This window comes from Bradyrhizobium sp. HKCCYLR20261 (assembly GCF_051168435.1).
Lineage (GTDB): Bacteria > Pseudomonadota > Alphaproteobacteria > Rhizobiales > Xanthobacteraceae > Bradyrhizobium.
Window position 1 is genome coordinate 112299 of sequence record NZ_JBNPUZ010000004.1, and the last position, 457396, is coordinate 569694.

Consider the following 457396-nt stretch of genomic DNA (forward strand, 5'->3'; position numbering starts at 1 on the left):
ATCGCAAAACTTGATTCGGTGGCTATGGGTCCCGGCTCGGGCGCCGGGACGACGGCGAGTTTCTTGGCCGAGGCCGCGCCTCCGTCGTCGCGGCGCGCGATGCACCACTTCGACATCGCCAGCCTCAGACGCACCGGCGGTCATCTTCAGAATGTCAAACAGCATGGGGACGAGACAGGCGCCTTCGTTCCCGCGGCGTGAGGACGCCCGAGCGATGATCACCTTGGTCCCTCGGAAACGTCGAGGGCGCAGGGAATGCCGGGAGCTGGCCGCCCCCATGGCCCGCCTGCGTAAGAATAATGCAGGCGGCAGGTACCACAGGTTCAGCCGAGACATCCCGGCATTCCCCGCGCGATGGGTTTAACGCTTCTTTCGCGCTCTCCTCGGGGACCGGCTGATTGACCCCGTCATCGACACAGCGCGTCAGCGCCGCGTCGGCTTGACCTCGGCACCGGGAGGCCAGGACCACACGACTTCACGTCCGCACCGGAATTGTTCGTCCGCGCGACAGAGCCACGCTGCAACCCGACACGGCCACCGCACCCCCGCCTCGCATATCGTGACGACCGCGCGTACGCCCCTCTCGGTGAGGCGGGATGCGCGAAGGAATGACATGGATTTCTGAAAAACGAAAGCGGAAAATCTGGCGTCACCCATGCCGCGCGTACCATCGCTTTGCGATGCCGCGCGAAATCAGTGTTTCGGCGCAGGCGAGTTGCGTCAGTCGCTAATGGTCTGAACTGCGGTCCGATCGGTCGATCGCGCAGCTGATTCGCCCGACGGGCACGGCCGATGCCAGGTCACCGATGGCCCATGAAAAGGGTGAGACGCCTACCCCTCAGTCATCGTCACGTCTACCGGTGTCGCCCCTGCGAACGCAGGGCAATCGCATTTGACCAATCTGAGTTTGTCGCAACACTTTATCCACATCGTCATGCCCGGGCTCCGTCCCGGGCATCCACGTCGTTCTCAGCACGCCGGACGACGTGGATGGCCGGGACGGAGCCCGGCCATGACGACGGGGAGACAGACGGGCGCAACACTTCGATCGTCAAATGCGATTGCCCTGCCTGCGAACGCAGGAGCCCATACCGAGGACGCTATCGAGGGACGTTGCTGTTAGTTGCCTGCCTCATCATCGCCGGTGGGTATGGGTCCCGGCTCAAGGCCGGGACGACACCGAGGGTGACCCAATATACCAGCTACACCACTCCATGGGACACGATCAGGCGAGCCGGCTACTGCTTCAGGACAGCGTAACGTGCACGTGTACTGGTAGTTGTCATGCCGCCTCCAGTCGAAGCGTCGGACGATTGGCCGTCTGGCCCGTTCTTCAAGGTAGATCGCAATTGACGCCGCAACTTTACGTGTTTAGCCTCAGCTTGGGGTTGAATGCGGGTGGGGGGGGGAATGCGTCGGTTGGGTGCTGTTGTCAGCTTGCTTGTCATGGCGGGATGTACAGCGTTTCCATATACGGCCGAAGAGGGCCGCGTGAGCATTCGGAACATCGTTGACTCAATTGATTGCGAGCTCGCCGCTGTCGCAACAAGTCCGGAGGAAACAATTCGGAGCCGCAATTTGCAGGAGTGGGTGGCCGCAACCGAGCTTGATCTAACGCTGGTACGCTCAATCGGAGTGGATGGAAATGTAAAAGTATCGGCGCCTGCGGGTTTGGCGGTAGTGTCAGGGCTACCTAAGGCAGGCATTCTTGATACCGACACCAGAAAAAATTCAATTAAGTTTGCTAACTCGATCCCGAGAGCGATCGCGCGCTACAAGACTATCTGCCAGGGATTCGATCCTTCAGAAACGGGAATGGGGTTGGCTAACTGGATCGCAGCCAGCGTAACCGCGATCGAGAAGGACTCTTTGGTCTCTCTGAGCTTCACGAAGCAATTTGAAATAAACGCCAGTGCGAGTTCACGGTTTGGCTACGTTCTAGTGCCGGTGACGAATCCTGTTAGCGCCGATGCTGGCTTTGGGGGAGCTATTGACTACACCAACCGATTCACCATCGCACTGACACCGCCTCCAGCACCCGCCCCCCCCGCAAAGCCGCTTCTGGTCACCGTGACAAACTTCCCTGCTCGAGCTCCTTCGCCGGATGCGACTATCAAGAAGAATGAAGAAAACGATCAGGCGACAAAGCAACCTCCAGCCGGAGAAGCGGCTCCGCAAAGCAAACCGACAGTTCGACCACCAAAACAGCCCACTCTGACGCCAAGGCAGAGAGTGCTTGGGGACCCTGAGATTAACCGACAACTCTACCGCAACTCACCGGTAATCCTCGATCCCGGTTCGTTTGGCCGATAGAGAGGGGCTGATCGCTCTATTCGTTTCATTATCAACGGATAAGCCGCCACAAATCTCGACGCAGCCTGATCCTTGGTAGAGCGGATTGTGTTCGAGCAGAATACAAAAGCGGTTGCCTGCTGGATGAGCATCGGCCACTAATAATTTAAAGAATGTTCGCCAACAGCTGAACAACACGCGGTCCGCGTCCCTCCTTTCTGCGTATCGCTATTTCGGGCCTTCAAGTAGCAGATTTGGCCCGAACCATCGCGCCAAGTATAGGAATTGATAGAGCGGGTCTTCGGACTCGAAGCGGTCACTGCGAGGAGTTAAAAAGAAGATTCCTGGCCTTGTCCAGCTGCCCAAAGGGGCCTGATATGTTTCATAGGATTTGGGGACGGATCGCCAGGGTGCTCGGCCTCACTGCAACAAAAAGCAAAGTAGAGTGAAACAACTGGATGAAGCTCCGCCTAGTTCTTCCGATCCCTCCTGTCCAGAACAAACGGCTGCGTCAGGCGTACTTGCCCTCATAACCGTTGTGATTCACGACGGGTTGTGAAACGTTGTCCGCGCAATTTATGCGTAGGGCTCGATTTTTCATTCTGCCGCGTCCGGATGAGCTCGATCAAAGACACTACCTTGTAAGATAGTTTTTGAGGGAGAAGTCCATTGAAGACCGCAATCGCTTTCGTCACCTCGGGTTACATTGCCTGCTTCGGTGTCGCCACGGCCGTTGCCCAAGAGTTCAATCCGCTGGTTAGTGCCAAACTGGGCGGATTGCGGATACAACTTGATACGCTAGGCAAGAGTATTATCAAACTCAACGATCAAAGCCTTCAAGTCATCTATCAGGATCTCGACGACAAACTGAAATCGACCTGTAAGGTGATATATTGCGGCGACGACCGCAGAAACTACTTCGAAGGTGCGGCAATCGAGCAGAAGGCGGCAGACAGCACCTTACTGTTCGTTCGCCAGGGTAAGCTGATCAAGGATGCACAGACGGAAACCTGGTCGCTGCCAGCAAATTCCGCTGGCCTTTGTACCCCGGCGCAGATTGCCGAAGCCAATAAGGCGCGGTTGCCTCAAGATCAATACGAGGCAGAGCGCTTTTACGATGAGCCTGCGCCTGGCTTTTGTACAGGCTTTAAGGTCGGCAAAGACTTGGTAGCAACGGCAGGCCATTGCGTTAGGGACGCGCTGGATTGCCAAAGCATCCGCACTATCTCGGGTTTCCGGATCGATGCGTCCAGCACTGCACCTCACAAAAGCATCAGCGCCGAACGGATTTTTGCATGCAAGGAGATCATAGGTCGATCTTCTGAAGGCGGGTCCGATTGGGCTATTATCCGCGTTGATCGCGATCTGTCTGCCTTGCCCCAGGTCGAACTGCGCCAGACCGGGCAGCCGGCCGAAGGCGCCAAGATGACGGTCGTGGGCTATCCTTTGGGCTTGCCGGTGAAAATTGCCGGCAATGCTAACGTCCGCTCCGTGTCCGCGCGCGTTTTCAAGACCAACTCTGACACCTACGGTGGGAACTCCGGTTCGCCAGTTTTCGACACCGAGAAGCTTGTTTCGGGGCAACTCTTTGTGGAGGGAATCTTGGTGAAGGGGGAAACCGATTTCATCCAGCAAAGCCCCTGCCGAATATCCAAACGTTGCGAGAGTAAACAATGCAATGGAGAAGATGCTACGCTGGCAATAGAGTTTCGAAATCTCACCGGTCAATAAGTGAGTCCGTGAAGCATTTAGCAGGCGGCCTTCTCTTCTTAATGAATATGACATCGGCTGCCAGTCAGGCACCGGTGTCACATTACCCCCATCAAGTGACCAAGGAGGGGCTGATTGTTGAGGTGCCCGCCGGCGGCGGCTGTCCGAACTACTCGGCGACTCTCAAGGAAGCACCAAACAACGTGACCGTGCTTCTGCAGAACCGAGGGGACAGCTGCAAGGGCTGGTTTCCTGACGAAAAGCGTCTTATCACAATACCTTGGACTTCACTGGGCCTGAAGAGTCGCCCCAGCAAGAACCTGGTGATTCAAGTTGTCCCGCAGTGAGCAGTGAGCACTGCAATCAGGCAAATTCAATTTTTCCTTTCATCATGGCCCCGATGCGGACGACAAAAATAGTCGAGAACAGTCCCAGGGCTGCCGTTAAGAACCACCGGCTCTGATGTAGCTCCAGGTGCGATGCCCTTGGTGTCGAATTTTGGCACGAGATCACGGCTGGCCGTATGCCCCATGTGTCCGTTGTTGGTCCAAACCACGCTGTCCCCGGACTTAATGATCAGGGTTTTAGGTTGGTAATCAAGGCGTGTCCCCGGGCGTGGCGTAACTCGGTAGAGCAAAGCCGTACACCCGCTACGGCGCTATGGGGGAGCGCGCGGGCGGACCGCGTTGCTCTACCGAGTTACACCACGCCCGGGGGACACGACCCTTCAAAAACATGCAACGGATTGTGAGCAACAAAAATGGCCGGGATCGCTCCCGGCCATTTTCATTCTCGACTAATCGCCCCGCCTCACCGCGGCGGCGCCACGCCCGGAGGCGGCGGCGGCAGCGCGGCCTGGCCGCCGTTCAGCAGCGGCGTGATGCGGCGGACCGTGACGCGGCGGTTGATGCGGCTTGGGCCCTGGGTCTGCTCCTTCAGGTACTGCTCGCCGTAGCCCTGAGAGGTCAGGTTCTCGGCGGGCACGCCGAACTGCTGCGTCATCAGCGTGGCGACCGATTCGGCGCGGCGATCGGAGAGCGACAGATTGTCGGTCTCGTTGCCGACCGCGTCGGTGTGGCCCTCGATCAGGAACACCTCGCGCGGATTGCGCTGGATCGCCTGATTGAGGCCGTCGGCGATGACCTGCAGCTTCGCCGCCTGGTCCGGCCCGATCTCCCACGAACCCGTCTCGAAGGTGATCGTGTTGAGATCGATCGACGGCATCAGCTGACGCACCGAGGGCGAGTAGCGGACTTCGTCGAGCGAGTAGCGGCGCTGCACGCGCTCCACCGGCGGCGCGACCAGCGTGTCGTAGATGACATCCGGCGGCGCCTCCTCGGCGTCGACTATGTAGCGGTTGTAGGGGATGCGGATCTCCGGTGGCGGCAGATCGACATAGAAGCCGCCGACTGCCTGGGGATCGCGGTAGGTGTTGTCGATGATGATGATCTCGCGGCCGCCGATGTCGCGGCGGATGCGGCGCAAGAGCCGGCCATCGGGCGCGGTGATCGTCACGATCTGGCTGCCGTCGGGACGGATCACGACGGTGCGCGTCTCACCCCGCTCCTGCTGCACGCGGATGTCGCGAGCACCATAACGGAAGCGCTCGAGCTCATCGTGACGCACGAAGGCCTGGCCGCTCGGATCGCGCACGATGACGCGGCCCGGCTCGTAGATCAGCGTGCGTCCGCCCTCCTGGATCTCGCGGCGCTGGCCGCGGAAGTCCTCGAGCCGCTGCGGCCCGGCCATCGGCGCGCCCGGCGCGATGGGGGTGAGCTGCTGCGGCGTCGGCGGAGGCGGCGCAGGAATCGGCGCGGCGACCTGCGGCGGCGGCCGGTTGGACATCGCCGGAGGACCGGCAGGAGGCACGGCGCCCGGTCCGGCCTGCGCCCCACCGGGTCCGCCACCTGGGCCGGCCACGGGAGGCGGGGGCGGCGTCCCAGGAGCACCAGGACCACCCGGAGGCAGGCCCGGTCGGCCACCGCCCGGCGGCGGGTTGCCGGCAACCGGCGGAGTGCCGGGAGACGGTGGCGTCCCTGGCGAGGGCGCCTGGGCGGCCGGAGGCGTTGCCGGCGACGGCGATCCGCCAGGCGCAGGCGCGACCGTACCGGCCGGCGGCGTCGGTGCGCCACGCGGCGGCAGGCCACCCTGCGGGGCGCCCGGCGGAGGACCGCCAGCACCGGGGCGGCCGCCTGGCGGCCGTTCTCCGGCAGGTCGTTCCCCCGGAGGCCGCTCGCCGGGCTGACCGGGGCCCGAACGCGGCGGCTGCGGCGGCGCTGCCGGGGCCGCGGATGGTTGCGGCGACGGGGTCGCGGCCGGCGGCGGGAGCGGGGAATGAGGTGGCTGCGTCGCACCAGCCGGCGGCGGCGCTCCGGGCCGCTGCGAGCTCGGGGCTGCGCTCGGCGGCGCCGGTGGTGGAGATGGCGGCGCAGCCGTGGGCGGAACGGGCGGTGTCGGGCGCGACGGGGCTGCGGCGGGCGGCGGCGGCGCGGGCGGGGTTGCGGGACGCGGCGGCTCACGCACGACCGGGGGCGGCGCCGGCGAATGCGCCGGAGGCGCAGCGGCGGGAGGCGTCGGCGGCGTCGGACGCGACGGCGGAGGTGAAGGCGGTTCAGCCCGCGGCGGCGGCGGTGCGGGGCGCGGCGGCTCCGGACGCGGCGGTTCGGCCCGCGGGGGAGCCGGCGGCGGGGCAGGTGCGGGGCGCGGCGCTGCAGCCGGCGGGGGCGGCGGAGGCGGCGGTGCAGCAGGACGCGGAGGGGCCGCCTGCGGCGGTGGAGCTGGCGGCGCAGCCTGGTGAGGCGGCGCGGGCGGCGCCCCACCCGGCGCACCCGGGCGCTGCGGCTGTCCCTGCGGCGGCTTGGGCCGGCCGTCCGGACCGACCTCGCCGCCGGGGCCGCCCTGCCCCTGCGCAACGACCATGGGCGCGCTCTGCGCAAAGGATCCGGAGCTTGTCAGTTGCATCGCCGACAGCGCGGTCGTCGCCAGCAGCAGAACGCGAAGTTTGCTCATGTGTTTTGGTATCCCGAAACGTTCTTTTTGAAGCACGGAGTGATCAACGTTTATGCGTTAGGCTGGATTGTGGCGCAGTTCAAATCTGCGGGGGGATTTATTTCGACGGGAAACAGCCGCGCGGCCGCCGCCATTCATGTTACATTCAGTCTTGAATTTCAAAGGGTTGACGGAACACGACGCGCCAAAGGCCGGCTTTTGGCCGGGCCTCTTGTCTGCATCATGATGAAGGTTCAATCGCGGTCAATCCGTGACCGGACTGGGCGTCGTCGGACCGAGCGGTCCACGCCCCGGGATTTCGTCCGGTGTCTGTCCCGGCAGCTCGCGCGGCGGCGCCGGCGCATCGGGCTCGTGCATCGGCGGTGGAATGTCGGGCTGGGGATTGCCGACCGGATCTTCCGGCGGCGGCTCGACCGGGCGGCCCGGCGTCGCCGGCGGGATCTCGGGCGGTTCGATCGGCATCACATCGCCACCTTGCGGTTGTCGCCGAGATCGGGTCGCGTATTGGTCACGGCTGCGGCCGCCATCTTGATGTAGCTGACCACCGTGCCGGGCGAGTCCCAATATTCGGCGTCGTCGGGCGTGATCTTGAGCAGGCGGATGTTCGGATCCTCGGCGCTGTCCCACCACGCCTTGGCGGTCGTCGTGAACAGCTCGCGAATCTTGGCGCGATCGTTCGAGATCGCCGCGGTGCCGGTCAGCGAGACGTATTTCTGGGCGCCTGCATCGGCGAAGGACAGGTTGACCTGCGGCGCGCGCGCGATCTCTTCGTCCTTGTGGTGACGGGCGTCGGTCAGGAAGTAGATCATGTTCTCGTCGCGCTCGAGATAGGCGCTCATGGGCCGCGCGCGCAGTCTGTCGCCGTCGCGCGTGACCAGCATCGCGAAGGTGATCTTCTTCATCAGCTCCCAGACGCGATCCTGATCGCGCGTGTCGTCATTGCTCATGGTTCGCTCCCTGGATGTCAGGGGCGGTAACGCGGGGCGTGCCTGCGATGTTCCGGAAACCGCGCAGGAAAGCGAGCGGCGTGAGGTCTCAGCCGCGGACCAGCAGAGTGTTGCTGCGGGTGCGGCCGACCTCGCGGTAACCACGGCTGATCATGTCCGCAAGACAGTCCTGCCGCCATTCGTCGCGCGACAGATGCTCGATGACGACGGCGCGCGGCCACAGCGTGACGGGCGCATCGCGGAAGAAGCTGATCAGCACGCGATCCTCGAAGCCTTCGACGTCGATCTTCAGCACATCGACCCTGGTCGCGCCGGCCTGGTCGAGAATCGCCTGCAACCGCATCGACGGCACCTTGAACGCGTCCGCGCCGGCCGTGCCAACCACGATATGGCTGGCGCCGAGATTGTCGCCGTCGGTCTCGATCATCACCTCGCCGTCGCTGTCGCCGGCCGCCGCCGCAACGAGCCTGACCTGCGACAGTCCCGAGGCGTCGCGGTTGAAGCGGAGCCGCGCATGCGTCACCGGATGCGGCTCGATCGCGATCACGAGGCCATCGGGGCCGACGTGACGCGCCAGCGGCAGCGCGAAGGTGCCGACATTGGCGCCGACATCCACGGCCACGCCGCCGGCCGGCAGACGGCTGCGCAGGAAATCCAGCTCCTCGCGATTGTAGTCGGGATTGAACACGGCGCCGCGCTCGGTGGCGCTGACCTGGTGATAGAGGCGGAAATTCGCGCCCTGGTAGCCGACATCCACCGGACCTGCGCGGAGCAGATTCAGGGCGCGCGTCAGCATCGGCCGGAACGCGCCGCGCTTCAGCCCGGAGCCATGCGCCAGCCGGATCACCAGCGCCTGGGCGGCATTGGGAGCGAAGGTCCCGAAGGGCGGCGGAGAAGGGTCGTTGTCGGGCGTCAAGGTCTCATCCTGCACATGGGGCGGCGAGTGATAGCCGGTTTTGCCGGGCACTCCAATGCGGCTGAGATGGCGGCTTTGTGACCCCGCAGCGACGAGAGCTTGAATGCGTGGCTCGGCTCACACCGCCTTGCGCTGGCGCAGGAAGCGCCCGATCAACCGCCGCTTGCCCTTGCGCGGGATCAGGTCGATGTCGCTCACGAGCTTGGCGCCGCCCTTGCGGCGTTCGAGCACGATCTTGCGGCTGTGGAAGGCCTCGAGCTCGACCCGGTGCGCGACGCTGACGATGGTCGCCTTCGGCAGCTCGGTCGTCACCATTTCCATCATCCGGTCCTGGCTCTTCTCGTCGAGCGCCGACGTCGCCTCGTCGAGCACGACGATATCGGGACGGTGCAGCAGCAGCCGCGCAAAGGCGAGGCGCTGCTTCTCGCCGCCGGAAAGCGTCTGGTCCCACGGCGCCTCTTCCTCGATGCGCTCCTTCAGATGATCGAGCCCGGTCTTCTGCAGGGCCTCGCCGACCTGCTCCACGCTCCAGTCCTCGGCGGCACCGGGATAGGCCACGGCGCGACGCAGGCTGCCGGAGGGCACATAGGGCCGCTGCGGCAGCATGAAGAGCCTGCGGTCGGGATGGAAATTGATGCTGCCGCCGCCCCACGGCCAGAGGCCGGCGATGGCGCGGACCAGCGTGCTCTTGCCGGTGCCGGATTCGCCGGCAACGAGCAGCCGCTCGCCCGGATCGACCACGACCTCGGTTTCGCCGACGACGGCCGTGCCGTCATCAAGGGTGACGGAGAGGTCGTTGAGGCTCAGCATCGCATCACCGGTCGTCTCGCCGCGCTTGATGCGGCCGAGACCGTCGCCCTGCTCGGCCCGCTCCAGCGCGTCGAGCGACATCATCAGCGAGGCGATGCGGCGGGCACAGGCGTTCCAGTCGGCGAGGCGCGGATAGTTGTCGACCAGCCAGCCGAACGCGGTCTGCACGATCGTGAACGCGCTCGCCGCCTGCATGACTTGGCCGAGCGTCATGCTGCCGTCGAGGAATTTTGGCGCGCACAGCAACAGCGGCACCACGGGGGCAATGAGGCTCGAGCCCTGCGAGACCAGCGTGGTGCGCATGTGCTGGCCGGCGAGCCGGGCCCACTGCTGCAGCACGTTGCCGAACGTCCGATCGATCCCGGCGCGCTCCTCGCTCTCGCCGCCGAGCAATGCGATGCTCTCGCCATTCTCGCGGACGCGGGTCAGCGTGTAGCGGAAGTCCGCTTCGGCCTGGTTCTTGTCCTCGGAGACCTGCACGAAGCGGCGGCCGATCGTCATGATCGAACCCGAGGCGATGGCGGCGTAGACGATCGCTGCAATGACCAGGAAGCCCGGAATCGTGATCTCGGTGCCGCCGAGATGCAGCGTCAGCGCGCCGCCGATGGTCCAGAGCACGACGATGAAGGTGGCCGCCGACAGCAGCGCCGAGGTCACGCCGGCGACGAAATCGACCGGCGAATCCGCGGCAATGCGCAGATCCTCGGCGATGCGGTATTCGGGGTTCTTGTGGTCGCCGCTGACGAGATTGAGCTGGTAGTAGCGTCCGCTGGTGAGCCAGCGCGTGATGACGCTGTTGGTCAGCCAGGCGCGCCAGCAACGCTGAATGCCCATGCGGGCATAGACCTGCGCGACGCCGAGCACGACGCTGCCGATCGCCAGCGGGAAGAAGATCGCCGTGAGATGGAAGACGGTGGCGGAATCGCGCTTTTCGATCGCGTCGAAGATCGACCGATTCCAGACATTGATGCCGTACTGAACCGCAACGGTCGCAACGATCAGCAGCAGCAGGCCGATGGTGAACATCCATGCCAGCCGGTCGCCGCTCTTGCCCCAGAAGCCGCGGGCGCTGATCCAGAAGCGCGTCAGCAGGTAGCGCTTGCGGAGCTGCTCGGCTTCCTCGGGCGAAAGCTCCGGGTCGGGCTCCACCAGTTCAGGCGGCGGCGGCTCGACATGGGCACCGCTTTCGGCCGCTATCTCGACGATTGGAGGTTTTTCCGACTCTTCCCGAGCGGGCCGCGCGATGTCCTGAACCTGTCCCATGGCGCGATAACCGCAACCTGAGTTGAAGGTTCCCGCTTGAGTTCCCCGGCACCGCGGGCTCAGGAGAGGTCGGTGTTTGGTGCAACGGGCGGCGCGCGGTAGAGCGGGACGGGCACGACCTTGTGCAAGACGCGCGAGAGTTCCTCGATCGAATAGGGCTTGCGCAGCAGCTCGAAGCCATGCGTGCCCTGCTGCGCCAGCACGTGGCTGTAGCCGCTGGCGAGCACGACCGGCACGTTCAGCTCGAGGCGGCGGATCTCCTCGGCGAGCTCAAGGCCGGTCATTCCGGGCATCACGACATCGGTGAACACGACGTCGAACCGGCTGGCGCTGCTGATCAGCTCCTCCAGCGCATCCTGGGCATTGTCGACCAGGGTGGTGCGATAGCCGAGTTCGGCCAGCGCTTCGGTGGCGGACCTGCCGACATCGATGTTGTCCTCGACCACCAGCACCGACATGCCCTCGCCGCCGATCGGAACGGCACGGTGACCGTCGACGCCGCGCTGCGGATCCGCCGGAGCCACGCGCGGCAGATACAGCGTGAAGGTGGCGCCGTGCCCGACCTCGCTCACCACCCCGAGCTCGCCGCCGGACTGCTTGGCAAAGCCGAACACCTGCGACAGGCCGAGGCCGGTGCCCTGGCCGATGGTCTTGGTAGTGAAGAACGGCTCGAAGATCCGGCTGAACTGCTCCTGCGGAATCCCGACGCCGGTGTCCTTGACCGCAATGGCGACATAGCCGAGCGGCGGTCGCTCGTGCGGCGCGGCGGGGGTCGGCAGGTCGGCGGCGGGCGCCACCGCGATGCTGAGAAGCCCCTGCCCGGCCATGGCGTCGCGCGCGTTCACCGCCATGTTGATCAGGGCGGTCTCGAACTGCCCGGCATCGGCATTGACGTAGCAGGGCTCATCGGGAACGGAGGTCACGACCTCGATGCGCGATCCCACCAGCGTCTTGGTCATGTCCCGCAGCGTGACGACGCTGCGGCCGATGTCGAACACCTCCGGCTTGAGCGTCTGCCGCCGGGCAAAGGCGAGCAGCTGCGAGGTCAGCTTCGAGGCGCGCGCCACCGTGTCCGAGATCGCATCGATGTAGCGCTGCCGCCGTTCATCGGGAAGATTCGGCCGGCGCAGCAGATCGGCCGAGGCGCGGATGACGGTCAGCAGATTGTTGAAGTCGTGCGCAACGCCGCCGGTGAGCTGGCCCAGCGCCTCCATGCGCTGGCCGTGCTTGAGCGCGTCCTCGGCCTCGAGGCGTCGGGCCGCCTCGACGTAGAAGTGCTCGGTGCGGCTGCGCGCCAGCATCAGGAAGACGACGAGCAGCGCGGTCGCAGGAATACCGAAGATGAGGTGCCGGCTGATTGTGCCGAGCCAGCGGTCGCGGATGGTCGCCGTCGCCAGCCCCGCGGAGACGTAGACCGGGTAGTCCGCGAGCCGCTGGTAGCCGACGCGACGCTGGATCCCATCGAGCGGCGAGGTTTCCGTGACCAGCTGCTCGGTATCCGCGGCCCCCGCCGGAATGTCGTTCGCGACCGGCCCGGCTTCGTCCGGCGCGGCGGGATAGCGCGCCAGGACCCGGCCATCGTAGCGGCGCAGCGCGAAGTAGCTGCCGGGCGCGCGGCCGATCCGGGCATAGAAGTGCTCGAAGTAATCCGGCAGCACCGAGGCCTGGATGACGCCGGTGAAGCTGCCGTGGTCGCCGGGGCGGCGGCGGCTGACGCTGAAGAACGTCGCGCCCTGATAGGGCGGACGGGGTGCCAGCTGGGTGCCGATGAAGGTGCCGATGCTGGTTTTCACATGGGCGGAGAAGTAGTCGCGGTCCACGAACGAGGTGTCCGGTGCCGGGTAGACCAGGCTGTTGACGAGCGGCCGGCCATTGGCGTCGAACACCCAGGCCGACTTCATTTGCGGCAGCGCATCCGACAATTGGCGCAGCCGCGCATGCAGCGCCTGCTCGCGGGCCTTGATGTCCGCGTCCGACAGGTCGCGGACGATCTCGTCGATCTCGGACAGGCTGCGGTCGATGGTCTCGAACACCTTGAGCGCATGCTCGTGGACCACATCGAGCGAACGGCGGATCTCGCGGTCGGCCTCTTCGGTCGTCGCACCGTAGGAGACGTAGGCAGCGACCAAGAACAGTGCGACGGGCAGCGCGAGCGACGCGACCGTCATCCAGCGCAGCATCATCAGCGATTTGCGTTGTGCGGTTTGCACAGGTGCTCCGGCCCAAAGGGCTGAGAGCTTAACGCAATCGGCGTCGGCTACAAAGTAGCTGCGCCCGGAACTTCTGACGGTTCCGGGCGCGTCTTATCTAGTTCTCGGTCAGATCTGCCGTTCGACGAGCTTCAACTTCAGCTCGGCGATCGCCTCGGCCGGGTTGAGCCCCTTCGGGCAGGCCTTGGCGCAGTTCATGATGGTGTGGCAGCGATACAGCCGGAACGGATCCTCGAGATTGTCGAGCCGCTCGCCGGTCGCCTCGTCGCGGCTGTCCTTGACCCAGCGGGTCGCCTGCAGCAGCGCGGCCGGTCCGAGATAACGCTCGCTGTTCCACCAGTAGCTCGGGCACGAGGTCGAGCAGCAGGCGCACAGGATGCACTCATAGAGGCCGTCGAGCTTCTCGCGGTCCTCGTGAGTCTGCTTCCACTCCTTCTGCGGCGTCGGCGTGGTGGTCTTCAGCCACGGCTCGATCGAGGCATATTGCGCGTAGAAATTGGTGAGATCCGGCACCAGGTCCTTCACCACCGGCTGGTGCGGCAGCGGGTTGATCTTGACCGCGCCGTCCTTCACGTCGTGCATCGAGCGGGTGCAGGCCAGCGTGTTCTGGCCGTCGATGTTCATCGCGCAAGAGCCGCACACGCCCTCGCGGCAGGAGCGGCGGAAGGTCAGCGACGGATCGATGTGGTTCTTGATCCAGATCAGGCCGTCGAGAACCATCGGACCGCAATCGTTGACGTCGACATAATAAGTGTCGACGCTCGGATTCTTGCCGTCGTCCGGATTCCAGCGATAGACCTTGAACTCGCGGACTTCGGTGGCGCCCGCCGGCTTCGGCCAGGTCTTGCCGCCAGTGATCTGCGAATTCTTCGGAAGTGCGAACTCAGCCATTTCAGGAGGCCTTCTTGGTTACAACGGACAGGGCTTAGGACACGCGCGATCAGTACACGCGGGCCTTGGGCGGGATGTACTGCACGTCGTTGGTCATGGTGTAGTTGTGCACCGGGCGGAAATCGATCGTGGTCTTGCCGTCCTTGTTGTCGATCCACGCCAGCGTGTGCTTCATCCAGTTCTTGTCGTCGCGATCCGGGAAGTCCTCGCGGGCGTGCGCGCCGCGGCTCTCGGTGCGATTGACCGCAGAGTCCATCGTCACCACCGCCTGCGCGATGAGGTTGTCGAACTCCAGGGTCTCGATCAGGTCGGAATTCCACACCAGCGAGCGGTCGGACACGGCGATGTCGCCGATGCCGCCATACACCTTGTGGATCAGGTTATGGCCTTCCTGCAGCACCTCGCCGGTGCGGAACACGGCGCAGTTGGTCTGCATCACGTGCTGCATGCTCTCGCGCAGCTTCGCGGTCGGCGTGCCGCCGGAGGCGTAGCGATAGTGGTCGAGCCGGCCGAGCGCCTTGTCGGCGGAGTCCTTCGGCAGGTCGGGCTGCTTGCCGTTCGGCGTCAGCTTCTCGGCCAGCCGCAGCGCGGCGGCGCGGCCGAACACCACGAGGTCGATCAGCGAGTTGGATCCGAGCCGGTTGGCGCCGTGCACCGACACGCAGGCCGCCTCGCCCACCGCCATCAGGCCGGGGACGATCGCGTTGTCGTCGCCGTCCTTCTTGGTCAGCACCTCGGCGTGATAGTTGGTCGGGATGCCGCCCATGTTGTAGTGCACCGTCGGCACGATCGGGATCGGCTCGCGGGTCACGTCGACATTGGCGAAGATCTTGGCCGATTCGGAGATGCCGGGCAGACGCTCGGCCAGCACCTTCGGATCGAGATGGTCGAGATGCAGGAAGATGTGGTCCTTCTTCTTGCCGACGCCGCGGCCTTCGCGGATCTCGATGGTCATCGCGCGCGAGACGACGTCGCGCGAGGCGAGGTCCTTGGCGGACGGCGCATAGCGCTCCATGAAGCGCTCGCCCTCGGAATTGACGAGATAGCCGCCTTCGCCGCGCGCGCCTTCGGTCACCAGACAGCCCGAGCCGTAGATGCCGGTCGGATGGAACTGCACGAACTCCATGTCCTGGAGCGGCAGGCCGGCGCGCAGCGCCATGCCGCCGCCGTCGCCGGTGCAAGTGTGCGCGGAGGTGCAGGAGGCGTAGGCGCGCCCATAGCCGCCGGTCGCCAGAATCGTGGTCTGGGCGCGGAAGCGATGCAGGGTGCCGTCATCCATGCGCAGCGCGATCACGCCGCGGCAGGTGCCCTGGTCATCCATGATCAGGTCGATGGCGAAATACTCGATGAAGAACTCGGCCGCATGGCGCAGCGACTGGCCATACATCGTGTGCAGCATCGCATGGCCGGTACGGTCGGCGGCGGCGCAGGTGCGCTGCGCCTGGCCCTTGCCGTAGTCCATGGTCATGCCGCCGAACGGGCGCTGGTAGATCTTGCCGTCCTCGGTGCGCGAGAACGGCACGCCCCAATGCTCGAGCTCGTAGACCGCGTCGGGCGCGTTGCGCACCATGTATTCGATCGCGTCCTGGTCGCCGAGCCAGTCCGACCCCTTCACGGTGTCGTACATGTGCCAGCGCCAGTCGTCCTGGTGCATGTTGCCGAGCGAGGCGGAGATGCCGCCCTGCGCCGCCACGGTGTGCGAGCGGGTCGGGAACACCTTGGTGATGCAGGCGGTGCGCAGGCCCGCTTCGCTGCAGCCGACCACGGCGCGCAGGCCCGCGCCGCCGGCGCCGACCACGACGACGTCGTAGGTGTGATCCTCGATCGGATAGGCTTTTCCGTTCGTCGCGGGCGCGCCGTTCGCGCTGCCATTTGCTCCGCCGGCCATTCGCTAGACTCCAGTGGACAGTTTGATGAGGGCGTAGATCGAGGCGATCGCCACGGTCACGGCAAAGAAGTTGTTGCCCATGATCGCGATCAGCTTGAGCGACTCGGTGTGGACGTAATCCTCGATGATCACCTGCATGCCGATCTTCATGTGCCAGCAGCTGGCGACCACGAACAGCAGCATGATCAGCGCGATCGGCAGCGAGCCGAGGATCTGCGCCGCACCGGCCTGGTTGCGGCCGAGCAGCATGATCACGACGACGACGACCGGAACGATCAGCAAGGTCATCGCGACCGCGGTGATGCGCTGGCGCCAGAAGTCGCCGGTGCCGGAATGGGCTGCACCGAGATTGCGGACGCGGCCCAGCGGGGTCCGCATCGATTTTGCGCGTGCGTTGCTCATCGACCGCCTCCGACTGCGTAGGCCACGATCCACACCAGAACGGTCAAGGTGATGCCGCCGATCAGTGCGCCCCAGGTCAGCGTCTCGCGCTCATTGGGCTTGAAGCCGTAGCCGAGGTCCCAGACGAAGTGACGGATGCCGGAGAGCAGATGATGCAGCAGCGCCCAGGTGTATCCGAACACGATCAGGCGGCCGAGGAAGCTGCCCATGAAGCCCTGGACATAGGAGTAGGCGCTGGGGCCGGACGCGGCGGCGATCAACCACCAGGCCAGCAGCAGCGTCCCGAAGTACAGTGCAACCCCGGTGGCGCGATGGACGATCGAGAGGATCATCGTCAACGTCCAACGGTAGGTTTGCAGATGCGGCGAAAGCGGTCGTTCGATCCTGGCTGTCATTGGTTGCTTTGATGATTTCTTGTGGGCCGTGAACGGAAGGGGCTTGCGGCCGTGTGGGATCGGCAGGCGGGCTTTATTTACGGAGAAGGAACAGGTGTTGCAACGAACAAATGGCCCAAAACCGAACTGCGATTCAGTACTATGACCTCGGTGAAAAAAGGATCAATCTCCGTCGTGGTATACCAGGACCCAGCGCCCCCATTTGACGGCGAATGATGGTTCATTTCTATCTCCTCACCAAGCCCGGTCGAACGCGGCAGACCTCGAAAATAACGCAGGTCGTAGAGCATTGATTCACCGCTTAACTACGGACCGGGGCCGGCCGGTTTCGCCATACACCCGGCTGCACAAGCTCTCGATTCTGCAAACCTGACCGGAAGGATTCGCGGGACGAGCGTCGCCCTGACGCCGCCGGACCCCGAGGCAAACAGGCGCGGATGTCGCCCGTTCCCGATGCTCGACACCCGGATCTCGCCGCTGGTCGATTTTGCCGCATGTCAGGGTCGGACGCCGTGGCCTAGTCTGCGGCGAGACGCGATCCAAAAAAGCGCGCTGCAGGGAGGTCCGATGCCCGTTCCCACGGTCCGGCCGACAACCACCGAACGCCCGGCGGCGCTGCCGGTGCGCAATGCCTCCTCGCGCGAACCCGCCGAGGAGCCGTTGACCTGCGTCCTCGGATTCGCGGCCGCCGGCCTGTTCGCCGCCTGCGTCGCCATCGCCCTCCAGCACAACATCGCCTCGCTCGCCGTGCTGGAGTTCGTGGTGATCTGCGCCGCGCCGCCGCTGGCCGCACTCGCGGGCCTGGCGATCGGACGACGGCGCTAGGCCGTCGCTACTTCGTATAAATGTCCTTGTACTGGTCACGCAGCACGTTCTTCTGCACCTTGCCCATGGTGTTGCGCGGCAGCTCGTCGACCACGAACACGCGCTTGGGCATTTTGAACTTGGCAAGCCGGCCGTCGAGGCCCTTGAGCACGCCGGCCTCGTTCACATCGGCGCCGGGATGCTTCACGACCACGGCGGTGACGCCCTCGCCGAAATCGGCATGCGGCACGCCGATCACGGCGGACTCGACCACGCCCGGCATGGCGTCGATCTCGCTCTCGATCTCCTTCGGATAGACATTGAAGCCGCCGGAGATGACGAGGTCCTTGCCGCGGCCGACGATGTGGACGTAGCCCTGGGTGTCGATCTTGCCGAGGTCGCCGGTGATGAAGAAGCCGTCGTCGCGGAATTCCGACTTGGTCTTCTCCGGCATCCGCCAATAGCCCTTGAACACGTTCGGGCCCTTCACCTCGATCATGCCGATCTCGTCGCGGGCGAGCTCCTTGGCCGTCTCGGGATCGGTGACGCGCACGGAGACGCCGGGCAGCGGGAAGCCGACCGCACCGGGCACGCGCTCACCCTCATAGGGGTTCGACGTGTTCATGTTGGTCTCGGTCATGCCGTAGCGCTCGAGCACGGCGTGGCCGGTGCGCGCGAACCATTCGCGATGGGTGTCGGCGAGCAGCGGAGCCGAACCGGAGATGAAAAGACGCATGTGGCTGGTCGTCTCCTTCGACAGGCGCGGATTCTGCAACAGCCGCGTGTAGAAGGTCGGCACGCCCATCAGCACCGTGGCGCGCGCCATCAGGTTGATGATCAGGTCCGGATCGAGCTTGGGCAGGAAGATCATCGACGCCCGCGCGAACAGCGTCACATTGCTGGCCACGAACAGGCCGTGGGTGTGGTAGATCGGCAGCGCGTGGATCAGCACGTCGTCCTTGGTGAAGCGCCAGTAGTCGATCAAGGTCAGCGAGTTCGAGGCGAGATTGTCGTGAGACAGCATCGCGCCCTTGGAGCGGCCGGTGGTGCCCGACGTGTAGAGGATCGCGGCAAGATCGTCTGATGTGCGCGGCACCGTGGTGAACGCGGTGTCGGCCTCGTCGGCCGCCTCCGTCAGCGAGCCCTTGCCGGAGGCGTCGAGCGTCTCGACCTTGGCACCCACTTTCGCCGCGAGCGCGCCGATGCCCTCGGCCTTGGAGGGATCGCACACCACCACGGTCGGCTCGGCGTCGCCGATGAAATAGTCGAGCTCGTTGAGCGTGTAGGCGGTGTTGAGCGGCAGATACACGCCGCCGGCTCGCACCGTGGCCAGATAGAGCACGAGACCCGACACCGACTTCTCGGTCTGCGCCGCGACGCGATCGCCCGGCTTCACGCCACGCGCCACCAGCACGTTCGCCATCTGGCCGGCGCGCGCGATCAGGTCCCCATAGGTGATGCGCTGGCCGTCATGGGTCTCGATCGCGAGACGGCTGGGATCGTCGAGGCCGTCGAACAGGCGGGCGAACAGATTGGCGTTGGCGGCGTGGTTCATGCAACATTCCCCTGGAGCGGTGGCCGGCCGGCAGTGCCAGCCGGCGGAACATCGTGCTCGACGAAGACGAAAAGGGCCCGGACGGCTGAAAGCAGCGGCTGAAGCGCCGGGGCTGCCGTCTCTGATCGAGGCTGCCTTAGCAAAAACGCCCTTTCGAAGGCAACGGGAGACGCCAGGAAATGACCAAGGGGAAACGGATCGCGTGGATCACCGGGGGCGGCACAGGGATCGGCGAGGCCGGCGCGCTGGCGCTGGCCGCCGAGGGCTGGACCGTCGTGGTGTCGGGCCGGCGCAAGGCGGCGCTCGATGCCGTGGTGGCCAAGATCGCGGCTGATGGCGGCGCCGCCGAGGCCGTCGTGCTCGATGTCGCCAAGGCCGCCGACGTGCAGACGGCTGCCGACGCCATCCTGATGCGTCACGGCCGCATCGATCTCCTGGTCAATTCGGCCGGCGTGAACGTGCCGCGCCGGCGCTGGGACGACATGACGCTCGACGGCTGGAATCAACTGGTCGAGATCAACCTCAACGGCGTGCTGTACTGCATGAAGGCGGTGCTGCCCGCGATGCGGGCGCAGAAGGACGGCATCATCGTCAACGTCTCGTCCTGGGCGGGGCGCCACGTCTCGAAGATGCCGGGCCCGGCCTACACCTCGACCAAGCACGCGGTGCTGGCACTGACGCATTCCTTCAACATGGAGGAATGTGTGAACGGCCTGCGCGCCTGCTGCCTGATGCCGGGCGAGGTCGCGACACCGATCCTGGAGCAGCGCCCGGTGGTGCCAAGCGCGGAGGAGCAGGCCCGGATGCTGCAGCCGGAGGATCTCGGCCGGACGATTGCGTTCGTCGCGAGCATGCCGCCGCGGGTGTGCGTGAACGAGATCCTGATCAGCCCGACATGGAATCGGGGGTTCATCCAGACTCCGGCGAACAGGGAGTGAGGGATTTGGGTTCATTGGTGTCAGCGTTGCTCGCCTAGTTCCCATGTGGCTCGGTCACAGCGCAGCCCGGCGCTGCAACCTCTCCCCGCCCTTCGCGGGGAGAGGTCGGATTGCGCAGCAATCCGGGTGAGGGGCATGGCAACGACGGAGCCGCATCGCAGGTTCATCGGACTCGCAGACTGTGACTCAAGAGTAGCACTTCCCGTGCAGCGGCCCCTCACCCCAACCCTCTCCCCGTGAAGGACGGGGAGAGGGAGCGCACCGCCGTCGCGGCTCACATCCTACATTCCCAATAGCCAACTAATATTTCTCGAAATCCCATGCCTTCGCAGTCTCGCGGCGCATTCACGCCCGAGTCATGCTCGCCATCATCACCCTCATCCAACAGAGGGCGCAGGGAAGGCCGGGCGCTGGCCGCGCCCGTGGCCCGCCTGCAGAAAAGAAAGCAGGCGGCAGTCACCACAGGTCTGGCCGAGAACGCCCGGCCCTCCCCGCGCAACGGTTTTAACGGCTGCTTCGCGTTCTCCCTGGTGCGCCGGCTTGCTGGCCACCATCCCCCCGCGAAGCGAAGCCTCAACGTGAGTTGATATCAGCGTCGGGATATCAGGACCGCGCGACTTGACCGTGCGTGCCTCGCCGTTCGTCCGCGCAGGAGACCCACGCTGCGTCGACACACGCCCATCGCATCCCACTGCCAACGTCTCGTGACGGTCGCGACACGCCCCTCATGCGGCAGCAGGGACGCGCGGAAATGTGCAGGTGATTTGCCCGACGACACAAGGGGACACGCTGCGGCAAACTAACACGACGGGCAATTTGAGCATGGGAGGGATGCGGGCAATGCGCATGCGATGGACATGCGACGGATGTGATCTTGCCAAGAGACCATGTGAGCCGAGATGTCCGCCGCGCAGACGGTGCGCTCCCCTCCCCCTTGCGGGGAGGGGTCGGGGGTGGGGGTCCGCGGGCGATGAACTCAGTGATGTGAATGCGGTCCGAGCAGCAAGGCAGACCTCATCACTGCGATAGAGGAATGAGCTCCGACTCTCATAAGCAGCGGAGTTCGTGGACCCCCACCCCCGACCCCTCCCCGCAAGGGGGAGGGGGGCTCACCGTCGTTGTGGTCAGCAGCGGGGCTCGAGCATCTTCAGGAACTTAGCCGCCTAAACAGAGCGTCGTCCTGCACTCCACCTCAGAACGACGTTCCGCCGCCGAACCTGAACTCCTGCGTGACGTCGTATTTGCCCTTGGACAGCGGCACCGCGTAGTCGAAGCGGAGGGGGCCGAAGGGGGAGGCCCAGATCAGGCCGACGCCGACGGAGGAGCGGATGACCTTGCTGTCGTCATACTGCATCGCGCATTTGCAGGTCGACGTGTTGACCTCGCCGGTGGCGGCCCAGGAGGTCGGGCCCTGGTAGCCCCACAGCGAGCCGGCGTCGGCGTAGACCGAGCCCTTCAGGCCGACCTCCTTGGGCAGGAACCAGAACGGCATCTGTAGTTCGGCCGAGGCGCCCCAATATTTGGTACCGCCGAGCGCATCGCCGGTGGCGCCCAGGCTGCGATAGGTGATGTCGCGCGGGCCGATGCCGTTGGAGGCGAAGCCGCGGACCAGGGTCGGACCCATCTGATAGTGGTCGAGCATGCGCAGGTCCTTGTCGCCGACCTTGTTGAGGACGCCGCCCTGCAGATGGATCACGCTGACGATGTCGGCGACCAGCGGCGTGAAGTACTTCGCATCGATGGCCGACTTCAGATAGCTGACATTGCCGCCGACGCCGGCGAAATCCTGGCGCCAGTCGATCAGCAGGCCATCGGTCGGGTTCTTGGTGTTGTCGAGCGTGTTGTAGTTCAGCGTGTAGCCGAGCGCCGAGGTCAGCGCCGCGCCGTCGTTCAGCTCCTTGCGGACCGCCAGGCTCGATTCGCCGTCGCCATAGCAGCCATAGCCGTAGACGCCGGATGAGGTCGAATTGGTCGGATCGACGCCGCCGAGCACGCTCTGGATATAGGCCGGGGTGGGATTGAAGGCGAGCAGGCCGTTGGCGGAGTTGTTGTTGCAGTTGGCGAGATAGGACGGCAGCGTGATCTCCTGCCGGTACAGCGAATAGCGCAGCTGCAGCGACAAATCCTCGCGCAGCTGGAAGCCGAGCCGCGGGCTGAAGCCGACGGTGCGCGTGCCATAGCTGGTGTAGCTGTTGGCGAGCTGCTGGCGGTAGGAGACGTCGAGGCCGAGCGCGATCCGGTAGTCCAGCAGATACGGCTCGACGAAGGACAGCGACACGCCGCGGGTATATTGTCCGTAGGTGACCGCCGCCTTGGCATAGAGTCCGCGCCCGAGGAAATTGCGCTCGGAGATCGACACCTCCGCCAGCGCGCCATCGGTCGTCGAATAGCCGCCGGAGATCGAGAAGTCACCGGTCGACTTTTCCTCCAGCAGGACGTTCAGGATCACGCGGTCGCTCGACGAGCCCGGCTCGGTCGTGATCTTGACCTCCTTGAAGAAGTCGAGGTTCTTCAGCCGGCGCTCGGCGCGATCGACCAGCGCGCGGTTGTAGGCATCGCCCTCGGAGAGGTCGAACTCGCGCCGGATCACGTAGTCGCGCGTGCGCGTGTTGCCGCGGATGGCGATGCGCTCGATATAGGTGCGCGGGCCTTCGTCGACGGAGAACACGATCGCGACCGTGTGGGCCTCGATGTTGCGGTCGCCGCGCGGACGCACGACCGCGAAGCTGAAGCCGCGGCGCGAGGCCTCGATCTGCATCTCCTCGACGGACTTCTCGAGCTGCTCGACATTGTAGAGAGCGCCGACACTGACCCGCGAATAGCCGCGCAGCGCATTGGCATCGAGCGCGGCGACGGTCGACTGGAAGTCGACCGAGCCGACGCGGTATTGCTGGCCTTCCTCGATCTGAAACGTGACCAGGAACCCCTTCTGCTCCGGATCATATTCGCTGAGCGCGGCCACGACCTGGACGTCGGCATAGCCGTTCTTGAGGTAGAAGCGGCGGATCAGGTCGCGGTCGGCCTCGACGCGATCGGGGTCGTAGACGTCGTTGTTGCCGAGGAAGCTCAGCCAGTTGGTCGCGCGGGTCTTGATGATGTCGCGCAGACGCGCGGCGGAATAGGCATTGTTGCCGACGAACTCGACCGACTTCACGCCGGTCTTGACGCCCTCGACGACCGTGAAGATGAGGTCGACGCGGTTGTTGGGCTGCTCGATGATTTCAGGCGTGACGCGCACGTCGTAGCGGCCGGAGCGGCGGTAGATCTCGGCGATGCGCTGCGCATCCGACTGCACCATAGGCCGGGACAGCGTGCCGCGCGGCTTCGACTGCACCTCGGCCTGGAGCTGCTCGTCCTTGACCTTCTTGTTGCCCTCGAAGGCGACGCGGCCGATCACGGGGTTCTCGACCACGCGCACCACGAGCCGGCCGCCCTGGCGGTCGATCCTGACGTCGGCGAACAGGCCGGTCTGGATCAGCGCCTTCAGGCCGTCATCGACCTGGCCGGCGTCGAGCGCGCCGGACGGCCCCGGCTTGAAGTAGGAGCGGATGGTGTCGGCTTCGATACGCCGGTTGCCTTCGATGGTGATCGAGGTCGCGGCCGCCGCAGGGGCGGCCGCGGCGGTGCGGGGCAACGCGGTCACCGGCAGGGCCAGCAGCATCAGGGCAAGCACGCCCGGCAGTCTCAGACGCATCATCGACGCTCTTTCGAAAAGTCAGAGTCCTCGGCGCGACGCAGATGCCGGCACGCCCATGGGAATCGCTGATGCCCGCGAAAGATGGTCGTGATGCGCCATTCTCGTTTCGTGAAATGTCGGATGATGCCGGATGTGACGGAGTGTTTCCGGTCAGACAAACTTGCGCGGCGGGCGGAGCGACCGAGGCCGTGGCCTAGTATGAAGTCCAACTCCGGCACTGCGGCCAGAAGGCAACGGCCGCTGCGGACATCTTCGTTAAGCAATTCGTCCGCCCGCGCCGCATTCGGCGGCTACCGACATCAAATTCTACAAATCTTAGGATGTCGGCAACACCAGGGAAAAACCAGGGTGCTATCTGATGATCACCCGAACTAAGCCCCCAAGTAGTTCGGCCAAGGCCCGGTGCGCGTAGATTCCCATACTTATTCCGGCGCACCGGGCCGCCCTGGTTTTTTGCTAGAGCTTGATAGCATGCAACAAGCGCAGTGCCCGTGAATGCGCCCTCGCCCCCAAGCGAAGCAAAGCTTCGCCAGGGTGGGAGAGGGCATGTGGGACAGCGCTGCAAGCTCGGTTGGGTGAGGGGTTCTGTCCAAGAGCGCCGTTCGCCGAGAGAGACCCCTCACCCGATCGCATGTGTTGATCGGCCGGCGATGCCCTCTCACACAGGGGGCGAGGGCGCTGTATCGGACAGCCCGCTCGCGGCTGCTTGGCTCACCCCGCGCGCCGGAGGTTCCCTCTCCCCCCGCCCGAATCACCACAATGTCCGCCGCTGTTGCGAAATTGCCTCTGGATCGACTGGCGAAAAACGATCAAAACGTGCGGCAGCGCCGATGGTTAATCGCGTCTTAACCTCGCCCCACCTATGGTGACCGCCAAGGCACCGGTTCATGGGCGATCGGCGGCTTCCACTGGTTTGGCGCGCGTTTTACGTATGGCAATGACCGCTTCATCCCCCGCGCCCGCTGGCGCCAGCCATTCGGAGAGCGAACGCTCGCCGTTTGCGCGGCTGAACGAACTGCTCGCCCCCTACCAGCCGGGCAAGCCGATGATCACGCTCGCCGTCGGTGAGCCGCAGCATCCGGTGCCGGATTTCGTCGGGCCCGTGCTGGCGCAGCACATCGCCGATTTCGGCCGCTATCCCGCCGCCAAGGGCATCGAACCGTTCCGGAAAGCGGCGAGCGCCTGGCTGTCGCGCCGATTCGCGCTGCCGCGTGCGGTCGATCCCGAACATGAGATTCTCGTTCTGAACGGCAGCCGCGAGGGCCTGTTCTTCGCCGCGCATGCCGCGCTCCGCCATGTCGGCCCGCGCCGCGGCAAGCCGGCGATCCTGATGCCGAACCCGTTCTATCCGGTGTATGGCGTCGGCGCCCGCACCGCAGGCTGTGAGCAGGTCTATCTGCCGACGATTCGCGACAACGGTTTTCTTCCCGATCTCGATGCGATCGACGAGGCGACCTTGTCCCGCACCGTCGCGTTCTACCTTGCGACGCCGGCGAATCCGCAAGGCTCGGTCGCCTCGGCGGACTACATGCGCAAGCTGGTGCGGCTCGCCAACACCTACGGCTTCCTGATCTTCAGCGACGAATGCTATTCGGAGATCTACACGCGGCAGGCGCCGGGCAGCATGCTGGAGCATGCCGGTCCCGACTACAGCAACGTCGTCGCGTTCCAGTCGCTGTCGAAGCGCTCCAACGTGCCGGGCATGCGCATCGGCTTCGCCGCCGGCGACCGCAGGTTTCTCGCAGTCTTCCATGAGCTGCGCAACGTCGCCGCGCCCCAGGTGCCGGTGCCGTTGCAGCATGTCGCGGTCGCGGCCTATGCCGACGAGGCGCATGTCGAGGAGAATCGCCGGCTGTACCGCGCCAAGTTCGATCTCGCCGACCAGATCATCGGCAACCGCTACGGCTATACGCGGCCCGACGGCGGCTTCTGTGTCTGGCTCGACGTCGCGGACCGCGGCGGCGACGAGGAGGTGACGCTGCGGCTGTATCGCGACGCCGGCGTGCGCGTCGTGCCCGGCAGCTATCTGGCGCGGCCGCAACCCGATGGCTTCAATCCGGGGGTCGGCTATATCAGGCTGGCGCTGGTGGCCGATGCGGCCTCGACCGGCGAGGCGCTGCACCGGCTGGTCGAGACACTCGGATAATCGCGGGGCGGATGCGGATGCCGGCGATCGAACGAGTCATTCCCCTGGTCAATCATCTGCCGACCTCGCTGCGCGAGGCGCTGGTGCGGCGGCTGCGCGAGCTCGCGGGCCTCGGGCTGATCGCGCTGTGCGGTGTCGCGGCCGCGGCGCTGATGACCTGGTCGGTGCAGGACCCGAGCCTGTCGCATGCCACCTCGCGCGCGATCCGCAACATCCTCGGCTATCCCGGCGCGATCAGCGCCGACCTCCTGATGCAGATCCTCGGCCTCGGCTCGATCATGGCGATCCTGCCGCTGGCCGTCCGCGGCTGGCGGATGATGACGCACCGCCCGTTCGACCGCGAGGCGCTGCGCTTCGGCGCCTGGGTGCTCGCGGCCGTCATCGCCGCCGGCTTCGCCAGCTGCTGGCCGCGCTCGCATGCGTGGCCGCTGCCGACCGGCCTCGGCGGTGTCGTCGGCGATGCCCTGGTGCGCGCGCCGGCGGTGGTGTTCGGCCCGCCCGGCGTGATCTACCGCATCGTGCTCGGCACGCTGCTGCTGGTCGCGATGATCGGCTGCCTGCTGGTCGCCGGCGGCATGGGCGCGAAGGAAGCCGATCCGAGCCTGGTCGACGAGGAAGAGGACGACACGCCGCTCGCCGATCCCGAGGATGACGACGACCGCAAGGCCATCCGGCTCGGCTGGATCTTCCACGCGCTGATGAGCGCGAAGGCGCAGATCGGCTGGTTCCTCTCGACGGCCTATCGCGCGCTGGTCTCCTCCGGCCCGCAACCGCGCACGGCCGCGGCGGGACGGCAGGAGCCGAGCCTCGCCCGCGGCCAGAAGAAGCCGACCCTCGCGCCCGAGATGGAGGGCGACGAGGACGAGGAGGAGGAAGAGGCGGCCGGCGACGAGGAGGACGACGAGGAGGAGGAGCCGGCTCCGAAGGCGCGCAAGAAGCCGGCGCCGAAAACCCCGCCGAAGAAGTCCAGCGACAAATACGATTTGCCGTCGGTCTCGATGCTGGCGGCGCCCAAATCCTCCGACCGCCAGCCGCTGTCGAAGAGCGAGCTCGAGGCCAATTCGCGCGCGCTGGAAGGCGTGCTGCAGGATTTCGGCGTGCGCGGCGAGATCGTGAAGGCGCACCCCGGCCCCGTCGTCACCCTGTACGAGCTGGAGCCGGCGCCGGGCATCAAGTCGTCGCGCGTCATCGGCCTCGCCGACGACATCGCCCGCTCGATGAGTGCGCTGTCGGCGCGCGTCGCCGTCGTGCCCGGCCGCAACGCCATCGGCATCGAGCTGCCGAACGTGCATCGCGAGAAGGTTTACTTGCGCGAGCTGCTGGTGGCGAAGGAGGCGACCGAGAGCGTCGCCAAGCTGCCGCTCTGCCTCGGCAAGAACATCGGCGGCGAGTCCATCATCATCGATCTCGCCCGCACGCCGCACATGCTGATCGCCGGTACGACCGGCTCGGGCAAGTCGGTCGCGATCAACACCATGATCCTGAGCCTGGTCTATCGCCTGCGGCCCGACCAGTGCCGGCTGATCATGGTCGACCCGAAGATGCTCGAACTCTCCGTCTATGACGGCATTCCCCATCTGCTCACGCCCGTCGTGACCGACCCGAAGAAGGCCGTCGTCGCGCTGAAATGGGCGGTGCGCGAGATGGAGGAGCGCTACAAGAAGATGGCCAAGCTCGGCGTGCGCAACATCGATGGCTACAACGCCCGGCTTGCGGAAGCCCGCAACAAGGGCGAGGAGCTGACGCGCACCGTCCACACCGGCTTCGACAAGGAGACCGGAAAGGCGATCTACGAGGAGGAGAAGCTCGACCTCGATCCCCTGCCCTACATCGTCATCATCGTCGACGAAATGGCCGACCTGATGATGGTCGCCGGCAAGGACATCGAAGGCACGGTGCAGCGCCTCGCCCAGATGGCGCGCGCCGCCGGCCTGCACGTGATCCTGGCGACGCAGCGTCCGTCGGTCGACGTCATCACCGGCACCATCAAGGCCAACTTCCCGACCCGCATCTCCTTCCAGGTGACGTCGAAGATCGACAGCCGCACCATCCTCGGCGAGATGGGCGCCGAGCAGCTGCTCGGCCAGGGCGACATGCTCTACATGGCCGGCGGCGGCCGCATCAGCCGCGTCCACGGCCCGTTCTGTTCCGACGAGGAGGTCGAGAAGGTGGTGCGCCATCTCAAGGCCCAGGGCTCGCCGGAATATCTCGAGGCGGTCACCGCCGAGGAGCCGAGCGAGGAGGACGGCGCCGTGTTCGACGCCACCGGCATGGGTGGCGGCGGCGGCGGCGACGACCTGTTCGCGCAGGCCGTGGCCGTGGTGAAGCGCGACCGCAAGGCCTCGACCAGCTACATTCAACGCCGGCTGCAGATCGGCTATAACAAGGCCGCTTCACTGATGGAGCGGATGGAACAGGAAGGCATCGTCGGCCAGGCCAACCACGCCGGCAAGCGCGAGATCCTGGTGCCCGAGGAAGAAGGCGGGTTCTGAGCCCTGCCCGTCTCGGTCCCAGATCTGCCGTTTCCGTGTCGTAACTTCACGCAATTACGATCACGCTGACCGACCGAACCACGATAGAAACGCGGAAACATCAGGACGCCGTTTTGAAAAGCCCCTTGTTGAACAGCACGTTTTCATCTCCAGCGGCCCGGCGCGGCCGCCGCCTGTCGGCGCTTCTCGCCGGCGGCGTGGTCTGCGCCACTTGGGCGGGATTGATGGCGGGAGCAACGGTTCCTGCCGCCGCCCAGAGCACGGCCGCCCCCAAGGCGGGGCAGAAGAGCGGCCCGCTCAGCGCCGCCGATGCCCAGCGCGGCGGTCCCGCCACCACCCAGGCCACGCCGCCAAATCCGATCATTCCCGATCCCCGGCGCAACGTGCCGGCAAGCATCTTCACCTCGTTCGACGCCAACCAGAAGGCGCAGGCGGCCAAGGTCAGCGCCTATCTGTCCTCGTTGCAGACCTTGGTCGGAAACTTCGTTCAGGTCGGCCCGGACGGCAGCAAGACCAAGGGCGATTTCTACATCCAGAAGCCCGGCAAGGTGCGCTTCGAATATGAGCCGCCGACGCCGATCGACATCGTCGCCGACGGCTCGTCGCTGGTGGTGCGCGACCGCAAGCTGGCGACCCAGGACGTCTACCCGCTGTCGCAGACGCCGCTGCGCTATCTGCTGTCCGACCGGATCGACCTGCTCAAGGACACCAACGTCATCGCGGTGTCCTCGGACGATCTCTATGTGACGATCACGATCGAGGAGAAGCAGGCGCTGATCGGCACCAGCCGGCTGATGCTGATGCTCGGCGCCAAGGACGGCCAGCTCAAGCAGTGGACCGTGACCGATCCGCAAGGCTACGACACGACCATCGCCGTCTACAACCTCGACACAACGAAGAAGCTCGATCCGGCGATGTTCAAGATCGACTTCACCAACTACAGCACGCCGCCGGGCTGACGCCGGGCGGCGCACCGCTCAGCGCGACTCGAGGCCGCGGACCTTCCACTGCGCCTCGGACAGCGCGAGCTTCTCAAAGCGCTTGCGCGCCTCCTCGACGTCGTCGGCGGCAAGCGCGTCGCAGCCGGGACGCGCGCGCAGGATCATCGCGGTCGTCGCCCAGCCCAGCCGCGCCGCCTTGCAGGCCAGCAGCAGATCCATCAGGCGATCATCCTGCAGCAGCGATTCGATCGTCTCGATCGAGACCACGCACAGCAGCGCGAGCGCCGCGATCACGGCGGGAAAATCGCCGGTGACGCAGAAGCGATTGACGGCGGAGTCGCCGAGCTTGCCGCTGCGATTGAGCGCGGCGACCTCGGCCTTGACCTGCTCATAATCCCACATCGCCCGCATCGCGGCGCCCGACGACCGGGTCGGCGCGGCCTGCAGCGTGGCGCGGGTCGCCGGCGGCGCGGCCTTGATGAAGCGGGTGCGGGCGGCCTCGCTGGCGGCGGCGACGAAAGCGCGCGACAGCTTGGCCGGGAGATCGGTGCGCAGCGCCAGCTTCTCGGCCAGGTCCTCGTCGCGCTCGGCGATCTTGAACAGGCTGCGATAGCCGTCCTCGGAGAGTTTCGCGGTGAGGTTCTGCGCCAGCGCCATGCGCACGGCCGGGAAGCCGCGGGCGATCAGCTGCGTCGTGAGACTGTCGCCGATGCCCCTGCGGCTGGCGATGGCGGCCAGATGCGCCGGGCTGCCGGCCCGGATGAACTCCGCGAGATCGCGTTCGGTCAGCACGGCCGCCTTGGCCAGCATCGGACCTGCGACCCGCAATTCGGGATGCACCGCGAGCAGACGGACGGTGGCGTAGGGCGCACGCTCGACACCGGCGAGCGCCATGCTCAATTCGGCTACCAGCTCGGTCGCGACCTGCGGCATCAGCCGGGCGAACATCTGGTCATAGAGATCGAGCTGCTCGTCCGACGCTGGACGCGGGCCGGCGAGGAACAGGCTGGTGGTCCGGCGCAGCATGTCGGTGGCGAGTTCGGACACCGTCCTCGCCTCACCGGCGGGCGTTTTGACGGATGGAGCTGCCGCAGGCGCTGGGGGCATTGCAATTCTCTCATGGTCGGCGCCGGCCGGCTGTCAGGCGGCGCGCATCGCTCATCAATTTGCGGAAGAATGCGAAGGCCGGACTAAAGGGGCGTTAAGCCAACCACGGGGAACTACGGAAGCGTCAGGCCGTCGTTAACGGATTTCACCCGGCCCGGTCCAATGTTCTCGTCTTGTTCTTGCGAACGCCCTCCGCTTCCGCTAGCCTCTGCATCGGGAGGGGCACCATGGTCCAGCGCGTTTCCACCGTCGCCTTCGAGGGGATCGAGGCCCGCGCGGTCGACGTGCAGGTCCAGGTCGCGCCGGGACTGCCGGCGTTCGCGATCGTTGGCCTCCCGGACAAGGCCGTGTCGGAGGCGCGCGAACGAGTCCGCTCGGCGCTGATCGCCTCTGGCCTCGCGCTGCCGGCGCGGCGGATCACCGTCAACCTGGCGCCCGCCGATGTGCCGAAGGAAGGCAGCCATTACGACCTGCCGATCGCGCTCGGGCTGATGGCCGCCATCGGCGCGATTCCGCCGGATGCGCTGAGCGGCTTCACCGTGCTTGGCGAGCTTGGCCTCGACGGCTCGCTCGCGCCCGTCGCCGGCGTGCTGCCGGCAGCGATTGGCGCCAATGCGCGCGAGGAGGGGCTGATCTGTCCGGCCGCCTGCGGCGCCGAGGCGGCGTGGGCCAGTCCCGACCTGCAGATCATCGCGGCGACATCGCTGATCCAGATCGCCAATCACTTCAAAGGCACGCAGGTGCTGTCGCGCCCGCAACCGAAAATCCAGGAGGCGCCCGCGAGCCTGCTCGACCTGCGCGACATCAAGGGCCAGGAAAGCGGCAAGCGGGCGCTGGAGATCGCAGCCGCCGGCGGCCATCATTTATTGATGATCGGAAGTCCAGGTGCCGGCAAGTCGATGCTGGCGGCGCGGCTGCCTTCGATCCTGCCGCCGCTGTCGCCGGCCGAGCTGCTGGAGGTCTCGATGATCGCGTCGGTCGCCGGCGAGATCGAGGGCGGCGCGCTGACCAACCGGCGGCCGTTCCGCAGCCCGCATCATTCCGCCAGCATGGCGGCGCTGACCGGCGGCGGCCTGCGCGCGCGGCCCGGCGAGATCTCGCTGGCGCATCAGGGCGTGCTGTTCCTCGACGAGCTGCCGGAGTTCGATCCACGCGTGCTGGATTCACTGCGCCAGCCCTTGGAGAACGGCGAGGTCTCGATCTCGCGCGCCAATCACCGCGTCACCTACCCTGCCCGCTTCATGCTGGTCGCCGCGATGAACCCCTGTCGCTGCGGCAATGCTTTCGAGCCCGGCTATGCCTGCAAGCGCGGCCGCATCGACCGCTGTACCGCCGACTACCAGACCCGTATCTCCGGCCCGCTGATGGACCGCATCGACCTGCGCATCGAGGTGCCCGCCGTCACCGCCGCCGACCTGATCCTGCCGCCGTCCAAGGAAGGCTCCGCCGAGGTCGCGGCCCGCGTCGCCGCCGCGCGCGACCTGCAACGCGCCCGCTACGCCAAGGCCGGCCTGCCGCACATCCGGACCAACGCCGAAGCGCCGGCCGCCGTGCTCGACGACATCGCCAAGCTCGATGCGCCCGGACAGAAGCTGCTGCGCGAGGCCGCCGAGACGATGCGGCTGTCGGCGCGCGGCTATCACCGCGTGCTGCGCGTCGCGCGTACGCTGGCCGATCTCGACCATGCCGAGACGATCGGCCGGCTGCATCTGGCGGAGGCCCTTTCCTATCGCGCCCTGGCCGAGGACAATCGGCACGCGGCGTAACCGCGACGCCCTCCATCAACGCTCTGGTAACGACTTCTCTTTACGCTCCGACAACCATAAGGCCCGCGTTTCCGCCCCTAGGCCTGTTGCGTCGGTGCGTGTCATGTTGCGTTTCAAGGTCATCGTGTCGGCCGTGCCGCTGATCGCGGCCGCTGTCTTTGCCAAGATTGAGTTGGCGCCCTCCGCCCAGCCCTGCATTGCCATCGGCGCCGACAGCGTCCTGCTCGGCTCGGGCCCGTTCCACGCCGATCTCCATGTCGACTTCACCGACGATCCCGCACGCGCGACGGTGCGCGTGGCGCTGGCCGACAGTCCGGAGACGGCCGATTTCGTGGTCGTGGATGATGCGCCTGGCCGGGAGGATCAGGGCTGCGGCATGAGCGCCGCCACCCAGGTCGTCGCGATCGCCGCCGATCCGCATCCGGACGCGACGCTGATCTATCTCGCCCGTGACGATGCGGCGGATGGCCGCGCCGACTATCGCATCTATGTGCGCTCCAGCCGCACCAGCGCGCGCGAAGCGGCGGCGCTGATCGTCGCGGCACGCAGTCACTCGCCTTCCCCGGTCAATCCGGTGCTGTGACCCGGACTAACGTCCGGTTCACCATCTCTGCACGGGCGTTGCACGTGTGGAGCAGCCTTCAAAGTCTCGGCAAGACCGACGTCGCATGGTGCGGGTCGGCAACGACATTGGAATCGAGATCGTCGGGGACGAGCGATGGGACGGATGTTTCATATCAGGCTGCAGCTGCGCCGCTTCATGCGCCGTCACCGCACCATCTTCGCGATCCTGCGCTCGCTGATGATCTTCTCCGCCGGGTTCGGTGGCGCCTATGGCTTCATCAAAGCCAGCATCTCCGAGAATTCCGGCTACAACCCGCACGCCTTCGCGATCGGCGCCAGCTTCCTGTTCGCGCTCGCCTGCGTCGGCCTGGCCACGCTCAGCATGCGGCTGCGCTTCGTGAAGAAGAAGCTGCACAAGATCGCGCTTCACAACGAAGTTCTGGCCGACCGGAACTGGGAGCTGCAGGAGGCCGAGCAGCGGGCGCGGCATCTGTTCGAGCAGCAGGGCGATCTCATCGTCATGCGCGAGCAGGACGGCAGGATCGTGTTCGTCAACGACGCGTTCTGCCAGACGGCCGGTCTCGACCGCGAGAACCTGGTCGGCAGCCGCTTCGCCTTCGGGCTGATCGAGCAGGGCGACAGCGCGCTCGAGCCCAGCGGCACGCGCGTGCACGACCAGCGCATCGACAGCGCGATCGGGCCGCGCTGGATCGCATGGCGCGAGGCGCTGGTGCGCTCCGATGCCGGCCACCCTGCCCTGCTGCAATGTGTCGGCCGCGACGTCACCGACCGCACCGAGACCGAGCGCGCGCTGGCCGATGCGCGCGACCAGGCCAACGCCGCCAACCGCGCCAAGTCGCGCTTCCTGGCGATGGCCAGCCACGAGATCCGCACGCCGCTGAACGGCATCCTCGGCATGAGCGGGCTGCTGCTCGAGACACAGTTGACGCCGGAGCAGACGACCTACGCCAAGGCGGTGCGCACGTCAGGCGAAGCGCTGATGTCGCTGATCAACGAGCTGCTCGACTATTCCAAGATCGAGGCCGGCAAGCTGGCGCTGGAGGCGCAGCCGTTCTCGCTGGCCGCGCTGATCGAGGAGATCACCGAGCTTCTGGCGCCGCGGGCGCAGGCCAAGCAGCTTGAGATCGCGGCCTACATGGATGAACGGCTGCCGACTTTCGTGACGGGCGACGCCGCGCGGCTGCGCCAGGTGCTGCTCAATCTGGCCGGCAACGCCATCAAGTTCACCGCCAAAGGCGGCGTCGCCATCATCGCCGAGCCTGGCATCTGGCCGAACGAAATCAGCTTCCAGGTCCGCGACACCGGCATCGGCATCGCCGCCGATGCGCAGGAGCGCATCTTCCGCGAATTCGAGCAGGCCGACGACAGCGTCGCCCGCAGCTTCGGCGGCACCGGCCTGGGGCTGGCGATCTCCGACCGCATCGTCAAGCGGATGGGCGGCCGGATCAATCTGCAGAGCGAGCTCGGCGCCGGCTCGACCTTCGAGGTCTCCGTGCCGCTGCCGGCGGCGCTGGAGCGCGGCGAGCAGAACAGTTTTAGCGGGCCCGATCTCACCGGACAGTCGATCATGCTGATCGCACCGCCCGGGCTGCAGGCCGAGCTGATCGAGCGACGGCTGCAGAACTGGGGCGCGCAGACCTGTCTCGTCGCCGAGACCGAGGTGGCCGAAGCGCTGCTGCCGGAGCGCGCCTGGCATGCCGTGCTGGTGGACGACGCCATCGGCAGCGAGACGGCGCGCAGCCTCGGCATGGCCGCGCAGCGCCACACCACGCGTCTGATCGTCCTCGTCACGCCGGTGAGCCGCCACGAACTGGCGCCGACGGCGCCGTTTAATGGCTACCTGGTGAAGCCGCTGCGCGCCGCCTCGCTCGCCGCCCGCGTCGGCTTCGACGTCGATGGCGCGGCCGCGACGCTGATCGACGATCCCGTTCCGATGATCGCGCCGCCGATTGCCGCGCGCGCCGGCGCCGGCCTGTCGATTCTCGTGGCCGAGGACAACGACATCAATGCGCTCTTGATGCGCTCGCTGCTCACCAAGCTCGGGCATCATGCCGATATCGCCGTGCACGGCGAGGCCGCGCTCGATTCCTGGCTCGCGGCACGCTCGGCGGGCACGCCCTATGACCTGATCCTGATGGACGTGCAGATGCCCCGCCTCGACGGCATCGCCGCGGCGAAGCGCATCCGCGCGCTCGAAGCCGCCGAGCCCGGCCGCCGCACGCCGATCCTGGCGCTCACGGCGAACACGCTGGTCGAGGACCGCTACGCCTGCTTCGAGGCGGGCATGGATGGATTTTTGGTCAAGCCGATCGATCGTGACAAGCTGGACGAGGCGCTGGCGAATCTGGCGGCGGCGCGGCAGGTGGCTGCGTAGTGATGAGTTTGTAGGACGGGAGGTGTTTGCGCTCCCTCTCCCCGTTCTTCACGGGGAGAGGGTCGGGGTGAGGGGCAGCCACACGGGTGGTGCCAATTCCTTGCCTCTCAGAGCCGCCCTGCTCGTCCGTCAGACCTGCAACTCGGCTGCGTATGTGCCATGCCCCTCACCCGGATTGCTGCGCAATCCGACCTCTCCCCGCAAAGGGCGGGGAGAGGTTGCACCGCGCAAGCTCGTCAAAGCAGGGCAAATAGCTTGCATACGCGAGGCAAGCTATTTCGCCCGGGTCATTCCGGAGCATTCGCGCGCCAAATGGCGCAGCCATTTTAAAGCAGCGCGAATGAGCCCGGAATCCATAGCCACAGTCCGCTATTTCTTAAGGGACAATAGCCACGAGCATCTCGGCCCATATGACCGATCGTGGTTATGGATTCCGGGCTCGCGCTTCGCGCGCCCCGGAATGACCGAGACGATTTGACAGCGGAAACTTTTCGAAATCTCGCTCGGCTCAGCACCGAACTCACAACCGCCGCAGAGCCACCGATTCGATCTCGTGATCGGCGCCCTTCTTCAGGATCAGGGTCGCGCGCGGTCTCGTGGGCAGAATGTTGTCCTCGAGATTGGCGAGGTTGGTGCGTTCCCAGATCGCGATGGCGGTGGCGGTGGCCTCTTCGTCCGACAGCAGCGCGTAGCGGTTGAAGTAGGAGCGCGGGTCGTGGAACGCGGTGTCGCGCAGCGACAGGAAGCGCTTCACATACCATTTGCGCAGCACCGCCTCGTCGGCATCGATATAGACCGAGAAGTCGAAGAAGTCGGACACGACGGGCACGGCCTTGCCGTCGCGCGGCAAGGGCCCGGTCTGCAGCACGTTGACGCCTTCGACGATCAGGATGTCCGGCTGGTCGATCTCGGTCCACTGGTTGGGCACGATGTCGTAGCTGAGATGCGAGTAGACCGGCGCACGCACCGGATGCCGGCCGGCCTTGATGTCGGAGAGGAAGGCGAGCAGCCGGGCCTTGTCGTAGCTCTCCGGAAAGCCCTTCTTCTGCATCAGGCCCTGCCGTTCGAGCACGGCGTTCGGAAACAGAAAGCCGTCGGTGGTGATGAGATCGACCTTCGGCCGCGGCGACCAGCGCGTCAGCAGCGCCTGCAGCACGCGCGCGGTGGTCGACTTGCCGACTGACACCGAGCCGGCGACGCCGATGATGTAGGGCATCTTGCGGTCGCGGATGCCGAGGAACTGACGCTGCGCGTAGTACAGCCGCTGCGCCGCATCGACATACATCGACAGCAAGCGCGAGAGCGGCAGGTAGATGTCCTCGACCTCCTGAAGATCGAGGCGGTCGTGCATCGAGCGCAGTTTCGAGAACTCGCCGGGCTCAAGCGTCATCGGCGTGTCGTTGCGCAGCTCGGCCCATTGCTGGCGGGTGAAGACGCGGTACGGATTATATTGTTGTTCGGTGGTGCGCATATCCATGACGCTGCCCTTCGTTTCCCCCGGCCGTCGCGCCCTACTCCGTCTTGCGCGACGCCTTTTCTTCCAGCCCCGACTGACCGGTCCGCTTGCCGAGCGCCGCCTCGACCTCGTCGAGCCTGATGTCGCGCGACTTCAACACCACCAACAGATGAAACAGCAGATCGGCGCTTTCGGAGATCAGATGCTCACGGTCGGTGCCGACGGCGGCGATGACCGTCTCGACCGCCTCCTCGCCCATCTTCTTGGCACACTGCGCCGGGCCCTTGTCGAGCAGCTTGCGCGTATAGGACGCCTCACCGCCCGCCGCGGCGCGCGCGTCGATGATGGCAGCCAGGTCGTGAAGCGTGAAGCGGGACATCAGCCAGTTCTCAGAACGCCGGTCCGCCCAGAGTGGCCGGACAAGCGTTCATCTAACATTTTTGCGGCGCAATGTCGTCAGGGATCGAGCCGCATCGGCAGGCCCTGCCGCACCATATGCTCCTTGGCCTGACGGATGGTAAATTCCCCGAAATGGAAGATCGACGCCGCGAGCACGGCGGTCGCCCTGCCCTGACGGATGCCGTCGACCAGGTGATCGAGATTGCCGACGCCGCCGGAGGCGATCACCGGCACGGGCACGCTGTCAGCCACCGCCCGGGTCAGCGGCAGGTCAAACCCCTGGCGGGTGCCGTCGCGGTCCATCGAGGTCAGCAGGATCTCGCCGGCGCCGAGCGCGACGACCTCCTGCGCATATTCCAGCGCATCGATCCCGGTCGACTTGCGGCCGCCATGGGTGAAGATCTCCCAGCGCGAGCCGCCGCCGGGACGCGACACCGACTTGGCATCGATCGCGACCACGATGCACTGCTCGCCGAACTTTTCGGCCGCTTCCTTCACGAATTCGCGACGCGCCACCGCGGCCGAGTTGATCGAGACCTTGTCGGCGCCGGAGCGCAGCAGGGTCTTGATATCCTCGATGGTGCGGACGCCGCCGCCGACCGTGACCGGCATGAAGCAGGCCTCCGCCGTGCGGCGGACGACGTCGAGCATGATGCCGCGGTTCTCGTGAGTCGCGGTGATGTCGAGGAAGCAGAGCTCGTCGGCGCCGGCGGCGTCATAGGCAATCGCCGCTTCCACGGGATCGCCGGCGTCGCGCAGATTGACGAAGTTGACGCCCTTGACGACCCGTCCGTCCTTGACGTCGAGGCAGGGAATGACGCGGACCTTGAACATCGTGTTCTCCCCCTACCCGCTGATCGCGCGGATCAGCGCCAAGGCTTCGGCCGGATCGAGCCGCCCGTCATACAGCGCGCGGCCAGCGATGGCGCCTTCGAGTTTCTTCGCACGCGGCGTCAGCATCGCCTTGACGTCCTCGATCGAGGCGAGGCCGCCGGAGGCGATCACGGGAATCGAAATGGCGTCGCCGAGCGCGATGGTCGCGTCGAGATTCAAGCCCTTCAGCAAGCCGTCGCGGGCGATATCGGTGAAGATGATCGCGGCAACGCCGGCATCCTCGAACCGCTTGGCGATGTCGAGCGCGGTGACCTCGGAGGTCTCGGCCCAGCCTTCCACCGCGACCTTGCCGTCGCGCGCATCGAGGCCAACGGCCACGCGGCCAGGAAAGGCCTTGGCGGCGGTCTTCACCAGCTCGGGATCGCGCACTGCGGCGGTGCCGATGATGACGCGGGTGATACCCTTGTTGAGCCAGGCCTCGACCGTCTTGAGATCGCGGATGCCGCCGCCGAGCTGCACCGGCATCTTCACGACTTTCAGCATCGCTTCCACGGCGTGCGCATTCATCGGCTTGCCGGCGAAGGCGCCGTCGAGATCGACGATGTGGAGATATTCAAAGCCCTGGTCGGCGAAGCTCTTCGCTTGCGCGGCGGGATCGAGGTTGAACACGGTGGCGCGCGCCATGTCGCCCTGCTCCAGGCGCACGCATTGGCCGTTCTTCAGATCGATGGCGGGAAACAGGATCATATCTAATATCTCTCAAGAGCGCGCCCTGCCCGCCCCCGGGCGAACAGGACGACAGCGCTCACGGCTTCCATTTCAGGAAGTTGGAAATCAGGGCGAGACCGAACCGCTGGCTCTTCTCGGGATGGAATTGCGTGCCGATGGCCGTGTCCTTGCCGACGATGGCGGTGATCGGCCCGCCGTAATCGGCGCGCGCCAGCACCTCGTTCTCGTTGACCGCATTGAGGTGATAGGAGTGCACGAAATAGGCGTGCAGCCCCTTCGGCCCGAGCGGCAGCTTTTCCAGCACCGGATGTTCCCTGAGCACGTCGAGCGTGTTCCAGCCCATGTGCGGAATCTTCAGGCTCTCGTCGCGCGGCGTGATCTTCTCGACATCGCCGGAAACCCAATCGAAGCCATCGGTCGTGACGTGCTCCTTGCCACGCGTTGCCATCAGCTGCATGCCGACGCAGATGCCGAAGAACGGCCGCGCCTTGTGGCGGACCGCCTCGGTCATCGCCTCCAGCATGCCGTCGACGGCATCGAGGCCGCGGCGGCAATCGGCGAAGGCGCCGACGCCGGGCAGCACGATGCGATCGGCGCGATACACCGTATCGGGATCGCGGGTGACGACGACCTTCTGCGGATCCTCCATGCTGCGCGCGGCACGCTCGAACGCTTTGGCAGCGGAATGCAGATTGCCGGAGCCGTAATCGATGATTGCGACGCTCATCGTCCACCTCCGGGTTCAGGGAACAAGCCAATAATGCTGGCATGGGGCAGCGGCGGCGGCCGCTGGCCGTTGCCGTTGTCACGCGTCGGCGGCGCGGCGCCGCGATCGACGGTGTTGTTGTCGTAGCCGAGATCGCTGCGCCGCGCAGCCCAGCGCTCGAAGAAGCGGCGCTCGGCGGCATCGAGATCGTCGGCGACGACGACATCGAGCTGGCGCCATTTGTTGCGCGAATAGCTCCAGCGCTTGAGGGTCGATGCTTCCAAGCCGAGCAGGATCGCCATCAAGAGATCGACCGAGGCAATCGCGCCAGCGCCGACGCCGATCCGCGCCAGCACGACATCCACCACGATGACCAGCACGATCCAGCCGAGGGCCGCCAGCCAGAGCCGGTGCCAGGCCAGCCAGACGGCGCCGAGCACGGCAGCCCAGAGATGGAAGCCGTCGCGAATGAAGACGAAGCGATCCGTCGAGCGCAGATCGGCTCCAGCGGCGAGGGGCGCGTGAACCGTATAGACGGGCATGTCAAAAATTCCCTTGGAGGAGGGAGGTCAGCCGCCGAGCTGACCCTTGGTGGATGGCACTTCGCCCTTGTTGCGCGGATCGATCGCGAGCGCTGTCCGCAACGCCCGCGCCAGACCCTTGAAGCAGGATTCGGCGATATGATGGGCGTTCTCGCCGTACAGAGTCTCGACGTGCAGGGTGATGCCGGCGTTCATCGCAAACGCGTTGAACCATTCGCGCACCAGCTCGGTGTCGAACTCGCCGATCTTGTCGCGCGTGAAAGTCGTGCGGAACACCAGCATCGGCCGGCCTGAGACGTCGATCACCACGCGGGTCAAGGTCTCGTCCATCGGCATGTGGATCGAGGCGTAGCGGGTGATGCCGGCCATGTCGCCGAGCGCCTGCTTGACAGCCTGGCCTAGCGCGATGCCGACATCCTCGGTGGTGTGATGGAAATCGATATGCAGGTCGCCGAGCGCCTTGACGGTCATGTCGATGCGGGAATGGCGGGCGAGCAGGTCCAGCATGTGATCGAAGAAGCCGATACCGGTCGCGATCTCGACGACGCCGGTGCCGTCGAGGTTCACGGACACCTCGATCTCGGTCTCTTTGGTCTTGCGCTTGATGGTCGCGCTACGCATGGGGTCAGCTTTCCCTTGAAAACGCGGCCCTTTTATCAGGCGGATGACACCTTAGCTACTGCGGGATGACGCGCTCTTGGCCTGATCTCGGGCCATGGTGAGCGGATTTCAAGGCCCGCCAGGGCAGGGCAGGGACCCGGTAATTGTATCCCCCGGCCTGAGGCCCTAAATGAGGGCACCAACCAAGGACGTCCCATGCACGCATCTTCCCATGAGCCCACCGTCTGGCACGGCACCACGATCCTGACCGTCCGCAAGGGGGGCAGGGTGGTCGTGGGCGGCGACGGCCAGGTCTCGATCGGCCAGACCGTGATCAAGTCCAATGCCCGGAAAGTGCGCAAGCTCGGCAAGGGCGACGTCATCGGCGGCTTCGCCGGGGCCACGGCGGATGCGTTTACCCTGTTCGAGCGGCTGGAGAGCAAGCTGGAGCAGTATCCGGGGCAGCTGACCCGTGCCGCCGTCGAGCTCGCCAAGGACTGGCGCACCGACCGCTATCTGCGCCGGCTGGAAGCCATGATGATCGTGGCCGACAAGGAGGTCTCGCTGGTGCTGACCGGGACCGGCGACGTGCTGGAGCCGGAAGCGGGCGTGATGGCGATCGGCTCGGGGGGCAATTACGCTTTGGCGGCGGCGCGGGCGCTGATCGACACCGATAAGGATGCCGAGAGCATTGTACGCAAGTCGCTCGATATCGCCGCCGACATCTGCGTCTACACCAACCGCAACATCACCATCGAAGCGCTCTCGGCCGAGTAGGCGATGACCGCGGACGGAATCAGCGTTTCGTCCCGCCGGTCGCCCGGGCTCTGGCTCGGGCTGGTGCTTGCGTTGTTGGCTCTCCAGGCCGCGATCCTGTTCGCAATGGGCCGGCTGCCGATCTGCGCCTGCGGCACGGTCAAGCTGTGGCACGGCGTAGTGCAAAGCTCGGAGAACTCGCAGCATCTCACCGACTGGTACACTTTCTCGCACATCATCCACGGCTTCCTGTTCTATGCGCTCACCGTGCTGCTGGTGCCGCGACTGCCGTGGCAGGGGCGATTGATCATCGCGATGCTGATCGAGGGCGCCTGGGAGCTGGTCGAGAACTCCAGCATCATCATCGAGCGCTATCGCGCCGCGACGATCTCGCTCGATTATTTCGGCGACAGCATCGTGAACTCGGTCGGCGACACGCTGGCGATGATGACTGGCTTTTTGCTGGCGCGCGTGCTGCCGGTGTGGCTGACCGTGCTGATCGCGATTATGTTCGAGATCGGCGTCGGCCTGCACATCCGCGACAACCTGACGCTCAATATTCTGATGCTGATCTATCCGACCGAAGCGATCCGGCAGTGGCAGGCCGGACCGCCTTTGCTGTGAGGGCAGGGCGGCGATGAATGTTGGCTTCCGTCCGATGACCGAAGACGATTTGCCGGCCATCCGTGACTGGCTGCAGCAGCCGCATGTCCGCGAATGGTGGGGTGATCCGGACGAGCAATATGCGTTGCTCGATGGCGACCGTCATGAGCCGGCCATGGATCAGTACATCATGCTGATGGATGGCGAAGCGGCCGGCTATCTGCAGTGCTACGCCCTCACCGCGTGGAACGACGGCTTCGGTCCGCAGCCGGACGGCACCCGCGGCATCGACCTGTTCATCGCCGGCCCCGAGCGGATCGGGCGCGGTCATGGTCCGCTTGTCCTCCGAACCTTTTGTGGCCTGATGTTTCAGCGCGGCGTCCCGCGCGTGGTCACCGATCCCTCGCCGGCCCATGTCCGTGCCATTCGCGCCTATGAAAAGTCCGGATTCCGGCGCGAGCGCCTGATCGACACGCCCGATGGTCCCGCGCTGCTGATGTCCTGCGAACCCGCCGACTTGCCTCGCCGCCCATCCGAGCCTAGCTAGAGCCCCATGACCGACTTTTCCCCTCGCGAAATCGTCTCCGAACTCGACCGCTTCATCGTCGGCCAGGCCGACGCCAAGCGCGCGGTCTCCATCGCGCTCCGCAACCGCTGGCGGCGGCTGCAGCTCGATACGGGCCTGCGCGAGGAGGTGCTGCCGAAGAACATCCTGATGATCGGCCCGACCGGCGTCGGCAAGACGGAAATCGCGCGGCGGCTGGCCAAGCTCGCGGGCGCGCCGTTCCTCAAAGTGGAGGCGACCAAATTCACCGAGGTCGGCTATGTCGGCCGCGACGTCGAGCAGATCATCCGCGATCTCGTCGAGGTCGCGATTCACCAGGTGCGCGAGCGCAAGCGCAAGGACGTCGCCGCGCGCGCACAGTTGGCCGCCGAGGAGCGGGTGCTCGACGCTCTGGTCGGCGCCAATTCGAGCGCCGCGACCCGTGACTCGTTCCGCCGCAAGCTGCGCGCCGGCGAGCTCAACGACAAGGAAATCGAGATCGAGACGCAGTCGTCGGGCGGCGGCATGCCGATGTTCGAGATCCCGGGCATGCCTGGCGCGCAGATGGGTGCGATCTCCATCGGCGACATCTTTGGCAAGCTCGGCGGCCGCACCAAGACGCGGCGCGTGACGGTCGAGGCCTCGCACGACATCCTGATCGCGGAGGAATCCGACAAGCTGCTCGACAGCGACCAGCTCGTGCAGGAGGCGATCACCGTCGTCGAGAACAACGGCATCGTGTTCCTCGACGAGATCGACAAGATCTGCGTGCGCGAGAACCGCCATGGCGGCGACGTCTCGCGCGAGGGCGTGCAGCGCGATCTCTTGCCGCTGATCGAGGGCACGACGGTCTCGACCAAGCACGGCGCCGTCAAGACCGACCACATCCTGTTCATCGCGTCGGGCGCATTCCATATCGCCAAGCCGTCCGACCTGCTGCCGGAACTGCAGGGCCGCCTGCCGATCCGCGTCGAGCTGCAGGCGCTGACCCGCGACGACATGCGCCGTATCCTGACCGAGCCGGAGGCGTCGCTGATCAAGCAATATGTGGCACTGATGAAGACCGAGGGCGTCACGCTCGACATCACCGACGATGCGATCGATGCGCTCGCCGACGTCGCTGTCGCGGTCAACTCGACGGTCGAGAACATCGGCGCGCGCCGGCTGCAGACGGTGATGGAGCGCGTCCTCGACGACATCTCCTTCACCGCCTCGGACCGATCAGGCGAAACCATGCGCGTCGACGCCGCCTATGTGCAGCAGCACATCGGCGATCTCGCGAAGAATGCGGATCTCAGCCGGTTCATTCTGTAGGCGTCTGCCCGAGCGCTCACCGCAAATTCCGCTGTCGTCCCGGCGAAGGCCGGGACCCATAACCACCGAAGCTGATTGTCACGCACGATGGCGGCTCCAGCCTTGCCTCATCACGAACGGCGGTGGCTATGGGTCCCGGCTCAAGGCCGGGACGACACTGGTTGGTGTGGCGGCGGCCGTCGCAACATCACCATTCGATCGGCCGCCGCATGACCGGCGTGCTCAGCAGACACTGGCGCCTGATGCTCGCCGTCAACGCAGCCGTCATGCTCGGCGTGTTGGTGCACAAGCTGACGCTGCCGCCCTACATTCCCTACATCCATCTGCTGGTCGACTATCACTTCGGCTTCATCAAGCGCGCGCTGATCGGGGCGATCGTCGGGCTGTTCACCGCGAAGGTGCCGGTGTGGCTGGTGTTCGCGCTGGCCGGCACTGTCTGGCTGATCACCTTTGCTTTGTTCATTCAGCTGTTTCGACGGACGTTCGGTTTCGACCGCGCGCAGCTGCCGCTGCTCGTGTTCACCGCCGGCTCGCCATTCGTATTCAAGAATTTCCTGTTCACGCTCGGCCATTTCGACATCTATGGCTGCCTCGGCGCGATCATCCTGCTGCTGGTGCCGGCGAGCTCGCTGGCTTACGTGCTGCTCGCGGCGGTGATCTCGGCGGTGCTTGTGCTGATCCACCACATCCACCTCCTGATGTACGTGCCGACCATCACCGCCATCGTCGTGCTACGCTACTACCTCGCACGTGCCACCACGCCACGCGATGTCATCGTGGGCACGGCTATGCTGTTCGGCCTCGGCGTGCTGTTCCTCGCGGCGCAATTCCTCGGCACGATGCCGCTGCCCGAAGCGGACTTCGTCGCCTATTTGAAGACGCGCATGCTCGATCCGTCGCGCACCGAGCTGCTGCAATTCGCCTATGTCTGGTATCAGCCATTGTCGAAGGAAGTGCAGGACACCTGGGCGCGGCTGCCATCGAATCTGCTTGGCGTCCCCGTCTACGCGCTGCTGATCTTGCTGCACCTGCCGCTATGGCGGACCCTGCACGACCTCGTCCGTGCGCTCGAGCGACCGCGCGACCGGCACATCGTCATCGCCGCGCTTGGCGTGATCAGCCTCGCCTATTTCGTGATGTTCGCGATGGTGTTCGACTATTCGCGCTGGATCTCGAGCTGGGTCGTCTGTCAGGTGCTGATGCTGCACGCCGTGAAGACGCTTCCCGCAAGCAAACAGATCGCCACCATCGACGCCGATGACCGCAAGACCACCATCCTCGGCTGGATCGTCACGGTCATCCCGCGCATCGGCATCATCCGGCCATTCTGAGCCTCAGCCGCGCGGCCGTCTGATCCGCACGTACAGCGCGCCGGCGCCGCCATGGCCGACATGGGCCTCTTCGAAACCGACGATCAGCGAGCGGAATTCCGGCAGGCTCAGCCAATGCGGCACCTGGCGGCGGAGCACGCCGCGTTCGGGATCGGCGCCGATCGTGCCTTTACCTGTGATGACGAGCACGAAGGTCAGGCCGTCATGCTGGGCCCGGTGCAGGAAGTGATGCAGCGCCTGGTGCGCGCGGCTCTGGGTCATGCCGTGCAGGTCGAGCCGGGCATCGATCTCGCTGCGGCCGCGCGACAGTTTCGAGCGCTCCTTGCGGCCGAGCGACACCAGCGGCGGGATCGCTGGCCTGGCCGGCTTGGGGATGACGACGGGCGCGACCGGGCGCGGCGTCGTCAACGGCTTGTCCGGCTGCGGCTCGGCGGTCGCCATCGGCGGATGCGGCCGCACCGGACGCGGCGTCTTGCGCAGCGGCTTGACCTGTCGCGCCACCGTCTCCCAGAGCGTGCGCTCGTCCTCGGAAAGGCCGCGCCTGCGTCGGGTCCGCGGCGGCTCGGGATCTTCAGGCATGGAGACGACGGTTCATAGGTGATTGCGATGACGTCTGCCATAACGCAATCGGCGGATATTGCGATCACTTTCGAGGCGGGGCCGGGCGGCGGGCAAGGGCACGGGCTGCGGGACGGCGACGTTCTGCGCCACCGTCGTTCCCGGGCTCGCGCTCGGGGCAGGGGCAGGGACCTTCGTTTCACTGGCGGAAGCTGCAGTCGTGGTCGGCTTCGCGGCATCGGCACCCTTGTCGAGCCCCTTGGCGGGTTCACTGACCGCCGCCTCCTTCGGCAGGCCTCGCGGAAACAGCTTTGCGATCTTCTCCGAGGGACGCGGATCCGGCAGCGGCATCTTGCGGCCGCGCGCGACCGGATCGAGACTCCGCGGCACCAGCATCACGAACTGGATGCTGTGCTTGAGCCGGCCGGAGACTTTCCCCGCTTCCTGTCCAGCGCCGAAATAGAGATCGGCGCGCGCCGGGCCGACGATGGCCGAGCCCGTGTCCTGCGCGATCATCAGCCGGTGGAACGGATTCTTCTGCTTCTCCGACTCGATCGGCAGCTCGCCGGTGATGAAGAACGGCGTGCCATAGACGTGCAGCGATTTGTCGACGGCGATCGAGCGGCCCGGCGTCAGCGGAATGCCCTGCGCGCCGACGGCCTCGTCCTTCTCCGACAGTTGGACTTCGCGGAAGAAGATGTAGGAGCGGTTCATCCGGCGAAGTTCGTTGGCGCCTTCCGGATTCTGCTCCATCCAGTCGCGGATGCGCTGCATCGACATCTGCTCGCGCGGAATGATGCCACGCTCGATCAGGATGCGGCCGACCGGCGTGTAGGGATGACCATTGTAGGCATCGTAGTTGATGCGCACCGTCGAGCCATCGTCGAGGCTGATGCGCGCCGAGCCCTGGATCTGGGCGAACAGCAGATCGGTCTGATTGCGCAGCCAGGCAATCTCGAGCCCGCGGCCCTCGATCGCGCCGTCCTCGATCTCCGCGCGGTCGTAATAGGGCACCAGCTTGCGCCGGCCGATCTTGCGATACACCGGACCCTTGTTGGGCAGGCTGGTCGCATCCTGCTTGAAGCCGCGCACGAACAGGTTCGAGGGCCGGCGATAGACCGGAACGTTGTAGACCTCGTTCTGGGTGCGCGAGCCCTCGATCACGGGTTCGTAGTAGCCGGTGACGAAACCGTCGGCATCGCCCAGCTTGGAGATCTTCAGCGGCTCGAAGTTGCGCTCGAAAAAGGCGCGCGCCGCGGCGTTGTCCGTGAGGTCATTGGCCCGCGCATCGCGGCAGGGATCGCGCAAGGAATCGCCGAGCGCCTTGTCCTCCGGCGAGCCCTCGGGTTTCGCTGCAATCGGCTTGCAGCTGGCGCGGAACGTCTTGTAGGCCGCGAGCTGATCATCGTCGCTCCAGCCGGGCACGTCATTCCAGCTCAGCGGCTGGTACTGGCTGTTGGTGATTTCCAGCGGCCAGTCGAGCTGAGGGTAGGGCAGGTGGCGCATCGGCGGAGCGGCAGGGGCATGCTGCCGATGACGCGCCCGCACGGCCTCGGCCGCGTAAGGCGCGAGCACAACCGCGGCGACGCCAAGGGCGAGCGCCGCCGTCCAGTATCTGAGGCTTCGGGCCGAAAAACCCCGCTTCCAAATTTCGCGAACCATGCTTGCACCGTCAAAGTACCACTCAACGCGAAATTCGGAAAAAACGCGGTTTGAAGTATGGTCGATGTCAAAGCTGCTGCTTGCGCGCGACGTCCTCCTGACGCCGGTTCGTGCCGAGCGGCATCCCCACGCGGATGCCGCTCGTGTTCGATGAACTAATGACTGCCGGTGCCGACCAGCTTCCAGTTCGGGTCACGCGAACCGGTGTCGCGGGCGAAGGTCCAGATGTCGGTGATGTCGGCGACCTTGTCCGGATTGCCGTCGACGACGTTGCCCATCTTGTCGCGCGTCACCGAGATCATCTGCGACACGAACCGCACCGTGACCTGCGCCGTGCGGTCGCGCAGGTCGGCGCCGACCAGTTCGGCGGTGTCGATCGAGACGAAGCGCGTCTCGGTCTTCTGCTCGTTCTTCTCGCGGTCCTTGATGACGGACTCGAAGCTCTCATAGACCTCGGCCGACAGCAGGTCGCGCAACGCGCGGCGGTCGCCATTGGCGAAAGCCAGGACGATCATCTCATAGGCGCTGCGCGCGCCGGTGAGAAAATGGCGGGGATCGAACGAGGGGTCATTGGCCACGATCGCATCCAGGCCGCGGGCGAGCGGGGTACCCGGTTCGGTCAGCCCGCGCCAGCGATCACCAGGGGCCGGCATCTCGGCACCGGGCGCGGGAGCCGCGGGGTCGATCGGCTTGCCCGGGACCGGCATAATCGGGTTGTCGGGCGCGCCCTGCACCGCATTCCGGGCAGCGTGATCGAACGGCGTCCGCTCACTTCCGGTGCGCTGCCCGAGAACGGCGCGCAGGCGCACGAAGATGAAGACCGCCAACGCCAGGAAGATGATGGTATAAATGTCCACGTCGTGTTCGCTTTCTGACTTGTCGAGCCGAACGCGGAGCCCGGCCACCGAGCCCCCGTTCTACAGGATCCAGGTAAAGACCGGTGAATCCCTCGGTCTGCCCGGATGTAGTCATCGAATTGGGCCCGGCCAATGGCACATTGTGGCACGCCGATCCTAACCCTTTTCCGACCCTAGGGGAAATCCGATCCTGGCCGACAGGGAACGGGCAAGGCAGGTCCCCCGTTCCGTCCCTTGGCCAATGCGACAAATAGAGGCACGTCGGCCGGAATGGCCATTTAGGGGCTTAACGGCGTTGCCGCCTCGTCCTTGTGGAACAAGCCGGCCCTATGGTAGCCACGCGCCGCAACGACCCGCCCTTTGTGCCTGGAGAACACTGCAATGACCAACGGTAACGGCGCCACTTCCGAGGCGGCTCCCCCTCCCCAGCTGAACGTGCTGGCGCAATACATCAAGGATCTGTCGTTCGAGAATCCGAACGCCCCGCAGTCCCTGGCGCCGCAGGGCCAGCCGCCGCAGATTAACATCCAGATCAATGTCGGCGCCAACGCCATCGCCGAGACCGAATATGAAGTGACGCTGACGATCGAGGGCAAGGCCGAGAGCGGCAGCACGGTCATGTTCAGCTTCGAGCTGGTCTATGGCGGCGTGTTCCGGCTGGTCAACGTTCCGCAGGAGCACCTGTCGCCGATGCTGCTGATCGAATGCCCGCGGCTGCTGTTCCCGTTCGCCCGCGAGATCGTTGCCAGCTCGGTGCGTGACGGCGGCTTCCCGCCGCTGATGCTCGACCCCGTCGACTTCGTCAGCCTGTACCGCCAGAACATGGAGCGTCAGGCAGCTGCCCAGGGCGGGCAGATCCTGCAGAGCTGATCGCTTCCTAGAACGTCGTCAGACCAAGTCGGTGTAGGTGATCCGCGGCTTTACTGGCGCGGATCACGCTCCCGGTAGAAATTCCATCCAGATCGGCTTGTCGCCGAGGGTGGCGATGAAGGCGCGATGGGCCTCGCGCTCGGCCTCCGTGACCCGCGGCGCCAGAGGCTGCTCCCGCTGCCGGCGCGGCGTATCCCCGCCGACCCCGACTCTGATCTCCTGGCTGTCCTGGGTCAGGATCAGTTGCGACTGCCGCGCCCCGACGAGATCGACATAGACCTCCGCCAGCAGCTCGGCGTCGAGCAGCGCCCCGTGCTTGGTGCGCCGCGAGTTGTCGATCGCGTAGCGCGAGCAGAGATCGTCGAGCCGGTTCGACACGCCCGGATGTTTCCGGCGAGCGAGCAGCAGGGTGTCGACCAGGCGCTCGCGGGGAATCGGCGGCCGCTTCGTCCGATCGAGCTCGGCATTGATGAAGCCGATGTCGAAGGACGCATTGTGGATCACCAGCGGCGCATCGCCGATGAACGCCAGGAAGTCCTCGACGATCTCCTGAAACAGCGGCTTGTCCGCCAGGAACTCGCTCGACAGGCCGTGGACCGCGAAGGCCTCGGCCGGCATGTCGCGCTCGGGATTGATGTAGACGTGGAAGACCTGGCCGGTCGGCATGCGGTTGATGATTTCGACGCAGCCGATCTCGACCAGACGGTCGCCGCGCAGCGCGTCGAGGCCGGTGGTTTCGGTATCGAGAACGATCTCACGCATCTGACTTGATCCGTCGCCAACCCGTCACAGGCCGGGCTGGCGAATCAGCCGCGGCGTTGCGGCATCTTAACGACCTCGGCGAGGATGTCGCGAATGCGCTCCCGTACGGGATCGAGACCGTGGGAGGTATCCACGACGAAATCGGCACGCGCGCGTTTCTCGGCGTCGGGCATCTGCCGGGCCAACAGCGCATCCAGCGCCTCTTCAGTCATCGTGCCGCGCGCCAGGATGCGCTCACGCTGAATCTCCGGCGAGGTCGACACCACGACCACGGCATCGACCCGCTTGTCGCCGCCGGTCTCAAACAGCAAGGGCACGTCGACGACCGCGACCGGCACGCCGGAGCGTTCGGCCTCATCGAGAAACGCCTGGTGATAGGAGCGCAGCATCGGGTGCACGATGGACTCAAGCCGGCGGATGGCGGCGGGGTCTCCAACCACCTTCGCCGACAGTTTGGCGCGATCGACCTTGCCGCCAGCGGTCGCCCCGGGAAATGCGGCCTCGATCGCCGGCGCGGCTTCGCCTTCATAGACCTTATGAACGGTGGCGTCCGCGTCATACACCGGCACGCCAGCTTCGGCGAACAGCTTCGCCGTCGTCGACTTGCCCATGCCCATCGAGCCGGTCAGGCCCAGCACTCTCATCCGTATCTCCCGGCGCGTGGCTGCTGCGGTCATCAGATCCTGAGCAACCGAGCCTCGCGGAAATAGGCGAGCAGCGGCAGCAGAGGCAGACCAAGAATGGTGAAATGATCGCCGTCGATGCGATCGAACAGATGCACCCCGAGCCCTTCGAGCTGGTAGGCGCCGACGCTGGTCGTCACGGCCTCGCCGGCGGCATCGAGATAGGCCGCGACCTCGCTCTCGGTCAGCGCGCGCATCGTCATCCAGGCCACGGCGACATGCGAGAACAGCAGCTCCCCATTGCGGACCACGGCGATCGCCGAATGCAGCGCATGAGTGCGTCCGGCCAGCGCCAGCAATTGATACATCGCCTGCTGCCGGCCGGCCGGCTTGTTGAACATCCGCTCGCCCAGGGCCAGCGTCTGGTCCGCGCCGACCACATAGGCATTGGGGTTGCGTGCGGAGACCTCGGCGGCCTTGGCGTTGGCGAGATGCAACGCGATCTCGTACGGCGCCACCAGGCCGGCCTCGGCCTGAATCGCCCGCTCGTCGACTTTGGCCGGGATCGCCTCGCAGGCCAGACCGGCGTTGGCGAGCAGCACGCGCCGCGCACGGCTTTGCGATGCCAACACCAAAGGCTCTTCACTGCACCAGATCGACATCAGCTCGCTCACTAGTCCGGCAGGCGCTGCCGCTGCCGGTCGGTATAGAGTTTCAGGATCGCCGCCGCCGTCTCCTCGATCGAGCGGCGCGTCACGTCGAGCATCACCCAGTTGAACTTCGCACTGAGCTTGCGCGCATAGGCGACCTCGTCGGTCACCGACTGCTTATCGACATAGTTCTCGTTGCCGGATTCCGCACCCATGCTGAGCAAACGATTTTGCCGCACCTGGATCAGCCGCTCCGGCGTCGCGTGCAGGCTGACCACCAGCGGCTTCTTCAGCGTCTCGAGCTGGTGCGGAATCGGGATACCGGGCACGAGCGGCACGTTCGCGGTGCGCACGCCGCGATTGGCGAGATAGATCGAGGTCGGCGTTTTCGACGTCCGGCTGACGCCGACCAACACCACGTCGGCTTCTTCGAGGCCGTCGACCATCTGGCCATCATCATGGAGCATCGTGTAGTTCAGCGCGTCGATGCGCGCGAAATATTCGGCGTTGAGCACGTGCTGCGCGCCGACCCGGCCCGCGGTGGAGGCGCCGAGATAGGCCTCGAACAGCTGCATCACCGGGCCGATGATCGACAGGCTCGGGATGTTGATCTGCTGGCACTTGCCCTCGAGCCTGGAGACCAGGTCCTTCTCCAGCAAGGTGAAGAGAACGATGCCCGGCGCTTCCTCGATCTCGTCGAGCACGCGATCCAGCTGCTTCTGGCTGCGCACCAGCGGATAGACGTGCTCCACCGGCGTCACATTGGTGTACTGCGCGGCGACCGCTCGCGCGACCGTGATCAAGGTTTCGCCCGTCGAGTCGGAAACCAGATGGAGGTGAAAGTAATTGCCGGTGGTGGGCATCAAATCCTTAACGATCTGTGAATCCCTGTGAAGGACGGGCGCAAAATCCGGCCGCCCGCTGCCCCCTTTGGATAACCCCGATTGTTCTGCACATGGTCGCTGTCGGGGACAACGCGACGTCACAGGGCTGATGATATCGGGACGAGGTTCGTTTGTCTTGGGATAAGCTGTCGATGCAGCCCGACAAGCGATTGAATCAAACTGGACTCTCGAAAGTCCAATCGTCCTCAGCCGGCCTGTTGAAGGATGTGAACAAGCTGCGGGAAATCGGCTGGCAGAATTGCATGAGTCCAATCCACCGCTACCTAGACTCAAACCTTAAGATTCTAAAATTATTTGGTTTGGAAGCGATCGAGCGAGCGGATATGTCTCGCCTCCCAATAGTCACCAGCCGGTTAACGGATCGCGACATCGATGTACGAGTGGATCAAGGCGCTGCACGTCATCGCTGTCATCGCGTGGATGGCCGGCATGCTCTATCTGCCGCGCCTGTTCGTCTATCATTGCGAGGCCGAGATCGGCTCGAAGCAGTCCGAGACCTTCAAGGTGATGGAGCGCCGGCTGCTGAAGGCGATCATCAATCCGGCGATGATCGTGACCTGGCTGGCCGGGCTGTACATGGTCTGGGCGGGTCACTGGTATGCCAGTGGCTGGTTTCACGGCAAATTCCTCCTCGTTCTCATTTTGTCCGGCGTGCACGGGCTCTTTACCCGCTGGGTGAAGGACTTCGCTGCTGACCGGAATACGCACACCCAAAAATTCTATCGTTATATCAACGAAGTACCGACGGTGCTGATGATCGGCATCGTGATTCTCGTCATCGTCAAGCCGTTTTGACCCGATCCATGAGAATACCGCTCCGCCCGAGATGCCTTGCAGAGGCCGGCGCGATTTTCTATATTAAGGACATCCCACCCCACGCAGGCGGATGTGGTTGCGTTCCGGCTTGACCGGCCGCCGCATCAGGTCTGGCGCCTTATTGGCGCCAACCTTGCTTAGACCTGCGGACCTCATTTTCGTCCGCCTTCCCACAGCCACCTCGCATCCCTCCCAAGTCGCTTCCACAGGACCACCCCCAATGCGGGAAATCAAACTACAGGACCTCAAGTCAAAGACGCCGGCCGAGCTCGTCTCCTTCGCGGAGGAAAACGGGGTCGAGAACGCTAGCACGATGCGCAAGCAGGAGCTGATGTTCGCCATCCTCAAGCAACTCGCGATCCAGGAGACCGACATCATCGGTGAGGGTGTCGTCGAGGTTCTCTCCGACGGCTTCGGCTTCCTCCGGTCGCCGGATGCCAACTACCTGCCCGGCCCGGATGACATCTACGTTTCGCCGTCGCAGATCCGCCGCTTCGGCCTGCGCACCGGTGACACGATCGAGGGTCACATCCGCAGCCCGAAGGAAGGCGAACGCTATTTCGCGCTGCTCAAGGTCAACACGCTGAACTTCGAGGATCCCGAGAAGTCCAAGCACAAGGTCAATTTCGACAATTTGACGCCGCTGTTTCCGGACGAGCGCTTCCGGCTCGAACTCGAGGATCCGACCCGCAAGGATCTGTCGCCGCGCGTCATCGACATCGTCGCCCCGATTGGCAAGGGCCAGCGCGCGCTGATCGTCGCGCCGCCGCGGACCGGCAAGACGGTGCTGATGCAGAACATCGCGCACTCGATCACCGCCAATCATCCCGAGTGCTATCTGATCGTGCTGCTGATCGATGAGCGCCCCGAGGAAGTCACGGACATGCAGCGCTCGGTGAAGGGCGAGGTGGTGTCCTCGACCTTCGACGAGCCGGCGGCCCGTCACGTCCAGGTCGCGGAGATGGTGATCGAGAAGGCCAAGCGCCTGGTCGAGCACGGCCGCGACGTCGTCATTCTGCTGGACTCGATCACCCGCCTCGGCCGCGCCTACAACACCGTCGTGCCGTCCTCCGGCAAGGTGCTGACCGGCGGTGTCGATGCGAACGCGCTGCAGCGGCCGAAGCGCTTCTTCGGTGCCGCCCGCAACATCGAGGAAGGCGGCTCGCTGACCATCATCGCCACCGCTCTGGTCGACACCGGCAGCCGCATGGACGAAGTCATCTTCGAAGAGTTCAAGGGCACCGGCAACTCCGAGCTCATTCTCGACCGCAAGGTCGCCGACAAGCGGACTTTCCCGGCGATCGACATCGCCCGCTCCGGCACCCGCAAGGAAGAGCTCATCACCGAGGCGCAGAACCTCAAGAAGATGTACGTCCTCCGCCGCATCCTCAATCCGATGGGCACCATGGACGCGATCGACTTCCTGCTCGACAAGCTCCGCAGCACCAAGAGCAACTCGGAGTTCTTCGAGTCGATGAACACCTGATCGGGATACGATCAGTCAGTTTGGAAAGGGCGCTCTTCGGAGCGCCCTTTTTGTTTGGGAGCGTCGCACGGATCTGATGCCTTACGGGGTCACTTCGAGATCAACGCCGGGATCACCCTCCCCTGGAGAGGGAGGGTCGGTCATATGCACGAAGTGCATGTGAACCGGGGTGGGGTGTTCTCTCCACTTGCACCGGTGTCTGCGGAGACATCACCCGACCCCGCTCGCCCGTTTCGGGTGTGCTCGATCCTGAGACTGAGAGCGCCGCGCCTTCCGTCGCCGCCATCGACACGTTGCGATGAGAGCATGGTGCCCTTCGACGTCATCGCATCGTGCTCAGGTTGGTCACGCGGCTCTCGCCATCCGGCGTAAAGCATGCCGGTGTAAACCGATTGTCTTTCTGGATCGCCGAGCCCAATTGAGCGTCATGCATCCGCACGACCAGACCATCTTCGCGCTGTCCTCGGGACGGCTGCCAAGCGCGATTGCGATCGTCCGGATGTCTGGTTCGCACGCCGGCGCAGCTCTTCAGATGTTGGCGGGCAAGATGCCGACGCCGCGGGTGGCGACGCGGGTGCTGCTTCGCGATGCCAGCGGCGATCCGATCGATGACGCGGTCGTGCTGTGGTTTCAGGCCCCAGCCAGCGCGACCGGCGAGGATGTCGCCGAGCTGCATGTCCATGGCAGCCGCGCGGTGATCGCGACACTGTTTGCAGTGCTCTCGGCGATGCCGGAGCTGCGTCCGGCAGAGCCGGGCGAGTTCACCCGGCGCGCATTCGAAAACGGCAAGATCGATCTGACCGAGGCTGAGGGACTCGACGATCTCATCCATGCCGACACCGACCGCCAGAGGCGCCAAGCGCTGCGGCAGCTCCAGGGTCTGCTGGGCGACAAGGCGCGGAGCTGGCGCGAGCAGATCATCGAGGCCGGCGCGCTGATCGAAGCCGGGATCGACTTCTCGGATGAGGGCGATGTGCCGGCTGAGCTGATGGCGCCGGCGCTCGCGCGGATCAGACAGCTCCTGGGCGAGATCGAGGCCGTGCTCTCGGCGCAAGGCCGGGCCGAGCGGCTTCGCGAAGGTCTGACCGTGGTGATCGCGGGTCCGCCGAATGCCGGCAAGTCGACCTTGATGAACCAGCTCGCCCGCCGCGAGGTCGCTATCGTGTCGCCGCATGCCGGCACCACGCGCGATCTCATTGAGGTTCAGCTCGACCTCGACGGCTATCCGGTGACGTTGATCGATACGGCGGGCATCCGGGAGACCGAGGATCCGGTGGAGCAGGAGGGTGTCCGCCGTGCGCGGGATCGCGCATCGCAGGCCGATCTCGTGTTGTGGATGTCCGAAGATGATCGGCCGCAAGCGATGCCGCGGGGGGAGACGCCCGTCTGGCTGGTTCGCAACAAGATCGATCTGCTCGCATCGGACCAGATGTCGACCTCCGGCGGGGGTGTCAGCCGGGCGTTTGGCATCTCGGCGCAGAGCGGGGCGGGGATGCCGGCTCTGCTGGAAGCCTTGGTCGGCTTCGCTCGCGACTATTTCGGCGCGACCGAGAGCGGGCTGATCACACGGGAACGCCAGAAGCAGTCATTGCAGCAGACCGCGGAGGCACTGCGGCGGAGTCTGAACGCTGTGGGGAGGGGCGAAGAGCTCGTGGCCGAGGAGCTGCGCATCGCGGCGCTCTCATTGGGGCGGCTGCTGGGGCGGGTCGATGTCGAGGATTTGCTCGACGTCATCTTTCGCGAGTTCTGCATCGGAAAGTAGGGCGCCCCGATCGGAGACTCCGCCAACATACTTAATGAGAGGTGAGTTGGTTAACCGATCTTCAGATGTTTCACGTGAAACAGGACAGGGGAACTCGCCGAGGTGTTTCACGTGAAACAGTAAGTCAGCCGGAACGCTTGTTTCACGTGAAACGGCTCCGGCTGCTCCACCGCCGTGTTTCACGTGAAACGTCTTTCAGGTGACGTGGGCAAACGCTACATAAGGACGATGATCCAACACCTGACATCCTTCGACGTCATCGTCATCGGCGGTGGCCACGCCGGCTGTGAAGCCGCCGCCGCCTCGGCGCGGATGGGCGCACGCACTGCTCTGGTCACCCACCAGTTCGCAACCATCGGCGCGATGTCCTGCAATCCGGCGATCGGCGGATTGGGCAAGGGGCATCTCGTCCGTGAAGTCGATGCCCTGGACGGTCTCATGGGCCGCGTCGCCGACGCCGGTGGTATCCAGTTTCGTGTCCTAAACCGCCGGAAGGGTCCGGCTGTCCGCGGTCCTCGTGCTCAGGCCGACCGAAAGCTCTACGCCACGGCGATGCAGACGGCGATCCGCGACACTACAAACCTCGTCGTGATCGAGGGCGAAGCGGACGAACTCGTCACCGCGAATGGCCGCATCGCCGGCCTGAAGCTGGCAGACGGGCGGACCTTCACGTGCGGTGCGGTGGTGATTACCACAGGCACCTTCCTGCGCGGTCTGATCCATTTGGGCCAGAAGACCTGGCCGGCGGGCCGGGTCGACGAAGCGCCGGCGCTCGGGCTGTCGCGGTCTCTCGAAGACATCGGCTTCAAGCTCGGACGCCTCAAGACCGGTACGCCGCCGCGTCTCGACGGGACGACGATCGATTGGTCCGCAGTCGAGATGCAGCCGGGCGACGATCCGCCTGAGCCGTTCTCAGTCCTGACCGACCGGATCACCACGCCCCAGATCCAATGCGGCATCACCCGCACGACGACCGCGACCCACGACGTGATCCGCGCCAATGTCCATCGCTCGCCGATGTACTCCGGGCAGATCAAGTCGACCGGCCCGCGTTACTGCCCGTCAGTTGAGGACAAGATCGTCCGGTTCGGAGACCGCGACGGTCATCAGATCTTTCTGGAACCGGAAGGCCTCGACGACACGACCGTCTATCCCAACGGCATCTCGACCTCGCTGCCGGAGGAGGTTCAGCTCGCGCTGCTGCCGACCATTCCGGGCCTCGAACGAGTCCGGATGATCCGGCCGGGCTATGCGATCGAGTACGACCACGTTGATCCCCGCGAGCTCGAGCCGACGCTGCAGACTAAGCGGATGCGAGGGTTGTTTCTGGCAGGCCAGATCAACGGTACGACGGGATATGAAGAGGCAGCCGCGCAGGGGCTGGTGGCCGGGCTGAATGCCGCGCTGGCGGCGGGAGGCGGGGAGCCGATCGTGTTCGACCGGGCAGACGGTTATCTCGGCGTGATGATCGATGATCTCGTGACCCGCGGGATTACAGAACCGTACCGGATGTTCACCTCCCGCGCCGAGTATCGGCTGACCTTGCGTGCGGACAATGCCGACCGGCGGCTGACTGACAAGGGTATCGCCCTGGGCTGTGTCGGGACCGATCGCGCACGTTTCCATCGTGCCAAGATGGATGCGCTTGAAGCGGCGCGTGAGTTGGCCCGCTCGCTGTCGATCACGCCGAATGAAGCAGCCAAGCATGGGCTGACGCTGAACCGGGACGGCCAGCGCCGTTCGGCGTTCGAGCTGATGGCCTATCCGGAGATCAGCTTCGCCGAAGTGCGGGCGATCTGGCCGGAGCTGGGTACGATCGACGCGACCATCGCCACGCATCTCGAGATCGATGCCAAGTACGATGTCTACGTGCGCCGCCAGAGCGATGACGTCGACGCCTTCCGGCGCGATGAGGGTCTCGTGCTCGGCGACATCGACTACGCCGTCATCCCCGGTCTGTCGAACGAGGCGAGGGCGAAGCTGACCGCGACGAAGCCGTGGACGATCGGGCAGGCGGGCCGGATCGACGGCATGACGCCTGCGGCGCTCGGTATCCTCGCAGCCTACCTCCGCCGTGAGGCGCGACGTCACAAGGCGGGCTGAGGCGTTTCACGTGAAACGGACATCGATGACGGTCGCTCCAAACATCGTCGAGGCCGACAAGGCAGCGGCGCTCGCGCTCACTCCCGTTTCACGTGAAACAGAGCAGCGCCTGGACCGCTATGTCGCGCTGCTGTTGGAGTGGCAGGCCAAGACCAACCTGGTCGCGCCGTCGACGCTGGCGCATCTCTGGACGCGACACATTTCGGATTCACTGCAGCTCCTCGATCTCGCGCCCGACGCCAAGATCTGGGTCGATCTCGGCAGCGGAGGCGGCTTCCCCGGCGTCGTTCTCGCTTGCGCTCTGGCTGAGCGGCCGGGCGCGCAGGTGCATCTGGTCGAGCGCATCGCCAAGAAGGCGGCGTTCTTGCGCGAAGCAATTCGCGTCACCGGCGCACCTGGGATCGTGCATTTGTCAGAGATCGGGGATATCGTGGAGAAGTGGAGCGGGCGAGTCGATTGCGTGACCGCACGCGCGCTGGCTCCGCTACACCAACTCATCGGCTTTGCGGAGCCCCTGGTGAAAAAAGGCGCGAAAGCGCTGTTTCTCAAGGGTCAAGATGTAGATGCGGAATTGACCGAATCTACCAAGTATTGGAAAATTGAGCCGAAACTTCATTCCAGCCGGACGGGCGGGCAGGGCTGGATCGTCGCAATCGATTGCATCGAGCGACAAGGCTGAACTCCCGCACAACAACCATGGCGATCGCGCATGTCCGTAATTGATCAGATTTATCAAGAAGATAGAGCCCCTCACCCGGACGGGCATCCGCGCATCCTGGCGCTCGCCAACCAGAAGGGCGGGGTCGGCAAGACCACGACCGCGATCAACCTCGGCACCGCGCTGGCTGCGATCGGCGAGCGCGTGCTGATCGTCGATCTCGATCCGCAGGGCAACGCCTCGACCGGCCTCGGCATCGATCGCGGCAGCCGCAACTGCTCGACCTATGACGTCCTGATCGGCGAGGCCTCGCTGCGCGACGCCGTGGTCGCGACCGCCGTGCCGCGGCTGCACATTGCCTCCTCGACGATGGACTTGTCCGGCCTTGAGCTCGAGCTCGGCAACAGCGCCAACCGCGCCTTCCGTCTGCGCGACGCGATCGCCGGCCTCAACAACAACGTCTCGCCGGAGAACGACTACACCTATGTGCTGGTCGATTGCCCGCCGTCGCTGAACTTGCTCACGGTCAACGCGATGGCCGCGTCGGACGCAATCCTGGTGCCGCTGCAGTGCGAGTTCTTCGCGCTCGAAGGTCTGTCGCAGCTGCTGCAGACCGTGGAGCAGGTGCGTTCGACCTTGAACCCGAACCTGTCGATCCACGGCATCGTGCTGACCATGTTCGACTCGCGCAACAACCTGTCCAACCAGGTCGTCGCCGACGTGCGCCAGTTCATGGGGTCCAAGGTCTACAACACGATGATCCCGCGCAACGTGCGCATCTCGGAAGCGCCGTCCTACGGCAAGCCGGTGCTGGTCTATGACCTCAAGTGCGTCGGCAGCGAAGCCTATCTGAAGCTCGCGACCGAGGTCATCCAGCGCGAGCGCGATCTGCGCGCCAACTGATCAGTTGCCATGTCTCCGGCTGACCTCGCGTCAGCCGGTCTTCATTCAAGGATCACGGCGACTTCCGGCGGCGGAATTCGCGATCCCTTTATATTGCGCCGAAGCTGCGGATCGGCAGCAGGCCGCGAGCGGAGCTTGATGTGAATCCAAAGGAGAAGGCGATGGCGGACGAGTCGCGATCGCGGTTGGGCCGGGGTCTTGCAAGTCTGATCGGTGACGTCGGCCGCGAGGCGGGCGCGCCGCCGGAGCGTCCGCGCAATCAGCGCAAGGTGCCGATCGAGTTTCTCAAGCCGAACCCGCGCAACCCGCGCAAGACGTTCTCCGACGGTGAGCTCGCCGAACTCTCGGCTTCGATCAAGCAGCACGGCGTGATCCAGCCGATCGTGGTGCGGCCGATCAAGGGCCAGCAGGACCGCTACGAGATCATCGCCGGCGAGCGGCGCTGGCGAGCCTCGCAGGCGGCCGGCCTGCACGAGGTTCCGATCGTCCCGGTCGATGTCAGCGACAGCGATGCGCTGGAACTCGCGATCATCGAGAACGTGCAGCGCGAGGACTTGAACCCGATGGAGGAGGCGCAGGGCTATCACGCGCTCGCCAACGAGTTCAAACGCAACCAGGAAGAGATCGCCAAGATCGTCGGCAAGAGCCGCAGCCACGTCGCCAACATGATGCGGCTGACCAAGCTGCCGGCCGAGGTGCAGGGCTTCATCGCGACCGGCGAGATCTCCGCCGGCCATGCGCGCGCGCTGATCAACCTGCCCGATCCGCTGAGCGCGGCGAAGAAGATCATCGCGGAAGGGCTGAACGTCCGGCAGACCGAGGCGCTGGCCCATGAGGAGGGCGTGCCGGAACGCAAGCCGCAGAAGCCGCGCAGCAGCGGCGGTGGTGAAGCGCCGGAGAAGAAGGACGCCGACACGCTGGCCCTGGAGAAGCGCGTCGGCGACGCGCTCGGCCTCACCCTCTCGATCAGCCACCGCGATCCCGGCGGCACTGTGCAGATCACCTACCGCAGCCTCGAGCAGCTTGACGAGGTGATGCGCAGGTTGGAGCAGGGTTAGGTGTGAGGTCAGTGGCGCTGCGCGCGCTGCCGTAGCCGCGCCTAGCACCTGCGTCATCCCCTGTTAGTTTGTTGCTCCACTCTCACCTCTCGTCATGGCCGGGCTTGACCCGGCCATCCATTTTTGAGGCGACCTCGACGAAGAGGATGGATGCCCGGGTCAAGCCCGGGTATGACGAGCAAATAGCGGGGAAAAGCTACTCAACTAACGACACGTGTGCGAACGTCTGTCCTGGTCGCGACTGTTCAAGGTGAGCCTCGCTCTCTCCTTCGTCATTCCGGGGCGTGCGTAGCACGAGCCCGGAATCCATTTTTCGGCGGATGCTGCGGCCCGATGGATTCCGGGCTCGCCCTTCGGGCGCCCCGGAATGACCGCGGAGATAATAGTGCGATCTCTGGTGTCCACTCGGACTGCGATTGTCTGCGCCGCTTGAGCGCGTCAGCGTCCCGAACCTCATCACCCCTTGCGCCGCGCCGCCACCGCGATCGACAGCAGCGTCCGCTGCGCGATCGCCGCCGCCAATCCCGGCTGCTTGCGCATGTCCAACGCTGCCGTCGCGAGCTGGTCGATGATCGGCAGCAGACGGGCAGGGGAGAAGTTGCGCAGCGCGGTTTCCGCACTCGGCTTGCGCGAGAAGTGCAGCCGCGGGAAGCCGCCTTCCAGAATGCTGGAGATCGATGCGCCCGAGGCGACGGCCAGGGCTGATTTGTGCAGCCATGCAGCATGCCGCTGCGCCGCCGAGATGATCACCCCGGGATAGGTGCCGGCGATCATCGCCTTACCGAACTCGGTCTCGACCACATCGGGCTTGCCACCGAAGGCGCCGTCGACGATCGGGTCGAGCTTCATCTCCGAGGCGTCGGCGACCACGGCCATGACATGGTCGAGCGTCACCTCGCCTTCGCCATGCGCGAACAAGGTCAGCTTGCGCACTTCGTTGCGGGACGCCTGGCGGTCGCCGCCGAGCAGCGCCATCAGATAGGCGCGCGCGTCCTGCGAGATGCGCAAGCTCGCGATGCGCAGCTCGTCGTCGATCAGCTTGGCGAGATCGCGCTCGGTGTCCGGATAGCAGCCGATCGCCACCGCACTCGCGGCCTTTTCGCAAATCTTGCGCAAGGGCGAATCCGGCCGTATGTCGCCGGCCTCGATGACGATACGGCAGTCGCGCACGCTCATCTGCGTGAGCGTCTCGACCCCGCTGGCAAAGGTCCGAGAGCCGGCCCGCACCCGAATGGCGCGGCGGCCGCCGAACAGCGGCACGGTCATGGCCTCGTCGACCAGCCGCGACGGCTCGGCGGCGAGCTCGTCGCCGTCGAGCCGGACCACGGAAAACGGATCGTCGGGATTGTCGACGGCGGAGGCGATCAGCGCCTCGGCCCGCTCGCGGACCAAGCCGGCATCCGGGCCATACAGCAGGATCAGCGGACGGGCCGCGTCCGGTCTGGCGAGGAAGGCGTCGATGTCTCGTCCGCGCAGCGCGACCACGGCGGTGTCAGCCGTGCGTCAGGTGCCCGCGGTGAAGAAGGCCGCGAGCCGGGTCTTGATGTTCTCGGCAATCTGCTCGGCCGCCCGGTCCTCGGCGTCGTTGAACGCGCGCTGGCGGGCGAAGCGCTGGTAAGAGCCGGGGATGTCGTAGGACGTCCGGGCGAAGGTCGTTCCGGTCATCACCGACTTGTTGGTGGCGAGATCGACCAGATTGTACTGCGCGTCGATGCCGACATTTTCCGTGGTTGGCAGGCCGGTCGTCTGCGACACGATCAGCGACGACCGGCTGGTCTGGAACTTCAGCACCAGCTTGTGCGTCGGCGCCGTCCCCGTGGCAGTGCCATAGAGCTTGAAGGCAAGCGCGTTGCGGATGCCCACGCCGATGCGCGCCTCGGGCGAGGCGTTCGGCTTGTCGACCGGCGGCAGCTCGATGCCCATCAGCTTGTCGCGCAAGGCAGGGGTGCCGTCGGCATGCTCGGCATACATCGGCTGGAAGCAGCCAGCCGTCAGCCCAGCCAACGCGGCCACGGCGAGAAGGCGTGCAGCGATCCGAAACCTAGCCGACGACATTCACGATCCTCTTGGGAACAATGATCACCTTGCGGACGGGCTTGCCATCCAGCGCGAGTTTTACTGCATCAAGGGCCAAAACGGCAGACTCAATTTCCGGATTCTGCGCGTTGCTGGCGACTGTGACTTCTCCGCGCTTCTTGCCGTTGACCTGCACGACCAGGGTCATGCTGTCCTCAACCAGCAAATCTCGTTCGATTTGCGGCCAGGAGGCCTCCGAGATCAGCCCTTTCTGGCCCAGCACCTGCCAGCATTCCTCGGCCAGATGCGGCATCATCGGCGAGAACAGCTGCACCAGGATGCCCGCCGCCTCGCGAATCGCGAACGCCAGGTCCGGCGCCGGCTTGGCCGCCTTCGCCAGCACGTCGGCCAGCGCATTGGCGAATTCGCGGATATGCGCCAGGCAGACATTGAAGTGCAGCCGCTCGATGCCGCCGGTCACCTTGTCCAGCGCACCATGCGCGGCCTTGCGCAGCGCCAGCGCGTCGGGGCCAAAGGTCGCCGGACGGGAGGAGGGGGCCTCCGCCGCCGCCGCAACCGATTCGTTGACCAGCCGCCACAGGCGCTGGACGAAACGCGCCGCACCCTGAACGCGCTCGTCGCTCCAGATCACGTCGCGATCCGGCGGCGAGTCCGACAGCATGAACCAGCGGGCGACGTCGGCGCCGTAGCTCTCGATGATGTCGTCGGGGTCGACGGTGTTCTTCTTCGACTTCGACATCTTCTCGATCGGGCCGATCGTGATGTCTTCGCCGGTCGCAGTCAGCACCGCGCGGCGGCCATTGCCGCCGATCTCGATCTTGACGTCGGCCGGGTTGACGAAGGTACCGTCGGCCTTCTGGTAGGTCTCGTGCACCACCATGCCCTGGGTGAACATGCCGGCGAACGGCTCGTCCATCGCGACATGGCCGGTCGCCTTCATCGCGCGGGTGAAGAAGCGGCTGTACAGCAGATGCAGGATCGCGTGCTCGACGCCGCCGATATACTGGTCGACCGGCATCATCCGGTTGGCGACCTCAGGCGTCGTCGGCGCGCTCTCGTTCCACGGATCGGTGAAGCGCGCGAAGTACCAGGACGAATCCACGAAGGTGTCCATGGTGTCGGTTTCGCGCGTGGCCTTGCCGCCGCATGTCGGACAGGTGACGTGCTTCCAGGTCGGATGATGATCCAGCGCGTTGCCCGGCTTGTCGAAGGTGACGTCATCCGGCAGCACCACGGGCAGGTCCTTGGCCGGCACAGGCACGACATCGCATTTGGCACAGTGGATCACCGGGATCGGACAGCCCCAATAGCGCTGCCGCGAGATGCCCCAGTCGCGCAGGCGGAAATTGACCTGGCGCTCGCCGACGGCGGCGCCGCCGCGCTGCTCGGTCTCCAGCCGCTTCGCGACCTCGTCCTTGGCCTGCGCGATCGTCATGCCGTCGAGGAAGCGCGAATTGATCAGGCGGCCGTCACCGTCGAAAGCGGTGTCGGTAATGACGAAGCTCGCGGGGTCCTGTCCTTCCGGGCAGACCACCGGCGTGTTGCCGAGGCCGTATTTGTTGACGAAGTCGAGGTCGCGCTGGTCATGCGCCGGACAGCCGAAGATGGCGCCGGTGCCGTATTCCATCAGCACGAAGTTCGCGACATAGACCGGCAGGGTCCAGCTCGGGTCGAACGGATGCACGGCGCGGATGCCGGTATCGAAGCCCTGCTTCTCCGCGGTGTCGATCGCCTCCTGCGCGGTGCCGATGCGCTTGATCTCGGCGATGAACGCGGCGAGCTCGGGGTTCTTGGCGGCGGCCGCTTGCGCCAGCGGATGGTCCGCCGAGATCGCCATGAACTTGGCGCCGAACAGTGTGTCCGGCCGCGTCGTGAAGATCTTCAGCTCGGTCTCGCCGGCGGGCGTGGTCGCCGCATCCAGCGCGAAGCGGATCAGCAGACCCTCGGAGCGGCCGATCCAGTTCCGCTGCATCAGCCGCACCTTGTCCGGCCAGCGGTCCAGCCCGTCGAGCGCGTCCAGCAGCTCCTGCGAGTACTTGGTGATCTTGAACACCCACTGGTTCATCTCACGCTGTTCGACCACCGCACCGGAACGCCAGCCGCGGCCGTCGATCACCTGCTCGTTGGCGAGCACGGTCATGTCGACCGGATCCCAGTTCACCTTGCGCTTCTCGCGCTCGACCAGCCCCGCCTGCATGAAGTCGAGGAACATCTTCTGCTGGTGCTTGTAGTAGGACGGATCGCAGGTCGCGAACTCGCGGGCCCAGTCGAGCGACAGGCCGATCGAGCGCAGCTGCTTCTTCATCGCTGCGATGTTGTCATAGGTCCACGCCTTCGGCGCGACCTTGCGCTCGATCGCGGCGTTCTCCGCCGGCAGGCCGAACGCGTCCCAGCCCATCGGATGCAGCACGTTGAAGCCCTTGGCGCGCATGAAGCGCGCCAGCACGTCGCCCAGCGTATAATTACGGACATGGCCGATATGGATGCGTCCCGACGGGTAGGGAAACATCTCGAGTACGTAGTATTTCGGACGCGGATCTTCGTTCTTGGTGGCGAAAATCGCCTTCTCGTCCCACTGGCGCTGCCAGCGCGGCTCGGCTTCACGGGCGTTGTAGCGTTCGGTTGTCATGAAAATCGCTTGTAATTTTCGAGGATTCGCGTCGTTTTCGACGGCGGACTAGGCCACAAAAGCAGCACGCGGGTCAATGGGGCGGCAGATGATGATACCATTCCGTGCAGCTGCTAACTGGCGCTAATCGCAAGTTATTTTGCAGGCTCCGGCCGCACTGTCGGAGGTGGGATTGAGGCACGGTTAAGACTTGAATGGGAGACTGAGTGCATATTCAAGTCCTCAGCCCGCATCCTTGGATCACTCCGCATCGTGTCCGGCGCTACGTTCGACGAGCTCGACTTCGAGTATGCGACGACAGTCGCAGAGAAGGCCATGCGTTCCATGGCCCAGCAGCGCGTACCCCCCACGCCGAACAACTTCCATCTGTGGTTCAAGTACTCGCTGGGGTCGGCGTCGGACCTGAAGCGAGCTGTCGACATTCTCGTCAGCAACAAGCGCAAGTTCGACAAGACGACCAATCAGGCGCTGTTCGATACCTATATCGGTCAGCAGGGAACGGAAGCTGCCGTCGTCCACAAAGTCTCGCAGCAGTTGCATGGCGTCATGGACTCCGCCAAGCAGTATCTGACCGCCGCCATCGCCGACAACCGCACGCACATGGCGGCGATCGACGGCGTCGCCGAGCAGAACGAGCAGGGCGTCGATCCGAAGATCCTGATCGAGAGTCTGGTCAGCGAGCTGGCGCAGGCCACCGCGCGCGCGGCGAAGCTGGAAGCGAACTTCGCCGAAAAGTCGCGTGAGCTCGACACCATCAGGGACTCGCTCAACAAATCGGAGCAGCGCGCGCGCACCGACACCCTCACGGGTCTGCCGAACCGCCGCGCGCTCGAAGAGTTCTTCCGCCATGCGCAGATCGAGGCGATGGAGCGCGACGAGCCGCTCGCCATTCTCCTGATCGATGTCGATCACTTCAAGCGGTTCAACGACAGTTACGGTCACGGCGTCGGCGACCAGGTGCTGCGGCTCGTGGCCAAGGCGTTGCGCGAGCGCGTCCGCGACAATGATTTGCCGGCGCGCTACGGCGGCGAGGAACTGATCGCGGTGCTGCCGCAGACCGATCTCGAGGGTTGCACGGCCATCGCCGAACGCATCCGCCGCACGATCGCCGATTGCCAGTTCACACGGCGCTCGACCGGCGAAGTGCTGCCGCAGATCACGGTGTCGATCGGCGTCGGTCAATTCCAGTTCGGCGAGTCGATGGCTGATCTGATCGATCGCTGCGATCGTGCGCTGTATCTCGCCAAGAAGCTCGGCCGCAATCGCGTCGTCACCGAGCTCGAGCTCGACCGCAAACTGGCCGTCGGCTGATCAGCTCGAGCTGATCGGTTCAAGGCTGCGGCTCAGCCGGTGCGCGCCACGTCCCTGCTCGCATTTGCGACGTCGCCAAAGCCGTGTCCGACGACCGTGTTGCGTCCGCGATGCTTGGCGGCATACAGCGCGGCATCAGCCGCCTCGATCAGATCCGCAGGAGTCAGCGAATCATTGGGCAGTGTGCACGCCACGCCCACGCTGACCGTGACACAACGATGCGCCGACGTTGCGTGCGGCAGTTCGAGCTCCAGCACGGCGGCGCGCACCCGCTCGCCGATTTCGAGCGCCTGCCTCGCGTTCATTCCCGGCAGCAGCAGGCAGAATTCCTCGCCGCCATAGCGGCCGGCAAAGGCCATGGTCGAGCCCGCGATCTCCGCCAGCGTCTCGCCCAGCCGTGACAGGCAGGCGTCGCCTTCGGGATGACCGTAGGTATCGTTGTAGAGCTTGAAATGATCGACATCGATCATCAGCAACGACAGCTCTCTGCCGGTCTGCTGCGCCCGCGCCCATTCGATATCGATGCGGTTCTGGAAGCCGCGCCGGTTGGCGAGCCCTGACAGCATGTCGATCGACGCCATCACCGTCAGCCGGTCGTTGGCGGCGACCAGCTCACGCTCGCGCTGGCCCAGCTTCGCCGCCATCGCATTGAACGATCTTGCCAGCGGCACGAATTCCGAAGGGAGATTCTTGGTGGCGACGCGCGCCGACCAGTGACCCAGGCCGAAGCGCTTGGCCGTCGCGGCGAGCATGTTGACCGGCTTGACGATCAGCTTTTCGGCGGCGATCAGCGCGCCGAGCAGCACGATCAGGCACACCAGGCCGGCCTGCACATAGGCATTGTGGATCTCGCGGTCGATCGCCGCGGTGACGCGGGTCTCGTCGATGCTGACGATCAGGCGCGAGCCGGTGTCGGCGATGCGGGTGAAGGTGATGGCCCGCTTCGATCCATCCGCTGCCGTGAAGCTCAACGTCTCGGTCGGCTTGCTGGAGCTCAGGGCGGTCTCCGTCACCGCCGACAGCAGCGGCACGCTGTCGAGCGGCCGGCCGATCAGTTCCGCATACCCGGCCGGCGCTGCCAGCACGGTTCCCTCGCTGTCGATCAGCACGGCGGTGATGCCGGGGCGGTTGCCAAGATTGCTCATGATCTTGGACATCCATTCCAGGTTCACGCTCGCGAGCATGACGGCGTCGGGCTCGCCGGTGAACGCGGCGACCGGATAGGCGGCCATCACGATCGGCACATGCGTCGGCTTCGACAGCAAATAGTCGGAGAAGACGAAGTCGCGCGCTTCCTGGGCGCCGCGGAAATAGGGCCGGTCGCTGAAATCCAGCCCCACATACTGATTGTTGGTCGAGCACTGGATGCGGCCGTCGCGGCCGGCGATCATCAGCGTGCGGATCCAGGGCAAGGTCGCCGGCAGGCTGGCGCGCATCATGTCGCAGCTGCGGCTGATGCCGGCCGCGGACGCGCGGACATAGGCGGTCGACTTCAGCACGGTCTCGACCGACATGATGACTTCGCGCTGCATGTCGGCGCTTTGCCGGGCGAGCGCAAAGAACTCCTCGGACGCGAGCGCGATCTGGCGGGTCCGGGCGCCTTCCAGGGAGCGGGCGCGTTCCAGCATCAGCGGCGCGACCAGGATCAGGGCGAGCAGCGCCAGCCGGGCGCGAATCCCCATCAGCCGGTTCAGCTTCACTCTATTGCGATTGAAGCGGATGCTTGGCATTTCTTCCCCCTACCCCCGGCTGTGCAGGGTAAGGAGAAGGGCTCAAGAACCCTTTCTCGAACTCCGTAAAATTGCAGCTAAACCCGTAAATCTACCGGACCCGCGGACCCCCGATCGTGACCGACGCCCCCAATGCCTTGCCTTCGTCATCACAGACCGCGCTCGCCGCCGTCGAGCAGCAGATCCAGCGCGCCTGCAGCGACGCCCAGCGCGCGCGTGACTCGGTGACCCTGATCGCGGTGTCGAAGACGTTCGCGGCCGAGGCGATCGAGCCGGTGATCACGGCCGGGCAGCGGGTGTTCGGCGAGAACCGGGTTCAGGAGGCCAAGGGCAAGTGGCCGGCGCTGATGACTGCGCATCCCGGCCTGTCGCTGCACCTGATCGGGCCGTTGCAGTCCAACAAGGCAAAGGAGGCGGTGGCGCTGTTCGACGCCATTCACTCCGTCGATCGGCCGAGTCTCTGCACGGCGCTGGCCAAGGAAATCGCGGCTCAGGGCCGGCATCCCCAGCTCTTCGTCCAGATCAACACCGGCGAGGAGCCGCAGAAGGCCGGCATCGCGCCCGGCGACGCCGACGCCTTCCTCGCGGCCTGTCGCAAGGATTACGGGCTGGAGATTTCCGGCCTGATGTGCATTCCGCCGGTCGACCAGGCGCCGGGACCGCATTTCGCGCTGACCGCCAAGATTGCCGCCCGCAACGGACTGTCGAATCTTTCGATGGGCATGAGCGCCGATTTCGCCACCGCGATCCAGTTCGGCGCCACCCATGTGCGCGTCGGCTCGGCGATCTTCGGGCACCGCTGACGGTGCATCAATGTCAGGCTCCGTTATTCGAACCTGACGGACACCCGCCCGAGGTCGCCGAAATCCGCTTCCATCACGTCCCCCGACCCGATCGGCAGCGGCGGATGGCAGGTGCCGGTGGTGACCACCTGCCCTGCCCGCGCGGTGATGCCGAGCTGGCGCAGCTCGTTGACCAGCCAGGCCAGGGCGATCCGGGGATCGCCGAGCACGTTGCGGCCATGCCCGGTGAAGGTGTCGCTGCGCAACGTGATGCGCGGCCGCTCGTCGACCAGGTCGCGGCCGCGCCAGTCGGCGGATGTCGGTGCTCCCAGCACGAACAAATGGGCGCAGGCGTTGTCGGCGATCAGCTGCGCCTCCCCGGCGCTGACGAAATCGGCGAATCGCGAATCCGGGATCTCGATCGCGGGGTGCAGCGTGTCGACGGCCGCGAGCACCTCGGCGACATCATAAGGTGTCGGTCGTGGCGGCAGGTCCCGTCCCAGGCGAAACGCGAATTCCGGCTCCGCGACCCGCATCTCGTTGCCTGCCATGGACGCGGTGCCGCCGACCGGCAGCACGGTCTCGGCCAGGATGCGGCCGGCCATCGGACCGGCGACATTGATATGGCGCTGTCCCGCTTCGCTGGTCGCCGCGATCTTCCAGCCGAACAGCGGCTGGCGCGATTGGCGCTCGATCTCGGCCTGGATGGCGTAGCCCTCGGCACGGTCGTGGGGACGAAGATCCGGCGGCAATGCCGCCAGCTTGCGGCCTGATGTCCAGTGGTCGTTCAGAATGCCGGAAGCGCCGGCAAGCCTGTCCGCTGCGCGCATGATGTCCTCCCCGTCGCTGTCTCTTCTTTTATTGAATGACGATCCTGGTGCGCGGACCGATCCTTTGCAACAGCCGCAGCATCGCCGGCCGGGTCATCGCCACGCAGCCGGCCGTCGGCCCGAAATTCGGCCGTGCGAGGTGCAGGAACACCGCGCTGCCCCGCCCCGCAATCCGCGGACGGGTGTTGTGGTCGATCTCGATGATGAAATCGTACAAATGGTCCTGCCGCGCGAGGCGGTCTCCGGGCTGGTCTCCGCACAGCTTCACCGGCTGGTTATAGTGCCGGTCGGCGGGGTCCTCGCACCAGGCGTCCTCGGGTCCGATCAGCCGGACCGGCAGAAAGGTCCGCGGGCGGGCATGCCGGTCCGCCCGCCACCAGAGACGGCGGGGGTAGAATGTGCCGCGCGGGGTGCCGCCATCGCCCTCGCGCTTGTTGGCGAGGACGCCGCCGCGGCCGAGCGCTACCGGAATGACATGGCCCCAGATTGTCAGCCAGCCGCGCTGGCGGGAGCCCGCGCCAGTCCGAATCGACACATGGGCTGCTGGCATGCCACGCGGCGAATCTGCTAATGTCATGAAACAACGTGCCTTTTCATTGCCATGCATTGCCCGTGAATTGCCTTATTGTCGGCAAATGGTCCGCTCCGCGAGTCGAACAGGACATTCATCTCATTCCCTGCCCAATTCTGGAGTACAGTGCTGGGCGCTTGTGAATCGATAACAGCCCCCTACTTCAAGACGGAACAGGGCTGATGAGCCTGTTTGCCCACCGTTGAAGGCGCCACCCACCTGATCCCGCCGGCGCCACCTAGAGGATTGTACAATGGCCAATGCCCGCAAGATCCTGATCGTGGATGACGACACCGATCTGCGCGACACCCTGATGGAGCAGCTCTCGCTGCATGATGAATTCGAGGCTCAGGCTGTCGATACCGGCGCCAAGGGTGCCAGCGCCGCAAAGGCCAATTCTCCCGATCTGGTGCTGATGGATGTCGGCCTGCCCGACACCGACGGCCGCGAGGTGGTGCGCAGCTTGCGAAAAGGCGGCTTCAAGGCCCCGATCATCATGCTGACCGGCCATGACACCGATTCGGATACGATCCTCGGGCTCGAGTCCGGCGCCAATGACTACGTCGCCAAGCCGTTCCGCTTCGCCGTGCTGCTCGCCCGCATCCGCGCCCAGCTTCGCCAGCACGAGGCCAGCGAGGACGCGGTGTTCTCGGTCGGCCCCTACAGCTTCCGCCCGGGCTCGAAGATGCTGACCGGCGCCAACGCCCGGAAGGTCCGCCTGACGGAAAAGGAGACCGCGATCCTGCGCTTCCTCTACCGCGCCGGCCAGCAGCCGGTGTCGCGCGAGACCCTGCTGCAGGAGGTCTGGGGCTACAATTCCGGCGTCACCACCCACACGCTGGAAACGCATATTTACCGTCTGCGGCAGAAGATCGAGAAAGATGCCGCGAATCCCGAGATTCTCGTCACCGAGGCCGGTGGATACAAGTTGGTACCGTGATAGGTTCGGGGATGGCGGTTTCGCCATTTATGTTATTGGTTCCATTCCGCCTTCCCCGGGCCCTCGATGTCGATCGAAGACGATATTGCGCTATTGGAGCGCGTCCCAACCTTGCGCCTTTTGGGAAGCGACTCACTGCGCATGATCGCGATCGGCTCCGAGCAGCGTAACGTCCAAAGCGGCGAAACGCTGTTCCGCGAGGGCGACACCGCCGATTGCGGCTATGTCGTCCAGCGCGGCGCGCTGCGCATCAACGACGAAGCCGGTGCCGAGATCGTCGCCACGCCGACCATGCTGATCGGCGAACTGGCGCTGCTGGTCGAGATGCGGCGCCCGGCCACCGCGACCGCCTTGGAATATTCGACCGTGGTGCGCATCTCGCGCAGCCTGTTCCAACGCGTGCTCGAAAGCGATGCGATGGCGGCCCGGCGGCTCCGCGACGAGTTCGCCCACCGCGCCAGCCGGATCGCCAACGACATCATGATGGCCGGCGCGAAGCTGATGTCGTGAGCGCACGGCCGAGAGAGCGGCTGCACATCTGATCCCCCGTCATTCCGGGGCAAGGCCGCAGGCAATCGCCAAAGCGCCGTCGCTTTGCGACTGCGCCTTGTCGATTGCCCCGGAATGACGGCGAAGGCGCCACGAGTCAGCTCACACCGAAGCGGCTAACTACACGTCCATCGTCACCGTCACCGGCACATGGTCCGATGGCCGCTCCCAGCTCCGCGCATCGCGCAGGATCTTGAAGTCGCTGACGCGGTCCTTCAGCGCCCGCGATACCCAGATGTGGTCGAGCCGTCGGCCGCGGTCGCCGATGGTCCAGTCGGCGGCGCGGTAGCTCCACCACGTGTAGACCTTCTCCGACATCGGGATGCGCTCGCGCGCGACATCGACCCATTCGCCATGGGTCTGCGCGGCCAGCAGCTTCTCGGTCTCGATCGGTGTGTGCGACACCACCTTCAGGAGTTGCTTGTGCGACCACACGTCGTGCTCATGCGGCGCGACGTTGAGATCGCCGACCAGGATGTGGCGGTCGTCGCCGCGCGGATGCAGCGGCTCGCACGCCTTCATCTCGTCGAGGAATTGCAGCTTGTGCTCGAATTTCGGATTGAGCGCGGGATCGGGAATGTCGCCGCCAGCCGGCACGTAGAAATTATGCAGCACCAGCGGCTGCGCGAGCTGCGCCTTCTCGCCGAACGCCACGCTGATGTGACGCGAATCCACCTTGTCGCAGAAGGTCCGGACGTTCGTCGTCTCGAACGGCCATTTCGAGATCACGGCGACGCCGTGATAGCCCTTCTGCCCGTTCAGCGCGACGTGCTCATAGCCGAGCCGCTTGAAGCGCTTCAGCGGGAAAGCATCGTCGATGCACTTTGTCTCCTGCAGGCACAGCACATCGGGCCGGACCTGCTTGATGAGCTTGGCGACGAGATCGATGCGCAGGCGCACCGAATTGATGTTCCAGGTGGTCAGGACGAGACGCATGAGATCTGCGATAGCATGGATTGCACTGCCGTCAGCGCCCGAGCCTGGGCCGTGGCGCGGCCGATTGACTGCACCACGAGGGCTTTTCCCCAACTAACTGGATTGCGTGTTCAACGCCGCTTGGCCTCGATCACGTCCCACACGCGCGCCGCGATGTCGGGGCCGCCGAGCCGCGAGATCGCGCGGATGCCGGTCGGCGAGGTCACGTTGATCTCGGTGAGATTGCCGTCGATGACGTCGATGCCGACCAGCAGCAGGCCGCGGGCGCGCAGCTCCGGTCCAAGCGTGTCGCAGATCTCGCGCTCGCGCGGGCTGAGCTCGGTCGCCTGCGCGGCGCCGCCGCGCACCATGTTGGAGCGGAGGTCATCGGCGGCCGGCACGCGGTTGACGGCGCCGGCGAACTCGCCGTCGACCAGGATGATGCGCTTGTCGCCGTGCTTCACCTCGGGAAGGAAGCGCTGGATCACCCAAGGCTCCTTGAACGTCACCGAGAACATGTCGAACAGCGAGCCGAAATTCATGTCCTGCGGCATCACGCGGAAGACCGCCGCGCCGCCATGGCCATGCAGCGGCTTCATCACCACGGCGCCGTGCTGGTCGCGGAAGGCGTTGATCTCGTCGATATCCCGCGAGATCAAGGTCGGCGGCATCAGCTGCGGAAAATTCATCACGAACAGCTTTTCCGGCGCATTGCGCACGCTGGCGGGATCGTTGACCACCAGCGTCTTCGGATGGATGCGCTCGAGGAAATGCGTCGAGGTGATGTAGGCGAGATCGAACGGCGGATCCTGCCGCAGCAGCACGACGTCGAACGAGGTGAGCGCGGTCGGCTTCGGCTCGCCGAGCGTGAAGTGATCGCCGACCTCGTCGCGCACCGTCAGCGCCTGCACCGGCGCGTACAGCTCGTCGCCGCGCAGCGACAGCTTGTCCGGCGTGTAGTAGCACAGCCCGTGGCCGCGCCGCTGCGCTTCGAGCAGCATCGCGAACGTCGAGTCGCCGCGGATGTTGATGCGCGCGATCGGGTCCATCTGGACGGCGACATTCAGTTTCATGGGCAGGTCCCGGTCTCTGTCGTGTGAGTTCTGGTCGTATGGCTCATGTCAGGTGCTGGCGTCGAAGGCTGCGATCAGATGGCGCGGCAGGCTGCGCGGCGCAACCAGAATCGCGTCGAACCGCAGCTCCAATTCGGCATGGTCGGGATGCGCCGCCAGCCAGGCCTGCGCGGCAGCGATGATGCGCTGCTGCTGGCGCGGCGTCACCGCGTAGGCGGCATCGTCGAGCGAGGCGCGGGCCTTGACCTCGACGAAGGCAACCAGGCCGCGCTTGCGCGCGATGATGTCGATCTCGCCATGCGGCGTGCGGAAGCGTTTGGCGAGGATGCGATAGCCCTTGGCGATCAGCAGCGCCGCCGCGCGCGCCTCCGCCGACAGGCCGGTGCGGAAGGCGGCGACGCGCTCGGGGGCGGCCGTCTTGGCGGGCTTGTTGGCGGGCTTGCCGGCCGCAGGCTCAGTCTTCGCCATCGGCCGTGTCCTTGGCGAGCTCCAGCGCGCGTGCGTAGACTTCGCGCCGTGGGCGGCCCGAGAGTTCGACGGCATGCATCACTGCGTCCTTGACGCTTGACCGCTGCAGCAGGTCTCTCAGGACCGCATCCAGCGCATCCTGCGTCAACACCTCGGCATCGCGCGGCGGCGGGCCGATGACCAGAACGAACTCGCCGCGCGTCTCGAGCTCAGCGGCCCCGGCCGCGAGCTCGCCGACTGATCCGCGCAGAACTTCCTCGTGCAGCTTGGTCAGCTCGCGGCAGATCGCGGCGGGGCGTCCCTTCATCGCGTCGGCGAGATCAGCCAGCGTCTCCTGCACGCGACTGCCGGCCTCGAACACCACCAGCGTCGCCTCGATGCGCGCGAGCTCCGACAGCCGCGTCCGCCGCGCCTGCTGCTTGGCCGGCAGGAAGCCCTCGAAGAAGAAGCGGTCGGTCGGCAACGCGGCCACGGTCAGCGCGGCGAGCACGGCGGAGGGGCCGGGCAGTGCCGTGACCGAGTGGCCCGCGTCACAGGCCGCGCGCACCAGCTTGTAGCCGGGATCGGAGATCAGCGGGGTTCCGGCGTCGGACACCAGCGCGATCGCCGCGCCCTCGGCCAGCCGCTGCAGAATCTTCGGCCTGACGGCCTCGGCATTGTGCTCGTGATAGGCGGCGAGCTCCGCGGACAGGCCGTAGCGCTCGGCGAGACGCCGGGTGATTCGCGTGTCCTCGCAGAAGATCATGTCGGCGCCGGCGAGCGTGTCCAGCGCGCGCAGGGTGATATCGCCGAGATTGCCGATCGGGGTTGCCACGAGATGCAGCCCCGGACGTGCCCTGGACGCCGCAACGGCCTGCCCCGCCACCAGATAGGTCGGCGTGCTGGAAGATTTGCCGTCACCCGGCGGCGTGTTCGGGATTGCGTTGGCGCCCATCGCGGTAATTTAAAGGGCGCGTCGCGGGAATGCCATAAGGGAACGATCGGGCGGGCGGGTCGAAGTTCCCGGCCGCGTATGCCGTTCATCGCAGCTTCAAGTTCGAACCCGCACAAATCCGGTGTTGCGTGAGAGCAGGGGATAGCGCGTGCAAAACGCCGAATTGATCCGCCGTGTGGCGCTGACAGCCTTTTGTTTTGCTTAACTATTCGTCGACAATATGAGTGAATCAGCACGGCCTGGGGGGCGTGCGTTTGGGGAACTTCTGGCCGTAACAGGCCGAACGAAGAGATGCCATGGTGGGCCCGCGTGATCCCAACTCTCTCCGTCCGGGACCCCATGGGGTTGCCCGGCGAACGGCGCTGGGTCTGATCCTGGGCGCGCCGATCCTGTCGGCGTGCTCGAGCGTGCAGAACCCCTTTGAGCAGGCGACGGCGCCCGCCGGCCCGCCGCAACAGCCGGCGGTGGCCGGCAACGGCCAGGTCAAGGTCGGTCTGATCCTGCCGCTGTCGGCGTCCGGCAATGCCGGCGTCGCGGCGCAGTCGATGAAGAACGCCGCCGAGATGGCGCTCGCCGAGTTTCAGAACCCCAATATCCAGCTTCTGATCAAGGACGATGCCGGCAGCCAGCCGGGTGCGCAGCAGGGCGCCCAGCAGGCCTCCGACGAGGGCGCCGAAATCATCCTGGGTCCGCTGTTCGCCGGATCAGTCCCCGCGGTGGCCCAGGTGGCGCGAACCCGCAACATCTCGGTGATCGCCTTCTCGACCGATTCGAGCGTCGCCGGGCGGGGCGTCTATCTGCTCAGCTTCCTGCCGGAATCCGATGCGACGCGGATCGTCGACTACTCCGCCGGCGTGGGCAAGCGCTCCTTCGCGGCGCTGCTCCCCGACAATGCCTATGGCACCGTGGTCGAAGGCGCGTTCAAGACCGCCGTCAGCCGGCGCGGCGGACGCATCGTGGCGTTCGAGAAATACTCCGGCGACCGCGCCGGGCCGGCGCGCACCGTTGCGCAGGCGCTCGGCGGCGCCGATGCGTTGCTGCTCGCCGATGACGGCGAATCGGTTGCGGCCACCGCCGATGCGCTGACCGCGGCCGGCGCGAACCTGCGCAACATTCAGCTGCTCGGCACCGGGCTGTGGGACAATCCGCGCGTCTATGCCAGCGCCAGCCTGCAAGGCGGCCTCTATGCCGCGCCGGACCCGTCCGGATTCCGCGCCTTCGCCGGGCGCTACCGGACGCGCTTTGGCGGCGACCCCGTGCGCACGGCGACACTGGCCTATGATGCGGTGGCGCTGGTCGCCGCGCTGGCGCGCACCCAAGGCGCGCAGCGTTTCGCACCCGATGTCCTGACCAATGCCTCCGGCTTCGCCGGCATCGACGGGCTGTTTCGCTTCCGCAGCGACGGCACCAATGAGCGCGGACTCGCCGTGATGCGCGTCGCCTCGGGTGGTGGTCAGGCCATCGCCGGCGCACCCAAGAGCTTCAGCGCCACTTGAGAGAGTGCGCCGTCAGGCCGCGAGATCGGCGACGACGGCGTCGAGCACCGGGAAGCCGTCCTGGGTGACGCGCAGCCGTCCGTCCGGCTCGACCGCGATGGCGCCCTCCTCGCGCAGCAGCGCAATGCGGCGCGGATCGAGTGTGCGGCCTGAGATCGCGGCATAGCGCTGGGGATCGATACCTTCGCGCAGGCGCAGCCCCATCAGCAGGAATTCGTCGGCGCGCTCCTCGCTGTTGAGGAGGTCGTCGGTCATCACGCCGTGCCCGTTGGATTCGACCCGCATCAGCCAGGCCTCCGGCCGCTTGTCGGTCGCGGTCGCGTGCCTCAGACCGTCGATGTCGAGCCGCCCATGCGCGCCCGGGCCGATGCCGGCATATTCCTGGCCGCGCCAGTAGACCAAATTGTGCTGGCACTCCGCGCCAGGCCGCGCGTGATTAGAGATCTCGTAGGCCGGCAGCCCATGGCGCGCGCAGACCTCCTGCGTGACGTCATACAGCGTCCGCGCGAGCCCTTCGTCCGGCGTCTTCAGCTTCCCGGCGGCGTGCAGCCCGAAGAACGGCGTACCCTCTTCGATCGTGAGCTGGTAGAGCGACAGATGCTCGGCCGCCTCGCCGATCGCGCGGTTCAGCTCCTCGGTCCACATCGCCGGCGTCTGGTCAGGCCGCGCGTAGATGAGATCGAACGAATAGCGGTCGAACGCGCCGCGTGCGATGGCGACGGCCTTCATCGCCTCTTCGGCCGTGTGCAGGCGTCCCAGCATCTTCAGCGACGCATCGTCCATCGCCTGGACGCCGAGCGAGACGCGGTTGACGCCGGCCGCGCGGTAGCCCGCAAAGCGCGTCGCCTCGACGCTGGTCGGGTTGGCCTCCAGCGACACCTCGACGTCAGCGGCGACGCGCCAGTGCTTGCCGATCGCATCGAGAATGGCGCCGACCGTCTGCGGCTGCATCAGCGACGGCGTGCCGCCGCCGAGAAAGATCGAGGTGACGGTGCGTGGTCCGGTCCGCGCCGCCGTGGTCGCGATCTCCCGGGCGAAGGCGCGCGCGAAGCGGTCCTGGTCGATGGCGGCATGCCGGACGTGGCTGTTGAAGTCGCAATACGGACATTTCGACAGGCAGAACGGCCAGTGCACATAGACGCCGAACGCTTCGCTGTCAGCGCTGCTCAAGACAGATCTCCGCGAGTTTCACGAAGGCGCGGGCACGGTGCGACAGGCCGAGGCCCAGCGGCGGCAGGCCGTGCTTCTCGATGCTCGTCATCTCGCCGAAGGTCCGGTCATGTCCTTCGGGCAGGAACATCGGGTCATAGCCGAAACCGGCAGTGCCGCGCGGCGGCCAGACCAGGGTGCCGTCCACCCGCGCCTCGACCTCCTCGACGTGTCCGTCCGGCCAGGCGACGCACAGCGCCGAGACGAAATGCGCGGTGCGCTTGTCGGCGGTGACAGCGCCGCGCTCCTGCAGCAGGCGCTCGATCTGCGCCATCGCCATGGCGAAATCCTTGGTCGGTCCGGCCCAGCGCGCGGAATAGATGCCCGGCGCGCCGTCGAGCCCATGGACGACGATCCCGGAATCGTCGGCGAAGGCCGGCAGCTGGGCGGCCTCGGCCGCGGCCACCGCCTTGATGCGGGCGTTCGCCTGGAAGGTGTCGCCAGTCTCCTCGGGTTCGCCGAGCCCGAGTTCGCCCGCCGAGACGGCCTCCACGCCATAGGGCGCCAGCAACTCGCGCATCTCGACGAGCTTGCCGGAATTATGGGTCGCAATGACGATGCGGCCGGTGATCGGGCGGTGCGGGCTGCTCACGCGACCGCCATCTTCTGCAGGTCGACCAGGCGGGCGACGCCCTTGCGGGCCAGCGCCATCAGCGCCAGGAACTCGGCTTCCGTGAACGGGGTCTTCTCGGCCGTGCCCTGCACCTCGATGATGCGGCCGTCGCCGGTCATGACGAAATTGGCGTCGGTCTCGGCCTCGGAATCCTCGGCATAGTCGAGGTCGAGCACCGGCGTGCCGTTGTAGATGCCACAGGAGATCGCGGCGACGTTGGCGCGCAGCACCTCGGCCTTGAGCATGTTCCGCGTCTTCATCCATTTGATGCAGTCGGCCAGCGCCACCCAGGCGCCGGTGATCGAGGCGGTGCGGGTGCCGCCGTCGGCCTGCAGCACGTCGCAATCGACCGTGATCTGGCGTTCGCCGAGGGCCTCCAGGTCGATCGCGGTGCGCAGCGAGCGGCCGATCAGGCGCTGGATCTCCACGGTGCGGCCGGTCTGCTTGCCGGCCGAGGCCTCGCGGCGGGTCCGTTCGGAGGTGGCGCGCGGCAGCATGCCGTATTCGGCCGTGATCCAGCCCCGGCCCTGCCCCTTGAGCCACGGCGGCAGCCGGTCCTCCAGGGTGGCGGTGACCAGCACATGGGTGTCGCCGAATTTCACCAGGCAGGAGCCTTCGGCGTATTTGACGACGCCGCGTTCCAGGCTCACGGGCCGCAATTCATCCGGTGCACGGCGGCTCGGCCGCATGGGTTCTCTCCGTGAATGGAAGGCGCAAGGGGTGTTGATCGGCCTTGTAGGAGCCGGGGCGGGACGCGGCAAGGGCTTATCGGGCCGCGACCCATGACCCGCTTGCCACCGAGCCGCCGCATCGACACATTAGAGCGAGCTGGGAGGAGAGCTTCTGGTGGCCCACCACGATCCGATCAACCTGATGACACCGCCCGCCGGCCTGGCGCAGCTCAACGAGCGCTCGCGCGAGATCTTCAAGCAGATCGTCGAGAGCTATCTGGCGACCGGCGAGCCGGTCGGCTCGCGCAACATCTCGCGGCTTATCGCGGTTCCCCTGTCGCCGGCCTCCGTGCGCAACGTGATGGCCGATCTCGAACAGCTCGGCCTGATCTATGCCCCGCATACCTCGGCCGGGCGGCTGCCGACGGAAGCGGGGCTGCGCTTCTTCGTCGACGCCCTGATGCAGGTCGGCGACATGACCGAGGCCGAGCGGCAGTCGATCCAGAGCCAGCTCGCCGCCGTCGGCCGGGCGCAATCGGTCGAGGCGGCGCTGGACGAGGCGCTGACGCGGCTGTCGGGCCTCACGCGTGCTGCCGCCGTGGTGCTCACCGCAAAATCCAACACCCGGCTCAAGCACATCGAGTTCGTGCGCCTGGAGCCCGAGCGCGCGCTGGTGGTGCTGGTCGGCGAGGATGGGCAGGTCGAGAACCGCGTGCTGGCGCTGCCCCCCGGCGTGCCGTCGTCGGCGCTGACCGAGGCGTCGAACTTCCTCAATGCGCGGATCCGCGGGCGCACGCTGGCCGAGGCCCGTCTCGAACTCGAGACGGCACTGGCGGCCGATCGCGCCGAACTCGATCAGCTGACGCAGAAGGTGATCGCGGCCGGTGTCGCGAGCTGGTCCGGCGGCGACAGCGACGAACGCCAGCTCATCGTGCGCGGTCATGCCAATCTGCTCGAGGATCTGCATGCGCTCGATGATCTCGAGCGTGTGCGCCGGCTGTTCGACGATCTCGAGACCAAGCGCGGTGTCGTCGATCTGCTCGGGCGCGCGGAAAGCGCCGACGGCGTCCGCATCTTCATCGGTTCGGAGAACAAGCTGTTCTCGCTGTCGGGCTCGTCCACGATCGTCTCGCCCTATTCGGATGCAACGGGCCGTATCGTCGGCGTGCTCGGCGTGATCGGTCCGACCCGGCTGAACTACGCCCGCGTGATTCCGACCGTCGACTATGCGGCGCGACTCGTCAGTCGCTTGTTCGGTGGTTGAAACGTAACATGGTTAACCCGTCCGGCGCGGCGCAAGACCCCGCCGCTCGACCCCGCGCTTGATTTTCGCGGCTCAAAGCACGATATCCCGCCCGACATCCCCAAACCGCCGAACTTGCGAGAAGTCTGTCCATGACCGATCCCGACCTGCACAAGAATGATCCGGAAAACCCGGCGCAGGCCAGCGAACCCGTCGTCTCGAAACCCTACATCATGCCCGATGATCCCGAGACCGGCTCGGCCGAGGCCCTCGCCAAGGAAGCCGCCGACGCGCGGGACAAGATGCTGCGCACGCTGGCGGAGATGGAGAATTTGCGCAAGCGCACCGCGCGCGAGGTCGCCGACGCGCGCATGTACGGCATCACCGGCTTCGCGCGCGACGTGCTCGACATCGCCGACAATCTGCAGCGTGCGCTCGATGCCGTGCCGGCCGAGACCCGCGCCAATGCCGATGCGGGCCTGAAGTCGCTGATCGAGGGCGTCGAGCTCACCGAGCGCTCGCTGCTCAACACGCTGGAGAAGAACGGCGTCAAGAAGTTCGACCCGACGGGCCAGAAGTTCGACCCGAACTTCCAGCAGGCGATGTACGAGGTGCCGGATCCGTCCGTACCGTCGGGCACCGTGGTGCAGGTCGTGCAGGCCGGCTTCATGATCGGCGAGCGCGTGCTGCGCCCGGCCCTGGTCGGCGTGTCCAAGGGCGGCGCGAAGGCCGCGCCCGCGGCGAGCAACGATCAGTCGAATAGCGCAGCCTGAGTTTGAACGAGCGGTCCACGCGCGGACTGCTCCATGCAAAAACGCAAAAAAGCCACCGGCGGTACCGGTGGCTTTTTCGTTTACTGGAGCTCCGATGAGCTTGGACCCGCTCAGCCCCTCGGCTGGATGCCGTCGCGCACGGCGCGGAAGCGCGGGAAGGCGGCCGACCACTGGTCGCGCGGCGCGCTGCCGATGATCCGCAAGGTGCTCGGGCCGCTGAAGCGCAGCCACTGCACCACGGTCACCGGCGTATTGTCCTTGCCGCTGACCGCATCGATACGGGTCTCATAGGCCGGCAGGCCGTCGATGCGGATCGGCTCGGACATCGTGATTCGCGCCTCACGGACGCCGGGAATCGTGGTGGCCGCCTGCTGCGCGACGCGGGCGCGGTCGCCCGCTTCGGGCGCGACGCCGGCGACCAGCCCGATCACCACGAAGGGCGCGGCCTCGAAACCCTTCTCCTCGTCGCTGTCGCCGAGGATCAGCGCGCCCGGTCCGAGCGTGCGAACGGTCTTGAAGCCGGAGAGCTCGGTGACCTTGAACGGCATGATCCCAAGCTGCTCGTCGACCGGCACGTCCTTGCGGACCACGGCCGAGGCAAACATCTGGCGCACGGCGTCGTCGGTGTAGATCTTGCTCGCCGTTTCCGGCACCTGCACCGCGACATAGCCGGAGAAGCCGCTGCCGGGCAGGATCATCGAATAGCGCCGCACCGGCGTCGCGCCGTCGCGCCCGTTCTCGACCGTGTAGTAGGCGGTGCCCGCCGATGTCTCGATGCTCTCCGGCTTGATGTTGCCAGTGCCGCCGGGATTGGCGGTAAAGGCGTTCTTCACCTCGCCATAGGCGGCCGCCGGCAACTCGGTCAGCAGCACCTTCACGCTCTGGTCCTCGGTTTCGAAGCCGGAAAAATTCTTGGCCTTGCCGAGGCCGACCAGCGGCGCAAGCCCGATGCGCACACCGGGCGGGAAGATGGCATCCGCAGCCAGCGCCGGTCGCAGCAGCGAGATCGAGACCAGCGCCACGGCGAGAAGTCGGAAGAGCGTCATGAGGAAACTGCCTCGTTCAATGGACCAGTTCGACGGCCGCCATCCCCCGGTCACGACCATCCTCGAAAGAGACGCCTTTTAGCGGGTTTGCCGCGCCGGGGACAGGTCGGCAGGGTGCGACGTGAAGTTCCGGCCCAGCATCGTGATCGATCCGCGCTCGATTATGGCTTTGCTAAGGATGTTTGACGGTGCCGGAGGGCGGCGGCTTGGCCGCCGCGATTGGTGTCTGGCGCATCATTTCGCGGCACGTCCGGGCCATCCGCCAGCCTGCATGGAAGTCTTGCATGGAAGTCTTGGGCCCGTCGTCTGACCTCCGCCGGTGGCGACGATCCGGACGCGGGAGAATCCGCGGTTTTTTCCGCGCGCCCGAGCCTCCTCCGGTCCTTGCGGGTGCCTCCCCCCCTCCTATATGACGCTCATCGTCGCAATATCGCGAGCATTTGATCTGAGGGGGTTTTGGATGGGGGCGCCGTCAGGGCCCCACCCAACCTGCCGCAAAAAGAAGGATATGAGACCATGGGAAAGGTCATCGGGATCGATCTCGGCACCACGAATTCGTGCGTGGCCGTCATGGACGGCAAATCGTCGAAAGTCATCGAGAACGCCGAGGGCATGCGCACGACGCCGTCGATCGTCGCCTTCAGTGACGATGGCGAGCGGCTGGTCGGCCAGCCGGCCAAGCGCCAGGCCGTCACCAACCCCGAGCGCACCTTCTTCGCAGTGAAGCGCCTGATCGGCCGCCGCTACGACGACCCGATGGTCGAGAAGGACAAGAAGCTCGTCCCGTACAAGATCGTCAAGGCCGGCAACGGCGACGCCTGGGTCGAGGCCGACGGCAAGACCTATTCGCCCTCGCAGGTCTCCGCCTTCATCCTGCAGAAGATGAAGGAGACCGCGGAAGCCCATCTCGGCCAGAAGGTCGACCAGGCCGTCATCACCGTCCCCGCCTATTTCAACGACGCCCAGCGCCAGGCCACCAAGGACGCCGGCAAGATCGCCGGTCTCGAGGTGCTGCGCATCATCAACGAGCCGACCGCGGCCGCGCTCGCCTACGGCCTCGACAAGACCAAAGCCGGCACGATCGCGGTGTATGACCTCGGCGGCGGCACCTTCGACGTCTCGATCCTGGAGATCGGCGACGGCGTGTTCGAGGTGAAGTCGACCAACGGCGACACCTTCCTGGGTGGCGAAGACTTCGACATGCGTCTGGTCAGCTACCTCGCCGACGAATTCCAGAAGGAGCAGGGCATCAACCTGCGCAACGACAAGCTGGCTCTGCAGCGCCTCAAGGAGGCGGCCGAGAAGGCCAAGATCGAGCTGTCGTCGACCACCCAGACCGAGATCAACCTGCCCTTCATCACCGCGGACCAGTCCGGTCCGAAGCATCTGACGATGAAGCTGACCCGCGCCAAGTTCGAGGCGCTGGTGGCCGACCTCGTCGAGAAGACCATCGAGCCGTGCCGCAAGGCGCTGAAGGATGCCGGCCTCACCGCCGGCGAGATCGGCGAAGTGGTGCTGGTCGGCGGCATGACCCGCATGCCGAAGATCCAGGAGATGGTGAAGCAGTTCTTCGGCAAGGAGCCCCACAAGGGCGTCAACCCCGACGAGGTGGTGGCGATCGGTGCCGCCATTCAGGCCGGCGTGCTGCAGGGCGACGTCAAGGACGTGCTGCTGCTCGACGTGACCCCGCTGTCGCTCGGCATCGAGACCTTGGGCGGCGTGTTCACCCGCATCATCGACCGCAACACCACGATCCCGACCAAGAAGAGCCAGGTGTTCTCGACCGCCGAGGACAATCAGAACGCGGTCACCATCCGGGTCTTCCAGGGTGAGCGCGAGATGGCGGCCGACAACAAGATGCTCGGCCAGTTCGACCTGATGGGCATTCCGCCGGCGCCGCGCGGCATGCCGCAGATCGAGGTGACGTTCGACATCGACGCCAACGGCATCGTCAACGTCTCGGCCAAGGACAAGGCCACCGGCAAGGAGCAGCAGATCCGCATCCAGGCCTCGGGTGGCCTGTCGGAAGCCGACATCGACAAGATGGTCAAGGACGCCGAGGCCAATGCCGCGGCCGACAAGAAGCGCCGCGAGGCGGTCGACGCCAAGAACCATGCCGACGCGCTGGTGCATTCCACCGAGAAGGCGCTGGCCGAGCATGGCTCGAAGGTCGCCGACACCGAGCGCCGCGCCATCGAAGACGCCGTCAGCGATCTGAAGGAAGCGCTGAAGGGCGACGATGCCGAGGCGATCAAGGCCAAGACCAACACCCTGGCCCAGGCCTCGATGAAGCTCGGCGAGGCCATGTACAAGCAGCAGGCCGAGAGCGATGCGGCCCGCGACGCCGCCAAGGATGATGTGGTCGACGCGGAGTTCACCGAGGTCGACGATGACAAGAAGAAATCTGCTTAATCGACGGTAGAGGCTGATAGCCATGACCCCCATGCCAAAGAGCGCAGCCAGCGTCTCGTTGGATGGGGGTCATTTTCTTTGAACCGGCGCGCGGCGTGCGCGCGAGCCGTTGAGGTCTGACGATGTTCGGGCGGGTTTGATTGATGTCCACCAAGCGCTGCTACTACGAGACCCTGGAAGTCGAGCGCGACGCCGACGAGACCAAGCTGAAGTCGGCCTTCCGCAAGCTCGCGATGAAATGGCATCCGGACAAGAATCCGGGCGATGCCTCCAGCGAGGTCAAGTTCAAGGAGATCAACGAGGCCTATGAGGTGCTGCGCGACGCCGACAAGCGCGCCGCCTACGACCGCTACGGCCATGCCGCGTTCGAGCAGGGCGGCGGCGGTGGCCCGCACGGCTTCGGCGCCGGTTTCGCCTCGTCCTTCTCCGACATTTTCGAAGACCTGTTCGGCATGGCCGGACAGCGGCGCGGCGGGACGGGGCGCGAGCGCGGCGCCGACCTGCGCTACAATATGGAGATCACGCTCGAGGAGGCGTTCCTCGGCAAGACCGCGCAGATCGAGATCCCGGTTTCGGTCACCTGCGAGCCTTGCTCCGGCACCGGCGCCAAGGCCGGCACCAAGCCGAAGACCTGCGCGATGTGCGGCGGCGCCGGCCGGGTCCGCCAGGCGCAGGGCTTCTTCACCTTGGAGCGCACCTGCCCTGGCTGCCATGGCCGCGGCCAGATGATCGAGGATCCCTGTCCGTCCTGCTCCGGCACCGGCCGGGTGACGCGCGACCGCACGCTGTCGGTCAACATTCCCCAGGGCGTCGAGGACGGCACCCGCATTCGTCTCGCCGGCGAAGGCGAGGCCGGCCTGCGCGGCGGCCCGCCGGGCGACCTCTACATCTTCCTGTCGCTGACCGGCCACGAGTTCTTCCAACGCGACGGCGCCGACCTGCACTGCCGGGTGCCGATCTCGATGGTGACCGCGGCGCTCGGCGGCGAGTTCGAGGTGCCGACGATCGACAGCGGCAAGACCAAGGTGAAGATTCCCGCCGGCACCCAGTCCGGCCGCCGCTTCCGGATCGCCGCCAAGGGCATGCCGGTGCTGCGCTCGCGCCAGACCGGCGACATGTATGTCCAGGTCGTGGTCGAGACGCCGCAGAACCTCACCAAGAAGCAGCAGGAGCTGCTGGCCGAGTTCGAGAAGCTGTCGTCCGGCGCCACCCAGCCGGAGGCCGCGGGCTTCTTCACCAAGGTCAAGGATTTCTTCGGCAAGGCCGCGAGTTGAGCGTGGCGCACTCGGCCATTTTGGCCGGGCGGCCAGCGTTGTGCGGATGCCGCGATTTTGCTGCTCCGCACATGCAAAAAATTATCACATTCAACTGTAAGTCCACGGACCCGGCAGCCTTAATCGTGAGTTACGGTTCGGCTTGACCGCCCCGCCTGCGACCTATACGTCTTTGTGACTCTTTTCTGACATCGCCGTGAAAACGGTCCCGTCCGGTACTGAGATGCCCTTGCAAACGTCCGTGCGTGCGTCGAAAAAACCTCTTCGTCTCGACGATGAGGTGCGATTCCTCCGCTCATGGATCGAGAAACCGCTGCATATGGGCGCCGTCATGCCGTCGGGACGGCTGCTCGCGCGCACGATGGCACAGTATGTCGATCCTCATGGCACCGGCCCGGTGATCGAGCTCGGGCCCGGCACCGGCGCCATCACCAATGCGCTGGTCGAGCATGGCGTCGATCAGAAGCGGCTCGTCCTGGTCGAATACAATCCGAGCTTCTGCGCGCTGCTGCGCGACCGCTACCCGCAGGCCAAGGTCGTCCAGGGCGATGCCTACCGCCTGCGCGACACGCTGTGGAACGTGCTGGGCGGGCCGGCCTCGGCCGTCGTCTCGGGCCTGCCGCTCGTGACCAAGCCGATGCTCACCCGCATGAAGCTGGTGCGCGATGCCTTCGCGGCGATGGCGCCCAACGCGCCGTTCGTGCAGTTCACCTATTCCGTTGTTCCGCCGATTCCGAAGTCGCTGCCCGGCGTCACCACCGAGGCGTCCGAGCGGATCTGGATGAACCTTCCGCCGGCCCGCGTCTGGGTGTATCGCAAGCCCTGACCGGCAGCCGCGGTTTGCGCGGCGGGTCGCACACCCGTCCGCCCGATGTCCGCGCTGAAGATCCTCATCATCCCCGGCTCGACCCGGGCCGGCTCGCACAATGCGCGGCTTGCCGCGGCCGCCGCCTATCAGTTCGTGCAGGCCGACGCCGACATTACCCGCATCTCGCTCGCCGATTTTCCGCTGCCGATCTACGACGCCGACCTCGAAGCCCAATCCGGCGTGCCGCGCGCGGCCGTCAATCTGGCGCGCATGATCGGCGGGCATGACGCGGTGCTGCTGGTGACGCCGGAATACAACGCCGCCGTGCCGCCGCTGCTGAGCAACGCCATCGCCTGGCTGTCGCGCGTCGACCAGCCGCCGGAGGGCCGCGGCGCCGTGTTCCGCAACAGGCCGTTCGCGATCGCCGCGGCGGCCGAAAACCGCTTCGGCGGCGAGCGCGCGCTCGCGGCGCTGCGCCTGATGCTGACGGCCTGCAACGCCATGGTCATCCCGAGCCAGCTCGCGCTTGCCTTCGCCGACAAGGCGTTCAACGACATGGACCGGTTGAAGCATCCGGCCGATCAGGCCGCGCTCGACGCGCTGGTGCGGCAGCTGATCGAAACCGCCCAACAGACCACGTGAGGTGACATGCCGACCGAGATTGCTGCCCGCGACCGCCTGATCGTCGCCCTCGACCTGCCCGGCGTGGCCGAGGCCGAGGCGATGATCGCGACCCTCGGCGACAGCGTGACGTTCTACAAGATCGGCATGGAGCTGACCTATGCCGGCGGCCTCGGCCTCGCCGAGCGCCTCGCGGCAGACGGCAAGCACGTCTTCATGGACCTCAAGCTGCACGACATCCCCAACACCGTCGAACGCGCCACCCGCCAGATCGCCAGGCTCGGCGCCCGCTTCCTCACCGTGCACGGCTTCTCGCAGAGCATGAAGGCCGCGCTCGCCGGCGCCGCCGGCTCCTCTCTCGAGCTGCTCGCAGTCACTGTCATGACCTCCTACGACGATGCCGACCTCGCCGCCGCCGGCTACGCGATGACCGTCAAGGAGCTCGTCGCCCACCGCGCCGTGCAGGCCAGGGACATCGGCATCCACGGCCTGATCCTGTCGCCCGAGGAGACGCAGCTGGTCCGCCCGCTGGTCGGCCCCGGCATGCAGCTCGTCACTCCCGGGATCCGTCCGGCGGGCTCGGACGTTGGCGACCAGAAGCGTATCATGACGCCTGCGCTCGCCATCGCCGGCGGTGCCGACCGTCTCGTCGTCGGCCGCCCGATCACCGGCGCCGCCGATCCCGCCGCCGCTGCGGAGGCCATCGTCGCCGACATCGCCGCGGCCGTCGCGCTGGTCGGCAAGACCAACCGCGCTTAAGCAACAGCTGATCACACCAAGGAGACCCCAGGGATGCCCAAGGCCTATTGGATCGCCCGCATCGACGTGCACAACATGGACGGCTACAAGGAATACGTCGCGCAGAACGGCGCGGTGTTCCATCAGTACGGCGCCAAGTTCCTGGTCCGCGGCGGCCAGTACGAGACCCGCGAAGGCACCTCGCGCTCGCGCAACGTCGTGATCGAGTTCAAGGACTACGCCACCGCGCTCGCATGCTACAATTCCCCGGAGTACCAGCGCCTGGTCGCGATGCGGTCGCCGCATTCGGAAGGCGACCTGGTCATCATCGAGGGCTATGACGGCCCGCAGCCGTGACGCGCAGGCCGGCCCCGCTGCAGCCTCGGTTGCCGGCACCAGCGCCCCCGGCTATAGCCCCTGACGGGGCGGAGGAGCAGAGATGTCGAAGATGCGCTTGATCGTTGCAGGAGCCGGCGGCCGCATGGGCCGGGCGCTGATGCGCGCCATCGCCGACAGCGACGGCGCTGTGCTTGCCGGCGCGCTCGAAGCCCCGGGCTCCGAGCTGATCGGCAAGGATTCCGGCCTGCTCGCAGGTCTCCCCGCCAACAACATCAAGCTGTCGGGCGACCTCTGGACGATGTCGGCCGAGGCCGACGGCATCCTCGATTTCACCGTGCCGGCCGCCACCATCGCCAATGTCGCCATCGCCGCCGAGCGTGGCATCGTCCATGTCGTCGGCACCACCGGCCTGTCGGCGTCGGACGACGCCGTGATCAAGAGCGTCACCAAGCGCGCCATCGTGGTGCAGTCCGGCAATATGAGCCTCGGCGTCAATCTGCTGGCGGCCCTGGTCAGGCAGGTCGCGAAGTCGCTCGACGCGAATTTCGACATCGAGATCCTCGAGATGCACCACAAGCACAAGGTTGACGCGCCCTCCGGCACCGCCTTGATGCTCGGACGCGCCGCCGCCGACGGTCGCGGCATCTCGCTGGAGGATCACTCCGCCCGCGGCCGCGACGGCATCACCGGCGCGCGCCGCAGCGGCGACATCGGCTTCGCCTCGCTGCGCGGCGGCACCGCGGCCGGCGATCACAGCGTCATCTTCGCGGGTCCTTCCGAGCGCCTCGTGCTGTCGCACCAGGCCGAGGACCGCATGATCTTCGCCCATGGCGCGCTGAAGGCGGCGCTGTGGGCGCATGGCAAGCCGCCGGGCTACTACACGATGGACGACGTGCTCGGCCTCAAGGACCTGTTCTAATCAAACCAAGTGGATCTCATAGCAATGAGCGAACGTCTCCTGGTGCTGGTGCGCCACGGCCAGAGCGAGTGGAACCTGAAGAACCTGTTCACCGGCTGGAAGGATCCTGACCTCACCGAGCAGGGCGTCAGCGAGGCCAAGGACGCCGGCCGCAAGCTCAAGGCGCATGGCCTCTCCTTCGACGTCGCCTTCACCTCCGAGCTGACGCGCGCCCAGCACACCCTGAAGCTGATCCTCGACGAGCTCTGCCAGCCCGGCCTGCCGACGTCGAAAAACCTCGCGCTCAACGAGCGCGACTATGGCGACCTCTCCGGCCTCAACAAGGACGACGCCCGCGCCAAATGGGGCGAGGAGCAGGTCCACGTCTGGCGCCGCTCCTACGACGTCCCCCCGCCCGGCGGCGAAAGCCTCAAGGACACCCTCGCCCGCGCGCTGCCCTACTACGTCCAGGAGATCCTCCCCGGCGTCCTCAACGGTCAGCGCACCCTGGTCGCCGCCCACGGCAACTCGCTGCGCGCGCTGATCATGGTGCTGGAAAAGCTGACCCCCGAAGGCATCCTGAAGCGCGAGCTCGCCACCGGCGTGCCGATCATCTACCGCCTGAAGGCGGATTCGACTGTCGAGTCGAAGCTGGACCTGGCGGGCTAGCCGTCGCCCGCCGCGACCAGCCCAGCAGTGGACGGCGCCCTTTGTGAGACATGGCGCCCTTCGTGAGTTGAAGCCCCACTCTCGGCCCCGCCGCCGCTGCGCCCCCTCGCCCCGTTCTTACGGGGAGAGGGTTGGGGTGAGGGGCCGCCCCACGGGAAGTGCCTCTTAGAAGCACAAACGACACAAGTAATGAGTTGCTCGTCATGCCGGGCCGGTCCCGTCTGCGCGACCAAGGCAGAGGCCTCGCCCTTCGAGACGCCCACCTCCGGTGGGCTCCTCAGGGTGAGGGGCGAAAGTCGTTCCGGAGCTCTCCTCTTCATGGAGCATGCTGCTCCTTATTGGCAGCGCCATACTCTGTTGCCGACCCTCATGGTGAGGAGGCGCGCGCCCTTCTGCTCATGAGAGCGATGGACGAACATCCGCGCGCCGTCTCGAACCATGAGGCCCGCGACAGCGCCGCCCCGAATCGGCCCGCACGGATCTCCAGCGCTGCCGATCATCTCCTCGATTCACATCTCAAACAGCCCCGCCCACGGCTCCACGACCTCGCGGCGCATCCGCCCGAGTCGTGCTCGAACCATGTCCCTCCGACAAATCGAGAGGGCGCAGGGAATGCCGGATGCTGGCCGCACCCATGGCCCGCCTGCAGACAAAAAAGCAGGCGGCAGTCACCACAGGTTCAGCCGAGAACAACCGGCATTCCCTGCGCGATGGTCTTCACGCTTATACGCAGTCTCCCTGGTGCGCCGGGCTTGTTGGCCACCATGCGCGACAATGCTTGCGCATTGCGCGGGACACCAGCATCGGGGTGTCAGGACGCTGCGACTTCACGTCCACGGTCCCACCGTTCGTCGGCGCGCCCGAAGACGCGCTGCGGCAGACCGCGGCCATCGCCTCCCCACCTCGCGTGTCGTGACGATCGCGCGCAACGCCCCTCTCGTTGAGGCGGGGATGTGCGGATAAAACCATGGATTCCGAAAAGACGCAATAAGAATTTTGCTTATCCGAATATCGCTCGCGGCGAGCGAGGAACCGGATCGACAAGGAGTGGACGGCGTCAGCCTTGCCGTGACCGATCCGCCGCCAATGGACTATGCAGCCTGGAGCCGCTTGAGTTCGGTTTCGAACTCAAATCGCAATTGGCTGCCTTCTTCGTCGGACAGCCAATTCGTCATCTGCGGGAATATGGTCCGATACAATAGGAGTTTGCTCGGTTCCCACGTGAGTTTTTGGGCCGCCCGGGCTTCGGCAAGCATCTTCTGAAGATCGAGCCGCACGGAATCCGGATCGGGACGATATTCTGGGGTCTCGAAGCCTTCGCCGAACAGATCGGTTTGCTCTTCGATTTCGAAAAGATCTGGTTGTCTGGATGTCATGCCGGGCATTTCGTCGAATCGATCAATACAGGCCATAATGATTGATCTGGTGGTGATCCGCGAGCCGTCTCCCGAACTTGTCCCCGGAACACACCCAGTCACGTCAGTCCTTGCCTTTGGCCTTCGGTTGTGCGCCGCCTGCGTCTGCCATGGCGAGTGCGCCCTCAGTGGTCATTTCCTGGGCGGCTATGAGTGGTCCAGAACAGATTCTCTCCAGTAGATCCGCCTGTTTAGGTTCCAGCGCGATAAGCCGCCCAAGGACATGGAGCAGATCGAGAAGGTCTGTTGTGTATTCCGGTAGCCAGCCGTCAGGCTGAATGGCATCGAGGGGGGATGGCGGACGTTTGTCCCCAATGATCGGCTTAGTACGGTCGCGGCGACGATAGCTAAACCATTGCCATAGGACCTGCTTGCCTGAGATTTCATACGCCCACATTTCCGGAGTCACGTTGTCGACGTAGCCCTTGCCGACGATCAACCGCCGCTTCTCGGGCAAGTAGTCCATCGTATCTGGTAGAGGCTCAGATGATGATGGAAAAACGCCGTCCGAAGGGATCGCTGGTCCCTGCCCCTTTGGCAGCCGAGGTGGACCTTTGGCCCGCAGCGCCGATACGTCTACAAATCTTTCTCCGAAGCAGTGCAGCCAAATGACCTCACGTCCTAAGGCTGCGGATTCAGCAAAGATCTTGGCATCCGCAGTAACCGGAATTCGCAACCCGGGCTGAACTAGATCTGACTTAAAGCGCCTAACGAAGCCCGGGTGAGCCATGACCGCCGCAATATACGCCATGACGTCCTCGGCTCGGATTGCTTTCCCATAGATCTTAGCCAGAAAAATCAACAAGCCGGATCTGATGTTTGCCTGCGATGCCGATCGATCCTGCCACAGTGGATATACTCGTCCTCCCCGACCGCTATAGTGATCCAGATCAGGAATATGACAGGTGAAAGTCAACGCGGGTCCGGAAGACGGAGAAACGCGCTCGAGAGCCGTGAGGAAAATCTGCTGGGAAGAATACCCGTTCCACAAATTTGGATTAGGTCGATTGATCAATCTTGAGTCTGGTATAATCCATTGTCTATCGAATGACCTGAAACTGTAACGGACAGGAGTGATCGGCGGAGCATTGTCGCTGGCAACAGATTGCGTGCGCTGCTCGTGCCCTTGCAGACCGGACTTCGCTGGTTTGGCGACGGTTTTGTCGCCCCCCTCATGAGGGTGAAACAGCAATTCTTTCTTGTCTGCGTCTTTCTCCTGAATGAGATAGGTCCAACGGAGGCGCAGAGTTTCCGCGTCCGGTGCGATGATCCACGTACGCCCCGGCATAACGCCAGAACCACTGTATGCAAAACAGTCGTCGAGCAATGGGAACGTCGCCCAGAGGCCTGTCGCCGAAGGTAAGAACGGCGCGCGCCAGTCAGAGGGACAATTTGTCCAGGATACATCGCTCAATGAAAGCTGGGTTAGCGCGGCGAATTTGTCTTCTCGTCGTCCCTTTGGCAGCGCGACATAGAACGTCTTCGCTGGTTCTTCGGTGTTCTTGGTAAGCTTGCGTGCCGCAAGAACGATGCAAATCGGCTGTTGCACACCTTGAAAAATTCGGGTCGCCACTTCCGGCTGATGTCCCTCGGGCGAGCAGTCGACCACCCATATTTCAGAGCAAGTCCGCCTGAGATCGTCCCGCATCTTCTCGAAGCCGGGACCATTCAGGAACCCGGCGACCGTAATGAAGCAGACAACCCCTTCTTCGTCCTTGTCGGGAAATCCGGTCGCAGCATAGTTGCCCGAGCCGAACACTTTCCAGGTCGCCCAGCGCCAGAAGTAGATGTAGAGATTCTTAAGGTGTTTGGTATGCGCACTGACGCCCCACTCTGGAGGTGGCCTCCATCGGTCGAGGGGAGCGGCCAACTTGCCGCCCGAGCCAGCTTCGATCCAACCGCCGCGCCCTTCGGCCTTTTCCTTGTAAGGTGGATTGCCTATCACGACCGTGATGGGCCGCGTCTTTTTGATTGTGTTGGCGTCGCGGCGCGACTTTGCGATCGGCTCGTAGAGCTGACCAAGGTTCTCATCCTCGATGAAGGGATTGCCGAGCGTGTCCGTGACAAACAACCGAAGCTCTGGGATTGAGAGTGATGCCTTGGAGGGCGTCGCCATCAATGCTTGCATTTCCGCAATAATTCTAAGTTGGGCGACTGCGAAAGGGCCGAACTGAAGCTCGAACCCGATCAAGCGTTTTGCTGCTGCTTCGATTGCGCCACGAACCGCGCCTGGACCAAGGTCTTGCGAGATGGTTAAGGCAATGCGGCGGAGCACACCAAGCAGGAAGGTGCCCGTGCCTACTGCCGGGTCAGCCACGATGACGTCGGCTGCGGCAAGCCCGGCTGTACGTTCGAACAGCGGACCCCGCAATGCTTCATCGACAAGATTGACCATTGCTGCGACGACTTCCGGCGGGGTGTAGTAGGAGCCCGTGCGCTTTCTTAGTTTGTTGTCGTAGACTTCCAAAAAATCTTCGTAGAAATATAGCCAAGCTTCGGGCTTGTCTTTGCTGATAGTGTGCCAATTCACTTCTTCGAGGACGCGCGTGAGTGTAGCAAGCGACGTCTTCAGGGCCTCTTGATTGGTCACCTCATCGGTCAGCAGCCGCAACGCTGTCGCGATCAGCGAATTGGATTTTCGCAGTTCCTTGGCGGCGTGATCAATACCGTCGGCCAAGGAAATGTCTCGCGATCGAGCGACTAGAAGGCCGAATGCGACCGCCTGCGCATAACCGTCCGCAAATTGGGTATCGTCCGCTTGAGGAAATAGCAGCTTGCGCCAATCGTGGGCGAGCGCAGTGAGCCCGGCATTGCCATGCTGCATTTGCTCGATAACCTCGTCGCGCAGGAGGCGGCAGAGGCGGGCGCAGACTTCTGCCAATTTCTTCGCAGATCTTGGCGGGATGGGATTCCAACGGAAGAAGTCATCGATGGTCGGCGCCAGCGTGGCGGGAGCGGCGAGTTTCGTTCCCGACGATTCGATATCCCCGTCGAGATGAACAACCTTTCCGATCAGTTCTCCGTCACGCCAAAGGCTGAAGGCGTTGCCGTCAGTGTAGAGAAGGTTCGGCAACGATTTCAGCTTCTCCCATTGAGCTTTGTCGTGTGGGTCCGAAAACTTTCGCGGGTCCGCCCCTTTGCCCGGCGCCTTGATCTCCACAAATCCGACGAGTGCTTTGCCGATGGTGACCGCGTAGTCGGGACGGGTTTGCAGGTGAGACAACGTTGTCTCTCCCACCAAGGAAAGCGATGTGGACGGGAAGCCGCAGATGGCGGCCATATCATGTAGAAAGGACTCGAGCGGGGCACGTAGCTGGTCTTCGGGGGCGCCGGCGACTGCTGGGTTTTTGAGCTTTGCTCTCGCGCTGGAACCAAAATCCGAAACGGCGTGTTCAATTGTCTTGATGGGCAAATTGGTCCCCGGGCGCTAAGCCAAAATCGATTCCATAACGACAATCGGTACTCGAATGTAAAAGTACCCACAACCAATTCTTGACAAGGCGACACAACATGGCGACCCGTTGTTGCTCTCACCGGCCCTCCTTGCCCCGGCGGCTGCTTAGCTAAGTCTTCGTCAGCCCTCCTACCCGATCCCCACCTGCCCAGCCTCCCAGCCGATCATCGCCTGCTTGCGCGTCAGCCCCCAGTGATACCCCGTCAACGCGCCCGTCTTTCCTAGCGCGCGGTGACACGGCACCACGAACGAGATTGGATTCTTGCCGACCGCCGCGCCGACCGCGCGCGAGGCCCTCGGCGACTCCAGCCTGGTCGCGATGTCGGAGTAACAGACCGCCCGCCCCATGGGGATCTTGAGCAGGGCTTCCCAGACGCGGACCTCGAAATCGGTGCCGATCAGGACGACGCGTAAGGGCTGCTCGGGACGCCAGTGGTTCTTGTCGAAGATGCGTTGCGCCAGCGCCGCGGTGCCGGCGACGTCCTCGACGTAAGAGGCGCGGGGCCAGCGGCTCTTCATGTCGGCGAGCGCGGACGCCTCCTCGCCCGGGTCGGCGAAGGCGAGGCCGGCGAGGCCGCGCGGGGTGGCCATGACGAGCGCCATGCCGAACGGGCAGGGGTGGAAGCCGTAGCGGAGCGTCGTGCCGGCGCCGCCGGTCTTCCATTCGCCTGGAGACATCGCCTCGTGGGTGACGAACAGGTCGTGCAGGCGGCCGGGGCCCGACAGGCCGGAGTCGAGCGCGGCGTCGAGCACGGAGGCCGAGCCCTTCAGCAGGCCCTTGGCGTGGTCGAGCGTCAGCGCCTGCATGAACGCCTTCGGCGTCAGCCCGGCCCAGCGCCGGAACAGATGGTGCAGTTCGTCCGGCGTCAGGCTGGCGGCGTCGGCCATGTCCTCGATGGTCGGCTGCCGGCGCCAATGCTCGGAGATGAACGCGATCGCGCGGCGCACGGCGTCGTAGTCGCGCAGGGCGGCGGATTGTTGCGGGCCCGGCTTGGCCAGGGCGGAATCGTGAATGGCGAGGGTCATCATGACTCCGGATGTAGGGCGGCCGGGGAGGGCACTCCACCCGATTTCTGATTGGGGGGCTAGGGGGTGGATGTGAGCGGCCTCGACCCGCGCTCATGGTTGGTTTGCTCCGTCATTCCGGGGCATTCGCGCGCAAGCGCGAATGAGCCCGGAATCCATAACCACAGGATGATGTGTGAGGCGAGATGCCCGCCACCCGCGTGCGCTACACGACGTCCTGTGGGTATGGGTTCCGGGCTCGCGCTGCGCGCGCCCCGGAACGACGGCGGAGATGACGGCGGTGCTGCCGCCGGGCGGCGAGGTGAGGGGGGCCCTCGGCACGGTCGGTGGGTGGGGCGGCCCCTCACCCCAACCCTCTCCCCGTGAAGGACGGGGAGAGGGAGCGCACCGGTGTTGGGGCGAGCACTGCGGTCGACATCGCCGGCGTCATTCCGGGGCAATCGGCAATGCGCGGCAGCGCATTGGCGATTGAACCCGGAGTCTCGAGGTGGTTGGAAAAGAACGCAAGGCAGGCTCGGGATTCCGGGTTCAAGGCCTGCGGCCTTGCCCCGGAATGACGGTGGGTGTGGTGGGTCCACCCCAGTTAGTTACAGCGGATTGAGCACCGGGCCGCGTTTTGCGGCCTGCAACCCCGCCGTGAGCGCCTTCGCGAAGCTCGCCTTCTCCTCCGGCCCGAGGAAGCTCGCGATCGCGACGCGCTGACCGCGCGCCACCAGGTACAGCCGCTCGATGCCGAACTCCTCGTGGGTTTCCTGGTCGAGGCGAACCCAGAGCGGGTTGAAGCGCCATTCCATGACGTGGCCCTTGTGGCTGACACGGCGCAGGCGCAGCTCGGTCAGCGTGATGGTCACGTCCTCATAAGCGTTGGCGCGGCGGAAGTTGACGCGGAAGGCCCAGTAGATCGCCAGCGCGTCGAGGCCGAAGAAGCCGAGCACCGGCCAGGCGCCCATCATGACCGAGGCGATCCCGCCGATGAAGCTGATGGCGCAGACCACGGCCATCAGCACGATGAAGCCGGTGCGGCCGAGCGAGCGATGCGGCGTCAGCCGGGCCGAGAACAGCTCGGGATCAGCGGCGGCGTTGCCGGTCTCCTGATACGCAAAAGCATTGCCTGGCGTCATGGGGCCTCAGTATACCCGGATCATGGCCAAAATCACCCGCCCCCAACGCGCCAAGCCGGCCCCGGTTCGCACGCCCGCCAAAAAGGCGGCCAAGGCCGCGCCGGGAGCAGCGTCCAAATCCGCATCCAAAACGGCGAAGAAGGCCGGCAAGATCAGCCCGGCGGCCAAGCTCCCTTCTGCAAAGTCGAAGGCAGGCCCGGTCAAGCCGGTCAAGAAAGCGTTGAAGGCAACCAAACCCTGGACCCCGGCCGAGATCCGCGAGGCCTTCAGCCGGTTCGCGCAGGCCAATCCGGAGCCGAAAGGCGAGCTCGAACACGTCAATCCCTACACCTTGCTTGTCGCGGTGGTGCTGTCGGCGCAGGCGACCGACGCCGGCGTCAACAAGGCGACGCGGCCGCTGTTCGCGGTCGCCGACACGCCGCAGAAGATGCTCGCGCTCGGCGAGGACGCGGTGCGCGACTACATCAAGACCGTCGGCCTCTACCGCACCAAGGCCAAGAACGTGATCGCGCTGTCGCAGAAGCTGATCACTGACTTCGGCGGCGAGGTGCCGCGCACGCGCGCCGAGCTGGAGTCGCTGCCGGGCGCGGGGCGCAAGACCGCGAATGTCGTGCTCAACATGGCGTTCGGCGAGCACACGATGGCGGTCGACACCCACGTGTTTCGCGTCGGCAACCGCACGGGGCTGGCGCCCGGCAAGACGCCGCTGGAGGTCGAGCTCGGGCTCGAGAAGGTGATCCCGGCGGAGTTCATGCTGCACGCCCATCACTGGCTGATCCTGCACGGCCGCTACACCTGCCTCGCCCGCAAGCCGCGCTGCGAGCTGTGCCTGATCAAGGACCTCTGCCGCTGGCCGGAGAAGACGGCCTGACGTGGCGCGCAGCTGTTAGGCCGACCCCGCTGCCACCCTCCCTTGGACGGGGAGGGCGATTGCATGTGGAAATTCCGGGCTGTCGCGACGAACGATCCTGCAAGTTAGTTGCTCCGTCATGCCCGGGCTTGTCCCGGGCATCCACGTCGTTCTCAGCATGCCGACCGACGTGGATGGCCGGGACTAGCCCGGCCATGACGACGTGGAGAGAGACGAGCACAAAACGGCGATCGCACATGTACGCCGCGGCGGACGAGATTGAACCGTGATGTCACGGCGTACTGGATCGTCCGCCGGAGCCTCTCATCCGGCCGGCCGAAGGCCGGACCGGGTGGCGGACGATGACGGCGGGGGCCTACGTGGATCTCCCTTTCAGGTTGCAGCTCCAAATCGCATTTGACAGTCACTTTAGCGTCACGCGCCGACGCGCTCTCACCATGGCCGGGCCACATCGCCGCCCGCATTGGTCATAAGATGAAACCCGTCATCCGGGCGAAGTGAGTGGCGCGTGACTGAACCCCGCGTTCTCGGACGTCTGCTGCGCCGGGACGTGGGGAAGGATCAGTTGCATGGACAATACCGCCGCGCTCGTGTCGCTCGCGACCGCTGTGCCGCCGCATCAGTTTCGCCAGAACGAGGTGATGGAGGCGGCGCGCGTGGTGCTGTCGCCGCGCTTTCCGCAGTTCGACACGATGGCGAGCCTGTTCGCGAACACCGGCATCCGCGCCCGCTACGGCGTCAAGCCGATCGAATGGTACATGGAGCGGCGCGGCTGGCCGGAGCGGACCGAGGCCTATCTCGACGGTGCGGAAGCCCTGTTTGTCGAGGCAACCAACAAGGCGCTGGCGCAGGCCGATCTCAGAGCTGATGAGATCGACACCATCGTCAGCGTGAGCTCGACCGGCATCGCGACGCCGACCCTGGAAGCGCGTGTCGCCGGCCGCATGGGGTTTCGCTCCGACGTCTCGCGCGTGCCGGTGTTCGGGCTCGGCTGCGCCGGCGGCGTCTCCGGCCTGTCGATCGCCGCGCGTCTCGCACAGGCGCGGCCCGGCACCAATGTGCTGTTCGTGACGTTCGAATTGTGCACCCTCGCCGTGCGCCATGACGAGCTGAGCAAAGCGAACATCGTCGCGCTGAGTTTGTTCGGCGATGGCGCTGCCGCGGCGATCCTGCGCGCCGGCGACGGCGGCCAAACGCGCGTCGAGGCGACGGGCGAGAAGCTGTGGCCGGATACGCTCGACATCATGGGCTGGAGCGTCGATCCCGAAGGCTTTGGCGTGATCTTCCAGCGCACCATTCCGGACTTCGTCACCGAGAACATGGGCCCGGCGGTCAACGAGATCCTCGGCAACATGAAGCTCGCGCCCGCTGACGTCGATCGCTTCGTCTGCCATCCCGGCGGCGCCAAGGTGATCACGGCGCTGGAGCGCGCGCTGTCGATCGGGCAGGGCACGCTCGATCATGAGCGCGAGATCATCGCCGACTACGGCAACATGTCCGCGCCGACCGTTCTGTTCGTGCTGGAGCGCGCGCGCGCGAAGGGTTTGCCGCCGCGCTCGGTGCTGACGGCGCTCGGACCCGGGTTCACCGCAAGCTGCGTTTCACTGAGGCACGCCGCATGACCTTCGCCGCTTTCGTCCTCGCCCTCGTCACCATGCAACGGCTCGGCGAGCTCGTGCTCGCCCGCCACAACACCCGCCGCCTGCGCGCCATGGGCGCGGTCGAGGTCGGCGCCGATCATTATCCGCTGATGATCTCGATGCATGCGGCCTGGCTGGTATCGTTGTGGCTGCTCGGCATCGACCAGGAGGTCGATCCCTGGCTGCTCGCGGGCTTCGTGGCGCTGCAGGGCCTGCGCTGGTGGGTGCTGGCGACGTTGGGGCCGCGCTGGACCACGCGCATCATCATCCTGCCGGGCGCGCCGCTCGTCACCGACGGACCCTATCGCTACATCTCGCATCCGAACTACCTGGTGGTGACCGCCGAGATCGCGCTGCTGCCGCTGGCTCTGCATCTGCCGCTGATCGCGCTGATCTTCTCCGGCCTCAATGCGGCCGTGCTGTTCATCCGCATCCGCGCCGAATCCGAGGCGCTGTCCGGCGTCTCCGGCGGCGGCATCGGTGGCGGCCAGACCGCATGAGCGCAGCCGCCGCGCCGGAGGAGACGCCGAGCCTCGCCACCTGGCTCGGCTTCGTCCTGATGTGCGTCGGCATGTTCATGGCGATCCTGGACATCCAGGTGGTGGCGACGTCACTGCCGACCATCCAGGAGGCGCTCGGCATCACGCCGGACGCAATGAGCTGGATCCAGACCGCGTATCTGATCGCCGAGATCATCGCCATTCCGCTGACCGGCCTGCTGACGCGCGTGTTGACCCTGCGCTGGCTGTTCGTCGGCGCCGTCAGCGTGTTCACACTGGCGTCGCTCGGCTGCGCGTTCAGTGTCAGCTTCCACATGCTGCTGGCGTTCCGCGTGCTGCAGGGCTTCTTCGGCGGGCTCCTGATTCCCGTGGTGTTCTCCGCGGTGTTCCTGCTGTTTCCGGCGCGGCTGCATGCGGTGGCGACGACGATCGGCGGCGTTGTCGCGGTGCTCGCGCCGACCATCGGTCCCGTGGTCGGCGGCTTCATCACCAACACCTGGTCGTGGCCCTGGCTGTTCCTGATCAACATCGTGCCCGGCATCATCGCCGCGCTGATGACGCCGAGCCTGCTGCCGGCGCAGGACATGGAGCTCGAGGAGCTCGACAAGCTCGACCTGCTGGCGCTGCTGCTGCTCGCGGTGTCGCTCGCAAGCCTCGAGCTCGGGCTCAAGGAGGCGCCGAAGGGCGGCTGGCTGTCGTCGAACTGCATCGCGCTGCTGGTGCTCAGCGCGTCCTGCCTCACCCTGCTGATCCAGCGCCTGCTGGCGTCATCCGATCCGATCCTGCGCATCGGCAGCTTCCAGCGCCGCTCGTTCACGCTCGGCTGCCTGTCGAGCTTCTGCCTCGGCATCGGCCTGTTCGGCTCGGTCTATCTGATGCCGGTGTTCCTCGCCTTCGTGCGCGGCCACGACGCGTTCGAGATCGGCAAGATCATGCTGGTGACGGGCGTCGCGCAACTGGTCGCCGCGCCGGTCGTGACCGCGCTCGACGGCAAGGTGGATGCGCGCGCGCTGACCGCGTTCGGCTTCGCGCTGTTCAGCGTGGGTCTCGCCGCCAGCGCCTTCCAGCCGCCGACCGCGGATTTTCAGGAGATGTTCTGGCCGCAGGTGGTGCGCGGCGTCGGCATCATGTTCTGCCTGCTGCCGCCGACGCGGATCGCGCTCGGCGACCTGCCGCCGGCGGAGGTCGCCGATGCCAGCGGGCTGTTCAACCTGATGCGCAATCTCGGCGGCGCGATCGGCATCGCGCTGATCGACACCATCATCTACGGCCGCGTCACCCTGCATGCGCAGGCGTTCCGCGACCGGCTGATGGCCGGCGACAGCGCCGCCGCCAAGGCGATCGGGCTGGCGCCGGAACTGCTGCGCAACCGGCCCCGCAACATCTCGGAGGAGCAGGCGATCGCCTATGTGCGGCCGCTGGTCGAGAAGGCGTCGCTGGCGCTGTGCGTCAACGAGGCCTGGGCGCTGCTCGCCGCCGTTGCGCTGCTCGGCTTCGTGCTGATCCCGTTCGCGCGCAGCAAGCCGGCGGCGAGCGTGTCGCCGCAGCTGATGGCGCTAGAGGCTGCGCAGCCGGCGCTCCGGCGACGGCTCGATCAGCTCGGGCCGCGGCCCCGATAGCCGCTTGTGCAGGTGGACCATGAAGGCCATGCCGAACAGCGGCGTCGCCAGGTTCACGATCGGGATGGTGACGAAGGCGGCGATGATCAGGCCGGCGGTGAACACGGTCACCGCATTGTCGCGCCGCATCGCCTTGGCCTCCGCAGGCGAGCGGAAGCGCATCGCGGCGAGCTCGAAATATTCGCGGCCGAGCAGCCACGCCGTGGCGATGAAGAAGATCACGAGGCCGGCGCCGGCCAGGAACACGAAGGGCAGGGCGACCAGGTAGATCAGGATGGTGAGCCCGGCGGCCTTGAGGCCCTCGACGATGGCGATGCCGAATGGCAGCGCGACGCCGGGACGCTCGGCCGGATAGTGCTCGCGCTCGACGAGGTCGGCGACGTCATCGACAAAGAGGCTCGCGATCAGCGAGGTGATCGCCGGCATCAGCATGATGCCGCCGAACACAACGCCGAAGCCGGCCGCGATCGAGATGATCCAGGTCAGCACCTCGAGCGTGCCGTGCGAGCCCGGCCCGAGCATCCCCTCGGCCCAGCCCTCGCCCGCGGTGGCGAGCCAGCTCAAGAGCCGCTGCAGCCCGATCGCCAGCACCGTGACCAGCACCAGCGCCAGCCCGATCGAGCGCCACAGGATCGAGCGCATCGGCGGCGACAGAATCTGCGAAAGCGCCTTGACGGCGGCGTCGATCATGGTGGTGGACCCTCTCTGCGAACCCCACGTCAGGAGGTAGAGATGCCGGCGGGCTTCGGCAAGCCCATCCTCCCCACCCACCGCGGACGCGCCCCAACTGCTTCCCCGGTCATTGCGAGCGCAGCGAAGCAATCCAGGGTAGCGGGCGGGACTCTGGATTGCTTCGCTGCGCTCGCAATGACGTGGAGAGACCATTTGCGAAGCTAAACCCTCATGGTGAGGAGCGCGCCCCTTGGCGCGCGTCTCGAACCATGCGGCCCCCGATGCTGTCTTACAGCCTCGCCGCCCGCAGCCGCAGTGCGTTGCCGACCACGCTCACCGACGACAGCGACATCGCGGCGGCGGCGATGATCGGCGACAGCAGGATGCCGAACACGGGGTAGAGAATGCCCGCCGCGATCGGGATGCCCGCCGCGTTGTAGATGAACGCGAAGAACAGGTTCTGGCGGATGTTGCTCATGACAGCCGCCGACAGTGTGCGCGCCCGCGCGATGCCGCCGAGATCGCCCTGCAGCAGGGTGACGCCGGCGCTCTCCATCGCGACATCGGTGCCGGTGCCCATGGCGATGCCGACATCCGCGGCGGCCAGCGCCGGCGCGTCGTTGACGCCGTCGCCGGCCATCGCCACCACCTTGCCGCTGGCGCGGAGACGCGCGACCACTGCGCTCTTCTGCTCCGGCAGCACCTCGGCTTCGACCTCGGTGATGCCGATTTTGCGCGCCACCGCCGTGGCCGTGGTGCGGTTGTCGCCGGTCAGCATGATCACCTTGATGCCGTCAGCCGCCAGCGCCTTCAGCGCGTCTGGCGTCGATGCCTTGACCGGATCGGCGATCGCGAACAGCGCGGCGGGCTTGCCGTCGACGGCCATCGTGATCACGGTGGCGCCGTCCTCGCGCAGCCGCTTGCTCGCGACGCCGAGCGTGTCGGTGATGATGCCGAGCGACGCCAGATAGGTCGGATTGCCGAGCACGACCGCCTTGCCATCGACCTCGCCGCGCGCGCCCTTGCCCGTCGGCGCATCGAAGTTTTTCACATCGGCCAGCTTGAGCTTGCGCTCGCTGGCGTGGCGCACGATCGCTTCGGCGAGCGGATGCTCGCTGGCGCGTTCGACGCTGGCGGCGAGCCTGAGCGCCTCGGCCTCGTCGAGGCCATCAGCGGTGACGACGCCGGTCACTTTCGGCTTGCCCTCGGTCAAGGTGCCGGTCTTGTCGACCACGAGGGTGTCGACCTTCTCCAGCCGCTCCAGCGCCTCCGCGCTTTTGATCAGCACGCCGGCTTGCGCGCCGCGGCCGACGCCGACCATGATCGACATCGGCGTCGCCAGTCCGAGCGCGCAGGGGCAGGCGATGATCAGCACGCTCACCGCGGCGACGAGACCGAACGCGAAGCGCGGCTCGGGGCCGAATGCGTACCAGGCGACGAACGCGGTGATCGCGGCGGCAATCACCGTCGGCACGAACCAGCCCGCGACCTGGTCGGCGAGCCGCTGGATCGGCGCGCGCGAGCGCTGCGCATCGGCGACCATCTGCACGATCTGCGACAGCAGCGTCTCGCGCCCGACCTTGTCGGCGCGCATCACGAAACTGCCGGTCTGGTTCAAGGTGCCGGCGATGACGCGCTCGCCCTCGTCCTTGGTGACCGGCATCGACTCGCCCGTCACCAGCGACTCGTCGAGCGACGAACGGCCCTCGAGGATGATGCCGTCGACCGGCACCTTCTCGCCGGGCCGCACGCGCAGCCGATCGCCGGCCGCGAGGTCGGCGATCTCGACCTCATGATCGTTGCCGTCGGCATCGAGCCGTCGCGCCGTCTTCGGCGCGAGCTGCAGAAGCGCCTTGATCGCGCCCGAGGTGGCCTCGCGTGCGCGCAGCTCCAGAACCTGGCCGAGCAGCACGAGGATGGTGATGACGGAGGCCGCCTCGAAATACACCGCGACAGTGCCGCCATGGCCGCGGAAGGCCGGCGGAAAAGCCTGCGGCATCAAGGTCGCGATCACGCTGTAGACATAGGCGACACCTGTGCCCATCGCGATCAGGGTGAACATGTTGAGATTGCGGGTCTGGACCGACTGCCAGCCGCGCACGAAGAACGGCCAGCCGGCCCACAGCACCACCGGCGTCGCCAGCGCGAACTGGATCCAGTTCGACAGCACCGGATCGATCAGCCCGTGGCCGCCGACGAGATGCCCGCCCATCTCCAGAACCACCACGGGCGCGGCGAGCACCGCGCCGATCCAGAACCGCTTCGTCATATCGGCGAGTTCGGGATTGGGCGCGTCATCCAGGCTGATGACGTCAGGCTCCAGCGCCATGCCGCAGATCGGACAGGTGCCCGGGCCTTCCTGGCGGATCTCCGGATGCATCGGGCAGGTGTAGATCGTGCCCGCCGGCATCTCCGGCGGCGGCGCGCGCTCGCCAAGATACTTGTCAGGCTCCGCCGCGAATTTGGTGCGGCAGCCCGCGGAGCAGAAATGAAAGGTATGGCCCTGGTGCTCGAAGCGATGCTTCGACGTCGCGGGATCGACGCTCATGCCGCAGACGGGATCGATGACCTTGGCCGCGTCGTGGGCGTGATGTTCGTGGCCGCCGCAGCATGCGCCCGCAGCGGTGGGAGCGCCGGCCGGCGCGAGATATCTGGCGGGATCAGTCGCGAACTTGGTCCGACAACCGGCCGAGCAGAAGTGGAAGGTCTGGCCGCCATGCTCGAAGCGGTGCTTCGACGTCGCCGGATCGACCGACATGCCGCAAACGGGATCTTTCACCTTTGCCGGTTGAGGCGGTGCGTGGTCGTGGCCGCCACAGCAGCCGCCCGTTTCGGCGACCGGGGCAGGCTCGGCACGATCGCTGCAACACACATCGGACAACGCCTCGCTTTGTCGCGTTTCATCCGCGCTCGCACGCGATCCGCAGCCGCAACCGCCAGATGGGACAGCTGCGGCACCATGTCCATGTTCGGTTTCCGACATGCCAGCCTCGCCTCTTGAAACCTATACCCTGTAGGGGTATATAAAGCCCATGCGCGACGACATCAAGACTTCCTGTCAGAAACGTTTGAGCCGGATCGAAGGGCAGGTCAGGGGCCTGTCCAAGATGGTCGAGGACAACCGCTACTGCATCGACATCGTGACGCAGATCTCCGCGGTTCGGGCGGCGCTGCGCCGCGTAGAGGAGGAGATCCTGCGCGATCACGTTTCGCACTGCGTCGAGCATGCGATTGCGTCGGGCGACAAGGCTGACCAGCGGCAGAAGATCGCGGAGCTGATGGATGTGATCAGCCGGTCGGATCGGTGACCGTCGTCGTTAGTCAGTAGGCCCTAAGCTGCGAACGCGCCGAGTGAGAGAGGATAGGCGTCTCCACTGATACTGCCCGCGCGGCTGCCCCTCACCCCAGCCCTCTCCCCGTGAAGAACGGGGCGAGGGGGCGCACCGTCAACGGTGCGCGTGCTCGGGTCCTACTCACATCGGGTCAGCGAGAGTTTCAGACCGCAACCTTGTTGCGGCGGCGTACGGCCGGACGGGGTGGCAACTTCCGTACAGGCTCGGCGACGAGGAAATGCTCGTTGACCACGAGCCGCTCGATCACCTTTTCGGCCATCACTTCCTCAGCCGCAGCCGGCTGCGCCGTTTCTTCGTCAGCCGTCTCAGGAACGAGCGGCGGCGCAACGACGGATCCTGGAAACACGGCGAACTCGCCCGCTACCTCCGCGAGCGGCTTCTGCTTGTCGGCCCAGTGCAAGGTCGTGTAGTCGAAGCCGTTGACGATGGTCGGCTTGACGATTTCGAAATACGGCGAGATGTCGAAGTCGCGCGGCATGTACAGCGACGAATCGCGGATGTGGAGGATCTCGCGCTTGGCGCGTCGCGACGGCGCCCGCGTGATCTTCGGCAGGATCGGATAGCGCACCGCGTCGAACGCCTGCGCGATCAAGGCCGAGCAGATCATCTTGGTCGGATCGCCCGAGCCCAGCGCGATCATGCGCCGCCGCCAGCGTTGCGGGATCGGCATCGGGATCAAATAGCGCATCAGGTCGATGATGTTCTTGGTGTCGTAGCCGAAGCCGATCCGGTTGATGGCATAGCGGCACACCGTATGGCGATCCTCGAAGGTCAGCCCCACGGGGCGGCACACCCGTGTGTGATAGGAGAAGTATTTCGACAGCGGCGCCGAGATCACGCCGTCGCCGACATAGGCCTCCACCAGCACATGCGGCTCGCCGTCGGGCTCGACGGCGCCATCGATCGGGCCGACATAGAGCGCCGCATGCGACCAGGTCGACTGCGTGAGATATTTGATGATGCCGGAGATGCGGCTGTTTCCTTCGACCAGCAGCACGTCGCCCGGCTGCATGTCCTTGCGCAGATAATCCGGATCGCTTGGGGTGAACGGCTCATAGCCCGGTATCTCCTTCTGGAGATAGGCGGCAATCAGCTTGCCGATCTGGTCGAGCACGATACCCATGACGCTCCCCGGTCGGCCTTGTCCGGCCGCCTGCTTTTCCCTTCTTCCATGATGGTCGATTGCGGTTGCAATTTGGTTCATAGTCGAACTGATTTAGACGGTATGGGATTCACCACCCGGTTGCCGCAGCGCGGCAGATCCGGCAAATTCCGACCGAACGCGTTCTTTCAAAGCTTTCGGAAACCATGTCATGAGCTTTACGCGCCGCGGCTTCCTGACCGCTTCCGCGGCGCTGGCCGCGCTGCCCGTCTTCAGCCGCTCGGGCCGAGCCGCGGTTCCGCGCGATGCTGACATCGTCGTGATCGGGGCGGGCGCGGCAGGCATTGCCGCGGCGCGCCGCATCGCGGCCGCCAATCGCAAGGTCGTGCTGCTCGAAGCGGCGTTGCAGATCGGCGGCCGCTGCAGCACGGATGCTGCCACTTTCGGCGTGCCGTTCGACCGCGGCGCGCGCTGGCTGCTTAATGCCGAGACGAATGCGATCGGCAAGCTGGCCCGCGGCGTCGGTCTCGACGTGATCGCCGCGCCGGTCGGCCAGAAGATCCGCGTCGGTCGGCGCAATGCGCGGCCGGGTGAAACCGAGCAGTTCCTCGCCGGCCTCGTTCGCGCCAACCGCGCCATCGACGAGGCCTCTCGCGGCAAGCTCGACACCTCCTGCGCCGCAGCTTTGCCCAAGGATCTCGGCGACTGGGCCGGGACAACCGCCTTCGTGCTCGGCGCCAGCGCCACCGGCAAGGACCTCGCCGATCTCTCCGCAATCGACAAGGCCCGCGGCCAGGATCGCAGCGCGCCGCTCGCTTGCCGCCAGGGGCTGGGCACGCTCGTCAGCAAGCTTGGCGAGTCCCTGCCGGTGGCGCTGGCGACGCCGGCCACGCGGATTGTGTGGGGCAACCGTGACGTGGCCGTGGAAACCCCGGCCGGCCGCATTGCGACGCGTGCCGTCATTCTCACGGTGTCGACCAACGTGCTCGCATCGGGCGCCATCAAGTTTGCTCCGGAACTGCCGAAGCGACAGCTCGACGCCGCCGCGAAGCTGAGCCTGGGCAGCCTCGATCACATCGCACTGATGCTATCCGGCAATCCGCTCGGCCTGTCACGCGACGAGGTCATCGTCGAGCAGAGCAATTCGAACCGCACCGGTCTGTTGCTCGCCAATATCGGCGGCTCCTCACTGTGCACCGTCGACGTTGCCGGCAGCTTCGGCCGGGATCTCTCCGCGCAGGGCGAGGCGGCGATGACCGCTTTCGGCAAGGAGTGGATCGGCAAGCTGTTCGGTAGCGAAGCGGCCGCCGCAGTGAAGTCGTCGTCGGCCACCCGCTGGAATCAGGTGCCGGGCGTGCTTGGGGCGATGTCCGCGGCCGCACCCAGTGGCCAGGGCGCGCGCAAGATCCTCGGCGAGCCGCTGGGACCGTTGTTTCTCGCTGGTGAAGCGACGCATGAGACGCTGTGGGGCACGGTCGATGGCGCCTGGGAGTCCGGCGAGCGCGCCGCGGAAGCCGCGCTTCGCCGCATCGGTGCGTTGAAGGATCCCGAGCCGGAGCCGACGAGCGAGCGCCAGCGTGGTCGTCGTCGCAAGGTGCGGTCGGCCTCGCCGGAGGATTGATCTCGAACGCATCGCTAAGATCGCAACAAGATGCGGTGGGATTGACTGTGCCCTCTCCCCTTGTGAGAGAGGGCATGTAGGAAAGTTCAGCAGGCTCGGTTGGGTGAGGGGTATCTCACCGCGAATGTCACTGGCTGAGAGTACCCCTCACCCAACCGCATTCGCGGATAGGCCGTCCATGCCCTCTCCCACAAGGGGAGAGGGCGCATTCATGACCATCGCACCGGCATCTTGAGCCGTGCTTCGATTGAGAAATTTGTAGTTCCAAAGTCAACTACACCGGCAGCTTCAGCTCCATCAGATCCTTCGCGACGACGATGCGGCCCGTGTAGTTCTTCTTGACGTCGCGGGTCCAATCCTCGTCGGTCACCTCGGGATCGTCGCCCGGCACGAAGTGACTGAGCACAAGCACCTTCACACCGGCCGCAGCCGCGACGCGGCCCACGTCCTCCGTCGTGGTGTGGCTTTCCAGCAGATGCTTCTTCAACGTCGATCCGTTCTTGGTCTTGAGGACGAGACGATCGACCGCCGGCACGTAGAGACATTCGTGCACCAGCACGTCAGCGCCCTTGGCGAACTCCGCAAGCTTCGGGTTGTAGGCGGTGTCGCTGGAGAACACGATGGTGCCGTCCGGCGTATCGAACTTGTAGGCGAAATTATCGGTGATCGGCGGATGCGGCGTGCGGAACGCGGTCACCGTCACGTCGGCCGTCTTCACGACGACGCCGTCAGAATCGATATCCTTGGCAATCAGCAGCGGCCTCGGATCTGGCCGGCCCTCGTCATCGATGCGGGTGTCGACGTCGAACTTGTTGGTCTCCCAGAAGCTCCGCGTCATCGCCTGCAGGCCTTTCGGCCCGAACGACTGGATCGGCGTTGACAGCCCTGCGGCCCAGGCGTTGTAGAAAAGGTTGCCGTATTCCAGATTGTGATCGGAATGATGGTGGCTGATCAGGATGTATTTGATCGACGGGATCGGCACGCCGGCGCTGACGAGCTGTCGGCTGACTCCCATGCCGCAATCGATGACAAACGGCGTGCCGTTGACGACGACGAGATTGGCGGGGTTCGAGGCGCCGACACCGACGCGCGGCCCGCCCTTGGTGCCGAGGAATACGATGCGTGTTCCGGCCTTGGCGCCTTGCGCGAACACCGATGGCGCCGCGATGGCCCCGGCTGAGCCCAACGCAAGCGACAGCATCGTTCGACGATTGATCATGGCGTCCTCCCGCTGGTCTCGTTGCGCGGAGGCTATCCCCGGCCGAGCACGCCGTCGAGGGCCGGAAGCCCGAAGATCACGGCGATCGCGATCAGCGCATAGCAGATGATGCGGAACACGCGTTCGCTGGCGCGGCCGAACAGTGAGGCGCCGAAAGCGACGCCGATCGCGTAGACCGGCCCGATGAGCAAGGAGAGTTTGAGCGAGTCCCAGGTGATCAGGCTGCTGGCGGCGTAGCTGACCATCGCGAAGCCGTCAGAGGCACCGAAGAACAGCACGATGTTCGCCCGCGCGACCTTCGGCTCGATCGGGCGTCCCAGCCAGTAGCCGACGATCGGCGGCCCACCGGTCTGCGCCACGCCGCTACAGAAGCCGGACACGGCGCCGACCGCGACCGACAGCGCCGTGTAGTCCTTGCCGCGATAGCGCCAGCCGGAGATCAGCAGGGCAAGGAGTGCGACGACGAAGCTCGTGATGATCCAGCGCACGGTCACGGGATCGAGCCGGGAAAGGAAATAGGTGCCGAGAGGCACCCCGACCAGCGCGCCGGCAACGATCACCGCCGTCGCCTTGCGGTCGGCATCGCGCCAGGCGTTGGGCACCGTCGGCGCCATCGCCACGAAGTCGATCACCAGCAGCAGCGGCGCGACGAGCCGTGGCGCGGCAAAGCTGCTGGCCAGCGGCATGAAGATGAGCGCCGCGCCGAAGCCGGAGAAGCCGCGCGCGGTCGCTGCGATGAAGGCAACGACCGCCAGAGCGATCGTCGCGAACAGGCTGAGTTCGGCAGGGATGAGCCCGGAGAGGCTCATCCGCGCAACGTGCCGCCGGTCTTCTTGGCCACGTCGGCGGTGATCTTGGCCGCGACGGCGTCGATCTCTTCATCCGTCATGGTCTTGTCGCGCGGCTGCAGGGTGACGGCGATCGCGACCGACTTCTTGCCGTCCTCGATGCCCTTGCCCTCGTAGATGTCGAAGACGGTGACGTCGGTGATCAGCTTCTTGTCGACGCCCTGCGCTGCCTTCACGATGTCGCCGGCCTTGACCTTGCGATCGACGATGAAGGCGAAGTCACGCGACACCGGCTGGAACGCGGAGAGCTCCAGCACCGGCTTGGCGCGAGTGGGCTTTGCCTTGGCAGCCGGGACGCGATCGAGGATGACCTCGAACGCAACCAGTGGACCGTCGGCCTTGAGCACTTCCAGCGTGCGCGGATGCAGCTCGCCGAAATGTCCGAGCACGTTCTGCGGTCCCATCTGGATCGTGCCGGAGCGTCCCGGATGCATCCAGGCAGGTCCGCCGGCGACGATCTGCACCGAGGCCATCGGCGCGCCGGCGGCCGCGAGCACGGCGAGGGCATCAGCTTTGGCATCATAGGCGTTGGCCGGCTGCGAACCCGTCCAGTGCCGGCCGAGACCCTTCGACGAGGCGATGCCACGGCGGATGCCGCTGGCGGCGACGAACTGATCCTCCGGACGGTCGCCCTTGAATATCTGTCCGACTTCGAAGATCGCGGCATCACCGAAGCCGCGATCGGCGTTGGCCTGCACGGTGGCGATCAGGCCGGGCAGCAGGCTCGGGCGCATGTCGGACAGGTCGGACGCGATCGGATTGGCGAGCGCGAGCTCGGGCTTGCCGCCGCCGAACAGCTCGGCGGCCGGCTTGGAGATGAACGACCAGGTGACGGCCTCGACCATGCCGCGCGCCGCCAGCGCGCGCTTGGCGCGGCGGGTGCGCAGTTGCAGCGGCGTCAGCACCGGCTTGCGCGGCGCATCGCCGCGCTCGAACGGCGTCATCGGCACCTTGTCGACTCCGACGATGCGGACGATTTCCTCGACGATGTCCGCCTTGCCATGGACGTCGCTGCGCCACGAGGGCACCGCGACCTTCACGACCGGGCCGGTGCCGGCCAAGGTGAAGCCGAGATGCGTCAGGATGCGGCGCATCTCCGGGAAGGGCACCTCGATGCCTGCGAGGCGCTTCACCTCGGTGACGGGGAAGTCGATGATGCGGTCGTCGCCATAGGCGTTGCCGACGACGACGTTGTCGGACGGCGTGCCGCCGCAGAGCTCGAGCACCAGCTTGGTCGCCATTTCCAGGCCCGGCACCATGAAGGCCGGATCGACGCCGCGCTCGAAGCGGTAGCGCGCGTCAGAATTGATGCCGAGCTTGCGGCCGGTCTGGGCGATGTTGATCTCGTTCCACAGCGCCGATTCGATCAGCACGTCAGTGGTGCCTTCGTCGCAGCCCGACGCCTCGCCGCCCATGATGCCGGCGAGCGACTCGACGCCGGCGTCGTCGGCGATCACGCACATCGAATTCTCGAGCGTGTAGGTGCGGCCGTCGAGCGCCAGCAGGGTCTCGCCATCGCGGGCGCGGCGGACGACCAGATTGCCCTTGACCTTCTTGGCGTCGAACACGTGCAGCGGCCGCGCGCGGTCGAATGTCATGTAGTTGGTGATGTCGACCAGCGCGTTGATCGGGCGCAGCCCGATCGAGGTCAGCCGCTGCTGCAGCCATTTCGGCGACGGACCGTTCTTGACGCCACGCACCAGCCGCAGCGCGAAGCCCGGACACAGCTTCTCGTCCTCCACCGCGACCTTCACGGGGCAGGGGAATTCGCCCTTGATCGGCTTGATGGCGGGATCTTTCAGCTTGCCCATGTCGGCGGCGGCGAGATCGCGCGCGATGCCGTGAACCCCGGTGCAGTCCTGGCGATTCGGCGTCAGGTTGATCTCGATCATGGGATCGCCGAGGCCCGCCCATTCCGCGTAGGGCTTGCCGATCGGCGCATCCGCCGGCAGCTCCATGATGCCGTCGTGATCGTCGGAGATCTGCAGTTCGGCCGCCGAGCACAGCATGCCGCGGCTCTCGACGCCTCGGATGGTGCCGACCGACAGCGTGATGTTCTTGCCGGGAATGTAGGTGCCCGGCGGCGAGAACACCGACACCAGCCCCGCGCGTGCATTCGGCGCGCCGCAGACGACCTGCACCGGCGCGCTACCGTCGCCGGTGTCGACCATGCAGACGCGCAGCCGGTCCGCATTCGGATGCTGCTCGGCGGAGACGACGCGCGCGATTTTATACGGCGCGAGCAGCTTCGCCTTGTCCTCGAGATGCTCGACCTCGAGGCCGATCATCGTGAGCTTGTCGGCGAGCTTCTCCACCGGCTCATCGGTGTCGAGATGGTCCTTCAGCCAGGACAGCGTGAATTTCATGGCTCTGTTTCCGCGGACTCAGTCCTGTTCCCTCCCCCGCTTGCGGGGGAGGGTTAGGGTGGGGGCTCTCGCCGCAACGGCAGCGGCAATGGTGTCAAGAACGCCGGCCCGATTGGCCAGCACGTCGTTGTTGGCGAAGCGCAGGATCTGAAAGCCTTTCGCCTCGATCACAGCCGAGCGCGCGGCATCGCGCTGCTCGGCTTCATTTGAGAAATGCTGGCCGCCGTCGAGTTCGATGACGAGATGAGCGGCGTGGCAGACGAAGTCGGCGATGTAGCGGTCGATCGGGACCTGGCGGCGGAAGCCGACGCCGAGGAGACGGTGACCGCGTAGCTCCGACCAGAGGATGCGCTCGGCGTCGGTCGAGTTTTGGCGGAGTGCTCGTGCATTGGATCGAAGCCGTGAGGGGACTTTCCAGGCCGGCTTCTCGTCGTCCATCGAGACCTCCTGCGCGGAGACACCCCCACCCCAGCCCTCCCCCGCAAGCGGGAGAGGGAGCTCGACCGTCTGCTGGGAGAGGGCGAGGCTCATCACGTGCTCAATCCTCCCGCGAGGGTCGGCACCTCCAGCGGCTTGAAGCCGTAGTGGGACAGCCAGCGGACGTCGCCTTCGAACAGCTGGCGCAAATCGCTCATGCCGTATTTCAGCATCGCGATGCGGTCGATGCCCATGCCCCAGGCAAAACCCTGGTACTCGTCGGGATCGATGCCGCAGGCGCGCAGCACGTTCGGATGCACCATGCCGCAACCGAGAATCTCCAGCCAGTCCTCGCCCTCGCCGAAGCGGATCTCGCCCTTGTCGCGGCGGCACTGGATGTCGACCTCGAGCGACGGCTCGGTGAATGGGAAGAACGACGGCCGGAATTTCATGTTGATGTGGTCGACCTCGAAGAACGCCTTGCAGAACTCGTGCAGGATCCATTTGAGGTGGCCGAGATGCGAGCCCTTGTCGATGACGAGGCCCTCGACCTGATGGAATTGCGGCGTGTGGGTCGCGTCCGAGTCGATCCGGTAGGTGCGGCCCGGGCAGATCACGCGGATCGGCGGCTTCTGGGTCAGCATCGTCCGAACCTGCACCGGCGAGGTATGGGTCCGCAGCAGCATGCGCGAGCCGTCCTCCTTCGGGTTAAAGAAGAAGGTGTCGTGCATCTCGCGCGCCGGATGCCCTTCCGGGAAGTTCAGCTTGGTGAAGTTGTAGTCGTCGGTCTCGACATCGGGGCCTTCCGCGATCGAGAAGCCCATATCGGCGAAGATCGTGGTCAGCTCGTCCATCACCTGGCTGAGCGGATGAATGCGGCCGCTGTCGGCCGGCGTATCCTGCAGCGGCAGGGTGACGTCGATGGTCTCGGCGGCGAGGCGCGCATCGAGGGCGGCAGCCTTCAGCACGTCGCGGCGCGCGGAGAGCGCCTGCGTGACCTTGTCCTTGGCGAGGTTGATGGCAGCACCTTGAGTCTTGCGCTCGTCCGGGGACATCTTGCCGAGCGTGGCGAGCAGCGCCGAGATCGAGCCCTTCTTGCCGAGGGCGGCGACGCGCACGGCCTCCAGCGCGGCTTCATCGCCGGCGGCGGCGATCTGGTCGAGGATCGAGGTTTCGAGCGAGGCGAGGTCGGACACGGGCAAAATCTCCGCGGACAAAAGGCGGCTGGGTTGTCGCCGCGACGGCGACAGGGGTCAAGCGAAAGCAGCGATGGCACCGGACAGCAAAAAGCGGCCGAGAGCGTCGGCCGCTTTGCATAGTCCTTCGCGAGGCGGAGGCGATCAGGCGGCGAGCGCCGCCTTGGCCTTCACAACGATCGCCTCGAACGCGGCGGGCTCGTTGATCGCGAGATCCGACAGCACCTTGCGGTCGACGGTGATGCCGGACTTGGACAGGCCGTCGATAAATCGGCTGTAGGTCAGCTCGAATGGACGCACGGCGGCGTTCAGGCGCTGGATCCAGAGCGCGCGGAAGGTGCGCTTCTTGCGCTTGCGATCGCGGAACGCATACTGGCCGGCCTTCTCGACAGCGGCCTTGGCGGCGCGGATGGTGTTCTTGCGGCGGCCGTAGAAACCCTTGGCGGCCTTGTAGACCTTCTTGTGCTTGGCGTGGGCGGTCACACCGCGTTTGACGCGAGACATGACGGAAATCCTTGTTCAGAGGTGATGACGAGCCGCGTCGCGCGCGGCCGGGTTCGGAAGCGAGAGGCCGGTCAGGCGTTCGGCAAGAAGTACTTCTTGACGTTGTCGCCGTCGGTCTTGAACAGCACGCGGGTGCCGCGCAGCTGCCGGATCTGCTTCTTGGTCCGCTTGATCATGCCGTGGCGCTTACCGCGCTGAGCGTGCATGACCTTGCCGGTCCCCGTCACCTTGAAGCGCTTTTTAGCGCCGGATTTGGTCTTCAGCTTGGGCATTTGGCTCTCCTTGATGCCAACGGCAAGCCGCCCGCGAAAGCGGCGCCATCCGGCGAAAATGCTCGTTAGAGCGTTGGTTGTGCTCAGGTTTCGGGTCCAAACGAGGACCCACCCGCACAGGGACATCGCCACGGCAGCCCTTGATCAGCCGGGCGACGAAGGCCGCGCTTATGCCAGAGACGATCGAACTTGGCAACGTCGAACCATGGAATCAGCTATTCCGACCCATGATCAGCTTTCGTTAACCAAGCCGAGGTCCGCCATGGTCCGCATCGTTCGTCCCGCTGCCGTCGCCGCTGTCCTGGCCGCGGCTGCATTCTCGTCTTCCGCCCCGGCGCAAGCCGCCGGGTTCGATGGTCCCTGGACCGTCCTGATCATCACCGAGGCCGGCAGTTGCGATCAGGGCTACAGCTTCCCGGTGCAGATCAGCGGCGGGCGGGTGACCTCGGCCGGCTCCGCCAACATCACCGGCACGGTCGGCCGCGGCGGTGCCGTCACGGTGCGGGTCTCGCAGGGCGGCTCGTCGGCCAGCGGTAACGGGCGGTTGGGCGCGACCTCAGGGTTCGGCCGGTGGAGCGGGAAAGGCTCGGCCGGGACCTGCAGCGGGCGGTGGCAGGCGACGCGGTCCTGATACCGTCCAAAAGAACGGCCGTGATCGGTCCCCTCAAGAGAAAAGCCCGCCAACGCGTGGCGGGCCCGGTTTGAAGCGTCGTCTCTCGCCTCTCAGCGCGGGGCCAGAACCATGACGACCTGACGGCCCTCGAACTTGGCGTCCTGTTCGACCTTGGCGAACGCCGCCACGTCGGACTTCACCTTGTCGAGCAGCTTGGTGCCGATCTCCTGGTGCGCCATTTCGCGGCCGCGATAGCGCAGGGTGATCTTGACCTTGTCGCCCTCTTCGAAGAAGCGCTGCATCGCCCGCATCTTCACGTCGTAGTCGTGGTCATCGATCATCGGGCGGAGCTTGATCTCCTTGATCTCGACGACCTTCTGCTTCTTGCGGGCCTCGGCGGCCTTCTTCTGCGCCGAATATTTGTACTTCCCGTAGTCCATGATCTTACAGACGGGAGGCGAATTGTTCGGCGAAATCTCGACCAGGTCCATGCCGGCCTCGGCCGCCATCTTGATCGCGACAACGGTCTCGACGACACCACGGTTGGTGCCTTCGGCATCGATCAGCTGGATCTGCGCATTGCGAATCTCATCATTGGTGCGCGGCCCGTCTTTGACGGCAGCGGGCGGGGCTCGATTAGGGCGGCGAATGGGTAGTTCTCCAAGGTTGTGGAAGAAGGCGGCTAGTTTGAAGGAAGATGCCTTTGCGGGCAAGGTCGCGCAGGCCCGGTGCGTCGAAATTCCGCCCGGCAATTGCGGCACTTGCGTCGCACGCGCAGGATGTCGGCGTGGCGGCGTATTCCCCCAAAGGAGACCAACTGGCCAGGCGGGCGCGCGAACGCGCGGGTCCAGCCTTGTGGTTCCGCCCGCGGACATAGAGTGCGCAACACGCTTTCGCAAGCGGCAGCGTCGCTCCAAGCCGATTGACGGACACGGCCGGCTCCCCCACACAACGTCCGCCATTGGGTAACGATCCATGAACCAACCACTCGAATCGACCGACCTCCCAGCCTTCATCTCTGTCGGCGCCGGCGATGCCGGACGCCAGATCGCTGTACGGGCCCGCCCGGGGACTGCGCCGGGGCTGTTCTGGCTCGGCGGCTTCAATTCCGACATGAAGGGCACCAAGGCGGTGGCGCTCGAGGCCTGGGCGGTCGAGCGCGGCCGCGCCTGCGTCCGGTTCGACTATTCCGGCCACGGCGAATCCGGCGGGCGCTTCGTCGACGGCACCATCGGCCGCTGGCTCGAGGAGAGCGTGGCCGTGTTCCGGCAGTTCTGCCGCGGGCCGCAGGTGGTCATCGGCTCGTCGATGGGCGGCTGGATGGCGCTGCTGCTGGCGCGCGAACTGCTGAAGCAGCCCGGCGAGGCTTCGCTGGCGGGTCTGGTGCTGATCGCGCCGGCGCCCGATTTCACCGAGGAGCTGATGTGGAAGGGTTTTTCGGCTGATATCCGCCGGGAGATCGAGACCAACGGCGTCTGGATGCGTCCGTCGGAATATGGCGAGCCCTATCCGATCACGCGGGCGTTGATCGAGGACGGCCGGAACCATCTCCTGCTGGGCTCCGCGATCAATGTCGGTTGCCCCGTCCGCATCCTGCAGGGCGCGCAGGATCCCGACGTGCCCTGGCAGCACGCCTTCGCGTTGGCGCACCGGCTGCCGGCGGAGGACGTCGTGCTGACCATGATCCAGGACGGTGACCACCGGCTGTCGCGGCCGCAGGACATCGCGCGGATGCTGGCCGCCGTCGGCGAGATGGGTTGAGGCTGGCCGCGTCAGCATCGGGTTTGCCACTCCGCGCGGACGCTGTCGTCGGTTTCGGTGGCGAGCGCGGCCTCGGCCGTTTTCGTGAAGGTCTGCGGGTCGAGCAGTTCTCCGAGCGCCCAGGCCGCCGCGCCCCGCACCAGTGGATTCGGATCACGGGCGAGCCGTTCGGCCCCCGGGATCAGCGCGGCATCACCGGAGTTGCCGATCGCGATCAGCACGTTGCGCAGGAAGCGGTCGCGGCCGATGCGCTTGATCGGCGACTTCGTGAACAGTGCGCGGAAGGCGGCGTCGTCGAGGCCAGCCAACTCGGCCAGCTCAGGCGCGCGTAGCGCGTCTCGCGCCGCCAGCTTCGCTTCGCGCCCCTCCTGCGCGAACTTGTTCCAGGGACAGGCGGCGAGGCAGTCGTCGCAGCCATAGACGCGGTTGCCCATCGCCTTGCGGAACTCGCGCGGGATCGGCCCCTTGTTCTCGATGGTCAGATACGAGATGCACCGCCGTGCATCGAGGCTGTAGGGCGCCGGGAACGCCGCGGTGGGACAGCTGTCGAGGCAGGCCCGGCACGAGCCGCAATGATCGCGCTCCGGCGTGTCCATCGGCAGCGCGAGCGTGGTGTAGATCGCGCCGAGGAACAGCCAGGAGCCGAAGCCTGATGACACCAGGTTGGTGTGCTTGCCCTGCCAGCCCAGGCCCGCCGCTTCCGCCAGCGGCTTCTCCATCACGGCGGCGGTATCGACGAACACCTTCACGTCGCCACCTGTGCTGGCGACCAGCCAGCGCGCCAGCGTCTTGAGGTTCTTCTTGATGACGTCGTGATAGTCGTCGCCGCGGGCATAGACGGAGATCGCGGCGCGGCTGCGCTGGGCGAGAATGGCGCGCGGATCCTCATCGGGCCCGTAATTCACGCCGAGCATGATGACGCTGCGGACCTCGCTCCACAGCGTCCTTGGATCGGTGCGCCGCGACGGCTCGCGGGCGAGCCAGTCCATGTCGCCGTGCCGGCCCTCGGCGAGGAAGCGCTCGAAGGCGGCGATTCGCTCAGGGCTCACCATCGGCGCGGTGATGCCGATGGCATCGAAGCCGAGCTTCAGCGCCTCGGCTGCCAGCGCTGCCTTGAGGGCGTCTGGCGCGTTGGCGCTCAGAAGTCGAGATCCACGTAGGTCCGCGACGCCGGCACGCCGGCCAGCCAGTCGGACAGCAGCGGCCGGAACGACGGCCGCGACTTCACCCGCGCGTACCACGCCTTCGCGGCGTCGTCCTCGATCCATGGCACGTCGCCGAGATAGTCGATCGCGGAGAGATGCGCGGCGGCGGCGAGGTCGGCATAGGTCAGGCGGTCGCCGGCCAAAAAGTTACGCCGCTGCGCCAGCCAGCCGATATAGGCGAGGTGATAGCGCACATTGGTCTTGGCGGCGCGAATCACGTCGGTCGACGGCGGTCCGCCGCCATCCTCCTCGCTCATGAAGCGCTTGTAGATGCGCTCCGTGACCAGCAGGTTCGAGGCCTCCTCGAAGAACTTGGTGTTGAACCAGTCCATGAGACGGCGCACCTCGACGCGCTCGGCCGGCGATGATGGCATCAGCCGGCGGTCGCCCGCCTCCGGCCCGCAGGTCTCGTCGAGGAATTCGGCGATCACGCCGACGCCGGGCACCGGCGGCATATCGTCGACCGACAGCACCGGCGTCGTGGCCGCCGGATTGAGCACGAGGAACGCCTCGCGACGCTCCCAGGCGCGTTCCTCCACCAGGCGCAGATCGAGCCCGTATTCGCCGAGCACCAGGCGGACGAAACGCGAATGCGGGCAGAAGGGATGGTGGTAGAGCGTGTACATGAAGCCTTTCGACGATTCCGCAGCCACTGCGCTTAACGAACGATCAACCACCGGCTTGCGCCGATGCATCGTCCCGATACCGCCGGGCGGTGGCCCTCGCGAATCGGACCATTAGCGCATGGTCGGCGAAAGTGTAAGCAGTAGGGCTGCGGGCCGGCATGCTGGAAACGACGCTCCGGGGAACAACGCGCCAGATCCGCCGCCCGGCCGTGCGTCCTCTTGATTCGTATGTCCGATCACGCACCGGTTCATTCATCCGATGTGGCCGCTCGCAGCGCTTTTTGCAATTGCGGGCGTGGGCCGAATAGGCGAGAAGGGCGGCGTTTTGCCGGCAAGGTTGGATCGGATCAATGATGTCAGACACGCTGCGGGCGGTGATTCTCGGGATCATCGAAGGCGTCACCGAATTCCTCCCGGTCTCCTCGACCGGCCATCTGCTGCTCGCGGAGCGCTTCTTCGGCCTCGGCGACGAGGGCTTCTGGAAGAGCTTTGCGATTCTCATCCAGCTCGGCGCCATCCTTGCGATCGTCGCGCTGTACTTCTTCAAGCTGTCGCGCGTCGCCGTGGGCGCCCTTACCAACCCCGACGACCGCCGCTTCATCATCGGCGTGCTGATCGCCTTCCTGCCCGCCGTCATCATCGGACTCATCGCCGGCAAATACATCAAGGCGCTCCTGTTCGACCCCTGGGTCGTCTGCTTCTCGCTGATCGTCGGCGGCGCCATCCTGCTGTGGGTCGACCAGATCGACCTGAAGCCGCGGGAGCATGACGCCACGCGCTATCCGCTGCTGATGTATCTCTGGATCGGCGTCGCGCAGTGCATGGCGATGATCCCCGGCGTGTCGCGCTCCGGCGCCACTATCGTGGCGGCGATGCTGCTCGGCGGCGACAAGCGCTCGGCCGCGGAGTTCTCCTTCTTCCTGGCGATCCCGACCATGGTCGGCGCCTTCGTCTACGACTTCTACAAGAGCCGCGCCGAGATGACGTCCGATCATCTCGGCCTCATCGCGATCGGCTTCGTCGTCTCCTTCATCACCGCGATGATCGTGGTGAAGGCTTTCCTCGGCTACGTCACCCGCCACGGCTTCGTGCTGTTCGCCTGGTGGCGCGTCATCGTCGGCACCCTCGGTCTGATCGCGCTGGCGCTCGGGAAGTAGTCAGGCCCCAGCTCTATCCACTCGTCATTGCGAGCGAAGCGAAGCAATCCAGAGTCGCGCGTGACGCCCTGGATTGCTTCGCTACGCTCGCAATGACGGCGGTTAACAGATGTGCCCCTCACGCATTCTTGCGCTGAAACTGACCCGCCGGGCGGAAGCGCCAGAGATATTGCGGGCCGACGGCCTCCAGCGAATCCGGCGTGATGCCCAGGCCCTGCAACGTGAGCCCCGCCGCCTTCGCGGCCTCCGACACCACGTTGTCATGGCGCAGCAGCTCGACCTGGTCCGGCGTCAGCTTCAGCGGGCCCGGCGCGAACTGCAGGAACGCGGCCTGCAGCTTCGCCAGACCGAACGGCAGCGGCAGCAGCATGCGATCGCGGTCGGTGATGTCGAGGATGATCTTGAGGATCTCGCGGAAGCTCAGCACCTCCGGTCCGCCAAGCTCATAGGTTGCGCCGGCCTGCGCCTTGCCGTCGACAGCGTCGGCCACGGCATTCGCGACGTCGCCGACATAGACCGGCTGCATCTTGGTCTCGCCGCCGCCGACCAGCGGCAGGAATGGCGCGATGCGGGCGAGTCCCGCGAAGCGGTTGGTGAACTGGTCCTCGGGGCCGAACACCACCGACGGCCGCATGATCACGGCCTCCGGCACCGCGGCCAGCGCGGCGGCTTCGCCGGCGGCCTTGGCGCGCGCGTAGCTCGAGGCCGACTCGGCATCGGCGCCGATCGCCGAGACGTGCACCAGGCGGGCGCCGGCGGCCGCCGCGGCCTTCGCCACGGTGGCGGCGCCTTCGGCCTGCACCGCGTTGAAGGTCTGCGCGCCGCTCTCGGTCAGGATGCCGACGAGGTTGATCGCGACATGGCTGTCGCGCAGCGCCGCCGCGACCGAGTCGGGATAGCGCAGATTGGCCTGCACGGTGTGGATCTGGCCGACGCGGCCGAGCGGCTGCAGATGGCCGGCGAGCTCCGGCCGGCGCACCGCGACGCGGATGCGGTAGTCGCGCTTGGCCAGCGCCCGGACCACGTTGCGGCCGACGAAGCCGGAGCCGCCGAACACGGTGACGAGGGTGTCCAGATTCGATGCCATTGGGATCATTCCTGGGATAGCCGGGCGGTCGATCCGCCCCGGACGAGAAGCCTGTCAGCGGCGATTCGCACCCCGCGGCCCGCCATCTTGGACCGCTGTATAGCCCATCGCCCGCATCGCGGAAAAGGGAGCCGTGTTTTTGCGCCTGGGGTGAGAAAAATTGTCATCTTGGGCTCGGAGTGGTTTGACAAGCCGCCGTTCGATCCGTACACACCGCCTCCACATGCCCAGGTGGCGGAATTGGTAGACGCGCTGGCTTCAGGTGCCAGTGGCTTAACGGCCGTGAAGGTTCGAGTCCTTTCCTGGGCACCACGCTTCGCTCTTCGAGCTCCGCGTGGCGCCGCCGAGCTGAAGCTCCGCTTGTGAATTTCCCCTGATATCGCTGTCGCTGCCGAAGTCGCCGGTCCACGCATTGCGTGGGTCGCAGACGCTTCGTCGCGCACTGGCGGCTTTCGCCGTAAGCTCCATTCGAGGCATGACATCCATCTCGTTGCACCATCTCGTTGCAGTTCTCGATCTCGCCGCGCCGACGGTCTGCTCCCCTCCCCCTTGCGGGGAGGGGTCGGGGGTGGGGGTCCACGAGTCCCGCTGCACATGATGCGCGCCTCGCTTCCGTTCTTTGAAAGTGACGGCGCTCACCATTGGCGTCAGCGCCTGGAGACCCCCACCCCCGACCCCTCCCCGCAAGGGGGAGGGGAGCGCACTGTCGTCGCGGCGATAGCCTGGCTCAATCGCGCAACGACCATGCGCCCCGCGTCTGCGATCCCGATCGGCGTCTTGCATGCGGATCATTCTCATCATCGCGAACGGCGCCCTGTGCTTGGAGAATCTCGGACAAACATCCTCAGCCTCGCGACGCATTCCGCGCCCGAGCCATGCTTGTCGTCTCGCCCCCAAAACACTGAGGGCGCAGGGAGAGCCGGGTGCCGACTGCACCCATGGCCCGCCAGCGAGAAAAACTGCTGGCGGCAGGAACCACAGGTACGCGCCGGATCATCCGGCCCTCCCTGCGCAACGGTTTTAACGGCTGCTTCGCGTTCTCCCTGGTGCGCCGGGCTTGTTGGCCACCATCCCCATGTGAAGCGAAAGCCTCGACATGGGTTGATATCAGCATCGGGATATCAGGACCGCGCGACTTGACCGTGCGTGCATCCTTGTTCGTCCGCGCGATTAGCTCACGCTGCAACGACACACGCCCATCGCATCCCACTGCCAACGTCTCGTGACGGTCGCGACACGCCCCTCATGCGGCAGCAGGGACGCGCGGAAATGTGCAGGTGATTTGCCCGACGACACAAGGCCTAATGCTGCGACAGACTGGCACGACGGGCAATTTGGAGATGGCTGCTATGCGGACTAAAAGCAATGCCAGGATGAGGGAGCGTTTGGTTCGTCGTGAGGGCCCATGAGCACCAGGATCATCTGTGATGCGATCGCGACGCGAGCACTATTGGCCTTCGTCTATCAAGGCAGACGCCATCTCGTAGAACCTCACTCCCTCGGTTACGAGCTGAGAGATGAGCAGACCAATGGGCCCTTGCTGCTTCGCGCCTGGTGCGATGGCAGCTGGAGCGACTTTCAGGTCAAGTTCATGAACCGGCTGCAACTCGCGGACGAGATGTTTGTCGATGCCAGACCGGGGCATCGGTCGATGGCTGTCGTGCTATGCGACGTCTATGGAAAGCGCAGGTCGGCCGATTAGCAAGAATTCTGCTCTCGGCTAGCTGAGCGTCAACACAAGCGACGCTACGCCCAGCACCGCAATAGGTACGCCCATCGTGTGGCATACAAATATGTTCGTCTCCATCTTTCTCTCGGCATAGAACACGAATTCTCGCAGCCGTGGTCTTCCACGAAACGCCCAGATCGCCCCCAAGAGGACGTAGAAGGTCAGGAATGGAAGACCGAAGAGGACGCCACACAGCCATTCGTTGCGCCAGGGCGCGTTCGCGCTCCCCGTCGCGAGAGCCAGCAGCGGCAGGAGAAAACCAAGTAAGAAGGGCGCCTCCTGCACCGCGATAAAGCCATTTGTTCCGCTGCCGGATGGCATCAAAGGGAACGTGAGCCAACTCGTGTTTCTCCTGCGGTGGAAACACCTTCGACATGCCCTTCGCGAGAAGGCCACCGATCAAGCCGCTCAACACGTCATCGAGCATATCTTGCGCTTCCTTGTGATCCTCGCGCGCCGCGCATGAGCCTCCCGCGTCGTGCAGCCTTTAGCCCCCTTACGTGAAGTTCAGCGCGGCACTGCGACCCGGCTCCGGCTGGGACTGATCATACGGCATGCGGAGCGCGTCATCCTTCAAGTTGACGCCGCGGTTAATGCCGGGTTGTTGCTTCTCGGCAGCCGCCCGCCGGTGGCCATGCGCGCGCACCCAGCTCCTATCGATGCGTTGCACAACGCCGCAGCTCCCGGATAATCAGTAAGGACGACCGCCAACCAGGGGAGGTGACGGAGGCGGCTTTGCGCATACCGGAATCTGCTAGAGTATGCTTCGTCTTCGCTTCCGTCACGAAGACTCGTTCGGCGGCATAGTGCGGGTACATCGTAGGCCTTGGTCTCAGCAGTTGCTGATGCCAGAAGCCGGACAAGATCCTTGATCATCTCAGGTGGAAATTGGGCGCGCATCTCGCATGGGCCGTTCTAGTTTTTCTACCATCTAAGTTGTCAGTAGCTTGTCTTTCGATGGAATCAGTTGTGCAGCAAGCGGGCGGCCCAACCGAACCAGCTGAGTTTAGCGGCCCAAAGGGGGCTGCTCAGAACGATGGCTGATGCCAATCCCATCACGCGTACGGGCCGCGTGGTCATATATGCAAGCAGCAACGTCAGCAGCATGCCCCGATTGGCGCCATAGTTACGCTTGAGATCGCCGCTGCACTTAGCGATCTCGACCAGGGCTGAATACTTCGCATTGTTTTCCGACAACTCGACCTCCTGTCTCTGTCGGCGATGCGACGCACGATGGCAAGTTGCCTCCGAGCCGCAACGCACCCAGGTCTGAGAGATCGAGCTTGCGGAAATGTCTCGGAGACTATCTTGTCAATTAGCTTAATAATTACAGCAACTTAGGTTGCTAGTATGGGGCGGGGCGCTCGTTGCGTACAGGATTGTTTAAGAAGATGTTCAGCGAAGGACCAACCGCCGGTGTCCTCCCCGCGAGGCGGAATATTCATACCGTGTGACCCGTTCCGCTTGTCTCCATCAAAGCCGTCAAAGGGAGCTCTGGATCAGCCCCAGCGATGCGGCGAGGCGGGTTTATAGACGAAAGAGGATGCCTCTTATCAGTTCGTCGCCACGGACGCTCTTCGCGGTCGAGAGCGACCAATAAGCTCGATGGGTCACGCCTCGCGCGACGCCGCGATCACGCGCGCCAGCACCGGCCAGTACAGATCGCCATACCCCGCCTCGGTCGCCTCTCCGAGACGTCGGTCCGCAAGCTCCGCGCCGGGCAGGTCGATCTGCACGGACCGGGCGAGATCGAGGGCATAGCCGATGTCCTTGCGCGCATATTCGGTCGAGAATGCGCGCTCGGGATATGTATCGGGCAGCATCGCCTTCATGCCGTGGTGGCGCAGCGCGAAGCTGTCGGCGGAGCCCTTGGCGAGGGTCTCGAACAGCAGCGTGGGATCGAGGCCGGCGCGCTTGGCGGTCTCCAGCGCTTCGCCGAGCGCCACGACGGTCTGCATCAGCACCATGTTGTTGAGGATCTTCACCACCTGGCCGGCGCCGACGCCGCCGCAATGGGTGATGTCGGTGGCGAACATCGCAATCAGCGGCCGCAACCTCTCGAACGTGGCCGCGTCGGCCCCCACCATCACGCTCAAGGTGCCGTCCTCGGCCGCCTGCCGGGTGCGGGCGATCGGCGCATCGGCGTAGGCGGCGCCCTTGGCGGCGAAACGCGCCGCCAGCTCGCGGGTGGCCTGCACCGGCGAGGTGCCGAGGTCCACGATGGTGTGACGCGCTTCGGCGTGACGGAGCAGGCCGTCGTCGCCGTCGCATACGGCCTGGACGTGCTTGCCGCTCGGCAACGCCATGAAGATCAATTCGGCCTCGCGCGCCAGCTCCGCGAGCGACGTGGCCCTGACGACGCCGACGTGGGCTAATCGCTGCAGCGGCGCATCCGCGCGATCGAAGCCGAGCACCGTGGCGCCGGACTTGAGAGCGAGATTGCGGCACATCGGCTCGCCCATAACGCCCAAACCGATGAATCCGATTGCGCCCATTGCAAGTTCCTCTTCATTGGGCCCTGCCATCTCGACGATGGCGCGCCAGCGCTGCCGGTTGGCGGAGGCACGCTCGGAATAGTCGTCTGAATATTCGTTGGTGTCGATCGAGCAAACGACCTGCTGGTGATGTCGGCGATGCGGATGTGGATCAAGAGCAGGGCGCCGCGCGCCGGACCGTGACCCGGCCGACGCGGATCGCAAACCCATGAATCTGCCGCGATCAGGGCAATGGCCGACTACTCGGTCTCCGCCTCGCCGCTGACGCCCAGCCGGCGCAGCATCACCGTCAGCGCGATCGCCGGCAGCATGATCCACAGCGTGACATCATCCGGCCGGCGCAGCGCGCCCAGCGTGGCGTGACGGACGAGGAAGCGTCCGAGGGCGGTGCGGCGCGAGGTCACGCTGCGCAGCAGCAGCGGGACGCCAAAGACGAAGGCCAGGATGACGACCGTCATCGCCAGCGGCCATCCGCCGGGAAACCGCTCGACGCCGCGGGCCGCGAAGCCCACCAGCAGCAGTACGCCGACCAGCGTCACCATGCCGCCGCACAGGCCGGAGGCGACACGGATGAGCAGGTCGTCCTGCATCAGCTCGTGCTCGACCTGGCTGATCAGCTGCTTCATGGCCCTCGCTCCAAGCGCGCGGTTACAGTGAACCGCGATCGTCACTCGAATTCGTGTCGGGAGCACGGTGCAGGTTCGACGCGGGCGTCGCTGTCGGGTGAGCGGCCGCGATGCCGAGCCCTGCGATCTCAGATTGCCGAAGGTAGCATTCTCCCGCTCGGGCTCTGGATCGCCGTTCGCCAGCCGATCTCATTGTCTCGTTCGTTGTCACGGACACATCCGTTCGGCGCCGGCGGCGCCTATGTCGAGATCGTGAGCCGGACGACCTTCGCGAGCTTCCGCCATCGCCTGTATTGCAAGGGCGACACCGCGCATGTCTATCTGGCGATGATCCCGAACTCGAAATACGACAGCAATTTCGAGACGACGATGCGCGGCATCATGGCGGAGCGCGCGGTCGAGCTGATCAGCGACGCCGGCAAGCGCCGTTTTCCGCTCATGCTGGCGGCGCTGGAGGCTGCGCCGTAGGGGCCCCAGACCTCCGTCCAGATCGTCGGCGCGACCATGGCGGATCTGCAGGCGGCCAAGCGAATCGAACTCTCGGATGACGGGCTCGGCAAGGTCGATCCGAGCTGCTGATGGGGCTGCAGTTCGACCTCACCGGCGACCGCCGCAAGATCGGCATCGTCGCGCGCTCCTGCGTGAAGTGAGGGCGGCGGCGATTTCGTCACTCAGCCGGGCCGTCCCGGCTCAGAGCATGTTGTGCGACCCTCCCGTGGAGGGCAGGGCCATCGAATATGACGATCGAGGTTATGTGCTCGTCTCTCTCCGCGTCGTCATGGCCGGGCTTGTCCCGGCCATCCACGTCGTCCGGCATGCTGAGAACGAGGTGGATGCCCGGGACAAGCCCGGGCATGACGGAGTAACTCACGTGCAAGATCGTTTGCTGCGACGGTCTAGAATATCCATATGCGATAGCCCTGCTCTCCGTGGGAGGGTGAGAGTGAGGATGTCGCTGTCAGCAAACCATCGCATGCGCGGTTCGCCGGCCGACGCCGGCGACAGCGTTTCACCTATCCCTTATACCCCATCAACAGCCGCGGCAGCCAAAGCGAGAACGCCGGGACGTAGGTCACGAACATCAGCGCGGCGATCAGCGCGGCGTAGAACGGCAGGATGGTGCGCATGACGGCGCCGACCGAGATGCCGCCGATGGCGCAGCCGACGAATTGCGTGGTGCCGACCGGCGGGGTGTTGAGGCCGAGCGCGCAGTTGATCAGCATCAGCATGCCGAACTGCACGGGGTCCATGCCCGCCTTCATCGCGATCGGCAGGAAGATGGGGGTGCAGATCAGGATGGTCGCCGCCATGTCCATGAAGGTGCCGAGCAGGAACAGGATGATGTTGATCAAGAGGAAGATCATCCAGGGCTGCGACGACACCTTGTTCATCAGGTCGCCGGCGAAATCGGCGACCTCGTAGAGTCCCATCAAATACTGGAACATCGTGGAGACGCCGATCAGCAGCAGCACCACGCCGGTGGTCTTGACCGCCTTCGCCGCGGCCCGCAGGAAATTCTGCAAGGTCATGGTGCGGTAGATGAAGAACGTCAGCAGGATCGTGTAGGTGACCGCAACGGCGGCGGACTCCGTGGCGGTGAAGACGCCGGACAGGATGCCCGCGAGGATGATGCCGACGATCAGCAGGCCGGGCAGCGCCGCGGCGAACGAGCGGAACACTTCCGACCAGCCGGGAAACTTGCCGGCGGGATAGCCGCGCTTCACGGCGACGGCGTAGGCCGCGACCAGCATGCAGACCATCAGCACCAGCGCCGGCAGCAGGCCCGCCGCGATCAGCGCGCCGATCGACACCTTGCCGCCGGCGGCGAGCGCATAGATGATCATGTTGTGGCTGGTCGGCATCAGCGCGCCGACGAGCGAGGCGTGGGTGGTGACGTTGACGGCGTAGTCGGTGTCGAAGCCTTCCTTCTTCATCATCGGGATCATCACCGCGCCCATCGCCGAGACGTCCGCGACCGGAGAGCCGGAGACGCCGCCGAACAGCGTGCAGGCGACGACGTTGGACATGCCCAGCCCGCCGCGGATGTGGCCCACGAGGTTCTTGGCGAGCTGCACGATCTTGTCGGCGACGCCGCCATGCAGCATCAGCTCGCCGCTGAACACGAAGAACGGGATGGCGAGGAACGAGAAGATGTTCATCCCCGACATCATCTGCTGGAAGATCACGGCGACCGGCAGGCCTTCGTAGAGAATGGTGCAGATCGCGGAGAGGCCGATCGCGAACGCAACGGGGACGCCGAGGATGAGGAAGCCGAAGAAGGTGGCGCCGAGAATGATCAGTTCCATGACGGGACGACCTCTTCACCGCGCAGCAGGGCGATGATGTGCTCGATGGAGAAGGAGACGATCAGCAGTCCGGACACGACCAGCGGGATGTAGCGGACGAGCTCGGGCAGGCCGAGATTGGCGATCTTCACGGTGCCGACGGAGGCACCGAGGATCCAGCCGTTATAGGCCATGGCGATGCCGAACAGCGCGACCAGCACGTGGATCACGAGCTCGATCTTCTCGCGCGTCGAGTCCGGCAGCATCACGAGCAGGCTGTCCATCCCGATATGGCCGGCGTCGCGGACGCCGACGGCGGCGCCGATCAGAGTGACATAGAGAATGAGGACCAGCGCCAGATTCTCGGTCCAGGTCGGGCTGGAGTTGAGCACGTAGCGGCCGAACACCTGGTAGAAGACGATGGTGACGATGACGAGCAGGCCGGCGACGGACAGATACATGCCGAGCCGCGCGATGATCGCGTTGATCCGCGACAGCGGACCGCGCGACGGCCGTCCTTCCCCGTGCTCGTGGTCGCCGACATGTGGGTCCGTCATTCCCGTCCCTCCCCTGGCTTTGCTCCGGCGCCGCCTGATGGCGACGCCGGATGTCTGTTTGTTGTTCTTGGTCGATGTCGTTGACGTCGCGACTTTGACGTCGCGACGTCGAAGTCGCTTACTTCGTGTCCTGGATGCGCTTGACGAGGCTCGAGAGCTTCTCGTCGCCGGCGAACTTCTGGTAGACCGGCTTCATCGCATCGACGAATTCCTGCTTGTTGGCGACCGTCACGACCTGGACGCCGGCGGCTTCGACGATCTTGCGGGAAGCCTGCTCGCGCTCGTCCCACAGCTTGCGCATGACCGGCACGGACTCCTTGGCGGCCTTGCGGACCATCGCCTGGTCTTCCTTGCTGAGCGTGTCCCAGACCTTCTTCGACATCACGAGGACTTCCGGCGCGAGCGAGTGCTCGGTGATGTTGTAGTACTTGGCGGCCTCGAAATGGCGCGAGGATTCGTAAGACGGCCAGTTGTTCTCGGCGGCGTCGACCAGGCCGGTCTTGAGCGCGGTGTAGACCTCGCCATAGGGCATCGGGGTCGGGTTGGCGCCGAGGCTCTGGATCATGCCGACCCAGAGATCGGACTGCTGGACGCGGATCTTGAGGCCCTTGAGGTCGGCGAGCGACTTGACCGGCGCCTTGACCGTGTAGATCGAGCGCGCGCCGCTGTCGTAATAGGCCAGGCCGATCAGGCCGGCCGGCTCCATGGCGGCGAGGATCTCGTCGCCGATCGGGCCATCGAGCACGTTGCGCATGTGCTGGGTGTCGCGGAACACGAAGGGCAGGCACAGCGCCACGGTCTCGGGCACGAAATTGTTGAGGGGCGAGGAGTTGATGCGCATCATGTCGAGCGCGCCGATCTTGAGCTGCTCGATCGTGTCCTTCTCGGAGCCGAGCGCGCCGTTCGGGAACACCTTGACGCCGAGCTTGCCGCCGCTCGCGGCCGCGAGCTGCTTGCCCATGAACTTGACGGCTTCGACGGTCGGATAGTCGGCGGGGTGGACGTCGGCGGAGCGGAAGTCGCGGGCGATCGCCAGGGGGGACGTCACCGCCAGCACGGCGGCCGCAATGATCCCGGTCAGTGTCTTCATCTCGGTTTCCTCCTGTGATTGTGTCGTTGGTGGGCAGATACTGCAGGCCGCCTTGGGTCGCTCCACTCCAGATGCGAAGTCAAGCGCCATCGTCGTGCCTAGGGGGACCGGCATTGTCTGTCCAAGCCAAAGGCGGCATCGATCAATGCAGGACTTGCATCGATCGACGGACGCCGATTTTGCTGCGATGCAAACGGGGGACGCGCCTGTTCTCGCCGGAGGTGGTCGTCGCGCAGGACAACCGCGGCGATGCGGCCGGCGGGTGTCTGATGCGGGCAGTGCGCGTCCGGTCCGGCCCTTGCGCCGGGGCGGCCGGGCTGGCATTCCCTCGGCAGATTTCGCGGTCCGGCGCCCGCGTTTGCCGGTTGGTTACCGGCGCCGGGCTACAGCCGGCGTCTGAGCGCTTCCTGCGGCGTCGCTTCGGCCCGTCGCGTCCGACACGATTCGACCGAGGTTTTGACATCCATGACCGTCCGCCTGCACCGTGGCGACCTGCCTGATCTGTCCCGCTACACCTCGTCGGTCGCGATCGACACCGAGACGATGGGACTCAATCCGCACCGCGACCGTCTCTGCGTGGTGCAGCTGTCGCCCGGCGACGGCTCGGCCGACGTGGTGCAGATCCCCAAGGGGCACACCGACGCGCCGAACCTCAAGGCGCTGCTCGGCAATCCCGACGTCACCAAGATCTTCCACTTCGCGCGCTTCGACGTCGCGACACTGTTTCATACGTTCGGCGTGATGCCGCAGCCCGTGTATTGCACCAAGATCGCCTCGCGACTGGCGCGCACCTACACCGATCGCCATGGGCTGAAGGATCTCGTCCGCGAGTTGCTCAATGTCGATCTGTCGAAGCAGCAGCAGTCGAGCGATTGGGGCGCCGATACCCTGAGCGAGCCGCAGCTCGCCTACGCCGCCTCCGATGTGCTGCATCTGCATGCGCTGCGCGAGAAGCTCGACGTGATGCTGGCGCGGGAAGGGCGGCTGGCGCTGGCCCAGGCCTGTTTCGCGTTCCTGCCGCATCGGGCCACCCTCGATCTGGGCGGATTCGAGGCGGAGGACATCTTCGCGCATTCCTGAGGTCGGCAGGGCGTTCAGGATCATTAATGTCTCTTAATGATCCAAGGCGTCCTGCGTCGTGATTTCGCGGCAGTTCCAGGCTGCAATGGCCGGCATGCCCATGGTAGGATGAGCGCCGTTGCGCGCGCATCCCGTGCCCGTCGGAGTCCTGGTGAACTCGGTCCACAACCCCGTCTACGATCCCACCCTGCAGGCGCGTTTCGCGGTGGCGGCGCGCCACAGCCGGCTCGTGCGCCTGCTGCGGGTGGCCGTGCCGGCGGCGGTTGGCGTGGCCATGGCTGTGGTGATCGGCATCGCACTGTTCAATCCGTTCAAGATGAAGGTCGACACCGGCAACCTGACCGGCAATCTCGTCATCTCCGGGCGGAAGATCACGATGGAGACGCCGCATCTCACCGGCTTTACGCCGGACCAGCGGCCCTATGACCTCGTCGCCCACAGCGCGGTGCAGGACCTCACCGACCCCGATCATGTCGAGCTCAACATCCTCCGCGCCAAGGTGCTGATGGAGGATCAGTCGACGGTGACGCTCAAGGCCAACACCGGCGTGTTCGACACCAAGCAGCAGCAGCTCGAATTGAAGAAGGACATCCTGCTGACGACCTCCACCGGCTACGAGGCGCGCCTCAGCCGCGCCTCCGTCGACATGGCCAAGGGCACCGTGAGCTCGGACGAGCGCGTCGACGTCAAGCTCACCAACGGCACCCTGTCGGCGGACAAGCTGCGCATCACCGAGAATGGCGATGTCATCCGCTTCGAGGGCAATGTCGTGATGAACCTCGACACCGTGAATGCCGCCCCGGCTACGACCGCGAGCGCCGATGCCGGCCGTGCGGCCCGCAACACGAAGTGATCCAATGACCCCGTGCCGTTTCAACTCCGCCCTCATCCGCGCCGCCGGCTTCGCCGTGCTGGCGCTGCTCGCGCTGCCCGTTCCGTCGCAGGCCCAGAGCTCGATCACCGGCCAGCAGAATGCTCTCCAGGGCTTCTCGCAGAACCGCGACCAGCCGATCCAGATCGAGGCGGCGTCATTGGAGATGCGCGACAAGAAGAAGGAGGCGACCTTCTCCGGCAATGTGAAGGTCGTGCAGGGCGACACCACCATGACGTCGAAGTCCCTGGTGGTGTTCTATGACGGCGGCGCCCAGCAGGGCGGCGCCAAGCCGGCCAAGGCGGCGCCGGCGGCAGCGCCCGGACCGGAGGGCAGCTCGGCGATCCGCCGCATGGAGGCGCGCGGTGACGTCAAGGTGACCCAGAAGGACCAGGTGGTCACCGGCGAGACCGCGGTCTACGACACCAAGACCAACATGATCACGATGCAGGGCGGCGTGGTCATGACCCAGTGCAAGAACGTCATGCGCGGCGACCGCCTGACCGTGGACATGACGACCGGCGTGTCGCGGGTCGAATCCGACGGCGGCCGCGGCGTGCAGGTGCTGCTGCCGAATGCGGGCTCAGGCTCGGGCAACGGCGGCGGATGCGGTCCGTCGACAGCCTCGGGCGCCGGGTCTGCCCCGCCGCTCCAGCTCGGTCCGGGCAAACCCAAGTGATCCTAAAGCCAAGTGATCACAAACTGAGTGATCTCAATTATTTACCGGAACGCTCGCGGCTGCAGTTGAACCCTGCCGCAAGCGCCTCTATCTAGCGGTCGGCGGATTCTGTTGCAGGACGGTACAGTTGGCGTATCTCGACGCCGCTGCCTGGACCGCGGCGGGTGATGCCGGACACGATTGCGATCTTGCGATCGGTCGCCAGCTCTCGCGACCGCGACTTCGCCGTCAAACGATGAACTCCGGAGCGCGGGCGTTGCTCGCGCTTTGGCCGGCCTCGCGGCTCCTGTGATCCGCGGGTGAGGTGACATGCGTTCGCTCGCGGTGAGCGGGCGAGCCAGCGCTGCGGCCGGTGACGGGCAGCTTCGAAGGGCGTAAGCGAAGCGGGGATGGTGGATCTACTCGGCATGTTTCGTGGACGTCCCGCCAAGCGCGGCCAGCGTGGCTCGGCGCGCCGACGCGACGACATCACGGCCATGGACGATCCGTTCAATCCCTCGCAGGTCGACGATCCCCTGGCCGCGCTCGCCGACTCCGTCCGCAATGAGTCCGCTCGTAACGAGCAGCAGCCGGCGATGCGCATCAATCCGCGCTCGCCGCAGAACACCGAGCAGATCCAGCGCAAACGGCCGGCCTCGCAGCCGGTGCCCGCCAAGCCGCGCAGCAACGGTACGGGCGGCGGTGTGCAGCTGTTGCGCCGTCCCGGATTCCTGGCGGTGCATTCGATCGAGAAGAGCTTTGGCAGCCGCCAGGTCGTGCGCGGCGTGTCGATCTATGTCCGCCGCGGCGAGGCGGTCGGATTGCTCGGGCCGAACGGCGCCGGCAAGACCACCGTGTTCTACATGATCACCGGGCTGATCAAGGCCGATCGCGGCGCCATCGAGCTCGACGGCCACGACGTCACGCGGCTGCCGATGTATCAGCGCGCGCGACTAGGAATCGGCTATCTGCCGCAGGAGGCCTCGATCTTCCGCGGCCTCACGGTCGAGCAGAACATCCGCGCCGTGCTCGAAGTGGTCGAGCCCTCGCGCAAGAAGCGCGAGCGCGAGCTCGATGCGCTGCTCGAGGAATTCACCATCACGCGGCTGCGCAAGTCGCCGTCGATCGCGCTGTCCGGCGGTGAGCGCCGCCGCGTCGAGATCGCGCGCGCGCTCGCCACGCGCCCGAACTACATGCTGCTCGACGAGCCGTTCGCCGGCATCGATCCGATCGCGGTCGGCGACATTCAGCAACTGGTGCGCCATCTCACCAATCGCGGCATCGGCGTGCTCATCACCGACCATAACGTCCGCGAGACGCTGGGCCTCACCGACCGCGCCTACATCGTCTATGCCGGGCAGATTCTCACCGAGGGCAGCCCGGAGGAGATCGTTGCCGATCCCGACGTGCGAAGGCTCTATCTCGGCGAGGAGTTCAGGCTGTAGGATACCGGACGCGGTCTTTGTCGGCTTTGTCGTCGGTATTGTCGCGGGTGTGACAGCCGACGGAAATGCTGCAATTCACGCTGTTTCCGTTCGGCTCCCGAGGGCCGGTAACCTCGTCTTGTCAGGCGCGCCATACTCCGTTTTTCTTATTCGTCAAGCCGTGTACATCGCGCGCAGATTAGGATAAGCAAGAATTGGACCAGTAAGGGAATGTTCTTGCTCCCATGGCGTTGACGCAGAGATTAGAATTCCGCCAGTCACAGTCGCTGGTGATGACGCCGCAGCTGATGCAGGCGATCAAGCTGCTGCAGCTGTCCAATCTCGACCTCTCCACATTCGTTGAAGAGGAACTGGAGCGCAATCCGCTGCTGGAGCGCGCGAGCGACGGCCCGGAAGCGCCGGTCGCCGGCGAGCAGCAGATGGCCGAGCGCAGTGAATTCTCCGAGGGCGGGGAAGCCGGTGGCGAGGATTTCGGCGACGGCGGCAGCTCTGCCGGCGAGAGCTATGAGAGCGCCCCCGAAGACTGGATGAGCCGCGATCTCGGCACGCGTACGGAGATCGAACAGACGCTCGATTCCGGCCTCGAGAACGTCTTTTCTGAAGAACCTGCGGAAGCGGCGGCGCGCAATGCGCAGGACGCCGCGCCGACGACCTACACCGAATGGGGCGGCGGCGCCTCCGGTGACGAGGACTACAATCTCGAAGCCTTCGTCGCCGCCGAGACCACGCTGTCGGATCATCTCGCCGAGCAGGCCGCGGTGGCCTTCGTCTCGCCGGCCGATCGCATGATCGGCCAATATCTGATCGATCTCGTCGACGAGGCCGGCTATCTGCCGGCCGATCTCGGCCAGGCCGCCGACCGGCTCGGCGCCGAGCAGGCCGATGTCGATGCTGTCTTGGGCGTGCTGCAGACTTTCGATCCGCCCGGCATCTGCGCGCGCAATTTGAGCGAATGTCTCGCGATCCAGCTGCGCGAGCTCGACCGCTACGATCCGGCGATGCAGGCGCTGATCGAGCATCTCGATCTCCTTGCGAAGCGCGACTTTGCGGCTTTGCGCAAGCTGTGCGGCGTGGACGACGAGGATCTCGTCGATATGATCGGCGAGATCCGACGGCTCGATCCGAAGCCCGGCCTCAAATTCGGCACCACGCGCACGCAGACTATGGTTCCCGACGTCTATGTACGGCCGGGTCCGGACGGCGGCTGGCTGGTCGAGCTCAACAGCGACACGCTGCCGCGCGTCCTGGTGAACCAGGTCTATTACTCCGAGCTGTCGAAGACGATCCGCAAGGATGGCGACAAGTCCTACTTCACCGACTGCCTGCAGAACGCGACGTGGCTGGTACGCGCGCTCGACCAGCGCGCGCGCACGATCCTGAAAGTGGCGACCGAGATCGTGCGCCAGCAGGATGGTTTCTTCACGCATGGCGTCGCGCATCTCAGGCCCTTGAATCTCAAGGCCGTCGCGGACGCGATCCAGATGCACGAATCGACGGTGTCGCGCGTCACCGCCAACAAATACATGGCGACCAATCGCGGCACGTTCGAGCTGAAATACTTCTTCACCGCCTCGATCGCCTCGGCCGATGGCGGCGAGGCGCATTCCGCGGAAGCGGTGCGGCATCACATCAAGCAGCTGATCGATGCGGAAGATCCCTCCGCAATTCTCTCCGACGATACCATCGTCGAGAAGCTGCGCGCCGCCGGCATCGACATCGCGCGCCGCACGGTCGCGAAATACCGGGAGGCGATGCGGATCCCGTCCTCGGTACAGCGCCGACGGGACAAGCAGAGCATGCTGGCGCATGCGATGTCGTCGCCGGCCAGCGCCGACCGGACCCGGGATACCGCGTCAGTTTGACCGTGCCGCGCGATTGCGCCTTAACCAAATAGGCTTAGTGTCGTCATCGGTTCACATGAATCGAGGCGACACATGACCCTGCGGATTTCCGGAAAAAGCATCAGCGTCAGCGAAACGCTGCGCGGCCGCGTCAGCGAGCGCACCGACGAGGTCTTACGCAAATACTTCGACGGCAATTATTCCGGCCACGTCACGCTCTCCAAGGACGGCTTCGGGTTCAAGACCGATTGCGCCCTGCATCTCGATTCCGGAATCACGCTCGAGGCCGAATCGAACGCTGCGGATGCCTATGCCAGCGCCGATCAGGCGCTGCTGATGATCGAAAAGCGGCTGCGACGCTACAAGAGCAGGTTGAAGGACCGCTCGGCGCGCAAGACGCATGCGGCCAACGCCGCGCTGGCCGGGCTCGACGGCGAGGTGCTGGATGCGCCGAGCTATGTGATCGAGGCGCCCGCCGAGGGCGACGAGGAGATCACCGGCTACAATCCCGTCATCATCGCCGAGAACACCACGGCGCTGAAGCGCCTGTCGGTGTCGGAAGCCGTCCTGGAGCTCGACCTCTCCGGCGCGCCCTGCATGGTGTTTCAGCACGGTTCGAGCGGCCGGGTGAACATCATCTACCGTCGCGCCGACGGGAATATCGGCTGGGTCGATCCGCCCGCCGTGAAGCCGTAATCGTACGGGTGACCCGGCCCGTCAGCGGAGCGAAAACGGGTTCCCGGTCAGGTGCTTGACCGGGGCTTGCGACGCCACGCCACGGCGGCGAAACGGGCGGCCGGGCGTTGGCGCCTTCAGACCGCCACGCTCGGCGATCTTAAGGATAGGCCGGGGGAACATGCTTGCGGGAGTTGGCACCGCCGTTGCGTTGGGGTAGAAGCCCCCGCATCGGACACGGGTTAAGCCCGCCTGCCGCCTCAGCTTCTTGACGCCGGTCTGTCCCGACCTATTTCGCACACTGACGGTTCAATCACCTCGGAACGCCCTATGCCGATTACCGATCTGGTCGCACCCGAGGCGATCCTGCCGGCTTTGAAGGTCATCAGCAAGAAACAGGCGCTCCAGGAACTGGCGGCGCGTGCGGCTGCGCTGACCGGGCAGAATGAGCGCAGCGTGTTCGAGGTGCTGCTGCAGCGAGAGAAGCTCGGAACCACGGCCGTCGGCTATGGCGTCGCGATTCCCCACGGCAAGCTGCCGAAGCTGGAAAAGCTGTTCGGCCTGTTCGCCAGGCTGGAGCGGCCGATCGATTTCGAGGCCATGGACGGCCAGCCGGTCGATCTCGTCTTCCTGCTGCTCGCCCCCGAAGGCGCCGGCGCCGATCATTTGAAGGCCCTGGCGCGGATCGCCCGCCTGCTGCGCGATCAGGACGTCGCCAAGAAGCTGCGGGCGTCGCGCGATGCCCAGGCGATCTATTCGGTGCTGGCCCTGCCGCCGGCCTCGGCGGCCTGACGTCATCTCAGGGCGCGCCGCAGCGACCGCGACAGCCGGCCAGCAAGCCTTCGCGCGGTACCGAGGCCGATCGCTCGCACGGGCTTGGGCGGTGGTGTCGGCTCATAGCCGAACTCGACGACAAGCTCCTGGAAGTCCTCGCTGCGGAGCAGGTCGAGATGCTGCGGCATCATGCGCTCGGTGTAGATGCCGACCTTCCGATCGCGCCCTGACGACGTGAGACCACGGCCGAGCACATCGAGCTCCGCGGCCGTCTTGCGTGGAAGACCCAGATAGTCGCAAATCCGGTGCAGGACCGGAGACGGCGACGTCGCCATCTCGCCGCCCGCGAGCTCCGCATAAAGCTCTTCGAACCTCACGGTCAGGCAGGCGGGCGAGTCCAGCCAGCTGATGAAATTCCTGATACCCGATCCTGGCCACGAGAGGAGGGTCGACGTGATTCGCGAGGCATCATCGGGATAGGCCGCCGATCCGGCCATCCGTCGGTAGGCGTTCAACTTCCGCATCTTCGGGTAGGCAGCCGAGTGGTAGACGAAGTCCACCCAGCTCACGACGATATCGCGAGGATCGCGGACGATGAACAGCATCTTGTGTTCCGGCCGGCCCAGCAGATATTGCTCGAGATACGGACAGTACTCGGTATGCGAGGCGCAGAAGTAACCGGGCCTGAGGGCGGACGCCCAGAGCGGCGCCGGAAGCGCGCGTCCCTGATCAAGCGAGCCATCCGGATTCAGCTTGCTGATCGATGACGTGTAGGTGTGGTAGCCGACGTCGACATGACCGCCCAGCGCTTTGACGAGTTCGACCAGCAGGTACGTCCCCGCCTTGGGCACGCTGTTGCAGATCACGTAGTATGGGCTCGGCCCTGGCTGAGGACTGTCCAGGAAAACGTGCTGATTGGGTACGGTCCCGCGCGCGAGTTCCCGATAAACGCCCGTGTCGAGCGCTGATCCATCCATCGTCATCCCCCGGCTTGCTCGTCGTGTATCGACTAGCGCCTCCCGCGGGAGGGACAACTTAAGGATTGGACAGCTTCGGTCTAACTCGCTTCAGATGGTGTCGGCTTGTAAATGCGGCTGCTCGGGACATCGATAGAGACAAATTTCTCGAATCCGCTTTGAGGGGCCGCTCAGTTGTTCCCCGACCGGTCCAATGATCTCGCCACTGATCTCACCATGTAGCGGACCGTCTTGGCGCCGCTATGGATGCTGGCTGTCGCCACCGGCTCGAAACCCAGCGCGGCGTGAAACGAATCAGACTGCGGGTTGGGCGGGTCGACATTGACCTCGCAGACGATACGCCGATGCCCCGCGGACCCAGCGTCACGAATCAACTGCGCGTAGAGCATCCGTGCGAGCCCCTGGCCGCGTGCCGTCTGCGCCACCACGATCCGGTCGACATAGACGAATCGGTCGTAGCGCGCCCGGAACCAGCGATAGTTGGGGCTGTCGTAGTCGGCAGTCTCGTCCAGCGCGATCAGCAGCGCATCCGCCGTCCCGATTCGCTGCGCACGCCAGGCCTGATCGATCAGCCGGGCGAACGCCTGCGGGGTCAGCCATGAGAGCTCGGCAGCATGGGTGTTGTTGAGCACGAGCAGCGTGGCCGCGAGCGCAGGCTGTGCCGTCAATTCGGCTGACGTGAGCGGCGTCATCACCGGGGTCATCGAGGGATGTCCAGCAGAGGCTCTCCATGGTCGGAAAAAAGGCCGCCCTCTTCGCAGAGGGCAGCCCTTGAATCAGTGCATGAGCCGCATGGGTCTCACAAGACGCCGTCGTTGCGACCGCGCGCGGCCGGCTTTTCCTAGTGCACGCTCACGGCCTGGAGCTCGTGGCTCCATGCATTCGCAATCGCGGCTTCGCGGCTGTCGGTGAGCATGATCGGCGTGCCGTCGGCGGCATGCAAGGCGAACAGCTTCAGGCCCGGCGCGATGCGCGGTGCTTGCGGAAACAGGCCCGGCACGTCTTCGGAGCGGATCTGCTTCACATAGGCGATGTGACCCTCGCCCAAGGTCGCCAGCGACTCCGGGGAGACGCTCGATTCAGACGCAACATTACCAGTCATGGTCTCGACTCCTTCTGAGACTCAAGCGGTCGAGTCCGCTACTCGTTCCATCAAACCATTATTCGTGTTCATTGATAGCGATTGTCTTAACGATACGCTCAGGCTCGGGCCTGGCGAGATCGACCGACAACAGCCCGTTCTTCAGGTCCGCACCAAGCACATGCATTCCCTCCGCCAGCACGAAGGTGCGCTGGAAGTGGCGCGCGGCGATGCCGCGATGAATGTATTGCCGGGTCTTGTCGTCCTGCTGACGGCCGCGGATGACGAGCTGGTTTTCCTCAATGGTGACATCGAGTTGGTCGCGGGTGAAACCCGCCACCGCCAGCGTGATCCGAAGGCGCTCGGGCTGGCCATTGGTGCGTTCGAACCGCTCGATATTGTACGGCGGATACCCGTCGGCACCTTTGACGACGCGGTCGAGCACGCGCTCGATCTCGTCGAAGCCCAGCAGAAACGGACTGGAGAGCGAAGGAACACGAGACATGGTTTACAAAGTCCTCTCGAAGCGACTTTGACGTTTCGGGACCCTGATGGCATCCCTTGAGCAGCAATATGGGCACGATCCCGGGCGCGTTCAAGCGCCGGAATGTCGGGGGAATCGGCCTGTCTGTGGAAGGGCTTAAACCGGCAGCCTCTGCCGCCCATCGGCCGAGAACAGATGCAGCTTGGTGCGCGGCGCCACGGCGCGGATCCTGGCCCCGATCTCCGGCGCCGTGACGCCGGGCAGCCGCACGATGACGTCGTTGGCGGTCGCGGTCAGCCGGTCATCGCCGTCCGCGTCCTGCCGCGACCCGTAGACATAGGTCTCGGCGCCGACATGCTCGATCGCGTCGACGCGCAGGTCGAGCCCGACACCACCGGCGGGCACGGTCTCGCCGAGCTCGAAATCCTCGGGACGGATGCCGAGCTGGCCGGCCTCGGCCGGGACGGCGTCGGCGCCGTGCAACTGGCGGCGAAGGCCATCCAGCGGCATCAGGTTCATCGGCGGCGCGCCGATGAAGGAGGCGACGAAGGTCGTCGCCGGCTTCTGATAGATGTCGAGCGGATTGCCGATCTGCTCGACCTTGCCGCCGTTCATCACCACCAGGATATCGGCGAGCGTCATCGCCTCGAGCTGGTCGTGGGTGACATAAATGGCCGTGGTGTTGAGCCGGCGCTGCAGCTTGCGGATCTCGACCCGCATCGCGATGCGCAGCTTGGCGTCGAGATTCGACAGCGGCTCGTCGAACAGGAACACTTTTGGCTGGCGTACGATCGCGCGGCCCATCGCGACGCGCTGGCGCTGGCCGCCGGAGAGCTGGCGCGGCTTCCGCTGCAGCATGGTGCCGAGTTCGAGAATTCGCGCGGCGTCCTCGACCCGCGTCTTGATCTCCGCTTCCGGCATGCGGCGATTGCGCAAGCCATAGGCCATGTTGTTGTAGACGGTCATGTGCGGGTAGAGCGCGTAGTTCTGGAACACCATCGCGATGTCGCGCTCGGCCGGCTCGATCGCGTTGACGACGCGGCCGCCGATGTCGATCTCGCCGGACGAGATCGTCTCGAGGCCGGCGACCATGCGCAGCAGCGTTGACTTGCCGCAGCCGGAGGGACCGACGAGCACGCAGAATTGGCCGTCGCCGACCTCGATATCGACGCCTTTGATGGCCTCGAATCCGCCGGGATAGATCTTGCGGACGTTGCGGAGCGTGACGTTGGCCATGGGTTACCTGGAAGCGAATATCGAATAGGGGGTAGGGAATAGGGAAGGGGCTGAAGCGAACCGTCGGGCGAATATCCCTATTCGCCACTCGCACTTCGCCATTCGCCTCCTCTTCACTTTTCCGTCTCCACGAGGCCCTTCACGAACAGGCGCTGCATGAAGACGACGACGGCGACCGGCGGCAGCATCGCCAGCACGGCGGTCGCCATCGCGAGCTGCCATTCGGCGAGCTCGTCGGTGGTGGTCAGCATCTTCTTGATGCCGATCACGATGGTCTGCATCGAATCCTTGGTGGTGATCAGCAGCGGCCAGAGATACTGGTTCCAGCCGTAGATGAACTGGATCACGAACAGCGCCGCCACCGTCGTCATGGACAGCGGCAGTAGCGTGTCCCAGAAGAATCGCAGAGGACCTGCGCCGTCGATGCGCGAGGCTTCCAGCAGCTCGTCGGGGACGGTCATGAAGAACTGGCGGAACAGCAGGGTGCCGGTGGCCGAGGCGATCAGCGGCAGGATCAGGCCCGCATAGGTGTCGAGCATGCGCAAATCGGCGACGACCTTGTAGGTCGGATAGATGCGCACCTCGACCGGCAGCATCAGGGTGATGAAGATGATCCAGAACGCGGTCTTGCGGAACGGAAAACGGAAATAGACGATCGCGAACGCCGACAGGATCGAGATGATGATCTTGCCGACGGCGATGCCGATCGCGGTGATGAAGGAGTTCGCGAGCAGCACGCCGACGGGCTGGTTCATGAACCGTGAGCCGCCGACGAACACGGCGCGATAGTAGTTCTCCAGCATGCGGCCGCCCGGCGTGAGCGGCAGGTTGCCGCTGACGACGGTCGCAGCGTCATAGGTCGAGGCGATGAAGGCGACGTAGACCGGGAAGGCGAAGATCAGCACGCCCAGCGAGAGCACGATGTAGGCGACGAGGTCCCGGAGCGGGCGATGCTCGACCATCAGTACTGCACCTTGCGCTCGACATAGCGGAACTGGATCGCGGTCAGCGCGATCACGATCACCATCAGCACGACCGATTGCGCGGCGGAGCCGCCGAGATCGCCGCCGAGCCGGCCGTCGGCGAACACCTTGTAGACCATCGTGGTGGTCGAGCCGGCCGGGCCGCCGGCGGTGACCGCGTCGATGATGCCGAAGGTCTCGAAGAATACGTAGACGATGTTGACGACCAGCAGGAAGAAGGTGGTCGGCGACAGCAGCGGGAAGATGATGGTCCAGAACCGGCGCAGCGGGCCCGCGCCGTCGATCGCGCCGGCCTCGATCACGCTTTTCGGGATCGCCTGGAGGCCCGCGAGGAAGAACAGGAAGTTGTAGGCGACCTGCTTCCAGACCGCGGCCATCACGACGAGGATCATGGCGTGGGTGCCGTCGAGCATCGGGTTCCAGTTGAAGCCCATGACGCGCAGCGGGCGCGCCAGGGTGCCGAGCGTCGGGTGGAAGATGAAGAACCACAGCACGCCGGCGATCGCCGGCGCGACCGCATAGGGCCAGATCATCAGCGTCTTGTAGGCGGAGGCGCCCTTGAGGTTCTTGTCGGCCTGCGTCGCGAACAGCAGCGCGACGCCGAGCGACAGCACGGTGACCAGCGAGGAGAACACCACGGTCGTGCCGATGGCGGTGTAATATTCCGGCTGGGCGAACAGCGCCTGGTAGTTCTCGAACCCGACGAATTCGGAATTGAGGCCAAACGCGTCCTCGCGCAGGAACGACTGCCAGATTGCCTGGCTGGCCGGCCAGTAGAAGAAGATCAGCGTGATCGCGAGCTGCGGCGCCAGCAGCAGGTAGGGCAGGAGCTTGCCGTTGAAGACGACCGACTTTTCCATGGAGCGCGCCGCGTGAGGGATAGAAGTGAGGCTTCCCCTCCGGCGGGAGAGGAAGCCTCTGGGACGGCCTGACTTTGCCGTTTCCTTACTTGGCCGTTTTCTCGAAGGTGCGCAACATCGCATTGCCGCGGGCAACGGCGGAATCCAGCGCCTCCTTGGCGGTCTTCTTGCCGGCGAGCGCGGCCTCGATCTCCTCGGCCCAGACGTCACGCATCTGCACCATGTTGCCGAAGCGCAGGCCGCGCGAATTCTCGGTCGGCGGCTTGTTGGTGAGCTCCTTCAGCGGCGTCTGCGGCACCGGGTTCTTGTCGTAGAAGCCGTCCGCCTTGGTCTTCTCATAGGCCGCGGTGGTGATCGGCAGATAGCCGGACTCCTGATGCAGCCTGGCCTGGCGGTTGGTGTCCGACAGGAAGGTGAAGAACTTGGCGACGCCCTTGTACTCGTTCGCCGTCTTGCCGCCCATCACCCACAGCGAGGCGCCGCCGATGATCGAGTTCTGCGGCGCGCCCTGCACGTCCGGATAATACGGCATCGGCGCTGAGGTGAAGTCGAACTTCGCGGTGCTCTTGGCGGTGGCGTAGTAGCCCGACGAGGTCATGAAGATCGCGCATTCGCCGGAGCCGAAGCGGCTCTCGGAGGCCGAGCCGCGGCCGGAATAGTCGTAGGTCTTGTCCTTTTGCAGCTCGACGAGGTTCTGCAAATGCTTGATGTGAAGCGGGGTGTTGAATTCCAGCACCGTGTCGAAGCCGTCGAGACCGTTGGCCTTGGTGCCGATCGGCACGTTGTGCCAGGCCGAGAACTGCTCGATGTGCGCCCACGACGCCCAGGCATTGGAGAAGCCGCAGGTGTCGTGACCGGCTGCCTTCAGCTTCTTGGCGGCCTCGAACACCTCCGGCCAAGTCTTCGGAATCTCGGCGACGCCGGCCTTCTTCAGCTCGTCCTTGTTGATCCACATCACCATGGACGACGAGTTGAACGGGAACGACAGCATGTCGCCCTTCGACGTCGAGTAGTAGCCGGTGATCGCCGGCAGATAGGCCTTCGGATCGAACGGCTCGCCCGCTTCCTTCATCAGCTCATAAACCGGCTTGATGGCGCCCTTGGCGCTCATCATCGTCGCGGTGCCGACCTCGAACACCTGCATGATATGAGGCGCGTTGCCGGCGCGGAACGCGGCGATGCCGGCGTTCATCGTGTCGGGATAGGCGCCCTTGAAGGTTGGCACGACCTTGTAGTCGCTCTGCGAGGCGTTGAACTCTTCGGCGAGCTTGTTGACGATGTCGTTGTTGCCGCCGGTCATGGCGTGCCACCACTGGATTTCAGTCACCGCGAGTGCGGGCGAAGCAGCAAAACCAAAGGTGGCTGCAACGGCAGTCGCGGCAGCAATTTGTCGAAATGACATCAAAAAGATCCTCCCATGAACGTCATCGGTCGTGGCGGCCGTTAACAGCGCCAGATGACAGTTATGTGAATGTATAGACGTATGACCTGACGCGGGAAAGCCACGCGCAGTGCGTCCGCGAAAAGCGGTAAATCGCATCTCTCCGTCACCGCGTCGTGGTGCGACGCGGCGACGCAGCGCGTGCGATGCGATCAGCGTTTGCGTTCCGTGCAGACGGTTCCAGCTTTCCGCAACGCTTCGATCTCGCTCGGCGTGTAGCCGAACTCGCTCAGCACCTCCTCGGCGTGCTGGCTGTATTTCGGCGGTGTCGAGCGCAGGCTCGGCTTGGTGCGTTCGAGCCGGATCGGCGACGCCACGCCCTTGTACCAATCCTTCTCGATGACATCGCCGCGATACAGCGTGTGCGGATTGGTCAGCGCCTGATCGATCTTCTGCACCGGGCCGGCGGGCAGGCCGGCGGCGAGCAGGCGGTCGCACAGCGGCTCGGCCTCGAACTGCCGGAACACGGCGGCGAGCTCGGCGCGCAGCGCCTCGCGATTGGCGACGCGGTCGCGGTTGCGGGCGAAGCGCGGATCGGTGCCGAGCTCGGGGCGGCCGATCTCCTTGGCGAGCTTGCGGAAGGTGCCGTCATTGCCGACGCCGATGAAGATGTCGTCGGTCTTGGTCGGGAAGATCGCGTAGGGCACGAGGTTCGGATGCTCGTTGCCGGTCAGCTGTGGCGGCTTGCCATGCATGAAGTAGTTGGCGGTGTGCGGATGCATGATCGCGAGGCCCGTTTCGTAGAGCGTGACCTCGAGGAACTGGCCCTCGCCGGAGCGCTGCCGTTCCGACAGCGCCATCAGGATGCCGATCGCGGCGTAGAGGCCCGTGGTGATGTCGACCAAGGGCACGCCGATCCGCATCGGGCCGCTCTCGGGCGAGCCGGTCGCCGCGATCATGCCGGTCATCGCCTGGATGATCGCGTCATAGCCGGGATTGCCGCCGCGCGGGCCGTCGGCGCCGAAGCCGCAGATGCGGCAGTGCACGAGCTTGGGGAATTTCTCGCGCAGCACGTCGCTGCCGATGCCCCACTTTTCCAGGGTGCCCGGCTTGAAGTTCTCGATCAGCACGTCGGCATTCTCGAGCATCTTCAGCAGCACGACGCGGCCGCCCTCGGAGGCGAGGTCGAGGCCGATCGAGCGCTTGTTGCGGTTGATGCCGACGAAGTAGGCCGCGTCCTCGTCGTGGAACGGAGGGCCCCAGTCGCGGACCTCGTCGCCGGCGGGCGGCTCGACCTTGATCACGTCGGCGCCGTGGTCGGCCAGGATCTGCGTGCAATAGGGGCCGCCGAGCACGCGCGTGAGATCGATCACGCGCAGGCCGGCCATGGCGCCGGGAGCAAATGGGAGTGTCATGGACATCGCGAGGTTGGTTGCAACTCGCGGCCATTAAGCATTGCTGCGCCACTGGCGCAAACGGGCTTACGCGAATGCAGCCCTCGCGAAAAGGCGAGGGCTGCATGGTGCGTGGCGATCTGCCGCAGCAGAATTCAGGCTCAGACGACAGTCAGCTTGACGTCGACATTGCCGCGGGTGGCGTTGGAGTAGGGGCACACCTCGTGCGCCTTGGCGACGAGCGCCTCGGCGTCGGCCTTGGCGAGGCCGGGCAGCGAGACCGCGAGCTCGGCAGTGATGCCGAAACCGCCTTCCGAGCGCGGACCGATGCCGACCGTGGAGGTCACCGACGCATCGGCCGGAACCTTCGGGCCGCCCTGCGAGGCCACGAACTTCATCGCGCCGATGAAGCAGGCGGCGTAGCCGGCCGCGAACAGCTGCTCCGGATTGTTGCCGGCGCCGCCGCCGCCGCCGAGCTCCTTCGGGGTGGCGAGCTTGACGCTCAGCGAGCCGTCGAGGGTGGCCGCCTCGCCGTCGCGGCCGCCGGTGGCCTTGGCGCTGGTCTTGTAGAGCACGTTCACGGACATGGGGTGTCTCCCGATTGGGGTGGAGTGGAATTCAGTGAGGCGTATATTGCACACAAATCGATTGCGCACAATATAATTGTTCGGTAGAAAATTCGTGATCGGTGTTTTCCGGTCGTTGCCGCAGCCCTCGCGCAACGCCCAAGATGTGCCCGACGATCCATCCCTGGTGTGACCATGCCCAAGAAGACGACAGCCGACGTGCCCCTCCAGCTCGGCAGCCAGCTCTGCTTCGCGGTCTATTCGACGGCCCACGCGTTCAACCGCGTCTACAAGCCGCTGCTCGACCGCCTTGGCCTGACCTATCCGCAATATCTGGTGATGCTGGTGCTGTGGGAGGGCGATGGTCTTACCGTGAAGGAGATCGGCGCACGGCTGTTCCTGGACTCGGGCACTCTGACCCCGCTGCTCAAGCGCATGGAGGCGCTGCATCTGCTGACACGGACGCGATCAGCGGAGGACGAGCGCCAGGTGCTGGTGACGCTGACAGGGCAGGGGGCGGCGTTGCGGGAGAAGGCCAAGGCGATCGTGCCGCCGGCGATCCTGGACGCGACAGGCTGCTCGATCGCCGAGCTGGCGGATTTGCACGGCAAGCTGGTGAAGCTAAGGGAGCGGCTGGAGGCGGCGGTGGAGTGAGGGCTCAAGCCGGCCCGAGCAGGCGCTTCTTCGAGAACGCGCGTCCCGAGTGCGATTTCAGATAAGCCTCGAAGGCTAACGCGCGGTGCTTGTCCGGAAAGGCGCAGTACCAGACCAACGTCCAAGGCAAGAACTTGGAGGTGTGGGCTGAGCGGCCGGCGTTGTGATCCTTGAGACGCTGCCGGATGTCCGCGGTCGCGCCGATGTATTCCTGATCGGGAAAGCTGACGCTACGGATGATGTAGACGTACCACATGACGATGGGCTCGCCGCGAGGGATCGCAGGCGCGTATTTTGTGGCCGGGAAAAGAACTTGTCAGCTTGGCTTTCACGCCGTCGCGTCAGCCGAACTCAAACGAGAAGGAAGGACTTCGTTGCTGAGCAGCCCGGCTTCGCCAAGGGGCTTCGCCGGGCACCACGCTTCGCCCTCAGGGCTCCGTCGTGGCTGCGCCACGCGTAGCCCGGAGGGCGAAGCGTGGTGGAGCCAGGCGGGATCGAACCGCCGACCTCTTGCATGCCATGCAAGCGCTCTCCCAGCTGAGCTATGGCCCCTGAACCGAACCGGCGGTCTGGGCGACCGCCGGGGAGCACCGTGAACCACAGTTCGCGGCTGATCTCAAGTGGCTTCGACGATTATTCTTCGTCGCCGCCGACATCGCCGATGATGTCTGTGACATCTTCGTCGCCTTCTTCCTCGTCGGCGATGAATGTCGAGTCGTCATCCTCGTCGTCGTCGAGGGTCTCGTCGATCTCGATATCGTCCTCGGACTCGGGCACGACGGCCTTGACCTTGCCGGAGTTCTCCTCGGCATCGGCCTCCTCGAGCGAGACCAACTCTTCGGCCTCGGCCGGCTCGTGCGCCGTGTCCTGCGCCGCCGCGGCACGCGCCGCCTCGCCGCGCATGGCGCGGGTCGGCGCCACCGGAGCAATCGGCACGACCTCGCCGGTGTAGGGCGAAATCACCGGGTTCTTGTTGAGGTCGTAGAACTTTTTGCCCGTGGTCGGGCAAATGCGTTTGGTTCCGAGCTCGGATTTGGCCACGTGCAGGCGTCCTGGCAATGTCTGAAAAGCGGTGTCTCACTTGGCTAGTTGCCGCGCCGCTGTCAATAGCGCTTTCAACCGGATATCACGGCCGTGACGGCCGCCGGGCGCTGTGATACCTGCCGGCCCGAAAACCCGAGGATCCCGCCGTGAGCACGTCAGCCGCCCCCACTCCGCTCGAATCCCGCGCCTCCGGGCCGCTTTCGGGCACGATTCGCGTGCCCGGCGACAAGTCGATCTCGCACCGGGCGCTGATCCTGGGCGCGCTGTCGGTGGGCGAGACGCGGATTTCCGGCCTGCTCGAGGGCGAGGACGTCCTCAACACCGCCAAGTCGATGCGCACGCTCGGCGCCAAGGTCGAACGCACCGGCGAGTTCGCCTGGACCGTGAACGGCGTCGGCGTCGGTGGCTTTGCCCAGCCCATTGCGACGCTCGATTTCGGCAACTCTGGCACCGGCTGCCGGCTGGTGATGGGCGCGGTGGCCGGCTGTCCGATCTCGGCGGTGTTCGACGGCGACGCCTCGCTGCGCAGCCGGCCGATGCGGCGCATCCTCGATCCGCTGGCCCTGATGGGCGCCAAGGTGACCGCCAGCGCCGAGGGCGGCAAGCTTCCGTTAACCCTTCAGGGCGCCAGCAACCCCATTCCGATCGAATATCGCACGCCGGTCGCGTCGGCCCAGATCAAGTCGGCCGTGCTGCTGGCCGGCCTTGCCGCGCCCGGTGTCACCACCGTGATCGAGCAGGAGGCGAGCCGCGACCATACCGAGCTGATGCTCAAGCATTTCGGCGCCGAGATCGTCACCACGCCGGAAGGATCGCATGGCCGGCGGATCGCGCTGACCGGCCAGCCTGAGCTGCGCGGCGCGCCGGTCATCGTGCCGGCCGACCCATCCTCGGCCGCGTTCCCGCTGGTCGCCGCCCTGATCGTCGACGGCTCGGACCTCGTGCTCTCCGACGTCATGACCAACCCGCTGCGCACCGGCCTGTTCACGACCTTGCGCGAGATGGGCGCTTCGATCGAGGAGGACGACGTCCGCGGCGATGCCGGCGAGCCGATGGCCCGCCTACGGGTCCGCGCTTCCAAGCTGAAGGGCGTCGAGGTGCCGCCGGAGCGCGCGCCGTCGATGATCGACGAGTATCTCGTGCTCGCGGTCGCCGCCGCCTACGCCGAGGGCACGACGATCATGCGCGGCCTGCACGAGCTGCGCGTCAAGGAATCCGACCGGCTGGAAGCGACCGCGGCGATGTTGCGCGTCAACGGCGTCAAGGTCGAGATCACCGGCGACGACCTGATCGTCGAGGGCCGCGGCCATGTGCCGGGCGGTGGCCTCGTCGCCACCCACATGGACCACCGCATCGCGATGTCCGCGCTGGTCATGGGTCTCGCCTCCGATAAACCTGTCACCGTCGACGACACCGCCTTCATCGCCACCAGCTTCCCCGACTTCATTCCGCTGATGCGCAAGGCAGGCGCGGATTTCGCTTAAGGGAACGTTATGGCCTCCGCCTTCGACCGCGACGCGCTGCTGGCGGCCTTCGACGCGATCGGGCGGGCGGCGGCCCGGGCTGGGGCCAAACTGCAAATCGCGGTTTACGGCGGGTCAGCCTTGATGCTTGCGAGTAACTTTCGCTTCGCAACGGAAGACGTCGACGTCTCGGAGCTGCCGAGCCCGCTTCCTGCGTGGCTGGCGGCCACGCTTCATGACATCGCCCAGCAGAATGGCTGGTCGGACGACTGGTTCAACGACGGTGTTGCTTTCCACCTCAGCCCGCTGGCAGATCAGGCGGCCGACCATCTGGAGTTCGGCACTTTTCCGCGAGACGGTTCGCCGCCAGGACTGGTGGTCTCCGTGCCCTCGGCCGAGTATATGCTGGCGTTGAAGCTCAAGGCGGTCAGGATCCTCGACCCCGCGCGCGGCGAGGCCGAGCGGCTCGACATTCTCAACCTGATGAAGGTCGTTGGAATCACCGACGCGGATGCAGCGATCGCGCTGCTAGCGAGATACTTTCCGGCGAGCGCGGCCTCGGCGGAGAAGCAGCGCTTTCTGCTGAAGCACATGAACCCAGAGGGAGCCGTCGATGCGCCCAAATACCCTCGCTGAAGCGGTCGCCCGGATCGGTCGTGGTGAGTCGCGGGATCTCATGCTCGCCGAGTTCGTCGATACGTTCGATCTCGCTCCCTCGGATGAGGCACGTTATGCGGCCATCGCGGCCGAACCCGTCCTGACCGGCGATATTCGGACCGATGCCCTCGCTGGCGCCATCGCCGAATATCTTGCCAAGCAGCGCCGGCTGGGTCGGGTGCCGCCCTGGACGGGCGGTCCGGCTCGGCGTTTGAAGGACCCCTGGTTCACGACCAGTTCGACGTCCCCGGCGCTACGGGAGTACTTGACCTTTGCCAGCCCGGGAGAGTTCGCCTCCCGCAACATCTTTACCGACGAGCGGCCGCTGCGGCGGGCGCGCGAGACTTCAGGACAACACTCAGCATGATCATCGCGATCGACGGCCCGGCGGCTTCTGGCAAGGGCACCATGGCCAAGCGCCTCGCCGCGCATTACGGCCTCAGGCACCTGGATACGGGCGTGATCTACCGGGCCGTGGCCCATGCGCTGCTGACGGCTGGTCTCGATCTCAAGGACGAGGCGCGGGCGGCTGAGGTGGCCATGACGCTGGATCCCTCGACCTTCGACAACCCGGCGTTCAGGTCGCATGAGGTCGGCTCGGCGGCCTCGGTGGTCTCGGCCTTGCCCAAAGTGCGCGAGGCGCTGCTGGCATTCCAGCGGCAGTTCGCCAGCCAGCCGCCGGGGGCCGTGCTCGACGGCCGCGACATCGGAACCGTGATCTGCCCGGACGCCGAAGTGAAGATCTACGTGGTCGCCGACCCCAAGATCCGGGCGCATCGCCGCACCCTCGAGGCGCGTTCCCGGGGCGAGCCGGCCGATGAGGCGGCCATTCTGGCCGACATCCTGGCGCGCGACGAACGCGACCAGAACCGCCCCGTTGCCCCTTTGAAACAAGCAGCGGATGCTTACTTGCTTGATAACTCCCATTTGGATATAGAGGGCGGCGTCCGGGCCGCCATCGACATCGTCGAGGCCGTTCGAGCGGGCCGTCAGCGGGTTTGATTTCCGCTGATGTCATTGGAGGAACCGCCCGCTCCCGCCCTTGACCGTCGATAGCTCGATTGCAATTCAATCGGGTCCGATCAGCCGGACGAACTTCATACGTATCGCATGTGCAGGCATTGCCGGCCCGCGTCGTTCGCGCTTTTTGCGTGACCCGCGGACGTCTGGGGATTTGTGGACCTCCAGGCACTGTTCATCCGATGCGCCGATCAACCCCACGCTGGCGAGAATGTCCGCATCTGGAGAACCAATGGCTTCGAGTACGTCTGCTAATTCCTACAATCCCAGCCGCGATGATTTTGCCGCGATGCTGGACGAGTCCTTCACGAAGGGCAATCTTCAGGAAAGCTCCGTCGTCAAGGGCAAGGTCGTCGCGATCGAGAAGGACATGGCCGTCATCGACGTCGGCCTGAAGACCGAAGGCCGCGTGGCGCTGCGTGAATTTTCCGGTCCCGGCCGCGACAGCGAGCTGAAGGTCGGTGACGAGGTCGAAGTGTTCCTCGACCGCATCGAGAACGCGCTGGGCGAAGCCGTGCTGTCGCGCGACAAGGCGCGCCGCGAGGAGAGCTGGGGCAAGCTCGAGAAGGCGTTCCAGAACAACGAAAAGGTCAATGGCGTCATCTTCAACCAGGTCAAGGGCGGCTTCACCGTCGACCTGGATGGCGCAGTCGCCTTCCTGCCGCGCTCGCAGGTCGACATCCGTCCGATCCGCGACGTCGCGCCGCTGATGAACAACTCGCAGCCGTTCCAGATCCTCAAGATGGACCGTCGCCGCGGCAACATCGTCGTGTCGCGCCGCACCGTGCTGGAAGAGACCCGCGCCGAGCAGCGCCAGGAGCTGGTGCAGAACCTCGAAGAGGGTCAGGTGATCGACGGCGTCGTCAAGAACATCACCGATTACGGTGCGTTCGTCGACCTCGGCGGCATCGACGGCCTGCTGCACGTCACCGACATCGCGTGGCGCCGCGTCAACCATCCGACCGAGGTGCTCTCCATCGGTCAGACGGTCAAGGTCAAGATCATCAAGATCAACCACGAGACGCACCGCATCTCGCTCGGCATGAAGCAGCTGCTGGACGATCCGTGGCAGGGCATCGAGGCCAAGTACCCGCTGCAGGCCCGCTTCCACGGCCGCGTCACCAACATCACCGACTACGGCGCGTTCGTCGAGCTCGAGCCGGGCATCGAAGGCCTGATCCACGTCTCCGAGATGTCGTGGACCAAGAAGAACATGCACCCCGGCAAGATCGTGTCGACCTCGCAGGAGGTCGAAGTGCAGGTGCTCGAGGTCGACAGCGTCAAGCGCCGCATCTCGCTCGGTCTCAAGCAGACCATGCGCAATCCGTGGGAGGTCTTCGTCGAGAAGCATCCGACGGGTTCGGTGGTCGAGGGCGAGGTCAAGAACAAGACCGAGTTCGGCCTGTTCCTGGGTCTCGAAGGCGACGTCGACGGCATGGTCCATCTGTCGGACCTTGACTGGAAGCTGCCGGGCGAGCAGGTCATCGACAACTACAAGAAGGGCGACATGGTCAAGGCCGTGGTGCTCGACGTCGACGTGGAGAAGGAGCGCATCTCGCTCGGCATCAAGCAGCTCGAAGGCGACCCCTTCGCCGAGCCGGGCGATGTCAAGAAGGGTGCGGTCGTCACGTGCGAAGTGCTCGACGTCAAGGACGGCGGTATCGACGTCAAGATCGTCGGCACCGAGTTCTCGACCTTCATCAAGCGCTCCGAGCTGGCGCGCGATCGCAACGACCAGCGCTCCGAGCGGTTCGCCGTCGGTGAGAAGGTCGATGCCCGCGTGATCCAGTTCGACAAGAAGGCCCGCAAGGTCCAGGTGTCGATCAAGGCGCTGGAAGTCGCGGAAGAGAAGGAAGCCATCGCGCAGTACGGCTCGTCCGATTCGGGCGCGACGCTGGGCGACATTCTCGGCACCGCCCTCAAGAACCGCGACTCGAAGTAACCTTCGGTTCGTGTGACGAGATCAAAGCCCCGGCTCGCGCCGGGGCTTTTTTTGTGCAATCGCGGCTCTGACAGTCTTCCAGCTCTCACAGGGCTGCAGGGCGGTCGCATAGGAGCAAAGCTCGCGGCCGGCAGCGTGCCTACCACTGTCCTTCGAGACGCCCGCCTTCGGCGGGCTCCTCAGGACGAGGCCTGTTTTCGCGGTGGGATACTCAACCCTCTCCATGAACACGCCTCTCGGCGTGTTCATGGTCCGGTGTGCAGAACCGCCCCGGCTGTTGAACCTCATGGTGAGGAGCGCCGGCTTCGGCGCGTCTCGAACCATGAGGCCCCTGAGGAGTATCGAGCCACATGCGAGCGCACTGCTCAGGGCTGGGGCCCCCGCGCCGCGAGCCTTCCTTTCTTCAAATTGCGCCGCGATTGATGTAATCGGATAACGAGATATTCAGGCTGCGGCTGCAGAACGCGCCGAGACTTTCAGGAGCTGTCCATGTCGCTAGATTCGGATGTGATCGTCGATCGCCGCAGGCTGCGCCGCAAGCTGACGTTCTGGCGCGTCGTGGCGGTGCTGATCGCCATCGCCGCACTGTCCGCGATTGGTCTCGCGATGTCGCCGCGCGGGCGCACTGCGCTCTCGACCTCCGGCTCGATCGCGCGCGTCAACATCGAGGGCCTGATCCGCAGCGACCAAGAGCGCGTCGAGGCGCTGGAGCGGCTGGAAAAGTCGTCGGCTGAGGCCGTTATCGTTCATATCAACTCGCCCGGCGGCACCACGGCTGGTTCCGAGCAGTTGTACGATTCACTGGTGCGGCTGAAGGCGAAGAAGCCGCTGGTCGTCGTTGTGGAAGGGCTCGCAGCGTCCGGCGGCTATATCGGCGCGATCGCGGCCGATCACATCGTCGCGCAGAAGAGCTCGCTGGTCGGCTCGATCGGCGTGCTGTTCCAATATCCCAATGTCAGCGAGCTCCTGAAGACCATCGGCGTCAAGGTGGAGGAGGTGAAATCCTCGCCGCTCAAGGCCGCGCCGAACGGCTATGAGCCGACCAGTCCCGAAGCGCGCGCGGCGCTCGATGATCTCGTCAAGGATTCCTATGCGTGGTTCCGCGGCCTGGTGAAGGCCCGTCGCGGCATGGACGACGCTCAGCTGGAGAAGGTTGCCGATGGCCGTGTCTTCACCGGCCGGCAGGCGATCGAGCTGAAGCTGATCGACGAACTCGGCGACGAGAAGACGGCGGTCGCCTGGCTCGTCGCCAACAAGGGCGTCAAGAAGGATCTGCCGGTGCGCGACTACAAGCTGGTGCCGCGCTTCAGCGATCTCACCTTCCTGCGCACGGCCGCGTCGATCACGCTCGACGCCGTCGGGCTGTCCGGGATCGCGCGCCAGATCGAGCACGCCGGCGTCATCCAGGCGGTCGATCGGGTCGGCATGGATGGCATGCTGGCGCTCTGGACGCCTGCAACGGGAAATTGAAACCCGCCAAGACAATCGTGACGTCAATCTTCTCGCACAGCGTGTGTGTCCGGGTGGCCCGAGATCGGGCCCCGCAATGCGGCCCGCGGGCTCGATGAATGATTTAGCGTCTTGACAGTCCTGCATATTTTCACGGAAATGGGACTGTCTCCCCGGGTACATTTTCTCGATGATCAAATCCGAGCTTGTTCAGCGTATCGCCGAGCACAACCCGCACCTCTACCAGCGGGATGTCGAGAATATCGTCAATGCGATCCTCGATGAGATCGTCGCCGCGCTGGCGCGTGGCGATCGCGTCGAGCTGCGCGGCTTTGGCGCCTTCTCGGTCAAGCATCGGCCGGCCCGCGCCGGGCGCAACCCGCGGACCGGCGCACATGTCCCGGTGGACCAGAAGAGTGTCCCGTTCTTCAAGACGGGCAAGGAAATGCGTGAGCGGCTGAACCGGGACAACCCCGAGGGCGCTGGCGCAGATGCCGACGATTCGGACGAGTGACGCGTAGGTCGCGCCAGCCGCGAGAGTCGTCCGCGGCTGATTTCAAGGCCAACCTGGCCTGACTGATACGAGCGAGCGCATGCGAAAATTCCTCACGGTCGTGATCGTTCTTCCGCTGCTGGTGCTGTTCGTCATCTTCGCGGTCGCCAATCGGCATTTCGTTACCGTATCTTTTGATCCGTTCAATGCGGTGAATCCTGCGCTGGCGGTTTCGGTGCCGCTGTTCGCCCTGATCATTGCCGTTGCGATCGCGGGTGTGGTCGCCGGCGGTTTTGCGACCTGGATTGGCCAACACCGGTGGCGTCGCGCCGCGCGCCGCCACCAGGCGGATGCCGAGGCCGCCCGGGCGCAAGTGGCCCAGCTCAGCGCCGCTGCGCGCGCCAACCAGGGCTCGGGTCAGTCGCTGGTTCCGGCCGCCCCCGCCCGGCTTTTCGCCCCTTATGGGCGAGACAAGCAGGGCGCCGCGTTGTAGAAGGCGCCAAGCCAGCGCGGCCTCGACATCGCTTGTGGCTGGTGATCCCCTCCGTTCGGACGTGCGTTCTTATCGATGTCCCTGCTCGTCAAAATCTGCGGCCTGACCACGCCCGACACCCTCGGTGCGGCGTTGGATGCCGGCGCCGAGATGGTGGGTTTCGTGTTCTTTCCGCCGTCGCCGCGCCATATCGGGCTGACGGCCGCACGTGACCTCGGCCAGCAGGCGAAGGGGCGCGCGCTGAAGGTGGCGCTGACCGTCGATGCCGACGACGCGACCTTCGAGAACATCATCGAGACGCTGCGGCCGGATCTCTTTCAATTGCACGGTCGCGAAAGCGTCGCGCGTATTCGCGACCTCAAGCAGCGGTTCGGTCTGCCCGTCATGAAGGCGATGCCGGTCGAGACGGCTGCCGACCTCGCGCCACTGGCGGGCTATGCCGACGTCTGCGATCGCATCCTGTTCGATGCTCGCGCGCCCAAGGACGCGACGCGTCCCGGCGGGCTGGGCGCGACCTTCGACTGGCATGTTCTTCAGGGATTGAAGCTCGACCGCCCGTTCATGGTGTCGGGGGGACTGAGCGCGGACAATGTCGCCGAGGCGGTGCGGATCTCGCGCGCGGGCGGCGTCGACGTGTCATCTGGCGTCGAACGGACGCCGGGTGTGAAGGATTGCGATCTGATCCGGGATTTCATTCGTGCGGCGCGGGCCGCTGACAAGTTGAGCGTCCAATGACCACGACCATTCCCAATTCCTACCGCAGCGGTCCTGACGACCGCGGCCATTTCGGCATCTTCGGCGGCCGCTACGTCGCCGAAACCCTGATGCCGCTGATCCTGGATCTCGAAAAGGCCTATGCCGAGGCCAAGGCTGATCCCGCGTTTCAAGCGGAGATGAACAGCTACCGGACGCATTATGTCGGCCGTCCGTCGCCACTGTACTACGCCGAGCGCCTGACCGAGCATCTCGGCGGCGCCAAGATCTACTTCAAGCGCGACGAGCTCAATCACACCGGCTCGCACAAGGTCAACAATGTGCTCGGCCAGATCATGCTGGCGCGGCGCATGGGCAAGCAGCGCATTATCGCCGAGACCGGCGCCGGCCAGCATGGCGTCGCCACCGCGACCTTGTGCGCACGCTTCGGCCTGGACTGCGTGGTCTATATGGGCGCCGTCGACGTCGAGCGGCAGCAGCCGAACGTGCTGCGCATGGAGATGCTCGGCGCCAAGGTCATTCCGGTGCAGTCCGGCGCCAGGACGCTCAAGGACGCGATGAACGAGGCGCTGCGTGACTGGGTCACCAACGTTCACGACACCTTCTATTGCATCGGCACGGTCGCGGGCCCGCACCCCTATCCGATGATGGTGCGCGACTTCCAGTCGATCATCGGCCAGGAGACGCGGACCCAGATGCAGGAGGCCGAAGGCCGGCTGCCGGATTCGCTCGTGGCCTGCATAGGCGGCGGCTCCAATGCGATGGGCCTGTTTCATCCCTTCCTCGATGATCCCTCGGTCGAGATCTTCGGCGTCGAAGCGGCGGGCCACGGCCTGACTCAGCTGCATGCGGCGTCGATCGCGGGCGGCCGTCCCGGCGTGCTGCACGGCAACCGCACCTATCTGCTGATGGACGAGGACGGCCAGATTGCCGAGGCGCATTCGATCTCGGCCGGCCTCGACTACCCTGGTATCGGCCCCGAGCATTCCTGGCTGCACGAGGCCAAGCGCGTGACCTATCTGTCGGCGACCGATGACGAGGCGCTTGACGCGTTCCTGCTGCTGTCCCGGCTGGAGGGCATCATCCCGGCGCTCGAGCCGTCGCATGCGGTGGCCAAGGTGATGCAGCTCGCGCCGACCAAGCCGAAGGACCATCTGATGGTCGTCAATCTGTGCGGCCGCGGCGACAAGGACGTGCCGCAGGTCGGCGAGATCCTGCGTAAGAGGGCGAAACAGTCGTGACCAGCCGGATGGATGCGCGCTTCGCGCAATTGAAGAGTGAAGGCCGCTCGGCGTTCGTGACGTTCGTGATGGGCGGCGACCCTGATCCCGAGACGTCGCTCGCGATCGTCAAGGCGCTGCCGCAGGCAGGCGCCGACATCATCGAGATCGGCATGCCGTTCACCGATCCGATGGCCGACGGTCCGTCGATCCAGGCCGCGGGCCTGCGGGCGCTCAAGGCCGGCATGACCTTGAAGAAGACATTCCAGCTGGTGCGCAGCTTCCGCGAGAGCGATGCGGCGACGCCGATCGTGCTGATGGGTTACTACAACCCGATCTACATCTACGGCGTCGACAAGTTCCTCGTCGATGCAAAGGGCGCCGGCGTCGACGGCCTGATCATCGTCGACCTGCCGCCGGAGGAAGACGACGAGCTGTGCATTCCCGCGCTCAAGGCCGGACTCAACTTCATTCGCCTGGCGACGCCGACAACCGATGATAAGCGGTTGCCCGCGGTGCTCGCGAACACCTCGGGCTTCGTCTACTACGTCTCGATCACCGGCATCACCGGTGCCGCTGCCGCCGACTCCTCCGCAGTGGGAGCCGCCGTGGCGCGAATCAAGCGCCATACCGCGCTGCCGGTCTGCGTCGGTTTCGGCATCCGGACACCGGAAACCGCCCGCGCCATCGCCGCGAACGCCGATGGCGCCGTGGTCGGTACCGCCCTGGTGGATGCGCTGAAGGCGAGCCTCGATTCGGAGGGTCGCGCCACGCCCAAGACCGTCAGCGCGGTCGCCGACCTTGCCGCAGCCCTGGCCCAGGGCGTACGCGGCGCCCAGCAGGCCGCGGAATAGCCATCAACCACCCGTGTAAGGAGCGCCGCGGCACGGCTTGCCGTGGCGCTGCCGTCCCGCCATATATCCGGGCGACCGCCAAACGGAGCTTTTCATGAACTGGCTTACCAACGTGGTCCGGCCGAAGATCCGCAACATCCTGCGCCGCGAGACGCCGGAGAACCTCTGGATCAAGTGCCCGGATTCCGGACAGCTCGTGTTCTACAAGGACGTCGAGGCCAACCAGTTCGTCATCCCCGGCTCCAACTATCACATGCGCATGGGCGCGGCCGCCCGGCTGAAGTCGATGTTCGACAACGAGACCTGGTTCGACGTCGCGCTGCCCGAGGTCGCGCCCGATCCGCTGAAATTCCGTGACGAGCGCCGCTATGCCGACCGCATCAAGGATGCGCGGGCGCGCACCGGCATGAACGATGCCGTCAAGGTCGGCTTCGGCAAGCTCGAAGGCATGGGCGTCGTCATCGCCGTGCAGGATTTCGACTTCATGGGCGGCTCGCTCGGCATGGCCGCGGGCGAAGCGATCGTGCGTGGGCTCGAGCTCGCGGTCGAGAAGAAATCGCCGTTCATCGTGTTCGCGGCCTCCGGCGGCGCGCGCATGCAGGAGGGCATCCTGTCGCTGATGCAGATGCCGCGCACGACAGTGGCCGTGCAGATGCTGCGCGAGGCCAAGCTGCCCTATATCGTCGTGCAGACCAATCCGACCACCGGCGGCGTCACCGCGTCCTATGCGATGCTGGGCGACGTCCACATCGCCGAGCCCGGCGCGCTGATCGGCTTTGCCGGTGCGCGCGTCATCGAGCAAACCATCCGCGAGAAGCTGCCCGAGGGTTTCCAGCGCGCTGAATACCTGCTCGACCACGGCATGGTCGACATGGTCGTGCATCGTCATGATCTGCGCCCGACTCTGGCGCGGCTGTGCCGGCTGCTGACCAAGGCACCGGCCGTCGAACACGCAAAACCCGCGCCGCAGCTGCCGCCGCCGGCCAAGCCTGCCGAGGCAGCGGAAGCGCCGGCGGTCGCAACGAGCGCGTGAACGCTTCTGCCGCCAAGCCTTCGCTGGACGAGCTGATCACGCGGCTCTCCGCGCTGCATCCGAGCAAGATCTCGCTCGGGCTGGAGCGCATGCACCGGCTGCTGGCGCAGCTCGATCATCCCGAGCGCAGGCTGCCGCCGGTGATCCACGTCGCCGGCACCAACGGCAAGGGCTCGACGGTCGCCTATCTGCGCGCGATGCTCGAAGCGGCTGGGCTGCGCGTCCACGTCTTCACCTCGCCCTGGCTGGTGCGCATCAACGAGAGCTATCGTCTCGGTCACGTCGGCGGCGGCGTCCTCGTCGATGATGACGAGCTGATATCAGCGCTGCTCGAATGCGAGCGAGTCAATGCCGGCGCGCCGATCACCTTCTTCGAGGTGAAGACCGTCGCGGCCTTCGTGCTGTTCGCGAAGCATCCGGCCGATGTCGTGCTGCTCGAAGTCGGCCTCGGCGGCCGGCTTGACTCCACCAATGTCGTCGAGCAGGTCGCGGCCTCCGTGCTGACGCCGATCAGCATGGACCACATGGAATTCCTCGGCGATACCCGCGCGCTGATCGCGGCCGAGAAGGCCGCCATCATCAAGCGTGGCTGCCCGGTGATCTCGGCCGCGCAGGAGCCCGACGCGATGGCGGTGATCGAGCGCGAGGCCAGGCGCCAGCGCGCGCCGCTGTTCGCCGCGGGCGAGAGCTGGCACGTCAGCGTCGAGCGCAATCGTCTCGTCTATCAGGACGATCGTGGTCTCCTGGATCTGCCGGCACCAAAACTGTTCGGCCGGCATCAGTTCGACAATGCGGGGCTTGCGATCGCGACCCTGCGCGCGCTCGATCAGTTCAAGCTCACAACGAAGGCATTCGAAGACGGCATCGTCAATGCCGAGTGGCCGGCGCGCATGCAGCGGCTGTCGAACGGCGCGCTCACCGCGATCGCGCCACAGGGCGCGGAGATCTGGCTCGACGGCGGCCACAATGCCGAAGGCGGCCGCGTCGTCGCCGCGGCCATCGGCGATCTCGAAGAGCGCGTCTCGCGGCAGCTCGTCGTCATCGTCGGCATGATGGGCAACAAGGACGCCGCCGGCTTCCTCGCCAATTTCGCCGGGCTGACGCGGCACATCATCGTCGTTCCCATTCCGAACGAGAGCAAGGCGATGGCCCCGGCCGATCTCGCTGCTGCCGCGCGCACGCTCGGCATGCGCGTCGAGATCGCCGACGGTGTTGCTTCCGCGCTCGCCGGCATTGCGCGGCTTGCCTATGAGGTGCCGCCGCGTATTCTGATCACGGGGTCACTTTATCTCGCAGGCCACGTGCTCGACCTCAACGGCACGCCGCCGACCTGAGGACAACACCATATGCGTTTTGCCGCGATCGCCGACGTCCACGGCAATCATCTCGCACTCGAAGCCGTGCTCGCCGATATCCGTGCGCAAGGCGTGACCGAGATCGTCGATCTCGGCGACATGGCGAGCGGCCCGCTCGATGCGCGAAAGTCGCTGGACAGGCTGATGGCGCTCGATGCGGTGCATGTGCGCGGCAATCATGATCGCTGGCTGATCGATCGGCCGTTCGAGAAGATGGGCGCGTGGGAGCGCCCCGCCTATCCGCAACTTGAGACCAGGCATCTCGATTGGCTGCGCACGATCCCGGCGACCGCGGTCTATCGCGATCAGGTGTTTCTGTGTCACGCGACGCCTGAGGACGACAACGTCTACTGGCTCGAGAGCGTGGCGCCGGATGGCGCGATCACCTGTGCGCCGCTCGATGAGATCGAGAAGCTGGCCGCAGACATTTCGCAGTCGCTGATCCTGTGCGGCCATACCCACACGGCACGCGCCGTCCGCCTGCGTGACGGGCGGCTGATCGTCAATCCCGGCAGCGTCGGCAGCCCCGGCTATTCCTACAACGTGCCGCATCCGCATGTCGTGCAGGTCGGCACGCCCGACGCGCGCTACGCCATCCTGGAGCTGACGCCGGCCGGTTGGAGCGTGAGCTTCCGCCACGTGCCGTACGACCATCGCGCGATGGCCGATCTGGCGCGCGCCAATGGCGACAACGAATTTGCCTCGGCGCTCGCGACCGGCTGGATCCGCTGATCAGGCGAGCAGCTTGATGGGATCGGCGACCTTCTGCGCGAGCTGCTCGAACGTGCATTGCTTCGGCGCCTTGTCCGGACGCCAGCGCAGGATCGAGGTGCCGTGGCGGAAACGCTCGCCGGAGAAGTGGTCGTAGCACACCTCGATCACCAGCTTCGGCTTAAGTGGACACCATTCCGCCGAGCGCTCCGTCGACCAGCGGCTCGGCCCGCCCGGGGCATTGCCGGTGAAGCCGGGCGTTGCGATCAGCGGTTCGAGCTTGTCGGTCAGCGCGGGCTTCTCTGCGGCCTTGAGCGCGGAGGTGAAGCCGACGTGATGCAGCAGGCCGTCCTCGTCGTAGAGTCCGAGGAGCAGCGAGCCGACCAGCTTGCGGCCGTTCGCCGCTTTGTTCGTGGCGTAACGGAAGCCGCCAATCACGCAGTCGGCCGAGCGATAGCGTTTGATCTTCTGCATGCCGTCGCGGTTGCCCGCCTGGTAGGGCAGGTCGATCCGCTTGGCGATCACGCCGTCGGAGCCGCCGCCGGAATGGGCCAGCCAGTCCTGCGCCGTCGCGAAGCGCGTGGTCGCGGGTGACAGCCGGAACGTCGGATGCCCGGCAAAATTCGCCTTCGCGAACGCCTCCAGCGCCGGGCGCCGTTCGTGCAGCGTCTGCGCGACCAGCTCCTTTTCCTTCGCCGTCGCCAGCAGGTCGAAGGCGAGGAAGAGCGCGGGCGTCTCCACGGACAGCTTCTTCACTCGGCTCGCGGCGGGATGAATCCGCTGCAGCAGCGCGTCGAACGAGAACGACTTCGCCTGTGGCACCACCAACTCGCCATCGAGGATGAAGCTCGTCGCCTTCAGCTCGCGAGCCGCGGCGACCACCTCCGGAAAGTAGCGCGCGAGATCCTCGCCGGCCTTGGACTGCATCGTCACATGAGCGCCGTCGCGCGACAGCAGGCATCGGAAGCCGTCCCATTTCGGCTCGTACTGCCACTCCTCGCCGCGTGGGATCACATCCACCGAGCGCGCCTCCATGGCCAAGAGGCCTGACTTGCGGGAGGGCGAGCGATGGGCGCGGGCGGGCATGGCGACATCCGGAAACGCTGAAACACCCCCTCTCAACGCAAACGGCCGGCGAATCCGCCGGCCGTTCAACAAAAATCCTGGTTCGGAATCGTCACATCGACGACGAGATCCACTGCTGCAGCTTGGCCTTCGGTGCGGCGCCGACCTGGCGGGAGGCCATCTCGCCGCCCTTGAAAACCATCAGGGTCGGGATCGACATCACGCCGTACTTCGAGGCCGTCTTCGGGCTCTCGTCGACGTTCAGCTTCACGATCTTGACCTTGTCGCCCATCGCGCTCGCGATCTCGTCGAGGGCCGGAGCGATCATGCGGCACGGACCGCACCACTCGGCCCAGAAATCGACCACGACCGGACCGTCGGCCTTGAGCACTTCGCTTTCGAAATCGGCGTCGGAAACCTTGGCTACGGCGGCCATGGAATTTACCTCTGTTCTGTTGGAGGGAGCGGCACGGATGCGCCGCTTCAGCGTGGGTGTCAAAGTATGAATGGCCTGTTGCCGGGTCAAGCACGCTCACTCAGTCGTGCTGGGATGGCAGCATGGCGTCCAGCGCGGAGGCAGGAAGCTCCATGAATTCAGGGGCTTCGGTCCAGAGCAGGGCCGCCCGGACGGCCCGTCCGGGGTACAACTGGCCGAGCACGGCCCGGTACAGCGCGAGCTGGCGGAGATAGGCCTCGGGCACCTCGGCCAGCGCCGAGGGCGGCTGCTGGTTGGTCTTGAAGTCGACGATCAGCACTTCGGTCTCGGTGACCACCAGACGATCGATCTGGCCGGAGACCAGCGCCGCCGGCTGCCCGGCTTGTGCGAGTCTGCCGACGATCGAGACCTCGGCCCGGCTACCGGGGGCAAACACGGCGGCGAAGCGCGGGTCCTCGATCACGGTCAGCACGCGCGCGGTGAGCGCGGCACGGTCGTCCTCTGGCCAGTCCGGGGCATTGCGAAGCAGATAACGCAACGCGGCGTCGCGCCGCCGCTCGGGCGGCACATCTGGCAGCGACTGTAGCAGCCGGTGCACCAAGGTGCCGCGTTGCATGGCGAGACTGCGTGCGGCCAAGGATTCGCCCGAGCGGACCGGGCGCTCGTCGGCGGACGGGTCGGATGGCCGGAGCACGGCAACCTCGCCAGGTGCCTCGATCGCCGCCGTGCGCAGCCAGGACGGCAGTTCGACGGCTGTCTCCACAATCTGCCGCGCCTCGTCCTTGGCGGTCTCGGCGATGTCCTCGGCCCGTGCGTAGCGCTTGACCGGCCCGTCCTCGGTCTCGATCACCTCGACCTGCAGGCCCGCCGCGTCGAGGCCGCGCGCCATCAGGTCGTACCAGCTGCCGCCGCGGACGTTGTTCATGTTGCCCGGCATGCAGCCGCCGATGACGAGGCGGTCCGCGGCGCGGGTCATCGCGACATAGAGCAGCCGGCGATACTCGTCCTCGGTCTCCTTGAGCATTGCCGCGCGCGCCGCCACCACAGCTTGCGGATCGTCGGCCTTGCGTCCGGCCCAGACCACGATCTCCCGCTCGCCATGCGGCACGTGGATCAGCCGCAGCCGCTGCGAATCCGCCGGCGACGAGGTCGTGTCGACCAGGAATACCACGGAGGCTTCGAGGCCCTTGGCGCCGTGCACGGTCATCACGCGCACTTCGTCGCGCGAGATCTCCATGTCGCGCTTCACCTCGGTGTCGGCGGCGCGCAGCCAGGCGACGAAGCCCTGCAGCGAGGCCGGCGCCTTGTGCTCGTAGGACAGCGCGAGCTCGAGAAATTCGTCGAGCGCGTCGTTGGCCTCGTGGCCGAGCCGTGCCAGGATGCGCCGCCGCCCGCCATCGCCGCCGAGCAGCCAGGCATAGAACGCGAATGGCGTATCTTCTGCCGACCGGCGCTCGCATTGTTGCATCCTTCGAACGACCGCCTGAAGGCGCGGATCATCAGCAGCATGCGCGTTGAGCGCCTCGCGCAAGCTGCCGCGGCGCTTCCAGGCCAGCTTGAACAGATCGTCATCATCGAGGCCGAACAGCGGGCTCTTCAGCGCCGTTGCCAATGCGAGGTCATCCTGCGGCAGCAGCAGCGCGTCGGCGAGGTTCATCAAATCGATGATCGCGATATGCTCGGTCAGTTTCAGACGGTCGGCGCCGGCCACGGGAATGCCGGCGTGCTTCAGCGCCTGAATGACGGCATCGAACGCGGTACCGCGCCGGCGCACCAGGATCAGCATGTCGCCATAGCTCAGCCGCCGCCGCGCGCCGTCATGGCCGGTCATCGTGCCTGCGCGGATCAGCCGCTTGATCTCGGCCTGGATGCGCCGCGACAGCTTCACCTCGGGACTGGTCACCGAGACGCCGTCGAATGGCGCGCGCCAGCCCTCGATCTCCTTGCGGTCGTCGCGCTCGCACAACGACCACAGCTCGACCAGGCTCGGCCCGGCATCGGTGAGCGCATTGTGGATGGGGTAGCCGATATCGGGCGAATGGATGCTGCTGTAGACCTCGCGCTCCCGGAACACGTGGTCGACCGCGTGCAGCACGGTCGGCCCGGAGCGGAACGAATAGGTGAAGGACACCGGATCGAACAGCAGCCCTGCGTCGGTGAATCGCTTCTGCAACTGCCGCCGTCGCGCATCGAACTCGTGCGGATCGGCACCCTGGAACGAGAAGATCGACTGTTTCTCGTCGCCGACCGCGAAGATCGTCCGCGTCAGCCCGTCGCGCGCGCCGGCGCCTGAGGTGAACTCCTCGATGATGTGGGCGACGATGTCCCATTGCCGCGGGCTCGTGTCCTGCGCCTCGTCGATCAGCACATGGTCGACGCCGCGATCGAGCTTGTAGTGCACCCAGCCGGCGGAGACGCGGTTCAGCATCGCCAGCGTCTTATCGATCAGGTCGTCATAGTCGAGCAGCCCGCGCTCTTCCTTCTCGCGGCGATAGTTCGCGGCGGCGGCGGTCGCGATCTGCAGCAGCGCCTCGGTGCGGTCACGCACGACGGCGGCGCGGCGCTTCTCGATCAGGCGATCGAGCCGGCGCGCTTCCGACTCGAACAGGCCGGCAAGGCCGGGATTGTTCTCGGCGAACTTCTTGGTCAGCACCGATTTGCGCGGTTCCTTGTCGTCGGTGAGGAACACGCGAAGATATTCGTCGACCTGATCGCTGCCCGAGAACGCCAGCGCCGCACGCAGTTGATCGGCCTGCTTCTGATCGGTCTTGGCCCCGCCGTCGAGACGCGCGGCAATCTCGGTCCAATCCGCGCGTGGCAGATTGGGGCCATCCACGATGTCCCGCTCGATCCCATCCAACGTCTCATCGGCACTGATGCCGAGGACCTCGCCGAGATGCTGCGCGGCGACCTCGACTCGGCCGGCGCCATCGGTCCAGGCCATGAAATGATCGCGGCTCAGACAGGCCTCGCGCACAACCTCCTTGAAGGTGGAGTCGGCGGCATTGGCCATCGCCACCTGCAGCGCGCGCCCGACCGCGCTGTCCGGTGCCCGCGCCGCATCCAGCAGCACCTTGAGATTGGCGCGCTCCATCATCTCGGTCTGGTCGCGCTCGTCGAGCACCGAGAACCGCGCCGGCACATTGGCCTCGAACGGAAACTGCTGCAGCAGCCGCGTGCACAGCGCGTGGATGGTCTGAACTTTCAGCCCGCCCGGCGTCTCCAGCGCGCTGGCAAACAGCTTTCGCGCTGCTGCACGGAGCTTCTTGTCGGATGCAACAATGCCGGTGGACTTGATCGCGCTGTCGAGCGCGTCGTCGTCGAGCGTCACCCAATGTCCTAAGGTCGAGAACACGCGCTCGGCCATGTTGGCGGCGGCGGCCTTGGTAAAGGTGATGCAGAGGATCTTCTCCGGCGGCACGCCGTCGAGCAGCAGCCGGATCACCCGCTGCACCAGCACATGCGTCTTGCCGGAGCCGGCATTGGCCGACACGAAGGCCGAGGCGGCTGGGTTCGATGCGCGCGTCTGCGCGTCGCGTACGGCCTGCGGAATGGGGCGGGGCGCCTTTACCATTCCTCCACTCCCAGGCCGCCGGCCGCCGACCATTCCTTGATGCGCGCGAGGTCGTCATAGCTGCCGTAGCGGTTCGCCCACATCGACAGGTTCAGCGAGGTGTAGCCCTGATTGGGATCCTCGAAGCTGCGGATCAGCTCCTCCAGCTTGGTGCGGGCCTCCTGCGCGGCCTGGTCCGGATGCTGCGGCGTGTCGCTCTTGTTGATCTTGAGTTCAAGGATACGCTCCTCGCCGGGCGGATTGTTGCCGGACAATCTCACATAGACCAACTGACTGATCAGGCTGCCGGCGGGAATGCCGTCGAAGCCGCCCTCGCGCAGGATCGCGGCCTCCAGCGTCAGCTGCGGCGACAGGCCCATGCGCACCTGCTTCGCCGTCGGCGGCTGTCCCGTCTTGTAGTCGAGGATGGCGTAGGTGCCCTCGGCGCGCTGCTCGATGCGGTCGGCGCGCGCCGACAGCATGAAGATGCGATCTTTGCCGAGGGGAATGCCGATCTCGCCGCGGATCTCCGCGGTGATCGCGCCGATCTGCTCGCGGCGCGCGGTCTCCCAGGCCGCGAACCAGCCGGCGATGCGCTGGAAGCGCGGCCACCACAGCGCGCGCGCTTCGGGCCGCTCCATCAATGGCGCAAAATGCTTCTCGCCGATCACGCGCAAAGCATGCGCGGGATGCAGCGGCAGCGCCTCCGCATATGTTTGCGTGAATTCGCCGATGGCTTCGTGGATCGCAGAGCCGCGATCGGCCGCCGACAGCGGCATGTCGACGGGATCGAGCGGATCGAGTCGCAGGATGTAGCGCGCGAAGATCGTGTAGGGATCGCGCAGCCAGTCCTCGATCGCGGTCACCGACATCCGCAGCGGGCGGGCCTCCAGCGGCGGCTTCGGGGCCGGCTGCTCGACCGGCTTCACCTCGCGCGGCTGGTCCAGCACCTCGGCATAGCGGACATAGGTCTCGCCGCGCGCCTCCGCCGCTTTCCAGCGCTCGGCGCCGGCGACGGCTTCGAGGCGATGCAGGAAGCGCGAGGCCACCGCCGGCGCGCCGCCGGATTTTGCCGCATGCGTCAGGATCACTTCGGGCGCGCCGAGCAGCTGCGCGAAATCGTGCGCGGAGAGGCCGATGCGACGCTCGGGCAGATCGAGGCCGAGCTGATGCCGCATCGGGCGGCTCAGCCAGGGATCGATGCGCGGCGCCGGCGGCCAGATGCCCTCGACGAGGCCGCCGATGATCATGCGGTCGGCCTGCATCAGTCGGGCCTCGAGCGGACCGTAGATCTGCAACTGCGCGCCGTGGCGCTCGGGCCTGCGCACCGCGCGGTCGGAGAAGGCGGTGTGGAAGAGGTCCGGATAGTCCGACAACGGCGCCATCAGGCCGCAGCGTTCGCCGGAGGCGAGCAGATCGTCGAAGCAGCGTGCCAGCGCCGCGCCGTCGCGATCAGCGAAGGCCGTGGTGAGTCCGACATCGTCAGTGGAGAGCGCAATCAGCACCTCCCGATGGCGTGCGGCGAGCTCGGCGAAATCCTGCGGACGCGGGGAGGCGAGATTTTCCAGCGGTGCGAGCGCCGCCTGCAATTGCGCGATCAGCGCCGCCGCCTGGTCGAGCTGCTCGGGCTTGAGCCGCGCACGTGGCTCGGCACGGTGCAGCGACGACGCTTCGCCCTGGCTCAGCTTGGTATGCTCGTCGCGGAAGCGCGCGAAGTCGCGCGCGAGCCCGCTGCTGCCGGCCTGTGGCCGGGTGCCGCGAAGCAGCGCGAGCTCCAGCGTCTCGATCGCCTGCTTCCAGCCATTTGCCGCGCGGCCGAGCCGGCACAGCGGATGTTTGAGCAGCGCCAGCAAGGTCGGCGGCTCCAGGCCGCGCGCGGCGGCTTCGGCGGCGAGCCGCGCGAAGATGCCGGCGGGTGTTTCCAGCAGCGCATCACCGCCGGAGTCATCGAAGGTCAGGTGCCAGCGCGTCAGCGCCGCCATGACGCGGCGCGCCAGCGCGCGGTCCGGCGTCACCAGCGCGGCGGACTTGCCGAGATGGCGTGCCTCGCGCATCGCGATCGCAATCGCCAGCGCTTCCATCTCCGGATTGGGCGCGGCGACGACGGACAGATTGTCCATCGCCTCGGCGATGTTGGCGGCGATGTCGAACTGGCGCAGCCGTTCGTGCCACACGGCGGTGGCCTCCGACGGCCGCATCGCCTCGGAGATCAGCACCTCGCGGCCGCCGCGGCCCGGAGGCGCGAGGCGGACGACATCGCGCCGCTCCAGGCCGAAGCGCTTGAGCAGCAGGTGCATCGCGTATTGCGGATGATTCACCGCGGGTGGGGTGATCACGCGCCCGGCACGATCCTTGGCGCCGCCGATCGAAGCCCATGCCGCTTCGTCGAGATCAGTGTCGAGCCCGGGCAGTACCACGGCGCCGTGCGGCAGCTTGGCAACCGCGAGCAGGAATTTTGCGGTCGCCGGCATCGAGCCGGTGGAGCCCGCCGCGATCACGGGTCCATCGGGATGCGCCGACAGCCGTGCCGCTTCAGCCGCGATTAGCAGATCGCGCCGAGCCGCCGGCTCGATGCGCTCGATCTCCTGCAGATAGGCCGGCCACGCCGTGCGCGCGATGCGCAGGAACTCCAGCGAATACTGCCAGTATTTGTCGAGCTGATCCGGCACCAATTCGTCGAGCGCATCCCAGGACACGCCGCGCGTCACCATGTCGTCGATCAGACGCGCGAGGTCGCCGGCGAGTGCAAGCGTCGAGGCGGGGCCGCCGATCACCAGTGGCGCCGAGACTGGCGTCTTGGCCCAAGCCGCCACCAGCCGCGCCAGCGTCAGTCGACGCTGCAGATCGTCGAGCCGCTCCGGGATCTCCAGCGGCGCGGGGCCGAGGAATGCGTCGCGATCCTCAGCAAACGCCAGCTCGTCCTCGTCGATATCGCCGAGTGCGACCAGCCGCGGCAGCACCGCGGCATCGGTCTTCAGCTCGTCGAGGAACATTTCGCGGGCAACACGGAGCGAGCGCCGCGTCGGCAGATACAGCGTGGCCGTCGCCAGCCGCGCCGGATCGCTGCGCGCCTCAAACCCGTCGACCAGCCGGCCATCCACCAGCGCGGCGATCACGCTGCGCAGGAACGGCGCCGAGATGGGAACGGTGAAGACGCGCATGGCCTGCGATTCGCGGGTGGACTCTCGGCGTCTATATAGGGAGCGGGGGACGGAAGGTCATACCCAGGGTGTGGATGGGTGTTGATAGGTGCGTGACCTTCCCGCGGGTGAGGCACCCCGTGCGGGAAAGTCCCAACTGCAGCTCCGTTTTCCGCTGTCATCGCCCGGTTCAACCGGGCGATCCAGTACTCCGTGACGGTCGGGTTTCGATCGATGGGCCGCGGCGTACTGGATCGCCCGCTTTCGCGGGCGATGACGGTGGATTTGTGGAACGAGCTACTCACCCACCGTCATTGCGAGCGCAGCGAAGCAATCCAGGGCCACGCCTGGAGCCCTGGATTGCTTCGCTGCGCTCGCAATGACGGAGACAAACGTAAGCGTCGCCGCATCGGGTCGGGCTGTGCGTCGGGACGGAGATTACGCCGCGCTCTCCAGCAGCGCCTCTTCGGCTTCCTTCACCGCGGCTGGCGTGCCCACATGCATCCACACGCCTTCGAGGCGCAGGCCGAACAGGCGGTCCTGCTCGTTGGCCTTGTCGAACATCTTTGTCAGCGAGAACTCGCCCTTCGGCGCCCCATCGAAGATCGAAGGCGAGATGATCGCGGCGCCGGCATAGACGAACGGGACGACCTGATGTTCCCGGCGCTTCCGGAGCGTGCCGTCGGCGAGCATCGCGTAGTCGCCCTGGCCGGAATAGCCGATCGAGGTCGCGGTGGGCGCCATCAGCAGCATGATGTCCATGCGCTCCGGATCGAAGGCGTCGGCGAGACGCGAGAGGTTCTGGCGCACGCCCTCGATCCACATCGTGTCGGAATTGACGTGGAAGAACGGCGCGTGGCCGAGCAGCGGCAGTGCCTTGACGACGCCGCCGCCGGTGCCGAGCACCTGGTCCCGCTCGTCGGAAATGGTCACGCGCGGCGAGCTGCGCGTCGCGGTGTGTTCGATGATCTGGTCGGCGAGGTAGTGGACGTTGACGACGGCCTCGGTGACGCCGGCTTCAGCCAGGCGGTCCAGGACATGGTCGAGCAGAGGCCGTCCGGCGACGCGCACCAGCGGCTTGGGCATCGTCTCCGTCAGCGGGCGCATGCGCAATCCGAGACCGGCGGCGAGGACCATGGCTTTGTGCGGCTTGACGGGCATCTCAGGCAATCTCGATCAAAGGTGGTATGCGCGAATCATACCACGCCAAAACATCTATCGTCTCGGCCGGTTGCGATAGCCTGACGCCATGACGAATATGCGACGGCGTCCCGCTGCCGTCGTGATGCAAGATGCCGCAGAGGTGTTTTGCCCGCCGTCAGGCCTCGGCGGCGGCGCGCTTGTTGGTCTTCTTCTTGCCCTGCTTCAGGAAGGTGACGCCGATCTGGTCGCCATTGACCCAGGCGAGCTCGCAGCGGCGGTAGGCGAGGCCGGTCGACGACAGCAGCAGGAAGAATTCCTTGAGGTGCAGGCCCTCGACGGAGCCCTCGACCGTCAGCTTGGCGCCGGTCTCGGAGACGTCCTCGATGGTGCAGTTGCGCCGCCAGGTGCCGTCGATGCCCATCATGAAAGCCGGGATGCCGCGCTCGAAGACGACGCGCTCGCCCTTCATCCGCTCTGCCATCGCACCCTCCATTCCGCACGGCGCAACGGGGCGCCGTAGGGCGCAAGGTAAGCGGGGATGGCTAAGAAGCGGTAAAGCTACGGGAGTATGTCTTGGGCCCAAACTGTCGCGCCAGCGGCTGTCCGCTCCCCTCCCCCTTGCGGGGAGGGGTCGGGGGTGGGGGTCCGCGAATGCGGAATGTCGTTGGGTGACGAGGTCCAGCAGCTCTCAGTTTTCATCTGCTGATGATCCCGGTTCTGCGCTCTTCACGCACGGCGTCGCCTGGGGACCCCCACCCCCGACCCCTCCCCGCAAGGGGGAGGGGAGCGCAGCGGTGGTGCCGTAACAGCGTGCCTCAAACGTCGGCCGGAGGCGGCACGTTGGCCGCATACCAGTCGCGGATCGGATCTAGCGCCGCATGCACCAGCGACCGGTGCAGATAGTCCCAGATGCGGGGCTGGTGCTTGAGGTAGTGCGGCTTGCCGTCGCGGCGGTTGAGGCGGGCGAAGGTGCCGAGCAGGCGGGTGTTGCGCTGGGCGGACAGGATGGCGTAGTCGGCACGGAAGGCGTCGGCGTCGAAGTCGGCGGACGCGGCCTGGCGCGCTGCGATGTAGCGGGCGAGCAGCGTCCCTTCGATATCGGCCGGCACGTCGATGCGGGCGTCCTGCGCCAGCGACACCACGTCGTAGGCGGGCGGGCCCATCACGGCGTCCTGGAAGTCGATCACGCCGACCCTCGCGATACCCTCTCGCGCGGGCAGCCAGAGCAGGTTCGGCGAGTGATAGTCGCGGATCACCCAGGTCTTCTCACCGGCGAGCGGTGCGTCCAGCAGGTCTCGCCACATCTCCAGGAATTCGGCGCGCAGCACCTGTGACGGCTCCACCCCGAGATCCGGCAGGTACCATTCGAGCATCAGGCTGATCTCGATCAGCATGGCGTCGACGTCGAAGGCCGGGACCTTGTAGGTGACCTGCGGGGCCAGCGGCAGTACCGAGGGGACGTCCTGCGCATGCAGCGCCGCAAGCAGATCGGTCGCGGCCTCATAACGCTCGACGATCGGGCGCGGCGGGTTGCCTTCGATCACGCCCTCGCGTCCGAGATCCTCGGTGATGAGAAAGCCGTGGTCGAGATCGGCATCGTTGATCTTCGGCGCGGAGATGCCACGGCCGCGCAGCGCGCCGGCGATCGCGACGAAGGGGCGAACGTCCTCGGCCAGATGCACGGCGCCGCTATACGGCTTGCCGTTGTAGATCGCCGGGCCATCGGGGCGCTTCGGGGAGTTCATCAGGATGAAGACGCGCTCACCCTTGTAGAGCCTTGCATAGGAGCGGGTCGAGGCATCGCCGGCCATGCGCTCGCGGCGCGACTTGGCGTGCCCCGCTTCGGCGAGGAAGCCGCGCAAGGCTTTCAGCCGCGCGACGATCGGCGCCGCCTTGCCGGTGCCGGTGATCTCGACGCTGCGCGCGCTGTCACCCTGGGATGGATCGTGGCGCAGCGCGATGTCGATCCGGTCCTGCGGCAGCGCATTGCCGGCGCGCTCCGGCCATTCGATCAGCACCACCGTCGCTTCGGGCAATGGCGAGAGCCCGATCTCCTCCAGCTCGGAAGGATCACTGATGCGATAAAGGTCGGCATGCACCAGAGGGAAGCTCGGCAGGTCGTAGCTCTGCGCCAAGGTGAAGGTCGGGCTCGGCACCTCGAGGTCGGCATCGTCGGCGAGATAGCGGATCATCGCCCGCGCGGCGGCCGTCTTGCCGGCGCCGAGATCGCCGGTGAGCGTGATCAGCACGCCCGGGCCGATCAACAAAGCGAAGTCGGCCATCAGTGCGGCGGTTGCCGTCTCGTCCGCCAACGGCGTGGTGAATGTCTGCCGGTCCGTCATTCCGCGGCGTTGCGTTGCGCGATGTGGTCGGTCGGGAAGTCACAGGTGACCGTGGTGCCCTTGCCGACCACCGAATCCATCCGCACCTTGCCGCCATGCAGCTCGACGAAGGAGCGCACCAGCGACAGGCCGAGCCCGGCGCCGCGATGCCGCGAGCCCTGCGAGCGGCTGACGAACCAGTCGAACATCTGGTCCTTGATGTCGGCCGGAATGCCCGGGCCGGAATCCGTGACCGCGAAGGCGACGCTGTGATCGGTGCGGCGGGCCGACACGATGACGGTGGAATCCTGCGGCGAGAAGCCGACGGCATTGGCGAGCAGATTGTACAGCACCTGCACGACGCGGCGTTCGTCGCCCACGAAGCTGCCGACATCGGCGGCGACCGCGACCTCGAGGCGGATGCGATCCGTGGCGAGGCGGTCCTGCACGCCCTCGGCGGCGGCCTCGATCGCCTTGGCGGCATCGACGGGGCCCAGCTCGAGCTTCATCGCGCCGGCATCGATGGTGGCAAGGTCGAGAATGTTGTTGGTCAGCGCCAGCAGCGCGTTGGTCGATTTCGTGACGTAGTCGAGATATTCGGCCTGCTTCGGCGTCAGCGGGCCGGTCGACGGATCCGACAGGAAATGCGCGAAGCCGATGATCGTCGTGAGCGGGGCGCGCAGCTCGTAGGACACGTGGTGGACGAAGTCGATCTTCATCTGGCCTGCGGCTTCGAGCGCCTCGTTGCTCTCGCGCAGGGCCCGCTCGACATTCTCGGTGTCGGTGATGTCCTGGAAGGTGAGCATGGTCGCGCCGTCGGGCAGCGGACGGCTCATGCAGTCGAGCACGCTGCCGTCCTTGCGCTCGAGCTTCAGCGCGACGTCGAGCCGGTTCTCGATCGAGGTGATGGCCTCGCGGATCGTGCGCCAGGCGACGGCGTCGTCGTAGAGCTGCAGGCACCAGGATTCGACGGTGTCGATATGCGGATGCTCGCGCAGGCGATCCGGCGACAGCCGCCACATCTTGGCGAAGGCCGGATTGAACAGCTCGACCCGGCCGTTCGAGCCGAACACCGCGACGCCCTCGGCGAGGCTGTCGAGGGTCTCGCGCTGGACGCGGATCAGGCCGTCGAAGCGGCGGGCGAGCGCAAAGCTTTCGGTGACGTCGTCGAACAGATAGGTCACACCGCCCTCGGGGTTGGGCGTGGTGATGACAGACATGGCGCGCCCGTCGGGCAGGAACCAGGTGTCCTTGGCGGCCTCGACGGCGCGATAGGCCTCGTGCAGCTTGGCCTTCCAGGCGCGGAAGTCGGCCTGCTCGGGCAGCTTGCGCGCGGCACGCAGGCGGTCGAGCACAGAGGAATCGTCCGGCTGGCTGTCGAGGAAGCTCGTCTCGAGATCCCAGAGCCGGCGATAGGAGTCGTTGTAGAAGGTCAGGCGGCGCTGGCCGTCGAACACGGCGACGCCCGACGACAGCTGGTCGAGCGTGCGGCGGTGCGCCTCGTGCATCCGCACCAGCGCCTCGGTGAGCGCCGCGGCCTCGCTGGCATCGATGGCGACGCCGGCGCTGCCGGCGCCGAGCGTGAAGGCGCGCACGTCGTGCATGCGGCGCTCGCCGCCCATGACGATCGGCAGCCGGCCTTCGAAATGTCCGCCGGCGCCAAGCGCGCGCTGCAGATCGGTGCGATCGGCGGAATCGAGCAGCTCCAGATTGCGGCTGATCGCGTCGGGCACGTCGCGCGCATCCGCCGCACGCGCGTAAGCCGCATTGACATAGCTGAGCGTGCCGTTGGCCTGCCGCGCCCAGATCGGCCAGGGCAGTGCGGAAGCGAGCGCGCGCAGCGATTCCGTCTCCTCGCCGAGCGCCTTCAGCCGAAGCTGCGTCTCGGCGAGCTCGCGGCGCAGGCCGGACAATTCGCGGATGCGCACGATGGCCTGGCCGCCGATGGCGCGGCCCATCGCCTCGATCGCTTGGCCATGCGACGTCGTCAGATGCAGCAGGAAGCCTTCGCCGGCCTCGCGCAACGCATCCACCGCGCGATCGATCTGCAGCGCCGGTTCGGGCGGAAGCCAGGTTCCGAAGGCGAGGATGCGGTGCGGCTGATCCGCCGGCACGAGCATTGCGGTATCGCCGGAGATCTGCGGGCGATGGCCGCCCGCGGGCCAGGCGATCAGGATCTGCGGCTCGGCGAACAGCAGCGCGCGGTAGCGGTCGGCCTGCAATTGCAGCTCGGCGACATCGGCGCGAAGCCTTGCTTCCTTCCGCGCGGCGGCAAGACGCGTGCGTACCAGCGCGATCGCGGCGACGACCGAGAAGCCGAGCAGCGCCAGCATCGCCGTGATCTCGGCGATGTCGGAACGGCTCAGCTCGAACAGAGTAGAGATCGCATCTCCCGGCACGCCATCGCCCGCGAGGACCGGTGTGGCCGGCGCAAGCGCAGTCGCAGCGAGACCCATCAGGCCCTTGCGCGCGAGTGACGTGCACGACAGCAGCGTCTGACGCATCACCACGATCACGCCCGACATATTTGCCCCAAACCGCACGAAAGTTCCGCGCGGCGCCGATCGCATCGACCGCGCCGTTTCACGAATCAATCAACAATACCCGCATCGGGACTCCAGCGGTAAGAGTCCAGACCGTGAACGGTGGTTGCACGGGATGAAAATGCGTTCATCGATGGGCGTAGCCGAGTCGGAACTGTGGCGAAGCGCCCGTAGTTCAACGGCCCGTCGAGCCGAACCCGCCGCTGCCGCGCGCGGTCTCCGACAGCGTCGTGGCGACGCTGAGTTCGGCGCGCACGACGGCGGCGATCACCATCTGCGCGATGCGTTCGCCACGGCGGATCGTGAACGGGGTCTCACCGTGATTGATCAGCAGCACGCAGATCTCGCCGCGATAGTCGGCGTCGATCGTGCCCGGTGAGTTCAGCACGGTGACGCCATGCCGCGCCGCAAGCCCGGAGCGCGGCCGCACCTGCGCCTCGTAGCCGTCGGGAAGCGCGATCGACAGACCCGTCGGTACCATCGCGTGGCGGCCAGGGTCGAGTGTCAGCGGCGCATCGGCCGGCACCGCGGCGAGCAGGTCCATGCCGGCGGCGTGCACGGTCTGATAGGCCGGCAGCGGCATGCCCTGGCCATGCGGCAGGATCTGAACGTCGATGCGGATGCTGGTCGTCACGCGGATGGTCCTATCGTTCGGGCGATCTCGGCGACGAGGGCGGTCGCGACCTCGTCCTTGGTCATGATCGGCCAGGACGCGACATGGACGCCGTCGGCATCCTTCGTCAAGAGATGCACGGTGTTGCGGTCGCCGCCCATCACGCCGGTTGCGGGCGAGACGTCGTTGGCGACGATCCAGTCGCAGCCCTTGCGCGCGAATTTGGCCTTAGCGTTGTCGATCAGGTGTTCCGTCTCGGCGGCGAAGCCGATGACCAGGCCCGGTCGCTTCTCCGTGAGCTTGGAGATGGTGGCAAGGATGTCGGGGTTCTCGACCAGCTGCAGCGGCGGGATCGCCTTGTCGGTTTTCTTCAGCTTCTGCCCGCCTTCATTGGCCACCCGCCAATCGGCCACCGCCGCGGCAAAGATCGCGACGTCGGCCGGCAATTCGGCCTCGACGGCGTCGAGCATCTGCCGCGCCGATTCGACATGCGTGACCCTGACGCCCTTGGGATTGGCGAGATCGACCGGCCCGGCGATCAGCCGCACGTCGGCGCCTGCGGCCTGCGCGGCGGCGGCGATGGCAAAGCCCTGTTTGCCGGAAGAGCGGTTGGCGATGTAGCGCACGGGGTCGATCGGCTCGTGCGTCGGCCCGGCGGTGATCAGCACGCGTCGGCCGGCGAGCGGGCGCGGCACGGGCGGCTTGAGCATCGCGACCACGGCGTCCGCAATCTCGGTCGGCTCGGCCATGCGGCCGACACCGGCCTCGCCCTTCTCGGCCATCTCGCCGGCGTTCGGCCCGATCATGTGGATGCCGTCGCGCTGCAGGGTCGCGGCGTTGCGGCGCGTCGCCGGGTTGCTCCACATCATCGGGTTCATCGCCGGCGCCAGCAGGATCGGCCGGCTCGCGGCGAGCAGGATCGCGCTGGCGAGATCATCGGCCGCGCCTTGCGCCATCTTCGACATCAGGTCTGCGGTCGCCGGTGCGACGACGATCAGGTCGCAGTCGCGCGCCAGCCGGATGTGGCCGACGTCGAACTCGCTGCGGGCATCGAACAGGTCGGTGAAGACACGGTCGCCGGACAGCGCGGACGCTGCGAGCTCGGTGACGAACTGGGTCGCGGCCTTGGTCATGACGCAGCGGACATGGATGTGGCGCTCTCCGAGGCGCCGGATCAGGTCGAGCGACTTGTAGGCGGCAATGCCGCCGCCGATGATCAGGGTAACGCGAGCCTCACGGGCGAGGCCGGGCTGCGGCACCAGCGGCTCGGGCCGGGGCGTGGGTGGCGTCGACGGCGGCTCGGACGGATCGACCGGCTCAATGAGCGCGCGCAGAATGACGCGCACTTCCTCCTCGACGGAGCGGCCGTTCTGCGCCGAGCGCAGCCGGAGATAGGTCTTCAGCGAATCGTCGAGCTTGCGGATGGTCAGGCTCGCCATGACCGCCTCCCCAGCATTGTCGTTGTGAGCGCAATGCTAGCAGAAAGCGATTGCAGTGCAATCATTCGCTGGCGTCGACCACCGACCCGGCGGCGGCCTCGGTGCAACCTCGCCCCGCTTGCGGGGAGAGGTCGGATCGCATCGCGAGATGCGATCCGGGTGAGGGGGCTTTCCGCACGGTCGGTGGGTGGGGCGGCCCCTCACCCCAACCCTCTCCCCGTGAAGGACGGGGAGGGGGAGCTCACCGTTGGCGGGGAGATGGCTCGACTCTCACCCGATCACAGCCTGAGCACCGCGAATAGGATGCCGATGAAGGTCAGCGCGATGACCCACAGGGCGATGGCGCGCCAGCGGCTCTTCTTGCCTTCGGTGCGGCCCATGGCGGCGATGGTTTCGGGCGACAGGCGCAGGCCGTCGCGGGTCATCGTTTCCATGTGCTCGAGCACGGCGGCGGCGCGGGCGGCGAGAATTGGCAACGTGGCCGTGATGCGGGCGAGGTCGCCGATGCCGGTGACGGCGCCCTCGATGCGGCCGAGGGGCCCAAGATTGCGCTCGATCCATTCGCGGACCACGGGGTCGGCGACCTTCCAGATGTCCAGCTTGGGATCGAAACCGCGCGCCACGCCTTCGACCACGACCATGGTCTTCTGCAGCAGGATCAGCTCGGGGCGGGTGCGCATGTCGAACAGGCCGGTGACCTCGAGCAGCAGGGTCAGCAGCTTGGCCATCGAGATTTCTTCGGCCGTGCGGTTGTGGATCGGCTCGCCGATGGCGCGGATGGCCTGCGCGAAATTCTCGACCGAATGATGCGGCGGGACGTAGCCGGCCTCGAAATGCACCTCGGCGACGCGGCGATAGTCGCGGGTGATGAAGCCGAGCAGGATCTCGGCCAGGAAGCGCCGCTCCTTCATGCCGAGCCGGCCCATGATGCCGAAATCGACCGCGACGAGGCGGCCTTGCTTGTCCAGGAACAGGTTGCCCGGATGCATGTCGGCGTGGAAGAAGCCGTCGCGCAGTGCGTGGCGCAGGAAGCTCTGGATCACCTTGCGGCCGACATCCGGAAGATCGACATTGGCCTGGGCGAGGCGGACGTGGTCGTTCAGCGCGATGCCGTCGATCCACTCCATCGTGAGCACGGTGTTGGCGGTGCGGTCCCAGTCGACCGCGGGGACGCGGAAGTCCGGATCGTCCTTGATGTTCTCCGCCATCTCCGACAGCGCAGCGGCTTCCAGGCGAAGGTCCATCTCCATCGCGACCGAGCGCGACATCGTATTGATGACTTCGACCAGGCGCAGGCGGCGGGCCTCCGACGAATGCGCTTCCGCCTTCTCGGCGACGAAGAAGAAGTCGGCGAGATCGCGCCGGAAGCGCGCCGAGACATTGGGCCGGAGCACCTTCACCGCGACAGCATGACGGACGCCGTCGCGCTCGACCTCGCCGCGATGCACCTGGGCGATCGAGGCGGCCGCGACCGGCGGGCCGAGCGAGGTGTAGAGCTGGCTGATCGGCCGTTCGAGCGCGGTGGCAATGACGGCTTCGGCCTCGGCCTGCGGAAACGGCGGCAGCCGGTCCTGGAGGGATTCGAGGTCGCGCGCCATGACGACGCCGACGACGTCGGGCCGCGTCGCCAGGAATTGGCCGAGCTTGAGATAGGCCGGCCCCATCCGCTCCAGCGCGCGTGACAGCCGCGGCCCGGACTTGGCGCCAGGGCGTTCGACCAGGCGCGCCAGTTTCAGGGCGAGCTGTCCGGGTGGCGGCGCGAGGCTGGGATCGACGGCGCCGAACACGCCCTCGCGCGCGAACACGAAGGCGGCTCGGGCGAGCCGGGAGATATGAGTCAGTGCTGAGATCACAAACGCCAGCCGGAATGAAGCGCGACGATGCCGCCGGAGAGGGTCTGCCAGGACACGCGCGAGAAGCCGGCCGCCGAGATCATCTCGCCGAAGGCATTGGGTCGCGGAAACTGGCGGATCGATTCGACGAGGTAGCGATAGGACTCGGCATCACCGGTGACGGCGCGGCCAAGCTGCGGAATCACGTTGAACGAGAACAGGTCGTAGAGCTTGTCTAGCCCGGGCACCTCGACGGTCGAGAACTCCAGGCACAGGAAGCGGCCGCCATGCTTGAGCACGCGATAGGCCTCGGCCAGCGCCAGCTCGATCTGCGGCACGTTGCGGATGCCGAAGGCGATCGTATAGGCGTCGAAGGAGCGGTCGGGGAAGGCGAGCTTCTCCGCATTGCCCTCGACGAACGAGACCTTGTCGTCGAGATATTGCTTCAGCGCGCGCTGCCGGCCGACCTCGAGCATGTCGCCATTGATGTCGCAGACGGTCGCGTGGAAGCCGGCGCCGGCCTTCCTGGCGGCACGGAAGGAGATGTCGCCGGTGCCCCCGGCGACGTCGAGCAGCGCGAACGGCGCATCGCTCTTCGGCGGGTTCAGCGTGTTGATCATGATGTCCTTCCAGACGCGGTGCAGTCCGCCCGACATCAGGTCATTCATCAGGTCATAGCGCGAGGCGACGCTGTGAAACACGTCGTTCACCAGCGTCTGCTTCTCGCCCAGAGGCACGTCCCTGAAGCCGAAATGAGTGGTCTGGTCCGTCTGATCCATCACCCTTACTCCGATACGGCACCATAGCGCCGGTGCGGCCAAGGCGCTATCACGTCAGCCGGACAAGGTGAATGGTCGCACGACGCAAAAGGTGAAATGAACTGGGATGCCTGAGCTGCCCGAAGTCGAAACCGTCCGGCGCGGGTTGCAGCCGGTCATGGAAGGCGCCGTCATCGTCAACGCCGAGGCGCGGCGCGGCGACCTCCGGTTTCCATTCCAGCCCGATTTTGTGAAGCGCCTGCAGGGCCAGACCGTCCGGGGTCTCGGTCGCCGCGCCAAGTATCTGCTGGCCGATCTCGGCTCCGGTGACGTTCTGCTGATGCATCTGGGCATGTCCGGCTCATTCCGGGTGATCAAGCCCGAGCACGAGGAGACGCCGGGCGAGTTTCACTATCCGCGCGGCAAGGACAGCGTGCACGACCACGTCGTGTTTCACATGTCTTCCGGCGCCGATATCGTCTTCAACGATCCGCGCCGCTTCGGCTTCATGAAGATCATCGGCCGCGGCGAGATCGACACCGAGCCGCATCTGAAGGGACTCGGGCCGGAGCCGCTCGGTAATGCATTCGATGCGGCGATGCTGGCGAAGGCCTGCGCAAACAAGAAGACCAGCCTGAAGGCCGCGCTGCTCGACCAGCGCGTCGTTGCCGGGCTCGGCAATATCTATGTCTGCGAGGCGCTGTTCCGCGCGCATCTGTCGCCGCGGCGACTGGCCGCGACGCTCGCGACCAAGAAGGGCGAGCCGACCGATCACGCCAGGCGCCTGGTCGAAGCGATCCACACCGTGCTGAACGAGGCGATCCGTGCCGGCGGCTCGTCGCTACGCGACCATCGCCAGACCACCGGCGAGCTCGGCTATTTCCAGCACTCGTTCCAGGTCTATGACCGCGAGGGTGAGCCGTGCCGGACCGAAGGCTGCGAGGGCGTGGTGAAGCGCTTCGTGCAGAACGGGCGGTCGACCTTCTGGTGCCCGAAGTGTCAGCGTTGAGGTGACGGCTGGAACGCCCGCGGTGCGCTTGTAGGGGCTGGGTGCGGGCGTATACTCGCGCCATGGCTGTCAGCTCGCCCGACCTGAAGGCATTCCTGCTCGCCACGCCGTTCTTCGGCGGCCTGTCGGACGCGAGCCTGGATCGGCTCGTATCCATGCTGGTGGAACGCCGCTTCGAGGCGGGCGCCACCGTCGTCGCCGAGGGCGAGCCGGGACGCTCGATGTTCGTCGTTCACAGCGGCACGCTGGAGGTCAGCGAGCGTCTGCCGACAGGCGGCGTGATCCACATGTCGAATCTCGAGCCCGGCGATTTCTTCGGCGAGATGACCTTGCTGGAGATGCAGAACAGGTCGGCCACGGTGATCGCGGAGACTTCGACGGTACTGTACGAGCTGATGGCACGCGAGCTCTATGCGTTCTACAAGGCCGACATCCAGGCCTATGTCATCGTGATGCAGAACATCAATCGCGAGCTATGCCGCCGCCTGCGCCGCGCGGACGCGCGCATCAAGATTCTGGAGATGCGAGAGGGCGGGGCAAGGTAGAGCGACACTCCCCCTGTTGGTACGGGACTAACGCCATTGAGACGCTGGCATCGTGCAATGTGCTCAGTGCACCTCGCCCCGCCAGGGCGAGGCGAAGCTTCGCTGGGGCGGGGAGAGGTCGGATCGCATCATCAGTACAGGTCTCACGATTAGCACCACCCGTGCGGCTGCCCCTCACCCCAACCCTCTCCCCGCAAGAGCGGGGCCAGGGGGCATACCGCCTTTGCGGCGAGGGCTTCGATCTAACTAAAGGCCCGCCTTCCAGTTGATGCCGTTGTCGGCCCAGGTCGGGTAGGCGCGTGCCACTGGCAGCTTGGGATCTTCCGGCTGTGGCGTCAGCATGATCGGGAATTCGACTTCGGTGTGCTCGCTGGCGTCCTTCAGTTCGCCGGCCTCGTGCATGACGTGGTCGCCGGCGAGCTTGCCCGCGGTCCAGCGCCACAGGCTCTTGATCTCCTGTGCCGACTTGCCGCCGGGGTCGAACTCGCTGACGCCGAGGCCCGCGGCGAGCGCGTCCTGGTGGTCGTTGCGCATCATGATGAAGGGCTGCGCCAGCACCTCGGCGATGTCGCGCGGCGCGTCGGCATCAAGCGCGGTCGTCGCGTCGGTGATGCGATGTCCAGCGCGGATCGGCGCCTGGTTGAGGACAAAGGCGAATGGCTTGCGCCAGGCTCTGACGACGCTGAGCGTCGGCGCCGTGGCCTCGATGTCGGCGACGCTCGGCCGCGCCGGGATCAGGCAGAGATCGCAATAGCGGATTGCGGCCGTGCTCGATGCGGTGATGCCCGCGCCGGTGTCGATCACGCAGACGGTGACGCCGTCGCGCGCCAGTGCCTCGAGGCGCGGCTCGATCATCTTGGCGTCGTAGACGGCTTCGACGATCGGCTCGGCGGCGCTGCGTCGCGCCTGCCACTTCGTCAGCGTGCCCTGGCGGTCGGTTTCGATCACGCGCACCTTGTGGCCGGCCTGCTGGGCCGCCACGGCGAGACCGATGGCGAGCGTGCTCTTGCCGCTGCCGCCCTTCTGCGTGGCCAAAACGATCGTGTACATCGGGAGACAGTCCTTCGGATGTTGACGGAACTTATGAGAACGCCAAAGCTGAGTGCATCGCGACCCGCGCAACGCAGAGCTATTCTCGCTCAGGACAGTCCCGGCCCGATCCGACTGTGAGAAGAGGGATCGCGGTGGTCCGAATCAGCACGCCGACAAAACTGTTCGAACTATCTCATGCGCGGCCTGTGATTGGACAGACCGTTTGACTACGGCGGGAGCCGTTCCGAGCTGATAGCAAGGTGCTAGGAAGAGAGCGGCACGGAGCCGCGGGCGATCGTTCGGCATCGCCGGGCATCGTCCCGCGCAGTCGCGATGCTGCACATGAGATCCCCGTCGGCCGCCGTTGGGCCCTTAATTTTTTCTAAAAGGACATGCTTAATTTAGCGTAAACGCCGGCCGCAGCGCACAGCGCCGGGGGCGGTCAGTCTTCGTCCGCGAAGACGTCGATGCCGAGGCTGCGCAGCAGATGATGCTGCTGGCTTGCGGAGACCTGCAGCCCGGAAAAGCTCTGGATTGCCTGCAGGTCGAAACCGGACAGGTCGGCACCGCGGAGGTCGGCGCCGGTCAGATCGGCCAGCCGCAGCGCCGCGTTGCCGAGATTGCTCCCGCGCAGCGAGGCGTTGACCAGCGAGGTGCCCTGCAGTTCGGCGCCCGACAGGTCGCAGTCGAGAATGCGGAGCGAGGACAAGTCGGCCTCGCGCAGCACCGCATTGTCCAGCCTGCAGCGCTCGAACATGCCGGCCAGCCGGACCGCCTTTTTCGCCTTCGTCGCGCGGGGCGAGCGGAATGCGAAGGCCGGCTTCTCGAAGGTCGCCCCCGACATTCGGCAATCGGAGAACGTCACGTCCCAGAGATCGCAGGCGTTGAACGTCGCGAGCATCAGGTCACAGTTGCGGAACACCGCGCCACGCAGGTCGCAAAACCGGAACGTGCATCCGGCGGAGGCTGCCGTGTCGAAGAAGCGGCAGTCCTCGAAGTGCGCGCCGGACATGTTCACATTGGCGAATTCGCAGGCGCTGAAGCGGCAGCGCGTCCATCGCGATGTCGCGAGATCGCCGCCGACGAAGCGCGTGGCGCTCGCGCTGCAATCCTCGAACCGAGCCGAGTCCGGCAGGTCGTCGTCGAAACTGAAGTCCGACAGGTCAGCGCCGACGAGTCCCCCGGTCCTCTGCAGCGTGCGGCGATTGGCGTCGTCATCGTGCTCGGACATTCAGATGAGACTCCGCCCCCGCGACGATGTGGCTGCCGCCAGGAAATGGGCTACTTGCGGACGCAGATCACGCGAACCGTCGCCGCCCTGGCGTCGAGCGAACTGCCGTCGGGCTTGACGCCATGCGTCGCTAGAAAGGCGCGCGTCGCATCGGCGCTGACCAGCACGGCCTGGGCTGCCGGCACGCTTGCCGCGCCCGCCACCACCGCCGGCTTCAACAGCGTGACGCCGGCGAACTTGCCGTCGCCGTCGAGGGCGGCGGCGCCGGAGAAGCCGAGACCCGGTGCCGGCGCGAGCGCGGTGTCGCTGACGAGTTGCGCCTTCGCGATGCTGATCGCGGCACTTCCGCCCTGGCTCTGCGGATCGGCTATGCCGACGATCTCGATCGCTGATTTCGTCGTTCCGCCCGACAACGCCAGCGGCTTCAGGCCGCGCGCGCCATAGACGCGCAACAACGCCAGTCCACGCTCCTTGTCCTCGGCGATGCGCTCGGCGGGGCCGAGGCTGGGAATGGTGATCGCAACGCAGGCGTCGGTCACCTCGCGATCGGCGACGACGGCGCCGTCCTGGCTGACGATGATGCCGGTGCCGTAGTCGACGCTCCGCCGCGGCGCCGGCTGGGCCGCGAGCGCGGCCGCCGGGAAGGCGGTGAAGGCCGAGGACATCGCGATCACCACCGGCTCCACGGTGTTCTCGGTCGCCTGGTCGTAGAGGATGGTCAGGATGCGCACCTCGTCGCCCTTGAAGGCGCCGCGAATGTAGAACTTCTTGAGATTCTGCAGGCCCGACAGCACGAAGAAGTCCGGCTTCACGACGCTGTAGTCGACCGTGCGGCCCGGCTCCTTCTTCTCACGGTCGGCAAGCGCCGCTGTGGTCGGATTGGCCTCCTTGCGGCGTGACAGCACGACCTGCACGGTGCCGGTCGGCGAGGTCCATTTCGAGCCGTTGGCGTCGCTGGTCTGCTGCGGCACCAGCTTGGTCGGAATGCCCAAGCGCGCGCCGCTGGTCGGCTCGGTCACGAGTTTCCAGCCGACGCCCTCCTGCTTGCGTCGTGCGGTATCGGCGAGCACGGCCCGCTCCTGCGGGTTCAGCACGCCGGTCGGCTTGCCGCCCTTAAGCTTCTGATACTCCTTGATCGCATTGACCATGCGCTCGCTGACGTCGCCGGTGATGGCGCCGTTGTACTGGCCGACCCAGGCGAGATCGGATTGCAGCGCCAGCCGCTCGGCCTGAGACATCGCATTGGCGGTGTCGGCCGGCGCCTGGACACCAGGACGGATCGGCTGGGTCGCGACCGGTTTGGGCTGGGCGCCCGGCAGCGCGCCCTGCGTCGGCGGCGTCTGGGCCCCTGCCGACGAGCCTGCGGCGATCGCGCAGATGAAGGTTGCCGTGGCCAGCCGTCTCATGACAAATCCCGCTGCTCTTGCCGCTGACATAAATAAGCACATCTGCTTGGTCGGTCACAATCCGGCGAGGGTTCAGTGGGGAGATGTCCAGTCTCCATGGGTCGGCTGACCGCGATCCGGCAGCGGGAGGACGTGCGTAACGATGCTGAGCGATGAGGAAGTGGAGCGCTATGCCCGCCATATCGTGCTGCGCGATGTCGGCGGTCCCGGTCAGGCGGCGCTGAAGCGCGCCGCGGTGCTGGTGATCGGCGCGGGCGGGCTGGGCGCGCCGGCGCTGATGTATCTCGCCGCCGCCGGCGTCGGCACGATTGGCGTGGTCGATGACGACGTGGTGTCGCTGTCGAACCTGCAGCGCCAGGTCATCCATGCGACGCCGGATATCGGCCGTCCCAAGGTCGACAGTGCGGCCGAGCGGATCAACGCACTCAATCCGCATGTGAGCGTCGTCGCGCACCGGACCTGGCTCAACGCCGACAACGCGCTCGACCTGATCGGTGGCTACGATCTCGTGCTCGACGGCTCCGACAATTTCGATACCCGCTATCTGGCCTCCGATGCCTGCTTTCTCGCGCAGAAGCCCCTGATCACCGGTGCGCTCGGCACCTTCGATGCGTCGCTGACCACGATCCGCGCGCATGAGCGCAATGACCAGGGCGCGTTCAATCCGACCTATCGCTGCCTGTTCCCGGAGCCGCCGCCGCCCGGCACGGTCCCCGCTTGCGCCGAGGCCGGCGTCATGGGCGCGCTCGCCGGCATGCTCGGCTCGATGATGGCGCTGGAGGCGATCCGCGAGATCGTCGGCTTCGGCGAGGGATTGGTGGGGCGGCTGTTGATGCTGGATGCGCGCACCATGCGCTTCGAGACGCTGCGCTATGGCCGCGATCCCGCGAACCCGCTGAATGGGGATGGGCCCGTGATCGCGGATTTGAGTGCACATCGGAAGTGAAGTGCCGCGCGCGCCAAGAGGCGCGCCACACACTCCGCCGTCGTCCCGGACAAGCCCGCCGACGCAACGCGTCGGTGGGCGCCGATCCGGGACCTATCCTCCGCGGCGGTCGTGATGAGTAGAAGGCCAATGACCAGCGTGCCTCAAACTGCACCCTGGGGGTATGGGTCCCGGCGTTCGCCGGGACGACATTGCCACCGGGCCTACAGCATGCTCGGCAGCACGCGGTCCGGCGGGCGGTGGTTGTCGAGGAAGGTCTTGATGTTGATGATGACCTTCTCGCCCATCTCGACGCGGCCCTCGATCGTGGCCGAGCCCATATGCGGCAGCAAGGTCACCTTGCCGGCCTTGGCGAGCCGCACGAGACGCGGGTTGACGGCGGGCTCATGCTCGAACACGTCGAGCCCGGCGCCGGCGATCTCGCCGGCTTCGACCAGCCGCGTCAGCGTCTCCTCGTCGATCACCTCGCCGCGCGCGGTGTTGACGATATAGGCGTCCTTGCGGATCAGCTTGAGACGGCGCGCCGACAACAGATGGAACGTCGCCGGCGTGTGCGGACAGTTCACCGAGATGATGTCCATCCGCGCCAGCATCTGGTCGAGGCTCTCCCAATAGGTGGCGCCGAGCTCGTCGGCGATGACCGGGGCGACCGGGCGGCGGTTGTGATAATGGATCTGCAGGCCGAAGGCGCGGGCGCGTCGCGCCACCGCCTGGCCGATGCGGCCCATGCCGATGATGCCCAGGCGCTTGCCGCCGATGCGGTGGCCGAGCATCCAGGTCGGCGACCAGCCCGCCCAGTTCTTGCCCTCGGTGAGGATCGAGGCGCCTTCGATCAGCCGCCGCGGCACGGCGAGGATCAGCGCCATGGTCATGTCGGCGGTGTCCTCGGTGAGAACCTTCGGCGTGTTGGTGACGGTGATGCCGCGCGCGACCGCCGCGGCGACGTCGATGTTGTCGACGCCATTGCCGAAATTGGCGATCAGCCGCAGCTTGCAGTCGGGCTGATTGAGAATGTCGGCGGTGATGTGATCGGTCACGGTCGGAACCAGCACCTCGGCGGTGCGCACGGCGTCGGCGAGCTGCTCCTGGCTCATCGGCTCGTCGTCGAGATTGAGGCGCGCGTCGAACAGCTCGCGCATCCGCGTCTCGACCGAGTCCGGCAGCTTGCGTGTCACCACGACGAGGGGCTTTTTCCTACCTGACATGTGCTGCTCTCATGAGATCCTTCAGACCTCATTAACCGGGTTCGCCGAAACTACCGTCGTCGTCTGAGAAGGCGTGTCCCTGGACTGGTCGTGTCGGATCTCGCAGGTGGGCCGATCCGTCCCTGACAGGGGTTCGCGAGCGATTCTCAGGCGCTTCCTGGCCGCTTGTGTTCGGTCCTGTCTAGCAGAAGGCCGGGCCAAGACAAGAAGCCAACGGCGGGTCAGGAACCTGCGCCGCGGCAAGCCCTCTCTGTGCACGAAGGGGGGCAGCCCGGCGGTTCGATGGGGATCGGGCGAAGGATCATGGACGCGACCACGCGTCGATCCTTGCGAGGGAGAGTGAGTTGAGTTCAGTCGCGTTGGGACGTCTCGGTGCAGCCGCAATTGTCGTCGGCATTTTCTGCGTCAGTCTGCTCCACGGTTCGGTGAGCACCGGCGCCGTGGCCAAGGATTCGGTTCTCACCACGAGCGGCCTGCCTGTGCCGCGTTACGTCAGCTTGAAATCCGACCATGTGAACGTGCGCGCCGGTCCGACCAAGGACAATGACGTGGCCTGGGTCTACACGCGCTCGGGCCTGCCGGTCGAAATCACCGCGGAGTATGAGAACTGGCGGCGCGTGCGCGATTCCGAGGGATCGGAGGGCTGGGTCTATCACTCGCTGCTGTCCGGACGCCGCACCGCGGTCGTGACGATGAAGAACAAGGATGATCTGGCGGCGGTCTATGAGAGCGCGTCAGCGAGCAGCGCCGTGACGGCGCGGCTGCAGGCCGGGGTCATCGCGCAGGTCAAGAAGTGCACCAATGGCTGGTGCCGGGTGCTCGGCAACGGATTCGACGGCTGGATCGAGCAGCAGAGGCTGTGGGGCGTCTACGCGGACGAGCAGGTGAACTGAGGGGTGCAGCGCCGGCCGCCGCATTTCGGTCGGCGTCCAGACACGAAAAGGCCCGCCGGCGAGGGCGGGCCTTTCAAATGACCAATCTATCGTCGCGGCTCAGCGCTTCTTGCGCAGCCGCACCACCATGTCGATGCGCGCGATCTCGTAACCCTCCGGCGCTTCCGGCAGCTTCGACAGCGCCAGATGCTGGTCCGGAATGTCCACCAGCTCGTGATTGTTCTCGAGATAGAAATGGTGGTGCGCGGTGACGTTGGTGTCGAAATAGGTCTTGGTGCCGTCGACACTGACCTGACGCAGCAGGCCGGCGTCGGTCAGCTGGTTCAGCGTGTTGTAGACGGTGGCGAGCGAGACCGGGACCTTGGCCAGAGTCGCTTCTTCGTACAGCATTTCGGCCGTCAGGTGCCGCGCACCCTTGCCGAACAGCAGCCAGCCCAAGGCCATGCGCTGGCGGGTCGGGCGCAGGCCCGCCGATTGCAGCATCTCGTTGACGTCATGCCACGGGCAGCCGTTCAGCGCCGGCTGGCGGCCGCTGCCGAGACCCTCCGGGGTCCCCCGGTCATGGCCACTCATCGAGGCGTTGTTGCTCACATCCACTTCGCGCACCACGAAATTCGCACTCATCCACAACCGATATAGGAAGAAACCCCGTCAGATGCAAGCTTATCGCAACTAACGTATCTAGAACGCCCCTAAACTGCATTTGTGGGGCCGTTCGTTGACCGGCCGCAGTGCCGCGTCGATTTACCCGGATACGCGCATTGACGCCGCAATCCCCTATGTTAGAGAGCGCCCGGACCCCGATTTGCCCTGCCATGGCGCGGTTGGCCGCGAGGGCCATGTCCGTGGATCCGAGCTGCGATGCGCTCGCGATTGGCTGGTCATCCCGTCGGGTGCGATGGTCCAGCCATCGTACCGAGCGGCTGGCTGTCCGGCCAGGGCGCGCGAGGGTCGACGCGCGGAAGCGGTCCACGTCGCGCGGCACCATTTCCACCGGGGATCGTTGAGAAAGGCCATCGAGCATGCTGGATCGACGCAGCGCTTATGAATACGAGGACCTGCTGGCCTGTGGCCGCGGGGAGCTGTTCGGTCCCGGCAACGCGCAGCTGCCGCTGCCGCCGATGCTGATGTTCGATCGCATCGTCGAGATCACCGAGACCGGCGGCGAGTACGGCAAGGGCGTCGTGCGCGCCGAGCTCGACGTCAAGCCGGACCTCTGGTTCTTCGGTTGCCATTTCAAGAACGATCCGGTCATGCCGGGCTGTCTCGGCCTCGACGCGATGTGGCAGATGGTCGGCTTCTTCCTCGGCTGGAGCGGCGGCGAAGGCCGCGGCCGCGCGCTCGGTCTTGGCGACTTGAAATTCTCGGGCCAGGTTCTGCCGACCGCCCGCAAGGTTGTGTACAACGTCGACATCAAGCGCGTGATGCGCTCAAAGCTGGTTCTCGGTATCGCCGACGGGTGGCTTTCGATGGATGGCGAGATTATCTATCGCGCCAAGGACCTGAAGGTCGGTCTGTTCAAGCAGGGCAACGCGCCGTCGTGAACCGTCGGGCGCATGCCGCAGACAGTGAAGCAGGCACGATCACCACAGAACATATGAGCAAGGCGAGGCGGACATCATGAGGCGGGTCGTCATCACGGGCATGGGCATCGTCTCATCGATCGGCAACAACACCCAGGAGGTGTTGGCCAGCCTGTATGAGGCGAAGTCCGGCATCTCCCGCGCCGAGAAATATGCCGAGCTTGGTTTTCGTTCGCAGGTGCAAGGCGCGCCGACGCTGAACCCGGCGGAAGTGGTCGATCGCCGCGCGATGCGTTTCCTCGGCGAGGGCGCGGCGTGGAATCACGTCGCGATGGAGCAGGCGATCCTCGATTCCGGCCTGGAGCCGACCGACGTTTCCAATGTCCGGACCGGCATCATCATGGGGTCGGGCGGGCCGTCGACGCGCACGCTGGTCGAGGCGGCCGATATCACCCGCACCAAGGGCCCGAAGCGGGTCGGTCCTTTCGCAGTGCCGAAGGCGATGTCGTCGACCGCGTCGGCGACGCTCGCGACCTGGTTCAAGATCAAGGGCGTCAACTACTCGATCTCCTCGGCCTGCGCGACCTCCAACCATTGCATCGGCAATGCCTATGAGATGATCCAGTACGGCAAGCAGGACGTGATGTTCGCCGGCGGCTGCGAGGAGCTCGACTGGTCGCTGTCGGTGCTGTTCGACGCGATGGGCGCGATGTCGTCCAAGCACAACGATACGCCCGCCACGGCCTCGCGCCCCTACGATGTGAGCCGCGACGGCTTCGTCATCGCCGGCGGCGCCGGCGTCCTGGTGCTTGAGGAGCTCGAGCGCGCCAAGGCGCGCGGCGCCAAGATCTATGGCGAGATCGTCGGTTATGGCGCGACCTCGGACGGCTACGACATGGTCGCGCCGTCGGGCGAGGGCGCCGAGCGCTGCATGCAGATGGCGCTGTCGACGGTGAAGACGAAGATCGACTACATCAATCCGCACGCAACCTCGACGCCTGCCGGTGATCCGCCGGAGATCGAGGCGATCCGCAAGGTGTTCGGCTCGGGCGAGAAGTGCCCGCCGATCGCGGCGACCAAGGCGCTGACGGGCCACTCGCTCGGCGCCACCGGCGTCCAGGAGGCGATCTATTCGCTGCTGATGATGAAGAACGGCTTCATCTGCGAGAGCGCCAATATCACCGAGCTCGATCCGGTGTTCGCCGACATGCCGATCGTGCGCAAGCGCATCGACAACGCCAAGCTCGGCACGGTGCTGTCGAACTCGTTCGGCTTCGGCGGCACCAACGCGACGCTGGTCTTCAAGCACCTCGACGCCTAGGATTTTCGAACAGGATCGTTCCAACGGCATGATGGCCGGGCAACAGCGCGAGGCAACGTCTTCGCACCGATGTCCGGCCATCGGCTTATTTGGCGGGCGGTCGTTTCAAGCTGCCAGGGCAGGCGCCCGGCATGACGAAGGAGACACATCATGCAGGGTCTGATGGCAGGCAAGCGCGGTCTGGTGATGGGCATCGCCAACGACCATTCGATCGCGTGGGGCATCGCCAAGACGCTCGCCGCGCATGGCGCCGAGATGGCGTTCACCTATCAGGGCGACGCGCTCGGCAAGCGCGTGCGTCCGCTCGCCGATGAGCTTGGCGTCAAGCATGTGCTGCCCTGCGACGTCGAGGACATCGCCAGCGTCGACAGCGTGTTCGCTGCATTGCGCGAGGCTTGGGGCGGGCTGGACTTCATCGTCCACGCCGTCGCCTTTTCCGACAAGAACGAGCTCAAGGGCCGCTACGCCGACACCTCGCGCGAGAACTTCTCGCGTACCATGCTGATCTCCTGCTTCTCGTTCACCGAGATCGCCAAGCGCGCCGCCGAGCTGATGCCGGAGAGCGGCGGCAGCATGATCACCTTGACCTTCGACGGCTCCAACCGCGTGATGCCGAACTACAATGTGATGGGCGTCGCCAAGGCCGCGCTCGAAGCCTCCGTGCGCTATCTCGCCGCCGACTACGGTCGCCGCGCGATCCGCGTCAATGCGATCTCGGCGGGTCCCGTGCGCACGCTCGCCGGTTCCGGCATCGGCGATGCCCGCTTCATGTTCGCGTTCCAGCAGAAGCACTCGCCGCTCGGCCGCGGCGTGACCCTGGAGGAACTCGGCGGCTCGGCGCTCTACCTGCTCTCGGAGCTGTCCGGCGGCGTCACCGGCGAGATCCACTACGTCGATTCCGGCTACAACGTCATCTCGATGCCGCGTCCCGAGGATCTCAAGGGCGAGTAAGCGCCGCCGGTCATCGACGGGACCGCTCCGCCGCCGGATGGTACCGACGGCCGGCAGCGATGCGCCCAATTTTTCCCAGTTGAACGCGCCCGAAGGCTGCGGATAATCGCAGACCATTTGGCACGCCCACGCATTGCTGCCGTGCCGGCAGCACGACTCGCCGCGGGCGTGCTTCGGCTCCGACGCCGGCGCGCGGTGGTCGTGCCGTCAGCCAGGCAAAGTCGTGGGGGCGATGATGCTGCATGCGAGATCCTGCGTCGTCGCTCTGTGCGCGATGACTGCGATGATGTTCGGTGCGGGATGCCCGGTACGGGCGCAGTCGAATGTCTGGGATTCCACGATCTCCAATACGAACTGGTATGTGCCGACAGCGCAGCTGCTGGCTTACATGTCGCCGAAGACGGGTTTCAGCAACCCGATCCCGATCGGCGACCAGACATTGTGGACCTTGGGCACCGCGACCAACGGCGCCTTCACCGGGACCAGCGTCGCGCAGCTCAGGATTGGCCCGGCGCTGTTGACCGACACCTCGACGATCCAGGGCTTCGTGACGACCGCCGGACAGATCACCATGCTGTTCACGCCAGCGGGCGGCGGCGCCGCGACAGTCGGGTTAGGCTACATGCGCTCGGTGAACGGCGTCACCAGCATGGAAATGCAGATGATCACCGGCGACACGCTTCTGGTGACGCATTGGGCCTATATGCTGCCCTACGATCCCGCGACCTTCACGCCACCGCCGTCGGCGCCCGTGCCGGCCAATTCGGTGCCGCAATGGGCGTGGACGGCCGGCACCCCCTGGCGCATCGCGAGCCCGGCGCTGTTCGGCACGCAGGCGCCCGGCCGGTTCGTCATCACCAACTATCAGAACGGCTATTTCTGGGGTGCGGGCGTGGCCCCGGTCGGCAGCGGCGCCGGCGCCTTCACGCTGCTCGGTTCGGTCACGCCCGAAGGCAGCGTGCTGTTCAACACGCTGTCGCGCGGCAATCTGACGAGCCTCTATGGCGCGGCCAGCGGCAACGCCTCCGGCGCGCAGATGGTCGCGTCGACCTATGATCTCACGGGCAGCCTCACCGGAAATTGGGCGACGATGTCGCTGATCCAGCCCTACGGCGAGACGCTGCGGGCCGCCGGCGGTCGCGTCGGCCTCGAAGCGGCTGACGCGCTGTACCGGCTGTCCATGACGCCCGCGGGCTGGAGCGGTTCGATGGTGCCGGGATTCGCCGCGCTCGACGGCCTCAGCGGAGCGTCGCTTGGCAATGCGGTGATGCAGACGTTGCCGGTGCTGACCGGCGCCGCCTCCCAGGCGACCTATGTGACGCAGCGCGAGGTCTGGAAGACGGTGGCCAACCGGCTCGACGGGATCGGCAGCCTGAGCGACGCGGCCGGTCGAAACGTCTGGATGCAGCCGCTCGGCGGCACCGCGCAACAGTCTGCGCGCGATGGCGTCCCGGGCTATCATGGCTCCGGTGGCGGCCTCGCGTTCGGCGCCGACGCCGTGATCTCGCCTCGCGCCCTGATCGGCGGTGTTGCCGCCTATTCGCGCCAGACGATCACGGGAAGCGAAGACGCCGTCCCAAACCGCCTGTCGGTCTCATCCTATCAGCTCGGCCTCTACGGCGCCTACGCCGTCAGCCGCGACGTCGCGTTCGACTATCAGCTCGACGGCGGATACAGCGACAATGGCGAAAGCCGGTCGCTGAGCTTCATGAACGCGACCGCTGCGGGCAGCTATCGGTCCTATACGGGCCATGCCGGTATCGGCGCGAAGACGCGCATTCCGATCCAGGACAAGGTCTGGCTCATCCCCACGCTCCGCATCGACTATGGCATCGTCAGCAGCGACGGTTACCGCGAAAACGGCGCCGGCGGATTCAGCCTCAATGTCGATGCACAACGCTATCAGAACCTCACGACCACCGCCAGGCTGAAGGCGGTCTATCAGATTGCCGAGAAGGTCCGCGTCACCGGAGATCTGGGCGTCGGCTACGATGCATTGAATCAACGGCTGAAGATCGGCGCGGCGTTCTCGGGCGGTGGAGACAGTTTCACGACCAGCGGCCTTGCCCTTTCGCCCTGGATCTACTCGGCCGGCCTGGGTCTGGTCGCCGCCGGCAACGACCGGCTCGATGTCAGTATCCGCTATGGTCTCAGCGCGACGCCGTCAGGACTGGTCCAGCAGTCGGGCTTTGCGACTCTCAAGATCAGGATATGACCGAGACCCGTTCGACGGTCGCCGGCCGATGAGACAGACTCACTCACGCCCGAAATAGGCCGGCAATCGCTGATCGAGGCGGAACTTGAGCATCGAACGCGCCATGTCGCGCAGCACGGTGTTGGTGGCGGCATCCGGCGGCGCAGCGGGAAAGTTGGCGTTGTCTACGTCGCCTGCGTGAGAGGGCGGGCCGACGCCCGACGTCAGTCGCGAGAGGAACGATTTCGAGCTCGTCGCGGGCTCGCGGGCCTCGAACGTCGTCCCGTCATACAGCTGGATGTCCATCATGACGAAGACGTGCGTGTAGCGCCCGAAGCCCTCGCCGCGATTGATGACACCGATTCCTGTCACCTCGTCATTGGTGGAGGGTTCGCTGTCGGTTCGACGGGTGACGACAAGATAGCGGGTGCAGCGCGCCGACTCCGCGAGCTTCCTGACAAGAGGAGCCAGCCTTCCATTCTCGGCTTTGATCGGCGGGGATTGATAGTAGGTGTCGAATGTTCCTTTGGGAACGACGAGACGGCGAACGCCGGCATCACCGGCAACGGCTCTCACCCGCGCAAAGACGAGATCGTCAAATCCCCAGGCTGCCGGGACCTCCGCATAGTCATTGGTCATCCGGGTGAGGCCGTTCTTCTGCACCGTAAAGCTGTCGCCCAGCGCAGCGATCACGCCTGTGTCGCAAGGGCCGCTGTCGACAGCCGCCGGCGGTTTCGGCGTCGCCGTTTTGCCGGCCGGCTTCTTCGCGGCAGCCGACGGTTTGGTCGCGGGAGCAGGTGCGGGTGGGACCTGAGCCAACGAGGGCTGAATGAGAGTGAAGGCGAGGAGGGCGACGGCGAGGCGACGAATCAGCATGAGCAATGCGGACAATTGTACGGTTCGAGAACGGCGGAGGCCGTCGGGAACCCGAGCCTAGTTCTCCCGGAACCGCCCGCGCAATGCCTTTCAGGCCACACGCGCAAGCGCGCGGTGATGCGCGCAACGCGATCAGGCTCGGGTCAGGCTTCAGCTCTTCCAGCGATAATACTTCATCATCCGGCCGTGCACGGGATCGACTTCCGTTTTCTCCAGCACGAAGCCTTCGCGCTCGTACCAGCGCCATGCCTTCTCGTTGCCCTCGGCGCAGCGCAGCCAGATCTCGTCTGGCAGGATCTCCCGTGTGAACGCAAGCAGGCGACGACCGAGCGAGCGGCCCTGATAGGACGGCGAAATCATCAGCTGGTCGAGATAGAGCCGCTCGACCTGGATCGCGAGCATCGCTGCGAGCGTGCCGCCGTCGTCGGCGACATAGAGGCTCCAGCCGCCGGCCACCTCGCGCGGCACGCGCTGCTTCAGCAGGCCGAGCAACGTCTCGCTCGGATGATCCAGCCCGGTCGAGCACCAGCTCTCCATCCAGAGGCTCGCGATCGCGTCATACTCGTCAGGGCGGGCCGCACGGATCATGAGCTCGGACATGGACTGTGACCTCCGGCAAGGCGATAGAGGCAACCTACGCGCTCTCATCCCTCATTGCGAGGAGCGAAGCGACGAAGCAATCCAGAGCGCCGGGAAGCGGCCATGGATTGCTTCGCTGACACCCGCAATGACGCGGCTCGACCGCGTTTCATAACAAAAAGGGCGGCCCGAGAGCCGCCCTTCGTCACTCATCGATGACTTGCCAGCTTACTCGCCGGCGGCTTCGCGCGCCTCGGCCGGAGCGTCCTTCTGCTTGGCCTCGAGGTCCTCGCCGGTGGTCTGGTCGACGACCTTCATCGACAGCCGGGTCTTGCCGCGGTCGTCGAAGCCGAGCAGCTTGACCTTGACCTTGTCGCCTTCCTTGACGACGTCGGTGGTCTTCTGCACGCGCTTGTCGGCGAGCTGCGAGATGTGCACGAGGCCGTCGCGGGTACCGAAGAAGTTCACGAAGGCGCCGAACTCCATCACCTTGACGACGGTGCCGTCATAGATCTGGCCGACCTCCGGATCGGAGGCGATCGACTTGATCCACTTGATGGCGGCCTTCATGGCCTCGCCGTCGCTGGAGGCGACCTTCACGGTGCCGTCGTCCTCGATGTTGACCTTGGCGCCGGTCTTCTCGACGATCTCGCGGATCACCTTGCCGCCGGTGCCGATCACTTCGCGGATCTTGTCGGTCGGGATCTTGAAGGTCTCGATGCGCGGCGCGTATTCGCCGAGCTCGGCGCGCGCGTTGGTCAGCGCCTTGGACATCTCACCCAGGATGTGGATGCGGCCCTCGCGCGCCTGGCCGAGCGCCACGCGCATGATCTCCTCGGTGATGCCCTCGATCTTGATGTCCATCTGCAGCGAGGTGATGCCGCTCTCGGTGCCCGCGACCTTGAAGTCCATGTCGCCGAGATGGTCCTCGTCGCCGAGGATGTCGGACAGCACGGCGAAGCGGGAGCCTTCCAGGATCAGGCCCATCGCGATGCCCGCGGTCGGCCGCTTCAGCGGCACGCCGGCATCCATCAGCGCCAGCGACGAGCCGCAGACGGTGGCCATCGACGACGAGCCGTTCGACTCGGTCACCTCCGACACGACGCGCGTCGTGTAGGGGAACTCGTGGTGCGGCGGCAGCACCGGGTGGATCGCGCGCCAGGCGAGCTTGCCGTGGCCGATCTCGCGGCGCTTGGTGCCGCCGAGGCGGCCGGTCTCACCGACCGAGTAGGGAGGGAAGTTGTAGTGCAGCAGGAACGTCTCTTTGTACGTTCCCGACAGCGCGTCGATGTACTGCTCGTCCTCGCCGGTGCCGAGCGTGGTCACGACCAGCGCCTGGGTCTCGCCGCGGGTGAACAGCGCCGAGCCGTGGGCGCGGGGCAGAACGCCGACCTCGCAGACGATGTTACGCACGGTCTTGGCGTCGCGGCCGTCGATGCGCTTGCCGGTGTCCAGGATGTTCCAGCGAACGATCTTGGCCTCGAGCTCCTTGAACACGGCGGCGACACGGAGCTTGTCGTATTTCGGCTCCTGGCCTTCCGGGAAGAAGTAGGCCATCACCTTTTCCTTGACGGCGCCGACCGCAGCGTAGCGCTGCTGCTTGATCGGAATCGCGTAGGCGGTGCGCAGGTCCTGCTCGGCGATGCCGAGCATCTCCTTCTCGATCGCGCTGTTGTCGATGATCGCGACGTCGCGCGGATCCTTGGCGGCCTTCTCGGCGAGCTCGATGATCGCGTTGATGACCGGCTGGAAGTGGCGGTGACCGAACATCACCGCGCCGAGCATGATGTCCTCGTTGAGCTCCTTGGCCTCCGATTCCACCATCAGCACGGCGTCCGAGGTGCCGGCGACGACCAGGTCGAGCTGGGTGTCGGCCATCTCGTCGAGGGTCGGATTGAGGATGTATTCGTCATTGGCGAAGCCGACGCGGGCGGCGCCGATCGGGCCCTTGAACGGAACGCCCGACAAGGTCAGCGCAGCGGACGCGGCGACCAGCGCCACGATGTCCGGATCGTTCTCCATGTCGTGCGACAGCACGGTCACGATGACCTGGGTCTCGTTGCGCCAGGCGTCGACGAACAGCGGGCGGATCGGGCGGTCGATCAGGCGGGAGACCAGCGTCTCCTTTTCGGTCGGACGGCCCTCGCGCTTGAAATAGCCGCCGGGGATGCGGCCCGCGGCGTAGGCCTTCTCCTGATAGTCGACGGTCAGCGGCAGGAAGTCGACGCCGTCGCGCGGCGCCTTGGCGGCGACCACGGTGGCGAGCACGACGGTCTCGCCGTAGCTGGCGACGACGGCGCCGTCGGCTTGGCGGGCGATCTTGCCGGTTTCAAGCTTGAGCGGACGTCCACCCCAGTCGATCTCGACGGAATGCTTGGTAAACATGGGTATCTTCTTTCATGAGATGATCGAAGGCAGACCCCCCAGAAACAAAAAAACCATGCGCAAGATGGCAGGGCGCTGGATTGCGATCAGCGCCCTGCGATCCTGCCATGGTTTTTTCATCTCGGATGGCGTCCATCCTTCTCGTGAGTAACGGGCACCTTGCCCGTCACGCCCAGCGGCCGGATTGCTGCTGAGCGTACTACATGGTCCGGGCAGGGCGGGCTTGGAAGCGTATCCGCTTCTTTCCGATGTCTGGCCAGACCGCATGATCCCGGACTCGTGAGCGCCGCAACGGGACGGCGCTCTCGGGATCATGCCGACAACACGCGCAAACCTTCGCGCGCGCTCAGTCCAAGTCGAAGCTCAACGACGGATGTTGTGCTTCTCGAGCAGCGCCTTGTAGCGCGCCTCGTCGTTCTTCTTCAGGTAGTCCAGCAGCGAACGGCGGGTCGACACCAGCTTCAGGAGGCCGCGGCGGGAGTGGTTGTCCTTGCCGTGGGTCTTGAAATGGTTGGTCAGGTTGTTGATGCGTTCCGACAGGATCGCAACCTGCACTTCCGGAGAACCGGTATCACCGGCCTTGGTGGCGTTCGCCTTGATGATTTCCGCCTTGCGCTCTGCGGTCACCGACATCGTCAGTCTCTTTCGTTGCGACCGGAGCTGGCAGTCAGTCCGGTCAGGTTGAACACGCGCTTGGGGATGAGTTCGCCATTGCCAATTTCGGCAAGCGCCAGAAGGCGGCCTGCGACCGTGACATAGACTGTGCCGCTACTATGGGGCGCATCCCGTCCGCGCAACAAAACGGCCTGGCCCCGATGGAGCCTTGCCGCATCAGCCCGAGTGACGGCCAGTGCCGGGATGTCGTCCAGCGCGGTCTCAACGGGCAAGAGTGCGTCGGCGAGGCTTCCCTCACCGGACGCGGCTCTATTGCACAAAGCCTCCAACTGTTCCAGCGGAATCATGTCGTTCTCGGTAAACGGACCCACCAGGGTCCGCCGGAGCGCGCTGATATGGCCGTAACAGCCGAGGATTCGGCCCATGTCACGGGCCAGCGCCCGGACGTAGGTTCCCTTGCCGCACTCGGCCTCGAACACCGAATGATCGGTGTCGGGCTGGTCGACCAGGGTCAATTCGTGGATCTCGACGGGGCGCGGCTGCAATTCGACCACCTCGCCGTCCCGGGCAAGGTCGTAGGCGCGCTCGCCCTGGATCTTGATCGCGGAATAGCGTGGCGGGGTCTGCTCGATGCGGCCGGTAAATTGCGGCAGCAGGGCGCGGATCGCCGCGACATCCGGGCGGTTGGGGCTGGTCTCGACGACGCGGCCCTCGGTGTCATCGGTATCTCGCTCCTCGCCCCAGGTGACGGTGAAGCGGTAGCGCTTGCGGCCGTCCATCACGAACGGGACGGTCTTGGTGGCTTCGCCGAGTGCGATCGGCAGGCCGCCGGAGGCGAGCGGATCGAGCGTGCCGGCATGGCCGGCCCGCTTGGCCTGGAACAGCCGCTTGGCGACAGCGACGGCCTGCGTCGAGGTCATGCCGATCGGCTTGTCGAGCACCACCCAGCCATGCACGTCGCGCCGGTCGCGGCGCGGCTGGTTGCCGCGTTGCTGCTTGTTGCGCGGATCATTGTTGTCGCGCGGACGCCCGTCGGCGGCGTGATTTTTTTTGACGTTGACGGCGCTCGTGTCGGCGTGAGGCGTATCGACAGTGCCGGTTTCGGGGGGGATGGTCATCAGCTCTCTTCCGAATCCGAATGGAGGTCTCGTTGCACCGCAGGTGTTCGCAGTAATTTCTCGATCCGTTCCGCTTCGTCGAATCGTTCGTCCGCGCGGAAGCGGATGTCAGGTGCAAATTTCAGGTTAACGCGCCGCGCGACCTCGCCGCGCAGGAACTTCTTGTTGCGCTCGAGCGCCGCGAGCACGACATCGGTGTCACGTCCGCCGAGCGGCATGATGTAGATCGTTGCAAGCTTGAGGTCGGGCGACATGCGGACTTCGGGCACCGTAATGATGTGTCCCTCGAGGTCCGGATCGTGCGCGTGACCCTGGCTGAGAATGTCGGCGACAGCGTGACGCACGGTTTCGGCCACGCGCAGCTGACGCTGCGAGCCGCCGGAAGAAGCCGTGCTTCCCCTCTGATGATGACGAGGCATTTTGCAAAAAATCCAATGGATCGTCGCCCGGCGTGCGCGCGGGCGAACGGATCATTCTGATTGAGTTCAACGACGCTTGGTAAAGTTCAAGACGGGCGGCGATTCCGCTGACACACGGAATCGCCGCTCACTTGAAAATGCAGCGCGCTCTGTAGGATTCGGACTTACAGCGAGCGCTGAATGGTCTCCACGCGATAACACTCGATGACGTCGCCGACACGCATGTCGCCGTAGTTCTCGAAGGCCATGCCGCATTCCTGGCCGGCCTGCACTTCCTTCACTTCGTCCTTGAAGCGCTTCAGCGTCGACAGCTTGCCCTCGTGAACCACGACGTTGTCGCGGATCAGGCGGACATTGGCGCCGCGCTCGACGGTGCCGTCGGTGACGCGGCAGCCGGCGACCTTGCCGACCTTGGAGATGTTGAACACCTCCAGGATCTGCGCATTGCCGAGCATGGTCTCGCGCAGCGTCGGCGCAAGCAGGCCGCTCATCGCCTTCTTCACGTCATCCACGAGGTCGTAGATGATGTTGTAGTAGCGGATCTCGATGCCGTTGCGCTTGGCGAGCGCGGCGGCTTCCTTGTTGGCTCGGACCGAGAAGCCGATGATCGCGGCGTTGAAGCCTTCGGCCAGCGTCACGTCCGATTCGCTGATGCCGCCGACGCCGGCATGCAGGATGCGGGCGGCGACTTCCTCGGTGCCGAGCTTCTCCAGCGAGCCGAGAATGGCTTCCAGCGAGCCTTGAACGTCGGCCTTGATGACCAGCGGGAATTCCTTGCGGCCCGCGGTCTTCAACTGCGACATCATCTGCTCGAGCGAGCCGCGCATGCCGGAGATCGAGGCCGCGGCGTTCTCGCGCTTCTGGTGCGCGCGGTAGCTGGTGACCTGGCGGGCACGGGCTTCGTTCTCGACCACGGCAAGACGATCGCCGGCTTCCGGCGGACCGTTGAAGCCGAGCACCTCGACCGGGACCGACGGGCCGGCCTCCTGCAGGGTCTCGCCCTGGTCGGAGATCAGCGCGCGGACGCGGCCCATCTCGGCGCCGGCGACGATGATGTCACCGACGCGAAGCGTGCCGCGCTGGACCAGCACGGTGGCGACCGGACCACGGCCGCGATCGAGCTTGGCTTCGATCACGGTGCCCTCGGCCGGACGATCCGAATTGGTCTTCAGGTCGAGGATGTCGGCCTGCAGCGCGATCATTTCCAGAAGACGATCGAGATTGGTCTTGTTCTTCGCGGACACCTCGACGTCGACGACCTCGCCGCCCAGGGACTCGACCTGCACCTCGTGCTGGAGCAGCTCGGTGCGGACGCGCTCGGGACGGGCGTCGGGCTTGTCGATCTTGTTGATCGCCACGATCATCGGCACCTTCGCCGCCTTAGCGTGGTTGATGGCCTCGATCGTCTGCGGCATCACGCCGTCATCGGCCGCGACCACCAGCACGACGATGTCGGTGACCTTGGCGCCGCGGGCGCGCATCGCGGTGAACGCGGCGTGGCCGGGCGTGTCGATGAAGGTGATCTTCTTGCCGGAATCCGGCGCCGTCACCTGATAGGCGCCGATGTGCTGAGTGATGCCGCCGGCTTCTCCGGAGACCACGTTGGCGTGGCGCAGTGCGTCGAGCAGCGAGGTCTTGCCGTGGTCGACGTGGCCCATCACGGTCACGACCGGCGAACGCGGCTCCGTGTCGGACGAGTCGTCGACGATATCGAACAGGCCCTCTTCCACGTCCGAGGCGGCGACGCGCTTGACGGTGTGGCCGAGCTCTTCGGCGATCAGCTGCGCGGTATCGGCGTCGATCACGTCGGTGATCTTGTGCATCGCGCCCTGGCGCATCAGCAGACGGATGACGTCGACCGCGCGCTCCGACATGCGGTTCGCGAGCTCCTGGATGGTGATCGCTTCCGGGATCGTCACCTCGCGGACGAGCTTCTCCTTCTGCTCATTGGCCGCGTGGCCCTTGAGGCGCTGGGTCCGGCGGCGGAACGAAGCGATCGAGCGCTCGCGCACGTCGTCGGCAGTGAGCGCAGTGACGACCGTCAGGCGGCCGCGCTGCTTCTGCGGGCCGGGCTTGTGCGTGGTCTTCGGCGGCGGCGCAGGACGCGCGGCGCCACCGGGGCCGCGGCGGATCTGGCGCGGACCTTCATCCTCGTCGGGACCGGCTGCGACGCCAGGCGCGCGGCCGAGCGGGCCGCCGCCGGCCGGACGGGCTCCGGCAGGGCGGGCGCCTGCCGGCTGAGTGCCGGGCGGCCGCGACGGACCACCGATCTGCGGCGGCCGGCTGCCGGGTGCACCCACCGGGCGGCCGGGTGCCTGGGCCTGGCGGGCCGGAGCGGTCGCGGTCGGCTGCGGCGCGGCGGCCGCAGTCGCGGCGGCCGGTACCGAACGCGGCGCCTCGCCTTCGCCGAAGCGCTTCTTGGCTTCGAGCTCGGCCTTGCGCTTGGCTTCCTCTTCGTGGCGGTGACGCTCTTCCTCGGCCTTGCGGCGCGCCTCGGCAGCCTCGCGCTCTGCGCGTTCAGCAGCCTCGCGCTCGGCGCGGCGGCGAGCCTCTTCCTCGGCCTGGCGGCGCTCTTCCATGTCGCGCACCCGCGCGTCGGCCAGCGCGCTGGCGCGCGCCGAACGCTCGTCTTCGGTCAGGGTGCGGAGAACGACGCCGGAGCCGCTGCGCTGAGAGCCGGACGGACGCGGTCCCGATGGCCGGTTGCTCGGCGGCGGCGGCGGTGGCGGCGCCTTGGCGACGGTCGGCTCCGGCGCGTGCGGCGCATCGGGCGCCCCATCGCCGACGCGGCGCTTGGTGCCGCGCTTCTCGACCACCACCTGCTTGCTCCGGCCGTGTGGGAAGCTCTGACGTACCGTGCCAGTCTCGACGCGCGGCTTGAGCGTCAAGGTCTTGCTCGGGACACCGAGTTTCTTGTCGCCCGGAGTGTTTTGATCGGCCATTCAGTCGTCCTAATCTCGTTTACCTGCGTGCGGGGCTGCCGCACCGTCCCATTCGTGCAATCGTCGTCGCTATGTCTTCGAAGTCGAAGCAGATTTCGTGGCCGCGGTTCCGGCGTTCTTGTCAGCGTCGGCCGACCGGTATCGGACCAGTGTCTGGCTGCGCGACAGGAATGTCCTGCTCGCCGGGCCTGCGAGCACGGCAGCATGTATCACATTTGAGCGCCCAAGTGCCAAATCCAATTCTGCCGAAGTGAGACAGCAGATGATCGGAAATGGCAGGGCTTGGTCGGCGTCCCCATCAGTCGGCCGCACCAGGGCATCGAGCTTGCGAATTCCGTCTGCGGCGCCGTCCGACGCGTGGAGAAGGGCGGCCAAGCCGGCCCTGGACTGCCGCTGCAACAGCGCCGCTTCCACCTTGGAAAAACCCGAGACGACCTGACCGGCCTTGGCGGCGATTCCCAGGGCCTCGATCGCGCTGCGAACCAGCAAGGCCTCCAGATCATCGGCAAGTGTCGGATGGACGCGAACGTTCGCCTTGAAGCCTCGGCTGAAATGGTGACGCCGCACCGCTTCCGCAACCGCCAGCTTCGAGGCCGCGATCCACAAGCCCCGCCCCGGAAGCTTGCGCTTGATGTCGGGCACGACCTCGCCCGTTGGACCCACGACGAAGCGGATCAGCTCCTCGATCGGCCGCACCTCGCGGCTGACCGCGCACATGCGCATGGTCGCGGACTTTTCGGTCCGCGGTCCATTGTCGAGCTCGGGGTCGGCCAAAGCGAGCATGCGGTGGTGCGGCTCCTCATCTCAAGCCAGCAGCGTCATGGCGGGGATCGTCGCGACTGTCGTCATGGGTCAGGCAGGCTGTCCTTCGGAGGCGTCTTCGTCTTCGGCCTCGGGCTTGGCCAGGTCGGCTTCACTGATCCAGCCGGCCTTGACGCGGGCCTGCATCACCATGGCCTCGGCATCGTCACGCGACACGTCGAGGCCGTCGAGGAAGCCGGCAAATTTGGTGGACTCGCCGCCTTCCTTGCGCTCGACCCAGCCGACCAGATCGTCGGTGGCGCAGCCGGCGAGGTCGTCGACGGTCTTGATGTCGTTCTCGCCGAACTTGACCAGCATCTTGGAGGTCACGCCGGGCACGTCCTTCAACGCGTCCTCGACGCCCAGCTCCTTGCGCTTGGCCTCGAGCTCGGCCTCCTGCTGCTCCAGGAATTCGCGGGCGCGGGTCTGCAGCTCGGTCGCGGTCTCCTCGTCGAAGCCCTCGATGCCGGCGAGATCCTTCAGATCGACCAGCGCCAATTCCTCCACCGAGGTGAAGCCTTCGGACGCCAGGAGCTGACCGACGACCTCGTCGACGTTGAGCGATTCCATGAACACGCGGGTCGAATTCTCGAAGTCGGCCTGGCGGCGCTCCGATTCCTCCTGCTCGGTGAGGATGTCGATATCCCAGCCGGTCAGCTGCGAAGCGAGGCGGACATTCTGGCCGCGGCGGCCGATCGCCAGCGACAGCTGGTTGTTGGTGTCGGGGACGACGACCTCGATGCGCTCGCGGTCCTCGTCGATGACGACCTTGGCGACTTCGGCCGGCGCCAGCGCGTTGACCACGAAGGTCGCGATATCAGGGGACCACGGAATGATGTCGATCTTCTCGCCCTGCAGCTCGTTCACCACGGCCTGCACGCGCGAGCCGCGCATGCCGACGCAGGCGCCGACCGGGTCGACCGAGGAGTCGCGCGACACGACGCCGATCTTGGCGCGCGAGCCGGGATCGCGGGCGACCGCCTTGATCTCGACGATGCCGTCATAGATCTCCGGCACTTCCTGCGCGAACAGCTTGGCCATGAACTGCGGATGGGTGCGCGACAGGAAGATCTGCGGGCCGCGGGTCTCGCGGCGTACGTCGAACACGTAGGCGCGGACGCGGTCGCCGTTGCGGAACACCTCGCGCGGCAGCATTTCGTCGCGGCGGATGATCGCCTCGCCACGGCCGAGGTCGAGGATCACGCTGCCATATTCGACGCGCTTGACGACGCCATTGACGATGTCGCCGATGCGGTCCTTGAACTCCTGGTACTGCCGGTCGCGCTCGGCCTCGCGCACCTTCTGCACGATGACCTGCTTGGCCGACTGCGCGGCGATGCGGCCATACTCGAGCGGCGGCAAGGTGTCGGCAATGGTGTCGCCGATCTGCGCGCCCGGATTGGCGCGACGCGCATCGTCGAGCGAAATCTGGTTGGAGGGGTTCTCGACCTTCTCGACCACCAGCATGTGGCGCGACAACCGGAGCTCGCCCTTGCGCGGGTCGATCTCGGCATGGACGTCGGTCTCGCTGCCATAGCGGGCGCGGGCGGCCTTGGCGATCGCGTCTTCCATGGCCGCGATCACGATGCCGCGGTCGATCGACTTCTCGCGCGCGACGGCGTCGGCGATCTGCAGCAGTTCCAACCGGTTGGCGCTGACGGCCATGGGTCTAGTCTCCTCTAATCAGGATCGATCTCGCCTCTGCGCGCGCGGTCGGCGGCGAGGCGATGTTTCTTGGTGTTGGTCGGCAGCGGCTTCTTGGCCGGCTTGCTGTCCTTGGTGCCATCCTTGGCTTTCGGCTTCGGCTTGGCCTGCGCGGCCGGCTTGGCGTGCGGCGCCAGGGGCGGAGCGATGCCCAGCTCGCGCTTTCTTTCGCGCTCGGCGGCCTTGCCTCGGCGCATGGACTCGGCGATCAGCTCGTCGGTCAGCACCATCTTGGCATCGCCGATGTCGGTCATCGGTAGCACGACATCGGGGTCGACGTCCTTGGCGACGTCGTCGCGGGTGATGCGCACGCCGTCACCTTCGACGCCCTTGATGATGCCACGGAAGCGCTTCCGGTTCTGATGCGCCACCGCCATCTCGATCTTGACGAGATGGCCGATGTGACGCTCGAAATCGGAGCGGCGCACCAGCGGCCGGTCGATACCCGGCGACGAAATCTCGAGACGATAGGCGCGGTCGATCGGGTCGGCGATGTCGAGCACGGGCGACAGGGCCCGCGACACCGCTTCGCAATCCTCGATCTGCATCGTACCGTCGGGACGTTCGGCCATCACCTGCACGGTGCAGCCGGCCTCGCCGGAAATCCGGATCCGCACCAGCCGGTAACCCATTCCCTGCAGCACCGGATCCGCCACCGCGGCCACGCGCGCCGCAACGCCCGGCTCGACGACGAGGCGGGGCTCGGTCAGGAGGTCGGTGTCAGCGGTTGCGAACGTAGGTTCCGTCATCGAGGCGTCGATCGCGTGTCTTGCTTGTCTGGGCCGTTTGGCCGCTCCGACCGCGCTCACCGGATCAATCGCGCCCTCGGCGGAGCGATCCAGGTAACAAAAAAGAGCGGGTCCGGAGGGGCCCACTCTCACTACGCGATCGTATATGAGATGATGTTTGATGGCGCTGATATAGCCGCTTTGCCGGCCCGCGGCAAGGGTCGTGTCGGCTGAAAGCGGCCCGCGGAACTGCCAAATCGACGCCCGATCTCGCCATTTTGCCCGGCAATCGCATCCGGAGCGACAGAGCCGGCGGTCGCGGGCCGATAACCGGTCGTTCACCAAGATCGTCTAAATTTGAATCATGTCGCCGTGCCCGTCGTGCCGGACCTGTCTGACGATCATCTGAAGCAACTGATGGCCGGCACGCTCGATGTCGTTAAGCGGCGGCTGTTCGACGTGGTGAAGCCGGACAGGCAGGCGATCTCCGCGCTCGCCGCGATGACGGGGCTGAAGATCGCGACGTTGGACCGGCTGGTCTCCGGTGATCGCCACGATCTGCTGCTGATCCTCGGGCGAACAATCGGACTCGAATGGCACACGGTGCATGCGCTGATCCAGCTTCGGCTCGGGCCGAAGCGCGTTCCTGCGCAGCGCGACATCGAGGCCATCAAGCTGGCCTATGCGCGGCTGGCATCGTCGACCGCCGAGCGCGTCGTCGCATTCTGGCAGACGCGGCACTGAGCCCGTTCAGCGGCGCCGGAAGATTAGGTAGCTGGCGACGCGACCCTCGCGCGTTGCTTTCCGCCCGTAACGCGTCATCGTGTAGTTGGGCCAAGGGAGGCGCCAGTCGTCGGCGCGTTCCGCGGTCCAGACGAAATCGGGCGCGCGGAGCATGTGCCATAGCGTCCAGTCGCAATAGTCGGCGATGTCGCTGACGAAGCGGAATTCGCCACCCGGCTTGAGCGCGCGCGCCATCGCGGCAATCGTCGCATCCTGCACGAAGCGCCGCTTCCAATGCCGCCGCTTCGGCCAGGGATCGGGATGAATCAGGTCGATCCGCTGCAGCGATTGTGCCGGTAGCCAGGCCAGCAGTTCGGCCGCATCGCCCGCGAGCAGCCGGATGTTGCCGATGTTGTCGGCTTCGATCGCGGCGAGGATCTTGGCCATGCCGTTGACGTAGGGCTCGCAGCCGATGAAGCCGGTGGCCGGATGCGCCTTGGCCTCGGCGGCGAGGTGTTCACCGCCGCCGAATCCGATCTCCAGCCGCAGCGCCTCGACCGGGGGATCGTACAGCGTGGGCAGCACGTCATCGGCGGGAGCGGCAAGGTCGAGCGCAAGGTGCGGCAGCAGGTTGTCGACCAGATCCGCCTGGTGGGCGCGCAGCTTGTGACCCTTGCGCCGGCCGAAGAACGAGCCATGCCGATGCATGGCTTCGGCGTCGGTGTGATCGTCGTCAACGGGCATGAGATCGGCGGTTCTCATCGCAGGGTCTGATAGAGGCGGTGAAGCAGGCGAGCCCTCGGCTCGATCGACGAGATGTACATCTGCTCGTAATGCGTATGCGCGCCCTTGCCGTCGACGCCGAGGCCGTCGAGCGTCGCCGTGAACGGCGCGGTGAAATTGCCGTCGGAGCCGCCGCCCGTGTAGGTGTCGGCGAGTTCGAAGCCGATCTCCTCCGCAAGCGACCTCGCGTGTTCGAACAGCGCCGCGCCGGCATTGCCCTTGACGTAAGGCGGCCGGTTCACCTCGCCTCGGACCTCGACCGTCACGCCCTCGCTACGCGACTTCAGCCCAAGGATCTTGGGCACGATCTCCTCGGCATCCGCCGGGCTCGGCAGCCGCGCGTCGACTTCCGCGAAGGCTTCTTCCGCAATCACGTTCGGACGGGTCCCGCCGCGAACGACGCCGACGTTCACGGTGATGCCGCGCTTGGGATCGTTGAGCGCCTCGAGTGCTTGGATGACGTTGGCGAGTTCGCGGATCGCACTGCGTCCATCCTGCGGACGCGCGCCGGCATGGGCCGGCACGCCTTTGATCGCGACGTCGAAGCGCGCCACACCTTTGCGCCCCGTGACGATCTTGCCGCCGTCGCGCGCCGGTTCGGTGACGAGCACATACTTGGCCCTGCGGCCCTCCTCCTCGATCAGCGCGCGCGAGGTCGGGCTTCCGATTTCTTCGTCGGAGACGAACAAATGAGTAATGCCGAGCAGCGATCTCTCGCCGTTGGCGCACAGCTCACGGAAGGCGTGAAAAGCAAGATAGGCGCCGCCTTTCATGTCGTAGATGCCTGGCCCGTAGGCCACGTCGCCATCGATCGAGAACGGCAGGCGCTGGATGAATCCGATCGGATGCACCGTGTCGAGATGGCTGAGCACGAGGATGCCCGGCGCGTCCTGGCCCCAGCCCGATCGCGCAACCAGGTGGTCGCCGCAGCCATCGCGCCCTGCAATCCGTTCGATGGTCGCATCGAGCCCGCGATAGCCGCCGGCGACCAGATCGGCGAGCCGATTCACCTGGTCTGGCGCCTCGGTCGGTGTCTCGATCTCTACCCACTGGCGGATGCCCTCGAGGATTGTGCGACTATCGAACGGATTGTTGGCGGTGGTCATGCTCTTTGCGAATAGTTTTGCAGGGTTACGAAATGGTAGCGGGTGAGGGCGGCCGGCGGGTTCCGGCGCAGCCGCGGTTGGCGCGTTCAGAGCGCCACATGTGCATAAAATGACGAAGAGCGCGACAGCATTTCCCGAAGGAGGCCGTCGCGCTCTGTGTCGTGATCCGGACTGTCTATTGGCTCATTCGTCAAGCGAAACGTCGCGTGCCCAAGGCGTCGTTCGCAAGACGTGGTTCAGCTCATGGCCCCCCGAGGCGCTGACATTCATATGAGAGTAACCACGATAGGAATGTCAGCGCCGGCGCATCAGCTAGCCTTCTTCCGGTGCCTCGCGATCTGCAATCTGCTCGACCAGGTCGACGATGCTGCGCCGAAGCTTGGAATCGTGGATCCGCGTGAATGCGCGGGTCAACGCCAGTCCTTCGGAGGTTGCCAGAAAATCAGATACATAGGCGGGGGAAGCGCCCTCGCCGAAAGCCTCACCATTGGTCCCACCACTCGGGACGCCTTCGAACAGGAACGAGACCGGGACCTGCAGAACCTCTGAGATCTGCTGAATCCGGCTGGCGCCGACTCGATTGGTGCCTTTTTCGTACTTCTGTATCTGCTGGAACGTGAGACCGAGAGCCTCACCAAGTTTTTCCTGGCTCATGCCCAACATGATACGGCGCATCCGCACCCGGCTGCCGACATGCTTGTCAACAGGGTTGGGCGCTTTCGTCGACATCTCTCAACTCCTTAGATCAGGGCCTCGGAACGAGGCGGTCGCAGTATGCCTCAGGCGCTCACACCGTCAATTTCAGCTCCCATGTCGTACTAACGAACGAGAGCTGAGTAACGAACTCGACGGTTCATGCTGCCGCGCGAGAATGCGAATTGCAGCAGCTATCTGTCAACACTTGGGGTTTTGCTTGTCAAAAAAAATCTTACGCACCCGGAAAGAATCGAGATCTTGCGATCGTCAGGGAAGCTTTTGAGCAACACGTCTGCGAACGACGGTGCTCAGGGCGAGCACTAACAGGATTGCAGCCGGGATGTCGCTGAGTCGCGCGTAGATCGTCGGCTGCAGCGCAACCGGCAGCATGGAATCGAGCACGCCCTCTGCACCCAGCGGCAATTGCGCGATGATACGGCCAACAGGATCGATCACAGCGGAGACGCCGGTGTTCGCAGATCGAACTAATGGAAGCCCCTGTTCGATCGCGCGCCACTGCGCTTGCTGCAGATGCTGATGAGGACCGGTCGAGATGCCGAACCATCCGTCATTGGTCAGATTGACGATCCAGCCCGGCCGCTCCTCACTCGGGACACTATCACGCGGAAAGATGGCTTCGTAGCAGATCAAAGGAAGAACACGCGGAGCGTGTGGCACGTCCAGGTTGCGTCGTGTTGTCCCAGCAATGAAGCCGCCTTGCACCCGGGTCAGCTGCTCCAGCCCGATCCGTTCGAGCCAGTCCTGGAATGGAAGGAATTCGCCGAAGGGAACCAGATGAAGCTTATCGTAGACTGACAACACCGTGCCGTCATGATCGATGACGTAGATCGAGTTGTAGGCGCGGGTGATGGGGCCGTTGCGCGGGCCGTCCGGGGCGCGGACCGAACCGGTGATGAGCACCGTGCCCGGTGACAGCAGGTCGGCAATCTGCGCCATCGCGTCGGCTTCCCGCGTGAGGAAGAACGGGAATGCCGACTCTGGCCAGATCAGCACATTGGTGTCACGCACGCCGGTGGCCTTCGGGCCGGAGGCGCGGTCGGACAGCGTCAGATAGCGCCGCATCACGTCGGCCTTGGCGCCGTAGTTGAATTTGACGTCCTGCTGCAGGTTCGGCTGCATGATCCGCAGCTTGAGGTCGGCGACGAAGGCAGTCGGATGCAATCCCAGCCGGATCGCGCCGAACACGCCCATCAGAACGAGGAGCGCAAATGCTGCGGTTGGCACCCGCCAGCACTCGCGCCAGTCCTTGCCGTCGATCAGGACCGCAGGGCTGGCAAAGATCGCGACCGTGAGGAACGTCATGCCCCAGATCCCGATCAGCGACGCCGATTGCGCCAGCGCCAGCGGCTGAGACAGCGCATAGCCGAATGTGTTCCAGGGAAAGCCGGTCAGCGCGTGACCGCGCAGCCATTCGCTGGCCGTGAGGCACACCGCGAGCGCAAGGATGCGGCTGGAGTCGCGTGTCCAGATCAGGCGCGCCAGGGCAAAGCCTAGGGCGGGAAACAGCGCCAGATAGGCCGGCAGCCCGAGCACGGCGAACGGCATCAGCCAGGCAAAGGTCTGCGCGTCGACCAGGAACGCGTTGCCGATCCAATACAAGCCGGGCACGAAATAACCCATGCCGAAGCAGAAGCCGGTCAGCGCTGCGGCGGGAATGCCGCGCCGCCGTCCCGCAGCCGCGCCGTCGATCAGCCAGACCAGGACCGGGAAGGTGATCGCGAGCACGGGCCACGCATTGAACGGAGCCATGGCCAGCGACGAGAGGGCGCCGGCTGCGAGCGCGATCGCTGCGCGCTTCCAGCCCCAGGCGAGCACGACACCGAGGGCGAGGCCGCGGAACATGGAAAGGCGGATCACTGGGAGCTCGCTCCGTCATTCTGTGCGGGCGGGCTGGTGTCGTCCTGGCGCGGCGGCGCAGTGCTGTCCGCCGGCTGCGGCGGCTCCGCCGGGGTGCTTGTGTCGGGCAGCGCCTCGCGGCGCCGGCTCTCGCGCGGCGGACGGGGCGTCGGTCGCTCCCTGCGCGGCGCGATCCTGAGCCGCTTGACGCGGCGCGGATCGGCGTCGAGCACCTCGACCTCGAAATTGCCTGGGCCGGAGATCAGCTCGCCGCGCACCGGCAGCCGGCCGACGTGATTGACGAGATAGCCGCCCAAGGTCTCGACGCCTTCGCCGGCCTCGCCGGTCACGAACTCCTCGCCGATCACCCGGCGCACGTCGTCGAGGCTGGCGCGGGCGTCGGCGATGAAGGCGTTGTCGGCCTGGCGCATGATCGCCGGCGGCTCGTCGCTGTCGTGCTCGTCGTCGATCTCGCCGACGATCTGTTCGACGATGTCCTCGATCGACACCAGCCCGTCGGTGCCGCCATATTCGTCGACCACGAGCGCGAGATGGATGCGCGAGGCCTGCATCTGCGCCAGCAGGTCGATGGCGCGCATCGACGGCGGCACGTAGAGCAGCTTGCGGATGATGTTGGCTTCGAACAGCGGCATCGACAGCTCGACGCTCTTCAGGTCGAGGCCGGCCGGCAGCGGCTTCTTGCGCCGGGCTTTTGCATCGTCGGAGATGCGGGCCTGCGCGGTCATGTAGGCGAGCAGGTCCCGGATGTGCACCATGCCCTCGGGATCGTCGAGCGTGTCGTTGTAGACGACGAGGCGGGAATGCGATGCGCTCTCGAACAGGCTCATCAGCTCGCCGAGCGTGATGTCGCGCCGGACGGCGACGATGTCGGCACGATGCACCATGACGTCGGCGATGCGCCGCTCATGCAGATCGAGGATGTTGCGCAGGAGCGTGCGCTCGACCGCGGAAAAGCCGATATCGTCGGGCGTCGACGCGTCGAGCACGACCTGCAGATCGTCGCGAACGGAGCCGCCGCCCTTCCAGCCGAACAGGTTGCGCAACGCGCGAAACAGCCAGTTCTCGCTGGCCGAGCGGCCAAGCTCGGCCGGCGGCACCACGGCCGGCAGATTGCGCGTCTGGCGCGGATTGTCGTGGATGGGTTCGGAATCGGCCATGGTCAATTGATCCGTTCCCGGTCGGCATAGGGATCGGGGATGCCGAGATGCGCCAGGATCTCGGTCTCCAGCGCCTCCATCTCCTCGGCTTCGTCGTCCGTTTCGTGATCGTAGCCGATCAGATGCAGGAAGCCGTGCACGGTGAGGTGGCTGAGATGATGCTCGAACGGCTTCTGCTCGTCGGCGGCCTCGCGCCGCATCGTCTCATAGGCGATGGCGATGTCACCGAGCATGCGCGGGGCGTCGTCGTCGCTGCGCGGGCCGGTCGGCTGCAGCGCCGGAAACGACAGCACATTGGTGGGCTTGTCGACCCCGCGCCAATTGCTGTTCAGCGTGCGGATGCCGGCATCGTCCGTCAGCATGACCGCGATCTCGGCGTCGCCGACATCGGCCTCGACCATCTCGGCGGCAGCGAGGATGGCGCGTTGTATGACGTCTTCGGCGTCGGGCTGGTCCTGCCAGCAATCGGCGGCGACAATGACCTCGGTAATGGGAATGGGACTTTGTGGCATCCTGGTCGATATCTGTGCGGATGGCGCTGGAACGACGCGACCATCGGCGTGCTTGCTCTCGTCAGCGGGCTTTCGGGCCCTCATAGGCGGCGACGATGCGTGCCACCAATTCGTGGCGAATGACGTCCTCGCCGGTGAACCTGACCTGTGCGATCCCCTCGACACCGTCGAGCAGGCGCGCGGCCTCGGCCAGTCCCGAGGTCTGGCCGTTCGGCAAATCGACCTGCGAGGGATCGCCGGTGATGATCATACGGCTGTTCTCGCCGAGACGCGTCAGGAACATCTTCATCTGCATCGATGTGGTGTTCTGCGCTTCGTCGAGAATGATCGCAGCATTGGTCAAAGTGCGGCCACGCATGAAGGCGAGCGGCGCGATCTCGATCTCGCCGGCCTGCAGCGCGCGCTCGACGACGCGCGCGTCCATCAGGTCGTACAGCGCGTCGTAGATCGGGCGCAGGTAGGGATCGACCTTCTCGCGGAGATCGCCCGGCAGGAAGCCGAGCCGCTCGCCGGCTTCGACGGCGGGGCGCGACAGGATGATGCGATCGACTTCCTTTCGCTCGAACAGCTGTGCGGCATGCGCGACCGCGAGCCAGGTCTTGCCGGTGCCGGCCGGGCCGATGCCGAACACCAGCTCGTGGCGCTTGAGCGCGCGGATGTAGGAATCCTGCGCGGCGGTGCGGGCACGCACCGGGCGCTTGCGCAGGTTGATGCTCTCGAAGGCGTTCTTCGCATTCTTCGGGTCGAACTCGAACAGCGAGCCCTGCGCGACCACGGCGCGGATTGCGCCATCGACGTCGCCCTGCGACAGATCCTGTCCCTTCACGGCCTGCGCATACAGCGATTCCAGCACGCGGCGCGCGGCGTCGCAGCTGTCGCGAGAGCCGCCGATGGTGATGTGGTTGCCGCGGGAATCGACGACGACGCCGAGCCTTCGCTCGAGCAGCGCGAGGTTCTGGCCGTAGGGGCCGACCAGGGCGGAAGCGGCGCGGTTGTCGTCGAAATCGATGACGACCTGGGTCTCGGGGGGCATGGACATGTCGCGGTCGAACTTGCGGCTGGGAGCGAGGGAAGATGAATCCGATGCGCTCTTGGGCAAGTGCTCAGCCTCCGATGGACATGAGGGATGCGGCGTCGGAACGGAGCGCGGCGCCTGGCGTGACGAGCTCGCCGAGCAGGCTGTAGCGCTCGAGACTGTCGATGCGCACCGGCAGCACCTGGCCGATGATGTCGTGGGACGCCATCACATGGGCTGGTTGCAGATAGGCCGTGCGTCCGACCAGCTGACCCGGCTTGCGCGCGGCGCGTTCGAACAGCACGTCGACGACCGAGCCAATCGCGGCCTTGTTGAAGGCGGCTTGCTGGCTGTCGATCAAGCTCTGGAGTCGCTCCAATCGCTCGTCCATCTCGGTCGCTGACACCATCTCCTGCATGTCCGCCGCCGGGGTGCCCGGACGCGGCGAATATTTGAAAGAATAGGCCGCAGCGTAGCCGATTTGATCGATCAGCGCGAGGGTGGCGCGAAAATCTTCCTCGGTCTCGCCGGGGAACCCGACGATGAAGTCCGAAGAGAATGCAATATCGCTGCGCGCGGAGCGGAAACGGTCGACCACTTTCCTGTAATCAGCCGCGGTGTGCTTGCGATTCATCGCGTCGAGGATGCGATCCGATCCCGACTGCACGGGAAGATGCACGAACGGCATCACCGACCGGAGGTCGCGATGCGCCGCGATCAGGCTGTCGTCGACATCGTTGGGATGGCTCGTGGAGTAGCGGATGCGCGCCACGCCCGGAATCTCAGCGATCCGGTACAGCAGGCGGCCAAGCGTCCAGGTCCGTCCATCCGGCCCGTCGCCATGGTAGGCATTCACGTTCTGGCCGATCAGCGTGATCTCGCGGACTCCGCTCTCGGTGAGCTGCACGACATCGTCGACGATCCGCGCCACCGGCCGCGACATCTCGCTGCCGCGCGTGTAGGGCACGACGCAGAAGGTGCAGAACTTGTCGCAGCCCTCCTGCACCGTGACGAACGCCGAGACGCCGCGCGCACGAATGGCGTCTCGGCTGGGCTTCGGCAGAAAGCCGAACTTGTCCTCGGCTGGGAATTCCGTGTCGATCGCGCGCTCGCCGCGGCGGGCCTGGGCCAGCAGTTGCGGCAGATGGTGATAGCTCTGCGGGCCGACGACGACGTCGACGGTGGGCGCGCGGGCGATGATCTCGCCGCCTTCCGCCTGCGCCACGCAGCCTGCGACCGCGATCTGCATGGTCCGGCCGGCCTTCGCCGCTTCCTCCTTCGCCACCCTGAGCCGCCCGAGCTCGGAATAGACCTTCTCGGAGGCCTTCTCCCGGATATGGCAGGTGTTCAGGATTACGAGATCGGCGTCGCCGGCCTCGGCGGTCTCGACGAAGCCCTCAGCGCCCAGCGTGTCCACCATGCGCTGGGCATCGTAGACGTTCATCTGGCAGCCATAGGACTTGATGTGCAGCTTGCGCGGCGACGACATGAACCCTTGCATACGGTCGGAGGCGCGCCAATCGCGGCGCCGCGCTCAGATATAGGCTAGGGGGCCGAAAATCCAGCGAGCGAGGCGGTTTTCTCGCCAAGCTGGCTGAGAATCATTGGCAATTGCCGCATATCGTCGAAAACCAGCGTCGCGCCGGCGGCCCTGAGGTCGTCGGCATGGCCTGTCCGGCAGTGGCTGCCGCCATGAAACCCGAGCACCGTCATGCCGGCGGCGACGCCGCCCCGGATACCGGCAATGCTGTCCTCGACCACGACGCAGGCCGCAGGCCGCGCGTTCATCTGCGCGGCCGCGAACAGGAACAGGTCGGGCGCCGGCTTGCCGTTTTCGACCTGGGACGACGAGAAGATGTGCGGGGCGAGCCGGTCATACAGGCGGGTGGCGCCGAGGCTGACGCGCATCCTCTGATGCGAGCCGGAGGAGGCGACGCAGACGGGAATGTCGAGGGCGTCGAGCGCGTCCGTGATCCCCGCCACGGGATGCAAATCCTGCTCGAAGGCGTGGAACAGCCGCTGCTGCAGCCGGGCGTTGAAATCCTCGGGCAGGCTGCGGCCGAGTTCGGCCTCGACTTCCATCGTCGCCTGCTTGGAGGAGCGGCCGAGAAAGCGCGCGAACACCTGTTCCGCCGTGATCGGATAGCCGCACAGGCTGAGCACGTCGGCGTGCGTTTGACAGGAGATCACCTCGCTGTCGACCAGCACGCCGTCGCAATCGAAAATGACGAGATCGAGCGCCGGAGCCGCGTTGCTAGCCATTCGACTCATCATCGAGCGGCACGCAATACAGCTCGAGCCGGTGGTCGACGAGCTTGTAGCCGAGACGGCGGGCGATCTCCGCCTGCAGCTTCTCGATTTCCTCGGAGGTGAATTCGATCACCTTGCCGTCGCGCAGATTGATCAGATGGTCGTGATGGCTGTCGCGCATCTGCTCGTAGCGGGCGCGGCCTTCGCGGAAATCGTGACGCTCGATGATCCCTGCGTCCTCGAACAGCTTCACGGTGCGATACACCGTCGAGATCGAGATCTTGTCGTCGACGGCCACGCAGCGGCGATACAGCTCTTCGACGTCGGGATGGTCGGAGGCCTCCGCGAGCACGCGGGCGATCACCCGCCGCTGCTCGGTCATCCGCATGCCGGTCGCGGCACAGCGGGCCTCGATCCCGGTGGAACTGGGCGCTGGCGTGGTTTTCAAGGAGGTCATCGTCTCTCGCCTCAAGGATGCGCTTTCTGCCACCAAGCGCAGGTTACGACAAGTCCCGGCGCATCAGAAGCGCGTTCAACTGTTCTCCGCCAGGTTGAAGGTAATAGCGCTCCCTCCGGCCCACGGTCGAAAATCCGGCGCGTTCATAAAGGCGGCGGGCTGGCTGATTGTTTTCCTCGACTTCGAGGAAAACCGTCCGGACGCCACGGCCTGCCAGATGTCCGAGATGCGTCAACAACAAATCACGAGAAAGGCCGCGACCGCGCTGATTTGGGTCAAGGGCGACCGACAAAATCTCGGCCTCGTCGGCGCCGATGCGCGAGACGATGAAGCCGATGAGTTTGCGACCGAGTTGCAACCGATGGATCAGCGTGTTGCGCTCCATCAGCATGGTCTCGAACTCGCCCTCGCCCCAGCCGCGGTGAAACGAGGCCGCGTGAATCTGCGCGAGCCTGGCGGCGTCGCGCGGCGAGGCCGCCTCGATCGAGGGCTTGGCGCGGCCAAGCCAGCGGAAGAACATGTTCATGACGAGGCGGCCGTCTGTGCCGGAGCTTGCATGCTTGCCGGCGGCTTGACGTCGGGCGCGCGCAAGTAGAACGGCCGCGCTGGCGCCTGCGCCGGATCTGCCGCCGCACCCAGCCACGCGACCCAGCCGATGTCGGGGCCGCTTTGGTTGTCGACCGCGACAGGCGCGCTGATCTCCGCGGGCCAGCGGCCGGCAAGGATCGCGGCCGCATTGCCGACGAGGTGCGGCGCGCCGTGGCGTGCCGCCGCGAGCACGTCGTCGATTGCGGCGACCTGCGGCGGCACCAGCTCCTCGCCGCTGCCGCTGACGACCTGGTAGTAGACATGATCATGCCGGGCATCGATCGCCGAGATCACCGGGCTCACGCCGTCCTCGGTCACCACCGGCGCGGCATAGGCCGACAGCGTCGTGACGCCGACCACCGGTTTGTGGGCCGCGAGCGCAATGCCGCGCGCGGCCGAGAGCCCGACGCGCAGCCCCGTGAAACTGCCGGGGCCGGTCGTGACTGCGATGCGGTCGAGATCGGCGAAGCCGATCCCGGACTGCTGCATCACGCGCGCAAGCAGCGGCATCAATGCCTCGGCATGGCCGCGCTTCATCGGCAAGGTCTCCTGCGCGATCATCTCAGCCGAATCAGTATTGAGAACGCCGGCGGCGCAATGGTCGAGTGCAGTATCGATGGCGAGGATCAACATCCGGTCTGGTTCGCAGTCAGAGAGCGCCGAATACCTTTTTCGGTATTTTGATAAAGTCAGTTGCCGTCTTCTTACATCCTGATCAGGAAAAACGCATCACGCGGCAACCACCGAGCAGGTAAACTACTGAATTGGCAATCATTTAAGCAAATCTTTCCGGGCATGTGGGAGTTGTCCCCTGCAGAGATTGCGACGGCTGGCGCGCGACCCTTCGGGCGGCGCTGCCCCGCCTCCCGAAAAGAGGATCTTCCATGTCATTCTGGTCAGGCAGCTCGGCGTCGCGCGATGCGATGGCTCAGGTCGAGGCGATCAACCGCTCGCAGGCCGTGATCGAATTCGGCACCGACGGCACGATCATCACCGCCAACAAGAACTTCCTCGACGCGATGGGCTATACGCTGGACGAGATCAAGGGCAAGCACCACCGGATGTTCGTTGCGCCGCAGCTGCGCGACAGCGCCGAGTATCAGGCGTTCTGGGCCGACCTGAAAGGCGGCAAGTTCCGCTCCGGCGAGTACAAGCGTTTCGGCAAGGGCCAGCGGCCGGTCTGGATCCACGCGAGCTACAATCCGGTGCTCGATGGCGGCAAGCCGGTCAAGATCATCAAGTTCGCCGCCGACATCACGGCGCAGAAGATGCGCAGCATCGAGGATGCCGGGAAGATCGCGGCGATCGGGCGGGTGCAGGCGGTCATCGAGTTCAATCTCGACGGCACGATCATCGATGCCAACGACCAGTTCCTCGGCGCGATGGGCTATACGCTCGCCGAGATCAAGGGCCGCCACCACAGCATGTTCGTGCTGCCGGGTGACCGCGACAGCGCCGCCTACAAGGAGTTCTGGGCCAGCCTTAATCGCGGCGAGTTCCGTTCCGGCGAGTACAAGCGTTGCGGCAAGGACGGGCGCGAGGTCTGGATTCTCGCCTCCTACAATCCGATCCTCGATGACGATGGACGGCCGTTCAAGGTGGTGAAATATGCCTCCGACGTCACGCAGCAGAAGCTGATGGCCGCCGATTTCGCCGGCCAGATCGCCGCCATCCGAAAATCCCAGGCGGTGATCGAATTCGATCTCAACGGTCTCGTGCTCGACGCCAACGACAATTTCCTCAGGACGCTCGGCTATACGTTGGCCGAGATCAAGGGGCAGCACCACCGCATGTTCATGCCGCCGGGCATGAGCGACAGCGCCGACTATCGCGAGTTCTGGGCCGGGCTGGGCCGCGGCGAGTTCCAGATGGGCGAATACGAACGCGCCGCAAAGGGCGGACGGCAGGTCTGGATCCAGGCCACCTACAACCCGATCAAGGACCTCAACGGCAAGCCGTTCAAGATCGTGAAATTCGCCACCGACGTCACCTCCCAGGTGATCACCCGCATGAAGGGCGACAAGGTGCGCAGCATGATGGAGCATGTCGCCGCCGGCGCCGAGCAGCTCAATTCCTCGGTGCAGCAGATCGCCGATGCGATGGCCAAGTCCAAGGAGACCGCGACGGCCGCGGTGACGCGCGTCGAGGACGCCGACCAGCAGGCCAAGCGGCTATCCTCGGCGGCGGGGTCGATGAGCAGCATCGTCGAGCTGATCGGCAACATCACCGGCCAGATCAACCTTTTGGCCCTCAATGCGACGATCGAGTCGGCGCGCGCGGGCGAGGCCGGTCGCGGCTTCGCCGTCGTGGCCGGCGAGGTGAAGAACCTCGCCAACCAGGCCAAGCAGGCCACCGACCGCATCGGCAGCGAGATCGGCAATCTCAACGGCATTTCGTCCGATGTCGTCGGGGCGCTGGACGCGATCAAGGCCGCGATCCAGAGTGTTGATCACTACGTGTCGTCGACGGCGCAGGCGGTCGGCGAGCAGAGCACCGTCACCGGCGAGATGTCATCGAGCATGCGCCAGGCGGCGGCCGAGGCCGCCACCATCGGCAAGGCGGCGTGAAGCCAGGGGTGGCGAATAGCGAATGGCGAGTAGCCAATCGACGTTTATACTCGCTACTCGCTACTCGCTGCTCGCTCTCTCACATCGGACGGACTTCGACCACTTCCGGCACGAAGTGCTTCAGCAGGTTCTGGATGCCGTGCTGCAGGGTCGCGGTCGATGACGGGCAGCCGGCGCAGGAGCCCTTCATGTTGAGATAGACGATGCCGTCCTTGAAGCCGCGGAAGGTGATGTCGCCGCCATCATTGGCGACCGCCGGGCGGACGCGGCTCTCGATCAGGTCCTTGATCATGCCGACGGTCTCGGTGTCGGCCTCGTCGAAGAACTCGTCATCCTCGTCGGCGGAGGCATCATTCTCGGCGCTGCCGTCGGCGAGCAGCGGCGCGCCCGACATGTAGTGCTCCATGATCGCGCCGAGGATGGCCGGCTTGAGATGCTGCCACTCGCCGTCGCTCTTGGTCACGGTGATGAAGTCGGCGCCGTAGAACACGCCGGTCACGCCGTCGACGGCGAACAGGCGCTCGGCCAGCGGGGACCGCGTGGCGGCGTCGCGGCTCGCAAATTCCATCGTGCCGGTGGGCAGCACGACGCGGCCCGGGATGAACTTCAAGGTGGCGGGATTGGGGGTGGCTTCGGTCTGGATGAACATGATTTTCTCCGGCAGCGCCGGTTCAAGGCCGGCCTGTGGTGTCGTCATAGCAGATGGCAAGGCGGCGCGCACGATCAAGAGGGCGATGTCCGCGTTCCCGCGCCAACCCTATGAAAGAGCGTCGATATCGGCGTCGTCGAGGTCGCCGGGGACGATCACCAGCGGGATCGGGAAGGCGCCGCTGGTCTTGGTGACGTGGGTCACCAGCGGCCCCGGGCCTTCCGGGCCGGAATGGGCCGCGAGCACCAGCAGCGCGATGTCGCTGTCATGCTCGATCGTGGCCAGGATCTGTTCGGTCGGTTCGCCCTCGCGGATGACCCGCTCCGGCGCGGCCACGCCGAGCGTTGCCAGCAGCGCCGCCGCCTGATCCAGCTCGGCATTGGCCTCATCCTGGGCCTCGGCCCGCATGAGGTCGGCGACCCCCAGCCATTGCTGGTTCTGGTCCTCGGTCTCGATCACGTGCAGCATCACGATGCGGCCGCCGGACCGGACGGCCCAGCGTCCGGCATAGCGGATGGCGCGATTCCATTCCTCGCTGTCGTCGACGACGACGAGGCATTTCGGCGCGTGGCCGGTCTGGTAGCTCTGCCGCTGCACCGCCATGCTCGGTCCCGCCTGCTGTGCGAGTCGAAGGGGACGTTATGCTGCCACAGCCCGCCTCGGTTGGGGAGAGGGGCCGCAGGTTCCATCTGACGTTGGGGACATGTTGTGCGCGCTGACCTTGCGGGTTCAGCGCAGTGCGTTGCCGCAAAACAATCGGTGGTGCGACGCTGTAGCCCGGTTGTCGCTTGCTCATCCGGGCTGCGGCTGCCCGATCAGCGCTTGCGAATGAAGCCGACGATGTCCTTTGCCGTCTTCATGGTCTCCGCGGCGATGGACTGGGCACGCTCACCGCCGTCGACCAGCACCGAGTCCACATAGCCCGGGTCGGCCGTCAGCCGCTTCATCTCGGCGGCGATCGGCCCGAGCTTGGTGACGCACAGCTCGACCAGCGCATTCTTGAAGCTGGAGAACTGGCCGCCGCCGAAGTCGCGCAGCACGTCCGCCTTGCTGCGGTCCGACAGCGCGGCATAGATGCCGACGAGATTGTCGGCCTCGGGCCGCGTCTCCAGGCCTTTCTCCTCGGTCGGCAACGGCTCGGGATCGGTCTTGGCCTTGCGCACCTTCTGCGCGATCGTGTCGGCATCGTCGGTCAGGTTGATGCGCGAATAATCCGAGGCATCGGACTTCGACATCTTCTTGGTGCCGTCGCGCAGCGACATCACCCGCGTCGCCGGGCCGGTGATGAACGGCTCGGGCAGCGGGAAGAACAGGCCGTCGCCGAAACCTTGCGCCCGGATCGCGTCGCCGAAATCATTGTTGAACTTCTGCGCGATGTCGCGCGAGAGCTCGAGATGCTGCTTCTGGTCCTCGCCGACCGGAACATGGGTCGCGCGGTAGAGCAGGATGTCGGCCGCCATCAGCACCGGATAGTCGTACAAGCCCACCGATGCGTTCTCGCGATCCTTGCCGGCCTTCTCCTTGAACTGCGTCATGCGGTTCAGCCAGCCGATGCGCGCGACGCAGTTGAAGATCCAGGCGAGCTCGGCATGGCCGGAGACCTGGCTCTGGTTGAACACGATGTGCTTCTTCGGATCGATGCCGGCGGCAATGAACGCGGCGGTCACCTCGCGGGTGTTGCGCGCCAGCTCCGCTGGGCCGCCCCAGACGTCGACCGGCATCGTGATCGCGTGCATGTCGACAACGCAATAGATGCAGTTGTGCGTCTCCTGCATCTTCACGAAGTTGACGATCGCGCCGAGATAGTTGCCGAGATGCAGGTTGCCGGTCGGCTGGACGCCCGAGAAAACCCGTTCCACGAAGGCCATGGTCACTGTTCCGGATGATGGATTTGGGCGTCGTTTGGCACGAGCGCCTCAAACGTGCAAGTCGCGCGCGGGCTTTTGCCGGAGCGCCCGGACGGTTTCGCGCCAGTCGACGAGGCCAAAGGCGAGGAGCAGCGCCGCATAGAGGACCACGGCGCCCGCAATCAGGGCCAGCAGCACGACCGCCGCGCCGAGATGATGTCCGCCGGTGGCGCCGAGCACAGGTGACGAGACTCCCCAGAGCGCGCCTGCCATGATTGCCGCCGCGAGCGCGATCCGCGGCAGGCGGCGCCAACTTTCCGGGCGGACGGAAAACCCGAACTGCGCGGCGCCGCGCCGAAGCAGCACGGCGGCATTGGCCCAGGCGCCGAGCGCAAGGCCCGCGGCAATGCCGGGGGCGGCGAAGGATTGGCTGAGCAGGAAGGCCAGTGCGATCGCCACGCCGCATCCGATCAAGGTCGCGCGCAGCGGCGTCTGGGTGTTCTCGCGCGCGAAAAAGGCGGGCTGCAGCGCCTTGGTCAGCACTTGCGCGGGAAGAGCGGCCGCGAGCCACGTCAGCACCTGCGCCGTCGCCTTAGCATCATCGGCGGTGAACGCGCCGTGTTCGAACAGCAAACGGACGACCGGCTCGTTCAGGATCATCAGCCCGAGGCTCGCCGGCAGTGCGAGCCCGATCGTCAACTCGAGACCGCGCGACTGCACCTCCGACAGCGCCTGCCGATTGCCGGACTGCAAGGCGCGCGTCAGCTCCGGCACCAGCACGACGCCCATGGCGACGCCGACGAGGCCGAGCGGCAGTTCGACGAGGCGGTTGGCGAAATACAGCCATGACACCGCGGACGGCGAGGTCGAGGCGACGATCGCGCCGCCCACCGCCAGCAATTGCGGCCCGGCGCTCGCGACCATGCCGGGCAGCGCCTTGGCGAAGAAGCCGCGCATTTCGGCATCGAGCGTCACGCGCATCGGCGAGGCTATGCGGCTGCCGCGCTTGCGTTGCGCCAGCATCGCGAGCTGCAGCAGGCCGGCGGCGCCGACCGTCGCGGCGAGCAGCAGCGCGCCCTGCGACGGATCCGGATGTTGCATCAGCAGCACGATCGTCATCGCGATCAGCGCGACGTTGAACAACAGCGGTGCGAAGGCAGCGAGCGCGAAATGCCCCTGCGCGCTCGACAGCGCCAGCAACACCGTCGAAGGCCCTGCGAAGGCGAGATAGGGCAGCATCAGTCTTGCGTCGTTGACGGCGAGAGTGAGTGTCTCGTCACCGGCGAAGCCAGGCACGAGCACTGTCATTGCGAACGGCATCAGCACAGCCAGCGCGATGGTTGCGATCAGCAGGCCGGTGCTGACGGTGCCGAGCACGCGGCCGGCAAAAGCTGCCGCCTGGGTCGCGCCTGATTGCTGGTATATCCGCAACCACATCGGCACCAGCGCTGCGTTGAGCGCGCCCTCCGTGAGCAATCGCCGGATGACGTTGACGAGCTGAAACGCCGCGAGAAATGCGTCCGCGACCGGGCCTGCGCCGAGCAGCGCGGCCATCAACGCGTCCCTGACGAAGCCGAGGAGACGCGAGGCGAGTGTTCCTGACAACACAGTCACGAATGAGCGGATCATCAGGCTTCTATAGCAGCGCCGCTTGTGATAGGCCGCAGCGTTTGCAAACGCCGTAAACGGGGCCAGTGGATGACTGACGCGAAATACGATGTTCTCGGGATCGGCAACGCGATTTTCGACGTGCTTGTACAGACCGATGAGGCCTTTCTCGCCAAGCATGGCATGACGAAAGGCAGCATGGCGCTGATCGACGAGGGCCGCGCAGCCGCGATCTATGCCGATATGGGGCCGGCGACCGAGATGTCGGGCGGGTCGGGCGCCAATACCATCGTGGGGCTGGCGAGCCTCGGCGCCCGTGCCGCTTATGTGGGCAAGGTCAAGAGCGACCAGATCGGGCGCATGTACACCCACGATATCCGTGCCGCCGGCGTCACCTTCGATACCGCGCCGGCCTCCGACGGCCCGGCCACCGGCTGCTCCTACATCCTGGTGACGGCAGATGGCGAGCGCACCATGAATACCTATCTCGGCGCGGCCCAGAACCTCACCGTCGCGGACATCGATCCCGCTCAGATTGCGGCGGCGCGTATCGTCTATCTCGAAGGTTATTTGTGGGACCCCAAGGACGCCAAGGATGCGTTCGTGAAGGCGGCGACGATCGCGCATGACGCCGGACGCGAGGTCGCGCTGACCTTGTCGGATGCGTTCTGCGTCGATCGTTATCGCGAGGAGTTCCTCGACCTGATGCGCGGCGGCACCGTGGATCTCGTCTTCGCCAACGAGGCCGAGCTGCATTCACTGTACCAGACATCCGATTTCGACGGCGCGCTGAAGCAGCTGCGCGAGGATGCCACGCTCGGCATCGTCACCCGCAGCGACAAGGGCTGCGTCGTGGTGTCGAACGACGGCGTGATCGCGGTGCCGGCGCATCCGATCGAGACGCTGGTGGATACGACCGGCGCCGGCGACCTGTTTGCCGCGGGCTTCCTGTTCGGGCTGGTGCGCAAGACCGGCTACGAGATCGCCGGCAAGCTCGGCGGCCTCGCCGCGGCGGAGGTGATCCAGCACATCGGTGCCCGGCCGCAGGTGTCGCTGAAGGATCTGGCGGCGCAGAACGGGTTGAAGGTTTAACTCACAGGACTGCGTGGGACGTAAGCTGGCCCCGCTTGCTCGGTCCTTCTTACCTCTCCCCGCGTGCGGGGAGAGGTCGGATCGCATCGCCAGATGCGATCCGGGTGAGGGGGCTTTCCGCACGGTCGGTGGGTGTGGCTGCCCCTCACCCCAACCCTCTCCCCGTGAAGGACGGGGAGAGGCGGCGCACCGGTCGTGCGGCGGACCGTGTCGTTCTCGGAACGTCAACTAATTAGTTTATGTCGCCTCGTGTGTGGAGGCGCAGTGATCCCGCGATCACTCGCCTCCGCACGCCCCTCAGCTCACTACGCCGCCTTCTGCCCGCCCGCGGCGTCCAGCTCTGCATACACCCCGCGCTCGAAGCCGGCGAACGTTTCCAGGCACTGCCGGTCCGCGAATGGCAGCAGCTGCATCAGGATGACGCCGGTGACGTCGCGTGCGGGATCGATCCAGTAGTAGGTGTTGGCGAGGCCGGCCCAGGCGAGGCTGCCGGCGCTGCGGCCTTCCGGCGTCTGCGCCGTCGTGATCATGAAGCTGAGGCCCCACTTCTTCACGATGTCAGGATAGAGGTCGACGTCGTTGGTCACGCCGGGCACGGCGGCGGCCATCTTGGTCATCTCCAGCTCGCCGATGTGATTGTCGCGCATCGCGGCGACGGTCTCGGGCTTCAGCACCTGGTTGCCATTGCCGCGGCCATTGTTGAGGATCATCCGGGTGAAACGGATGTAGTCGCCGGCCGTGCCATACAGCCCGCCGCCGCCCATGTGGAATTCCGGCTCCTGCTCGATCTCGAACGGGATCGGCGCAAGCGCGCCGTCCTCGCCGCGCGCATGCATGCCGACCAGCCGCGACCGCTGCGACGGGCCGAGCTTGAAGCCGGTATCGTTCATGCCGAGCGGCGCGAACAGATTGTCGCGCAGGTAGGCATCGAGCGTCTGGCCGCTCGCGGCCTCCACCGCCTTGCCGACGAAGTCGATGTTGATGCCATATTCCCAGCGCGTGCCCGGATCAGAGGCGAGCGGCAGCTTCAGCGCGTCGTTCTTGCAGGTAATGATCCCGGGCGTGCCAGCCTTCTGCACATAGGCCGCCATGTCGCCGTTCCACATATCATAGCAGAAGCCGGCGGTGTGGGTCATGAGATGGCGCAAGGTGATCGCGGTCTTGGCCGGCCGCAGGATCGGCTGGCCATTCGCATCGAAGCCGTCGAGCACCTTGGGCGCGGCGAGGTCGGGCAGCACCGCGCCGATCGGCGCGTCCAGCGACAGCTTGCCCTGCTCGACCAGCTGCATGCCGGCGGCGCAGGTGATCGCCTTGGTCATCGAGGCGATCCAGAACACGCTGTCGGTGGTCATCGGTTCGTCGCGGCCGAGATCGCGCTTGCCGAACGCGCCTTCGTAGATCACGCCGCTGCTGTCGGCCGCCATGGCGACGACCCCTGGTATCTCGCCCGCGTCCGCCCTCGGGCGCAGCACGCCATCGATATTCGTCTTGCTCAGCATGGTGTCCTCCGTTCCGCTCTTATTGGCGGTACCGAATTGTTCCCCGGCCGGCGTTGGGCAGCAAGAACCCGCAGGGACGCAGCTGATCGCGATCTCGTGATGATGCGGCGCGATCACAGGCCCTGGGGGACTTGTTCGTTCAATCGGCCACAGCGCTTCAAATTGTTCAGAGAATCATGATTAGTTCCATGAGGTCGCTGGTCCGACACATAGGCGCCATGTTCCCGCCGCGGGCTTGGGACTGTTGTGAGTTGCAACCATTTCTGCATTAAAGGGTTCAAGAACCGGCCTTTTCCGGCCGGACACACGTGTTTTGGCGGCAACGTCCGCCGTTGGGGGCGATATGATTTCGACTTGGAGCGAGTGGAAGCGGTATCCGCGGCCGGGCCGCGGTGACAATATCGAGGCACCGATCACGCCTGGGATCTACGAGGTCCGCATTGCCGCCACTGGCGCGCTGTATTCGTTCGGCGCGGTGGACAATGTGGCGCAGGCGCTGGCGCTGCTGCCCGTGGGGCAGAAATCCTGGTTCGGCCGCCGTGATCCCGCGGCTTTGCCCGATCTCGAATACCGGACCTGCGCGACCTCGACCAAGGCCGACGCCAAGGCCGCCGCGGAGCGGATGATCGGCCGCCGCGAGACCTACATGAGCGGCGCGGCCTAAGGCGCGGTGCCACTTCGTTGAGCACCGCCTTTGGTGCCGTCAAGGCACGGTTGGCCCGGTCGAATGTACCGGTCCCGAGGCGCACACGCGGTGCGCCTATGGCCGGCGGTGGCTATATTCGCATGCGACAGAACGATCGCTTCGAGGGAGCCGCCAGATGACATCGACCGCCACCGCCCGCGTATCCGCCACCGCCAGCCTGCGCGACCGCCTGAAGGATCCGTCGCTGCTGCGTGAGCAGTGCTACATCGACGGCGCCTGGGTCGGTACGCCGGTGTTCCCGGTCGTCAATCCCGCCACCGGTGTCGAGCTCGCCAAGGTCGCCCAGCTCGGCGCCGCCGAGACGACGCAGGCCGTCGAGGCCGCCGCGCGCGCCTTCCCGCTATGGGCCAGGCAGACCGCCAAGCAGCGCTCCAACATCCTGCGCAAATGGTTCGAGCTGATCGCGGCCAACCGCGAGGATCTCGCGCTGATCCTGACCTCCGAGCAGGGCAAGCCGCTGGCGGAAGCGCTCGGCGAGGTCGATATCGGCGCCGCCTATATCGAGTTCTTCGCCGAGGAGGCGCGCCGCGTCTATGGCGAGACCATCCCGACGCAAAAGCCGGACGCGCGCCTGCTCGCGCTGAAGCAGCCGATCGGCGTCTGCGGCGCGATCACGCCGTGGAATTTCCCGAACTCGATGATCACCCGGAAAGTGTCGCCGGCGCTCGCCGCCGGCTGTACCGTGGTGCTCAAGCCCGCCAACGAGACGCCGCTGTCGGCGCTGGCGCTGGCCGTCCTGGCCGAGCGCGCCGGGATTCCGAAGGGTGCACTCAACATCATCACCGGCGACGCGCCGCCGATCGGCAAGGTGCTGTGCGAGCATCCGGCGGTGCGTTTCGTCGGCTTCACCGGCTCGACCGAGGTCGGCAAGATCCTGTATCGGCAGTCCGCCGGTACGGTGAAGAAGCTCGGCCTCGAGCTCGGCGGCAACGCGCCGTTCGTGGTGTTCGACGATGCCGATGTCGATGCGGCGGTCGAAGGCGCTGTTGTCTCGAAGTATCGCAACATGGGCCAGACCTGCGTCTGCGCCAACCGGCTCTATGCGCAGGATGGCATCTACGACGCCTTCGTCGAGAAGCTCGCTGCCAAGGTCGCGGCGATGAAGATCGGCGAGGGCACCGAGGCCGGCGTTGTGCAGGGGCCGCTGATCAACGCCGAGGCGGTCGAGAAGGTCGAGCGCCACATCGCCGATGCGGTGAAGGGCGGCGCCAAGGTCGTCACCGGCGGCAAGCGCCATGCGCTCGGCCGCACCTTCTTCGAGCCGACCGTGCTGCGCGACGTCAAGGCGGACGCGCTGGTGGCGCATGAGGAGACCTTCGGCCCGCTCGCGCCCGTCATCCGCTTCAAGGACGAGGCCGACGTGATCGCGATGTGCAACGCCTCGCCGTTCGGTCTCGCGTCCTACTTCTACGCCCGCGACCTCGGCCGCGTCTGGCGCGTCGCGGAGGCGCTGGAATCGGGCATGGTCGGCGTCAACACCGGTCTCATCACCACCGAGGTGGCGCCGTTCGGCGGCGTCAAGGAGAGCGGCCTCGGGCGCGAAGGCTCGCACCACGGCATCGAGGAATATCTCGAGATCAAATATGTGATGATGGCCGGGGTGTAAGCCCCGGCCCGCCGGCCGGCCGCTAAACGGCCGAGGGCAGCTTGTTGACCGGGACGGAGTAGGATTTGTTGCCGAGCTGGTAGATGACCGTCCCGCTCTTGCCGTCCTTGGTCGAGAGTTGCGTCTGCTCGAACATGATGACGTCGTTGTAGACGAGGCCGGTGCCCGTGCGGGTGATGCCGTTGTTGGTCACGCTGACCTGCGCCTGCTTGCCGTTGACCGACAGCACGCGGAAGCTCGCGCTCATGCCGTTGTCGCCGGAATAGCCTGCCCAGCTGCCGGCGAGATTGCTTTCGCTGGCGGGCGGCGCCTGCTTCTCCAACACGGCGCTGGCCTTGCCGCCGCCGGCCGAGAACAGCAGCACCGCGTTCTTGCCGTTCTTGGTGCCGAGCGTGACCGCGCCGAAATCGATGGTGGAGCCGTTGACCTGGCCGATGCCGCGTTCGGTGCGGCCATTGTGGGTGTATTCCACCGTCGCCGCCGCGCCTCTGATGTTCACGACCTTGAAGCTCACGGCCTGGCCGTTGGCGGTCCAACTGCCCTTCCACTCGCCGAGCAGATTGCTCTGGCGGTAGACCCGCTCCATCGCGGGTGAGATGTAGCTCGTGCTGGAAACGACGGCCATGGGCTCGACTGAAGCGCGCGAACGCTTCCTTTCCTCATGTTTCAGAACGTGACAATCGATGTCCTCCGAGCCGTACGCCCGCCCGGTTACCAGGGCGTTAATTCCCGGGGGGTGACGGGGATCGCGGCGCGATGACCTATCGTCGCAGCACGGCGATGGTGCGGTTGGCGAAGCTCAGCCGCTCCGCCATGATCGTCACGAAATAGGTGAGAAGCTTCTGCGCCAGCGCCGGATGCTCGCGCGTGATCGCCTCGAAGCGCGGGATGGTCAGCTCATACAGCACGCTGTCGGTCTCGGCCTGAATCGTGGCGCTGCGCGGCGTGTGCGCCACCAGGCCCATCTCGCCGATCGTGGTGTAGCGGCCGAGGCTGCGCACCCGCGTGGTGCCGCCATGTTCCGCCGGCACCATGATGCCGACCCGGCCGTCGAGGATGAAGTGCATCGAGGCAGCCGGGTCGCCGGCGCGGACGATCGTCGTACCGGCGGCGACGTCGAGCCGCTCGCAGCGGCCGATCAGCTCCTCGGCGTCGGCGGCGCTGCCGAGGATGCGCGCGAACCAGTCGCGCAGCGATGCCTCGTCCTGCGCCTGGCCCTGGTGGCGCGCGATGATCGCGTTCTCGCACCATTCGAGCGCGTGATCGAGCTCCGGCGCGACCGAGACCTCCTTGCTGATGAATTCCCCGGCGCGCAGCGCGCGTGCCACCGCCGGCGACAGATGCACCAGCACCAGGCGGATGTCGCGCTCCTCGGCGAGGCGCTTGATCTGCGCGAAGCTGTAGGCGGCCGACGAGTCCATGCCGGTGACGAGCTTGAAGTCGAACACCAGGAAGCGGCACTCCGGTCGCCGCGACAGCAAGGCCTTGACCTGCTGGTAGAGCCGGTTGGCCGAGCCGAAGAACAGGTAGCTCTGCAGGTTCAATCCCTGGATCTCGCGGCCATGCGCCGACAGCACCGCCTGGTCGTCGCGCGAGCGATCGAGCGAGGAACGATATTCGCTGCCGTCGAAGGCGAATTTCACGGCATTGATCCGCGCCGCGCTCAGCGCAAAGGCGGCGCAGCCGATCACGACGCCGATCAGGATGCCGGCGATGAAGCCCCAGGCCAGGATGATCGCGATGATCAGCAGCAGCGAGGCGTAGTCGGTCCTCGACAGCCGCCGCCGCGACTGCACCGTCCATTTGTGCAGCGTATCCGCGCCGAGATACAGCAGCAGCCCGCCGAGCACGAATTTCGGCATGTAGCCGAGCAGCGGCTGCGCCAGGGCCAGCATCAGCAGCGAAATGACGGCGACGGTAAGGCCGGAGATCCGGCCAGAGCCGCCGGCCTTCACGTTGAGCACGGTGCGGCTGATCGAGATGCAGCCGGTATAGCCGCCGAGCACGCCGGCCAGCGCATTGGCGACGCCGGTGACCGCGAGCTCGCGCTCGATATTGGCCTCGTGATGGGTCGCGACCTCGATGCCCGCGGTGTTGAACAGCGTGCTCGCCGCGGTAACGAACACGACGGCGACGAGATTGCCGGCGACGTCGGGCAGCGCCGCCCAGGGGTAGCTGCCGAGCTCCGCCGCCGTCCACGGCCACACCAGCGCGACATGCGGCGGCGGCTGGAACGTCCAGCCCATCGTCTGCGCATCGGCCGGGCTGATACCGGAGAGCCAGAAGCCGAGATGCGCGGCGACCGTGCCGCTGACCAGGATCACCGGCAGGCCGAACGGATTGCGAGAGCGGTGCCACGTCAGATAGAGCAGCAGCGCCATCGCCGCCGCGGCGGCGAGCTCATAGGCGGCCTGCGCGTGCGCCAACGTCGACAAGGTCGAGAGCTGCGGCCGCTGTCCGGTGATCACGCCGACCGCGCCGATCACGATCAGCGCGCCGGTGGCGCCGAGAAAGCCGCCGACCACGGGATAGGGCACGTAGCGGATGGCGCGGCCGAGCCGGCTCATGCCGCAGGCCCACAGCACCAGCCCGGTGACGAGGCTGGTCAGCCCGAGCGTGATGACGACCGGCATCAGCAGCGGCGCCGCCGGATCGGTCGCGACCAGCCGCTCCACCAGCGAGCCGGCGAGAATGGCCGTCACGGCCGCGGTCGAACTGTCCGGCGCGCCGATCGCAAATGGCAGCGAGCTCGCGAGCGCCAGCACCAGGGCGATGACGGCCGAGACCGCGAAGGTGATGCCGATGCCCTGGCCAAGATGCGGTGCGAGCGGGCCCGCGAAGATCAGCAGCGCATAGGACAGGCCGTAGGTGACGCTCAGGACGCTGGCAGCCGATCCGCCGAGAACGTCATCGAAGCCGCGCCGCGCGAGCGGGCCGCTGCGGGCTGAAAGAGAATTGTCCACGTTCGAATATGCCTCAAACCAATCGACGGCCTTGGTACGGCGGCGCGAGCGCGGCGCAAGCGAAATCTTCGTCCATGTCGCCGGCGCGCAGGCGGCGCTTGCGCGTCGCAGATGCTTCGTTGAGGATGCGGCCTGGCCGACACGACACCTTGGGGCTGCATGACCGCCGCGCTGACCACGACCGCCACGACCCGCGTCGCGACACTCGATGCCGCCGATGCGCGGCGTCTGGATATGGACGGCTATCTGCTGTTGCGCGGCGCGATCCCAACTGCGTGGATCGCCGCGCTGCGTGGGGCGTTCGAGCAGGGATCGTTGCCATCGGACCAATGGCCGGTCCCGCGCGGCCGCGACTGGCGCCATGCGATGGTCGATGCCGACGCGACCGTCCAGCAACTCTGCCGCCTGCCCGCGATGCTGGCCGCCGTGCATCACATCCTGCAGGCGCCGTTCTTCCTTGGCCAGGTCGAGGGACGCGAGCCGCTGCCTGATGGCGGCCAGCAGCCGCTGCATCGCGACAGCGTCACGCGCGGGCGCAAGGAGGCGGTGTCGACGCTGGCCTTTCTCGATTCCTACGGTCCCGACAACGGCGCCACGCAGATCGCGCCCGGCACGCATCGTCTCGACGCCGATGACGCGCAGGCGGCGCCGTTCGTCACGGCGGGCCAGGCCGGCGACATCCTGCTGTTCGACGTCGATCTGCTGCATGGCGCCACGCGCAACCGCAGCGGCGCGCGCCGCCGCTCGCTGCTGATCACCTACGCGGTGGCGACGCAATTGGAGGAGTGGCGGCGAACGCGTGACTTGCGCGCCGTGCGCCTGGCGTATGATGAGGTGTTCGCCGGCGCGTGAGCGCCTCACCCCGCGAGCTTCGCCAGTCCCTCCCAGTCGAAACGGATGCCGTGACCCGGCCGCGACGCGGCCTGCGCCATGCCGTTCTCGAGCACCAGCGGATGCTCGATGTAGTGGTCCAGGCCGAAGCCGTGCGCCTCGAGATAGGAGCGGTTGGGGCAGGCGGCGAGCAGGTGCACGGTGATGTCGTGCGCACCATGGCTGGTGACCGGCAGGTTGAAGGCCTCCGCCAGCCGCGCGATCTTCATGAAGGCGCTGACGCCGCCGCAATTGGTGACGTCGGGCTCGGGATAGGACACGGCGCCGGCGGCGATGTAGTTCTTGAAGTCCCACAGCGAGCGCAGGTTCTCGCCGGCCGCGATCGGCACGCCGCCGGCGGCGAGAATCCGCGCGTGGCCCGCGATATCGTCGGGAATGGTCGGCTCCTCCAGCCAGGTGAGGTCGAACGGCTGCAACGCCCGCGCCGCGCGGATCGCCTCCTCCACCGTCCACTTCATGTTGGCATCCGCCATCAGCGGAAAACCGTCGCCGAGATGCTGGCGCATCGCCCTGACGCGCGCGACGTCGGCGCCGAGATCGGGCCGTCCGACCTTCATCTTGATGGCGCGAAAGCCGCGCGCGAGATTGTCGTCGGTCTGCTTCAGCAGCGCATCGATCGAGAGATAAAGATCGATGCCGCCCGCATAGCATGGCACCCGCGCATCGAAGCCGCCGAGCAGGCGGAACAGCGGCAGGCCGGCCCGCCGCGCCTTGAGGTCCCACAGCGCGATGTCGAGCGCCGACAGCGCCAGCACGACCGGGCCGCCGCGCCCGCCATAATGCAGGCCCCACCACACCCGGTGCCAGATGGCCTCGGTGTTGTCGGCCTCGTAGCCTGCAACCAGCTCGGTGATCTCGCGCTTGAGAATGTCGGCCACGGCATAGCCGTTGCGGCCGACCGTGTAGGTGTAGCCTGTGCCCTCGGCGCCGTCGGCATCGCGCACCCGGCAGGTGATCAGCTCGAACGCCGTCATCTCGCCATGCGTGCTGTCGGACAGCGCCACGCTGAGTGGAATGCGATACAGCCCGGTCTCGATCGTTGCGATCTGTGCCATCGATGCGGTTCCTTCCTGGATTTTTCAGCAAGGTTATGCTCGTGGTGGGGGCAGGGCAATCGCGAACGGCGCATGACCGACACCGGCCTTCAGACCGATCGGCCCGCCCTTGAGGATGTGATGAGAGTGCATGGTGGGTGAGCGCGACATCCTGGCCCTGGGTGACCTCGACGGCTCCGATATCCTCGGCATGCTGACGCGCGCGCAGGAACTCGCCGCCTGCTGGCGGGCGCGCGCGATGCCGCAAGCGCTCGCAGGCCGCCGCATCGCGCTCGTGGTCGATGATGGCGGCTGGCGGAACACCACGGCCTTCGATCTCGGCGTGCAGGCGATGGGCGGTCTCTGCGTGCACGCGCCGATCCGTCTCAACGCGACGGAGGCGGTCGAGGATCTCGCCGCCTATCTCGACAACTGGTTCGATGCCGTGGTCTGCCGCACGCCGGAGCTCGAGATGCTCTATGCATTGTCGCACTGGGCGCAGGCACCGGTGATCAACGCGCGCACGCGGCAGAATCACCCTTGCGAGACGCTCGGCGACCTCGCCTTCCTGTGGCATCGGCGCGGCGCGATCGACGGATTGAAGATCGCCGTCGTGGCGCCGGCCGCGAACATCCTGGGCTCGTGGATCGAGGTCGCGCAGGTGCTTCCGATCGACGTCGTCCAGGTCTATCCGGCGCGATGGCACGCGCAGGGCGAGTCACCGCGCTTCCACGTCACGACCGATCTCGCCGCCTTGCAGGACGCCGACGTGATCGTCACCGATTGCTGGCCGAGGGATGAGGAACCCGGCCTCTTGCAGGACTATCAGATCACCGCAGATCTCCTCGACGGTCTGCGGCCGGATCTGGAGTTCCTGCCTTGTCCGCCGGTGACGCGGGGGCAGGAGGTCTCCGACGATGCGATGCGGCACCATGCCTGTCGCGTGACGCAAGCGAAGGCATTTCTGTTGCATGCCCAGAATGCCGCGCTCGAATGGGTGTTCGGCAGGGGCGCGGATTGAAGACTTGACCCTGATCTACCGTGCTTTCGACTCCGTCGATTCTTCGATCAAGTCGGCGGCGCGGCCGGATCGCACGAGCTCGTGGACGGCCTGTTCGATCGCAGCGCGCGTCACGGATTCGACGACAACCAGATTCGGTTCGAAGAACGGCTTCCCGCGCTTGAGGTCGGATTGAATTTCCTGGCCGAGGCGAGCGGGATCATAGACGTTCAGGCAATATCGTCGGTCTGAAACGATCATTTTCAGCGTAAACCACCCCTTCGCCGTCACTTCCCATTCGTAGTTGGCAAAGTCGTCCGGCCATTCGATGGAGAAGTCCATTCGTGTGATCCTCCAGTCATGCTGGGCGTTGAAGGCCAGCCGGCGCATCCTGCGTCAGAAGAGATTGGACGCAAAGGACCGCGTGACGAGCCGCCCACGCGACGCGGCGATATCGACGTTGGCGCTTTGGCCGCCCGGCGCTATGCTCGGCCATGTCTTCGCTTCACTCTTCCATTCATTTGGTTCTGCTCGATCTCGACGGCACTCTGATCGATTCACGCCCCGGCATCGCTGCCAGCACGCGGGCCGCCTTACGATCGCTCGGACATACGCCCGAGGACACGCTCGACATCGCCGCCTTCATCGGGCCGCCGTTGCAGGACATGCTGCGTGCGCTGCTGCAGGCCCGTGGCGACGGCCGTGTCGACGAAGCCGTTCTGGCCTATCGCCGGCATTATGGCGATGTCGGCCTGTTCGACTGCGCGCTCTATCCGGGTATCCGCGAGGCGTTGCAGGAGATGCACGGCGCCGGCCTGCGGCTCTATCTCGCGACATCGAAGCGTGAGGTGTTCGCGCGCCGCATCCTGGAGCATCTCGAGCTGGCATCATTGTTCACCGCCATCCATGGCTCGGTGCCGTCAGGCGCATTGGATCACAAGCCCGAGCTGCTCGCGCATATTCTCTCGATGCGGAATATCTCCGCGCGCGACGGCGTCATGATCGGCGATCGCCGCCACGACATTGCCGGCGCGCACGCGGTGGGACTGCGCAGTCTCGGCGTGCTCTGGGGCTATGGCAGCCGTGATGAGTTGGAAACGGCCGGCGCAGACCGTCTGGTGGAAAGTCCCCTGGATCTGGCGCGCACGATTGCGTCGATGGTGACGCGATAGCGCGCGACGAGGCGCTGCTGGCGGTCGTCAATCTTGCGCCGGAACTCAAAAGCCGCGAAGATCGCGACCAAACAAACTCAGGGCAGGAATATCACGCACATGGAATTCGACGACGTCATCCTCGGCCGCCGCAGCATTCGTGGCTACAAGCCTGATCCGGTGCCGCGCGCGCTGATCGAGGAGATCATCACGCTTGCGATGCGCGCGCCGTCGTCAATGAACACCCAGCCCTGGAATTTCTACGTCATCACCGGCGAGCCGCTGAACCGCATTCGCGCCGGCAACACCGAGCGCATGGTCGCCGGCGTGCCGCAGTCGCGTGAATTCCGCACGGGCCAGCCGTTCGCGGGCCATCACCGCGACCGCCAGGTGCAGGTCGCCAAGCAATTGTTCTCCGCGATGGGCATCGCGCGCGACGACAAGGACAAACGCCAGGACTGGGTGCTGCGCGGCTTCCGCCAGTTCGACGCCCCGGTCTGCATCATCGTCACCTATGACCGCGTGCTCGACGGCAGCGACGACACGCCGTTCGATTGCGGCGCGGTGACGACGGCGCTGGTCAACGCCGCCTGGTCGCGCGGCCTCGGCGCCGTCATCAACAGCCAGGGCATCATGCAGTCGCCCGTCGTCCGCGAGCACGCCGGCATCGCCGACGACCAGATCATCATGAAGAGCATCGCGCTCGGCTGGCCGGATCATGATTTCCCGGCGAATGCCGTGGTGTCGGAGCGCAAGTCGGTGAAGGACGCGACGGTGTTCGTCGGGTTCGACGATTAGCTCAGGCACGCGAACTATAGGCTGGGCAAAGCAGCTGCGCAGGCGGCCGCGTGCCCACCGTCTATCCGCGCATGCTCCAGCAAGACGGTGGGCACGGCGTCACCGCGAACTCGCCCGGAGATGCACTGCGCTCTCGCCTTTGCCACCCTGCCGATTCAATCGTGAACGGGTGCAACGCGCTCGCAGAACGCATCGATGACCATGGCAGCAGCTTTGGCATGAGTCGCCAGCAACATGTGGGGCGCATCAAGCTCGCACAGCTCGCAATCGGGCCGAGCCGCAAGGATGTCCGAGATTTCTCTCTGACCAATGAGCAGGTCCGCACTGCCGTGCATGCACAGCATCGGGCAGGTGGTCGCACGCAATCGGTCGCGCCGGTCGATCCGGAGCGCGTCTTTGGCCCGCGCGCGCAGGACCGCCGGCGGCAGCGAGCACAGGACGTCTTGCAGCCGTTGCCTGAGCTCCGGCGTTGTCGCCGATCCCATGATGGCTGCGGCCATGAGCGTGGACGGCATCCATCGCGCATCGAGCAGCCAAGTGAGCGGCGACATCCACCGCGGCAGCGGATGCCGCGCAAAGCTTGACGCAAGGATGAGCCCGGCGACTCGCGGGTTCGTGGCTGCGATCTCGATTGCAATCGGTCCAGAAAATGACTCCCCCAGAATGACGAAGCGATGCCGAGGCAAGCGCTCGCCGACGAACCGTGCGAGCTGGTCGTAGTCGAGGTACCGATCGAAGGGATAGGCGATGATGTGCGTAGGGCGGTTCGCCGACAGACGTTCGGCGAGGGGCTTCAGCAACTGTCCAGTCCCGTCCATGCCGGGCAGCAGGATGATCGGGGCGTTGGTGCTCAGGCCCATGACCAGGCTGCCGCGACCTCTTGCGCACGACTCCTCGAAATCATTGCTCTCACTCTCCGACTGTCCACACCCTCAGAGCGGTTCTGAAAGCGGCAACGGGGCCGTTGCCTTGCGGGTCTGAATGGCGATATTGCTTTTGACCTCCCGGACGATCGGCAGGTTCAGCAATCGTTCGACCAGGAAGCGCCGGTAGTGCTCCAGATCGGCCGTCACGACTTCGAGCAAGTAGTCTGAGTCGCCGGACACCAGATGACAGGCGAGGACTTCGGGCATCGCGCAAACGGTGTCCTCGAAGTCGAGCGCGTGCACGTTGGCATGTCCCTCGATCTTGACGGCGAGGAACGCGGAAAAGCCCAGCCCCACGCTGTCGCGGTTGAGCACCGCGCGGTAACCTTGAATGATGCCATCGCGCTCCAGCCGCTTCACGCGCCGAAGGCATGGAGAAGGTGACAGTCCGACGCGATCCGCAAGCTCGACATTGCTCAGCCGTGCATCAGCTTGCAGCTCGCGGATAATGCGATGGTCGATGGCATCGAGCGTGATTTTTGGCATGTCTCGCCCAATCCGGCTGCTGAAGGGACAATTCATTGCGCCGAGGATCGGGAGGTTAGCACAGTTCGCAAGGACATGCTGCGGCGTTCCGCGCCAAGATCAAGGGCAGTCAACACCACCCGTGAGCTGAACATGACAGATCCTGCACCGCCCCACACACTGCTTTCTACCGTCGATCGTTACTTCGACATGATGTTCGACTTCGACGTCAGCCGTTTCGATCGTGTGTTCGCACCCACAGCGCAGTTGCACGGCTTCCGCGATCAGGCGCTGCGCGTTCTGACCGCGGCCGAATATCGCCATGTGCTGGAAACAACTCCCTCGCCGGAAGCGAAAGCGGCGCCGCGTCAGCAAGAGGTGCTGCTGGTCGATCTGGCATCGGCAACGCAGGCGCTCGTGAAGGTGAGGGTCAGGATCGATCGGATCCTCTATCTCGACTATCTCTGTTTTCATCTGATCGACGGCGCATGGCGGGTGACCGCCAAGTCATTCCATGTCGAGCATCAGTTTGCGGAAGGCGATTGATGGCTGAGTGGTGTCGATCGCTGGCTGGGGTCGTGGCGCTTGCGCGAACGGTGACCCATCCGGGCGGGCAAAAAGCCGCTTGCTAAAAATCAGAAATCATGCTTTGATGCGCGCATCCCGTCCTCATGCAGAGGGGCGTACGCGTCGTCACGATACGTAGAGGCGGGGAGCGGTGGCCGCTTGTCTGTCAGGTGCTGATGCGCTGGACGATGGACAGCTCGCGGACGTTCAAGCCGTGTGGTCCTGGCGCCCCGATGCTGGCGCCAAGTCGGTGTGACGTGATCCTTGACAGGACGTGTCGCACTGGCGACGGGGGCAAGAAAGCCCGGTCCCCGGGGAGAGCTCGGAGCAGACGTTAAACCCATCGCGCAGGGAGGGCCGGGATGTCTCGGCTGAACCTGTGGTGACCGCCGCGTGCATTCTTTTTCGCACGCGGGCCATGGGAGCAGCCAGCTCCCGGCCTTCCCTGCGCCCTCGGCATTTTCGGAGGGCTCTGTTTTGATCAACTCGGGCGCGACGGCGCTGCGGGCGTATTGGTGCGCATCATGATGATCTCGCCGAGCGGACCCCCACCCCCGACCCCTCCCCGCAAGGGGGAGGGGAGACGACAGAGCGTGCCTCTTGCCACAAGATTTCGAGCAGAAAGGCTGAGGAGTTCGAATTGACCAAGAAAGCGGCCGCAGATTGGCCCCTCCCCCTTGCGGGCCCGCAAGGGGGAGGGGTCGGGGGTGGGGGTCCCCGATGCACACTGTCGATGATGCGCTAAGACAAAAAGCCCAACCCAACCGTCAACGCATGAGCCTGCGATCCTCAGATCTTCAGCTCACTCCCCGTCACGCGCCGGAACGCTTCGAGATAGCGCTGGCTCGTCGCGTCCACCACGTTTCGAGGCAGCGGTGGTGGCGGGGCTTCGCCGTTCCAGCGGCCCGCCTTGCGTTCGGAATCCAGATAGTCGCGCAACGGCTGCTTGTCGAAGCTCGGCTGCGGCTGGCCCGGCTGATAGGCATCGACGGCCCAGAACCGCGAACTGTCGGGCGTCATCACCTCGTCGATCAGGATGATGTTGCCATCCTTGTCGCGGCCGAACTCGAACTTGGTGTCGGCGATGATGATGCCCTGCTCACGCGCGAGCGTTTCACCCAGCGTATAGACCGCGCGCGTCATGCTCTCCAGCGTATAGGCCGTGTCGTCGCCGACCACCTCGCGCATCCGCGCGATGGTGATGTTCTCGTCGTGGCCGGTCTCGGCCTTGGTCGCCGGGCTGAAGATCGCGGGCTCGAGCTTCTGGCTTTCGACCAGCCCCGCCGGCAGCTGCTCGCCGGCCAGCGTGCCGCTCGCGGCATATTCCTTCCAGGCCGAGCCGGAGAGATAGCCGCGGATCACGCATTCGATCGGAAACACGGTGGTGCGCTTGCACAGCATCGCGCGGCCCAGAATCTCCTTGCGATGCGGCTTCAGCTCGGGCACCGCGGCGATGATCTCATCCGTGTCGGCCGAGATCATGTGGTGATGCACGACGCCTTCGAGCGCGCTGAACCAGTAGGCCGAGATCTGCGTCAGCACCGCGCCCTTCATCGGGATGGTCTCGTCCATCACGACGTCGAACGCGGAGATGCGGTCGGTGGTCAAGAGCAGCACGCGGTCGTCGCCGACGGCATAGATGTCGCGGACCTTGCCGCGGCCGATCTTCGGAAGCGGCAGATTGCTGGCGAGAAGCGTGGTCATGGTTCAAGGCCTTCGAAAGGGAGCATCGGCTCCCATAGCCTATTCCGGCAGCGGAATGAACTCGTGCTCCTGCGGAACGGCGGCGAAGCGGCCGGTTTTCCAGTCCTGCTTGGCCTGCTCGATCCGCTCCTTGCTGGAGGAGACGAAATTCCACCAGACGTGGCGCGGTCCCTCCAGCGCATCGCCGCCGAGGAACATCATCCGGGTCGGCTTGATGGTACGAACGCTGATCGCATCGCCGGGCCGGAAGATCAGCAGCCGCGGGCCCTCATGGCGCTCGCGCGCGATCTCGATTTCGCCGTCGACGATATAGATCGCGCGCTCCTCGTGGTCAGGATCAAGCGGCACGACGGTGCCGGCCTGCGCTGTGACCTCGACATAGAACCACGGCGAGACCATCGTCACCGGCGAGGCTTTTCCGAACGCCTTGCCGGCGATGATGCGCGCCGAAAAGCCGGTGTCGCTGACCGTCGGCAGCGCGCCCGCCGCATAATGCTGAAAGCTCGGCGCAATCTCCTCGGATTCCACAGGGAGCGCGATCCAGCTCTGCAGGCCCAGCATCTGCTGCCCGTTCTGCCGCTGCAGGTCCGGCGTGCGTTCGGAATGCGCGATGCCGCGGCCGGCGGTCATCAGGTTCATCGCGCCGGGCTGGATCTCCTGGACGTTGCCCTCGCTGTCGCGATGCATAATGGCGCCGTCGAACAGATAGGTGACGGTGGCCAAGCCGATATGCGGATGCGGCCGCACGTCCATGCCCTTGCCGGAGACGAACTGCACCGGGCCGAAATGATCGAAGAAGATGAACGGTCCGACCATCTGCCGGCGGCCATGCGGCAGCGCGCGGCGCACGGCAAAGCCGTCGCCGAGATCGCGGGTGCGTGGCACGATGACATGCTCCAGCGCATCACAGGAGGTGGGGTCGCCGAATTCGGGATCGATCGATGGCTGCCAGCTCATGGGACGCTCCTGAAAAGTGGTTGCGCGAGCTTAGCAGTTTCGTGAAGGCGAGGGCAGGGCATGACGTCGCGACATCCGTGCGATTTGAAAGCCGCAAAGGCCCGGCCTAGAGTTCCGGCGCTGATATTGGACGTGTGATGATGCCGCTCGACCACCTCGATCTCGCCCTCCGCGCCGCAGCCATCGCGCTGCTCGCCATGCTGGCCGTGTCGTTGTGGCGTGATCTCGGCAGGCAGTCCGTCGGCCGGCTCGCCGTCGCGCTGGCGCTCGGCTCGGCCGCGCATGCGGCGACGTTCAACATCGGCGGCACCGCGGTGCCCTCGCTCGCCGCTGCGCCGCTGATCGCGCTGGCGACCGCCGACATCGTCGTGCTCTGGCTGTTCTGCCGCGCGCTGTTTGATGACGGCTTTGCGCCGCGATGGCAGCACGGCCTGATCTGGCTCGCGGTGTCCAGCTTCAGCCTGATCAGCTGTCTCGTGCTCGGGCCGGCGGGGCATGCGAGGATCGTCATCGTCGCGAACAATTTGCTGGCGCTTGGTTTCGTCGGCCTGACTCTGGCGCAGACGATCCGGTCGTGGTCGGCGGATCTCGTCGAGGGCCGCCGTCGCGTCCGCGCTTTCGTCGTCATCGCGGCGCTTGGTTACGGCGGCGTCAACGCGCTGCTGCAGATGGTCGCGGCTGGCAGTGGTCCGTCGGAGCTCGCCAATGTCGTCAATGCGGCGATGTTCTTGGCCGTCGTCGGCGCCGTCGCGGTGATGCTGCTGAAGGTCGGTGCGTCCGACGTGTTCGCTCCCGAGGCGCCGCATGACGCGATAAGCGTGCCGGAGCCGGTTGTCGCGGCCCAGCCTGCCGCCAACCGCAAGCTGGTCGACGCGCTGATGCGGCTGATGGCCGACGAGCGGATCTACCGGCAGGAGAACGTCACCATCGGCATGCTGGCGACCCGGCTCGCCATTCCCGAATACCGGCTGCGTCGTCTCATCAATGGCGAGCTCGGCTACCGCAACTTCAATACCTTCCTGAACAACCACCGCATCGAGGAAGCCAAGGCCGCGCTCGCCGATCCCGCCCAGGCCGAGGTGCCCGTGATCACCATCGCAATGGACGCCGGCTTCCAGTCGCTCGGCCCCTTCAACCGCGCCTTCAAGGCCGCGACCGGGGTGACGCCGACCGAGTTCCGGCGCATGAGGCTGGCCGCGGCGTGATGGTTCGAGCGCTGACATCAAAGGAGAATTCCGAAATCGGCGAGCTCGCCGCGCGTTTCGGCGGGTGCATGTTTCGAAATCGGCGAGCCGTGCGACAGCCGCTGCGGTGTGGTCCGGCAGGTTCATCTACCGGAGCTTCCCATGAATCGCCGCCGCCGGCTTCTCGTCTTCGTGTCGACTGTCGCTGTGACCGCCCTTGCGCTCGGCGCCGCCCGTGCCCGCGATGTGCCGCAAGTGGCGACGGGCTTCATCGCCAGCGTCGTGTGCTCGGAGACCTTCGTCTCCGGCCTCGATCCGGACCGTGTGCTGGCCGAAACCCGGGATGCGATGCCTGGTGCTGGCCTGCTGACCTGGGCCATGAATGTCCAAGTGGATCGGGCCGCCAAGGACGTCACCGTGACCTTGCTCGGCCTCGGCCGCAGTCATGCGGTCTATCGCGACGGCCTCGGTTGCCATCTCGATCATGGCGGGGCGGAGGGATGGCCGGCCATGCGGCTGCCCGCGTCGCAGCCGGCTCTGCTGGCCGAGATCGGCCCTTCGCGCCTCGTGGAGCCGGCCACGCCGGCCTTGGCCGCCGCCCTCGACCGGGCCTTCGCCGAGCCGGAAGCGCCGCCCTTTCGGCGCACCCATGCGGTCGTCGTGCTCAAGGACGGCAAGCTGATCGCCGAACGCTATGCCCCCGGCTTCCCCGTCGAGACGCCTTTGCTCGGCTTCTCCGCGACCAAGTCGATGACTGCGACCCTGATCGGCATCCTCGTTCGCCAGGGCAAGCTCGCGCTGCATGGGCCCGCGCCGATCGCGGCGTGGCAAGATGAGAAAGATCCGCGCCATGCCATCACCGTCGACCACCTGCTGCGCCACACCGCCGGGCTCGCGCTCGGCAGCTCGCTGCAGGCCTCGTTGCTGTCGGCGTTCGAGCCGGTCAACCGGATGAAGTTCGTCGAGCCCGACCGCGCGGCGTTTGCCGAATCCATGCCGCTCGAAACCGCGCCGGGCGCGGTCAGCAACTATCACGACGGCAACACCGTCATTCTCTCGCATCTCATCCGCGCCGCTGCCGGCGGCAGTGCCGCGGATGTCCTGCGGTTTGCGCATCGCGCGTTGTTCGATCCGCTCGGCATGCGCAACGTCACCATCGAATTCGATGCCGCCGGCACGCCGGAAGGATCGAGCCAGATGCTGGCCACCGCGCGCGACTGGGCGCGGCTTGGCCAATTGTATCTCGACGATGGCGTGATCGCCGGCCGCCGCATCCTGCCCGCCGGCTGGGTCGATTACGTCAGCACCCCGACTCCCGGAGCCTTCGTCGGCCTCGGCGCCGGCTTCTGGACCAACCGCGGCGACAGCTTTGGCGCTACCTATCGCGTCTCCCACGGCTGGCCGCGCGATGCCTTCTTCGCCAAAGGCACGCTCGGCCAGTATGTCGTCGTCATCCCTTCGGAGCGCCTGGTCATCGCGCGCTTCGGCCGCACCGTGAATTGGCCGCCGGAGGCGGACGGCGTCGGCCAGCTCGTGAGCGAGGTGATCGCCGCGACGCGTGGGGAGTGATGCTTGGATCAGGCCCTCCCCAAGGCGGTGGCCTGCTCGACGCGATCGAACCGCTCCAGCGACAGGATCGCATCGGCAAAACTCTGCGCGCGACTGCTCAGGACCGGCCGCGCCAAGGTGATGAACTTGTCACTCATCGCCTGCGCCGTCGGAAACGACGTCGGCTCGCCCGAGGGATCGTCGTGCAGCCGCTCGTGCACGCCGTCCTCGGTGGTGATGGTGACGCGCGCGCCGAAGGGATGGCTGCGGCCTTCCAATTTGTCATCCTGCACGACATCGAACTTGTCGGCGAGGCTGTTGATCGCGCTGTCACCCAGACGCGTGTAGTCATCCCAGCCGAAGCGGCCCTGGTCGAGCGCCAGCGCGCCGGTGAAGAACATCGAGAACTGGCCGCCGACGATCGAGGTCGGATGTCGCTTGGTGCTCGCGTCGCCGGTCAAGGTGATGCCGTTGCGATGCAGGCCGACTTCGACACGCTTGACCTGGTCCGGCGTCAGATTGTGCTCGCGGCGCAGCGCGATGATCGCGTCGATCGCGGCATGGGTATAGCGGCAGCTCGGATACGGCTTCACGCCGATCTTCATCGTCTCGTAGGTCGTGCCGAGACCCGCGACCGCCTTCTCATGATGCGGCGTGTCGGTGTAGCCGACCAGGAGCCCATGCTTGCCCTCGACGGATTCGATCGCGCCGACGAAATCATTCTTGGCGAGCGTCGCCGCGATCACGCCGTTCATCGCCGACGCCCCGACCTGATAGCGCTTGTTCCAGGCGCCGTTGACGAGAAACTGCAGCGAGCCCGCCGCCTGGCTGCCGGAGACGCCGAAGGCGTAGACGAGCTGCTGCTCGGACAATCCGAACAGCTTGCCCGCGGCCGCCGCTGCGCCGTAGGTGCCGGCGGTCGCGGTCGGGTGGAAGCCGCGCGCATAATGCGAGGTCGGATCGAGCGCGTTGCCGAGCCGGCAGCACACCTCATAGCCGGCGACGATCGCGGTCAGCACCTCGCGGCCGGACGCGCCGACCATCTCGCCGACGGCGAAGGCGGCGGGTACCACCGGCGCGCTCGGATGCAGCGAGGAGTCCGCGTGGGTATCGTCGAAGTCGAGCGAATGCCCCATCGTGCCGTTGAGCAGCGCCGCCACGGCGGGCGTCCATGTCCTGCTGTCACCGAACACGGTGGCCTCGCCCGCGGCATCCAGCTTCAACGCCGCCAGCATGTTGACGACCGACGGCGTCGATTCCGCCTCGCGCCGGGCGCGGATGGCGCTGCCGAGAAAATCGAGCGTCAGCACCTTGGCGCGGTCGAGCACCTCGGGCGGGATATCGTCATATTTCAGGTCGGCGACATAGGCGGCGAGCGTTGCGGTTTCCTGGGCCATCGTGTTTCCTCACATCGTTGCGGCGACCGTAGGCAGACTGATTCCGGCTTTCAAGCCGGTTCCGCGTTGCGAAGAGCTGCCATGCCGGGACCGCGCTGGTCCGTTCGAGGTGAGTGACTGATGCCGTCGATCAAGGAGCTGTTCGGCCGGGTGTATGCCCGCAGGGCGCAGATGTCGCTCGCCGTGCGCGGCACGGTGGCGGCGACGCTCGCCTTCGCGATCGCAACCGCTCTCCAGCTCAAGCTGCCGCTGTGGGCGGTGCTGACCTCGCTGATCGTGACGCAAGGCAGCGTCGGACGCTCGCTGAAGGCGACGCGCGACTACATGTTCGGCACCATCGGCGGCGCGATCTATGGCGGCGCCATCACCGTGTTCATCCCGCACTCCGGCGAGTTGCAACTGCTGGGCATGCTGATCCTGGCGGTGACGCCGCTCGCCTTCATCGCCGCGCTCAATCCGAGCCTCAACGCCGCCACGGTGACGGCCGTCATCGTGCTGCTTGTCCCGACCATGGGCCATCTCGATCCGTTGGGCTCGGCGGTCGACCGCGTGTTCGAGGTCGCCGTCGGCGCGCTCACCGGGCTTGCCGTATCGTTCGTGGTGCTGCCGTCGCGCGCCCACGTGCAGATGCGCAGCGCTGCCGGGCGCCTGCTCGAGCTGATCGCGGCCGCCTTTACCGAGTTGCTGGCCGGCCTGTCGCGCGGCCGCGACAACGACGCGCTGCATCGAATCCAGGACGGCATCGGCACCGCCCTGAGCGAGCTGAACGCCACCGGCGCCGAGGCCGAGCGCGAGCGGTCGGCGCGGCTGTCGTCGGGCGCCGACACCGGCCCGCTGTTGCGAACCATCCTGCGGCTGCGCCATGACGTCGTGATGATCGGCCGCGCCAGCGTGGTGCCGCTGCCGTCGGAGCTGCAGACGCGCCTGTCGGGCCCCGTCACGCGCGTCAGCGACGCCATCGCCGGCTATCTGCGCGGCTGCGCCGCCGCCATCCGTAACGGCTCCGGACCGCCGGCGATCTGGCCGGTGCATGTCGCGGTCAAGTCCTATGCCGAGGCGGTCGCCGCGTTGCGCAGCGACGGCCTGACGCGGGGTCTGCCGGGCGACGCCGCCGAGCGCTTCTTCGCGCTCGGCTTCTCGCTCGATCAGATGCGGCAGAACCTGATCGATCTCGAACGGGTCATCGCCGAATGGGCCGAGACATCGCCCGGCAAGCCGCATCGGCCCGAGCCCGAGGAGACGTCCGATACCGCCGGCGCCTGACATCATCGCGACAGCCTGAGGAAGCGCAGCACGAGCAGTGCCGCATAGATGCTGGTGCCGAGCGACAGCCCGATCCAGATGCCGATCGCGCCGAGCGAGGTGTGCAGCCCGAGCCCATAGGACGCAGGAAAGCCGATCAGCCAGTAGCCGAGCACGGCGAGCAGCAAGGGCACGCGCGTGTCCTTGATGCCGCGCAGCGCACCGACGGCGATGGTCTGCAGCGCATCGGTGATGAAGAAGGTGGTTCCGACCAGCAGCAGGGTGGCGGCGAGCGCGACGGTCGCTCCGACATCGGCGACGCCGCTGCCGAGAAACAGCTGCACGAGCTCGAACCGCGCGAGGATGATGCCGAGTGTGAAAAGCAGCGCCAGCGCAAGGCCGAGCAGCAGTGCCATCAACCCGGCGCGGCGCACGCCCTGCGCATCGTTGCGCCCCGCGGCGTGGCCGACGCGCACCGTCGCCGCCATGCTGATGCCGAACGGAACCATGAACAGGATCGCGGTGATCTGCAGCGCGATCTGATGCGCGGCGAGCGCGGGCGTGCTGATCAGTCCCATCAGGATCGCGGCCGCCGAGAACAGGCCGTATTCCAGCAGGAACGACAGCGAGATCGGCGCGCCGATGATGAGCAGCTGCCGCAGCAGCCGCCAGTCGATCTGTCCCAGTCGCGCGAGCACGCGATAGTCGCGGAAGGGCGGACGAAACACGGCGAACCAGAGCCCCGCTAGAAACGTCGCCAGGTTCACGGTGGAGGTCGCAAGCCCGACGCCGGTCAGGCCGAGCTGCGGAAATCCCCACGCGCCGTACAGCAGCGGATAGACCAGCAACGCATTGAGCGGGATCGCGGCGAGCGTGATCCCGAGCACCGGCTCCGGGCGATTGACCGCGCCCATGAAGCTGCGCAGCGCCAGGAACCACAGCATCGGCGCGACGCCCCAGGCGAGACCGGCCAGATAGTCCTGTGCGAGATGCGCGACGCCGGGCGTCTGCCCGAGCGCGAGCAGGATGGCTTCGCCGTTCAGCGCGATCAGCATGATCGGCAGCGCAATGAAGAGACCGGTCCACAGGCCGACTCGCAGCGCGCGCCGGACCAGCCCGGCGTCTCCGGCGCCGAACGCCTGCGCGGCCAGCGGCGCCACCGCCGACATCAGGCCCATGCCGAAGGTCGAGCCGACGAAGTAGACGGTGCCGGACAGCGCGGCCGCCGCGACCGCGTCGCCGCCGAGGCGGCCGATGAAAGCGAGGTCGGTCGACATCATCGCGATCTGCGACAGCTGCGTCAGCGCCATCGGCGCAGCGAGCCGGATCGTCTCCCAGAGTTCGACGGTGAACGAGGCAGGCGGCGCCGCCGGAAGCGGCGCATGATCGGTTGCAACGATAGGGGTCATGGACGCGGCTATAGCAGCCTCCGCCGGTTCCTGCACATCACGGTCGTTGTTCCCTCTCGAACTCATGCGGCGTATGAACGCAGCCTGCGGCAACGGTGAGAGCCGTCGGATCGCACGGCCGCCGCATGCGCGTGCGTTGTCATTCTCGCGGCATGCTTCGCGCCCGAGCTTTGCAAAGTGTGCGGCCCTTGGAAGTGAGAGGGCGCAGGGAAGGCCGGGTGCTTGACCACACCCATGGCCCGCCTGCAAAAGAAGTAGCAGGCGGCAGTCACCACAGGTGGGCCGCACAACCGGCCTTCCCTGCGCAATGGTTGGAACGGCTTATACGTACTCTCCCCGGTGCGCCGGGCTTGTTGGCCACCGTCACCGACAGATCGTTCGCCGGCTTGACCTCAGCATCGGGAGGCCAGGACCATACGATTTCGCCGTATGCGACCGCTCCTTCGTCCACGCGCCGACCTCGAGTTGCCCCAAGCGCGCGCTGAAAGCCGCCGCATCCATCGCATCCCACCCTCAACGGTCCGTGACGATCGCGAAGCGTCCCTCTCAGCGAGGGCGGGATGAGCGCATTGTTTCCGAATTTCGGAAATAAGGCAAGCGAATTCTTGGGCAACACCGATCTCGCCCGAAGCATGCTGCTGACGCTGCTAACGAATCTCGTTTTTCCACGCAGGCTCGCTTAGCCGGTCTGCCGATGATCGATAGCGCTCTCGTCGCCGGTTGGCGGGGAGATGCGCATGGTGAGTCGATCGCGCTCGCGACGGCCGATGCGGGCAGCGACGACGCAGCATACTTCCGGGAGGCGATGGGCTTTGGCCGCGTCGCAGATCGAGATTGGTCGCGCCAGAGAGCGCATTGTATGACATACGCCGGGCGGTAGGCCCTCACGACTGAAATTGGTCGGGCCCTCTGAAGATCCCCGTCAGAACCGAAATCTCGTCGGCGAGCTTCGCTGCGAGGGCGAGGCTGGCCGGCTGCACCGGAACCTCATGGGCGCCTCTTTCACCGAGTTCGAAGTAGACGCTGACCCGGCGCTCGCCGTCTCCGACAAGGTGCTCGTCAGCCCGGATTTGACTGCATTCGTCGAAAGACCAGTGGGCCGTGAAAGTCGGCCAGATGTGGAATAGCCGGCTTGTGATGATCAGACGACGCGCATTCGGATCAATCTCCACCGTCCAGCGCCTGGTGGCTTTGGCGGCTACGAGGCCGAGCAGGATGAAGAGAAAGAGCATGCCGAGGTCGGACGAACCCGAGGTTTGGGTCATTCCGATTCCGATCATCAAAGCCAGGACGCTTGCGAATGCGATTTGGAGTAGGCTGGGGCGCCCGGGTACGAAGATCAATTTGCAAACCGGGTCTCGAGTTTGTTCTTGCGACATGGCTGGGCTTCTCGGCGCGTTTGTGGAGGCTACCACAGGCGTCGGTGTGAGAGCCAAACCGCGCGCGGCCGACGTTCTTTCTGCTGCCCGTACGCCGCTTTGTGTTAGACTCAGCTGCTAAATTCTTCGGAGGACAGGCGTGCGCGGCGGGACGGACGACACAGTCGGGCCAACTGACCCGCAGCAGGCTCGGCGGCCAAACCCCGAATTGCTGGCGTGGATCGACGTGCTCGGCGCGGTGCCGAGCGGGGCGGTCACGGAGGATCAGATCCTGGCCTGGGTCGAGGGGCCGCTGCGCCGGTTCCTTCCATTCCAGCGCTTTCTCGGCGCCTATGGCCGGCTCACCGGCGGGCGCATCCGGATGCGCAGTCTGGTGACATCGGGCTATCCGGACGACTTCGTGTCGGGGCTCGAAGAGAGCTTCGACCTGGGCGCGCGCGGCTGCTTTGCGTGGTGGGTGCAGAACCGCGCGGCGTTCATTCTCGATCCCGCCGATCCGCCGCCGTTTGCGACCGCGCGGGAGCTCGATGAGATCAGACAATTGTCGCTCGGCGTCGTCGCGGGTCACGGCGTCATCGATCCCTTCGCCAGTGCCGGCACCTATCTCAGCTTCGCCGGCGTCGCAGCCGACCAGCCGCAGCATGTCCTGATGTCTTTGAACCTGATTGCGCCGGTGCTGCACGCGTTGTTCCTCGCGACCGAGCAGGTGACGGCGCCGCGGCTGGATCTTGGCAAGCTGACGGAGCGGCAGCGCGAGCTGGTCGATCTCGCGCTGATGGGGCTGCCGGACAAGACGATCGCCTCGCGCCTCGGGATCTCCGAGCATACGGTCGGCAATCATTTCCGAGTCATCTACGAGCGGCTCGGCATCAGCAAGCGCAGCCAGTTGATCGCGGCACTGAGGTAGTCGCCGCCGGGTTCGAGCCGTCCGGCATAGCACGTATGTGCCATCGACCGGCGCACCCGTCTGGTGCTGTCGTAGCGGCCAGAGCGGATCCGGATCCTGGATCCGCGATCCCAGGGTGAGCCGCCATGACCTCGCTCGTCATTCCTCCACTGCTGACCGCCGCCAGCGCCGCTGCTTTCATGACGCTCGAACGCGTCGCGCCCGGCCGCGAGCTGCCCAATGCGCCCGGCTGGTACGGCCGCGCGCTCATTGTCACGCTGTCGCAGGTCGGCATCACGCTCGTGACCTGCGGACTCTGGATGCATCTGGTAGACAGCCGCTCGCTGTTCGAGCTGCGCGCGCTACGTTCGGCGGCGCTGCAGGGATTTATCGCCTGGTTCGTCGGCACTTTCTTCTGCTACTGGTGGCACCGCATCCGGCACATGAACGGCTGGTGGCTGCTGTTTCACCAGGTTCATCACTCACCGAGCCGCATCGAAACGGTGACCTCGTTCTACAAGCATCCGGTCGAGATCCTCGCCGATGGCGTGCTCGCCGCGCTCATCCTGTTCCCACTGCTCGGCTGCTCATTGTCGGGCGCGCTGTGGTTCAACCTGTTCGCGGCGACAGGGGAGTTCTTCTATCACGCCAACTACAAATCTCCGCGCTGGCTGAAGTATATCATACAGACGCCCGAGCTGCATTCGCTGCACCACGAACTCGACGTGCACGCTGGCAACTACGGCGACCTGCCGATCTGGGACCGGCTGTTCGGGACCTATCGCGGCGCCGATGAGTTCGCGGCGCGGTGCGGGTTCCCAGGCGAGAGCGAACGACAGCTGGGGCGCATGCTGGTGTTCCGCGATGTGTATGGCGATATCAGGCGGTCACTGCGACCTGCCTCAGGGTGGCCTTCACCACGAGGCGATGAAAAGGCGTGATGACCGTGAGATAGATGCGGCCGAGCGCGTTGTGGGTCTGTACCAGGGTGGTGGCGGTCACCTGCGAGCTCGCGCCGATCGTCGCGACGTCGACCAGAACGCGGAAGTCCAGATGCTTGTCGTCGAAGCCCAGCACGAGTTGCTTTGGCGTCTCGTCGATCACCGGGAACATCCCGATCATGGGACCCGGATGGCGTGCGTCCGCGCCCGAGGTCTTCAAACCGAACGGCCGGACCAGCGCATTGCGTAGTTTCAGCAGGACGGCCATCCACCAGGGCGTATGACCGAGCATGCGCTCGGCCGCGGTGCGCGCATCGAGAATTGCGCCGTCGATCGTGACGCGGAAGGCATCGGCGAAGTCAGCACCAGCGAGCCATTGGCCACGGTCGACATCGGGAGTGATCTCGCTGATCGTCATGCGTGCGCCTCGAAGGTTGGTCGTTCCTGTATGGCGGGTGACGCGTCTATGCCTGCTGTCGACATCAAGCCCAACCGAAGTGAGCGAGAACTTGGCGTGCCTCCTGATCGAGCTCCTCGCAACGCTCGGCATCGCTTGGAGTGTAGCAGAGGCGCTCGAGCTCCGGACGAAATTGGAGTGCAATGTCGTGCGGAAGGCCGGGAAGCAGTAATTGGATGATCCAATATTTCCAGATGTGATCGTCGGAGTTCAAGACATGCCAGATGTGCGGAACCATCGGCGGGCCGATCGACGACAGGAATGGCGCAATGATGTGAGCGGTGGGCCAATTGTAATCTTTGAGCCAAGCCGTCAGTTCGCCAAGTATCGGGGCGACTGCAGGATAGCCAGCTCGCACGGCGTTGCGCGCCCGTTCGACATCGTTCTTGCTGCGCGGGAGGAGGTGGGAGGGGGCATCCATGGAGCGCCTAAACGTTGACGACGACGTTATCGACTGCCGAAAGTGTATGCGCTTCTAAAGCAGCGATGGCCTTCGCCGCCGCCTTTCGCACATGGCCATCGCGATCGGTGCAGAGCGCGTTGAGGAACGCGAGGATGTCCGGTTGCCCGAAGGCGATGGCAAGATCGCATGCCCATCCACGATGTCGAGGCAACGGGTCGGTGCGGAAGGCGTCGAACAAGAGCCGCCAATCCACGCTGGAGACGTTGCTTCGAAGGGTCCACGCGGCTTCGCGCCGGACCGCGGTCTCCGGGGCCGTCTTGTAGATTTGAAACACCGGCTGAAAATCCGTCTGCTGCCAAATCGCGCCCAGTGTGCGTATCGACACCTGTCGCGTGGACCCTGACGGGCTCGTGATAAGTTTCGAGATGGCGTCATGAGCAGCGTCCCATCTCCAATCTTCGACAACCTGGCAGCCGGCGCGTACGACATACTCGGATTGATCGGCCAAGGCACACAAAATCACGTCGCCGAGAGTCCGGCCGCTCGCATGCCGGCCGATGACTTCGACTGCGGTTCGACGAATGAATTGATCGGCCGACGCAGCCGCGCCGCGCAACAACACCAGCGTCTCGGCGTCATCGCGTGTCGAAAGAGCGCGGATTGACTCGTGCGTGAGCGGCATTGTTTGAACACACATCTCGAAATCGGACCAGCTGTTGACGGCACGACCAGTAGGCTCCCTCGCCCCTCTTGCGGAGAGAGGGGTGAGGTGAGGTGGCTCTCCACGAGCATCGCACTCGCTGAGAGCAAGGAGTAGGGTGGGCAAAGGCGCGCCACTTTGTCACGATTCGCGCGCGATGTTGGTCGCGCCGTGCCCACCATCAGTATCATCCCGTCGCTCGACGGTGGGCACGAGCCGCCTGCGGCTGCTCTTTGCCTACCCGACGGTCCTTCGGTTCGTCATTGCGAGCGCAGCGAAGGCAATCCAGGGCTGCGCAAGGACTCTCGATTGCTTCGCTACGCTCGCAATGACGCGGAGAGAGCAGAGCGAACGTCTAACGTCCCCGCTCCGGCACCCGCGTGATCTTCGCGCCGAGCGCGTTCAGGCGTTCGTCGATGCGTTCGTAGCCGCGTTCGATCTGGTCGGCGTTGTCGATATAGGACGTGCCCTCGGCGCAGAGCGCGGCGAGCAGCATGGCCATGCCGGCGCGGATGTCGGGGGAGACGACGCGGGCGCCGCGCAGCTGGCTGGGGCCGGCGACGATGGCGCGATGCGGGTCGCACAGCACGATGCGGGCGCCCATCGAGATCAGCTTGTCGACGAAGAACATCCGCGACTCGAACATCTTCTCGAACATCAGGATCACGCCCTCGCATTGCGTGGCGGTGACGATCGCGATCGACATCAGATCAGCGGGGAAGGCCGGCCAGGGCTGGTCCTCCAGCTTCGGCACGTGGCCGCCGAAATCGTCCTTGATCTTCATGGTCTGGTCGGAGGGCACGATGAGATCGTCGCCAGCGACCTCGCAAACGATGCCGAGCCGCTCGAAGCCCATGCGGATCGAGCGCAGATGCTCGGTGCCGGCGCGCACGATGCGGAGCGGCGAGCGCGTCACGGCGGCCAGCCCTATCAGCGATCCGACCTCGATGTGATCAGGCTGGATCGCGTAGGACGCCTGGCCGAGCGTGCTAGCGCCGTGGATCACCATCGTGTTGGTGCCGATGCCCTCGATGTTGGCGCCGAGCGCGACGAGGAAATGCGCGAGGTCCTGGACGTGCGGCTCGGAGGCGGCATTGCGCAGGTAGGTCGTGCCGTGCGCGGCGACGGCCGCGACCAGCGCATTCTCGGTGGCGGTCACGCTGGGCTCGTCGAGGAAGACGTCGGCGCCCTTCAGGCCGGAGGCGCGCAGCTCGATTTTATCGCTCGCGGTGACGGTGGCGCCGAGCTGCTCGAAGGCGAGGAAATGCGTGTCGAGGCGACGGCGGCCGATGACGTCGCCGCCGGGTGGCGGCAGCGCCACCTCGCCGCAGCGGGCGAGCAGGGGACCTGCGAGCAGGATCGAGGCGCGGATGCGCGCGCACAGGTCCGGATCGAGATCGCCGGCGCGGATCTCCTTGGCATGGATCGCGAGCCGGTTGCGGCCGCGCCATTCAGCCGACGCGCCGACCGAACGGACCAGCTCGACCAGAGTCTCGGTGTCGCGGATGCGCGGCACATTATCGAGCGTCACCGGATGGTCGGTCAGAAGCGCGGCTGCGATGATCGGCAGCGCCGCGTTCTTGTTGCCCGACGGCTCGATCGCGCCCTTGAGCCGGTGACCACCCTCGACGATGTATTGAATGGGCGCCATGTGTCGGTCCGTTTTTGATGCTGAGGTCAAAGGCGGCGCCGGCTACAGCGGAACCTCGCTCCGGCGTGCAATTATCACGGAAGCCGCACGCAGACCACTGTCCTAAAGAGTCTCCGGGCCGAGCAGGTTTATTCGGTGTGGGGCCTTGCGGCAGGCTAGCAGCTGCCGCTCCAGCAACTCGATGTCGGCAGTCGTGAGGCCGATTGTGCGGCTCATCTCCGAGAGTTTGCTGCCGATGCGCAGCCTGTCGCTCGGACTTGTCGCTTCGTCGAGAATGGCGCGGATTTCGGCCTCAATGCTGCGGGCATTTTGCGTGGCGCGCAGCTTGAGAGCCCGATGGATTTCGTCGGAAAGGTCACGAACAGTGATAGTGGTCATGACGATGTCCTCCGTAAGAACAGCGAGAACGCCAATATCACATGCCGAGTTGCACAGCAGCCTATCGAGAACCGCTGCGGCGCCCGTACCTACACGTCCACATTCGCCGACAGCGAATTGTCCTGGATGAATTCGCGGCGGGGCTCGACGACGTCGCCCATCAGCTTGGTGAAGATGTCGTCGGCCTCGTCGACCTCCTTGACCTTCACCTGGAGCAGGGTGCGCGCCTCGGTGTCGAGGGTGGTTTCCCAGAGCTGCTGCGGGTTCATCTCGCCCAGCCCTTTGTAGCGCTGCATGGCGATGCCCTTGCGGCCCGCGTCGGTCACGGCCTCGAACAGGTCGACCGGGCCGTGGATCACGGTCTGGGTATCGCCGCGGCGCAGGAAACCGGGCTTGGCGTAGGCGTCCTGCAGGCGCGCGGCGTAGTCGTCGAGCTTGCGCGCGTCGGCCGAGGCCAGCAGAGCGTCGTCGATCACAGCCACGTCCTTCACGCCGCGCACGGTGCGCTCGAACGTAAAGCCCTGGCCTTCCACGAAATGGCCGATCCAGCCGCGTTCGACTTCGTCCGCCAGCACGTCGAGCCGCTTGGCGATGTATTCGGCGGCGGCGTCGGCGGTGGCGATGTCGCGCGTGATGTCGGCGCGCAATACGCCGGCGATCGCCGCCTGCTCGACGACCTTGCGGTCGTAGCGGCTGTGCAAATTGCGCAGGATGTTGCGCACGAGGCGCGCCTCCTCGACCAGCGCCAGCAGGTCGCGGCCCTTGCGCTCCTCGCCCTCGGCGGTCCTGAACACGCAATCGTCGAGGCCGGTGCCGATCAGATAGTCCTCGAGCGCGCGCTCGTCCTTCAGATACTGCTCGGACTTGCCGCGCGTCACCTTGTAGAGCGGCGGCTGCGCGATGTAGAGATGGCCGCGATCGATGATCTGGCGCATCTGCCGATAGAAGAACGTCAGCAGCAAGGTGCGGATGTGGGCGCCGTCGACGTCGGCGTCGGTCATCACGATGATCTTGTGGTAGCGCAGCTTGTCGATCGAGAAGTCGTCGCTGATCCCCGTGCCGAGAGCGGTGATCAGCGTGCCGATCTGCTCGCTCGACAGCATCTTGTCGGGACGCACGCGCTCGACATTGAGGATCTTGCCGCGCAGCGGCAGCACCGCCTGGAACTCGCGGTTGCGGCCCTGCTTGGCGCTGCCGCCGGCCGAGTCACCCTCGACGATGAACAGCTCTGACTTGGCCGGATCCTTCTCCTGGCAGTCGGCGAGCTTGCCGGGCAGCGAGGCAATGTTGTTGAGCGGATTCTTGCGCGTCAGCTCGCGCGCCTTGCGCGCCGCCTCGCGCGCCGCGGCGGCCTGGATCACCTTGCCGACGACGGTCTTGGCCTCCGACGGATGCTCCTCGAACCACGCCGACAGCGCCTCGTTGAGGACGTTCTCGACCACGGGGCGCACTTCCGAGGATACCAGCTTGTCCTTGGTCTGCGACGAGAACTTCGGGTCCGGCACCTTCACCGAGAGCACCGCGGTGAGGCCTTCGCGGCAGTCGTCGCCGGTCAGCGCGATCTTTTCCTTCTTCGCATTGGCCTCGGCATAGCCGTTGACCTGGCGCGTCAGGGCGCCACGGAAGCCGGCGAGATGGGTGCCGCCGTCACGCTGCGGAATGTTGTTGGTGAAGCACAGCACGTTCTCGTGGTAGCTGTCGTTCCACCACAGCGCCGCCTCGACGGTGATGCCGTTCGACTCCGAGCGCACCATGATCGGATTGGGAACGATCGCCTTCTTGTTGCGGTCGAGATATTTGACGAACTCCTCGACGCCGCCGGAATAGAACATCTCCTCGCGCTTCTCGACCGCGTGGCGCATGTCAGAGAGGATGATGTGGACGCCGGAATTGAGAAAGGCGAGCTCGCGCAGGCGATGTTCGAGCGTCGCGTAGTCGTATTCGACCATCTTGAAGGTCTCGGTCGAGGCGAGGAACGTCACCTCGGTGCCGCGCTTGCCGGGTGTATCGCCGACGACCTGTAGCGGTGCCACCGCGTCGCCATGGGCGAACACGATGAGGTGCTCCTTGTCGTCGCGCCAGATGCGCAGCTCGAGCTTGCTCGACAGCGCGTTGACGACGGAGACGCCGACGCCGTGCAGACCACCGGAGACCTTGTAGGAGTTCTGGTCGAACTTTCCGCCGGCGTGCAACTGGGTCATGATGACCTCGGCCGCCGAGACGCCTTCGCCTTTGTGGATGTCGACCGGAATGCCGCGGCCGTCGTCGCGCACGGTGACGGAGTTGTCGGCGTTGAGCACGACCTCGACGCGGCTCGCATAACCGGCGAGCGCCTCGTCGATGGCGTTGTCGACGACCTCATAGACCATGTGGTGCAGGCCGGAGCCGTCATCGGTGTCGCCGATATACATGCCCGGGCGCTTGCGCACGGCATCCAGGCCCTTCAACACCCGGATCGATTCTGCGCCGTATTCGTTCGCGGTGGCAGGCTCGTTGTCGGCGATGGTTTGCCGGGCGGGTTCGGTCATGTGAGGCCTTTGAAGGGGTCCCGGAAGGGGTGCCGATGGGCGATGTCGCGCAAGGGTGCTGAGAGCACTCTTTGTGCCACGAAAGCGGGGGCGCGCCTAGCGCAAAAAGACGTGCCTTAAGATATTGAAGAGATGGGTTTTTTTAACGGTTTTTCAAGCCGTCCGGGAGCCCTCTTCGGGGCCTGCGCAAGGCCGATTCGGACGGCCATTCGCAGGCGTTCGGACAGCGCCTGGGACGGCCGCTTCAGGCGGGCGCTCCAACGGCGTCAGGCCGCCCGTTGGAGCGGCCTGACGATCCACGCAATCGCTGGCGGAGGGCGCGCTGCCGGGCGCCCTCAGGCTCAGTACAGCGGCAAGGGCAGGGCCTGGCCGGTCGGGCCGATCATCAGGCCCCAGGCGTCGCCGGCGCCGAGCTCGATGGTGTCGCTCACGGGCGCACGGCTGGCGATCTTGATCTCGTAGCGGTATTTGCCGGGCGGCAGATCGAGCAGCGGGCCCTTGGGCGTCTTCGGGCTGCCGGTGCCGGCTGCGATCTTCACCGCCTGCCTGTTGATCGTGAGCACCGCATCGGTGTCGCCGGCATTGCCGAGCATCAGCTTGGCCTGGCCGGGTTTGGGCAGGATCTCGGCCTTCGCGGCGGCGTCTGCGTTCTTCTGCACCAGGTTGATCGAGGTCTCGCCACGCGCGCGGCCGAGCGTCAGCACGGCGGGCCCTTGCGGCGAGGTGAAGGCGAGCCTGGCCTTGTCGGCGCTGGTCTGCGCGCCCTCGGGCTTCTCCTGCCAACCGCGTTTGGTCAGCTCGGCACGGTAGAACGCCAGCACGGCGTTGAGATCGGCGGGCACGCTGGCTTCGAGCTCCAGGCGGACGGGCGTGTCGAAGCCGGGCGCCTTGGAGGTCGCCATCGAGGTGGCGCTGCGCTCCTTCGGCACCGGCAGCGCCGACGACGGATCGGCTTCGAGCGGGGGCGCGTCCTTGGCCTGTTGCGACGCCGCCTGCGCGGCGGCCGCTGGCTTGGCTGCAGCGATCAGGGCGCTGCCGTCGGCGGTCACGTTCACCTTCGGGCCCATCTGCATGATCGTGAACGCGACCGACTTGCCCTTCGCCGAAAACTCCAGCCGCGCCATGGTCGGATTGTCGATCACGGTCGGCGCTTCCCTGTAACCGGTCGCCTTCAAGGTCGACCGGAAGAAGCCGGCGAGGGCCTTCACCGACGAGGTCGACTTGAACTCCAGCCGTCCCTGGCTGCCGTCGAACTCCACCGCCTCGGCGGTCTCGGGCAGGGCGATCGGGGCGGGATTGCCGGCCAGCGCCTTGACCGGCGCATCCGACATCGCGCCGGCCTGCTGCGCCCGCCGGACCTCGTCAGCCGCGATCACCTGCTTGGCCATCGCGGCGGCGTCGGCCATGAACTTGTCGTCGGCGTCCTTCTTGGCCTTGGCCCGTGCGGCCAGCGCCGCTTCGGTGGCGCGCATCGAGAGTTCGACCATGGTGAGATCGTATTGCCGCGACAGTTTCAGCGTGCCGGTCTCCTCTGCCGAGGCGACCTTCAGCGTCACGTCATCCGGCGTGCCCGGCGCGGCCGCCTCGATCCGGAAGCCGCGCCCCTGCAGCTCGCTTCTGTAGAACGCGAGCACGGCCGGCAGCTCGGCGATGATGGCGCCCTTGGCCTGGCGGGCCGGCGAGGTCGCGCTGCCCAGGCTCTGCGACGATTTGGCCGGCTTCGGCATCGGCAGACCGGCGCGGTCGTCGCCGGCTTCGAGCTGCGCTGGAAGCGCGAATGGCGCAACGCGGATTTCGACCTTGATCTTGCCGTCGTCGCGGCGGGCCAGCGTCAGCATCACCGGATTCTGGCGGCGGTAGCCGTCGCTGTCGTCATGGCCGAAGAAGGCGCGCACGCCGTTCGGCGCGGTCTCGCCGAGATCGGCGTTGGGCCAGCGCGCGGCAGTCTCCGCGGTCAGCTTCTGCCAGCCGAGCGCGGTCATCTCCCTGGCGAAGAAGGCCATGGTCGCATCGAGCGGCGTCGCAACGATGCAGGACAGATAGGGCCGCGTCTCGTCGAACACGATCTCGGTCGCGCCGTCGGGGAACGGCACATTGGCGTAGATCCGCTGCGGCGAGTAGCTGACCTCCGACTGGTCCATGCGTCCGCCGCTGCCGGTGACGTAGGCCGACAGTCCCTGCTTGCCCTTTTTGTAGTTGAGCGTGGGATTGCGTTCCTCCAGTGGCCTGATGTAGCGCACCCAGCCGTCGGCGCTCAGCACCTGCTGGGTGGCGGCATTGGTTGCGGCAGGCGGCATCGGCAGTCGGTAGACGACACGATAGCGATCGGGGCGCGACGTATCCTCCACGGCGCCCTCGGCGCGCGGCAGCGCGTGGACGTCGACGATGGCGTCATCGGCGCGCGCGGGGACGATACAGCTCGCGACAAGCAGAACGCTGCAGGCAAACAGACGTAGCCGCGGCGCGGCGATGGCCTGCGGCCAAAGCTTGGACATCACAGATCTCCAGGATTTCGATTGCGGCGCGTAGGCCTGCGGGATGTCGGAGGACCTCGTCGTCGATCCAACGACAGCTAGTCGAAGCTGGGAACTGATAGGTTCAACGGCGGAAAACGTTACCGCCGTGCGCTGATCCGGCCGCCCTCGACGTCGAAGATCTCGCCGAGCTCGCGCAGCTCCGCGAACGCCGCGGGATCGGCGCCGGTCAGCCACACCTGGGCACCGAGCGTGCCGAGCTCGGCGAACAGCGCGGTGCGGCGGCCGGGATCGAGATGGGCGACGATCTCGTCGAGCAGCAGCATCGGCACGATGCCGGTGGTCTCGGCGACCAAGGTCGCGTGCGCGAGGATCAGGCCGATCAGCAGCGCTTTCTGCTCGCCGGTCGAGGCGTCGCGCGCCGGCATGTTCTTCGGCGCGTAGATCACGTGCAGGTCGGTGAGATGCGGGCCATCCAGCGTGCGGCCCGCGGCGGCATCGCGCGCGCGATTGTCGCGCAGCAGCGCGCGATAGCGGTCCTCGACGCCGAGCGCGGGCTCGGTCAGCAGCGCGTTCTCCATCCAGCCGTCGAGCGCGATCTCGGCCGAGGGAAACGCCGACGCCGCCCCGCGCTGGCGCAGCATCGCGGCGAGCTTCACCGCGGTCTGGCCGCGACTTGCCGCGACGGCCACCGCAAGCTCGGCGGTCTCGCGCTCGATCGCGTCACACCAATGGTCGTCGAAATTGCGCACCTCGAGCAGCCGGTTGCGCGAGCGCAAGCTACGCTCCAGCGCCGAGACGCGGCTGGAATGCTCGCTGTCGATCGCCAGCACCAGGCGGTCGAAGAAGCGGCGGCGGTCGGAGGCGGAGCCCATGAACAGGCCGTCCATGGCGGGCGTGAGCCAGACCATGCGGATGTGATCGCCGAACGCCGCCGCGGAGCCGACCGGCTCGCGGTCGATGCGGCAGCGGCGCGTCGTGTTGGCGTCGCTGCGCGGCGGCTCGATGCCGGTGCCGAAGGTGGTCAGCCCCAGCGCGCCCTCGACCTCGGCCGACACGGCCCAGGAGCCGTCGCCCTGGTTGTCGGCGACATCCTCGAGCGTCGCGCGGCGCAGGCCGCGGCCGGGCGCGAAGAACGAGATCGCCTCCAGGCAATTGGTCTTGCCGGCGCCGTTCGCTCCCACCAGCGCGACCATGTCCGCCTGCACGCTGACGCTCGCCGCGCGATAGCTGCGGAAATGCGTCAGCGACAGGCGATTGATGCGGGAGGGGGTCATCAGAAGGAGTTACAAGCCCAGTTCTGTCATTGCCGGGCTTGACCCGGCAATCCATCGTCCGCGTCAGCGGACTATTTCATCATAGAGATCGCGCCAATCTGGATTGTCTTTTGCGATCAGGCCGATCTTCCATTCGCGTGACCAGTGTTTGATGTTCTTCTCGCGCTGCAATGCTCCGGCGATCATCTCATGCGCCTCGAAGTAGACCAGCCGCTTGATTCCGTAGCGCTTGGTGAAGCTCTCTGCGAGGCCTGCGCGATGCTCGTAGACTCGTCGAACGAGATCGTTGGTCACGCCGACATAGAGCGTGCCGCCGGGCTTGCTGGCGAGGATGTATACCCAGTAGGCCATGAGTTGAGATGGATGGCCGGGTCAAGCCCGGCCATGACGAGTTTCCTTCAATCTCGCGCGCCGTACCTCACACCCGCATCGGCATCAGCACGTACAGCGCGTTGCGGTTGTCACGGTCCTGGATGAGCGTCGGCGAGCCGGGATCGGCCAGCCTGAGCACGGCGACCTGGCCCTCGATCTGGGCGGCGATATCGAGCAGATAGCGCGAGTTGAAGCCGATATCGAGCGCGTCGGAGGCGTATTCGACCTCGAGCTCTTCCGTCGCGCTGCCGGAGTCCGGATTGGTGACCGACAGCACCAGCTTGCCGGGCGACAGCGCGAGCTTCACGGCTCGGCCGCGCTCGCTCGAAATGGTGGAGACGCGGTCGACGGCTGCGGCGAAATCGGCCTTGTCGACGACGAGCTCCTTGTCGTTGTTCTGCGGAATGACGCGGCCGTAGTCCGGGAAGGTGCCGTCGATCAGCTTCGAGGTCAGCACCACCTGTCCGAGGGTGAAGCGGATCTTGCCCTGCGACAGCTCGATCTTGATCTCGCTGTCATTGTCCTCGATCAGCCGCTGCACCTCGCCGACGGTCTTGCGCGGCACGATGACGCCGGGCATCTCGGCGGCGCCGGCCGGCTGCGGCAGATCGACCTGCGCAAGGCGATGGCCGTCGGTGGCCACCGCGCGCAAGGTCGGCTGCTTGGCATTGCCGCCGGCATGCAGATAGATGCCGTTCAGGTAATACCGCGTCTCCTCGGTCGAGATCGCGAACTGCGTGCGGTCGATCAGGCTCTTGATGTCCTTGGCGGGAACGCCGAAGGCGTGCGTCATCTCGCCCGCCGCGAGATCCGGGAAGTCGCTCTCGGGCAAGGTCTGCAGGGTGAACTTGGAGCGTCCCGCGCGGATAGCGAGCACGGCGCGCTCGCCGTCGCTCTCCAGCACGATCTGCGAGCCGTCCGGCAGCTTGCGCACGATGTCGTAGAACATATGCGCCGGCACGGTGGTGGAGCCGGCGGTGGCGGTCTCGGCGGCCAGGGTTTCCGTCACTTCGAGATCGAGATCGGTGGCCCGCAGCGACAGACGGGCGTTCTCCGCACGGACGAGAACATTGCCCAGAATTGGGATCGTGTTCCTCCGCTCGACCACACGATGGACGTGGCCCAGCGACTTCAGGAGCTGCGCGCGTTCGACGGTTACCTTCATTGCACTACCCGCCCGTTCCCAACTGAGCTTGTCCTGGAATGCCGGCGGGCTGGAACAGCGCCGCGGCCGATGGCACCTCGCGCCCGAACGGCGCTTTTTCAGCGTCCAGGAGCGTGAGGGGGAGGCGTAAAGTGGCGCGGATGAGGCCCAAGCGCAAGGGAAAGCCAAGGGAAAGCGGGCCGATTTCCCATGTTTCGGCAGACGTTTCCGCGCACCGGGGAACGGACCGGAGGGCGTCAGAATGACGGGGGCAATCGCGGCCGGGGCCGGACCTTCTGTCCGTCCCCCCTGGCCGCTCGGGCTGGCCGTGCGGGCGAACTAGTCCTGCAGTTGCCGCTTCAGCGACTCGACCTCGTCGTTCAGCGTCACATCCTTGCCGACCAACGCCTCGATCTTGCGGACGGCATGCAGCACGGTGGTGTGGTCGCGACCGCCGAAGCGGCGGCCGATCTCGGGCAGGGAGCGCAGGGTCAGCGTCTTGGCCAGGTACATCGCGACCTGGCGCGGCCGCACGACATTGGCGGTGCGGCGCGACGACAACAGGTCGGAGCGGCTGACATTGTACTGCCGCGCCACCACGCGCTGGATGTCCTCGATCTTGATCCGCTTCGGCTCCTGCGGGCGAACGAGGTCGCGCACCTCGCGCTCGGCCATGTCGAGCGTCACGGGCTGGTTGTTCAGCTTGGAATGCGCGAGCAGGCGGTTGATCGCGCCTTCGAGATCGCGGCCGTTATGGGTGATGGAACGGGCGAGATAATCGAGCACCGGCTCCGGCACGTCGAAGCTCGCATGGTGCGCACGGGCCGCCGCGACGCGCGACTTGAGAATGCCGAGCCGCAGGTCTTCGCCGAGCGTCGCCATCTCGACCACGAGGCCGCCGGCGAGGCGCGAGCGAACGCGGTCGTCGAGGCTTTCGAGGTCCGACGGCGGGCGGTCGGCGGCGATCACCACCTGGCGACCGGCATCGATCAGCGCGTTCAGCGTGTGGCAGAACTCGGCCTGGGTCGACTTGCCCTGCAGGAACTGCAGATCGTCGATCACCAGCACGTCGATGCCGCGCAGCGCTTCCTTGAACGCCAGCGCCGTCTGCGATTTCAGCGCCGCGACGAAGCCGTACATGAACTTCTCGGCGGTGAGATACAGCACCTTGCGCTCGCCGCCGGCATTGCCGGCCCAGGTCACGGCCTGCAGGAGGTGCGTCTTGCCGAGGCCGACGCCGGCATGGATGTAGAGCGGATTGAACATCACGGGATCGCCGCGGCGGCCGTCCGCGACCTGGCGGGCGGCGGCATGGGCCAGCGTGTTGGCGCGGCCGACGACGAAGCTTGCAAACGTCAGGCGCGGATCGAGCGGCGAGCCGCCGAGCGCATCATGGCTCGTCGCCAGCGATGCGGCGGCAGCAGAGCGCGGCTCCGTCGTGGTGGCCGGCTTGGCGTCGTTGCGCTCGGGCCGGCGGGCCTCGACGGCGACGGGAGCTTCCTTGGCCGGCGTCGCGCAGCGCATCGCGGTCCGAACCGACAGGTCGATCCGGTGGACCTCGGGCATCTCCGCCTGCCATGCCGACAGCACGCGCTCGGCATAATGCGCCTGGATCCAGCTCTTCAAGAAGCGCGTCGGCACCGACAGATGAACGCTTTCGTCCTGAACGGCTTCGAGGTCCATGCGGGCAAACCAGCTCGTATAGACGTCCTCGCCGACGGTCGAGCGCAGCCGACCCTTCACGCGAGACCAGCGTTCTTGTTCCGAATTTGTCATGGCAGTCGCAACTTTTCGAATTGAGTGGTGGTGTCGTGTGATCGCCGGAGAGACGTCTCGTTGAAGACACGTCTCCCGCAGCGAGACCTCGAGCGGAGGCTCAACTCCAGACATGGCTTGCCGTTCGGCGCTGGCGCCGTCTGGCCGATCAATGCTGGTGACGATAAGACTCCGCGAGGTCAGCGCATACTCGGACGAGCGGGAGGACCAATAGCCGTGCTGGCGATGGCCGTGCTGGTCGTATCGATCACGTCGGTGCTGACCGCCAAGGGTGCGCTGACCGCCAAGGGTGCGTGATCCGGAACCAGCCTCTGCTGTTTACCCGCAATGTGTCCGTCAAGCATGCAACCTCCCCGCCCTGCCGTGATTGCTCACGGCAAGTTGTCATCCCAATGCCGCCGCGTCTGAACCCCAAGATCCAGCCGCTACGCCGTACATCCCGTCCAAGTTGTCCACTCGGTGAGCGAGCCGCCACAAACGCTGGTCGGGTCGAGCAGTGTCGTATCTCTCTTGTTCAAAACGGCGCAACGATGATGCTGCACCCGAGAAATTTCGACAAAGCTCGGTCGTTCCCCATATTGCTATGGGTACAGATCCGGCCATCGCTTTGGAAAGCGTCGCCAACGCGCACACCGCCGCCGATTTGCACGTCCGCCCCGTTTCCTAAACCGCGCTGGTCTGAAGATCGTGGGCGCCGCGAGTGATTAAAGAAATACACGATGCATCGAGACTCGCAATCCATAAGATCGGAGCACGCGTGACGAGTCTCGGCGGCGGTTGCGACGTGGTGTTGCGCGTTAAGAAAGCAAGGTTTTGAATCATCGCGAGGAATCTCGCATGTGACAAACAACATCGTCTGCCCAAAATTTCTTCATAATTTTTTTACGTAGCGACCGCGTGCGGTGGCTTTTCCAATCACTTCACTGCGCTATGCGCTTAAGTCATTTTCGAGCCGATGTTTTTCGCGATTACTTGAAGCGGGTAACTCCCGCCACGTCGCGTCTGCGACGCGAACCGCGCATCGTGCGCTCTTGACATCAATGCGCAATCACCCGGCGCAGATTCGCGCCTGTTGCAGGTGAGACAAAATTATCACCGCGTAGAAATACGGAACAGTACGTATGACTACGGGACGCGTCATGTGCGCGCGACATCACACTTGTTCCACCACGCGCGAAGATCGCATCCGCACTGCGATGTCGCCATCAAATAGAACGCGCGCGACCATGAGATGGACGCGCGCGTGAGGACGGCGGGCAATAGCAAGTGCGCAAAGGAAGCGGGAACAAGGAAGCGCGAAAAAGAAAAGCCCGGCATGCGCCGGGCTGTTCGCGTCTTGATAGTTCGTCAGCCGATCGAGCGCGTCACTTCGCGGCGAGCTTGGCGATCTGGTGCGCGAGGCGCGACACTTTGCGGCTGGCGTTGTTCTTGTGAATGATGTTGCGCTGCGCGGCACGCATCAGCTGCGGCTCGGCGTTGACCATCGCCTGCAGCGCCGCGTCGCGGTCGCCCTTCTTGATCGCGTCCTCGACGGAGCGCACGGCGTTGCGCATCTGGGTACGGCGCGACTTGTTGATGATGGTGCGGCGGGCAATCTTGCGCGTCGCTTTCTTCGCAGAGGTCGTGTTGGCCATGCTCTCAAATATCCTTCGGCGGCGAGCGGTCGCCGCAATCAGCGGGTACGCGCGCGGCCCGCTCGTTTGCGGCCCGATCGACGCGATGGGTTGTTCGGACGCCTCTCTGAGAATGCCATGACCGGAGCGGGTGGGCTCGGCGGATCGGCGCTGCTCAAAGAACAGCGGCGGCGGGATTGCGCCCACCGCCAGTGGCGGACCTTATAGGCGCAGCCTCACCCACCGTCAACGGTCTCGGAAGTCGCATCTGGCGCCGGAATCCGCCAAAAGCCGGTTCTAAACCCCTGACGAGGTTGAATTTCTATGGAGCCCCCGCTATGGCCTTGCTGCCCGCAAGGGCATCGGAGAGAGGGCAGGTGAGGCATGATCCGCGGTTTTTTCCGTCTGGTGGGGCTGTTGCTGCTGGCCGGAAGCTTCATCTTCCTGGTCTATGACGGCGCGCGCTGGGTGGCCGACCAGACCCTGCAGTTCACCCGTTTCGGCCAGCTCTGGAACGACGTCCATCAGGCCAGCCAGGCCGCCTTCAAGGCCCAGGTCGAGGCCAAGGCGCCGTTCCTGTGGGACTGGATCGTGAAGGGGTTCCTGGACCAGCCGGTGTTCGCCGTGCTGGGCCTGCTCGGGATCCTCCTGATGCTGCTGTTCCGGCCGCGCAAGCCGCTGATCGGCTATGGCCGCGACTGACTGCCGGAAAGCGGCGTAACACCGCTGGGGTTGGCAGCGTAGAGACCTATATAATCCACCAGTGAAGGTCATCGCGCCGCGGGGCTCTCCCCCGCGGGCGAATGCCATGCCCGGAGACACCCATGTTCTTCATGCGCAAACCCGCCGCCATGCCGAGCGCCGCCGAGGCGCTGCCCGGCCGCGCCCAGCCGATCCCGACCGCGAGCACCCATTTCGTCAACGGCCGCCGCCTGCTGCCGCCCTATCCCGCCGGCCTCGAGCAGGCGCTGTTCGGACTCGGCTGCTTCTGGGGCGCCGAGCGCAAGTTCTGGCAGCTCGGCGACGGCATCCATGTCACCGCGGTCGGCTATGCCGGCGGCCACACGCCGAACCCGACCTATGAAGAGGTGTGCTCGGGACTGACTGCGCATACCGAGGTCGTGCTGGTCGTGTTCGATCCCAAGGTCGTCTCCTATGAGCGGCTGTTGAAGACGTTCTGGGAGAACCATGATCCGACCCAGGGCATGCGCCAGGGCAATGACGTCGGCACACAATATCGCTCGGCGATCTACACCTTCAGCGATGCGCAGCGTGAGGCTGCCGAGGCCTCGAAGGACGCTTACGAGAAGGCGCTGCGGGCCAAGGGTCTCGGCGCGATCACCACCGAGATCGCGCCGGCCGGCCCGTTCTATTTCGCCGAGGATTATCACCAGCAATACCTGGCCAAGAATCCGGCTGGCTATTGCGGTCTCGGCGGCACCGGCGTGGCGTGCCCGATCGGGGTCGGCGTCAGCGCCTGATCGCGCAGCGCTGCGGTCCAAGCATCGATCCCTCCGCCGCACCGCGGCGGAGGGATTTTCTTTTTTGCAGCCGATTTGCAACAGACCTCGCTTGCGCCCGGCGCCGGCCACACGCGCCAACGGTTTGTTAACCTTAACCGCGCATGACTAGGGCACATCCTCATTCAAGGATTGTTCGAGTGCGCGCGTTGTTTCTTCCGGTCATTGCCGTCTTGTCCACGATGCTGCTGTCGGGCTGCATGCACACGGCCTCCCCCGTTGCTGTCGGCCAGCCGCAGAGTGATCTCGACGCCATGGCCTATGGGACACCTTCGACCGGCCCGGTTGCCGCCACCGGGCAGGGCGGAGCGATCCCCGCGCTGCGCAACGCGTTCGCCGCCGCGCCCGGTCCGGGCGCTTATGTCATGCCAGCCGGCTATGCGCCCGGGCGGCGTGATGCCGCCTACCATCTCGACGCCGGCGACAAGCTGCGCGTCGTTGTCTACGGCCAGGAGGGCCTGACCAACACCTACGCCATCGATGCGTCCGGATCGATCACGATGCCGCTGATCGGCAGCGTGCCCGCGCGTGGCCGCACCACCGCCGGCCTCGCCGCCGAGATCACCGCCAAGCTGCGCAATGGCTATATCCGCGAGCCTTCGGTGGCCGTCGAGATCGAGGCCTATCGCCCGTTCTTCATTCTCGGCGAGGTGCAGGCGCCCGGCCAATATCCCTACGTGCCCAACATGACGGTGGAGAGCGCCATCGCGATCGCCGGCGGCTTCTCGCCGCGCGCCCGGCGCGACATCGTCACCTTGACGCATACGGACCCCTCGGGCGCCATGCGTTACGAGGTGCCGCTCGGCACGTCGCTGAAGCCCGGCGATACGATTCAGGTCGGCGAGCGCTGGTTCTGAGCTGAGCGGGCGCCGTCTGCGCCGGACGCTTTCGCGAGGAGTGGTGCAAGATTCCATCCACCGTCATTGCGAGCGAAGCGAAGCAATCCAGGGGCGTCATGCGCGGCCCTGGATTGCTTCGTCGCTTCGCTCCTCGCAATGACGGTGGTGTCGTTCAGCGCAAATGCGCCGCGAAGAACGCGAGGCTGCGCGTCCAGGCGAGATCCGAGCTCGCCTTGTCATAGCTGGAACGCTCGTCGCAGCCGAAGCCGTGCTGGGCGCCGGGATAGACGAAGATCTCGACATCCGGCCGCTTGGCCTTGATGGTCTCGACATCGGTCAGCGGAATCCCTGAGTCCTTCTCGCCGAAATGCAGCTGCGTCCGCACGGTCGGCTTGTCGTCGGCGAAGCGAACGACGGCGCCGCCGTAATAGCCGACAGCGGCTTTCAGTCCGGTGAGCTTGGTCGCGGCCGCATAGGCGATGCTGCCGCCGAGACAGAAGCCGATGATGCCGACCGGCCCTGCGCTCTTCACCGCATCGATCGCCGCCTGGGTGTCGCGCAGGAACGCCTGCCAATCCGGATTGGCGACGAACTTGCGCGCCACGGCGATCTCGTCCGGCGAATAGCCCGAGGTGAAGTTCGGCTCGACGCGATCGAAGATCGCCGGCGCAATCGCCACGTAACCCTCCGCGGCCAGACGGTCGCAGACGTTGCGGATGTGGTGATTGACGCCGAAGATCTCCTGGATCACCACCAGCGCGCCTTTGACCGCGCCGCTCGGGTCGGCGCGATAGGCGCCGAGCTGGAAGCCGTCCGATGCGGTGAGCTTGATGTCCTGTCCCACGTTCACTCCTTATAAGTATCGATACATCCCGGTCGGTGAGCGATCGCGAGACGCCTATCGCCACATCCAATTGGTGCCGTAGTCCTCTTTCCAGCCGGTGAGCCGTCCGTTGCGGAACTTGAGGAACAGGCGGTGATGGTGCGGGACCAATCCGCTGCCGCCGAGATTGCGCAAGGCGAGAAAGGTCTCGTTGCCCGGCGGGCCGTTGAGATAGATCAGCGGCTGCTCGAGCACGCGCGATGTCTCCCCGACATCCATGCCGAAGGCAAGCGGTGAGACGTTGGATAACGTCGCTGTGAAAGGCGCGCGGGCTGAGAGCAGTGAGGAATGCCCGGCTTCGGCTTGCGCTGGGATCAGCATTGCGGCGATCGGCAGGGCGGACGCGAGCATAGCGGCGGCAGCGTGCCGATTGGCGTAAGCCTGTAGTCTCATGAGCTGACGTCTCCTCGCGTGCCGTCGACTGCCGCCTTCTTAGCCGATGCGGCGCTGCAATCCCACAGCTTCTGCGCCGCACAACGAGAATTGCCGGTTCTTTCGCAAGCGCTGTTCCAAATTTCGTTGCGTCGTTCCGGCAACGCGATCATTCTTTCGGCTGGCTGGCATCGATCCGGTGGGTGCTGGCGTCGCATAAACCGAACTTCGCCGTAAGCGAAGTCGCACGCCGGGCGGGGAAGAAACCAAATGCCTAATCTCACCATCAACGGGCGGACCATGTCCGTCGACGCGGCGAACGATACGCCGCTGCTATGGGTCATCCGCGAGCAGTTGCAGATGACCGGCACCAAGTTCGGCTGCGGCGCAGGGCTGTGCGGGGCCTGCACCGTGCATGTCAATGGCGAGGCCGTGCGCTCGTGCCAGACCATGGTCGGCGACGTCAAGGACAAGAAGATCACCACCATCGAGGGCCTGTCGCAGAAGGGCGATCATCCCTTGCAGAAGGCATGGATCGCCGAGCAGGTGCCGCAATGCGGCTACTGCCAGTCCGGCCAGATCATGCAGGCGGCCTCGCTGCTCGCGAAGACCACGAGCCCGACCAAGGAGGAGATCACGGCGCATATGGACGGCAATCTCTGCCGCTGCATGACCTATTCGCGAATCCAGAAGGCGATCCAGCGCGCGGCATCGGAGATGCGCACCGCGTCGAACAGCAGCGACCGGAGGGCGACATGAACCAGCACGTGAAAGCAGCGCCAACCATGGCCACAGATCTCAGCCGCCGTTCCTTCCTGGTCGGCACCGCCGCCACCGGCCTCGTGCTCGGCTATGCCGGCCTCGCCGACAGCGCTGTTGCAGCGACGACGCCCTCGGCCTTCGAGCCCAGCGTCTGGTACTCCATCGCGCCCGATGGCCTGGTCACCGTGACCTGCGGCAAGGCCGACATGGGCCAGCACATCGCCTCCACCATGGCGCAGATCGTCTGCGAGGAGCTTGGCGCCGCCTGGAAGGACATGCGCGTCCAGCTCGCCTCCAACGATCCAAAGTTCAACGATCCCGTGCTCGGCGCCCAGATCACCGGCGGCAGCTGGAGCACGATGATGAACTTCGACGCCATGAGCCGCGCTGGCGCCGCCGGGCGCATCGCGCTGACTGAGGCTGCCGCCACAGCGATGGGCGTGCCGGCCAAGGAGCTCACGGTGCGCGACGGCATCGTGATGCATCCGAAGTCGAAGAAGCAGATGAGCTATGCCGAGATCGTCAAGAGCGGCAAGATCACCAAGAGCTTCACGCCGGACGAGCTGAAGGCGATCACGCTGAAGACGCCGGATCAGTACACCATGATTGGCGTCTCGGTGCCGCAGCTCGACATCCCCTCGAAGACCAACGGCACGGCGAAATACGGCATCGATACGATGCTGCCGGGCATGGTCTACGGCAAGGTGGTGACGCCGCCGGTGCGCTTCGGCGCCACGGTGAAGTCGGTCGACGATAGCGAGGCCAAGAAGGTCCCCGGCTTCATCAAGGCGGTGACGCTCGACGACAAGACCGGCTCGACGTCGGGCTGGGTGGTGGCCGTGGCCAACACCTATGCCAATGCGAGGAAGGCGGCGGACGCGCTCAAGATCAGCTACGACAAGGGCCCTTACGCGAATGTCAGCACTGACCAGATCATCACCGAGGCGATGCGGCTGCAGGCGCAGGAGGACTCCGGCCAGTTCTTCGTCAAGGACGGCGATGCCAATGCGGCGCTCGCCGGCGCGGTGAAGGTGCTGGAGGCGGAGTACACCACCAGCATCAACATCCACGCGCCGATGGAGCCGATGAACGCGACCGCCGAGTTCAAGGGCGACATCCTGCACATCTATTCCGGCAATCAGTTCGCCACCCGCTCCGGCGCGATCGCGGCGGGCGCGGCCGGGATCGATCCCAAATATGTCGTGATGCACCAGGCCTGGCTCGGCGGCGGCTTCGGCCGCAGGCTCGATGCCGACATGATGGTGCCGGCGGTGCAGGCGGCAAAGGCCGTGGGCAAGCCGGTCAAGGTGATCTACTCCCGCGAGAACGACATGACGATGGACTACTCGCGGCCGCTCACCTACCAGAAAGTGAAGGCGGGGATCGACGCCAGCGGCAAGCTGATTGCGCTGAGCCATGACGTCGTCTCGGCGTGGCCGACGGCGCGCTGGGGCATCCCGGACTTCCTGACGCCCTCGGTCGACAAGAAGGGCCCGCTCGACTCGTTCACGGTCAACGGCGCCGACTTCTTCTACACCGTCCCCAACCACCATGTGCGCGCGATCAAGAACGAGCTCGCGCACAATGCGACGCCGTCCGGGCAGCTCCGCTCGGTGGCGCCGGGTTGGACGTTCTGGGCGGTCGAGAGCATGATCGACGAGATCGCCGCCGCCTCTGGCCAGGACCCGGCGCAGTTCCGAATCGCGCTGCTCGACGGCAAGGGCAAGAACGATGGCGGCGCGCAGCGGCTGCGCAACACGCTGCTCGCGGCGATGGGCCTGTCCGGCTACGGCGCGAAGAAGCTGCCGAAGGGTGAGGGCATGGGCGTGGCCTGCGTGTCGTCGCAGGAGCGCGCGACCGCGAGCTGGACGGCCTGCGTCGCCCATGTCGCGGTGGCTGAGAGCGGCGAGGTCACGGTGAAGAAGCTCACCGTGGCGACGGATGTCGGTACGCAGGTGCATCCCGACAACATCCGCGCCCAGGTCGAGGGTGCGGCGCTGTGGGGCCTGTCGCTGGCGATGTACGAGAAGGCGACCTTGAAGGATGGCGGTATCGAGCAGACCAACTTCGACAGCTACACGCCGCTTCGCATGAGCCAGGTGCCGGAGGTCGCGATCGCCGTCATCGCCAATGGCGAGAAGGCGACCGGCGTCGGCGAGCCCGCCGTGACCGTGGTCGCGCCGGCGCTCGGCAACGCCATCTACAACGCCTGCGGCGCACGGCTGCGCGCGCTGCCGATGACCGCAGCGGCGGTGAAGGCGGCGATGAAGGCGTAGCCGTACCGCCGGGCCCACAACGACAGGAAACCGCCGGAGATGCTCTCCGGCGGTTTTCGTTTGGTCGGGATCGTGCCCGGGGAACATCCAATTTGAATGATTGCCTCAACCCTTTGCTCACCCGAACGCAGACAGCTTGAGCGATCCGATTAAGCCGCGTCGAACCCGTATCCCGGTAACCTGCTTCGGCAGCAAACCGTAGGGGCACGTATGAGCGCGACAGCCAAGCAGACCGCGACCCAGACCGCGACCAGGCGCCATCTCCTGCTCGCGTCCGATCGCGGTGATCAGAGCAGCGAGCTCGCGCGCATCCTGCGCTCGGTCGGCGACGTCGACCTGATGCCGACCACCGAGATCCCGGAAAATCCAGGCAACCGCTTCTCGGGCGTCATCGTCGACATCAATCTGCGTTCGCCCGAAAGTGTGCAGCGTGTGCGCAAGAAGCTGTCGTCGCGGGCCTATAGCGAGGTCCCGCGGCTGTTCGTGCTGGCCGAGGCGCTGCACCACGCCACCATGCAGGCCTGGGCGCTCGGCGCCACCGACACCATCGCGCGCCCGTTCAGCCCCGCCGACGTGCTGCAGCGGGTCCGCTCGGCGCTGCCGGCGGATGACGGTTATGACGAGACCGATCGCGGCAAGCTGCTGAACCGCGGCGTCGAGGCGGCGCAGGCCGTGATGGCCAAGATCTTCGAAAAGCTGCCGGCCGGCGTGGCGCTGACCATGGCGGACATCGTCGCCGCCGAGAACAAGATCCTCAAGGCGATCAAGCATTCCTCGTTGCGCGAATGGATGACCGTGGTCGGCTGCCACCACAACGATACATATCGGCATTGCCTGTTCGTCACCGGCTTTGCCGTCGGCTTCTCGATCCATCTCGGGATGCGCGAGGACGACCAGCGCCGGCTGGTCCGGGCGGCGCTGCTGCACGACGTCGGCAAGGCCTTCATTCCGGTCGCCATCCTCGACAAGCAGGGCAAGCTCACGGCCGAGGAGATCGGCATCCTGCGCCAGCATCCGCGCCTGGGCTATGAGGCGCTGTGGCGCCAGGGCGGCTTTCCGTCGGAGATGCTGGACGTGATCCTGCATCACCATGAATTCCTGGACGGCTCCGGCTACCCCGATGCGCTGCATAACGAGCAGATCAGCGACATCGTGCGTCTCATCACCATCGTCGACATCTATGCCGCGCTGATCGAGAACCGGGCCTATCGGCCGGCCTTCACCCATGCGCGCGCATTCCAGATCATGGAGAACATGGGGCCCAAGCTCGATCAGCAATTGCTGCAGGCGTTCCGCCCCGTGGCCATGGGCGCGCACTGACCGGGTAGCCGCTGGACGCAAGTGTGCCGCAATCGCGGTCAACTAGTCTTCCCGCCAATCAATGAGATCGCGGGAGGACTGGCATGGGCGCAGCGGCACTGGCCGACGAGGTCATTCCCGACCACATCGCGGCGACCCTGGTCGACCCGGCCTGCTATGCCGACCACCGCATCCATGAGTCCTACCGCTGGCTGCGCGCCAACAACCCGCTCGGCCGCGCCGAGCTCGATGCGTTTGATCCGTTCTGGGTGGTGACCCGGCACGCCGACATCCTCGCCATCAGCCGCCAGAACGATCTGTTCCACAACGCCGACCGCGCCACCACCCTGACCAACAAGGGCGTGCTGGAGCGCGTGCACAAGATCACCGGCCAGCCCAATCTCGTTCGCTCGCTGGTGCAGATGGATGCGCCGGATCATCCGAAATATCGCGCATTGACGCAGGGCTGGTTCATGCCCGCCAACATTGCCAAATTCGAACCGCGGATTCGTGAGATCGCGCGCGCCACCGTCGGTCGCATGGCGGCCAGGGCCGCGGCCCATGGCGGCGTCTGCGATTTCGTCGCCGATGTCGCACTCGGCTATCCCCTGCATGTCATCATGGAGATCCTTGGCGTGCCGGAAGAGGACGAGCCGCGCATGCTCAAGCTGACACAGGAGCTGTTCGGTCCGCAGGACCCGGACACGGCGCGGGTGCGCGAGGCGCTCTCCGCCGAGGTGTTCGCCGCGATGCTGCAGGCGGTCGTGGCCGATTTCGCGGCCTATTTCGAGCGCATCACTGCGGATCGCCGTGCGCATCCGCGCGACGATCTCGCCACTGTCATCGCCAACGCCAGGATCAACGGCGAGGACATGCCGCTGCATGACCGCACCAGCTACTACATGATCGTCGCCACCGCGGGTCACGACACGACGTCGTCATCGACGGCCGGCGCGATCTGGGCGTTGGCGGACGACCCGGAGCAGTTCGCGCGCGTGAAGGCCGATCCTGCGCTGATCCCCGGTCTCGTCGACGAGGCGATCCGCTGGATGACGCCAGTCAAGCATTTCATGCGCAGCGCCACCGCCGACACCGAGCTCGGCGGCCGCAGGATCGCGAAGGGCGACTGGCTGATGCTGTGCTACGCCTCGGGCAACCGCGACGAGGCGGTGTTCGAGCGGCCCGACAGCTTCCGCTGCGATCGCAAGCCGAACCGGCATGTCGCGTTCGGATATGGCGCGCATCTCTGCCTCGGACAGCATCTCGCCAAGCTCGAGATGCGCATCCTGTTCGAGGAGCTGCTGCCGCGGCTGACGTCGCTGTCGCTCGCCGGACCGGTGAAGATGACGCAGGCGACCTTCGTGAACGGACCGAAGACGCTGCCGATCCGGGTCACGATGGACTGAGCCGCAGCGGCGGTCCGCGGCGCGGCCTCAATCGAGCAGCTTGCGCAGCTCGGCCTTGGCGACCTTCTCCAAGGTCGAGCGCGGCATCTCGTCGACCAGCCTGACTTCGCGCGGCACCTTGAAGTCCGCGAGGCCCGCGCGGCAGGCGGCGAGCACCCTGTCGGCCAGATCGTCGCGCCTGGCGCTGTCGTGCGGGATCACGAACGCGACCGGCACCTCGTCGAGCATCGGATGCTTCTTGGCGACCACCGCCGTCTCTCGCACGCCCGGCACGGTGACGATCACCTGCTCGATCTCGGACGCCGCGACGTTCTCGCCGCCGACCTTGAGCATGTCCTTGGTGCGGTCGCCGAACTTGATGAAGCCGTTCGGCAGCCGCGTGACCCGGTCGCCGGTCAGGAAGAAGCCCTCGGCATCATAGCTCGTGCGCGTCGCCTCCTCGTTGTAGAGATATTCTGCAAACAGCGACAGGCCGCGCACGCCCTTGATGGCGAGATTGCCGGTGCCGCCGACCTCGGTTGGCCGGCCGTCATCATCGGTGATGCGGATAGCGTATTCGGTCGCGGCGCGGCCGATCGACATCGGCGTGTTCGGCTGATCGATCTCGCCGATGATGCCGTGGGTGATGGTCTCGGTCATGCCCCACCAGCCGATGATCTTGATGCCGAACTTGGAGAAGATGGTCGGATCGGACACGGACGTGCCCCAGAGGCGGAACTTGTGATCCTTCGGCACCTCCTGGTCGAGCAGCGCCTTCAGGCAGAACGGAATGGTCGAGGTCCAGGTGCAGCCGTGCTGCATCGCCACCGGCCAGAACCGGCTGGCCGAGAAACGCGGCTGGATCACGCAGCTGGCGCCAACCCACAGCGTCGCCAGCATCGAATAGGCCAGGGCATTGGTGTGGAACAGCGGCAGATAGGTCTGGTGCACGTCGTTCTGATGCAGGTCCTCGTGCACGGCATTGACCTTGGCGCCCCAGAGCGCATTGGCGTGTGTCCACAGCACCGCCTTCGGCCGTGATGTCGTCCCCGACGTGTACTGCACGCTGCACGGTGCGAGAGGATCGACCGGCCGACGCGGCCGGTCGGCGCTGTCGGCGAACAGCGCTTCGAAGCGCTCGCCTCGCTCGACGGCCGGGGCGGTGGGCTGACCCGGATCATGCGAGATCACCGCCATCCAGCGGATGTCGGGGCAGTGTGCCGCGATCATCTCCCCATAAGCGGGCTGTGTGATCGCCGCCACCGCGCGGCAATGTCCGGCGAAGTAGTTCATTTCGGCCGCTGCCGAGCGGGTGTTGGTGGTGACCGCCAGCGCGCCGAGTTCGACGCAGGCAAACCAGGCAAGCATGGCCTCGATGCAATTGTCGAGATGGATCAGCACGGCCTCGCCGGGCCCGATGCCGCGCTTGACGAGCCCGGCGGCTAGCGCGCCGACGCGATCATGAAATTCGCCATAGGTCCATTTGCGCGCCGGGGCGTCGAAGGGCGCCCAGATCAGGAACGGATGATCGCGCCGGGTCTCGCTGCGCAGCCTCAACAGCCATGGCACGTCCATGCCGTCGAAGGGCGTCACGGTGCCGAGCGCAATCCTTGGTTCGTTCATCTTCGTTCCCATCGTCTCGTCGGCGGCCTGTCTGCTGCCGCTTCGTGCTTGTCCTGATCTTCTGCCACCTGCCGGCGGCGCAATCAAATCCGGATTGAACCCGCTATCCTTTCGAAGCGACCAATGGCGCGGCGAAACGCGCCCGGAGGTTTGCATGCTGGACCTGCCACGACCATGGCGGTTGCCCGACGCTCGCTATTTCCAGATCGCGGCATTGGCCACGCTGCTCGCGATCAATTTCGCGGTCATTGATTTCGGCGCCCGGCCCGCCGCGAGCGTGATCGCGGTCACGACCGCGCTGCTCACGCAGATCGTCTGCTGCCGCCTGTCCGGCACACCGCTCGATCTCCGATCGCCGTTGATCACGGGCCTGTCACTCAGCCTGCTGCTGCGCGCGGATGCGCTGTGGCTGCATGCGGCGGCAGCGTTGATCGCGATCGGTTCGAAATTCGTGCTGCGAATCGACGGCAAGCACGTGTTCAATCCCGCGGGCCTTGCCATCGTGGTGCTGCTGTTCACCACCAAGGGCGTGTGGATCTCGCCCGGTCAGTGGGGCACCGAGATCTGGTTCGCAAGCCTTGCCGGCTTCTTCGCGATCCTGGTGCTGAGCGCGTCCCGCCGGGCCGACATCGCCGTCTATTTCTTCGCCAGCCACGCCGCGCTGCTGCTGCTGCGCGCCGCCTGGCTCGGCGATCCCCTCGCGATCCCACTTCATCAGCTCCAGAGCGGCTCGCTGTTGATCTTCACCTTCTTCATGATCTCCGACCCGCGCACGACGCCGGATTCGCGCGCCGGCCGGCTGCTGTTCGCGCTGACCGTGGCGGTCGCGGCGCATTACCTCGCCTTCTTCTGGCAGATGCGGCCGGCGCTCTATGTCGCGCTGATCGCGCTGTCGCCGCTCACGCTGCTGCTCGACCGTCTCATCCCGGCTGCACGTTTTTCCTGGCGCTGTCCCGTTCCCCATGGAGTTTCGACATGACCCTGCGCTTTCGCAAACTCGTCCGAACCAGCGTGGCTGCGACCGCGATCCTGGCAAACGCGGCGATCGCGCCGGCCAACGCCTTCTGCGGCTTCTACGTCGCCCAGGCCGACGCCAAGCTGTTCAACCAGTCCTCGAAGGTCGTGCTGTCCCGCGACGGCGAGCAGACCGCGATCACCATGGCCAGTGACTTCGAGGGCGACGTGAAGGAGTTCGCCGTCGTCGTTCCCGTGCCGACCTTCATCGAGCGCAAGCAGATCGGCGTGGTCGAGCCGAAGACGATCGAGCATCTCGACAAATACACCGCGCCGCGGCTGGTGGAGTATCACGACGAAGATCCGTGTCGTCCGCGCATCGCGTTCTCCCGCAGCGGGATTCCGTATCCGGCGGCGGTCGGCGTGGTGCAGGAACGCGCTAGCCGCTCCTACGGCGTCACCATCGAAGCCAGCTACGATGTCGCCGAATATGACGTGCTGATCCTGTCGGCGCAGGAGAGCGACGGGCTGACGCGCTGGCTGACCGACAACCAGTATCGGATTCCGCAAGGCGCCGAGGCCGTGCTCGGCAGCTATATCAAGCAGGGCATGCGGTTCTTCGTCGCCAAGGTCAATGTCGATCGCATGAAGAACCTGGGTACCGGCAATCTGCGGCCACTGCAGGTGCGCTACCAGAGCCCCAAATTCATGGTGCCGCTGCGGCTCGGCACGGTGAACGCCAAGGGACCGCAGGACCTCATCATCTACGCGCTCACCAAGAACGGCCGCGTCGAGGCGGCGAACTACCGGACGGTGAAGATCCCGTCGGACATCGACGTCCCGCTGTATCTGAAGAACGAGTTCGGTCCGTTCTACAAGGCGCTGTTCGAGCGGGCTGTCGCGCGGGAAAACATGCAGGCGGTGTTCGTCGAATATGCCTGGGACATGGGTTGGTGCGATCCCTGCGCCGCCGATCCGATGAGCAACAAGGAGCTGGTCGAACTCGGCGCGCGCTGGATCGGCAGTGATGACGACGCGCCGTTCAGCGCTCGACGCAATGTCGCTCCCGGATCGAATGCTTATGTCACCCGGCTGCATGTCCGCTACGACGCGAAATCCTTCCCTGAGGACATCGTGTTCACGGAGACCAAGGACCGCAGCAACTTCCAGGGCCGCTATATCCAGCACCACCCCTGGCGTGGGGAGGCTACTTGCGCGGCGGCGAAAACATATAAAGAGGAACTTCCGGCGCGCTTCGCCAAGCAAGCGACAGATGTCGCGCAACTGACCGGCTGGTTGCAAAGCGACATCGTCGCCAAGATGGAGAAGAGCGGCGAGACGGCGATCAAGTAACCTCGTCTCAGTCCTGATATGACGAGATCTCGATGAGGTTGCCGTCGGGATCCCGGCAATACACCGAGCGCAGGGTGCCGCGGGCGCCCTGCTTGGCGACCGGCCCCTCTTCGATGGCGACGCCGAGCGCCTGCAGGTGCGCGACGACCTCGTCCGGCGTGCCGCCGGTCAGGAAGCACAGATCGTCGCTGCCGGCCATTACGTGATCGGCGGTGAACCAGTCGATCTTGTCCGCGTCCTTCGGTCGCACATTGATCTTCTGGTTCCCGAACTTCAGCGATGTGCGCCTCACCTTGCCCTGGCCGGGATCGAAGCTCTCGACCTTCATGCCAAGGACCGCCTGGTACCAGGCCGTCGTGCGGTCCACATCGGCGACATTGATCACGAGATGATCGAGTGCATCGACCTTGACCGGCATGAGACTTCTCCTGGCAGGACATCGACCTCGCCGACAACGCGGCGGTCTGTTACAATCTCGACTGGCGGCTCGTTAACCACCGCTCAATGATAATACCCGAGGAAACGCATGATTTCACGCCGTACCGCGCTAGGCCTGATCGCCTCCGCCGTCCCGTCCATCGCTGCCATTGGTAAGGCCTCCGCGGCCGACTATCCGGCCCGCCCAGTTCGCTTCGTGGTGGGATATCCGCCCGGCGGCGCCACCGACATCCTGGCCCGCTTGATCGGCCAGCGTCTGTCCGAGACGCTCGGTCAGCAGTTCATCGTCGAGAACAAGCCGGGCGCTGGCAACAATATCGGCACCGAGTCGGTGGTGAACGCGACGGCGGATGGATACACCCTGCTGCTGGTCAATCCGGCGAACTACATCAATGCGAGCCTCTATCCCAATCTGAAGTTCAACTTCGTGCGCGACATCGCTCCGGTGGCCTCGTTCAACCGCGTGCCGAACGTCATGACCGTGAACGGCGACATCAAGGCCAAGACCGTGGCCGAGTTCATCGCCTATCTGAAGGAAAATCCGGGCAAGGTGAACATGGCGTCCTCGGGCAACGGAACGTCGGTGCATCTGTCCGGCGAGATGTTCATGGCGATGACCGGCACCAAGATGCAGCATGTGCCCTATCGAGGCGCCGCGCCCGCGATCACCGACATGCTTGGCGGCCAGGTTCAGGTGATCTTCGACAATATGCCCTCGATCATTCAGCACATCCGCTCCGGCTCGCTGCGCGCGCTCGGCGTCACCACCCAGGAGCGCTCGCCGCAACTCCCCGACATCCAGGCGATCGCGGAGACCGTGCCAGGCTACGAGGCGAGCGCGCTGTTCGGCATGGGCGCACCGAAGAACACGCCGAAGGAGATCGTCGAGAAGCTCAACAAGCAGGTCAATGCGGTGCTCACGGAGCCGGACATCAAGAAGCGACTCGTCGATCTCGGTGGTGAGCCGCTGGTCCAATCGCCGGAGCAGTTCGGTGCGCAGGTCGCGGCCGAGACGGAGAAGTGGAAGAAGGTGGTCGATTTCGCCGGGTTGAAGCTGGATTGAGGCGGCGCGGCCGCGGGATCGGTGACGTGCCCCGCCTGCGACACGTCATCGCCTTGCTCGGTGATCCAATCCGCCAATCCGTCGTTTTTTAACCATGCCAGTGTGATGCAATCTTCGCGGCAGAAGAGGAACAGATCATGCGCAAGGTTATGATGATGGCGGCCGGCCTCGTCGGCGTTGCACTCGTCAGCGGCGGCGCGGCCACGCCAGCCGCGGCCGGGGGGATCGACTATCCCTGGTGCGTGCAGGGCAGGGGCGTGGGTTACCCCGGCGATTGCTCCTACCAGACCTTCGAGCAGTGCCGGGCCAGTGCATCCGGGCGCAACGCCGGTTGCGGCATCAATCCGCGCGTGGCGTTCGAGAGCGCGCATCGCGGCCCCTCGGTCTACGTGGATATGCCCCCGCCGCGTCGCGTCCACCGCTACTCCTACTATTGATCTCGGCCAGCGCGCCCTGATGAAGGCTCCGGCCCCGTTGTCGGGGCCACCGGCCGGTGCGGGCTTGCGTCAACTTTGCGATCGTGTATGCTTTGCATCGCAAAGTGAAGCGACCCTCCTGGGCTTCAGGTGAGACATGCGCGACCTCGACAAGGCGCTGGCGGACATCATCGCGATCCGCAGCCAGCTTGCGGCAGGCACGGCCTTTCGCGGCTATGGGCCGGCCACGATGGCCGTCACGTCGGCGGTTGCGCTCGTCACTGCGTCGCTGCAGCAGGTTTTCCTGCGCGATCCCACCGAGGATGCGCCGGCGTTCCTGCTCGGCTGGGCGGTGGCCGCGTTGGTGTCGCTGACGATGATCGGGATCGAGATGCGGGCGCGGTCGCGCCGGCATCACTCCGGCTTGGCGGACGCGATGATCCACCAGGCGGTCGAGCAGTTCCTGCCGGCCGGAATCGCGGGCGTGCTGCTCGCGGTTCTCATGTGGAAGTTCGCGCCGGAGGCGCTCTGGATGTTGCCGGGACTCTGGCAGATCCTGACCTCGCTCGGCGTGTTCGCGTCGGTTCGCTCGTTGCCGCGCACGGTCGCGCTGGCCGGTGCGTTCTATTTCCTGGCGGGGTTCGCGGTGCTGCTGGTGGGCAGCGCGAGCCATGCCTTGTCGCCCTGGACCATGGGCCTGCCGTTCGCGATCGGCCAGGCCCTGATGGCGGGCATTCTGCATTTTGCGACCGGAGAGTCCGATGTCGAAGACTGACGGCAGCGCGCCGTTCTCCTATGACGGCCTGGACCGCGTCATTCACGAGAAGGCCAGGCTTGGCCTGCTGACCTCGCTGATGGCGCATCCCAAGGGCCTTGCCTTTGCCGACCTCAAGCAACTGTGCGGATTGACCGACGGCAATCTGTCGCGTCACCTGCAGGTGCTCCAGGAGGCGGGCCTCGTGGAGGTCACCAAGGGATATGAGGGCAATCGCCCGCATACCTCCTGCCGGCTGACCAAGGCGGGGCGTCGCCGCTTTCTCGACTATCTCGCGGTGCTCGAGCGCCTCGTCCGCGATGCCGCGGCGGCTGCGGGCAGGGAGAATCCGCCCGCGACGGTCGGCCTCGTCACCGGTCGCGCCTGAACCTTCCATCGCATTTTTTTGACCTGGAGCTTTGCAATGCAAAGTAGTCTGCAACCGAAATCGCCTGCTGTGATGGATGGCCTGCACGTCGGCATCATCATGGATGGCAATGGCCGCTGGGCGACCCGCCAAGGCTTGTCGCGGCTGCGTGGCCATGAGGCGGGCGTCGAGGCGATCCGCCGCGTCGTCGAAGCCGCGCCGGATCAGGGCGTCGCGACGCTGACGCTCTATGCTTTTTCGAGCGACAATTGGCGCCGCCCACGCGCCGAGGTTTCCGCCTTGATGGCGCTGCTGCGGGTGTATCTCGCCAGCGAGGTCGAGGCGCTGGTGCGCAACGGCGTCCGCCTCACCGTCATCGGCCGCCGCGACCGTCTGCCGGGCGGCATCGCCGATGCGATCGGCCGGGCCGAAGCGGCCACCCGCAACGGCCGGACCCTGCATCTGCGCATCGCGGTCGACTATTCGGCGCGCGATGCGATCCTCCAGGCCGCGGCCAAGGCCGGTGCCGTCGATGGCCTGACGCGCGAGGCGTTCTCCGATCTCGTCACCGGCGAAGCCGGCTTGCGCGATGTCGACCTGATCATCCGCACCTCCGGCGAACAGCGCCTCTCGGACTTCCTGCTTTGGGAAGGCGCCTATGCCGAGCTGCACTTCACCGAGCGTATGTGGCCCGACTTCGATGCGGCGGATCTGGCGGCGGCGCTCGCCTCGTTCCGCGGCCGCGAGCGCCGCTTCGGCGGCCTGGATGCCGTCCCGCTTGCGCCGGTGCCGGTCTCCTGAGCGTCTATCCCGCGCGGGTTGGGGAGTTAGCACAATCTTTCCGCGCACCCGGGAATCATCTACCGCTCGACCGACGAGCGCAGAGATCCCGCGATGAAGCACAAGCCGCGCCGGCACTCCGGCAAATCCCCGGTCAAACCCGGATCGTCGGGGCTCGGGGGGACGCCCGAAGCGCTGTGCCAGGCAGCGCTGAGGCTGTTGCGCACGGGCCAGCTCAACGAGGCTGAGGATGCCTGTCGTCGCGCGCTGACGCTGGATGCAGCGTCGATCGACGCGCTGCGCGCGATGGGCCAGGTCTGCCTCGCGCTGAAGCGCGCCGATGATGCGATCGAGTGGTTCGCGCGCGCGATCCGCCAGGACATCTCCGCGCCGGAGTCCTTCATCGGCCTTGCACAGGCGCTGCGGCTGGCTGGTCGGCTCGACGAGGCGATCAAGGCCTATGATCGCGCGCTGCAACTGCAGCCGGAGGCCGTGGACAGCTGGGATGCGCTCGGTGAGCTGCTCCAGGCGAGGGAGCGGCATGCCGAGGCGGCGCTCGCCTGCGACCGCCTGCTGCAGCTCGCGCCCGATCGTATCGCGACCTGGCTTCGTCTCGGTGACGTGCTGGAGGCGCAAGGGCGGCGCGACGAGGCCGCGCTCGCCTTTGAACAGGCGCTGAAGCTGCAGCCTGATCATGTCGACGCCGCCAACCGGGCCGGCGCGATTCATTTCGACGCCGGTCGCTATCCCGAAGCGCTCGCGAATTTCGATCAGTCCTTGCAGCGCCAGCCCGACCAGGCCGGCGTGCTCTGCCTCAAAGGCATCTCGCTGCGGCGCCTCCGCCGCTACGAGGAGGCGCAGGTCTTTGGCCAGCGCGCGCAGGCGTTGTCGCCGCACGATCCCGATTTCGCCAACAGCTATGGCTGCATCCTGCAGAATCTCGGCCGCCACGACGAGGCGATCGCGATGTTCGACCGGGCGATCGCGATCCGGCCGCAGACCGCGGACTTCTACAATCATCGCGCGACGTCGCTGGCCGAGCTGCATCGCTTCGAGGAGGCGTTCGCGAGTTTCGATCGCGCCATCGCGCTGCGGCCCGACTTCGCCGACGCGCATTGGAATGCGGCGTTGTTCCGGCTGCTGACGGGCGACTTCGCCCGCGGCTGGGCCGGACGCGAATGGGGCCGCAAGTGCCGCGCCGTCGGCTTCGTCGAGCGCAATTTCGATGCGCCGATGTGGCTGGCTGATGCGCCGCTGGCCGGCAAGACGATCCTGCTGCACAGCGACGAGGGATTCGGCGACAGCATCCAGTTCGCCCGCTATGCCACGCTGGTCGCCGCCGAAGGTGCGCGCGTGGTCCTCGAGGTCGACGCCGCCCTGCAGCCTCTCCTCGCGGGACTGGAGGGCGTGGCGCAATGTCTCGCCCGCGGCAAGGACGCACCGCCCGCGGTCGACTATCACTGCCCGCTGTCGAGCCTGCCGCTGGCCTTCGCCACCCGCCTCGACACCATTCCGGCCATGCCGAGCTATCTGCCGCGACCGCCTGACGCGCGTCGCGCGACCTGGGAGCAGCGGCTCGGCCCGCGTGACCGCCTGCGCGTCGGTCTGGTGTGGTCGGGCAATCCCGCTCATCTCAACGATCACAACCGATCGCTGCCGCTGGCCATGCTCGCGCCGTTGCGCGAGACCGGGGCGCAATTCGTCAGCCTGCAGAAGGAGCCGCGGGCCGTCGACAAGATCGAGCTCGCCGCGCGCGACGACATCATCGATCTGACCTCCGACATCAGTGACTTCGTCGACACCGCGGCGCTGATCGATGCGCTGGATCTCGTCATCACCGTGGACACCAGCGTCGCACATCTGGCCGGCGCGATGGGCAAGCCGACCTGGATCATGCTGCCCTACACGCCGGATTATCGCTGGCTGCTCGATCGCGACGACAGTCCCTGGTATCCGTCCGTCCGGCTGTTCCGCCAGGATGCCAGACGCGACTACGTGGACGTCGTCACCCGCGTCCGCGACGCGCTCACCTGGCTCATGGCGGACGCCGCACGGCCGTAGGCCGGATCAGTTCATTCGAAGCCCGATCGAGATTTCCTGCACGCGCCGGGTCAGCTCGGCGACGCCGCGCCATCCCGTCTTCTCGCGCGTGCGCTTCAGATGCGTATAGACCGTGGTGACCTTGACGCCGCGATGGGCCGCATATTCGACAGCCGTCATGCCGCCGCTCAGGGCGCAGGCGAGCTGGGCCTCCGCCCGGGTCAGTCCATGCAGCTCCTGCAGCAGCCGCGCCGCCGCGCGATCGGTCAGCGGATCGCGCACCAGCATGATCGCGGCCGCGTCGGGAAGGTCTGAGCGCAAGCGGACGCGCGGCAGCGCGCGCAGTGAAATCGTGCATGGCGGCAGGCCGTCGGTGCGAGGCGCCAGGAAATCGATCGCCGTCTCCTCGCCGGCAAGGTTTCCGATCCCGGCGACCGCGCCAAGAGCGCGGGCAAAGCGGCGGCTGACATCGCCGGAGCGGAAGTGAATGCCGCGCTGATCGATCCGAAGCAGGCCGCCTTCTGCCGACATCGCCTGCAGGCTCGGATTGAGATAGACGACCTGGCCCTTCGCGCCGAGCAGCGCGACGCCGTCCGTCAGAAGGTCGAGCGCTCGCGTGTCGAACTCGCCTGACGCCGCGCCAAAACGCCGCCGCCAATCATAGGCGCGTTGCAGATGCGGTGTCAGACGCCGCAGCTGCGCGATCTCGGCCGATCCGACATGACCTTGTCGTCGCGCGCGCTGCAAGGTGAGGGCGACGAATTGCCGAGGCGTGTGCTCGATCACTGCGGAGACGAAGTAGCGGAGCCCGGCCCGCGGCAGGAACTCCGCGTAGAACGGGTCCCGGCTCATCGCGCGTTCGTCCATGACCTGATAGTCCCAGCACAGCTCGCCTCGGCGCTGACGCGCCGCGACCGCCAGGCGGGGATTGCGTGGCGCGAAATGAGCCAGATAGTCGTCGCCCTCGGCCGAGGCGACGCCGCTGCTATGAAAGACCAGCGGGCGCGACGTGGTCGTGTCGATCACTTCCAATGTGGCGCCCTCGGCGCCAATCAGTGTCCGGATCGAGCCGAGCGTGTCGGTGATGCCATCAGGGTCCGCAAAGCCCTGATAGATGGCGTCCAGCGCCTGCGCGTAGAGCTCGCTCGTCACGGTCACCTCGCTGCAATGGCCCGGGCCGGTCGCGCGGGTCTGCAATGTCAACCCTGACGGGTGGATGATAGTCCCTTGTGAGTCGCCATGCGCCGCGACAGGTTCACCGGTTCCGACCGGCCGAGGCCGAGAGCCTGGAGGCGACGAGTCCTCCAGGCTCGCTGCGTGCCGGGCTATTCGGGCACAGTGTCGCCCGAGCCGCCGAACTCGCGCGGAAAATCCTTCAGCTTCGGCAGTCCGTCGCGCATCGGCAGCACCGTTTCCGCATAGTTGACGTGGACCGCGGGCTGGAACGCAAGCTCGGGCAGGGTCGCCGCGAACACGTCGATCAGCCCGAGCGGCGGGTGGTTGGTCATCAGATGCCCGCCGCATTTCGTGCAGTATTGCCGCTGGCTCAGCGCCGTCTTCTGAAACATCGCCACGTGCTCCGCGCCCGATGTGATCCTGACCGCATCCGGCTTCCAGAGACTGAAGGCATTGACCGGGCCGCCCGACCACGACCGGCAGGAGCGGCAGTGGCAATAGCCCATGGCCTCCGGCGCCCCGGTCACCTCGATTTCGACGGCTCCGCAAAAACATCGTCCAGACAGTGTCATCCTCGTCCTCATTGGTTGTGAGAGGGACGGACGGCAACATTCCCATGCGCGTGAGTCTTGGCGTTGGACGACGAATGCCGAGGCTGCGGCGATCAGAGGTGATCCGGTTCACATTCGAGCAGCGCATGTGAGCCCGCGTCCCCTGATCAGAGGACGCCTGCCGCAAGCAGATGACGGTATCGAACCGTCGGAGCGAACCATTCTCGGTCGCAATCGGATCAGTCGCGGGTGATTGCATGTCGGGTCTCAATTCTCAGATCGTCGAGTTTTCGACCGACCGGATCGCGGAGCACGAACGGGCTGCGTTCTGGCGCGAGCATTACGGCCAGGTGATGCTGCGGGTGGACTTTGAGCCCGCGCCGGACGTCGCCTTCAAGGCGCATAATCGCGCGCTGGCGCTGCCCGGATTGCAGCTGTTCGATGCCTGGGCGACGCCGGCGCGGATCTCGCGATCCGGCCGACATCTGACCGAGGGCGCCGACACCGTGCTGCTCGCCATCAATCGCGAGGGGACCGCATTCGTGGAAGCCGCGCATCAGGCTCAGGAGCTGCGCGAAGGCGATGCGGTGATCCTGAGCGGCGCCGAGCCGTGCGCGTTCCATCGCGCGAGCAACGGCCGGTCGTTGACCCTGCGTGTGCCGCGCGTGATGATCGAAGCGGCCGATCTCAGCATCGAGGATGCGGTGATGCGGCCGATTCCCGCAGGGCACGGCGCGCTGCAACTGCTCGATCACTATGCGAGCTGGCTCATGAGCAGCGGCGGTGCGATCGATGCGCAGCTCTTGAATCTGTCGGTGCGTCACGTCCAGGATCTGCTGGCGCTCGCGATCGGTCCGTCCGTCGACATGGCCGAGACGATGCGCGCGCGCGGATTGCGCGCCGCCCGGCTCAAGCTCGCCAAATCGTTTCTGGTCGCCAACAGCCGGCGTCGCGACGTGTCCGTATCGACGCTTGCGGCGAAGTTGAACGTCACGCCCCGCTATGTGCAGCGTCTGTTCGAGATCGACGGCACGACCTTCTCCGCATTCCTCGCCGGTTTGCGCCTCGCGAACGCCCATCGCATGCTGTGCGATCCTGCCCACGGCCAGCTCGGGATCGCCAGCATCGCCTATGATGTCGGCTTCGGGGATCTCTCGCACTTCAACCGCTCGTTCCGCCGCCAATATGGCCTGACGCCGCGCGAAGTCCGTGGCGATCGTGGCCAGAGCCAGGATGTCCGGCACGGAGCCGTAACCCAAACGTGATCGCGATCCACGCCACCCGGCGGCTGAACGCTGCGCGCCGTTGAGCTGAGTCAACGGTTTTCGGGAGCCGTATGGCAAAGCAAGCGCCTGCGTCAGCGACGAAGGCGTCTTGGAATGGATCAGCAGGAAACTGAGCGCGTCAACGATACCAGGCTTGTGCCACAGCCGCGCACTGAGGCCGCAACGGTGGTGCCGCATCCCGCCATGCCCGTTCCCGTGGCGCATCAGCCGCAACGGAAGCGGGTGATGTGGCCGCTGGTGCTGCTGCTCGCTGTTCTCGGCGCGGCGGGCGGCGGCGGTTACGTGTGGTGGCAGCAGCTTCACCCGCCGCTGCCGCTCGGCATCAGCGTCAGCAATGGTCGTATCGAGGCGGACGAGATCGATATCGCCACCAAATATGCCGGCCGCGTCGCCGAACTGCGCGCCGATATCGGCGATCTCGTCGAGGCCGGCCAGATCGTGGCGCGCATGGACACCAAGGAGCTGCAGCAGTCGCTGTCGAAGGCAGAGGCCCAGGCCGAACAGGCGCAGCATGTGGTCGATCAGGCGCAGGCCAATCTCGCGCAGCTGCAATCGCAGAAGACGCTGGCCGAACAGGAGATGGAGCGCACGCGGAGCCTGCTGCAAAGTGGCTGGACGACGCGTGAGCTCGCCGACCAGCGCCAGCAGGCGCTCGACGCCGCGACCGCCGGCCTGACTGGCGCCCAAGCAAAGATATCGGAAGCGCAGCGCTCGCTGGAAGCGGTCCGGCACGACGTCGCGCTGTACATGGTCCAGATCGCCGACAATTCGCTGATCGCGCCGAAGCCGGGCCGCATCCAGTATCGGCTCGCCAATGTCGGCGAGGTGCTGGGCGCCGGCGGCAAGGTCTTCACCATGCTCGACACCGGCTATGTCTACATGGACGTGTTCCTGCCGACCGAGGAGGTCGGCAAGGTCAAGATCGGCAGCGACGCGCGCATCGTGCTCGACGCCTATCCGGATCGACCGATCCCGGCGAAGGTCTCGTTCGTCGCCAGCCAGGCGCAGTTCACGCCGAAGACGGTCGAGACCCGCAGCGAGCGCGACAAGCTGATGTTCCGAATCCGCGTGCGCGTCGACCAGGACAGGCTCGCCGCCCATGCCGACGCGGTGCGCAGCGGTCTGCCGGGCGTGGCGTATGTCCGCTGGAATCCCGACACCGCCTGGCCCGCGCGTCTGCAAGCTGCGCCATGAGCACATCAGCGCCTCCCGTCGCGGTGGTGAGGCAACTGTCCCAGCGCTATCGCGAGATCACCGCCCTCGACGACGTCTCGCTCAAGATTCCCGGTGGCTGCGTCGTCGGCCTGATCGGCCCCGACGGCGTCGGCAAATCGTCGCTGCTGTCGATCCTGGCCGGCGCCCGCGCAATCCAGTCGGGCGATGCCGTCGTGCTCGGCGCCGACATGGCCGACCGGCGTGCGCGCGAGCAGGTCTGCCCGCGGATCGCCTACATGCCGCAGGGTCTCGGCAAGAATCTCTATCCCGATCTCAGCGTGCGCGAGAACATCGTGTTCTTCGCCCGGCTGTTCGGCCAATCCCGCGCCGAGCGCGACTGGCGCATCGCCGAGCTGCTGGACGCGACGGCCTTGGCTGACTTCGCCGACCGGCCGGCGAAAAAATTGTCCGGCGGCATGAAGCAGAAGCTCGGCCTGTGCTGCTCGCTGATCCACGATCCCGACTTCCTGATCCTGGACGAGCCGACCACCGGCGTCGATCCGCTGTCGCGGCGGCAGTTCTGGGACCTGATCGACCGGCTCAGGGCGCGCAGCGCCAACCGCATGAGCGTCATCGTCGCCACCGCCTACATGGAGGAGGCCGAGCGTTTCGACTGGCTGATCGCGATGAACGATGGCCGCGTGCTCGCGACCGGCGCGCCGGACGAGCTGAAGGCGCAGACCGGCGCGGCGACGATTGAGGATGCGTTCGTCGCGCTGCTGCCCGATGGCGCCGCACGGGACGAGGCGGCCATGCCGCCGAAGGCCGAACTCGACGGCAGCCACGAGACCGTCATTGTCGCGCGCGACCTGACTTGCCGCTTCGGCGATTTCACCGCCGTCGACGGCGTCAATTTCGCGATTCGCAAGGGCGAGATCTTCGGCTTCGTCGGCTCGAACGGCTGCGGCAAGACCACGACGATGAAGATGCTCACCGGGCTCTTGCCGCCGACCGCGGGCGAGGCGCTGATCTTCGGCCGCTCGATGGAGGCCGGCAACCATCAATCGCGCAGCCGGGTCGGCTACATGTCGCAGGCGTTCTCGCTGTATGGCGAGCTCACGGTGCGGCAGAACCTCGTGCTGCATGCCCGTCTGTTTCACCTGCCCGGCGCCACCGCCGACAAGCGGATCGCCGAGCTCATCGATCGCTGTGATCTCGCCGACCATGTCGACGGTCTCGCCGCTGATCTGCCGCTCGGCATTCGGCAGCGGCTGTCGCTCGCGGTGGCGATCGTCCACAAGCCCGACCTGCTGATCCTGGACGAGCCAACCTCGGGGGTCGATCCCGTGGCGCGCAACCAGTTCTGGCGGCTGCTGATCGAATTGTCGCGGCAGGACGAGATGACCATCTTCGTCTCCACGCATTTCATGAACGAGGCCGCGCGCTGCGACCGGCTGTCGCTGATGCATGAGGGGCGCGTGCTCGCCACCGACACGCCGGACGGGCTGATCGCGGCCAAGGGAGCGCAGACGCTCGAACAGGCCTTCATCGCCTTCCTCGAGCAGGACGCCGGCGTCGCCGATCCGCCGGTCACTCTCACCCAGGCGAGCCCCGACCAGCCGCATGCAACGGCAGCGCAGGGCGACCAGCGCCAGCCCGCCTTCAGCTCGCGGCGGCTGCTGGCCTATACGATCCGCGAGGGCCTGGAGCTGATCCGCGATCCGATCCGGCTGATGTTCGCGCTGTTCGGCACCGCGTTCCTGATGATCGTGATCGGCTTCGGCATCTCCACCGATGTCAACAATCTCACCTTTGCCGCGCTCGACCGCGACCAGTCGCCGGAAAGCCGCGCCTATCTCGCCGAGCTCAGGGGATCGCGCTACTTCGTGGAGAAGCCGCCGCTCGCCGACTATGCCGAGCTGGAGCGGCGCATGAAGAGCGGCGACATCAAGGCCTCGATCGAGATCCCGCCGAATTTCGGCGTCGATCTCAAGCGGGGACGGCCGGTGTTCGTCTCGGCCTGGATCGACGGCGCAATGCCGTTCCGCGCCGAGACCATCCGTGGCTATCTCGAAGGCACGCACCAGCTCTATCTGTCCGATCCCGCGGTGAAGACGACGCAGGCGCTGCCCGCGGCGCCGGTCAATGTCGAGATCCGCTTCAAGTACAATCAGGCGTTCGACAGCATCTATGCGATGGCGCCGAGCACGATCGCGCTGCTGCTGGCGCTGTTCCCGGCGATCCTGATGGCGCTGGCGGTGGTGCGCGAGAAGGAGCTCGGCTCGATCACTAATCTCTACGTCACACCGGTGACGCGGCTGGAGTTCCTGATCGGCAAGCAGCTGCCCTATGTCGGCGTCGCGCTGACGAATTTCGTGCTGATGTTCGTCATGGCGCTGGTGCTGTTCCGGGTGCCGCTGAAGGGCGCCTTCCTGCCGCTGCTCGCCGGCACCTTCGTCTATGTGTTCACGACGACCGGTTTCGGCATGCTGATCTCGACCTTCTGCCGCACCCAGATCGCGGCGCTGTTCGGCACCGCGATCCTGACCGTGCTGCCGGCGACACAGTTCTCCGGAATGCTGGTCCCGGTCTCCTCGCTGTCCGGCGCCGCGCGGCTGATCGGCATGGGCTTTCCGATGACCTACTACCGGCCGATCACGGTCGGCACCTTCACCAAGGGATTGGGTTTTGCCGATGTCGGCATGGACATCCTGGCGCTGCTGGTCTTCATTCCCGCGCTGACCGCGGTCAGCCTCCTGATGCTTCCGAAGCAGGAGCACTGAGCCATGCTGCGGTCGCTGTCCAACATCTTCTGGCTGGGCACCAAGGAGCTGCGCAGCCTGTTCGGCGATGTCGTGCTGATCGGGCTCGTGATCTATTCGTTCACGGTCGCCGTCATCAGCCAGGCGCAGAGCAGCTCGCAGGAGCTGCACCGCGCCTCGATCGCGGTGGTCGACGAGGACCATTCCGAGCTGTCTCGCCGCATCACCAAGGCGTTCCTGCCGCCGTATTACCAGACGCCGGTGCACATCCGTCAGGACCAGATCGAGCCGCTGATGAACAGCGGCCGCTTCACCTTCGTGCTCGACATCCCGCCGAACTTCCAGCGCGATGTTCTCGCCGGCCGCAAGCCGTCGGTTCAGGTCAATGTCGATGCGACCGCGATGATCCAGGCCGGCATCGGCTCCGGTTACGCGCTTCAGATCATCGATACCGAGGTCGCCTGGTTCGTCGCCCGCTCCGAGACGCCGTCGCAGGCTCCGGTCAATCTGGTGACGCGGATCGCGTTCAATCCCAACGTCACGACCGCGTGGTTCGAGGGCGTGATGGGCATCATCAACAGCGTGACCATGCTGGCGATCATCCTGGCCGGGGCCGCGCTGGTGCGCGAGCGCGAGCACGGCACCATGGATCATCTGCTGGTGATGCCGCTGTCGCCGTTCGAGATTGCGATGTCGAAAATCTGGGCCAATGCGCTGGTGATCGCGGTGGCGGTTGCCGTGGCCCTGTATCTCGTCGTCAGATGGTATCTGCAGGTGCCGATCATGGGCTCGATCCCGCTGTTCCTCGGCGGCACCGTGCTTTACTTGTTCTTCGCCACATCGGTCGGGCTGTTCCTCGGCACGATCGCGCGGTCGATGCCGCAGCTCGGGCTGCTCTACATTCTCGTCGCGGTGCCGATCAACATGCTGTCCGGCGGGATGACGCCGGTGGAGAGCCAGCCGGTCTGGCTGTCGACGATCATGAAGGCCTCGCCCTCGACGCACTTCGTCTCGTTCGCGCAGTCGATCCTCTATCGCGGCGCGGGCCTCGATGTCGTCTGGCCGCAATTCGTCGCCGTGGCCGTGACCGCCGCGCTGGTGCTGTGGCTGACCTTGCGCCGCTTCCGGACCGCCATCGCGGCGGCCTGAAGCTCAGCAAAAAAGCCTCGGCGGAGCCGAGGCTTTTGCGAATCGTTGCGGTCGCGATCAGTAGCGCGCGACGACCGGGCTGCCGAACTTGTAGTTCACGCCGACCCGGACGGTGTGGAACGAGAAATCCTGCGACAGATTTTCCCGGTAGTTGAAGCCGGGAGGAGCAAACGTGCTGCCGGGGGAATAGGTCGAGGCGTAGCTGATGTTGCCGAGGTCGGTGTAGAGGTACTCGGCCTTCACCGTCCAGTTCGGGGCGAACGCATGCTCGACGCCGGCGCCGACCGTCCAGCCGGCCTTCGTCACGTTGGCAGACGCGGTCTTGGCGTAGCCGTTGCCCGAGGTCAGATCCCAGCTGCCCTTGACGTTGCCGACGGCGAGACCGCCCGTGACATAGAACAGCGTGGTGTCGACGGCGACACCCGCGCGGCCGCGCAGGGTCATGAACCAGTCGGTGCGGATGGTCTCGTTGAACGTGCGCGTCGTCGGCGGATTCGGGCCCGTGACGATCAGGCGCTTGTTGATGTCCGATCCGTTGATGTCGGCCTCGATGCCGAACACACCCGGGCCGCTCTGCCAATTGTAGCCCGCCTGCAAGCCGCCGACGATGCCGGCGGGATTGAGCCGGTTGTTGCTGAGGGCGACAAACGTATTCTGGAAGGCGACGCCTTCGGCCGCCCAGCTGCTGGTCTGATCGAGGGTCGTGCCGAGGTTCGAGCGGCCCCAGCCATAGCCGACGTTGCCGCCGAAGTAGCCGCCGGTCCAATTGTAGATCGCGGCCGGAGGCGGAGCCTTGGTGTAGCGGGCCGGAAGGTCTGCGGCGAAAGCGCCGACCGAGGTCGCGAGGAGCAGGGCGGTTGCGGAGACGAGCGTCTTCATCGGTCACAATCCTCAAATCAAATGAGCAACGTTCGGACACACTCATCTCACAATCCGATTTGTTGTGCTGTAGTCCAACTACAACACTCGCCGTCGTAAGTATCTGTGATGTCGTCACAATTCTCCGTTGTGCCGTTAACCCTAAGTCGTTGTAAACCCGACTCCTAATGGGCACAGCGGTTCAGTGATACGGGAGGCCGCCGCGTCTCGACCGCCGTCCAGACGGATGCGGACAAATTGACGCATCTCATTAGGCAACGATTTGCCAACCATCCGCAGCACTGACGCGGGCCGCTAACGATTTCGCAAAACGCGCGGGTGCACCGTCGCCTCCGTCGTCCTGGGGGGACGGAGAGGGGAGAGCAGTCATGATGAATGGGGAAGCGGTTCTCGAAAACGTGCGGCGCTATCGCACCATCGCCTCCTTGTACCGGCAGACGGCGGCATTCCGGCCGCATCAGCGCGAGTCGCTGCTGGCGCAGGCGGCCGAATGGGAAAGCCGCGCGGTCGCCGAGCTCGAGGATTACTTTATCGCGCGCCAGGTGCCGTCGCAGCCGCCTGCAAACATGAACTATCATACGCCGTCCTACACGCCGCCCGCCTGGCAGATGGCCGCGGCGTAGTCGCAAGGTCGCAGCCGAGCAGCCCCGCGGCGCAATCCGCGCCCGAGTTGGTGTGCCGATGGACCCTCTCCGAGCGAGAGGGGCAGGGAAGACCAGGCACCGACCGGTGCCCGTGGCCCCCGTGCGAGAAGAATGCACGGGGCAGGAACCACAGGTTCGGCCGACGACCGGCCCTCCCTGCGCAATGGGCTACGGCTTATACGTGCTCTTCTCGGTGCACCGGGCTTTCTGGCCACCGTATCGCGACAACGCTTTCGCGTTGCGCGGGACACCAGCATCGGGGTGTCAGAACCACACGACTTCACCGTCCGCAACGAACCGTTCGTCGGCATGCCCTTGGGCATGCTGCGATCCACTGCGGCCATCGCTCCCCGCCTCGCGTGCCGTGACGACCGCGATACGCCCTCTGCCCGAGGCGGTATGGGGACATCAGACTATGAATTCCGGAAAAACGAAAGCGGAATATTTTTGCGGTGGCGTCTGGACAGAGGTCATCGCGTTGAGCCGGCGGGTGAAATGAGTTTTTCGGAGCATGTCGTTTCGTCGATATGTGAGCTCGACCTGGAGCGGATCGACCTGCCCGACGGGCGACTCAGGCGTCGAAGGTCTCGCCGAGTGATTGGCCCCGCTAGGTCTCCGAAAACTGCTGTCGTCCCGGGCAAGCCGGACGTCGCGCAGCGATGTCAGGCGCCGACCCGGGACCCATAATCCCCGGCAGCGTTTGAGGCACGATCGCCACTCCGAGTCGTCGCCACCCATCGGCCTGTGGCTATGGATCCCGGATCTGCGCCCTGCCAACGCTGTCGCGCTGTCAGGGCTTGTCCGGGATGACGGCGGAGGGGATGGCGGCGGTGTGTCTCCGCGAAAGCGAGCTTCGAAGGGAGATCGCTTGGTGATCCCAGAGCTGGCGCAGGACTTGCTGAGCCTAAGGCGGCCGGCGGCTCCGGCGACGAGGGGACTCGATGAGAGCGTTCGGTCGCGACCGTGGCATGTGCGCCTGGGATGATTTCGCCCAGTCATCGATCGAGGCCCGCCTGGCGCTGGCGGGAGCGCGGTCGGGGCAGATTCCCCCGTTCCTGATGCTGTCCGTGCCCGGAATGAGCGCGCGGGACCATCGCGTCTGCTCTGAGCTGTGGACGCGGGATCGCCTGGCCGCGAGCGGCGCGGAGCGAACCCGCCTAAACTTCCGCTTCGATCTGGGGGTTCGCGACAAACTTCGTGTCGGTTACCTGTCAAACGACTTCCACGATCATGCGACCGCGCATCTGCTGATCGAGGCGCTGGAGGCCAACGACCGGACACGTTGCGAGCTGCACGCGTTCTCGTTTGGAGCCGATGACGGCGGCCTGATGCGCGGCCGGCTCAGCCGCGCCTTCGACGTCTTTCACGACATCACGTCGCTGAGCGATAGCGACGCCGCAAGTGCGGTCCATGCGGCTGCCATCGACATCCTGGTCGACCTGAAGGGGTTTACGCGCGGCGCCCGCACCGGAATCCTGATGCTGCATCCGGCGCCCGTCCAGGTGAACTTCCTCGGCTACCCCGGCACGCTCGGCGGCGACATCTGCGACTACATCATCACGGACGCGTTCATCACGCCGGCCTCGGCCGCGGCCGATTACGCCGAGAGCTTCGCCTATATGCCGCATTCCTACCAGCCGCATGGCCGGGCCAGTTTCGGGCCGCCCCCGGGGCGCGCCGATGTCGGCCTGCCGGAATCCGGCTTCGTGTTCTGCTGCTTCAATCAGGCCTACAAGTTCACGCCCGACGTGTTCGACATCTGGTGCCGGCTGCCTTCTGAGACACCGGACAGCGTGCTGTGGCTGCTCGCCTCGGATCAGGCACAGGGCAATCTGCGCGGCGAGGCGCTACGCCGCGGCGTGTCGCCGGACCGCCTGGTGTTCGCACCAGAGCTCGATCAGGAGGCGCATCTCCGCCGGCTGCAGCTGGCTGATCTGGTGCTGGATACCGCGCCGTACGGCGCGCACACCACAGCGAGCGATGCGCTCTGGGCGGGCGTGCCGATCCTCACCTGCGCGGGGGATACGCTGGCGTCGCGGGTGGCGGGCAGCCTGCTGCATGCGGTCGGCCTGTCCGAGCTGATTGCGTCCGACGAAGCGGATTACGTCGCGGTCGCGCTGACGCTTGCGGCCGAGCCCGACCTGCTGCAGGCAGCCAAGGCGAGGCTTCGGCGCAACCGCCTGGTCGCCCCCTTGTTCGATGTGCCGGCCTTCGCCAGATCGCTCGAGGATCTCTACGCGCAGATGTGGGACCGACGGCGCCGCGGCGTCGGCCATGCTGCGATCTGGGCCGCCGCGACGCCACGCCAATGACGCTGCCGGTCCGTTACTCCGGCGCCGTTACTCGGGAGCCATGCGGGCTGCGGCGAGCAGGCCGATGAGCGCGGTGAGCGCGCCGACGCTCATGGCGTTGATGGAGACCAGCGAGGCGTAGTGGGTTTCGGCGACGCGCATCAGCGGATCGCCGAGATGGGCGTCGACGACCAGATAGCAGGCGAACGGCAATCCCAGCAGCGGCAACGACCGCAGCCGTTCCTCGGGGCGAAACAACAGCGCGCCGAGCAGGGCACAGGGAATGAGGAATAGCTCGACGCCGCTGTGGATGCCGAACAGCTTGACGGAAAACACGGTGTTGCCGGTGCCGGTGAGGACCATCAGGGCGCGGCCAGCGAACGGATCGCGGCGTGCGAGCACGGGCACGCCGGCGAACAGCGGCAACGTCAGGAGCGTGAGCCAGGCGGGCCAGGCCGCGGTGCCGGCGATCGCATGCAGATAGAGCGGATAGAACGGCTGGTTGGAGACGATGACCAGCGCGACCTTGGCGGCAATGTCGGATAGCGGATCGTCAGTCGTCGCATAGGCCTGGACGGCGGCCAGCCAGCGCCGGAACATATCAATCATTCACTCGACCTCGACTCCCCTGATCGATCCTGCTGATCGACCTTGCGCCAGCCGCTCATGAAACGCGCGCATGCGGCGGGCGGATCAGCCGGCGCCGTTCCCGGCGCCGGTCCTTTGGGTCACGCATTCAGCGCCGTGCGGATCATGCGGGCGAGATCGGCACTCTGATAGGGCTTGGTCAAGAGCAGCACGCCGGCATCGAGGCGGCCGTGGTGCACGATGGCGTTTTCCGTATAGCCCGAGGTGTACAGCACCTTGAGGTTCGGCCGCCGCTTGAGCGCCTCGATTGCGAGCTGCCGGCCGTTCATGCCGCCGGGCATGATGATGTCGGTGAACAGCAGATCGATGCGGACGGGGCTGTCGATCAGCGCCAGCGCCTCGTCGGCCTTGCTGGCGGCGAGCGTGGTGTAGCCGAGCCGCTTGATCTGGGCGATCACATATTCGCGCACCAGGGAGTCGTCTTCCACGATCAGGATGGATTCGTCGCCGCGCTCCATGCCGGCCATGCTGATGTCTGCCAGCGCTGCGTCGGCGTCACGGTTGGCTTGCGGCAGATACAGCTTCACCGAAGTGCCGTGCCCCGGCTCGCTGTAAATCTTGATATGGCCGTTGGACTGCTTGACGAAGCCATAGACCATGCTCAGCCCGAGGCCCACGCCCTTGCCGACGTCCTTGGTGGTGAAGAACGGCTCGAACACCTTGTCCAGCAAATTGGCCGGAATGCCGACGCCGGTGTCGCTGACCGCGATCATCACGTAGTTGCCGGGGATCACCTCCGGATTCATCCGCGCATAGGCGTCGTCGAGCAGCACGTTCTTGGTTTCGAGCGTGAGCTTGCCGCCCTCGGGCATGGCGTCGCGCGCGTTCAGCGCGAGGTTGAGGATCGCGGTCGAGAGCTGGCTGGGATCGATCATGGCCGGCGCCGAATCGTGCGCCAGCATGGATTCGATCTCGATCTGCTCGCCGAGCGTCCGCCGCAGCAGGCGGGCGGTGTCGACCACCATGCCGTTGATGTCGACGCTGCGCGGCTGCAGCGGCTGGCGCCGCGCGAACGCCAGCAGGTGCTTGGTCAGGTCCGCGCCGCGCGCCGCCGCGGAGTTGATGAGGCTCGTGATCTGCACGAGTTGCGGACGGTCCTTCACGGCCTCGGCGAGGATCTCGATCGTGCCCGTGATCACGGTGAGGATGTTGTTGAAATCGTGCGCGACGCCGCCGGTGAGCTGGCCGATCGCTTCCATCTTCTGGGCCTGGCGCACCTGCGCCTCGGTGGCCTCGATCTCCTGGAAGCGCTTGACCATCGCTTCCGCGGTGCGGCGCTGCCGCGTCTCCTCCTCGAGCTGCGCATAGGCGTGCTTCAGCTCGGCGCGGGACGGCATCGTCAGCACGCGCGGCAGCAACAGCAGCAGCGCCGCGGCGATGCCGGCCGACATGAAGGCCAGGAAGCCCTTGGTGGTCGCCTCGAGCACGTAGGCCGGCACCCAGATGGTGAGAACCTCGATCAGCCGTGTCAGGCCGCAGATCGACACCCACAGCGCGAACGCCCAGAAGATGTAGCTGAACTGAAAGTCGCGGCGGCGATAGACGATGTAGGCCAGGACGAAGGCGATGGCGAAGAAGGCGAAGGAAATGAGCAGGTCGGAGACCGCGTTCACCCAGATCAGCTCAGGCGTCCACAGCAGGCACTCACCAATCGGCGTGAGCTTCGACATGTCCCAAATCCCCAAACGTGCGGCCGCGTCGTCCCCCGCGATCCGGCAAGTTCCCTTAGCAGATCATCTAATTTCGGTTGAGCCCACAAGCGTGCTGACCGCCCCAAATCGTCCAGGCGGTAGGTTCACACCTTGAAGGCGAGTGACGCAACGCCTCATGCAGCCACCGTCCGATCGGCGCTGATCAAGGGAGTTGACCTGAAGGGTTGTTGACATGTTGTACTGAATGGTACAGAGTTATCCAAGCAGTACAGATGGAGATCTCCCATGAGCGCCCTCGCACCGCCCTTCACGTTGCAAACCGCCACCCAGAAGGTGAGGATGGCCGAGGACGGCTGGAACAGCCGCGACCCTGAGCGGGTGTCGAAGGTCTACACGCCGGACAGCCGCTGGCGGAATCGCGCCGAGTTCGTCAACGGCCGCGCCGAGATCGTTGCCTTCCTCACCCGCAAATGGGCGAAGGAGCTCGACTATCGCCTGATCAAGGAGATCTGGGCCTACACTGACAATCGGATTGCGGTGCGCTTCGCCTATGAGTGGCATGACGACAGCGGCAACTGGTTCCGCTCCTACGGCAACGAGAACTGGGAGTTCGACGGCGAAGGCCTGATGCAACGGCGCTACGCCTGCATCAACGATCTCCCGATCAAGGAGGCTGACCGCAAATTCCACTGGCCGCTCGGACGGCGCCCGGACGATCATCCCGGCCTGTCCGACCTGGGGCTCTGAGCGCGCGCCATGCGGACGCTCAACGAGCGCGCCGATGTCGTGCCGCTGGTCGCCGAGGTGTTCCGCGAGTTCGGCTTCGAGGGCACCTCGCTCAGCCGCATCACCGAGAAGACGGGACTGGGCAAGGGCAGCCTGTATCACTTCTTCCCCGGCGGGAAGGATGAGATGGCGCGCGCCGTGCTGGCGCATGTCGACGGCTGGTTCGAGCGCGAGATCTATGCGCCGCTGCGCGACGGTCCGCCCGACGACGCCGTCGCGCAGATGTGGCGGGGTGTCGACGACTACTTCCGGTCCGGCCGCCGGGTGTGCCTCGTCGGCGCCTTCGCGCTCGACGAGACGCGCGATCGCTTTGCGGCCGACATCGCCAGCTATTTCACGCGCTGGATCGCAAGCTTGCGCGATGCGCTGATGCGCGCCGGCTGGCCGGCCGACCAGGCCGTCGATGGTGCCGAGGAGGTGGTGCTCGGCATTCAGGGGGCCCTGGTGCTGGCCCGCGCGACCGCCGACGAAGCCGTGTTCGGCCGCGCGCTGGCGCGGTTCCGGCACCGCCTGCAACAGCTCCCTCGCTGACCCCCAAGGGAACTGCCTCCTCAAGCGGCACTGCGCGGGCTGAAATATCGGCGCGCCGCGCCCGTGAAATCGTGGTTGTGTTGGGCGCAACGTCCCGAGCAGCGGCGACATCGAGGGAGGTCCGGCATGAATGGGTTAGGCGGTCTCAACAAATCCGATCACGGCGTGGTCATCGGCCTGGTGCAGCTCCAGTTGCCGGTCGTCGTGACCAAGGACGATCTCGCGCGGCAGACCGAGAAGATCGTCTGGATGGTCGGCAAGGGCCGACGCAATCTCGGCACCATGGACCTCGTGGTGTTCCCGGAATACTCGCTGCACGGCCTGTCGATGGACACCAATCCGGAGATCATGTGCCGGCTCGACGGGCCGGAGGTCGCGGCATTCAAGCAGGCCTGCATCGACAACAAGATCTGGGGCTGCTTCTCGATCATGGAGTACAACCCGGACGGCAATCCCTATAATTCCGGCCTGATCATCGACGATCACGGCGACATCAAGCTGTACTATCGCAAGCTGCATCCGTGGATTCCGGTCGAGCCGTGGGAGCCCGGCGATCTCGGCATTCCCGTGATCGAGGGGCCGCGCGGCGCCAAAATCGCGCTCATCATCTGCCATGACGGCATGTTCCCGGAGATGGCGCGGGAATGCGCCTACAAGGGCGCCGAGATCATGATCCGCACCGCCGGCTATACCGCGCCGATTCGTGAGAGCTGGCGCTTCACCAACCAGGCCAATGCGTTCCAGAACCTGATGGTGACCGCCAATGTCTGCATGTGCGGCTCCGACGGCTCGTTCGATTCCATGGGCGAGGGCATGATCGTCAATTTCGACGGCAGCATTCTCGCGCATGGCACGACGGGCCGCGTCGACGAGATCATCACCGCCGAAGTGCGCCCGGACCTGGTGCGCGAGGCGCGCATCGGCTGGGGCGTCGAGAACAACATCTACCAGCTCTGGCATCGCGGCTATGTCGCGGTGAAGGGCGGCGCGATGGATTGCCCCTACACCTTCATGCAGGACATGGTCGCGGGCACCTACCGCCTGCCGTGGGAGGATCAGGTCAAGATCACCGACGGCACCTCCTGCGGCTTCCCGGCGCCGACCCGCGTGTTCGGCAAGATGGCCAAGGCGGCGGAGTAGAAGGGCCCAGGTCGACTGCACATCGACGATGAGCATGTTGCTGGTGGATTGGGACACGTCGGCGCGGCGATGTCGGTGTGCTCCCTTTCCCCGTCTTCACGGGGAGAGGGTTGGGGTGAGGAGCGCCCCACGCACCAGCCGTGCGGACAGCCCCTTGCGCGATGCAATGACCCTGTTCGTGTGGGAGGACCTGCGGCTTGACAGGATGATGATCCGCCAATTATTTTACACTTAAAATAATTGGCGGACAGGTCCATCATGAGTGCATCGGCCAAGGTGATCCCGCGCGACTGGCTCGACTGGCCGTTCTTCGAGCCGAAGCATCGCGCGCTGTGCGAAAGGCTCGACGGCTTCGTCGCCTCCGGCCAGCTCGACGATGTCGATCATGGCGATGTCGACGCCGCCTGCCGCAAGATCGTGCGTGCGCTCGGTTCGGCCGGGTTGCTCGACAGCGCCGTGGTGGCGCCCGACGCGGATGCCGGCGCCATCGACTCGCGCGCGATCTGCCTGTCGCGCGAGACGCTCGCTTATGCCGACGGACTCGCCGACTTCGCCTTCGCCATGCAGGGCCTCGGCTCCGGCGCGATCGCGCTCGGCGGTTCGCCGGAGCTGCGCGCCAGCGTGCTGCCCAAGGTGCGCTCGGGTGAATGGCTCGCCGCTTTCGCGCTCTCCGAGAAGGAGGCGGGCTCGGATGTCGCCGCGATGGCCTGCGCCGCGCGGCTCGACGGCGACGCCTATGTGCTGGACGGCGAGAAGACCTGGATCTCCAATGGCGGCATCGCCGACGTCTACACGCTGTTCGCCCGCACCGGCGAGGCGCCCGGCGCGCGCGGCATCTCCGCCTTCGTCGTCTTCCCCGACGATCCCGGCTTCTCCATCGCCGAGCGCATCGAGGTGATCGCGCCGCATCCGCTGGCCACCCTGCGGCTGCAGAACTGCCGCATCCCGGCGAGCCGGCGGCTCGGCGCGCCCGGTGGCGGCTTCAAGCTGGCGATGCAGACGCTCGACATCTTCCGTGCGTCGGTGGCGGCTGCCGCGCTCGGCTTCGGCCGCCGCGCGCTCGACGAGTCGCTGGCGCATGCCTCGAGCCGCAAGATGTTCGGTGGCGCGCTGGCCGACCTGCAGATGACGCAGGCGGCGTTCGGCGAGATGGCGACGGAGACCGACGCGGCCGCATTGCTGACCTATCGCGCGGCCTGGCGGCGCGACGTGCAGAAGCTTGCGACCACGTGCGAGGCCGCGATGGCCAAGCTTGCGGCGACCGAGACCGCACAGCGCGTCATCGATCGTGCCCTGCAGATGTTCGGCGGCCGCGGCGTGCGCAAGGGCGAGATCGTCGAAAGCCTGTACCGCGAGATTCGCGCGCTGCGGATCTACGAGGGTGCGACCGAGGTACAGAAGCTCATCGTCGCGCGCGAGCTGCAGAAGTCGCGCACAGGGCGCGTGCGCGACTGAGGCTCTGCCGCGGGCCAGGCGATCTCTCTGTGCTGCGCCAGATTGCCGCATTCGATCGTTTTCGATCGAACTAATAACGTGCATTGCGCGATCTCATTTGCTGTTTTGCTTCGTGCATCCGGCGTGAATGCACGCGAGCACGCGTATGACCGTCGCTTGGATCACCCGGGAAACTCCGGGGGGCCAGGAATTCCCGATTGATTTTAGTGAATCTCTAAGTCCGTCCTCGCAACGATGCCGCCGTCTTGTTCCGGTGGAGAGTTGTTCGTGTCCGAGGACGTGAAGTCGAAAGAGTCCGTAAAACTACCGGCCGACTGCAGTATTTCAGCGATCCGCGAAGTTCACGAGCTGATCCGCGATGCGTTCGGACAGCACGCTGCGCTCGAGATCGATGGCTCCTGCGTCGACCGCGCCGACGTGACGTCGATCCAGCTCCTGATCTCCACCGCCAAGACCGGTCGCGAGCAGGGACGCGCGGTCGCGCTCACCGCGCCGTCCCAGGTGCTGTGCAACGTCATCCGGCGCGCCGGTCTTGCGGACGGCGATCATCATTTCACCAGCCAGATCGAATCGCGCTGATGACCCGCTCTCCGACCTCCCACAGCGGTACGCAGCCATGAGCAGGCCGGATTGGACCGAGTCGTTCCGGCAGGAAGCCGCCGAGCTGCTCGACACGCTCGAAGGAGCGCTGCTGGATCTGTGCGATCAGCCCGATGATCGCGAACTCGTCGACTGCGCCTTCCGTGCCCTGCATACGATCAAGGGCTCGGGCTCGATGTTCGGCTTCGAGCGGGTCGCGGCGTTCACGCATGAATTCGAGACGGCGTTCGACAGGGTGCGCCGGGGAGAGATCACGCCGACGCGCGATCTGATCTCGGTGGCGCTCGCGGCAAAGGACTATATCCGTTCGCTTGTCCAGTCGCCCGACAGCACCGATGACATCATCGGCGACGGCATTCTCGACGATCTCAGGCGCTTCGTGGCGCCGACGGACTCGCCGGCCGAGACGCAGCCTGCGGCCGTCGCCGCCAGTCCAGCCGAACCCGCCGCGCAGGCCGGCTGGCGCCTGCAACTCGAATTCGAGCACCACATCCTCCGCAACGGCTCCAATCCGCTGCACTTCCTCGACGATCTGAGCAAGCTCGGTCCCTGTTTCGCTGTGGCGCTGACCGATGCCGTTCCGCTGCTCGACGAGCTGCAGCCCGAGGATTGCTATCTCAAATGGGACGTAACGCTGCATTCGACATGCAGCCGCGAGATCATCGACGACATCTTCATGTTCGTCGCCGAGGAGATGAAGCTTACGGCGACGCCGCTGTCGCTCAATGAGTTGCCGCCCGCGGCCGGGCCGACCGTTGCCGCGCCGCCGCTGCAGCCGGCCGCGCCCGAGACACTGACCGAGACACTGACCGAGACGCTGACCGAGGCGCCGGCCGCCGCTGCGACGCCGCGCCAGAGCGCAAGCGAGAGCCAGGATCAGGAGCGCGGCGCGGAGCGGCGCCGTGACGAGCCGAAGCGCAGCGACGCCAGCGGCAATGCGACCGTGCGCGTACAGGCACGGCGCCTCGACGAGATGATGGACCGCGTCGGCGAACTGGTGATCGCGCAGGCGCGGCTGAGCCAGCTTGCCGCCACGAGCTCCGACGCCGCGATCAAGCTGATCGCCGAGGAGATCGAGCGCCTCGCCGCGAGCCTGCGCGATACCACGATGGGCGCGCGCATGGTGCCGATCGGCTCGCTGTTCGGCCGTTTCCGCCGCCTGGTCCACGATCTCTCGCGCGATCTCGCCAAGCCGGTCGATTTCGTGACGTCGGGCGAGGACACCGAGCTCGACAAGACCATGATCGAATGTCTCGCCGATCCGCTGGTGCATCTGATCCGCAACGCGATCGACCACGGCATCGAGCAGACGGCCGCGCGCGCCGCCGCCGGCAAGACCGAGAGGGGCCGCATCGAGCTGCACGCCGTGCACTCCGGCGCGCAGGTGCTGGTGACGGTGCGCGACAATGGCGGCGGGCTCAATACCGCGCGCATCCGCGCCAAGGCGGAAGAGCAGGGGCTGATCGCGCCGGGCGCGGCGTTGTCGGACGCCGACATCCACCAGTTCATGTTCCATCCGGGATTCTCGACCGCACAGACCATCTCGGCGCTGTCCGGTCGCGGCGTCGGCATGGACGTGGTCAAGCGCACCATCGAGACGATGCGCGGCACCATCGATCTTGCGACACGGCAGGGCGAGGGCACCACGGTGACGCTGCGCCTGCCGCTGACGCTCGCGATCATCGAAGGGCTCATGATCCGGGTCGGCGACGCCCGCTACATCATTCCGCTGTCGGCGGTCGAGGAATGCGTCGAACTCACCGCCGCCGACCAGCGCGCGCGCGGCCGCCACTTCCTCAACATCCGTGGCGATCTCGTGCCGTATTTGATGCTGCGCGACATCCTGCATGCGCGCGGCGCGCCGGACGACTATCAGAAGACGATCATCGTCTCGACCGGCGAGTCCCGCGTCGGCCTGGTCGCCGACCAGATCATCGGCAGCCACCAGACCGTCATCAAGTCGCTCTCGAAGCTGCACTCCGACGTCACGATCTTCTCCGGCGCGACCATCCTCGGCGACGGCACGGCCGCGCTGATCCTCGACGTGCCGCAACTGGTCGGGCTCGCCCAGACGCATGCCGACAAGCATCATCTCAACGAGGCCGCCTGATGGGACCGCACGCCGAGCAAGCCGCCGCCGCGACGATCGACGCCGCCGTCCAGGTCGTCATGATCGGGCTCGGCGACGAGAAGTTCGCGCTCGATGCCGCGATCGTGCGCGAGATCATCGATCCCGTGCCGGCGACGCAGGTCGCGGGCGCAAGGCCCTTCGTGCCGAGTATCATCAACGTCCGCGGCAACATCGTCCCGCTAGCCGATCTCCGGCTGCGCTTCGGCATGCCGGTGACGGAGGCGTCGGGCGACACCCGCATCGTGGTGATCGAGGTCCCGGTCGAGGACGAGCCGGTCATGGTCGGGGTCATCGCCGACAAGGTCTACGAGGTGACCGAGATCTTCCACGCCGATACGCAGCAGACGCCGCGCGTCGGCGTGAACTGGAAGCCGGAGTTCATCCGCTGCATCACCAAGTGGCGCGACGAGTTCGTCATCGTACCGAACATGGAACGCATTCTGAATTAGTCAGACCAGACTTCCGAGGGGCAATTATGAGATTCACGGTCAAGGCCAAACTGGCGGCATCGTTCGGTGTCGTGATCCTGCTGTCGATGATCGCGGGCGCGGTCGGCTACATGAAGCTGTCGGATACGATCGCGACGACGGATACCATCGTCGCCGCCGCGGGGCGCCTGGAGAAGGCGATGGAGCTGGAGACGGGGCTGCTGCTCCAGGCCCGCGCCGAGAAGAACGCGCTGCTGACCACGACCGACGCGGAGTTCGACCGCTTCACGGCGGAGATCGCGACGCTGCGCGCGACCATGACCAAGACCAAGGACGAGATCTATGCCGGCGCGACCGAGAACGGGCGCAAGTTGCTGGATCAGTTCGCGACCCAGTTCGCCGCCTTGGTCGCCGTGCAGGATGAAGGCTTGAAGATCGGCAAGACCGATCGCGCCAGGGGCGCCGTTCATTCGATGACGGAGGTGCGCAAGGTCGTCGGGCAGGCGACGAACGCGCTGAACGACTACGTCCACTACGTGCAGGGCCTGATGTCGTCGCGCGCCGAGCAGGCCAGGGCCGACGGCGCCCGCGCGCAACTGCTGCTGATCAGCCTTCTCGGCGCGGCGCTGCTGCTCGGCGTTCTCGCGGCGCTGTGGATCGCGATCAACATCAGCCGCGGTCTCGCCCGCGCCGTCGGCCTCGCCGAAGCGGTGGCGATCGGCGACCTCAGCCAGACCATCACCCACAAGAGCAATGACGAGGTCGGCGACCTCATCACCTCGCTGAATGCGATGACGGTGAACCTCAACAAGATGGCGGCGGTGGCCGACGAGATCGCCAACGGCAACCTCGTCATCGAGGCGAAGCGGCTGTCGGACAAGGACACGCTCGGCATGGCGCTGGAACGCATGGTCGAGCGGCTCCGCCAGATCGTCTCGGAGGCGCTGACGGCGGCGCAGAACGTGTCGGCGGGCAGCCAGGAATTGTCGGCCAGCGCCGAGCAGCTCTCGCAGGGCGCGACCGAGCAGGCGTCGTCGGCCGAGGAGGCGTCGTCGGCGATGGAAGAGATGGCGGCGAACGTCAAGCAGAATGCCGAGAACGCCAGCCAGACCGAGAAGATCGCGGCGCAGTCCGCCAAGGATGCGGAGGCGAGCGGCACCGCGGTCGGCCGCGCCGTCGAGGCGATGCAGACCATCGCGGGCAAGATCACGATCGTGCAGGAGATCGCGCGTCAGACCGACCTGCTGGCGCTCAACGCCGCGGTCGAGGCGGCGCGCGCGGGCGAGCACGGCAAGGGCTTTGCGGTGGTCGCCTCCGAGGTGCGCAAGCTCGCCGAGCGCAGCCAGGCGGCGGCGACCGAGATCGGCCAACTGTCCAGCGACACCCTCAAGGTCGCGCAGGACGCCGGCGGGATGCTGTCGAAGCTGGTGCCGGACATCAAGCGGACGGCCGAGCTCGTGCTCGAGATCACGGTGGCCTGCCGCGAGCAGGACGTCGGCGCGGCGCAGATCAACCAGGCGATCCAGCAGCTCGACCAGGTCGGCCAGCAGAACGCCAGCGCCTCCGAGCAGGTGTCGGCGACATCCGAGGAACTCGCGGCGCAGGCCGATCAGCTGCAGGCGACGATCGCCTTCTTCCGCATCGACCACCGCGCCAGCGACGTCGAGGACGCGCCGATCGACGCGGCCGTGACCCAGTTGCGCAGCAAGGCCGCGAGCATGGCGGCCGCCGATCGCGGCGCCAAGAAGCCGATGCCGAAGGCCAAGCCCGCGCGCGCGGTCAAGGCGGCCGGCGGCGGCGGCTTCTCCTTCAGCCTCGAGGATGGCGAGGACGACCGCGACGAAGACTTCCGGCGTGGAGCCTGACGGCACGGCGGCGCGCGCCGGTCCCGGCGGCGCCAGGAGGGAGCAGGGCAGAGCATGGCCGACACGTCTCAATATCTCACGCTTGGTCTTGCCGGCGAAACGTTCGGCATCAGCATCCGCAACGTCCGCGAGATCCTCGACATGAGGCCGATCTCACGGCTGCCGCATGCGCCGCATTTCCTGCTCGGCATGATCGACGTACGCGGCAGCGGCTATCCGATCGTCGACCTCCGGCTCAAGCTCGACCTGCCGAGCGTCGCGGCGACCGAAGCGACGCGGATCATCATCCTCGACGTGCCGGTCGGCAATCGACTGGTCGGCGTCGGCTTCGTCGCCGATTGCGTGTTCGAGGTCACCGATATCGACGAATCCACCGTCGAGCCGGTCCCCGAGGTCGGCGGCCGCTGGACGTCCGACTACATCTCCGGCATCGGGCGCAAGGGAGACAAGTTCGTCGTACTGTTCGACCTCGCCAAGCTGATGGCCCATACCGGCCTGCCGGCCGCAGCCAACCCCGGTGGTCATGCCCCAGCCGCAGCTTAACCCTGCCTGGGCGAGCGCCGTTGTCGGTGGAACGCTCTCGGAGCCGCATTTTCGTGCGCTCGCGCAACTGATCGAAGCCCAGGTTGGGATCAAGATTGCACAGAGCAAGCGCTTCATGCTGGAAGGCCGGCTGCTCAAGCGCGTGCGCGCGCTCGGCCTGTCGGACATCAGCGAGTATGTCGATGCGCTGTTCGACGGGGACCAGTTCGAGGACGAGCTGATCCACCTGATCGACGTCGTCACCACCAACAAGACCGACTTTTTCCGCGAGCCTGCGCATTTCGATTTCATGCGCCAGATTGCGGTGCCCGAGCTGATCAAGCAGCGCGGCGGCGCCGATCGCGCGCACAAGCTGAAGGTGTGGAGCGCCGCGGCCTCGATGGGGATGGAAGCCTATACGATGGCGATCGTGCTGGACGACATGGTCCGCAGCGGCGCCAAGATCGACTTCCGGATCCTCGGCACCGACATCTCCAATCCGGTGCTGCGCATGGCGCAGAAGGCGATCTACGACGTCGAGGTCCTGACGCCCGTGCCGGAACCGTTGGCCAGGCGCTACTTTCTCCGTTCCCGCGACCCGGCGCGCGCCGAGTGCCGCGTGGTCCCTGAGCTGCGCAGCCGCGTCAGTTTCCAGCGCATGAACCTGATGTCGCCGACCTATCCGGTCGATCGCGACGTCGACATCATCTTCTGCCGCAACGTGCTCATCTATTTCGACAAGCCGACCCAGCGCAAGGTCGTCACCCAGCTGTGCTCGCATCTGCGGCCGGGCGGCTATCTGATGGTCGGTCATTCCGAATCGATGGTTCACAACGTCGTCCCTGGTCTCACGCAGGTCCGACCGACGATCTTCAGGGTCTAGGAGGGGCAAACGCATGATCAGTCAGAAGGTGCGTGTTCTGATCGTCGACGATTCCGCGTCGGTCCGGCAGGTCATGACGACGATCCTCAGTGAGGATCCCGACATCGAGGTCATGGGAGCGGCGGCCGATCCGTTCGCGGCGGCGCGCCGGCTCGAGAAGGAACTGCCCGACGTCATCCTGCTCGACATCGAGATGCCGAAGATGGATGGCCTGACCTTCTTGCGCAAGATCATGGCGCAGCGGCCGATCCCCGTCGTGATCTGCTCGGCTGCAACCGAGAAGGGATCGCAGCTCGCTTTCGAGGCGCTCGAGGCGGGCGCGGTCGATATCGTGCCCAAGCCGCGCGTCGATACGCGCCAGTCGCTGGTGGAGGCGTCGGGGCGGTTGCGTGACGCGGTGAAGTCCGCGGCGCGCGCCCGCGTCAAGCAGCGCACCGCGCGCCCCCTGGTCGTCGAGAAAAAGCTGACCGCCGATGCGATGCTGCCGCCGCCGGTGGAGACACGCGCGCGGCCGAAGACCGAGCGCATCGTCTGCATCGGCGCCTCGACGGGCGGGACCGAGGCGCTCGCCGAGGTGCTCATGGCTCTGCCTGCCGACAGCCCTGGCATACTGGTGGTGCAGCACATGCCGCCCGGCTTCACCCTGGCGTTTGCACGCAGGCTCGACGGGCTCTGCGCCATCAATGTCAAGGAGGCCGAGGACGGCGAGACCGTGCAGGCCGGCTGCGCCTATATCGCCCCGGGCGCCCGCCACATGCTGCTGCAGCGATCAGGCCTGCGCTATCATATCGCAGTCAAGGACGGGCCGCCGGTCTCGCGTCACCGTCCGTCGGTCGACGTGCTGTTCCGCTCCGCCGCGCAATATGCCGGCCGCAATGCGCTCGGCGTGATCATGACCGGCATGGGCGACGACGGCGCCCGCGGCCTTCTGGAGATGCGCAAGCTCGGCGCCGCCACGCGCGCACAGAACGAGGAAAGCTGCGTCGTGTTCGGCATGCCGAAGGAAGCGATCGCCTTGGGCGCCGCCGAGAAGGTCGTGGCGCTCGATCAGATCCCGCGCGAGATCGTGTTGTGGCACCAGGCAGCGCACACGGCCGCGGCGGAGTAGTGCGGCGCCGACGGCCTTTGAACCGGCTCAGCGCCGTTTTTTAACCGGCCCCCGCGGGGTCGGCTTGGACCGTTCGGGATCGGTGAAGCCGCGCGAGAATTTCTCATAGAGATCGTCCAGCGAGCGCACACCGAACGCAATGTCGGGCCGCTCGCTGTCGGCCCGTGAGGATGAGCTCTTCGAGGTGATGCGAAAACGGGGCAGCTCCGAAAGGGACGACGGAACGGAGCTCTCACCAGGCATCGGCTTCTTCGTGAATTCACCCATCGAGGCTCGCCTCTTCGAATATGGTTGCTTCCAGCGCCTTGCGCCCGATCAACCAGCCCAGCACGTCATCATACGCCTCCAGCTCACCTTCCGGAAGGGCCAGCAATGGCCGGCTGTCGGTCGACGGATCGAGCTTTGGCGGCTCCGATGCGATGCTGGTGCTCTCGTTCTGGAACACCAGGAGGTGGCCTTCCTTCCGCTCCGGCGCGCGCGTGGTGATGGGCATCCAACGCTCCTGTTCCCTCTCGTCGAGCAGGCTCGCTGCCTCGGCGAGCAGCCGGCGCCCGAAGCCGAGCGCCGCCAGCGCCGCCAGGAACAGCCAGCGCGGCGCATAGCCGTCGTCCGGTGACGAGAAGCCCGATACGCAGATCCGGCTCCATTGAGCCAGGCTCATCTCGGCGAGGTTGCGCTGGAAGAGGTTGCCGGGAGACTCCTCCGCGGCTGCGCAGACGATATCGGAATAGCTCGGCGGCTCGACCAGCGATGAAGCCCAGTTCAGGTGACTGACAACCCGCTCCCGCCAGAGGCTCCAGAGTTGCGGGCGGTGATAGGCTTCGATGGCCGGTGTCCTGCTTGTAAGACCCTGGCCGAGCGTCTTCAGGTTCGCCGACCAGTCCTTCACCGACTGGACGTCATCGGTCAGTGCCGGGCCCGGCGGGTCCGCCGGGCGGCCGGAGATCGCGTCGAGCATGATGATGGAGGTGTCCGACTGTTGAAAGAACACCCGGAGATCGACATAGCGCGCAATGGCCTCGAGAGCTACGCGGAGCGGCATCAGTTCGTGACGTCCAGACGGGCGCGCGTCGGCTGACACTTGGCAGGCCAGGCGGAACAGCGCGGCGAGCTTGATGCCGTTCTGTCGGGCAAAGCCGATGACGGCCCCGATCAGCGGAAGATCCTTTGCCATCCCGTCATAGGGACGGTCGAACTTGCTGGCATCGTCGAGCCGGCGCTTGGCCCGATCGAGTTCGGTCACGTCGACCGTGGCAGGGAGGATCTGCAGCGTGATCAGATCCTGGATTTCTATTCCTTGCGCGTTCAGTGCCGCCGTGAGCTCACTGAGGAATTCAAGCGGATCGTCGATCTGCTTCTTGATCGCGGTCGGCAGTCCTGCGGCGGCGAGCGCACTCCGCAACTTGTCGCGGACGACGATTTCTTCGCCATACATGTCGTAGATGAACTTGTACTCGCGCGTGTCTCCGATGCGCTCGATCAGGTTCTGCTGCGGGATGATCGCGGCCATGTCCGAGCGGCCGTCCTTCGACAGCTCATCCTTCAGCTTGACGGAGTCGCAAACCAGTTCGGCAAAGGCCGCGACGCTGCGGTCGATCAGGTCGAGGTCGAGGGGGCCGACGCCGCTTCGAAGCAGGCGCTGCTCGGCGGTCTCGCCCTCGCGTGCCGCCGGAGCGCCGCTCCGTTCGAGCAGGCAATCGACGATCGCGGCCCGGTCGAGCTTGACTTTCGCCTGCTTCTTTTCCCAGGCGCGGGACAGCAGATAGAGAGCATCAACGGCCAATTGCATGAAGCGCGGCTCCGCCTCGATCCGCTGCCGAATTCCGTCGCGCTTGAGGATCAGCCCGATGGCCAGCTGAATGCTGGCCGCGAACGTATATTCGAGCCGCTTCAGATCCGCGGGCGTCCGCCGCAGCCGTCCGTCGACGTCGCACTGCTCCGCCAGCTCGCGCAGAACCTCGGCCATGTTCAGCTTGGACCGGTGCAGCACGAACAACCCGAAGATCGCGCGTGCCGCTTCGTCCGGCAGATCCTGCTGCGACGCCGGGACCCAGATGGTGATGGCGCGCAGGAACTCCACGAAACGATCGGGATGCGGCAGGATGAACAGGAAATGGCTGAAATAGGTGTGCTCGACCGGAAACGCCTCGCGCTCGACCTTGTCCATCAGCGCGTCATAGTATTTGCGGTCGGTGAGGAAGCAGAAGCATCCGAAGTCGGTCGTCAGATGCTTCAGATTCTTGATCAGGGTCGCGATCGATGTCGCCGCATCGTCCAGCTTGTCGAGCTCGTCGAGCATGAAGACCGGCGCGAGGCCGGCTTCGCGGACGCGCTCGATCACCACAGGAAGGTCACGTTCGAGCGATTGCTTGTCGCGGTTGCGGACGAAGGTGTAGTCGATCGACCGCTCGGATTTGGCGGTGCGCTTGCTCGTCCAATTCAGTGTCAGCGTGCCGAGCAGCCACGCGCCGAGGCCGAGCACGATCGCCGCCGGCGCACCCAGGGTCTCGATGCTGAGCGCGCCGACGCCGGCGCCGACCGCAAGGCCCGCGACCTTGTTGATCGCGTCCTTGAACACAGCCTCGTTCTTGATGTCGAAGCTGCGCTCGCGCGACTGGCTTTCCTTGTCGGTCTGTGTCGACTTGACCGTGCCCGAGCACACCTCGAAGGCCTGCGCCGCGGTGGCCAGTGCCACGATCTCGCGGATGCCGCGGTCGTTGAGCCCGGCCCTGGCCAGCGCTGCTCCGACGTCGTAGGGCCACAACACGCCGGCATCGACCCGGCCCAGCCGGCGATAGAAGGCGCGGAGCGTGCCCGGGCGGGGAACGTTGTCGAGCTCGAGCGTAAACTGACCGGCGAGCTCCAGATAGTCGGCGACCTGCGCACGCGGCGTGCGGGCCTGCTCGGCCTGATAGATCTCATCTCGCGCATGGTTGGTGAAGGACCGCCCGAACTCCGCGGCGAGTGCGCGATAGAGCGCGACCGTGATCTGTTCGAGCGCCGTCACCGTCAGGTCGGGCACGGCCGGCGCAGGCTGTTCAGGTGCGGCGGGCTCACCGCCGCCCTCCGCCATCTGCGCTCCGCCGGTCGTGATCTCGATCGTGACCTCGGGCTTGGTCTTTGTCTTGCTCTTGGCGCCGGGCTTGGTCTCGGAATTCTTCGGCGCGGCGGGCTTGTCTGCAGCAGGCGCCGGCCTGGTCGCTGCCGGAAGAAGGCTCGGGCCGTGGAGCTTCACCAACAGCGGCCGCTGCTGATTGAGCATGCGCCCCCGATCGCCGCCCTTGGCGCTGGCCGTTTTCAACGCCTTGTCGATGATCGAACGGTTGAGGTCATCGACCACCTGGCGGACCAGCGAGGTCTTGCCGGCGCCGCGGTGGCCCGCGACCAGGAACGAGCGCCCAGGCACCTCGCCCTTCACGTAGCGGGTCAGCTCCCGCATCAGCGTGTCATAGGCGTTCGAGGTGATGAAATGCGCGCGCGCGGGAAACGGCCATTCGCCGAACCATTCGACGGCGCCCTGGTCTTCACGTTCGTTGAGGATGAATGTCACGGGCGCCGCGCCTGGCTCACGCTGTTGATGCCGAACTCACGGCTTCGGCGTTGCCGTGGACTGCGGAGCCGTAGCCGGAGCCGGCTGCGCCGCGACCGCGTTGGTTGTCGTCGGCTTGGTCGCGGTATCGCTCCCGCTCGCGACCTTGGTCTCGGTGGTGGCGCCTTGCGGGCGCGAGATCTGGACGGACACGATCGCGCAGCAGGCAAACAGGAAGGCCGAGAAGATCAGGCTGGTCGCCGAGGACAAGCGCCATCCACCCAGCGCGCTGCCGAGGCCGCCCCAACTGGTCTCGAATTCGATCGCCTCGCCCTGCCGGAACAATGAAAGGGCGTTGGCGGCGGCGACCAGGGCCACGCTGCCGAGCATGACGACGAGCACCGCCTGAACGAATGAGAGCTGGCCGGTGCGCGCGGCCGCCGTGGCCATGGTGGCGGTGGCGAAGATCGCGACCGGAAGCCACGTGTTCTGCGCTTCGCCGTTCGGCGTCTGCCGCGACATCAGGATGGCGACGAAGCCGCCGATGCCGCCCACCGACAGCAGGACGAGGACCAGGGCCTGCGCTTCGGCCAGCCATGCGCGCTCACTGAGCAAAACACAGGCGGCGAACCCCAGCACCATGCCGAACACCGTGGCGGCGATCACCCAGCGGGTGATCAGCCAGGAATCGACCTGCCTGGAGTCGGCCTCAGCAGCCGTGCGGTTTGCGTCCGACATCGAGCCCCCCACCAGCGAGCGCCGAATCGCCGAGACTGACGCCGCGCGTCAGCGCTGTCCGGCTTGCAACGGAAGGTAGCGTAGCCGGAATCCGGCCGCCATGGCTATCGTTCCTTGCCTGTTATTGAGGCGACGGGACCTGGCCCGGCGTGCCGCCGAATGGCCTCCGTCATTTGGATGAGGCAAACGAGAAACACTCGGTCTGAAAAATGCCGCGATGCGGCCAGGGTTGAGCTCTCTGTCGTACCGGATCGCGTGGCCGGACCGTAAGATCAGTTCATCATTGGAATGACCCGTCGGACGATCATGCAAAGCCGCTTGCTCTCGGGACTCATCATCGGACTTGCTCTCGCAGTCGCTGCGCCGGCCTTCGCGGCGGACCTACCGGTCTCCGTCCAGAAGCGAAGAGCGGAGCCGCAGCAGCAGTCGCGGCAGACGAACTCGAAGAGCAAATGGTCCGGCGGGCAGCTCGGCGGCTCCAACGGTGTCAGCTCGGTCAACAACAATTTCGTCGATCCCGGCGCCTATGTTTGCCCGACCGCCTATCCATTCGGCGTGAGCTGTTTCGAGACCCCGTTCTCATTCAACCGTCATCCGCTGAGCTACACGGTCGGACCCTTCTTGGGATACCGCTGGCAGTTCGGAGATACCGTTATCGGCGTCGAGGCCGACTGGTCGTGGAAGCGGGCCGAGAGCTCGGCGTTGCAGGTGCTGCCGACGGTCTGTTTCGACGCCGCCTGTCTCACCAGCCGGTCCGACACCAAGTTCGGGTCGGTCCGGCAGAACTGGGATGCCTCGCTCCGCTTGCGCTACGGCCTGCTGGTAACCCCGGACACGCTGGTCTACGGCACCGCCGGCCTCGCTGTCGGCAACATCTCCGGCTCATTCACCTATGTCGGTGCGCTCACCCAGACGACGATCATCCCCTCGTTCCCGCCCGTCATCACGCCCGGCAGCACGGCAACGGCGTCAGCGAGCTGGTCGGACACGCGGGTCGGCGGCACCGCCGGTGTCGGCGTCGAGACCGCGCTGTGGGACAATTGGAAGGCGCGTATTGAATATCGCTACACCGATTTCGGCAGCTACACCAAGACGGTCGCGGTCAACACCGTCTGCGTCGCGCCGACCGGCTGCAGCGCCCCGTCGAGCAGCGCGACGATCAATCTGCGCGAGTCCTTCCACACCATCCGCGTCGGCATCGGCTTCGACTTCTGACCGCCGCGCCACTGTAAACGTCCGGCATGTCGCATCACGCCGCGCGCGCCACCAGTGCGGGCGCCTATTGCCGGGCGCCTTCTCCGATCAGCGAGAACGGACCCCAGATCGCCGGATGGGCATTGGTTCGTGACGTCCGGTCATCGAGATAAGCGAGCATCGCGCGCCGCAGGGCCTCGGCGCGGCCGAGCGTTGGATCGGCTTTGAGCGCGGCAAAGGTCATCGTGTTCAGCCGCGTCGCCGCCTCGGAATCGACGGGCCAGTGCGAGACCAGCAGCGCGCGCGCTCCCGCGAAGAAGAAGGCGCGGGCCAGACCTGACAGCGCCTGCGCGCCGGGCCTGTCGCCGGCGGCCGTGTTGCAAGCCGACAGCACCACCCAGTCGGCATCAAGCTTGAGCTGCGCCGCCTCGCTCGCCGTCAGCAAGCCATTGTCCTCCTCGGTCGGCTGAGCCGGCAGGCTGAGCAGCAGCGCGGGTTCGGCCAGGCCCTTGATGTCGCCGGCGACGAGGCCGTGGGTGGCGAAATAGACGATGCGAAAATCCGACAGCGGCGCATGCTTGACGGTGGTGACGCTCGCGTCGCGGCGGAGATGAATGTCCGACATCGCCGCGCCGAGATCGCGCGCCACCGCCTTGAGCTCGTCGGCAGTATCGGGAAGACGCGGCGCCGATGCGAGCGCGGAGCGATCGAGACCCGCGCCCCGCCAATATTCGGTGTAGGCGCGTGCGATTCCCCTGGCGCGGCCGAGATCCCTGCTTTGTCCCGTCGCCTGCTCGTCACTGAAGACGGGGTCGCCAAATCCGATCATCGGCTTCTGGTTCGAGTCCCGCCGGACGAAGGAGCGGAGCGTCTGCAAGCTCCCGACGGATGGCAGCACCGTGATCGCCTGGCGCTTGATCAGCCACGCGGCATCGCGATACGGCGTCGTGTCCGGCCCGGGCGTCTTGCTGCTGGACGGCGCCGCCGCCTTGGGTGGCGGCTCCGTCACGAGCAGGTGAAACGGCAGCGCGGTCAGCGCGCCCGACGAGACCACCAGCAGATTGCGTTTGGTCCTCACGAGACCGTCGACCGGACCGATCAGCTGCGCGAACATCCGGGAGGCGAGGTCGAGGTCGAACGGCTGCGGGTTGTCGATGTCCAGGCCCTTGCGGAATTTGACGATCTCGGCGGCAAGGTCGGCGCCGCCGGTCGGCAGCGTGCGCCAGTCGAAAGCCTCCGCCGTCAGCGCGAAGACGTAGCTCTCCTTGTCGCCGGTCAGAAACAGCAGCAGCGCCTCGTCCGGTCCAAGCAGCTTCTGCGCGCCCTCGACCGCCAGCGGCCTGGGCGCCGACAGCTTCGCATAGTCGGGAAACTGCTGTTGAAGCTGCGCGGCATTGGCGGCCAGCTTGCTTTCGGTGTCGGCAATGCTCTTGCGGATGTCGTCGACGCGCGCCGCCGTCGATGCGCCGTCGAGGGTCGACAGCGCCGAGACCAGCGCCCTGTTGCGATCGCGCAGATAGGCCGAGAGATCCTGGTTGGTGCGCACCAGCGCGGCGAGCGCATCATTGCCGGCGGCGAAGCGCGGCCCGAGCTGTTGCAGCGCCGTGCCCGCCGATGACTGGATGCCCCATTGCGCCACCTCGAACGCCTCGCGGCCGCCCGTCTGGCTGGAACTTGCGTCCGCGCGGGCCGCAGCCGCCAATGCGGCCACGTGGGTCACGAAGATGTCGCTGCGCTGCTCGATCAGTCCGCCCGACCCGTCGGTCGGGGACAGGCCTGGCGACATGTCCTCATCCGCATGCGCCAGAATCCGAGCTGTCGCCTTCCTGGAATAGGCGACCGCCTCGGCTGGCCTGTCCCGCGACAGGCTCAGGGACGCGAGATCGTTGAAGCCGCGCGCCACTTCGGGATGGTTCACGCCGCGCCATTTTTCGTTGATCGCGAGCGCCCGCTTGTACGCCTGCTCCGCGTCGTCAGGGCGGCCCTGGTGCTCGAACAGGTGGCCCTGGCTGATCAGCACCGTCGCGAGGAAACGGTGATCGGGTCCCACCGTCTTGGTCAGGATGGCGAGCGCGCGCCTGAACTGCGCATCTGCCTCGGCATAGCGGCGCAGCCCGTCATAGGCGACGCCGAGCTTGCGCAGCACTTTCGCAGTGTCGGGATGCTCCGCCCCGAGCGTCGTCTCGGCAATCACCAGCGCGCGCCGGGCGAAGGTCTCGACATCGCCATAGCGCTCCTGGGACTCATAGATCGCGGCGAGATTGTTGAGCACGGTGGCCACGCCGACACTGTTGGCGCCGAACGCCGCCTCGCGGATGACGAGCGCGCGCTTGTAGAGCGCCTCGGCCTCGTCGAACCTGTCCTCGTCCGCATAGACGCTGGCGAGATTGAGCAGCGAGGTGGCAAGCCGCGGATGGTTCGGGCCGAGGGCATTTTCCCAGATCCCGATGGCCCGGCGGTAGAGGCTTTCTGCCTCCGCATAGCGGCCGACGCGCTCGTCGACATGCGCGAGATTGTTGAGACTGGCGGCGACGTCGGGATGATCCGGGCCGAGCGCCTGCTCGCGGATCGCCAGCGCACGTCGGGTGGCCTTCTCCACCTCCGCAAAGCGGCTCTGGTCCTCATACAGCCGGGTGAGATTGTTGAGAACGAGGGCGACCTGGAGGCTGTTGGGTCCGTTGTTCTTCTCGGCAAGCTCGAGCGCGCGCTGGTACTGCACCTCCGCCTCCGCATGGCGCGCCTGGCTGGTGTAGACGTCTCCGAGATTGCCGATCAGCTTGACCAATGCGGGGTCGTTGGGGCCGAGCGACTTGGTCGCGATGTCCAGAGCGCGCTTGTAGAGCGTTTCGGCCTCGCCGCTGTTGCCCTGCAGGAGCTGGACGGTGGCGAGGTTGGCCAGCGCCTGCGAGATGCGCGGGTCGGACGGCGGGATGTTCTTTTGCAGGGCATCGAGCACGCGGCCGAACATGCCGGCTGCCGTCGTGTAGTGACCGAGCTCCTGATGCGCGCGCGCGAGGTCGTTGAGCGCGACGACGTAGGCGATGTTGTTGGTGCCGGCACGTCTGGCCGCGGCCTCGGTCGACTGCGCCTGCGCGAGCGCGCCGGAATAGTTGCCGGCCGCATAGAGTTCCGAGAAGCGCTTTTGCGCCGCTTCGATATCGAGCTTCTGTGCCGCCGCCGGCACCAGCGCGGCCGCCACGAGAAGCCCGATCAGTCCATTCCACCAGCTCGACCGCATCAACACGCATCCACCGACGAGGAGCAGCCGACATCGGCCGGCCCGCTCTTCTGACACTACCCAAGTTTGAAGCAGATCGCCGCCGAATGCACGCGCTTGTCGCGGCGACGCAAGGCTCCCATGCCGAGGAGGATCAGCGTGTCATCCGAACGGATGACGCCCGTGCCGATGATCGGCATGCCAATCTTTCTTCCGCTCCATCTTCGCGCCGGAGATGACGCTGCTAGCGGTTCGACCGACGCTGCGATCCGTTCAGGAGGGGCGGCGTGTTCCGCTGCGTGTGATGAAGCGCCGGGCCGACGCAGCCAGCTGACTCGCTGTTCGCGCAAGGAAGGTAGTCGATCTGCGCGACGATGCTGGGCCAGTAATTTGCGGCGGGATCGGTCGGCGGTGTTGGCTTCGGCGGTGCCGGAGGGGGTGCAACAACGGTCCAGACGCCGCTGTTCGTCGCAACGAGAGTATAGTTCGGATTGGTCAGAGATCCCGTGACGTTCAGGACGTATTGGCCGGCAGCCGATGTCGCCGTGATCCCGAAGGAGTTGCCAAGGCCGCTCAGCGCGGCGACTGTGTCGCCATTCTGCAGGCCGGCGGCGGACAGGCCTGGATTGGCCGGCGACACGCCGTAGCGCGATGAGCCGCCGAGCGCGGTCACCGTGAGCGGGGCCGGCGTGATCGCGAAATTGGCGCCGGTATAGAGGATGCTGTAGTTCGATCCCGCCGCCAGGCTGCCCTGACCGATCGCGTAGCTGCCGACGTTCGCTCCGGCGGCGCGGCTCAGCGTCCCCGACAGCACCGCCGCGGTGTCGCCGTTGACGAAGCCGCTGACGCCAAAAATGAGGGTCGGATCGACGGCGCCGTAGACCTTGCCCTGGCCTGATGTTGCCGTCACCGTGAGCGGCGCTGGCGTGATCGCGAAGTTGGCGCCGGCATAGAAGATGCTGTAGTTCGATCCCGCCGCCAGGCTGCCCTGACCGATCGCGTAGCTGCCGACGTTCGCTCCGGCGGCGCGGCTCAGCGTCCCCGACAGCACCGCCGAGGTGTCGCCGTTGACGAGGCCGCTGACGCCATAAATGAGGGCCGGATCGACCGCGCCGTAGACCTTACCCTGGCCAGATATCGCCGTCACCGTGAGCGGCGCGGGCGTGATCGCGAAGTTGGCGCCGGTATAGAGGATGCTGTAGTTCGATCCCGCCGCCAGGCTGCCCTGGCCGATCGCGTAGCTGCCGACGTTCTCGCCGGCGGCGCGATTAAGTGTCCCCGACAGCACCGCCGAGGTATCGCCGTTGACGAAACCGCTGACGCCATAAATGAGGGTCGGATCGACGGCGCCGTAGACCTTGCCCTGGCCGGACGTCGCCGTTACCGTGAGCGGTGCGGGCGTGATCGCGAAGTTGGCGCCGGTATAGAGGATGCTGTAGTTCGATCCCGCCGACAGGCTGCCCTGGCCGATCGCGTAGCTGCCGACGTTCGCTCCGGCGGCGCGGCTCAGCGTCCCCGACAGCACTGCCGCGGTGTCGCCGTTGACGAAACCGCTGACGCCATAAATGAGGGTCGGATCGACGGCGCCGTAGACCTTGCCCTGGCCTGATGCCGCCGTGACGGTCAGCGTCGCCGGGGTCACAGTGAGACTGCCGGCACTATTGTAGTTCAAGGCATAGCCCGATGTCGCCGCCAGCGATCCCGCGGCGATGCTGATGCCATAGGGTCCGCCGGACACGCCGGCGCTTGCCGCCGAGCCCGACGATGTCACGACGGGGCTGCCACTATAGGACGAAGCCGCGTTGTCGCCGAGGAAGGCGTTGGCGACGGCGGACTGGTAGCCCGAGACGTTGTAGGCCGACGCGACCGTCGCAGTGGCGTCGACGCCGTAGGTCTTGGTCGTGCTGCTCGAGGCGAAGGTCAGCGTCGGCTGATAGGCGAAGAGATAGCGGTTACCCGAGGCGCCGACGCTGCCGGGAGGCTGGCTGCCATAGGTCGCGTTCCAGATCGCGGTATTGTTGCTGTTGAGGCTGCCGAACGTATCGCTGCCGGGGGCGCTGGAATAGATCAGCCAGCGGCCCGACGACGCCGTCACAGCGCCGCTGCCGGAATTGTTGATGAACTGACCTGCGGCCGCGAGCACGGGGCTTGCCGAGCTCACGGTGGCGCCGCTCCCGAGCGTGAGATTGCCGCTGGACACCAGTGAGATCGCAGTGCCGGAAGCCGACGAGGTCAGTGCGGCGTTGCTGGCGACGCTGAGATTGGCGCCACCCGTCGTCGTCACGGCGACCTGGCCTGTGGAGGCGATCGAGCCCAGTGCAAGCGCCACCGCATCGCTGAAGCCGAAGGCCCCGATCGTTCCGGACGTCATGACCGTGCCGACCGCATTGCTGCCCGACAGGTTGATCGTGCCGGCGCCGGAATGGGACAGCGTCGCCGCCGTGATCGAGCCGGTCCCAGACAGGGTCGCGCCCGACCCGACGCTGGTCGTCGCGGTTGACGAGCCGACATTCCAGGAGCCGCTCAGATTGAGCGTTCCCGCGCTCACCGCGGTGGTGCCGGTATGGGTGTTGGCACCGGCCAGCGTCAGCGTCGAACTCGTGCTGGTGTTCTTGGTGACGCCTCCCGCACCGGAGATCGCGCCCGAAAGGGTTTGCGCCGCGCTGGAGGAATATTGCAGATTCGCGCCTGAGCTGATCGAGATGTTGCCGCCATAGCTGCCCGAGCCGAGCGAGCCGGCCGAGCCGATCTGCAACTGGCCGGCGGCGATCGCGGTCGCGCCGCTGTAGGTGTTGGTCCCGGACAGCGTCAGGGTGCCGGTCCCGTTCTGTGTCAGCGCCACCGTCCCGCTGCCGTTCTGGATCACGCCGGAGAACGTCGTTGACGCGTTGTTGCCGCCGCTGGTGAGCGTGACGGCCGACGCCGTGCTGTCGGTGACCGTGCCCGCGCCCGCGAGCGAGCCGATCGTGCTGGAATAGCCGGCGAGATCGAGAAAGGACGAGGCGCCGATGGTCACGGCGGAATTGCTGCCGAAGGCCGAGCCCGAGCCGGCCTGCAGCGTGCCGGCCGTCACCTGCGTCGTCCCGGTGTAGGAATTCGTCCCGGACAGCGTCAGCGTCGACGCGGCACTGGTGTCCTTGATGATCGAGCCCGTCCCGGACATGTTGCCCGACAGCGTCTGTGCGGCGCTGGAGGAATATTGCAGGCTCGCGCCGCTCCCGATCGAGATCGCGCCGGCATAGGCGCCCGAGCCGAGCGAGCCGGAGCCGCCCACCTGCAAGGTGCCGGCCGAGATCGCGGTCGCTCCGCTGTATGTGTTGGTCCCGGACAGCGTGAGCGTGCCCGATCCAAGCTTGGTCAGGGTACCGGAGCCGGCCAGGGCCGTGGCATAGCTGACGTTCTGGCCGTTGGTGTCGATGATCCAGTTCTGTCCTGCGTTGAAGCGACCGGAATAGTCGACCTGGTTGGCTGCGCTGTATTGCAGCGTGCCGCCGGTGAAGCTGACCACGCCGGATGGTCCGAGCGCCGTGCTGCTGCCGGCATTGACGATGCCGGCGACGAGATTGGTGCCCCCGGTGTAGCTGTTGCCGCCCGACAGGGTGAGCGTCGAGATTGCGCTGGTATCCTTGGTCACGGTGCCGCCGCCGCTGATCGCCCCCGACAGGGTCTGGGCAGCGCTGGAGGAATATCGAAACAGCGCGCCGCTCGCGAGCGCGAGGCTGCCTGCATAGGCGCCGGAGCCCAGCGATCCCGAGCCGCCGATCTGCAGCGTCCCGGCGTTGACCGTGGTTGCTCCGCTATAGGTATTGGTGCCGGTCAGGATGAGCGTCGTCGACGCGCTGGTATCCTTGGTCAGGGCGCCGGAGCCTGACACCACGCCGGAGAGCGTCTGTGCCGAGCTGGAGGAGTACTCGAAATTGGCGCTGCTCGCGATCGCGATGCCGCCGGCATAGGTTCCCGACCCGAGCGAGCCGGCGGAGCCGATCTGCAGCGTGCCGGCCGAGATGATCGTGTTGCCGGTGTAGCTGCTGGTTCCGGTCAAGGTCAACGTGTTGGCGCCCAGCTTCACCAGTCCGAGCGCGTTGCTGCCCGCATTGGTGTTGGCAATGGCATTGGCGTAGCTGACGCTGCCGCTCGCCGTGTCCAGGCCGAGGAACGCGCCGTTCTTGAAGCCACCTGACGCCGTGCCGAGACTGCTGATGCTCTGGACGTCGGACGACGTGAACTGGCCGGCGCCGCCATAGGCGAGCGCGAGCGTCGCGCCGGCGCCGACGATGATGTTGGACGCGGTCCAGTTCGACGGCGTGTTGTTGTAGAGCGAGACCTCGTTGCCGAATTCCAGCGTGCCCGCCGTGACCGTCGTGGTGCCGTTGTAGGTGTTGGTGCCGGTCAGCGTCAGGGTCGAGGAGTTGGTGTCCTTCAGAACGCTGCCGGAGCCGGAGATGGAGCCGGATAGCGTCTGCGCCGCGCTCGACGAATATTGGAAGGTCGTACCGGACGACGTGGCGATGCTGCCGGCATAGTTTCCCGAACCGAGCGAGCCGGACCCGCCGATCTGCAGCGTGCCGGCCGAGACCGTGGTCGTGCCGCCATAGGTGTTGGTGCCGGACAGCGTCAGGGTCGAGGACGAGCTGGTGTCCTTGGTGACGGCGCCCGCGCCGGAAACGACGCCCGAAAGCGTCTGCGCTGCGCTCGAGGAGTAGTCGAACAGGCTGCCGGACGCGATCGAGATGTTGCCCGCGTAGGACCCCGCACCGAGTGAGCCGCTGCTGCTCACCTGCAGCTTGCCGTCCGAGATCGTCGTGTTGCCGCTGTAGGTGTTGGTGCCTGTGAGGACCAGGGTCGACGACGATGTGTCCTTGGTCAGGTTGCCACCGCCGGAGATCACGCCGGACAGGGTCTGCGCTGTGCTCGACGAGTATTGCAGGGCGGCTCCCGAGCCGATCGCGACGTTTCCGGCATAGCTGCCCGAGCCCAGCGAACCGGACGAACCGATCTGCAACGTCCCTCCGCTCACCGTCGTGTTGCCGGTATAGGTGTTGGTTCCGGTCAGCGTCAGCGTGTTGGTGCCGAGCTTCACCAGCCCGAGTGCGTTGTTGCCCCCATTAGTGTTGGCGATCGCATTGGAATAGCTGGCGCTGCCGCTCGAAGTATTGAGCCCGAGGAACGCGCCGTTCGCGAAGCCGCCGCTGCCGGTGCCGAGAGCGCTGAGGCTGTGCACGTCGGACGAGGTGAACTGACCGCTGCCGGCATAGGCCAGCCCCAGCGTGGCGCCTGAGCCCACGATGATCTTGCTGGCGGTCCAGTCGGCCTGATTGTTGTTGTAGAGCGAGACCTCGTTGCCGAACTCCAGCGTGCCCGCCGTGACCGTCGTGGTACCGCTGTAGGTATTGGTCCCGGTCAGATTCAGGGTCGACGAGTTGGTATCCTTCAGGACCCTGCCGGAGCCGGAGATGGAGCCGGACAGCGTCTGCGCCGCGCTCGACGAGTATTGCAGGGTCGTACCGGACGACGTGGCGATGCTGCCGGCGTAGCTGCCGTTGCCGAGCGATCCGCTGCCGCCGATCTGCAGCGTGCCGGCATTGAGTGTCGTTGCGCCGCTATAGGTGTTGGTGCCGGTCAGCGTCAGCGTCGCGTTCGAGGTGTCCTTGGTCAGCGCCCCGGCGCCGGAGATCACGCCCGAGAGGGTCTGCGCGGCGCTCGATGAATATTGCAGCACCGTCCCGCTCGCGAGCGCCAGACTGCCGGAATAGCTGCCCGCACCCAGCGATCCGCCGCCACCGATCTGCAGCGTGCCGGCATTCAGCGTCGTTGCGCCGCTGTAGGTATTGGTGCCGGTCAGCGTCAGCGTCGAATTCGCGGTGTCCTTGGTCAGCGCCCCGGCGCCGGAGATCACGCCCGAGAGGGTTTGCGCAGTGCTCGAGGAGTATTCGAACGTCGTACCCAATGCCGCCGAGATGTTGCCGGCATACGTTCCGGAGCCGAGCGATCCGGCGGATCCAATCTGCAGCGTTCCACCGCTGATCGTCGTTGCGCCGCCATAGGTGTTGGAGCCCGAGAGTGTCAGCGTGTTGCTGCCCAGCTTCACCACGCCCAGCGTGTTGTTGCCGGAATTGGTGTTGGCGATCGCATTGCCGTAGGTGGCGTTCCCGCTCGTCGTGTCGAGCCCGAGGAACGCGCCGCTTTTGAAGCCGCCGCTGGAGGTGCCGAGGCCGCTGATGGTCTGCACGTCCGATGACGTGAACTGCCCGCTGCCACCATAGGCCAACGCCAGCGTCGCGCCGGAGCCGACGATGATGTTCGTCGCCGTCCAGCTCGAAGCCGTGTTGTTGTAGAGCGACAGCTCCGTGCCGAACGCCAGTGTGCCGGCAGTCACGGTGGTCGGGCCGGAATAGGTGTTGGTGCCGATCAGCGTCAGTGTCGAGGCGGTGCTGCCATCCTTGGTCAGTGCGCCCGCGCCCGAGATCGTCCCCGACAGGGTCTGTGCGGCGCTGGAGGAATATTGCAGCAGGGCGCCGCTCGCGAGTGCGAGGCTGCCGGCATAGTTTCCCGACCCGAGCGAGCCGGTGCCGCCGATCTGCAGCGTGCCGGCATTGACGGTGGTCGCGCCGGAATAGGTGTTGGTGCCGGTCAGCGTCAGAGTCGAGGTGGCGCTGGTGTCCTTGGTCAGCGCGCCCGCGCCCGAGATCGTCCCGGACAGGGTCTGTGCGGCGCTGGAGGAATATTGCAGCAGGGCGCCGCTCGCGAGTGCGAGGCTGCCGGCGTAGTTTCCCGACCCGAGCGCGCCGGAGCCGCCGATCTGCAGCGTGCCGGCATTGACGGTGGTCGCGCCGGAATAGGTGTTGGTGCCGGTCAGCGTCAGTGTCGAGGTGGTGCTGCCGTCCTTGGTCAGCGCGCCCGCGCCTGAGATCGTCCCCAACAGGGTCTGTGCGGCGCTGGAGGAATATTGCAGCAGGGCGCCGCTCGCGAGCGCGAGGCTGCCGGCATAGTTGCCCGACCCGAGCGAGCCGGAGCCGCCGATCTGCAGCGTGCCGGAATTGACGGTGGTCGCGCCGGAATAGGTGTTGGTCCCCGACAGCGTGAGGCTTCCCGGACCATTGAATGTCAGGCCTCCGCCGCCCGAGATCGTACCGGACAATGTGCCCGAGCCGCCGGCGGCGACGTTGAGGACCAGGGAGCCGGCATGGTTGATGCCGCCGCTCCCGGAAATCCCACTGGTGCCATTCGCAGTGAGCGTGAGGCCGCTCGACGCGCCCGAAGCGGTGACGCCCGCATTGAGCATGATGCCGTTGGCCGCGTTCAAGGTCAGGGTCGTGTTGGCGCTCCAGCTCAGCGGATTGGAGACGGTGATGTTGCCCGCTTCCGATCCGCCCGCGCCGGTCGATACCGTGACGTTCGCCGTCGCCAGCGCGGTCTGCAGTGTCGAGGTGTTGATGTTGGCGCCGCTCGCGGTGGCGGCCCAGCCGGAGGCGCCCGTGTCCGCGCCGGTGGAAATCGTGACGTTGTAGGGATCGAGCAGCAGCGTCCCGGCACGGCCATGCGCCGACAGCAGGTTCGTGGTGCCGTCGTAGATGAGACCGCCACCGGAGACCTCGGCATTGCCGCCATTGCCGGTCGTGCCGAAGGCTCGCGCCGAGATGGCGCCGAAGAATTCGGTGAGATCCGTCGACCACAGCGTGATCCGACCGCCATCCCCGGCGCGGCCCGCGTCGGCCGTGATCGTCGATGCCGCATCGACGAAAACGGTCTTCGCGGTGGTCAGGCCGGGAATCGCCGCTCCGCCCGGGTTGCCGCCGATGGTGACCGAGCCCCCGCCCTTTGCGCCGGACACGTCGATCGCGGCCCCGCGCAGATTGATCTTCGCGGCACCGATCGTCACGTTGCCGCCGTGGCCGCGCCGGCTGCCTGACGCTGCAAGCTTGCCGCTGACCGTCACCGCGCCGCCTGCGCCGTCGATGAAGATATTGCCGGAGCGCCCCCTGACGGTGGTTGCGCGGATTCGTCCGGAGACGTTGACGATTTCGTGGAAGGCCTGCTGCGCGGTCGCGGCGCGGATTTCGACCGTGCCGCCCACCGCGCGGATGTTGCCGGATACGTCGATCAGCGCCTTGCCGTCAGCGGTAGCAGCGCTGGTGGGGGCGACGACCTGCAGGAAGCCGTCGCCGGTCGGGTTCAGCGTGATTTTCTCGCCGGCGCCGAGGCCGACCGAGCCGAGCGGAACGTTGATCGTACCGCTGTTCGACACCCTGCCGCCGAGCAGACCGACGAAGGATCCTGGCGCGCCCGCGATCGTGCCGGCATTGTTGACCGCGGCCGACGCTCCCTTGCCGCTGAAGCTCAGCGCGCCCGACATGAAATCGCTGTCGCGGATGTCCAGCGTCGATGCGACGAAGCCGCCGCCGACCTCGACCGATCCGGTCGGCGTGATCGCGATGCCGTTCGGATTGACCAGGAACACCTGCCCATTGGCGGTGACGCGTCCTGCAATGGACGTCGGAGCTTGTCCGGTGACGCGGTTGAGGATGGATGAGTTCGCGCCCGGCTGCACGAAATTCACCGTGGCGCTGCTTCCGACCGAGAAGCTGTCCCAATTGACGACCGCCCTGTCGGAGGACTGCCTGACGGTCATGGAATTCATCGAGGGCGCGGTGATGCTGACCTGGCCGGAGGCCACCGATCCGCCCCGTGGCAGCACGGCTTGCGCCTGCGCGCGTCCGGACAGCGCCAGCACGGACGTGCAGCCGAGCAGGGCGATTTGCACGCTCGCCAGGATGCGGCTTGGATCCTTCGCGCGCATTCAGAACACCGACGCGGCAACGATGTTGGTGCGCCATCCCGCCTTCACGCCGGCGAGGTCGGTGAAGCCTCGGGCCAATTCCAGCGTCAGACTGCCGGTCGGCCCTCCCGCCCTGGACTCGATGCCGGTGCGGACGCCGAGACCGAAGGACTCGGCGGTGAAGCTGGGTTGCTCGACGGCGGTCGCTTGCGCCAGCCAGCCGTGGCCGACGGCCCCGAACAGATAGGGGGAGACGCCTGCATTGACGCCACCCCACGTCACGCGGAACGGCCGCGTCAATTCGCTGCGCAGGACGATGCCCTGGTCGGCGGTGAAGGTGCCGGACGCAAAGGCCGACATCTGATCGTTGCCGTCGAGCGAGATCTGCTCCGGCCGCATCTGGGGCGCGCCGCCGGTGAACTGTCCCGAGGCCATCAGATCGAAACGCAGCCCGAGTGCGAGGGGTTGGACGAAGCGCGCACTTGCCGAGACCTTGGTGAAGTCAGGCCCGGCGCCCTGTCGCGACAAGGGAATGCCGGAGGCAGCAGCGTCGCGGGACGAGCGGCCACCGAGCCCCTTCGACGCCGACGTGGTCAACTGCCAGGTCGCGCCCCATGGCAGAAGGCCGGCATAATCGGTGCCGCCTCGCAGCACGGCGTAGTGGTCGTGATTGAGGCGCGTGGCGAAATCGGGCGCCGACAGTTGCTGATCGATCATTTCGAACGCCGCGTTGATGTAGAGCGAGGCGTTACGCGTCAGGTCGATCGGCTCGCGGACGCGGACCACATAGCGCTCGAAGCTGCCGAGCGATGCCGGGAGACCCGATGCGGCCGCCGTGCGCGTGACGGAGCGGGTGTATTCGGGATTGAGCGTGAAACCATCGGTGCCGATGGGCACGACGAGGCCGCCGCCATAGATCGAGAGGGGTGATCTCCCGTCGACGCCGAGATCGATATTGGCCGCTGTCCCCGCGGTGGCATAGATCTGTTCGCCGGCTCCGAAGACGCTGTTGAGGCTGAACGTCGCGCGCGATTGCCAGGTCCCGAGCGTGTGCGACAGCCGATCATCGAAGCCGAGCGAGCCCGAGATCGGCTGATAGGTGCCTTCGAGCACGAGACGAACGCCGCCATCGCTTTGGCCGCGGTCGAGCGTGCTCGTCAGCCTGAGGCCGGGCACGTCGCCGGCGACGAGCAGCGCGCGCTCCAGTGCGTCGAGCCTGAGGCGGCGCCGCCCGATGAGGACCGCGCTGCGCTCGCTCACCACGCGGCGCACGCGAGCATCGACGCCTTCAACGTCGACGCTCTCGATGAAGCCGTCGACGACCACGAAGCGAAGCCGGCCGTGATTGACCAGGTGTTGCGGCGGAACGATCACGCGCGCCAATGGGAAGCCGCTCGCGACATAGCTGCGTTCCAGTGCGGCAGCCGTTGCATAGATCTCGGCGAGGCTGACAGGCCGGCCGATGATGCGCTCAGCGATGGCCGTGGTGACCGGTGCGAGTTCGGCGAACTCGTCGTCGACGACGAAGCTGTCGATGATCACGGTCAGGTTGGCGCTGCCGGCGGGCGCCGTGATCGCAGACGGTCCTGGTACGATCAGAGACGGGGACCTCGGCGCGGCATCCGGCCGGAGAGTCTCGGGGGTCACCTGGCTTGGCTGAGGGATCTGTGCGACCGCGGGCTGCGAGAATAGCGCCGAGAGGCCGATCCCCGCGCCAAGACAGATAATGTCTGCCAGAGCAGCAAGGCCTCCCAAGCGCCTCGTCACCATCACGCCACCCGCAATCACGACTGCAAAACCGAATTGATCGACCGGAAACGTGAAAGATCATGGTTAACGATCAGGGATACGCGCCCTCCGTCGAATTACGGAGAACTGCGGAGAATCGCGGGATTGCGGCTCTCGGCGGTTCGGTCGATGGCCGGCGCCGGACGCACGCACAAACGAACTGGCCCCGGCGCAGCGCCCGGGCGGCTCTTGCTCAATGGAACCAAAACTCTTTCGAGATGGATCGACAACGGCGCTCGGGCGCGGTCCTCGGTGCAGGCTCTTCTCGGCAAGCGGCCCTTCAACGTTGCCGCTGTCGCGTAAGCCAATCAGACGGCGCGGATCATCCGGACCTTCCGAACACGGGCGGAATTGATCGTCGTGCCCGTTACCAACGTCGCGTCTCGTGGACAGCAGTGACCGGTAAACGATCTGACCGGCGGAGGTCGTCGCAGAGCAAGGTGCAAAAAACAGGCGGTGACGTGGCTGTGACGGACTGAGCTTCGTGGCTGATCAGAAGCTGCGAGCGCTTGGCTGAAAAACCAGTCAATATAACTGGTTAGCGCTGGCGCACCCGACACGATTCGAACGTGTGACCTTTGCCTTCGGAGGGCAACGCTCTATCCAGCTGAGCTACGGGTGCGTGCGGGACGGTTTAGCCGATTGGCCGGTGGTCGGCAACGCCCTTGAAGGGGCCGCCGGCCCCGGCTTGCCCGCCCCGGCTTCAGGCCGGGACGATGGTCTTGCCGATCGGCCACAGTGCGAGGCCCGCGAGCTTCAGATGCGCCCAGGCGAACGGCAGGCCGATGATCGTGACCGCCAGGGCGATCGCGGTGAGCAGGTGGCCCAAGGCGAGCCACCAGCCGGCCAGAACGAACCAGATGATGTTCCCGAGCAGGCCGAGCAGCCCGGTGCCGACATCCTCGATGCCCGTCAGTTCGTCGCGCCGGACCGCGCGCGAGCCGAACGGCAACAGCGTATAGGCGGCGATGTTGAAGGCGGCGCGCGCCCAGGGCAGGCCGACGATGGTGATGGCCATGACGACCGCGGCGACCAGCCAGCCAAACGCCATATAGGCGCCGCCGAGCACGATCCAGAGCACGTTGAGCAGCAGGGAAACGGGTTGCATGGGCCACCTGACGAGGTTCCGATGCGACCTATATAGGGTGTTGCCGGCGCCGGCCAACGGTGCTGGCAGCGGGAGCCGCGTGAGGCGGTTTGGCGCAGAACGCTTCTTGCGCGCTCCGCGGGCCGGGCAGGTTGCGCGGAGGCGCCGGTCAGCCCGCGGCTTGCAGATCCTCCGCCGCATCTGCCGGCGCGAACAGCTTGCGGAGCTCGGCGGCGGGCTTGGGCGCGCTGAACAGGTAGCCCTGCATCTCGGTGCAGCCGAGCTGGCGCAGGGCCGTCTGCTGGGCACCGGTCTCGACGCCCTCGGCCGTCGTGGTCATGTTGCTGGCGCTGGCGATGCTGACGACCGCCTGAACGATCGCCGACGAGCTGCCCGCATTGATGTCGCTGACGAAGCAGCGGTCGATCTTGATCTTGTCGAACGGGAACCGCTTCAGATAGCTCAGCGAGGAATAGCCCGTGCCGAAATCGTCGAGCGCGATGCGCACGCCCATGTCGTGCAGCTGATGCAGGATGCCGAGCGCGGCGTCGTCGTCGCTGATCAGCACAGCCTCGGTGATCTCGATCTCCAGCCGCTGCGGAGCGAGGCCGGCGGCCGAGAGCGCGCCGGCGATCCGCAACGCCAGTGTCGGCGATTTCAGCTGAACGGGCGACACGTTCACGGCGAGCCGGATGTCCTCGGGCCAATGCGCGGCCTCGGCGCAGGCGGTGCGCAGCACCCAGTCGCCGATCTCGTTGATGAGCCCGGTATCCTCGGCCAGCGGGATGAAATCGAGCGGCGGCACCATGCCGCGCTCCGGATGGCGCCAGCGCAACAGCGCCTCGCAGCCCGTCATGACGTTCTCGCTGAAGCCCAGCAGCGGCTGGTAGTGCAGCTCGAACTGGCCCTGCGTGATCGCCTCGCGCAGGTCCTGCTGTAGCTGCAGGCGGGCGCGGGCGCTTTCGTCCATCGCCGGCTCGAAGAAGCGGAAGGTGTGGCGGCCGCCGGCCTTGGCGGCGTACATCGCGAGATCCGCGTTCTTGGTCAACTGGTCCCGTTCAATGCCGTCCTGCGGCGCCAGCGCGATGCCGATGCTGGCATCCGTCGACAATTGATGGCCGAGGCAGCGATAGGGCTTGCGGATCGCCTCCAGGATCGCGCTGACGGTGATGACGACCTCGTCGCGGTCCGCGGCGGCCGTGAGCAGCACGGCGAATTCGTCGCCGCCGAGGCGGGCGACCATGTCTTCCGGCGCGAGGCAGCCCTCGATGCGCCGCGCGATGGTCTTCAGCAGCTCATCGCCGACGTGGTGGCCGAGCGAATCATTGATGCCCTTGAACTCGTCGACATCGATGTAGAGCAGGGCGAAGAAAGTGCCGTGCCGGGCGCGTTCGAGCTCCTGACCGATCCGCTCCTGGAACAGCACGCGGTTGGGCAGCTCCGTCAGCGCATCGAAATGCGCAAGATGGGCGATCTTCTCGTCCGCCAGGCGCTGCTCGGTGATGTCCTCGATCACGTTGATCAGATAGCGCGGCCGATCCGCCTCGTCGGCGATGGCGATGCGGCGGGACGTGATATAGCGCAGTCCGAGCGCCGGGGTCTGCCAGGGGTGCTCGGCGAGTAACAGGCCGTCCGCATGCTCGAGGGCGCGATCGTCGTCGGCTGTGACCTTCTCGGCGGACGTCTTCGGCATCAGGTCGAACACCGTTCGGCCCACGATCTGTTCGCGCGGCAGTCCGAAGCCCTTCTCGGTCGATCGGTTGACCAGGAGGTAGCGGCGGTCGCGCACGTCCTTGACCAGGATGTGGGACGGAATGTGATCGATGATCTCGCGCAGGAACGCGTAGTTCCGGTCGCGCTCCTGCTCCAGCCTGCGATGCTTGCTGATGTCCTCGATCGTGGTCACCCAGCCGCCCGATGCCAGCGGCTTGTCGATGACGTTGAAGAAGCGGCCAGAGGCGCCTTCGACGACCATCTGACGTGTTGCGCCCGTGCCCGCCCTGTCGATGAGATCCGTGCAGAAATCGGTCACGTCTCCGTTGAATGAGCCCCGCGCCTTGCAGTGAGCGACGACCTCGCTGAGATGCAGACCGGGTTCGATCACCGCGGTGGACAGGCCGAGCAGGTCGATGAAGCGTTGATTGAACATCACGACGCAGGCATTGGCGTCGAACGAGATCAGGCCCTGCGTCATGTTGTCGAGCGCCGTCTCGACGCGCTGCTTCTCATTCTCGAGCTGCTGCGTCGCGGCGCGGTTCTGGCGGACGATCTGGCGGATCATCAGGCTGAACATGACGGCGATGGTCATGGCCGCGAGCGTCGCCGCGCCGACCAGCAGCACCATCTGCGACCGCCAGTCCGCCAGCGCGTCGTCGACGGTCTTGGTCACGGTCATCGTGAGCGGGAAGCGGCCGACCTTGGCGCCGGCCATGATCTTTTCGAGATTGTCGAAGGGGCTCTTGAGGACGTTGGTATGCACGCGGCCGTCGGCGACCGCGCCATAGAGGTCGCCAGTCGCGACCTTCTGACCCATCGCGGATGCGATGTGCGGGTAGCGCGCCAGCACCGTGCCATCGGCGTGGAAGAGGGTGATCGCGGAGTTGTTTCCCAGCGCGATCGATTCCATGAACGTCTCGTAGGCGCGCGGGTCGACGCGGCGCGTCAGCAGGCCCAGGAATTCACCATTGGCGTTGCTCAGGCGGTGCGCCACGATGGTGGCCCAGCCGCCGGTGACACGGCTGATGACCGGCGTGATGGTGAAGCCGTCCCGTGGGGTGCCGGCTTGAAGATCCTTGAAGTAGGGGCGGTCGCTGATGTTGATCGGTGGCATCGGATCATGCGACGACCAGTTGACGAAGTTACCGTCAGCGCCGATGAGCGTCAGATCGCCCATGTAGGACAGGCCGTTGACCTGCGACTGCAGCATCGCCTGGATATCGGGTTGCGACATCCGGGCCCGGAACGCCTCCGGCGAGCCGATCGATCCGAGCTGCATGCGACGGATGACATGCGACACCGCCGTCTCGGCGTCTTCGAATTGCTGTGCGAAATGCCGGCTCAGCAGCAGCACCGTATTCTCAAGTTCGCGCTCGCTGTTGCCGACGGCCTTCGATCGGAAGCCGTTCGCCATCACGATCGTGCCGATGACGATGGCCGCGATCAGGAGCGTGCCGCAGGCGACCAGCCATGGCAGCGGGCCGCGCCAGAGCGACGTGTCACCCCGTTCCGGCTCCGTCGCGCCGGCCCCTGACGTGTCTGCTGCGCCCTGCATGTATAGATCGATCCGGCAAAAATGGCTTACGACAAGCATGCTTGATAGCAAGGCACTGGTACCGGAGCGGTTAGGAAACGCGGTTATCCGGGGCTTAAGGCGAGCGTGAAAGGTCGCCGAAAACGGTAGCCTTGGCACGCGAATACCGTGTCGGTACCTGCCGTGCCGCCGCGGTTGCGCGAATTGTTAAGATTAATCTCAGGCGCGGTGCTGCGCGCCCGGCTTGGAGCGCAGACGGCCGACCACGCCGGTCGGGAAGAAGTAGACGCTGGCAATGAACAGGAGGCCGAGCCACAGCAGCCAGCGGTCGGGATGCAGCAGGCCGGGCAGCAGCGGCAGTCCGGCGTCGGCGGCGGCGGTCGATGCGACGCCCATCAGCGCCTGAAGGTAATTCTGGGCGAGGATGAAGATCGCAGCGCCGATGATCGCGCCATAGATCGTGCCCATGCCGCCGATCACGACCATCAGGAGGATGTCGAGCATGATCGAGAACGACAGCGACGTATCCGGGCCGGCATAGCGCAGCCACAGCGCGTTCAGCATGCCCGCACAGGCCGCAATCATCGCGGCGATGCAGTTGGCGTAGGTCAGATGGAAGACGGTACGAAAGCCGAGCGCCTCCGCCCGGAAACGGTTTTCCCGGATCGCCTGCAGCACGCGGCCGAACGGCGAATTGACCACGCGCAGCAGTGCGAGGATCATCAGCGCACAGGCCGTGAGCACAAGGTAGTAGGTCAGGATGCGGCCATTGATTGGGAAGCCGAACCATTCCTTGCCGATGAAGACGGTGCCGGGCCGCAGCAGTTCGGGCAGCTGAAAGCTGCGACCGTCCTCGCCGCCCGTCAGCCACGACAATTGCGACGCCAGCACCAGGAAGGCCGAGGCGACCGCGAGCGTGATCATCGCGAAGAAGATCGCCTCCACGCGCAGCGAGAACAGGCCGATCGCAAGCGCCAGGAGCAGCGCCAGCGGCAGTCCAGCGGCGACCGCGACGGCGACCGAGGTCCAGTTCGGACCAAGACCATAAAGCGCGATCGCGATCGCGTAGGAGCCGATGCCGTAGAACATCGTGTGCGCGAACGACACCGAGCCGGTGTAGCCGAGCAGCAGATCGTAGGACGCCACCAGCGCCGCGAAGATGCAGATCTTGGCGGCGACGTTCAGCGCCTTGGCGCCGGGGAAGAGGAAGGGCGTCGCCAGCAGCGCCACCAGGATGACCACGAGCAGGACGGACAGTGCGCGGCTGCGCGGCGGATCGCCGGAGAGGATCATCATCGGCTGGTCACCGCATAGAGGCCGCGCGGCCGCCACATCAGCACGGCGACCATCAGCAGGATGTTGGAGACGAGGGCGAGCTTGGGCACCAGGAAGCCGCCGTAATTGGCGACCATTGCGACCAGGATCGCGCCGATGAAGCAGCCGGTGATCGAGCCGAGGCCGCCGATGATGACGACGATGAACACAAGCACGGTGAGCTCGTCGCCGATCGAGGCATGCACCTGCTCGCGATAGAGGCCCCACATCACGCCGCCGAGGCCCGCCAGCGCGGAGCCCGTCATGAACACGCCGAGGAACAGGCGACGGATACGATAGCCGAGCGCCTCGACCATCTCGCGGTTCTCGACGCCGGCGCGGATCAGCAGGCCGATCTTGGTGCGGTTCAGCACCAGCTCGATGGCGACGAAGATCACGAGGCCGATGAGCAGCGCCAGCAGCCGGTACTTCGAGATCGCGACGTCGCCGAGGATGAAGGAGCCGCGTAGCGCCGTCGGCAGCGGCATCGGAATGATCTGCGGGCCGAACAGCGCGTACAGCGTCTGCTCGGCGACGATCAGGCCGCCGGTGGTCATCAGGATCTGCTTGAGGTGCTGGCCATAGACCGGCAGCACCAGCACGCGCTCGACGACCAGGCCCAGCGCGCCGGTCACGCCCATCGACAGCAGGACGGCCGGAACGAGCACGGCGAGGTTGGTCAGCAGCGAATCCGCCTGCGCCCAGCTCGCCAGCGGCAACAGCACCAGCGTCGCGACATAGGCGCCGACCGCGATGAAGGCGCCGTGGCCGAAGTTCAGCACGTCCATCAGGCCGAACACCAGGGTCAGGCCGGAGGCCATGATGAAGATCATCATGCCCATCGCTAAGCTCGCGACCGTCAGGGTGATCCAGGAACTCGTCGAGCCGATGAGCGGAATCATCATCAGCGCCAGGGCGACCGGCAGCAGCAGGGGCGCGATGTCGCGCTTCGGCTTCGGCAGCGCGTCGGTTGCGGCGATCTCGCTCATTGGTGCGCCTCCAGGCTCAGGCCGAGCAGGCGCTCCTGCAGCGGGACGTCGGCCGCCAGCGCGGCCATCTCGCCGCGATGGACGATGGTGCCGTTGTCCATCACCAGCACCTGGTCGCCGAGCTCGCGCGCGGCGTGGAAGTTCTGCTCGACCAGAAGGATGGTGGCGCCGCGGCGCTTGATCTCCTTGAGGCACTCGATCAGCGACATCACGATCGCCGGCGCCAGTCCCTTGGTCGGCTCGTCGATCAGGAGCAGCTTGCGCGGCTCGACGATCGCGCGCGCGATCGACAGCATCTGCTTCTGTCCGCCGGAGAGACTGCCGGCACGCGACAGCCAGAACTTCTTCAGGGCGGGGAAGAAGCCGAAGATCCAGGCGAGCTGGGCATCGTCGAGCGGACCGTTGCGTGCCGCCAGCACCAGGTTTTCCTTCACGGTCAGGTCGGAGAACACCGCCATGCTCTCCGGCACATAGCCGACGCCGCGCTGGGCGATGTCGGGCGTCGAAAGCTTCTCGATCGGCTCGCCTGCCAGCGAAATCGTGCCCGTCCTGGCCTGCCACAGGCCCATGATGGTGCGCAGTGTCGTGGTCTTGCCGGCGCCATTGCGCCCGAGCAGCATCGTGGTCTGGCCTTCCGGCACCTCGAAATCGACGCCCTGCAGGATGTGATAGCGGCCGATATAGGTCTCGACGCCGTGGAGCTTCAGCATTGCGCTCATGCCGCGCTCCGCGGGGAGACGCCGAGATAGGCTTCCTGCACGATCGGCGAGGCGATCACCTCGGCCGGATTGCCGTCGGCGACGAGCTGGCCGTTATGCAGCACGATGATGCGGTCGGCGAGCGAGCGCACCACGTCCATCTTGTGCTCGACCAGCAGGATGATCCGGCTCTTGTCCTGCTTGAGCCTCGCGATCAGGTCGAGCACGACCGGAACCTCGTCGATGCTCATGCCCGCGGTCGGTTCGTCGAACATGAAGACCTTCGGCTCCAGCGCCATCATCAGCGCGACCTCGAGCTTGCGCTGATCGCCATGCGACAGGGTGGTCGCGGTGACGCCACGGCGACCGCCGAGCGCGACCTGGTCGAGGATCGCATCGGCGCGCGCGATCAGGTCGCGGCGCGCCATCCAGGGGCGGAGCAGGTCATAGTGGGTCCCGCTCTGGGCCTGCACGGCGAGGCGGACATTCTCTTCGACGCTGAGATTCGGGAACAGGTTGGTGAGCTGGAACGCGCGTCCGAGGCCGGCGCGCGTGCGCAGCGGTGCCGAAAGGCCGGTGATGTCGCGACCGTCGAACAGGATCGAGCCGGACGATGCACGCAGCTGGCCGGAGATCAGGTTGAAATAGGTGGTCTTGCCGGCGCCGTTGGGGCCGACGATGGCGGTGAGCTCGCCGGGGCGGAAACTGCAGCTGACGTTGTTGACCGCGACATGGCCGCCGAAGCGGATGGTCAGGTCGCGGGTTTCGAGAGTGAGGGGCATGGCGTCGGCTGCAGGGGCTTCCAAAGTGGACGTGCCCGGCGCGAGGGCCGGGCACGGATTCAGGATCTCAGCGCTTGTTGCGGATCGGGATGTCCATCTCCTCGATCTTGATCTCGCGCACGGGCTCGTTGACGGCCCAGGCGAGGTTCGGATCGACCTTGACCCGGAAGTGATACATGCTTTGCAGCGCCTGGTGATCCTCTTTGCGGAAGATCATCTTGCCCTTCGGCGTGTCGAATTCCATGCCCTCCATCGCCGCGATCAGCTTCTCCGTGTCGGTCGACTTCGCCTTGGTCACTGCGGTGACGACGGCCATCGCTGCTGAGAAGCCGCCGACCGTGAACAGGTCTGGCGGCGCGTTGAAGCGCTTCTGGTGCTCGGCCAGCAGCCAGTCGTTCACGGGGTTCTTGGGAATGTCATAATAATAATAGGTCGCGCCTTCCATGCCCGGCAGCTGCTTGTAGGCCGCGAGCGCCGCGAGGATGTTACCACCGGAGGAAATCTCGATGCCGTAACGCTTCGGGTCCATGTCCTGCAGCTTGCCGAGCGGATTGCCGCCGCCGGCCCAGAGCACCCAGATGAATTTGCGGCCGGGCTTGTCCTTCAGCGCGTCGAACAGACGCTGGCCGACTGCCGTGAAATCGGTGGTATTCGTCGGCGCGTATTCTTCCGCCGCCAGCGTGGCACCGGTCTTGGCCAGCGCCTCTTTGAACGCTGCGATGCCGTCGCGGCCGAAGGCATAATCCTGCGCCAAGGTGGCGACCGTCACGCCGGGCTTGCCGATCGCGACGGCGTTGGAGATCGCGTCCTGCGAGGAGTTGCGGCCGGTGCGGAAGATGTAGCGATTCCACTTCTCGCCGGTGATCTGGTCGGCCACTGCGGGCTCGACGATCAGGATCTTCTTGTTCTCCTCGGCGACCGGCAGGTCGGCGAGTGCTGCGGCCGAGGACGTCGTGCCGATCGCGATGTCGGCGCCGTCATCCTGATAGGCCTCCGCGAGCGCGGCCTTCGACAGGTCCGGCTTGCCCTGGTCGTCCTTGGTGATGATGACGATCTTGCGACCGTCGATCATGTTGGTGCCCTTGGTGGCGTATTCGAAGCCCAGGCGGAGGCCTGCTTCGGTCTGCTTGGCGTAGGCTTCGAGCGGGCCGGTCTTGCCGTAGATGAGAGCGATTTTCAGATCGTCGGCCTGGGCCGCGGTGGCCAGCAGGGCTGCACTCAGTGATAAAGCAATGCCTTTGAACAATTGTGACGTCTTCACGAGCCTTCCTCCCAGCTACCGGCGGCTGTTGTCTGCAACTGATAGTGTGCAGGCGCGGGCCGGGTCAAGGCGCTTTGGCGGGCAGTCCGGACGTCCTCATACTTTGTGCTGATCGTCTCCTCGTGCCGAAGGATGTCAGCGCCGATAGCGGCTGCTGCGTGCGTAGGCCTGGCGATTTTCCTGCACAGGGCGACTGGCGAGGCTGATGCGCGCCTCGCTTGCAAGCGGTGCGGCAGGCTTGAGTTCTTCCAGAAAGATCGGGCGCGAGAAGTAGTAGCCCTGGGCATAGCGGATCTTGGTGGCCGCCTGCAGATAGGCGAGCTCCTCGAACGACTCGATGCCCTCGGCGATCACGGTCATGCCGAGCGCCTCGCTGAGCGACTCGATCGCACGCAGGATGCCCTGGCTGCGCGGCCGCTTGTGAATGTCCGTGATGAAGGAGCGGTCGATCTTGATCTCGTCGGCGGTGATGTCGGCCAGCGCCGACAACGACGAATAGCCGATGCCGAAATCGTCAATCGAGATGCCGACGCCGATCTCGCGCAACAGCGGCACGATCTCGTCCTGGAAATGGCTCCGCGTCACGAAGGCGTCCTCGGTCACCTCGATCATGAACCGCTTTGGAAATCCGGTGGCCTCGATCGCCCGCGCGAAGGGCTGCATGAAATCCGGGTTCGAGGCCTGCTTCGCTGCAACGTTGATGCTGATGGTCGCGTCGGGACCGAACGTGTCGTTGATGAGATCGATCGACTTGACGATCTCGCCGAGCACGAGATGCGCCAGCTCGTCGATCAGGCCGAGCTCGACGGCGAGATTGATGAATGCGCCCGGCGCCTGGATCACGCCTTCATTGTCGCGCAGCCGAACCAGGGCCTCGATGCCCTTGATCTCCTCGGTGCGGATGTCGACCTTGGCCTGGAATGCGCAGCAGAAGCGCTTTTCGAGGATGGCGAGCCGCAGCGACTGCTCGACCTTCATGCGCGCCAGCGCCTCGTGCTCCATGGCGCTCGAGAAAAACGCCAGCGTGCCCTTGCCGCCGTTCTTGACGCGGTACATCGCGAGGTCTGCGTTCTGGCGCAGCACGTCGTAACTGGCGCCATGCTCGGGAAACAGGCTGACGCCGACCGAGGCGGCCGCGAACACTTCCGCGCCGTCGATGAAGAACGGCGCACTCAGACGGTGCAGCAGGCCCTGCAGGAATTCGGCGACCTCCTCCGCGCGCTCGATCGGATGCAGCAGCAGCAGGAACTCGTCGCCGCTGATGCGCGACAGCAGGTCAGTCTCACGCAGATCGCGGCTGATGCGCTTGGCGAACTCGACCAGCAGCGTATCGCCGGTGGCGTGACCATAATAGTCGTTGATGTATTTGAAGTTGTCGAGATCGAGGAAGGCGAGCGCAAAGCGTCCGTCGACGCGGCCGCGCCGGACCAGATGGTCGGCGCGATGCTCGACGACGCGGCGCATCGGCAGGCCGGTCAGCTCGTCATAATAGGCTGCGCGGAACAGCTGGTCCTCGAACTCCTTCTGCTCGCTGATGTCGGCCGAGCTCGAGATCAGCACGTGCTGGTCGCCGATGCGGACGGGCCGGTGCGCCGTCAGCAGGGTCTGCGCGCCGCGCTCGCCGGGGACCTTCTCCTCGGTGATCACGGTGCGCCCCCGGCCGAGGATCTCGCGGCAGGCGGACCGCCTGTTGTCGAGATGCGGTGCCGCCACGCCGTCGACGCTGTTGGCGGCGGCGCCGAGCTGAACGGCGGCGGTGTCGTTAACCAGAAGGAAGCGACCGTGCTGGTCCTGCACCGTGACGCCCGACGGCAGCTGGCTGAGAATGCTGCGCAGGAAGCGCAATTCGGCCTCGGTCGAAGCCGTCCCGTCCTTGGCGTCGGGCGAAAAGTTGAAACGGTCGCTGCTGTACATGCGCCGATTGTGCAAAGTTCCCGCTTCATTTTAGTTAAGCGCTACGTAGAAACACGGAATGCGCGCACCAACTGCCGGGAATTGCGCGACTTTGTGCCCCGTCGTCGTTAACGGATCCTCAACGCCGCTGCAGACGCGCGCGCGGCTATGCGGCGAAAGTCGGAGGCGAGGCCGGCTCCTGCTCAGCTCGCCGGCACGCGACACTGCATCGTGCAGTGAATGCCGGTCTTGAGAAACGTCGTCTCGGTCTTGCCGTCGAACGCCGACAATGCCGCCTTCAGCAGCTTGCTGCCGAATCCCGGCTTGCCGACCTGATCGATCGGCGGGCCCTCGGCTTCGTCCCAGGTCAGCTTGAGGCGGTCGTCCTGCATCGTCCAGGCCACCTGCAGGAAGCCGCGCGGCGAAGCGAAGGCGCCGTACTTGCCGGCATTGGTCGCCAGCTCGTGAAAGATCAGCGCAAGGCTCACGGCGAGCTTCGCCGGCAGGAACAGCCGCTCGCCATTCAGCTCGAAGCGCACATGGCCGTAGGGCCCGAGCTCCGACATCAGGAGATCCTTGAGGTCGCAGCCCTGGCCATCGGCGCGCGCGATCAGATCGTCGGCGGTGGCCAGCGCGCGGATGCGCTGGTCGATGCGCCCCCACACCTCCGGCTGATCGTGCAGCACCTGATGCAGCACGGCGTGAATGGTGGAGGTCTTGTTCTTGAGCCGGTGATGCAGCTCGTCGACCAGGAGCTTGCGATACTGCTCCTCCTCGGTGAGGCGCCGCGCGATCTCGCGCTGCTTGCCGGCGAGGTTGCGATAATGCGTGACGCCCCAGATCACCAGGCCCGAGACGGCGAGATACATCGCCATCAGCGCAAGCCGTGCCGCATCGACCGGGCCGCCGCCGAAATCGAGCCCGAGCCCGAGCGCCGCGCCGAGGATCGCTGTCGCGACACCGACACCCGAGCCTCCCATCGCGGTGGCGAAGAACACCGCAGGCGTATAGGGCGTGAAGTACACGTCGGGTCGCAGATGCGCCATGCCGTAGCGGAACGCGGTGGCGAGCAAGAGGCACATCGCCGCAAACGCACAGCTCCAGGCGAGGGATGGCTGCAGCTCGCCGAGCCAGGTCCGCTTGATGTCGTCGATGAGTCGCGTCATGGACATCCATCAGCCTGATGCGCGCAACCAAATTAAGGCGAGCGTGGCGGTAATTTGTCCGGTTGAAGGAAGCCGCCCGTCTTGTGTTGCCATTGATCTCACCGGATGATGGTTCCGCGTGGGAACTTCGGCGCTTCAAGCGACGATCGACAACAAGCATTGCACAGGGAAGGATCGAGCGATGGGACGGTTGGACGGCAAGGTTGCGGTGATCACGGGCGCGACCAGCGGCATCGGCTTGCGGACCGCGGAAGTCTTCGTCGCCGAAGGCGCCAAGGTCGTCATCGCCGGACGGCGCAGTGCCGAAGGCGAGGCGCTGGCAAGCCGTCTCGGCGCGACTTGCGTGTTCCGGCAGACCGACGTCACGGTCGACGAGCAGATGCGCGCGCTGATCGATCTCGCCGTCGATCGCTTCGGCCGGCTCGACTGCCTGTTCAACAATGCGGGCGGTCCGGCGCAGACCGGCGGCATCGAAGGCCTCGACGCCGATCGCTTCGATCAGGCCATGGCGGTGCTGGTGCGCAGCGTCATGCTGGGCATGAAATACGCCGCACCTCACATGAAGAAGCAGGGCGCGGGCAGCATCATCAACAACGGCTCGATCGCGGGACGGCTCGCGGGCTACTCGACCTCGGTGGTGTACAGCACGGCGAAGGCCGCCGTGATTCATCTGACGAAATGCGTCGCGATGGAGCTCGGCGAATCCGGCGTGCGCGTCAACTCGATCTCGCCCGGCCTGATCGCGACCGGCATCTTCGGCAAGGCGCTCGGCCTGTCGACGGAGGCGGCCGAGAAGACGCCGGAGACGGTCCGCAACGCCTATGCCACCGCGCAGCCGATCCCGCGCGCCGGCGTGACCGACGACATCGCCCACGCGGCGGTGTTTCTCGCCAGCGACGAATCGAGCTTCATCAACGGCCATGATCTCGTCGTCGACGGCGGCATCACCGGCGGTCGCAACTGGAGCCAGCAGCAGCAGGGCTATGCCGCGATGCGCAAGCTGCTGGGGGATGCGGTGGAGTAGGACGCGGCCTCTTCGAGTGTCGTCCGCGTGTTGATTGCGACGTCGCTCTCTCGACATCGTCATGGCCGGGCTTGTCCCGCCTGCGCGGCCGAAGCCGCTTCGGCGCGGCGAAGGCCCGGCCATCCACGTCGTCCGGCCTTCGTGGAGCGACGTGGATGCCCGGGACACGCCCGGGCATGACGAGTAACTAATAGCTCTCACTGGTCATGGCGACATGCGGAGCTCGTGAAAAACTGACGTCGCCAACCCCAGATCACACCGCCTTCAATTGCACCTTCAGCCCGTCGCGCGGCTTCGGGATCGGCCACACCTGCCAGTCCGGCCGGTAGCCCGGCGCGAACGAGACCTCGACATTGGCGAGGAAATGGCGCGCGAAGCACTTCACCTGCATGTAGGCGAAGTGCAGGCCGAGGCACATATGCGCGCCGCCGCCGAACGGCACCCAGGCGAAGCGGTGGCGGCCGCGCTGCGCTTCGTCGGTGAAGCGCATCGGATCGAAGCGCTCGGGATCGGGCCAGATCTCCGGCATATGGTGGGTGTACATCGGATTGATGCCGACGCCGGTGCCGGCGGGAATCGCAAAACCCTTGAAGGTGAAGTCCCTGACAGCTCGGCGCGGCAGCGAGGGCACCGGCGGCATCAGCCGCAGCGTCTCCTGGAACGCCATCTCCGTCAGCTTCATCTTCTCGAGATGCTCGGAGCTCATCGGATCACCCGTGCCGAGGCCGAGGCTCGCGACCTCGTCGCGCAGCCGCTGCTGCCATTCGGGGTGGGAGGCGAGCTGAGCGACGAAGGAGGTGATCGACGAGGTCAGCGTGTCGTGCGCGGCCATCATCAGGAAGCTCATGTGGTCGACGATGTCCTGCGTCGACAGCAGCGCGCCTTGATCGTCGGTCGCCCGGCAGAGATGCGAGAACAGATCGTCGCCGTCGCCCCTGGCCCGCCGCAGCGGAATCTGCTCGGAGAAATAGGCCACGATGCGCTGGCGGCCCTTGACGCCGCGCGCCATCTGCGTGCCCGGCAGCGGCTTGCGGATCGGCGCCACCGAGGCCGCGACCATGTCGACGAAGGCGCGGTTGATCGCGTCGACCTCCGGCCCGATCCCGGTGCCTAGAAAGGATGTCGCGGCGAGATCGAGCGTGAGCTGCTTGATCGCGGGATAGAACAGCATCTCGCCGGGATTTTGCTTCCATTGCGCGATGCGCGCGGCGATGCCGCGGTCGAGCCCGGCGAGGTAGGACTTCATCGGCCCGGCCTTGAAGGCAACCGACAGCGCCTTGCGGTGCATCCGGTGCTCCTCGAAATCGAGCAGCATCAGGCCGCGCGGGAACAGCAGATTGAGGATGCGGCCCCAGCCATGCGCCGAGGAGAACAGCTTGGTCTGGTCGAACAGCACGAGCTCGTTGGCCTCGGGGCCGAGCAGCACGACATTGACGTCGCCGAACATGTTGCTGCGATAGACCGGACCGAATTTCCGCGCGTTGCGCTCGACATGCCCCTTGGGATCGGCGAGCACCTCGAAGGTCTTGCCGATGATCGGCCAGCCCTCGTCGCCGGGAATATGGGTCAGCGTGTTGCGGCGGGGCGCGTTCAGCATGAAGGCGTCAGAGGCCACGTTCTGCATCGACATCGCGGGTCTCCATCAGGTGGGAAAGATTTGCGGCGCTCCGACGGCAGCGTCGGCTAGCGGCACGCGGGGCACATCGTCACCGGCATTGAAATGCGGTTGCAGCGCCGATGCAATACGCTCAGGTGACTCATGGCCGTTCAATTGTGCTGCATCGCACGCCGCTGCGTTCTCGCGGCGCGGTGATGCGTCCGAGGGATGGAATTTTCCGCCCTCGCAAGATGAGAGGGCGCGGGGAATGCCGGGCGCTGGCCGCACCCATGGCCCGCCTGCAACAAAAAAGCAGGCGGCAGTCACCACAGGTTCAGCCGAAATCACCCGGCATTCCCCGCGCGATGGTTTTCACGCTTATGTCGCGATCTCCCCGGTGTCCGGCTTGTTAGCCACCGTCACTCTCCGGCTCATCATGACCACAGAGCTTGACGCCAGCATCGGGGCGCCAGGACCACGCGTCTTCACGTCCGCAAGCCTGCCGTCCGTCGGCGAGCGCAAGGCCCGCTGCAGCAAACTCGCAGCCACCGCATCCCACCCCGCGTGTCGTGACGATCGCGATGCGCCCCTCTCATCGGGACGGGATGGCGTGACGATAGGCATTATTCTGGAAAACGGAAGAAGAATATTTTTGCGCGCAGCACTGGACAGGGGTGATGCGATTGAGCGGGCTGACGAAATCAGATTTTCGGCGCACACGTCGAACGGCGTTCACCGGAGCGTCGACCGGCGAGCGGGATGCCGTGTCGCGCTTTCGAAGGCGCTTTGCTGGTCCTGATTCGCCCGTCGGGCGTAGCGGTCGCCGGCAGCCTTACACGGGTGAACGACCCGCGGCATCGGTGATCATCAGCGACGCGAGGCCGTCTCGCTGTTTGAATACGCCGCCCGCTCCGGCGCAAATGCAATCATCCGGCCGACTTGTTGATCTTCTTCACCTTGGCGTCGGTTGCCTCGATCGAGGCTGCGAGCTCCAGGATCGCCTTGGCCAAGAGGTCGGCGGCCTCCTTGGGATCCTGCGATCTTTCGGCGCGCAGCGCGTAGTTCTTGGCTGAGGAGAGTGACATTGGCGACCTTTCCCACGACAAAGCCCGCCGGGCCGAGACGGCGGGCTGCCTGACGCATCCGATGCGCGAGCGGTCCATGGCAGACCGTGCGCGATCGGCCGCGAGCATGGCAGGACAGGGTTAAGAAAATCCTGGTGACACCCGATCGCCGATGTCTGCCACGCGGCTGCCGGCGCTTCCAGATTCAGACGTCAGACTGCGACCAAGTGTTGGCAAGTCGTAGGTTGATTTCGCCGCGCGTAGGGTCGGCAAAGGCGAGCCGCTGATCTCTCCACGGGCTCGCCTACAGTGGCCCGTGCCCACCATCTTGCTGATGAGTTCGCCGATCTATGGTGCGCACGCGGCCGCCTGCGGCGGCTGCTTTGCTCAGCCCTACATTCGACGTCAGAACTTGTAGGCGAGGCCGACCGTCGCCGTATGGGTTCGCGTCGTCACATGCGCGGTGAAGCGGTCGTCGAAGCCGACACCGACGCCGCCGGCGACGAAGACGGGCTGGGTCCAGGTGCCAAAGTCGGCGTAGCGATAGTCGGCACGCACGACCCAGTGGCCGCCGATCATGTGCTCGACGCCACCGCCCACGGTCCAGCCGACCCGGGTCGAGGCGAAGGTGTCGTTGTGTGGAATGCCGAGGCAGAACGCGTTGCCGGGAACGACGGTGCAACTGGCGCTCAGCTCAACGCGCTGCCACGCCACGCCGCCGCTGCCGTAGATCAGCGTATCAGGCGCGACCAGATAGCCGAGCCGGGCGCGCAAACTGCCGTCCCAGGTGTCCTTCACGGAGCCTGCCGGCAGCCCGACCAGCGGCGCGCCGAAGAACAGCCCGGCGGTTCCTGGCAGGGCATTTGCCGTCTTGTTGTTGTCGGCCCAGCCGAAGTCGCCCTCAACGCCGGCGACCCATGACGGCGCGAACTGCCAATTGACGCCGAGATAGCCGCCGAACCGGGCCGCGACGCTGTCCATCGCGCCGCTGGTGCCGGCCGTCGGCACGAATACGCCGGCAAAGTTCGGGGCGATGTCGCTGGTGCGCCAGTCATTGTCCGCCCAGCGGGCGCCAACCGACACGCCGGCGTAGACGCCGGTCCATGACGGCGCGGCCACGACTGGCGGCGCCTTGACCGGCAGGTCGGCCGCCAGCGCAGATCCTGCGAGCGCGGTCGCCGCCAGCGCAGCCGCAATGCCCGCCACTACAGATTTCGCCATCACTTCCCCCGGTATCCGACGTCGATTTGACACCTGTGGCACACCATCGGCAGTTGCAGCCGGCGCCGCAATCGCAGCGCGCGCGGCCCAGCGAAAAAGTTCGCGGTGTTGCGAGCCCGACACGCCGCCGGGGGCTTGCCCGGGACGACATCCGATGTGAGGAGACGGCGTTGAACGTCACTGGCTGACGGAGGATTTCAAGATGTTGGCCTCGATGCGACGGCTGTGGGGAGCGTTGAAGCGGCAACACGCGGTCGAGGCCGATGTCGGAGCGAACCGCCCTGGCCGACGGTGGCGCGTTCGTGCGGTTCGTGACGACGGCCGAAGCGTCGAGCTTCAAAACCAGGGAATCTTCGATGAACTCGTCGTCGACGATTGGCTCCACCTCGAGCAGATGGACGACCATGCCTGGTGGCTTCAGGTCGGCGATGTCGGGATATGGGTGAGCGTCAAGGCGGGGGAGCCTCCGGTGGTCGACGTCGAGCGCGGGGCATACGGCGACATTCGCGGCGAGACGCGGACCTGGAACGCGCAGGCGTTCAAGGACGGGCTTCGCTGAGGGAATCGTTTTCCCGTCGAAACAGTGACAACTCCACGGACGGTGTATCAAGTCGGCGCGACGGCGGGCGTTGTTCGTCCGTGGCCTCTACGCCAATTCATCCATGCCGATCATCCGAGATCGGCCCATGATCAGCGCCGAGGCTGCTGCCGATCGCGTGAAGCAGATCATCTCCAAGGCCGCGATCGACTTGGCCTCGGCGCCGATTGTCGGGGTCCGTAGATCTACGGAGACCAATCTTTACCTCGCGGCCACCGCTGTTCTCTAGAGACGGCCAGACCGGGACGTCTGGCCAACAGCGAGGGCAGGACCATGAGCAATCAGTTGCTGGTGATCGAGGATGCCGAGGTGCATCTCTCGATCTTGCGCAAGATCGCCGCGCAATGCGGCTATGAAGCGACCTGCGTGACCTCGGTCGAGGCCGCCGCCGCCGAGCTGCGTGAGAAGACATTCGACTGCATCACGCTGGACCTGTCGTTGGGCGACCGCTGCGGCGCCGACATCCTGCTGCTGCTCAATGAACTGAAGATCCGGACCCCCGTGATCTTCATCAGCGGCGCCGAGGACGGCACCCGCGAGGAACACGTCCGGCTCGCCACCGTGCTCGGCCTGGTCGTCTATCCGCAATTCCAGAAGCCGGTTGACCTGCCGGCGCTGCGCGAGACCTTGAAGCAGATCGCGACGCTCGCGGAGTGCGAGCGGCTGGTCGCCGCGGTGAGGTAGTCACGCCGCTCTGCGCAACCGCGCTGCTTGCCCACCACGACCACCGTCATTCCGGGGCAAGGCCGCAGGCCTTGAACCCGGAATCTCGATGTTGGCTTGCGAGTGTTTCGACCATCTCGGGATTCCGGGTTCAAGCGCCAACGCGCTTCCGCGCATTGACGATTGCCCCGGAATGACGGGGATGATGCGAGCGCAGACGCGGCTTGCTGCTACCCTCGTCGCTTCGCCGCTTCCTGCAGGTCCGGCGCATTCACCGCGGGAATCGCGACGCGGCCCGGTCCCGTCTGCGACAGCGCCGCGGCCGCCTTGTCGTTGTCCATGATCTTGGCCATCACGGCCTGGCCGGCGCGCTCGAAGATGGCGCGGTTCTCGATGACGAATTTTTGCGAGCGGCGCAGGCCGTCGATGTAGCCGTTGATCTCCGGCACCACGTAGCGCGCGACCATGTCCCAGCTCCGCCGCGTGTTTTCCGGATTGGCCCAGTCGTGCACGAAGCCGATGATGTGGCCAACGCCGCCGGACACCTGGATCAGGTTCTTGATCGTCTTGACCAGATCGTCGGGCGTGCCGATCGTCGAGGCCGCGCCTTCGACGAAGGCGGTCTTGTCGACGGCCTCGTCCGGCGATGAGAAGGCCTTCAGGCCCGGCCGCATCAATGTGCCGACATTATACTCGTTGTGCCAGCGCATCAGCCCGGCGCCGGCTTCGCGCCGCGCCTGCTCGCGGGTCTCGGCGATGTGCCAGGACAACAGCACGCGCCAATTCGCGCGATCGACCGTGGTGCCGTGCTTCTTCGCAGCGTCCTCGGCGAACTCCCATTGCTGCGGCAGCGCCATCAGGCCCTGCGTCGACATCGAGCCGAGCGAGATGATGCCGATGCCGTATTTGCCGGCGAGCGTCATGCCCGACGGCGAGATCTGCGAGGCCACGACGAACGGCATCTCCTCCTGCAAGGGCAGGATCTGCAACGCCGCGTCGTTCATCGTGAACCAGTCGCTCTTGGCGGTGACGCGCTCGCCATTGAACAGGCGTCGGATGACCGCGATCGCCTCGTCCTGGCGGTCGCGTTGCGTCATCGGATCGATGCCCAGGGTATGCGCATCGGAGGCGAGCGCACCGGGACCGGAGCCGAAGATGGCGCGGCCGCCGGTCATGTGGTCGAGCTGCACCATGCGCTGCGCGACGTTGAACGGATGATGATAGGGCAACGAGATGACACCGGTGCCGAGCTTGATGCGCTTGGTGCGCTCGCCGGCGGCGGCGAGGAACATCTCAGGCGAGGCGATCATCTCCCAGCCGCTCGAATGATGCTCGCCGCACCAGAACTCGTCATAGCCCAGCTCGTCGAGCTGCGACACGAGGTCGAGGTCGCGGCGGAATTGCAGCATCGGATGCTCGCCGATCGGATGATGCGGAGCGAGGAATGCACCGAATTTGAGCCGCGCCATTTTGTTTTCTCCCGAATGGAATGTCGTTGTTGCTTGACCGTCAGGCTAATTGGCGCGCCGTGCGCAGGCAATCACGTTGCTGCTCATTCGGCGGCGGTGCATGCCTGCCATTTGATGTTTACTCATCGGCCATCCGCACGCAGACTTCGGATCGAGATTGCGATTCGCGAAAGGGGCTTTCCGCACAGTCATCGGCTCGAAGCAGTTGCGCGAGCGTCACCGCTCATCCTCATGGCGATTCCGAGCATGTCTGGTTCGCATTTTGGTGAGCCTTGCGTGAAGCGCCGCGTCGGCGTGGCATTTTGATCGCAGCAACACCGAAATTCGCAATCAAATTACCGGCGTCCGCGTTTGCGCGGGCTTTTTCTTTTGCACTGCAGCAACCATCTGGGTGATGGTGGAGTTTGATCTGCTGAACTGAAGACGTGACTGCCCAAGATTTGACTGCCAAGACCTGACTGCCAAGGAGCTGCCGTTGTCCCTCGCTGAAAATGTTGAGTATTTGCGACGGCTGCGCGAGCTGAAGGGCATCACGGGGTTCGGTGATCTCCAGCGTCCGGCTCGGCCGGCGCCGGAATGTCCGCTGGTCGAGGTCGAGAGCTTCGGCAGCAATCCGGGCCGGCTGAAGATGTTCGCCTATGTGCCGGCGCAGCGCCAGCCGCTGCTGCCGCTCGTGGTCGTGCTGCATGGCTGCGGACAGGGCGCGGCCGACTATGATCTCGGCGCCGGCTGGTCGACGCTGGCGAAGCATTTCGGCTTCGCGCTCCTGATGCCCGAGCAGCAGCGCGTCAACAATCCGCAGCGCTGCTTCAACTGGTTTCAGTCCGAGGATATCGCGCGCGGCCAGGGCGAGGTGGCGTCGATCCGCGAGATGATCGCGCGGATGGTGGCCGATTGCGCCATCGACGAGCGGCGGATCTTCGTCACCGGACTTTCGGCTGGCGGTGCGATGACGATGGCGATGCTGTCGGCACATCCGGAATTGTTCGCGGCCGGGGCCGTCATCGCGGGCCTGCCGTTCGGCACCGCGCGCAACATGCGCGACGCGATCCTGCAGATGCGGATGCCGCCGGCGCGGCCCGCAGGCGAACTCGGCGACCTCGTGCGCCGCGCCTCGAACCATCATGGCAAATGGCCAAAACTCTCGGTGTGGCACGGCACCGCCGACTACACCGTGCATCCGGACAATGCCGGCGAGATCGTCAAGCAATGGCTCGATCTGCATCATCTGCCGCTGGCGCCGATGGCGGCCGACACTGTGAACGGCTATCCGCATGAGCAGTGGTGGAACGCCGATGGCGAGACGCTCGTCGAGTCCTACACCATCACCAACATGGCGCATGGCACGCCGATCGGTATCGCGGCCAACGACAAGCGCTACGGCAAGGCCGGGCCGTTCCTGCTGGAGGCCGGGATCTCCTCGTCCTATCTGATCGCAAAGTTCTTCGGCGTGACGGACTGGATCCGGCAGCCCAAGCCGGCGGTGACCTCGCCGAGCAGCAAGCTCATTCCGGAGGTCTCGCCGATCTCCGCGCTCCCGGTCCTGACCAAGATGCTGCGCCGGCCCGAGGATGCGCCCGCAGCCGAGCCGGTCGAGGCCCAGACAATGCCCGAGCCCGTCAAGACAGCTAGGCCCGCGCGCGCCAAGTCGAACCGTGCGGCGAGGGCGCCGAAGCGCAAGCAGGAATCGTCCACCGCAGCGCCAGGCGAGATCAAGCCGCTCAGTGCAGCGCCGGCTGACGCGCCCGCCGAGGTGAAGCCGCCCGTTGCCAAGCCCCTGCCGGCCAAAGCCGTCGACATGACGCCGGCCGATCCGCCGGTCATCGCGGTGACCGCGGCGCCGAGCCCCGCAGAGCCACCGCCCATGCCAAAGCCGCGCCGCGTCATCGACGTCGCCGCCGTGATCGACCGCGCGCTGAAGGCCGCGGGGTTGAAATAGGCTTTAGACCCGGAACATCTGAGGGACATCAGTTGATCGTTAAAGCCGTCATTCCGGGATGGTCCGAAGGACCAGACCCGGAATCTCGAGATTCCGGGTTCAGCCCTGCGGGCTGCCCCGGAATGACGGACGTCAACTAAGCCATCCCAGTGAGGAACGGATTCGTCATGCGCTCCTGGCCGAAGCTCGAGCCGGCGCCGTGGCCGCAGATGAAGCCGATGTCGTCGCCGAGCGGCAGCAGCTTGTCCTTGATCGAGCTGATCAGGGTCTCATGGCTGCCGCCGGGCAGGTCGGTGCGGCCGACCGAGCCGTTGAACAGAACGTCGCCAACATGGGCGAAGCGCATCTGCTTGTTGAAGAACACCACGCTGCCCGGCGAATGACCGGGGCAATGCAGGATGTCGAACACGAGCTCGCCGATCTCGACGGTGTCTCCTTCCGAGAGCCAGCGGTCCGGCGTGACGTCGCGTACGCCCGTGATGCCGAAACGCTTGCCGCTCTCGACGACGTTGTCGAGCAGGAACTTGTCGGCGATGTGAGGGCCCTCGATCGGCACTTTCAATGCATCGCGCAGATCGGCGGCGCCGCCGACGTGATCGATGTGGCCATGCGTCAGCCAGATCTTCTCCACGGTGACATTGGCCTGCGCGATCGCGGCCTGGATGTTCGGCACGTCGCCGCCGGGATCGATCACGATCGCCTTCTTCGTGGCCTCGCACCACAGGATGGTGCAGTTCTGCTCGAATGGCGTGACGGGCACGATCATCGCGCCGGCCTTCGCCTTGGTCTGGTTCTGTTCGCTCATGCCGCCAGCATGCCGATTTTTCGCAATGCGCCAAGCGAAAAAGTCTGTCGGCGGGCGGCGGGAGACCGCTGGTGAACCCGCCGCCGGTTCCGGCGTTGGGCCGCACGGTTGCGAGCAGAAAGCGGTTCGAGATGGCGGAGCAGGGCACCTGGTGGCGCGAGGGGATTTTCTACCAGATCTATCCACGCTCGTTCCAGGACAGCGACGGCGACGGGGTCGGCGACCTCACCGGCATCATCCATCGCCTGCCCTATCTGATGACGCTCGGCGTCGATGCCATCTGGCTGTCGCCGATCTTCACCTCCCCGATGGCCGATTTCGGCTACGACATTGCCGACTACACCGGCATCGATCCGCTGTTCGGCACGATGGACGATTTCGACGCGCTGGTGAAGGCCGCGCATGAGGGCGGGCTCAAAGTGATCCTCGACCTCGTGCCGAACCATACCTCCGACCAGCATCCGTGGTTCCTGCAGGCGCGGCAATCGCGCGACGATCCGCATCGCGACTGGTACATCTGGCGTGATCCGGCTCCTGATGGCGGCCCGCCGAACAACTGGCTGTCGGAATTCGGCGGCAGCGCCTGGCAGTTCGACTCCAAGACGGGGCAGTACTACTATCACGCCTTCCTGGCGCAGCAGTCGGACCTGAACTGGCGCAACCCGGCGGTGCGCGCGGCGATCTACAACGTGATGCGGTTCTGGCTGCGCAAGGGCGTCGACGGCTTTCGCGTCGACGTGATCTGGCACCTGATCAAGGACGCGGAGTTTCGCGACAATCCGGCCAATCCCGACTATCACGGCGGCCGGCCGCCGCACGAGCAGATCATCTCGCGCTACTCTGCCGATCAGCCGGAGGTGCACGAGGTGGTCGCGGAGATGCGCGCCGTCGTCGACGAGTTCGACGATCGCGTGCTGATCGGCGAGATCTATCTGCCGCTCGAGCGGCTCATGACCTATTACGGCAAGGGTCTAGGCGGCGCGCATCTGCCGTTCAATTTCGCGCTGCTGTCGGCGCCGTGGCACGCGCGCGAGATCGAGGCCATCATCGCCGACTACGAGGCGGCGCTGCCCAACGGCGCGTGGCCGAACTGGGTGCTGGGCAACCACGACCGGCCGCGCGTGGCGAGCCGCGTCGGCGCGGAGCAGGCGCGGGTCGCGGCGATGCTGCTGTTGACCCTGCGCGGCACGCCGACGCTGTATTACGGCGACGAGATCGGCATGCATCAGGTGGCGATCGCGCCGGAGCAGGTGCGCGATCCCTTCGAGAGGAACGTGCCCGGCATCGGCGTCGGCCGCGACGGCTGCCGCACCCCGATGCAGTGGAGCGCGTTGCCGGGGGCGGGCTTCACGAATGCGTCACCGTGGTTGCCGGTGGCGGATGACTTTACGCACGAGAACGTCGTCAATCTCACTGCTGATCGGCGCTCGATCCTCAATCTCTACCGTGCGCTCATTCGCTTGCGGAAAACGCACCGCGTGCTCGTCACCGGCAGCTACCGGCCCATCGCGGCGCAGGGCGACCTGCTGCTGTATCGCCGCGAGGGCGACGGCGAGGTTCTCACCATCGCGCTCAATCTCGGCGATGAGCCGGTCTCGATCGCGACCGAAGGCAACGGCCTCGCCGGCGCGATCCTGCTCTCGACCTGGCTCGACCGCGACGGCGAGCGCATCGACGGCACGCTGGATCTGCGCGGCAATGAGGGCGTGGTGATCGGGCGGGCGATGTAGCTCGCTTGTTGTGGCTGCGGGGCCAATCGTCGCTGTTAGACATTGTTGCGCGACGGCGGCTCCTCACACTCGCTGTCGTCCCGGACTTGACCCGGGACCCATAACCACAGGCAGCCGCTTGAGGCAGGATGGCAACTCCGAGCCGTCGCCACACGACCGCCTGTGGCTATGGGTCCGGGTCAAGCCCGGGACGACACTGAGTTTGACGAGGCCATATGGCCAACTCAGCGGCGGCTTGGCCGTGCTTGCCGTGCCTTGCCGGCCTTCCGCACCCGCTTCGCCGGGCTCGCCGTGTCGATATCGCTCCGCCGCAGCAGATAGTCCAGGCCGCCGACGCGGTACCAGCGGTAGCCGTAGGGCTCCAGCACCAGGGTGTGGCGGCCGCGCTCGTCGGCGTGGCTGTGATCCTCGGACAGGAGATTGATCAGCAGCTTGCCGGTGTCGTCGGGCAGGCCGACGTCGAAGCTGATCTCGCGCGGCTTCTCATCGAGATTGTGCACGAACAGCACCGAATTGTTGCGCCAGTCGTAGCGCATGATCAGCACGGCCGGATCCTTCGTCGCGATGACGGCAAAATCGCCCCAGCCGATTTCCGGCACCTCCTTGCGCATCCGGATGATGCGCTCGGTCCAGTTCAGCATCGCGCCGGGATCGCGGCGCTGCCTGGCGGCATTGACGTGCTCGTAGCCATAGGGGCCGTGATCGATCACCGGCGAGGCCGAGGTCTCGCTCTTGGTGAAGCCGCCATGCGGCTCGGCCGACCATTGCATCGGCGTGCGCGCGCAATTGCGCTCGGGCAGGCTGAGGTCGTCGCCCATCGCGAGCTCGTCGCCGTAGCGGATCACCGGCGTGCCTGGCAGCGTGAACATCAAACTATAGGCGAGCTCGATACGGCGGCGGTCGCCGCCGAGCATCGGCGCCAGCCGCCGGCGGATGCCGCGGTCATAGAGCTGCATGCTCTTGTCCGGCCCGAACGCCGCGAACACCGCGTCGCGCTGCTGTTTTGTCAGGCGTCCGAGATCGAGCTCGTCGTGATTGCGCAGGAACAGGCCCCATTGCGCCGAGGCCGGCCGCGGCTTGGTCGCCTGCAGCGCTTTCGCCAGCGGCCGCGTGTCAGACGCCGCGAGCGCATAGAACAGATGCTGGTTGACGTGGAAATTGAACATCATGTGCATGCGGTCGCCGTCGTCGCCGAAATACTCCATGTCGGTCTCGGGCAGCACATTGGCCTCGGCCAGGATGATCGCCTCGCCCTGGCGCCATTGCAGGAATTCCCTGAAGGTCCGCAGCATGTCGTATTGCTCCACCGGCTTCTTCACGTCGGCGCCCTTGGTTGCGATCACGAACGGGACCGCGTCCATGCGGAAGCCGGAGACGCCGAGCTGGATCCAGAAGCCCATGATCTTCAGGATCTCGGCCTGCACCTCCGGGTTCGAGGTGTTGAGGTCGGGCTGGAAATCGTAGAAGCGATGGAAGTAGTACGCACCCGACTGCTTGTCGCGCGTCCAGGTCGTCTTCTGCACGCCGGGAAACACCATGCCCTTGTCGGCATTGGCCGGCTTCTTGTCCGACCACACGTACCAGTCGCGATAGCGCGAATCCTTGGCGCTGCGGGCGTCGATGAACCACGGATGCTGGTCGGAGGTGTGGTTGACGACGAGATCGATGATCACGCGGATGCCGCGCTGCTTGCAGCCATGGGTGAACTGCACGAAATCGCCGAGCGTGCCGTAGCGCGGATCGACGCAGTAATAGTCGGCGACATCATAGCCGTCGTCGCGCTGCGGCGAGGGCTGGAACGGCATCAGCCAGATCGCGGTGATGCCGAGCCCATGCAGATAGTCCAGCCGCCGTGTCAGCCCCTTGAAGTCGCCGATGCCGTCGCCGTCGGCGTCCATATAGGTGCCGACCGACAGGCAGTAGAAGACGGCGTTCTTGTACCAGAGGTCATCGATCATGGACGGCGCTCTCCTTGCGCCGCCCAGCCGGCGGCGCTTGTTTAAGCGGAAGGCCGCCGCCGGGTTCCCGTTCCGCATGCGAGCAGTGCTGTCGGACGGCAGAATCGGCTATGCTCCGCTCATGGACTCGTCAGCCGCCCGGATCAGCCTCGTTCCCATCGACCGCCGCCAGTCGGAGACGGCGCTGGCGATCGCGCGCGGCACGTCGCGGCTGCTGCGCTCGCTCGGCTTCGCCGCGGTCAGCGAACTGCCGCTGCCGTCCGGACGGCGCGCCGACCTGGTGGCGCTGAACGAACGCGGCGAGATCTGGATCGTCGAGATCAAGTCGTCGCTGGAGGATCTGCGCGCCGATCATAAATGGGAGGACTACCGCGCCCATTGCGACCGGCTGTTCTTCGCCTTCACGCAGGACCTGCCGTGCGAAATCTTTCCGCCGGACACCGGGCTGATCGTGGCGGATGCCTATGGCGCCCATCTGCATTGCGAGGCGCCCGAGCACAAATTGCCGGCCCCCACGCGCAAGCAGATGACGGTGCGTTTCGCGCTGGTTGCTGCCCAGCGGATGAACCGCTTGATCGATCCGCAGGGGCACGTCGGCGACTGAGTTCCGGGTGGCGCCCGGGCGTCTTCGGGCCGAGTTCGAGATCCGGTGCCGCGCGAGCCCCCGGGCTGACCAGCCGCAGCGGAGCGATGTCCCTTCCGATCCAGGTCGAATTCCCGACTTTGCCCGAGAATTGCCCCGCATGGGGCGCAACATCTCGCAATAGTTTTAACACGCGAGCGGTATCCAGCCCAGGGGTGGAGAGATGGACGACAGATGCGACGGGTGGTCTTGGCGTTGACACTGCTCTTCGTGACGGGAGCGCGCGCGGAGGAGGTGGCGTTCTACGTCCTCGGCGTGGGTGCCGATTCCTGCGAGCGCTTCATCCTTGCCGCCGAGGAGCAGCCGCCCGGCACCTACAAGGCGATCGGCAACGCCGACGGTCCCTACGTCAGTGCGATCTCGAAATATCAGCAATGGATGATGGGCTACGTGTCAGCCGTGAACGTCGGTCGCGGCGACGAAGGCCGGCAGATCAAGCTCGACCTCACCGAGATGGACAGCTGGATGCGCAACTGGTGCAGCCGCAACCCGCGGCGCACGGTGTTCCATGCGCTGCAGGCGTTCGTGAAGACGCACTGAGCAGGATCCGGAATCCTAAAAATGGTTTTCCGAAGAGACCATGCCCCAAGTGGGTGGCGCCGTTACTTCGGCGCGCGCTTCGCCAGGATGCGCTGCAGGGTGCGGCGGTGCATGTTGAGCCGGCGCGCGGTCTCGGAGACGTTGCGGTTGCACATCTCGTAGATGCGCTGGATGTGCTCCCAGCGGACGCGGTCGGCGGACATCGGGTTCGACGGCAGTTCTGACTTCTCGCCGGTGGTTGCGAGCAGCGCGGCGACGACATCGTCGGCATCCGCGGGCTTCGCGAGATAGTCGACGGCGCCCATCTTCACCGCGGTCACCGCGGTGGCGATGTTGCCGTAGCCGGTCAGCACGATGGCGCGGGCTTCGGGCCGCTTGCGCTTCAGCGCCGACACCACGTCCAGGCCGTTGCCGTCGCCCAGCCGGAGGTCGACCACTGCAAACGCGGGCGCCGACTTGCCGATCTGTGAGATGCCTTCCGCGACGCTCTCGCAGGAGGTGACGGTAAATCCGCGAGTCTCCATGGCGCGCGATAGCCGCTCCAGGAACGGCTTGTCGTCCTCGACGATCAGGAGAGAGCGGTCCGGGTGGTTCGTCAGTTCGGCGATGGCGCCCACGGTCATATCCTTGAGAAGAAGGCTCGATGTTGCGAGACGATCTGTCATAGGTGACATATGGGCCCTGCATGGCTCGCTGCCAAGATCGCGGTATGCCGCAGTCTGCGGCGTGACGCCGCGCGTTCCGGCAGATCTCCCGGTGTTCCGTATGCCAGCCGCCAGCCCCGAGGGTCCAGCTACACCGGCTCGGCCTCGTCGCCATCCTCGCTGGCCTCGAACCGCCGTCGCGGCCAGACGATCTGGACCACGGCGCCATGGTCCGGGAAGGTGCGGTTGGTAAACGAGACCTTGGCGCCGGTCCGCTCCAGCAGGGTGCGGGCGATGAACACTCCGAGTCCGAGGCCGCCGCCCTGATTGCCGCTCTGGCCATCCTCGCCGCTGCGCCGGCGCGACAGATACGGCTCGCCGATGCGCTTGAGGATGTCGGGAGCGAAGCCCGGGCCGTCGTCGGAGATCACGATCTCGACAGTCTCGTTGTTCCACCAGGCGTTCACCTCGACGGCATTGCGGGCGAAGTCGACCGCATTCTCCAGGATGTTGCCGACGCCATAGAGGATAGCCGGATTGCGCGAGCCGACCGGCTCCTTGGATGCGGCGACGGCTACCCGCACCTTGATGTCGACGCCGAAGTCGCGATGCGGAGCGACGGTCTCTTCGATCAGCGTCGACAGCTTCATGCGGTCATACATCGAGCCGATCGACGACAGCTGGGTGATCTTGCCGAGAATGTCGCGGCAGCGCTGGGCCTGCTCGCGCAGGGTCCTGATGTCGCCCGTCACCTGGCTGTTGTCCTGCAGCGCCCGCTCCAGCTCGCGCGAGATCAGCACGATGGTCGCGAGCGGCGTGCCGAGCTCATGCGCCGCGGCGGCCGCGAGTCCGTCGAGCTGGGTGAGATGCTGCTCGCGCGCCAGCACCAGCTCGGTGGCGGCCAGCGCGTCCGACAGCTTGCGCGCCTCTTCGGTGACCTGGAAGGCGTAGAGGCTGGTCACGCCGATCGCCAGCGCGATCGAGAGCCAGACGCCGAACAAGTAGATCGGCGGGAAGATCAGCGGCTCCTCGCCCTCCCAGGGCAACGGCAGATGCATGAAGAACAGCGCGGTGGCGCAGGCGACCGCGAGCAGTCCGAGCATGATCGTCAGCCGCACGGGCAGGGCGGTGGCGGCGATCAGCACCGGCGCCAGGAACATGTAGGAGAACGGGTTCTCCAGCCCGCCGGTGAGATAGAGCAGCACCGTCAGTTCGATGATGTTGAGCGCGAGCAGCCCGGCCGCATGCGGCGGCTCCAGCAGCTGCATCGGGTTGAAGGTGATCTGCAGGCCGAGATTGAGCAGCGCCGAGACGCTGATCACGGCAAGGCATGGCACCACCGGCAGGTCGAACTCCAGCCCCTGCACCACGATGAAGATCGCGCTCAGTTGACCGAGCGCGGCGAGCCAGCGCAGCCGCAGGATCGTGTCGAGCCGGACGCGCTGGCGCGGATGGCGGTAATCCGTGTCGGGCGTGTCGATGATCAGGGCATCGGTCATGGCGTCGGTCATGGTCGGGAACTTAAACCCGCGCAGGCGTGGCGACAAATCAGCCGGGCCGTTGGTGGCCTGTTGCGGTTTGCGGCACAATGCCTCAATGAACTCTCGACATGATGCAAGATGACGCAGCGCCGACGCCTTCGTCGGTTTCGGGTTCAGGTTCGCCGGCCATCGCGGTGTCGAGCCTGACCAAGATCTACAAGACGGCGACCGCCGTCGACGGCATCTCCTTTGCGATTCCCCGCGGCAGCATCACCGGGCTGCTCGGCGGCAATGGCGCCGGCAAGACCACGACGATCGCGATGATCATGGGCCTGGTGCAGCCGACCTCCGGCACCGTCGAGGTGCTCGGCCACACCATGCCGGGCGAGGCTGCGTCCGTGCTCGGGCGGATGAATTTCGAGAGCCCCTATGTCGACATGCCGATGCGGCTCACGGTGCGGCAGAACCTCACCATCTTCGGCCGGCTTTACGCGGTCGATCACCTCAAGGAGCGGATCGCCGAGCTCGCCGCGCAGCTCGACCTGACCGACTTCATCGACCGCGCCAATGGCAAGCTCTCCGCCGGGCAGAAGACGCGGGTGGCGCTCGCCAAGGCGCTGATCAACGATCCGGAGCTGCTGCTGCTCGACGAGCCGACCGCCTCGCTCGATCCCGACACCGCCGACTGGGTGCGCGGCCACCTCGAGCGCTATCGCAGGCGTCGCGGGGCCACGATCCTGCTCGCGTCGCACAACATGCTGGAAGTGGAGCGCCTGTGCGACCGCGTCATCATCATGAAGCGCGGACGGATCGAGGACGACGACAGCCCGGCCCAGATCATGGCGCGCTACAACCGCACCTCGCTCGAGGACGTCTTTCTCGACGTGGCCCGCGGCCGCGACCGGGAGGCGGCACAATGAACGATCTGTCCTTAGCGATTGCGCCGCATCGCATCGGCGCGATGGTCCTGCGCTACTGGTATCTCCTGCTGTCGTCGTGGCCGCGGCTGTTGGAGCTGATGTACTGGCCGACCCTGCAGATCATCACCTGGGGCTTCCTGCAGACCTACATCGCCAGCAATGCCGGGTTCTTCGCCCGTGCCGGCGGCACGCTGATCGGCGCCGTCATCCTGTGGGACATCCTGTTCCGCGGGCAGCTCGGCTTCTCTATCTCCTTCCTGGAGGAGATGTGGGCGCGCAACATCGGCAATCTGATGATGAGCCCGCTCACCCCGATCGAGTTCCTGCTGTCGCTGATGGCGATGAGCCTGGTCCGGCTGGCCATCGGCATCATCCCGATGACCCTGATCGCGGTGTGGTTCTTCGACTTCAACTTCTACAGCCTCGGCCTGCCGCTGATCGCCTTCTTCTGCAACCTGATCTTCACCTCCTGGGCGGTCGGCATCTTCGTGTCCGGCCTGGTGCTGCGCAACGGGCTCGGCGCCGAGAGCATCGTCTGGACGTTGATGTTCGCGCTGATGCCGCTGGCCTGCGTCTATTATCCGGTACAGGTGCTGCCGCACTGGCTGCAGCTCGTCGCGTGGTCCTTGCCGCCGACCTACGTGTTCGAGGGCATGCGCGCGCTGCTGACCGATCACGTCTTTCGGGCCGACCTGATGCTGACCGCGCTCGGGCTCAATGCCGCCCTGCTGTTGGCGTCGTTTGCGGCATTCATTGCTCTGTTACGCAGCGCGCGCCGCGCCGGCTCGCTGCTGTCGTCAGGCGAATAATTGCGTTTTCCCGTGGATTTTCGGGCTCATTTCGCTGCTTTCAGGCACCAACTCGTAACACACCGCATTGACGCTTAATTACGCATTCGGCAGTATGCTGCGTTGCAGAGAGGGTTGAACGAGAATGCCGATAGGTGAGTTTGGCGGTGCACCGCCCCTGGCGTCGGAAGGCAGTCCGGTCCTGACGACGCCGATGTACTGGATGTACGAAATGGCGCATGCCTCGCTCAATCCGGCGCGCGCTGTCACCGACGCCACCAAGATCCTGTTTCAGAACCCGCTCAATCCGTGGGCGCACACCGAGATGGGCAAGTCGATCGCGGCGGCCTGCGAACTGTTCGAGCGCACCACGCGCCGCTACGGCAAGCCCGAATGGGGCCTCGACGAGACCGAGGTCAACGGCGTCAGGACGCCGGTCGAGGTCCGCTCGATCTGGGAAAAGCCGTTCTGCCGCCTGCTGCATTTCGACCGCAAGCACATCCGCCCGCTGCGCGCGCCCCAGCCGCGGCTCCTGATCGTGGCGCCAATGTCCGGCCATTACGCGACGCTGCTGCGCGGCACGGTCGAGGCGTTCCTGCCGACCCACGAGGTCTACATCACCGATTGGGCCGATGCCCGGATGGTGCCGCTGGCCGAAGGCCGCTTCGATCTCGACGACTACATCGATTACGTCATCGAGATGCTGCGCTTCCTTGGCACCAACATGCATGTCATGGCGGTGTGCCAGCCCGCGGTGCCGGTCTTGGCGGCGGTGTCGGTGATGGAAGCCGAGCGCGACCCGTTCGCACCGATCTCGATGACCTTGATGGGCGGACCGATCGATACAAGGCGCAATCCGACGGCGGTCAACAATCTCGCCCAGGAGCGCGGCATCGATTGGTTCCGCAACCACGTCATCACCAAGGTGCCGTTCCCGCATCCCGGCGTGATGCGCGACGTCTATCCGGGCTTCCTGCAGCTGAATGGGTTCATCAGCATGAACCTCGATCGCCATGTCGACGCCCACAAGGCGCTGTTCGCCAACCTCGTGAAGGGCGATGGCGACCAGGTCGACAAGCATCGCGACTTCTACGACGAGTATCTCGCCGTCATGGACCTGGCTGCGGAATATTATTTGCAGACGGTGGAGACGGTGTTCATCCGCCACGCGCTGCCGAAGGGCGAGATGACTCACCGCGGCACGCTGGTCGATCCGTCGAAGGTCACGCGCGTCGCGCTGATGACGGTCGAAGGAGAGAAGGACGACATCTCCGGTCTTGGTCAGACCGAAGCGACGCATGCATTGTGCTCGTCGATCCCGGATCATCGCCGGGTTCACTACGTGCAACCGGGTGTCGGTCATTACGGCGTGTTCAACGGTTCGCGATTCAAGTCGGAGATCGTGCCGCGCATCAACGACTTCATGTTGTCGGCGGCCGATCCGAAGTCGCTCCTGACAATTGCCGCTGAATAGTGGGCGAGGGCGCGCGATGCGCAGTCGAATCCGGCTGCGCGTTAACTCTTTGAAGGGACTTCAAAAACCCGATTTCAGGAGTGACTCAAGCAGTGAATGTGGCGTCGCTGCTTGAGCGACGCTTCTGAACCTGAACTCAACTCTTGAGGGCGCGCAGAGGCCCAAGCTCTGGGGTGCGGAACCTCCGAAGCCCCTGTATATTGGGCAAATGATTTGTTTTTGCGCCGAGCGCTTTCCCTGGCGGTGGATATGGCAAAATCCGGGCGAGTTCTTCCCTCCCGGACTGACAGAAATGGCCACTCGCGCGCTACTCTATCGGCGGCCCGCCGAACCCTCGCGTCTTCTCGTCAAGCACGGCTCGCAAATCTACTCGATTAGATTGCGGCGTCACCGTCGTGCGCGACGTTATACACTGAGAATCCATCCGTCGGATCGCGAAGCGATCCTGACGATGCCGCCGCGCGGCACCATCGTCGAAGCGAAAGACTTCGCGCAGCGTCATGGCGCGTGGATCGCGGCGCGTCTCGGCCGTCTGCCGAAGGCAGCACCCTTCCTGCCGGGCACCTTGGTGCCGCTGCGCGGCGTGCCGCACAAAATCGTGCATCGCGCCGGCGAGCGCGGCACCGTGTGGACCGAGACGCGAGACAGTGGCGAGAAGATCCTGTGCGTGGCCGGCGGGATCGAGCACACCGAGCGTCGCGTGCTCGACTTCCTCAAGCGCGAGGCGCGTCGCGACCTGCAGAAGGCCTCGGACGCCTATGCCGAGCAGCTCGGCGTCAAGGTGAAGCGGCTGTCGATCCGCGATCAGTCCAGCCGCTGGGGCTCCTGCACCTCGGCCGGCTCGCTGTCGTTCTCCTGGCGCCTGATCCTCGCGCCTCCCTTCGTGCTCGACTATCTCGCCGCGCACGAGGTGGCCCATCTCATCGAGATGAACCACTCGCCGCGGTTCTGGAAGGTGTGCGGCAAGATCTGCGGCTCGGTCGAGCGCGCCAAGAAGTGGCTCGACACCTGCGGCAACGATCTGCACCGCTATGGCGTCGAGGATTGAGACGTCGCAGACCTGCGATCGAACAGCAAAATGGCCCGGCCCCTGGCGCGGGCCATTTTCTTTGCGCGCGTTGCCAGCAGAACGGGCAAGGCAGCTATCGATTTCTTAAGCCTTCCGGCGCGCAACCTCAGGCGACGGCCGCATTCGGCCGCGCCTTAACGTCGCTGTAACGCTGTGCTCGTCAGATTTACCTCGGATAACCAAGGTGACGTCCCTGCGAGCTGCCGGGTCGGTCGCTGCAACCCAAGTGCAGATCGTTCTCTCAGAACGTGCAGTGTCCCGTGAATCGAACGATGCTTGCAAGCGAGTTCCAACCGGCCGCGTCTATCGAACTGCTTTCGGCCGCGCTCGATCGCGCCTCCGAAGCGATCCTGTTTCTCGACCAACACCACCGTGTTCACTTCGCGAACCGGGCGGCTTCGGTGCTGCTCCGGCGGGAGACGGCCGCGCTGATCGGTGCCGACCTCGAGAGCCTGGGTCTGCCCGCCGACCTGGTCTCCGCACCGACCGCTGCCGATGGCGATGGCCCGGATGCGGGCCAACAGCAGGACTCCGAGCCTTGCGAGCTGACCCTTCGGCATGCGGACGGCTCAAGGAACCGGTTGCGATGCTGCGCGCGCGCGCTTTCGCCGGATCAGGCGCCAGTGCAAGCGATCCTCTTCCTCCAGGACATCACCGCCGACGTGGTCCTGCGTGAGCAGAACGCGCTGCTGACCTCGGTGGCCGACCGCAGCAACCGCGCCGTCATCGTCACCGATCACGAGCTGAAGGTCCTCTATACCAACGCGGCCTTTGCCAGCATCTTCGGCTACAGCTCGGAGGAGGTGCTCGGCCAGGATGTCGAGAAGCTCCTCGTCGGGCCCTGCACCGACCCCAAGATGGTCGACCGGTTGAAGCAGTGCATCATCGACGCGCAAGGCGTCGAGGAGGACCTGCTGATCTATGACAAGGCGGGCTGCGAGATCTGGACCACGGCGCACGTCAAGGCGCACCGCAACGCGCGCGGACAGGTCAAATATCTGGTCGGCCTGCTCAGCGACATCCGGGAGAACAAGCAGCTGCGCTCGCTGCAGCAGCTGATCATGGCGGCGCTGGCCTCCGACGTGTCGATCGCGGCGATCGCCGACCAGCTCTGCCGCCGGGTCGAGGAACTGGCCCCGGACGTGGTCTGCTCGCTTCTGCATGTCGACTCCGATGGCAAGATCCATCCGCTCGGCGGGCCGAGCCTGCCGACGGCCTATTCCGAAAGCCTCGATGGTGTAGCCATCGGACCGGATGTCGGCTCCTGCGGGACCGCCGCCTATCTCTGCGAGCCGGTGCTGGCGCGCGACATCGACAACGATCCGCGCTGGCAGCCCTACAAGGCCGGACCGCTGGAGGCGGGCCTGCGCGCCTGCTGGTCGACCCCGATCAAGGGCAAGGATGGCCGGGTCATCGGCACCTTCGCCTTCTACTTCCGGGAATGCCGCGGCCCCAGTCCCTGGCATGAGCAGATCGTCGCCGCCTGCGTCCAGCTCGGCGCACTGGCCATCGAGCGCCAGGAGGTCCGATCGACGATCTCGCAGGTCGCCTATCACGACATGCTGACCGGCCTGCCCAATCGCGCCCGCATCCCCTCGCTGATCGCCGAGGCGATCAAGGCCTGCCCGGAGGGCAGCCATCTCGCGGTGGCGTTCCTCGACGCCGACAATTTCAAGGACATCAACGATACGCTGGGTCATGCCGCGGGCGACGAGTTCCTGGTCGGCTTCGCCAACCGCCTGCGCGCGCAGATCCGTGCCGGCGACATTCTCGGCCGGCTCGGCGGCGACGAGTTCGTCATCGTGCTGCAGAATCGCGATGCCCTGGAGGCCTCGCTGACTGCGGCGCGGATCACGGCTGCGCTGGCGATGCCGCTGACCATCGGCAAGCGCCAGGTTCCGATGTCCGCGAGCATGGGGCTCAGCCTCTATCCTGACAATGCCAAGGACATCGACACGCTGATCAAGCAGGCCGATGCGGCGATGTACAAGGCCAAGCGGGCCGGGCGTGCCACCTACCGCTTCTTCAGTGCCGACATCGACAAGCTCGCCGAAGAGCGGCTGATGCATTCGAGCGCGCTGCGCGAGGCGATCGCGAGCGAGGCGCTGACCCTGCACTACCAGCCGCAGATCTGCACCAAGAGCGGCGCCATCCACGGCGTCGAGGCGCTGGCACGCTGGCACGATCCGGTGCTGGGCGAGGTCTCGCCGGCCAAGTTCATTCCGCTCGCCGAGGAATGCGGCCTGATCGAGCAGATCGGCGTGTGGTCGATCAAGACGGCGTGCCAGCAGATGGCGTCATGGCGCCGCGCCGGTCTCGACATCCCCTGCATCTCGGTCAACCTGTCGCCGATCAACTTCCAGAACGTCAATCTCGCGGCGCTGGTGGCGCAGATTCTCGCGGCCAACGACCTGCCGGCGAAGATGCTGATGCTGGAGATCACCGAGGGCGTGATCCTCAACGAGCGCGCCACCGTGATCGCGACCATGAGCGAGCTGCGCAACATGGGCGTCGGCCTGTCGCTGGACGATTTCGGCACCGGCTATTCCAGCCTGAGCCGGCTGGCGCAGCTGCCGATCCACGAGCTCAAGATCGACCGCAGCTTCATGCGCGATTTCGAGAACGAACGCGGCACGCGGGCGATCGTGACCGCGGTGGTCAGGGTCGGCCAGAGCCTGGACGTCAAGGTGGTGGCCGAAGGTGTCGAGACCGAGCCGCAACGCAAGCTGCTCGCCGAACTCGGCTGTGACGCGATGCAGGGCTTCCTGTTCGCCCGCCCGATGGCCGCCGGCGACTTCAGCCGCTGGCTGCTGGACTACAGCGCCCATCGCGCCAGCCTGATGCTCCGCCAGATCGGACGCGCCCTGGCGCAGGCGGCGGGGCCGGCGAAGGATGGGTCGGTGCCGCGCCCGGCGACAGCTGCGGCGGGCTAGCCGTCCAAGCCTGATCATCGTCCAACGCTTGGGATCGTCATTCCGGGGCAGTCGTCAACGCGCGCTTGCGCGTGTTGGCGATTGAACCCGGAATCCCGATGTTGTTGGAAAAGAACGCCGGACAATCTCGAGATTCCGGGTTCAAGGCCTGCGGCCTTGCCCCGGAATGACGGTGGGTGTGGCGCAATCAGATCGGTATCAGCTCAGCGGCCGCCGAACAGGCGGTCCACCAGCCAGCCGTCGAGGCCGGCGGCGGGCTCGGGCCGCACATTGCTGCGCGCAGGGCTCGGCGCCGTCGAGCGCGCCGAGTAGGCGGCATTGGGGGCAGGGGCTGACGGCGCCGTGATCTGTGAGGCGATCTGCGCCAGGGTCGGCAGTCCCGCGCCTTGCGCGTTCGGCAGCGCCGCCACCGGCACGCCCTGATGCGCCGCGCGCATGAAGCGGGTCCAGACCTCGACCGGCAGGCCGCCGCCGGTGGCCTTCTTGGTCGGCGAGTTGTCGTCGTTGCCGAGCCAGACGCCGGTGACGAGGCGCGCGGTGTAGCCGATGAACCAGGCGTCGCGGAAATCCTGGCTGGTGCCGGTCTTGCCGGCGGCGACCCAGCCGGGGATCTCCGCCTTCTTGGCGGTGCCGGAGATCAGCGTCTCCTGCATCATCTGGTTCATCATCGCGACGTTGCGCGGGTCGATCACCTGCGCGGCCTGCTCGGTCTGGCGCATGTAGAGCAGCTTGCCGTCGAGCGTCTTGATCCGCGTGACGACATGCGGCGACACCGCGAGGCCGCCATTGGAGAACGGCGCGTAGGCGCCGACCAGCTCGATCATCGACACTTCGGAGGTGCCGAGCGCAATCGACGGGTTGGGGTCGAGCTTGGAGGCGATGCCCAGGCGGTGCGCGGTGCGGACGACGTTCTTCGGGCCGACCTCCAGACCAACACGCACAGCCACGGTGTTGAGCGACATCGCCAGCGCCTGGGTCAGCGTCACCGGGCCGAAATATTCGCGGGTGTAGTTCTCCGGCCGCCAGCCCTTCAGATCCAGCGGAGCGTCCTGCCGCACCGTGTCCGGCGTCAGCCCCTGCTCGATCGCGGTGAGATAGACGAACGGCTTGAACGCCGAGCCGGGCTGGCGCTTGGCGGTGACAGCGCGGTTGAACTGGCTGTCGGAATAATTGCGGCCGCCGACCATGGCGCGCACCGCGCCATCAGGTGTCATCGCCACCAGCGCGCCCTGGCTGACATTGAACTTCACGCTCTTGGCCGCGAGCTCGTCGATGATGGCGGCCTCCGCGACGCTCTGCAGCTTCGGATCGATCGTGGTCTCGACCACGATCGAGTCCTCGACCTGGCCGACGAGATCATCGAGCACCTCGCCGATCCAGTCGGCGACGTAGTTGACGGTGCCGGCGCCGGCCGGCTTCACCGCCACGGAAGGATGCGCGATCTGGGCCTGCGCCTGCGCGTCGGTGATGAACTTGGCATCGGCCATCGCAGCCAGCACGGTCTGCGCGCGCTTGGCGGCACCTTCCGGGTTGCGGTTCGGCGCCAGCCGCGACGGCGACTTGACGAGGCCCGCGAGCATCGCGGCCTCGGCCACCGTCACCTGCCGCGCCGACTTGCCGAAATAGCGCTGCGCGGCGGCCTCGACGCCATAGGCACCGGAGCCGAAATAGACGCGGTTGAGATAGAGCTCGAGGATCTCGCGCTTGGAATATTTGCGCTCCAGCCACAGCGCGAGCTCCGCCTCCTGCAGCTTGCGGGCGAGGGTGCGCTCCTGGGTCAGGAACAGGTTCTTGGCGAGCTGCTGCGTCAGGGTCGAGCCGCCCTGCGACACGCCGCGATGCAGGATGTTGGCGACCACGGCGCGCGCAATGCCGATCGGGTCGATGCCGAAATGCTGATAGAAGCGGCGGTCCTCGATGGCGATGAACGCCTTCGGCAGATAGGGCGGCAGATCCTTCAGCGCGACATTGGCGCCGGCCATCTCGCCGCGCTGCGCCAGCATGGTGCCGTCATAGCCGACGATCTCGATGGTCGGCGGGCGCTTGGGGATCTCCAGCGACTGGATCGGCGGCAGATGCGCGCCGGCCCAGATCACCACGCCGACCAGCGCGATCACGCCCCACAGGCCGCACACGACAGCCCAATAGGCCATGCGGCCGATCGATAGTCCCCAGCGTGATTTGCCGCGGGCAGGCTTTGCTTTCGGGGGAGTGGATTTCGGCTCGCGCGCCGGCACATCGTCCTCGTCGTCCGGCTGAACCGGTTTCTTCTTCGCCGATTTCTTCGGCGCGTCCTCGCCCGCCGGAATGCGGTCCTTGGGATCGAGGCGCAGGTCGGCCATCGCCGCCGCAAGGCCGAATCGCGGCTCCTTGCGTCCGCCGCCGCCCTGTTTCCGTCCCCGCGCCATACGCAACCCGAGCCCTGCCGTCCGATCACGGTAATGTCCGGAGTTTAAGGGGCAGTTAGGAAAAGCTTAACGCGCAATTAGGAGTTCCGCGGTGCTAACGCCGCGTTATGGTTAAGCCGAGGTGAACAACGACAAGCGAGGAAGCTGATGGGCCATATCGATCCCACCAAGGAGGTGTTCGCGCAGTTTCGCGACAACGATCGGCCCGGGCCGATCCACATGCTGAACCTGGTTCGGCTGCGCGAGGAGGCGGCCTATCCCGACGGCCGCAAAGTCAGCGGCGCTGAAGCCTATGCGGCTTACGGTCGCGAGAGCGGCCCGGTGTTCGAACGCCTCGGCGGCCGCATCGTCTGGCAGGGCCGCTTCGAGCTGATGCTCATCGGCCCGCAAACGGAGCGCTGGGATCACTGCTTCATCGCGGAATATCCGAGCGTGCAGGCCTTCGTCGAGATGATCCGTGACCCCGTCTATCGCGAGGCGGTGAAGCATCGCCAGGCGGCGGTGGAGGACTCGCGGCTGATCCGGCACGCGGTGCTGCCGGTGGGGAAGAATTTCGGCGAGGTGCCGGTGTAGTTTGTTGTCGTCGTGCGTGGACCCTTGCCTTCGCCACACAAACGGTACGTTCCCTCCCCCCTTGTGGGGGAGGGCTAGGGAGGGGGGTAGCCACGGAGACGGTCGCCCGGAGTACCCCCCTCCCCAACCCTCCCCCACAAGGGGGGAGGGAGCGCAGCGATGGCTGGGTAAGAGCGTGCCAACGGCGGCGCTTATCCGCGTCGCTGCCCGAACACATCTTCATTCAAAGGAAATCGGAGCCGCTTGCGTATTACATAAGTATATGCTTATGTCTCGTCATGATCGAGAGTGACATCTTCAAGGCCCTGGCTGATCCGACGCGCCATGCGATCTTCGAGAAGCTGGCGGCCGGCCCCATGAATGCGAGCGCGCTGCGCGAGGGCATGACGATCAGCCAGCCGGCGATGTCGCAGCACCTGGCTGTGCTGCGCAATGCCGGACTGGTGCGGGAAGAACGGCAGGGTCGCTTCGTCAACTACGAGGTCGATCCGAATGGCCTAGCGCAGATCGCGCGCTGGCTTTCGAAGTACCGCGCCTACTGGCCGTCACGCGTCGATGCATTGAAAACCTTGCTGAAGGACATGGACCAATGACCGATCTCAAGGCCGATCAGCGGGACGAAGAGCTCGTTCTCGACTACGACCTCGACGCCCCGCCGGAGAAGGTCTGGCGCGCGCTCAGCATTCCCGCCCTGCGCGACAGCTGGCTGCCGAATGGCGATCTCGCCGATGCGGCGCCGATCTCGTCCAAGCCGGGCGAAGAGGTCCGCTACCGCATGCGCGACGACGAGCCGCCGTTCCTCGAGAGCATCGTCACCTTCCAGGTCATGCCGAATGCGGTCGGCGGCACGCGGCTCCGAATCATTCACGGACTGGCCGTCGCACGCGCGATGATGCTGATGCCACGGGCGGCCAACAGCAACGCGCGCTCTTTGATGCGCGCGGCCTGAGCCCGTCACGTCTCACCAAACCACCTAACCTGGAGGTCGCCGATGCGCGAAACGATGCAGCTCGTCCCGATGGTCATCGAGCAATCCAGCCGGGGAGAACGGTCCTTCGACATCTATTCGCGGCTGCTGCGCGAACGGATCGTGTTCCTCAATGGCGAGGTCAACGACACCGTGTCCGCTCTGGTCTGCGCGCAATTGCTGTTTCTCGAAGCCGAGAACCCGAAGCGGCCGATCCACCTCTACATCAATTCGCCCGGCGGCGTGGTCACCAGCGGGCTCGCGATGTACGACACGATGCAATTCGTCAAGGCGCCGGTGCACACGCTGTGCATGGGCACGGCGCGGTCGATGGGATCGTTCCTGCTGATGGCGGGCGAACCCGGCGAGCGCACAGCCTTGCCCAATGCCAGCCTCCACGTCCATCAGCCGCTCGGCGGCTTTCAGGGCCAGGCGTCCGACATCATGATCCACGCCAGGGAGATGGAGCAGACCAAGCGCCGCATGATCCGGCTCTATGCCGAGCATTGCGGCCGCAGCTATGAGGACGTCGAGCGTACGCTCGATCGCGATCATTTCATGACGGCGGACGAGGCTCAGGACTGGGGATTGATCGACCGGGTCGTCAAGCAGCGCGATCTGGGCAGCGTCAGCAGCGACTGATACGCCCGTGCGAGGCGAAGGCGATTGCTGTCGCAACAAGTGTCGTCACCCGCAAGGCGGGTGTCCCAGCATTCCAGAGACGGTTGTGATCACCCGAGACGTCGCGGCGTACTGGATGCCTCGCCTGCGGGGGGCATGACGGCGGCGTCTTGGGCAACGGTGCGGCTATCCCGCCACGCTGCGTGGCTGTCGGCAGCGATTGGGCCACCGTGCTGACCACGGAAATAGTCCGTTCCCTCCCCCCTTGTGGGGGAGGGCTAGGGAGGGGGGTAGCCACGGAGACGGTCGCCCGGAGTACCCCCCCTCCCCAACCCTCCCCCACAAGGGGGGAGGGAGCGCAGCCGAGTGTTTGGCGCGGTCTGCACTCTCTCGCGCCGAATGGTCGCGATCAACGCTTCTCGCGTAACCTAACCTGACGCGCCCGTATCCTCGATGATCGGGCCGAACAGCTCCCAGCGCTCGCCGTTGAAGCGCATCATCTGCATCTGCTTGTTGATGCGGAAGTCGGTGGGCGAGGTGTTGATGGAGAGGCCGGGCAGCGCGAGGCTCGGGACGTAGCCCTTGATGCTGGCGGCCTGCCGCATCACGTTCTCGCGCGTGAGATCGTCGCCGCACTGGCGCAGGATCTGCACCAGGAGCTCCGCGGTCGAATAGCCGTAGGTATTGACCGTGTTGAGCTTGTCGCCTTCCGGATAATACTTGTCCATGAACTCGAAATAGGCCTTCACGCCTGGATCGTCCTTCCATTGCGGATCGGCCGGGTCCTTGCCGTAGTTGGTGCTGATGATGTCCTTGGAGATGTCGAGGCCGGCCGGCTTGAGCGTGGCCGACACCGGGCTAGCGTTGATGTCGAGGATGTGCACCGGCTTCCAGGCGAGGTCGGCGAGTTTCTTGATCGCCTGCGCCGCGAATTTCGGCGTCGAAGCATTGTAGAGCAGGTCGGCGCCGGACGCCTTCAGCTTGACGATCTGCGAGTCCACCGTCGGGTCGGACAGCTCATAGGACGCCTCCGACACGATCATCGTATCGGCCTTGGCGCCCAGGCCGCTGCGCAGGCCGGCGATGTAGTCGCGGCCGAGATCGTCATTCTGGTAGAGGATGCCGATCTTGGCGTTGGGGTGATTGGCGAGGATGTATTTGGCGTAGATCCGCCCCTCCGACTGGTAGTTCGGATTATAGGCGATGGTCCACGGGAAGTTCTGCGGGTCGGTGAAGCGCGAGGCGCCGGTCGAGGCCAGGAGCTGCGGCACCTTCTTGGCGTTGAGATATTTCTGCACGGCGGCGTTCGACGGCGTGCCGATGATCTGGAAGGTGAACAGCACCTCGTCGCCTTCGACCAGCTTGCGCACCTGCTCCACCGCCTTGGGCGGCGAATAGGCGTCGTCATACTGGATGAGATTGAGCTTGCGGCCGTTGATGCCGCCCTTCTCGTTGATCATGCGCAAATAGGCGGCCTGGGTCTTGCCGATGCCGGCATAGGCGGACGCCGGGCCGGAGAACGGCACGGTCTGGCCGATCTTGATCTCGGTGTCGGTGGCGCCGGTGTCGTATTTCTTCTGGGCGTAGGCGGATGATGCAGGCAGCGCGACGGTCAGCGACGCAGCAAGCGCGATGGCCCACGCCTTGACGCCGACGAGACCGAACAGTGACGTTCTCATGCGAGTCCTCCCTCCGGTGATGTTTGTCGATGGTTCTTCTTGGTTGTTATCTCGCCATCGCTGCACGCGAGTGTGGAGGAAGCAAGTCGACAAGGCAACGCTTGTTGGAGCGACCAACCGGCGCAATCGGTGCCGCAACGCAAAAGGGCCGCGCGATTGCGCAGCCCCTTACCAGTAAACAGCTTCCACTCCTCACCCTGAGGAGCCCGCTGGAGGCGGGCGTCTCGAAGGGCGAGGCCCCAGTTCGGGCCTCATGGTTCTCAGGGCGATGCAAGTGCATCGCCCGAACGCGCCGCGAGCTTGTCGCTTTCGCAAGAGCGAGCTGATGGGCGCGGCGCTCCTCACCATGAGGTTCGAGAGTCGAGGGCAGACGCCGAGACCGTCAGCCGAACTAACCCGCCGCGCCCTTGTCCTCCAGGATCGGGCCGAACAGCTCCCAGCGCTCGCCGTTGAACTTCATCATCTGCAGCTGCTTGTTGACGCGGTAGTCGGTCGGCGAGGTGTTGATCTTCATGCCCGGCAGCGACAGATCTCCGACGACGTCCTTGAGCGACGCCGCCTGCTTCATGACGTTCTCGCGGGTGAGATTGTCGCCGCACATCCGCAGGATCGTCACCAGGAGCTCGGCGTTGCCATAGCCATAGGTGTTGAAGTTCGAGTTCTTGTCGCCGTCCGGATAATACTTGGCCATGAACTCGAAATAGCGCTTCATGCCCGGATCGTCCTTCCACTGCGGATCGAGCGGGTCCTTGCCGTAATTGACCGAGATCACGCCCTTCGACGCCTCCAGTCCCGCGGGCTGCAGCACGGCGCCGACCGACGTCGCATTGATGTCGACGATGTGCACGGGGTGCCAGTCGAGCTCGTGCAGCTTCTTGATCGCCTGAGCGGCCTGCTTCGGCGTCGCGGCCGAGAACAAGAGGTCGGCGCCGGCCGATTTAATCTTGAGCAGCTGGGAATCGATGGTCGGATCGGAGACCTCGTAAGACGCTTCGGCGACGATCATCGAGGCCTTGTCGCCGAGGCCGGCCTTGATGCCGTTGAGATAGTCCTTGCCGAGGTCGTCGTTCTGATAGAGCACGCCGATCTTGGCGCTGGGATGCTCTTTCAGAATGTACTGGCCGTAGATGCGGCCCTCGGTGAAGTAGTTCGGATTGTATCCCATGGTCCAGGGGAAGTTCTTCGGATCGGTGAACTTGGTAGCCCCGGTGGCCGCGAACAGTTGCGGGACCTTCTTGGCGTTGAGATATTTCTGGACGGCGGCGTTGGACGGCGTGCCGATGATCTGGAAGGTCAGCAGCACCTCGTCGTCCTCGACCAGCTTGCGCACCTGCTCGACCGCCTTCGGCGGCGAATAGGCGTCGTCATACTGGATCAGCTTGATCTTGCGGCCGTTGATGCCGCCCTGCTCGTTGATCATGTTGAAATAGGCGGCCTGTGTCTTGCCGATCGAGGCATAGGCCGAGGCGGGGCCCGAGAACGGCACCGTCTGTCCGACCTTGATCTCGGTATCGGACGCGCCGGGATCGTACTTCTTCTGGGCCTGGGCTGACGTGGCGGAGAGGGTGACGGCCAACGCGGCCGCACCGGCAAAACGGAAAATTCCCTGTCGCATGGGGTCTATCGTTCCTCCTGATTTGTTGTGCGGCTGGTCTGCCCCGAGGGACGCCATCGCTGGGAGGGAGTGTGGAGGAACGGGGTGGCCGGCGCAAGGCGAGGGAATGGGCGGGTGCGGTTCCGGCGATGTCGCCATGACGTGCCCGGCTGGCAACAAGTTCGGTGTCATCCCGGCCAAGCCCTGGCGTCGCGTCGCGACGGCGGGGCGCCGAGCCGGGATCCATAGCCACAGGCGGTCGTGTGGCGACGGCTCGGAGTGGCGATCCTGCCTCGAACGCTGACCGGGGTTATGGGTCCCGGATCGGCGCCGCGATGATGCGCGTCACGGCTTGTCCGGGACGACAGCGGTTTTGACGATGCGGCGTGCCTCAGCCCGCGAGCCAGACCAGCACCAGGCCGATCGCCGCCGGCACGCTCTGGATGAACAGGATCTTGCGGCTGGCAGTGGCCGCGCCGTAGAGCCCGGCGACCAGCACGCAGAGCAGGAAGAAGATCTTGATCTGGAACGCGAAAGCGGGCGCCGGATGCGCCAGGCCCCAGAACAGGCCGGCAGCGAGGAAGCCGTTGTAGAGGCCCTGGTTGGCGCCGAGCACCTTGGTCGCCTCGGCGCGCTCCGGCGTGTTGTTGAAGGCCCGCAAGCCGGCCGGCTTGGTCCAGAGAAACATCTCGAGCACGAGAATGTAGACGTGCAGCAGGCCGATCAGCCCGACGACGATGTTTGCAATCAATGCCATGGTTCGGCTCCCCCAAGCCATTCGAGACCGGCGGCGTTGCCGGCCCCCTCAATCATGCCCGCGCCGACGGCCGCAATGGCTGCGCCGACAGGTCCTCTCTCGTCACGCCGCCGGCTGAGCCGCTGCGTCGTCGCTGGCCAGCAGATGCAGCAGCGCACTTTTGATCGCGGCCTGCCGGGTCGGCGCGTTGATCTGGGCGCCGAGCAGGTCGGTCACGTAGAACACGTCGCGGGCGCGCTCGCCGAAGGTGGCGACATGGGCTGAGGCGATGTTCAGGTTCAGCTTCGAGATCGCGGTGGTCAGCTCATACAGCAGGCCGGGCCGGTCGAGGCCGGAGACCTCGATGACGGTGTAGAGCTCCGACCATTGATTGTTGATGCTGACCTCGGGCTCGACCGAGAACGCCTTGTGCTGCTTGCCGCGCGTCGTCCGCCGCGCCACCGCATCGGGCAGCCGCAGCTTGCCCTCCAGCACCTGCTCGATGGTCTCGCCGATCCGCGTCGCGCGCCGGCCCTCGTCCTCGTCGCGCTCATATTCCCTCGAGATCGCAATGGTGTCGAGCGCGCGGCCGTCGGTGGTGGTGTAGATCTGGGCGTCGACGATGTTGGCGCCGGCCGAGGCGCAGGCGCCGGCGATGATCGACAGCAGCCAGGGATGGTCCATCGCGAAGATCGTCAGCTCGGTGACGCCGCGCGCCGGATCGAACCCGACATTGATCGCGAGCTTGTGGCCGGCATCCTCGCTCGACCGCACGAAGCGGGCATGGCGGATCTTGCGCGGCAGCTCGACCTTGAGCCAGTAGGCCGGATAGTGCCGGCCGATATAGGTGTTGAGCTCGTCCTCCGGCCAATCCGTGAAGGCGTTGCGGAATTCGGCCTGTGCCGCGGTGATGCGCTTGGCGCGGTTGACCTCGGAGAAGCCGCCGGTCAGCACCGGCTCGGTCTCGTAGTACAGCGTGCGCAACAGCTGCGCCTTCCAGCCGTTCCAGACCCCTGGGCCGACGCCGCGGATATCGGCAGTGGTCAGGATCGTCAGCAGCTTCATCTGCTCGACCGACTGCACCACGGCGGCGAACTTCTCGATGGTGCGGCGGTCCGACAGGTCGCGCGACTGCGCCACCGTCGACATCGTCAGATGCTCCTCGATCAGCCAGGCGACCAGCTCCGTGTCGGCATTGTTGAAGCCGAGCCGCGGGCACAGCCGCCGGGCGATCTTGGCGCCGGCGACCGAATGATCCTCCGGCCGGCCCTTGGCGACGTCGTGCAGCAGCACGGTGATGTAGATGACGGCGCGGTGCTCGGGCCGGATCTTGCGCATCAAATCGGAGGCGAGCACGAACTCATCATGGCCGCCGCGCTCGATCTCCTGCAGGAAGCCGATGCAGCGGATCAGATGCTCGTCGACCGTGTAGTGATGATACATGTTGAACTGCATCATCGAGACGATGCGGCCGAACGCGCTGATGAAGTGGCCGAGCACGCCGGTCTCGTTCATCCGCCGCAACACGGTCTCGGCGTCGTTGGAGGTCAGGATCTCCATGAACAGCCGGTTGGCCTCGGGATTCTCGCGCAGCTCGGTGTTGATCATGTTGAGCGAGCGCGTCACCGCGCGCATCGCGTCGGGGTGGAAGGCGAGGTTGTTCTTCTGCGCGAGGCGGAAGATGCGGATCAAATTGACCGGGTCGTGCTTGAAGACATCCGGAGCGGCGAGGTTGATGCGGTTGTTGTCGACGATGAAGTCGTCGCTCTCCGGCACCCGCCGCCAGGTCGAGCCGGTGGTCAGGCGCGAGATCATCCGGCTCAGCACCGGCGCCGCCTTGGCCTGCTGGTCCTCCAGCTTTGCGCACAGGATGGCGGTGAGGTTGCCGACCTGCTTGGCGACCAGGAAGTAGTGCTTCATGAAGCGCTCGACATCCTGCATGCCCGGGTGGCTGGTGTAGCCCAGCCGGACCGCGATCTCGCGCTGCAGGTCGAATGACAGCCGCTCCTCGGGGCGTCCGCTGACGAAGTGCAGATTGCAGCGAACCGACCACAGGAAGTCCGAGCAGCGCCGGAAGGTGCGGTATTCATGCGCGTCGAACACGCCGCGCTCGACCAGCTCGGCGGTCTCGCGCACGCGGTAGACGTATTTGGCGATCCAGAACAGCGTGTGCAGGTCGCGCAGGCCGCCCTTGCCGTCCTTGACGTTGGGCTCGACCAGGTAGCGCGACTGGCCGCCGCGGCGATGCCGCTCCTCGCGCTCGGCGAGCTTGGCGGCGACGAACTCGGCGGCCGTGCCCTGCACGACCTCGCTGTCGAAGCGCTGGACCAGCTCGTCATACAGCGGCTTGTCGCCGGCGAGATAGCGCGTCTCCAGGATCGCGGTGCGGATGGTCATGTCGCCGCGGGCCTGGCGGATCGATTCATCCACCGAACGGGTGGCGTGGCCGACCTTCAGGCCCATGTCCCACAGCGAATACAGGATGGCCTCGGCGACCTGCTCGCCCCAGGCGGTCTGCTTGTAGGGCAGGATGAACAGCAGATCGATGTCGGACTCCGGCGCCATCAGCCCGCGGCCATAGCCGCCGGTCGCGACCACGGCCATGCGCTCGGCGCCGCTCGGCACCTCCGAACGATACAGGTGCTGGGTGGCCGCGGCGTAGAGGATGCGGATGATCTCGTCCTGGACGAAGCAGAGCTGCTCGGCGCAGCGCCGTCCGTGCCGATCCTTCAACAGCTGGGCCTGGGCGGCGGCACGCGCCTTGACCAGCTCGGCTTTGAGGAATTGCACCACGGCGGCGCGGAACATGTCCTCCCGGCCGGAGTGCTGCTTGGCCAGCGTGTCGACGGCGGCCGCAATGCCGGCGCTGTCGAAATCGGAGAGGCCATCGGGATGGGATTGGGGGGCGACGCTGTCCATGGATGCAACCGGTATCGAACAAGGCCTGTGCTGTCACGAAACTTCCAATGCAGCAATCGATCCATGCTGTCACCGGCCCAAGGCGGATGATGATCGTGCTTCGATCCGCCCCGCAAAGGAAAAGCAATTCTCGTTGAGCCCTGGCATAACGCGTTGAAACAACAACGATGTTTTTACAGCAGGAGGGTTGACGATGGGTGGATTGTCGAGGCGCGCCTTGGCCGGGCTTGCGGCCGTGGTTCTACTGGGATGCGGCGTTGCAACAGCCGCGGAGCAGCCCAAGGAAATCCGGATCGATTGGGCGACCTATAATCCGGTGTCGCTGGTCCTGAAGCAGAAGGGGCTGCTCGAGAAGGAGTTCGCCAAGGACGGCATCACCGTCACCTGGGTGCAGTCGGCCGGCTCCAACAAGGCGCTCGAGTTCCTCAATGCTGGCTCGCTCGATTTCGGCTCGACCGCCGGCTCCGCCGCGCTGGTCGCCCGGATCAACGGCAATCCGATCAAGTCGATCTACGTCTATTCGCGGCCCGAATGGACCGCGCTGGTGACGGGCAAGGACTCCAAGATCGGCTCAGTCGCCGACCTCAAGGGCAAGCGCGTCGCGGTGACCCGCGGCACCGACCCGCACATCTTCCTCGTCCGCGCGCTGCTCGGCGCCGGCCTCACCGACAAGGACATCACGCCGGTGCTGCTGCAGCACGCCGACGGCAAGGCAGCGCTGATCCGCGGCGACGTCGACGCCTGGGCCGGGCTCGATCCGATGATGGCGCAGGCCGAGGTCGAGGAAGGCGCAAAACTGTTCTACCGCAAGGCTGACGCCAACACCTGGGGCATCCTCAATGTCCGCGAGCAGTTCCTGAAGGACAATCCCGAGATCGTCCGCCGCGTGCTGGCGACCTACGAGGTCGCGCGCAAGGATGCGCTGGCGAATTACGACGACCTGAAGAAGACGTTCATCGCGGTCACCAAGCTGCCGGAGACTGTCGTCGACAAGCAGCTCAAGGAGCGCACCGAGCTCACCCACAGCCGCATCGGCGCGCCGCAGCGGGACTCCATCCTCGCCGCCGGCCTCGCTTTGCAGCAGGCAGGCGTGGTCGATGCGAAGGTGGATGTGAAGGCGACGCTGGACGCGCTGATCGACGACCAGGTCCCGCTGCCGACGAACTAGGGCGGCCTACGCCTACGAAAGCGCTCAGACTCGCGCGTGCCGCAACTCGCGCTACCAGCAAGGTGAGCGCGACAGAAAACGGTGGCGCGATAAAACACCGGTGTCGTCCCGGACAAGCCCGCCAACGCGACAGCGTTGTCGGGCGCCGATCCGGGACCCATACTCCGTGAAAGCTGTTGTGGGGCACCGCTGGAGCGGCATCTCGCCTCGCCACACCCGCCGCGGAGTATGGGTCCCGGCTCGGAGGCCGGGACGACACCGAGATTGAGGCGCCGTTGTCGGCTCAACCCTGACAGGCGCGCGCTGATATCCGTCGGCATACGCCCGTCACCCCGCCTTGCATTCCCACGCGAGACGCTGTTCTCACTATGGCCATGACCGTCGAACTTCAGGCCCCCGCCGCGGCGGCCACACCGCAGACCACCAGCCAGCCCTGGGCCGCGCGTCTGGCGCGGCCGCTGCTCGGGCTGCTGCTGCCGCTGTCCCTCGCCCTCGCCTGGGAACTCGCTGTCCGGGCCGGCTGGTCGAACGGCCGCCTGGTGCCGCCGCCGTCAAAGGTCTTCTCCACCATCGCCGAGCTCGCCCGCTCCGGCGAGCTGGCCCGCCACATCACCATGACCTTGACCCGCGTCGGCATCGGCTTCGGCCTGGGCGTTGCCGCCGGCACGCTTCTGGGCGGCATCTGCGGCTATTGGAGCCTCGCTCGCCGGCTGGTCGATCCGACCATCCAGGCGCTGCGCGCGATTCCGTCGATCGCCTGGGTGCCGCTGTTCATCCTCTGGCTCGGGATCTTCGAGACCTCGAAGGTGGCGCTGATCGCGGTCGGCGTGTTCTTCCCGGTCTATCTCGGTCTGACCGGCGCGATCCTGTCCGTCGACCGCAAGATCGTCGAGGTCGGCCGCGTCTTCCGGCTCTCAGGACCGGCGATGATCCGCCGCATCCTGCTGCCTGCCGTGCTGCCGGCCTATGTCGTGGCGCTGCGCGTCGGCCTGGGCCTCGGGTGGATGTTCGTCGTCGCCGCCGAGTTCATGGGTGCCTCCGAAGGCCTCGGTTACCTGCTGATCGACGGCCAGCAGCTCGGCAAGCCGGCGCAGATCGTCGCCGCCATCGTCATCTTCGCGATCATCGGCAAGGCGACCGACTGGCTGCTCGAGATCGCCACCGCGCCGCTGCTGCGCTGGCAGGACAGTTTTGCGCGCCAGGGCGGAGCGGCCTGATGCTGCAGCTCGCCTCCGTCACCAAGGTCTATCCGAACGGCGTGCATGCGCTGGAACGGTTCTCGTCCGAGATCCAGCTCGGCGAGATCGTTGCCATCATCGGCGGCTCCGGCTGCGGCAAGTCGACGCTCCTGCGCGCCATCGCCGGGCTCGACCGCGCCAGCGCCGGCAGCGTGACGCTCGATGGCGAGGCGATCTCGGCCCCGCATGCCAAGGTCGGCATCATCTTCCAGGAGCCGCGGCTGCTGCCCTGGCTCACGGTGGCCGACAATATCGGCTTCGGCCTGTCCGAGCTGCCCGCGGCCGAGCGCCGCGAGCGCGTCGCCCGCGCGCTGGATCGTGTCGGCCTCGCTGAGAAGGCCAAGGTCTGGCCGCGCGAACTCTCCGGCGGCCAGGCGCAGCGCGTGGCGATCGCCCGCGCCCTGGTGGCGCAGCCGGAGGTGCTCTTGCTCGACGAGCCGTTCTCCGCGCTCGACGCCTTCACGCGGAAGGACCTGCAGGATCACCTGCTCGACCTCTGGGCCGACACGCGTCCGACCCTGATCCTCGTCACTCACGATGTCGAGGAGGCGGTGGTGCTCGCCGACCGCGTGCTGGTGATGCGGCCGCATCCCGGGCGGCTGTTCGAGGAGATCACCATCAATTTGTCGCGGCCGCGCGACCGCAACGCGCCTTTGTTCGAGCAGTTCAAGCGCCACGTGCTGACGGCGCTCGACAGGTCGCTCGATCGGACGGTGCCGGATACGCAGGGCAGGCGTGAGCCCGGCGGCGGGCTGTGGTGGTGACATCTGAGCGATCGCCCGGTACATCTCTCCTGAAATGACTCCGGGAGAGAACGACAATGGATGCTGCCGAGCTGCGCGCCATGCAGGCGCCGATCAAGGAGCGCTACAAGGCTGACCCCTCCGCCGCCGTGATCACCTTGAAGGCCAAGGGCGAGGTCGGCGGTGACGGCCTGACCTGCAAGCTGGAGACCGGCCGCGCGCTGGCGGTCGCCGGCCTGCATCCCGCCACCGGCGGCTCCGGCCTCGAGCTGTGCTCCGGCGACATGCTGCTGGAGGCGCTGGTCGCCTGCGCCGGCGTCACCCTGAAGTCGGTCGCGACCGCCGTCGAGGTCCCGCTGAAGAGCGGCCTCGTGCTGGCCGAAGGCGATCTCGATTTCCGCGGCACGCTCGGCGTCGACAAGGAGGCCCCGGTCGGCTTCCAGGAAATCCGCCTGCGCTTCGAGCTCGACACCGACGCCCCCCAGGACAAGCTCGATCTGCTGCTGAAGCTCACCGAGCGCTATTGCGTGGTCTATCAGACCATCAAGAATGGCCCGAAGGTGTCGGTGAGTCTGAAGCGGGTGGCGGCGTAGCCCTCAGCAACGGTGTCGTCCCCGCGAACGCGGGGACCCATAACCACCGTCGGTCATGGCTGGCCCCGCTGGTCACTCCGATCTTCTCCTTCCCGTAACCGCCTGTGGTTATGGGTCCCGGGTCAGCGCTCCCCGCGGCGATGCTCGCGCATCGCCGCGGTCCGCTTGCCCGGGACGACGGCTGAACATGTCCCTCGATCCGTCCTTCCTGCTCGTCCTCGGCCTGCGCATGGCGATCGCGGCGTCGTTCGTCGTATCTGCCTCGATGATCGCCGAGCGCACCGGTCCGGTGATCGGCGCGCTGGTCGCGACCTTGCCGATCTCGGCCGGCCCGACCTACGTCTTCCTGGCGCTCGACCACGACGCCGCCTTCATCGCGCAGGGCGCCCTGACCAGCCTGCCGATCAACGCCGCGACCATCTTCCTCAGCCTCGCCTACGCCGTGCTGGCGCAACGCCACAGCGTGGGAGTGGCGAGCGCGACCGCCGTCGCGGTGTGGCTCGGTCTCGCGTCCCTGATCAAGAGCGTGCAGTGGACGCTCCTGATGGGCATCGTCGCCAACATCGTCACCTTCGCGATCTGCCTGCCGCTGCTGCAGCGCTATCGCCACGCCAGGATGCCGCTGATCACGCGGCGCTGGTACGACGTGCCGTTGCGCGCCTCATTGGTCGCAACACTCGTCGCCACCGTCACCTCGGTCTCCGGCTGGGCCGGTCCCAGCGTCTCCGGGATCCTCGCGCTGTTTCCGATCGTCTTCACCTCGATGATGCTGATCCTCCAGCCGCGCATCGGCGGACCGGCAACGGCCGCGGTCATGGCCAACGGCGCCTGGGGCCTGATCGGCTTCTCGCTCGCGGTGATCGTGCTGCATCTCGGCAGCCTGCATCTCGGGGCAGTGGCGGGCCTCAGTGGAGCGCTGGCCACCTGCGTCGGCTGGAATCTCGGCCTGTGGTGGCTGGGACGAAGGAAGGCGGCGCGCGTCTGATCGTTACGATGGACGTGGATGTCGACGCAGGAAATCGGCGCGCGATCGCACCGATGGGTTCTTGTCCTGCTCGAAATGGGCGATCAGCCGATCTTCGTCAGGGACGGTCGTACGACTCGCGATCAGTGCATCGGCTGCGGCACGCCGCACGATCACCGATGCATCGCGTGCCGCCTGCCAGAACAGATCAGGCGGCAGTGCGATGTCCTGCAGGGGACGGTGATTGAATTTCGGAACGCGCTTCCTGATGCCGTAGACCTTGTCGATCCATTCCCACCCGTAGCCCGCAAACCAAGTGACGCTACCGGTCAGAAGGCAGCGATAGGCAATTGCTGTGACCTGCGGCTGGATCGCCGATGCGGCCAGCGCGGGCAGATACTGATCGATGGCAGGATAGCGCACCACGAGACGCAGATACCTGGCGAGCGAGCCGTTGGCTGTCCGTTGCAGAAAGCCGGCGATGATCGGCAGCACGTCCGGCCTGCCGAAAACGTCGTCGAGCAGGTCGGCTTCGCTGCTGCCCCAGCGTCCCCAGCTGTGTCGGCGGTCGAGGAGATACGGTGCACTGCTTGCTGCCACATCGGGGGCAATCTGCCGCTGGACGCGCTGCACATAGCGCGCGGCGGCGCGCCTGACCGGTTCGGCCCAATCGTTCAAACGCCATGCCACGGCGGCGAGAAAGAACGGGGAGGCTGGTGGTCGTTGCAACCAATCGAGGGCCGCCTCTCGAACATGGCCGCTTGGATGAAAGAGGAAGATCCACGCATAATCTGGAGCGCGCCGCATGAGGGCGAGATCGCGGACATAGATCGGCTCACCAGTAAATCGAGCGATCAGCCGATCCATGAGGAGTGGCTGCCAGCCGAGACGTACCGCGAGCGCGATCTCGCGCGCAGCCAGGACGACTGAGTGATGTGGCACAGCCGAGAGCTCCGCCAGGATCATAGGCAATTCGTCATCCCAGTTCTCGCGAGCGGATGCCAGCGCGGAGAGCTTGGCGGTCAAGGTGGGAGACAGCACTGTTCGAGAATGCGTTGCCATCTCGCCAGGATGGCAGTCTCGTCCCGGTTTTGAAAGCGGACATCGCTCTTGTCATTGCTGACGAGCATGCCGTTGGCCTGCTGCCATCCGCCCGACGAACCGCCGCAGCCTCAAGTCGTTCTCTCCACCGTCATTCCGAGCGAAGCAATCCAGAGTCCCACCCGAGCCCCGGGATTGCTTCGCTGCGCTCGCAATGACGGAGAGTTTGGGACGAGCTGCATCCCACCCTCCATTGTCATTCCGGGGCGCGCGAAGCGCGAGCCCGGAATCCATTGGGCCGCATGTTCCGACGAGGGATGGATTCCGGGTGCGCGCTACGCGCGCCCCGGAATGACACCGGTTATTTGTTCGGCAGCTTCGCCCTCAGTCGATACAGCGCATCCAGCGCCTCGCGCGGGGTCATCTCGTCGGGATGCAGGTCCTTCACCGCGGCGATCAGCTCTTCCGTTTCCTTCGACATCGCGGGCTCCACCGCCGCGCGCGAGGGCACCGCGAACAGCGGGAGATCATCGACCAGCGCCCGGGCGTTCTGGCCGCGGTCGGCGGCCTCCAGTTTCGCCAGCACCGACTTCGCGCGGCTGATCACCGCCGGCGGCAGGCCCGCGAGCTTCGCCACCTGGATGCCGTAGGAGCGGTCGGCGGAGCCCGGCAGCACCTCGTGCAGGAACACGACGTCGCCCTGCCATTCCTTGACGCGCACCGTGGCGTTGAACAGCCGCGGCAGCTTGGCCGCGAGTGCGGTGAGTTCGTGATAGTGCGTCGCGAACAGCGTACGGCAGCGGTTGCTCTCGTGCAGATGTTCGATGGCGGCCCAGGCGATCGAGAGGCCGTCGAACGTCGCGGTGCCGCGTCCGATCTCGTCGAGGATCACCAGCGCACGCTCGCCGGCCTGGTTGAGGATCGCCGCGGTCTCGACCATCTCGACCATGAAGGTCGAGCGCCCGCGCGCGAGATCGTCGGCGGCGCCAACGCGCGAGAACAGCCGGTCGACGATGCCGATGCGGGCGCGGCTCGCCGGTACGAAAGAGCCGATCTGCGCCAGCAGGGCAATCAGCGCGTTCTGGCGCAGGAAGGTCGATTTGCCCGCCATGTTCGGACCCGTCAGCAGCCAGAGCTGTCCGCTCTTGTGCCCCGGCGTCGGCGACAAATCGCAGGAGTTCGCGATGAACGGCTGACCCTCGCGCTTCAGCGATTGCTCGACCACCGGATGGCGGCCGCCCTCGATGGCGAAGCCGAGCGAGCCGTCGACCTCGGGTCGGACGTAGTTGTCGTCGACCGCGAGCTTGGCGAGCGCGGTCGCGACATCGAGCATCGCAAAGCCGTGCGCGGCGGCGCGCAGATCGTCGCCGATCGCGAGCGCCTGCGCGCAGAGCCGGTCGAAGATCTCGAGCTCGAGATTGAGCGCGCGCTCGCCGGCATTCGCAATCTTCGCCTCGATCTCGCCGAGCTCGGAGGTGGTGAAGCGCACCTGACCGGCCAGCGTCTGGCGATGGATGAAGGTCGCGTTCAACGGCTGCGACATCAGCTTGTCGCCGTGCTGCGCGGTGACCTCGACGAAATAGCCGAGCACGTTGTTGTGCCGGATCTTGAGCGCCTTGACGCCGGTCTGGTCGGCGTAGCGCGCCTGCATCGAGGCGACGACGAGGCGCGAGGCATCGCGCAGATTGCGCGTCTCGTCGAGCGTCGCATCATAGCCTGATCGAACGAAGCCGCCGTCGCGCTTGATCAGCGGCAGCTGCTCGTCGAGCGCGCGGGCGAACTCCTCGGCCAGTGGGCGTGCCGGTCGCGCCAGCGCGGCCATCACCGCGGCGATCTCCTGCGGCGGCTGGTCGAGCACGGAGAGCCGCGCCAGCGCCTGGTCGGCGGCGAGGATGCCGTCGCGCAGGCTTGCCAGATCGCGCGGCCCGCCGCGGCCGACCGACAGCCGCGCCATCGCGCGCGTCATGTCGGGCGCGCCGCGCAGGATGGAGCGGATGTCTTCGCGCGCGGCGCTGTCGGCGACGAACACGTTCACGGCGTCGAGCCGGCGGCCGATCTGCGCCGGCTCCGTCAAGGGTGCAGCGAGGCGCTGCGCCAGCAGACGCGAGCCGGCCGAGGTCACCGTGCAGTCGATGGCGTCAAGCAGCGAGCCGCGGCGCTCGCCGGCGAGCGTGCGCGTCAGTTCGAGATTGGCGCGCGTCGCCGGATCGATCGCCATGGTGCTGCCGGTCGCCTCGCGCGCGGGCGGCGCCAGCGGCGGGCGCTGGCCGACCTGCGTGCGCTCGACATAGGTGACGCAGGCGGCGGCCGCGGTCGCTTCCAGGCGCGACAGCACGGCGAGGCCGTCCATGGTGGCGACGGCGAAATAATCGCACAGCCGCCGCTCGGCGGTGGCGCCGTCGAACACGTCCCGCGTCAGCGGCGTCACCGCGGCGAGCTCGCGCAACACCGGCTCGAATGCCTCGTCCGAGTACAGCGCGTCGGAGACGATGACTTCGTTCGGATTGATGCGCGCCAAGGTCGCCGTCAGCTCGGCGAAGGCGCATTCGGTGACGATGAAGTCCGAGGTCGAGATGTCGATCCAGGCGAGCCCGAGCCGGTCGCCGCCGGACGACCCGCGGCTGCGCGCGATCGACAGCAGATAGTTGTTGGCGCGCGCGTCGAGCAGATTGTCTTCGGTGAGCGTGCCCGGCGTCACCACGCGCACGACGCCGCGCTTGACCACGCTCTTGTTGCCGCGCGCCCGCGCCGCCGCCGGGTCCTCCATCTGCTCGCAGACGGCGACGCGGATGCCCTGTGCGATCAGCCGGTGCAGATAATCTTCCGAGCGCTCGACCGGCACGCCGCACATCGGGATGTCCGCGCCCTGATGCTTGCCGCGCTTGGTCAGCACGATCCCGAGCGCTTTTGATGCGACCTCGGCGTCCTCGAAGAACAGCTCGTAGAAATCGCCCATGCGGTAGAACAGCATCAGCCCGGGATGCGCGGCCTTGATGTCGAGATACTGCTCCATCATCGGCGTGAGCTTGGCCGGCGCCTCGGCGGGCGTGGCCGAGGACACCGACTCTTGCGGAACCGGGGCGGAGATGGGCTGCTGTATCGTCATGGCGCGGAAACTAGCCAATTTGCCGGGACGGTCCTACCGCTTTGCAGGCGATGTCCCGGTTTTCCACGATGGCAATTTTGGCCCTGGCCGGTGCCGGAGAGGACCACCGGCGTCATTCCGGGGCGTGCGCAGCACGAACCCGGAATCCATCGTGCGGCGGGTCGTGCAGCCCGATGGATTCCGGGCTCGCCGCGCTGCGCGCGCCGCCCCGGAATGACGGCGAGGGTGGAGCGGCGGTGTGCGCCAAACGTGGCTTCGGGCAGTGGCAGCGATTGCACCTCCCCCGCTTGCGGGGGAGGTCGCTTCGCATCGAAGATGCGAAGCGGGTGGGGGCCTCCCTCCACACGATGCACCCCTCGATCACCACCCGAGCCGCGCCCCCACCCCAGCCCTCCCCCGCAAGCGGGAGAGGGGGCGCACCGATCGCGGCGCGATGGTCTCGCCTCCTCAATTTCCACGCATGCCACCCCGCGTTCCCGTCATTTGACCTGCCCCCATCGCACTCCTAAAACCGCCGTCAATTCTGACCAGAAACACCCCCCGGGAGAGAGCGATGCGAGACGTGTTCATTTGTGATGCGGTGCGGACCCCGATCGGGCGCTTCGGCGGCGCGCTGGCGAAGGTGCGGACCGACGATCTCGCGGCGACGCCGCTGAAGGCGCTGAAGGCCAAGCATCCGAATCTCGATTGGGCCGCGGTCGACGAGGTGTTCTTCGGCTGCGCCAACCAGGCCGGCGAGGACAATCGCAACGTCGCGCGCATGGCACTGCTGCTCGCAGGGCTCCCCGACTCCATTCCCGGCCAGACGCTCAACCGCCTCTGCGCCTCCGGCCTCGACGCGGTCGGCGCCGCGGGCCGCGCGATCCGCTCGGGCGAGGTCGATCTCGCGATCGCGGGCGGCGTCGAATCGATGACGCGTGCGCCGTTCGTGCAGGGCAAGGCCACCGAGGCGTTCTCGCGCTCGGCTGAGATCTTCGACACCACGATCGGCTGGCGCTTCATCAATCCGCTGATGAAGCAGCAGTACGGGGTGGATTCGATGCCGGAGACCGGCGAGAACGTCGCCGAGGAATTCCAGGTGTCGCGCGCCGATCAGGACGCGTTCGCCATCCGCTCCCAGCAGCGCGCCGGCCAGGCGATCGCCTCGGGCTATTTCGCCGCGGAGATCACGCCGGTGTCGGTGCCCGGCGGCAAGGCTGGCCCCATCATCGTCGACAAGGACGAGCATCCGCGCCCCGAGACCACGCTCGAAGGCCTCGCCAAGCTGAAGCCGATCGTGCGCAATCCGGGCACCGTCACTGCCGGCAATGCATCGGGCGTCAATGACGGTGCCGCCGCGATGATCCTGGCCTCGGAAGCCGCCGTGAAGAAGCACGGCCTGACGCCACGCGCGCGCGTGCTCGGGCTGGCATCGGCCGGCGTCCCGCCGCGCATCATGGGCATCGGGCCGGTGCCGGCGGTGCGCAAGCTGCTGGAGCGGCTCGGCCTGAAGATCACCGACTTCGATCTGATCGAGCTGAACGAGGCATTCGCGTCACAGGGCATCGCCTGTCTGCGCCAGCTCGGCGTCGCCGAGGACGCCGACTTCGTCAATCCGCACGGCGGCGCCATCGCGCTCGGTCATCCGCTCGGCATGAGCGGCGCGCGCATCGCGATGACCGCCGTGCACGGCCTCGAAGTCCGTGGCGGGAAGCGCGCGCTGGCCACGATGTGCGTCGGCGTCGGCCAGGGCGTCGCGCTGGCGGTCGAGACGATCAACTGACACTCTCAACCCTCATCCTGAGGAGCCCGCCTCTCGGCGGGCGTCTCGAAGGATGAGGCCCGTGCAGGGGCCTCATGGTTCGAGACGGCGCTTCGCGCCTCCTCACCATGAGGGGAAGCAGCGGGTGCAGCCCGCAGGGCTGAACCGGAATCTGGAGATGAGTCTTGCAATCGAGATTCCAGGTTCGACGCGGGCGCGTCGCCCCGGAATGACGGAGACCTGACCATGACCATCTCCCGCGAACAGGACGTTACCCCCGCTGTGCTGGCGGTAATGGAGCAGACCTCCAATCCGCGGCTGCGCGAGATCATGGTGTCGCTGGTCAAGCATCTGCACGGCTTTGTCCGCGACATCAGGCTCACCGAGGCCGAATTCCGCGAGGCCGCCGCTGTGATCGCCGAGCTCGGCCAGCGCACCAATGACACGCACAACGAAGTCGTGCTGATGGCCGGCTCGCTCGGCGTCTCGCCGCTGGTCTGCCTGCTCAACAATGGCGATGGCGGCAACACCGAGACCGCGCAGTCGCTGCTCGGCCCGTTCTGGCGGCTGAACTCCCCGCGCACCGAGAACGGCGGCTCGATCCTGCGCTCGCCGACGCCCGGGCCGGCGCTGTTCGTGCGGGGCCGCGTGGTCGATCCCAACGGTGCGCCGGTCGCCGGCGCCGAGGTCGACGTCTGGCACGCTTCGCCGGTGGGTTTCTACGAGAACCAGGATCCCGAGCAGGCCGACATGAACCTCCGCGGCAAGCTCTTAACCGATCAAGACGGCCGCTTCTGGTTTCGCTCCGTCATGATGGTCGGCTATCCCATTCCGACGGACGGCGTCGTCGGCCGCCTGTTGAAGGCGCAGGGCCGCCATCCCTATCGCCCGGCGCATCTGCATGCGCTGATCGTCAAGCCAGGCTTCAAGGTGCTGATCTCGCAGGTCTACGACCCCAACGACCCGCACATCGACAGCGACGTGCAGTTCGGCGTCACCAAGGCGCTGCTCGGCAATTTCATCCGCCACGACGAACCGCATCCGACCGAGCCCGAGGTCACCGCGCCCTGGTACTCGCTCGATCACGTCTACCGCATGGAGATCGGCGACACCGTGCTGCCGCGGGCGCCGATCAAATAGCACTGTCTTGATTTTCCGTTAGAGTCGGAGGTGCTGTAACCGTCGAAGGACGGCTCCTGATGACGTCGCCGGCCTTGCCATCTGTCCTGTCCCCCGCGTGCCTGACCGAGGCGTTACGTGCATCCGGCGCGCTCGATGTGGGCGCCGTGCGCGAGGTCGCCGTACTGAGCGCGCGTGACATCATCGTCTCGCGGATTATCCGGCTTGGCGTCAGCTATGACGGTCCGGCTCCCGATGCCCCGCGCACGCTGATCCTCAAGATCGCGCAGGAGAATTTTGCCAAGACCCTGTGGCGGGCCGGTCGCCAGGAGGTTGCGTTCTACACCAACGTGGCGCCGCATCTGCCGCACCAGCTGGTGCCTCGCTGTTTCGGTGCGCATTGGGATGGCGACGGCCAGGACTGGCATCTGCTGCTGGAGGATCTGACCGACAGCCATGAGGTCGCGACGGAATGGCCGCTGCCGCCGACATCGGCGCAGGCTGCTGACATCGTCGAGGCGCTGGCGCGCCTGCACGCGGCGTGGTGGGACCATCCCGATCTCGGCCGAACGATCGGCGAATTCATCGCGCCCGCTTCCATGGCCGAGGTCATGGCGCAACTCGCCGGCCATCTCGAACGTTTCACCGCGCTGCTCGGTGATCGCCTGAGCGCCGACCGACGCGATATCTACCGGCGCTTCATCGCGTCCACGCCAAGACTGCTGGCGCGCTATCATTCGCACCGTCACCTCACGATCGCGCATGGCGACGCGCATAGCTGGAATTTCCTGCTCGCCAAGCCAGGCGTGGCGGACCGCGCGCGCGTGTTCGACTTCGACCAGTGGCGGATCAATGTCGGCGCCAACGATCTCGCCTATCTGATGGGCTTGCAGTGGTATCCCGAGCGCCGCCGGCAGGTGGAGCGTGATCTACTCGAATGCTATCACGAAACCCTGCTCGGCCATGGCGTGACCGGCTACAGCCGCGCCGCGCTCGACGACGATTATCGCTACGGCGTGCTGTGGCAGATCACCAAGCCGGTGTGGCAGTGGACCGCGAACATTCCGCCGATCATCTGGTGGAATAATCTGGAGCGGATCTTCCTTGCCGTCGACGATCTCGGCTGCCGCGATCTGTTGGATTGATCTGGTTGCCGGCTGCACCGTTGTGCAGGGCCGCTGATAGCTAATCGCGCCTGCAGCGTCGGGTTTGCCACGCGATGCTACAAATTCGATGTCGTCCCGGACAAGCCGTGACGCGCGTCAGCGCGTCGCGGCGCCGATCCGGGACCCATAATCCCGGGCAGTGTTCGAGGCACGATCGCCACTCCGAGCCGTCGCGACACGACGGCCTGTGGCTATGGATCCCGGCTCTGCGCCCTGCCGTCGCTGCGCGACGACAGGGCTTGGCCGGGACGATCCCGGACGTGGAGACGCAGCTTCGTGACAATCGAAGCGAACGGAGCGGCCATCAGATTGCTTTCGAGCATTTTGCCGCTCATCACGCCGCGCCCCTCTTAACGATCACCAGAGATTGTTTGGTCGCCCCTCAAACCAGCCCGGGAGGTCAGAGCGACATACCAACATGGGCATGGCGTTCGGTGTGGTCACGGAAAGGTGCGGCGTCCTCGGAGCCACGGACGGCTTGCCAAAGCACAATAACAGTGCTTTGATGTTCTCCATGGCCGGAAGCCGGTACGATCAGGCTGTTCGCTACCGTCTCGCGCTCACGCCCGAGGCCCGCGACGCCGTCGAGGCGACGTTCGCCGATTATGCCCGGATGATGGACATGCTCGACGATATCGCGAGCGCGAAGGGCATCGGCGCCAATCTCGTCGCGTTGCATGGCCATGCCTATGACCCCATCCGCAAGGCCACCCGACTGCCGTCGCGGCTCGTCACGCTCGGCCTACGCGACCGCGCGGCGTATCGGGCGGCATCGAACCCGCGGCTGCCGCTCGACGACCGATTGGTGAATGTCAGGGATGCCGGCACGCTGTCGCTCGGCACCGCGCTCGGCCGTGTCACGATTCCGTTCGAGGTGACCGGCTATGCCGCGGGCTGGCCGCACGCGACGCCGGCGCAGCTCGTTCGTACCGATAACGGTGACTTCGAGGTTCATTTCGGTGTCACCGCAGCGTCACGCCAACACGTCAGCCCACGAAAGGACCACGTCATGCTCGCCGAACACGCGCCGGCTCCCGACACGCTCCTGTCACGCGCCGGGCGCCTCATCGCCGGGATCGCCTATGGCGCGATCGAGAAGGCCGAGGACAACAACAGGGTCGCGCTGGTCAAGCAGGCGATTCGCGAGATCGAGCAGGCCGAGCGCGAGTCTCGCGAGAGCCTCGCCTCCGCGCGCGCCGAGGAGTACCGGCTCAATGCGCGCCGCGCAGAGATCGAGCGCGAGACCGTCGCTCTGGCTGAACAGATCCGCGTCGCCATCGGCGAGAACCGCGACGATCTCGCCCGCGCCGGCATTGCCCGCCAGATGGACCTCGAAGCGCAGTTCGAGGTGCTGTCGAAGGCGATCGACGAGAATGCCGAGCGCGTCGACGCGGTGCTGACGAGCCTGCGCGCAATCCTCTCCAGCCTGCAGGATGCGCAGGCGCGCCTCGCCGAGCTCGAGCGCAGCGAGGCGATGGCTCAGCAGCCGAAGTCCGCCGCGCGCAAGACCGAGGATGCCGGCCTTGCCAAGGCCACGCGCGCGTCACGCGCGATCGCTCGCGCCACCGGCGTGCCGGAGGGCATTCCGCCGTCGCCCGATATCGACGAATTGTCGAAGCTGAAGCGCGACAGGGACATTGCCGAGCGGCTGGCGCGTCTGAAGTCGCAGAACTGAGCGGGCAGGGGCGCACCGTCCCATGACCATGTTAGACCATTTCATGCAGCCCGAGGTGCGGCCGTTTGCGGTCGCGGCCGTGATGATCGTGCTGGTCGGCGGCGTCGAGATCGGCTCGATGCTGCTCGGCCTGTCGATCAGCGAGCTGCTCGGCCAGACCGTCGATCTCGGGCATGACGGCAACGGCACCGGGATCAGTCACGTGCTGTCCTGGATCAATGTCGGCGGCGTGCCGCTGATGATCTGCATCCTGCTCGGCCTCGGCATCTTCTCGATCACGGGCTTCCTCATCCAGGATGTCGCCCGGCTGCTCGCATTGCCGTTGCCAGCTTCGGCCGCAGGCGTGCTCGCCGCTGCTGCCACCGTGCCGATGCTGCGCAGCTCGACGCGTTATGCCTCCAGGCTGATCCCGCAGGATGAGAGCTACGCGGTCGGCCTGTCCGATCTCGTCGGCCGCACCGGCGAGGTCGCGGTCGGCCCGCTCGACGGCGGGCTGCCCGGGCGCGTCCGCGTCAAGGACGTCCACGGCAATTGGCACGCGGTGACGGCCTCCGCCGCGCCGGGCTCGCAGCCGCTGCCGGTGGGCGCATCGGTTCTTCTCGTCGACCGCAAGGACGGCCGCTTCATCGCGATCGCCGCAGCCGACGAACTCGTCCCGTCACAACCGGACTCAGCGTCCAGAAAGTGATCTCTGCCATGTTCGATCTCATTGTTCCCGCGTCGATCGGCGTCGCGCTGCTCGTCGTCCTCGGCACGGTGTTCGCCGTGCTCTATCACCGCTCCACCCGCGACGAGGCGTTCGTGCGCACCGGCCTCGGCGGCAAGAAAGTCGTGCTCGACGGCGGCGCCGTCGTGCTGCCGATCTTCCACTCGATCGCGCGCGTGAATCTGAAGACCCTGCGGCTGCGCGTGGAGCGCTCCAAGAAGGATTCGCTGATCACCAAGGACCGTATGCGCGTCGACATCGACGCCGAGTTCTATGTCCGGGTGAAGCCCGATGTGGATTCGATCGCGCTTGCCGCGCAGACGCTCGGCGCGGTCACCAACAATGCCGAATTGCTGCGCGACCAGGTCGAGGCGAAGTTCGTCGACGGCCTGCGCTCGGTCGCGGCGACGATGGAGCTGTTGGACCTGCAGGAAAAGCGCTCGGATTTCGTCAAGCACGTCCAGGCTGCGGTCGAGGCCGACGTGCAGTCCAACGGCCTCGAGCTGGAATCGGTGTCGCTGACCAAGCTCGACCAGACCGACATATCGTTCTTCAACGCCGAGAACTTCTTCGACGCCGAGGGCCTGACGCGGCTCAAGACCGTCACCGAGACGCGGCGCCGCGACCGCAACGCGATCGTGCGCGACAACGAGGTGGCGATCGCCCAGAAGGACCTCGAGGCGCGCCAGCTCACGCTGACGATCGAGCGGACCAAGAAGGAGGCCGAGCTCAGCCAGGAGCGCGACATCGCCAACAAGACCGCGAGCACCCGCGCCGAGGTGGCGAGCGCGACGCAGACGGCGTGGCAGACCGAGGAGAACGCCCGCATCGAGGCGCAGCAGAAGATCGCCCAGCGCGAAGCCGAAGCGTTGAAGGTGCGCGAGACCGCGACCATCGAATCCAACCTCGCGATCAACCGGCGCAAGACCGACGCCGACCGCGAGATCCAGATCGCCACCCAGGACAACGACATCCAGATCGCGACCAAGAGCAAGGAGACGTCTGAAGCCCGCGCCGTCGCCAAGGCGGCCGAGGCGCTGGCGGTGTCGGCCGAGGAAAAGGTGACGACGGCGCGCGCGATCGAGATCGCCGACCGCGAACGCCAGACCGCGGTCATGGCCGCGCGGAAGGAGGCCGAGCAGCGCTCGACCGGCATCACGGTCGCGGCCGAGGCCGAGAAGCGCGCAGCGGTCGATCGCGGCGAGGCGGCCAAGACGCTCGCCGAAGCGGAAGCCGAGGCCAACAAGATCAAGGCCGCCGGCGTGCGCGAGATCGGCGAAGCCGAAGCCGCCGTGATCCTGTTGAAGAACGAGGCGCAGAACAAGCTCGGCAGCAACGTGATCGATTTCGAGCTCGCCAAGCAGCGCATCGCGACGATGCCGGCCGCGCTGGGCGAGATGGTCAAGCCGATCGCCAATCTGAAGGACGTCCGCATCCTGCACACCGGCGGCGCCTTCGGCGGCAATGGCAATGGTGCCGGCGGCGGCAATGTCGGCTTCGGCGAAGGCCTCGCCGGCGAGCTGCTCCGCGTGCATGCGCTGAAGCCGCTGATCGACGAGATCCTGGTGCAGTCCGGCTTCAAGCCGGGCGATGATCCGGTGCAGGCGCTGGCGGGCATCGTGATGCCGAAGGCGGAGGCGAAGACCGCGAATGGCGCCGGCACGATCGAGCCGCTGCCGGTGTCCGCGCCAGCACCGTAAGGAGAGAGCGCGAAGGCCGCATCAAACTCCGCTGTCGTCCCGGACAAGCCCGTCAACGCGACAGCGTTGGCGGGCGCAGATCCGGGACCCATACCGCGTGATCTCACTTGAGGCAGGCTCGATGTTGACGCGGTCGCGCGACAAGAACCGTACGTGATTGTAAGAACCGGTGTGCGCAGGAAAGTCAGACCGGCGAGAACAGATCCACCGCATCTGCGGGAAAAATTCCCCCGGGGGCTGGGGGCGGCGCTGGAGGAGCCACCGCCCCCGCCCGGCACGTCACGAGTGGGGCGCTCATGAGGTGCAGTCCCTGCGCGCAACTCATACGCAGGGCCGAGTGGGGTATCGATAAGATAGCGAGAAACGCGCCGGATTGAAGTTACAAATCCATCACGTCGCGGTCACCTTTTTGCTACTCCCGCCACACTGCGTCCGAATAGCGCACGCTTTTTCCGTGCCGGGAACATCGGTTGGTTAACTACTCCATCACGGCATGATCGGCCGGCGCTGACTGCGCGCGTAATGCTGTGCGGGTCGAGCCGATCATCACCGCGAGCGGGATCGACACCAGGATGAACGTCATCACCAGCTGGTAGTCGTGCGAGAACGCCAGGATCTGCGCCTGCACCATCACCATCGCGTCGGCCATTGCACGACCGGCATCGGTGGAGAGGTTCAACAGACCGGCCACGTTCGGCATCTGCAGAGCGTGATTGAACGGGTTGATGTGCTCGACCAGGATCGCGTGGTTCCGCCGCGTACCCTCGGTGAGCTGCGCAATCGCAATGGAGATGCCGATCGAGCTTGCGACATTGCGCACCAGCGTCAGCATCGAGGTTCCATCGGTGCGCAACTCGCCCGGCAGGGTGAGGAACGCGACAGTCGACAGCGGCACGAAGACGAGGCCGAAGCCGAAGCCCTGCATGATGCTGATGGTGATGATCTCGGGCACGCCGGTCTGGTCGGTCCATGCCGTCATCTGGAACAATGACAGCGCCGTCAGCGACAGCCCGACGATGATCAAGGTGCGCGCCTCGATGTAGCGCAGCAGACGCCCGACCAGCATCATCGCGGCGAACGTGCCGCAGCCGCGGGTCGCGAGCAGCACGCCCGCGGTGATGATCGGATAGCCGATAACGTTCTGTAAGTATGGCGAAGACAGCGCCATGGTCGAGAACAGCACCAGGCCCATCACCGTCATGAACACGCAGCCGCCGACGAAATTACGGTCCTTGAACAGCGCGAACTGGATGAACGGCCGCTTGGTCGTCAGCGAATGCGCCAGGAAGTAGTAGAAGCCGACGGCGGCGACGATGAACTCGATGATGATCTCGTTGCTCTCGAGCCAGCCCTGGTCTTCGCCGCGATCGAGCGCGATCTGCAGCGAGCCGATGCCGATGGCGAGCGCCATGAAGCCGAACCAGTCGAAGGTCAGCTCGGCATTCGGCTTGGTCTCCTCCATGAACGCCATCAGCCCGAGCACGGTGACCGCGCCGAACGGCAGGTTGACGAAGAACACCCAGTGCCAGGAATAGGTCTCGGTCAGCCACGCCCCGAGCGAAGGTCCCATGATCGGGCCGAGCATCACGCCCATGCCCCAGATCGCCATCGCCTTGGCGCGCTCGTGCAGCGCGTAGGAGTCGAGCATCACGGCTTGCGACAGCGGCACCAGCGAGGCGCCGAACACGCCTTGCAGGAGGCGGAACAGCACCATCTGTGTGATGTCCTGCGCCAGCCCGCACATGACAGAGGCGATGGTGAAGCCGGCCGAGCAGATGATGAAGGTGCGCTTGCGGCCGAAACGGTTGGCGATCCACCCCACCGGCGCGGTCATGATCGCCGCGGCCACGATGTAGGACGTCAGCACCCAGTTGATCTGGTCGGTCGAGGCCGACAGCGTGCCCTGCATGTAGGGCAGGGCGACGTTGGCGATGGTGGTGTCGAGCGCCTGCATGATCGTCGCCGTCATGGCGCAGATCGTCACCATGTTCCGGCGGAAGCCGGGAACCGCCGATGAGGTTGCAGGCGCATTCATCGCGCTATTCCTTCTCGGCGGCGTGCGCCGATCCGAACAGCCCGGCCAGCGTGCGCTCGTGGCCGGTGTCCACCGACACGTTGACGCTCATGCCCGCCTTCAGCTTGGCGACGAACTTGTCGTTCTTGTCGAAATAGATCCGGATCGGCACGCGCTGGACCACCTTGACGAAGTTGCCGGTCGCGTTCTGCGGCGGCAGGATCGCGAACTGCGCGCCGGTGCCCGGCGACAGCGAGCCGACCGTGCCCTTGAAGCGGTGGTTCGGGAACGCGTCGACGTCGAGCTCGACCGGCTGGCCGACCGCGACATAGGTGAAGTCGCTCTCCTTCGGGTTGGCGTCGACCCAGGGATTGCTGATGTCGATCACCGAGAACACCGGCGTGCCGGCGGCGACGAAGCGGCCGAGCTGGATTTGGTCGACCTGCGTCGCGATTCCCGGCATCGGCGCACGCAAGATCGTGTGGTCGAGATCACGCTGCGCGTCCTCTAGCTTGGCCTTGGCCTGGATGTAGGGCGGGAATTCCTCCAGCCGCAGCTCGGGATTGCCAAGCAGCTGGGTCTTCGCGTTGGAGAGCTGCTGCTTGATGAACTGCGCCTGCGCGCCGGCCGTCACCAGCGCGTTGGCGGCATTGTCGAGATCGAGCTGCGAGCCGAAATTGTTCTTGGCCAGCGTCTGCTTGCGCTCGACGTCCTTCTGCTTGAGGTCGATGCCCTGATTGGCGAGATCCAGCATCTGGCCGTAGATCTTGATGTTGGCGGTGAGGTTGTCATAGGCCGTGCGCGCCTGCGCCAGCGCCGCCTTGGCCTGGTCGACCGCGAGGCGATAGGGCACCGCGTCGATCTCGAACAGCTCGTCGCCCTTCTGCACCTGCTGGCCCTCCTTGACGAGGACCTTGATGATCTTGCCGGAGATGTCGGGCGTGATGAGCACCTTCTGCGCGCCGACATAGGCGTCGTCGGTGGTCACGTAGCGGCCGCCATTGAGATACAGCACGAAGCCGCCGATCGCGGCCACGAGCGGCAGCACCACCAGCAGCAAGGTGCGGCGGTAGCGGCGCAGGACTCCGGGACGCGCCGGCTTCGCGGCGGCGACCGCCGGCGGCGCCGCGTCCGGGCTGGCCTTCTGTTCGGGGGCGAGTTTCAGGGCTGGCTCAGCCATAGCGCTGCTCCTTTCGCTGCTCGTCACACAGGGACTGCAGGGCGTTTCTCACATTTTCTTTGATGGCTTCGAGATGGGTCATCAGCCGCTCGGCATCGCTTGCGCTGATGCCCTGAAGGGCGGTGTCGGTCAGCTCGGCCTTGAGCACGCCGAGCTTGGCGAGCAGCGGGCGTGCCGCCTTCTTCAGATACAGCCGGTTGACGCGCCGGTCGGTGTCGTCGCCGCGGCGTTCGATCAGGCCGGCGTCCGCCAGCTTGTCGATCAGCCGCGTCAAGGTGATCGGCTGCATCTCCAGCTGCTCGGCGAGCTCGGACTGTTTCATGCCCTCGTTGCGCTCGACCTTGGCCAGCACGGCCCATTGCGCCCTGGTCATGCCGAAGCGCGCGGCCTCCTTGTCGGCATAGGCGCGCACCAGGCGCTGCAGCTCGCCGAGGGTAAACAGAAAGTTCGCGTCCGCAGAGGTGCGGCTCATGAGTGTCTCGATTCGGGATCGGAGGGAACTAAGCTTTGGCTGTAATGAGCCTCGGATATGATAAGCAAGCTTATGAATATTTCATTCTGTTTCGCAGCGGCCCCGTCCCGCGATTGACGCATGGCTCGGCCGCAGCCTTTGGCGGGATCGGTCCGAGATGCTAGATTGTCGGCGATGACCCTCGCCAAACCCATTTTCCCGGCACCGGACCATGATCATGGCCGCTGCGCGGCCGACGCCCTGGACCATGCCGAGCGCGTGTGCGCGCAGCGCGGCCAGAAGTTCACGCCGCAGCGCCGCCAGGTGCTGGAATCGCTGCTGTCGAGCCATCGGCCGCTCGGCGCCTATGAGATCATCGAGGAACTCGCCAAGTCCGGGACGCGGCCGGCCCCGATCACGGTGTATCGCGCGCTCGAGTTCCTGATGGCCAACGGCCTGGTGCACCGCATCGAAAGCCGCAACGCCTTTCTCGCCTGCGCGCATGATCACGAGCAGACCGCGCTGGTGGCGTTCCTGATCTGCGAAAGCTGCGGCGCGGTCGGCGAGGTTCCCGCGGCGCCGATCGCCGAAAGCCTCAAGAGCGCCGCCGCGGCGTCCGGCTTCCTGCCGAAGATGTCGGTCGTCGAGATCACCGGCCTCTGCGCGCACTGCCAGAAGGCGGCGTGAGATCTGTTACTGCGCCGCAAGGTGTACACACCCAACTAATCATCGTATTCGAGCTCTTCGCCCGGGCGACGGTGCGCCCCCTCTCCCCGTCCTTCACGGGGAGAGGGTTGGGGTGAGGGGCGGCCACACCCACCGACCGTGCTGAGAGTCCCCCTCACCCGGATGGCATCTGACGATGCCATCCGACCTCTCCCCGCAAGCGGGGCGAGGTAGGGCACCGCCGCTGCTGCAATGAGGTCGCCTGAACTCCAGCAGGCAAAACTGTGTGGTGTACAGCCTCGCGGTCAAAAACAAGAACTCGCCAGGGAGCCCCAATCCTCGTGTCCGCCACGTCCCCTTCGTCCGCCGCCACCCGGCCGCTCGGCCCGGGCGCCATCGCCATCACGCTCGTGCTCTGCCTGTCCTGGGCGTTCAACCAGATCGCGATCAAGCTTTCGCTGCCCGAAGTGCCGCCGATGCTGCAGGCGACGTTCCGCTCGGCCGGCGCGCTGCCGGTGCTGCTGGTCTTCGCGCAGCTGCGCGGCGTGAAGATGTTCGAGCGCGACGGCACGCTTGGGCTCGGCCTGATCGCCGGCGCGCTGTTCGGCTTCGAGTTCGTGCTGATCTACCAGGGCCTGCTGCTGACCTCGGCATCGCGCGCGGTCGTGTTCCTCTACACCGCGCCGTTCTTCGTCGCGCTCGGCTCGTTCCGCTTCCTCGGCGAGCGGCTCGGCCCGGCGCAATGGGGCGGGCTGGCGATGAGCTTCGCCGGCGTGGCGCTGGCGATCGGCATCCCCCAGGCCAATGTCGACAGCAAGGTTCTGCTCGGCGACCTGCTGGTGGTCGGCGGCGGGCTGCTCTGGGGCGTCACCACGGTCTTCATCAAGGGAACCCGGCTCCGTTTCATAGCGCCGGAGCGGGCTTTGGGGTACCAGGTGGCGGTCTCCGTCCCGATCATGGCCGCGGCCGCGCTGGTCGCCGGCGAGCGGCTGACCCATGTTCCCAGTCCGTTCGTCCTCGGCCTGCTCGCCTATCAGGCGATCTGGGTGGTCGGGACCACCTTCACGATCTGGTTCGCGCTGATCAAGGCCTATTCGGCCAGCAAATTATCGGCATTTACCTTCATCACCCCTTTATTCGGGGTCGTGGCGAGCTATTTCATCCTGCATGACGCCCTGACGCTGGCTTTTGGCCTGGCTGCCGTGCTTGTGATCATTGGGCTTTTTCTCGTAAACCGCCCGAACCGCGCGGTCGCCGCCGCGACTGATCCATTGCTGACCGTCACCAAAACCTGATATCCGAGCGCCCATGAACAAGCCCGAGACAGTGCCCCAGAACGACATCGCCGGACCCGCTCCCCGGCATCAGACCACCAAAGTCATGGTCGGCAACGTCGCCGTGGGCGGCGGGGCGCCGATCGTGGTCCAGTCCATGACCAACACCGACACCGCCGATGTCGACAGCACGGTGGCCCAGGTCGCAGCGCTGGCGCGCGCCGGGTCGGAGATGGTCCGCATCACGGTGGATCGCGACGAGGCCGCCGCGGCCGTCCCGCACATCCGCGAGCAGCTCGACAAGCGCGGCATCACCACGCCGCTGATCGGCGACTTCCATTACATCGGCCACAAGCTGCTGACCGAGTACCCCGCCTGCGCCGAGGCGCTGGCGAAGTACCGCATCAATCCCGGCAATGTCGGCTTCAAGGACAAGCGCGACACCCAGTTCTCGACCATCATCGAGCTCGCCAACAAATACGGCAAGCCGGTGCGCATCGGCGCCAATTGGGGCTCGCTCGACCAGGAGCTGCTGTCGAAGCTGATGGACGAGAACGCTGAGTCCGCGAACCCGCGCGATGCCCGCGCGGTCATGCGCGAGGCCATGGTGCAGTCGGCGCTGCACTCGGCCGAACGCGCGCAAGAGCTCGGCATGCCCAAGGACCGCATCATCCTGTCGGCCAAGGTCTCGGCCGTGCAGGACCTGATCGCGGTGTATCAGGATCTCGCCGCACGCTCCGACTACGCCATCCATCTCGGCCTCACCGAGGCCGGCATGGGCTCGAAGGGCATCGTCGCCTCCTCGGCCGCGCTCGGCATTCTCCTGCAGCAGGGCATCGGCGACACGATCCGCATCTCGCTGACCCCCGAGCCCGGCGGCGACCGCACCCTCGAGGTGCAGGTCGCGCAGGAGCTGCTGCAGACCATGGGCTTCCGCACCTTCGTGCCGCTGGTTGCGGCCTGCCCGGGCTGCGGCCGCACCACCTCGACCACGTTCCAGGAGCTGGCGCGCTCGATCCAGGATTTCATCCGCGACGAGATGCCGACCTGGAAGACCAAGTATCCGGGCGTCGAGGCGCTGAACGTCGCCGTCATGGGCTGCATCGTCAACGGCCCCGGCGAGTCCAAGCACGCCAATATCGGCATCTCGCTTCCCGGCACCGGCGAAGCCCCAGCCGCGCCGGTGTTCGTCGACGGCAAGAAGTTCCGCACCCTGCGCGGCCCGACGATCGCCGCCGACTTCAAGGCTCTGGTCATCGACTACATCGACCAGCGCTACGGCAGCGGTGCCAAGGCGCCGGAGAGCGTGACGGCGGCGGAGTAGGGCAGGGGCTTACATCCGAGGGCGCCTGCGCGCCCTCGCGGAAGCCGCTTAGTTCGCGGCCCTCCTTCGTATGCCACATGTGAGTTGAATCCCACCTGCCACCGCATCGACGGTGCGCTCCCTCTCCCCGTCCTTCACGGGGAGAGGGTTGGGGTGAGGGGCCGCCACACCCACCGACCGTGCTGAGAGTCCCCCTCACCCGGATTGCATCTGACGATGCAATCCGACCTCTCCCCGCAAGCGGGGCGAGGTCTTCAAGCCGCTACGCCGGTTGTCTGACGCGCGGCAGTCTGTGAGCGAAGCAATCCCTCTGCCTGCAACCCGCGGCTGCTTGCTCCCTGCTCGTCATTCTGAAACCTTCCGCCACGCGCGCGAATGCGTTCCCGACCCGCCGCTGCCGTGGCCCGCATGATCACCCGCTGCCCCACTGCCGCCCGCATGATCAGCACCTTGAGGCCTGCTGAAGAGGATGCCGCAATGAACCTCGATGTCCGGGAAATGGAGCTCGCCGAGACCGCGCTGGTCATCGACTATTTCTATTCATCCAGCATCGAGCAGCTCGACCTGATGGGCATCGACCCCACCCGCTTGCCGACCAAGCCGGTGTGGGCCGGCCTGTTCAAGACGCTCTACGAGCTGCCCCTCACCGAACGTGCCGCGCTTCTGGTGATCTGGCGCCTCGACGGCCGCCCGATCGGCTTCTCCAGCTGCGACCGCATCGTGTTCGGCAACCGCGCCCACATGCACCTGCATGTCACCGATCCGGAGCTGCGCGGCCGCGGTTTGGGCACCGAATGTGTCCGCCGCAGCATCGATCTGTATTTCGAGCGCCTGCAGCTCAAGCAGCTGTTCTGCGAGCCGCACGCCTACAACACCGCGCCCAACCGCGCGCTGCAGAAGGCCGGCTTCCGCTATCTGAAGACCTACAAGACGGTGCCCGGTCCGATGAACTATCACCAGGCGGTGACGCGCTGGATGATCGAGCGGTGAAGCTGCGCCGGCCTGCTATCGCGCTTCATTGCGGTCAGCGCATCATCTCGCCAGAGACGGTCTAACTCTTTCCACGTCGTCATTCCGGGGCATTCGCGCGCAAAATGGCGCAGCCATTTTGAGTCCGCGCGAATGAGCCCGGAATCCATAACCACAGGCAGACATGGGTCGAAGACGATCGCCACATCGATCCCGTCCCTCATCGGCAGTCGTGGCTATGGATTCCGGGCTCGCGCTTCGCGCGCCCCGGAATGACGCGCGGAGGGAGTGCCCAATACCGTCACTGAGTGTCGTCTTGGGCGGCATGTCGGACGTGCAAGATCACAACCTCGTCCGATGCCATATCAACCGCGTCAAAGATCCGGAACGGATAACGCACCACGGACAGGACTCGAACCTCAGGATCGTCGGTGACATGGCCCGCAAGGGGGAAATCCGTGAGCATGGACGTCAGCCGTTCGATCCGCGCAACGACTGAAGAAGCCGCGGCCGCGTTGCGTTCATGAATGTAGGCGAAGATATCCTCGATCTCGGTCAGAGATGACTGAGACCAACGAACTTTCATGCGCGATAGCGGTTGAACACGGCTGCGACCGCGGCGTCGTCGGCGAGCTTCCGCTCCCGCATCTCCCGCAATCCGCGCTGGACGGCCTTGCGCTCTTCGTCGCTGAGGCGATACGGCCCGATGTGCCGCGCCTCGATCTCTTCCAAGGATCGCACGAACTCGGCCTGAGCCTGCTCCGGCCAAGTCGCAACACGCTCCAGCAGCACTTCGAGAGCTTCTCGGGTCATAGGCGGATAATAGCAGATGACGGAGGATCGCGCATCCGTTAGCAGCAGGGCTGAGCGCGCAACCGAGCAGGAGCGGCAGGTTTGCAAGGTCTTGCCGCACCAACGGTGTCGTCCCGGCCTTGAGCCGGGACCCATAACCACCGTCGTTAGTTATCAGGCAGGCTGGAGCGGCTTTCTTTGTCATCACACCCGCCTGTGGATATGGGTCCCGGCTCGAGGCCGGGACGACCGCGGGGGATGTGGCCGTCGCCGGCAACCTCAGGATCTTGCCCGTCGCGTTACCATGTCGCAGCCATCGGGCCTTGTGTCGTCAGGCAAATCAGATCGATCCTTCCGCCTATCCCGCCTCACTGAAGAGGGGCGATTCGCGGTCGTCACGAACGTGGAGGTGGGATGCGGTGGACGCGACGTGGCGCAGTGGGCCGATGGGCTCGCGGACGAACGTCATGGCGCGGACGGTCAAGTCGCATGGTCCTGACATCCCGACGCTGATGCCAAGCTGGCCGATGATCGCCAGTGACGGGGGCAAGAAAGCCCGGTCCCCGGGGAGAGTGCGAAGCAGCCGTTAAAACCATCGCGCAGGGAGGGCCGGGTCTTGTCCGGCTGAACCTGTGGTACCTGCCGCCTGCATTTTTTTCCGCAGGCGGGCCACGGGCCTCAGTCGGGGCCCGGCCTTCCCTGCGCCCTCTGATCGAAGAGGGCGAGAGAGGATCAATGCTCGGACGCGAAACGCGGGCGCGAGGGTGATGAACTGTATCTACCAACTCAGTCGACGTAAGTGTACCCCGCTCCATCCACGTCATTGCGAGCGCAGCGAAGCAATCCAGAGTCCCGCCCACCATCCTGGATTGCTTCGCTGCGCTCGCAATGACGGTGGAGCGAGCTGTGCCCGCTCAACTCACCGCTACAACGGCGCCTGCCCATATTCCCGGTTGGCGAGGCTCGCCTCTTCCAGATCGAGATCGCGCTCGATGCGGCGGCGGGTTTCGTCGGTGATCTGGCCGTCGCGGAGCATGGCATGAATGGTCTTGCGCTCGACGCCGATCAGTTCGCGGGTCAGCTCGATGCCGCGCGCGGAGGCATCGTAGTCGTCCGGGTTGAGGTTCTCCGGCAGCTGGTTGACGCGGACCTCGTGCCGCGCGCGCAGGAGACGCACGACCTCCTCGGAGACGTCGCGGTCATTGGTCATCGTCTCCAGCGATTGCAATGCGCGATCGAGCACCTCCCGCCGCGCGGCGATCTCCTGCTCGTGCTCGCGGACATGCTCGGCGCGGCCGGTGCGGCCGACGCCGAGCCAGCGCACCACGAGCGGCAAGGTCAGGCCGAGCCCGATCAAAGTGAAGAAGATCACGCCGAAGGCCACGAACAGGATCTGGTCGCGATACGGAAAGCCGTCGCTCGTCGGCAGCGTCAAAGGCAGGGCCAGCGCGGTCGCCAGCGAGACGGTGCCGCGCACGCCGGTGAAGCCGATGATGAAGGTCTGCTGCCAGGGCGGCAGCGGATCACGTGCGCGCAGCGAGCTGCTCAGGACGCGCGGCAGGATCGTCGCCGGAAAAGTCCAGGCAAACCGCGCGATGACCACGATGGCGACGACCAGCGCGGTGGCGATGATGATCTCGTCGAGCGGGAAGACCTTCGACTTCTCGTAGATCAGCCGCATCTGGAAGCCGGTCAGCAGGAACAGCATGCCCTCGATCAGGTAGACCACGAGGTCCCAGAAGAACACGCCCTGCAGACGGGTCGCCGAGGAGATCCACAGTGGTCCGTTCCAGCTCATGTAGAGGCCGCAAGCCACCGTGGCGATCACGCCGGAGCCGCCGACATGCTCGGGAATCCAGTAGGCGAGATACGGCGTCAGCAGCGACAGCGTGATCTCGACGCGGGTGTCGTCGGAATAATGCCGCGCACGCAGCATCAGCCAGCCGACGCCGATGCCGAAGGCGATCTCGCCGACCACGATTCCTGCGAATTCGCCGGCGGCCACCGGAAGCGAGAAGGTGCCGGTGGTGATCGCCGCGACCGCGAAGCGGTACAGGATCAGCGCCGTCGCATCATTGGCAAGACCCTCGCCTTCGAGGATGACCATCACCCGGCGTGGCAGATGCAGCCGGCGGGCGATGGCGAGCGGCGCCACCACGTCGGGCGGTGCGACGATGGCGCCGAGCAGGAAGCCGATGCTCCAGGGAAGGCCGAGAACAAAATGGGTGGCCGCGGCCACGATGGCTGCGGTGAACAGCACGCAGCCGACCGCCAGGAACACGATCGGCCGCAGATTGCGCTTGAACTCGCGCCAGCTCATCGCGACGCTGGAGGAATAGATCAGCGGCGGCAGCACCACGAGCAGCACCAGCTCCGGCGGCAGCGCGAAGGCCGGCATGCCCGGCACGAAGGCGAGCCCGATACCGGCCAGCATCAGCAGGATCGCCGGCGCCAGATTGGCCCGGCGCGCAACGAGCGCGGTTCCCGCCAGCACGGCCAGCAGGATCAGGAAAATTTGAAAATGCTCTTCCATCGGGGACAGCTGGCGTCGATGCGCCGGGCTCAGTCCCGGAGGTCGTAGCGATAGGACTTGGAGACGATCTGCCAGCCGTCGGCGAGCTTCATGGCGACGAGATAGTCGGTGAAATAGCGCGGCGGCAGCTGGCAGCGCACCTTGATGAACGCCGTCTTGTCGTCCGAACGGTCGATGGTGACGATGAAGTCCTCGCGGGGCTTGCCCTCGGCCTTGGCGGAGGGGCGCTTGCGCACCCAGGCGAGCCAGTCCGGAACCGTGAGAATCTTCAGTTCGCCCTTCTCGACCCAGCGCAGATCGGCAGTGGGATGGAACACCGCGCCGAGCTTGTCGGCGTCGCCCTCATAGAGCGCATCGAAATAGCCCTGGACGACGGATTCGACGGTGGAACGGTCGGCGCTCATGGGCTGCTCCCTGGAATCCAGACAAATAAGGATCGCATTTTCGATGCAAAACCGGGCTTGGCAAGCCATGAACTGCAACCGATGCTCGGTCGACTGAAATATACTGGCCGAAGCGGCATGTTCCGGAAATAAAGGCTGCGTGATGCTGGTCACAAGCCAAATGGGCTGCCTCTGGTAGGCTGAGCCAGCAGGTTTCCCAGGCTGGGAGTATGTTCAAGATGTCGTGGTCAATCCGATTGAGCGGTTTTCTCGTTGCGGCAGCGCTGCTGCTCGTAGGCCACCCCGCGCTTGCCGAGAAGCGGGTGGCCCTCGTCATCGGAAATTCGGCCTATCAGAACGTGCCACAGCTCACCAATCCCGCCAATGACGGCGCGGTGATGACCCAGACTTTCAAGAGCGCCGGTTTCGACGTGGTCGACTACCGCCGCGACCTTACCGCGCGGGAGACCCGGCGGGCGCTGCGCGATTTTGCCGACGCGGCCCGCGATGCCGATATCGCCGTGGTCTACTATGCCGGCCACGGCATGGAGGTCGAAGGCTCGAATTACCTGATCCCGATCGATGCCCGACTCGAGCGCGACACCGACGTCTATGACGAGACCTTGTCGCTCGACCGCATCCTGGTGGCCGTCGAGCCGGCCAAGAAGCTGCGGCTCGTCATTCTCGATGCCTGCCGCGACAACCCTTTCACCCGCAACATGCAGCGGACGGTGGCGACGCGCAGCCTCGGCCGCGGCCTCGCCAAGGTCGAGCCGACCAGCCCGAACACCTTGATCGCCTATTCGGCGAAGGCGGGCTCGACCGCGCAGGATGGTGACGGCAGCAATTCGCCGTTCACGCTGGCGCTGTCGCGCCACATCGCGACCCCCGGGCTCGACGTCCGCAAGGCGTTCGGCTTCGTCCGCGACGAGGTGCTGAAATCGACCAGCAACCGCCAGGAGCCGTTCGTGTATGGCTCGCTCGGCGGCGAGGACGTGCCGCTGGTGCCCGGCGTGCCGCGCGTCGTGACGCAGATGCCGGTGACGCCGCCGGCGGCCAATCCGCAGGCGGACATGCGCCGCGACTACGAACTGGCGATGCAGGTCGGCAACAAGGGCGCGCTGAACGCGTTTCTCGCGCAATATCCGGACGGCTTCTATGCGAGCCTCGCCAAGCTGCAGATCGAAAAGCTGACGGCGGAAGAGAACCGCGCCGCCGCTGCCGAGAAGGCGCGCGTGACGGAAGCCGAGCGGGCACGGCTCGCGTCCGAGGGCGCGCGCAAGGATACGCTGGCCAAGGCGGAGGCCGAGGCCAAGGCGGCCGAGCAGGCGCGTGTCGCCGCCGAGAAGGCCAATCAACTCGCGCAGCAGCAGGCTGCCGAGGCCGAGCGGAAGCGTCAGGAGCAGCAGCTCGCGGCGGCGGATAATCCGCGCGCGGCGACCTCGCCGGCCGCAGCCACGCAGGGGCCGCAGGTGGCCTCGCTCACCCCGGCGTCGCAGCCGGCTGATCTCACCAAGTCGGTGCAGCTCGAATTGCGCCGTGTCGGCTGCCTGACCGAGGACGCCGACGGCGATTGGGGCTCCGCCTCGCGCCGCTCGCTGTCGCAGTTCAACCGCTACGCCGGCACCAAGCTCGACACCCAGGCGGCGTCGGCCGATGCGCTCCAGGCGATCAAGCTCAAGCAGGCGCGCGTCTGCCCGCTGGTCTGCCAGCACGGCTACAAGTCGGACGGCGACCGCTGCACCCGCATCGTCTGCGCCGAGGGCTCGTTCGTGAACGATGACAATGAGTGCGAGAAGCGGCGCGAGAAGAAGCCGGTCGCCAAGCGTGACACCAGTGACGACGAGGATATGCCGTCGCGCCGCCGTGCCCGCGTGACACCCGAGCCGAATGCGCCGATGCCGGCTCCAAACGTCGGCATTGGCGTCGGGATCGGAGTTGGCGGCGGCGGCGTTGGCATCGGCGTGGCGCCGAGCTTTGCTCCGCCCAAGCCGCAGGCCCAGGCGCGGCCCAAGCCGTCCTCCGGCCAGATCTATTGCGACGCCTATCTGTGCCGTCCGGTCCGGCAGGGCTGCCGGCTGGAATATCGCGGCGGCGGCGGCCCGGGCGTCAACGCCACCGCCGAGGTGTGCAACTGATCAGGACGAGATCACGCTGGCTGCGATGTTGACCATCAGCGCGACCAGCGCGGTGTTGTAGACGAACGAGATGATGCCGTGGACAGTCGCGGTGCGGCGGATGACCTTGTCGGTGATCCCGACGTCGGAGACCTGGGCGGTCATGCCGATGATGAAGGAGAAGTAGACGAAGTCCCAATAGTCGGCGGGCTCGTCGCTGTCGCCGCTCGGAAACTGCAGCCCGCCCGGCTTGGCGCCGCGATAATAGTCGTGGGCGTAGTGCAGGGCGAAGGTCGTATGCACCGCCACCCAGGACAGCGAGACCGTGAGCAGCGCCAGCGTCAGCGCCGGGGCGTCGCGCTTGGAGGCGCCGAGCTCGAACACGATCGCGGCGATGCTGGCGAAGGCGCCGAGCGCGGTGACCAGCAGGATCACGAAGCGGCCGTCGTCCTGCATCACCGCCTTGCGACGGATGTGCTGGTGCTCGCTCCTCAGCATCAGTACCGCGACCAGCACGAGGTAGATCGTGGTGAAGATGTCCCAGCTGATCAGGAGTCGCGTGATCAGCCGCAGTGCGCCTGGCAGGAGAAAGAATGCGAGCGCGGCGATGCCCAGCGAGATGAAGGTGCGGGGACGGGCGTAGATGATGCGCAATCCGCGCGGCAGGCGCGCGAAGCGCGCCAGCACCGGATCGTCAGGATGAAGTCCCGTCAACCGCGCCGTCCCGCCTCAGCTCTTGCGTTCGGCGACGAAATGGGCGGCGGCGCGCAGCACGTCGCCCTTGACGCCGAAGATCGACAGCGCGGCGTCGCCGCGCGCGAGCAGGTCGCGGACGCGCTGCTTGGCGCCCTCGATGCCGAGCTGGGTGACGAAAGTGGTCTTGCCGAGCTCGGCGTCGGCGCCGGCCGGCTTGCCGAGCGTCGCGGCATCGCCCTCGACGTCGAGCAGGTCGTCGGCGATCTGGAAGGCCTCGCCGAGCGCGCGGCCGTAATCGTCGAGCGCCTGGTACTCGGTGGGCGAGGCCTGGCCGAGCAGGGCGCCGGCGATGCAGCCGAAGCGGAGCAGGGCGCCGGTCTTCATCTGCTGCACGCGGGCGACGTCGACGGGATCACGATCGCCGAACCGGCCTTCGCCGGCGAGGTCGAGGATCTGGCCGCCGGCCATGCCGCCGACACCGGCGCAGCGGGCCAGCGCCCGGGTCAGCGCCAGGCGGACGCCGGCATCGGGATGGATCTCGTCGCGGGTGATGATGTCGAAGGCGATCGTCAGCAACGCGTCGCCGGCCAGGATCGCGGTGGCGTCGTCATAGGCCTTGTGCAGGGTCGGACGTCCCCGGCGCAGGTCCGAATTGTCCATCGCCGGCAGGTCGTCGTGGATCAGCGAATAGCAATGGATGCATTCGAGCGCGGCGCCCGCCATCAGCGCGCCGCGGCGGGGCACGCCGAACACGGCGGCGCTCTCGACCACCAGGAACGGGCGCAGCCGCTTGCCGCCGCCGAGGCTGGAATAGCGCATCGACTCGATCAGCCGCTTGGGACGGGCGATCTCATCGGCCATCGGCGCGTCGGACAAGAGCTCGCCGAGTAGCGCCTCGGTCTCCTCCGCGGTCTTGTCCAGGCGTTGGGTGAAGTCGGTGGCCGTCGCGGTCATTTAAGAAGAGCTCCAAGGGCAAAATTCGCCGGACAATCGTTGATGGCGGCGACTTCGTCAATTGCGGGGACAGCGGCGGCTTTCGGCCGGTTAACGGCGTAAAAGATCGGGAAACCTCATGGAGATGTCGGATAATCCACCCCTCACCGCTCCCCCTGTGGCGGTCCAACCCGAGCGACGCCTGCCCTTGCGTACCGTCAGAACCATTCTCCTGGTCGTCGTGCTGGCGCTGCTCGTGCCCTACGTGCTGACGCCGTTCTATGCCGGTGGTCACCCGGTCTCGACCCTGATGCTGTGGCGGACGGTGACCGGCCAGCCGATGGAGCGGCGCTGGGTCGATCTGTTGGCGATGTCGCCCTATCTGCCGCGCTCGGTGGTGGCGGCCGAGGACGCCAAATTCTGCACCCATCACGGTATCGACTGGGGCGCGCTGCGCGAGGTGATGGACGACGCCGAGGATGGCGAGGTCTCGAGGGGCGGCTCGACCATCACCCAGCAGGTCGCCAAGAACCTGTTCCTGTGGCAGGGCCGCAGCTATGTCCGAAAGGCCCTGGAGCTGCCGCTGGCGTTGTGGATCGACCTCGTGCTGAGCAAGCGGCGGATCCTGGAAATCTACCTCAACATCGCCGAGCTCGGCCCGTCCGGCCAGTTCGGAGTGGAGGCGGGCGCGAATTACGCCTTCAACCGCTCGGCCGCGGGTCTGGGCCCGCGGGAGGCAGCGCTGATGGCCTCGATCCTGCCGAATCCGGTCAAGCGCAGCGCGCGCACGCCCGGTCCCGGCGTGCGGCGGCTGTCCGCGACCTATATGGTCCGGGCGCAGGCGTCCGCGCTGCAGACCTGTTGGGGCGACCGGAGGTGAGGTCTGGAGGGAGCGAATTTTGGCCAAAAATGCCTCGGGGAGCCCTAGCCATGCCGCAACCCATCCTCTATAAGCGCGGCCTTGATCGGCATCCGGGCTCGCCAGCTTCATGGCTGCAGCCGTCCTTTGCGGACGATGCCTTCCGAATTACCCCTAGAGGATACCGATATGGCCGTCCCCAGAAGAAAAACTTCGCCGTCGCGCCGCGGCATGCGCCGCTCGGCCGACGCCATCAAGAAGCCGACCTATGTCGAGGACAAGGACTCCGGCGAGCTGCGTCGTCCGCACCACCTGGACCTCAAGACCGGCATGTACAAGGGCCGTCAGGTCCTGAAGAAGAAAGACGCCTGATTGCCCGTGCGGGCCGCTTTTCAAGCTGCCCGAATTCGGCCATCGATGGGGTTGAAAGCGGTCCCGCGCGACGTGATTCGCCGGGACCGCTGCGCGTCTGTGCCTGCGTGATCCCGTCTCGCCGTCATAATCTTCCAATTGATTTCGTGGCGGGTCCGCCGCCCGCGCCATAAGGCTTCAACCGATGTCCATGGTCGGTTTCCCGCTGCTGCTGATCCCCCTGGCGATCTACAACATGATCGTCTTTTTGATGCCGGGGGTCGCCTTCAGCGAGACGCTGCTGCGCCTGCAGCTTCCCTCCGGCGAGGTCTGGACGGTGTCGCTCGGCGACATGCTGCTTGCGCTTGGCGTGCTGCTGTTGCTGCTCGAGGTCATCAAGGCGGCGAAGCCGAACGGCAAATATCTGACCGACCACCTGCTGTCGCTGCTGGTGTTCGGCGGCGCCGCGGCCGAATTCGTGATGTGGCCAAAGTTCGGGAACTCGACCTTCTTCCTGCTGGCCCTGCTGGCTATGGTCGATTTCTTCAGCGGCGTCTCGCTGCGCACCAAGCGCCGCGAGCGGACCGCCGTCGGTGCGGCTCCCGATCCCATGCCGGCCCCGGTCAACGCGAGCGTGTCTGACCCGGAGCCCGAGCCGATCGAAGAGCCGGCCAGGGAATCGGTCAAGGAGCCTGCGGCCGCAGAGGTTCAACAGGCCGGCGCCGCCGTGCCCGGCGGTGAAGAGCGAACCGATGCCGTGCCGGCGGCTGCGTCCGTCGCCGAGTCCGTGCTGCTCGACCGCTCGGTCCCGCGGCCGGCTCCGGTGCAGCCCACCGGCTGGGTCTCGGACGTGAAGGAGGCCGAGGCCGCTGCTCCGGGTGCTCCAGAGCCGCCCAAGCCAGACGCGCCCAAACCCGAGACTCCCAAATCCTAAAATCCCACGCCCTCGGGCGCGGACACGCACCGTTCAGATGATGTCCCGGGTGCGATCGCGCGCCCGCGTGATCGACTGAAGCCGTGCGGAATAAGCGCGGTGGACGTCGGCAGCTGCTGCCCGCCGGAGCGCGCGAGTCTGCGGCAACTGCTCGGCGGTCGCGATCAATTGCGTGACGAAGCCGGCATCCGGACGCGCCGCACTCGTCACCATCCCGCGGCGATCGTCGCTCCCGGTGCCCGGCATCAGCGCCAGGGACCTGGACGCCTGATCCATTCCGCCTGAGCCCTCGCCCTGATCGATCGTTAACATTGTCCCACCACAACCGGCGCGCTTGTCACGTTCCGGGACGCCGGAGCCTTTCGCCCGTCCACCTCGCAAAGCCAGTGCCGCCCAGGCCACGACGGGCGCCGCGCCGCCGAACATGGTTGATGCGCCTCGGACGTGTCCGTGTCGCATCGGCATGCTCTCCGTTAACCAGAGATGCGTAGTCTGATTCGCGAAGTCGGCCGCCGCCGCTCGCGCGGGGGGATGGTCGCTGTCCCCCGATATCGACGCCGGCTGTGCCGGCTTGTTCCGAAACGAGGCAATCTTGACGTCCGATTTGCCACAGACCGCGATGATCCTGGCGTCCCTCGGCCAAGCCGCCTTCGTGTGGGATCTGGCGAGTGACGTGATCGTCTGGAGCGATCATGTCGGCGCGGTGTTTCCCGACGTGCCGCTGCCGCAGCTCTGCAACGGGGCCGAATTCGCCAGGCTGATCGAGCCCGACCGGCGCATCCGCTCGGACGTCATGCGCCAGGCGGCGCCGCTCTACGGCGCCAGCGGCACGCCCTATCGCATCGAGTACGGCGTGCGCACGCATACCGGCGCGCCGCTGATCTGGGTCGAGGAGACCGGCTGCTGGTTCGCCGGCGCCGACGGGCGGCCGTCGCGCGCCCAGGGCATCATGCGGATCAACAACGAGCGGCATGCCCGCGACGAGCAGCTGCTGAAGCTGTCGCGCCATGACCCGCTGACCGGCGAGCTGAACCGCACGCATCTGCTGGCGACCCTGGCGGAGGTGATCGAGGAGTCGCAGCGCTTCCGCTTCTCCTGCGCCTTCATGCTGGTGGGCATCGATCACCTCGCGCGCATCAACGATGCCTTCGGCTTCGACGTCGCCGACGGCGTCGTGCTCGAAGTCGCGCAGCGCATCCGGGGGCGGCTGCGCGGCGGCGATACGCTGGGACGGTTCTCGGGCAACAAGTTCGGGCTGATCCTGAAGAACTGCACGATGGACGACATGACCATCGCCGCCGAACGCTTCCTCGCCACCGTTCGTGACGAGGTGGTGCCGACGAAGTCAGGACCGGTGGCGGTCACCGCCACGATCGGTGCCGTGAGCGTGCCTCGTCACGCGCGTTCGGTCGAGGAAGCAGTCAACCGCGCCCACGAGACGCTCGATGCCGCCAAGCGCCGCCGCATCGGATCGTTCTCGACATGGCGGCCGAACGTCGAGCGTGACGCCCAGCGCAAGGTCAACATCCGCGTCACCGACGAGATCGTCACGGCGCTCAACGAGCGGCGCATTGTGACCGCGTTCGAGCCGGTGGTGAACGCCACCACGCTCACGCCCGCCTTCTACGAATGCCTGGTGCGGATGCGGCAGGATGACGGCCGCGCTCTGCTGGCGCCCGACGTCGTGCCGGTCGCCGAGCGGCTCGGCCTGATCCGCCTGGTCGATCACCGCATCCTGGAGCTGGTCGTGGCCGAGCTCGCGAGCACGCCGGAGGTGACCCTGAGCCTCAACATCTCGCCGGAAACGACCATGGACCCGGACTGGTGGGCCTCGATCGAATCGATGATGCGCGCCCATCCCGGCGTGGCCGAACGGCTGATCGTCGAGATCACCGAGACGGTCGAGATCCAGGACGTCGACGATCTCCGTGGCTTCGTCACGCGCCTGAAGGATCTGGGCAGCCGGATCGCGATCGACGATTTCGGTGCGGGCCACACCTCGTTCCGCAACCTGCGCAAGCTCGGCGTCGACATCGTCAAGATCGACGGCGCGTTCGTGCAGAACCTCGCGCGCTCCGCCGACGATCGCGCCTTCGTGCAGACGCTGGTCGAACTGGCGCGACGGCTCGACATCAAGACGGTGGCGGAATGGGTGCAGGACGAGGCGTCGGTCGCGCTGCTGCGTGACTGGGGATGCAACTACATCCAGGGCCGGGTCATCGGCCTCGCCTCAACCGACAGACCCTGGATCGGCCAGGGCAAAGTCGATTTGCCGGCGGCGAGCTGATCAGCCGCCGGCCTTATTCGCCTGCGCGCAGGGCCTTAGCCCTGCTGCTCGTCCTTCTTCGGCTCGGACATGCGGTCGAGCCGGTCCTGCATCTCTTTCATCTGGCGGCGCAGCTCGTCGATGTTATCGTCGCTCGCTGCTGCGGGCTCCGCGGCCTTCTCCTCGGCGCGCGCCGCGGCAGGCGCGAACGGCTTGAACATCGAGAAGGTCTGCTGGAACAGCTCCATGTTGCGACGCACCTGCTCTTCGAGCGGCGCGAAGGGCGTGCCGCTGAAAGTGTCGGCGATCTGCTTGCGGAACTTCTCCTGCTCCTTGGTCAGCGTATCGATCGACTGTTCCAGGTATTTAGGAACCACCATCTGCATGCTGTCGCCGTAGAAGCGGATGAGCTGACGCAGGAAGGTGGTCGGCAGCAGGTTCTGGCCGGCCTTGTTCTCCTGCTCGAAGATGATCTGGGCGAGCACGGAGCGCGTGATGTCGTCACCGGTCTTGGCGTCGTAGACCAGGAAATCCTCACCGTTCTTAACCATCGAGGCGAGGTCTTCGAGCGTCACGTAGGTACTCGTCCCGGTATTGTAGAGCCGCCGGTTCGCGTATTTCTTGATTGTCGTGGGTTGGTCAGATTTCGCCATTGAGCTCACACATGCAAACCGAGAACAGGGAACCCAGCGGCGCTGCCGCGGGGGCGAAGAGCTACGCAATGCAATAAGGTAATCACTTTCGAGCGAGTTCGGCTACGGTTTTGTGCGGAACGGTTAATCCGACAGCAGAAATCTTGCCCATCAAACGGCCAAGCGCACCATTTTGAGTGCGCCGCAACAGGAATTGCAGGGACGGCCAATTGACATGTCGCAACGACGTTAACAGGATGATCGGCGAAGGTTGCGCCCGCCCAGCCGGGGCTTGCGGACGGCCAGCACGACCATGAACTGAGCTATTCGTTTTCGTTTCAAATCCGCTCTCGCTCTCAAGCCGCCTTCACACCCAAGATTTCGCACCCAAGATCAAAAACGTCAGGAGATGCCCATGTCAGACGATGTCGTCATCGTCAGCGCCGCCCGCACCGCGGTTGGAAGTTTCAACGGTGCGTTCGCCAGTGTTCCGGCCCACGATCTCGGTGCGGTTGCCATCAAGGCGGCGCTCGAGCGCGCCGGCGTCGAACCCGGACGCGTCTCCGAGGTCATCATGGGCCAGATCCTGACCGCGGCGCAGGGCCAGAACCCCGCCCGTCAGGCGTCGATCGCGGCCGGCATCCCCGTGGACAGCCCGGCCTGGGGCATCAACCAGCTGTGCGGTTCCGGTCTGCGCTCGGTGGCTCTCGGCTATCAGGCGCTCAAGAACGGCGATTCCGATATCGTGGTCGCCGGCGGCCAGGAGTCGATGAGCATGGCCGCGCACGCGCAATATCTGCGCGCCGGCGTGAAGATGGGCTCGCTGGAGCTGGTCGACACCATGATCAAGGACGGCCTGTGGGACGCCTTCAACGGCTATCATATGGGCAACACCGCCGAGAACGTGGCGAAACAGTATCAGATCACGCGCGCGCAGCAGGACGAGTTCGCGGTTGCATCCCAGAACAAGGCCGAGGCGGCGCAGAAGGCCGGCAAGTTCAAGGACGAGATCGCGCCGGTGACCATCAAGGGCCGCAAGGGCGACACCGTCGTCGACACCGACGAATATCCGCGCCACGGTGCGACGCTGGAGGCGATGGGCAAGCTTCGCGCAGCCTTCGAGAAGGACGGCACGGTCACGGCCGGCAATGCCTCGGGCATCAATGACGGCGCCGCGGCGGTGGTGCTGATGACCGCCAAGCAGGCTGCCAAGGAAGGCAAGACCCCGCTGGCGCGCATCGTCTCCTGGGGGCAGGCTGGCGTCGATCCGAAGATCATGGGCACCGGCCCGATCCCGGCGTCGCGAACGGCGTTGAAGAAGGCCGGCTGGAATATCGCCGACCTCGACCTCATCGAGGCCAACGAGGCCTTCGCTGCGCAGGCCTGCGCGGTCAACAAGGATCTCGGCTGGGATCCGGCCAAGGTCAACGTCAATGGCGGCGCGATCGCGATCGGCCACCCGATCGGCGCGTCCGGCGCGCGCGTGCTCGTCACCCTGCTGCATGAAATGCAGAAGCGCGACGCCAAGAAGGGTCTCGCCACGCTGTGCATCGGCGGCGGCATGGGCATCGCCCTGTGCGTTGCACGCGACTAAAAACGCGGCAGTGACTGCGAACCCTTCGGTCTTCGCAATCGCGTCCAGCTCAACTAAAGATCAACGCCCGGCGACCTCGCCGGGCGTTTTGTTCTTGATGTCCGTCAAACACGTCGCATAATCGAAGACATAAAAATGAGAGTTGAGCGAGCATGTATGTCGCAGCGGCGAGGTGATTGTCGCCACCACGTGCATGGTCCAATAACAACGGAATTCACGTCGGCATCCTCTGGTTGTTGCCGTGTGATCAGTCATCGAGGGAAGGATTCGACATGGCACGTGTGGCGTTGGTGACGGGGGGAACGCGCGGTATCGGTGCGGCCATCAGCAAGGCGCTGAAGGCGGCGGGATACAAGGTCGCAGCGAATTACGGCGGCAACGATGCCGCTGCAGAGAAGTTCAAGAGCGAGACCGAGATCCCGGTCTACAAATGGGACGTCAGCTCGTTCGATGCCTGCGCCGAGGGGATCAAGAAGGTCGAGGCCGAGCTCGGCCCGGTCGACGTACTGGTCAACAATGCCGGCATCACCCGCGACACCGCGTTCCACAAGATGACGCTCGAGCAGTGGAGCGCCGTCATCAACACCAATCTCGGCTCGCTGTTCAACATGACCCGCCCGGTCATTGAAGGCATGCGCGCGCGCAAGTTCGGCCGCATCATCAACATCTCCTCGATCAACGGCCAGAAGGGCCAGTTCGGCCAGGTCAACTACTCCGCGGCGAAGGCGGGTGACATCGGCTTCACCAAGGCCCTGGCTCTGGAGACCGCGAAGGCCGGCATCACCGTCAACGCGATCTGCCCGGGCTACATCAACACCGAGATGGTGCAGGCCGTGCCGAAGGACGTGCTGGAAAAAGCCATCCTGCCGCTGATCCCGGTCGGCCGCCTCGGCGAACCCGAGGAGATCGCGCGCGCGGTCGTGTTCCTCGCCGCCGACGAAGCCGGTGCTCTCACCGGCTCGACGCTGTCGATCAATGGCGGCCAGTACATGGCGTAATCCCGGCGTGATCCCGCCGGCAGGCGTTGCCTGCCGACACGATCTGCGGTTAAGGAAACGCAATGCCCGCGCTCGCCGCGGGCATTCACGTCTTTAAGGGCGCCCACGACGGGCACAGGCGTGACGGAGCCCCCGCCTGATGTCCCAGCGCACTGCGACCCTGATTGGCCTGACCGCGATCCTGATGTGGTCGCTGCTCGCCTTGCTAACGGTGGCCACGGGAACGATCCCGGCGTTTCAGCTCGCGGCGATGACCTTTGCCGTCGGCGGCGTCGTCGGCATGCTCGCTGTGTTGCGCCGGCCCGATGGGCTTCGGGTGCTGCGGCAGCCGGTGACGGCATGGGCGGTGGGCGTCGGGGGCCTGTTCGGCTATCACGCGCTGTACTTCCTGGCGCTCCGCTTCGCGCCGCCGGCCGAGGCCGGGCTTTTGAATTATCTCTGGCCGCTGCTGATCGTGCTGTTCTCGGCGTTCCTTCCCGGAGAACGGCTGGCGGTGCATCACGTGATCGGCGCCGCGCTCGGGCTGGTCGGCACGGCGCTGCTGCTCGTCGGCAATGGCGCGAGTTTCGCGACCGGCCAGCTTCCGGGGCTCGCGGCGGCCTTCATCGCCGCCTTCGTGTGGGCGATCTATTCGGTGCTGTCGCGCCGCCTCAAGGCGGTGCCGACCGACGCCGTCGCCGGGTTCTGCCTCGCCACAGCGGTTCTCGCTGCCCTTGTCCATCTCGCGGTCGAGCGCACGGTCTGGCCCGACACCATGACGCAATGGCTGGCGGTGGCCGGCCTCGGCATCGGTCCGGTCGGCGCAGCGTTCTACGCCTGGGACATCGGCATGAAGCGCGGCGACATTCGCGTACTCGGTGCGGCGTCTTATGCGACACCCTTGTTGTCGACAGCGTTCCTGATCGTCGCCGGCTATGCCCGGCCCACCGCCAGCATCGCGCTTGCCGCGCTCCTGATCGCAGGCGGCGGCCTCGTCGCCGCCAAGGACATGTTCCGGCTGCGCAGGCGCTGACCCCTCTGCTTCGCTCGCGATCTCCTGGAAGCCGCGCCGCCATCGCGGCCGAGCACATCTGCCGATTATCGTTGATCCTCGCTTAACCCGCAGCGACTTGCGACTGGCTGGCGGTAGCGTGCAACCGCTGCTGGCAATCACGCGTCATCTGCACCTAACCCAGCCTTTACTCGCGCTGCGCAACACTTGGTCCCGCAATGGTGCTGAAACGGGGCGGCGGATGCCGAACGTGAGACGTTACATGGCCCGCGTGGGGGAGCTGTTTCGCGTTCCTGCCGACAATCCCGAGCTGACGCGCGCGCAGTTCCAGGCGTTCTCCAAGCAGGTGCCGCTGCTCTATTTCATTCTGATCACCAACAGCCTCGCGCTTGCCTATACGTTTCTGCCGCTGGCACCCGCGTGGCTGAGCGTCTCGGTGCCGGCACTGCTGACGACGATCACCGGCCTTCGCATGCTGTGGTGGCTGCGACAGCGCGAGGTCCCCAGCAGCGACGCCGAGGTGCTGCAGAATCTGCGTGTCACCAATCGCATCGCCGGACCGATCGGCGTGCTGTTCGTCATCTGGTCTTTCGCGCTGTTTCCCTATGGCGATCCGTTCGCCAAGGGACAGGTCGCATTCTACATGGCGGTCACCGTCATCGGCATCATCTTCTGCCTGATGCACCTGCGCTCGGCGGCGCTGATCGTGACGCTCGTGGTGATCGTTCCCTATGTCATCTTCTTCCTGGCGACGGGCGTGCCCGCGCTCCGGGCCATCGCGGTCAACCAGCTGCTCGTGTCCGGCGCGATGGTGACGGTGCTGTTCATCTACTACCGCGATTTCGCTGCCCTTGTCGCCAGCCGCAAATCGCTGCTGGCTGAACAGGCCGCGACGCAGGCCCTGTCGGATGAGAACTTCCGCCTCGCCAATCTCGACGCGCTGACCGAGCTGCCCAACCGCCGCCGCTTCTTCTCCGAGCTCAAGCAGGCATTCACCGAGGCCGAGCGCGATGGCACGCGGCTCGCCGTCGGCATCATCGATCTTGACGGTTTCAAGCCGATCAACGACACGTACGGACACACCGTCGGCGATCGCGTGCTGATCGAGGCCGCCCGCCGTATCGGCGACGTCTGCGCCAGCTATGGCACACGGGTGCATCTTGCGCGGCTCGGCGGTGATGAATTCGGCCTGGTCGTCACCGGCAATCCCGCGGATGAGGATCTCATCAAGCTCGGACGTGACATCACCGAGCTGATCAAGCTGCCCTATCAGTTCGACACGACGCATACCGGCCTGTCCTGCTCGACCGGCTTTGCGCTCTATCCGCGCTCGGCGATGGCGGCGGATGCGCTGTACGAATGCGCCGACTACGCGCTGTATCATGCCAAGCGTCGCGCCCGCGGCCAGGCGATCATCTTCTCGGCGGAGCTCGAGGCGGAGATCCGCAGCCGCGGCGTGATCGAGCATCTGTTGCGGATCGCTGATTTCGAGACCGACATGCACCTGGTGTTCCAGCCGATCGTGGATGCCCTGAACGCACGCACCACCGGCTTCGAGGTGCTGGCGCGCTGGCACAGCGCCAAGCTGGGTATCGTCTCGCCGTCGAGCTTCATTCCCGCCGCGGAGCGTATCGGCGTGATCCGCAGCCTGACCCGCGTGCTGCTGGTGAAGGCGCTCGCCGCAGCGCGCACCTGGCCCGACGACATCCGCATGTCGTTCAATCTGTCGGCGCACGACATCTGCTCGCCCGAGGGCATTCTGCCGCTGATCGCGGTGATCCAGGCCAGCGGCGTGCCGCCGCGCCGGATCGAGTTCGAGATCACCGAGACCGCCGTCGCCTTCGACTTCGTGCGGGCCGAGCAGTCGATCGCGGCGCTGAAGGCGATCGGCTGCAGCATTTCGCTGGACGATTTCGGCACTGGCTATTCGTCGCTGAGCCACGTGCATCGGTTGCCGCTCGACAAGCTCAAGGTCGACCGCAGCTTCGTGCATGACGTCAACGCCAATCCGGTCAGCCACAAGATCATCAAGTCCCTGACCGGACTGTGCGCCGACATGGAGATTTCCTGCGTCGTCGAGGGCGTCGAGACCAAGGAGCAGCTCGACAGCCTGCGGCGTCTCGGGGCCGACTTCATCCAGGGCTATTACTTCGCCGAGCCGATGCCGGCCGACGCGATCTCCGGCTTCCTCGCCAGAGAGCGTCAGCGCTTGGCCGAGCCCGCCGCCGCAAAGGTCGCCGGCGCAAGCGCCTGAGCTACGCCGCTGGCTCCCAGCCCGGCGGCGCGAGCTCGAACTTCTCGAACATGAAGCCAGGCGCCACGGTGCAGCCCACCAGCGTCCAGTCGCCGGTGCTTTCGGCGGCCTGCCAGGCATGGGCGGGCACCACCGCCTGCGGCTGCTGGCCGGCCGCGAGATCGATGCCGAGCAGCGTCGTCTGCGACGCCTTCCCTTGATTGGCGATGCGCAGGATCAGCGGCGCGCCGGCGTAGAAGTGCCAGGTCTCGACGGCGTCGACCTTGTGCCAGTGCGAGCGCTCGCCGCGGGCAAGCAGGAAGTAGATCAAGGTGGAGTGCGCGCGGCCATCGGCATCGGTCGCGGGATCGCGATAGGTCTCGCGAAAATGCCCGCCCTCGGGATGCGGCTGCAGGCCGAGGCGCGCGATGATGTCGGCGGCTGTGAGCGCGGTCATCGGCCGCGGCCCTATGACTTGTTCTTGCGCTCGCGCAATTCGCCGAACACCTCTTCGGCGCCGGCACCCTTCATCCGCAGCCGGATCGCAATCGCGGGATCGTCGGCGCGCAGGAACACGTTGGCGAGTTTCTCCTCGCCGAGCAGCGTCGGGATGGTCGCCTGGTTGGCGGCGCGCAGCCGCGTCACCTCGGCCGCGCGCGCCTTCAGCGCCTCGTTGTCGGGATCGACGGTGAGCGCGAACTTGACGTTGGAGGCGGTGTATTCGTGGCCGCAATACAGCCTGAAATCGTCCGGCAGCGCGCGCAGCTTCAGCAGCGAATCCCACATCATCGGATAGGTGCCCTCGAACACGCGGCCGCAGCCGATCGAGAACAGCGTGTCGGCGGCGAACACCGCCTTGTCGGCGTCGAACACATAGGACACGTGGTCGAGCGTATGGCCGGGCGTCTCCAGCACGCGGGCCAGCAGATCGCCGACCTTGACCACGTCGCCATGGGCGACGCGCTGGTCAACCTGTGCGATCGCCGCAGCCTTGTCGTGCGGCGCCACGACGCGGCAGCCGTATTTCTGCTTCAGCTCGGCAACGCCGCCGACATGGTCGTGGTGGTGGTGCGTGATCAGGATGTCGGTGAGTCGCCAGCCTTCGGCGTCGAGCTGCCGGATGATCGGTCCGGCCTCGGGAGCATCGATCGAGGCCGTCGCGCCGGTCGCGGGGTCATGGATCAGATAGCCGAAATTGTCGGACAGGCAGGTGAAGACGCGGATGTCGGCGGCCATGATGTCTCCGTCGGCGGTACAGGCGCGGCGCGCGATCGTGGCGCTCGCGAGATCGGAAAGTCGTGAGTGGGAGCCGGGCGCGGCGATGCGGGCAGCCTCCCTGTGCCGGGCAGAGATATGGCGTTAACGCTGGGGGCGCAACGCAATATTCGGCGCGCGGCCTCCGGCGGCGGCGTGATACATTGCCGTCATGGACGTGATCGATCTGCGAAATTTCTACTCGGGTCGCCTGGGGATCGTCGCGCGGCTGCTGATTAACCGCGGCATTCGGGAGCGGTGGCCGAGCGCGGCGGGTCAGCGCGTGCTCGGGATCGGCTATCCCACGCCCTATCTCGGTCTGTTCCGCGAGGATTCGGAGCGCTGCATCGCCTTCATGCCGGCGGCCCAGGGCGTGCTGAAATGGCCGACCGCGCGCCCGACCCTGGCTTCGCTGGTCGATGAATTCTCGCTGCCGTTGCCGGATGCGGCGGTCGACCGCATCCTGATCGTGCACGCGCTGGAGATGTCCGACGATCCGGCGGGACTGCTGCGCGAGACGTGGCGGGTGCTGTCGCCGGCCGGGCGCATGATCATCGTGATTCCGAATCGGCGCGGCGTCTGGACCCGCACGGACAACACGCCGTTCGGCCATGGCCGTCCCTATTCGCGCTCGCAGATCACGCAGCTGCTGCGGCAGACCTGGTTCACGCCGACCGCCTGGGGCGAGGCGCTGTTCATGCCGCCGGTCGGCGGCTGGTTCCTGAAATCGGCGATGGCCTGGGAGCGCGTCGGAGCGGCGCTGTCGCTGCCCTTCGCCGGCGTCCACATCGTGGAGGCGACCAAGCAGGTCTATCGCGTGATCCCGGCGCGCCGCGAGCGCATCAGGCTGATCCCGCGGCTCGAGCCGGTGCTGGCGCCGTCGCCCTCGACCCACGGCTCGAACCGGCGTGGATCGGACAAGGGAGCCTGCCCTCCGTCGTGACAGGCCTGCCCCTCCGGCGCTCCGCGACCGTTGCGCGACGTTGCCAGCCGGCAAAAAGAAAGCGGGCGGGCCCTGGGGCCCACCCGCTTCCATCGCATCAGGTGATGACGATCACTCGCCGGGATTGAGATCCTCGCTCGGCGCCGGCGCGGCCGCCGCGGCCTCGGCGCGGGGCCCGTGCGGACGGCGGCGGCGGCGCGGATAGCGCTCGGCGCCACCTTCGAACGCGGCCGGCGGATTGGCGATCTGCGGCTGCGGACCGGTGATGAAGGACGGCAGGCGGTCGACGCCGCTGTCGGCGATCACGGGCTGGGGCTGCGGCTGATAGGCCGCGGGCTGCGGGCGTTCGCGGTGCTCACGCGGCTCGCGATTTTCGCGCGGTTCACGATGCTCACGGGGTTCGCGATGCTCGCGCGGCTCACGATGCTCGCGTGGTTCGCGATGCTCGCGTGGTTCGCGGTGCTCACGCGCCTCACGATGCTCGCGCGGCTGCTGCTCGCGCTGATAGGGCTGGTTGTCGCCACGCTCGCGCTGGCCGCCGTCACGGTCGCGCATGAAAGGCTGGGGCTGGGGCTGCGGCTGGGCCGGAACAAAGCCGGGCTCCTGGCCGAAATTCGAGAAGCTCTCGCCGTCATCGTCGAGGTCGTCGACGGTGAGGTCGTCGGTGGCGCGCGGCTGCTGCGGCTGGTTCTGGCGGAACTGCTCCTGGGCGGCGGCAATCAGGCGGAAATAGTGCTCGGCGTGCTGGTAGTAGTTCTCGGCGGCGACGGGATCGCCAGAGGAGCGGGCGTCGCGGGCGAGCTGGACATATTTCTCGGCCACGTGAGAGGCGGTCCCGCGGATCTTGATGTCCGGCCCGTTGGACTCGAACACGCGGGTCAGCGGATTTTGGCCGCGCCGGTTATTATTATTGTTACCGTTGTTCCGGTTGCGCATCCGCTTGTTGTTTTGACCGTTTCTCATGTCCTGCCTTTATTCCAACCCTGCGTTAGGAGCACTGATTGTCAGAGCACTGATTGCCAGAGCACAGATTGTCATCGGAATACCGATACCGTATTGAAATACCGCTTGAAGCCAGGGGCGCGTCATGCGCGGTCCAATCCGACCCACGCGGGCCTGATTCATGCCGATGTGATCGACAGCCGATTCGCTCGACAAAAGCGCGTTCAAAACGCGTTCCCCACCCACCAGCCCTTCCGGCCGGCGAACCACGTCATTCAGCCCGCCACGGCGATGTGCGCCACGACCGACCCAGTTTGCTTAGCGTAAGACCTCAAGTGCAAAGTCAGGCTTTCGTTCGCTTTGCAGTCGTAGGCTGCGCAGCCATCCGGCTCTCGCGCTCAACAGATCTGCGTTCTGGAACCAATCGCCCGGCGCGGCTCTCTGGCATCTGTCCGTGGCGGTGTTCCGTGAATACCGCTCGACGGGGCCTGCGCCGATGCTATGAACGGAACGTAGTCGCTCCCGGGGGATATTCCAAGAGCTTTTTCAGGCCAGGGCGGCCTTTACCGGTCCTTTTTTAGGCCCATGACGGCCCTTGGAATACCGCCCAAATCCCGCCTGATCGCCTCCGAATCGGTCGCCAGCCCGGCGTCGATCATCAGCGTCGCGGCGTCCTCGCTCTGCCCCACACCAACCTCGACGATGACCGCGCCGCCGGGTCGAAGCAGCGACGCCGCCTGAGGGATCAGCGCGCGATACGCATCCAATCCGTCGGAGCCGCCGTCCAGCGCGCGAGCGGGATCATGGATGCGGACCTCGACGGCGAGCTCGTCGATGTCGCGCGAGGGGATGTAGGGCGGGTTCGAGACGATCAGGTCGAACGATGGCGACAGTGCACTGGCGTAGGAGCAGGCGACGAAGCCGGCGCGGCCGCCGAGCCCGAGGACGTGGGCGTTGTCTCGCGCGGTCCGGAGCGCTGCGAGGCTGATGTCGGTGCCGATCCCGAAGGCGTCCGGCAGCTCGGACAGCAGCGCCAACAGGATCGCGCCGGAGCCGGTGCCGAGATCGGCGATGCGCAAGCGGCGCTTCAGGTCGCCGCCGGTCGCGAGATGCGCGAGCGCGAGCTCGACGACGGTCTCGGTGTCCGGCCGCGGCACCAGCGTATCGGCGGACAAGGCTAGTTCGAGGCCCCAGAAATCTTTCGTCCCGAGAATCCGCGCCACCGGCTCGCCCGCAAGCCGACGCGCCGCCAGCGCTTCGAGGCGCCGCGCGTCGTCCGCGGAGAGCTGCCGCTGGCCGTGCATCACCAGGCCGGTGAGGTCGAGCTGCAAGGCATGCCCCGCCAGCAGCCGCGCATCGAGATCGGGCGAATCGAGACCTGCATCAACAAAGCGTGCCGCCAATGCGCGACGGACTGCATCGATCGATGCTCCGGCGACGATCTCCGTCATCGCGCAGTCTCTCTCCACGAGTCATCCCCGCGAAAGCGGGGATCCATACGCCGTGCAGGCGCGGGACGGGCGGTCTGAGTTGCTCCCTGTGGCAACCACCGACATCGGTGGTTATGGGTCCCGGCGTTCGCCGGGACGACACCGTTTGTGACGAAGCAGGGTCGCATCGCCCGTCGCAATGCGCGGCCGCTCATCACGCCGCCGCGCCTTGCGCTGCCAGCTGCGCGGCCTGGTGCTCCGTCGTCAACGCATCGATCAGTTCGCCAAGCGCCTCGCCGGCGATCACCTGCGGCAGCTTGTAGAGCGTGAGATTGATGCGGTGGTCAGTGACGCGCCCTTGCGGGAAATTATATGTGCGGATGCGTTCGGAGCGGTCGCCGGAGCCGACCTTCTCCTTGCGCTCGGCCGAGCGCGCGGCGTCGACCTTCTGCCGCTCGGCATCATAGATGCGCGAGCGCAAAATGTTCATCGCCGACGCCCGGTTCTTATGCTGCGAGCGGCTGTCCTGCATCATCACCACGATGCCGGTCGGAATATGCGTGATGCGGATCGCCGATTCGGTCTTGTTGACGTGCTGGCCGCCGGCGCCTTGCGCGCGCATGGTCTCGATGCGCAGATCGTCCTGCTTGATGTCGACGTCGACATCCTCGACCTCCGGCAGCACGGCGACCGTCGCCGCCGAGGTGTGGATGCGCCCTTGCGTCTCCGTATCGGGCACGCGCTGCACGCGGTGCACGCCGGATTCGAATTTCAGCTTGGCGAAGGCGCCGCGGCCCTGCACCTCGGCGATGATTTCCTTGTAGCCGCCGACGGTGCCCTCGGAGGCCGAGATCACCTCGACCTTCCAGCCCTGCAAGGCGGCGAAGCGCTCATACATCCGGAACAGGTCGCCGGCGAACAAAGAGGCCTCGTCGCCGCCGGTGCCGGCGCGGATTTCGAGCACGACGTTGCGGTCGTCCATCGCATCCTTCGGCAGCAGCGCGACGCGGATCTTCTGCTCCAGCTCGCCGCGGCGCGCGACCAGCTCGTCGCGCTCCGCCTCGGCCATCGCGCGCATCTCGGCGTCGGTCTCGGGATCGGCGATCAGCGCCTCGGTGTCGGCGAGCTCCTTCACTCCGGCGCGATAGGCCTTCACGGCATCGATCAGCGGATTGAGCTCGGCGAGCTCGCGGGTGATCTGCACGTAGCGGTCGGAATTGACCTGGCCGAGCAGCTCCGCCTCGAGCGAGGCGTGGTGTGCGAGCAGAACGTCCAGTTTGGCTTCGGGAAGCGACGACATGATGCAATCTGATTGAGGAGCAAACGATAGGGGGCCAGGCGCGTAGCGAGATTGGCCCGCTACAATGCGAGGCCTTCGCTCTCGGCGAACTCGGTGAGCTTCTGCCGCATCGAGAAGCTGCCCGCCGGTGCCGCCAGCCACTCGGCCATCTTCGCCTCCGCCTTGGCGGCATCGAGCTCGAGGATCATCGCCTTTACCGGACCGTGCGCGGTCGCCGATAGCGACAGCGAGCGGTAGCCGAGCGCGATCAGCGCCAGCGCGCCGATCGGCTTCGAGGCCATCTCGCCGCACAGCGACACCGAGCGCTTGGCCGCCTTGGCCTTGCGTACGATTTCCTGCAGGGCTCGCAGGATCGGCGTCGACAGCGTGTCGAAGCGATCGGACACCTTGGCATTGCCGCGATCGACGGCGAACAGGAACTGGAACAGGTCGTTCGAGCCGACCGAGATGAAGTCGACCTTCGCGAGCAGCTCGTCGAGCTGATAGAGCAGGGCGGGGACTTCGAGCATGGTGCCGACGTCGACGCGCTCCGGCAGCGTGTGGCCGTGCTGGCGCAAATAGGTCAGCTCGCGCTCGACGATCGCTTTCGCAGTGTCGAACTCGGCGACCTCCGAGATCATCGGGAACATGATGCGCAGCGAGCGGCCGCCGCCGGCGCGCAGCAGCGCGCGGATCTGGCCGCGCAAGAGACCCGGACGATCGAGACCGAGGCGGATCGCGCGCCAGCCGAGCGCGGGATTTTCCTCGATCACGGTCTCCATGTAGGGCAGCGCCTTGTCGCCGCCGATGTCGAGCGTCCGGAACGTGACCGGCTTGCTGCCGGCGGCATCCAGCACCGAGCGGTACAGCGCGAGCTGGTCGCTGGAGCGCGGCAGGCTGGCCGACACCATGAACTGCAATTCGGTGCGGAACAGGCCGATGCCGGCGCTGCCGGTGTCCTCGATATGCGGCAGGTCGATGACGAGGCCGGCATTGATCATCAGCTCGATCGGCTGCCCGTCCTTGGTCTTGCAGGGCTTGTTGCGCAGCTCGCTGTATTGCGCCTGGCGGCGGGCGCGGAAGCGCACCCGCTCGGCATAGGCCGATTCGATCTCGGAGGACGGCCGCACATAGATCGATCCGGAGGTGCCGTCGACGATGATGGCGTCGCCGGGATCGGCGATGCCCGGCGCGTTCGGCACCTCGCCGACGGCGGGAATGCCGAGCGCGCGGGCGACGATGGCGACGTGGGAGTTGGCGGTGCCTTCCTCCAGCACCAGGCCGCGCAGCCGCTTGCGGTCGTAGTCGAGCAGCGCCGCCGGGCCCATCGCGCGCGCGATCAGGATGGCGTTGTCGGGCAGGTGGTCGCGGCTCGGTGCATGGTCCTGGCCGACGAGCTGGCGCAGCAGCCGGTAGCCGAGATCCTCGAGATCGTGCAGCCGTTCGCGCAAATACGGATCGGTCGAGCGCAGCATGCGCGCGCGGGTGTCAGACTGCACGCGCTCGACGGCGGCTTCCGCTGTGAGGCCGGTCGCCACCGCTTCATGAAGCTTGTGCGACCAGCCCTGGTCGTTGGCGAACATCCGGTAGGCTTCGAGCACCTCGCGATGTTCGCCGCCGTCGGCGACGTCGCCGCGCTCCAGCATGCGGTCGAGATCGGCGCGCAGCTTCACCAAAGCGGCGTCGAGCCGCTTGATCTCCTTCGGCAGGTCCTCGGCGATGTAGTTGTTGACGACGACGCGCGGCTCGTGGAGCACGACATGCCCGAGCGCGATACCGTCCGACAGCACCGCGCCGGTCTTGTGGATCGAATGCCGGACGGCCGGCTCGGCGCCGGGCTGGGCGAGGGCTGCGAGCTCGCCGGAGGCGATCATCTCGGCGAGCACCATCGCGGTGGTCTGCAGCGCCTCGACCTCTTCCTCGACATAGGTGCGCTTGGCGCGGTTCTGCACCACCAGCACGCCGAGCGTGTTGCCGGCGCGCAGGATCGGCACGCCGAGGAAGGAGTGGTAGATTTCTTCGCCGGTCTCGGGACGATAGGAGAAGGCCGGGTGGCTGTGCGCGTCGCTCAGATTGAGCGGGGTGGCCTCGCTGGCGACGAGGCCGACCAGGCCTTCATGCGCGCTCATCACCGTGATGTGCACGGCGTCGCGGTTCAGACCTTCGGTGGCGTAGAGCTCGAGCGTGTTGTCGACGCGCAGCACATAGACCGAGCAGACTTCCGCGACCATGTTGGCCGCGATCAGCACCACGATCTTGTCGAGCCGCTCCTGTGCCGAGACCTGCTCCGCCATGGTCTCGCGAAGCCGTCTGAGCAGGACGCGGGGGCCTCCCGACGCGCTTCGCATGTGGCACAATCCCCCTTCCTGGGGCCAGCCCGGCGCGGCGGCCGGATCTGGCGCTAAACTCGCGGCATCGAACAGCTTTCTCGATTCGGCACTATCGCACGCTCAAAGTGCCGGCCCGAATCAGAACAACCATCACTGGAGCACAGGTCGCGCCAGTTATCCTGCGAGGCGTATAGCGAATTAGGGCTTGTTTTGCCAAGCAAAACGCCTGCCAGCGCGGGCGGCGTCAACGGCTTTCGGCGATCGTCCGATCCCTGTCCCATTGTCGCATAACGGGACAGGTGTGGTCGCGGAGCAGAATTTTCTAGGCCTGGTCCAATCCGTAGAGCGTATGCAGCGTGCGGACGGCCAGTTCGGTATAGGCGGCGTCGATCAGCACCGAGAACTTGATCTCGGAGGTCGTGATCGCGCGGATGTTGATGTTGCGGGCAGCGAGCGCGGCAAAGCCCTTGGCAGCCACGCCGGCATGGCTGCGCATGCCCGAGCCGATCACGGAGACCTTGGCGACATCGGTGGCGGCATCCATGCGCTGGTAGCCGATCTTGTCCTTGGCCGCCGTGATGGTCTCGCGGGCCCGGTTATAGTCGGTCGCCGGCACCGTGAAGGTGAGGTCGGTGGTCTTGCCGTCCTCGGAGACGTTCTGGACGATCATGTCGACGTTGATGTTGGCATCCGCCAGCGGGCCGAAGATCGAGGCCGCGATGCCCGGCTTGTCCTCGATCTGGCGCACCGAGATCTGGGCCTCGTCCTTGGAGAAGGCGATGCCGGTCACGACGTGATTTTCCATGATTTGTTCCTCGCTGCAGATCAGCGTCCCCGGCGGCTGGTTGGCGTGCGGGTCGATATCCTCGGGCTTGTCGAATGAGGAGCGGACGAAGATCGGCATGTTGTGCACCATGCCCAGTTCCACCGAGCGCACCTGCAGCACCTTGGCGCCCTGCGACGCCAGCTCCAGCATGTCCTCGAAGGCGATCTTGTCGAGCCGCTTGGCCTTCGGCACCACGCGGGGGTCGGTGGTGTAGACGCCGTCGACGTCGGTATAGATGTCGCAACGGTCGGCCTTGATGGCGGCGGCGATCGCGACGGCGGAGGTATCGGAGCCGCCGCGGCCGAGCGTGGTGATTCGCCCGGTCTCGGCATTGATGCCCTGGAAGCCTGCGATGACCGCGACCTCCTTGCGCTCCTGGAAACGCTGGATCAGCTCGGTGCCGTCGATGTCGACGATGCGCGCCGAGGCGTGGGCGTCGCTGGTCTTGATCGGGATCTGCCAGCCCTGCCAGGAGCGGGCCTGGATGCCCATGCTCTGCAGCACGATCGCCAGCAGGCCGGAGGTGACCTGCTCGCCCGAGGCCACGACGGCGTCGTATTCGCGCGCGTCATGCATCGGCGAGGCCTCGGTGCACCAGGCCACCAGCTCGTTGGTCTTGCCGGACATCGCCGAGACAACCACAGCGACTTCATGACCGGCATCGACCTCGCGCTTGACGTGGCGCGCGACGTTGCGGATGCGGTCGATGTTGGCGACGGATGTGCCGCCGAATTTCAGCACGAGGCGACCCATGACGACGCGCTCATTCCCATCAGGAGGATAAGTTGACCGGCTCGCGCGGAAAACCGGAGGCGCGCCAGCCGAAACGCGCGTATACATAGCGTCGCGGCCGGGGGCAAGACGGTTCCTTGTGGTGATGGGGTGAGGTAAAGGACTGGTATGGCGCGTTACATCGACGAAATCCTGCAACCCGGCGAGAAGGTGCTGTATTCGACCAATGCGCACTGGATGTTCTACCTGCCCGCCATCGGAGCCTGGATCGTCGTGTTCGGGCTGCTCGTCGCCTCGCGCATGACCCTGAACGACAATCTCGTGATGCTGTCGCTGGCCACGGCCGCCGTCATCGCGGTGGTGGCCCTGTACTGGACCGTGCGGGCCTGGTTCCACCGGCTGACGACCGAGACCGACGTCACCAATCGTCGCGTGGTCCACAAAACCGGTTTCATCCGCCGCCGTACCTTCGAGATGGCGCTCGACAAGGTCGAGAGCGTCGACGTGAACCAGACGATCATGGGACGGGTTCTCAATTACGGCGACGTCACCATCTTGGGCGTGGGCGAAGGCAAGGAGACCATTGCGACCATCGCGGAGCCGCTGGCGTTCCGCAACGCCATCACGGCGCGCTAGCGAGCCGCCGCCGCCCAGCTTCGATCATTTGAGTATGCAGCGATGACAATGCCTCAGGATTCCCGCAGCAGCCCTGTTCCGCCCGGCTCGACCGTCGATCCGGCGGAGATCGCCAAGTTCTCGAAGCTCTCCGAGACGTGGTGGGATCCGAAGGGCAAGATGGCGCCGCTGCACAAGATCAATCCGCTGCGCCTGACCTACATCCGCGATGCCGCCTGCCGGAAATTCGAGCGCAACGCCAAGAGCCTCAACTGCCTCTCGGGCCTGCGCATGCTCGACATCGGCTGCGGCGCCGGCCTGCTGTGCGAGCCGTTCACGCGGCTGGGCGCGCAGGTCGTCGGCGTCGACCCCTCGGCCAGCAACATCGCCGCCGCCAAGCTCCATGCCGAGAAGGGCCATCTGTCGATCGACTACCGCTGCACCACGATCGAGGAGATGGACCCGCGCGAGCGCTTCGACATTGTGCTGGCGATGGAAGTGGTCGAGCACGTCACCGACGTCAGCGCCTTCCTCGGCCGCTGCGCCGCGGTGCTCAAGCCCGGCGGCATGATGGTGGTCTCGACCCTGAACCGCAATTGGAAGAGCTTTGCGCTCGCCATCGTCGGCGCCGAATACGTGCTGCGCTGGCTGCCGCGCGGCACGCATGAATGGAGCAAGTTCGTCACGCCGGACGAGCTGACCAAATACCTGCTCGACAACCGCCTGGTCATCACCGAGCAGAGCGGCGTGGTCTACAGCCCCTTCGCCGATCGCTGGAGCCTGTCGAGCGACATGGACGTGAACTACATGATGGTGGCCGAGCAGATGGTGTGAGGCTCGGCACCGGCCCGGTTGTCGGTCCGACGACGCTCACGCCGTCTTGTCTGCCAGCCCCACCGCCCACAGCGCGAATGCATAGACGATCGCGATCTCGTCGAGCCGGTTGAAGCGGCCCGACGCGCCGCCATGGCCGGCGCCCATGTTGGTGCGCAACACCACAGGACCGCCACCGGTCATCGTCGCGCGGAGACGCGCGATCCACTTCGCAGGCTCCCAATAGGTGACGCGCGGGTCGGTGAGGCCAGCCATCGCCAGGATCGCCGGATAGTCCTTGGCCACGACGTTGTCGTAGGGCGAATAGGACAGGATGGTGCGAAAATCCTTTTCGCTCTCGATCGGGTTGCCCCATTCGGGCCATTCCGGCGGCGTGAGCGGCAGGGTGTCGTCGAGCATGGTGTTGAGCACGTCGACGAACGGCACCTCGGCGACGATGCCGGCGAACAATTCGCCCGAGCGGTTGGCGACCGCGCCCATCAGCATGCCGCCGGCGCTGCCGCCATGGCCGACGATGCGCTTGGCGCTGGTGTAGTTCGCCGCGATCAGCGCGCGGGCACAGGCCGCGAAATCGTCAAAACTGTTGGTCTTCTTCTCGCGCTTGCCGTCGAGGTACCAGCCCCAGCCCTTGTCGGTGCCGCCGCGAATGTGGGCGATGGCATAGACGAAGCCGCGATCGACCAGCGACAGCCGGTTGGCCGAGAACGACGCCGGCATCGCGTGGCCGTAGGAGCCATAGCCATAGAGCAGCAGCGGCGCCGAGCCGTCGGCCTTGAAGTCACGTCGGTGCAACAGTGACACCGGCACCTCGGTGCCGTCGTCCGCCTTGGCCATGATGCGCGTGGTGACGTAGTCCGCCGGATTGTGCCCCGAGGGAATCTCCTGGCGTTTGCGCAGGGTCTTGGCGCGCGTCACCATGTCGTAGTCATAGACTTCCGACGGCGTCGTCATCGACGAATAGGCGAAGCGCAGATTGGTGGTGTCGAACTCGTAGGAGCCCATCGCATCCAGCGAATAGGCGCCCTCGGCGAAGGCGATCGCGTGCTCTTCGCCCGATTTGAGATCCCGGATCACGATCGACGGCAGCGCGTTGGCGCGCTCCAGCCGCACCAGGTGGCCTGAATAGAGATCATGGTCGAGCACGTAGATGCCGGCGCGGTGCGGAATGAGATCGCGCCAGTTGGTGCGCTCGGGTGAGGCCAGCGGTGCCGTCACGATCTTGAAGTCGATCGCGCCGTCGGCATTGGTGAGGATGAACAGCTCGTTACCGCGATCGGCGATCGAATATTGCACGCCGTTCTCGCGCGCGGCGACGAGCCGCGGCGGCGTCTCGGGATGGTCGAGATCGATCAGCCGCTGCTCGGAGGTCTCGTGATCGCCGCCGGCGATGACGCAGAACTTGCCCGAGGTCGACTCGTGGACATGCGTGAACCAGCCGGTGTCCTTTTCCTCATACACCAGCATGTCCTCGGCTTGCTTGGTGCCGAGCTTGTGCCGCCACACCTGCATCGGGCGGTGATTGTCGTCGAGCTTGACGTAGAAGAAGCTCTTGCAGTCCCGCGACCACACCACGCCGCCATCGGTCTCTTCGACGATGTCGGCGAGATCGTCACCGCCGTCCCAGTCGCGGACGCGGATGGTGAAGTATTCCGAGCCCTTGGTGTCGGCGCTCCAGGCGACGAGCTTGTGATCGTGCGAATGCCGGCTGCCGCCAAACTTGAAGTACTCATGGCCGCGCGCCAGCGCATCGCCGTCGAGCCCGATCGTCTCCGCCCCGCCGTTGCGCGGCGTCCGGCAGAACAGCTCGTGCTGGCCGCCTTCGCGGTACTTGCGGAAATAGGCGTAGGGACCGTCAGGCGACGGCACCGAGGAATCGTCCTCCTTGATGCGGCCGCGCATCTCGGCCACGATTTTCTTTTGCAGCGGCGCGGTGTGGCCGAGCACGCTCTCCGCGTAGCCGTTCTCGGCCTCTAGGTAGGCGCGGATGTCCGCATCCAGCAGCGTGGGATCGTGCAGCACCTCCTGCCAGCGCGCATCCTTCAGCCAGGCATAGTCGTCCTGCACGGTGATGCCGTGGCGGGTGAAGGAATGCGGGCGGCGCGGCGCCACCGGCGCCTTGGTGCTGTGATCGGTCATGTCGGTCCTTATGCGGTCACGCTCTCGCCGAGCCACTGGATCGCGGCATCGAGACCGCCGCGGCCATGCGGGATCTTCAACGCCACCAGCGCCATTTCGATCACGCCGAGCGTGCCCAGCACCATCGGCGCGTTGACATGGCCCATATGGGCGATGCGGAACGCCTTGCCGCTGAGATCGCCGATCCCGGTCCCGAGCACGACGCCGCACTGCTCCTTGCAGTAGGTCTGCAGCACGGCCGGATCATAGCCTTCGCCGACCAGCACGGTGGTGACGGTGTTGGAGCGCTCGGCAGCGTCTTCGATGTTGAAGCCGATCACCTGGCCCTCGCTCCACTTCGCGACCGCGCGGCGCACCGCCTCGGCGAGCAGCTGATGGCGTCGGAAGGCGTGCGGCAACCCTTCGGCGAACAGCATGTCCATCGCCTGGCGCAGAGCGAACAGCAGATGTACCGGCGCCGTGCCGCCATATTTGCGATAATGCTCGGCGCCCTCGCGCTCGCTCCAGTCCCAATAGGGCGTACGCAGATTGGCGTGCTTGTGCGCCTCCAGTGCGCGGTCGTTGGCCGCGACGAAGCCGAGGCCGGGCGGGGTCATCAGGCCCTTCTGCGAGCCGGACATCGCGACGTCGATGTGCCACGCGTCCATCTCGAACGGCATGCAGCCGAGCGAGGCGACGGTGTCGACCATGTAGAGGGCGGGGTGGCCCGAAGCCTTGACGGCGCGGCCGATCGCCTCGACGTCGTTGACGACGCCGGAGGCCGTGTCGATCTGCGCCACCACGATCGCCTTGATCGTGTGCTCCTTGTCGGCGCGCAGCCGCGCCTCGACCTCGGCCGGACGCACCGCGCGACGCCAGTCGCCGCGGAGCACCTCGACCTCGGCGCCCATCGCCTTCGCCGCATTACCCCATCCGATCGCGAAGCGGCCGCTCTCGAGCACCAGCACCTTGTCGCCGCGCGACAGCACGTTGGAGAGCACGGCCTCCCAGGCGCCGTGGCCGTTGGCGATGTAGATGTAGGTCTTGCCCTTGGTGGCAAAGAGACGGCCGAGATCCGACATGATGCCGTCGGTCAGCTCCACCATCTGCTTGGAGTAGATGTCGAGCGCCGGGCGGTGCATCGCCTGCAGCACCTCGTCGGGCATCGTGGTGGGTCCCGGGATGGCCAGAAACTCCCGGCCCGCGCGAACGGTCATTGTCAGTGTCCTCAGGCGAAGTGATGTGGGCGAAGTGATTTGGGCGATGTGGTCTTGCGATTGGGGTGGCGGGCTCTCACACGCGGAGCCTGAAACCGTTTTAGGGGGCGCCGCGGCATAAGAAAAGCCGGAGAAGCCGGGAGGCTGGCATGCCGGGGCCGTCCGGCCTAGCGCCTGGTCTCGCGGCAGCCGGCGGCCTCGGCCTCCTCGACCGAGCAGAACCAGCGCGTACCCTTGGCGACGCGCATCTTGATCTGCGCGTACCAGCGACTCGTGGGCGTGTGATAGATGCACTCGCCGGCGCCGTTGACGTTGCCCTTGATGGTGCAGTCGGGCGACGGCGCCACGGGCCCGGAGGCCGACGCGAGCAGGATGGCCTTGGCGCCATCCGGCGGCTTCGTCGCGCCGAGGATCGTGGTCTTCTTGTTGCGCACCCGCCAGTCCCACGGCGCGATGAACGCGCCCTGCCACATCCCGGCCTTGGCGGCGCGCGCCTCGGCCTCATCGGGCTCGTAGTCGTGCGAGAGGGTGCGATAGGCCAGCGCCCAGCCGTGCTGCACCAGCCATTTCTGGATGTCCTCGCCGTCGACGTCGCAGCGCGCCACTTGCCGGCCGCGGCGGTCGATCGAGCGCGGGTGGCACACCCAGCTTTTGCCGTCCGCATGCTTGATGAGCTCGTCGCGCGCGGCCACGCCACAGGTCCAGCGCTCGCCATCCTTGTTCAGGCAGAGCTGATCGACCGACGGCGCGTCGATGCCGCCGAGCCGGACGCGGGTGGTGCCGATCATCACGCTGTCGGCCTCGCGGACCTTGGCGATGCCGGTGATGTCGGCGGCGGACGCGACGGTGGGAAGCAGCAGGAGCAGCGCGAGCAAAGCGGGTTTCATCGACATGAACGGGCGCGGGTCGTCCTTGAGATGGGCAATATCCCCAATTGTGCGGCGGATCGCCTGGCCGTTCCAGCGCGGTGATTGGCTGATCTGCTCAACTTCGCGCGATGCGAGGCCGTCAGGCATGAGGAATTCGGTAACCACCACGGCGGCGGTGCGCTCCCCTCCCCCTTGCGGGGAGGGGTCGGGGGTGGGGGTCTCCGGGCGTTGAGCTCAGCTGTCATGCGACATTCAGACGAGCTTTTTGACGGTCCTTTTCGACGATCGAAGTGCTCAGCAGCGCCCGCGTCTCATTGAGAGCGGGATTCGTGGACCCCCACCCCCGACCCCTCCCCGCAAGGGGGGGAGTCGACCGCCGTTGCCGCTGATGGCTTGGCTCACCGCACGTTCACCCGCCGCGCCAGCGCCAGACCCATCAGCACGAACGCCGAGGTCACCTCCGGGCCACCGACGAGAATTCGCGTCGGGGTCTTCATCTTGTTCCACTCATACGCGCGATATGGATGCCGCCGGCCGCCTTCGCCGAAGCTCGTGACGATGCAATGCACGGCCGGCGCGAAGCTCGCCGCGTTGCCGCCGAGATGGCCGAGCGCGATCAGCGCCAGCGCCGCATCGAACGGATTCATCTCGCGGCCGACCAGTTCGTCCTCGACATAGGCGAGCACGCGCAGGCGGATCAGCTCGAACGCGCCGCCGGGGTCGATCGCCTGCCGCGCGGCCGGCGGCAGCGCCATGAAGGCGTGGTAGCAGCGGCCGAAATAGGCGCAATACAGCTCCGGCAGATAATAGATGTGCGAGCGCGGATCGGCGAAGGCGCCGCTGGTGACGAGCCGCAACTGGAAGCCGACGATGCGCCGGATGACATCCAGCCGCGCCTGCGTCTCCAGGATCTGCCAGCGCGTGAGATTGCGGAACGACACTTCGAGCACGTCGAGGTTCAAGGTCGGATCGAGGTCGTTGCCGTACGGCCGTTCGCCGGCCATGCTGTCGATCCAGGTGGCGACGCCGCCCTCATAGTCGATGTTGTCGTTGATCGGCACCGTCACGCGCGGCTCGTTGCTGCCGGCGCGCACTTGATAACCGGCGTAGAAATCGACCAGAGGCTGGTTCAGGATCGGATCATCAGAACCCGCCTGAGTCGCCGCCGAGAACGAGCACGCCGTGGTGTCGCAGTCGGGCACGTAGACGCCGAAGCCGAGGTCCTGCTTGATCTGGGTGAAGAAGCGCGAGAACCGGGGATGCGGGTGCGGCGCCAGCGCGGTGACGACGTCGTAGCTCTTGCCGTCGGCGCCGCGCACTTCCTCGCGGCTGGTCTTGAGGCAGAACTCGACCATCGCCGCAATCGCGCCGCGTGCCGCGCTGCTCTGTTCTGACGAGGCGAGGCCGGTCTCGAGATAGCTCAGCAGCGCCTCGGTGAAGAACGCGTCGTAATAGGCGGAGCGGTGGCGGATCTGCACCGGCTCCCACATCGGCTCGGCAATGCCGCGCCAGGGCGGGTTGATCACCGCCGCCGCAGGCGAACGGGCGATGAAGACGCGGGCGAGGTTGAACAGCAGGGTCGAGTTCTTGTAGCCGCGCGCGTCCAGCCCCTGCAGCGCCATCGTGACCTCGCGTCCCCTCATGTCGGGATCGCCGATCAGGTTGAAGGCGGCGTAGGTCGGGATGAAGCCGTTGCGGCCGAAGGAGCCGAGCAGGTCGGCGCCGCAGGCTCGGATCACGCGCTCGATCTCGGCCGCCGCAGGCATGGCGACGGCTGCGGTCCGGCGCGGCGGGGCAGGGTGATGCAGCGCGATGCTGTCGACGAGGTCGGCGACCGGGCGGCCGACCTGCTCCCAATCGGGCGTCGGATTGTCGCGGGCCAGAACCAGTGCCTCGCGCAGCGCATTGAGGTGGGCGGGGTCGTTGAGTTCCGGCAGGCCGGCCCGGCGCAGCAGCGTGCGCAGCGCGGGGTTGCCGAGCGCGGTCCGATAGAAGGTCGACAGATGCGGGTCGCCACGGCCGGGCTGACGCAGGATCGGGTCGCACACCTCGTACAGCGAGGGCCCCTCTTTGCGCGCCGTCAGGGCGCGGCAGGCGGCGCCGGCAAAATATGGGAAACTCAAGGCGGGCACTCGTGGCTGGTCACGTGCGGACGGGGATGGGCGGGACGAACGGCCTGTGCTGCTCGAAACGCCCTGCAAACGGCCCGTCACGCGCATGCAGGACGCAAACTGGCATGGGGGGCGGCCAAAGACAACGTGACCGGGCTCACTGCGGAGGTAAGGGATCAGGCGGCATTGTGGCTGTCCGAAGGTCGGCCCCGGGCGCTGGAGAGGTCAGCGTCATGGTTAAATTCGCCTTAATTCCCAAGTGGTTGATAAGTCAATGGTGTTCCGATGTTGCCCTCGCTGCGGGATCAGGTTAAGCCTTTCTTCGTTGCGGCGCCGCAAATTGCGCGCAATTCGACGACACATCGTCTCGCAACCCCTCAAACCTCAGAGGCGTCCGCGCGACCAAAGGGTGCGTACCCCGCACGGGTGCTCACCCCTTGGCCACGATGGACAGGCTCGGACCAGGATTGACGTGATGACCGCAAGGCAGCCTTCTCTCTCCCGCCGAACGGCCGTGATCGCCGCCGCGCTTCTGTGCACGGTGTCGCTCGCGATCGGGGCGCATGCTGCCTTGAACAAGCGGTCGTTCGAGTCGCCGAAGGCGGCCGCCTCCGAGCGCGTGTCGAACGGCAACGCGGCGCGTCTCGCGCTCGTCATCGGCAACGGCCACTATCCGGACGCCAACGCCCCGCTCGCCCAGCCGATCAACGACGCGCGCGCGCTGACCGGCGCGCTGCACCGCGACGGTTTCGACGTCGACGTCGTCGAGGACGCCAGCAAGGACGACATGGCGCGCGCGATCGAGCGCCTCAAGGCGCGGATCAAGCCGGATTCGGTCGTGATGCTGTTCTTCGGCGGCTACGCCATCCAGGCCGGACGCGAGAGCTACATGATCCCGGTCGACGCCAAGATCTGGAAGGAAGCGGACGTCCGCCGCGAGGGCACCAGCATCGAGCGCCTGCTCGACGTCGTCCGCGAGCAGGGCGCGCGCGCCAAGCTGGTCGTGATCGACGCCGCCCGCCGCAATCCCTATGAACGCCGCTTCCGCGCCTATTCGCACGGCCTCGCCCCGATCAATGCGCCCGCCAATGCGCTGATCCTGTCGTCGGCGACGCCGGGCAAGGTGCTCGACGATTCCACCGGCCAGAACAGCGCGCTGGTCGGCGAGCTGCTCAACCAGCTCGGCAAGAGCCCGACCGCCGAAGCCGTCTTCACCAAGACCCGCAACGCCATCGTGCGCAATTCCGACGGCGAGCAGGTCCCCGCGGTGTCCTCCTCCCTGGTCGAGGACATCCGCCTCGGCTCCGAGGTCGCGAACGCGGGCAGCTGAGGCCGTCTTGGCTGCTGCTGATTGCGCCGGGTGAGCCGCACCCTCTTTCCACGCCGGCGGTCCGCTCCCCTCCCCCTTGCGGGGAGGGGTCGGGGGTGGGGGTCTCCGGGCGCCGCACTCAGTGAGTCCTGCAGGTCATTGCGTGGGCGTCTGTGCTGATTGACCGTGCTCGGCAGGGCTAGCGTTCATCACATCGAGCGGAATTCGTGGACCCCCACCCCCGACCCCTCCCCGCAAGGGGGAGGGGAGCCGACCGTCGGTGGCGTGAGAGCCTCGCTTTCTCTCTCGCCGATGCTCGCCCGCCGTTGCCCGCCCTAATTGCTCGCCATCACCGGACGCACCGGGTCGCCTTCGCGCAGCAGGGCGCCGGCGCGGGCGACGACGACGTCGCCTTCGGCGAGGCCGTCGCGGATCTCGACCTGGCCGCCGGCCGTCAGGCCGATCTCGACGCGCTTGGTCTCGATGCGCTGGGCGCGCACCACCTGCACCACGGTGCCGTCGGGATCGTACAGCACCGCCGTCAGCGGCACGGACACGCCGCAGCTCTGGCCGATCTTGATCGCGGCACGGCCGAACGCGTTCACCAGCAGCTTGGCATTGCCGGTGATGCCGATGAACGCCTGTCCGAGCTGGCTGTTCGGCTCGACGGTCGGCGCCACCCGGCGGATCTTGCCCTGGACCTCGCCGGCGCCGACGATGCGGATGCGCGCGGTCTGGTTGACCGCGAGCTTGGACAATTGGGCTGACGGCACCAGCCCGACCAAATCATATTCGTTGCGCGCGAGGATCGAGAACAGCGCCTCGCCACGGCCCGAGGCGAACGCGCCGATGGTGGCGGTCGACGACAGCACGGTGCCGGCGACCGGCGCCTGGATCATGACGCTGCCGCCTTCGGGCGGCGTCAGCCGCGCCAGGTTCTGCCCGGCCGTGACGGTGTCGCCGGCGTCGACCAGCACCTCCGCCACCTTCAGCCCGGGCCGGTCGGGCCGCACCGCCGTCTCGTCGCGCGCCAGCACCATGCCGGACACCTCGACCGTGTTGTCGAAGCAGGCCTTGGTCGCCTTGAGCACGCTGACCGCGGCGCCGCGCGGCGCTGCGTCATCGGCCGCGGCCGCCTGGACCAGAACCAGCAGGCTGGCGGCGAGCATCGGCAGCCGGCGCATCGTGGCGGCAGTGACGGCATGTCCCATGCGAACGCGATCCCCAAAAACCAAGTCATCGAACGGCTCACGGCGGAAATAGCAGACGCGCAGCCGCCGGGCCAGCCGACCCGATTGCTCGGTAGTCGCGCCAGGGGCCCGCGACGTTCAGCATGACAGAACTTAACCGCGCCGAACTTTGCGGTCATCGCCACGTTGTCGCTGCCGACGATCGGCCTGTCTTCACCTGGATATCACCCTCATGCTTCGGCTCTGGATACCGCTTCTGCTCTGCCTCGCTGTCATCACGCCCGCGGTCGCCGCCGACCTCACGGCCGACGCCGTCAACGGCGCCGAATTGCGCAAGCGGCAGCCCTCCGAGGAGAAGATGGACCCGGTGGCGATCCGCGCCCAGGTGCTGCTCGACCGCGCGCATGTGTCGCCGGGCGAGATCGACGGCCGGTTCGGCGACAATGCGCGGCAGGCGCTGGCGGCGTTCGCCCGCACCAAGGGTCTGGCCGGCGACGCGAAGCTGACGCCGGAGGTCTGGGACGCGCTGGTGCGCGGCGACAGCGCACCCGCGATCGTCAGCTACACGATCAGCCGCGACGATGTGAAGGGGCCGTTCCTGGAGAAGCTGCCGAAGCGCATGGAGGACATGAAGGACCTGCCGCGCGTGGGCTACACATCGCTGCGCGAAGCGCTGGCCGAGAAATTCCACATGAGCGAGGCGCTGCTAAGAGCGCTCAATCCCAAGGCCGGTTTCGACAAGGCCGGCGAAACCATCACTGTCGCCAACGTGCTGAAGCCGGACGAGACCGTGCCGGAGATCACCCGGCTCGACATCGACAAGCAGTCCGAGACCGTGCAGGCCTTCGCCAAGGACGGCAAGCTGGTCGCGGTGTTCCCGGCGACCGTCGGCAGCGACGACAAGCCGACCCCGGTCGGCAGCTTCAAGGTGGACTCGATCGATGCCAATCCGAACTATCGCTACAACCCGGACTACAAGTTCAAGGGCGTGAAGGCGCGCAAAGCCTTCGACATCAAGCCCGGCCCGAACAATCCGGTCGGCTCGTACTGGATCGGCCTGTCCATCGGCAACGGCTACGGCATCCACGGCACCGCCGAGCCCTCCAAGGTCGGCAAGTCCGAATCCCACGGCTGCGTCCGCCTGACCAACTGGGACGTCGCGTTCCTCGGCCAGCATCTGTCGAAGAAGGCCGTGGTGGAGCTGCGGTGAGCGAGCGTGCGATCCCGCTCGCTTGAATTGCAGCACAGTGTAATCTGCCGAGCGGCCTCGGCAACCTCCGCTGTCGTCCCGGCGAACGCCGGGACCCATAACCACAGGGAGTAGTTCGGGGCAGGTGTGTCGTTCAAAGCGCGTGCTCACCACGACCGCCACGGCGTATGGATCCCGGATCGGCGCCACGCGGCGCTCGCGCGCGTCGCGGCTTGTCCGGGATGACGGTGGTGGGTGGCGCTGATGGCGGAGCTCCTCGCGATCGCCTTCGATCAAGCAAAGCGCAGCCGCTGCTACGTCGCAAACGACCGCTTCGGCGCCACGTGCAGCGCATAGGCATCGGCCGCGTCGTTCACGCGCGGATAGAGCTCGGTCACCAGCGGATCGTGTCCCGGGATGAAGCGGTCGGGATGACCCGCGAGGCGCTCGATGATCTCCCAGCCGCGCGCCATGTCGCCGATGTCGAGCACGATCGGAAACGGGCTGCGGCGCTGCAGATTGGCGTAGTAATGCGCGGCGTCGGAGGCGAGCACGACGGGGCCGCGCGCGGTCTCGACCCGCACCACCTGCAGGCCGTCGGAATGACCGCCGACGCGGTGCACCGTGACGCCGGGCGCGATCTCGCCGTCGCCGCTATGGAACGTGACGCGCTCGCCATAGACGTGACGCACCATGGTGGTGACGTGCTCGACCGAGAACGGGTGGCGCAGCAGGCCGTTGCACATGCAGCGGCCCGTCGCATAGGCCATCTCGCGCTCCTGCAGATGGAAGCGCGCGTTGGGGAAGCGGTCGAGATTGCCGGCGTGATCGTAATGCAGATGCGTGACGATGATGTCGCGGATCGCGCTCGCGTCGACACCGAACAGCGCCAGCGCATCGACCGGATTGCGCGTCAGTTTGCGGTGGCGCAGCTCGGCCTCGGCGGCGTTGAAGCCGGTGTCGACCAGGATGTCGCGGCCGCCGCTGCGAATCAGCCAGACGAAATAGTCGAGGTCCTGCGCGACGGTGTCGTGCGGATCGGGCTGCAGGAAATTCATCTGCAGCGTGCGCTGGGACATCGTTGCATAGCGCAAGGCATAGATCTCGGTGGCGTTCCCCATGACGGCCTTCTCATTCTTGTTTCGGCATTGACGGCATCGAGCCACCGCCGCGCTGCGAGGTCAATCGCCACCCGCGTCGAACCGGCGGATCGGCTGGCGCGACCCAGTGTGAGGCATCGCACATCATGCGAGACCTCGGCGGCGGCATGGTCTGACGGTGTCATGGCCCGCGGCTTTCGCAAGAGGTTCACGCGGGCGGTCGTCTCGCTCGACGATTCGTCAACCGCTCCAAGCAGTTGACGTGCCGTCACGGCGATTTGATAATGCCTGACGCGTGGGATATGGTCGCCCCGGCGCAAGCTGGACGGCGCCTGATTGCTGACCGCTGGACCGCCATCGTGATGATCTTCCGCCTGCTGTTGCTGCTCGGCCTGCTGTTCTCCGTCGCGTTCTCCGAGACCGCCATGGCGGCCGCCGAGCGCTTTGCGCTCGTGATCGGCAATGCGAAGTATCCCGATGCCGATGCGCCGCTCAAGGAGCCGATCAACGATGCGCGCGATCTCACCGACGAGCTGAAGCGCGACGGCTTCAACGTCGAGACGCTCGAGAATGCGACCGGCGACGCGATGCGCCGCGGCCTCGAGCGGCTCTATGGCAAGCTCAAGCCCGGTTCCGTGGCGCTGCTGTTCTTCTCCGGCTACGGCATCCAGTCGAGCCGGCAGAGCTACATGATCCCGATCGATGCGCAGATCTGGCAGGAAGCCGATGTGCGGCGCGACGGTTTCAGCCTCGAGCAGGTGCTGCAGGAGATCAACAGCCGCGGCGCCGGCGTGAAGATCGCGCTGCTCGATGCCTCCCGGCGCAATCCCTATGAGCGGCGCTTCCGCACCGCATCCGCCGGCCTCGCGCCGGTGATCGCGCCGAGCGGCACCCTGGTGATGTATTCGGCGGCGCTGTCGTCGGTGGTGTCGGATACGGGGCGCGACCGCAGCCTGTTCGTGCAGGAGCTGCTGAAGGAAATCCGTGTTCCCGATCTCACCGCCGAGGAGACGCTGAACCGGACCCGCGTGGGCGTGACCCGCGCCTCGCGCAGCGAGCAGGTGCCGTGGATCTCGTCGTCGCTGGCGGAAGACTTCTCCTTCGTGCCCGGCGCCGGCGGCGGACGTCCGCCGGCCGAGAGCAATGTGGTCGCGCCGCCGGTTCCAACGCCAACGCCCACGCCGACGCAGGTCGTGGTGGCGCCGCCGCTGCCCACGCCGCAGCCACCGCTGCCCCCCGTGCCGTCGCCGCAGCCTACGCCCACTCCGGTCCAGAAGGTGGACACGCCGCCGCCTCCGCCGGTGCCGCCGGTCACCCCGGTTCCGACGTCCTCGCCGGTCATCGCCAACACCGTCCCGACGGCGCCGGTCGTGCCGACCACCCCGGTGACGCCGCCCGTTCCGCCGCCGGACCCGTTTGCCGAAGATCCGACGATCAAGAGCCTCACGGCCAAGATCGCCGCCAATCCCGAGGATGCCGGTGCGCTGTACCGGCGCGGCCAGGTCTATGCGAGCAAGGGCGCCTATCCGCAGGCGATCCGCGACTTCGACGAGACCATCCGGATCAATCCGAAGGACGTCGAAGCGCTCAACAACCGCTGCTGGGCGCGCACCGTCGTCGGCGAGCTGCAGTCGGCGCTGCGCGACTGCAACGAGGCGCTGCGGCTGCGGCCGAATTTCGTCGACGCGCTCGACAGCCGCGGCCTGGTGAACCTGAAGAGCGGCGCGGCCAAGAACGCGATCGCCGATTTCGACGCGGCGCTGAAGATCAATCCGCGGCTGACCTCGTCGCTGTACGGCCGCGGCCTCGCCAAGCAGCGCAACGGCGCAGCGCAGGAAGGCGCGCTCGACATCGCCAACGCCAAGGCGATGGATCCGAACATCGACCGCGAGTTCGAAAGCTACGGCGTCCGCTGATTTCTTGCGCGCGCCGGCCTGCCGGCTCGAACCATGCGGCACGCCGGATCGACATATCGAGCGAACAGCCGGGGTCGCGAGCGGGGGCTACGCGACGCGGCCGGCAGGATCAGTTCGCGTGAACAGGGGATGGCCATGACCGCACCGAAGACGATTTCGACCCATACCGCCGGCCTGACGGGTCTCGTGGTGGCTGCAGCCTTGAGCGCCGTGGTGTCGTTCGGCCTGACGCCGGCCTCCGCCGCGGAGGATGTGACTGAGGATCAGATCGTCCGCGCCCTCGCCGGGCCGAAGAAGCCGCTGACCCGAGGGCTGTCGATGGCGCCGCCGGCCGAGGCTGCCGCCGCGCCCGCCGTCACGCCGGAACAGGACAAGTTCCTGCAGAGCATCCGCGGCCGCTCGACCCGCTCGCTTTCGGTCGCCGAGCGCGAGGAGATCGCGGCGGTCGCCAAGACCAAGCCGAACATCGATCTCGAGATCACCTTCGACTACAACTCCGCCAACATCAGCCAGAAGTCGCTGCCCTCGGTGCAGGCGCTCGGCCGCGCGCTGACCAGCGCCGAGCTGAAGGGCTCGACCTTCGTGCTCGCCGGCCATACCGACGCCGCCGGCGCCGATGCCTATAATCAGGACCTGTCGGAGCGCCGCGCCGACTCGATCAAGCGCTATCTGGTCGAGAAGTTCGGCATCGCCGGCACCGATCTGGTCACGGTCGGCTACGGCAAGAGCAAGCTGAAAAATCCGGCCCAGCCGCTCGCCGAGGTCAACCGCCGCGTCCAGGTCGTCAACATGCAGAGCAAGACGGCGTCCGCCAAGTAGTCGGCGTCTGCAAAGCGCCATTGGGGGTCGCGTGGCCTTGTACCGAGCAGCCGAGATGCGTCCCGCAACCTTGCGGGGCGCATCGTCTCGTCGGATGCTCGTCACGGCCTTCGTGGCCGCATACGCTGTCGCTAGTCCGCACCTCGAGCCGACCGGATCGATTTTCCGATGAAGCTGCCCAAACTCGTCAAGCAAGCCGTGACCGGCGTGGTCTTCCTCGGCCTGTTCGCCGGCTATTATCTGTACGAGCATCGCGGACATCAGACCGCTGAAGAGCCGCGCATGCAGGCGCAGGTGCTGGTCACCAAGGCCGGCAAGGCCTGCTTCTCCGATCTCGTGCGCGTCACCGGCTTCGTCGTGCCCCGCCGCGAGGCCGTGGTCGGCGCCGATCAGGAAGGCTCGCGCGTCACCGACGTGCTGGTGAAGGAAGGCGACACCGTCACCGAGAACCAGGAGCTTGCGCGGCTGACACCGCCGCCGCCCCAGCCGGGGGCGCCGGCCGCGGCGGCCGGCCGGCCGGTGTCCCTTCGCGCGCCGGCCGCGGGCCTCGTCACCGAGGTGCGCACCATCGCCGGCGTCCCGGCCTCGCCGCAGGCTGGACCGATGTTCCGTATCGCCGTCAACAACGAGCTGGAACTCGACGCCGAAGTCCCCAGCATTCATCTGCTGAAGCTCAGCGCCGGCGCGCCGGTGCGCATCAGCCGCGACAATCTCCCCGACATCGTCGGGAAGCTGCGCGTCGTCGGCCCGCAGGTCGACCGCACCACGCAGCTGGGCCATGTCCGGATCGCGCTCACCAGCAATCCGTCCCTCAAGCCCGGCATGTTCGCGCGCGCCAACATCGATGCGCGGCGCAGCTGCGGCGTTGCCGTTCCCAACACGGCGATCGATCACCTCACCATTCAGGTCGTGAAGGGCGACGTCGTCGAGACGCGCAAGGTTCGGGTCGGGCTGGTGTCCGATACCTCGACCGAAATTCTCGAAGGCCTGGCCGAGGGCGAGGTGGTCGTGGCCGACGCCGGCAGCTCGCTGCATGACGGCGACCAGATCAAGACCATGTTCGCCGAAGACATCGATCGCACGCGGGTACGCTGATGGCACTGAATATCTCGGCATGGTCGATCCGGAACCCGCTGCCGTCGATTCTCTTCTCGATCATCCTGCTCGTGCTGGGCTGGATGAGCTTCACCAAGCTCGCGGTGACGCGGCTGCCGAACGCCGACATTCCGGTGATCTCGGTGGCGGTGGCGCAGTTCGGCGCGGCGCCGTCGGAGCTTGAATCCCAGGTCACCAAGATCATCGAGGACGGCGTCTCCGGCGTCGAAGGCGCCCGCCACATCCAGTCGCTGATCACCGATGGTCTCTCCGTTACGACCATCACCTTCGCGCTGGAGACCAATACCGACCGCGCCATCAACGACGTCAAGGACGCCGTGACGCGGGTGCGCTCGGATCTGCCGCAGAACGTCACCGAGCCCCTGATCTCGCGCGTCGACAAGATCGGCCTGCCGATCGTCACCTATGCCGCGATCTCGCCCGGCAAGACGCCGGAGCAGCTCTCGTTCTTCGTCGACGACGTGGTCAAGCGCGAGCTGCAGGGCGTGCGCGGCGTCAGCCAGGTCGAGCGCATCGGCGGTGTCGAGCGCGAGATCCTTGTCTCGCTCGATCCCGACCGGCTGCAGGCGATGGGCCTCACCGCCGTCAATGTCAGCCAGAGCCTGCGCGGCACCAATGTCGACGTCGCCGGCGGCCGCGCCGAGATCGGCAAGAACGACCAGGCGATCCGCACGCTCGCCGGCGCCAAGACGCTCAACGAGCTCTCGAACACGATGATCCCGCTGTTCGGCGGCGGCGAGGTCCGGCTCGCCGATCTCGGCACCGTCACCGACACCATCGCCGACCGCCGCACCTTCGCGCGCTTCAACGGCGAGCCGGTGGTGGCGCTCGGCATCAAGCGCGCCAAGGGCGCCAGCGACGTGGTCGTTGCGGCCGCCGTTCAGAAGCGCATCGACCAGGTGAAGGCCGCGCATCCCGACGTCGAGCTGAAGCTGATCGATACGTCGGTCGAGTTCACCAAGGGCAATTACGACGCGGCGATCTCGACCCTGTTCGAGGGCGCGATCCTCGCCGTCATCATCGTGCTCCTGTTCCTGCGCGATCTCCGGGCGACGATCATCGCGGCGATCTCGCTGCCGCTGTCGATCTTCCCGGCGTTCTGGGCGATGGACATCCTCGGCTTCTCGTTGAACATGGTCTCGTTCCTCGCCATCACGCTGTCGACCGGCATTCTCGTCGACGACGCGATCGTCGAGATCGAGAACATCGTGCGCCACATGCGCATGGGCAAGTCGCCCTATCGCGCGGCGCTCGACGCCGCCGACGAGATCGGACTCGCGGTCATCGCCATCAGCCTCACGATCATCGCGATCTTCGCGCCGGCCAGCTTCATGTCCGGCATCGCCGGCCAGTTCTTCAAGCAGTTCGGCATCACCGTCTCGGTGCAGGTGTTCTTCTCGCTGCTGGCCGCACGCTTCGTGACGCCGATGCTGGCGGCCTATTTCATGAAGCATCACGACCACGAGGATCCGCCGCCGGGTTTCATCCTGCGCGCCTATCATCGCATCGTGACCTGGTCGGTGAAACACTACTACATCACGATCCTGCTCGGCGTCGGCATCTTCGCGGCCTCGATCTGGAGCACGACGCTGCTGTCGAAAGGCTTCCTGCCGGCCCAGGACGCCGCGCGATCGCTGCTCGCGATCGAGCTGCCGCCGGGCGCGCAGCTCGCCTATACGGAGAAGGTCACCGAGGAGATCGTGGCGCGGCTGCGCAAGCGGCCGGAGGTGCGCAGCGTATTCGTCGACGGCGGCCGGCTGCAGGGCGCGATGGAGGTCCGCCGCGCCGGCATGATCGTCAACTACACGCCGAAGACCGAACGCAAGATCACGCAGAAGGAGCTCGAGCTCGCGATCTCCAAGGAGCTCGAGACCATCCCCGACATCCGGTTCTGGTTCACCGATGAGAACGGCCTGCGCCCGATCAAGCTGGTCTTGACCGGCACCGATCCCAAGCTGGTCGACAATGTCGCGAGCGAACTGGCGTCGCAGATGCGGCGGATTCCGATCATCTCCAACGTGGTCTCCGACACTTCGCTCGACCGGCCGGAGCTGCGGGTGCAGCCGCGCGCCGATCTCGCCGCGCGTCTCGGCGTCTCCACCGAGAGCCTGTCGCAGACCATCCGCGTCGCCACCATCGGCGACGTCGGGCCGGCGCTGGCGAAATACGACGTCGGCGGCCGCCTGGTGCCGATCCGGGTGCAGTTGGAGGATGCCGCGCGCAGCGACGTGAAGATCCTCGAACAATTGCGCGTGCCGCTCGGCCAGTTCGGCGAAAAGGGTGGCGTGCCGCTGGCGGTGGTCGCCGACATCAAGCTCGATCAGGGGCCGACCAGCATCAGCCGTTACGATCGCGGCCGCCAGGCGACGGTCTCCGCCGATCTCGTCGGTCTGGCCGCGCTCGGCGATGCCACCAAGCTGATCGACGAGCTGCCGGTGCGAAAGACCATGCCGGCGAGCGTCAAGCTGATCCCATCCGACGACGCCGAGAGCCTGAACGAGCTGGCCTCCGGCTTCATCACGGCGATCACGGCCGGCCTGATGATCGTCTATGCGGTGCTGGTGCTGCTGTTCGGCACCTTCCTGCAGCCGATCACGATCCTGTTCTCTCTGCCGCTTTCGATCGGTGGTGCCATCGCCGCGCTGATGCTGACCGGCAAGCAGCTCACGATCCCCGTCTATATCGGCATGATGATGCTGATGGGCATCGTCACCAAGAACGCGATCATGCTGGTCGAGTTCGCGATCGAGGCGATCCATGCGGGTGTCAGGCGCGACGAGGCGATCATCGACGCCGGCATGAAGCGCGCGCGGCCGATCGTGATGACCACGATCGCGATGGTCGCCGGCATGATGCCGAGCGCGCTCGCGGTCGGCGCCGGCGGCGAATTCCGCTCGCCGATGGCGCTCGCGGTGATCGGTGGCCTCGTGTTCTCGACCGTGCTGTCGCTGCTGTTCGTGCCGGCGATGTTCCTGGTGATGGACGACGTCGGATCCGTGTTCGCGCGGCTCGGCCGCAAGCTGGTCGTCTCCTCCGGCGACGCCACCGACGAGGCGGACCACGCGGCAGCGGGGCATGACCACAAGCCGCCGCCGCCCGCGGCGATCTCGCCGGCGGCGGAATGATACGCGAGGTCAGTCGGCGGCCGGAATCATCCGCCTCGCGGCACTGACATCCTGCGGCGCGTCGGGGGCGTTCTCGGTCGGCGCCTCGGCCGCGGGCGGCACGATCAGTGCAACGAAGCCCTGGCTCGCGCCCGGCCAGCCGAACAGCTTGGTCCGGAGCGTGAAGTCGACACGGACCGATCGCTTCGCCAGCGCCGCCGCCTGCTGCATGCCGCCGACGCAGGACAGGTCGGTGTCGTAGCACAGCGCGGCCCAGCCCTGCGCGGTCAGCGTCGTGCTCGGCGTCTGCAGCTCGTGCGGGTGCACCAGCGCGGCTTCATAGCGCGGATGGTCGGCGCCGTAGAACGCCGCCGCAAAGGCCAGCCCGTCATCGCCGCCGACATGGGCGAGGGGGCGGTCCGAAGTGGTCCGCCACAGCCGGTCGAGTTCGGCCGCCGCCGGCTGATAGAAATTGCGGCCCTCGTTCAAGGGCACGTAGTTGCGATACAGCGCATGCAGCGGCGCAACCACGATGGCCGCGAGCACGGCCATCCAGATCGTCGTCGCCGCGAGTCTGACGGTCATCTCGCGCGGGGCCTGGTAGCTGGCGCCGCACACGATCACGATGACGAACAGGAACACACCCTGCAGGCCCCAGAGCGGCGGCATGTCGGTGCCGAACATCGCCGACACCATCGCCGGGAGCGTCACGGTGCCGATGCCAATCATCGCCAGCAGCCGCAGCCCGGAGCCCAGGCTGAGCGCATCGTTGAGCACTTGGCTCGGACGCGGCCGCGTCATCGCCAGCCAGATCAGGCCGGGAATGCCGACGATGCCGGCCATCGCGACCACGAATCCCCCGGCCTCGACCAGGGCCGCCGCGGCCGACTTGCCGACATGGTGCTCGACCGCATGCGAGAAGGGCTGCGCGCCGGTCGTGGCGAGCCACAGGATATGAGGAGCCAGCGCAGCCAGCCCGGACAGCGCCGCGATCCAGGGCGCGGACGAGGTGAAATAGGCGCGCCGCTCGCTGTGGCACAGCGCCGCGATGGCGAAGCTCACGATCAGGAAGATCGAGTAGTACTTGCCGAGCATGGCAAGCGCGGCAGTGAGGCCAGCGGCGACCGCCCAGCCGGCGTGGCGGGTCTCGAACGAGCGCAGGAAGCACCAGGTCGCGAGCGGCCAGCTCGACAGCAGCACCGCATTGGCGTTGAAGCGCTGCGCGTGCAGCTGATAGACCGGCAGCAGCATCAGCAGCAGCAGCACGGTCAGGCGCTTGTCGCCGCGCGCGAAGCGCCGGCTGATGCGGTCGACGGCCCAGAGTCCGGCCGCGCCATTGGTCAGCGCCAGCAGGTTGAACGACCAGTTTGTGAGCGGAAACACCGTGGTCCAGGCCCACGCGGCCCATCCCATCAGCGGCGGATGCTTGGTCGAGCCCCACTCGAAGCTGCGCCCGAGCGACCAGGTCTCGATCACGTCCTGGTGGAGATCGCCGCCGAGATAGGCCAGCGAAAAATACGCCATCCAGACCGCGACGAAGCCCGCGATCAGCGCCGGCACCGCCCAGCCGTCCTCGACGGCATCGATCCACACCGTGAGAGCCTTGCGCCAGCGGACACCCGAACCATTGGTCGCGATCGCGATCGCCGGCAGCGCAAGACTCATGATTTCCCTTCCAACAATGGTGTTCGAGCCTGGCGCGCACCCCATCGCCCGCGCATGATGTGCGCGGACGATGGGGACAGCACCGGTGCCGGATTGACCCTGTTGGAATCGTTAAAAACGGTTCATGTCGCAAATTGTGAGGCGCGGTGGCCCAAATGCGATCATGTTTGGCCGAGCTGGATACGCGCCGATGCACAATGGCCGGTTCCGGCCATCAGGCCGGCCCGCAAACGACATATTTGCTTCGAAGCCTTCGCGTAGCGTCGCGGTCAGCTAATCGTTGCGCGCGATCGTGCTGAGCTTGGTAAGGTCGTGCAGCAGGATGCGGCCGCGCTGCAGGTCGAGGATCTTGTCCTTGCGCCAGGCCTGCAACTGCCGGTTCACGCTCTCCCGCGCCGCGCCGACGAACACGCCGAGCTGCTCCTGGGAGATGTGAACCTCCGAGCCGAAATCATCCGCCAGCGCGCACAGCCGGCGCGCCAGCCGGACCGGCAGCGGCTGCAGCACCGATTCCTCCATTCGCTCGCTCTGCCAGCGGATGCGCTGGCACAACAGCTGGATGATCCGGATCGCGACCTTGGGCTCGCGCTCCAGGAAGCCGAGGAAGTCCTCGCGGCGCAGCACGAACAGCTCGGTCTGCTCGCCGGCGGTGGCGTCGGCGGTGCGCTCCTGGCCGTCGAGCACCGCGACCTCGCCGAACAGGTCGCCCGGACCCATGAAGTTGAGCGTCAGGCGACTGCCGTCGGTCGCGCCGGTTTCGATGCGGATCTGGCCGCGCCGCACCCCGAACAGCGCGTTGCCGGGGTCGCCCTTCTGGAACAGCAGCTCGCCCGCCGAGAGATGCTGGGTATGGCAGAGGTTCGCCAGCCGCTGCAGCTCATCGGCCCCGAGGTCCGCGAACATCGGGTTCATCTTCAGAATGACCGCAAATTCGGCCTGCTTGCTCATCACTATACCTTCGGCATTGGTTTAAGGCCTCACTTACCGAAACCCCATCGGCAGAAGTGTGTCGTAAGTCACATAACGCGCATGGGCTCACGCCTATCTTGGTCGCTCCCGGGGCGGTCTACGTTCTGGGAAAAATTCAGATTGAACCGGGTCGGTGTTGCCGCATGCTAACCCCAGGCGGCCGCTCGCGCGTCGCGCTTGGGACATCGAGATGAAAGCATTGAAGATCGCAGCCGGCTTGCTGGGCGCCGTCATCGTGGTGCTCGCACTGGCGCTTGCCTTCGGACTTCCGGCAGGCTTCCTGACGGTCGCCATCCAGGATCGCGTCGAGCGCGACACCGGCTACCGTCTGAGCATCGCGGGCTCGGCGAGCGTCAGCCTGTGGCCGTCGCTGCATGCCACGCTGACCGACATCACCCTGCAGGATCCGAAGGAGCGCGACGGCAGCGCGCGGCTGACGGTCGGACGGGTGCAGGCCGACATGGCGCTGTCGAGCCTGTGGTCCGGCCGGCCGGTGATCACGGAGATCGTCGTCGAGAAGCCCACGCTGCAACTGCCGCTGCTGCGCGAGCGCCTGCGCGACAACAGCCCGCGCAGCCGCGTCCCTGCCAAGGCGGAGGGCGCAGCCTCGGTGCAGATCCAGCGCGTCACCGTCAAGGACGGCGCCGTCATCCTCGCCAATGCGCGCGACCGGGTCGAGAACCGCCTCGAAACCATCGCCGCGACCGCTGTGCTCGGCGACGACGACAAGATCAAGATCACGGGCTCCGCCCGCGCCGGCGACGGTCCGGTGACCTTCGACATCACCGCCGCGGCGCCCGCGATGCCGGTCGAGCGGCAGACCGTCCCGGTCGATTTCAAGCTCACGATGGCCAGCGCCTTTCGCGGCGCCGTGACCGGCCGGGCCGATGTCCGGCTGAACGGGCCGCTGGTGATGATCAACGGCCTCAGCGGCACGCTCGGTGAGGGCGATTTCAACGGCTGGGCCTCGATCGATCTCGCCAGCAAGCCGATGCTGAAGCTCGATCTCGACGTGCGCCGTCTCGATTTCGACGGCCCGGCGCCGCGCGGTTCGGCAGCGGCCGGATGGAGCACGGCGGCGATCGACCTGCGCGGCCTCAACTACATCGATGCGCGGGTCAAGCTGTCGGCCACCGATGTCGGCCTCTCCGGGGCGCGTGTCGGCCCGCTCGACCTCGAGGCGTCGCTGGCCGGCGGGCTGATGAAGGCGACCGTGACCAATCTCGGCGCCTATGGCGGCCAGGCCAGCGGCGAGGTCGTCATCGACGCCTCCAGCGGCAATCCGGCCTATGCGATGCATTGCGATCTCACCGGCCTCCGCGCGCTGCCGCTGCTGCAGAACCTCGCCGATTTCGACCGCATCGACGCGCAGCTGCAGGGCAAGCTGGCGCTGCGCTCGACCGGCGCCAGCCAGCAGGCGATCATGAGCAACCTCAGCGGCTCGGCGTTCCTGCTGTTCCAGAACGGCGCGATCCGCGGCATCAATGTCGCGCAGATGATCCGCTCGCTGACCACCAACCCGCTCTCGGGCTGGCAGGACTCGAAGGAGCTGACCACCGATCTGTCCCAGCTCTCCGCCTCGTTCCAGATCGAGCGCGGCCAGGCGGCGACCAGCGATCTCACTCTGATCGGGCCGCTGGTGAAGGTCACCGGCGCCGGCACGATCGATCTCGGCAACCGCGCGCTGGCGCTGCGGGTCGAGCCGAAGCTCGTGCTGACCACGGAAGGGCAGGGCCGCACCTCGGACCCGGTCGGCCTCGGCATTCCCGTCGTGATCGACGGCCCCTGGAGCCAGCCGCGCTTCTATCCCGACATGGCCGGCATCCTCGACAATCCCGACGCCGCCTATGCCAAGCTCAAGCAGATGGGGCAGGGCCTGTTCGGCAAGGACGGCGCCGGCCTCAACAATCTCATCAACGGCATCGGTGGCCTGATCGGCAATGCCGCGCCGAGCGCGGCCCCGAACGGCGCGCCGTCGCCGGCCACGCCGAATGCGCAGGCGCCCGCCGCGGGCCAGAACGATCTGCTCGGCGGCCAGCTCGGGGCCACCATCGGCAATCTGATCCAGCAGGGGCTGCAGCAGGCCACGCCGCCGCAGCAACCCCGCAGTCGCGGCCGGACCGTGGTTCCGCCCGGCGGCGCCACGCCGCTGCTGCAGGCGCCGCAGGCCGATCTGGCACAGCCTCCGGCGGAGACGGGCCAGGCGCCGACCGCCGCGACGCCCGTCGAGCCGCGCGATGACAGCGTCCAGGACAGCCAGCCGATGAACGATGTGCTGAAGCGCATCTTCAATCGGTAGGATGTCACCGGAAATGAGCTGCGTCCTCCGTCAAATGACGGAGGACGCAGCGGAGCATTGACGCGAAGATCGGCGGGATGGGGGCTGGGCCTGCGCATGCAGCCGGTCTGCCCGTTGCGTTCTGTGCTAAACGGAGGGTCGGCGGGCGCTCGACAGTCGAGCGGCTCCGTCGCTGACGATGTCGCTGTCCTGGTTGGGGCAGCGGACGCGCCCGTTCGGGGTTTGACCTCGGTGATGACGCGCGTGAGGGGTCCGAATGAGCGAGGTCAAGAACAGAGGCTGGTCACTG

394 protein-coding genes and 3 tRNA genes (1 of these 397 running past the window's edge) are annotated in these 457396 nt (G+C 66.0%); 183 read left to right on the forward strand and 214 right to left on the reverse strand.

Translation table 11 applies throughout. From position 1 onward, the window contains the following. The first annotated feature begins 1491 nt into the window (after positions 1 to 1491). The 3 genes from ACQR1L_RS10605 to ACQR1L_RS10615 all read left to right on the forward strand — a co-directional run bounded on the left by ACQR1L_RS10605 (position 1492) and on the right by ACQR1L_RS10615 (position 4349). Entirely contained in the window at positions 1492 to 2313 is an 822-nt protein-coding gene (locus tag ACQR1L_RS10605) for a hypothetical protein (RefSeq protein WP_434857909.1), read from the forward strand. A gap of 648 nt (positions 2314 to 2961) precedes the next feature. After that, complete coding sequence (locus ACQR1L_RS10610) at positions 2962 to 4023, forward strand: trypsin-like serine peptidase (protein ID WP_434857910.1); 1062 nt, start codon at positions 2962 to 2964, stop codon at positions 4021 to 4023. An 8-nt stretch (positions 4024 to 4031) separates the two neighbouring features. Next, positions 4032 to 4349 (forward strand): hypothetical protein, encoded by a 318-nt coding sequence (locus tag ACQR1L_RS10615; RefSeq protein WP_434857911.1) that lies wholly within the window; start codon positions 4032 to 4034, stop codon positions 4347 to 4349. Between the two features lie 26 nt (positions 4350 to 4375). Here ACQR1L_RS10615 and ACQR1L_RS10620 read toward each other — a convergent pair whose 3' ends face one another. The 11 genes from ACQR1L_RS10620 to sdhC all read right to left on the reverse strand — a co-directional run bounded on the left by ACQR1L_RS10620 (position 4376) and on the right by sdhC (position 16733). Next, positions 4376 to 4639 (reverse strand): cupredoxin domain-containing protein, encoded by a 264-nt coding sequence (locus tag ACQR1L_RS10620; protein WP_434857912.1) that lies wholly within the window; start codon positions 4637 to 4639, stop codon positions 4376 to 4378. Positions 4640 to 4812: 173 nt separating this feature from the next. Then, positions 4813 to 7011 (reverse strand): OmpA family protein, encoded by a 2199-nt coding sequence (locus ACQR1L_RS10625; RefSeq protein ID WP_434857913.1) that lies wholly within the window; start codon positions 7009 to 7011, stop codon positions 4813 to 4815. 243 nt (positions 7012 to 7254) lie between these two features. Then, a complete protein-coding gene (locus ACQR1L_RS10630; protein ID WP_434857914.1) occupies positions 7255 to 7473 on the reverse strand; it encodes a hypothetical protein in 219 nt (72 codons plus the stop codon). After that, the gene (locus tag ACQR1L_RS10635) at positions 7473 to 7958 is read right to left on the reverse strand and encodes a pyridoxamine 5'-phosphate oxidase family protein (protein ID WP_434857915.1); all 486 of its coding nucleotides are present in this window, start codon (positions 7956 to 7958) and stop codon (positions 7473 to 7475) included. The genes ACQR1L_RS10630 and ACQR1L_RS10635 overlap by 1 nt, the downstream gene beginning before the upstream one ends. An 88-nt stretch (positions 7959 to 8046) precedes the next feature. Continuing rightward, on the reverse strand, positions 8047 to 8874 hold the full coding sequence (locus ACQR1L_RS10640) for an FkbM family methyltransferase (protein ID WP_434857916.1): 828 nt from the start codon (positions 8872 to 8874) through the stop codon (positions 8047 to 8049). Positions 8875 to 8991: 117 nt separating this feature from the next. Then, complete coding sequence (locus ACQR1L_RS10645; protein WP_434857917.1) at positions 8992 to 10947, reverse strand: ABC transporter ATP-binding protein/permease; 1956 nt, start codon at positions 10945 to 10947, stop codon at positions 8992 to 8994. 59 nt (positions 10948 to 11006) lie between these two features. Further along, complete coding sequence (locus tag ACQR1L_RS10650) at positions 11007 to 13157, reverse strand: ATP-binding protein (RefSeq protein ID WP_434857918.1); 2151 nt, start codon at positions 13155 to 13157, stop codon at positions 11007 to 11009. Between the two features lie 108 nt (positions 13158 to 13265). Next, positions 13266 to 14048, reverse strand: coding sequence for a succinate dehydrogenase iron-sulfur subunit (locus ACQR1L_RS10655; RefSeq protein ID WP_006613010.1), 783 nt, complete (start codon positions 14046 to 14048; stop codon positions 13266 to 13268). Positions 14049 to 14097: 49 nt separating this feature from the next. Continuing rightward, a complete protein-coding gene (gene sdhA / locus ACQR1L_RS10660) occupies positions 14098 to 15936 on the reverse strand; it encodes a succinate dehydrogenase flavoprotein subunit (protein ID WP_434857919.1) in 1839 nt (612 codons plus the stop codon). 3 nt (positions 15937 to 15939) lie between these two features. Further along, entirely contained in the window at positions 15940 to 16314 is a 375-nt protein-coding gene (gene sdhD, locus ACQR1L_RS10665) for a succinate dehydrogenase, hydrophobic membrane anchor protein (protein ID WP_011923484.1), read from the reverse strand. 20 nt (positions 16315 to 16334) lie between these two features. Next, positions 16335 to 16733, reverse strand: coding sequence for a succinate dehydrogenase, cytochrome b556 subunit (gene sdhC / locus ACQR1L_RS10670; RefSeq protein ID WP_008965547.1), 399 nt, complete (start codon positions 16731 to 16733; stop codon positions 16335 to 16337). A gap of 567 nt (positions 16734 to 17300) precedes the next feature. Between sdhC and ACQR1L_RS10675 the strand changes: the two genes are divergently transcribed. Continuing rightward, positions 17301 to 17558 carry a hypothetical protein gene (locus tag ACQR1L_RS10675; protein WP_434857920.1) on the forward strand — a complete coding sequence of 86 codons (258 nt, stop codon included), beginning with the start codon at positions 17301 to 17303 and terminating at the stop codon, positions 17556 to 17558. 7 nt (positions 17559 to 17565) lie between these two features. Here ACQR1L_RS10675 and ACQR1L_RS10680 read toward each other — a convergent pair whose 3' ends face one another. Continuing rightward, positions 17566 to 19092: a malonate--CoA ligase gene (locus tag ACQR1L_RS10680; RefSeq protein ID WP_434857921.1), complete on the reverse strand. Its 1527-nt coding sequence runs from the start codon at positions 19090 to 19092 to the stop codon at positions 17566 to 17568. A 179-nt stretch (positions 19093 to 19271) separates the two neighbouring features. On the opposite strand from ACQR1L_RS10680, the gene ACQR1L_RS10685 reads away from it, so the two are divergent. Then, positions 19272 to 20030 (forward strand): SDR family oxidoreductase, encoded by a 759-nt coding sequence (locus ACQR1L_RS10685; protein ID WP_434857922.1) that lies wholly within the window; start codon positions 19272 to 19274, stop codon positions 20028 to 20030. A gap of 1192 nt (positions 20031 to 21222) precedes the next feature. Here ACQR1L_RS10685 and bamA read toward each other — a convergent pair. Next, positions 21223 to 23727 (reverse strand): outer membrane protein assembly factor BamA, encoded by a 2505-nt coding sequence (gene bamA, locus ACQR1L_RS10690; protein WP_434857923.1) that lies wholly within the window; start codon positions 23725 to 23727, stop codon positions 21223 to 21225. A gap of 931 nt (positions 23728 to 24658) precedes the next feature. On the opposite strand from bamA, the gene ACQR1L_RS10695 reads away from it, so the two are divergent. From ACQR1L_RS10695 to ACQR1L_RS10705, 3 genes are all read left to right on the forward strand, one after another. Then, positions 24659 to 25873 (forward strand): aminotransferase class I/II-fold pyridoxal phosphate-dependent enzyme, encoded by a 1215-nt coding sequence (locus ACQR1L_RS10695; protein WP_434857924.1) that lies wholly within the window; start codon positions 24659 to 24661, stop codon positions 25871 to 25873. 11 nt (positions 25874 to 25884) lie between these two features. Then, entirely contained in the window at positions 25885 to 28365 is a 2481-nt protein-coding gene (locus tag ACQR1L_RS10700; RefSeq protein ID WP_434857925.1) for a DNA translocase FtsK, read from the forward strand. A 224-nt stretch (positions 28366 to 28589) separates the two neighbouring features. Further along, on the forward strand, positions 28590 to 29324 hold the full coding sequence (locus ACQR1L_RS10705; RefSeq protein ID WP_434857926.1) for an outer membrane lipoprotein carrier protein LolA: 735 nt from the start codon (positions 28590 to 28592) through the stop codon (positions 29322 to 29324). A gap of 18 nt (positions 29325 to 29342) precedes the next feature. Here the strand turns inward: ACQR1L_RS10705 and ACQR1L_RS10710 are convergent, their stop codons facing one another. Further along, positions 29343 to 30413, reverse strand: a complete 1071-nt coding sequence (locus tag ACQR1L_RS10710) for a DUF2336 domain-containing protein (protein WP_434857927.1) — start codon at positions 30411 to 30413, stop codon at positions 29343 to 29345. A 227-nt stretch (positions 30414 to 30640) separates the two neighbouring features. On the opposite strand from ACQR1L_RS10710, the gene ACQR1L_RS10715 reads away from it, so the two are divergent. The 3 genes from ACQR1L_RS10715 (at position 30641) to ACQR1L_RS10725 (ending at position 35138) form a co-directional block, all read left to right on the forward strand. After that, a complete protein-coding gene (locus ACQR1L_RS10715; protein WP_434857928.1) occupies positions 30641 to 32179 on the forward strand; it encodes a YifB family Mg chelatase-like AAA ATPase in 1539 nt (512 codons plus the stop codon). A gap of 103 nt (positions 32180 to 32282) precedes the next feature. Beyond that, on the forward strand, positions 32283 to 32762 hold the full coding sequence (locus tag ACQR1L_RS10720; RefSeq protein ID WP_434857929.1) for a hypothetical protein: 480 nt from the start codon (positions 32283 to 32285) through the stop codon (positions 32760 to 32762). A 135-nt stretch (positions 32763 to 32897) separates the two neighbouring features. Continuing rightward, positions 32898 to 35138 (forward strand): ATP-binding protein, encoded by a 2241-nt coding sequence (locus ACQR1L_RS10725; protein WP_434857930.1) that lies wholly within the window; start codon positions 32898 to 32900, stop codon positions 35136 to 35138. Positions 35139 to 35658: 520 nt separating this feature from the next. Here ACQR1L_RS10725 and coaA read toward each other — a convergent pair. The 7 genes from coaA to hisB form a co-directional block, all read right to left on the reverse strand. After that, positions 35659 to 36615, reverse strand: coding sequence for a type I pantothenate kinase (gene coaA, locus ACQR1L_RS10730; RefSeq protein WP_434857931.1), 957 nt, complete (start codon positions 36613 to 36615; stop codon positions 35659 to 35661). A 34-nt stretch (positions 36616 to 36649) separates the two neighbouring features. Then, a complete protein-coding gene (locus ACQR1L_RS10735; RefSeq protein ID WP_434857932.1) occupies positions 36650 to 36973 on the reverse strand; it encodes a phosphoribosyl-ATP diphosphatase in 324 nt (107 codons plus the stop codon). Positions 36974 to 37050: 77 nt separating this feature from the next. Further along, positions 37051 to 37827 (reverse strand): imidazole glycerol phosphate synthase subunit HisF, encoded by a 777-nt coding sequence (gene hisF, locus ACQR1L_RS10740; protein WP_009031380.1) that lies wholly within the window; start codon positions 37825 to 37827, stop codon positions 37051 to 37053. Positions 37828 to 37839: 12 nt separating this feature from the next. Further along, positions 37840 to 38574: a 1-(5-phosphoribosyl)-5-[(5-phosphoribosylamino)methylideneamino]imidazole-4-carboxamide isomerase gene (hisA, locus tag ACQR1L_RS10745; RefSeq protein WP_434857933.1), complete on the reverse strand. Its 735-nt coding sequence runs from the start codon at positions 38572 to 38574 to the stop codon at positions 37840 to 37842. 58 nt (positions 38575 to 38632) lie between these two features. Continuing rightward, positions 38633 to 39283, reverse strand: a complete 651-nt coding sequence (gene hisH / locus ACQR1L_RS10750) for an imidazole glycerol phosphate synthase subunit HisH (RefSeq protein ID WP_434857934.1) — start codon at positions 39281 to 39283, stop codon at positions 38633 to 38635. Then, positions 39280 to 39804: a DUF2628 domain-containing protein gene (locus ACQR1L_RS10755; protein ID WP_434857935.1), complete on the reverse strand. Its 525-nt coding sequence runs from the start codon at positions 39802 to 39804 to the stop codon at positions 39280 to 39282. The genes hisH and ACQR1L_RS10755 overlap by 4 nt, the downstream gene beginning before the upstream one ends. Positions 39805 to 39831: 27 nt before the next feature. Then, positions 39832 to 40425: an imidazoleglycerol-phosphate dehydratase HisB gene (gene hisB, locus ACQR1L_RS10760; protein ID WP_434857936.1), complete on the reverse strand. Its 594-nt coding sequence runs from the start codon at positions 40423 to 40425 to the stop codon at positions 39832 to 39834. A 195-nt stretch (positions 40426 to 40620) separates the two neighbouring features. On the opposite strand from hisB, the gene hslV reads away from it, so the two are divergent. From hslV to ACQR1L_RS10785, 5 genes are all read left to right on the forward strand, one after another. Continuing rightward, positions 40621 to 41181: an ATP-dependent protease subunit HslV gene (gene hslV, locus ACQR1L_RS10765; protein WP_006612664.1), complete on the forward strand. Its 561-nt coding sequence runs from the start codon at positions 40621 to 40623 to the stop codon at positions 41179 to 41181. A gap of 3 nt (positions 41182 to 41184) precedes the next feature. Then, positions 41185 to 41784: a DUF2585 domain-containing protein gene (locus ACQR1L_RS10770; RefSeq protein WP_434857937.1), complete on the forward strand. Its 600-nt coding sequence runs from the start codon at positions 41185 to 41187 to the stop codon at positions 41782 to 41784. A 13-nt stretch (positions 41785 to 41797) separates the two neighbouring features. After that, positions 41798 to 42310 carry a GNAT family N-acetyltransferase gene (locus ACQR1L_RS10775; protein WP_434857938.1) on the forward strand — a complete coding sequence of 171 codons (513 nt, stop codon included), beginning with the start codon at positions 41798 to 41800 and terminating at the stop codon, positions 42308 to 42310. 6 nt (positions 42311 to 42316) lie between these two features. Next, on the forward strand, positions 42317 to 43621 hold the full coding sequence (hslU, locus tag ACQR1L_RS10780; protein WP_434857939.1) for an ATP-dependent protease ATPase subunit HslU: 1305 nt from the start codon (positions 42317 to 42319) through the stop codon (positions 43619 to 43621). A gap of 209 nt (positions 43622 to 43830) precedes the next feature. Further along, complete coding sequence (locus tag ACQR1L_RS10785; RefSeq protein WP_434857940.1) at positions 43831 to 44952, forward strand: hypothetical protein; 1122 nt, start codon at positions 43831 to 43833, stop codon at positions 44950 to 44952. 3 nt (positions 44953 to 44955) lie between these two features. Here ACQR1L_RS10785 and ACQR1L_RS10790 read toward each other — a convergent pair whose 3' ends face one another. The 3 genes from ACQR1L_RS10790 to ACQR1L_RS10800 all read right to left on the reverse strand — a co-directional run bounded on the left by ACQR1L_RS10790 (position 44956) and on the right by ACQR1L_RS10800 (position 48029). Beyond that, positions 44956 to 45531: a Smr/MutS family protein gene (locus tag ACQR1L_RS10790; protein WP_434857941.1), complete on the reverse strand. Its 576-nt coding sequence runs from the start codon at positions 45529 to 45531 to the stop codon at positions 44956 to 44958. Positions 45532 to 45543: 12 nt separating this feature from the next. Then, entirely contained in the window at positions 45544 to 47172 is a 1629-nt protein-coding gene (locus ACQR1L_RS10795) for an MltA domain-containing protein (protein WP_434857942.1), read from the reverse strand. Between the two features lie 155 nt (positions 47173 to 47327). Next, complete coding sequence (locus ACQR1L_RS10800; protein WP_434857943.1) at positions 47328 to 48029, reverse strand: Tim44/TimA family putative adaptor protein; 702 nt, start codon at positions 48027 to 48029, stop codon at positions 47328 to 47330. Positions 48030 to 48410: 381 nt separating this feature from the next. Here ACQR1L_RS10800 and secB point away from each other — a divergent pair, with 381 nt between their 5' ends. Further along, positions 48411 to 48899, forward strand: a complete 489-nt coding sequence (gene secB / locus ACQR1L_RS10805) for a protein-export chaperone SecB (protein WP_434857944.1) — start codon at positions 48411 to 48413, stop codon at positions 48897 to 48899. Between the two features lie 63 nt (positions 48900 to 48962). Here secB and dnaQ read toward each other — a convergent pair whose 3' ends face one another. The 4 genes from dnaQ to ACQR1L_RS10825 are packed head-to-tail and all read right to left on the reverse strand — an operon-like array spanning position 48963 to position 51797. Next, on the reverse strand, positions 48963 to 49661 hold the full coding sequence (gene dnaQ / locus ACQR1L_RS10810; protein WP_434857945.1) for a DNA polymerase III subunit epsilon: 699 nt from the start codon (positions 49659 to 49661) through the stop codon (positions 48963 to 48965). Positions 49662 to 49705: 44 nt separating this feature from the next. Further along, the gene (coaE, locus tag ACQR1L_RS10815; RefSeq protein ID WP_434857946.1) at positions 49706 to 50305 is read right to left on the reverse strand and encodes a dephospho-CoA kinase; all 600 of its coding nucleotides are present in this window, start codon (positions 50303 to 50305) and stop codon (positions 49706 to 49708) included. Positions 50306 to 50337: 32 nt separating this feature from the next. Then, positions 50338 to 50946: a Maf family protein gene (locus tag ACQR1L_RS10820; protein ID WP_434857947.1), complete on the reverse strand. Its 609-nt coding sequence runs from the start codon at positions 50944 to 50946 to the stop codon at positions 50338 to 50340. 11 nt (positions 50947 to 50957) lie between these two features. Continuing rightward, the gene (locus ACQR1L_RS10825) at positions 50958 to 51797 is read right to left on the reverse strand and encodes a pyruvate, water dikinase regulatory protein (protein ID WP_434857948.1); all 840 of its coding nucleotides are present in this window, start codon (positions 51795 to 51797) and stop codon (positions 50958 to 50960) included. 414 nt (positions 51798 to 52211) lie between these two features. Between ACQR1L_RS10825 and hemJ the strand changes: the two genes are divergently transcribed. The 7 genes from hemJ to ACQR1L_RS10860 all read left to right on the forward strand — a co-directional run bounded on the left by hemJ (position 52212) and on the right by ACQR1L_RS10860 (position 60625). Further along, positions 52212 to 52634 (forward strand): protoporphyrinogen oxidase HemJ, encoded by a 423-nt coding sequence (hemJ, locus tag ACQR1L_RS10830; protein ID WP_434857949.1) that lies wholly within the window; start codon positions 52212 to 52214, stop codon positions 52632 to 52634. 241 nt (positions 52635 to 52875) lie between these two features. Beyond that, on the forward strand, positions 52876 to 54141 hold the full coding sequence (rho, locus tag ACQR1L_RS10835; RefSeq protein WP_434857950.1) for a transcription termination factor Rho: 1266 nt from the start codon (positions 52876 to 52878) through the stop codon (positions 54139 to 54141). 427 nt (positions 54142 to 54568) lie between these two features. Then, positions 54569 to 55903, forward strand: coding sequence for a tRNA uridine-5-carboxymethylaminomethyl(34) synthesis GTPase MnmE (mnmE, locus tag ACQR1L_RS10840; RefSeq protein ID WP_434858290.1), 1335 nt, complete (start codon positions 54569 to 54571; stop codon positions 55901 to 55903). 228 nt (positions 55904 to 56131) lie between these two features. Next, the gene (mnmG, locus tag ACQR1L_RS10845; RefSeq protein WP_434857951.1) at positions 56132 to 58006 is read left to right on the forward strand and encodes a tRNA uridine-5-carboxymethylaminomethyl(34) synthesis enzyme MnmG; all 1875 of its coding nucleotides are present in this window, start codon (positions 56132 to 56134) and stop codon (positions 58004 to 58006) included. Positions 58007 to 58016: 10 nt separating this feature from the next. Then, positions 58017 to 58685: a 16S rRNA (guanine(527)-N(7))-methyltransferase RsmG gene (gene rsmG, locus ACQR1L_RS10850; protein ID WP_434857952.1), complete on the forward strand. Its 669-nt coding sequence runs from the start codon at positions 58017 to 58019 to the stop codon at positions 58683 to 58685. Between the two features lie 30 nt (positions 58686 to 58715). Next, the gene (locus tag ACQR1L_RS10855) at positions 58716 to 59567 is read left to right on the forward strand and encodes a ParA family protein (protein WP_006612682.1); all 852 of its coding nucleotides are present in this window, start codon (positions 58716 to 58718) and stop codon (positions 59565 to 59567) included. A 161-nt stretch (positions 59568 to 59728) separates the two neighbouring features. Beyond that, entirely contained in the window at positions 59729 to 60625 is an 897-nt protein-coding gene (locus ACQR1L_RS10860; RefSeq protein ID WP_434857953.1) for a ParB/RepB/Spo0J family partition protein, read from the forward strand. A 456-nt stretch (positions 60626 to 61081) separates the two neighbouring features. Here the strand turns inward: ACQR1L_RS10860 and holA are convergent, their stop codons facing one another. The 3 genes from holA to leuS are packed head-to-tail and all read right to left on the reverse strand — an operon-like array spanning position 61082 to position 65291. Continuing rightward, complete coding sequence (gene holA / locus ACQR1L_RS10865; protein ID WP_434857954.1) at positions 61082 to 62110, reverse strand: DNA polymerase III subunit delta; 1029 nt, start codon at positions 62108 to 62110, stop codon at positions 61082 to 61084. 18 nt (positions 62111 to 62128) lie between these two features. Beyond that, positions 62129 to 62680 (reverse strand): LPS assembly lipoprotein LptE, encoded by a 552-nt coding sequence (gene lptE, locus ACQR1L_RS10870; protein ID WP_434857955.1) that lies wholly within the window; start codon positions 62678 to 62680, stop codon positions 62129 to 62131. After that, positions 62667 to 65291, reverse strand: coding sequence for a leucine--tRNA ligase (gene leuS / locus ACQR1L_RS10875; protein ID WP_434857956.1), 2625 nt, complete (start codon positions 65289 to 65291; stop codon positions 62667 to 62669). Before leuS ends, lptE begins: the two co-directional genes overlap by 14 nt. Positions 65292 to 65615: 324 nt before the next feature. Here leuS and ACQR1L_RS10880 point away from each other — a divergent pair, with 324 nt between their 5' ends. Continuing rightward, on the forward strand, positions 65616 to 66602 hold the full coding sequence (locus ACQR1L_RS10880; protein ID WP_434858291.1) for a GGDEF domain-containing protein: 987 nt from the start codon (positions 65616 to 65618) through the stop codon (positions 66600 to 66602). A 32-nt stretch (positions 66603 to 66634) separates the two neighbouring features. Here ACQR1L_RS10880 and ACQR1L_RS10885 read toward each other — a convergent pair whose 3' ends face one another. Further along, positions 66635 to 68332 (reverse strand): sensor domain-containing diguanylate cyclase, encoded by a 1698-nt coding sequence (locus tag ACQR1L_RS10885; protein WP_434857957.1) that lies wholly within the window; start codon positions 68330 to 68332, stop codon positions 66635 to 66637. Positions 68333 to 68448: 116 nt separating this feature from the next. Here ACQR1L_RS10885 and ACQR1L_RS10890 point away from each other — a divergent pair, with 116 nt between their 5' ends. Beyond that, positions 68449 to 69135: a YggS family pyridoxal phosphate-dependent enzyme gene (locus ACQR1L_RS10890; RefSeq protein ID WP_434857958.1), complete on the forward strand. Its 687-nt coding sequence runs from the start codon at positions 68449 to 68451 to the stop codon at positions 69133 to 69135. A 23-nt stretch (positions 69136 to 69158) separates the two neighbouring features. Here ACQR1L_RS10890 and ACQR1L_RS10895 read toward each other — a convergent pair whose 3' ends face one another. After that, positions 69159 to 69944 carry a 2-keto-4-pentenoate hydratase gene (locus ACQR1L_RS10895; protein WP_434857959.1) on the reverse strand — a complete coding sequence of 262 codons (786 nt, stop codon included), beginning with the start codon at positions 69942 to 69944 and terminating at the stop codon, positions 69159 to 69161. A 28-nt stretch (positions 69945 to 69972) separates the two neighbouring features. Then, on the reverse strand, positions 69973 to 70494 hold the full coding sequence (locus tag ACQR1L_RS10900; RefSeq protein WP_434857960.1) for a L,D-transpeptidase family protein: 522 nt from the start codon (positions 70492 to 70494) through the stop codon (positions 69973 to 69975). 274 nt (positions 70495 to 70768) lie between these two features. On the opposite strand from ACQR1L_RS10900, the gene ACQR1L_RS10905 reads away from it, so the two are divergent. Together ACQR1L_RS10905 and ACQR1L_RS10910 are read left to right on the forward strand one after the other, a co-directional pair. Then, complete coding sequence (locus ACQR1L_RS10905; protein WP_006612692.1) at positions 70769 to 71455, forward strand: response regulator transcription factor; 687 nt, start codon at positions 70769 to 70771, stop codon at positions 71453 to 71455. Between the two features lie 66 nt (positions 71456 to 71521). Next, entirely contained in the window at positions 71522 to 71965 is a 444-nt protein-coding gene (locus tag ACQR1L_RS10910; RefSeq protein ID WP_434857961.1) for a cyclic nucleotide-binding domain-containing protein, read from the forward strand. A 159-nt stretch (positions 71966 to 72124) separates the two neighbouring features. Here ACQR1L_RS10910 and ACQR1L_RS10915 read toward each other — a convergent pair whose 3' ends face one another. The 4 genes from ACQR1L_RS10915 to rsmI all read right to left on the reverse strand — a co-directional run bounded on the left by ACQR1L_RS10915 (position 72125) and on the right by rsmI (position 75394). Next, positions 72125 to 72940: an exodeoxyribonuclease III gene (locus ACQR1L_RS10915; protein WP_434857962.1), complete on the reverse strand. Its 816-nt coding sequence runs from the start codon at positions 72938 to 72940 to the stop codon at positions 72125 to 72127. Positions 72941 to 73050: 110 nt separating this feature from the next. Further along, positions 73051 to 73992: a glutathione synthase gene (gshB, locus tag ACQR1L_RS10920; protein WP_434857963.1), complete on the reverse strand. Its 942-nt coding sequence runs from the start codon at positions 73990 to 73992 to the stop codon at positions 73051 to 73053. A 48-nt stretch (positions 73993 to 74040) separates the two neighbouring features. Then, positions 74041 to 74460 (reverse strand): YraN family protein, encoded by a 420-nt coding sequence (locus ACQR1L_RS10925; RefSeq protein ID WP_434857964.1) that lies wholly within the window; start codon positions 74458 to 74460, stop codon positions 74041 to 74043. Next, positions 74447 to 75394, reverse strand: coding sequence for a 16S rRNA (cytidine(1402)-2'-O)-methyltransferase (rsmI, locus tag ACQR1L_RS10930; protein ID WP_434857965.1), 948 nt, complete (start codon positions 75392 to 75394; stop codon positions 74447 to 74449). Before rsmI ends, ACQR1L_RS10925 begins: the two co-directional genes overlap by 14 nt. A 296-nt stretch (positions 75395 to 75690) precedes the next feature. Between rsmI and ACQR1L_RS10935 the strand changes: the two genes are divergently transcribed. Further along, positions 75691 to 76890 (forward strand): penicillin-binding protein activator, encoded by a 1200-nt coding sequence (locus tag ACQR1L_RS10935; RefSeq protein WP_434857966.1) that lies wholly within the window; start codon positions 75691 to 75693, stop codon positions 76888 to 76890. A 12-nt stretch (positions 76891 to 76902) separates the two neighbouring features. On the opposite strand, the gene hemW is transcribed toward ACQR1L_RS10935, so the two are convergent. The 3 genes from hemW to rph are packed head-to-tail and all read right to left on the reverse strand — an operon-like array spanning position 76903 to position 79401. Beyond that, positions 76903 to 78060, reverse strand: coding sequence for a radical SAM family heme chaperone HemW (hemW, locus tag ACQR1L_RS10940; protein ID WP_434857967.1), 1158 nt, complete (start codon positions 78058 to 78060; stop codon positions 76903 to 76905). Beyond that, positions 78047 to 78691, reverse strand: coding sequence for an RdgB/HAM1 family non-canonical purine NTP pyrophosphatase (gene rdgB / locus ACQR1L_RS10945; RefSeq protein ID WP_434857968.1), 645 nt, complete (start codon positions 78689 to 78691; stop codon positions 78047 to 78049). Before rdgB ends, hemW begins: the two co-directional genes overlap by 14 nt. Next, complete coding sequence (gene rph, locus ACQR1L_RS10950) at positions 78688 to 79401, reverse strand: ribonuclease PH (RefSeq protein WP_434857969.1); 714 nt, start codon at positions 79399 to 79401, stop codon at positions 78688 to 78690. Before rph ends, rdgB begins: the two co-directional genes overlap by 4 nt. A 157-nt stretch (positions 79402 to 79558) precedes the next feature. Between rph and hrcA the strand changes: the two genes are divergently transcribed. Both hrcA and grpE read left to right on the forward strand, forming a co-directional pair. Continuing rightward, on the forward strand, positions 79559 to 80647 hold the full coding sequence (gene hrcA, locus ACQR1L_RS10955) for a heat-inducible transcriptional repressor HrcA (protein ID WP_434857970.1): 1089 nt from the start codon (positions 79559 to 79561) through the stop codon (positions 80645 to 80647). A gap of 131 nt (positions 80648 to 80778) precedes the next feature. Further along, a complete protein-coding gene (gene grpE / locus ACQR1L_RS10960; RefSeq protein ID WP_434857971.1) occupies positions 80779 to 81399 on the forward strand; it encodes a nucleotide exchange factor GrpE in 621 nt (206 codons plus the stop codon). 110 nt (positions 81400 to 81509) lie between these two features. On the opposite strand, the gene ACQR1L_RS10965 is transcribed toward grpE, so the two are convergent. Then, positions 81510 to 82445, reverse strand: coding sequence for a hypothetical protein (locus ACQR1L_RS10965; RefSeq protein WP_434857972.1), 936 nt, complete (start codon positions 82443 to 82445; stop codon positions 81510 to 81512). A gap of 516 nt (positions 82446 to 82961) precedes the next feature. Here ACQR1L_RS10965 and dnaK point away from each other — a divergent pair. The 9 genes from dnaK to ACQR1L_RS11010 all read left to right on the forward strand — a co-directional run bounded on the left by dnaK (position 82962) and on the right by ACQR1L_RS11010 (position 91120). Next, positions 82962 to 84857, forward strand: a complete 1896-nt coding sequence (dnaK, locus tag ACQR1L_RS10970; protein ID WP_012040546.1) for a molecular chaperone DnaK — start codon at positions 82962 to 82964, stop codon at positions 84855 to 84857. A 143-nt stretch (positions 84858 to 85000) separates the two neighbouring features. Further along, complete coding sequence (gene dnaJ / locus ACQR1L_RS10975) at positions 85001 to 86131, forward strand: molecular chaperone DnaJ (RefSeq protein ID WP_434857973.1); 1131 nt, start codon at positions 85001 to 85003, stop codon at positions 86129 to 86131. A gap of 223 nt (positions 86132 to 86354) precedes the next feature. Beyond that, a complete protein-coding gene (locus ACQR1L_RS10980; RefSeq protein ID WP_434857974.1) occupies positions 86355 to 86957 on the forward strand; it encodes a class I SAM-dependent methyltransferase in 603 nt (200 codons plus the stop codon). A gap of 45 nt (positions 86958 to 87002) precedes the next feature. Beyond that, positions 87003 to 87581, forward strand: a complete 579-nt coding sequence (locus tag ACQR1L_RS10985) for an NADPH-dependent FMN reductase (RefSeq protein WP_434857975.1) — start codon at positions 87003 to 87005, stop codon at positions 87579 to 87581. Positions 87582 to 87587: 6 nt separating this feature from the next. Further along, entirely contained in the window at positions 87588 to 88319 is a 732-nt protein-coding gene (gene pyrF, locus ACQR1L_RS10990) for an orotidine-5'-phosphate decarboxylase (RefSeq protein ID WP_434857976.1), read from the forward strand. 33 nt (positions 88320 to 88352) lie between these two features. Next, positions 88353 to 88655, forward strand: a complete 303-nt coding sequence (locus ACQR1L_RS10995; RefSeq protein WP_006613255.1) for a DUF1330 domain-containing protein — start codon at positions 88353 to 88355, stop codon at positions 88653 to 88655. A gap of 82 nt (positions 88656 to 88737) precedes the next feature. Continuing rightward, entirely contained in the window at positions 88738 to 89556 is an 819-nt protein-coding gene (gene dapB / locus ACQR1L_RS11000; protein WP_434857977.1) for a 4-hydroxy-tetrahydrodipicolinate reductase, read from the forward strand. 24 nt (positions 89557 to 89580) lie between these two features. After that, positions 89581 to 90204 carry a 2,3-bisphosphoglycerate-dependent phosphoglycerate mutase gene (locus ACQR1L_RS11005; protein WP_434857978.1) on the forward strand — a complete coding sequence of 208 codons (624 nt, stop codon included), beginning with the start codon at positions 89581 to 89583 and terminating at the stop codon, positions 90202 to 90204. Between the two features lie 619 nt (positions 90205 to 90823). Continuing rightward, positions 90824 to 91120 (forward strand): hypothetical protein, encoded by a 297-nt coding sequence (locus ACQR1L_RS11010; protein WP_434857979.1) that lies wholly within the window; start codon positions 90824 to 90826, stop codon positions 91118 to 91120. A gap of 175 nt (positions 91121 to 91295) precedes the next feature. Here ACQR1L_RS11010 and ACQR1L_RS11015 read toward each other — a convergent pair whose 3' ends face one another. From ACQR1L_RS11015 to ACQR1L_RS11030, 4 genes are all read right to left on the reverse strand, one after another. Continuing rightward, positions 91296 to 91616 (reverse strand): hypothetical protein, encoded by a 321-nt coding sequence (locus ACQR1L_RS11015; RefSeq protein ID WP_434857980.1) that lies wholly within the window; start codon positions 91614 to 91616, stop codon positions 91296 to 91298. Between the two features lie 67 nt (positions 91617 to 91683). Continuing rightward, positions 91684 to 95031 (reverse strand): type ISP restriction/modification enzyme, encoded by a 3348-nt coding sequence (locus tag ACQR1L_RS11020; protein ID WP_434857981.1) that lies wholly within the window; start codon positions 95029 to 95031, stop codon positions 91684 to 91686. Between the two features lie 171 nt (positions 95032 to 95202). Continuing rightward, entirely contained in the window at positions 95203 to 96102 is a 900-nt protein-coding gene (locus ACQR1L_RS11025; protein ID WP_434857982.1) for a methylated-DNA--[protein]-cysteine S-methyltransferase, read from the reverse strand. Positions 96103 to 96686: 584 nt separating this feature from the next. Beyond that, a complete protein-coding gene (locus ACQR1L_RS11030; protein ID WP_434857983.1) occupies positions 96687 to 97220 on the reverse strand; it encodes a DUF2244 domain-containing protein in 534 nt (177 codons plus the stop codon). Positions 97221 to 97242: 22 nt separating this feature from the next. Between ACQR1L_RS11030 and nth the strand changes: the two genes are divergently transcribed. From nth to ACQR1L_RS11050, 4 genes are all read left to right on the forward strand, one after another. Beyond that, positions 97243 to 98091: an endonuclease III gene (nth, locus tag ACQR1L_RS11035; RefSeq protein WP_434857984.1), complete on the forward strand. Its 849-nt coding sequence runs from the start codon at positions 97243 to 97245 to the stop codon at positions 98089 to 98091. Positions 98092 to 98660: 569 nt separating this feature from the next. Further along, positions 98661 to 99713, forward strand: a complete 1053-nt coding sequence (locus tag ACQR1L_RS11040; RefSeq protein ID WP_434857985.1) for a type III polyketide synthase — start codon at positions 98661 to 98663, stop codon at positions 99711 to 99713. After that, positions 99710 to 100231, forward strand: coding sequence for an isoprenylcysteine carboxyl methyltransferase family protein (locus tag ACQR1L_RS11045; protein WP_434857986.1), 522 nt, complete (start codon positions 99710 to 99712; stop codon positions 100229 to 100231). Before ACQR1L_RS11040 ends, ACQR1L_RS11045 begins: the two co-directional genes overlap by 4 nt. Continuing rightward, on the forward strand, positions 100228 to 101850 hold the full coding sequence (locus ACQR1L_RS11050) for a DHA2 family efflux MFS transporter permease subunit (RefSeq protein ID WP_434857987.1): 1623 nt from the start codon (positions 100228 to 100230) through the stop codon (positions 101848 to 101850). Before ACQR1L_RS11045 ends, ACQR1L_RS11050 begins: the two co-directional genes overlap by 4 nt. On the opposite strand, the gene ACQR1L_RS11055 is transcribed toward ACQR1L_RS11050, so the two are convergent. Next, on the reverse strand, positions 101788 to 102540 hold the full coding sequence (locus ACQR1L_RS11055; protein ID WP_434857988.1) for a sulfate transporter family protein: 753 nt from the start codon (positions 102538 to 102540) through the stop codon (positions 101788 to 101790). The genes ACQR1L_RS11050 and ACQR1L_RS11055 overlap by 63 nt on opposite strands. Before the next feature lie 271 nt (positions 102541 to 102811). Further along, positions 102812 to 105505, reverse strand: coding sequence for a heavy metal translocating P-type ATPase (locus tag ACQR1L_RS11060; protein ID WP_434857989.1), 2694 nt, complete (start codon positions 105503 to 105505; stop codon positions 102812 to 102814). A 49-nt stretch (positions 105506 to 105554) separates the two neighbouring features. On the opposite strand from ACQR1L_RS11060, the gene ACQR1L_RS11065 reads away from it, so the two are divergent. Further along, positions 105555 to 105830 (forward strand): metal-sensitive transcriptional regulator, encoded by a 276-nt coding sequence (locus tag ACQR1L_RS11065; RefSeq protein WP_006613634.1) that lies wholly within the window; start codon positions 105555 to 105557, stop codon positions 105828 to 105830. 187 nt (positions 105831 to 106017) lie between these two features. On the opposite strand, the gene ACQR1L_RS11070 is transcribed toward ACQR1L_RS11065, so the two are convergent. Next, positions 106018 to 106998 (reverse strand): YiiX/YebB-like N1pC/P60 family cysteine hydrolase, encoded by a 981-nt coding sequence (locus ACQR1L_RS11070; RefSeq protein ID WP_434857990.1) that lies wholly within the window; start codon positions 106996 to 106998, stop codon positions 106018 to 106020. A 190-nt stretch (positions 106999 to 107188) separates the two neighbouring features. On the opposite strand from ACQR1L_RS11070, the gene ACQR1L_RS11075 reads away from it, so the two are divergent. Continuing rightward, on the forward strand, positions 107189 to 108598 hold the full coding sequence (locus ACQR1L_RS11075) for a flavin monoamine oxidase family protein (RefSeq protein ID WP_434857991.1): 1410 nt from the start codon (positions 107189 to 107191) through the stop codon (positions 108596 to 108598). Between the two features lie 274 nt (positions 108599 to 108872). On the opposite strand, the gene ACQR1L_RS11080 is transcribed toward ACQR1L_RS11075, so the two are convergent. From ACQR1L_RS11080 to rpmI, 7 genes are all read right to left on the reverse strand, one after another. Further along, complete coding sequence (locus tag ACQR1L_RS11080) at positions 108873 to 109817, reverse strand: MBL fold metallo-hydrolase (RefSeq protein ID WP_434857992.1); 945 nt, start codon at positions 109815 to 109817, stop codon at positions 108873 to 108875. A 32-nt stretch (positions 109818 to 109849) separates the two neighbouring features. Continuing rightward, positions 109850 to 110626, reverse strand: a complete 777-nt coding sequence (locus ACQR1L_RS11085) for a sulfite exporter TauE/SafE family protein (protein ID WP_434857993.1) — start codon at positions 110624 to 110626, stop codon at positions 109850 to 109852. Continuing rightward, entirely contained in the window at positions 110623 to 113031 is a 2409-nt protein-coding gene (gene pheT / locus ACQR1L_RS11090) for a phenylalanine--tRNA ligase subunit beta (protein WP_434857994.1), read from the reverse strand. Before pheT ends, ACQR1L_RS11085 begins: the two co-directional genes overlap by 4 nt. Positions 113032 to 113049: 18 nt before the next feature. Continuing rightward, positions 113050 to 113469, reverse strand: a complete 420-nt coding sequence (locus ACQR1L_RS11095; protein ID WP_434857995.1) for an endonuclease domain-containing protein — start codon at positions 113467 to 113469, stop codon at positions 113050 to 113052. A gap of 92 nt (positions 113470 to 113561) precedes the next feature. Then, entirely contained in the window at positions 113562 to 114644 is a 1083-nt protein-coding gene (gene pheS, locus ACQR1L_RS11100) for a phenylalanine--tRNA ligase subunit alpha (protein WP_434857996.1), read from the reverse strand. A gap of 144 nt (positions 114645 to 114788) precedes the next feature. Further along, positions 114789 to 115148 carry a 50S ribosomal protein L20 gene (gene rplT, locus ACQR1L_RS11105; protein WP_006612326.1) on the reverse strand — a complete coding sequence of 120 codons (360 nt, stop codon included), beginning with the start codon at positions 115146 to 115148 and terminating at the stop codon, positions 114789 to 114791. Between the two features lie 71 nt (positions 115149 to 115219). Beyond that, complete coding sequence (gene rpmI / locus ACQR1L_RS11110; RefSeq protein ID WP_006612327.1) at positions 115220 to 115420, reverse strand: 50S ribosomal protein L35; 201 nt, start codon at positions 115418 to 115420, stop codon at positions 115220 to 115222. A gap of 262 nt (positions 115421 to 115682) precedes the next feature. On the opposite strand from rpmI, the gene ACQR1L_RS11115 reads away from it, so the two are divergent. Beyond that, on the forward strand, positions 115683 to 116051 hold the full coding sequence (locus tag ACQR1L_RS11115; RefSeq protein ID WP_434857997.1) for a hypothetical protein: 369 nt from the start codon (positions 115683 to 115685) through the stop codon (positions 116049 to 116051). Between the two features lie 92 nt (positions 116052 to 116143). On the opposite strand, the gene infC is transcribed toward ACQR1L_RS11115, so the two are convergent. Beyond that, positions 116144 to 116683: a translation initiation factor IF-3 gene (gene infC / locus ACQR1L_RS11120; protein WP_085963464.1), complete on the reverse strand. Its 540-nt coding sequence runs from the start codon at positions 116681 to 116683 to the stop codon at positions 116144 to 116146. A 325-nt stretch (positions 116684 to 117008) separates the two neighbouring features. Between infC and ACQR1L_RS11125 the strand changes: the two genes are divergently transcribed. Beyond that, a complete protein-coding gene (locus tag ACQR1L_RS11125) occupies positions 117009 to 117794 on the forward strand; it encodes an alpha/beta hydrolase (protein WP_434857998.1) in 786 nt (261 codons plus the stop codon). Between the two features lie 11 nt (positions 117795 to 117805). Here the strand turns inward: ACQR1L_RS11125 and queG are convergent, their stop codons facing one another. Both queG and ACQR1L_RS11135 read right to left on the reverse strand, forming a co-directional pair. Then, positions 117806 to 118984 carry a tRNA epoxyqueuosine(34) reductase QueG gene (gene queG, locus ACQR1L_RS11130; protein ID WP_434858292.1) on the reverse strand — a complete coding sequence of 393 codons (1179 nt, stop codon included), beginning with the start codon at positions 118982 to 118984 and terminating at the stop codon, positions 117806 to 117808. After that, positions 118933 to 119625: a glutathione S-transferase family protein gene (locus ACQR1L_RS11135; protein ID WP_434857999.1), complete on the reverse strand. Its 693-nt coding sequence runs from the start codon at positions 119623 to 119625 to the stop codon at positions 118933 to 118935. Before ACQR1L_RS11135 ends, queG begins: the two co-directional genes overlap by 52 nt. 350 nt (positions 119626 to 119975) lie before the next feature. Here ACQR1L_RS11135 and ACQR1L_RS11140 point away from each other — a divergent pair, with 350 nt between their 5' ends. Continuing rightward, on the forward strand, positions 119976 to 120782 hold the full coding sequence (locus ACQR1L_RS11140) for an undecaprenyl-diphosphate phosphatase (protein ID WP_434858000.1): 807 nt from the start codon (positions 119976 to 119978) through the stop codon (positions 120780 to 120782). A 118-nt stretch (positions 120783 to 120900) separates the two neighbouring features. Here ACQR1L_RS11140 and ACQR1L_RS11145 read toward each other — a convergent pair whose 3' ends face one another. After that, on the reverse strand, positions 120901 to 121869 hold the full coding sequence (locus ACQR1L_RS11145; protein ID WP_434858001.1) for a complex I NDUFA9 subunit family protein: 969 nt from the start codon (positions 121867 to 121869) through the stop codon (positions 120901 to 120903). Between the two features lie 225 nt (positions 121870 to 122094). On the opposite strand from ACQR1L_RS11145, the gene ACQR1L_RS11150 reads away from it, so the two are divergent. Together ACQR1L_RS11150 and ACQR1L_RS11155 are read left to right on the forward strand one after the other, a co-directional pair. Next, positions 122095 to 122181, forward strand: a tRNA-Leu gene (locus ACQR1L_RS11150). Positions 122182 to 123274: 1093 nt separating this feature from the next. After that, a complete protein-coding gene (locus tag ACQR1L_RS11155; RefSeq protein ID WP_434858002.1) occupies positions 123275 to 123571 on the forward strand; it encodes a hypothetical protein in 297 nt (98 codons plus the stop codon). Between the two features lie 18 nt (positions 123572 to 123589). On the opposite strand, the gene ACQR1L_RS11160 is transcribed toward ACQR1L_RS11155, so the two are convergent. From ACQR1L_RS11160 to ACQR1L_RS11175, 4 genes are all read right to left on the reverse strand, one after another. After that, a complete protein-coding gene (locus ACQR1L_RS11160) occupies positions 123590 to 123919 on the reverse strand; it encodes a hypothetical protein (RefSeq protein WP_434858003.1) in 330 nt (109 codons plus the stop codon). Between the two features lie 642 nt (positions 123920 to 124561). Further along, entirely contained in the window at positions 124562 to 124795 is a 234-nt protein-coding gene (locus tag ACQR1L_RS11165) for a hypothetical protein (RefSeq protein WP_434858004.1), read from the reverse strand. A 413-nt stretch (positions 124796 to 125208) separates the two neighbouring features. Next, complete coding sequence (locus ACQR1L_RS11170) at positions 125209 to 126303, reverse strand: NAD(P)-dependent oxidoreductase (RefSeq protein WP_434858005.1); 1095 nt, start codon at positions 126301 to 126303, stop codon at positions 125209 to 125211. Between the two features lie 29 nt (positions 126304 to 126332). Then, on the reverse strand, positions 126333 to 126719 hold the full coding sequence (locus tag ACQR1L_RS11175) for a hypothetical protein (protein ID WP_434858006.1): 387 nt from the start codon (positions 126717 to 126719) through the stop codon (positions 126333 to 126335). A gap of 204 nt (positions 126720 to 126923) precedes the next feature. Between ACQR1L_RS11175 and ACQR1L_RS11180 the strand changes: the two genes are divergently transcribed. Continuing rightward, positions 126924 to 127187 (forward strand): hypothetical protein, encoded by a 264-nt coding sequence (locus tag ACQR1L_RS11180; RefSeq protein WP_434858007.1) that lies wholly within the window; start codon positions 126924 to 126926, stop codon positions 127185 to 127187. Positions 127188 to 127732: 545 nt separating this feature from the next. Here ACQR1L_RS11180 and ACQR1L_RS11185 read toward each other — a convergent pair. The 3 genes from ACQR1L_RS11185 to ACQR1L_RS11195 all read right to left on the reverse strand — a co-directional run bounded on the left by ACQR1L_RS11185 (position 127733) and on the right by ACQR1L_RS11195 (position 130651). Beyond that, a complete protein-coding gene (locus ACQR1L_RS11185) occupies positions 127733 to 129025 on the reverse strand; it encodes a TRAP transporter large permease (protein WP_434858008.1) in 1293 nt (430 codons plus the stop codon). Next, the gene (locus tag ACQR1L_RS11190; RefSeq protein ID WP_315723134.1) at positions 129016 to 129561 is read right to left on the reverse strand and encodes a TRAP transporter small permease; all 546 of its coding nucleotides are present in this window, start codon (positions 129559 to 129561) and stop codon (positions 129016 to 129018) included. The genes ACQR1L_RS11185 and ACQR1L_RS11190 overlap by 10 nt, the downstream gene beginning before the upstream one ends. Before the next feature lie 118 nt (positions 129562 to 129679). Beyond that, complete coding sequence (locus tag ACQR1L_RS11195) at positions 129680 to 130651, reverse strand: TRAP transporter substrate-binding protein (RefSeq protein ID WP_434858009.1); 972 nt, start codon at positions 130649 to 130651, stop codon at positions 129680 to 129682. Between the two features lie 465 nt (positions 130652 to 131116). Between ACQR1L_RS11195 and ACQR1L_RS11200 the strand changes: the two genes are divergently transcribed. The 7 genes from ACQR1L_RS11200 to ptsN all read left to right on the forward strand — a co-directional run bounded on the left by ACQR1L_RS11200 (position 131117) and on the right by ptsN (position 138013). Next, on the forward strand, positions 131117 to 131731 hold the full coding sequence (locus tag ACQR1L_RS11200; protein ID WP_434858010.1) for a ribonuclease D: 615 nt from the start codon (positions 131117 to 131119) through the stop codon (positions 131729 to 131731). A 151-nt stretch (positions 131732 to 131882) separates the two neighbouring features. After that, on the forward strand, positions 131883 to 132584 hold the full coding sequence (lptC, locus tag ACQR1L_RS11205) for an LPS export ABC transporter periplasmic protein LptC (protein WP_434858011.1): 702 nt from the start codon (positions 131883 to 131885) through the stop codon (positions 132582 to 132584). A 4-nt stretch (positions 132585 to 132588) separates the two neighbouring features. Further along, positions 132589 to 133281 (forward strand): LptA/OstA family protein, encoded by a 693-nt coding sequence (locus ACQR1L_RS11210; protein ID WP_434858012.1) that lies wholly within the window; start codon positions 132589 to 132591, stop codon positions 133279 to 133281. Between the two features lie 389 nt (positions 133282 to 133670). Next, the gene (gene lptB / locus ACQR1L_RS11215; protein WP_434858013.1) at positions 133671 to 134705 is read left to right on the forward strand and encodes an LPS export ABC transporter ATP-binding protein; all 1035 of its coding nucleotides are present in this window, start codon (positions 133671 to 133673) and stop codon (positions 134703 to 134705) included. A 224-nt stretch (positions 134706 to 134929) separates the two neighbouring features. Beyond that, entirely contained in the window at positions 134930 to 136567 is a 1638-nt protein-coding gene (rpoN, locus tag ACQR1L_RS11220; protein ID WP_434858014.1) for an RNA polymerase factor sigma-54, read from the forward strand. 72 nt (positions 136568 to 136639) lie between these two features. After that, a complete protein-coding gene (hpf, locus tag ACQR1L_RS11225) occupies positions 136640 to 137242 on the forward strand; it encodes a ribosome hibernation-promoting factor, HPF/YfiA family (RefSeq protein WP_434858015.1) in 603 nt (200 codons plus the stop codon). A gap of 309 nt (positions 137243 to 137551) precedes the next feature. Continuing rightward, positions 137552 to 138013, forward strand: a complete 462-nt coding sequence (gene ptsN, locus ACQR1L_RS11230) for a PTS IIA-like nitrogen regulatory protein PtsN (RefSeq protein ID WP_011923380.1) — start codon at positions 137552 to 137554, stop codon at positions 138011 to 138013. Between the two features lie 2 nt (positions 138014 to 138015). Here ptsN and ACQR1L_RS11235 read toward each other — a convergent pair whose 3' ends face one another. The 10 genes from ACQR1L_RS11235 to ACQR1L_RS11280 form a co-directional block, all read right to left on the reverse strand. Continuing rightward, a complete protein-coding gene (locus ACQR1L_RS11235) occupies positions 138016 to 138972 on the reverse strand; it encodes a sulfotransferase domain-containing protein (RefSeq protein WP_434858016.1) in 957 nt (318 codons plus the stop codon). A gap of 170 nt (positions 138973 to 139142) precedes the next feature. Next, positions 139143 to 139676: a GNAT family N-acetyltransferase gene (locus ACQR1L_RS11240; protein WP_434858017.1), complete on the reverse strand. Its 534-nt coding sequence runs from the start codon at positions 139674 to 139676 to the stop codon at positions 139143 to 139145. A 137-nt stretch (positions 139677 to 139813) separates the two neighbouring features. Beyond that, positions 139814 to 140074, reverse strand: coding sequence for a DUF1150 family protein (locus ACQR1L_RS11245; protein WP_434858018.1), 261 nt, complete (start codon positions 140072 to 140074; stop codon positions 139814 to 139816). A 58-nt stretch (positions 140075 to 140132) separates the two neighbouring features. Continuing rightward, positions 140133 to 140558 carry an Hsp20 family protein gene (locus ACQR1L_RS11250; protein WP_006613108.1) on the reverse strand — a complete coding sequence of 142 codons (426 nt, stop codon included), beginning with the start codon at positions 140556 to 140558 and terminating at the stop codon, positions 140133 to 140135. 135 nt (positions 140559 to 140693) lie between these two features. Further along, positions 140694 to 141773 (reverse strand): sn-glycerol-3-phosphate import ATP-binding protein UgpC, encoded by a 1080-nt coding sequence (locus ACQR1L_RS11255; RefSeq protein WP_434858019.1) that lies wholly within the window; start codon positions 141771 to 141773, stop codon positions 140694 to 140696. Positions 141774 to 141886: 113 nt separating this feature from the next. Further along, the gene (ugpE, locus tag ACQR1L_RS11260; protein WP_434858020.1) at positions 141887 to 142735 is read right to left on the reverse strand and encodes a sn-glycerol-3-phosphate ABC transporter permease UgpE; all 849 of its coding nucleotides are present in this window, start codon (positions 142733 to 142735) and stop codon (positions 141887 to 141889) included. Next, a complete protein-coding gene (gene ugpA / locus ACQR1L_RS11265; RefSeq protein ID WP_434858021.1) occupies positions 142735 to 143616 on the reverse strand; it encodes a sn-glycerol-3-phosphate ABC transporter permease UgpA in 882 nt (293 codons plus the stop codon). The genes ugpE and ugpA overlap by 1 nt, the downstream gene beginning before the upstream one ends. Positions 143617 to 143701: 85 nt before the next feature. Then, positions 143702 to 145018: a sn-glycerol-3-phosphate ABC transporter substrate-binding protein UgpB gene (gene ugpB, locus ACQR1L_RS11270; RefSeq protein WP_434858022.1), complete on the reverse strand. Its 1317-nt coding sequence runs from the start codon at positions 145016 to 145018 to the stop codon at positions 143702 to 143704. A 191-nt stretch (positions 145019 to 145209) separates the two neighbouring features. Next, complete coding sequence (locus ACQR1L_RS11275; protein WP_434858023.1) at positions 145210 to 146412, reverse strand: CaiB/BaiF CoA transferase family protein; 1203 nt, start codon at positions 146410 to 146412, stop codon at positions 145210 to 145212. Between the two features lie 140 nt (positions 146413 to 146552). Further along, positions 146553 to 146978: an organic hydroperoxide resistance protein gene (locus ACQR1L_RS11280; protein ID WP_434858024.1), complete on the reverse strand. Its 426-nt coding sequence runs from the start codon at positions 146976 to 146978 to the stop codon at positions 146553 to 146555. 174 nt (positions 146979 to 147152) lie between these two features. Here ACQR1L_RS11280 and ACQR1L_RS11285 point away from each other — a divergent pair, with 174 nt between their 5' ends. Then, the gene (locus tag ACQR1L_RS11285; RefSeq protein WP_434858025.1) at positions 147153 to 147611 is read left to right on the forward strand and encodes a MarR family winged helix-turn-helix transcriptional regulator; all 459 of its coding nucleotides are present in this window, start codon (positions 147153 to 147155) and stop codon (positions 147609 to 147611) included. 4 nt (positions 147612 to 147615) lie between these two features. Here the strand turns inward: ACQR1L_RS11285 and ACQR1L_RS11290 are convergent, their stop codons facing one another. From ACQR1L_RS11290 to ACQR1L_RS11300, 3 genes are all read right to left on the reverse strand, one after another. Continuing rightward, a complete protein-coding gene (locus ACQR1L_RS11290; protein ID WP_434858026.1) occupies positions 147616 to 147867 on the reverse strand; it encodes a GIY-YIG nuclease family protein in 252 nt (83 codons plus the stop codon). A 220-nt stretch (positions 147868 to 148087) separates the two neighbouring features. Further along, a tRNA-Ala gene (locus tag ACQR1L_RS11295) sits at positions 148088 to 148163 on the reverse strand. A gap of 81 nt (positions 148164 to 148244) precedes the next feature. After that, positions 148245 to 148652, reverse strand: coding sequence for a TIGR02300 family protein (locus ACQR1L_RS11300; protein WP_434858027.1), 408 nt, complete (start codon positions 148650 to 148652; stop codon positions 148245 to 148247). Positions 148653 to 148801: 149 nt separating this feature from the next. Here ACQR1L_RS11300 and aroA point away from each other — a divergent pair, with 149 nt between their 5' ends. From aroA to ACQR1L_RS11370, 14 genes are all read left to right on the forward strand, one after another. Next, the gene (gene aroA, locus ACQR1L_RS11305; protein ID WP_434858028.1) at positions 148802 to 150139 is read left to right on the forward strand and encodes a 3-phosphoshikimate 1-carboxyvinyltransferase; all 1338 of its coding nucleotides are present in this window, start codon (positions 148802 to 148804) and stop codon (positions 150137 to 150139) included. 9 nt (positions 150140 to 150148) lie between these two features. After that, positions 150149 to 150754 (forward strand): hypothetical protein, encoded by a 606-nt coding sequence (locus ACQR1L_RS11310; RefSeq protein ID WP_434858029.1) that lies wholly within the window; start codon positions 150149 to 150151, stop codon positions 150752 to 150754. Then, positions 150732 to 151142, forward strand: a complete 411-nt coding sequence (locus ACQR1L_RS11315; RefSeq protein ID WP_434858030.1) for a hypothetical protein — start codon at positions 150732 to 150734, stop codon at positions 151140 to 151142. The genes ACQR1L_RS11310 and ACQR1L_RS11315 overlap by 23 nt, the downstream gene beginning before the upstream one ends. After that, positions 151139 to 151777 carry a (d)CMP kinase gene (cmk, locus tag ACQR1L_RS11320; protein ID WP_434858031.1) on the forward strand — a complete coding sequence of 213 codons (639 nt, stop codon included), beginning with the start codon at positions 151139 to 151141 and terminating at the stop codon, positions 151775 to 151777. Before ACQR1L_RS11315 ends, cmk begins: the two co-directional genes overlap by 4 nt. Before the next feature lie 250 nt (positions 151778 to 152027). Then, positions 152028 to 153737, forward strand: a complete 1710-nt coding sequence (gene rpsA, locus ACQR1L_RS11325; RefSeq protein WP_434858032.1) for a 30S ribosomal protein S1 — start codon at positions 152028 to 152030, stop codon at positions 153735 to 153737. Positions 153738 to 154226: 489 nt separating this feature from the next. Next, positions 154227 to 155207, forward strand: coding sequence for a signal peptide peptidase SppA (sppA, locus tag ACQR1L_RS11330; protein ID WP_434858033.1), 981 nt, complete (start codon positions 154227 to 154229; stop codon positions 155205 to 155207). A gap of 169 nt (positions 155208 to 155376) precedes the next feature. Then, positions 155377 to 155700: an integration host factor subunit beta gene (locus ACQR1L_RS11335; RefSeq protein ID WP_434858034.1), complete on the forward strand. Its 324-nt coding sequence runs from the start codon at positions 155377 to 155379 to the stop codon at positions 155698 to 155700. Positions 155701 to 155779: 79 nt separating this feature from the next. After that, positions 155780 to 156172, forward strand: coding sequence for a lipopolysaccharide assembly protein LapA domain-containing protein (locus ACQR1L_RS11340; protein ID WP_434858035.1), 393 nt, complete (start codon positions 155780 to 155782; stop codon positions 156170 to 156172). Positions 156173 to 156247: 75 nt separating this feature from the next. Beyond that, on the forward strand, positions 156248 to 156907 hold the full coding sequence (locus ACQR1L_RS11345) for a phosphoribosylanthranilate isomerase (protein WP_434858036.1): 660 nt from the start codon (positions 156248 to 156250) through the stop codon (positions 156905 to 156907). Beyond that, entirely contained in the window at positions 156904 to 158127 is a 1224-nt protein-coding gene (trpB, locus tag ACQR1L_RS11350) for a tryptophan synthase subunit beta (RefSeq protein ID WP_434858037.1), read from the forward strand. Before ACQR1L_RS11345 ends, trpB begins: the two co-directional genes overlap by 4 nt. After that, positions 158124 to 158960: a tryptophan synthase subunit alpha gene (gene trpA / locus ACQR1L_RS11355; protein WP_434858038.1), complete on the forward strand. Its 837-nt coding sequence runs from the start codon at positions 158124 to 158126 to the stop codon at positions 158958 to 158960. The genes trpB and trpA overlap by 4 nt, the downstream gene beginning before the upstream one ends. Before the next feature lie 94 nt (positions 158961 to 159054). Then, the gene (gene accD / locus ACQR1L_RS11360) at positions 159055 to 159993 is read left to right on the forward strand and encodes an acetyl-CoA carboxylase, carboxyltransferase subunit beta (protein WP_434858039.1); all 939 of its coding nucleotides are present in this window, start codon (positions 159055 to 159057) and stop codon (positions 159991 to 159993) included. Then, complete coding sequence (locus tag ACQR1L_RS11365; protein ID WP_434858040.1) at positions 159990 to 161327, forward strand: bifunctional folylpolyglutamate synthase/dihydrofolate synthase; 1338 nt, start codon at positions 159990 to 159992, stop codon at positions 161325 to 161327. The genes accD and ACQR1L_RS11365 overlap by 4 nt, the downstream gene beginning before the upstream one ends. 12 nt (positions 161328 to 161339) lie before the next feature. Beyond that, positions 161340 to 162080, forward strand: a complete 741-nt coding sequence (locus ACQR1L_RS11370; RefSeq protein ID WP_434858041.1) for a metallophosphoesterase family protein — start codon at positions 161340 to 161342, stop codon at positions 162078 to 162080. Here ACQR1L_RS11370 and ACQR1L_RS11375 read toward each other — a convergent pair whose 3' ends face one another. The 12 genes from ACQR1L_RS11375 to ubiE all read right to left on the reverse strand — a co-directional run bounded on the left by ACQR1L_RS11375 (position 162081) and on the right by ubiE (position 180923). Next, entirely contained in the window at positions 162081 to 163094 is a 1014-nt protein-coding gene (locus ACQR1L_RS11375; protein WP_434858293.1) for an ATP-dependent DNA ligase, read from the reverse strand. A 142-nt stretch (positions 163095 to 163236) separates the two neighbouring features. Next, positions 163237 to 163560, reverse strand: a complete 324-nt coding sequence (gene trxA, locus ACQR1L_RS11380) for a thioredoxin (protein ID WP_006611141.1) — start codon at positions 163558 to 163560, stop codon at positions 163237 to 163239. A gap of 100 nt (positions 163561 to 163660) precedes the next feature. Next, positions 163661 to 167134, reverse strand: a complete 3474-nt coding sequence (gene addA, locus ACQR1L_RS11385) for a double-strand break repair helicase AddA (protein ID WP_434858042.1) — start codon at positions 167132 to 167134, stop codon at positions 163661 to 163663. Next, positions 167128 to 170274, reverse strand: a complete 3147-nt coding sequence (gene addB, locus ACQR1L_RS11390) for a double-strand break repair protein AddB (RefSeq protein WP_434858043.1) — start codon at positions 170272 to 170274, stop codon at positions 167128 to 167130. Before addB ends, addA begins: the two co-directional genes overlap by 7 nt. A gap of 417 nt (positions 170275 to 170691) precedes the next feature. Then, positions 170692 to 171414, reverse strand: coding sequence for a nucleotidyltransferase family protein (locus ACQR1L_RS11395; protein WP_434858044.1), 723 nt, complete (start codon positions 171412 to 171414; stop codon positions 170692 to 170694). 157 nt (positions 171415 to 171571) lie between these two features. Continuing rightward, the gene (locus ACQR1L_RS11400; protein ID WP_315716899.1) at positions 171572 to 171877 is read right to left on the reverse strand and encodes a PilZ domain-containing protein; all 306 of its coding nucleotides are present in this window, start codon (positions 171875 to 171877) and stop codon (positions 171572 to 171574) included. Positions 171878 to 172211: 334 nt separating this feature from the next. After that, the gene (gene tsaE, locus ACQR1L_RS11405) at positions 172212 to 173738 is read right to left on the reverse strand and encodes a tRNA (adenosine(37)-N6)-threonylcarbamoyltransferase complex ATPase subunit type 1 TsaE (RefSeq protein ID WP_434858045.1); all 1527 of its coding nucleotides are present in this window, start codon (positions 173736 to 173738) and stop codon (positions 172212 to 172214) included. After that, a complete protein-coding gene (locus ACQR1L_RS11410) occupies positions 173735 to 176242 on the reverse strand; it encodes a PAS-domain containing protein (RefSeq protein WP_434858046.1) in 2508 nt (835 codons plus the stop codon). The genes tsaE and ACQR1L_RS11410 overlap by 4 nt, the downstream gene beginning before the upstream one ends. Positions 176243 to 176435: 193 nt before the next feature. Continuing rightward, entirely contained in the window at positions 176436 to 176894 is a 459-nt protein-coding gene (gene dut, locus ACQR1L_RS11415; protein WP_434858047.1) for a dUTP diphosphatase, read from the reverse strand. Continuing rightward, positions 176891 to 178312 carry a bifunctional phosphopantothenoylcysteine decarboxylase/phosphopantothenate--cysteine ligase CoaBC gene (gene coaBC, locus ACQR1L_RS11420; RefSeq protein ID WP_434858048.1) on the reverse strand — a complete coding sequence of 474 codons (1422 nt, stop codon included), beginning with the start codon at positions 178310 to 178312 and terminating at the stop codon, positions 176891 to 176893. Before coaBC ends, dut begins: the two co-directional genes overlap by 4 nt. 278 nt (positions 178313 to 178590) lie before the next feature. Next, positions 178591 to 180165 carry a 2-polyprenylphenol 6-hydroxylase gene (gene ubiB / locus ACQR1L_RS11425; protein ID WP_434858049.1) on the reverse strand — a complete coding sequence of 525 codons (1575 nt, stop codon included), beginning with the start codon at positions 180163 to 180165 and terminating at the stop codon, positions 178591 to 178593. Beyond that, positions 180162 to 180923 (reverse strand): bifunctional demethylmenaquinone methyltransferase/2-methoxy-6-polyprenyl-1,4-benzoquinol methylase UbiE, encoded by a 762-nt coding sequence (gene ubiE / locus ACQR1L_RS11430; RefSeq protein ID WP_434858050.1) that lies wholly within the window; start codon positions 180921 to 180923, stop codon positions 180162 to 180164. Before ubiE ends, ubiB begins: the two co-directional genes overlap by 4 nt. 106 nt (positions 180924 to 181029) lie before the next feature. Between ubiE and mutM the strand changes: the two genes are divergently transcribed. Both mutM and ACQR1L_RS11440 read left to right on the forward strand, forming a co-directional pair. Beyond that, positions 181030 to 181911, forward strand: a complete 882-nt coding sequence (mutM, locus tag ACQR1L_RS11435) for a bifunctional DNA-formamidopyrimidine glycosylase/DNA-(apurinic or apyrimidinic site) lyase (protein WP_434858051.1) — start codon at positions 181030 to 181032, stop codon at positions 181909 to 181911. A gap of 62 nt (positions 181912 to 181973) precedes the next feature. Beyond that, positions 181974 to 182456 carry a cyclic nucleotide-binding domain-containing protein gene (locus ACQR1L_RS11440; RefSeq protein WP_434858052.1) on the forward strand — a complete coding sequence of 161 codons (483 nt, stop codon included), beginning with the start codon at positions 181974 to 181976 and terminating at the stop codon, positions 182454 to 182456. A 246-nt stretch (positions 182457 to 182702) separates the two neighbouring features. On the opposite strand, the gene ACQR1L_RS11445 is transcribed toward ACQR1L_RS11440, so the two are convergent. The 3 genes from ACQR1L_RS11445 to ACQR1L_RS11455 form a co-directional block, all read right to left on the reverse strand. Beyond that, positions 182703 to 183506 (reverse strand): AAA family ATPase, encoded by an 804-nt coding sequence (locus tag ACQR1L_RS11445; protein WP_434858053.1) that lies wholly within the window; start codon positions 183504 to 183506, stop codon positions 182703 to 182705. Between the two features lie 424 nt (positions 183507 to 183930). Continuing rightward, positions 183931 to 184719 (reverse strand): pentapeptide repeat-containing protein, encoded by a 789-nt coding sequence (locus ACQR1L_RS11450; RefSeq protein ID WP_434858054.1) that lies wholly within the window; start codon positions 184717 to 184719, stop codon positions 183931 to 183933. Between the two features lie 50 nt (positions 184720 to 184769). Further along, positions 184770 to 186125 carry a peptidoglycan-binding protein gene (locus ACQR1L_RS11455; RefSeq protein WP_434858055.1) on the reverse strand — a complete coding sequence of 452 codons (1356 nt, stop codon included), beginning with the start codon at positions 186123 to 186125 and terminating at the stop codon, positions 184770 to 184772. Positions 186126 to 186267: 142 nt separating this feature from the next. Between ACQR1L_RS11455 and ACQR1L_RS11460 the strand changes: the two genes are divergently transcribed. Further along, positions 186268 to 187071, forward strand: a complete 804-nt coding sequence (locus tag ACQR1L_RS11460; protein WP_434858056.1) for a HesA/MoeB/ThiF family protein — start codon at positions 186268 to 186270, stop codon at positions 187069 to 187071. Positions 187072 to 187274: 203 nt separating this feature from the next. On the opposite strand, the gene ACQR1L_RS11465 is transcribed toward ACQR1L_RS11460, so the two are convergent. Next, positions 187275 to 188276 carry a 2-hydroxyacid dehydrogenase gene (locus ACQR1L_RS11465; RefSeq protein WP_434858057.1) on the reverse strand — a complete coding sequence of 334 codons (1002 nt, stop codon included), beginning with the start codon at positions 188274 to 188276 and terminating at the stop codon, positions 187275 to 187277. Positions 188277 to 188620: 344 nt separating this feature from the next. On the opposite strand from ACQR1L_RS11465, the gene ACQR1L_RS11470 reads away from it, so the two are divergent. Continuing rightward, positions 188621 to 189169, forward strand: a complete 549-nt coding sequence (locus tag ACQR1L_RS11470; RefSeq protein WP_434858058.1) for an SH3 domain-containing protein — start codon at positions 188621 to 188623, stop codon at positions 189167 to 189169. A gap of 99 nt (positions 189170 to 189268) precedes the next feature. Here ACQR1L_RS11470 and irrA read toward each other — a convergent pair whose 3' ends face one another. After that, entirely contained in the window at positions 189269 to 189742 is a 474-nt protein-coding gene (gene irrA / locus ACQR1L_RS11475; protein WP_434858294.1) for an iron response transcriptional regulator IrrA, read from the reverse strand. A gap of 449 nt (positions 189743 to 190191) precedes the next feature. Between irrA and fabA the strand changes: the two genes are divergently transcribed. From fabA to ACQR1L_RS11495, 4 genes are all read left to right on the forward strand, one after another. Continuing rightward, positions 190192 to 190713 carry a 3-hydroxyacyl-[acyl-carrier-protein] dehydratase FabA gene (fabA, locus tag ACQR1L_RS11480; RefSeq protein ID WP_434858059.1) on the forward strand — a complete coding sequence of 174 codons (522 nt, stop codon included), beginning with the start codon at positions 190192 to 190194 and terminating at the stop codon, positions 190711 to 190713. A gap of 76 nt (positions 190714 to 190789) precedes the next feature. Beyond that, positions 190790 to 192013 carry a beta-ketoacyl-ACP synthase I gene (gene fabB, locus ACQR1L_RS11485; RefSeq protein ID WP_434858060.1) on the forward strand — a complete coding sequence of 408 codons (1224 nt, stop codon included), beginning with the start codon at positions 190790 to 190792 and terminating at the stop codon, positions 192011 to 192013. A gap of 150 nt (positions 192014 to 192163) precedes the next feature. Next, positions 192164 to 192964 carry an enoyl-ACP reductase FabI gene (gene fabI / locus ACQR1L_RS11490; protein WP_434858061.1) on the forward strand — a complete coding sequence of 267 codons (801 nt, stop codon included), beginning with the start codon at positions 192164 to 192166 and terminating at the stop codon, positions 192962 to 192964. Between the two features lie 232 nt (positions 192965 to 193196). After that, positions 193197 to 195179 (forward strand): autotransporter outer membrane beta-barrel domain-containing protein, encoded by a 1983-nt coding sequence (locus ACQR1L_RS11495; RefSeq protein WP_434858062.1) that lies wholly within the window; start codon positions 193197 to 193199, stop codon positions 195177 to 195179. Between the two features lie 39 nt (positions 195180 to 195218). Here ACQR1L_RS11495 and ACQR1L_RS11500 read toward each other — a convergent pair whose 3' ends face one another. From ACQR1L_RS11500 to rimP, 10 genes are all read right to left on the reverse strand, one after another. Then, positions 195219 to 196034 carry a hypothetical protein gene (locus ACQR1L_RS11500; protein WP_434858063.1) on the reverse strand — a complete coding sequence of 272 codons (816 nt, stop codon included), beginning with the start codon at positions 196032 to 196034 and terminating at the stop codon, positions 195219 to 195221. Positions 196035 to 196184: 150 nt separating this feature from the next. After that, on the reverse strand, positions 196185 to 196634 hold the full coding sequence (locus tag ACQR1L_RS11505) for a GNAT family N-acetyltransferase (protein ID WP_434858064.1): 450 nt from the start codon (positions 196632 to 196634) through the stop codon (positions 196185 to 196187). Between the two features lie 207 nt (positions 196635 to 196841). Then, positions 196842 to 198998: a polyribonucleotide nucleotidyltransferase gene (gene pnp / locus ACQR1L_RS11510; RefSeq protein WP_434858065.1), complete on the reverse strand. Its 2157-nt coding sequence runs from the start codon at positions 198996 to 198998 to the stop codon at positions 196842 to 196844. Positions 198999 to 199361: 363 nt separating this feature from the next. Continuing rightward, positions 199362 to 199631 carry a 30S ribosomal protein S15 gene (gene rpsO, locus ACQR1L_RS11515; RefSeq protein WP_006608909.1) on the reverse strand — a complete coding sequence of 90 codons (270 nt, stop codon included), beginning with the start codon at positions 199629 to 199631 and terminating at the stop codon, positions 199362 to 199364. A gap of 2 nt (positions 199632 to 199633) precedes the next feature. Further along, on the reverse strand, positions 199634 to 200731 hold the full coding sequence (gene truB, locus ACQR1L_RS11520; RefSeq protein WP_434858066.1) for a tRNA pseudouridine(55) synthase TruB: 1098 nt from the start codon (positions 200729 to 200731) through the stop codon (positions 199634 to 199636). Further along, positions 200731 to 201150, reverse strand: a complete 420-nt coding sequence (gene rbfA, locus ACQR1L_RS11525) for a 30S ribosome-binding factor RbfA (protein ID WP_434858067.1) — start codon at positions 201148 to 201150, stop codon at positions 200731 to 200733. The genes truB and rbfA overlap by 1 nt, the downstream gene beginning before the upstream one ends. 164 nt (positions 201151 to 201314) lie before the next feature. Further along, positions 201315 to 204092 carry a translation initiation factor IF-2 gene (infB, locus tag ACQR1L_RS11530; RefSeq protein ID WP_434858068.1) on the reverse strand — a complete coding sequence of 926 codons (2778 nt, stop codon included), beginning with the start codon at positions 204090 to 204092 and terminating at the stop codon, positions 201315 to 201317. Positions 204093 to 204161: 69 nt separating this feature from the next. Then, the gene (locus ACQR1L_RS11535) at positions 204162 to 204875 is read right to left on the reverse strand and encodes an RNA-binding protein (protein ID WP_434858069.1); all 714 of its coding nucleotides are present in this window, start codon (positions 204873 to 204875) and stop codon (positions 204162 to 204164) included. Between the two features lie 69 nt (positions 204876 to 204944). Further along, positions 204945 to 206558, reverse strand: coding sequence for a transcription termination factor NusA (gene nusA / locus ACQR1L_RS11540; RefSeq protein WP_434858070.1), 1614 nt, complete (start codon positions 206556 to 206558; stop codon positions 204945 to 204947). Between the two features lie 14 nt (positions 206559 to 206572). Further along, a complete protein-coding gene (rimP, locus tag ACQR1L_RS11545; protein WP_434858295.1) occupies positions 206573 to 207346 on the reverse strand; it encodes a ribosome maturation factor RimP in 774 nt (257 codons plus the stop codon). Between the two features lie 336 nt (positions 207347 to 207682). Here rimP and ACQR1L_RS11550 point away from each other — a divergent pair, with 336 nt between their 5' ends. Further along, entirely contained in the window at positions 207683 to 208069 is a 387-nt protein-coding gene (locus tag ACQR1L_RS11550) for a DUF2336 domain-containing protein (RefSeq protein ID WP_434858071.1), read from the forward strand. 6 nt (positions 208070 to 208075) lie between these two features. Here the strand turns inward: ACQR1L_RS11550 and trmB are convergent, their stop codons facing one another. The 12 genes from trmB to tsaB all read right to left on the reverse strand — a co-directional run bounded on the left by trmB (position 208076) and on the right by tsaB (position 219123). Next, positions 208076 to 208810 (reverse strand): tRNA (guanosine(46)-N7)-methyltransferase TrmB, encoded by a 735-nt coding sequence (gene trmB, locus ACQR1L_RS11555; RefSeq protein WP_434858072.1) that lies wholly within the window; start codon positions 208808 to 208810, stop codon positions 208076 to 208078. Continuing rightward, positions 208807 to 209937 carry a M20 family metallopeptidase gene (locus tag ACQR1L_RS11560; protein WP_434858073.1) on the reverse strand — a complete coding sequence of 377 codons (1131 nt, stop codon included), beginning with the start codon at positions 209935 to 209937 and terminating at the stop codon, positions 208807 to 208809. Before ACQR1L_RS11560 ends, trmB begins: the two co-directional genes overlap by 4 nt. A 312-nt stretch (positions 209938 to 210249) precedes the next feature. Next, positions 210250 to 210666 carry a helix-turn-helix domain-containing protein gene (locus tag ACQR1L_RS11565; RefSeq protein ID WP_006615449.1) on the reverse strand — a complete coding sequence of 139 codons (417 nt, stop codon included), beginning with the start codon at positions 210664 to 210666 and terminating at the stop codon, positions 210250 to 210252. Between the two features lie 234 nt (positions 210667 to 210900). Continuing rightward, on the reverse strand, positions 210901 to 212511 hold the full coding sequence (gene lnt, locus ACQR1L_RS11570; protein WP_434858074.1) for an apolipoprotein N-acyltransferase: 1611 nt from the start codon (positions 212509 to 212511) through the stop codon (positions 210901 to 210903). Next, on the reverse strand, positions 212508 to 213668 hold the full coding sequence (locus tag ACQR1L_RS11575) for a hemolysin family protein (protein WP_434858075.1): 1161 nt from the start codon (positions 213666 to 213668) through the stop codon (positions 212508 to 212510). Before ACQR1L_RS11575 ends, lnt begins: the two co-directional genes overlap by 4 nt. 2 nt (positions 213669 to 213670) lie before the next feature. Then, positions 213671 to 214180: an rRNA maturation RNase YbeY gene (gene ybeY, locus ACQR1L_RS11580; RefSeq protein WP_434858076.1), complete on the reverse strand. Its 510-nt coding sequence runs from the start codon at positions 214178 to 214180 to the stop codon at positions 213671 to 213673. Positions 214181 to 214241: 61 nt separating this feature from the next. Then, positions 214242 to 215219 (reverse strand): PhoH family protein, encoded by a 978-nt coding sequence (locus ACQR1L_RS11585; RefSeq protein ID WP_434858077.1) that lies wholly within the window; start codon positions 215217 to 215219, stop codon positions 214242 to 214244. A 64-nt stretch (positions 215220 to 215283) separates the two neighbouring features. After that, positions 215284 to 216684, reverse strand: coding sequence for a tRNA (N6-isopentenyl adenosine(37)-C2)-methylthiotransferase MiaB (gene miaB, locus ACQR1L_RS11590; protein ID WP_434858078.1), 1401 nt, complete (start codon positions 216682 to 216684; stop codon positions 215284 to 215286). 56 nt (positions 216685 to 216740) lie between these two features. Next, a complete protein-coding gene (locus tag ACQR1L_RS11595) occupies positions 216741 to 217457 on the reverse strand; it encodes an HAD family hydrolase (RefSeq protein WP_434858079.1) in 717 nt (238 codons plus the stop codon). Further along, a complete protein-coding gene (locus ACQR1L_RS11600) occupies positions 217450 to 217902 on the reverse strand; it encodes a Fur family transcriptional regulator (RefSeq protein WP_434858080.1) in 453 nt (150 codons plus the stop codon). The genes ACQR1L_RS11595 and ACQR1L_RS11600 overlap by 8 nt, the downstream gene beginning before the upstream one ends. A gap of 43 nt (positions 217903 to 217945) precedes the next feature. Beyond that, positions 217946 to 218428: a ribosomal protein S18-alanine N-acetyltransferase gene (rimI, locus tag ACQR1L_RS11605; protein WP_434858081.1), complete on the reverse strand. Its 483-nt coding sequence runs from the start codon at positions 218426 to 218428 to the stop codon at positions 217946 to 217948. After that, positions 218425 to 219123 (reverse strand): tRNA (adenosine(37)-N6)-threonylcarbamoyltransferase complex dimerization subunit type 1 TsaB, encoded by a 699-nt coding sequence (gene tsaB, locus ACQR1L_RS11610; protein ID WP_434858082.1) that lies wholly within the window; start codon positions 219121 to 219123, stop codon positions 218425 to 218427. Before tsaB ends, rimI begins: the two co-directional genes overlap by 4 nt. A gap of 251 nt (positions 219124 to 219374) precedes the next feature. Here tsaB and ACQR1L_RS11615 point away from each other — a divergent pair, with 251 nt between their 5' ends. Next, a complete protein-coding gene (locus ACQR1L_RS11615) occupies positions 219375 to 221057 on the forward strand; it encodes a methyl-accepting chemotaxis protein (RefSeq protein ID WP_434858083.1) in 1683 nt (560 codons plus the stop codon). A gap of 79 nt (positions 221058 to 221136) precedes the next feature. On the opposite strand, the gene ACQR1L_RS11620 is transcribed toward ACQR1L_RS11615, so the two are convergent. The 4 genes from ACQR1L_RS11620 to murJ form a co-directional block, all read right to left on the reverse strand. Then, a complete protein-coding gene (locus ACQR1L_RS11620) occupies positions 221137 to 221706 on the reverse strand; it encodes a NifU family protein (RefSeq protein ID WP_434858084.1) in 570 nt (189 codons plus the stop codon). Positions 221707 to 221814: 108 nt separating this feature from the next. Continuing rightward, entirely contained in the window at positions 221815 to 222309 is a 495-nt protein-coding gene (locus ACQR1L_RS11625) for a universal stress protein (RefSeq protein WP_434858085.1), read from the reverse strand. A 212-nt stretch (positions 222310 to 222521) separates the two neighbouring features. Continuing rightward, a complete protein-coding gene (gene trpS / locus ACQR1L_RS11630) occupies positions 222522 to 223574 on the reverse strand; it encodes a tryptophan--tRNA ligase (RefSeq protein WP_434858086.1) in 1053 nt (350 codons plus the stop codon). A gap of 48 nt (positions 223575 to 223622) precedes the next feature. Beyond that, positions 223623 to 225182 (reverse strand): murein biosynthesis integral membrane protein MurJ, encoded by a 1560-nt coding sequence (gene murJ, locus ACQR1L_RS11635; RefSeq protein WP_434858087.1) that lies wholly within the window; start codon positions 225180 to 225182, stop codon positions 223623 to 223625. A 69-nt stretch (positions 225183 to 225251) separates the two neighbouring features. On the opposite strand from murJ, the gene ACQR1L_RS11640 reads away from it, so the two are divergent. Then, a complete protein-coding gene (locus tag ACQR1L_RS11640; protein WP_434858088.1) occupies positions 225252 to 226253 on the forward strand; it encodes an adenosine kinase in 1002 nt (333 codons plus the stop codon). Between the two features lie 305 nt (positions 226254 to 226558). Here the strand turns inward: ACQR1L_RS11640 and ACQR1L_RS11645 are convergent, their stop codons facing one another. Then, positions 226559 to 227752 (reverse strand): serine hydrolase domain-containing protein, encoded by a 1194-nt coding sequence (locus ACQR1L_RS11645; RefSeq protein ID WP_434858089.1) that lies wholly within the window; start codon positions 227750 to 227752, stop codon positions 226559 to 226561. A 343-nt stretch (positions 227753 to 228095) separates the two neighbouring features. Here ACQR1L_RS11645 and ACQR1L_RS11650 point away from each other — a divergent pair, with 343 nt between their 5' ends. After that, complete coding sequence (locus ACQR1L_RS11650) at positions 228096 to 228416, forward strand: hypothetical protein (protein ID WP_434858090.1); 321 nt, start codon at positions 228096 to 228098, stop codon at positions 228414 to 228416. A gap of 157 nt (positions 228417 to 228573) precedes the next feature. Further along, positions 228574 to 230064 carry an NAD-dependent succinate-semialdehyde dehydrogenase gene (locus tag ACQR1L_RS11655; RefSeq protein ID WP_434858091.1) on the forward strand — a complete coding sequence of 497 codons (1491 nt, stop codon included), beginning with the start codon at positions 228574 to 228576 and terminating at the stop codon, positions 230062 to 230064. 22 nt (positions 230065 to 230086) lie between these two features. Here the strand turns inward: ACQR1L_RS11655 and ACQR1L_RS11660 are convergent, their stop codons facing one another. Continuing rightward, positions 230087 to 230689 (reverse strand): hypothetical protein, encoded by a 603-nt coding sequence (locus ACQR1L_RS11660; RefSeq protein WP_434858092.1) that lies wholly within the window; start codon positions 230687 to 230689, stop codon positions 230087 to 230089. Between the two features lie 136 nt (positions 230690 to 230825). Further along, positions 230826 to 233027, reverse strand: a complete 2202-nt coding sequence (locus ACQR1L_RS11665; protein ID WP_434858093.1) for an SLC26A/SulP transporter family protein — start codon at positions 233025 to 233027, stop codon at positions 230826 to 230828. 159 nt (positions 233028 to 233186) lie between these two features. On the opposite strand from ACQR1L_RS11665, the gene ACQR1L_RS11670 reads away from it, so the two are divergent. After that, positions 233187 to 233879, forward strand: a complete 693-nt coding sequence (locus ACQR1L_RS11670) for a phytanoyl-CoA dioxygenase family protein (protein WP_434858094.1) — start codon at positions 233187 to 233189, stop codon at positions 233877 to 233879. A 5-nt stretch (positions 233880 to 233884) separates the two neighbouring features. Here ACQR1L_RS11670 and ACQR1L_RS11675 read toward each other — a convergent pair whose 3' ends face one another. Next, on the reverse strand, positions 233885 to 234973 hold the full coding sequence (locus tag ACQR1L_RS11675; RefSeq protein ID WP_434858095.1) for a mandelate racemase/muconate lactonizing enzyme family protein: 1089 nt from the start codon (positions 234971 to 234973) through the stop codon (positions 233885 to 233887). Positions 234974 to 235103: 130 nt separating this feature from the next. Between ACQR1L_RS11675 and ACQR1L_RS11680 the strand changes: the two genes are divergently transcribed. Further along, entirely contained in the window at positions 235104 to 235973 is an 870-nt protein-coding gene (locus tag ACQR1L_RS11680; protein ID WP_434858096.1) for an ornithine carbamoyltransferase, read from the forward strand. A 15-nt stretch (positions 235974 to 235988) separates the two neighbouring features. On the opposite strand, the gene ACQR1L_RS11685 is transcribed toward ACQR1L_RS11680, so the two are convergent. Continuing rightward, complete coding sequence (locus ACQR1L_RS11685) at positions 235989 to 236294, reverse strand: hypothetical protein (protein WP_434858097.1); 306 nt, start codon at positions 236292 to 236294, stop codon at positions 235989 to 235991. Positions 236295 to 236446: 152 nt separating this feature from the next. Here ACQR1L_RS11685 and ACQR1L_RS11690 point away from each other — a divergent pair, with 152 nt between their 5' ends. Then, the gene (locus tag ACQR1L_RS11690; RefSeq protein WP_434858098.1) at positions 236447 to 237124 is read left to right on the forward strand and encodes an HAD hydrolase-like protein; all 678 of its coding nucleotides are present in this window, start codon (positions 236447 to 236449) and stop codon (positions 237122 to 237124) included. Between the two features lie 99 nt (positions 237125 to 237223). Next, positions 237224 to 237901 carry a nitroreductase gene (locus ACQR1L_RS11695; protein ID WP_434858099.1) on the forward strand — a complete coding sequence of 226 codons (678 nt, stop codon included), beginning with the start codon at positions 237224 to 237226 and terminating at the stop codon, positions 237899 to 237901. Between the two features lie 155 nt (positions 237902 to 238056). On the opposite strand, the gene ACQR1L_RS11700 is transcribed toward ACQR1L_RS11695, so the two are convergent. Both ACQR1L_RS11700 and ACQR1L_RS11705 read right to left on the reverse strand, forming a co-directional pair. Beyond that, positions 238057 to 238761: an alpha/beta fold hydrolase gene (locus ACQR1L_RS11700; protein ID WP_434858100.1), complete on the reverse strand. Its 705-nt coding sequence runs from the start codon at positions 238759 to 238761 to the stop codon at positions 238057 to 238059. Between the two features lie 72 nt (positions 238762 to 238833). Continuing rightward, complete coding sequence (locus tag ACQR1L_RS11705; protein WP_434858101.1) at positions 238834 to 239313, reverse strand: Lrp/AsnC family transcriptional regulator; 480 nt, start codon at positions 239311 to 239313, stop codon at positions 238834 to 238836. Here ACQR1L_RS11705 and ACQR1L_RS11710 point away from each other — a divergent pair. Further along, positions 239281 to 239838 (forward strand): nuclear transport factor 2 family protein, encoded by a 558-nt coding sequence (locus tag ACQR1L_RS11710; RefSeq protein WP_434858102.1) that lies wholly within the window; start codon positions 239281 to 239283, stop codon positions 239836 to 239838. The two genes, ACQR1L_RS11705 and ACQR1L_RS11710, sit on opposite strands and share 33 nt — an antisense overlap. An 810-nt stretch (positions 239839 to 240648) precedes the next feature. On the opposite strand, the gene ACQR1L_RS11715 is transcribed toward ACQR1L_RS11710, so the two are convergent. Beyond that, positions 240649 to 241563, reverse strand: a complete 915-nt coding sequence (locus ACQR1L_RS11715) for a phosphoribosylaminoimidazolesuccinocarboxamide synthase (protein WP_434858103.1) — start codon at positions 241561 to 241563, stop codon at positions 240649 to 240651. Positions 241564 to 241602: 39 nt separating this feature from the next. Beyond that, positions 241603 to 242520, reverse strand: coding sequence for a pirin family protein (locus tag ACQR1L_RS11720; RefSeq protein ID WP_434858104.1), 918 nt, complete (start codon positions 242518 to 242520; stop codon positions 241603 to 241605). Positions 242521 to 242660: 140 nt separating this feature from the next. On the opposite strand from ACQR1L_RS11720, the gene ACQR1L_RS11725 reads away from it, so the two are divergent. Beyond that, a complete protein-coding gene (locus tag ACQR1L_RS11725; protein ID WP_434858296.1) occupies positions 242661 to 243725 on the forward strand; it encodes a helix-turn-helix domain-containing protein in 1065 nt (354 codons plus the stop codon). A 141-nt stretch (positions 243726 to 243866) separates the two neighbouring features. Next, positions 243867 to 245273, forward strand: coding sequence for a serine hydrolase domain-containing protein (locus ACQR1L_RS11730; protein ID WP_434858105.1), 1407 nt, complete (start codon positions 243867 to 243869; stop codon positions 245271 to 245273). 8 nt (positions 245274 to 245281) lie between these two features. Here ACQR1L_RS11730 and ACQR1L_RS11735 read toward each other — a convergent pair whose 3' ends face one another. Further along, the gene (locus ACQR1L_RS11735; protein ID WP_434858106.1) at positions 245282 to 246649 is read right to left on the reverse strand and encodes an MmgE/PrpD family protein; all 1368 of its coding nucleotides are present in this window, start codon (positions 246647 to 246649) and stop codon (positions 245282 to 245284) included. Positions 246650 to 246769: 120 nt separating this feature from the next. Between ACQR1L_RS11735 and ACQR1L_RS11740 the strand changes: the two genes are divergently transcribed. Next, positions 246770 to 247912, forward strand: a complete 1143-nt coding sequence (locus tag ACQR1L_RS11740; RefSeq protein WP_434858107.1) for an FUSC family protein — start codon at positions 246770 to 246772, stop codon at positions 247910 to 247912. 2 nt (positions 247913 to 247914) lie between these two features. Here ACQR1L_RS11740 and ACQR1L_RS11745 read toward each other — a convergent pair whose 3' ends face one another. Together ACQR1L_RS11745 and ACQR1L_RS11750 are read right to left on the reverse strand one after the other, a co-directional pair. Continuing rightward, entirely contained in the window at positions 247915 to 249300 is a 1386-nt protein-coding gene (locus ACQR1L_RS11745; RefSeq protein ID WP_434858108.1) for an MATE family efflux transporter, read from the reverse strand. An 884-nt stretch (positions 249301 to 250184) separates the two neighbouring features. Continuing rightward, the gene (locus tag ACQR1L_RS11750; protein WP_434858109.1) at positions 250185 to 250565 is read right to left on the reverse strand and encodes a hypothetical protein; all 381 of its coding nucleotides are present in this window, start codon (positions 250563 to 250565) and stop codon (positions 250185 to 250187) included. A 253-nt stretch (positions 250566 to 250818) separates the two neighbouring features. On the opposite strand from ACQR1L_RS11750, the gene ACQR1L_RS11755 reads away from it, so the two are divergent. Then, entirely contained in the window at positions 250819 to 251586 is a 768-nt protein-coding gene (locus tag ACQR1L_RS11755) for a helix-turn-helix transcriptional regulator (RefSeq protein WP_434858110.1), read from the forward strand. A gap of 125 nt (positions 251587 to 251711) precedes the next feature. Then, positions 251712 to 252506: a sterol desaturase family protein gene (locus ACQR1L_RS11760; RefSeq protein ID WP_434858111.1), complete on the forward strand. Its 795-nt coding sequence runs from the start codon at positions 251712 to 251714 to the stop codon at positions 252504 to 252506. Here ACQR1L_RS11760 and ACQR1L_RS11765 read toward each other — a convergent pair. From ACQR1L_RS11765 to rpsT, 12 genes are all read right to left on the reverse strand, one after another. Then, positions 252445 to 252924, reverse strand: a complete 480-nt coding sequence (locus tag ACQR1L_RS11765) for a DUF2867 domain-containing protein (RefSeq protein ID WP_434858112.1) — start codon at positions 252922 to 252924, stop codon at positions 252445 to 252447. The two genes, ACQR1L_RS11760 and ACQR1L_RS11765, sit on opposite strands and share 62 nt — an antisense overlap. 64 nt (positions 252925 to 252988) lie before the next feature. Then, positions 252989 to 253384 (reverse strand): DUF5071 domain-containing protein, encoded by a 396-nt coding sequence (locus ACQR1L_RS11770; RefSeq protein ID WP_434858113.1) that lies wholly within the window; start codon positions 253382 to 253384, stop codon positions 252989 to 252991. A gap of 7 nt (positions 253385 to 253391) precedes the next feature. Beyond that, entirely contained in the window at positions 253392 to 254048 is a 657-nt protein-coding gene (locus ACQR1L_RS11775; RefSeq protein ID WP_434858114.1) for a HEAT repeat domain-containing protein, read from the reverse strand. Positions 254049 to 254421: 373 nt separating this feature from the next. Beyond that, entirely contained in the window at positions 254422 to 255717 is a 1296-nt protein-coding gene (gene murA / locus ACQR1L_RS11780) for a UDP-N-acetylglucosamine 1-carboxyvinyltransferase (RefSeq protein WP_434858115.1), read from the reverse strand. A 102-nt stretch (positions 255718 to 255819) separates the two neighbouring features. After that, entirely contained in the window at positions 255820 to 256095 is a 276-nt protein-coding gene (locus ACQR1L_RS11785) for a FitA-like ribbon-helix-helix domain-containing protein (protein WP_434858116.1), read from the reverse strand. 89 nt (positions 256096 to 256184) lie between these two features. After that, a complete protein-coding gene (gene gyrB / locus ACQR1L_RS11790; protein ID WP_434858117.1) occupies positions 256185 to 258623 on the reverse strand; it encodes a DNA topoisomerase (ATP-hydrolyzing) subunit B in 2439 nt (812 codons plus the stop codon). A 341-nt stretch (positions 258624 to 258964) separates the two neighbouring features. Beyond that, positions 258965 to 261118 carry a hypothetical protein gene (locus tag ACQR1L_RS11795; protein ID WP_434858118.1) on the reverse strand — a complete coding sequence of 718 codons (2154 nt, stop codon included), beginning with the start codon at positions 261116 to 261118 and terminating at the stop codon, positions 258965 to 258967. A 119-nt stretch (positions 261119 to 261237) separates the two neighbouring features. Further along, positions 261238 to 262374 (reverse strand): DNA replication/repair protein RecF, encoded by a 1137-nt coding sequence (gene recF / locus ACQR1L_RS11800; RefSeq protein WP_434858119.1) that lies wholly within the window; start codon positions 262372 to 262374, stop codon positions 261238 to 261240. A gap of 63 nt (positions 262375 to 262437) precedes the next feature. After that, positions 262438 to 262725: a GIY-YIG nuclease family protein gene (locus ACQR1L_RS11805; protein ID WP_434858120.1), complete on the reverse strand. Its 288-nt coding sequence runs from the start codon at positions 262723 to 262725 to the stop codon at positions 262438 to 262440. Positions 262726 to 262792: 67 nt separating this feature from the next. Further along, positions 262793 to 263911, reverse strand: coding sequence for a DNA polymerase III subunit beta (dnaN, locus tag ACQR1L_RS11810; protein WP_434858121.1), 1119 nt, complete (start codon positions 263909 to 263911; stop codon positions 262793 to 262795). Positions 263912 to 264229: 318 nt separating this feature from the next. Then, the gene (gene dnaA / locus ACQR1L_RS11815) at positions 264230 to 265666 is read right to left on the reverse strand and encodes a chromosomal replication initiator protein DnaA (RefSeq protein WP_434858122.1); all 1437 of its coding nucleotides are present in this window, start codon (positions 265664 to 265666) and stop codon (positions 264230 to 264232) included. Between the two features lie 1364 nt (positions 265667 to 267030). Further along, entirely contained in the window at positions 267031 to 267300 is a 270-nt protein-coding gene (rpsT, locus tag ACQR1L_RS11820; RefSeq protein WP_434858297.1) for a 30S ribosomal protein S20, read from the reverse strand. 363 nt (positions 267301 to 267663) lie between these two features. Here rpsT and ACQR1L_RS11825 point away from each other — a divergent pair, with 363 nt between their 5' ends. The 3 genes from ACQR1L_RS11825 to ACQR1L_RS11835 all read left to right on the forward strand — a co-directional run bounded on the left by ACQR1L_RS11825 (position 267664) and on the right by ACQR1L_RS11835 (position 269656). Further along, on the forward strand, positions 267664 to 267981 hold the full coding sequence (locus tag ACQR1L_RS11825; RefSeq protein ID WP_434858123.1) for a hypothetical protein: 318 nt from the start codon (positions 267664 to 267666) through the stop codon (positions 267979 to 267981). Positions 267982 to 268103: 122 nt separating this feature from the next. Further along, a complete protein-coding gene (msrA, locus tag ACQR1L_RS11830; protein ID WP_434858124.1) occupies positions 268104 to 268760 on the forward strand; it encodes a peptide-methionine (S)-S-oxide reductase MsrA in 657 nt (218 codons plus the stop codon). A gap of 179 nt (positions 268761 to 268939) precedes the next feature. After that, entirely contained in the window at positions 268940 to 269656 is a 717-nt protein-coding gene (locus tag ACQR1L_RS11835; protein WP_434858125.1) for a polysaccharide biosynthesis/export family protein, read from the forward strand. 154 nt (positions 269657 to 269810) lie between these two features. Here ACQR1L_RS11835 and ACQR1L_RS11840 read toward each other — a convergent pair whose 3' ends face one another. Together ACQR1L_RS11840 and ACQR1L_RS11845 are read right to left on the reverse strand one after the other, a co-directional pair. After that, positions 269811 to 270482: a dienelactone hydrolase family protein gene (locus tag ACQR1L_RS11840; protein WP_434858126.1), complete on the reverse strand. Its 672-nt coding sequence runs from the start codon at positions 270480 to 270482 to the stop codon at positions 269811 to 269813. A 54-nt stretch (positions 270483 to 270536) separates the two neighbouring features. After that, positions 270537 to 270842 (reverse strand): hypothetical protein, encoded by a 306-nt coding sequence (locus ACQR1L_RS11845; RefSeq protein WP_434858298.1) that lies wholly within the window; start codon positions 270840 to 270842, stop codon positions 270537 to 270539. 321 nt (positions 270843 to 271163) lie between these two features. Here ACQR1L_RS11845 and ACQR1L_RS11850 point away from each other — a divergent pair, with 321 nt between their 5' ends. From ACQR1L_RS11850 to ACQR1L_RS11865, 4 genes are all read left to right on the forward strand, one after another. Then, a complete protein-coding gene (locus ACQR1L_RS11850) occupies positions 271164 to 271652 on the forward strand; it encodes a (2Fe-2S)-binding protein (RefSeq protein ID WP_434858127.1) in 489 nt (162 codons plus the stop codon). Then, a complete protein-coding gene (locus ACQR1L_RS11855) occupies positions 271649 to 273931 on the forward strand; it encodes a molybdopterin cofactor-binding domain-containing protein (protein WP_434858128.1) in 2283 nt (760 codons plus the stop codon). The genes ACQR1L_RS11850 and ACQR1L_RS11855 overlap by 4 nt, the downstream gene beginning before the upstream one ends. Before the next feature lie 210 nt (positions 273932 to 274141). Continuing rightward, positions 274142 to 275251, forward strand: a complete 1110-nt coding sequence (locus tag ACQR1L_RS11860; RefSeq protein ID WP_434858129.1) for an HD-GYP domain-containing protein — start codon at positions 274142 to 274144, stop codon at positions 275249 to 275251. 83 nt (positions 275252 to 275334) lie between these two features. Next, complete coding sequence (locus ACQR1L_RS11865) at positions 275335 to 276636, forward strand: cytochrome P450 (RefSeq protein ID WP_434858130.1); 1302 nt, start codon at positions 275335 to 275337, stop codon at positions 276634 to 276636. Between the two features lie 27 nt (positions 276637 to 276663). On the opposite strand, the gene ACQR1L_RS11870 is transcribed toward ACQR1L_RS11865, so the two are convergent. Further along, the gene (locus ACQR1L_RS11870; RefSeq protein ID WP_434858131.1) at positions 276664 to 278238 is read right to left on the reverse strand and encodes an AMP-binding protein; all 1575 of its coding nucleotides are present in this window, start codon (positions 278236 to 278238) and stop codon (positions 276664 to 276666) included. A 154-nt stretch (positions 278239 to 278392) separates the two neighbouring features. Between ACQR1L_RS11870 and ACQR1L_RS11875 the strand changes: the two genes are divergently transcribed. Further along, positions 278393 to 279217 (forward strand): RnfABCDGE type electron transport complex subunit D, encoded by an 825-nt coding sequence (locus ACQR1L_RS11875; RefSeq protein WP_434858132.1) that lies wholly within the window; start codon positions 278393 to 278395, stop codon positions 279215 to 279217. Continuing rightward, complete coding sequence (locus ACQR1L_RS11880; protein WP_434858133.1) at positions 279214 to 280545, forward strand: DUF2330 domain-containing protein; 1332 nt, start codon at positions 279214 to 279216, stop codon at positions 280543 to 280545. The genes ACQR1L_RS11875 and ACQR1L_RS11880 overlap by 4 nt, the downstream gene beginning before the upstream one ends. A 7-nt stretch (positions 280546 to 280552) precedes the next feature. Here the strand turns inward: ACQR1L_RS11880 and ACQR1L_RS11885 are convergent, their stop codons facing one another. Beyond that, complete coding sequence (locus ACQR1L_RS11885; protein ID WP_434858134.1) at positions 280553 to 280963, reverse strand: VOC family protein; 411 nt, start codon at positions 280961 to 280963, stop codon at positions 280553 to 280555. A 108-nt stretch (positions 280964 to 281071) separates the two neighbouring features. Here ACQR1L_RS11885 and ACQR1L_RS11890 point away from each other — a divergent pair, with 108 nt between their 5' ends. The 6 genes from ACQR1L_RS11890 to ACQR1L_RS11915 all read left to right on the forward strand — a co-directional run bounded on the left by ACQR1L_RS11890 (position 281072) and on the right by ACQR1L_RS11915 (position 286424). Further along, positions 281072 to 282046, forward strand: coding sequence for a Bug family tripartite tricarboxylate transporter substrate binding protein (locus tag ACQR1L_RS11890; protein WP_434858135.1), 975 nt, complete (start codon positions 281072 to 281074; stop codon positions 282044 to 282046). 137 nt (positions 282047 to 282183) lie between these two features. Next, entirely contained in the window at positions 282184 to 282483 is a 300-nt protein-coding gene (locus tag ACQR1L_RS11895) for a DUF3551 domain-containing protein (RefSeq protein ID WP_434858136.1), read from the forward strand. A gap of 136 nt (positions 282484 to 282619) precedes the next feature. Further along, the gene (locus tag ACQR1L_RS11900; protein WP_434858137.1) at positions 282620 to 283237 is read left to right on the forward strand and encodes a hypothetical protein; all 618 of its coding nucleotides are present in this window, start codon (positions 282620 to 282622) and stop codon (positions 283235 to 283237) included. Next, a complete protein-coding gene (locus ACQR1L_RS11905; protein ID WP_434858138.1) occupies positions 283224 to 283604 on the forward strand; it encodes a winged helix-turn-helix domain-containing protein in 381 nt (126 codons plus the stop codon). The genes ACQR1L_RS11900 and ACQR1L_RS11905 overlap by 14 nt, the downstream gene beginning before the upstream one ends. Positions 283605 to 283640: 36 nt before the next feature. Next, positions 283641 to 284384, forward strand: a complete 744-nt coding sequence (locus ACQR1L_RS11910; RefSeq protein ID WP_434858139.1) for a di-trans,poly-cis-decaprenylcistransferase — start codon at positions 283641 to 283643, stop codon at positions 284382 to 284384. Between the two features lie 93 nt (positions 284385 to 284477). Then, positions 284478 to 286424 carry a tetratricopeptide repeat protein gene (locus ACQR1L_RS11915; protein ID WP_434858140.1) on the forward strand — a complete coding sequence of 649 codons (1947 nt, stop codon included), beginning with the start codon at positions 284478 to 284480 and terminating at the stop codon, positions 286422 to 286424. Positions 286425 to 286430: 6 nt separating this feature from the next. Here the strand turns inward: ACQR1L_RS11915 and ACQR1L_RS11920 are convergent, their stop codons facing one another. Together ACQR1L_RS11920 and ACQR1L_RS11925 are read right to left on the reverse strand one after the other, a co-directional pair. Then, a complete protein-coding gene (locus ACQR1L_RS11920) occupies positions 286431 to 287555 on the reverse strand; it encodes a helix-turn-helix transcriptional regulator (protein WP_434858141.1) in 1125 nt (374 codons plus the stop codon). A gap of 173 nt (positions 287556 to 287728) precedes the next feature. Continuing rightward, entirely contained in the window at positions 287729 to 288151 is a 423-nt protein-coding gene (locus ACQR1L_RS11925; RefSeq protein WP_434858142.1) for a GFA family protein, read from the reverse strand. Positions 288152 to 288387: 236 nt separating this feature from the next. Between ACQR1L_RS11925 and ACQR1L_RS11930 the strand changes: the two genes are divergently transcribed. The 4 genes from ACQR1L_RS11930 to ACQR1L_RS11945 all read left to right on the forward strand — a co-directional run bounded on the left by ACQR1L_RS11930 (position 288388) and on the right by ACQR1L_RS11945 (position 294482). Next, the gene (locus tag ACQR1L_RS11930; RefSeq protein WP_434858143.1) at positions 288388 to 289395 is read left to right on the forward strand and encodes an AraC family transcriptional regulator; all 1008 of its coding nucleotides are present in this window, start codon (positions 288388 to 288390) and stop codon (positions 289393 to 289395) included. Positions 289396 to 289509: 114 nt separating this feature from the next. Then, entirely contained in the window at positions 289510 to 290610 is a 1101-nt protein-coding gene (locus ACQR1L_RS11935; RefSeq protein WP_434858144.1) for an HlyD family secretion protein, read from the forward strand. Beyond that, positions 290607 to 293354, forward strand: coding sequence for a ribosome-associated ATPase/putative transporter RbbA (gene rbbA / locus ACQR1L_RS11940; protein ID WP_434858145.1), 2748 nt, complete (start codon positions 290607 to 290609; stop codon positions 293352 to 293354). The genes ACQR1L_RS11935 and rbbA overlap by 4 nt, the downstream gene beginning before the upstream one ends. Before the next feature lie 3 nt (positions 293355 to 293357). Further along, positions 293358 to 294482: an ABC transporter permease gene (locus ACQR1L_RS11945; protein WP_434858146.1), complete on the forward strand. Its 1125-nt coding sequence runs from the start codon at positions 293358 to 293360 to the stop codon at positions 294480 to 294482. Between the two features lie 57 nt (positions 294483 to 294539). On the opposite strand, the gene ACQR1L_RS11950 is transcribed toward ACQR1L_RS11945, so the two are convergent. Continuing rightward, positions 294540 to 295361, reverse strand: a complete 822-nt coding sequence (locus ACQR1L_RS11950; protein ID WP_434858147.1) for an outer membrane protein — start codon at positions 295359 to 295361, stop codon at positions 294540 to 294542. A gap of 368 nt (positions 295362 to 295729) precedes the next feature. Here ACQR1L_RS11950 and ACQR1L_RS11955 point away from each other — a divergent pair, with 368 nt between their 5' ends. After that, positions 295730 to 295984, forward strand: a complete 255-nt coding sequence (locus tag ACQR1L_RS11955) for a hypothetical protein (RefSeq protein ID WP_434858148.1) — start codon at positions 295730 to 295732, stop codon at positions 295982 to 295984. Positions 295985 to 296946: 962 nt separating this feature from the next. Further along, positions 296947 to 298317: a UDP-N-acetylglucosamine-peptide N-acetylglucosaminyltransferase gene (locus ACQR1L_RS11960; protein WP_434858149.1), complete on the forward strand. Its 1371-nt coding sequence runs from the start codon at positions 296947 to 296949 to the stop codon at positions 298315 to 298317. A 27-nt stretch (positions 298318 to 298344) separates the two neighbouring features. Here the strand turns inward: ACQR1L_RS11960 and ACQR1L_RS11965 are convergent, their stop codons facing one another. Then, positions 298345 to 298905, reverse strand: a complete 561-nt coding sequence (locus ACQR1L_RS11965; RefSeq protein WP_434858150.1) for a hypothetical protein — start codon at positions 298903 to 298905, stop codon at positions 298345 to 298347. 119 nt (positions 298906 to 299024) lie between these two features. Then, positions 299025 to 300614 carry an ATP-binding protein gene (locus ACQR1L_RS11970; RefSeq protein WP_434858151.1) on the reverse strand — a complete coding sequence of 530 codons (1590 nt, stop codon included), beginning with the start codon at positions 300612 to 300614 and terminating at the stop codon, positions 299025 to 299027. Between the two features lie 267 nt (positions 300615 to 300881). Between ACQR1L_RS11970 and ACQR1L_RS11975 the strand changes: the two genes are divergently transcribed. From ACQR1L_RS11975 to ACQR1L_RS12025, 11 genes are all read left to right on the forward strand, one after another. Continuing rightward, positions 300882 to 301343, forward strand: coding sequence for a DUF1348 family protein (locus ACQR1L_RS11975; RefSeq protein ID WP_434858152.1), 462 nt, complete (start codon positions 300882 to 300884; stop codon positions 301341 to 301343). Positions 301344 to 301352: 9 nt separating this feature from the next. Continuing rightward, a complete protein-coding gene (locus ACQR1L_RS11980; RefSeq protein ID WP_434858153.1) occupies positions 301353 to 301913 on the forward strand; it encodes a TetR/AcrR family transcriptional regulator in 561 nt (186 codons plus the stop codon). Positions 301914 to 302039: 126 nt separating this feature from the next. Then, positions 302040 to 303053 (forward strand): formamidase, encoded by a 1014-nt coding sequence (locus ACQR1L_RS11985; protein WP_434858154.1) that lies wholly within the window; start codon positions 302040 to 302042, stop codon positions 303051 to 303053. Positions 303054 to 303311: 258 nt separating this feature from the next. Continuing rightward, positions 303312 to 304508 carry an acyl-CoA dehydrogenase family protein gene (locus ACQR1L_RS11990; protein ID WP_434858155.1) on the forward strand — a complete coding sequence of 399 codons (1197 nt, stop codon included), beginning with the start codon at positions 303312 to 303314 and terminating at the stop codon, positions 304506 to 304508. A gap of 234 nt (positions 304509 to 304742) precedes the next feature. Beyond that, a complete protein-coding gene (locus ACQR1L_RS11995) occupies positions 304743 to 305087 on the forward strand; it encodes an STAS domain-containing protein (protein WP_434858156.1) in 345 nt (114 codons plus the stop codon). Between the two features lie 37 nt (positions 305088 to 305124). Beyond that, on the forward strand, positions 305125 to 307218 hold the full coding sequence (locus ACQR1L_RS12000; RefSeq protein ID WP_434858157.1) for a chemotaxis protein CheA: 2094 nt from the start codon (positions 305125 to 305127) through the stop codon (positions 307216 to 307218). After that, a complete protein-coding gene (locus tag ACQR1L_RS12005) occupies positions 307218 to 307688 on the forward strand; it encodes a chemotaxis protein CheW (RefSeq protein ID WP_434858158.1) in 471 nt (156 codons plus the stop codon). The genes ACQR1L_RS12000 and ACQR1L_RS12005 overlap by 1 nt, the downstream gene beginning before the upstream one ends. A gap of 26 nt (positions 307689 to 307714) precedes the next feature. After that, positions 307715 to 309532 carry a methyl-accepting chemotaxis protein gene (locus tag ACQR1L_RS12010; RefSeq protein ID WP_434858159.1) on the forward strand — a complete coding sequence of 606 codons (1818 nt, stop codon included), beginning with the start codon at positions 307715 to 307717 and terminating at the stop codon, positions 309530 to 309532. A 54-nt stretch (positions 309533 to 309586) separates the two neighbouring features. Then, positions 309587 to 310075, forward strand: coding sequence for a chemotaxis protein CheW (locus tag ACQR1L_RS12015; protein ID WP_434858160.1), 489 nt, complete (start codon positions 309587 to 309589; stop codon positions 310073 to 310075). Then, entirely contained in the window at positions 310056 to 310937 is an 882-nt protein-coding gene (locus tag ACQR1L_RS12020; protein ID WP_434858299.1) for a CheR family methyltransferase, read from the forward strand. Before ACQR1L_RS12015 ends, ACQR1L_RS12020 begins: the two co-directional genes overlap by 20 nt. A gap of 13 nt (positions 310938 to 310950) precedes the next feature. Continuing rightward, positions 310951 to 312045 (forward strand): protein-glutamate methylesterase/protein-glutamine glutaminase, encoded by a 1095-nt coding sequence (locus tag ACQR1L_RS12025; RefSeq protein ID WP_434858161.1) that lies wholly within the window; start codon positions 310951 to 310953, stop codon positions 312043 to 312045. Positions 312046 to 312072: 27 nt separating this feature from the next. On the opposite strand, the gene ACQR1L_RS12030 is transcribed toward ACQR1L_RS12025, so the two are convergent. From ACQR1L_RS12030 to ACQR1L_RS12040, 3 genes are read right to left on the reverse strand one after another with little or no spacing between them, the layout of a single operon-like run. Next, the gene (locus tag ACQR1L_RS12030; protein WP_434858162.1) at positions 312073 to 312312 is read right to left on the reverse strand and encodes a hypothetical protein; all 240 of its coding nucleotides are present in this window, start codon (positions 312310 to 312312) and stop codon (positions 312073 to 312075) included. Then, entirely contained in the window at positions 312305 to 315595 is a 3291-nt protein-coding gene (locus ACQR1L_RS12035) for a hypothetical protein (protein ID WP_434858163.1), read from the reverse strand. Before ACQR1L_RS12035 ends, ACQR1L_RS12030 begins: the two co-directional genes overlap by 8 nt. Before the next feature lie 36 nt (positions 315596 to 315631). Then, entirely contained in the window at positions 315632 to 316312 is a 681-nt protein-coding gene (locus ACQR1L_RS12040; protein ID WP_434858164.1) for a hypothetical protein, read from the reverse strand. 318 nt (positions 316313 to 316630) lie between these two features. On the opposite strand from ACQR1L_RS12040, the gene ACQR1L_RS12045 reads away from it, so the two are divergent. Then, entirely contained in the window at positions 316631 to 317527 is an 897-nt protein-coding gene (locus tag ACQR1L_RS12045) for an outer membrane protein (protein ID WP_434858165.1), read from the forward strand. Between the two features lie 64 nt (positions 317528 to 317591). On the opposite strand, the gene ACQR1L_RS12050 is transcribed toward ACQR1L_RS12045, so the two are convergent. The 14 genes from ACQR1L_RS12050 to ACQR1L_RS12115 all read right to left on the reverse strand — a co-directional run bounded on the left by ACQR1L_RS12050 (position 317592) and on the right by ACQR1L_RS12115 (position 343733). After that, positions 317592 to 320744: a tetratricopeptide repeat protein gene (locus ACQR1L_RS12050; RefSeq protein ID WP_434858166.1), complete on the reverse strand. Its 3153-nt coding sequence runs from the start codon at positions 320742 to 320744 to the stop codon at positions 317592 to 317594. A gap of 56 nt (positions 320745 to 320800) precedes the next feature. Beyond that, positions 320801 to 320923 (reverse strand): hypothetical protein, encoded by a 123-nt coding sequence (locus tag ACQR1L_RS12055; RefSeq protein ID WP_434858167.1) that lies wholly within the window; start codon positions 320921 to 320923, stop codon positions 320801 to 320803. Positions 320924 to 320967: 44 nt separating this feature from the next. After that, positions 320968 to 329520: an autotransporter-associated beta strand repeat-containing protein gene (locus ACQR1L_RS12060; protein WP_434858168.1), complete on the reverse strand. Its 8553-nt coding sequence runs from the start codon at positions 329518 to 329520 to the stop codon at positions 320968 to 320970. Beyond that, a complete protein-coding gene (locus tag ACQR1L_RS12065) occupies positions 329521 to 331146 on the reverse strand; it encodes a ShlB/FhaC/HecB family hemolysin secretion/activation protein (protein ID WP_434858169.1) in 1626 nt (541 codons plus the stop codon). A 686-nt stretch (positions 331147 to 331832) separates the two neighbouring features. Continuing rightward, positions 331833 to 331909 (reverse strand) — tRNA-Arg (locus ACQR1L_RS12070). Positions 331910 to 331990: 81 nt separating this feature from the next. Then, positions 331991 to 332395 carry a YccF domain-containing protein gene (locus tag ACQR1L_RS12075; protein ID WP_434858170.1) on the reverse strand — a complete coding sequence of 135 codons (405 nt, stop codon included), beginning with the start codon at positions 332393 to 332395 and terminating at the stop codon, positions 331991 to 331993. A gap of 148 nt (positions 332396 to 332543) precedes the next feature. Next, positions 332544 to 335645, reverse strand: coding sequence for a bifunctional diguanylate cyclase/phosphodiesterase (locus ACQR1L_RS12080; protein WP_434858171.1), 3102 nt, complete (start codon positions 335643 to 335645; stop codon positions 332544 to 332546). Positions 335646 to 335843: 198 nt separating this feature from the next. After that, positions 335844 to 336920, reverse strand: a complete 1077-nt coding sequence (locus ACQR1L_RS12085) for a branched-chain amino acid ABC transporter permease (RefSeq protein ID WP_434858172.1) — start codon at positions 336918 to 336920, stop codon at positions 335844 to 335846. Next, on the reverse strand, positions 336917 to 337927 hold the full coding sequence (locus tag ACQR1L_RS12090) for a branched-chain amino acid ABC transporter permease (RefSeq protein ID WP_434858173.1): 1011 nt from the start codon (positions 337925 to 337927) through the stop codon (positions 336917 to 336919). The genes ACQR1L_RS12085 and ACQR1L_RS12090 overlap by 4 nt, the downstream gene beginning before the upstream one ends. Then, on the reverse strand, positions 337924 to 338646 hold the full coding sequence (locus ACQR1L_RS12095) for an ABC transporter ATP-binding protein (protein WP_434858174.1): 723 nt from the start codon (positions 338644 to 338646) through the stop codon (positions 337924 to 337926). Before ACQR1L_RS12095 ends, ACQR1L_RS12090 begins: the two co-directional genes overlap by 4 nt. After that, the gene (locus ACQR1L_RS12100) at positions 338643 to 339407 is read right to left on the reverse strand and encodes an ABC transporter ATP-binding protein (protein ID WP_434858175.1); all 765 of its coding nucleotides are present in this window, start codon (positions 339405 to 339407) and stop codon (positions 338643 to 338645) included. Before ACQR1L_RS12100 ends, ACQR1L_RS12095 begins: the two co-directional genes overlap by 4 nt. A gap of 67 nt (positions 339408 to 339474) precedes the next feature. After that, positions 339475 to 340668 (reverse strand): substrate-binding domain-containing protein, encoded by a 1194-nt coding sequence (locus ACQR1L_RS12105; RefSeq protein WP_434858176.1) that lies wholly within the window; start codon positions 340666 to 340668, stop codon positions 339475 to 339477. 135 nt (positions 340669 to 340803) lie between these two features. Continuing rightward, positions 340804 to 342582, reverse strand: coding sequence for a putative bifunctional diguanylate cyclase/phosphodiesterase (locus ACQR1L_RS12110; protein ID WP_434858177.1), 1779 nt, complete (start codon positions 342580 to 342582; stop codon positions 340804 to 340806). Positions 342583 to 342764: 182 nt separating this feature from the next. Beyond that, on the reverse strand, positions 342765 to 343733 hold the full coding sequence (locus ACQR1L_RS12115) for a sensor histidine kinase (RefSeq protein WP_434858178.1): 969 nt from the start codon (positions 343731 to 343733) through the stop codon (positions 342765 to 342767). A 175-nt stretch (positions 343734 to 343908) separates the two neighbouring features. On the opposite strand from ACQR1L_RS12115, the gene ACQR1L_RS12120 reads away from it, so the two are divergent. Beyond that, positions 343909 to 344751 carry an SDR family NAD(P)-dependent oxidoreductase gene (locus ACQR1L_RS12120; protein ID WP_434858179.1) on the forward strand — a complete coding sequence of 281 codons (843 nt, stop codon included), beginning with the start codon at positions 343909 to 343911 and terminating at the stop codon, positions 344749 to 344751. 253 nt (positions 344752 to 345004) lie between these two features. Here the strand turns inward: ACQR1L_RS12120 and ACQR1L_RS12125 are convergent, their stop codons facing one another. Next, positions 345005 to 346381 carry a cytochrome P450 gene (locus ACQR1L_RS12125; protein ID WP_434858180.1) on the reverse strand — a complete coding sequence of 459 codons (1377 nt, stop codon included), beginning with the start codon at positions 346379 to 346381 and terminating at the stop codon, positions 345005 to 345007. A gap of 235 nt (positions 346382 to 346616) precedes the next feature. Here ACQR1L_RS12125 and ACQR1L_RS12130 point away from each other — a divergent pair, with 235 nt between their 5' ends. Then, positions 346617 to 347147, forward strand: a complete 531-nt coding sequence (locus ACQR1L_RS12130; RefSeq protein ID WP_434858181.1) for a hypothetical protein — start codon at positions 346617 to 346619, stop codon at positions 347145 to 347147. A gap of 127 nt (positions 347148 to 347274) precedes the next feature. Here ACQR1L_RS12130 and ACQR1L_RS12135 read toward each other — a convergent pair whose 3' ends face one another. Further along, positions 347275 to 347433: a hypothetical protein gene (locus ACQR1L_RS12135; protein ID WP_011923716.1), complete on the reverse strand. Its 159-nt coding sequence runs from the start codon at positions 347431 to 347433 to the stop codon at positions 347275 to 347277. Positions 347434 to 347817: 384 nt separating this feature from the next. Continuing rightward, complete coding sequence (locus ACQR1L_RS12140; RefSeq protein WP_434858182.1) at positions 347818 to 348633, reverse strand: outer membrane protein; 816 nt, start codon at positions 348631 to 348633, stop codon at positions 347818 to 347820. A 202-nt stretch (positions 348634 to 348835) separates the two neighbouring features. On the opposite strand from ACQR1L_RS12140, the gene ACQR1L_RS12145 reads away from it, so the two are divergent. From ACQR1L_RS12145 to ACQR1L_RS12155, 3 genes are all read left to right on the forward strand, one after another. After that, positions 348836 to 349192, forward strand: coding sequence for a hypothetical protein (locus tag ACQR1L_RS12145; protein WP_434858183.1), 357 nt, complete (start codon positions 348836 to 348838; stop codon positions 349190 to 349192). A 127-nt stretch (positions 349193 to 349319) separates the two neighbouring features. Then, a complete protein-coding gene (locus ACQR1L_RS12150; RefSeq protein WP_434858184.1) occupies positions 349320 to 349460 on the forward strand; it encodes a hypothetical protein in 141 nt (46 codons plus the stop codon). Between the two features lie 44 nt (positions 349461 to 349504). After that, positions 349505 to 349915: a response regulator gene (locus tag ACQR1L_RS12155; RefSeq protein ID WP_434858185.1), complete on the forward strand. Its 411-nt coding sequence runs from the start codon at positions 349505 to 349507 to the stop codon at positions 349913 to 349915. 209 nt (positions 349916 to 350124) lie between these two features. On the opposite strand, the gene ACQR1L_RS12160 is transcribed toward ACQR1L_RS12155, so the two are convergent. Beyond that, on the reverse strand, positions 350125 to 351363 hold the full coding sequence (locus ACQR1L_RS12160) for an LLM class flavin-dependent oxidoreductase (RefSeq protein WP_434858186.1): 1239 nt from the start codon (positions 351361 to 351363) through the stop codon (positions 350125 to 350127). A 475-nt stretch (positions 351364 to 351838) separates the two neighbouring features. On the opposite strand from ACQR1L_RS12160, the gene ACQR1L_RS12165 reads away from it, so the two are divergent. Next, positions 351839 to 353302, forward strand: coding sequence for an extracellular catalytic domain type 1 short-chain-length polyhydroxyalkanoate depolymerase (locus ACQR1L_RS12165; protein WP_434858187.1), 1464 nt, complete (start codon positions 351839 to 351841; stop codon positions 353300 to 353302). Between the two features lie 136 nt (positions 353303 to 353438). Here the strand turns inward: ACQR1L_RS12165 and ACQR1L_RS12170 are convergent, their stop codons facing one another. Next, complete coding sequence (locus tag ACQR1L_RS12170) at positions 353439 to 354107, reverse strand: MBL fold metallo-hydrolase (protein WP_434858188.1); 669 nt, start codon at positions 354105 to 354107, stop codon at positions 353439 to 353441. 131 nt (positions 354108 to 354238) lie between these two features. Between ACQR1L_RS12170 and ACQR1L_RS12175 the strand changes: the two genes are divergently transcribed. Next, on the forward strand, positions 354239 to 355837 hold the full coding sequence (locus ACQR1L_RS12175) for an alpha-amylase family glycosyl hydrolase (RefSeq protein WP_434858300.1): 1599 nt from the start codon (positions 354239 to 354241) through the stop codon (positions 355835 to 355837). A 224-nt stretch (positions 355838 to 356061) separates the two neighbouring features. Here the strand turns inward: ACQR1L_RS12175 and ACQR1L_RS12180 are convergent, their stop codons facing one another. After that, on the reverse strand, positions 356062 to 357795 hold the full coding sequence (locus ACQR1L_RS12180; protein WP_434858189.1) for an alpha-amylase family protein: 1734 nt from the start codon (positions 357793 to 357795) through the stop codon (positions 356062 to 356064). Positions 357796 to 357916: 121 nt separating this feature from the next. On the opposite strand from ACQR1L_RS12180, the gene ACQR1L_RS12185 reads away from it, so the two are divergent. Both ACQR1L_RS12185 and ACQR1L_RS12190 read left to right on the forward strand, forming a co-directional pair. Beyond that, on the forward strand, positions 357917 to 358399 hold the full coding sequence (locus ACQR1L_RS12185; RefSeq protein ID WP_434858190.1) for an MmcB family DNA repair protein: 483 nt from the start codon (positions 357917 to 357919) through the stop codon (positions 358397 to 358399). A 213-nt stretch (positions 358400 to 358612) separates the two neighbouring features. Then, on the forward strand, positions 358613 to 358978 hold the full coding sequence (locus ACQR1L_RS12190) for a hypothetical protein (protein ID WP_434858191.1): 366 nt from the start codon (positions 358613 to 358615) through the stop codon (positions 358976 to 358978). Positions 358979 to 359040: 62 nt separating this feature from the next. Here ACQR1L_RS12190 and ACQR1L_RS12195 read toward each other — a convergent pair whose 3' ends face one another. Together ACQR1L_RS12195 and ACQR1L_RS12200 are read right to left on the reverse strand one after the other, a co-directional pair. Further along, the gene (locus tag ACQR1L_RS12195) at positions 359041 to 359595 is read right to left on the reverse strand and encodes an ActR/PrrA/RegA family redox response regulator transcription factor (RefSeq protein WP_434858192.1); all 555 of its coding nucleotides are present in this window, start codon (positions 359593 to 359595) and stop codon (positions 359041 to 359043) included. A gap of 176 nt (positions 359596 to 359771) precedes the next feature. Then, the gene (locus ACQR1L_RS12200; RefSeq protein ID WP_434858193.1) at positions 359772 to 361133 is read right to left on the reverse strand and encodes an ActS/PrrB/RegB family redox-sensitive histidine kinase; all 1362 of its coding nucleotides are present in this window, start codon (positions 361131 to 361133) and stop codon (positions 359772 to 359774) included. Between the two features lie 98 nt (positions 361134 to 361231). Here ACQR1L_RS12200 and ACQR1L_RS12205 point away from each other — a divergent pair, with 98 nt between their 5' ends. From ACQR1L_RS12205 to ACQR1L_RS12225, 5 genes are all read left to right on the forward strand, one after another. After that, positions 361232 to 362023, forward strand: coding sequence for an ABC transporter ATP-binding protein (locus ACQR1L_RS12205; protein WP_434858194.1), 792 nt, complete (start codon positions 361232 to 361234; stop codon positions 362021 to 362023). After that, positions 362020 to 362832: an ABC transporter permease gene (locus ACQR1L_RS12210; RefSeq protein ID WP_434858195.1), complete on the forward strand. Its 813-nt coding sequence runs from the start codon at positions 362020 to 362022 to the stop codon at positions 362830 to 362832. The genes ACQR1L_RS12205 and ACQR1L_RS12210 overlap by 4 nt, the downstream gene beginning before the upstream one ends. Positions 362833 to 362956: 124 nt before the next feature. After that, positions 362957 to 364285 carry a polyhydroxyalkanoate depolymerase gene (locus ACQR1L_RS12215; protein ID WP_434858196.1) on the forward strand — a complete coding sequence of 443 codons (1329 nt, stop codon included), beginning with the start codon at positions 362957 to 362959 and terminating at the stop codon, positions 364283 to 364285. 208 nt (positions 364286 to 364493) lie between these two features. Further along, entirely contained in the window at positions 364494 to 365333 is an 840-nt protein-coding gene (locus tag ACQR1L_RS12220) for a M48 family metallopeptidase (RefSeq protein ID WP_434858197.1), read from the forward strand. Between the two features lie 293 nt (positions 365334 to 365626). After that, positions 365627 to 368287, forward strand: coding sequence for an EAL domain-containing protein (locus ACQR1L_RS12225; RefSeq protein ID WP_434858198.1), 2661 nt, complete (start codon positions 365627 to 365629; stop codon positions 368285 to 368287). 203 nt (positions 368288 to 368490) lie between these two features. Here the strand turns inward: ACQR1L_RS12225 and ACQR1L_RS12230 are convergent, their stop codons facing one another. Then, a complete protein-coding gene (locus ACQR1L_RS12230; protein ID WP_434858199.1) occupies positions 368491 to 370695 on the reverse strand; it encodes a transglycosylase domain-containing protein in 2205 nt (734 codons plus the stop codon). A 147-nt stretch (positions 370696 to 370842) separates the two neighbouring features. Between ACQR1L_RS12230 and ACQR1L_RS12235 the strand changes: the two genes are divergently transcribed. The 4 genes from ACQR1L_RS12235 (at position 370843) to ACQR1L_RS12250 (ending at position 372877) form a co-directional block, all read left to right on the forward strand. Further along, positions 370843 to 371268 (forward strand): DUF1330 domain-containing protein, encoded by a 426-nt coding sequence (locus ACQR1L_RS12235; RefSeq protein WP_434858200.1) that lies wholly within the window; start codon positions 370843 to 370845, stop codon positions 371266 to 371268. A 260-nt stretch (positions 371269 to 371528) separates the two neighbouring features. After that, positions 371529 to 371861: an ArsR/SmtB family transcription factor gene (locus tag ACQR1L_RS12240; RefSeq protein ID WP_434858301.1), complete on the forward strand. Its 333-nt coding sequence runs from the start codon at positions 371529 to 371531 to the stop codon at positions 371859 to 371861. Beyond that, positions 371858 to 372217 (forward strand): SRPBCC family protein, encoded by a 360-nt coding sequence (locus tag ACQR1L_RS12245; RefSeq protein WP_434858201.1) that lies wholly within the window; start codon positions 371858 to 371860, stop codon positions 372215 to 372217. The genes ACQR1L_RS12240 and ACQR1L_RS12245 overlap by 4 nt, the downstream gene beginning before the upstream one ends. Before the next feature lie 42 nt (positions 372218 to 372259). Further along, the gene (locus tag ACQR1L_RS12250; protein ID WP_434858202.1) at positions 372260 to 372877 is read left to right on the forward strand and encodes an ATP-dependent Clp protease proteolytic subunit; all 618 of its coding nucleotides are present in this window, start codon (positions 372260 to 372262) and stop codon (positions 372875 to 372877) included. A gap of 407 nt (positions 372878 to 373284) precedes the next feature. On the opposite strand, the gene ACQR1L_RS12255 is transcribed toward ACQR1L_RS12250, so the two are convergent. From ACQR1L_RS12255 to ACQR1L_RS12270, 4 genes are all read right to left on the reverse strand, one after another. Then, positions 373285 to 374535 carry an ABC transporter substrate-binding protein gene (locus ACQR1L_RS12255; protein ID WP_434858203.1) on the reverse strand — a complete coding sequence of 417 codons (1251 nt, stop codon included), beginning with the start codon at positions 374533 to 374535 and terminating at the stop codon, positions 373285 to 373287. Positions 374536 to 374926: 391 nt separating this feature from the next. Next, a complete protein-coding gene (locus ACQR1L_RS12260) occupies positions 374927 to 376150 on the reverse strand; it encodes an ABC transporter substrate-binding protein (protein WP_434858204.1) in 1224 nt (407 codons plus the stop codon). 370 nt (positions 376151 to 376520) lie between these two features. Then, positions 376521 to 376886, reverse strand: coding sequence for a DUF1304 domain-containing protein (locus tag ACQR1L_RS12265; RefSeq protein ID WP_434858205.1), 366 nt, complete (start codon positions 376884 to 376886; stop codon positions 376521 to 376523). A 102-nt stretch (positions 376887 to 376988) separates the two neighbouring features. After that, complete coding sequence (locus tag ACQR1L_RS12270) at positions 376989 to 379784, reverse strand: [protein-PII] uridylyltransferase (protein WP_434858206.1); 2796 nt, start codon at positions 379782 to 379784, stop codon at positions 376989 to 376991. Positions 379785 to 379977: 193 nt separating this feature from the next. On the opposite strand from ACQR1L_RS12270, the gene ACQR1L_RS12275 reads away from it, so the two are divergent. The 5 genes from ACQR1L_RS12275 to ACQR1L_RS12295 all read left to right on the forward strand — a co-directional run bounded on the left by ACQR1L_RS12275 (position 379978) and on the right by ACQR1L_RS12295 (position 384511). Continuing rightward, positions 379978 to 380952 carry an aliphatic sulfonate ABC transporter substrate-binding protein gene (locus ACQR1L_RS12275; RefSeq protein ID WP_434858207.1) on the forward strand — a complete coding sequence of 325 codons (975 nt, stop codon included), beginning with the start codon at positions 379978 to 379980 and terminating at the stop codon, positions 380950 to 380952. Positions 380953 to 381320: 368 nt separating this feature from the next. Then, on the forward strand, positions 381321 to 382169 hold the full coding sequence (locus ACQR1L_RS12280) for an ABC transporter permease (protein WP_434858208.1): 849 nt from the start codon (positions 381321 to 381323) through the stop codon (positions 382167 to 382169). Further along, positions 382169 to 382954 (forward strand): ABC transporter ATP-binding protein, encoded by a 786-nt coding sequence (locus ACQR1L_RS12285; RefSeq protein ID WP_434858209.1) that lies wholly within the window; start codon positions 382169 to 382171, stop codon positions 382952 to 382954. Before ACQR1L_RS12280 ends, ACQR1L_RS12285 begins: the two co-directional genes overlap by 1 nt. A 56-nt stretch (positions 382955 to 383010) precedes the next feature. Beyond that, entirely contained in the window at positions 383011 to 383526 is a 516-nt protein-coding gene (locus ACQR1L_RS12290; RefSeq protein ID WP_434858210.1) for an OsmC family protein, read from the forward strand. A gap of 187 nt (positions 383527 to 383713) precedes the next feature. Continuing rightward, on the forward strand, positions 383714 to 384511 hold the full coding sequence (locus ACQR1L_RS12295) for a hypothetical protein (protein WP_434858211.1): 798 nt from the start codon (positions 383714 to 383716) through the stop codon (positions 384509 to 384511). A gap of 3 nt (positions 384512 to 384514) precedes the next feature. On the opposite strand, the gene ACQR1L_RS12300 is transcribed toward ACQR1L_RS12295, so the two are convergent. Together ACQR1L_RS12300 and mutS are read right to left on the reverse strand one after the other, a co-directional pair. Next, positions 384515 to 385516 carry a hypothetical protein gene (locus ACQR1L_RS12300; RefSeq protein WP_434858212.1) on the reverse strand — a complete coding sequence of 334 codons (1002 nt, stop codon included), beginning with the start codon at positions 385514 to 385516 and terminating at the stop codon, positions 384515 to 384517. Positions 385517 to 385892: 376 nt separating this feature from the next. Beyond that, positions 385893 to 388637 carry a DNA mismatch repair protein MutS gene (gene mutS, locus ACQR1L_RS12305; RefSeq protein ID WP_434858213.1) on the reverse strand — a complete coding sequence of 915 codons (2745 nt, stop codon included), beginning with the start codon at positions 388635 to 388637 and terminating at the stop codon, positions 385893 to 385895. Positions 388638 to 389190: 553 nt separating this feature from the next. Here mutS and pcaF point away from each other — a divergent pair. From pcaF to ACQR1L_RS12335, 6 genes are all read left to right on the forward strand, one after another. Further along, complete coding sequence (gene pcaF / locus ACQR1L_RS12310; RefSeq protein WP_434858214.1) at positions 389191 to 390399, forward strand: 3-oxoadipyl-CoA thiolase; 1209 nt, start codon at positions 389191 to 389193, stop codon at positions 390397 to 390399. 225 nt (positions 390400 to 390624) lie between these two features. Then, on the forward strand, positions 390625 to 391518 hold the full coding sequence (locus ACQR1L_RS12315) for a dioxygenase (RefSeq protein ID WP_434858215.1): 894 nt from the start codon (positions 390625 to 390627) through the stop codon (positions 391516 to 391518). Between the two features lie 59 nt (positions 391519 to 391577). Next, positions 391578 to 392642 carry a phosphotransferase gene (locus ACQR1L_RS12320; protein WP_434858216.1) on the forward strand — a complete coding sequence of 355 codons (1065 nt, stop codon included), beginning with the start codon at positions 391578 to 391580 and terminating at the stop codon, positions 392640 to 392642. A 526-nt stretch (positions 392643 to 393168) separates the two neighbouring features. Continuing rightward, positions 393169 to 394338 carry a PspA/IM30 family protein gene (locus ACQR1L_RS12325; RefSeq protein WP_434858217.1) on the forward strand — a complete coding sequence of 390 codons (1170 nt, stop codon included), beginning with the start codon at positions 393169 to 393171 and terminating at the stop codon, positions 394336 to 394338. Positions 394339 to 394360: 22 nt separating this feature from the next. Then, positions 394361 to 395026: an OB-fold-containig protein gene (locus ACQR1L_RS12330; RefSeq protein WP_434858218.1), complete on the forward strand. Its 666-nt coding sequence runs from the start codon at positions 394361 to 394363 to the stop codon at positions 395024 to 395026. An 8-nt stretch (positions 395027 to 395034) separates the two neighbouring features. After that, entirely contained in the window at positions 395035 to 396744 is a 1710-nt protein-coding gene (locus ACQR1L_RS12335; protein WP_434858219.1) for a flotillin family protein, read from the forward strand. Between the two features lie 478 nt (positions 396745 to 397222). Here the strand turns inward: ACQR1L_RS12335 and ACQR1L_RS12340 are convergent, their stop codons facing one another. Genes ACQR1L_RS12340 through ACQR1L_RS12350 form a run of 3 tightly spaced genes read right to left on the reverse strand, consistent with a single transcriptional unit; the run spans position 397223 to position 400410 of the window. Further along, positions 397223 to 398779 carry a DHA2 family efflux MFS transporter permease subunit gene (locus tag ACQR1L_RS12340; RefSeq protein ID WP_434858220.1) on the reverse strand — a complete coding sequence of 519 codons (1557 nt, stop codon included), beginning with the start codon at positions 398777 to 398779 and terminating at the stop codon, positions 397223 to 397225. Between the two features lie 4 nt (positions 398780 to 398783). After that, complete coding sequence (locus ACQR1L_RS12345; protein ID WP_434858221.1) at positions 398784 to 399938, reverse strand: HlyD family secretion protein; 1155 nt, start codon at positions 399936 to 399938, stop codon at positions 398784 to 398786. Beyond that, positions 399931 to 400410, reverse strand: a complete 480-nt coding sequence (locus ACQR1L_RS12350) for a MarR family winged helix-turn-helix transcriptional regulator (protein ID WP_434858222.1) — start codon at positions 400408 to 400410, stop codon at positions 399931 to 399933. The genes ACQR1L_RS12345 and ACQR1L_RS12350 overlap by 8 nt, the downstream gene beginning before the upstream one ends. A 174-nt stretch (positions 400411 to 400584) precedes the next feature. Here ACQR1L_RS12350 and ACQR1L_RS12355 point away from each other — a divergent pair, with 174 nt between their 5' ends. The 4 genes from ACQR1L_RS12355 to ACQR1L_RS12370 all read left to right on the forward strand — a co-directional run bounded on the left by ACQR1L_RS12355 (position 400585) and on the right by ACQR1L_RS12370 (position 404643). Continuing rightward, positions 400585 to 401076 (forward strand): Fur family transcriptional regulator, encoded by a 492-nt coding sequence (locus tag ACQR1L_RS12355; protein WP_434858223.1) that lies wholly within the window; start codon positions 400585 to 400587, stop codon positions 401074 to 401076. Between the two features lie 320 nt (positions 401077 to 401396). Then, positions 401397 to 402350: a DMT family transporter gene (locus ACQR1L_RS12360; protein WP_434858224.1), complete on the forward strand. Its 954-nt coding sequence runs from the start codon at positions 401397 to 401399 to the stop codon at positions 402348 to 402350. Positions 402351 to 402363: 13 nt separating this feature from the next. Continuing rightward, positions 402364 to 403653 carry a flavodoxin-dependent (E)-4-hydroxy-3-methylbut-2-enyl-diphosphate synthase gene (gene ispG, locus ACQR1L_RS12365; protein WP_434858225.1) on the forward strand — a complete coding sequence of 430 codons (1290 nt, stop codon included), beginning with the start codon at positions 402364 to 402366 and terminating at the stop codon, positions 403651 to 403653. Positions 403654 to 404130: 477 nt separating this feature from the next. After that, the gene (locus ACQR1L_RS12370; protein ID WP_434858226.1) at positions 404131 to 404643 is read left to right on the forward strand and encodes a GNAT family N-acetyltransferase; all 513 of its coding nucleotides are present in this window, start codon (positions 404131 to 404133) and stop codon (positions 404641 to 404643) included. Positions 404644 to 404923: 280 nt separating this feature from the next. On the opposite strand, the gene ACQR1L_RS12375 is transcribed toward ACQR1L_RS12370, so the two are convergent. The 4 genes from ACQR1L_RS12375 to ACQR1L_RS12390 form a co-directional block, all read right to left on the reverse strand. Continuing rightward, on the reverse strand, positions 404924 to 405208 hold the full coding sequence (locus ACQR1L_RS12375; protein WP_434858227.1) for a type II toxin-antitoxin system RelE/ParE family toxin: 285 nt from the start codon (positions 405206 to 405208) through the stop codon (positions 404924 to 404926). Then, complete coding sequence (locus ACQR1L_RS12380) at positions 405205 to 405435, reverse strand: hypothetical protein (RefSeq protein WP_434858228.1); 231 nt, start codon at positions 405433 to 405435, stop codon at positions 405205 to 405207. Before ACQR1L_RS12380 ends, ACQR1L_RS12375 begins: the two co-directional genes overlap by 4 nt. A gap of 904 nt (positions 405436 to 406339) precedes the next feature. Further along, the gene (locus ACQR1L_RS12385) at positions 406340 to 407947 is read right to left on the reverse strand and encodes a Na+/H+ antiporter (RefSeq protein ID WP_434858229.1); all 1608 of its coding nucleotides are present in this window, start codon (positions 407945 to 407947) and stop codon (positions 406340 to 406342) included. A gap of 29 nt (positions 407948 to 407976) precedes the next feature. Next, positions 407977 to 408351 carry a nuclear transport factor 2 family protein gene (locus tag ACQR1L_RS12390; RefSeq protein WP_434858230.1) on the reverse strand — a complete coding sequence of 125 codons (375 nt, stop codon included), beginning with the start codon at positions 408349 to 408351 and terminating at the stop codon, positions 407977 to 407979. A gap of 218 nt (positions 408352 to 408569) precedes the next feature. Between ACQR1L_RS12390 and ACQR1L_RS12395 the strand changes: the two genes are divergently transcribed. Beyond that, on the forward strand, positions 408570 to 410468 hold the full coding sequence (locus ACQR1L_RS12395; RefSeq protein ID WP_434858231.1) for a caspase family protein: 1899 nt from the start codon (positions 408570 to 408572) through the stop codon (positions 410466 to 410468). Here ACQR1L_RS12395 and ACQR1L_RS12400 read toward each other — a convergent pair whose 3' ends face one another. Next, positions 410469 to 411161, reverse strand: coding sequence for a DUF1345 domain-containing protein (locus ACQR1L_RS12400; RefSeq protein WP_434858232.1), 693 nt, complete (start codon positions 411159 to 411161; stop codon positions 410469 to 410471). Positions 411162 to 411176: 15 nt separating this feature from the next. Continuing rightward, positions 411177 to 412097, reverse strand: a complete 921-nt coding sequence (locus ACQR1L_RS12405) for a polyprenyl synthetase family protein (RefSeq protein WP_434858233.1) — start codon at positions 412095 to 412097, stop codon at positions 411177 to 411179. Between the two features lie 187 nt (positions 412098 to 412284). Here ACQR1L_RS12405 and mtgA point away from each other — a divergent pair, with 187 nt between their 5' ends. From mtgA to ACQR1L_RS12420, 3 genes are all read left to right on the forward strand, one after another. Then, complete coding sequence (gene mtgA / locus ACQR1L_RS12410) at positions 412285 to 412956, forward strand: monofunctional biosynthetic peptidoglycan transglycosylase (RefSeq protein ID WP_434858234.1); 672 nt, start codon at positions 412285 to 412287, stop codon at positions 412954 to 412956. Positions 412957 to 413124: 168 nt separating this feature from the next. Beyond that, complete coding sequence (gene rpmF, locus ACQR1L_RS12415) at positions 413125 to 413307, forward strand: 50S ribosomal protein L32 (RefSeq protein WP_006610266.1); 183 nt, start codon at positions 413125 to 413127, stop codon at positions 413305 to 413307. A 184-nt stretch (positions 413308 to 413491) separates the two neighbouring features. Then, positions 413492 to 414220 carry a hypothetical protein gene (locus ACQR1L_RS12420; protein ID WP_434858235.1) on the forward strand — a complete coding sequence of 243 codons (729 nt, stop codon included), beginning with the start codon at positions 413492 to 413494 and terminating at the stop codon, positions 414218 to 414220. A 33-nt stretch (positions 414221 to 414253) separates the two neighbouring features. Here the strand turns inward: ACQR1L_RS12420 and ACQR1L_RS12425 are convergent, their stop codons facing one another. Further along, positions 414254 to 414646: a hypothetical protein gene (locus ACQR1L_RS12425; protein ID WP_434858236.1), complete on the reverse strand. Its 393-nt coding sequence runs from the start codon at positions 414644 to 414646 to the stop codon at positions 414254 to 414256. Between the two features lie 193 nt (positions 414647 to 414839). On the opposite strand from ACQR1L_RS12425, the gene ACQR1L_RS12430 reads away from it, so the two are divergent. Further along, positions 414840 to 416507, forward strand: a complete 1668-nt coding sequence (locus ACQR1L_RS12430; protein ID WP_434858302.1) for an EAL domain-containing protein — start codon at positions 414840 to 414842, stop codon at positions 416505 to 416507. Between the two features lie 35 nt (positions 416508 to 416542). Here the strand turns inward: ACQR1L_RS12430 and phaR are convergent, their stop codons facing one another. Continuing rightward, complete coding sequence (phaR, locus tag ACQR1L_RS12435; RefSeq protein WP_434858237.1) at positions 416543 to 417139, reverse strand: polyhydroxyalkanoate synthesis repressor PhaR; 597 nt, start codon at positions 417137 to 417139, stop codon at positions 416543 to 416545. Between the two features lie 394 nt (positions 417140 to 417533). On the opposite strand from phaR, the gene ACQR1L_RS12440 reads away from it, so the two are divergent. The 4 genes from ACQR1L_RS12440 to ACQR1L_RS12455 all read left to right on the forward strand — a co-directional run bounded on the left by ACQR1L_RS12440 (position 417534) and on the right by ACQR1L_RS12455 (position 422955). Continuing rightward, a complete protein-coding gene (locus ACQR1L_RS12440; RefSeq protein WP_434858238.1) occupies positions 417534 to 418712 on the forward strand; it encodes an acetyl-CoA C-acetyltransferase in 1179 nt (392 codons plus the stop codon). Positions 418713 to 418984: 272 nt separating this feature from the next. Continuing rightward, positions 418985 to 419710 carry a beta-ketoacyl-ACP reductase gene (locus ACQR1L_RS12445; RefSeq protein WP_434858239.1) on the forward strand — a complete coding sequence of 242 codons (726 nt, stop codon included), beginning with the start codon at positions 418985 to 418987 and terminating at the stop codon, positions 419708 to 419710. 139 nt (positions 419711 to 419849) lie between these two features. After that, on the forward strand, positions 419850 to 420722 hold the full coding sequence (gene yddG, locus ACQR1L_RS12450) for an aromatic amino acid exporter YddG (RefSeq protein ID WP_434858240.1): 873 nt from the start codon (positions 419850 to 419852) through the stop codon (positions 420720 to 420722). A gap of 220 nt (positions 420723 to 420942) precedes the next feature. Next, entirely contained in the window at positions 420943 to 422955 is a 2013-nt protein-coding gene (locus ACQR1L_RS12455) for a putative bifunctional diguanylate cyclase/phosphodiesterase (RefSeq protein ID WP_434858241.1), read from the forward strand. 1 nt (position 422956) lies between these two features. Here ACQR1L_RS12455 and ACQR1L_RS12460 read toward each other — a convergent pair whose 3' ends face one another. Next, positions 422957 to 423391, reverse strand: a complete 435-nt coding sequence (locus ACQR1L_RS12460) for a cupin domain-containing protein (protein ID WP_434858242.1) — start codon at positions 423389 to 423391, stop codon at positions 422957 to 422959. 11 nt (positions 423392 to 423402) lie between these two features. Continuing rightward, positions 423403 to 424170, reverse strand: a complete 768-nt coding sequence (gene gloB, locus ACQR1L_RS12465; RefSeq protein WP_434858243.1) for a hydroxyacylglutathione hydrolase — start codon at positions 424168 to 424170, stop codon at positions 423403 to 423405. Between the two features lie 190 nt (positions 424171 to 424360). Between gloB and ACQR1L_RS12470 the strand changes: the two genes are divergently transcribed. Beyond that, positions 424361 to 425131 (forward strand): class I SAM-dependent methyltransferase, encoded by a 771-nt coding sequence (locus tag ACQR1L_RS12470; RefSeq protein WP_434858244.1) that lies wholly within the window; start codon positions 424361 to 424363, stop codon positions 425129 to 425131. Positions 425132 to 425242: 111 nt separating this feature from the next. Here ACQR1L_RS12470 and ACQR1L_RS12475 read toward each other — a convergent pair whose 3' ends face one another. The 5 genes from ACQR1L_RS12475 to ACQR1L_RS12495 form a co-directional block, all read right to left on the reverse strand. Continuing rightward, positions 425243 to 426094, reverse strand: a complete 852-nt coding sequence (locus ACQR1L_RS12475) for a DUF4167 domain-containing protein (RefSeq protein ID WP_434858245.1) — start codon at positions 426092 to 426094, stop codon at positions 425243 to 425245. Between the two features lie 542 nt (positions 426095 to 426636). Continuing rightward, complete coding sequence (gene prmC / locus ACQR1L_RS12480) at positions 426637 to 427524, reverse strand: peptide chain release factor N(5)-glutamine methyltransferase (protein ID WP_434858246.1); 888 nt, start codon at positions 427522 to 427524, stop codon at positions 426637 to 426639. Between the two features lie 193 nt (positions 427525 to 427717). Next, positions 427718 to 428803, reverse strand: a complete 1086-nt coding sequence (prfA, locus tag ACQR1L_RS12485) for a peptide chain release factor 1 (RefSeq protein WP_434858247.1) — start codon at positions 428801 to 428803, stop codon at positions 427718 to 427720. A gap of 59 nt (positions 428804 to 428862) precedes the next feature. Beyond that, positions 428863 to 431130, reverse strand: coding sequence for a phosphoenolpyruvate--protein phosphotransferase (gene ptsP / locus ACQR1L_RS12490; RefSeq protein ID WP_434858248.1), 2268 nt, complete (start codon positions 431128 to 431130; stop codon positions 428863 to 428865). A 304-nt stretch (positions 431131 to 431434) separates the two neighbouring features. Continuing rightward, the gene (locus tag ACQR1L_RS12495; protein ID WP_434858249.1) at positions 431435 to 432691 is read right to left on the reverse strand and encodes an aspartate kinase; all 1257 of its coding nucleotides are present in this window, start codon (positions 432689 to 432691) and stop codon (positions 431435 to 431437) included. Positions 432692 to 432838: 147 nt separating this feature from the next. On the opposite strand from ACQR1L_RS12495, the gene ACQR1L_RS12500 reads away from it, so the two are divergent. Beyond that, positions 432839 to 433306 carry a PH domain-containing protein gene (locus tag ACQR1L_RS12500; protein ID WP_434858250.1) on the forward strand — a complete coding sequence of 156 codons (468 nt, stop codon included), beginning with the start codon at positions 432839 to 432841 and terminating at the stop codon, positions 433304 to 433306. 48 nt (positions 433307 to 433354) lie between these two features. After that, positions 433355 to 434119 carry a bifunctional 2-polyprenyl-6-hydroxyphenol methylase/3-demethylubiquinol 3-O-methyltransferase UbiG gene (ubiG, locus tag ACQR1L_RS12505; RefSeq protein ID WP_434858251.1) on the forward strand — a complete coding sequence of 255 codons (765 nt, stop codon included), beginning with the start codon at positions 433355 to 433357 and terminating at the stop codon, positions 434117 to 434119. Positions 434120 to 434155: 36 nt separating this feature from the next. Here ubiG and ACQR1L_RS12510 read toward each other — a convergent pair whose 3' ends face one another. The 4 genes from ACQR1L_RS12510 to ACQR1L_RS12525 form a co-directional block, all read right to left on the reverse strand. Further along, positions 434156 to 436255: a S9 family peptidase gene (locus ACQR1L_RS12510; protein ID WP_434858252.1), complete on the reverse strand. Its 2100-nt coding sequence runs from the start codon at positions 436253 to 436255 to the stop codon at positions 434156 to 434158. Between the two features lie 8 nt (positions 436256 to 436263). Next, complete coding sequence (locus tag ACQR1L_RS12515; RefSeq protein WP_434858253.1) at positions 436264 to 437451, reverse strand: pyridoxal-phosphate-dependent aminotransferase family protein; 1188 nt, start codon at positions 437449 to 437451, stop codon at positions 436264 to 436266. A gap of 167 nt (positions 437452 to 437618) precedes the next feature. Next, a complete protein-coding gene (locus tag ACQR1L_RS12520; protein ID WP_434858303.1) occupies positions 437619 to 438344 on the reverse strand; it encodes a thermonuclease family protein in 726 nt (241 codons plus the stop codon). Positions 438345 to 438718: 374 nt separating this feature from the next. Then, positions 438719 to 440443: a hypothetical protein gene (locus tag ACQR1L_RS12525; RefSeq protein WP_434858254.1), complete on the reverse strand. Its 1725-nt coding sequence runs from the start codon at positions 440441 to 440443 to the stop codon at positions 438719 to 438721. Between the two features lie 463 nt (positions 440444 to 440906). On the opposite strand from ACQR1L_RS12525, the gene ACQR1L_RS12530 reads away from it, so the two are divergent. Further along, a complete protein-coding gene (locus ACQR1L_RS12530; protein WP_434858255.1) occupies positions 440907 to 441761 on the forward strand; it encodes a caspase family protein in 855 nt (284 codons plus the stop codon). A 314-nt stretch (positions 441762 to 442075) separates the two neighbouring features. Here the strand turns inward: ACQR1L_RS12530 and ACQR1L_RS12535 are convergent, their stop codons facing one another. Then, a complete protein-coding gene (locus ACQR1L_RS12535; protein WP_434858256.1) occupies positions 442076 to 442951 on the reverse strand; it encodes an efflux RND transporter periplasmic adaptor subunit in 876 nt (291 codons plus the stop codon). A 211-nt stretch (positions 442952 to 443162) separates the two neighbouring features. Here ACQR1L_RS12535 and ACQR1L_RS12540 point away from each other — a divergent pair, with 211 nt between their 5' ends. After that, positions 443163 to 444140 (forward strand): L,D-transpeptidase family protein, encoded by a 978-nt coding sequence (locus ACQR1L_RS12540; protein WP_434858257.1) that lies wholly within the window; start codon positions 443163 to 443165, stop codon positions 444138 to 444140. 293 nt (positions 444141 to 444433) lie between these two features. Here ACQR1L_RS12540 and ACQR1L_RS12545 read toward each other — a convergent pair whose 3' ends face one another. Beyond that, positions 444434 to 445240 (reverse strand): N-acyl homoserine lactonase family protein, encoded by an 807-nt coding sequence (locus ACQR1L_RS12545; protein WP_434858258.1) that lies wholly within the window; start codon positions 445238 to 445240, stop codon positions 444434 to 444436. A gap of 341 nt (positions 445241 to 445581) precedes the next feature. Between ACQR1L_RS12545 and ACQR1L_RS12550 the strand changes: the two genes are divergently transcribed. The 4 genes from ACQR1L_RS12550 (at position 445582) to ACQR1L_RS12565 (ending at position 452195) form a co-directional block, all read left to right on the forward strand. Beyond that, positions 445582 to 447135: a caspase family protein gene (locus tag ACQR1L_RS12550; protein WP_434858304.1), complete on the forward strand. Its 1554-nt coding sequence runs from the start codon at positions 445582 to 445584 to the stop codon at positions 447133 to 447135. 135 nt (positions 447136 to 447270) lie between these two features. Continuing rightward, a complete protein-coding gene (locus ACQR1L_RS12555; RefSeq protein ID WP_434858259.1) occupies positions 447271 to 447954 on the forward strand; it encodes an OmpA family protein in 684 nt (227 codons plus the stop codon). A 168-nt stretch (positions 447955 to 448122) separates the two neighbouring features. Continuing rightward, positions 448123 to 449049: an efflux RND transporter periplasmic adaptor subunit gene (locus tag ACQR1L_RS12560; protein WP_434858260.1), complete on the forward strand. Its 927-nt coding sequence runs from the start codon at positions 448123 to 448125 to the stop codon at positions 449047 to 449049. Continuing rightward, positions 449049 to 452195 (forward strand): efflux RND transporter permease subunit, encoded by a 3147-nt coding sequence (locus tag ACQR1L_RS12565; protein ID WP_434858261.1) that lies wholly within the window; start codon positions 449049 to 449051, stop codon positions 452193 to 452195. The genes ACQR1L_RS12560 and ACQR1L_RS12565 overlap by 1 nt, the downstream gene beginning before the upstream one ends. A 9-nt stretch (positions 452196 to 452204) precedes the next feature. Here the strand turns inward: ACQR1L_RS12565 and ACQR1L_RS12570 are convergent, their stop codons facing one another. Both ACQR1L_RS12570 and ACQR1L_RS12575 read right to left on the reverse strand, forming a co-directional pair. Then, the gene (locus ACQR1L_RS12570) at positions 452205 to 453839 is read right to left on the reverse strand and encodes a glycosyltransferase family 39 protein (protein WP_434858262.1); all 1635 of its coding nucleotides are present in this window, start codon (positions 453837 to 453839) and stop codon (positions 452205 to 452207) included. A gap of 273 nt (positions 453840 to 454112) precedes the next feature. Beyond that, on the reverse strand, positions 454113 to 454787 hold the full coding sequence (locus ACQR1L_RS12575) for a Crp/Fnr family transcriptional regulator (RefSeq protein ID WP_434858263.1): 675 nt from the start codon (positions 454785 to 454787) through the stop codon (positions 454113 to 454115). A gap of 211 nt (positions 454788 to 454998) precedes the next feature. Here ACQR1L_RS12575 and ACQR1L_RS12580 point away from each other — a divergent pair, with 211 nt between their 5' ends. Together ACQR1L_RS12580 and ACQR1L_RS12585 are read left to right on the forward strand one after the other, a co-directional pair. After that, positions 454999 to 457107, forward strand: a complete 2109-nt coding sequence (locus tag ACQR1L_RS12580; RefSeq protein WP_434858264.1) for an AsmA family protein — start codon at positions 454999 to 455001, stop codon at positions 457105 to 457107. 256 nt (positions 457108 to 457363) lie between these two features. Next, positions 457364 to 457396 carry the 5' portion of an adenylate/guanylate cyclase domain-containing protein gene (locus tag ACQR1L_RS12585; protein WP_434858265.1) on the forward strand. It continues 2421 nt past the right edge of the window, so the window shows 33 of its 2454 coding nt (coding positions 1–33); its start codon is at positions 457364 to 457366; its stop codon lies off the right edge, out of view.

Excerpts from the sequence above, each read along its gene's own strand:
- ACQR1L_RS10625 (WP_434857913.1), bottom strand. The coding sequence starts at position 7,011 with ATGAGCAAACTTCGCGTTCTGCTGCTGGCGACGACCGCGCTGTCGGCG.
- ACQR1L_RS10630 (WP_434857914.1), bottom strand. The coding sequence starts at position 7,473 with ATGCCGATCGAACCGCCCGAGATCCCGCCGGCGACGCCGGGCCGCCCG.
- ACQR1L_RS10635 (WP_434857915.1), bottom strand. The coding sequence starts at position 7,958 with ATGAGCAATGACGACACGCGCGATCAGGATCGCGTCTGGGAGCTGATG.
- ACQR1L_RS10645 (WP_434857917.1), bottom strand. The coding sequence starts at position 10,947 with ATGGGACAGGTTCAGGACATCGCGCGGCCCGCTCGGGAAGAGTCGGAA.
- ACQR1L_RS10655 (WP_006613010.1), bottom strand. The coding sequence starts at position 14,048 with ATGGCTGAGTTCGCACTTCCGAAGAATTCGCAGATCACTGGCGGCAAG.
- sdhA (WP_434857919.1), bottom strand. The coding sequence starts at position 15,936 with ATGGCCGGCGGAGCAAATGGCAGCGCGAACGGCGCGCCCGCGACGAAC.
- sdhD (WP_011923484.1), bottom strand. The coding sequence starts at position 16,314 with ATGCGGACCCCGCTGGGCCGCGTCCGCAATCTCGGTGCAGCCCATTCC.
- sdhC (WP_008965547.1), bottom strand. The coding sequence starts at position 16,733 with ATGACAGCCAGGATCGAACGACCGCTTTCGCCGCATCTGCAAACCTAC.
- ACQR1L_RS10675 (WP_434857920.1), top strand. The coding sequence starts at position 17,301 with ATGCCCGTTCCCACGGTCCGGCCGACAACCACCGAACGCCCGGCGGCG.
- ACQR1L_RS10680 (WP_434857921.1), bottom strand. The coding sequence starts at position 19,092 with ATGAACCACGCCGCCAACGCCAATCTGTTCGCCCGCCTGTTCGACGGC.
- ACQR1L_RS10685 (WP_434857922.1), top strand. The coding sequence starts at position 19,272 with ATGACCAAGGGGAAACGGATCGCGTGGATCACCGGGGGCGGCACAGGG.
- bamA (WP_434857923.1), bottom strand. The coding sequence starts at position 23,727 with ATGATGCGTCTGAGACTGCCGGGCGTGCTTGCCCTGATGCTGCTGGCC.
- ACQR1L_RS10695 (WP_434857924.1), top strand. The coding sequence starts at position 24,659 with ATGGCAATGACCGCTTCATCCCCCGCGCCCGCTGGCGCCAGCCATTCG.
- ACQR1L_RS10700 (WP_434857925.1), top strand. The coding sequence starts at position 25,885 with ATGCGGATGCCGGCGATCGAACGAGTCATTCCCCTGGTCAATCATCTG.
- ACQR1L_RS10705 (WP_434857926.1), top strand. The coding sequence starts at position 28,590 with ATGGCGGGAGCAACGGTTCCTGCCGCCGCCCAGAGCACGGCCGCCCCC.
- ACQR1L_RS10710 (WP_434857927.1), bottom strand. The coding sequence starts at position 30,413 with ATGCCCCCAGCGCCTGCGGCAGCTCCATCCGTCAAAACGCCCGCCGGT.
- ACQR1L_RS10715 (WP_434857928.1), top strand. The coding sequence starts at position 30,641 with ATGGTCCAGCGCGTTTCCACCGTCGCCTTCGAGGGGATCGAGGCCCGC.
- ACQR1L_RS10720 (WP_434857929.1), top strand. The coding sequence starts at position 32,283 with ATGTTGCGTTTCAAGGTCATCGTGTCGGCCGTGCCGCTGATCGCGGCC.
- ACQR1L_RS10725 (WP_434857930.1), top strand. The coding sequence starts at position 32,898 with ATGGGACGGATGTTTCATATCAGGCTGCAGCTGCGCCGCTTCATGCGC.
- coaA (WP_434857931.1), bottom strand. The coding sequence starts at position 36,615 with ATGGATATGCGCACCACCGAACAACAATATAATCCGTACCGCGTCTTC.
- ACQR1L_RS10735 (WP_434857932.1), bottom strand. The coding sequence starts at position 36,973 with ATGTCCCGCTTCACGCTTCACGACCTGGCTGCCATCATCGACGCGCGC.
- hisF (WP_009031380.1), bottom strand. The coding sequence starts at position 37,827 with ATGTTCAAGGTCCGCGTCATTCCCTGCCTCGACGTCAAGGACGGACGG.
- hisA (WP_434857933.1), bottom strand. The coding sequence starts at position 38,574 with ATGATCCTGTTTCCCGCCATCGATCTGAAGAACGGCCAATGCGTGCGC.
- hisH (WP_434857934.1), bottom strand. The coding sequence starts at position 39,283 with ATGAGCGTCGCAATCATCGATTACGGCTCCGGCAATCTGCATTCCGCT.
- ACQR1L_RS10755 (WP_434857935.1), bottom strand. The coding sequence starts at position 39,804 with ATGCCCGTCTATACGGTTCACGCGCCCCTCGCCGCTGGAGCCGATCTG.
- hisB (WP_434857936.1), bottom strand. The coding sequence starts at position 40,425 with ATGCGTAGCGCGACCATCAAGCGCAAGACCAAAGAGACCGAGATCGAG.
- hslV (WP_006612664.1), top strand. The coding sequence starts at position 40,621 with ATGCACGCATCTTCCCATGAGCCCACCGTCTGGCACGGCACCACGATC.
- ACQR1L_RS10770 (WP_434857937.1), top strand. The coding sequence starts at position 41,185 with ATGACCGCGGACGGAATCAGCGTTTCGTCCCGCCGGTCGCCCGGGCTC.
- ACQR1L_RS10775 (WP_434857938.1), top strand. The coding sequence starts at position 41,798 with ATGAATGTTGGCTTCCGTCCGATGACCGAAGACGATTTGCCGGCCATC.
- hslU (WP_434857939.1), top strand. The coding sequence starts at position 42,317 with ATGACCGACTTTTCCCCTCGCGAAATCGTCTCCGAACTCGACCGCTTC.
- ACQR1L_RS10785 (WP_434857940.1), top strand. The coding sequence starts at position 43,831 with ATGACCGGCGTGCTCAGCAGACACTGGCGCCTGATGCTCGCCGTCAAC.
- ACQR1L_RS10790 (WP_434857941.1), bottom strand. The coding sequence starts at position 45,531 with ATGCCTGAAGATCCCGAGCCGCCGCGGACCCGACGCAGGCGCGGCCTT.
- ACQR1L_RS10795 (WP_434857942.1), bottom strand. The coding sequence starts at position 47,172 with ATGGTTCGCGAAATTTGGAAGCGGGGTTTTTCGGCCCGAAGCCTCAGA.
- secB (WP_434857944.1), top strand. The coding sequence starts at position 48,411 with ATGACCAACGGTAACGGCGCCACTTCCGAGGCGGCTCCCCCTCCCCAG.
- dnaQ (WP_434857945.1), bottom strand. The coding sequence starts at position 49,661 with ATGCGTGAGATCGTTCTCGATACCGAAACCACCGGCCTCGACGCGCTG.
- coaE (WP_434857946.1), bottom strand. The coding sequence starts at position 50,305 with ATGAGAGTGCTGGGCCTGACCGGCTCGATGGGCATGGGCAAGTCGACG.
- ACQR1L_RS10820 (WP_434857947.1), bottom strand. The coding sequence starts at position 50,946 with ATGTCGATCTGGTGCAGTGAAGAGCCTTTGGTGTTGGCATCGCAAAGC.
- ACQR1L_RS10825 (WP_434857948.1), bottom strand. The coding sequence starts at position 51,797 with ATGCCCACCACCGGCAATTACTTTCACCTCCATCTGGTTTCCGACTCG.
- hemJ (WP_434857949.1), top strand. The coding sequence starts at position 52,212 with ATGTACGAGTGGATCAAGGCGCTGCACGTCATCGCTGTCATCGCGTGG.
- rho (WP_434857950.1), top strand. The coding sequence starts at position 52,876 with ATGCGGGAAATCAAACTACAGGACCTCAAGTCAAAGACGCCGGCCGAG.
- mnmE (WP_434858290.1), top strand. The coding sequence starts at position 54,569 with ATGCATCCGCACGACCAGACCATCTTCGCGCTGTCCTCGGGACGGCTG.
- mnmG (WP_434857951.1), top strand. The coding sequence starts at position 56,132 with ATGATCCAACACCTGACATCCTTCGACGTCATCGTCATCGGCGGTGGC.
- ACQR1L_RS10855 (WP_006612682.1), top strand. The coding sequence starts at position 58,716 with ATGTCCGTAATTGATCAGATTTATCAAGAAGATAGAGCCCCTCACCCG.
- ACQR1L_RS10860 (WP_434857953.1), top strand. The coding sequence starts at position 59,729 with ATGGCGGACGAGTCGCGATCGCGGTTGGGCCGGGGTCTTGCAAGTCTG.
- lptE (WP_434857955.1), bottom strand. The coding sequence starts at position 62,680 with ATGTCGTCGGCTAGGTTTCGGATCGCTGCACGCCTTCTCGCCGTGGCC.
- leuS (WP_434857956.1), bottom strand. The coding sequence starts at position 65,291 with ATGACAACCGAACGCTACAACGCCCGTGAAGCCGAGCCGCGCTGGCAG.
- ACQR1L_RS10880 (WP_434858291.1), top strand. The coding sequence starts at position 65,616 with ATGGCCCAGCAGCGCGTACCCCCCACGCCGAACAACTTCCATCTGTGG.
- ACQR1L_RS10885 (WP_434857957.1), bottom strand. The coding sequence starts at position 68,332 with ATGCCAAGCATCCGCTTCAATCGCAATAGAGTGAAGCTGAACCGGCTG.
- ACQR1L_RS10895 (WP_434857959.1), bottom strand. The coding sequence starts at position 69,944 with ATGCGCGCAGCGGACAGGCTTGCCGGCGCTTCCGGCATTCTGAACGAC.
- ACQR1L_RS10900 (WP_434857960.1), bottom strand. The coding sequence starts at position 70,494 with ATGCCAGCAGCCCATGTGTCGATTCGGACTGGCGCGGGCTCCCGCCAG.
- ACQR1L_RS10905 (WP_006612692.1), top strand. The coding sequence starts at position 70,769 with ATGGCCAATGCCCGCAAGATCCTGATCGTGGATGACGACACCGATCTG.
- ACQR1L_RS10910 (WP_434857961.1), top strand. The coding sequence starts at position 71,522 with ATGTCGATCGAAGACGATATTGCGCTATTGGAGCGCGTCCCAACCTTG.
- ACQR1L_RS10915 (WP_434857962.1), bottom strand. The coding sequence starts at position 72,940 with ATGCGTCTCGTCCTGACCACCTGGAACATCAATTCGGTGCGCCTGCGC.
- gshB (WP_434857963.1), bottom strand. The coding sequence starts at position 73,992 with ATGAAACTGAATGTCGCCGTCCAGATGGACCCGATCGCGCGCATCAAC.
- ACQR1L_RS10925 (WP_434857964.1), bottom strand. The coding sequence starts at position 74,460 with ATGGCGAAGACTGAGCCTGCGGCCGGCAAGCCCGCCAACAAGCCCGCC.
- rsmI (WP_434857965.1), bottom strand. The coding sequence starts at position 75,394 with ATGGGCGCCAACGCAATCCCGAACACGCCGCCGGGTGACGGCAAATCT.
- ACQR1L_RS10935 (WP_434857966.1), top strand. The coding sequence starts at position 75,691 with ATGGTGGGCCCGCGTGATCCCAACTCTCTCCGTCCGGGACCCCATGGG.
- rph (WP_434857969.1), bottom strand. The coding sequence starts at position 79,401 with ATGCGGCCGAGCCGCCGTGCACCGGATGAATTGCGGCCCGTGAGCCTG.
- grpE (WP_434857971.1), top strand. The coding sequence starts at position 80,779 with ATGACCGATCCCGACCTGCACAAGAATGATCCGGAAAACCCGGCGCAG.
- ACQR1L_RS10965 (WP_434857972.1), bottom strand. The coding sequence starts at position 82,445 with ATGACGCTCTTCCGACTTCTCGCCGTGGCGCTGGTCTCGATCTCGCTG.
- dnaK (WP_012040546.1), top strand. The coding sequence starts at position 82,962 with ATGGGAAAGGTCATCGGGATCGATCTCGGCACCACGAATTCGTGCGTG.
- dnaJ (WP_434857973.1), top strand. The coding sequence starts at position 85,001 with ATGTCCACCAAGCGCTGCTACTACGAGACCCTGGAAGTCGAGCGCGAC.
- ACQR1L_RS10980 (WP_434857974.1), top strand. The coding sequence starts at position 86,355 with ATGCCCTTGCAAACGTCCGTGCGTGCGTCGAAAAAACCTCTTCGTCTC.
- ACQR1L_RS10985 (WP_434857975.1), top strand. The coding sequence starts at position 87,003 with ATGTCCGCGCTGAAGATCCTCATCATCCCCGGCTCGACCCGGGCCGGC.
- pyrF (WP_434857976.1), top strand. The coding sequence starts at position 87,588 with ATGCCGACCGAGATTGCTGCCCGCGACCGCCTGATCGTCGCCCTCGAC.
- ACQR1L_RS10995 (WP_006613255.1), top strand. The coding sequence starts at position 88,353 with ATGCCCAAGGCCTATTGGATCGCCCGCATCGACGTGCACAACATGGAC.
- dapB (WP_434857977.1), top strand. The coding sequence starts at position 88,738 with ATGTCGAAGATGCGCTTGATCGTTGCAGGAGCCGGCGGCCGCATGGGC.
- ACQR1L_RS11005 (WP_434857978.1), top strand. The coding sequence starts at position 89,581 with ATGAGCGAACGTCTCCTGGTGCTGGTGCGCCACGGCCAGAGCGAGTGG.
- ACQR1L_RS11010 (WP_434857979.1), top strand. The coding sequence starts at position 90,824 with ATGCTGGCCGCACCCATGGCCCGCCTGCAGACAAAAAAGCAGGCGGCA.
- ACQR1L_RS11015 (WP_434857980.1), bottom strand. The coding sequence starts at position 91,616 with ATGGCCTGTATTGATCGATTCGACGAAATGCCCGGCATGACATCCAGA.
- ACQR1L_RS11025 (WP_434857982.1), bottom strand. The coding sequence starts at position 96,102 with ATGATGACCCTCGCCATTCACGATTCCGCCCTGGCCAAGCCGGGCCCG.
- ACQR1L_RS11030 (WP_434857983.1), bottom strand. The coding sequence starts at position 97,220 with ATGACGCCAGGCAATGCTTTTGCGTATCAGGAGACCGGCAACGCCGCC.
- nth (WP_434857984.1), top strand. The coding sequence starts at position 97,243 with ATGGCCAAAATCACCCGCCCCCAACGCGCCAAGCCGGCCCCGGTTCGC.
- ACQR1L_RS11040 (WP_434857985.1), top strand. The coding sequence starts at position 98,661 with ATGGACAATACCGCCGCGCTCGTGTCGCTCGCGACCGCTGTGCCGCCG.
- ACQR1L_RS11045 (WP_434857986.1), top strand. The coding sequence starts at position 99,710 with ATGACCTTCGCCGCTTTCGTCCTCGCCCTCGTCACCATGCAACGGCTC.
- ACQR1L_RS11050 (WP_434857987.1), top strand. The coding sequence starts at position 100,228 with ATGAGCGCAGCCGCCGCGCCGGAGGAGACGCCGAGCCTCGCCACCTGG.
- ACQR1L_RS11055 (WP_434857988.1), bottom strand. The coding sequence starts at position 102,540 with ATGATCGACGCCGCCGTCAAGGCGCTTTCGCAGATTCTGTCGCCGCCG.
- ACQR1L_RS11060 (WP_434857989.1), bottom strand. The coding sequence starts at position 105,505 with ATGTCGGAAACCGAACATGGACATGGTGCCGCAGCTGTCCCATCTGGC.
- ACQR1L_RS11065 (WP_006613634.1), top strand. The coding sequence starts at position 105,555 with ATGCGCGACGACATCAAGACTTCCTGTCAGAAACGTTTGAGCCGGATC.
- ACQR1L_RS11070 (WP_434857990.1), bottom strand. The coding sequence starts at position 106,998 with ATGGGTATCGTGCTCGACCAGATCGGCAAGCTGATTGCCGCCTATCTC.
- ACQR1L_RS11075 (WP_434857991.1), top strand. The coding sequence starts at position 107,189 with ATGAGCTTTACGCGCCGCGGCTTCCTGACCGCTTCCGCGGCGCTGGCC.
- ACQR1L_RS11080 (WP_434857992.1), bottom strand. The coding sequence starts at position 109,817 with ATGATCAATCGTCGAACGATGCTGTCGCTTGCGTTGGGCTCAGCCGGG.
- ACQR1L_RS11085 (WP_434857993.1), bottom strand. The coding sequence starts at position 110,626 with ATGAGCCTCTCCGGGCTCATCCCTGCCGAACTCAGCCTGTTCGCGACG.
- pheT (WP_434857994.1), bottom strand. The coding sequence starts at position 113,031 with ATGAAATTCACGCTGTCCTGGCTGAAGGACCATCTCGACACCGATGAG.
- ACQR1L_RS11095 (WP_434857995.1), bottom strand. The coding sequence starts at position 113,469 with ATGGACGACGAGAAGCCGGCCTGGAAAGTCCCCTCACGGCTTCGATCC.
- rplT (WP_006612326.1), bottom strand. The coding sequence starts at position 115,148 with ATGTCTCGCGTCAAACGCGGTGTGACCGCCCACGCCAAGCACAAGAAG.
- rpmI (WP_006612327.1), bottom strand. The coding sequence starts at position 115,420 with ATGCCCAAGCTGAAGACCAAATCCGGCGCTAAAAAGCGCTTCAAGGTG.
- ACQR1L_RS11115 (WP_434857997.1), top strand. The coding sequence starts at position 115,683 with ATGGTCCGCATCGTTCGTCCCGCTGCCGTCGCCGCTGTCCTGGCCGCG.
- ACQR1L_RS11125 (WP_434857998.1), top strand. The coding sequence starts at position 117,009 with ATGAACCAACCACTCGAATCGACCGACCTCCCAGCCTTCATCTCTGTC.
- ACQR1L_RS11135 (WP_434857999.1), bottom strand. The coding sequence starts at position 119,625 with ATGTACACGCTCTACCACCATCCCTTCTGCCCGCATTCGCGTTTCGTC.
- ACQR1L_RS11140 (WP_434858000.1), top strand. The coding sequence starts at position 119,976 with ATGATGTCAGACACGCTGCGGGCGGTGATTCTCGGGATCATCGAAGGC.
- ACQR1L_RS11145 (WP_434858001.1), bottom strand. The coding sequence starts at position 121,869 with ATGGCATCGAATCTGGACACCCTCGTCACCGTGTTCGGCGGCTCCGGC.
- ACQR1L_RS11155 (WP_434858002.1), top strand. The coding sequence starts at position 123,275 with ATGAGCACCAGGATCATCTGTGATGCGATCGCGACGCGAGCACTATTG.
- ACQR1L_RS11160 (WP_434858003.1), bottom strand. The coding sequence starts at position 123,919 with ATGCCATCCGGCAGCGGAACAAATGGCTTTATCGCGGTGCAGGAGGCG.
- ACQR1L_RS11170 (WP_434858005.1), bottom strand. The coding sequence starts at position 126,303 with ATGGGTTTGCGATCCGCGTCGGCCGGGTCACGGTCCGGCGCGCGGCGC.
- ACQR1L_RS11175 (WP_434858006.1), bottom strand. The coding sequence starts at position 126,719 with ATGAAGCAGCTGATCAGCCAGGTCGAGCACGAGCTGATGCAGGACGAC.
- ACQR1L_RS11185 (WP_434858008.1), bottom strand. The coding sequence starts at position 129,025 with ATGGAACTGATCATTCTCGGCGCCACCTTCTTCGGCTTCCTCATCCTC.
- ACQR1L_RS11190 (WP_315723134.1), bottom strand. The coding sequence starts at position 129,561 with ATGACGGACCCACATGTCGGCGACCACGAGCACGGGGAAGGACGGCCG.
- ACQR1L_RS11195 (WP_434858009.1), bottom strand. The coding sequence starts at position 130,651 with ATGAAGACACTGACCGGGATCATTGCGGCCGCCGTGCTGGCGGTGACG.
- ACQR1L_RS11200 (WP_434858010.1), top strand. The coding sequence starts at position 131,117 with ATGACCGTCCGCCTGCACCGTGGCGACCTGCCTGATCTGTCCCGCTAC.
- ACQR1L_RS11210 (WP_434858012.1), top strand. The coding sequence starts at position 132,589 with ATGACCCCGTGCCGTTTCAACTCCGCCCTCATCCGCGCCGCCGGCTTC.
- lptB (WP_434858013.1), top strand. The coding sequence starts at position 133,671 with ATGGTGGATCTACTCGGCATGTTTCGTGGACGTCCCGCCAAGCGCGGC.
- rpoN (WP_434858014.1), top strand. The coding sequence starts at position 134,930 with ATGGCGTTGACGCAGAGATTAGAATTCCGCCAGTCACAGTCGCTGGTG.
- hpf (WP_434858015.1), top strand. The coding sequence starts at position 136,640 with ATGACCCTGCGGATTTCCGGAAAAAGCATCAGCGTCAGCGAAACGCTG.
- ptsN (WP_011923380.1), top strand. The coding sequence starts at position 137,552 with ATGCCGATTACCGATCTGGTCGCACCCGAGGCGATCCTGCCGGCTTTG.
- ACQR1L_RS11235 (WP_434858016.1), bottom strand. The coding sequence starts at position 138,972 with ATGGATGGATCAGCGCTCGACACGGGCGTTTATCGGGAACTCGCGCGC.
- ACQR1L_RS11240 (WP_434858017.1), bottom strand. The coding sequence starts at position 139,676 with ATGACCCCGGTGATGACGCCGCTCACGTCAGCCGAATTGACGGCACAG.
- ACQR1L_RS11245 (WP_434858018.1), bottom strand. The coding sequence starts at position 140,074 with ATGACTGGTAATGTTGCGTCTGAATCGAGCGTCTCCCCGGAGTCGCTG.
- ACQR1L_RS11250 (WP_006613108.1), bottom strand. The coding sequence starts at position 140,558 with ATGTCTCGTGTTCCTTCGCTCTCCAGTCCGTTTCTGCTGGGCTTCGAC.
- ACQR1L_RS11255 (WP_434858019.1), bottom strand. The coding sequence starts at position 141,773 with ATGGCCAACGTCACGCTCCGCAACGTCCGCAAGATCTATCCCGGCGGA.
- ugpE (WP_434858020.1), bottom strand. The coding sequence starts at position 142,735 with ATGGTCGAGCATCGCCCGCTCCGGGACCTCGTCGCCTACATCGTGCTC.
- ugpA (WP_434858021.1), bottom strand. The coding sequence starts at position 143,616 with ATGGAAAAGTCGGTCGTCTTCAACGGCAAGCTCCTGCCCTACCTGCTG.
- ugpB (WP_434858022.1), bottom strand. The coding sequence starts at position 145,018 with ATGTCATTTCGACAAATTGCTGCCGCGACTGCCGTTGCAGCCACCTTT.
- ACQR1L_RS11275 (WP_434858023.1), bottom strand. The coding sequence starts at position 146,412 with ATGACACTCCCATTTGCTCCCGGCGCCATGGCCGGCCTGCGCGTGATC.
- ACQR1L_RS11280 (WP_434858024.1), bottom strand. The coding sequence starts at position 146,978 with ATGTCCGTGAACGTGCTCTACAAGACCAGCGCCAAGGCCACCGGCGGC.
- ACQR1L_RS11285 (WP_434858025.1), top strand. The coding sequence starts at position 147,153 with ATGCCCAAGAAGACGACAGCCGACGTGCCCCTCCAGCTCGGCAGCCAG.
- ACQR1L_RS11290 (WP_434858026.1), bottom strand. The coding sequence starts at position 147,867 with ATGTGGTACGTCTACATCATCCGTAGCGTCAGCTTTCCCGATCAGGAA.
- ACQR1L_RS11310 (WP_434858029.1), top strand. The coding sequence starts at position 150,149 with ATGGCCTCCGCCTTCGACCGCGACGCGCTGCTGGCGGCCTTCGACGCG.
- ACQR1L_RS11315 (WP_434858030.1), top strand. The coding sequence starts at position 150,732 with ATGCGCCCAAATACCCTCGCTGAAGCGGTCGCCCGGATCGGTCGTGGT.
- cmk (WP_434858031.1), top strand. The coding sequence starts at position 151,139 with ATGATCATCGCGATCGACGGCCCGGCGGCTTCTGGCAAGGGCACCATG.
- rpsA (WP_434858032.1), top strand. The coding sequence starts at position 152,028 with ATGGCTTCGAGTACGTCTGCTAATTCCTACAATCCCAGCCGCGATGAT.
- sppA (WP_434858033.1), top strand. The coding sequence starts at position 154,227 with ATGTCGCTAGATTCGGATGTGATCGTCGATCGCCGCAGGCTGCGCCGC.
- ACQR1L_RS11335 (WP_434858034.1), top strand. The coding sequence starts at position 155,377 with ATGATCAAATCCGAGCTTGTTCAGCGTATCGCCGAGCACAACCCGCAC.
- ACQR1L_RS11340 (WP_434858035.1), top strand. The coding sequence starts at position 155,780 with ATGCGAAAATTCCTCACGGTCGTGATCGTTCTTCCGCTGCTGGTGCTG.
- ACQR1L_RS11345 (WP_434858036.1), top strand. The coding sequence starts at position 156,248 with ATGTCCCTGCTCGTCAAAATCTGCGGCCTGACCACGCCCGACACCCTC.
- trpB (WP_434858037.1), top strand. The coding sequence starts at position 156,904 with ATGACCACGACCATTCCCAATTCCTACCGCAGCGGTCCTGACGACCGC.
- accD (WP_434858039.1), top strand. The coding sequence starts at position 159,055 with ATGAACTGGCTTACCAACGTGGTCCGGCCGAAGATCCGCAACATCCTG.
- ACQR1L_RS11370 (WP_434858041.1), top strand. The coding sequence starts at position 161,340 with ATGCGTTTTGCCGCGATCGCCGACGTCCACGGCAATCATCTCGCACTC.
- ACQR1L_RS11375 (WP_434858293.1), bottom strand. The coding sequence starts at position 163,094 with ATGGAGGCGCGCTCGGTGGATGTGATCCCACGCGGCGAGGAGTGGCAG.
- trxA (WP_006611141.1), bottom strand. The coding sequence starts at position 163,560 with ATGGCCGCCGTAGCCAAGGTTTCCGACGCCGATTTCGAAAGCGAAGTG.
- addA (WP_434858042.1), bottom strand. The coding sequence starts at position 167,134 with ATGGTAAAGGCGCCCCGCCCCATTCCGCAGGCCGTACGCGACGCGCAG.
- addB (WP_434858043.1), bottom strand. The coding sequence starts at position 170,274 with ATGCGCGTCTTCACCGTTCCCATCTCGGCGCCGTTCCTGCGCAGCGTG.
- ACQR1L_RS11395 (WP_434858044.1), bottom strand. The coding sequence starts at position 171,414 with ATGCCCGTCAAGCCGCACAAAGCCATGGTCCTCGCCGCCGGTCTCGGA.
- ACQR1L_RS11400 (WP_315716899.1), bottom strand. The coding sequence starts at position 171,877 with ATGGCAGAGCGGATGAAGGGCGAGCGCGTCGTCTTCGAGCGCGGCATC.
- tsaE (WP_434858045.1), bottom strand. The coding sequence starts at position 173,738 with ATGACGGACCGGCAGACATTCACCACGCCGTTGGCGGACGAGACGGCA.
- ACQR1L_RS11410 (WP_434858046.1), bottom strand. The coding sequence starts at position 176,242 with ATGTCGGGCGTGATCGTGGTGATGCGTCAGACGCTGCTGTCGTGCACG.
- coaBC (WP_434858048.1), bottom strand. The coding sequence starts at position 178,312 with ATGGCGAGCCTGACCATCCGCAAGCTCGACGATTCGCTGAAGACCTAT.
- ubiE (WP_434858050.1), bottom strand. The coding sequence starts at position 180,923 with ATGGATCAGACGGACCAGACCACTCATTTCGGCTTCAGGGACGTGCCT.
- mutM (WP_434858051.1), top strand. The coding sequence starts at position 181,030 with ATGCCTGAGCTGCCCGAAGTCGAAACCGTCCGGCGCGGGTTGCAGCCG.
- ACQR1L_RS11440 (WP_434858052.1), top strand. The coding sequence starts at position 181,974 with ATGGCTGTCAGCTCGCCCGACCTGAAGGCATTCCTGCTCGCCACGCCG.
- ACQR1L_RS11445 (WP_434858053.1), bottom strand. The coding sequence starts at position 183,506 with ATGTACACGATCGTTTTGGCCACGCAGAAGGGCGGCAGCGGCAAGAGC.
- ACQR1L_RS11450 (WP_434858054.1), bottom strand. The coding sequence starts at position 184,719 with ATGTCCGAGCACGATGACGACGCCAATCGCCGCACGCTGCAGAGGACC.
- ACQR1L_RS11455 (WP_434858055.1), bottom strand. The coding sequence starts at position 186,125 with ATGAGACGGCTGGCCACGGCAACCTTCATCTGCGCGATCGCCGCAGGC.
- ACQR1L_RS11460 (WP_434858056.1), top strand. The coding sequence starts at position 186,268 with ATGCTGAGCGATGAGGAAGTGGAGCGCTATGCCCGCCATATCGTGCTG.
- ACQR1L_RS11465 (WP_434858057.1), bottom strand. The coding sequence starts at position 188,276 with ATGTCAGGTAGGAAAAAGCCCCTCGTCGTGGTGACACGCAAGCTGCCG.
- irrA (WP_434858294.1), bottom strand. The coding sequence starts at position 189,742 with ATGAGTGGCCATGACCGGGGGACCCCGGAGGGTCTCGGCAGCGGCCGC.
- fabA (WP_434858059.1), top strand. The coding sequence starts at position 190,192 with ATGCTGGATCGACGCAGCGCTTATGAATACGAGGACCTGCTGGCCTGT.
- fabB (WP_434858060.1), top strand. The coding sequence starts at position 190,790 with ATGAGGCGGGTCGTCATCACGGGCATGGGCATCGTCTCATCGATCGGC.
- fabI (WP_434858061.1), top strand. The coding sequence starts at position 192,164 with ATGCAGGGTCTGATGGCAGGCAAGCGCGGTCTGGTGATGGGCATCGCC.
- ACQR1L_RS11495 (WP_434858062.1), top strand. The coding sequence starts at position 193,197 with ATGATGCTGCATGCGAGATCCTGCGTCGTCGCTCTGTGCGCGATGACT.
- ACQR1L_RS11500 (WP_434858063.1), bottom strand. The coding sequence starts at position 196,034 with ATGCTGATTCGTCGCCTCGCCGTCGCCCTCCTCGCCTTCACTCTCATT.
- ACQR1L_RS11505 (WP_434858064.1), bottom strand. The coding sequence starts at position 196,634 with ATGTCCGAGCTCATGATCCGTGCGGCCCGCCCTGACGAGTATGACGCG.
- pnp (WP_434858065.1), bottom strand. The coding sequence starts at position 198,998 with ATGTTTACCAAGCATTCCGTCGAGATCGACTGGGGTGGACGTCCGCTC.
- rpsO (WP_006608909.1), bottom strand. The coding sequence starts at position 199,631 with ATGTCGGTGACCGCAGAGCGCAAGGCGGAAATCATCAAGGCGAACGCC.
- truB (WP_434858066.1), bottom strand. The coding sequence starts at position 200,731 with ATGACCATCCCCCCCGAAACCGGCACTGTCGATACGCCTCACGCCGAC.
- rbfA (WP_434858067.1), bottom strand. The coding sequence starts at position 201,150 with ATGCCTCGTCATCATCAGAGGGGAAGCACGGCTTCTTCCGGCGGCTCG.
- infB (WP_434858068.1), bottom strand. The coding sequence starts at position 204,092 with ATGGCCGATCAAAACACTCCGGGCGACAAGAAACTCGGTGTCCCGAGC.
- ACQR1L_RS11535 (WP_434858069.1), bottom strand. The coding sequence starts at position 204,875 with ATGCTCGCTTTGGCCGACCCCGAGCTCGACAATGGACCGCGGACCGAA.
- nusA (WP_434858070.1), bottom strand. The coding sequence starts at position 206,558 with ATGGCCGTCAGCGCCAACCGGTTGGAACTGCTGCAGATCGCCGACGCC.
- rimP (WP_434858295.1), bottom strand. The coding sequence starts at position 207,346 with ATGACGGAACCTACGTTCGCAACCGCTGACACCGACCTCCTGACCGAG.
- trmB (WP_434858072.1), bottom strand. The coding sequence starts at position 208,810 with ATGAGAACCGCCGATCTCATGCCCGTTGACGACGATCACACCGACGCC.
- ACQR1L_RS11560 (WP_434858073.1), bottom strand. The coding sequence starts at position 209,937 with ATGACCACCGCCAACAATCCGTTCGATAGTCGCACAATCCTCGAGGGC.
- ACQR1L_RS11565 (WP_006615449.1), bottom strand. The coding sequence starts at position 210,666 with ATGTCGACGAAAGCGCCCAACCCTGTTGACAAGCATGTCGGCAGCCGG.
- ACQR1L_RS11575 (WP_434858075.1), bottom strand. The coding sequence starts at position 213,668 with ATGGCCGATTCCGAACCCATCCACGACAATCCGCGCCAGACGCGCAAT.
- ybeY (WP_434858076.1), bottom strand. The coding sequence starts at position 214,180 with ATGCCACAAAGTCCCATTCCCATTACCGAGGTCATTGTCGCCGCCGAT.
- ACQR1L_RS11585 (WP_434858077.1), bottom strand. The coding sequence starts at position 215,219 with ATGTCCATGCCCCCCGAGACCCAGGTCGTCATCGATTTCGACGACAAC.
- miaB (WP_434858078.1), bottom strand. The coding sequence starts at position 216,684 with ATGTCGTCGCCGCGCAAGCTGCACATCAAGTCCTATGGCTGCCAGATG.
- ACQR1L_RS11595 (WP_434858079.1), bottom strand. The coding sequence starts at position 217,457 with ATGGCTAGCAACGCGGCTCCGGCGCTCGATCTCGTCATTTTCGATTGC.
- ACQR1L_RS11600 (WP_434858080.1), bottom strand. The coding sequence starts at position 217,902 with ATGACCTCCTTGAAAACCACGCCAGCGCCCAGTTCCACCGGGATCGAG.
- rimI (WP_434858081.1), bottom strand. The coding sequence starts at position 218,428 with ATGAACATGTTCTTCCGCTGGCTTGGCCGCGCCAAGCCCTCGATCGAG.
- tsaB (WP_434858082.1), bottom strand. The coding sequence starts at position 219,123 with ATGTTGATCCTCGCCATCGATACTGCACTCGACCATTGCGCCGCCGGC.
- ACQR1L_RS11615 (WP_434858083.1), top strand. The coding sequence starts at position 219,375 with ATGTCATTCTGGTCAGGCAGCTCGGCGTCGCGCGATGCGATGGCTCAG.
- ACQR1L_RS11620 (WP_434858084.1), bottom strand. The coding sequence starts at position 221,706 with ATGTTCATCCAGACCGAAGCCACCCCCAATCCCGCCACCTTGAAGTTC.
- ACQR1L_RS11625 (WP_434858085.1), bottom strand. The coding sequence starts at position 222,309 with ATGGCGGTGCAGCGGCAGAGCTACCAGACCGGCCACGCGCCGAAATGC.
- trpS (WP_434858086.1), bottom strand. The coding sequence starts at position 223,574 with ATGGCCTTCGTGGAACGGGTTTTCTCGGGCGTCCAGCCGACCGGCAAC.
- murJ (WP_434858087.1), bottom strand. The coding sequence starts at position 225,182 with ATGATCCGCTCATTCGTGACTGTGTTGTCAGGAACACTCGCCTCGCGT.
- ACQR1L_RS11640 (WP_434858088.1), top strand. The coding sequence starts at position 225,252 with ATGACTGACGCGAAATACGATGTTCTCGGGATCGGCAACGCGATTTTC.
- ACQR1L_RS11645 (WP_434858089.1), bottom strand. The coding sequence starts at position 227,752 with ATGCTGAGCAAGACGAATATCGATGGCGTGCTGCGCCCGAGGGCGGAC.
- ACQR1L_RS11650 (WP_434858090.1), top strand. The coding sequence starts at position 228,096 with ATGATTTCGACTTGGAGCGAGTGGAAGCGGTATCCGCGGCCGGGCCGC.
- ACQR1L_RS11655 (WP_434858091.1), top strand. The coding sequence starts at position 228,574 with ATGACATCGACCGCCACCGCCCGCGTATCCGCCACCGCCAGCCTGCGC.
- ACQR1L_RS11660 (WP_434858092.1), bottom strand. The coding sequence starts at position 230,689 with ATGGCCGTCGTTTCCAGCACGAGCTACATCTCACCCGCGATGGAGCGG.
- ACQR1L_RS11670 (WP_434858094.1), top strand. The coding sequence starts at position 233,187 with ATGACCGCCGCGCTGACCACGACCGCCACGACCCGCGTCGCGACACTC.
- ACQR1L_RS11675 (WP_434858095.1), bottom strand. The coding sequence starts at position 234,973 with ATGGCACAGATCGCAACGATCGAGACCGGGCTGTATCGCATTCCACTC.
- ACQR1L_RS11680 (WP_434858096.1), top strand. The coding sequence starts at position 235,104 with ATGGTGGGTGAGCGCGACATCCTGGCCCTGGGTGACCTCGACGGCTCC.
- ACQR1L_RS11685 (WP_434858097.1), bottom strand. The coding sequence starts at position 236,294 with ATGGACTTCTCCATCGAATGGCCGGACGACTTTGCCAACTACGAATGG.
- ACQR1L_RS11690 (WP_434858098.1), top strand. The coding sequence starts at position 236,447 with ATGTCTTCGCTTCACTCTTCCATTCATTTGGTTCTGCTCGATCTCGAC.
- ACQR1L_RS11695 (WP_434858099.1), top strand. The coding sequence starts at position 237,224 with ATGGAATTCGACGACGTCATCCTCGGCCGCCGCAGCATTCGTGGCTAC.
- ACQR1L_RS11700 (WP_434858100.1), bottom strand. The coding sequence starts at position 238,761 with ATGGGCCTGAGCACCAACGCCCCGATCATCCTGCTGCCCGGCATGGAC.
- ACQR1L_RS11710 (WP_434858102.1), top strand. The coding sequence starts at position 239,281 with ATGGTCGATGGCATCGAGCGTGATTTTTGGCATGTCTCGCCCAATCCG.
- ACQR1L_RS11705 (WP_434858101.1), bottom strand. The coding sequence starts at position 239,313 with ATGCCAAAAATCACGCTCGATGCCATCGACCATCGCATTATCCGCGAG.
- ACQR1L_RS11715 (WP_434858103.1), bottom strand. The coding sequence starts at position 241,563 with ATGACCACGCTTCTCGCCAGCAATCTGCCGCTTCCGAAGATCGGCCGC.
- ACQR1L_RS11720 (WP_434858104.1), bottom strand. The coding sequence starts at position 242,520 with ATGAGCTGGCAGCCATCGATCGATCCCGAATTCGGCGACCCCACCTCC.
- ACQR1L_RS11725 (WP_434858296.1), top strand. The coding sequence starts at position 242,661 with ATGCCGCTCGACCACCTCGATCTCGCCCTCCGCGCCGCAGCCATCGCG.
- ACQR1L_RS11730 (WP_434858105.1), top strand. The coding sequence starts at position 243,867 with ATGAATCGCCGCCGCCGGCTTCTCGTCTTCGTGTCGACTGTCGCTGTG.
- ACQR1L_RS11735 (WP_434858106.1), bottom strand. The coding sequence starts at position 246,649 with ATGGCCCAGGAAACCGCAACGCTCGCCGCCTATGTCGCCGACCTGAAA.
- ACQR1L_RS11740 (WP_434858107.1), top strand. The coding sequence starts at position 246,770 with ATGCCGTCGATCAAGGAGCTGTTCGGCCGGGTGTATGCCCGCAGGGCG.
- ACQR1L_RS11745 (WP_434858108.1), bottom strand. The coding sequence starts at position 249,300 with ATGACCCCTATCGTTGCAACCGATCATGCGCCGCTTCCGGCGGCGCCG.
- ACQR1L_RS11750 (WP_434858109.1), bottom strand. The coding sequence starts at position 250,565 with ATGACCCAAACCTCGGGTTCGTCCGACCTCGGCATGCTCTTTCTCTTC.
- ACQR1L_RS11760 (WP_434858111.1), top strand. The coding sequence starts at position 251,712 with ATGACCTCGCTCGTCATTCCTCCACTGCTGACCGCCGCCAGCGCCGCT.
- ACQR1L_RS11765 (WP_434858112.1), bottom strand. The coding sequence starts at position 252,924 with ATGACGATCAGCGAGATCACTCCCGATGTCGACCGTGGCCAATGGCTC.
- ACQR1L_RS11770 (WP_434858113.1), bottom strand. The coding sequence starts at position 253,384 with ATGGATGCCCCCTCCCACCTCCTCCCGCGCAGCAAGAACGATGTCGAA.
- ACQR1L_RS11775 (WP_434858114.1), bottom strand. The coding sequence starts at position 254,048 with ATGCCGCTCACGCACGAGTCAATCCGCGCTCTTTCGACACGCGATGAC.
- murA (WP_434858115.1), bottom strand. The coding sequence starts at position 255,717 with ATGGCGCCCATTCAATACATCGTCGAGGGTGGTCACCGGCTCAAGGGC.
- ACQR1L_RS11785 (WP_434858116.1), bottom strand. The coding sequence starts at position 256,095 with ATGACCACTATCACTGTTCGTGACCTTTCCGACGAAATCCATCGGGCT.
- gyrB (WP_434858117.1), bottom strand. The coding sequence starts at position 258,623 with ATGACCGAACCCGCCCGGCAAACCATCGCCGACAACGAGCCTGCCACC.
- ACQR1L_RS11795 (WP_434858118.1), bottom strand. The coding sequence starts at position 261,118 with ATGTCCAAGCTTTGGCCGCAGGCCATCGCCGCGCCGCGGCTACGTCTG.
- recF (WP_434858119.1), bottom strand. The coding sequence starts at position 262,374 with ATGACCCCCTCCCGCATCAATCGCCTGTCGCTGACGCATTTCCGCAGC.
- ACQR1L_RS11805 (WP_434858120.1), bottom strand. The coding sequence starts at position 262,725 with ATGGCCTACTGGGTATACATCCTCGCCAGCAAGCCCGGCGGCACGCTC.
- dnaN (WP_434858121.1), bottom strand. The coding sequence starts at position 263,911 with ATGAAGGTAACCGTCGAACGCGCGCAGCTCCTGAAGTCGCTGGGCCAC.
- dnaA (WP_434858122.1), bottom strand. The coding sequence starts at position 265,666 with ATGACAAATTCGGAACAAGAACGCTGGTCTCGCGTGAAGGGTCGGCTG.
- rpsT (WP_434858297.1), bottom strand. The coding sequence starts at position 267,300 with ATGGCCAACACGACCTCTGCGAAGAAAGCGACGCGCAAGATTGCCCGC.
- ACQR1L_RS11825 (WP_434858123.1), top strand. The coding sequence starts at position 267,664 with ATGATCCGCGGTTTTTTCCGTCTGGTGGGGCTGTTGCTGCTGGCCGGA.
- msrA (WP_434858124.1), top strand. The coding sequence starts at position 268,104 with ATGTTCTTCATGCGCAAACCCGCCGCCATGCCGAGCGCCGCCGAGGCG.
- ACQR1L_RS11845 (WP_434858298.1), bottom strand. The coding sequence starts at position 270,842 with ATGCTGATCCCAGCGCAAGCCGAAGCCGGGCATTCCTCACTGCTCTCA.
- ACQR1L_RS11850 (WP_434858127.1), top strand. The coding sequence starts at position 271,164 with ATGCCTAATCTCACCATCAACGGGCGGACCATGTCCGTCGACGCGGCG.
- ACQR1L_RS11855 (WP_434858128.1), top strand. The coding sequence starts at position 271,649 with ATGAACCAGCACGTGAAAGCAGCGCCAACCATGGCCACAGATCTCAGC.
- ACQR1L_RS11860 (WP_434858129.1), top strand. The coding sequence starts at position 274,142 with ATGAGCGCGACAGCCAAGCAGACCGCGACCCAGACCGCGACCAGGCGC.
- ACQR1L_RS11865 (WP_434858130.1), top strand. The coding sequence starts at position 275,335 with ATGGGCGCAGCGGCACTGGCCGACGAGGTCATTCCCGACCACATCGCG.
- ACQR1L_RS11870 (WP_434858131.1), bottom strand. The coding sequence starts at position 278,238 with ATGAACGAACCAAGGATTGCGCTCGGCACCGTGACGCCCTTCGACGGC.
- ACQR1L_RS11875 (WP_434858132.1), top strand. The coding sequence starts at position 278,393 with ATGCTGGACCTGCCACGACCATGGCGGTTGCCCGACGCTCGCTATTTC.
- ACQR1L_RS11880 (WP_434858133.1), top strand. The coding sequence starts at position 279,214 with ATGACCCTGCGCTTTCGCAAACTCGTCCGAACCAGCGTGGCTGCGACC.
- ACQR1L_RS11885 (WP_434858134.1), bottom strand. The coding sequence starts at position 280,963 with ATGCCGGTCAAGGTCGATGCACTCGATCATCTCGTGATCAATGTCGCC.
- ACQR1L_RS11890 (WP_434858135.1), top strand. The coding sequence starts at position 281,072 with ATGATTTCACGCCGTACCGCGCTAGGCCTGATCGCCTCCGCCGTCCCG.
- ACQR1L_RS11895 (WP_434858136.1), top strand. The coding sequence starts at position 282,184 with ATGCGCAAGGTTATGATGATGGCGGCCGGCCTCGTCGGCGTTGCACTC.
- ACQR1L_RS11900 (WP_434858137.1), top strand. The coding sequence starts at position 282,620 with ATGCGCGACCTCGACAAGGCGCTGGCGGACATCATCGCGATCCGCAGC.
- ACQR1L_RS11905 (WP_434858138.1), top strand. The coding sequence starts at position 283,224 with ATGTCGAAGACTGACGGCAGCGCGCCGTTCTCCTATGACGGCCTGGAC.
- ACQR1L_RS11910 (WP_434858139.1), top strand. The coding sequence starts at position 283,641 with ATGCAAAGTAGTCTGCAACCGAAATCGCCTGCTGTGATGGATGGCCTG.
- ACQR1L_RS11915 (WP_434858140.1), top strand. The coding sequence starts at position 284,478 with ATGAAGCACAAGCCGCGCCGGCACTCCGGCAAATCCCCGGTCAAACCC.
- ACQR1L_RS11925 (WP_434858142.1), bottom strand. The coding sequence starts at position 288,151 with ATGACACTGTCTGGACGATGTTTTTGCGGAGCCGTCGAAATCGAGGTG.
- ACQR1L_RS11930 (WP_434858143.1), top strand. The coding sequence starts at position 288,388 with ATGTCGGGTCTCAATTCTCAGATCGTCGAGTTTTCGACCGACCGGATC.
- ACQR1L_RS11935 (WP_434858144.1), top strand. The coding sequence starts at position 289,510 with ATGGATCAGCAGGAAACTGAGCGCGTCAACGATACCAGGCTTGTGCCA.
- rbbA (WP_434858145.1), top strand. The coding sequence starts at position 290,607 with ATGAGCACATCAGCGCCTCCCGTCGCGGTGGTGAGGCAACTGTCCCAG.
- ACQR1L_RS11945 (WP_434858146.1), top strand. The coding sequence starts at position 293,358 with ATGCTGCGGTCGCTGTCCAACATCTTCTGGCTGGGCACCAAGGAGCTG.
- ACQR1L_RS11950 (WP_434858147.1), bottom strand. The coding sequence starts at position 295,361 with ATGAAGACGCTCGTCTCCGCAACCGCCCTGCTCCTCGCGACCTCGGTC.
- ACQR1L_RS11955 (WP_434858148.1), top strand. The coding sequence starts at position 295,730 with ATGATGAATGGGGAAGCGGTTCTCGAAAACGTGCGGCGCTATCGCACC.
- ACQR1L_RS11960 (WP_434858149.1), top strand. The coding sequence starts at position 296,947 with ATGAGAGCGTTCGGTCGCGACCGTGGCATGTGCGCCTGGGATGATTTC.
- ACQR1L_RS11965 (WP_434858150.1), bottom strand. The coding sequence starts at position 298,905 with ATGATTGATATGTTCCGGCGCTGGCTGGCCGCCGTCCAGGCCTATGCG.
- ACQR1L_RS11970 (WP_434858151.1), bottom strand. The coding sequence starts at position 300,614 with ATGTCGAAGCTCACGCCGATTGGTGAGTGCCTGCTGTGGACGCCTGAG.
- ACQR1L_RS11975 (WP_434858152.1), top strand. The coding sequence starts at position 300,882 with ATGAGCGCCCTCGCACCGCCCTTCACGTTGCAAACCGCCACCCAGAAG.
- ACQR1L_RS11980 (WP_434858153.1), top strand. The coding sequence starts at position 301,353 with ATGCGGACGCTCAACGAGCGCGCCGATGTCGTGCCGCTGGTCGCCGAG.
- ACQR1L_RS11985 (WP_434858154.1), top strand. The coding sequence starts at position 302,040 with ATGAATGGGTTAGGCGGTCTCAACAAATCCGATCACGGCGTGGTCATC.
- ACQR1L_RS11990 (WP_434858155.1), top strand. The coding sequence starts at position 303,312 with ATGAGTGCATCGGCCAAGGTGATCCCGCGCGACTGGCTCGACTGGCCG.
- ACQR1L_RS11995 (WP_434858156.1), top strand. The coding sequence starts at position 304,743 with ATGCCGCCGTCTTGTTCCGGTGGAGAGTTGTTCGTGTCCGAGGACGTG.
- ACQR1L_RS12000 (WP_434858157.1), top strand. The coding sequence starts at position 305,125 with ATGAGCAGGCCGGATTGGACCGAGTCGTTCCGGCAGGAAGCCGCCGAG.
- ACQR1L_RS12005 (WP_434858158.1), top strand. The coding sequence starts at position 307,218 with ATGGGACCGCACGCCGAGCAAGCCGCCGCCGCGACGATCGACGCCGCC.
- ACQR1L_RS12010 (WP_434858159.1), top strand. The coding sequence starts at position 307,715 with ATGAGATTCACGGTCAAGGCCAAACTGGCGGCATCGTTCGGTGTCGTG.
- ACQR1L_RS12015 (WP_434858160.1), top strand. The coding sequence starts at position 309,587 with ATGGCCGACACGTCTCAATATCTCACGCTTGGTCTTGCCGGCGAAACG.
- ACQR1L_RS12020 (WP_434858299.1), top strand. The coding sequence starts at position 310,056 with ATGCCCCAGCCGCAGCTTAACCCTGCCTGGGCGAGCGCCGTTGTCGGT.
- ACQR1L_RS12025 (WP_434858161.1), top strand. The coding sequence starts at position 310,951 with ATGATCAGTCAGAAGGTGCGTGTTCTGATCGTCGACGATTCCGCGTCG.
- ACQR1L_RS12030 (WP_434858162.1), bottom strand. The coding sequence starts at position 312,312 with ATGGGTGAATTCACGAAGAAGCCGATGCCTGGTGAGAGCTCCGTTCCG.
- ACQR1L_RS12040 (WP_434858164.1), bottom strand. The coding sequence starts at position 316,312 with ATGTCGGACGCAAACCGCACGGCTGCTGAGGCCGACTCCAGGCAGGTC.
- ACQR1L_RS12050 (WP_434858166.1), bottom strand. The coding sequence starts at position 320,744 with ATGCGGTCGAGCTGGTGGAATGGACTGATCGGGCTTCTCGTGGCGGCC.
- ACQR1L_RS12055 (WP_434858167.1), bottom strand. The coding sequence starts at position 320,923 with ATGCCGATCATCGGCACGGGCGTCATCCGTTCGGATGACACGCTGATC.
- ACQR1L_RS12060 (WP_434858168.1), bottom strand. The coding sequence starts at position 329,520 with ATGCGCGCGAAGGATCCAAGCCGCATCCTGGCGAGCGTGCAAATCGCC.
- ACQR1L_RS12075 (WP_434858170.1), bottom strand. The coding sequence starts at position 332,395 with ATGCAACCCGTTTCCCTGCTGCTCAACGTGCTCTGGATCGTGCTCGGC.
- ACQR1L_RS12080 (WP_434858171.1), bottom strand. The coding sequence starts at position 335,645 with ATGCAGGGCGCAGCAGACACGTCAGGGGCCGGCGCGACGGAGCCGGAA.
- ACQR1L_RS12085 (WP_434858172.1), bottom strand. The coding sequence starts at position 336,920 with ATGATGATCCTCTCCGGCGATCCGCCGCGCAGCCGCGCACTGTCCGTC.
- ACQR1L_RS12090 (WP_434858173.1), bottom strand. The coding sequence starts at position 337,927 with ATGAGCGAGATCGCCGCAACCGACGCGCTGCCGAAGCCGAAGCGCGAC.
- ACQR1L_RS12095 (WP_434858174.1), bottom strand. The coding sequence starts at position 338,646 with ATGAGCGCAATGCTGAAGCTCCACGGCGTCGAGACCTATATCGGCCGC.
- ACQR1L_RS12100 (WP_434858175.1), bottom strand. The coding sequence starts at position 339,407 with ATGCCCCTCACTCTCGAAACCCGCGACCTGACCATCCGCTTCGGCGGC.
- ACQR1L_RS12110 (WP_434858177.1), bottom strand. The coding sequence starts at position 342,582 with ATGTACAGCAGCGACCGTTTCAACTTTTCGCCCGACGCCAAGGACGGG.
- ACQR1L_RS12115 (WP_434858178.1), bottom strand. The coding sequence starts at position 343,733 with ATGTCCATGACGCGACTCATCGACGACATCAAGCGGACCTGGCTCGGC.
- ACQR1L_RS12120 (WP_434858179.1), top strand. The coding sequence starts at position 343,909 with ATGGGACGGTTGGACGGCAAGGTTGCGGTGATCACGGGCGCGACCAGC.
- ACQR1L_RS12125 (WP_434858180.1), bottom strand. The coding sequence starts at position 346,381 with ATGTCGATGCAGAACGTGGCCTCTGACGCCTTCATGCTGAACGCGCCC.
- ACQR1L_RS12130 (WP_434858181.1), top strand. The coding sequence starts at position 346,617 with ATGCCGGGCGCTGGCCGCACCCATGGCCCGCCTGCAACAAAAAAGCAG.
- ACQR1L_RS12135 (WP_011923716.1), bottom strand. The coding sequence starts at position 347,433 with ATGTCACTCTCCTCAGCCAAGAACTACGCGCTGCGCGCCGAAAGATCG.
- ACQR1L_RS12140 (WP_434858182.1), bottom strand. The coding sequence starts at position 348,633 with ATGGCGAAATCTGTAGTGGCGGGCATTGCGGCTGCGCTGGCGGCGACC.
- ACQR1L_RS12145 (WP_434858183.1), top strand. The coding sequence starts at position 348,836 with ATGTTGGCCTCGATGCGACGGCTGTGGGGAGCGTTGAAGCGGCAACAC.
- ACQR1L_RS12150 (WP_434858184.1), top strand. The coding sequence starts at position 349,320 with ATGATCAGCGCCGAGGCTGCTGCCGATCGCGTGAAGCAGATCATCTCC.
- ACQR1L_RS12155 (WP_434858185.1), top strand. The coding sequence starts at position 349,505 with ATGAGCAATCAGTTGCTGGTGATCGAGGATGCCGAGGTGCATCTCTCG.
- ACQR1L_RS12160 (WP_434858186.1), bottom strand. The coding sequence starts at position 351,363 with ATGGCGCGGCTCAAATTCGGTGCATTCCTCGCTCCGCATCATCCGATC.
- ACQR1L_RS12170 (WP_434858188.1), bottom strand. The coding sequence starts at position 354,107 with ATGAGCGAACAGAACCAGACCAAGGCGAAGGCCGGCGCGATGATCGTG.
- ACQR1L_RS12175 (WP_434858300.1), top strand. The coding sequence starts at position 354,239 with ATGGCGGAGCAGGGCACCTGGTGGCGCGAGGGGATTTTCTACCAGATC.
- ACQR1L_RS12180 (WP_434858189.1), bottom strand. The coding sequence starts at position 357,795 with ATGATCGATGACCTCTGGTACAAGAACGCCGTCTTCTACTGCCTGTCG.
- ACQR1L_RS12185 (WP_434858190.1), top strand. The coding sequence starts at position 357,917 with ATGGACTCGTCAGCCGCCCGGATCAGCCTCGTTCCCATCGACCGCCGC.
- ACQR1L_RS12190 (WP_434858191.1), top strand. The coding sequence starts at position 358,613 with ATGCGACGGGTGGTCTTGGCGTTGACACTGCTCTTCGTGACGGGAGCG.
- ACQR1L_RS12200 (WP_434858193.1), bottom strand. The coding sequence starts at position 361,133 with ATGACCGACGCCATGACCGATGCCCTGATCATCGACACGCCCGACACG.
- ACQR1L_RS12205 (WP_434858194.1), top strand. The coding sequence starts at position 361,232 with ATGATGCAAGATGACGCAGCGCCGACGCCTTCGTCGGTTTCGGGTTCA.
- ACQR1L_RS12210 (WP_434858195.1), top strand. The coding sequence starts at position 362,020 with ATGAACGATCTGTCCTTAGCGATTGCGCCGCATCGCATCGGCGCGATG.
- ACQR1L_RS12215 (WP_434858196.1), top strand. The coding sequence starts at position 362,957 with ATGCCGATAGGTGAGTTTGGCGGTGCACCGCCCCTGGCGTCGGAAGGC.
- ACQR1L_RS12220 (WP_434858197.1), top strand. The coding sequence starts at position 364,494 with ATGATTTGTTTTTGCGCCGAGCGCTTTCCCTGGCGGTGGATATGGCAA.
- ACQR1L_RS12225 (WP_434858198.1), top strand. The coding sequence starts at position 365,627 with ATGCTTGCAAGCGAGTTCCAACCGGCCGCGTCTATCGAACTGCTTTCG.
- ACQR1L_RS12230 (WP_434858199.1), bottom strand. The coding sequence starts at position 370,695 with ATGGCGCGGGGACGGAAACAGGGCGGCGGCGGACGCAAGGAGCCGCGA.
- ACQR1L_RS12235 (WP_434858200.1), top strand. The coding sequence starts at position 370,843 with ATGGGCCATATCGATCCCACCAAGGAGGTGTTCGCGCAGTTTCGCGAC.
- ACQR1L_RS12245 (WP_434858201.1), top strand. The coding sequence starts at position 371,858 with ATGACCGATCTCAAGGCCGATCAGCGGGACGAAGAGCTCGTTCTCGAC.
- ACQR1L_RS12250 (WP_434858202.1), top strand. The coding sequence starts at position 372,260 with ATGCGCGAAACGATGCAGCTCGTCCCGATGGTCATCGAGCAATCCAGC.
- ACQR1L_RS12255 (WP_434858203.1), bottom strand. The coding sequence starts at position 374,535 with ATGAGAACGTCACTGTTCGGTCTCGTCGGCGTCAAGGCGTGGGCCATC.
- ACQR1L_RS12260 (WP_434858204.1), bottom strand. The coding sequence starts at position 376,150 with ATGCGACAGGGAATTTTCCGTTTTGCCGGTGCGGCCGCGTTGGCCGTC.
- ACQR1L_RS12265 (WP_434858205.1), bottom strand. The coding sequence starts at position 376,886 with ATGGCATTGATTGCAAACATCGTCGTCGGGCTGATCGGCCTGCTGCAC.
- ACQR1L_RS12270 (WP_434858206.1), bottom strand. The coding sequence starts at position 379,784 with ATGGACAGCGTCGCCCCCCAATCCCATCCCGATGGCCTCTCCGATTTC.
- ACQR1L_RS12275 (WP_434858207.1), top strand. The coding sequence starts at position 379,978 with ATGGGTGGATTGTCGAGGCGCGCCTTGGCCGGGCTTGCGGCCGTGGTT.
- ACQR1L_RS12280 (WP_434858208.1), top strand. The coding sequence starts at position 381,321 with ATGGCCATGACCGTCGAACTTCAGGCCCCCGCCGCGGCGGCCACACCG.
- ACQR1L_RS12285 (WP_434858209.1), top strand. The coding sequence starts at position 382,169 with ATGCTGCAGCTCGCCTCCGTCACCAAGGTCTATCCGAACGGCGTGCAT.
- ACQR1L_RS12290 (WP_434858210.1), top strand. The coding sequence starts at position 383,011 with ATGGATGCTGCCGAGCTGCGCGCCATGCAGGCGCCGATCAAGGAGCGC.
- ACQR1L_RS12295 (WP_434858211.1), top strand. The coding sequence starts at position 383,714 with ATGTCCCTCGATCCGTCCTTCCTGCTCGTCCTCGGCCTGCGCATGGCG.
- mutS (WP_434858213.1), bottom strand. The coding sequence starts at position 388,637 with ATGACGATACAGCAGCCCATCTCCGCCCCGGTTCCGCAAGAGTCGGTG.
- pcaF (WP_434858214.1), top strand. The coding sequence starts at position 389,191 with ATGCGAGACGTGTTCATTTGTGATGCGGTGCGGACCCCGATCGGGCGC.
- ACQR1L_RS12315 (WP_434858215.1), top strand. The coding sequence starts at position 390,625 with ATGACCATCTCCCGCGAACAGGACGTTACCCCCGCTGTGCTGGCGGTA.
- ACQR1L_RS12320 (WP_434858216.1), top strand. The coding sequence starts at position 391,578 with ATGACGTCGCCGGCCTTGCCATCTGTCCTGTCCCCCGCGTGCCTGACC.
- ACQR1L_RS12325 (WP_434858217.1), top strand. The coding sequence starts at position 393,169 with ATGTTCTCCATGGCCGGAAGCCGGTACGATCAGGCTGTTCGCTACCGT.
- ACQR1L_RS12330 (WP_434858218.1), top strand. The coding sequence starts at position 394,361 with ATGACCATGTTAGACCATTTCATGCAGCCCGAGGTGCGGCCGTTTGCG.
- ACQR1L_RS12335 (WP_434858219.1), top strand. The coding sequence starts at position 395,035 with ATGTTCGATCTCATTGTTCCCGCGTCGATCGGCGTCGCGCTGCTCGTC.
- ACQR1L_RS12340 (WP_434858220.1), bottom strand. The coding sequence starts at position 398,779 with ATGAATGCGCCTGCAACCTCATCGGCGGTTCCCGGCTTCCGCCGGAAC.
- ACQR1L_RS12345 (WP_434858221.1), bottom strand. The coding sequence starts at position 399,938 with ATGGCTGAGCCAGCCCTGAAACTCGCCCCCGAACAGAAGGCCAGCCCG.
- ACQR1L_RS12350 (WP_434858222.1), bottom strand. The coding sequence starts at position 400,410 with ATGAGCCGCACCTCTGCGGACGCGAACTTTCTGTTTACCCTCGGCGAG.
- ACQR1L_RS12355 (WP_434858223.1), top strand. The coding sequence starts at position 400,585 with ATGACCCTCGCCAAACCCATTTTCCCGGCACCGGACCATGATCATGGC.
- ispG (WP_434858225.1), top strand. The coding sequence starts at position 402,364 with ATGAACAAGCCCGAGACAGTGCCCCAGAACGACATCGCCGGACCCGCT.
- ACQR1L_RS12370 (WP_434858226.1), top strand. The coding sequence starts at position 404,131 with ATGAACCTCGATGTCCGGGAAATGGAGCTCGCCGAGACCGCGCTGGTC.
- ACQR1L_RS12375 (WP_434858227.1), bottom strand. The coding sequence starts at position 405,208 with ATGAAAGTTCGTTGGTCTCAGTCATCTCTGACCGAGATCGAGGATATC.
- ACQR1L_RS12380 (WP_434858228.1), bottom strand. The coding sequence starts at position 405,435 with ATGACCCGAGAAGCTCTCGAAGTGCTGCTGGAGCGTGTTGCGACTTGG.
- ACQR1L_RS12385 (WP_434858229.1), bottom strand. The coding sequence starts at position 407,947 with ATGGAAGAGCATTTTCAAATTTTCCTGATCCTGCTGGCCGTGCTGGCG.
- ACQR1L_RS12390 (WP_434858230.1), bottom strand. The coding sequence starts at position 408,351 with ATGAGCGCCGACCGTTCCACCGTCGAATCCGTCGTCCAGGGCTATTTC.
- ACQR1L_RS12395 (WP_434858231.1), top strand. The coding sequence starts at position 408,570 with ATGTCGTGGTCAATCCGATTGAGCGGTTTTCTCGTTGCGGCAGCGCTG.
- ACQR1L_RS12405 (WP_434858233.1), bottom strand. The coding sequence starts at position 412,097 with ATGACCGCGACGGCCACCGACTTCACCCAACGCCTGGACAAGACCGCG.
- rpmF (WP_006610266.1), top strand. The coding sequence starts at position 413,125 with ATGGCCGTCCCCAGAAGAAAAACTTCGCCGTCGCGCCGCGGCATGCGC.
- ACQR1L_RS12420 (WP_434858235.1), top strand. The coding sequence starts at position 413,492 with ATGTCCATGGTCGGTTTCCCGCTGCTGCTGATCCCCCTGGCGATCTAC.
- ACQR1L_RS12425 (WP_434858236.1), bottom strand. The coding sequence starts at position 414,646 with ATGTTCGGCGGCGCGGCGCCCGTCGTGGCCTGGGCGGCACTGGCTTTG.
- ACQR1L_RS12430 (WP_434858302.1), top strand. The coding sequence starts at position 414,840 with ATGATCCTGGCGTCCCTCGGCCAAGCCGCCTTCGTGTGGGATCTGGCG.
- phaR (WP_434858237.1), bottom strand. The coding sequence starts at position 417,139 with ATGGCGAAATCTGACCAACCCACGACAATCAAGAAATACGCGAACCGG.
- ACQR1L_RS12440 (WP_434858238.1), top strand. The coding sequence starts at position 417,534 with ATGTCAGACGATGTCGTCATCGTCAGCGCCGCCCGCACCGCGGTTGGA.
- ACQR1L_RS12445 (WP_434858239.1), top strand. The coding sequence starts at position 418,985 with ATGGCACGTGTGGCGTTGGTGACGGGGGGAACGCGCGGTATCGGTGCG.
- yddG (WP_434858240.1), top strand. The coding sequence starts at position 419,850 with ATGTCCCAGCGCACTGCGACCCTGATTGGCCTGACCGCGATCCTGATG.
- ACQR1L_RS12455 (WP_434858241.1), top strand. The coding sequence starts at position 420,943 with ATGCCGAACGTGAGACGTTACATGGCCCGCGTGGGGGAGCTGTTTCGC.
- ACQR1L_RS12460 (WP_434858242.1), bottom strand. The coding sequence starts at position 423,391 with ATGACCGCGCTCACAGCCGCCGACATCATCGCGCGCCTCGGCCTGCAG.
- gloB (WP_434858243.1), bottom strand. The coding sequence starts at position 424,170 with ATGGCCGCCGACATCCGCGTCTTCACCTGCCTGTCCGACAATTTCGGC.
- ACQR1L_RS12470 (WP_434858244.1), top strand. The coding sequence starts at position 424,361 with ATGGACGTGATCGATCTGCGAAATTTCTACTCGGGTCGCCTGGGGATC.
- ACQR1L_RS12475 (WP_434858245.1), bottom strand. The coding sequence starts at position 426,094 with ATGAGAAACGGTCAAAACAACAAGCGGATGCGCAACCGGAACAACGGT.
- prmC (WP_434858246.1), bottom strand. The coding sequence starts at position 427,524 with ATGACGGAGATCGTCGCCGGAGCATCGATCGATGCAGTCCGTCGCGCA.
- prfA (WP_434858247.1), bottom strand. The coding sequence starts at position 428,803 with ATGTCGTCGCTTCCCGAAGCCAAACTGGACGTTCTGCTCGCACACCAC.
- ptsP (WP_434858248.1), bottom strand. The coding sequence starts at position 431,130 with ATGCGAAGCGCGTCGGGAGGCCCCCGCGTCCTGCTCAGACGGCTTCGC.
- ACQR1L_RS12495 (WP_434858249.1), bottom strand. The coding sequence starts at position 432,691 with ATGGGTCGCCTCGTGCTGAAATTCGGCGGCACATCCGTCGCCAACATC.
- ACQR1L_RS12500 (WP_434858250.1), top strand. The coding sequence starts at position 432,839 with ATGGCGCGTTACATCGACGAAATCCTGCAACCCGGCGAGAAGGTGCTG.
- ubiG (WP_434858251.1), top strand. The coding sequence starts at position 433,355 with ATGCCTCAGGATTCCCGCAGCAGCCCTGTTCCGCCCGGCTCGACCGTC.
- ACQR1L_RS12510 (WP_434858252.1), bottom strand. The coding sequence starts at position 436,255 with ATGACCGATCACAGCACCAAGGCGCCGGTGGCGCCGCGCCGCCCGCAT.
- ACQR1L_RS12515 (WP_434858253.1), bottom strand. The coding sequence starts at position 437,451 with ATGACCGTTCGCGCGGGCCGGGAGTTTCTGGCCATCCCGGGACCCACC.
- ACQR1L_RS12520 (WP_434858303.1), bottom strand. The coding sequence starts at position 438,344 with ATGTCGATGAAACCCGCTTTGCTCGCGCTGCTCCTGCTGCTTCCCACC.
- ACQR1L_RS12530 (WP_434858255.1), top strand. The coding sequence starts at position 440,907 with ATGACCGCAAGGCAGCCTTCTCTCTCCCGCCGAACGGCCGTGATCGCC.
- ACQR1L_RS12535 (WP_434858256.1), bottom strand. The coding sequence starts at position 442,951 with ATGGGACATGCCGTCACTGCCGCCACGATGCGCCGGCTGCCGATGCTC.
- ACQR1L_RS12540 (WP_434858257.1), top strand. The coding sequence starts at position 443,163 with ATGCTTCGGCTCTGGATACCGCTTCTGCTCTGCCTCGCTGTCATCACG.
- ACQR1L_RS12545 (WP_434858258.1), bottom strand. The coding sequence starts at position 445,240 with ATGGGGAACGCCACCGAGATCTATGCCTTGCGCTATGCAACGATGTCC.
- ACQR1L_RS12550 (WP_434858304.1), top strand. The coding sequence starts at position 445,582 with ATGATCTTCCGCCTGCTGTTGCTGCTCGGCCTGCTGTTCTCCGTCGCG.
- ACQR1L_RS12555 (WP_434858259.1), top strand. The coding sequence starts at position 447,271 with ATGACCGCACCGAAGACGATTTCGACCCATACCGCCGGCCTGACGGGT.
- ACQR1L_RS12560 (WP_434858260.1), top strand. The coding sequence starts at position 448,123 with ATGAAGCTGCCCAAACTCGTCAAGCAAGCCGTGACCGGCGTGGTCTTC.
- ACQR1L_RS12565 (WP_434858261.1), top strand. The coding sequence starts at position 449,049 with ATGGCACTGAATATCTCGGCATGGTCGATCCGGAACCCGCTGCCGTCG.
- ACQR1L_RS12570 (WP_434858262.1), bottom strand. The coding sequence starts at position 453,839 with ATGAGTCTTGCGCTGCCGGCGATCGCGATCGCGACCAATGGTTCGGGT.
- ACQR1L_RS12575 (WP_434858263.1), bottom strand. The coding sequence starts at position 454,787 with ATGAGCAAGCAGGCCGAATTTGCGGTCATTCTGAAGATGAACCCGATG.
- ACQR1L_RS12580 (WP_434858264.1), top strand. The coding sequence starts at position 454,999 with ATGAAAGCATTGAAGATCGCAGCCGGCTTGCTGGGCGCCGTCATCGTG.